This window comes from Pseudomonas sp. LAMO17WK12:I5 (assembly GCF_900215165.1).
Taxonomy (GTDB): Bacteria; Pseudomonadota; Gammaproteobacteria; order Pseudomonadales; family Pseudomonadaceae; genus Aquipseudomonas; species Aquipseudomonas putida_A.
Window position 1 is genome coordinate 1 of sequence record NZ_OBDS01000004.1, and the last position, 440,340, is coordinate 440,340.

Annotated in this window: 368 protein-coding genes, 3 tRNA genes, 1 rRNA gene, 5 pseudogenes and 1 riboswitch; of the genes and pseudogenes, 206 read left to right on the plus strand and 171 right to left on the minus strand. The window is 60.7% G+C overall.

Going from position 1 to position 440,340, the window contains the following annotated elements:
- The first annotated feature begins 6 nt into the window (after positions 1-6).
- Positions 7-122 (plus strand): 5S ribosomal RNA (gene rrf / locus CRO59_RS07855).
- A gap of 65 nt (positions 123-187) precedes the next feature.
- On the opposite strand, the gene CRO59_RS07860 is transcribed toward rrf, so the two are convergent.
- From CRO59_RS07860 to CRO59_RS07875, 4 genes are all read right to left on the minus strand, one after another.
- On the minus strand, positions 188-1,366 hold the full coding sequence (locus CRO59_RS07860) for a PepSY domain-containing protein (protein WP_097086758.1): 1,179 nt from the start codon (positions 1,364-1,366) through the stop codon (positions 188-190).
- Positions 1,367-1,442: 76 nt separating this feature from the next.
- A complete protein-coding gene (locus CRO59_RS07865; RefSeq protein WP_097086760.1) occupies positions 1,443-3,944 on the minus strand; it encodes a TonB-dependent siderophore receptor in 2,502 nt (833 codons plus the stop codon).
- A gap of 87 nt (positions 3,945-4,031) precedes the next feature.
- Positions 4,032-5,033: a FecR domain-containing protein gene (locus CRO59_RS07870; RefSeq protein ID WP_097086761.1), complete on the minus strand. Its 1,002-nt coding sequence runs from the start codon at positions 5,031-5,033 to the stop codon at positions 4,032-4,034.
- Positions 5,033-5,533, minus strand: coding sequence for a sigma-70 family RNA polymerase sigma factor (locus tag CRO59_RS07875; RefSeq protein ID WP_097086763.1), 501 nt, complete (start codon positions 5,531-5,533; stop codon positions 5,033-5,035). Before CRO59_RS07875 ends, CRO59_RS07870 begins: the two co-directional genes overlap by 1 nt.
- A 311-nt stretch (positions 5,534-5,844) precedes the next feature.
- Here CRO59_RS07875 and CRO59_RS07880 point away from each other — a divergent pair, with 311 nt between their 5' ends.
- Positions 5,845-7,725 carry a methyl-accepting chemotaxis protein gene (locus CRO59_RS07880; RefSeq protein ID WP_096797711.1) on the plus strand — a complete coding sequence of 627 codons (1,881 nt, stop codon included), beginning with the start codon at positions 5,845-5,847 and terminating at the stop codon, positions 7,723-7,725.
- A gap of 146 nt (positions 7,726-7,871) precedes the next feature.
- On the opposite strand, the gene CRO59_RS07885 is transcribed toward CRO59_RS07880, so the two are convergent.
- From CRO59_RS07885 to CRO59_RS07905, 5 genes are all read right to left on the minus strand, one after another.
- Positions 7,872-8,339: an SRPBCC family protein gene (locus CRO59_RS07885; RefSeq protein ID WP_097086764.1), complete on the minus strand. Its 468-nt coding sequence runs from the start codon at positions 8,337-8,339 to the stop codon at positions 7,872-7,874.
- A gap of 24 nt (positions 8,340-8,363) precedes the next feature.
- Positions 8,364-11,756 (minus strand): non-ribosomal peptide synthetase, encoded by a 3,393-nt coding sequence (locus CRO59_RS07890; protein ID WP_097086766.1) that lies wholly within the window; start codon positions 11,754-11,756, stop codon positions 8,364-8,366.
- Between the two features lie 13 nt (positions 11,757-11,769).
- A complete protein-coding gene (locus CRO59_RS07895; protein ID WP_097086767.1) occupies positions 11,770-12,699 on the minus strand; it encodes a diiron oxygenase in 930 nt (309 codons plus the stop codon).
- Positions 12,696-13,472, minus strand: a complete 777-nt coding sequence (locus CRO59_RS07900) for a DUF3050 domain-containing protein (protein WP_097086769.1) — start codon at positions 13,470-13,472, stop codon at positions 12,696-12,698. The genes CRO59_RS07895 and CRO59_RS07900 overlap by 4 nt, the downstream gene beginning before the upstream one ends.
- A 768-nt stretch (positions 13,473-14,240) precedes the next feature.
- Positions 14,241-14,951, minus strand: a complete 711-nt coding sequence (locus CRO59_RS07905; protein WP_096797707.1) for a GntR family transcriptional regulator — start codon at positions 14,949-14,951, stop codon at positions 14,241-14,243.
- A gap of 195 nt (positions 14,952-15,146) precedes the next feature.
- On the opposite strand from CRO59_RS07905, the gene lapG reads away from it, so the two are divergent.
- Both lapG and lapD read left to right on the plus strand, forming a co-directional pair.
- Positions 15,147-15,839: a cysteine protease LapG gene (gene lapG, locus CRO59_RS07910; RefSeq protein ID WP_096797706.1), complete on the plus strand. Its 693-nt coding sequence runs from the start codon at positions 15,147-15,149 to the stop codon at positions 15,837-15,839.
- Between the two features lie 14 nt (positions 15,840-15,853).
- A complete protein-coding gene (lapD, locus tag CRO59_RS07915) occupies positions 15,854-17,800 on the plus strand; it encodes a cyclic di-GMP receptor LapD (RefSeq protein WP_096797705.1) in 1,947 nt (648 codons plus the stop codon).
- A 127-nt stretch (positions 17,801-17,927) separates the two neighbouring features.
- Here the strand turns inward: lapD and CRO59_RS07920 are convergent, their stop codons facing one another.
- A complete protein-coding gene (locus CRO59_RS07920) occupies positions 17,928-18,266 on the minus strand; it encodes a hypothetical protein (protein WP_027611112.1) in 339 nt (112 codons plus the stop codon).
- Between the two features lie 147 nt (positions 18,267-18,413).
- Positions 18,414-34,052, minus strand: a complete 15,639-nt coding sequence (locus CRO59_RS07925; protein WP_097093081.1) for a LapA family giant adhesin — start codon at positions 34,050-34,052, stop codon at positions 18,414-18,416.
- Positions 34,053-34,409: 357 nt separating this feature from the next.
- Between CRO59_RS07925 and CRO59_RS07930 the strand changes: the two genes are divergently transcribed.
- From CRO59_RS07930 to CRO59_RS07985, 12 genes are all read left to right on the plus strand, one after another.
- Positions 34,410-35,762: a TolC family outer membrane protein gene (locus tag CRO59_RS07930; RefSeq protein ID WP_007961502.1), complete on the plus strand. Its 1,353-nt coding sequence runs from the start codon at positions 34,410-34,412 to the stop codon at positions 35,760-35,762.
- Positions 35,763-35,804: 42 nt separating this feature from the next.
- Positions 35,805-37,961, plus strand: coding sequence for a type I secretion system permease/ATPase (locus CRO59_RS07935; protein ID WP_097086772.1), 2,157 nt, complete (start codon positions 35,805-35,807; stop codon positions 37,959-37,961).
- Positions 37,951-39,318, plus strand: a complete 1,368-nt coding sequence (locus CRO59_RS07940; RefSeq protein WP_027611115.1) for an HlyD family type I secretion periplasmic adaptor subunit — start codon at positions 37,951-37,953, stop codon at positions 39,316-39,318. The genes CRO59_RS07935 and CRO59_RS07940 overlap by 11 nt, the downstream gene beginning before the upstream one ends.
- A gap of 373 nt (positions 39,319-39,691) precedes the next feature.
- Positions 39,692-40,588: a TauD/TfdA family dioxygenase gene (locus CRO59_RS07945; RefSeq protein WP_097086774.1), complete on the plus strand. Its 897-nt coding sequence runs from the start codon at positions 39,692-39,694 to the stop codon at positions 40,586-40,588.
- Between the two features lie 18 nt (positions 40,589-40,606).
- Positions 40,607-41,632: an ABC transporter substrate-binding protein gene (locus tag CRO59_RS07950; RefSeq protein WP_097086777.1), complete on the plus strand. Its 1,026-nt coding sequence runs from the start codon at positions 40,607-40,609 to the stop codon at positions 41,630-41,632.
- Positions 41,633-41,637: 5 nt separating this feature from the next.
- Complete coding sequence (locus tag CRO59_RS07955) at positions 41,638-42,498, plus strand: ABC transporter ATP-binding protein (protein ID WP_027611118.1); 861 nt, start codon at positions 41,638-41,640, stop codon at positions 42,496-42,498.
- Between the two features lie 20 nt (positions 42,499-42,518).
- Entirely contained in the window at positions 42,519-43,385 is an 867-nt protein-coding gene (locus CRO59_RS07960; protein WP_095137828.1) for an ABC transporter permease, read from the plus strand.
- A 176-nt stretch (positions 43,386-43,561) separates the two neighbouring features.
- Positions 43,562-44,479 (plus strand): LysR family transcriptional regulator, encoded by a 918-nt coding sequence (locus tag CRO59_RS07965; RefSeq protein ID WP_027611120.1) that lies wholly within the window; start codon positions 43,562-43,564, stop codon positions 44,477-44,479.
- 218 nt (positions 44,480-44,697) lie between these two features.
- Positions 44,698-46,236 (plus strand): MFS transporter, encoded by a 1,539-nt coding sequence (locus CRO59_RS07970; RefSeq protein WP_097086778.1) that lies wholly within the window; start codon positions 44,698-44,700, stop codon positions 46,234-46,236.
- A gap of 26 nt (positions 46,237-46,262) precedes the next feature.
- The gene (locus tag CRO59_RS07975; protein ID WP_097086780.1) at positions 46,263-47,333 is read left to right on the plus strand and encodes an HlyD family secretion protein; all 1,071 of its coding nucleotides are present in this window, start codon (positions 46,263-46,265) and stop codon (positions 47,331-47,333) included.
- Complete coding sequence (locus CRO59_RS07980) at positions 47,330-48,904, plus strand: efflux transporter outer membrane subunit (RefSeq protein ID WP_177408975.1); 1,575 nt, start codon at positions 47,330-47,332, stop codon at positions 48,902-48,904. Before CRO59_RS07975 ends, CRO59_RS07980 begins: the two co-directional genes overlap by 4 nt.
- A 162-nt stretch (positions 48,905-49,066) precedes the next feature.
- Complete coding sequence (locus CRO59_RS07985) at positions 49,067-50,662, plus strand: glycosyltransferase family 39 protein (protein ID WP_097086783.1); 1,596 nt, start codon at positions 49,067-49,069, stop codon at positions 50,660-50,662.
- A gap of 8 nt (positions 50,663-50,670) precedes the next feature.
- Here CRO59_RS07985 and CRO59_RS07990 read toward each other — a convergent pair whose 3' ends face one another.
- On the minus strand, positions 50,671-51,429 hold the full coding sequence (locus CRO59_RS07990; protein WP_003220464.1) for a slipin family protein: 759 nt from the start codon (positions 51,427-51,429) through the stop codon (positions 50,671-50,673).
- Between the two features lie 2 nt (positions 51,430-51,431).
- A complete protein-coding gene (locus CRO59_RS07995; protein ID WP_097086785.1) occupies positions 51,432-51,983 on the minus strand; it encodes an NfeD family protein in 552 nt (183 codons plus the stop codon).
- A 153-nt stretch (positions 51,984-52,136) separates the two neighbouring features.
- On the opposite strand from CRO59_RS07995, the gene CRO59_RS08000 reads away from it, so the two are divergent.
- The 3 genes from CRO59_RS08000 (at position 52,137) to CRO59_RS08010 (ending at position 54,548) form a co-directional block, all read left to right on the plus strand.
- Complete coding sequence (locus CRO59_RS08000) at positions 52,137-52,598, plus strand: aminoacyl-tRNA deacylase (protein ID WP_027611126.1); 462 nt, start codon at positions 52,137-52,139, stop codon at positions 52,596-52,598.
- A 127-nt stretch (positions 52,599-52,725) separates the two neighbouring features.
- Positions 52,726-52,971 (plus strand): DUF2789 domain-containing protein, encoded by a 246-nt coding sequence (locus CRO59_RS08005; RefSeq protein WP_097086787.1) that lies wholly within the window; start codon positions 52,726-52,728, stop codon positions 52,969-52,971.
- 101 nt (positions 52,972-53,072) lie between these two features.
- Positions 53,073-54,548: a Fic family protein gene (locus CRO59_RS08010; RefSeq protein WP_097086788.1), complete on the plus strand. Its 1,476-nt coding sequence runs from the start codon at positions 53,073-53,075 to the stop codon at positions 54,546-54,548.
- 53 nt (positions 54,549-54,601) lie between these two features.
- Here the strand turns inward: CRO59_RS08010 and CRO59_RS28520 are convergent, their stop codons facing one another.
- The 3 genes from CRO59_RS28520 to CRO59_RS08020 are packed head-to-tail and all read right to left on the minus strand — an operon-like array spanning position 54,602 to position 56,947.
- The gene (locus CRO59_RS28520; protein ID WP_143503047.1) at positions 54,602-54,946 is read right to left on the minus strand and encodes a hypothetical protein; all 345 of its coding nucleotides are present in this window, start codon (positions 54,944-54,946) and stop codon (positions 54,602-54,604) included.
- 44 nt (positions 54,947-54,990) lie between these two features.
- Positions 54,991-56,058 carry a hypothetical protein gene (locus CRO59_RS08015; protein WP_097086790.1) on the minus strand — a complete coding sequence of 356 codons (1,068 nt, stop codon included), beginning with the start codon at positions 56,056-56,058 and terminating at the stop codon, positions 54,991-54,993.
- The gene (locus CRO59_RS08020) at positions 56,045-56,947 is read right to left on the minus strand and encodes a hypothetical protein (RefSeq protein WP_097086792.1); all 903 of its coding nucleotides are present in this window, start codon (positions 56,945-56,947) and stop codon (positions 56,045-56,047) included. Before CRO59_RS08020 ends, CRO59_RS08015 begins: the two co-directional genes overlap by 14 nt.
- A gap of 244 nt (positions 56,948-57,191) precedes the next feature.
- Between CRO59_RS08020 and CRO59_RS08025 the strand changes: the two genes are divergently transcribed.
- From CRO59_RS08025 to pgaD, 11 genes are all read left to right on the plus strand, one after another.
- Positions 57,192-57,620 (plus strand): MarR family winged helix-turn-helix transcriptional regulator, encoded by a 429-nt coding sequence (locus CRO59_RS08025; RefSeq protein ID WP_007961473.1) that lies wholly within the window; start codon positions 57,192-57,194, stop codon positions 57,618-57,620.
- Positions 57,617-59,680 carry an FUSC family protein gene (locus CRO59_RS08030; protein ID WP_097086793.1) on the plus strand — a complete coding sequence of 688 codons (2,064 nt, stop codon included), beginning with the start codon at positions 57,617-57,619 and terminating at the stop codon, positions 59,678-59,680. Before CRO59_RS08025 ends, CRO59_RS08030 begins: the two co-directional genes overlap by 4 nt.
- Positions 59,677-59,886 carry a DUF1656 domain-containing protein gene (locus CRO59_RS08035; RefSeq protein ID WP_027611129.1) on the plus strand — a complete coding sequence of 70 codons (210 nt, stop codon included), beginning with the start codon at positions 59,677-59,679 and terminating at the stop codon, positions 59,884-59,886. The genes CRO59_RS08030 and CRO59_RS08035 overlap by 4 nt, the downstream gene beginning before the upstream one ends.
- A complete protein-coding gene (locus tag CRO59_RS08040; protein ID WP_097086795.1) occupies positions 59,883-60,770 on the plus strand; it encodes an HlyD family secretion protein in 888 nt (295 codons plus the stop codon). The genes CRO59_RS08035 and CRO59_RS08040 overlap by 4 nt, the downstream gene beginning before the upstream one ends.
- On the plus strand, positions 60,767-62,209 hold the full coding sequence (locus CRO59_RS08045) for an efflux transporter outer membrane subunit (RefSeq protein WP_097086796.1): 1,443 nt from the start codon (positions 60,767-60,769) through the stop codon (positions 62,207-62,209). The genes CRO59_RS08040 and CRO59_RS08045 overlap by 4 nt, the downstream gene beginning before the upstream one ends.
- Positions 62,210-62,302: 93 nt before the next feature.
- Positions 62,303-62,938, plus strand: coding sequence for a hypothetical protein (locus tag CRO59_RS08050; protein WP_025113416.1), 636 nt, complete (start codon positions 62,303-62,305; stop codon positions 62,936-62,938).
- 292 nt (positions 62,939-63,230) lie between these two features.
- Complete coding sequence (locus CRO59_RS08055) at positions 63,231-64,736, plus strand: YdgA family protein (protein ID WP_097086798.1); 1,506 nt, start codon at positions 63,231-63,233, stop codon at positions 64,734-64,736.
- A gap of 247 nt (positions 64,737-64,983) precedes the next feature.
- Complete coding sequence (pgaA, locus tag CRO59_RS08060) at positions 64,984-67,467, plus strand: poly-beta-1,6 N-acetyl-D-glucosamine export porin PgaA (RefSeq protein ID WP_097086800.1); 2,484 nt, start codon at positions 64,984-64,986, stop codon at positions 67,465-67,467.
- Between the two features lie 12 nt (positions 67,468-67,479).
- The gene (pgaB, locus tag CRO59_RS08065; protein ID WP_097086802.1) at positions 67,480-69,477 is read left to right on the plus strand and encodes a poly-beta-1,6-N-acetyl-D-glucosamine N-deacetylase PgaB; all 1,998 of its coding nucleotides are present in this window, start codon (positions 67,480-67,482) and stop codon (positions 69,475-69,477) included.
- A gap of 1 nt (position 69,478) precedes the next feature.
- Positions 69,479-70,834: a poly-beta-1,6-N-acetyl-D-glucosamine synthase gene (gene pgaC, locus CRO59_RS08070; RefSeq protein ID WP_007961454.1), complete on the plus strand. Its 1,356-nt coding sequence runs from the start codon at positions 69,479-69,481 to the stop codon at positions 70,832-70,834.
- A complete protein-coding gene (gene pgaD / locus CRO59_RS08075) occupies positions 70,831-71,364 on the plus strand; it encodes a poly-beta-1,6-N-acetyl-D-glucosamine biosynthesis protein PgaD (RefSeq protein WP_097086804.1) in 534 nt (177 codons plus the stop codon). The genes pgaC and pgaD overlap by 4 nt, the downstream gene beginning before the upstream one ends.
- Positions 71,365-71,467: 103 nt before the next feature.
- Here pgaD and CRO59_RS08080 read toward each other — a convergent pair whose 3' ends face one another.
- A complete protein-coding gene (locus CRO59_RS08080; RefSeq protein ID WP_097086806.1) occupies positions 71,468-72,991 on the minus strand; it encodes an FAD-dependent oxidoreductase in 1,524 nt (507 codons plus the stop codon).
- A 139-nt stretch (positions 72,992-73,130) separates the two neighbouring features.
- On the opposite strand from CRO59_RS08080, the gene CRO59_RS08085 reads away from it, so the two are divergent.
- The 5 genes from CRO59_RS08085 to CRO59_RS08105 all read left to right on the plus strand — a co-directional run bounded on the left by CRO59_RS08085 (position 73,131) and on the right by CRO59_RS08105 (position 76,959).
- Positions 73,131-73,691 (plus strand): YbhB/YbcL family Raf kinase inhibitor-like protein, encoded by a 561-nt coding sequence (locus CRO59_RS08085; protein ID WP_097086808.1) that lies wholly within the window; start codon positions 73,131-73,133, stop codon positions 73,689-73,691.
- 88 nt (positions 73,692-73,779) lie between these two features.
- On the plus strand, positions 73,780-75,465 hold the full coding sequence (locus CRO59_RS08090) for a VWA domain-containing protein (RefSeq protein ID WP_097086809.1): 1,686 nt from the start codon (positions 73,780-73,782) through the stop codon (positions 75,463-75,465).
- A 29-nt stretch (positions 75,466-75,494) separates the two neighbouring features.
- On the plus strand, positions 75,495-76,076 hold the full coding sequence (locus tag CRO59_RS08095) for an RNA polymerase sigma factor (RefSeq protein ID WP_177408983.1): 582 nt from the start codon (positions 75,495-75,497) through the stop codon (positions 76,074-76,076).
- A complete protein-coding gene (locus tag CRO59_RS08100) occupies positions 76,073-76,672 on the plus strand; it encodes a hypothetical protein (protein WP_097086813.1) in 600 nt (199 codons plus the stop codon). The genes CRO59_RS08095 and CRO59_RS08100 overlap by 4 nt, the downstream gene beginning before the upstream one ends.
- 56 nt (positions 76,673-76,728) lie before the next feature.
- A complete protein-coding gene (locus CRO59_RS08105; RefSeq protein WP_007963505.1) occupies positions 76,729-76,959 on the plus strand; it encodes a hypothetical protein in 231 nt (76 codons plus the stop codon).
- A gap of 76 nt (positions 76,960-77,035) precedes the next feature.
- On the opposite strand, the gene CRO59_RS08110 is transcribed toward CRO59_RS08105, so the two are convergent.
- Positions 77,036-77,112: transfer RNA gene (locus tag CRO59_RS08110), tRNA-Arg, on the minus strand.
- A 443-nt stretch (positions 77,113-77,555) separates the two neighbouring features.
- Here CRO59_RS08110 and gabD point away from each other — a divergent pair.
- The 3 genes from gabD to CRO59_RS08125 all read left to right on the plus strand — a co-directional run bounded on the left by gabD (position 77,556) and on the right by CRO59_RS08125 (position 81,804).
- On the plus strand, positions 77,556-78,998 hold the full coding sequence (gene gabD / locus CRO59_RS08115; protein ID WP_007963502.1) for an NADP-dependent succinate-semialdehyde dehydrogenase: 1,443 nt from the start codon (positions 77,556-77,558) through the stop codon (positions 78,996-78,998).
- A 186-nt stretch (positions 78,999-79,184) separates the two neighbouring features.
- Positions 79,185-80,462, plus strand: coding sequence for a 4-aminobutyrate--2-oxoglutarate transaminase (gene gabT / locus CRO59_RS08120; protein WP_003220503.1), 1,278 nt, complete (start codon positions 79,185-79,187; stop codon positions 80,460-80,462).
- Positions 80,463-80,592: 130 nt separating this feature from the next.
- On the plus strand, positions 80,593-81,804 hold the full coding sequence (locus tag CRO59_RS08125; protein ID WP_097086815.1) for a response regulator: 1,212 nt from the start codon (positions 80,593-80,595) through the stop codon (positions 81,802-81,804).
- Between the two features lie 139 nt (positions 81,805-81,943).
- Here the strand turns inward: CRO59_RS08125 and CRO59_RS08130 are convergent, their stop codons facing one another.
- Both CRO59_RS08130 and desA read right to left on the minus strand, forming a co-directional pair.
- Positions 81,944-82,933, minus strand: a complete 990-nt coding sequence (locus tag CRO59_RS08130; protein ID WP_097086817.1) for a sensor domain-containing diguanylate cyclase — start codon at positions 82,931-82,933, stop codon at positions 81,944-81,946.
- 247 nt (positions 82,934-83,180) lie between these two features.
- On the minus strand, positions 83,181-84,365 hold the full coding sequence (gene desA / locus CRO59_RS08135; protein WP_095137852.1) for a delta-9 fatty acid desaturase DesA: 1,185 nt from the start codon (positions 84,363-84,365) through the stop codon (positions 83,181-83,183).
- A gap of 147 nt (positions 84,366-84,512) precedes the next feature.
- Between desA and dibA the strand changes: the two genes are divergently transcribed.
- The 6 genes from dibA to CRO59_RS08165 all read left to right on the plus strand — a co-directional run bounded on the left by dibA (position 84,513) and on the right by CRO59_RS08165 (position 90,927).
- Entirely contained in the window at positions 84,513-86,432 is a 1,920-nt protein-coding gene (gene dibA / locus CRO59_RS08140; protein ID WP_097086819.1) for a phosphodiesterase DibA, read from the plus strand.
- Between the two features lie 308 nt (positions 86,433-86,740).
- On the plus strand, positions 86,741-86,923 hold the full coding sequence (gene oscA / locus CRO59_RS08145; RefSeq protein WP_003220508.1) for a sulfur starvation response protein OscA: 183 nt from the start codon (positions 86,741-86,743) through the stop codon (positions 86,921-86,923).
- Between the two features lie 137 nt (positions 86,924-87,060).
- Positions 87,061-88,074: a sulfate ABC transporter substrate-binding protein gene (locus tag CRO59_RS08150; RefSeq protein WP_027611146.1), complete on the plus strand. Its 1,014-nt coding sequence runs from the start codon at positions 87,061-87,063 to the stop codon at positions 88,072-88,074.
- Positions 88,075-88,229: 155 nt separating this feature from the next.
- Positions 88,230-89,048, plus strand: a complete 819-nt coding sequence (gene cysT / locus CRO59_RS08155; RefSeq protein ID WP_027611147.1) for a sulfate ABC transporter permease subunit CysT — start codon at positions 88,230-88,232, stop codon at positions 89,046-89,048.
- 13 nt (positions 89,049-89,061) lie between these two features.
- The gene (cysW, locus tag CRO59_RS08160; RefSeq protein WP_003220512.1) at positions 89,062-89,934 is read left to right on the plus strand and encodes a sulfate ABC transporter permease subunit CysW; all 873 of its coding nucleotides are present in this window, start codon (positions 89,062-89,064) and stop codon (positions 89,932-89,934) included.
- 3 nt (positions 89,935-89,937) lie between these two features.
- Positions 89,938-90,927, plus strand: a complete 990-nt coding sequence (locus tag CRO59_RS08165; protein WP_003220514.1) for a sulfate/molybdate ABC transporter ATP-binding protein — start codon at positions 89,938-89,940, stop codon at positions 90,925-90,927.
- A gap of 81 nt (positions 90,928-91,008) precedes the next feature.
- Here the strand turns inward: CRO59_RS08165 and CRO59_RS08170 are convergent, their stop codons facing one another.
- Positions 91,009-91,533, minus strand: a complete 525-nt coding sequence (locus tag CRO59_RS08170; protein WP_096796908.1) for a DUF962 domain-containing protein — start codon at positions 91,531-91,533, stop codon at positions 91,009-91,011.
- Between the two features lie 82 nt (positions 91,534-91,615).
- Here CRO59_RS08170 and CRO59_RS08175 point away from each other — a divergent pair, with 82 nt between their 5' ends.
- A complete protein-coding gene (locus CRO59_RS08175; protein ID WP_097086821.1) occupies positions 91,616-92,293 on the plus strand; it encodes a Crp/Fnr family transcriptional regulator in 678 nt (225 codons plus the stop codon).
- Between the two features lie 126 nt (positions 92,294-92,419).
- Here the strand turns inward: CRO59_RS08175 and uraH are convergent, their stop codons facing one another.
- Together uraH and CRO59_RS08185 are read right to left on the minus strand one after the other, a co-directional pair.
- Positions 92,420-92,830 (minus strand): hydroxyisourate hydrolase, encoded by a 411-nt coding sequence (gene uraH, locus CRO59_RS08180; RefSeq protein ID WP_097086822.1) that lies wholly within the window; start codon positions 92,828-92,830, stop codon positions 92,420-92,422.
- A gap of 11 nt (positions 92,831-92,841) precedes the next feature.
- Positions 92,842-93,327: a heme-binding protein gene (locus CRO59_RS08185; RefSeq protein WP_097086824.1), complete on the minus strand. Its 486-nt coding sequence runs from the start codon at positions 93,325-93,327 to the stop codon at positions 92,842-92,844.
- 136 nt (positions 93,328-93,463) lie between these two features.
- Here CRO59_RS08185 and CRO59_RS08190 point away from each other — a divergent pair, with 136 nt between their 5' ends.
- Positions 93,464-94,144 carry a heavy metal response regulator transcription factor gene (locus tag CRO59_RS08190; RefSeq protein WP_027611153.1) on the plus strand — a complete coding sequence of 227 codons (681 nt, stop codon included), beginning with the start codon at positions 93,464-93,466 and terminating at the stop codon, positions 94,142-94,144.
- Positions 94,134-95,519, plus strand: coding sequence for a heavy metal sensor histidine kinase (locus CRO59_RS08195; protein ID WP_097086826.1), 1,386 nt, complete (start codon positions 94,134-94,136; stop codon positions 95,517-95,519). Before CRO59_RS08190 ends, CRO59_RS08195 begins: the two co-directional genes overlap by 11 nt.
- A 108-nt stretch (positions 95,520-95,627) precedes the next feature.
- Here the strand turns inward: CRO59_RS08195 and CRO59_RS08200 are convergent, their stop codons facing one another.
- Positions 95,628-96,632: an AraC family transcriptional regulator gene (locus CRO59_RS08200; protein ID WP_097086828.1), complete on the minus strand. Its 1,005-nt coding sequence runs from the start codon at positions 96,630-96,632 to the stop codon at positions 95,628-95,630.
- 100 nt (positions 96,633-96,732) lie between these two features.
- Between CRO59_RS08200 and CRO59_RS08205 the strand changes: the two genes are divergently transcribed.
- Positions 96,733-97,806 (plus strand): fatty acid desaturase, encoded by a 1,074-nt coding sequence (locus tag CRO59_RS08205; protein ID WP_097086830.1) that lies wholly within the window; start codon positions 96,733-96,735, stop codon positions 97,804-97,806.
- Positions 97,807-97,910: 104 nt separating this feature from the next.
- Here CRO59_RS08205 and CRO59_RS08210 read toward each other — a convergent pair whose 3' ends face one another.
- The 3 genes from CRO59_RS08210 to CRO59_RS08220 are packed head-to-tail and all read right to left on the minus strand — an operon-like array spanning position 97,911 to position 101,945.
- Positions 97,911-99,521, minus strand: coding sequence for an arylsulfatase (locus tag CRO59_RS08210; protein ID WP_097086832.1), 1,611 nt, complete (start codon positions 99,519-99,521; stop codon positions 97,911-97,913).
- Positions 99,522-99,534: 13 nt separating this feature from the next.
- Positions 99,535-100,350 carry an ABC transporter ATP-binding protein gene (locus tag CRO59_RS08215; RefSeq protein ID WP_027611158.1) on the minus strand — a complete coding sequence of 272 codons (816 nt, stop codon included), beginning with the start codon at positions 100,348-100,350 and terminating at the stop codon, positions 99,535-99,537.
- Positions 100,347-101,945 (minus strand): ABC transporter permease, encoded by a 1,599-nt coding sequence (locus CRO59_RS08220; protein WP_097086834.1) that lies wholly within the window; start codon positions 101,943-101,945, stop codon positions 100,347-100,349. Before CRO59_RS08220 ends, CRO59_RS08215 begins: the two co-directional genes overlap by 4 nt.
- A gap of 408 nt (positions 101,946-102,353) precedes the next feature.
- Here CRO59_RS08220 and CRO59_RS08225 point away from each other — a divergent pair, with 408 nt between their 5' ends.
- Entirely contained in the window at positions 102,354-103,367 is a 1,014-nt protein-coding gene (locus CRO59_RS08225; RefSeq protein WP_097086835.1) for an ABC transporter substrate-binding protein, read from the plus strand.
- A 122-nt stretch (positions 103,368-103,489) separates the two neighbouring features.
- Here the strand turns inward: CRO59_RS08225 and CRO59_RS08230 are convergent, their stop codons facing one another.
- Positions 103,490-104,410: a LysR family transcriptional regulator gene (locus CRO59_RS08230; protein WP_096797773.1), complete on the minus strand. Its 921-nt coding sequence runs from the start codon at positions 104,408-104,410 to the stop codon at positions 103,490-103,492.
- A gap of 181 nt (positions 104,411-104,591) precedes the next feature.
- Between CRO59_RS08230 and CRO59_RS08235 the strand changes: the two genes are divergently transcribed.
- Positions 104,592-105,512, plus strand: a complete 921-nt coding sequence (locus CRO59_RS08235) for a TauD/TfdA family dioxygenase (RefSeq protein ID WP_097086838.1) — start codon at positions 104,592-104,594, stop codon at positions 105,510-105,512.
- A gap of 110 nt (positions 105,513-105,622) precedes the next feature.
- Here CRO59_RS08235 and CRO59_RS08240 read toward each other — a convergent pair whose 3' ends face one another.
- Positions 105,623-107,239, minus strand: a complete 1,617-nt coding sequence (locus tag CRO59_RS08240) for an alkaline phosphatase family protein (protein ID WP_097086840.1) — start codon at positions 107,237-107,239, stop codon at positions 105,623-105,625.
- A 215-nt stretch (positions 107,240-107,454) separates the two neighbouring features.
- The gene (locus tag CRO59_RS08245; protein WP_097086842.1) at positions 107,455-108,399 is read right to left on the minus strand and encodes a LysR family transcriptional regulator; all 945 of its coding nucleotides are present in this window, start codon (positions 108,397-108,399) and stop codon (positions 107,455-107,457) included.
- Positions 108,400-108,564: 165 nt separating this feature from the next.
- Here CRO59_RS08245 and CRO59_RS08250 point away from each other — a divergent pair, with 165 nt between their 5' ends.
- From CRO59_RS08250 to CRO59_RS08320, 15 genes are all read left to right on the plus strand, one after another.
- Positions 108,565-110,925, plus strand: a complete 2,361-nt coding sequence (locus tag CRO59_RS08250) for a TonB-dependent receptor (RefSeq protein ID WP_097086844.1) — start codon at positions 108,565-108,567, stop codon at positions 110,923-110,925.
- Between the two features lie 23 nt (positions 110,926-110,948).
- Positions 110,949-112,292 (plus strand): aryl-sulfate sulfotransferase, encoded by a 1,344-nt coding sequence (locus CRO59_RS08255; protein ID WP_097086845.1) that lies wholly within the window; start codon positions 110,949-110,951, stop codon positions 112,290-112,292.
- Positions 112,293-112,481: 189 nt separating this feature from the next.
- The gene (locus CRO59_RS08260) at positions 112,482-112,808 is read left to right on the plus strand and encodes a hypothetical protein (RefSeq protein ID WP_096797777.1); all 327 of its coding nucleotides are present in this window, start codon (positions 112,482-112,484) and stop codon (positions 112,806-112,808) included.
- Between the two features lie 162 nt (positions 112,809-112,970).
- Positions 112,971-113,294: a hypothetical protein gene (locus tag CRO59_RS08265; RefSeq protein WP_007963450.1), complete on the plus strand. Its 324-nt coding sequence runs from the start codon at positions 112,971-112,973 to the stop codon at positions 113,292-113,294.
- A gap of 55 nt (positions 113,295-113,349) precedes the next feature.
- Positions 113,350-113,685 (plus strand): hypothetical protein, encoded by a 336-nt coding sequence (locus CRO59_RS08270; RefSeq protein WP_097086847.1) that lies wholly within the window; start codon positions 113,350-113,352, stop codon positions 113,683-113,685.
- A 274-nt stretch (positions 113,686-113,959) separates the two neighbouring features.
- Positions 113,960-114,775, plus strand: coding sequence for an energy transducer TonB (locus CRO59_RS08275; RefSeq protein WP_097086849.1), 816 nt, complete (start codon positions 113,960-113,962; stop codon positions 114,773-114,775).
- A 44-nt stretch (positions 114,776-114,819) separates the two neighbouring features.
- Positions 114,820-115,545, plus strand: a complete 726-nt coding sequence (locus CRO59_RS08280) for a MotA/TolQ/ExbB proton channel family protein (RefSeq protein ID WP_096797442.1) — start codon at positions 114,820-114,822, stop codon at positions 115,543-115,545.
- Between the two features lies 1 nt (position 115,546).
- A complete protein-coding gene (locus CRO59_RS08285; RefSeq protein ID WP_003220570.1) occupies positions 115,547-115,948 on the plus strand; it encodes a biopolymer transporter ExbD in 402 nt (133 codons plus the stop codon).
- Positions 115,949-116,240: 292 nt separating this feature from the next.
- On the plus strand, positions 116,241-116,822 hold the full coding sequence (locus tag CRO59_RS08290; RefSeq protein ID WP_097086851.1) for an alpha/beta hydrolase: 582 nt from the start codon (positions 116,241-116,243) through the stop codon (positions 116,820-116,822).
- Positions 116,823-116,878: 56 nt separating this feature from the next.
- Positions 116,879-117,811 carry a sigma 54-interacting transcriptional regulator gene (locus CRO59_RS08295; protein ID WP_097086853.1) on the plus strand — a complete coding sequence of 311 codons (933 nt, stop codon included), beginning with the start codon at positions 116,879-116,881 and terminating at the stop codon, positions 117,809-117,811.
- A gap of 167 nt (positions 117,812-117,978) precedes the next feature.
- Entirely contained in the window at positions 117,979-118,776 is a 798-nt protein-coding gene (locus CRO59_RS08300; protein WP_027611172.1) for a MetQ/NlpA family ABC transporter substrate-binding protein, read from the plus strand.
- A 654-nt stretch (positions 118,777-119,430) separates the two neighbouring features.
- Positions 119,431-120,096: an amino acid ABC transporter permease gene (locus CRO59_RS08305; protein ID WP_097086855.1), complete on the plus strand. Its 666-nt coding sequence runs from the start codon at positions 119,431-119,433 to the stop codon at positions 120,094-120,096.
- Positions 120,077-120,736: an amino acid ABC transporter permease gene (locus tag CRO59_RS08310; protein ID WP_024011159.1), complete on the plus strand. Its 660-nt coding sequence runs from the start codon at positions 120,077-120,079 to the stop codon at positions 120,734-120,736. The genes CRO59_RS08305 and CRO59_RS08310 overlap by 20 nt, the downstream gene beginning before the upstream one ends.
- The gene (locus CRO59_RS08315; protein WP_097086857.1) at positions 120,733-121,515 is read left to right on the plus strand and encodes an amino acid ABC transporter ATP-binding protein; all 783 of its coding nucleotides are present in this window, start codon (positions 120,733-120,735) and stop codon (positions 121,513-121,515) included. Before CRO59_RS08310 ends, CRO59_RS08315 begins: the two co-directional genes overlap by 4 nt.
- Positions 121,512-122,384 (plus strand): transporter substrate-binding domain-containing protein, encoded by an 873-nt coding sequence (locus CRO59_RS08320; RefSeq protein ID WP_097086859.1) that lies wholly within the window; start codon positions 121,512-121,514, stop codon positions 122,382-122,384. The genes CRO59_RS08315 and CRO59_RS08320 overlap by 4 nt, the downstream gene beginning before the upstream one ends.
- A 120-nt stretch (positions 122,385-122,504) precedes the next feature.
- On the opposite strand, the gene CRO59_RS08325 is transcribed toward CRO59_RS08320, so the two are convergent.
- Positions 122,505-123,701 (minus strand): AAA family ATPase, encoded by a 1,197-nt coding sequence (locus CRO59_RS08325; RefSeq protein WP_097086861.1) that lies wholly within the window; start codon positions 123,699-123,701, stop codon positions 122,505-122,507.
- 202 nt (positions 123,702-123,903) lie between these two features.
- Here CRO59_RS08325 and CRO59_RS08330 point away from each other — a divergent pair, with 202 nt between their 5' ends.
- From CRO59_RS08330 to CRO59_RS08340, 3 genes are read left to right on the plus strand one after another with little or no spacing between them, the layout of a single operon-like run.
- Positions 123,904-125,007: an efflux RND transporter periplasmic adaptor subunit gene (locus CRO59_RS08330; RefSeq protein WP_097086863.1), complete on the plus strand. Its 1,104-nt coding sequence runs from the start codon at positions 123,904-123,906 to the stop codon at positions 125,005-125,007.
- A complete protein-coding gene (locus CRO59_RS08335; protein WP_097086864.1) occupies positions 125,004-126,068 on the plus strand; it encodes an efflux RND transporter periplasmic adaptor subunit in 1,065 nt (354 codons plus the stop codon). The genes CRO59_RS08330 and CRO59_RS08335 overlap by 4 nt, the downstream gene beginning before the upstream one ends.
- A complete protein-coding gene (locus CRO59_RS08340) occupies positions 126,065-129,118 on the plus strand; it encodes an efflux RND transporter permease subunit (protein ID WP_027611180.1) in 3,054 nt (1,017 codons plus the stop codon). Before CRO59_RS08335 ends, CRO59_RS08340 begins: the two co-directional genes overlap by 4 nt.
- A 101-nt stretch (positions 129,119-129,219) precedes the next feature.
- Here CRO59_RS08340 and CRO59_RS08345 read toward each other — a convergent pair whose 3' ends face one another.
- From CRO59_RS08345 to CRO59_RS08400, 12 genes are all read right to left on the minus strand, one after another.
- Positions 129,220-129,849, minus strand: coding sequence for a bifunctional 2-polyprenyl-6-hydroxyphenol methylase/3-demethylubiquinol 3-O-methyltransferase UbiG (locus tag CRO59_RS08345; protein ID WP_097086866.1), 630 nt, complete (start codon positions 129,847-129,849; stop codon positions 129,220-129,222).
- Between the two features lie 136 nt (positions 129,850-129,985).
- Entirely contained in the window at positions 129,986-130,630 is a 645-nt protein-coding gene (locus tag CRO59_RS08350) for a methionine ABC transporter permease (protein WP_027611182.1), read from the minus strand.
- Positions 130,620-131,741, minus strand: coding sequence for a methionine ABC transporter ATP-binding protein (locus CRO59_RS08355; RefSeq protein ID WP_097086868.1), 1,122 nt, complete (start codon positions 131,739-131,741; stop codon positions 130,620-130,622). Before CRO59_RS08355 ends, CRO59_RS08350 begins: the two co-directional genes overlap by 11 nt.
- A 2-nt stretch (positions 131,742-131,743) precedes the next feature.
- Positions 131,744-132,553: a MetQ/NlpA family ABC transporter substrate-binding protein gene (locus CRO59_RS08360; protein WP_097086870.1), complete on the minus strand. Its 810-nt coding sequence runs from the start codon at positions 132,551-132,553 to the stop codon at positions 131,744-131,746.
- Positions 132,554-132,671: 118 nt separating this feature from the next.
- Positions 132,672-134,030 carry an LLM class flavin-dependent oxidoreductase gene (locus CRO59_RS08365; RefSeq protein ID WP_097086872.1) on the minus strand — a complete coding sequence of 453 codons (1,359 nt, stop codon included), beginning with the start codon at positions 134,028-134,030 and terminating at the stop codon, positions 132,672-132,674.
- Entirely contained in the window at positions 134,030-135,223 is a 1,194-nt protein-coding gene (locus CRO59_RS08370) for an SfnB family sulfur acquisition oxidoreductase (RefSeq protein ID WP_097086874.1), read from the minus strand. Before CRO59_RS08370 ends, CRO59_RS08365 begins: the two co-directional genes overlap by 1 nt.
- A 23-nt stretch (positions 135,224-135,246) precedes the next feature.
- Positions 135,247-136,488, minus strand: a complete 1,242-nt coding sequence (locus CRO59_RS08375) for an SfnB family sulfur acquisition oxidoreductase (protein WP_097086876.1) — start codon at positions 136,486-136,488, stop codon at positions 135,247-135,249.
- A 394-nt stretch (positions 136,489-136,882) separates the two neighbouring features.
- On the minus strand, positions 136,883-137,647 hold the full coding sequence (locus CRO59_RS08380) for a hypothetical protein (RefSeq protein WP_097086878.1): 765 nt from the start codon (positions 137,645-137,647) through the stop codon (positions 136,883-136,885).
- A gap of 465 nt (positions 137,648-138,112) precedes the next feature.
- Positions 138,113-138,862: an L-cystine ABC transporter ATP-binding protein TcyN gene (gene tcyN / locus CRO59_RS08385; protein ID WP_095137897.1), complete on the minus strand. Its 750-nt coding sequence runs from the start codon at positions 138,860-138,862 to the stop codon at positions 138,113-138,115.
- A gap of 4 nt (positions 138,863-138,866) precedes the next feature.
- A complete protein-coding gene (gene tcyL / locus CRO59_RS08390; protein WP_097086880.1) occupies positions 138,867-139,532 on the minus strand; it encodes a cystine ABC transporter permease in 666 nt (221 codons plus the stop codon).
- Positions 139,532-140,332 (minus strand): cystine ABC transporter substrate-binding protein, encoded by an 801-nt coding sequence (gene tcyJ, locus CRO59_RS08395; RefSeq protein ID WP_086794003.1) that lies wholly within the window; start codon positions 140,330-140,332, stop codon positions 139,532-139,534. The genes tcyL and tcyJ overlap by 1 nt, the downstream gene beginning before the upstream one ends.
- A gap of 332 nt (positions 140,333-140,664) precedes the next feature.
- Positions 140,665-141,663 carry a D-cysteine desulfhydrase gene (locus CRO59_RS08400; RefSeq protein WP_097086882.1) on the minus strand — a complete coding sequence of 333 codons (999 nt, stop codon included), beginning with the start codon at positions 141,661-141,663 and terminating at the stop codon, positions 140,665-140,667.
- A 190-nt stretch (positions 141,664-141,853) separates the two neighbouring features.
- On the opposite strand from CRO59_RS08400, the gene epsC reads away from it, so the two are divergent.
- Positions 141,854-142,780: a serine O-acetyltransferase EpsC gene (gene epsC, locus CRO59_RS08405; RefSeq protein ID WP_095137901.1), complete on the plus strand. Its 927-nt coding sequence runs from the start codon at positions 141,854-141,856 to the stop codon at positions 142,778-142,780.
- 402 nt (positions 142,781-143,182) lie between these two features.
- Entirely contained in the window at positions 143,183-145,144 is a 1,962-nt protein-coding gene (betT, locus tag CRO59_RS08410; RefSeq protein ID WP_166496387.1) for a choline transporter BetT, read from the plus strand.
- A gap of 24 nt (positions 145,145-145,168) precedes the next feature.
- Here the strand turns inward: betT and CRO59_RS08415 are convergent, their stop codons facing one another.
- Complete coding sequence (locus CRO59_RS08415) at positions 145,169-145,429, minus strand: hypothetical protein (RefSeq protein ID WP_097086885.1); 261 nt, start codon at positions 145,427-145,429, stop codon at positions 145,169-145,171.
- 395 nt (positions 145,430-145,824) lie between these two features.
- On the opposite strand from CRO59_RS08415, the gene CRO59_RS08420 reads away from it, so the two are divergent.
- Positions 145,825-146,007 carry a type II toxin-antitoxin system HicA family toxin gene (locus CRO59_RS08420; RefSeq protein ID WP_027611194.1) on the plus strand — a complete coding sequence of 61 codons (183 nt, stop codon included), beginning with the start codon at positions 145,825-145,827 and terminating at the stop codon, positions 146,005-146,007.
- Positions 146,008-146,066: 59 nt separating this feature from the next.
- On the plus strand, positions 146,067-146,468 hold the full coding sequence (locus tag CRO59_RS08425) for a type II toxin-antitoxin system HicB family antitoxin (RefSeq protein WP_003220616.1): 402 nt from the start codon (positions 146,067-146,069) through the stop codon (positions 146,466-146,468).
- A gap of 35 nt (positions 146,469-146,503) precedes the next feature.
- On the opposite strand, the gene CRO59_RS08430 is transcribed toward CRO59_RS08425, so the two are convergent.
- Complete coding sequence (locus tag CRO59_RS08430; protein ID WP_097086887.1) at positions 146,504-147,541, minus strand: LacI family DNA-binding transcriptional regulator; 1,038 nt, start codon at positions 147,539-147,541, stop codon at positions 146,504-146,506.
- 205 nt (positions 147,542-147,746) lie between these two features.
- Between CRO59_RS08430 and CRO59_RS08435 the strand changes: the two genes are divergently transcribed.
- The 3 genes from CRO59_RS08435 (at position 147,747) to mgrA (ending at position 152,441) form a co-directional block, all read left to right on the plus strand.
- On the plus strand, positions 147,747-149,972 hold the full coding sequence (locus tag CRO59_RS08435; RefSeq protein WP_097086888.1) for a TonB-dependent receptor: 2,226 nt from the start codon (positions 147,747-147,749) through the stop codon (positions 149,970-149,972).
- Position 149,973: 1 nt separating this feature from the next.
- Positions 149,974-151,293 (plus strand): LLM class flavin-dependent oxidoreductase, encoded by a 1,320-nt coding sequence (locus CRO59_RS08440; protein WP_097086890.1) that lies wholly within the window; start codon positions 149,974-149,976, stop codon positions 151,291-151,293.
- 110 nt (positions 151,294-151,403) lie between these two features.
- Entirely contained in the window at positions 151,404-152,441 is a 1,038-nt protein-coding gene (gene mgrA / locus CRO59_RS08445; protein ID WP_007917913.1) for an L-glyceraldehyde 3-phosphate reductase, read from the plus strand.
- 164 nt (positions 152,442-152,605) lie between these two features.
- On the opposite strand, the gene tauD is transcribed toward mgrA, so the two are convergent.
- The 7 genes from tauD to CRO59_RS08480 all read right to left on the minus strand — a co-directional run bounded on the left by tauD (position 152,606) and on the right by CRO59_RS08480 (position 161,039).
- Positions 152,606-153,448: a taurine dioxygenase gene (gene tauD / locus CRO59_RS08450; protein WP_097086892.1), complete on the minus strand. Its 843-nt coding sequence runs from the start codon at positions 153,446-153,448 to the stop codon at positions 152,606-152,608.
- A gap of 141 nt (positions 153,449-153,589) precedes the next feature.
- Positions 153,590-154,423: a taurine ABC transporter permease TauC gene (gene tauC, locus CRO59_RS08455; RefSeq protein ID WP_097086893.1), complete on the minus strand. Its 834-nt coding sequence runs from the start codon at positions 154,421-154,423 to the stop codon at positions 153,590-153,592.
- The gene (gene tauB / locus CRO59_RS08460; protein WP_097086895.1) at positions 154,420-155,214 is read right to left on the minus strand and encodes a taurine ABC transporter ATP-binding subunit; all 795 of its coding nucleotides are present in this window, start codon (positions 155,212-155,214) and stop codon (positions 154,420-154,422) included. Before tauB ends, tauC begins: the two co-directional genes overlap by 4 nt.
- Positions 155,215-155,230: 16 nt before the next feature.
- Positions 155,231-156,208, minus strand: coding sequence for a taurine ABC transporter substrate-binding protein (gene tauA / locus CRO59_RS08465; protein ID WP_097086896.1), 978 nt, complete (start codon positions 156,206-156,208; stop codon positions 155,231-155,233).
- A 221-nt stretch (positions 156,209-156,429) separates the two neighbouring features.
- Positions 156,430-158,013: a glutamate--cysteine ligase gene (gene gshA / locus CRO59_RS08470; protein ID WP_096797466.1), complete on the minus strand. Its 1,584-nt coding sequence runs from the start codon at positions 158,011-158,013 to the stop codon at positions 156,430-156,432.
- Positions 158,014-158,331: 318 nt separating this feature from the next.
- On the minus strand, positions 158,332-158,715 hold the full coding sequence (locus CRO59_RS08475; protein WP_086793980.1) for a PaaI family thioesterase: 384 nt from the start codon (positions 158,713-158,715) through the stop codon (positions 158,332-158,334).
- Positions 158,715-161,039, minus strand: coding sequence for a Tex family protein (locus CRO59_RS08480; protein ID WP_097086898.1), 2,325 nt, complete (start codon positions 161,037-161,039; stop codon positions 158,715-158,717). The genes CRO59_RS08475 and CRO59_RS08480 overlap by 1 nt, the downstream gene beginning before the upstream one ends.
- Before the next feature lie 358 nt (positions 161,040-161,397).
- Here CRO59_RS08480 and ompR point away from each other — a divergent pair, with 358 nt between their 5' ends.
- Positions 161,398-162,138: a two-component system response regulator OmpR gene (gene ompR, locus CRO59_RS08485; RefSeq protein ID WP_003220637.1), complete on the plus strand. Its 741-nt coding sequence runs from the start codon at positions 161,398-161,400 to the stop codon at positions 162,136-162,138.
- 114 nt (positions 162,139-162,252) lie between these two features.
- Positions 162,253-163,566, plus strand: coding sequence for an ATP-binding protein (locus CRO59_RS08490; protein ID WP_027611205.1), 1,314 nt, complete (start codon positions 162,253-162,255; stop codon positions 163,564-163,566).
- Positions 163,567-163,696: 130 nt separating this feature from the next.
- Here the strand turns inward: CRO59_RS08490 and rimK are convergent, their stop codons facing one another.
- Together rimK and CRO59_RS08500 are read right to left on the minus strand one after the other, a co-directional pair.
- A complete protein-coding gene (gene rimK, locus CRO59_RS08495) occupies positions 163,697-164,602 on the minus strand; it encodes a 30S ribosomal protein S6--L-glutamate ligase (RefSeq protein WP_007949201.1) in 906 nt (301 codons plus the stop codon).
- Complete coding sequence (locus CRO59_RS08500; RefSeq protein ID WP_177408985.1) at positions 164,599-165,060, minus strand: ATP-dependent zinc protease; 462 nt, start codon at positions 165,058-165,060, stop codon at positions 164,599-164,601. Before CRO59_RS08500 ends, rimK begins: the two co-directional genes overlap by 4 nt.
- A gap of 234 nt (positions 165,061-165,294) precedes the next feature.
- Between CRO59_RS08500 and CRO59_RS08505 the strand changes: the two genes are divergently transcribed.
- Positions 165,295-165,699, plus strand: a complete 405-nt coding sequence (locus CRO59_RS08505) for an RNA-binding S4 domain-containing protein (protein ID WP_027611206.1) — start codon at positions 165,295-165,297, stop codon at positions 165,697-165,699.
- 89 nt (positions 165,700-165,788) lie between these two features.
- Here the strand turns inward: CRO59_RS08505 and CRO59_RS08510 are convergent, their stop codons facing one another.
- Entirely contained in the window at positions 165,789-166,589 is an 801-nt protein-coding gene (locus CRO59_RS08510; protein ID WP_097086900.1) for a phosphatase PAP2 family protein, read from the minus strand.
- Positions 166,590-166,693: 104 nt separating this feature from the next.
- Here CRO59_RS08510 and hslO point away from each other — a divergent pair, with 104 nt between their 5' ends.
- Both hslO and CRO59_RS08520 read left to right on the plus strand, forming a co-directional pair.
- Positions 166,694-167,596, plus strand: coding sequence for an Hsp33 family molecular chaperone HslO (gene hslO, locus CRO59_RS08515; RefSeq protein ID WP_097086901.1), 903 nt, complete (start codon positions 166,694-166,696; stop codon positions 167,594-167,596).
- A gap of 181 nt (positions 167,597-167,777) precedes the next feature.
- Complete coding sequence (locus tag CRO59_RS08520) at positions 167,778-169,319, plus strand: phosphoenolpyruvate carboxykinase (RefSeq protein ID WP_027611209.1); 1,542 nt, start codon at positions 167,778-167,780, stop codon at positions 169,317-169,319.
- A 129-nt stretch (positions 169,320-169,448) separates the two neighbouring features.
- On the opposite strand, the gene CRO59_RS08525 is transcribed toward CRO59_RS08520, so the two are convergent.
- The 5 genes from CRO59_RS08525 to CRO59_RS08545 form a co-directional block, all read right to left on the minus strand.
- Positions 169,449-170,048 (minus strand): putative adenosine monophosphate-protein transferase Fic, encoded by a 600-nt coding sequence (locus tag CRO59_RS08525; protein ID WP_097086903.1) that lies wholly within the window; start codon positions 170,046-170,048, stop codon positions 169,449-169,451.
- A complete protein-coding gene (locus CRO59_RS08530; protein ID WP_096796727.1) occupies positions 170,048-170,218 on the minus strand; it encodes a YhfG family protein in 171 nt (56 codons plus the stop codon). The genes CRO59_RS08525 and CRO59_RS08530 overlap by 1 nt, the downstream gene beginning before the upstream one ends.
- Positions 170,219-170,352: 134 nt before the next feature.
- Entirely contained in the window at positions 170,353-170,652 is a 300-nt protein-coding gene (locus tag CRO59_RS08535; protein WP_097086905.1) for a hypothetical protein, read from the minus strand.
- 342 nt (positions 170,653-170,994) lie between these two features.
- A complete protein-coding gene (locus CRO59_RS08540) occupies positions 170,995-172,137 on the minus strand; it encodes a hypothetical protein (protein WP_097086907.1) in 1,143 nt (380 codons plus the stop codon).
- Positions 172,138-172,219: 82 nt separating this feature from the next.
- Positions 172,220-172,504 carry a hypothetical protein gene (locus CRO59_RS08545; RefSeq protein WP_027611213.1) on the minus strand — a complete coding sequence of 95 codons (285 nt, stop codon included), beginning with the start codon at positions 172,502-172,504 and terminating at the stop codon, positions 172,220-172,222.
- Between the two features lie 302 nt (positions 172,505-172,806).
- Here CRO59_RS08545 and CRO59_RS08550 point away from each other — a divergent pair, with 302 nt between their 5' ends.
- From CRO59_RS08550 to CRO59_RS08565, 4 genes are all read left to right on the plus strand, one after another.
- Positions 172,807-173,307: a polysaccharide deacetylase gene (locus CRO59_RS08550; protein ID WP_097086908.1), complete on the plus strand. Its 501-nt coding sequence runs from the start codon at positions 172,807-172,809 to the stop codon at positions 173,305-173,307.
- Between the two features lie 181 nt (positions 173,308-173,488).
- A complete protein-coding gene (locus CRO59_RS08555; protein WP_097086910.1) occupies positions 173,489-175,423 on the plus strand; it encodes an ATP-dependent DNA helicase RecQ in 1,935 nt (644 codons plus the stop codon).
- A gap of 142 nt (positions 175,424-175,565) precedes the next feature.
- Positions 175,566-176,789 (plus strand): 3-hydroxyacyl-CoA dehydrogenase, encoded by a 1,224-nt coding sequence (locus tag CRO59_RS08560; RefSeq protein ID WP_097086911.1) that lies wholly within the window; start codon positions 175,566-175,568, stop codon positions 176,787-176,789.
- Positions 176,790-176,820: 31 nt separating this feature from the next.
- On the plus strand, positions 176,821-177,252 hold the full coding sequence (locus CRO59_RS08565) for a thioesterase family protein (RefSeq protein ID WP_097086913.1): 432 nt from the start codon (positions 176,821-176,823) through the stop codon (positions 177,250-177,252).
- 64 nt (positions 177,253-177,316) lie between these two features.
- Here the strand turns inward: CRO59_RS08565 and CRO59_RS08570 are convergent, their stop codons facing one another.
- From CRO59_RS08570 to fdhD, 3 genes are all read right to left on the minus strand, one after another.
- Positions 177,317-177,796: a glycine zipper domain-containing protein gene (locus CRO59_RS08570; protein WP_027611218.1), complete on the minus strand. Its 480-nt coding sequence runs from the start codon at positions 177,794-177,796 to the stop codon at positions 177,317-177,319.
- 329 nt (positions 177,797-178,125) lie between these two features.
- Positions 178,126-180,474 (minus strand): FdhF/YdeP family oxidoreductase, encoded by a 2,349-nt coding sequence (locus CRO59_RS08575; RefSeq protein WP_097086915.1) that lies wholly within the window; start codon positions 180,472-180,474, stop codon positions 178,126-178,128.
- The gene (gene fdhD, locus CRO59_RS08580; RefSeq protein WP_097086916.1) at positions 180,471-181,310 is read right to left on the minus strand and encodes a formate dehydrogenase accessory sulfurtransferase FdhD; all 840 of its coding nucleotides are present in this window, start codon (positions 181,308-181,310) and stop codon (positions 180,471-180,473) included. The genes CRO59_RS08575 and fdhD overlap by 4 nt, the downstream gene beginning before the upstream one ends.
- Positions 181,311-181,498: 188 nt before the next feature.
- Between fdhD and lysM the strand changes: the two genes are divergently transcribed.
- A complete protein-coding gene (gene lysM / locus CRO59_RS08585) occupies positions 181,499-181,939 on the plus strand; it encodes a peptidoglycan-binding protein LysM (protein ID WP_027611221.1) in 441 nt (146 codons plus the stop codon).
- A 94-nt stretch (positions 181,940-182,033) separates the two neighbouring features.
- On the opposite strand, the gene yrfG is transcribed toward lysM, so the two are convergent.
- Positions 182,034-182,696 (minus strand): GMP/IMP nucleotidase, encoded by a 663-nt coding sequence (yrfG, locus tag CRO59_RS08590; protein WP_027611222.1) that lies wholly within the window; start codon positions 182,694-182,696, stop codon positions 182,034-182,036.
- Between the two features lie 88 nt (positions 182,697-182,784).
- Between yrfG and nudE the strand changes: the two genes are divergently transcribed.
- Positions 182,785-183,351: an ADP compounds hydrolase NudE gene (nudE, locus tag CRO59_RS08595; RefSeq protein WP_027611223.1), complete on the plus strand. Its 567-nt coding sequence runs from the start codon at positions 182,785-182,787 to the stop codon at positions 183,349-183,351.
- Positions 183,352-183,356: 5 nt separating this feature from the next.
- Positions 183,357-184,190: a 3'(2'),5'-bisphosphate nucleotidase CysQ gene (gene cysQ, locus CRO59_RS08600; RefSeq protein WP_097086917.1), complete on the plus strand. Its 834-nt coding sequence runs from the start codon at positions 183,357-183,359 to the stop codon at positions 184,188-184,190.
- Positions 184,191-184,336: 146 nt separating this feature from the next.
- Here the strand turns inward: cysQ and CRO59_RS08605 are convergent, their stop codons facing one another.
- Genes CRO59_RS08605 through rfbC form a run of 4 tightly spaced genes read right to left on the minus strand, consistent with a single transcriptional unit; the run spans position 184,337 to position 188,567 of the window.
- Entirely contained in the window at positions 184,337-184,792 is a 456-nt protein-coding gene (locus CRO59_RS08605; RefSeq protein WP_097086918.1) for a YiiD C-terminal domain-containing protein, read from the minus strand.
- A complete protein-coding gene (locus CRO59_RS08610) occupies positions 184,789-186,174 on the minus strand; it encodes a sigma-54 dependent transcriptional regulator (RefSeq protein ID WP_097086920.1) in 1,386 nt (461 codons plus the stop codon). The genes CRO59_RS08605 and CRO59_RS08610 overlap by 4 nt, the downstream gene beginning before the upstream one ends.
- Entirely contained in the window at positions 186,171-187,979 is a 1,809-nt protein-coding gene (locus tag CRO59_RS08615; RefSeq protein WP_027611227.1) for an ATP-binding protein, read from the minus strand. Before CRO59_RS08615 ends, CRO59_RS08610 begins: the two co-directional genes overlap by 4 nt.
- Before the next feature lie 42 nt (positions 187,980-188,021).
- Positions 188,022-188,567, minus strand: coding sequence for a dTDP-4-dehydrorhamnose 3,5-epimerase (gene rfbC, locus CRO59_RS08620; RefSeq protein ID WP_097086922.1), 546 nt, complete (start codon positions 188,565-188,567; stop codon positions 188,022-188,024).
- Between the two features lie 146 nt (positions 188,568-188,713).
- Between rfbC and CRO59_RS08625 the strand changes: the two genes are divergently transcribed.
- The 3 genes from CRO59_RS08625 to CRO59_RS08635 all read left to right on the plus strand — a co-directional run bounded on the left by CRO59_RS08625 (position 188,714) and on the right by CRO59_RS08635 (position 193,439).
- The gene (locus CRO59_RS08625; protein WP_097086924.1) at positions 188,714-191,626 is read left to right on the plus strand and encodes an aminotransferase; all 2,913 of its coding nucleotides are present in this window, start codon (positions 188,714-188,716) and stop codon (positions 191,624-191,626) included.
- 248 nt (positions 191,627-191,874) lie between these two features.
- Entirely contained in the window at positions 191,875-192,981 is a 1,107-nt protein-coding gene (gene aguA / locus CRO59_RS08630) for an agmatine deiminase (protein ID WP_097086926.1), read from the plus strand.
- A 245-nt stretch (positions 192,982-193,226) separates the two neighbouring features.
- Entirely contained in the window at positions 193,227-193,439 is a 213-nt protein-coding gene (locus CRO59_RS08635; protein ID WP_007961849.1) for a hypothetical protein, read from the plus strand.
- Positions 193,440-193,628: 189 nt separating this feature from the next.
- On the opposite strand, the gene CRO59_RS08640 is transcribed toward CRO59_RS08635, so the two are convergent.
- Positions 193,629-195,722 (minus strand): TonB-dependent siderophore receptor, encoded by a 2,094-nt coding sequence (locus CRO59_RS08640; protein WP_097086927.1) that lies wholly within the window; start codon positions 195,720-195,722, stop codon positions 193,629-193,631.
- 256 nt (positions 195,723-195,978) lie between these two features.
- On the opposite strand from CRO59_RS08640, the gene CRO59_RS08645 reads away from it, so the two are divergent.
- From CRO59_RS08645 to CRO59_RS08670, 6 genes are all read left to right on the plus strand, one after another.
- Positions 195,979-196,647 carry a DsbA family protein gene (locus tag CRO59_RS08645; protein WP_097086929.1) on the plus strand — a complete coding sequence of 223 codons (669 nt, stop codon included), beginning with the start codon at positions 195,979-195,981 and terminating at the stop codon, positions 196,645-196,647.
- 296 nt (positions 196,648-196,943) lie between these two features.
- Complete coding sequence (locus CRO59_RS08650) at positions 196,944-198,230, plus strand: OprD family porin (protein ID WP_027611233.1); 1,287 nt, start codon at positions 196,944-196,946, stop codon at positions 198,228-198,230.
- Between the two features lie 231 nt (positions 198,231-198,461).
- Positions 198,462-199,208, plus strand: coding sequence for a 2OG-Fe dioxygenase family protein (locus CRO59_RS08655; RefSeq protein ID WP_003220699.1), 747 nt, complete (start codon positions 198,462-198,464; stop codon positions 199,206-199,208).
- A 79-nt stretch (positions 199,209-199,287) separates the two neighbouring features.
- Positions 199,288-199,665 carry a GNAT family N-acetyltransferase gene (locus tag CRO59_RS08660; RefSeq protein ID WP_003220700.1) on the plus strand — a complete coding sequence of 126 codons (378 nt, stop codon included), beginning with the start codon at positions 199,288-199,290 and terminating at the stop codon, positions 199,663-199,665.
- Entirely contained in the window at positions 199,662-200,378 is a 717-nt protein-coding gene (locus CRO59_RS08665) for an AzlC family ABC transporter permease (protein WP_027611235.1), read from the plus strand. The genes CRO59_RS08660 and CRO59_RS08665 overlap by 4 nt, the downstream gene beginning before the upstream one ends.
- Positions 200,357-200,674 (plus strand): AzlD domain-containing protein, encoded by a 318-nt coding sequence (locus CRO59_RS08670; protein WP_007952614.1) that lies wholly within the window; start codon positions 200,357-200,359, stop codon positions 200,672-200,674. Before CRO59_RS08665 ends, CRO59_RS08670 begins: the two co-directional genes overlap by 22 nt.
- Here CRO59_RS08670 and CRO59_RS08675 read toward each other — a convergent pair.
- Complete coding sequence (locus CRO59_RS08675; RefSeq protein WP_007961685.1) at positions 200,591-201,517, minus strand: LysR family transcriptional regulator; 927 nt, start codon at positions 201,515-201,517, stop codon at positions 200,591-200,593. The genes CRO59_RS08670 and CRO59_RS08675 overlap by 84 nt on opposite strands.
- A 442-nt stretch (positions 201,518-201,959) precedes the next feature.
- Between CRO59_RS08675 and CRO59_RS28655 the strand changes: the two genes are divergently transcribed.
- The 3 genes from CRO59_RS28655 (at position 201,960) to CRO59_RS08690 (ending at position 203,865) form a co-directional block, all read left to right on the plus strand.
- The gene (locus CRO59_RS28655; RefSeq protein ID WP_159988108.1) at positions 201,960-202,469 is read left to right on the plus strand and encodes a PBECR2 nuclease fold domain-containing protein; all 510 of its coding nucleotides are present in this window, start codon (positions 201,960-201,962) and stop codon (positions 202,467-202,469) included.
- Between the two features lie 308 nt (positions 202,470-202,777).
- The gene (locus CRO59_RS08685) at positions 202,778-203,188 is read left to right on the plus strand and encodes an MbcA/ParS/Xre antitoxin family protein (RefSeq protein ID WP_097086932.1); all 411 of its coding nucleotides are present in this window, start codon (positions 202,778-202,780) and stop codon (positions 203,186-203,188) included.
- Positions 203,185-203,865, plus strand: coding sequence for an RES family NAD+ phosphorylase (locus tag CRO59_RS08690; RefSeq protein ID WP_097086934.1), 681 nt, complete (start codon positions 203,185-203,187; stop codon positions 203,863-203,865). The genes CRO59_RS08685 and CRO59_RS08690 overlap by 4 nt, the downstream gene beginning before the upstream one ends.
- 51 nt (positions 203,866-203,916) lie before the next feature.
- Here CRO59_RS08690 and CRO59_RS08695 read toward each other — a convergent pair whose 3' ends face one another.
- Positions 203,917-204,192, minus strand: coding sequence for a DUF3077 domain-containing protein (locus CRO59_RS08695; protein WP_096796706.1), 276 nt, complete (start codon positions 204,190-204,192; stop codon positions 203,917-203,919).
- Between the two features lie 470 nt (positions 204,193-204,662).
- On the opposite strand from CRO59_RS08695, the gene CRO59_RS08700 reads away from it, so the two are divergent.
- Both CRO59_RS08700 and CRO59_RS08705 read left to right on the plus strand, forming a co-directional pair.
- Entirely contained in the window at positions 204,663-204,845 is a 183-nt protein-coding gene (locus tag CRO59_RS08700) for a type II toxin-antitoxin system HicA family toxin (RefSeq protein ID WP_041071532.1), read from the plus strand.
- 31 nt (positions 204,846-204,876) lie between these two features.
- Entirely contained in the window at positions 204,877-205,302 is a 426-nt protein-coding gene (locus CRO59_RS08705) for a type II toxin-antitoxin system HicB family antitoxin (protein ID WP_096796733.1), read from the plus strand.
- Positions 205,303-205,586: 284 nt separating this feature from the next.
- Here CRO59_RS08705 and CRO59_RS08715 read toward each other — a convergent pair whose 3' ends face one another.
- The 7 genes from CRO59_RS08715 to CRO59_RS08745 all read right to left on the minus strand — a co-directional run bounded on the left by CRO59_RS08715 (position 205,587) and on the right by CRO59_RS08745 (position 210,917).
- Positions 205,587-205,826, minus strand: a complete 240-nt coding sequence (locus tag CRO59_RS08715) for a hypothetical protein (RefSeq protein WP_027611240.1) — start codon at positions 205,824-205,826, stop codon at positions 205,587-205,589.
- Between the two features lie 383 nt (positions 205,827-206,209).
- Positions 206,210-206,285: transfer RNA gene (locus CRO59_RS08720), tRNA-Thr, on the minus strand.
- 420 nt (positions 206,286-206,705) lie between these two features.
- A complete protein-coding gene (locus CRO59_RS08725; protein WP_097086938.1) occupies positions 206,706-207,941 on the minus strand; it encodes a methyltransferase in 1,236 nt (411 codons plus the stop codon).
- A complete protein-coding gene (locus tag CRO59_RS08730; RefSeq protein WP_007961692.1) occupies positions 207,922-208,611 on the minus strand; it encodes an ABC transporter permease in 690 nt (229 codons plus the stop codon). The genes CRO59_RS08725 and CRO59_RS08730 overlap by 20 nt, the downstream gene beginning before the upstream one ends.
- Entirely contained in the window at positions 208,608-209,303 is a 696-nt protein-coding gene (locus CRO59_RS08735; protein ID WP_007961693.1) for an ABC transporter permease, read from the minus strand. Before CRO59_RS08735 ends, CRO59_RS08730 begins: the two co-directional genes overlap by 4 nt.
- A gap of 77 nt (positions 209,304-209,380) precedes the next feature.
- Positions 209,381-210,130, minus strand: a complete 750-nt coding sequence (locus CRO59_RS08740) for an ABC transporter substrate-binding protein (RefSeq protein ID WP_095137950.1) — start codon at positions 210,128-210,130, stop codon at positions 209,381-209,383.
- Between the two features lie 13 nt (positions 210,131-210,143).
- Positions 210,144-210,917 (minus strand): ABC transporter ATP-binding protein, encoded by a 774-nt coding sequence (locus tag CRO59_RS08745; RefSeq protein WP_041071351.1) that lies wholly within the window; start codon positions 210,915-210,917, stop codon positions 210,144-210,146.
- A gap of 552 nt (positions 210,918-211,469) precedes the next feature.
- Here CRO59_RS08745 and gabP point away from each other — a divergent pair.
- Complete coding sequence (gabP, locus tag CRO59_RS08750) at positions 211,470-212,861, plus strand: GABA permease (protein ID WP_027611243.1); 1,392 nt, start codon at positions 211,470-211,472, stop codon at positions 212,859-212,861.
- A 70-nt stretch (positions 212,862-212,931) separates the two neighbouring features.
- Here the strand turns inward: gabP and CRO59_RS08755 are convergent, their stop codons facing one another.
- From CRO59_RS08755 to CRO59_RS08770, 4 genes are all read right to left on the minus strand, one after another.
- Positions 212,932-213,384 (minus strand): hypothetical protein, encoded by a 453-nt coding sequence (locus tag CRO59_RS08755; protein WP_097086941.1) that lies wholly within the window; start codon positions 213,382-213,384, stop codon positions 212,932-212,934.
- A gap of 6 nt (positions 213,385-213,390) precedes the next feature.
- A complete protein-coding gene (locus tag CRO59_RS08760) occupies positions 213,391-213,804 on the minus strand; it encodes a hypothetical protein (protein WP_097086943.1) in 414 nt (137 codons plus the stop codon).
- 28 nt (positions 213,805-213,832) lie between these two features.
- Positions 213,833-214,807, minus strand: coding sequence for an alpha/beta fold hydrolase (locus CRO59_RS08765; protein WP_097086945.1), 975 nt, complete (start codon positions 214,805-214,807; stop codon positions 213,833-213,835).
- A gap of 67 nt (positions 214,808-214,874) precedes the next feature.
- Complete coding sequence (locus CRO59_RS08770) at positions 214,875-215,933, minus strand: YhcG family protein (protein WP_097086947.1); 1,059 nt, start codon at positions 215,931-215,933, stop codon at positions 214,875-214,877.
- A 258-nt stretch (positions 215,934-216,191) separates the two neighbouring features.
- Between CRO59_RS08770 and CRO59_RS08775 the strand changes: the two genes are divergently transcribed.
- On the plus strand, positions 216,192-216,641 hold the full coding sequence (locus CRO59_RS08775; RefSeq protein ID WP_027611248.1) for a hypothetical protein: 450 nt from the start codon (positions 216,192-216,194) through the stop codon (positions 216,639-216,641).
- Between the two features lie 47 nt (positions 216,642-216,688).
- Here the strand turns inward: CRO59_RS08775 and CRO59_RS08780 are convergent, their stop codons facing one another.
- The 6 genes from CRO59_RS08780 to CRO59_RS08805 form a co-directional block, all read right to left on the minus strand.
- Positions 216,689-217,039: a hypothetical protein gene (locus CRO59_RS08780; protein WP_097086949.1), complete on the minus strand. Its 351-nt coding sequence runs from the start codon at positions 217,037-217,039 to the stop codon at positions 216,689-216,691.
- A 166-nt stretch (positions 217,040-217,205) separates the two neighbouring features.
- Positions 217,206-217,281, minus strand: a tRNA-Phe gene (locus tag CRO59_RS08785).
- Positions 217,282-217,384: 103 nt separating this feature from the next.
- Positions 217,385-217,657, minus strand: a complete 273-nt coding sequence (locus CRO59_RS08790) for an oxidative damage protection protein (protein ID WP_008024947.1) — start codon at positions 217,655-217,657, stop codon at positions 217,385-217,387.
- Entirely contained in the window at positions 217,654-218,721 is a 1,068-nt protein-coding gene (gene mutY, locus CRO59_RS08795) for an A/G-specific adenine glycosylase (RefSeq protein ID WP_027611250.1), read from the minus strand. The genes CRO59_RS08790 and mutY overlap by 4 nt, the downstream gene beginning before the upstream one ends.
- Positions 218,718-220,940, minus strand: coding sequence for an AsmA family protein (locus CRO59_RS08800; protein ID WP_097086951.1), 2,223 nt, complete (start codon positions 220,938-220,940; stop codon positions 218,718-218,720). Before CRO59_RS08800 ends, mutY begins: the two co-directional genes overlap by 4 nt.
- A 78-nt stretch (positions 220,941-221,018) precedes the next feature.
- Entirely contained in the window at positions 221,019-221,423 is a 405-nt protein-coding gene (locus tag CRO59_RS08805) for an acetyl-CoA sensor PanZ family protein (protein WP_097086952.1), read from the minus strand.
- A 223-nt stretch (positions 221,424-221,646) separates the two neighbouring features.
- Between CRO59_RS08805 and CRO59_RS08810 the strand changes: the two genes are divergently transcribed.
- The 7 genes from CRO59_RS08810 to CRO59_RS08840 all read left to right on the plus strand — a co-directional run bounded on the left by CRO59_RS08810 (position 221,647) and on the right by CRO59_RS08840 (position 227,457).
- Positions 221,647-223,311 (plus strand): OFA family MFS transporter, encoded by a 1,665-nt coding sequence (locus CRO59_RS08810; protein ID WP_097086955.1) that lies wholly within the window; start codon positions 221,647-221,649, stop codon positions 223,309-223,311.
- Between the two features lie 264 nt (positions 223,312-223,575).
- Complete coding sequence (gene hisB / locus CRO59_RS08815) at positions 223,576-224,169, plus strand: imidazoleglycerol-phosphate dehydratase HisB (protein ID WP_007909204.1); 594 nt, start codon at positions 223,576-223,578, stop codon at positions 224,167-224,169.
- The gene (gene hisH / locus CRO59_RS08820; protein WP_027611254.1) at positions 224,169-224,807 is read left to right on the plus strand and encodes an imidazole glycerol phosphate synthase subunit HisH; all 639 of its coding nucleotides are present in this window, start codon (positions 224,169-224,171) and stop codon (positions 224,805-224,807) included. Before hisB ends, hisH begins: the two co-directional genes overlap by 1 nt.
- Positions 224,808-225,068 carry a DUF2164 domain-containing protein gene (locus tag CRO59_RS08825; RefSeq protein WP_003220751.1) on the plus strand — a complete coding sequence of 87 codons (261 nt, stop codon included), beginning with the start codon at positions 224,808-224,810 and terminating at the stop codon, positions 225,066-225,068.
- A 42-nt stretch (positions 225,069-225,110) separates the two neighbouring features.
- Entirely contained in the window at positions 225,111-225,848 is a 738-nt protein-coding gene (gene hisA / locus CRO59_RS08830) for a 1-(5-phosphoribosyl)-5-[(5-phosphoribosylamino)methylideneamino]imidazole-4-carboxamide isomerase (RefSeq protein WP_097086957.1), read from the plus strand.
- Positions 225,849-225,857: 9 nt separating this feature from the next.
- The gene (gene hisF, locus CRO59_RS08835; RefSeq protein ID WP_007909211.1) at positions 225,858-226,628 is read left to right on the plus strand and encodes an imidazole glycerol phosphate synthase subunit HisF; all 771 of its coding nucleotides are present in this window, start codon (positions 225,858-225,860) and stop codon (positions 226,626-226,628) included.
- Positions 226,629-226,701: 73 nt separating this feature from the next.
- Positions 226,702-227,457 carry an ABC transporter substrate-binding protein gene (locus CRO59_RS08840; protein WP_097086958.1) on the plus strand — a complete coding sequence of 252 codons (756 nt, stop codon included), beginning with the start codon at positions 226,702-226,704 and terminating at the stop codon, positions 227,455-227,457.
- Here the strand turns inward: CRO59_RS08840 and CRO59_RS08845 are convergent.
- The 6 genes from CRO59_RS08845 to gpmI form a co-directional block, all read right to left on the minus strand.
- Entirely contained in the window at positions 227,438-228,742 is a 1,305-nt protein-coding gene (locus CRO59_RS08845; protein ID WP_097086961.1) for a Vps62-related protein, read from the minus strand. The two genes, CRO59_RS08840 and CRO59_RS08845, sit on opposite strands and share 20 nt — an antisense overlap.
- A gap of 206 nt (positions 228,743-228,948) precedes the next feature.
- A complete protein-coding gene (locus CRO59_RS08850; protein ID WP_097086963.1) occupies positions 228,949-230,427 on the minus strand; it encodes a serine protease in 1,479 nt (492 codons plus the stop codon).
- A 130-nt stretch (positions 230,428-230,557) separates the two neighbouring features.
- Positions 230,558-231,334, minus strand: a complete 777-nt coding sequence (locus CRO59_RS08855) for a divergent polysaccharide deacetylase family protein (RefSeq protein ID WP_097086964.1) — start codon at positions 231,332-231,334, stop codon at positions 230,558-230,560.
- 2 nt (positions 231,335-231,336) lie between these two features.
- A complete protein-coding gene (locus CRO59_RS08860) occupies positions 231,337-232,656 on the minus strand; it encodes a S41 family peptidase (protein WP_027611261.1) in 1,320 nt (439 codons plus the stop codon).
- Between the two features lie 31 nt (positions 232,657-232,687).
- Entirely contained in the window at positions 232,688-233,974 is a 1,287-nt protein-coding gene (locus tag CRO59_RS08865) for a murein hydrolase activator EnvC (RefSeq protein WP_027611262.1), read from the minus strand.
- A gap of 252 nt (positions 233,975-234,226) precedes the next feature.
- Positions 234,227-235,753, minus strand: a complete 1,527-nt coding sequence (gene gpmI, locus CRO59_RS08870) for a 2,3-bisphosphoglycerate-independent phosphoglycerate mutase (protein WP_097086966.1) — start codon at positions 235,751-235,753, stop codon at positions 234,227-234,229.
- A 154-nt stretch (positions 235,754-235,907) separates the two neighbouring features.
- Between gpmI and CRO59_RS08875 the strand changes: the two genes are divergently transcribed.
- The 3 genes from CRO59_RS08875 to secB are packed head-to-tail and all read left to right on the plus strand — an operon-like array spanning position 235,908 to position 237,120.
- Positions 235,908-236,321 (plus strand): rhodanese-like domain-containing protein, encoded by a 414-nt coding sequence (locus CRO59_RS08875; RefSeq protein WP_007961724.1) that lies wholly within the window; start codon positions 235,908-235,910, stop codon positions 236,319-236,321.
- 1 nt (position 236,322) lies between these two features.
- Positions 236,323-236,577, plus strand: a complete 255-nt coding sequence (gene grxC, locus CRO59_RS08880) for a glutaredoxin 3 (RefSeq protein WP_003220774.1) — start codon at positions 236,323-236,325, stop codon at positions 236,575-236,577.
- A gap of 57 nt (positions 236,578-236,634) precedes the next feature.
- Positions 236,635-237,120, plus strand: coding sequence for a protein-export chaperone SecB (gene secB / locus CRO59_RS08885; RefSeq protein WP_027611264.1), 486 nt, complete (start codon positions 236,635-236,637; stop codon positions 237,118-237,120).
- 130 nt (positions 237,121-237,250) lie between these two features.
- Here the strand turns inward: secB and trmL are convergent, their stop codons facing one another.
- Positions 237,251-237,706, minus strand: a complete 456-nt coding sequence (gene trmL / locus CRO59_RS08890; RefSeq protein ID WP_027611265.1) for a tRNA (uridine(34)/cytosine(34)/5-carboxymethylaminomethyluridine(34)-2'-O)-methyltransferase TrmL — start codon at positions 237,704-237,706, stop codon at positions 237,251-237,253.
- On the opposite strand from trmL, the gene CRO59_RS08895 reads away from it, so the two are divergent.
- Positions 237,705-238,145 (plus strand): hypothetical protein, encoded by a 441-nt coding sequence (locus CRO59_RS08895; RefSeq protein WP_027611266.1) that lies wholly within the window; start codon positions 237,705-237,707, stop codon positions 238,143-238,145. The genes trmL and CRO59_RS08895 overlap by 2 nt on opposite strands.
- Positions 238,146-238,664: 519 nt before the next feature.
- On the opposite strand, the gene ntrC is transcribed toward CRO59_RS08895, so the two are convergent.
- From ntrC to glnA, 5 genes are all read right to left on the minus strand, one after another.
- A complete protein-coding gene (ntrC, locus tag CRO59_RS08900) occupies positions 238,665-240,101 on the minus strand; it encodes a nitrogen regulation protein NR(I) (protein ID WP_007961729.1) in 1,437 nt (478 codons plus the stop codon).
- Positions 240,098-241,183: a nitrogen regulation protein NR(II) gene (glnL, locus tag CRO59_RS08905; RefSeq protein WP_007961730.1), complete on the minus strand. Its 1,086-nt coding sequence runs from the start codon at positions 241,181-241,183 to the stop codon at positions 240,098-240,100. The genes ntrC and glnL overlap by 4 nt, the downstream gene beginning before the upstream one ends.
- A gap of 231 nt (positions 241,184-241,414) precedes the next feature.
- Positions 241,415-242,032 carry a DUF4124 domain-containing protein gene (locus CRO59_RS08910; RefSeq protein ID WP_097086968.1) on the minus strand — a complete coding sequence of 206 codons (618 nt, stop codon included), beginning with the start codon at positions 242,030-242,032 and terminating at the stop codon, positions 241,415-241,417.
- A complete protein-coding gene (locus CRO59_RS08915) occupies positions 242,029-242,541 on the minus strand; it encodes a DUF4124 domain-containing protein (protein ID WP_027611268.1) in 513 nt (170 codons plus the stop codon). Before CRO59_RS08915 ends, CRO59_RS08910 begins: the two co-directional genes overlap by 4 nt.
- A 286-nt stretch (positions 242,542-242,827) precedes the next feature.
- Entirely contained in the window at positions 242,828-244,234 is a 1,407-nt protein-coding gene (gene glnA, locus CRO59_RS08920; protein ID WP_007961736.1) for a glutamate--ammonia ligase, read from the minus strand.
- Positions 244,235-244,562: 328 nt separating this feature from the next.
- Between glnA and thiI the strand changes: the two genes are divergently transcribed.
- Together thiI and typA are read left to right on the plus strand one after the other, a co-directional pair.
- Positions 244,563-246,017 carry a tRNA uracil 4-sulfurtransferase ThiI gene (gene thiI / locus CRO59_RS08930; protein WP_047600876.1) on the plus strand — a complete coding sequence of 485 codons (1,455 nt, stop codon included), beginning with the start codon at positions 244,563-244,565 and terminating at the stop codon, positions 246,015-246,017.
- 139 nt (positions 246,018-246,156) lie between these two features.
- A complete protein-coding gene (typA, locus tag CRO59_RS08935; protein ID WP_007961739.1) occupies positions 246,157-247,977 on the plus strand; it encodes a translational GTPase TypA in 1,821 nt (606 codons plus the stop codon).
- 190 nt (positions 247,978-248,167) lie between these two features.
- On the opposite strand, the gene CRO59_RS08940 is transcribed toward typA, so the two are convergent.
- Complete coding sequence (locus tag CRO59_RS08940) at positions 248,168-248,605, minus strand: YkgJ family cysteine cluster protein (protein WP_007961740.1); 438 nt, start codon at positions 248,603-248,605, stop codon at positions 248,168-248,170.
- A gap of 257 nt (positions 248,606-248,862) precedes the next feature.
- Between CRO59_RS08940 and CRO59_RS08945 the strand changes: the two genes are divergently transcribed.
- From CRO59_RS08945 to CRO59_RS08965, 5 genes are all read left to right on the plus strand, one after another.
- Positions 248,863-251,313, plus strand: coding sequence for a glycogen/starch/alpha-glucan phosphorylase (locus CRO59_RS08945; RefSeq protein ID WP_097086973.1), 2,451 nt, complete (start codon positions 248,863-248,865; stop codon positions 251,311-251,313).
- 255 nt (positions 251,314-251,568) lie between these two features.
- Complete coding sequence (locus CRO59_RS08950) at positions 251,569-255,165, plus strand: DUF2339 domain-containing protein (RefSeq protein ID WP_097086974.1); 3,597 nt, start codon at positions 251,569-251,571, stop codon at positions 255,163-255,165.
- On the plus strand, positions 255,162-256,526 hold the full coding sequence (locus CRO59_RS08955) for a DUF3999 domain-containing protein (RefSeq protein WP_097086976.1): 1,365 nt from the start codon (positions 255,162-255,164) through the stop codon (positions 256,524-256,526). The genes CRO59_RS08950 and CRO59_RS08955 overlap by 4 nt, the downstream gene beginning before the upstream one ends.
- Before the next feature lie 329 nt (positions 256,527-256,855).
- Positions 256,856-257,866 carry a class 1 fructose-bisphosphatase gene (locus CRO59_RS08960; protein ID WP_007961744.1) on the plus strand — a complete coding sequence of 337 codons (1,011 nt, stop codon included), beginning with the start codon at positions 256,856-256,858 and terminating at the stop codon, positions 257,864-257,866.
- 3 nt (positions 257,867-257,869) lie between these two features.
- The gene (locus CRO59_RS08965) at positions 257,870-258,472 is read left to right on the plus strand and encodes a DUF924 family protein (protein WP_097086978.1); all 603 of its coding nucleotides are present in this window, start codon (positions 257,870-257,872) and stop codon (positions 258,470-258,472) included.
- Positions 258,473-258,788: 316 nt separating this feature from the next.
- Here the strand turns inward: CRO59_RS08965 and CRO59_RS29220 are convergent, their stop codons facing one another.
- Both CRO59_RS29220 and CRO59_RS29225 read right to left on the minus strand, forming a co-directional pair.
- Positions 258,789-259,553, minus strand: coding sequence for a methyl-accepting chemotaxis protein (locus CRO59_RS29220; RefSeq protein WP_371917810.1), 765 nt, complete (start codon positions 259,551-259,553; stop codon positions 258,789-258,791).
- A gap of 93 nt (positions 259,554-259,646) precedes the next feature.
- Positions 259,647-260,681 (minus strand): annotated as a pseudogene (locus CRO59_RS29225) (sensor histidine kinase); the annotation flags it as partial.
- A gap of 282 nt (positions 260,682-260,963) precedes the next feature.
- On the opposite strand from CRO59_RS29225, the gene CRO59_RS08975 reads away from it, so the two are divergent.
- Complete coding sequence (locus CRO59_RS08975) at positions 260,964-261,218, plus strand: hypothetical protein (RefSeq protein WP_003220802.1); 255 nt, start codon at positions 260,964-260,966, stop codon at positions 261,216-261,218.
- A 31-nt stretch (positions 261,219-261,249) separates the two neighbouring features.
- Positions 261,250-261,819 (plus strand): lipocalin family protein, encoded by a 570-nt coding sequence (locus tag CRO59_RS08980; RefSeq protein ID WP_096794672.1) that lies wholly within the window; start codon positions 261,250-261,252, stop codon positions 261,817-261,819.
- Between the two features lie 120 nt (positions 261,820-261,939).
- Here the strand turns inward: CRO59_RS08980 and CRO59_RS08985 are convergent, their stop codons facing one another.
- Positions 261,940-263,304, minus strand: a complete 1,365-nt coding sequence (locus CRO59_RS08985) for a formimidoylglutamate deiminase (RefSeq protein ID WP_096794673.1) — start codon at positions 263,302-263,304, stop codon at positions 261,940-261,942.
- Between the two features lie 146 nt (positions 263,305-263,450).
- On the opposite strand from CRO59_RS08985, the gene hutC reads away from it, so the two are divergent.
- The 18 genes from hutC to CRO59_RS09075 all read left to right on the plus strand — a co-directional run bounded on the left by hutC (position 263,451) and on the right by CRO59_RS09075 (position 285,847).
- Entirely contained in the window at positions 263,451-264,161 is a 711-nt protein-coding gene (gene hutC / locus CRO59_RS08990) for a histidine utilization repressor (protein WP_162803449.1), read from the plus strand.
- Complete coding sequence (locus CRO59_RS08995) at positions 264,158-264,727, plus strand: HutD family protein (protein WP_097086980.1); 570 nt, start codon at positions 264,158-264,160, stop codon at positions 264,725-264,727. Before hutC ends, CRO59_RS08995 begins: the two co-directional genes overlap by 4 nt.
- Before the next feature lie 458 nt (positions 264,728-265,185).
- Positions 265,186-266,883, plus strand: coding sequence for a urocanate hydratase (gene hutU / locus CRO59_RS09000; RefSeq protein ID WP_027611281.1), 1,698 nt, complete (start codon positions 265,186-265,188; stop codon positions 266,881-266,883).
- Between the two features lie 154 nt (positions 266,884-267,037).
- Positions 267,038-268,510 (plus strand): cytosine permease, encoded by a 1,473-nt coding sequence (locus CRO59_RS09005; RefSeq protein ID WP_097086981.1) that lies wholly within the window; start codon positions 267,038-267,040, stop codon positions 268,508-268,510.
- Between the two features lie 69 nt (positions 268,511-268,579).
- Entirely contained in the window at positions 268,580-269,548 is a 969-nt protein-coding gene (locus CRO59_RS09010; protein ID WP_097086983.1) for an ABC transporter substrate-binding protein, read from the plus strand.
- 84 nt (positions 269,549-269,632) lie between these two features.
- On the plus strand, positions 269,633-270,484 hold the full coding sequence (locus tag CRO59_RS09015; protein WP_027611284.1) for a proline/glycine betaine ABC transporter permease: 852 nt from the start codon (positions 269,633-269,635) through the stop codon (positions 270,482-270,484).
- Positions 270,481-271,311 (plus strand): glycine betaine/L-proline ABC transporter ATP-binding protein, encoded by an 831-nt coding sequence (locus CRO59_RS09020; protein WP_007961757.1) that lies wholly within the window; start codon positions 270,481-270,483, stop codon positions 271,309-271,311. The genes CRO59_RS09015 and CRO59_RS09020 overlap by 4 nt, the downstream gene beginning before the upstream one ends.
- 135 nt (positions 271,312-271,446) lie before the next feature.
- Complete coding sequence (hutH, locus tag CRO59_RS09025; protein WP_097086985.1) at positions 271,447-272,970, plus strand: histidine ammonia-lyase; 1,524 nt, start codon at positions 271,447-271,449, stop codon at positions 272,968-272,970.
- 116 nt (positions 272,971-273,086) lie between these two features.
- Positions 273,087-274,619 (plus strand): histidine ammonia-lyase, encoded by a 1,533-nt coding sequence (gene hutH / locus CRO59_RS09030; protein WP_097086987.1) that lies wholly within the window; start codon positions 273,087-273,089, stop codon positions 274,617-274,619.
- Between the two features lie 102 nt (positions 274,620-274,721).
- Positions 274,722-275,927 (plus strand): imidazolonepropionase, encoded by a 1,206-nt coding sequence (gene hutI, locus CRO59_RS09035; protein WP_097086989.1) that lies wholly within the window; start codon positions 274,722-274,724, stop codon positions 275,925-275,927.
- Positions 275,928-275,937: 10 nt separating this feature from the next.
- The gene (gene hutG, locus CRO59_RS09040) at positions 275,938-276,741 is read left to right on the plus strand and encodes an N-formylglutamate deformylase (protein ID WP_097086991.1); all 804 of its coding nucleotides are present in this window, start codon (positions 275,938-275,940) and stop codon (positions 276,739-276,741) included.
- A 241-nt stretch (positions 276,742-276,982) separates the two neighbouring features.
- On the plus strand, positions 276,983-277,954 hold the full coding sequence (gene pip, locus CRO59_RS09045) for a prolyl aminopeptidase (protein WP_003220824.1): 972 nt from the start codon (positions 276,983-276,985) through the stop codon (positions 277,952-277,954).
- Complete coding sequence (dtd, locus tag CRO59_RS09050; protein WP_097086993.1) at positions 277,951-278,388, plus strand: D-aminoacyl-tRNA deacylase; 438 nt, start codon at positions 277,951-277,953, stop codon at positions 278,386-278,388. The genes pip and dtd overlap by 4 nt, the downstream gene beginning before the upstream one ends.
- 307 nt (positions 278,389-278,695) lie before the next feature.
- Positions 278,696-280,480, plus strand: a complete 1,785-nt coding sequence (locus CRO59_RS09055) for a glucan biosynthesis protein G (protein ID WP_167734086.1) — start codon at positions 278,696-278,698, stop codon at positions 280,478-280,480.
- Positions 280,473-283,043 carry a glucans biosynthesis glucosyltransferase MdoH gene (mdoH, locus tag CRO59_RS09060; protein ID WP_097086995.1) on the plus strand — a complete coding sequence of 857 codons (2,571 nt, stop codon included), beginning with the start codon at positions 280,473-280,475 and terminating at the stop codon, positions 283,041-283,043. The genes CRO59_RS09055 and mdoH overlap by 8 nt, the downstream gene beginning before the upstream one ends.
- 190 nt (positions 283,044-283,233) lie before the next feature.
- Positions 283,234-284,031 (plus strand): transporter substrate-binding domain-containing protein, encoded by a 798-nt coding sequence (locus CRO59_RS09065; protein WP_003220833.1) that lies wholly within the window; start codon positions 283,234-283,236, stop codon positions 284,029-284,031.
- Positions 284,032-284,160: 129 nt separating this feature from the next.
- Positions 284,161-285,120: an amino acid ABC transporter permease gene (locus tag CRO59_RS09070; protein WP_097086997.1), complete on the plus strand. Its 960-nt coding sequence runs from the start codon at positions 284,161-284,163 to the stop codon at positions 285,118-285,120.
- Entirely contained in the window at positions 285,113-285,847 is a 735-nt protein-coding gene (locus CRO59_RS09075) for an amino acid ABC transporter ATP-binding protein (RefSeq protein ID WP_097086999.1), read from the plus strand. The genes CRO59_RS09070 and CRO59_RS09075 overlap by 8 nt, the downstream gene beginning before the upstream one ends.
- 137 nt (positions 285,848-285,984) lie before the next feature.
- Here CRO59_RS09075 and CRO59_RS29230 read toward each other — a convergent pair whose 3' ends face one another.
- The 11 genes and pseudogenes from CRO59_RS29230 to ubiE all read right to left on the minus strand — a co-directional run bounded on the left by CRO59_RS29230 (position 285,985) and on the right by ubiE (position 294,167).
- The gene (locus tag CRO59_RS29230; protein ID WP_371917811.1) at positions 285,985-286,857 is read right to left on the minus strand and encodes a methyl-accepting chemotaxis protein; all 873 of its coding nucleotides are present in this window, start codon (positions 286,855-286,857) and stop codon (positions 285,985-285,987) included.
- Positions 286,840-287,901, minus strand: a pseudogene (locus tag CRO59_RS29235) (methyl-accepting chemotaxis protein); the annotation flags it as partial. The pseudogene CRO59_RS29235 and the gene CRO59_RS29230, both read right to left, overlap by 18 nt.
- Before the next feature lie 205 nt (positions 287,902-288,106).
- Positions 288,107-288,814 carry a 16S rRNA (uracil(1498)-N(3))-methyltransferase gene (locus tag CRO59_RS09085; RefSeq protein WP_097087002.1) on the minus strand — a complete coding sequence of 236 codons (708 nt, stop codon included), beginning with the start codon at positions 288,812-288,814 and terminating at the stop codon, positions 288,107-288,109.
- Positions 288,811-289,602, minus strand: coding sequence for a twin-arginine translocase subunit TatC (tatC, locus tag CRO59_RS09090; protein WP_027611295.1), 792 nt, complete (start codon positions 289,600-289,602; stop codon positions 288,811-288,813). The genes CRO59_RS09085 and tatC overlap by 4 nt, the downstream gene beginning before the upstream one ends.
- Positions 289,599-290,048 (minus strand): Sec-independent protein translocase protein TatB, encoded by a 450-nt coding sequence (tatB, locus tag CRO59_RS09095; protein WP_097087004.1) that lies wholly within the window; start codon positions 290,046-290,048, stop codon positions 289,599-289,601. Before tatB ends, tatC begins: the two co-directional genes overlap by 4 nt.
- Positions 290,049-290,058: 10 nt before the next feature.
- Positions 290,059-290,340 carry a twin-arginine translocase TatA/TatE family subunit gene (locus CRO59_RS09100; RefSeq protein ID WP_003220847.1) on the minus strand — a complete coding sequence of 94 codons (282 nt, stop codon included), beginning with the start codon at positions 290,338-290,340 and terminating at the stop codon, positions 290,059-290,061.
- Between the two features lie 25 nt (positions 290,341-290,365).
- Positions 290,366-290,698, minus strand: coding sequence for a phosphoribosyl-ATP diphosphatase (locus CRO59_RS09105; protein ID WP_007909355.1), 333 nt, complete (start codon positions 290,696-290,698; stop codon positions 290,366-290,368).
- A complete protein-coding gene (gene hisI / locus CRO59_RS09110) occupies positions 290,691-291,092 on the minus strand; it encodes a phosphoribosyl-AMP cyclohydrolase (RefSeq protein WP_003220851.1) in 402 nt (133 codons plus the stop codon). Before hisI ends, CRO59_RS09105 begins: the two co-directional genes overlap by 8 nt.
- Before the next feature lie 80 nt (positions 291,093-291,172).
- Positions 291,173-292,777 (minus strand): ubiquinone biosynthesis regulatory protein kinase UbiB, encoded by a 1,605-nt coding sequence (gene ubiB / locus CRO59_RS09115; protein WP_097087007.1) that lies wholly within the window; start codon positions 292,775-292,777, stop codon positions 291,173-291,175.
- Positions 292,774-293,397, minus strand: coding sequence for an SCP2 domain-containing protein (locus tag CRO59_RS09120; RefSeq protein WP_003220855.1), 624 nt, complete (start codon positions 293,395-293,397; stop codon positions 292,774-292,776). Before CRO59_RS09120 ends, ubiB begins: the two co-directional genes overlap by 4 nt.
- A complete protein-coding gene (gene ubiE, locus CRO59_RS09125) occupies positions 293,397-294,167 on the minus strand; it encodes a bifunctional demethylmenaquinone methyltransferase/2-methoxy-6-polyprenyl-1,4-benzoquinol methylase UbiE (protein WP_007961779.1) in 771 nt (256 codons plus the stop codon). Before ubiE ends, CRO59_RS09120 begins: the two co-directional genes overlap by 1 nt.
- Before the next feature lie 154 nt (positions 294,168-294,321).
- On the opposite strand from ubiE, the gene CRO59_RS09130 reads away from it, so the two are divergent.
- The 3 genes from CRO59_RS09130 to CRO59_RS09140 all read left to right on the plus strand — a co-directional run bounded on the left by CRO59_RS09130 (position 294,322) and on the right by CRO59_RS09140 (position 296,152).
- Positions 294,322-294,597 carry a polyhydroxyalkanoic acid system family protein gene (locus CRO59_RS09130; RefSeq protein ID WP_003220859.1) on the plus strand — a complete coding sequence of 92 codons (276 nt, stop codon included), beginning with the start codon at positions 294,322-294,324 and terminating at the stop codon, positions 294,595-294,597.
- Between the two features lie 249 nt (positions 294,598-294,846).
- On the plus strand, positions 294,847-295,269 hold the full coding sequence (locus CRO59_RS09135; protein ID WP_097087009.1) for a phasin family protein: 423 nt from the start codon (positions 294,847-294,849) through the stop codon (positions 295,267-295,269).
- 10 nt (positions 295,270-295,279) lie between these two features.
- Positions 295,280-296,152, plus strand: coding sequence for a phasin family protein (locus CRO59_RS09140; protein ID WP_097087010.1), 873 nt, complete (start codon positions 295,280-295,282; stop codon positions 296,150-296,152).
- Positions 296,153-296,316: 164 nt separating this feature from the next.
- Here the strand turns inward: CRO59_RS09140 and CRO59_RS09145 are convergent, their stop codons facing one another.
- From CRO59_RS09145 to CRO59_RS09190, 10 genes are all read right to left on the minus strand, one after another.
- Positions 296,317-296,934, minus strand: a complete 618-nt coding sequence (locus tag CRO59_RS09145; protein WP_097087013.1) for a TetR/AcrR family transcriptional regulator — start codon at positions 296,932-296,934, stop codon at positions 296,317-296,319.
- Between the two features lie 30 nt (positions 296,935-296,964).
- Positions 296,965-298,647, minus strand: coding sequence for a class II poly(R)-hydroxyalkanoic acid synthase (phaC, locus tag CRO59_RS09150; protein ID WP_003220865.1), 1,683 nt, complete (start codon positions 298,645-298,647; stop codon positions 296,965-296,967).
- A 139-nt stretch (positions 298,648-298,786) separates the two neighbouring features.
- Positions 298,787-299,641 carry a poly(3-hydroxyalkanoate) depolymerase gene (gene phaZ, locus CRO59_RS09155; RefSeq protein ID WP_027611303.1) on the minus strand — a complete coding sequence of 285 codons (855 nt, stop codon included), beginning with the start codon at positions 299,639-299,641 and terminating at the stop codon, positions 298,787-298,789.
- A gap of 152 nt (positions 299,642-299,793) precedes the next feature.
- Positions 299,794-301,473: a class II poly(R)-hydroxyalkanoic acid synthase gene (gene phaC, locus CRO59_RS09160; RefSeq protein WP_047600835.1), complete on the minus strand. Its 1,680-nt coding sequence runs from the start codon at positions 301,471-301,473 to the stop codon at positions 299,794-299,796.
- A gap of 257 nt (positions 301,474-301,730) precedes the next feature.
- Positions 301,731-302,102 (minus strand): gamma-butyrobetaine hydroxylase-like domain-containing protein, encoded by a 372-nt coding sequence (locus tag CRO59_RS09165; RefSeq protein ID WP_177408978.1) that lies wholly within the window; start codon positions 302,100-302,102, stop codon positions 301,731-301,733.
- Between the two features lie 143 nt (positions 302,103-302,245).
- Entirely contained in the window at positions 302,246-303,583 is a 1,338-nt protein-coding gene (gene hslU, locus CRO59_RS09170; RefSeq protein ID WP_007968354.1) for an ATP-dependent protease ATPase subunit HslU, read from the minus strand.
- Positions 303,584-303,638: 55 nt separating this feature from the next.
- Positions 303,639-304,169 (minus strand): ATP-dependent protease subunit HslV, encoded by a 531-nt coding sequence (gene hslV / locus CRO59_RS09175; RefSeq protein WP_007968352.1) that lies wholly within the window; start codon positions 304,167-304,169, stop codon positions 303,639-303,641.
- A gap of 234 nt (positions 304,170-304,403) precedes the next feature.
- Complete coding sequence (locus tag CRO59_RS09180; RefSeq protein WP_041074932.1) at positions 304,404-305,111, minus strand: SPOR domain-containing protein; 708 nt, start codon at positions 305,109-305,111, stop codon at positions 304,404-304,406.
- Between the two features lies 1 nt (position 305,112).
- Entirely contained in the window at positions 305,113-306,852 is a 1,740-nt protein-coding gene (gene argS / locus CRO59_RS09185; protein ID WP_027611307.1) for an arginine--tRNA ligase, read from the minus strand.
- Between the two features lie 230 nt (positions 306,853-307,082).
- Positions 307,083-309,302, minus strand: a complete 2,220-nt coding sequence (locus tag CRO59_RS09190; protein ID WP_097087015.1) for a primosomal protein N' — start codon at positions 309,300-309,302, stop codon at positions 307,083-307,085.
- Positions 309,303-309,590: 288 nt separating this feature from the next.
- Here CRO59_RS09190 and rpmE point away from each other — a divergent pair, with 288 nt between their 5' ends.
- From rpmE to CRO59_RS09210, 3 genes are all read left to right on the plus strand, one after another.
- A complete protein-coding gene (gene rpmE / locus CRO59_RS09200; RefSeq protein WP_007968345.1) occupies positions 309,591-309,806 on the plus strand; it encodes a 50S ribosomal protein L31 in 216 nt (71 codons plus the stop codon).
- A 41-nt stretch (positions 309,807-309,847) separates the two neighbouring features.
- Positions 309,848-310,630: a thermonuclease family protein gene (locus CRO59_RS09205; RefSeq protein ID WP_097087104.1), complete on the plus strand. Its 783-nt coding sequence runs from the start codon at positions 309,848-309,850 to the stop codon at positions 310,628-310,630.
- A gap of 183 nt (positions 310,631-310,813) precedes the next feature.
- Positions 310,814-312,082, plus strand: coding sequence for a malic enzyme-like NAD(P)-binding protein (locus CRO59_RS09210; RefSeq protein ID WP_003220889.1), 1,269 nt, complete (start codon positions 310,814-310,816; stop codon positions 312,080-312,082).
- 244 nt (positions 312,083-312,326) lie between these two features.
- Here the strand turns inward: CRO59_RS09210 and CRO59_RS09215 are convergent, their stop codons facing one another.
- Positions 312,327-314,771, minus strand: coding sequence for a penicillin-binding protein 1A (locus CRO59_RS09215; protein ID WP_371917812.1), 2,445 nt, complete (start codon positions 314,769-314,771; stop codon positions 312,327-312,329).
- A gap of 219 nt (positions 314,772-314,990) precedes the next feature.
- On the opposite strand from CRO59_RS09215, the gene CRO59_RS09220 reads away from it, so the two are divergent.
- The 12 genes from CRO59_RS09220 (at position 314,991) to CRO59_RS09280 (ending at position 331,495) form a co-directional block, all read left to right on the plus strand.
- Positions 314,991-316,055, plus strand: a complete 1,065-nt coding sequence (locus tag CRO59_RS09220; protein ID WP_096794691.1) for a pilus assembly protein PilM — start codon at positions 314,991-314,993, stop codon at positions 316,053-316,055.
- Positions 316,055-316,621: a PilN domain-containing protein gene (locus CRO59_RS09225; RefSeq protein ID WP_097087018.1), complete on the plus strand. Its 567-nt coding sequence runs from the start codon at positions 316,055-316,057 to the stop codon at positions 316,619-316,621. Before CRO59_RS09220 ends, CRO59_RS09225 begins: the two co-directional genes overlap by 1 nt.
- Positions 316,618-317,241, plus strand: coding sequence for a type 4a pilus biogenesis protein PilO (gene pilO / locus CRO59_RS09230; RefSeq protein WP_097087020.1), 624 nt, complete (start codon positions 316,618-316,620; stop codon positions 317,239-317,241). Before CRO59_RS09225 ends, pilO begins: the two co-directional genes overlap by 4 nt.
- On the plus strand, positions 317,238-317,765 hold the full coding sequence (locus tag CRO59_RS09235; RefSeq protein WP_027611314.1) for a pilus assembly protein PilP: 528 nt from the start codon (positions 317,238-317,240) through the stop codon (positions 317,763-317,765). The genes pilO and CRO59_RS09235 overlap by 4 nt, the downstream gene beginning before the upstream one ends.
- A gap of 13 nt (positions 317,766-317,778) precedes the next feature.
- Complete coding sequence (pilQ, locus tag CRO59_RS09240) at positions 317,779-319,851, plus strand: type IV pilus secretin PilQ (RefSeq protein WP_097087022.1); 2,073 nt, start codon at positions 317,779-317,781, stop codon at positions 319,849-319,851.
- A gap of 4 nt (positions 319,852-319,855) precedes the next feature.
- Positions 319,856-320,374: a shikimate kinase AroK gene (gene aroK, locus CRO59_RS09245; protein ID WP_027611316.1), complete on the plus strand. Its 519-nt coding sequence runs from the start codon at positions 319,856-319,858 to the stop codon at positions 320,372-320,374.
- Between the two features lie 151 nt (positions 320,375-320,525).
- Positions 320,526-321,626, plus strand: coding sequence for a 3-dehydroquinate synthase (gene aroB / locus CRO59_RS09250; protein ID WP_027611317.1), 1,101 nt, complete (start codon positions 320,526-320,528; stop codon positions 321,624-321,626).
- A 10-nt stretch (positions 321,627-321,636) separates the two neighbouring features.
- Positions 321,637-323,226, plus strand: coding sequence for an AAA family ATPase (locus tag CRO59_RS09255; protein WP_027611318.1), 1,590 nt, complete (start codon positions 321,637-321,639; stop codon positions 323,224-323,226).
- 350 nt (positions 323,227-323,576) lie between these two features.
- Entirely contained in the window at positions 323,577-328,022 is a 4,446-nt protein-coding gene (gene gltB / locus CRO59_RS09265; protein ID WP_097087024.1) for a glutamate synthase large subunit, read from the plus strand.
- Positions 328,023-328,055: 33 nt separating this feature from the next.
- On the plus strand, positions 328,056-329,474 hold the full coding sequence (locus CRO59_RS09270) for an FAD-dependent oxidoreductase (protein ID WP_096794696.1): 1,419 nt from the start codon (positions 328,056-328,058) through the stop codon (positions 329,472-329,474).
- A 252-nt stretch (positions 329,475-329,726) separates the two neighbouring features.
- Complete coding sequence (hemE, locus tag CRO59_RS09275) at positions 329,727-330,794, plus strand: uroporphyrinogen decarboxylase (protein ID WP_097087025.1); 1,068 nt, start codon at positions 329,727-329,729, stop codon at positions 330,792-330,794.
- A gap of 188 nt (positions 330,795-330,982) precedes the next feature.
- Entirely contained in the window at positions 330,983-331,495 is a 513-nt protein-coding gene (locus tag CRO59_RS09280) for a cytochrome b (protein ID WP_027611321.1), read from the plus strand.
- A 1-nt stretch (position 331,496) separates the two neighbouring features.
- On the opposite strand, the gene CRO59_RS09285 is transcribed toward CRO59_RS09280, so the two are convergent.
- A complete protein-coding gene (locus CRO59_RS09285) occupies positions 331,497-332,774 on the minus strand; it encodes an MFS transporter (protein ID WP_097087027.1) in 1,278 nt (425 codons plus the stop codon).
- Between the two features lie 118 nt (positions 332,775-332,892).
- On the opposite strand from CRO59_RS09285, the gene CRO59_RS09290 reads away from it, so the two are divergent.
- On the plus strand, positions 332,893-333,795 hold the full coding sequence (locus tag CRO59_RS09290) for a LysR family transcriptional regulator (protein ID WP_097087028.1): 903 nt from the start codon (positions 332,893-332,895) through the stop codon (positions 333,793-333,795).
- A 105-nt stretch (positions 333,796-333,900) separates the two neighbouring features.
- Here CRO59_RS09290 and CRO59_RS09295 read toward each other — a convergent pair.
- Positions 333,901-334,338 (minus strand): annotated as a pseudogene (locus tag CRO59_RS09295) (excinuclease).
- A 117-nt stretch (positions 334,339-334,455) separates the two neighbouring features.
- Here CRO59_RS09295 and CRO59_RS09300 point away from each other — a divergent pair.
- Positions 334,456-334,761, plus strand: a complete 306-nt coding sequence (locus tag CRO59_RS09300) for a type II toxin-antitoxin system RelE/ParE family toxin (RefSeq protein ID WP_041074898.1) — start codon at positions 334,456-334,458, stop codon at positions 334,759-334,761.
- Positions 334,758-335,045, plus strand: coding sequence for an addiction module antidote protein (locus CRO59_RS09305; RefSeq protein ID WP_007943750.1), 288 nt, complete (start codon positions 334,758-334,760; stop codon positions 335,043-335,045). The genes CRO59_RS09300 and CRO59_RS09305 overlap by 4 nt, the downstream gene beginning before the upstream one ends.
- Before the next feature lie 57 nt (positions 335,046-335,102).
- On the opposite strand, the gene CRO59_RS09310 is transcribed toward CRO59_RS09305, so the two are convergent.
- From CRO59_RS09310 to CRO59_RS09410, 21 genes are all read right to left on the minus strand, one after another.
- Positions 335,103-335,906 (minus strand): hypothetical protein, encoded by an 804-nt coding sequence (locus tag CRO59_RS09310; protein WP_027611326.1) that lies wholly within the window; start codon positions 335,904-335,906, stop codon positions 335,103-335,105.
- 25 nt (positions 335,907-335,931) lie between these two features.
- Positions 335,932-337,158, minus strand: a complete 1,227-nt coding sequence (locus CRO59_RS09315; RefSeq protein ID WP_096794699.1) for a beta-ketoacyl-ACP synthase — start codon at positions 337,156-337,158, stop codon at positions 335,932-335,934.
- Positions 337,158-337,886 (minus strand): 3-oxoacyl-ACP reductase FabG, encoded by a 729-nt coding sequence (gene fabG, locus CRO59_RS09320; RefSeq protein WP_097087030.1) that lies wholly within the window; start codon positions 337,884-337,886, stop codon positions 337,158-337,160. The genes CRO59_RS09315 and fabG overlap by 1 nt, the downstream gene beginning before the upstream one ends.
- The gene (locus CRO59_RS09325; protein ID WP_096794700.1) at positions 337,879-338,343 is read right to left on the minus strand and encodes a hotdog family protein; all 465 of its coding nucleotides are present in this window, start codon (positions 338,341-338,343) and stop codon (positions 337,879-337,881) included. Before CRO59_RS09325 ends, fabG begins: the two co-directional genes overlap by 8 nt.
- Positions 338,340-339,536, minus strand: a complete 1,197-nt coding sequence (locus CRO59_RS09330) for a beta-ketoacyl-[acyl-carrier-protein] synthase family protein (protein ID WP_097087032.1) — start codon at positions 339,534-339,536, stop codon at positions 338,340-338,342. The genes CRO59_RS09325 and CRO59_RS09330 overlap by 4 nt, the downstream gene beginning before the upstream one ends.
- Positions 339,533-340,123, minus strand: coding sequence for a hypothetical protein (locus CRO59_RS09335; protein WP_177408980.1), 591 nt, complete (start codon positions 340,121-340,123; stop codon positions 339,533-339,535). The genes CRO59_RS09330 and CRO59_RS09335 overlap by 4 nt, the downstream gene beginning before the upstream one ends.
- The gene (locus CRO59_RS09340; protein WP_096794703.1) at positions 340,123-340,848 is read right to left on the minus strand and encodes a class I SAM-dependent methyltransferase; all 726 of its coding nucleotides are present in this window, start codon (positions 340,846-340,848) and stop codon (positions 340,123-340,125) included. Before CRO59_RS09340 ends, CRO59_RS09335 begins: the two co-directional genes overlap by 1 nt.
- Positions 340,845-342,092: an NAD(P)/FAD-dependent oxidoreductase gene (locus tag CRO59_RS09345; RefSeq protein ID WP_097087033.1), complete on the minus strand. Its 1,248-nt coding sequence runs from the start codon at positions 342,090-342,092 to the stop codon at positions 340,845-340,847. Before CRO59_RS09345 ends, CRO59_RS09340 begins: the two co-directional genes overlap by 4 nt.
- A complete protein-coding gene (locus CRO59_RS09350) occupies positions 342,079-343,242 on the minus strand; it encodes a sodium:proton antiporter (protein ID WP_097087035.1) in 1,164 nt (387 codons plus the stop codon). Before CRO59_RS09350 ends, CRO59_RS09345 begins: the two co-directional genes overlap by 14 nt.
- Positions 343,239-345,578, minus strand: a complete 2,340-nt coding sequence (locus CRO59_RS09355; protein ID WP_097087037.1) for an MMPL family transporter — start codon at positions 345,576-345,578, stop codon at positions 343,239-343,241. The genes CRO59_RS09350 and CRO59_RS09355 overlap by 4 nt, the downstream gene beginning before the upstream one ends.
- Positions 345,562-346,164: an outer membrane lipoprotein carrier protein LolA gene (locus CRO59_RS09360; protein WP_096794707.1), complete on the minus strand. Its 603-nt coding sequence runs from the start codon at positions 346,162-346,164 to the stop codon at positions 345,562-345,564. The genes CRO59_RS09355 and CRO59_RS09360 overlap by 17 nt, the downstream gene beginning before the upstream one ends.
- A complete protein-coding gene (locus CRO59_RS09365) occupies positions 346,161-346,586 on the minus strand; it encodes a thioesterase family protein (RefSeq protein WP_027611337.1) in 426 nt (141 codons plus the stop codon). Before CRO59_RS09365 ends, CRO59_RS09360 begins: the two co-directional genes overlap by 4 nt.
- On the minus strand, positions 346,579-348,123 hold the full coding sequence (hutH, locus tag CRO59_RS09370; protein ID WP_097087039.1) for a histidine ammonia-lyase: 1,545 nt from the start codon (positions 348,121-348,123) through the stop codon (positions 346,579-346,581). The genes CRO59_RS09365 and hutH (CRO59_RS09370) overlap by 8 nt, the downstream gene beginning before the upstream one ends.
- On the minus strand, positions 348,104-349,051 hold the full coding sequence (locus tag CRO59_RS09375) for a glycosyl transferase (protein ID WP_096794709.1): 948 nt from the start codon (positions 349,049-349,051) through the stop codon (positions 348,104-348,106). The genes hutH (CRO59_RS09370) and CRO59_RS09375 overlap by 20 nt, the downstream gene beginning before the upstream one ends.
- Positions 349,048-349,782, minus strand: a complete 735-nt coding sequence (locus CRO59_RS09380) for a glycosyltransferase family 2 protein (RefSeq protein ID WP_027611340.1) — start codon at positions 349,780-349,782, stop codon at positions 349,048-349,050. The genes CRO59_RS09375 and CRO59_RS09380 overlap by 4 nt, the downstream gene beginning before the upstream one ends.
- A gap of 128 nt (positions 349,783-349,910) precedes the next feature.
- On the minus strand, positions 349,911-351,590 hold the full coding sequence (locus tag CRO59_RS09385) for an acyl-CoA synthetase family protein (protein WP_097087041.1): 1,680 nt from the start codon (positions 351,588-351,590) through the stop codon (positions 349,911-349,913).
- Positions 351,587-352,132, minus strand: a complete 546-nt coding sequence (locus CRO59_RS09390; RefSeq protein WP_027611342.1) for a membrane protein — start codon at positions 352,130-352,132, stop codon at positions 351,587-351,589. Before CRO59_RS09390 ends, CRO59_RS09385 begins: the two co-directional genes overlap by 4 nt.
- Positions 352,129-352,383, minus strand: a complete 255-nt coding sequence (locus tag CRO59_RS09395; protein WP_003220947.1) for an acyl carrier protein — start codon at positions 352,381-352,383, stop codon at positions 352,129-352,131. Before CRO59_RS09395 ends, CRO59_RS09390 begins: the two co-directional genes overlap by 4 nt.
- A 9-nt stretch (positions 352,384-352,392) precedes the next feature.
- On the minus strand, positions 352,393-352,653 hold the full coding sequence (locus tag CRO59_RS09400; protein WP_007967290.1) for a phosphopantetheine-binding protein: 261 nt from the start codon (positions 352,651-352,653) through the stop codon (positions 352,393-352,395).
- Positions 352,634-353,443: a 1-acyl-sn-glycerol-3-phosphate acyltransferase gene (locus tag CRO59_RS09405; protein WP_027611343.1), complete on the minus strand. Its 810-nt coding sequence runs from the start codon at positions 353,441-353,443 to the stop codon at positions 352,634-352,636. Before CRO59_RS09405 ends, CRO59_RS09400 begins: the two co-directional genes overlap by 20 nt.
- Positions 353,419-354,138 carry a beta-ketoacyl synthase chain length factor gene (locus CRO59_RS09410; RefSeq protein WP_027611344.1) on the minus strand — a complete coding sequence of 240 codons (720 nt, stop codon included), beginning with the start codon at positions 354,136-354,138 and terminating at the stop codon, positions 353,419-353,421. The genes CRO59_RS09405 and CRO59_RS09410 overlap by 25 nt, the downstream gene beginning before the upstream one ends.
- 361 nt (positions 354,139-354,499) lie before the next feature.
- Between CRO59_RS09410 and CRO59_RS09415 the strand changes: the two genes are divergently transcribed.
- On the plus strand, positions 354,500-355,270 hold the full coding sequence (locus CRO59_RS09415; protein WP_027611345.1) for a ParA family protein: 771 nt from the start codon (positions 354,500-354,502) through the stop codon (positions 355,268-355,270).
- A gap of 131 nt (positions 355,271-355,401) precedes the next feature.
- On the opposite strand, the gene trxC is transcribed toward CRO59_RS09415, so the two are convergent.
- The 6 genes and pseudogenes from trxC to CRO59_RS29245 form a co-directional block, all read right to left on the minus strand.
- Complete coding sequence (gene trxC, locus CRO59_RS09420) at positions 355,402-355,836, minus strand: thioredoxin TrxC (protein ID WP_027611346.1); 435 nt, start codon at positions 355,834-355,836, stop codon at positions 355,402-355,404.
- 80 nt (positions 355,837-355,916) lie between these two features.
- Positions 355,917-357,380 (minus strand): protein adenylyltransferase SelO, encoded by a 1,464-nt coding sequence (gene selO / locus CRO59_RS09425; protein ID WP_097087042.1) that lies wholly within the window; start codon positions 357,378-357,380, stop codon positions 355,917-355,919.
- Between the two features lie 48 nt (positions 357,381-357,428).
- A complete protein-coding gene (mscK, locus tag CRO59_RS09430) occupies positions 357,429-360,782 on the minus strand; it encodes a mechanosensitive channel MscK (protein WP_097087044.1) in 3,354 nt (1,117 codons plus the stop codon).
- Positions 360,783-360,816: 34 nt separating this feature from the next.
- A complete protein-coding gene (locus CRO59_RS09435) occupies positions 360,817-362,559 on the minus strand; it encodes a potassium/proton antiporter (RefSeq protein ID WP_095138054.1) in 1,743 nt (580 codons plus the stop codon).
- Between the two features lie 303 nt (positions 362,560-362,862).
- Positions 362,863-363,735: a methyl-accepting chemotaxis protein gene (locus CRO59_RS29240; RefSeq protein WP_371917813.1), complete on the minus strand. Its 873-nt coding sequence runs from the start codon at positions 363,733-363,735 to the stop codon at positions 362,863-362,865.
- A gap of 30 nt (positions 363,736-363,765) precedes the next feature.
- A pseudogene (locus tag CRO59_RS29245) lies at positions 363,766-364,518 on the minus strand (MCP four helix bundle domain-containing protein); the annotation flags it as partial.
- A 248-nt stretch (positions 364,519-364,766) separates the two neighbouring features.
- Here CRO59_RS29245 and CRO59_RS09445 point away from each other — a divergent pair.
- The 4 genes and pseudogenes from CRO59_RS09445 to CRO59_RS29255 all read left to right on the plus strand — a co-directional run bounded on the left by CRO59_RS09445 (position 364,767) and on the right by CRO59_RS29255 (position 367,334).
- Complete coding sequence (locus CRO59_RS09445) at positions 364,767-364,997, plus strand: hypothetical protein (RefSeq protein WP_003220969.1); 231 nt, start codon at positions 364,767-364,769, stop codon at positions 364,995-364,997.
- Positions 364,994-365,296: a cell division protein ZapA gene (locus CRO59_RS09450; protein ID WP_027611351.1), complete on the plus strand. Its 303-nt coding sequence runs from the start codon at positions 364,994-364,996 to the stop codon at positions 365,294-365,296. The genes CRO59_RS09445 and CRO59_RS09450 overlap by 4 nt, the downstream gene beginning before the upstream one ends.
- A 145-nt stretch (positions 365,297-365,441) precedes the next feature.
- Positions 365,442-366,467, plus strand: a pseudogene (locus CRO59_RS29250) (cache domain-containing protein); the annotation flags it as partial.
- Between the two features lie 135 nt (positions 366,468-366,602).
- The gene (locus tag CRO59_RS29255) at positions 366,603-367,334 is read left to right on the plus strand and encodes a methyl-accepting chemotaxis protein (RefSeq protein WP_371917814.1); all 732 of its coding nucleotides are present in this window, start codon (positions 366,603-366,605) and stop codon (positions 367,332-367,334) included.
- A gap of 144 nt (positions 367,335-367,478) precedes the next feature.
- On the opposite strand, the gene CRO59_RS09460 is transcribed toward CRO59_RS29255, so the two are convergent.
- Both CRO59_RS09460 and putA read right to left on the minus strand, forming a co-directional pair.
- Positions 367,479-369,281, minus strand: a complete 1,803-nt coding sequence (locus CRO59_RS09460) for an acyl-CoA dehydrogenase (RefSeq protein ID WP_097087049.1) — start codon at positions 369,279-369,281, stop codon at positions 367,479-367,481.
- 260 nt (positions 369,282-369,541) lie between these two features.
- Positions 369,542-373,495: a trifunctional transcriptional regulator/proline dehydrogenase/L-glutamate gamma-semialdehyde dehydrogenase gene (gene putA / locus CRO59_RS09470; protein ID WP_097087050.1), complete on the minus strand. Its 3,954-nt coding sequence runs from the start codon at positions 373,493-373,495 to the stop codon at positions 369,542-369,544.
- Between the two features lie 456 nt (positions 373,496-373,951).
- Here putA and putP point away from each other — a divergent pair, with 456 nt between their 5' ends.
- The 5 genes from putP to CRO59_RS09495 all read left to right on the plus strand — a co-directional run bounded on the left by putP (position 373,952) and on the right by CRO59_RS09495 (position 380,303).
- A complete protein-coding gene (gene putP, locus CRO59_RS09475) occupies positions 373,952-375,436 on the plus strand; it encodes a sodium/proline symporter PutP (RefSeq protein ID WP_027611355.1) in 1,485 nt (494 codons plus the stop codon).
- A 354-nt stretch (positions 375,437-375,790) separates the two neighbouring features.
- Positions 375,791-377,806, plus strand: coding sequence for a type VI secretion system tip protein VgrG (locus tag CRO59_RS09480; RefSeq protein WP_097087052.1), 2,016 nt, complete (start codon positions 375,791-375,793; stop codon positions 377,804-377,806).
- Positions 377,751-378,500: a DUF4123 domain-containing protein gene (locus tag CRO59_RS09485; protein WP_371917809.1), complete on the plus strand. Its 750-nt coding sequence runs from the start codon at positions 377,751-377,753 to the stop codon at positions 378,498-378,500. Before CRO59_RS09480 ends, CRO59_RS09485 begins: the two co-directional genes overlap by 56 nt.
- A 326-nt stretch (positions 378,501-378,826) precedes the next feature.
- A complete protein-coding gene (locus CRO59_RS09490; RefSeq protein WP_097087106.1) occupies positions 378,827-379,147 on the plus strand; it encodes a hypothetical protein in 321 nt (106 codons plus the stop codon).
- Between the two features lie 316 nt (positions 379,148-379,463).
- Positions 379,464-380,303, plus strand: coding sequence for a 23S rRNA (adenine(2030)-N(6))-methyltransferase RlmJ (locus CRO59_RS09495; protein WP_003220988.1), 840 nt, complete (start codon positions 379,464-379,466; stop codon positions 380,301-380,303).
- 124 nt (positions 380,304-380,427) lie between these two features.
- On the opposite strand, the gene msrA is transcribed toward CRO59_RS09495, so the two are convergent.
- The 5 genes from msrA to aceE form a co-directional block, all read right to left on the minus strand.
- Positions 380,428-381,093 carry a peptide-methionine (S)-S-oxide reductase MsrA gene (gene msrA, locus CRO59_RS09500; RefSeq protein WP_097087056.1) on the minus strand — a complete coding sequence of 222 codons (666 nt, stop codon included), beginning with the start codon at positions 381,091-381,093 and terminating at the stop codon, positions 380,428-380,430.
- A 195-nt stretch (positions 381,094-381,288) separates the two neighbouring features.
- Entirely contained in the window at positions 381,289-383,985 is a 2,697-nt protein-coding gene (locus CRO59_RS09505) for a bifunctional diguanylate cyclase/phosphodiesterase (protein ID WP_097087058.1), read from the minus strand.
- 252 nt (positions 383,986-384,237) lie between these two features.
- Positions 384,238-385,635 (minus strand): alkaline phosphatase D family protein, encoded by a 1,398-nt coding sequence (locus CRO59_RS09510; RefSeq protein WP_097087060.1) that lies wholly within the window; start codon positions 385,633-385,635, stop codon positions 384,238-384,240.
- Positions 385,636-385,914: 279 nt separating this feature from the next.
- Positions 385,915-387,873 (minus strand): dihydrolipoyllysine-residue acetyltransferase, encoded by a 1,959-nt coding sequence (aceF, locus tag CRO59_RS09515; RefSeq protein WP_097087062.1) that lies wholly within the window; start codon positions 387,871-387,873, stop codon positions 385,915-385,917.
- 11 nt (positions 387,874-387,884) lie between these two features.
- On the minus strand, positions 387,885-390,530 hold the full coding sequence (gene aceE, locus CRO59_RS09520) for a pyruvate dehydrogenase (acetyl-transferring), homodimeric type (RefSeq protein ID WP_003220999.1): 2,646 nt from the start codon (positions 390,528-390,530) through the stop codon (positions 387,885-387,887).
- Between the two features lie 262 nt (positions 390,531-390,792).
- Between aceE and CRO59_RS28925 the strand changes: the two genes are divergently transcribed.
- From CRO59_RS28925 to CRO59_RS09600, 17 genes are all read left to right on the plus strand, one after another.
- Entirely contained in the window at positions 390,793-390,918 is a 126-nt protein-coding gene (locus tag CRO59_RS28925) for a hypothetical protein (protein ID WP_256198919.1), read from the plus strand.
- Complete coding sequence (gene glnE / locus CRO59_RS09525; RefSeq protein ID WP_097087064.1) at positions 390,915-393,854, plus strand: bifunctional [glutamate--ammonia ligase]-adenylyl-L-tyrosine phosphorylase/[glutamate--ammonia-ligase] adenylyltransferase; 2,940 nt, start codon at positions 390,915-390,917, stop codon at positions 393,852-393,854. Before CRO59_RS28925 ends, glnE begins: the two co-directional genes overlap by 4 nt.
- A gap of 308 nt (positions 393,855-394,162) precedes the next feature.
- Positions 394,163-395,197, plus strand: coding sequence for a lipopolysaccharide heptosyltransferase II (gene waaF, locus CRO59_RS09530; RefSeq protein WP_047290935.1), 1,035 nt, complete (start codon positions 394,163-394,165; stop codon positions 395,195-395,197).
- 1 nt (position 395,198) lies between these two features.
- A complete protein-coding gene (waaC, locus tag CRO59_RS09535; protein WP_097087065.1) occupies positions 395,199-396,260 on the plus strand; it encodes a lipopolysaccharide heptosyltransferase I in 1,062 nt (353 codons plus the stop codon).
- Positions 396,260-397,381: a glycosyltransferase family 4 protein gene (locus CRO59_RS09540; protein WP_097087067.1), complete on the plus strand. Its 1,122-nt coding sequence runs from the start codon at positions 396,260-396,262 to the stop codon at positions 397,379-397,381. Before waaC ends, CRO59_RS09540 begins: the two co-directional genes overlap by 1 nt.
- Positions 397,382-398,188: a lipopolysaccharide core heptose(I) kinase RfaP gene (rfaP, locus tag CRO59_RS09545; RefSeq protein WP_096794729.1), complete on the plus strand. Its 807-nt coding sequence runs from the start codon at positions 397,382-397,384 to the stop codon at positions 398,186-398,188.
- Positions 398,188-398,922 (plus strand): lipopolysaccharide kinase InaA family protein, encoded by a 735-nt coding sequence (locus CRO59_RS09550; protein ID WP_097087069.1) that lies wholly within the window; start codon positions 398,188-398,190, stop codon positions 398,920-398,922. The genes rfaP and CRO59_RS09550 overlap by 1 nt, the downstream gene beginning before the upstream one ends.
- Positions 398,919-399,671 carry a lipopolysaccharide kinase InaA family protein gene (locus CRO59_RS09555; RefSeq protein WP_097087071.1) on the plus strand — a complete coding sequence of 251 codons (753 nt, stop codon included), beginning with the start codon at positions 398,919-398,921 and terminating at the stop codon, positions 399,669-399,671. Before CRO59_RS09550 ends, CRO59_RS09555 begins: the two co-directional genes overlap by 4 nt.
- Positions 399,671-401,122 (plus strand): lipopolysaccharide kinase InaA family protein, encoded by a 1,452-nt coding sequence (locus tag CRO59_RS09560; RefSeq protein WP_097087072.1) that lies wholly within the window; start codon positions 399,671-399,673, stop codon positions 401,120-401,122. The genes CRO59_RS09555 and CRO59_RS09560 overlap by 1 nt, the downstream gene beginning before the upstream one ends.
- Before the next feature lie 213 nt (positions 401,123-401,335).
- Positions 401,336-401,671 (plus strand): YceK/YidQ family lipoprotein, encoded by a 336-nt coding sequence (locus tag CRO59_RS09565; protein WP_096794733.1) that lies wholly within the window; start codon positions 401,336-401,338, stop codon positions 401,669-401,671.
- Between the two features lie 5 nt (positions 401,672-401,676).
- The gene (locus tag CRO59_RS09570) at positions 401,677-402,531 is read left to right on the plus strand and encodes a DUF3800 domain-containing protein (protein WP_096794734.1); all 855 of its coding nucleotides are present in this window, start codon (positions 401,677-401,679) and stop codon (positions 402,529-402,531) included.
- Between the two features lie 225 nt (positions 402,532-402,756).
- Positions 402,757-404,514, plus strand: a complete 1,758-nt coding sequence (locus tag CRO59_RS09575; RefSeq protein ID WP_007967355.1) for a carbamoyltransferase — start codon at positions 402,757-402,759, stop codon at positions 404,512-404,514.
- A complete protein-coding gene (locus tag CRO59_RS09580; RefSeq protein WP_027611372.1) occupies positions 404,498-405,628 on the plus strand; it encodes a glycosyltransferase in 1,131 nt (376 codons plus the stop codon). Before CRO59_RS09575 ends, CRO59_RS09580 begins: the two co-directional genes overlap by 17 nt.
- Entirely contained in the window at positions 405,628-406,524 is an 897-nt protein-coding gene (locus CRO59_RS09585; RefSeq protein ID WP_097087074.1) for an antimicrobial resistance protein Mig-14, read from the plus strand. Before CRO59_RS09580 ends, CRO59_RS09585 begins: the two co-directional genes overlap by 1 nt.
- Positions 406,525-406,532: 8 nt before the next feature.
- A complete protein-coding gene (locus tag CRO59_RS09590; protein ID WP_097087076.1) occupies positions 406,533-407,969 on the plus strand; it encodes a PIG-L deacetylase family protein in 1,437 nt (478 codons plus the stop codon).
- The gene (locus CRO59_RS09595) at positions 407,966-409,120 is read left to right on the plus strand and encodes a glycosyltransferase family 4 protein (protein ID WP_097087077.1); all 1,155 of its coding nucleotides are present in this window, start codon (positions 407,966-407,968) and stop codon (positions 409,118-409,120) included. Before CRO59_RS09590 ends, CRO59_RS09595 begins: the two co-directional genes overlap by 4 nt.
- Before the next feature lie 14 nt (positions 409,121-409,134).
- Complete coding sequence (locus tag CRO59_RS09600; protein ID WP_027611376.1) at positions 409,135-410,019, plus strand: glycosyltransferase; 885 nt, start codon at positions 409,135-409,137, stop codon at positions 410,017-410,019.
- A gap of 18 nt (positions 410,020-410,037) precedes the next feature.
- Here CRO59_RS09600 and CRO59_RS09605 read toward each other — a convergent pair whose 3' ends face one another.
- Entirely contained in the window at positions 410,038-411,255 is a 1,218-nt protein-coding gene (locus CRO59_RS09605) for an acyltransferase (RefSeq protein ID WP_097087079.1), read from the minus strand.
- Positions 411,255-413,117 carry a bifunctional O-antigen ligase/aminoglycoside phosphotransferase family protein gene (locus tag CRO59_RS09610; RefSeq protein ID WP_097087081.1) on the minus strand — a complete coding sequence of 621 codons (1,863 nt, stop codon included), beginning with the start codon at positions 413,115-413,117 and terminating at the stop codon, positions 411,255-411,257. Before CRO59_RS09610 ends, CRO59_RS09605 begins: the two co-directional genes overlap by 1 nt.
- Positions 413,118-413,270: 153 nt before the next feature.
- On the opposite strand from CRO59_RS09610, the gene msbA reads away from it, so the two are divergent.
- From msbA to hldE, 4 genes are all read left to right on the plus strand, one after another.
- Positions 413,271-415,073, plus strand: a complete 1,803-nt coding sequence (gene msbA, locus CRO59_RS09615; RefSeq protein ID WP_097087082.1) for a lipid A export permease/ATP-binding protein MsbA — start codon at positions 413,271-413,273, stop codon at positions 415,071-415,073.
- A gap of 233 nt (positions 415,074-415,306) precedes the next feature.
- Entirely contained in the window at positions 415,307-416,011 is a 705-nt protein-coding gene (locus tag CRO59_RS09620) for a sulfotransferase family 2 domain-containing protein (protein ID WP_097087084.1), read from the plus strand.
- Positions 416,004-416,615, plus strand: a complete 612-nt coding sequence (cysC, locus tag CRO59_RS09625; RefSeq protein ID WP_097087086.1) for an adenylyl-sulfate kinase — start codon at positions 416,004-416,006, stop codon at positions 416,613-416,615. Before CRO59_RS09620 ends, cysC begins: the two co-directional genes overlap by 8 nt.
- A gap of 102 nt (positions 416,616-416,717) precedes the next feature.
- Positions 416,718-418,139 (plus strand): bifunctional D-glycero-beta-D-manno-heptose-7-phosphate kinase/D-glycero-beta-D-manno-heptose 1-phosphate adenylyltransferase HldE, encoded by a 1,422-nt coding sequence (gene hldE, locus CRO59_RS09630; protein WP_003221042.1) that lies wholly within the window; start codon positions 416,718-416,720, stop codon positions 418,137-418,139.
- Positions 418,140-418,229: 90 nt separating this feature from the next.
- Here hldE and CRO59_RS09635 read toward each other — a convergent pair whose 3' ends face one another.
- The 4 genes from CRO59_RS09635 to CRO59_RS09650 form a co-directional block, all read right to left on the minus strand.
- A complete protein-coding gene (locus CRO59_RS09635; RefSeq protein WP_027611383.1) occupies positions 418,230-419,198 on the minus strand; it encodes a hypothetical protein in 969 nt (322 codons plus the stop codon).
- Positions 419,199-419,229: 31 nt separating this feature from the next.
- A complete protein-coding gene (locus tag CRO59_RS09640) occupies positions 419,230-420,042 on the minus strand; it encodes an aldo/keto reductase (protein WP_097087087.1) in 813 nt (270 codons plus the stop codon).
- Positions 420,039-421,214, minus strand: a complete 1,176-nt coding sequence (locus CRO59_RS09645) for an FAD-binding oxidoreductase (protein ID WP_097087089.1) — start codon at positions 421,212-421,214, stop codon at positions 420,039-420,041. Before CRO59_RS09645 ends, CRO59_RS09640 begins: the two co-directional genes overlap by 4 nt.
- A 204-nt stretch (positions 421,215-421,418) precedes the next feature.
- Positions 421,419-421,751, minus strand: a complete 333-nt coding sequence (locus CRO59_RS09650) for a multidrug efflux SMR transporter (protein WP_003221050.1) — start codon at positions 421,749-421,751, stop codon at positions 421,419-421,421.
- Between the two features lie 102 nt (positions 421,752-421,853).
- Between CRO59_RS09650 and CRO59_RS09655 the strand changes: the two genes are divergently transcribed.
- Complete coding sequence (locus CRO59_RS09655; protein ID WP_096794744.1) at positions 421,854-422,756, plus strand: LysR family transcriptional regulator; 903 nt, start codon at positions 421,854-421,856, stop codon at positions 422,754-422,756.
- A gap of 11 nt (positions 422,757-422,767) precedes the next feature.
- Positions 422,768-424,042, plus strand: coding sequence for a lipid IV(A) 3-deoxy-D-manno-octulosonic acid transferase (gene waaA / locus CRO59_RS09660; protein ID WP_097087091.1), 1,275 nt, complete (start codon positions 422,768-422,770; stop codon positions 424,040-424,042).
- Between the two features lie 168 nt (positions 424,043-424,210).
- On the opposite strand, the gene CRO59_RS09665 is transcribed toward waaA, so the two are convergent.
- Positions 424,211-425,644, minus strand: coding sequence for a TolC family outer membrane protein (locus tag CRO59_RS09665; RefSeq protein ID WP_097087093.1), 1,434 nt, complete (start codon positions 425,642-425,644; stop codon positions 424,211-424,213).
- Positions 425,645-425,849: 205 nt separating this feature from the next.
- A riboswitch (TPP riboswitch) is annotated at positions 425,850-425,955 on the plus strand.
- Between the two features lie 147 nt (positions 425,956-426,102).
- Here CRO59_RS09665 and thiC point away from each other — a divergent pair.
- Positions 426,103-427,992, plus strand: a complete 1,890-nt coding sequence (thiC, locus tag CRO59_RS09670; protein ID WP_095138094.1) for a phosphomethylpyrimidine synthase ThiC — start codon at positions 426,103-426,105, stop codon at positions 427,990-427,992.
- A 186-nt stretch (positions 427,993-428,178) separates the two neighbouring features.
- Positions 428,179-429,471 carry a putative hydroxymethylpyrimidine transporter CytX gene (gene cytX / locus CRO59_RS09675; RefSeq protein WP_097087096.1) on the plus strand — a complete coding sequence of 431 codons (1,293 nt, stop codon included), beginning with the start codon at positions 428,179-428,181 and terminating at the stop codon, positions 429,469-429,471.
- Here the strand turns inward: cytX and CRO59_RS09680 are convergent.
- Complete coding sequence (locus tag CRO59_RS09680) at positions 429,440-430,186, minus strand: RsiV family protein (RefSeq protein ID WP_027611391.1); 747 nt, start codon at positions 430,184-430,186, stop codon at positions 429,440-429,442. The two genes, cytX and CRO59_RS09680, sit on opposite strands and share 32 nt — an antisense overlap.
- A 229-nt stretch (positions 430,187-430,415) precedes the next feature.
- Between CRO59_RS09680 and CRO59_RS09685 the strand changes: the two genes are divergently transcribed.
- The 9 genes from CRO59_RS09685 to CRO59_RS09725 all read left to right on the plus strand — a co-directional run bounded on the left by CRO59_RS09685 (position 430,416) and on the right by CRO59_RS09725 (position 439,870).
- On the plus strand, positions 430,416-431,033 hold the full coding sequence (locus tag CRO59_RS09685) for an NUDIX domain-containing protein (protein WP_027611392.1): 618 nt from the start codon (positions 430,416-430,418) through the stop codon (positions 431,031-431,033).
- Complete coding sequence (locus CRO59_RS09690; protein WP_007967395.1) at positions 431,024-431,476, plus strand: DUF1249 domain-containing protein; 453 nt, start codon at positions 431,024-431,026, stop codon at positions 431,474-431,476. Before CRO59_RS09685 ends, CRO59_RS09690 begins: the two co-directional genes overlap by 10 nt.
- A gap of 99 nt (positions 431,477-431,575) precedes the next feature.
- Positions 431,576-432,391 carry a 3',5'-cyclic-AMP phosphodiesterase gene (cpdA, locus tag CRO59_RS09695; protein ID WP_097087097.1) on the plus strand — a complete coding sequence of 272 codons (816 nt, stop codon included), beginning with the start codon at positions 431,576-431,578 and terminating at the stop codon, positions 432,389-432,391.
- A 241-nt stretch (positions 432,392-432,632) separates the two neighbouring features.
- The gene (locus tag CRO59_RS09700; RefSeq protein ID WP_096794752.1) at positions 432,633-433,241 is read left to right on the plus strand and encodes a YqiA/YcfP family alpha/beta fold hydrolase; all 609 of its coding nucleotides are present in this window, start codon (positions 432,633-432,635) and stop codon (positions 433,239-433,241) included.
- A gap of 42 nt (positions 433,242-433,283) precedes the next feature.
- Positions 433,284-435,191, plus strand: a complete 1,908-nt coding sequence (gene parE, locus CRO59_RS09705; RefSeq protein ID WP_095138100.1) for a DNA topoisomerase IV subunit B — start codon at positions 433,284-433,286, stop codon at positions 435,189-435,191.
- Complete coding sequence (locus tag CRO59_RS09710; RefSeq protein ID WP_097087099.1) at positions 435,191-436,180, plus strand: esterase-like activity of phytase family protein; 990 nt, start codon at positions 435,191-435,193, stop codon at positions 436,178-436,180. The genes parE and CRO59_RS09710 overlap by 1 nt, the downstream gene beginning before the upstream one ends.
- Positions 436,177-436,701, plus strand: a complete 525-nt coding sequence (locus CRO59_RS09715) for a TIGR02281 family clan AA aspartic protease (RefSeq protein WP_027611396.1) — start codon at positions 436,177-436,179, stop codon at positions 436,699-436,701. Before CRO59_RS09710 ends, CRO59_RS09715 begins: the two co-directional genes overlap by 4 nt.
- Positions 436,702-436,708: 7 nt before the next feature.
- Positions 436,709-438,973, plus strand: a complete 2,265-nt coding sequence (parC, locus tag CRO59_RS09720; RefSeq protein ID WP_097087101.1) for a DNA topoisomerase IV subunit A — start codon at positions 436,709-436,711, stop codon at positions 438,971-438,973.
- A 186-nt stretch (positions 438,974-439,159) separates the two neighbouring features.
- A complete protein-coding gene (locus tag CRO59_RS09725) occupies positions 439,160-439,870 on the plus strand; it encodes a membrane integrity-associated transporter subunit PqiC (protein ID WP_095138104.1) in 711 nt (236 codons plus the stop codon).
- 230 nt (positions 439,871-440,100) lie between these two features.
- On the opposite strand, the gene CRO59_RS09730 is transcribed toward CRO59_RS09725, so the two are convergent.
- The coding region (locus CRO59_RS09730) for an integrase core domain-containing protein (protein ID WP_143503136.1) at positions 440,101-440,340 on the minus strand (240 nt) is incomplete at its 5' end.

Sequence of the window (440,340 nt, forward strand, 5' to 3'; positions counted from 1 at the left end):
GAATTTCTTGACGACCATAGAGCGTTGGAACCACCTGATCCCATCCCGAACTCAGAAGTGAAACGATGCATCGCCGATGGTAGTGTGGGGTTTCCCCATGTGAGAGTAGGTCATCGTCAAGATTAAATTCCAGAACCCCTGTCTGCTAACGCAGACAGGGGTTTTGTCGTTTCAGGGCTCCCAAAACTCAGGCCGCTTTGCGAGCCTTGCTGATGCGCCGGGCCTGCCACTTGCGCCACCAGATGTAGACGCCAGTCCCTGACAGCCCCGCGATCACAACACCCAATACCGCGATGATCACTTGCCCGGTGAAGCCGATGATCCGTCCACCATGTATCGGTAACTGCAATCGATAAAACCGCTCCCCCAATGTCCCTTCTCCAGCTATTTCCTGTCCTAATAATCGTCCGTCCGTGCCGTGAAAGAACAACCAGGATTTTCCATGCGCTTGAGTGTCATGTTGCCCGAATCCTGCGCCGTAGAAGTTGTACTCAAAGCTGTAATACAACTCCCCGATCGCCGCTGTCAGTCCTAACCTCTTCCCCTCGACCAATGCCCTTTCGTACGCCTGTTGATAACTCAACTGTGTCACCCCCAACTCAGATGGAGGCATTCGCCCTCGAGCCTCATAAACGCTCGGCTCGATCGGTGAAAGCAGCGACACCGCCGGTTTGAAGACCTGACTGGGCAAGTTCATCGCGACACTGCTGACCGCAATCGGTAGCAACAACAACCACAGCCACAATCCACTGGCCCGATGCAGATCGAAGTTAAGTCGATAAACGTGGCCGCCCTTGATCTTCCAGGCCGCCGACCACTTTTTCCAGAACGGCTTGCCACGAGGAAACGTCAGCCACAGCGCGATGAAACAATCGATCACCCAGGCGCTGGCAACCAGCCCCATCAACCACAAGCCCCAGTTTCCGGGCAGCGTCAAGTTGTAATGAAACTCAAGAATGAACGGAATGAAGTTCTCCCGGGAAAAGCAGCACTCGCCCCAGTAACGTTGGCCTTTCTGCTCGGCACTCACCGGGTCCAGATAGAACACCTGATTGCGCTCATCGAACGGTTTGCCGGTCGCCGGATCATTACGCGGTACCGCCGCCAACATGGCGGTATGCCCCGTCTCCTGCGGATACTCCATGTACCAGACCTGCAACTTCGGATGCGTGGTTTGCACCACGTCGACCAAGGCCCCGGGAGGCAATCGTTGCCCCTCAAATGAGGCTGCGTAGAAGTGCGGATTCAGCCACTCATCCAACTCATGATTGAACGCAAGAATGCTTCCGGTGATCCCGGCCAGCAGCAAAAACACCGCCGTCGCCAGCCCGATATAGCGATGCAACAACACCAACAATGCGCGCATGAAATTTCCCCACAAAGACGACAAAGCCAGCTCCTGAGAAATCAGGGGCTGGCTTTTTTATGCACAAGGCAAAGGTTTAGAACTGGTAGCTGACCGTGGCGGCGACGTTGCGCTCTTCGCCCATGTAGCAGAAGTTCAGACTCGCGCAGGAGGCCACGTAGGATTCATTGGTCAGGTTGTTAGCATTCAGGCGCACGTCGACACCTTTCAAACCAACCTTGCCCAGGTCATAGCCGATCGATGCGTCGAACAGCGTGTAGGAAGGTACCTTCAGCGTGTTTTCCGCATCCGCCCAGCTGTAACCGACATAACGCACACCACCGCCCAGGCGCAGGCCGTCGAGTGCCGCACTGTCGAATTTGTAGTCCGCCCACAACGACGCCATGTGCCGCGGTGCCTGAGTCGGCGAGTTGCCTTTGTTCTCGATCACATCGGTCGGCGTGCTCAAGGTGCTGACCATCGACTTCGAGTACTCGATATCGGTGAAGGTGTAGCTGCCGAGTACTTTCAGGTTGTCGGTCAACTGCATGTGCGCTTCCAGTTCCAGCCCTTGCGAACGAACAGCGCCTACCGCGCGGTAGAAGTTTTCCTGCGGCAGTTTGGTCGCCAGATTTTCTTGATCAATGCGGAACAGCGAGGCTGTGAACAGGTTGTCGGTGCCCGGCGGTTGATACTTCAGGCCGACTTCCCACTGTGTGCCATCGGTCGGAGGCAGAGGATTACCGGCGCTGTCGGCATACGAGTTCGGGTTAAAAGATTCGGAGTAGCTGATGTACGGCGCCAGGCCGTTATCGAACAGATACAACGCGCCGGCGCGGCCGGTCAGTTTGGTACGGCGGTCGTTGATTTCGGTGCCCACTGGCCGACCCGCTTCGGCGATACGGTTCTCATCGGAGGTCTCGACCCAGTCCTGACGCAGACCCAGCGAAAACCGCCATTGGTCCATCTCGATCAGGTCTTGCAGGTAGACCCCGGTCTGCTCCAGGCGCCGCAGGTAACTGGTGTTGCCGTACATGTCGATCGCCGAATTGCCGTAGACCGGGTTGAACGCATTGATCGGCGCCAGACCACCACTGGTCCAGTCGACCACCGTCTTGCGCCGTTGATAATCTGCGCCCATCAACACGGTGTGCTTGGTGGCCCCGGTGAAGAATTCGGCCTGCAGCATGTTGTCGACGATGAACGCATGCAGACGTTCATCGCCGCCGGTGTAGTAGCGGTTAAGTTCGTTGCTGGTTGGCGTCGTCCAGCCATAGGCGTAAACCTGATCCATGTTCACTTTGGAGTCGAGGTAACGGAAGTTCTGCCGCGCTGTGAAGACATCGTTGAAGCGATGTTCGAACTGATAGCCGAACGATTGCTGATCCCGCGAGTAGCCATCAATCCCCGGCTCACCCTCGAAGAAGTGCGGCGAGATGCGATTGCCGTTGCGCTGATGAATCGTCCCGTCCGCCGGCACGCCACCGTGGTAGCCGCCATCCGGATCGTGCTGCAGATACGCCTGCAGCGTCAGCGAGGTGTCTTCAGTGAAATCGATACTCAGCGTCGGAGCGAGGGCGAAGCGTTTTTCCTTGTTGTGGTCGAATTGTGTGTCGGACTGATCCGTCAAACCGGTCAGACGATAGGCAATGCGCTTGTCGTCATCGACTGGGCCGCTGAAGTCAAAACCGACCCCGCGCTGACCTTGGGTACCGACCGTGGCCTGAACCTGATGATAGGCCTCGTACAACGGCTTTTTGCTGGTCAGCGCCACCAGGCCACCGGGCGAACTGCGGCCATACAAGACCGACGACGGGCCTTTGAGAATATCCACGCGCTCGAGGAAATACGGATCGACCTGCATGGTGCTGTAGGTCCCGCTGTCGCCCATCGACTTGAGGCCGTCGAGGTAGATGTTATCCACCGAGCCATCGTTGAAGCCGCGCATCGCCACATAGTCGTAGCGATGGGTCGCCCCGTAAGGGTTGGTCAGCACGCCGGGGGTATAACGCATCGCCTGGGAGACGGTCTGCGAGCCTTGATCGTCCATTTGCTCGCGGGTGACCACGGACACGCTTTGCGAAGTTTCCAGCAACGCGGTACTGGTCTTGGTGGCGATCTGGCTGTGGGTGGCGTTGTAGCCTTCCATGCTACCGAGTGCGTTGCCGAGGGCGAAACCTTTGATATCGGTGGTTGGCAGTGCCAGCGCCTCGGTTTCACTGACAGGACGCAGGACGTAGCTGCTGCCGTCCTGGCTGACTGCTTCCAGGCCCGAACCGCTGAGCAAATGGCTCAACGCCTGATCAGTTGAATATTCGCCCTGTACGCCCGGAGACTGTTGTCCCTGCGTTTGCTGCGGAGTCATCGCCAGGGTAATGCCTGCCTGACGGGCAAACTGGTTCAGCGCTTCGCCCAGCGGGCCGGCGCCGATGCTGTAGCGATGACTGCTCGCTTCACTGGCAGGGGCGGCGAGGCTCAGGCCGGGCAGCGCACAGGCACCCAGAACGGTGGACAGCAGGGCGGCGCGAACGGCGTGGCGCAGCAGGCCCGATTCGGCAGTGAAATTCAGCGGTTTCTTACAGGTGAGGCGGACAGTCATTGTCGGTTTCCGTGGCAAGTCGCAAAGGCTGAGTTGAAGTGCTTACTGACCAAGCCGGACTTGTCGCGAAAACCCGCCAAAATAATTTCAGGCCACCGCCTCGAGTGTGACCCACCATCGGGTGCGATAACGCAATTGCACCGGCAGGGTCTGCGGCAGGATGGCCAGCAGCTTGTCGGTGTCCTCCAGGCGGAACACTCCGGACAGGCGCAAGTCCGCCACCTGCGGCGCGCACGTCACAAAGCCCTGACGATAACGCCCGACTTCATTGAGGAAATCGCCCAGGCGCATATTGCGGGTCACAATCAAACCATCGGCCCACGAGCCCACGTCCATATCCAGTGGCGCTGCCGGGCGCACCTGATGATGATCGATCAGATAGGTCTGCCCCGCGAGTGCCTCGACGGAGGTTGCGCCGCTGCGGATGGCGACGCTCCCGGAGCTGACGGTGAGCCGTGTGCAATCGCTGTCCTGACGCAAGATGAAGCGGGCTTTTATCGGCTCATAAATACCATGACGACTTTGCACGCGAAGTGGCCGGTTGAACGTCGCGCCTTCATCGTTACCGCCGCATGTGACGATGATTTCGCCGCGAGTGAGTTGGATCAGCCGCTGCTGCGCGGTGTAGTCCAGATCCACTGCGCTGGCAGTGTTCAGCTCGATCCGCGTGCCGTCGGGCAACTGGAACCCGCGACGCTCGCCGGTCGCCGTAGCGTAATCAGCGCGCCACTGCTGCCAGACGGAGGTGTCCTTGGCCAGCCACGCCGTGGAGGCCATCAGTACCGTGCCGGACAGCAACTTCAAGGCCTGTCGCCGTCCGAGTCCTTGCGCACTGTTTTCCAGCGTATTCAGCGCCACGTGCGCACCGGGCACGGCGCGCAGGTTATGGCTCAATTCCGCCTGCAACGACTGCACGCGCTGCCAGGCCAGTTCATGTTCATGATGTTCGGCGCGCCACGCGTCGCACTGATGACTCAGGCGCGCATTGCCATGGTTGTTACGCAGCCGCAGCAACCAGTGGATGGCTTGCTTGACCACCTGTTGCTGCGGCTCGGCGCGGCGCGTGACTGAGTTGTTATCCACAGGCATCAACTTGCGTACCGCAACACGTAGCAGTGATACAGCGCATCGGCGACGTAACGTTCGACTGAACGCAGTGACAAGCCCATCTGCGCGGCGATCTGCTTGTGGGTCAAACCTTCGCACTGCGCCAGCAGAAACGCCTGACGCACTTTCGGTCGCAAGCCTTCAAGCATGCGCGCGATGCTCTCGAGCAACTCGATTACCAGCGCGCGGGTTTCGGCGCTTGGGGTTTCGGCTTGGGGCAAATGGGCGATGGTTTCGAGATAGGCGCGTTCGATTTCTTCACGACGCCAATGATCGATCACCAAGCCACGGGCGATGGTGCGTAAAAATGCGCGAGGTGCCTTGAGTTCCAGGCGTTCGCTGCGCTGCAACAGGCGCACGAAAGTGTCCTGGGCCAGATCTGCGGCATCCGCGGCATTGCCCAGCCGCGCCCGCAGCCAGGCGTTGAGCCAGCCGTGATGACTCCTGTAAAGCGCCTGCACTGCAAACTCAGGTGAGGACATGAACGCGACAGCCCGAACGTCACAAATGATAATTAGTCGCATTTTTATCAGGGGCTGCGAATTTTGCAACCTCTGCTCGGAGATCCAGCAAAAAAACTTCGTGGCGGACGCTCTGGCACGCCGTTCGGCGGGAATCTGACAGAAATGCCGGGCATTTCCCACGCAGCCCTAAGATTTCCGCAAATGGTGCCGACAGACTGGTGAGACATGCGTGCACCAAAGTAGAGCGGTCGTCAGAACGCCGCCTGCGTTGTACGTGGAATGTTGCATCCCGGAACGCATCCCCACTTTTGCATAAGAAGTCCCATGAAATGAATCTCAAGTTCAGCCATAAAATCCTGTTGGCCGCCTCGGGCGTCGTGGTCCTGGCTTTCGCTTTGTTCACCCTCTACAACGACTATCTGCAGCGCAACACCATTGCCCAGAATCTCCAGTCGTCCGTGCAGCAGGCCGGCGATCTGACCGCCAGCAGCGTGCAGAACTGGATGAGCGGGCGGATCCTGGTGCTGGAAAACCTCGCGCAGAACGTTGCCCATCAGGGCAAAGACGCCGACTTCCCGGGGCTGGTCGATCAACCGGCCTTCACCTCGAACTTCCAGTTCACCTACGTCGGTCAGGCCAACGGTGTGTTCACCCAGCGCCCTGACGCGAAGATGCCCGACGGCTACGACCCGCGTCAGCGCCCTTGGTACAAGCAAGCAGTCGTTGCTGACAAAACCATGTTGACCCCGCCATACATGGCGGCGGTCGGTGGTCTGGTCGTGACCATCGCCATGCCGGTGAAAAAGAATGGCGAACTGCTGGGTGTGGTCGGCGGTGACCTGAGCCTGGAAACACTGGTGAAGATCATCAACTCGGTGGATTTCGGTGGCCTCGGTCACGCGTTCCTGGTCAGCGGTGACGGTCAGGTGATCGTCAGCCCGGACAAAGACCAGGTGATGAAGAACCTCAAGGACATCTACCCGAATTCCGGTGTGCGCATCGAGAAGGGCAACCAGAACGTGGTGCTCAACGGCCAGGAACGCATCCTGTCGTTCACTCCGGTCAGCGGTTTGCCGAATGCCGATTGGTACATCGGTCTGTCGATCGATCGTGACAAGGCCTACGCCGCCCTCAGCCAGTTCCGTACTTCGGCGCTGATCGCGATGTTCGTCGCGGTCGCTGCGATTGCGCTGCTGCTGAGCCTGCTGATCAACGTCCTGATGCGTCCGCTGACCACTATGGGCCGCGCGATGCAGGACATCGCTCAAGGCGAAGGCGACCTGACCCGGCGTCTGGTCGTGGCAGGCAAGGATGAGTTCGCCGAACTGGGCAGCGCGTTCAACCAGTTCGTCGAGCGCATTCACGCGTCGATTTCCGAAGTGTCGTCGGCTACCCGTCATGTGCACGACCTGTCGCAACGGGTAATGGCCTCGTCCAACGCCTCGATCATCGGCTCCGACGAACAAAGTGCGCGCACCAACAGCGTGGCCGCCGCGATCAACCAGTTGGGCGCCGCCACTCAGGAAATCGCCCGCAACGCCGCCGATGCGTCGCAGCACGCCAGCGGCGCCAGCGAGCAGGCCGATGACGGTCGTCAGGTGGTCGAGCAGACCATTCAGGCGATGACCGAGCTGTCGCAGAAGATCAGCCTGTCATGCACCCAGATCGAAACCCTGAATGCCAGCACCGACAACATCGGCCACATCCTCGATGTGATCAAAGGCATCTCGCAGCAGACCAACCTGCTGGCACTCAACGCGGCGATTGAAGCGGCCCGTGCCGGTGAAGCCGGGCGCGGTTTTGCGGTGGTGGCGGACGAAGTGCGCAACCTCGCCCACCGCACCCAGGAATCGGCGGAAGAGATCCACAAAATGATCACCTCCTTGCAGGTCGGCTCCCGTGAAGCGGTGACCACCATGAACGCCAGTCAGGCGTCCAGCGAAGAGAGCGTGGAAGTGGCCAATCAGGCGGGCCTGCGCCTGGTCAGCGTGACCCAGCGCATCGGTGAAATCGACGGCATGAACCAGTCGGTGGCCGCTGCAACCGAAGAGCAGACCGCGGTGGTGGAAACCCTCAACGTCGACGTCAACCAGATCAACCTGCTGAACCAGCAGAGCGTCGCCAACCTCAATGAAACGTTGAAGGATTGTGATGCGTTGTCGCAGCAGGCGAATCGGTTGAAGCAGTTGGTCGACAGCTTCAAGATCTGACTTTCAGATTCGAGACCGCGTTATCGTTCTTCGCGAGCAGGCTCGCTCCCACAAATTGACCGCGTTCCTACAGAAGGAATGCGATCAAAATGTGGGAGCGGGCTTGCTCGCGAAGGCGGTAGTTCAGTCACCGCCAAACTGAAGCCTTATACAAACAGCTTCAGCACATTCCCCATCGCATCATCGGCAAACCCCTGCACGAAATCCTTGAATCCCGGCAGTGCCTCGGTACCTCCGCTGGCCGGCTCGGCAATGATCGTCCAGGTCGCCCGCGACTTGCCCGCTCCCAATGATTCCACGTTCATTGCTGCCCACAAATTCGCCACACCCAAGGTGTTGTAGATCGTGGTCCAGGTCATGGCCCGTGCCTGCTCATCGCGTGAGTTGAGTTGCTCGACCACCACGTTGCCGTCCTTGAAGAACTTCTTGCGCAGCGACGACACGCCGTCGCCGGTCATTTCGATGTGCGACAGCGCCGGGATGAAGCGGTCGAAGCCAGCGAAATTGCCGACCACCGCCCAGACCTGCGCCGCGTCCGCCGGCACTTCCACCGACGACACAACGTGGCAGCCGTGCGGGTTTTTGATCAGGGTGTCGGGTTGCAGATTGCTCATGGTGTTGCTCCTTTTTTGGATGAATCAGATGAAGTTGATTTCTTTCAGGTAATCGCAGCCGCGACGTAGCAGCGCCGGGGATTTTTCCGGGTAGTGCGCGCCCATCTGTTGCACGCCGGCCTTGGCGTTCGCATGGCCGATCAGGGAGATGTCGCCGATGTCCTCCTCGAAGCCGTTGAGGTAGAAACCGAGCACGCCGAACAGCGCGTTGTCGGCGTCGACCCGGCCCAGTTGCTGCTGCCAGTCGGCGACGCTGACCAGCGAGAACTCGCTGCCGGTTTCGCGGAACGAGGCGACGTAGGCATCCCAACTCAGCGGCTCGGGGTTGTGCAGGTTGAACACTGCACGCTCGGTCGAATAACGGCTGGCGTGGAAGGCGATGAAGCGGGCGAGAAAGTCCACCGGCATCAGGTCGAAATTCAGCGCGAAGGCCGGTACCTGACCGAGCTGGATTGAGCCCTTGAGCATCAGCATCAAACGGTTTTTGTGCGGCTGGCAGACGCCGCTCAGGCTGTTGAAACTGATGTTGCCGGGGCGATACAGGTTGACCCACACCCCACGCTCGCGCGCCCGTTCAAGGATGCGTTCGCCGACCCACTTCGACAGGTTGTAGCCGTTGCGGATGTAGATTGGCGGGGTCGGTGCGGCGGGCAATTCGAGCACTCGGCCTTCACCGTCGACGGTGCTGGAAGCGGACAGCGTCGAGACAAAGTTGAAGACCTTTTTGCTGCGTCCTTCACACAGGCGCAGCAGCTCGAAAATCGGCTCGACGTTATCCGCTGCCAGTGACTCGTAATCGAGCACGTGGTTGACGTTGGCGGCGTTGTGCACCAGTGCGCCGAACTCGCGATCCAGGCGCTGATAATCGTCGTCGGCCAGGCCAAGTTGCGGGCGGGTGAGGTCCGCGGAGTAGATCCGCACCCGGCTCAAATCGAGATGCTCGAGACGGTTCTCGCGCAATGCCTGAGCAAACCGCTGCGCCGCGGTTTGCCCGCCGCCGTCACGCACCAGACACGCCACCTCGCTGGCGCCCCATCCAAGCAGCGCCTCGACAATGTGCACGCCGACAAAGCTGTTGGCGCCCGTGACGATCACCTTGTGCACATCACCCAGGCGACTGATCGGCAGCGGCTCGATGTTCAGCGGGCGTTCGGCGTCGGCCATGGCCTGTGCGCTGAGCACTGCGCTGTCATCGGTACCGCGCACCAGCGTGGCGAGCTTGATGATGGTTGGCAGTTCGATGAAGCGGTTGATCGAGATGCTGCGCCCGAATTCCTCACGCAAACGCAGCAACATCCGTGACAGCAGGATCGAATGCCCACCGAGGTTGAAGAAACTTTCGTCGGTGGAAATATCGCTGCTCGGCAGCTCCAGCAGTTCCGCCCAGATCTCCAGCAGCAACCCTTCGTCAGCGTTTGCCGGCAGGCATTTCGGACTGCTGTCCTGCACGCTCACCGGCAGCTCCAGCAACGCTTTGCGGTCGACCATGCCGTTGCTGGCGAACGGCATCTGCGGCAGTTCAGTCCACGCCACCGGTTGCATGTAGTCCGGCAGAAACTGCTGGGCATGCGCCTTCAACAGATCGCGGGCAGCGTCCGACTGCGGCTGCGCAAGAAACGCCAGAATCCGCCGCTGATGGTCGATCACCACCGCCACCTGGCGGTACAACTGGCTCTCGCGCAGGCAGCGCTCGATCTCTTCCGGCTCGACCCGGAAACCGCGAATCTTCACCTGATTGTCGCGCCGTCCGCACAGCTCAATGCCGTGTTCGCCCCACTTGGCCATGTCGCCGCTGCGGTAGGCGCGCAAGTTCTCACCGTGCGGCAGTTGCAGGGTCAGATAACGATCCGCGGTCTGCTGCGGATTGTTCAAGTAACCGAGGCAAACGCCGGGGCCGACGATGAACAATTCGCCGACGGTGTTCTCCGGCACCGGTTGCAACTCGTCATCGAGAATCAGCACCTGACTGTTGGCAATCGGTGCGCCAAGAGTGCGGTTGCTGTCACCCGGTTTGAGCTGGCGAGCGGTAATCAGCACCGTGGCCTCGGTGGGGCCGTAGAGGTTGTGCAGCTTGCCCTGGCGGGTCAATTGCTCGATGACGAATGGCTCGCAGACGTCGCCGCCGGTCATCACTTCCACGCCTTGCAGTTGCTCCAGCGGCAGGATGCTCAGCAGCGCTGGCGGCAGAAACGCGTGGGTCAGTTGCCGGCGGCGGATCAGCGCCACCAGTTGCAGTGGATCGCGGCGCTGGGTGTCGTCGGGCACCACCAGTTCGGCGCCCTGCAGCAGTGTCGGAAAGATATCGATCAGCGACGAGTCGAAGCTCAGCGAAGAGAACTGCAGAACTCGGCTTTCGGCGCGCAACTGCACGTAATCGGCGTACCACGCGGTGAAGTGCGCGAGGTTCGCCTGGCTCAGCAGCACGCCCTTTGGATGGCCGGTGGTGCCGGAGGTGTAGAGCGCCATGCACGGTGCTTCAAGCGTCGGCCGTTGACGCATCAACGGCAGGTCGAGATCGGCGTCGGCACTGTCGATATGACTGACATCCAATCCGGGCATCGACTCACCGAGCGGATGCTCGCCGTCGTGCAGCAACAACACCGCGCCGGCGTTTTGCAGGATGTATTGCTGGCGCTGCAACGGATGGCTCGGCTCAAGCGGCAGATACACTGCGCCACTGCCGAGCACCGCCAGAATCGAGGCGAACAGCGCCGGGCTTTTCGGCTGGCAGATACCCACGATCCACGGCTGCGGATGCTGCTCTAGCAGTGGCTGCAGACGTTGCTGGATCGCACGGCTGTGCGCGTGCAACTGGCGGTAGCTGAGCGAGTGCTCGGCCAGGTGCAGCGCCGGTCGCTCGGCGTGTTCGATCAGGCTGCGTTGCAGGCGTTCGATCAACGGCGTCTGCGCCTGTTGCAACAATGCCGGATGCGTCGTGGCGTTGAGGCGATGGACGTAAGCCAGACTGTCGAGAAACGACAGGTCCTCCACCTGTTCGAAGTACGGCGCGGTAACTGGCAATGCCTGCTGAAAATACTCGGCATCGCGGGAGAAACGGCTGACCAGCAGCGCGACTTCGTCGACCACCTGCGTCAGCACTCGCTGGCGCAGTGCTTGACCATTGCCGGACGGCTCATCGCCAATCGGCACACGGCTGATCATTGACGAGCCGAGGAAGCACAGCAGGTCGAGCGTCGGTAAACCGCCAAGGCGCTGCGCAGCGATACCCAGGCGCAGATGCAGGTGCGGGATGGCGCAGAAATCGCCGGCGCCGATGAAGCCATCGTCGATGATCAGGTCTACCGGCGATTGCGCCGCGCCGCTGCGCCGCAAGGAGTGACCGTGTTGTTCGAGTTCCTGCACCAGGTCGGTCATGGCCTGGCTGGCGCCAATCAATAAAATGTCGAGACGTCTCATGTCGGCCTCCTCATCAAACCAGATAGTCACGCAGGGCGTGCTGCACGCAGGGCGTGTCGAGCAGCGAGCTGTTGTGGAAAAAGCGCACGATGTTGCCCACCAGCGGATGGTGGCGATTGATCGGGAAGGCCAACCCGGCCATTTCGTCCTTGAGTGAGCGGCGCACTGCCTCGCTGACCGGCAAGGCGTCGATCAGGCGCAGATCGAAGGACTTCTGGATGTCGTTGGTCAGGTAATGGCCGATGAATACCGGCAGGATCTGCGCAATGGTTTCCCGATCCGCGTCATTGGCGGTGTGCCAATAGATGCGCACCATGCGCGCCCAGAAACTGGAGTGCCGGCCCTCGTCGAGCAGGTGATCGGCCATCAGCCCTTTGATCGACGGCTTGACCGTGTCGTCCCGGGCGAATGCGGCGACGTCACCAGTCACGGTGTTCTCGGCGATGGCCACGCAGATCAGTTCCACCGCGCTGCGCAGGTGCTCGGGCGCCAGTGCCACAGCGGCAGGAATCGCCCGACTCAGTTCGATTTCAGTGGGCAGTTCGATCGGCTCGATGCCGGTCATGGCCACGGTCTGCTGCATGAAATCCATCGCTACCAGCGCGTGGTAATCCTCGTCCACCACCACGGTCATGGCGTCGTAGCGACAGGCGAACGGGAAGGCCACGGCGAAGCGATTCTTGGCGATGCTGCGCGCGGTCTTGTCGACGATCTCGGTCTCGAAAATCACCACGTCGTTGATGAATTTGTACAGCGTCTGCACCAGGGCGAAATCCCGTTGTTGCGGGCATTCGCGCAGGAAGGTTTCGCTGAGCACCAGGGGCTGGCGGCTCAGCGGATAGATCAGGCGCTCATCGTCTTCGAGCACACGCCGTGGCCGGGTGCGGATAGTGGCGCGGGTTTCCCAGGCGTCGGCGAAGGATTGGTAGTCGGCGGCGTTCATCGGGCCACCTCCGCCAAGGGCTCGCGCATGCTCAGACGCAGGCCGTCCCACAGGGCGATGCGGCTATCCACCGCCGCGATGGCGCTGGCGTAGACTTCGGCCTCACGCTGCGGATCACCGTCGACCAGGCGCTCCAGCAGTTGCTCTGCCGCCGGGCCGTGATCTTCGGAGTCGACCTCGATGTGGCGCTCCAGGTAATAGCGAAAGGTGGGTGCCTGTTCGATGCCGATCCCCCAGTCATCGAGGATGCGCTGGAACATCGTCGGGATCACGCTCTCACGGCCATGCAGGAACGCGGCGGCGACGCTGTGGCCTGGCGCATGCAGCGCTGTGTTCAGCGTCTCGCGCACAAATTTCGCCGCTGCCGGATCAACCTCAACGCTTTGCAGGGCGACGTCGTAACTCACGCCTTCCTGTTGCAGCGCGACAAACCGTTCGACCGCCGTGGTGCTCGCACCGACTTCGCGCATCGCGTCCAGGTACAGTTCGAAATGGCTGTAATGGCCGTGGGCGGGACGATCATCCGACTCTTCGCCAAGCACGATCTCGTTGATCAGCCGCGCAGCATGCGGATCGCGTGGCGGTAACCATGGCAGCCGTGTACAGGTCAGTTCCTGTTGCAGGCGCTTGGTCAACGACATGAAATCCCACACGGCGAAGACGTGGGATTCCATGAACCGGCGCAGTACCGATAACGAATCGATCTCGGTAAAGATCGGGTGAACGCTCAATTGCGCTTTTCTCAGGGCGAGTTGTTCTTTAGTTGGCATCATGGCGAACCTCGGTGTTATTGGAATAGAGGGATTGCTCGTTCAGTGCATCAACACGGACTTGATAAGTTTGAAATGTTTTCTATTCGCGAACGCGGGCCTCATTCGGATTAATGAAAGTTTGCAAAGTGCATGAAAGGCTCTCGGCCAGGCGTTGGTGAATATTTACCAAGGCTATTGGCTGACTGCAGAGCTGCGCCGTGTTTGCGGGGGTAACCCTGCTCGGCGAGGAAAAGCTAATACATCGTCAAATAACTTAACAAGTTTATTTTGAATTATTTTTAGTTGTATGTTTTTCAAGTATGAGTCGGCCCGGTAAAACTTTTTGTTTAAGTTTTACTTGGGCGTAGTTGCTCCTTTCGGCAAATAATGGCCAAAATTGAAGACAAGAGTGAATGCCTCACTCAAAGCAACTTCAAGAAGCGGAAATTGAATGTGATGTATAGGAATGAAAGTGGGCCGGAAACGGCGCCGTAACTTCCCTTTTTCCCGTGGCAAGGCTCCTTCCGTAGGTTCCTGGTGCGGGGACTGCGCCGGCGGTGCGGCGCGTCGCCCGTTCTTCATGGGGTGGCCGTTAAAGAGTGCGGGTAAATTGGCGGGACGGCTATGACCGATTCGTCCGCGCCGAGCCGCAATGGCGGGCTTGCGAGCGCTGGGAGGTTAGAGCGAACACGCGGATCCGCCACCAGGTTTGCGGAGGATCGGGGAGAGGATTTGTAAGCGGGTTATTCGCCGGTCAGGCGCGAAGGCCTGAGACCGGCGTGAAGGGTGTCAGCGCACGGCCTTGCGGTTTTGTCCGGCGGGGCTGGCGAGGAACCGGGTGATGACCTCGACACCACGGTTGAGGTGATGTGTGAGCAACTTCACCGACAGCTCGACATCGCGCTCGATCACGGCCTGGAGCATGGCGCGGTGATCTTCCTGGGAGAGTTTGCCCAGGCCCATGGCTTCGAGATTGAAACGCAGGAAGCGCTCCTCCTCGTTGAGGCCGTCTTCGACCAGCCGCAGCAGACGCTTATTCGGTGCCTTGCTGTACAGGGCCATGTGGAACAGACGGTTGAGCCGACCGATTTCGCTGTAGTCGTGCTGGGTTTCGAGTTCTTCGATATAGCCGGCGGCAAGCGCGTGATCGGCGCTGGTCAGCAACGGGATCGACTGGCGCATGGCCTCGGATTCGAGGAGGATCCGCAACTCGTAGGTTTCGGTGGCGTCGCCCTGGATCAGCGGCGCTACAACGGCGCCCTTGTGGGTGGTGACGCTCAGCAGTTCCTGCGCTTCGAGCTGACGCAGAGCCTCGCGCACCGGCATGCGGCTGACCCCGAACAGGTCGGCCAGATCCTGCTGGCGCAGGGCGGTGCCGCACGGCAAGCGACCGTCAAGGATCGCCGAGCGCAGGGTTTCTTCGATGATCGAGCGGGCAAGGTGTGCGGGAATCGGCCCATCGACTTTGATGCTGTGCAGCGGTTTGGGCTTCTGTGTCACAACTACTCACCCTGAATGACGACGGAATTTGGATCCAAAGACACTAGTGATTGCTCTACAGGTTGTCAAACCATGTAAAGGATTGCTGTCCTGAATGAAGTTTAGCGCGATGGCGATGATCTCATGGTGCCATTGTTTTTTGCCGGGCTAAGCTTCACCATCAAACGCTTTCCTTCTGCCCCCTGGAAACCTGCTGTGGCGGTACGTTTCACGATCCCCCGGACTCTGCGCTGGCTAGGCTGCGCACTGTTGCTGGCCGGCGTCATGCTGGGCGGCCTGCATGCCGATTGGGATTTTTCCGCGATCAGCCGCAAGGCTACGGCGCTCTACGGCCCGTTGGGTGCCGGGCAGCAGCGGATCGATGCCTGGCAAAACCTGCTGGCCACGCAGAAACAGGTCAGCGAGATGGAAAAGCTGAAAGTGGTGAACCTGTTTTTCAACAAACAGGTGCGTTATGTAGAAGATATCGATCTGTGGGGGCAGGTCGATTATTGGGAGACGCCCATCGAAGCGTTGTGGAAAGGCGCCGGCGATTGCGAAGACTACGCGATCGCCAAGTATTTCAGCCTGCGCCATCTCGGGGTCTCCAGTGACAAGCTGCGCATCACCTACGTCAAGGCACTGCGCCAGAATCGCGCACACATGGTGCTGACTTACTACGCCACCCCCGATGCCATGCCGCTGGTGCTCGACAGCCTGATCGATCCGATTCAGCCTGCGTCCCAGCGAACCGATTTGCTGCCGGTCTACTCTTTCAATGCTGAAGGTCTGTACCTGCCGGGAGCCAAGGGCAACAAGAAGGTCGGTGACACCAAACGCCTGTCGCGCTGGCAGGATGTGCTGAAGAAAATGCAGGCCGAAGGTTTCCCGGTCGAAACGACTAACTAGGAGCACGCGCTCAGATGTCTTTGTTCAAACAGCTGTTGATCGCTATCTGTCTGTTCCTGGTGGTCGCCTTCACCGGCAGCTTCATGGTCAGTCTGGAGAGCTCGCGCACCCAGTACGTCAACCAGCTGCGCTCCCATGCCCAGGACGCCGCCACGGCGCTGGCGTTGTCGCTGACGCCGAATATCGATGACCCGGCGATGGTCGAGCTGCTGGTCAGCTCGATTTTCGACAGCGGCTATTACGCGAGCATCCGCGTGGTGGATCTCAAGACCGACCAGACCATTGTCGAGCGCAGCGGGATTCCGGCGGTGAGCAATGTGCCTGACTGGTTCGTCAAACTGATCGGCCTGGAGCCGGCCGGTGGCGACGCGCTGGTCAGCCGTGGCTGGGAGCAGGCGGCGCGGGTCGAGGTGGTCAGCCACCCGATGTTTGCCGTGGCCAAGCTGTGGCAGAGCGCGTTGGGCAGCCTCGGCTGGCTGCTGCTGTGCGGCGCGGTCAGTGCAGTGCTCGGCGCGTTGCTGCTGCGCCGGCAATTGCGCCCGCTGGATTACATGGTCAAACAGTCCCACGCCATCGCCCGCCGCGAATTCCTCAGCCTGCCGGAGTTGCCGCGTACCCCGGAACTGCGGCGCGTGGTGCAGGCGATGAACCAGATGGTCGAGAAGCTCAAGGCGCTGTTCCAGGAGCAGGCCGAGCGCAGCGAAAAACTGCGTGCCGAGTCTTATCAGGACAACCTTACCGGGCTGGCCAACCGGCGCTATTTCGAGATGCAACTGCACAACCGCGTGAGCAACCCGGAGCAGGCCAGTTCCGGTTACCTGCTGCTGTTGCGGGTCAAGGATCTGGCCGGGCTCAATCAGCGTCTGGGCGGTCAGCGCACCGATGAATTGTTGAAAGCTGTCGGCGAGCAACTGTCCCGCGAGTGCGCCAAATACCCTGAAACCCAGAACCTCGTCACCCGTATTCGCGGTGGTGAATTCGCCGTGCTGGCGCCGGGACTGGTGCGCGAAGAAGCGCTGCAACTGGCGCAGAACCTCGACAGCGCGCTGAGCAGCCTGCACGCCACTGGCGCAACCGATGTGCCGGCCGTGGCTTCCATTGGCCTCGCCCCGTTTGCCCACGGCGATTCACCGCAAGCAGTACTGACCCTGGGCGATCAGGCGCTGGCGCAGGCCGAGGGGCAGGGCGAGCAAAACTGGGCGTGCATCGATCAGAGCCTGGTGGCGGACGTCGGTGACGATCACCATGCCTGGCATCGCTTGCTCGATCAGGCGCTGAACCAGCAGCGTTTCGAACTGTATTTCCAACCGGTGGTGGCCGCTCAGGACACGCAATTGGTGCTGCATTACAAAGTGCTTTCGCGCTTGCTGGATGAACAGGGCCAGACCATCCCGGCCGGGCGTTTCCTGCCGTGGCTCGAGCGTTTTGGCTGGACTGCGCGACTGGACCGTCTGATGCTCGAGCGCGTGCTGGAGCAAATGAAGGCGCATGAAGATTCGCTGGCGCTGAACCTGTCTTCGGCAACCCTGGCCGATCCACAAGCGCTGAACAAAGTGTTCGAGATTCTGCGCGCGCACTCCGACCTCGGCGAGCGCCTGACGCTGGAGATCGGCGAGGAGCAATTGCCGGAGCAAGCGGTGCTGGAGCAGTTGACCCGGCGCCTGCGTGAACTCGGTTTCTCCCTGAGCCTGCAGCGCTTTGGTGGACGCTTCAGCATGATCGGCAACCTGGCGCGGCTGGGGCTGGCGTACCTGAAGATCGATGGCAGTTACATTCGCGCGATCGATCAGGAGAGCGACAAGCGCCTGTTCATCGAGGCGATCCAGCGTGCGGCGCACAGCATCGATCTGCCGTTGATTGCCGAGCGGGTGGAGACCGAGGGTGAGTTGTCGGTGATTCGCGAGATGGGCTTGTATGGGGTGCAGGGACAGTTGTTTGGTGAGCCCAAACCCTGGAGCTAAACTTTTAGTGCAGCGGTGTCAGTGATGCTGTCTTCGCGAGCAGGCTCGCTCCCACATTGGAATGCATTTCAAATGTGGGAGCGAGCCTGCTCGCGAAGGGGCCAGATCATTCAACGAATATGCGGGATCAGATAAGCCCACCTTCATCATCATCGATCAACTGGCTCAACCCGCCCAGCGCCTCACGCGCCTGGGTCCTGTCCATCAACTTGGCCTGTGCCGCCGGCGGCAGGTCGGTGACGCGGATCACGCCCTTCTGGGTCAGCACCTGGATCAGGTCGTCGAGTACCCGAATCATTTCCAGGTCGCTCTGCTTGAGCTGTTTCAGGCTGGTTTCCACCACTTCATTGGCGAACCAGGCCTGGATTTCATGGCTGTCGGCCGGCAGCGTTTCCGTGGCCTCGGCGTAGGCCGCGGCTTCCACGCGAATCAACAGACCTTGCGCATCGCGTTGCACGTAAAACATTGAGCATCCCTCAGAAAGATCCAGCGTCATGCTGTCAGCAGCATAGGCCAACTGCGCGCGAGTATGCGGGGTGGCGACGAAATCGTCACCGCCGAGTTAGCCGCAAACGTGACGGCCGCCCCAAGGGGCGGCCGTTTTGTTCACGCATCAGCTGTTGTTGTGGTCGACCTTGATGGTCGGATCGCTGCCGGCAATCAGGTTGTGAATGTTGGCGCTCGACCAGTTGTTGCCTTCCAGTTTGATCGTCACGTCCGGCGTGGCGGCTGCCGCGTCGCCGGAGTTGAACTTGCCCGCCGAGCTGACTTGCAGCGACGACGTGCCATCAACCGTGGTGATCTTCAGGAAGTTGTCGATGGTGCTGCCGGTTTCACCCTGCAACAGATCGCGCAGGTCGATGCGGTCACCTTCGTTGGCGTTGAAGTCCTTGATCACGTCATTGCCGGTGTCGCCTGCTTTCCAGACGAAAGTGTCGGCACCGGAACCACCGATCAGGATGTCGTTGCCCTGGCCGCCGATCAGCGTGTCATTGCCGGTGCCGCCGAGCAGGATGTCATTGCCCTTGCCGCCGTCGAGCAGGTCGTTGCCGCCCGAGCCGAACAGGATGTCGTTACCTGCGCCGCCCAACAGTGTGTCGTTACCGTCATGTGCACCGGACACATCGAACGCCTGATAGTGCTCGGTGATGTACTGGTGCACGTTGCTGGTGGTGACCTTGCTGACGTCGACCCCGGTCTGCTGCGCCACGAACGCCTGCATCGCCTGATAACCCTCGCCGGCAATGCCGTTGAAGCTCACCAGGTCGCCGAACAGGATGTCGTTGCCGTCGCCACCGCTGACGGTGTCGTTGCCCGGCATCGTCGCTTCGGTATGGCCGATGATCGAGTTGGCCAGATCCTTCGGATCGATGTTGGTTTGCGGCGAGTGATCCGAGTCATACGGTTTCAGGTCGTTGAGGCTGACACCGCTGTTGATACCGATCGCCTCGACGTTCGACAGACCGCTGAGCAGGGCGAAGCTGCTGTTGGAGTTGGAGGTTGTCGCCGAATCCGTACTGCTGCCGCTACCGGCCAGGCTCGACAACTCGTAAGTGCCGTCACCCTGAGCGTGAACAGTGCCCAGGTTGGTGGTGCTCCAGCCATAACGGGCAGTGTAAGTCTGCAACTGGGCATAACCGCTGGCGGTGATGCTCAGGTAATGCGTGTTGTCGATGTACGTGCTGAAAGTGTCGCCCAGCTTGTAGTTGCTGGTTGTCACCACACTGTCGAACTTCACGCTGCCGTACAGCGTCGGGTTGGTCTGCTCGCCGCTCTGGTAGTAGGTCGGCTGGCCGTCGGTGATGAAGTACGTGAGGTTCTTCGCCCCGGTGTTCGCCACAGCTTCCGCGCTCTGGAAGAAGTTGGCCGTGGTCTTGAACACGTCCTCGTAGTTGGTGCCGCCGCCGGACGCCATCGAGTCGAGCACGGCTTTGAGCTTGGTCAGCGCGTTCGGGTCGTTGAGGTTCACCGACACCGACTTGTTGACCTGGGTATCGAAGTCCGCCAGGAAGATGTTCACCGTGCCCGAGTTGCTGCCGCCCAGGCTCTGCTTGAGGGTGTTGAACACCGAGGTCAGCGAGTCCTTGGCCGCGTTGATCGACGAGGTGCTCATGCTACCCGAGCTGTCGACCATGAACGCGATGTTGTAGTTGGTGCCCGGCACCACGGTCAGACCGCCGATGTCGGCGACCATGATGTCGTTGCCATCGGTACCGTTGAAGGTGTCGTCGCCCGAGGTGCCGACTACGGCGTTGTACACCGCCGGCACCACGGTGACCGGAATCGTCGCGGTGCTGCTGGCCGAACCGCCGACCATTTCAGTGGAGGTCGAGGTCACGGTCAGGTTGAACTGGCCGTTGTAGTAGGTCGGCGGGGTTACGGTCAGGCTGCCCAGGTTCCAGCCGGTGACGTTGGCTTCGCCGTTGCTTGCGGTGACTGTGAAGGTGTGACCGTTGCCGTCGGAGAGAACCGAGCCGACCGGCGCGCCGCTGATCTTCACGCTCAGGGTTTCCGAACCGTCGGTATCGGTCAGCGCAGTGTTGATCGCCGACAGTTTCACCGTGGTGCCTTCGGCGCCAGTGTTGAGCTTGTAGCCGTCGTAATAGCCTTCGCCGTTGGTGCCGTGCAGGTCGGAGACGGTCACACCGGAATTCACCAGATCCTGCACCCCGGTGTAGATCGGCACGCCGGCGCTGCTCAGGTCGATCGGCGTGCTGCCGTTGACCGACAGGTTCACGTCATAGCTGCCCGGGCCGCTCTGGTTGTGGTGGTAGATGTCCAGGATGTAGTAGCCGCTGGTGGTCGGGGTGAACGAACCACTGATCGCGCCGCCCGCGCCCCAGGTACCCGACGCCACGCTCTTGCCGCCAATGGTGATCAGCAGGCTGTCGTCAGCCACGCCGCTGAAGCTGTAGGTCTTGCCGGCTTCCAGATAGATCAGGCCCGAGGTTTTCGACGCAGTGCCGGCGGTCACACTGCCGTCGGACTGCACGTTGGTCACGTTGGTGCTGGAGTTCGGGGTGCCAGCGCCGTCGATCACGTTTTTCAACGTGGTCGAGTCAGCGCCGTTGCCGCTGGTGCCCAGGCCCGACAGGCCGGTCCAGACTTCCTTGACCAGTCCGGTGGACTTCACACTGTTATCGGCCACGCTCACGGTCGGTGCATCCGCCACCGGCGTGATGTCGATCTTCACGGTGCCGGTATTGCCCAGCAGCTGGCCGTCGGTTGGCTGGAACTTGATCTGTGCGTAGTCGGCCTGGTTGTTGCCCATGCCGGTGCCGCCGTAACCGTTGACGCCCGATTCGTTGGCATCCGGCATGAAGCGCAGCTTGCCGGCGTCGATGTCAGCCTTGCTGAAGGTCTGGTTGTTGGCGACGTCTTTCCAGGTCGAACCGTCCAGGTATTGCAGTTTGCCTTCGCCCGGCAGCTGGGTGATTTTGATGCCCAGGCTGCTGGCCGGGCTGTCGACGTCGGTCACACCGAAGGTCGACCAGCCGAGGATCAGCGGGGTGTCTTCGGTGCCGGTGACGTTGCTTGGCGCGGCCACCGGAGCATCGTTGACCGCCACCACGTTGACCGTGGTGGTCGCGGTGTTGGAGTAGTTGCCGCCATCGGTCACGGTCACGGTGATGATCCGTGGCACGGTGCTCGGGTTTTCACTGCTGTTGGTGAAACTGATGTTCTTGATCGCCTGCATGTAGTCGGCGAGCGTCGCGTTGCCCGACAGGGTCAAGGTCACGGTGCCGTTGGTGCTGTTGGCATTGATCGTGATGCCGTTGACGCTGTTGCCGAGGTTCAGCGCATCGCCGTCCTGACGGTTGGTCAGGACGATGGTTGCACCGGTCAGCATGGTGCTGTCCGGGTCGGTGATCGTCAGGTCAGTGTCGGCAATCGACACGCCGGCGCCCGGGGTGTTTTCGGTGAACGTCACCTTGTAGTCGGCACCGGTGGCGCCGCTGGAGTTGTTGGCATCCAGGTCGATGACCGGTGGCGCATCGTTATCGATGATCGAGGTGCTGACGCTGCCGTTGGTGCTGCTGACGGCCAGGTTCTCGAAGTTGCCGCCGGTGGCCGAGTCGATCTTGACCACGAAGTTCTCGGTGCCTTCGGTGATCTTGTCATCGATGGTCGCGACGTTGAACTGCGCGCTGCTGGCGCCCGCCGGGATCTTCACGGTGTACACGCCAGTGAAGTCCGAACCGTCGGCAGCGGTGCCGCTGTAGACGATCTTCAGGGTCACGTCGGTTTGCGCCGGGTGCGTCAGGCTGACGGTGTAGCTGGCGGTCTGGCCTTCGGTCACCGAGGTGCTGCCGGTGATGCTGACGGTGGTGGTGTCGATGGTATCGGCGACGTTGGTCACGGCCGGTGTCGTGCTCGGTACCAGGTTCTCGAAGTTGCCACCGCTGGCGTTGGTGATGGTCGCCTGCACGCTGCCGGCGTCTTTGTAGACGTCGTCAGCCGGAGCCGGAACGGTCACGGTGCCGGTGGTTTTGCCGGCGTCGATGGTGATCACCGAGCCGTTGCTCAGGGTCACGGTTACCGGGGAACCGGCAGCGTTGCTCAGGGTGGCGGTGTAGGTGATCTGGCCGCCCTCGTTCACCGCCGGGGTCGCGCTCAGCGACAGGCTGGTGGTGTCGACAGTGTCGGTCACGGTGGTGCTGACCGGTGTCTTGTCGGCTACCAGATTTTCGTAGTTGCCGCCGCTGACGTTGGTGATCGCATTGGTCAACGGTGCGTGGCCGGTCAACACGTCGTTCGGCGCAGTGGTGGTCACGGTGCCGGTGGTTTTGCCGATGTCGATGGTGATGGTCTGGCCGTTGGACAGGCTTACGGTCACTGGCGAACCGGTGACCGGAGCGCCGACAGTGGCGGTGTAGGTGACAGTGCCACCCTCGGCCACGGTGCCAGTGGCGGTAAGTTTCACGCCAGTGGTGTCGATGGTGTCGGTGACGCTGGTCACGGCTGGCGTGGTGCTTGGCACCAGGTTTTCGAAGCTGCCACCTGTCGCCGACTTGATGGTCGCCTGCACGGTGCCGGCGTCTTTGTAGACGTCGTCCGCTGGAGCCGGAACGGTCACGGTGCCGGTGGTTTTACCGGCGTCGATGGTGATCACGGCGCCGTTGCTCAACGTTACGGTCACTGGCGAACCCGCGGCGTTGGTCAGGGTTGCGGTGTAAACGATCGAGCCACCTTCGGCCACGGTGCCGGTCGCGGACAACGACAGATTGGTGGTGTCGACGGTGTCGGTCACGGTGGTGCTGACCGGGGTTTTGTCGGCCACCAGGTTTTCGTAGTTGCCGCCGGTCACGTTAGTGATGGCGTTGGTCAACGGCGCGTGGCCGGTCAGCGCATCGTTCGGTGCGGTGGTGGTTACGGTGCCGGTGGTTTTGCCGATGTCGATGGTGATGGTCTGGCCATTGGACAGAGTCACCACGACTGGCGAACCAGTGACTGGCGCGCCGACGGTGGCGGTGTAGACGACGTTGCCGCCTTCAACCGCTGTACCGGTGGCAGACAACTTCACGGTAGTGGTGTCGATGGTGTCGGTGACACTGGTCACGGCCGGTACGGTGCTCGGCACCAGATTTTCGAAGTTGCCACCGCTGGCGTTGGTGATCGTTGCCTGCACGGTGCCGGCGTCTTTGTAGACGTCATCGGCTGGAGCAGGGACGGTCACGGTGCCAGTGGTTTTGCCCGCGTCGATAGTGATGACTGCGCCGTTGCTCAGGGTCACGGTCACTGGCGAACCAGCGGCGTTGGTCAGGGTGGCGGTGTAAATGATCGAACCGCCCTCGGCGACCGTATTAGTGGCGCTCAGGGACAGGTTGGTGGTGTCGACAGTGTCGGTCACGGTGGTGCTGACCGGGGTCTTGTCGGCCACAAGGTTTTCGTAGTTGCCGCCGCTCACGTTGCTGATCGAGTTGGTCAACGGCGCGTGACCGGTCAGCGCATCGTTCGGTGCGATGCTGGTCACGGTGCCGGTGGTTTTGCCGATGTCGATGGTGATGGTCTGACCGTTGGCCAGGGTCACGACGACAGGCGAGCCGGTAACTGGCGCTCCAACGGTAGCGGTGTAAGTGACGGTGCCACCTTCGGCCACGGTGCCCGTGGCGGTGAGTTTCACGCCCGTGGTGTCGATGGTGTCGGTGACGCTGGTCACTGCTGGCGTGGTGCTTGGTACCAGGTTCTCGAAGCTGCCACCGGTCGCGGTTTTGATCGTTGCCTGAACAGTGCCGGCGTCTTTGTAGACGTCGTCGGCCGGGGCAGGGACGGTGACGGTACCGGTGGTTTTACCGGCGTCGATGGTGATGACTGCACCGTTGCTCAGCGTCACGGTCACTGGCGAGCCAGCGGCGTTGGTCAGCGTTGCGGTGTAAACAATCGAGCCACCCTCGGCCACGGTGCCGGTCGCGCTCAGGGACAGGTTGGTGGTGTCGATGGTGTCGGTGACCGTGGTGCTGACCGGGGTTTTATCGGCCACCAGGTTTTCGTAGTTGCCGCCGCTGACGTTAGTGATCGCGTTGGTCAGTGGCGCATGACCGGTCAACACGTCGTTCGGCGCAGTGGTGGTCACGGTACCGGTGGTTTTGCCCACTTCGATGGTGATGTTCTGGCCGTTGGCCAGAGTCACGGTCACTGGCGAACCGGTTACCGGTGCACCAACGGTCGCGGTGTAGGTGACGGTACCACCTTCAGCAGCAGACTCGGTCGCGGTCAGTTTGACCGTGGTGGTGTCGATGGTGTCGGTGACGCTGGTCACGGCCGGGGTGTTGCTGGTCACCAGGTTTTCGAAATTGCCGCCAGTCGCGGTCTTGATCGTGGCCTCAACGGTGCCGGCGTCTTTGTAGACGTCATCCGCTGGAGCCGGGACAGTCACGGTGCCGGTGGTTTTGCCGGCGTCGATGGTGATCACGGCGCCGTTGCTCAACGTCACGGTAACCGGCGAACCGGCAGCGTTGGTCAGCGTCGCGGTGTAAACGATCGAGCCGCCTTCGGCCACGGTACCGGTCGCGGACAGCGACAGGCTGGTGGTGTCGACGGTATCGGTGACCGTGGTATTGACCGGGGTCTTGTCGGCAACGAGGTTTTCGTAGTTGCCACCGCTGACGTTGGTGATCGCGTTGGTCAGCGGCGCGTGGCCGGTCAGCGCATCGTTCGGTGCGGTGGTAGTGACGGTGCCGGTGGTTTTGCCGACTTCGATGGTGATGTTCTGACCGTTGGCCAAGGTCACCACAACCGGCGAACCGGTGACTGGTGCACCGACGGTTGCGGTGTAGGTGACGGTACCGCCTTCAGCAGCAGACTCGGTCGCGGTCAGTTTGACCGTGGTGGTATCAATGGTGTCGGTGACGTTGGTGACGGCCGGAACGGTGCTCGGCACCAGGTTTTCGAAGTTGCCACCGGTAGCGTTGGTGATCGTTGCCTGAACGGTGCCGGCGTCTTTGTACACGTCATCGGCAGGTGCCGGAACAGTCACGGTGCCAGTGGTTTTACCGGCTTCGATGGTGATCACAGCGCCGTTCGACAGGGTCACGGTGACTGGCGAGCCAGCCGCGTTGGTCAAGGTCGCGGTGTAGATGATCGAACCACCCTCGGCGACCGAGTTGGTTGCGCTCAGCGACAGGTTGGTGGTGTCGACAGTGTCGGTAACGGTTGTGCTGACCGGCGTTTTGTCGGCGACCAGGTTTTCGTAGTTACCGCCGCTCACATTGGTGATCGCGTTGGTCAACGGCGCATGACCGGTCAGCGCATCGTTCGGTGCGGTGGTGGTTACGGTGCCGGTGGTTTTACCCACTTCGATAGTGATGTTCTGACCGTTGGCCAGTGTCACAACGACAGGCGAACCGGTCACAGGCGCACCGACAGTGGCGGTGTAAGTGACGGTGCCACCTTCCGCAGCAGAATCGGTCGCGGTCAGCTTGACCGTGGTGGTATCGATGGTGTCGGTGACCTGAGTCACAGCCGGCACGGTGCTCGGTACCAGGTTTTCGAAGTTGCCACCGGTAGCGGTGGAGATGGTCGCTTCGACTTTACCCGCGTCTTTGTAGACATCGTCGGCCGGTGCCGGAACGGTCACAGTGCCGGTGGTTTTCCCAGCCTCGATGGTGATCACGGCGCCGTTGCTCAACGTCACGGTGACTGGCGAGCCAGCGGCGTTGGTCAGGGTCGCGGTGTAAATGATCGAGCCACCTTCGGCCACGGTACCGGTCGCGGACAGCGACAGATTGGTGGTGTCGACGGTGTCGGTGACGTTAGTGCTGACCGGGGTTTTGTCAGCCACGAGGTTTTCGTAATTGCCACCGGTGACGTCGGTGATCGCGTTGGTCAGAGGAGCATGACCGGTCAATGCATCATTAGGCGCAGTGGTAGTCACGGTGCCAGTGGTTTTACCCACCTCAATGGTGATGTTCTGACCGTTTGCCAAGGTCACGACCACAGGCGAACCGGTCACTGGCGCGCCGACGGTTGCGGTATAGGTGACGGTGCCACCTTCGGCCACTGAGGTATCGGCAGTCAGTTTGACGGTCGAGGTGTCGATCGTGTCGGTGACTTCGGTGACAGCCGGCACGGTACTTGGCACCAGGTTTTCGAAGTTGCCACCGGTGGCGGTGGAAATGGTTGCTTCGACTTTACCGGCATCTTTGTAGACGTCATCGGCAGGCGCCGGAACGGTTACGGTGCCAGTGGTTTTGCCGGCGTCGATAGTGATTACGGCGCCGTTGCTCAATGTCACGGTGACTGGGGTGCCGGCCGGATTGGTTAGGGTCGCGGTGTAGACGATCGAGCCGCCTTCAGCGACGGTGCCAGTGGCACTGAGCGACAGGTTGGTGGTGTCGACGGTATCGGTGACATTGGTCGAAACCGGCGTTTTATCCGCCACGAGGTTTTCGTAGTTACCGCCGCTCACGTCGGTGATGGCGTTGGTCAGTGGCGCATGTCCGGTCAACGCATCGTTCGGCGCGGTGGTGGTCACGGTGCCTGTGGTCTTGCCGACTTCGATGGTGATGTTCTGACCGTTGGCCAGGGTCACGACCACAGGCGAGCCGGTTACCGGAGCACCGACGGTGGCGGTGTAGGTGACGGTGCCACCTTCCGCAGCCGATTCGGTCGCGGTCAGTTTGACCGTGGTGGTGTCGATGGTATCGGTGACATTGGTGACGGCCGGCACAGTGCTCGGTACCAGATTTTCAAAGTTGCCACCGGTAGCGCTGGAAATGGTCGCTTCGACTTTGCCGGCATCTTTGTACACGTCATCGGCTGGCGCCGGAACGGTCACGGTGCCAGAGGTTTTACCGGCGTCGATGGTGATCACTGCGCCGTTGCTCAACGTCACGGTAACCGGTGAGCCGGCAGCGTTGGTCAGCGTCGCGGTGTAGACGATCGAGCCACCCTCGGCCACGGTGCCGGTCGCACTGAGCGACAGATTGGTGGTGTCGACGGTGTCGGTGACATTGGTCGACACCGGCGTTTTATCCGCCACGAGGTTTTCGTAGTTACCGCCGCTCACGTCGGTGATGGCGTTGGTCAGCGGCGCGTGGCCGGTCAACGCATCGTTCGGCGCAGTGGTAGTCACGGTGCCAGTGGTTTTACCCACTTCGATGGTGATGTTCTGACCATTGGCCAAGGTCACCACGACCGGCGAGCCAGTCACTGGCGCGCCGACAGTCGCGGTGTAAGTGACGGTGCCACCTTCCGCAGCCGATTCGGTCGCGGTCAGTTTGACCGTGGTGGTATCGATGGTGTCGGTCACGTTGGTGACGGCCGGAACGGTGCTAGGCACCAGGTTCTCGAAGTTGCCACCGGTAGCGCTGGAAATGGTTGCTTCGACTTTACCCGCGTCTTTGTACACGTCGTCAGCCGGAGCTGGAACGGTTACGGTGCCCGACGTTTTACCGGCTTCGATGGTGATCACCGCGCCGTTGGACAGGGTCACGGTCACCGGCGTCCCGGCCGGATTGGTCAGGGTCGCGGTGTAAACAATCGAACCACCCTCGGCCACCGAGTCGCTGGCGGTCAGGTTCAGGTTGGTGGTGTCGACGGTGTCCGACACCGAGGTGTTCGCCGGTGTCTTGTCGGCCACCAGGTTCTCATAGTTGCCGCCGGCAACCTTGTCGATGGCGACGCTCAGCGAGCTGCCGCCCGCCAATGGGCTGTTCGGCGCAACGAAATTCACGCTGCCGGTGGTCTCACCGACGGCGATGGTGATGGTCTGGCCGTTGGACAGAGTGACCACAACTGGCGAGCCGGTTACCGGTGCGGTCACGCTCGCGGTGTAGACCACGGTCTCGCCTTCGGCGACGTTGGCGGTGGCGGTCAACGACACGGTGGAGGTGTCGATGGTGTCGTTGACGGTGGTCACCGCCGGAGTGTTGCTGGTCACCAGGTTTTCGAAGTCGCCACCGGTCGCGCCCTTGATGGTCGCTTCAACGGTGCCGGCGTCCTTGTAGACGTCATCCTTCGGCGCATCGACGGTCACGGTGCCGGTAGTTTTGCCGGCGTCGATGGTGATCACCGCGCCATTGCTCAAGGTCACGGTCACCGGAGTGCCGGCGGCGTTGCTCAGGGTGGCGGTGTAGGTGATCTGCCCGCCTTCGTTCACCGCCGGGGTCGCGCTCAGCGACAGGTTGGTGGTGTCGACGGTGTCGGTCACGGTGGTGCTGACCGGCGTTTTGTCGGCGACGAGGTTTTCGTAGTTGCCGCCGCTGACATTGGTGATCGAGTTGTTCAGCGGCTCATGACCGTTCAGCGCATCGTTCGGAGCGGTGGTCGTCACGGTGCCGGTGGTCTTGCCGATGTCGATGGTGATGGTCTGACCGTTGGCCAGGGTCACAACAACAGGTGCGCCAGTCACTGGAGCGCCAACAGTCGCGGTGTAAGTGACAGTGCCGCCTTCAGCCACCGAAGTATCGGCGGTCAGCTTCACGGTCGAGGTATCGATGGTGTCGGTGACTTCGGTGACGGCCGGAACGGTGCTCGGCACCAGGTTCTCGAAGTTGCCGCCCGCAGCATCCTTGATCGTGACTTCGACCTTGCCGGCGTCTTTGTAGACGTCATCGGCAGGTGCGGGAACGGTCACGGTGCCGGTGGTTTTGCCCGCGTCGATGGTGATCACGGCGCCGTTGCTCAACGTCACGGTAACCGGCGAACCGGCAGCGTTGGTCAGCGTCGCGGTGTAAACGATCGAGCCGCCTTCAGCCACGGTGCCGGTCGCGGACAGCGACAGGTTGGTGGTGTCGACGGTATCGGTGACCGTGGTATTGACCGGGGTCTTGTCGGCAACGAGGTTTTCGTAGTTGCCGCCGCTGACGTTGGTGATGGCGTTGGTCAGCGGCGCGTGTCCGGTCAGCGCATCGTTCGGTGCGGTGGTGGTTACGGTGCCGGTGGTTTTGCCGACTTCGATGGTGATGTTCTGACCATTAGCCAGGGTCACGACCACAGGCGAACCGGTTACCGGAGCACCGACAGTCGCGGTGTAGGTGACGGTGCCACCTTCAGCAGCAGACTCGGTTGCGGTCAGTTTCACCGACGTGGTGTCGATGGTGTCAGTGACTTCAGTCACTGCCGGAACAGTGCTCGGAACGAGGTTCTCGAAGTTGCCGCCGGTTGCACCGTTGATGGTGACTTCAACCTTGCCGGCATCTTTGTAGACGTCATCGGCTGGTGCTGGAACGGTCACGGTGCCGGTGGTCTTGCCCGCGTCGATGGTAATCACCGAACCGTTGGACAGGGTCACGGTGACTGGCGAGCCTGCAGCGTTGGTCAGGGTCGCGGTGTAGGTGATCGAACCGCCCTCGGCGACCGAGTTGGTGGCGCTGAGCGACAGATTCGTCGTGTCTACGGTGTCAGTGACGGTGGTGCTGACCGGGGTATTGTCAGCGACCAGATTCTCGTAGTTGCCACCGGTGACGCCGGTGATCGAGTTGGTCAGTGGTTCGTGACCATTCAGCGCATCGTTTGGCGCGGTGGTGGTGACAGTGCCGGTGGTTTTACCCACTTCGATGGTGATGGTCTGGCCGTTCGCCAGGGTCACGGTCACCGGCGAGCCAGTGACAGGTGCGCCGACGGTGGCGGTGTAAGTGACAGTGCCGCCTTCAGCGACCGAAGTATCGGCCGTGAGTTTCACGGTCGAGGTGTCAATGGTGTCGGTGACTTCGGTGACGGCTGGAACCGTGCTCGGCACCAGGTTCTCGAAATTGCCGCCTGCGGCGTCTTTGATCGTAACTTCAACCTTGCCAGCGTCTTTGTAAACGTCATCGGCTGGTGCTGGAACGGTCACGGTGCCGGTAGTTTTACCTGCTTCAATGGTGATCACCGAGCCGTTCGACAGGGTCACGGTCACCGGCGTACCGGCCGGATTGGTCAAGGTCGCGGTGTAAACGATCGAACCACCTTCGGCAACGGAGCCAGTGGCGCTCAACGTCAGGTCGGTGGTGTCGACGGTGTCGGTAACGGTGGTCGAAACCGGAGTTTTGTCAGCGACCAGATTTTCGTAGTTGCCACCGGTGACGCCGGTAATCGAGTTGGTCAGCGGTTCGTGACCGTTCAGCGCATCGTTTGGCGCGGTGGTGGTCACGGTGCCGGTGGTTTTGCCCACTTCGATGGTGATGTTCTGACCATTGGCCAAGGTCACAACAACCGGCGAGCCGGTTACCGGTGCGCCGACGGTGGCGGTGTAAGTGACAGTCCCGCCTTCAGCTACCGAAGTGTCGGCGGTGAGTTTGACCGTCGACGTATCGATGGTATCGGTAACTTCGGTAACAGCCGGAACGGTGCTCGGCACCAGGTTCTCGAAATTGCCGCCTGCGGCGTCTTTGATCGTGACTTCAACCTTGCCAGCGTCTTTGTAAACGTCATCGGCTGGTGCTGGAACGGTCACGGTGCCGGTAGTTTTACCGGCTTCGATAGTGATCACCGAGCCGTTCGACAAGGTCACGGTCACCGGAGTACCGGCCGGATTGGTCAGGGTCGCGGTGTAGACGATCGAACCGCCTTCCGCCACGGTGCCGGTCGCAGTCAGCGACAGGTTGGTGGTGTCGACGGTGTCGGTGACGCTGGTCGAAACCGGGGTTTTATCCGCTACAAGATTCTCGTAGTTGCCGCCGCTCACGTCAGTGATCGCGTTGGTCAGTGGCTCGTGACCGTTCAACGCATCGTTCGGCGCGGTGGTGGTCACGGTGCCAGTGGTCTTGCCGACTTCGATAGTGATGGTCTGGCCGTTGGCCAGAGTCACGACAACCGGCGAGCCAGTCACCGGCGCACCAACCGTAGCGGTGTAAGTGACAGTGCCGCCTTCAGCGACCGAAGTATCAGCGGTCAGTTGGACGGTCGAAGTATCGATGGTGTCAGTGACTTCGGTGACAGCTGGAACGGTGCTCGGAACAAGGTTCTCGAAATTGCCACCGGTAGTTCCGGTAATGCTGACTTCAACCTTGCCGGCATCTTTGTAGACGTCATCGGCAGGCGCCGGAACAGTCACGGTTCCGGTGGTTTTGCCGGCTTCGATGGTGATGACGGAGCCATTGCTCAGGGTCACGGTCACCGGGGTGCCGGCCGGGTTGGTCAGGGTCGCGGTGTAGACAATCGAACCGCCTTCAGCGACGGAGCCAGTGGCACTCAGCGAGAGGTTGGTAGTGTCGACGGTATCAGTCACGGTGGTGCTGACCGGCGTCTTGTCGGCGACCAGATTCTCGTAGTTGCCACCGCTCACGCCAGTGATCGAGTTGCTCAGCGGCGCCTGGCCGTTGAGCACGTCGTTCGGTGCGGTGGTGGTCACGGTGCCAGTGGTTTTACCCACTTCGATGGTGATGGACTGACCGTTGGCCAGAGTCACGACAACCGGCGAGCCAGTCACAGGCGCACCAACGGTCGCGGTGTAAGTGACGGTGCCACCCTCGGCGACCGAGGTGTCAGCGGACAGTTTGACCGTCGAGGTGTCGATGGTATCGGTCACTTCGGTGACCGCAGGGACAGTGCTTGGCACCAGATTTTCGAAGTTGCCGCCGGTCGCACCGTTGATGGTGACTTCGACTTTGCCAGCGTCTTTGTATACGTCATCCGCAGGCGCCGGAACCGTCACGGTGCCGGTGGTTTTACCGGCTTCGATGGTGATCACGGCGCCGTTGCTCAGGGTCACGGTGACCGGCGAGCCGGCAGCATTGGTCAACGTCGCGGTGTAAACGATCGAACCGCCCTCAGCCACGGTACCAGTCGCGCTCAGCGACAGGTTGGTGGTGTCGACGGTGTCGGTAACGGTGGTCGAAACCGGAGTTTTATCGGCGACGAGGTTCTCGTAGTTACCGCCACTGACATTGGTGATGGCGTTGGTCAGCGGTGGGTTGCCGGTCAACGCATCGTTCGGCGCGGTGGTGGTCACGGTGCCGGTGGTTTTGCCCACTTCGATGGTGATGGTCTGACCGTTGGCCAGGGTCACGACAACTGGCGAACCGGTCACAGGTGCACCGACGGTGGCGGTGTAAGTGACGGTGCCGCCTTCAGCGACCGAAGTATCGGCAGTCAGTTTGACGGTCGAGGTATCGATGGTGTCAGTGACTTCGGTAACAGCCGGAACGGTGCTCGGCACCAGGTTCTCGAAATTGCCGCCGGTGGTGCCGGTGATGCTGACTTCGACCTTGCCGGCGTCTTTGTAGACGTCATCCGCAGGCGCGGGAACGGTCACAGTGCCGGTGGTTTTGCCAGCCTCGATGGTGATGACGGAGCCATTGCTCAACGTCACGGTCACCGGGGTGCCGGCCGGGTTGGTCAGGGTCGCGGTGTAAACGATCGAGCCGCCTTCAGCGACGGTGCCGGTGGCACTCAGCGACAGGTTGGTGGTGTCGATGGAGTCGGTGACGGTGGTGGTCGCCGGCGTGGTGTTCGGCACCAGATTCTCGAAGTTGCCGCCGGTCGCACCGGTAATCGTGGTGCTGACGGTGCCGCCGTTGTTGTAGACGTCGTTCGGCGCGGTCGGCACGTTGACCGTGCCAGTGGTCTGGCCGGCTTCGATGGTGATGGTCGAACCGTTGGACAGGGTGACGGTGACCGGGGTCTGTGCCGGGTTGGTCAGGGTCGCGGTGTAGGTGATCTGGCCACCCTCGACCACGGTGCCCGTGGCGGTCAGGGTCAGGCCGGTGGTGTCGCGCGAATCGACGATGTTCGTCACGGCTGGCGTCGTGTTCGGCACCAGGTTCTCGAAGTTGCCGCCGGTGGCACCGGTGATGGTGGTGCTGACGGTGCTGCCGTTGTTATAGACGTCGTTCGGCGCAGTTGGCACGTTGACGGTGCCGGTGGTCTGGCCGGCTTCGATGGTGATGGTCGAACCGTTGGACAGGGTGACGGTGACCGGCGTCTGTGCCGGGTTGGTCAGGGTCGCGGTGTAGGTGATCTGACCGCCTTCGGTGACGCTGTTGCCAGCAGTCAGGGTGACGGTGGTGGTGTCGATGGTATCGGTGACCTGAGTCGTCGCCGGGGTGGTCGGCGGGGTCACGGTAATGCCGTTGCCGCCGGTGGTGCCGGTGACGGTGACGTTGATCTGGGTCGGGTCGTTATAAACGGTGTCGTTCGGTGCCAGCGGCACGTTGACAGTGCCGGTGGTGGAGCCGGCCGGAATCACGATCACCGAGCCGTTGGACAGGGTGATGGTCAGGTCGGTCAGCGGCGCCTGGGTCAGGGTCGCGGTGTACACCAGCACGCCGCCGGCTTCGGTGATGGTCGGCGTGGCGCTGAGGCTCAGAGTCGACTCACGCAGGGCGTTGGTGGTGGTGTCGGTGGTCTGGCCACCGGTGATGTTCTGTGCCGCTTGTGCACCGGCGTTGATGCCCGCGGTCGGGAAGCCGATGGTCGGATCGACGCGGCCAGCCGTGGCATCGAGCATCACGAAGCTGTGGCCGCCGCCTGCCGCGCCGCCAGTGCCTGCGGCGGTAGCGCCGGCAGCGGTGGCTTCAAGGGCGGTGGTCGGGTCGGCACCGGCAGCGATGGCCTGCTGCAGCTCGGCTACAGACGGCGCGGCCTGCGCGGTGGCTTCGGCCAGGTCAGTGCTGGAGTCGGGCGCGTTGGCGCTCCACTGGGTTTCACGGCCCAGGTCCAGGGTGCGGCCATCCGCCAGTTCCAGCGACACGGCGCCGGAGAGGCCGGTATCGATCTGGTCGCCGACGAACAGGCGATCGCCTTCAACGAGCACGCGGCGTACACCCTCGGGGGAGACCACGAATACCTGACCGACAATGCTTTTGACGATGGCAACAACACTGCTCATTGAAGACTCTCCGGGTGTCACGTTCAGTTGACTTCCATAGCCTGATGGCTTTGGCGCCGATTCAGTCTGGACGTACTTTAAAAATTTGCGAATCAAGATTGACGCTGTTCTGCGTCAATAATTTGGCTAGATTCTTTCGCTATTAACTTTATGCCAAACTATTGACCTTCTGGGTGCCATCCTAAACAATCGCCCCACTAATGTCACATTGATATTTCCGCGGCGACCTGTCCCTCAGCGTGTGATCCAGTTCCTATTTTGAACTTTCCGACATACGGTCATTCCGGTTGCCAATCATCCGACGCAGCAGCACGTTTTGCTGTGATTCAAGACAAGAAGTCCTGGGAAATCTTTACCATGCGTTTGCACTTGTTCAAGGCTCTACCGTTCGCCCTCGCCGCCTCTTTCGTCCAAGCACAATCCTTACCAGAAGCCATGCAACAGGCACTGGATGTCCATCCGGAAATCCAGGCGGGGGTCAACAGTCGTTTGGCCGCGGATTATCAGTTAAAGGCAGCCAAAGGTGGATACCTGCCCAAGGTCGATCTGCTGGGCGGTTATGGCCGTGAGGGCACTGACAGCGTGACCACGCGCGCCAACGGTGGCGGCAACCACTGGGAAACTTTGAACCGCAGCGAGTCAAGTTTACGTCTCTCGCAAATGGTTTTTGACGGTTTTGCCACGTCCAGCGAAGTCGGGCGTCAACAAGCCACCGTCAACTCCCGCGCCTACTCGCTGCTCGGCACTTCCGAGCGCACCGCGCTGACAGTCGCCCAGGTGTACCTGGACGTGCTGACCCGCCGCGAATTCGTGCGTCTGGCCGAAGAGAATCTCAAGAGCCACCAACGCATTTACGATCAGATCCAGCTACGCACCCAGCGCGGCGTTGGTAGCGGCGCTGACCTTGATCAGGCTGAAGCGCGGATGGCCCAGGCCCGCAACAACCTGATCACCGAACAGACCAACCTCGCCGACTCCGAGACCAACTTCCTCAGTGCCGTCGGCCAGATGCCTGACCAGTTGGAGCGCCCGGCGCCGTTCATGGCGATGATGCCGGCCAACCTCAATGAAGCCCGTACGCAGATGCTGGAAAACAGCCCCATCCTGCGCTCGGCCGAGTCCGATATCGCCGCTGCCGAGAAACAGTACGAAACCGCCAAGTCGACGTTCTACCCACGTTTCGACGCCGAGCTGGGTCGCACTGCCGACAACGATCTCGACGGTCAGAACGGCCACAACAACGAGTGGCAGGCCATGCTGCGCATGCGCTTCAACCTGTACTCGGGCGGCAGCAACAAGGCCGATCTGGAATCCAAGTCGTACCTGTCGAACCAGGCGCTGGACATCCGCAACAACGCCCTGCGTCAGTTGAACGAAGAACTGGGCCTGGCCTGGAACGCCCTGAACAACGCCAATGCGCAGGTGCCGATCGCTCAGCAGTACGTTGATCACAGCACCGCCGTGCGTACCGCCTACCAGCGTCAGTTCAGCCTCGGCGAGCGCACCCTGCTCGATTTGCTCGACAGCGAAAACGAGTTGTTCACCGCTTCGCGCCGTCTGGCCGAGATCAAGAACATTCAGTTATTTACTCAGTATCGAATCAAGGCGACCATGGGCGAGTTGCTCAAGAGCCAGGGAGTGGTCGCACCATTGGCATCCGTCGTGCAGAACGATGTGAAGCCGAAGGTCCAACTGCCGGGTATGAATTGAGCAGAACCTTCATTGTTCAATTGTTAGCCAAGAGTGCCGAGCGTGGAATCAGAAGTCAGTCGAGTTCAACTCATTCATGATCCGCGCGCGATGCACGACGATCCGTTACTGGATGGCTTGCTCGCTCTATGCATGTTGCACCAGAAGCCGGCCAGTGCCGCGATGCTGACCACTGGCCTGCCGCTGCCCAAGCAGCGCCTGAGTGTCGAGTTGCTGCCCCGCGCAGCGGCTCGCGCCGGGCTGCAGGGCCGGGTGCTGCAACGCAAGCTGGAAGAGATTCCGGCGATTGCCATGCCGGCGCTGTTGCTACTCAAGGATGGCCGCAGCGCCGTCCTGCTCGGCTGGCAAGGTGACAACGAAGCCCGGGTGCTGCTCAGCGAAAGCGACGGCGGCGAATCGGTGGTCAGTCGCGAACTGCTGGCTGACGACTACACCGGCAAAGTGTTCTTCGCCCAGCCGCAGCACAAATTCGACGTCAACCACGGCACGCTGATCCCGCGTGCGCGCTCGTGGTTCCGCGACACCCTCAAGCGCTCGCGCTGGCTGTACGCCGATGCGATCGCCGCGAGTTTCCTGATCAACATCATCGCCATGGCCGCACCGCTGTTCGTGATGAACGTCTACGACCGCGTGGTGCCGAACCAGGCCGAAGCGACCCTGTGGGTGCTGGCGCTGGGCATCACCGGTGCCTACATTTTCGACCTGATCCTCAAAAGCCTGCGCAGCCTGTGCCTGGATCTGGCCGGCAAGAAAACCGACCTGATCATCTCCGCGACGCTGTTCGAGCGCATCGTCGGCATGGCCATGAAGTACCGCCCGGCGCGGGTCGGCAGCTTCGCGCAGAACATCCATGAGTTTCAGAGCCTGCGCGACTTCCTCGCCTCGCTGACCCTGACCAGCCTGATCGACCTGCCGTTCACCATCCTGATTTTCATCGTCATCGCGATTCTCGGGGGGCATCTGGTGTGGATTCCGGTGCTGGCGTTCCCGATTGCGCTATTGATCGGCTACGCGTTGCAGAAGCCGCTGGTCGCGACCATGGAACGCACTATGGCGCTGGGCGCCGAGCGTCAGTCGAGCCTGATCGAAACCCTCGCCGGCCTCGATGCAGTCAAGGTCAACAACGCCGAAAGCGAACGCCAGTACCAGTGGGAACAGACCATCGGCACCCTCAGCCGCCTCGAACTGCGGGTGAAAATGCTCTCCGGTCTGGCGATGAATATCACCCTGCTGATCCAGCAACTGGCCGGGGTGATCATGATCGTCTTCGGCGTGTACCAGATCATCGCCGGCAACCTGAGCATGGGCGGTCTGATTGCCTGCTACATGCTCAGCGGCCGCGCGCTCAGCCCGCTGGCGTCGCTGTCCGGTCTGTTGACCCGCTACCAGCAGGCACGGGTAACCATGACTTCCGTCGACCAGATGATGGAGCTGCCGCAGGAGCGCAATTTCGAAGAACGTCCGCTGAGCCGCAAGGTGTTGCAGGGCGCGATCGAGTGCCGTCAGTTGAACTTCACCTACCCGGAACAGCAGAACCCGGCGCTGAAGAACATCAACCTGGTGGTCCGTCCCGGCGAGAAGATCGGCATCATCGGCCGCAGCGGCTCGGGCAAGAGTTCGTTGGCGAAACTGCTGGTCGGCCTGTACCAACCGGACGACGGCGCATTGCTGGTGGACGGCGTGGACATCCGCCAGATCGACGTCAGCGAGCTGCGCTACAACATCGGCTACGTGCCGCAGGACATCCAGCTGCTGGCCGGCACCCTGCGTGACAACCTGGTCTCCGGCGCGCGCTATGTAGAAGACGAGCTGGTACTGCAAGCCGCCGAACTGGCCGGCGTGCACGAATTCGCCCGTCTGCACCCGCAGGGTTACGAGCTGCAAGTCGGCGAGCGCGGGCAGAACCTGTCCGGTGGCCAACGGCAGAACGTTGCTCTGGCGCGGGCGCTGCTGCTCAACCCGCCGATCCTGCTGCTCGACGAACCGACCAGCGCCATGGACAACACCGGCGAAGAACGCCTCAAGCAGCGCTTGGCTGCCGTGGTTGAAAACAAGACCGTGGTGCTGGTGACGCACCGGGCCTCGCTGCTGTCGCTGGTCGACCGCCTGCTGGTGGTCGACCGTGGACAGATTCTCGCCGATGGCCCGAAAGCCGCCGTGATGGAAGCGTTGAAGAAGGGGCAGATCAGTGTTGCTTAAGTCGGGTGTCAAAGAGTCGATCCGTCGCTACTTCAAGGGGTCTGCCTCGCTGCAGGGCCAGCCGCTGCCGGAGGTCAACAAGGCGCTGATCGAGGACGCCCCGCGCGTCGTGCGCCTGACCATCTGGGCAATCATCGGCTTCTTCCTGTTCCTGCTGCTGTGGGCCAACTTCGCCGTGATCGACGAAGTGACCAAGGGCGACGGCAAGGCGATTCCGTCGTCGAAGATCCAGAAAATCCAGAACCTTGAGGGCGGGATTGTCTCGGAAATGTTCGTCAAGGAAGGTCAGATCGTCGAGGCCGGCGCACCGCTGATTCGTCTGGACGACACGCGATTTGCCTCCAACGTCGGCGAAACCGAGGCTGATCGACTGTCGATGCTGCTGCGTGTCGAACGCTTGAGCGCCGAGGTCGATGACCGTCCGTTGAATTTCCCGGAGGACGTGCTTAAAGCCGTGCCGGGTCAGGCAAAAAGCGAAGAATCGTTGTACATCAGCCGGCGTCAGCAACTGCACGACGAGATCGGCGGTTTGCAGGAGCAGTTGATCCAGCGTCAGCAAGAGCTGCGCGAGTTCAGCTCCAAGCAGGCGCAATACCGCCAGCAACTGGGATTGCAGCGTCAGGAAATCAACATGTCCGAGCCGCTGGTGGCGCAGGGCGCGGTGTCGCCGGTGGAGGTGCTGCGACTCAAGCGTGCCGAAGTCGAAACCCGTGGTCAGCTCGACGCCACCACCCTGGCGATCCCGCGCGCCGAATCGGCCATCAAGGAAGTACAGCGCAAGATTGACGAGACTCGCGGCAAGTTCCGCAGCGAAGCGCTGACTCAGCTCAACGAAGCCCGCACCGACCTGAACAAGGCCCAGGCCACCGGCAAGGCGCTGGAAGACCGGGTCAGCCGGACGCTGGTCACCTCGCCGGTACGCGGCATCGTCAACAAGTTGTTGGTCAACACCATTGGCGGCGTGATCCAGCCCGGCAGCGACATGGTGGAAATCGTGCCGCTGGACGACACCTTGCTGGTCGAAGCCAAGATCCGTCCGCAGGACATTGCGTTCCTGCATCCGGGGCAGGAAGCGATCGTCAAATTCACCGCGTACGACTACACCATTTATGGCGGGCTGAAAGCCAAACTGGAGCAGATCGGTGCCGACACCATCACCGACGAAGACAAGAAAACCACCTACTACATCATCAAGGTGCGCACCGAGCGCAGCCACCTGGGCACTGATGAAAAGCCGCTGCTGATCATTCCGGGGATGGTGGCGTCGGTGGATATCATCACCGGCAAGAAATCGGTGTTGAGTTATCTGCTCAAACCGATCATCCGGGCGCGGGCCGAGGCACTGCACGAGCGTTAGATTTGCAGCGCAGCTGATGGCCTCTTCGCGAGCAGGCTCGCTCCCACATTGGATCTTTGTTAAGCACTCATTTTGTGTTCACCAACGAACCCCTGTGGGAGCGAGCCTGCTCGCGAAGGCGTCAGCGGGAATAACACACTCCTGTCAGTAAGTGACACAAACCGTCACTCACCATCCAGTCCATTCCTCACCATCCGCCATATCGTTATTCATTAACGGTATTTAATTTCCAGTTCTTATAGCTTTAAAGTCATCCACCTGCGTACCTGCCGACCAATCGGCGCGCCGCACGACCTGAACCAACACGCAATCCAGCGTGAGTGTCTGATCGACGTGCGCGCCTGTGAGCGCGCCGTGCGTGGGAGATTGAAAGATGTCCGCAGCTACTGCCACCCCAAGCGCCGCGACTGCCGCGCCGCAAACCTTTGAAATTCGTCCGTTCAGCGGTGCCGTCGGTGCCGAGATCATCGGCCTGGACCTGACCCGGCCGGTCAACGATCAGGACTTCGCGCGCATTCATCGTGCGCACCTGGATCACCACGTGGTGGTGTTCCGCGACCAGCGCATCACCCCGCAACAGCAGATCGATTTCAGCCGCCGCTTCGGCGTGTTGCAGATTCACGTACTCAAGCAGTTCCTGCTGGCCAATCACCCGGAAATCCTCATCGTTTCCAACATCGTCGAGAACGGCCAGAACATCGGTCTGGGCGACGCCGGCAAGTTCTGGCACTCCGACCTTTCCTATAAAGAGCTGCCGAGTCTCGGCTCGATGCTGCATGCCCAGGAGTTGCCGTCCGAGGGCGGCGACACGCTGTTCGCCGACATGCACAAAGCCTGGGACAACCTGCCCGAGGCGCTGCGCAAAGCCGTGGAAGGCCGCTCTGCCGCGCATTCCTACACCGCGCGCTACAGCGAAACCAAATTCGAAGGCAACTGGCGTCCGACCCTGACCCCGGAACAACTGGCGCAGGTCGCCGAAGTGGTGCATCCGATCGTCCGCACCCACCCGGAAAACGGCCGCAAGGCATTGTTCGTCAGCGAAGGCTTCACCACCCGCATCGTCGGTCTGCCGGAGGACGAGAGCAAACAACTGCTCGCCGAGCTCTACGCCCACAGCGTGCTGCCGCAAAACATTTACCGCCACCAGTGGCAGCCCCACGACATGGTGTTCTGGGACAACCGTTCGCTGATCCACCTCGCCGCCGGCTGCCCAGCGCACCTGCGCCGCAAGCTGTATCGCACGACCATTCAGGGCGACGCGCCTTTCTGATTTGCCGGAGATTCGATCATGTCCAAACGTCTTCCATTCGCACCGCTGGCGGCGGCCATCGGCCTGGGTTTCAGCCTGCTTGCCGGCAGCCTGGTGGCGCCGACCGTGGCCCACGCCGAAGGTGAAATCCGCATCGCCGAACAGTTCGGGATTGTCTATTTATTGCTCAATGTGGTGCGCGATCAGGGCCTGATCGAAAAGTACGGCAAGCAGCAAGGCCTCGACATCAAGGTCGACTGGACGCAGCTCTCGGGCGGCGCGGCGGTCAACGATGCGCTGTTGTCCGGTTCCATCGACATTGCCGGCGCCGGCGTCGGCCCGCTGTTGACCATCTGGGATCGCACCCACGGCAAGCAGAACGTCAAGGCAGTCGCCTCGCTCGGCAACTTCCCGTACTACCTGATCAGCAACAATCCCAAGGTCAAAACCATTGCCGATTTCACCGAGAAGGACCGCATTGCGGTGCCGGCGGTGGGCGTGTCGGTGCAGTCGCGCTTCCTCCAATACGCGGCGGCCAAACAGTGGGGTGACAAGGAATTCAATCGCCTCGACAAGTACACCATCGCCGTGCCGCACCCGGATGCGACCGCGGCGTTGATTGCCGGCGGCACCGAGCTGACCGGGCATTTCTCCAACCCACCGTTCCAGGATCAGGCGCTGCAGAACCCGAACGTGCACGTGGTGCTCAACTCCTACGACATCCTCGGCCCGAACTCGCCGACGGTGCTGTTTGCCACCGAGAAATTCCGCAACGACAATCCGAAAACCTACAAAGCCTTCGTCGAGGCGCTGACCGAAGCCGCACAATTTGCGCAGAACGATAAGGGCGCGGCGGCGGACACTTACATCCGCGTGACCAAGGCCAGGATCGACCGCGCCGAGCTGCTGAAAATCATCGACAACCCGCAATTCGAATTCAGCGTCACGCCGAAAAATACCTATCCACTGGCCGAATTCCTCTACCGCGTCGGTGCGATCAAGAACAAACCGGAATCGTGGAAGGACTACTTCTTCCAGGACGCCAAACCGCTGCAGGGGAGCTGATCGAGATGAATGCCCCTTTGCAAGGCCACGCGGCCAGCAACCCGGTCGCCAGTACGCAAGCGCTGCTGGCGGTGGATAACGTCAGCCTCGAATACCGCACCCCGCAGCGGGTGGTGCGAGCTACCCATCAGGTCAGTTTCGAAATTGATCCGGCAGACCGTTTCGTCCTGCTCGGCCCGTCCGGCTGTGGCAAGTCCACTTTGTTGAAAGCGGCCGCCGGTTTCATTGCGCCGAGCGAAGGCGAGATTCGCCTGCAAGGTCAGCGGGTCGATGGACCCGGTCCGGACCGGATCGTGGTGTTCCAGGAATTCGATCAACTGCCGCCGTGGAAAACCGTGAAACAGAACGTGATGTTTCCGCTGCTGGCCTCGCGAACCTTGAACAAAAAAGACGCCGAAGAGCGTGCACTGCACTACCTGGAAAAAGTCGGTCTGGCGGCATTCGCCGACGCCTATCCCCACACCTTGTCCGGCGGCATGAAGGCGCGGGTGGCGATTGCCCGGGCGTTGGCGATGCAGCCGAAAATCCTTCTGATGGACGAGCCGTTCGCCGCGCTGGACGCGCTGACCCGGCGCAAGATGCAGGAAGAATTGCTGCTGCTCTGGGAAGAGGTGCGCTTCACCTTGCTGTTCGTTACGCACTCGATCGAAGAAGCGCTGGTGGTCGGCAATCGCATCCTGCTGCTGTCGCCACATCCGGGGCGGGTGCGCGCTGAAGTGCACAGCCATCAATACGATCTGCAAAGCCTCGGCGGCGTGGCGTTTCAGGAATCGGCGCGGCGCATTCACCGTTTACTGTTCGATGAGGGCCAGTCGCCGGAAACCGAGCGTGACCATGACTTCAACGACATTCGTATCGCTTATTGAGCGTTCTGGAGGATTGCCCGATGAGCCAACCATCGTCTGTACGACAAGAGTTTGAAACCGTCCTTGAACCACTGACCAGCGTGCCGCTCGAGCGCGAATTGCCGCTGGGCCAACGCCTGTGGCAACAGGGCTGGCTGCGCAAAAGCCTGATCCTGATTCTGCTGGCGATCCTTTGGGAGGTGATCGCCCGGGTGCAGAACAACGACCTGCTGCTGCCAGGTTTTCTGCAGACCAGTCATGCGCTGTACGACGGCCTGCTCAGTGGTGAGTTGCTGGGCAAGGTGTGGATATCGCTGGTGGTGCTGATCAAGGGTTACCTGATCGGCATCGTGCTGGCATTCGCCCTGACCACGCTGGCGGTGTCGACGCAGTTTGGTCGCGATCTGCTGAGTACCCTGACCTCGATGTTCAACCCGCTGCCAGCGATTGCCTTGCTGCCACTGGCGTTGCTCTGGTTCGGGCTGGGGCAGAACAGCCTGATTTTCGTGCTGGTGCATTCAGTGCTGTGGGCGCTGGCGTTGAACACCTACGCCGGTTTTCTCGGTGTCTCGGAAACCCTGCGCATGGCTGGGCGTAATTACGGGCTGAAGGGCATGCGTTTTGTGCTGTTCATCCTGATCCCGGCAGCGCTGCCGTCGATCCTCGCCGGGCTGAAAATTGGCTGGGCGTTTGCCTGGCGCACGCTGATCGCCGCCGAACTGGTGTTCGGTGCGACCAGTGGCAAGGGCGGGTTGGGCTGGTACATCTTCCAGAATCGCAACGAGCTGTACACCGACAAGGTGTTTGCCGGGTTGGCGGTGGTGATCCTGATCGGGTTGTTGGTGGAGAATCTGGTGTTCGATACGCTGGAGCGAGTGACGGTGAAGCGTTGGGGCATGCAGCGCTGAGATTTGTGTTGGCAGGACCGGCGCCTTCGCGAGCAAGCCCGCTCCCACATTTTGGAATGCGTTCCCCTGTGGGAGCGGGCTTGCTCGCGAAGGCGTCCTTTCAGCCGCCGCCAAATTTGAAGGATGTTTGCTAGCATTGCACCCAGATCAATCCAGATCAGCCACGAGTGCTCAGCATGCAACTCCCGGATATGAATCTTCTGGTCGCCCTCGACGCTCTGCTCGACGAGGGCAGTGTGGTCGGCGCCGCGCGGCGGATGAACCTCAGCCCCGCCGCCATGAGCCGCACTCTGACGCGGATCCGCGAGGCGATCGGCGATCCGATCCTGGTGCGCGCCGGTCGTGGCTTGGTACCCACCCCAAAAGCCCTCGAATTGCGCGAGCAGGTGCGCGATGTCGTCGAGCAGGCGGCGCTGCTGTTTCGCTCCGCCGACAGCGTGGATCTGGGCACCCTGCGCCGGCGCTTCAGCATCCGCGCCAACGACTTTTTCATTGGCGTATATGGCGGCAAGCTGTTCGATACCCTCGACCAGCAGGCGCCACACTGCGAGTTGCGCTTCGTCCCCGAGGGCGATGGCGACGACGAAGCGCTGCGTGAAGGACGGATTGATCTGAGTGTCAGCAACACCCGTCCGGTAACCCCGGAAGTCAAAGTGCAGAACCTGTTCTCCACGCATTTCGTCGGTCTGGTGCGTGAGGATCATCCACTGCTCGACGGCGAGATCACCGCCGAGCGCTACGCCGGCTACTCGCATATCAGCATGTCGCGCCGTGGCATTGCTCGCGGCCCCATTGACACCGCGCTGAATGCACTGGGCCTGGAGCGGCGGGTGGCGGTGATCGCGCCGAGTTTCCACGCGGCGATGTTTGCCTTGCCCGATTCCGACCTGATCTTGCCGGTGCCCAAGGAAGCGTTGCTCAGCGTGCGCCGACTGGGCCTGAAGCTACGTTCGTTCAATCTGCCGATTCCGTTGCCGACGCTGATGCTGACTCAGGCCTGGCACCCGCGCTTCGACAAGGACCCGGCGCACCGCTGGCTGCGCGAAACGCTCAAGGCGTGTTGTGACGAGACGTGGCTGGCCACGCAACCCTGATACAAGCAGAGTCCGTGTGGGAGGGGGCTTGCTCCCGAAGGCGTCGTGTCAGGCACCGCACAGGTTGAATGATCCACCGCTTTCGCGAGCAAGCCCGCTCCCACATTGGATATTCATTGCTGCACTGAGCGCACTTATAACCTGCCAATAAGTCAATTTTCGTCAGCAGTAAGCCTTACTAAAATGCTCCGGTATTTTTCCTTCCGGAGTGTGTATCCATGACATCCCTGTCGGTTCCGGCGCCCATTGCTGCGGCCAGTCCGGCGACGGCGGCTGCGCCACCGGTGTTCGGGGCGCGGATCATCACCGGCCTGGTTGGTGTGCTGCTGGCGGTGCTGGTCTCGGGCCTCAACGAAATGGTGACCAAAGTCGCACTGGCCGACATTCGGGGCGCGCTGAACATCGGTTATGACGAAGGCACCTGGCTGGTGTCCTGCTACGCCGCGACCTCGGTGGCGGCGATGGCGTTTGCGCCGTGGTGCTCGGTGACCTTTTCGCTGCGCCGTTTCACCCTCTGCGCGATCAGCCTGTTCACGCTGCTCGGCGTGCTGTGCCCGTTCGCCCCGAATTACGAAAGCCTGCTGCTGATGCGCACCCTGCAAGGGCTGGCCGGCGGCGCGTTGCCGCCGATGCTGATGACCGTTGCGCTGCGCTTTCTGCCGGCCAATTTCAAACTCTATGGTCTGGCCGGTTATGCGCTGACGGCGACGTTCGGCCCGGGTCTCGGCACGCCGCTGGCTGGCTTATGGAGTGAATACGTCGGCTGGCAATGGACGTTCTGGCAAATCATCGTGCCGTGCCTGATTGCCATGGCAATGGTCGCTTGGGGGATTCCGCAGGATCCGCTGCGCCTGGAGCGCCTCAAGACCTTCAACTGGAAGGGCCTGCTGCTGGGCTTCCCGGCGATCTGCATGCTGGTGATCGGCTTGCTCCAGGGCAATCGGCTGGACTGGTTCGAGTCGAGCCTGATCTGCGGTTTGCTCGGCGCCGGTTCGCTGTTGCTGGTGGCGTTTCTGATCAATGAATGGTCGCAGCCGATTCCGTTTTTCAAGTTGCAGATGCTCGGCATCCGCAACCTGTCGTTTGCACTGATGACCCTGGCCGGGGTGCTGGTGGTGTTGCAGGCGGTGGTGCTGATCCCGTCGAGCTATCTGGCGCAGATCCAGGGTTATCGCCCGGTGCAGACCGCGCCGATCATGCTGATCGCCGCGTTGCCGCAGTTGATCGCGCTGCCGCTGGTGGCGGCGCTGTGCAACTTGCGCTGGGTCGATTGCCGCTGGGTGCTCGGCATCGGTTTGAGCATGTTGACCCTGTCCTGCCTGGGTGGATCGCTGCTGACCTCGGCATGGATTCGCGACAATTTCTACGTCCTGCAATGGCTGCAGATTTTCGGTCAGCCAATGTCGGTGCTGCCGCTGTTGATGCTCTCCACCGGCAGCATCCAGCCGCAGGACGGCCCGTTCGCTTCGGCGTGGTTCAACACGGTTAAAGGCTTGGCGGCGGTGATCGCCACCGGCGTCATCGAGGCGCTGACCACCGCGCGCCTGCATTTCCACTCGACCATGTTGATCGACAACCTCGGCAATTCACCGTTGGCTGATCGCAGCGACCCGGGCCTCGCCCATCGCCTGCACGAACAGGCCGTGGTGCTGACTTCCTCTGATCTCTATGTGTGCATGGCTGGCGTCGCGGTGGCGCTGATCCTGCTGATTTTCTGGCTGCCGACGCGGATCTTTCCGCCCCGCGCGCCGACCTGATTGCTTCACTGATACCGAAGGTTTTTATGACGACTCAAGCAAAGCAAAAACTCGCGGTGGCCGTGGCGGCCGCACTGGCGGTCGGCGTGTTGCTGTACCTGGCGGTGCCGGGACTGTTCGGCAAGCGCACCCAGCAAAACACCAACGATGCGTTTGTTTCCGCCGACTTCACCCTGGTGGTGCCGCGCGTGGCCGGATTCATCAAGGAAGTGCTGGTGGAAGACAACCAGCAGGTCAAGGCCGGGCAGTTGCTGGCGCTGATCGATGATCGCGATTTGCGCGCCGCCGCTGAAGCGGCCGATGCGCAAACCCTGGTCGCCCGCGCTCAGCTGCAAAACGCCAAGGCCACGCTGGAGCGGCAGACGTCGGTGATTGCTCAGGCGCAGGCCTCGGTGGTCTCGGCCAAGGCAGAAATGGCCTTCGCCCAGCAGGAACTCAATCGCTACAACCACCTCGCCGGTGTAGGTGCCGGCACGGTGCAGAACGCGCAACAGGCCCGCACGCGTATTGATCAGGCAACCGCTCGGCTCGATACCGCCAGCGCGAAACTGGCGGCCGAGCGTAAGCAGGTAGAGATTCTCACGGCGCAGCGCGATGCTGCCGAAGGCAATCTGAAGCACGCGCAGGCGGCGCTGGAAATCGCCAGTTTCGAGCTGTCGTATACGCGCATCACTGCGCCGCAGGACGGCATGGTCGGCGAGCGCGCGGTGCGTGTCGGCGCTTATGTCACGCCGGGCAGCAAGCTGCTGGCGGTGGTGCCGTTGCGTCAGGCGTATGTGGTCGCCAACTTTCAGGAAACCCAACTGACGGACGTGCAGCCGGGCCAGCACGTGCAGGTGCGCGTCGACAGCCTTGGTGGCGAGGCCTTGAGCGGTCGCGTCGAAAGCATTGCCCCGGCGACTGGCGTGACATTCGCCGCGGTGAAACCGGACAACGCCACGGGTAACTTCACCAAGGTTGTACAACGGATTCCAGTGAAAATCGTGCTTGAGCCGGGTCAGCCGTTGGCCGAGCGTTTGCGTGTGGGCATGTCGGTGGAGGCGAGTATCGACACTCGCCGTTCGGCGCCGGCGGAGCGCGAGGTGACTCAGCGATGAACAGCGTTGATAGAACTGACGCCTTCGCGAGCAAGCCCGCTCCCACAGGGATCTCCGTTTGGAACAAAGATCTCCAGCAACCTGCCAATCACCCGTGGGAGCGGGCTTGCTCGCGAAGAGGCCAGTGGCAGCAACTCGCACTCGGTGCCTTGCTCGCTCTTGGCCTCAGCGCCTGCACCGTCGGCCCGGACTTCCGCAAGCCCGAGCCCACGCAGATCGCCGACTGGGCCAAACCCGCCAAATCAGCCCCCAGCCAAGCCGTCAGCGAACCGCTGAACGAACGCTGGTGGGAGGTTTTCCACGACCCGCAACTCTCAGCCCTGACCCAGCGGGCGATGAACAGCAACCTCGATCTGCAACTGGCCAGCAGTCGCTTGCAACAAAGCCGTGCCGCGCGCCAGGTGATCACCGCGGATCGCTACCCGAACACCGCCGCTACCGGCAGCTACGCGCGTAAACGCAACAGTGGCGAAGGCCTGAATGACCCGTCCGGGCACAACGGCGATTCCGCCTTCAACCTGTGGGACGCCGGTTTCTCCGCGTCCTGGGAACTGGATTTCTGGGGCCGTGTACGCCGCGAAACCGAAGCCGCCGATGCCAACCTCGAAGTCGCCGAAAACGACCGTCGCGGTGTGCTTCTGGCGGTGCTCGCCGACACCGCGCAGAACTACATCCAGCTGCGCGGCGTGCAAAACACCCGCGCGGTCACCGAGCAGAACCTCGACGTCGCCCGGCACAGCCTCAAGCTTTCGCAACTGCGCCTGAGCGATGGTGTGGCAACCGATCTCGACGTCGCCGAAGCCGCCGCGCAGGTCGCGGCCATCGAATCGCGCCTGCCGGCCCTCGAGCAGCGTCAGTCGCAATTGATCAACGCGATCAGCCTGCTGATGGGCGAACCGCCCCAGGCCCTGGCCAAGGAGTTATCCACAGATGGCGCGGTGCCGCAGTCACCGCTGCAAGTCGCCATCGGCCTGCCGTCGCAGCTGGCCGAACGCCGGCCGGACATCCGGCAGGCCGAGGCGCGCCTGCATGCCGCCACCGCCAACATCGGCGTGGCCAAGGGCGATTTTTATCCGCGCATCACCCTGTCCGGCAACCTCGGATCGCAAGCGATGCAACTGAGCGATTTCGGCTCCTGGGGCTCGCGCGCGTTCGGCATCGGCCCGCAATTGAGCCTGCCGCTGTTCGACGGCGGACGCCTGCGCGGCATGCTGCAACTGCGCGAAGCCCAGCAACAGGAAGCGGCCATCGCCTATCAGCAAACCGTGCTGAGCGCCTGGCATGAAATCGACGACCAACTGACGGCTTACAACGCCAGCCAACGCCGCCGCGACAGCCTCGCCGAAGCCGTGCGGCAGAACCAGATCGCCCTGCGCACCGCACAGCAGCAGTACGTCGAAGGCGTGGTCGATTTCGTCAACGTCCTCACCGTTCAAGGCGCGTTGCTGGCGACTCAGGAGCAGTGGGTGGAAAGCTCGACCGGCGTTTCGCTGGCGATGGTCGGGTTGTACCGAGCGTTGGGCGGGGGCTGGGAGTCGGTGTATCCGGCGGGGGAGATGGCGCAACGCTGATGGCCTGAACTGGAAATGCCGAGGGCTGTTTGGGATTGGCCGGGGTGCCGGATGTCGTGAAAGCGCACACCGCCATCGACGGCTCTCCTGTGGCTGACCTAAAGTGACGGGCAGGTTCGGCTCCATCCCGTTCGCGATATTCCGGCACAGCAAGAGGATGCAATGGCGGCACACAGAGAAACGCCGGTTGGCGACACGCAGGATCCGCGCGCGGTCCCGGGTGCATGGCTGGTGGCCTTGCGTCTGCTTCGCTGGGCCAGAGAGCACTGGTTGTTACCGATCATGCTGCTCGCGGCGGCGGTGCGTTTTTTCGACCTGACGGCGGCGGCGATCTGGTTCGACGAAGGCTCCAGCGTCCTGCTGAGCCAGTTTCCACTGGCCGAGATCTGGGGGCTAGCGGGCCACGATGTGCACCCACCGCTGTATTTCCTGCTGCTGCACGGCTGGATCGGGCTGTTCGGTGACGGCATCCTGTCCATTCGCTTGATGAGTGCGCTGCCGGGGATCATTACCGTCGGTCTCGGTGTGTGGCTGGTGGATCTGCTCGCCACCCGTCGCGCTGCGTTGCTGGCCGGGCTGTTGCTGGCGTTGTTGCCCACGGCCGTGCGCTACAGCCAGGAAGTGCGCATGTATTCGCTGCTCGGCATGTGGCTGATCGGCGCGACGATCGCGCTGGTCTACTGGGTGCGCCAGCCGCGTCGGCATCGCTATCTGGTGGCCTATGCGCTGCTGATGACGGCAGCGTTCTACACCCACTACTTCACCGTTCTGTGCGTGATCAGCCACTGGCTGTATCTGACAGCGGTGCGCGTGCAGCCGGGGTATCGGCTGCGGCATATACAGCGTCCGGCCTGGTGGCTGGCCAACTTGAGCATCGCGTTGCTGTACATGCCGTGGGTGCCCAACCTGCTTGATCTGCTGCAGCACATCCCGGAACTCAAGGCCAGCAATGACATAGGCTGGGAAGATCCGGTGACCCTCAGCTCATTGCCTTCGATGGTCTGGTCGTTGCTGATCCAGGACGACGGCATGACCTTGCCGGGGTGGCTGTTTTTGCTTTTGCCATTGGCGCTGGTAGCCGTGATTGCCGTTGCCCTGCATCGTGATCGCAGCGTATTTCGCGGCAGCTTGTTGTTGCTGTGCTACAGCGTGATGCCGATTCTGCTGGTGTTTGGCGTGTCGTTCATCTCGCCGGTGTTCATCGAGCGGTATTTGACGGCCTATGCGTTGGGGTTGCCGATGCTGGTGGCGCTGGCGGTCGATCGGCTGTACGCAGGCTCTCGCGTTCTGGCGCTGGCGATTCTGGTGCTGTTCGTCGGGGTCGAACTGGTGGGTGTGAAGAACAACGCCACGGTCGACAGCAATGATCAGTTCAGCGTGCTGGTCGACTACGTCAATCGACACTTCACCGAGGGTGACCGGATCGTCACCAGCGACATGATGTGGTACCTCAGCTACATCTACTACAACCGCACTGACGCGCAGATCCGTCTGTATACGCCACCAGCGGCGGATGGGCGTTCCACGCGTCCCAATGCCTACGGATTTGGCACTTTGGTCGGCGAGGAGGTTTTCCTCGATCAGCTTGGCGACGTGTCCAAGGGCAGCACGCGGATGTGGTTGATCGGCACGCTGGATGAACCCGATGAGTTTGCCGCGTTGCCTGAAGGCTGGCAGCGGCAGAGCGATGTCCATGCAGGCGGCGCATTTGCACGTTTGTACGTGAGGGAGCCGAGCGCCGATAAACCGGGCGGGTGATCGCAGGCTCAGGATTTGCCCGACAAATCCGCCATCCCCTTGAGCAATTCGATCGGCAACGGAAAGACGATCGTCGAGCTCTTGTCACCGGCAATCGAACTCAGGGTCTGCATATAACGCAATTGCATGGCACCGGGCTGGCGGCCGAGCATTTCGGCGGCTTGCATGAGTTTTTCCGAGGCCTGCAGTTCGCCTTCGGCGTGGATCACCTTGGCCCGGCGTTCGCGTTCGGCTTCGGCCTGTTTGGCAATCGCACGCACCATCGATTCATTGAGATCGACGTGCTTGATCTCGACGTTGGCGACCTTGATGCCCCAGGCGTCGGTCTGGGCGTCGAGCACCTGCTGGATATCGATGTTCAACTGCTCGCGTTCGGCCAGCAGTTCATCCAGCTCATGTTTGCCGAGCACCGCGCGCAGGGTGGTCTGCGCCAGTTGGCTGGTGGCCGAGAGAAAGTCTTCGACCTGAATGATCGCCTTCTGCGGGTCGAGCACGCGGAAGTACAGCACCGCGTTGACCTTCACCGAGACGTTGTCGCGGGTGATCACATCCTGTGGCGGCACGTCGAGGACCACGGTGCGCAGGTCGACCCGGACCATTTGCTGCACCACCGGAATCAGCAGGATCAGCCCCGGGCCCTTGACCTGCCAGAAGCGTCCGAGCTGGAACACCACGCCGCGCTCGTACTCACGCAGGATGCGGAAGGTCGACCCGGCGAGGGCGATCACCAACAGCAGCAGTGCAACGAAACCGATTTGCAGACCCATGATCACTCTCCGTGTCGCACCGCGTCAGTCGCGGCGACTTTCAGCAATAAGCCATTTCGCCCGACCACGCGCACCGATTGCCCGGCGTGCAGCGGTGTCGTGCTCTGCACTTGCCAGTGTTCACCCTGCAATTGCACCCAGCCGTTGTGGGCGTTTTGCGCTTGTACGGTGGTCACCGCCGTCACGCTGCCGACCAGCCCGGCATCGCCGCTGACGGCGTGGCGCGGGCGGGTTTTCAAGGCGCGGACGATCAATGCGATCAGCAGCAGGGCGCTGACCAGGCCAAGGCCGATGATCATCGGCACGGGCAACTCGGCGTTGCCCAGAATCAGCGCGCCGATGACGAACATGATGATCCCGCCGAGGCCGATCACCCCGTAGTTGGGCAGCGCTGCTTCGGCGATCAGAAAGGCAATGCCAAGGGTGATCAGCCACAGGCCGACCGGATTGACCGCCGTCGGCAGGACATCAGCCGCGAGGGCTGAGCCGCTGGCCAGCAGTATCAGGAAAAACGTGCAACATCGACTGGTCACGTGACCCTCCGGGAGAGTCATGGGTTGGTTCCTTGAGTCTAGTTGAGCCTGGCGCTGGATGAATTCTGATCAATGAACAGATGTGTCCAGTGAGCGGATTTCCCTTCGCCAGTGGCTTGCCGAACTAGACTCATCAGAACAGGCACAACGTTCAGCGGGACACCGAGGTGCAGCATGCGTATGGCAAAAAAAGTGCAGAGCAGCCTGAACCGGGCGCATTGCGAATATGACATCGTGGCCCACCGCCACTCGGCCAGCAGTCTGGAAACCGCACGGGTTTCCGGGGTGCCCGCCGAACGCGTGGCCAAGTCGGTCATTCTCGACGACCATCACGGGCATTACCTGATGGCCGTGCTGCCGGCCAGTCGGCATCTGGACTTGAGTAAAGTGCGCATTCGCGGCGAATGGCAGATCACCCGGGAGAGCAACCTGGCGCATATCTTCGATGACTGCGAACGCGGCGCGGTGCCGCCGCTCGGTGATTCCTACGGCCTGGACATGGTCATCGACCCGCTGTTGACCCGGCAGAAAGACATCTACCTGGAAGCCGGCAACCACAATTACCTGCTGCACATGAGCATGCCCGAGTTTCTGAAAATGGTGCCGCATGCCGAGGTGCGGGAGTTGAGTCATTAAGTTTTGTAGCGCTTTCGCGGACGCCTTCGCGAGCAAGCCCGCTCCCACAGGTTGATTGCGTACCCCTGTGGGAGCGAGCCTGCTCGCGAATGATCTCCCACCCACCGCATTTTTGAAGGAGTCTTCCATGGAGCAGCCAACCCACAGCTTGCCATCCCTCTTCGAGCAGCTCGGCCTGAGTAGCGACCCGGTGAGCATTGACCAATTCATCGCCACCCATTCCCCGCTCAAACCCGAACTGCACCTGGCAGACGCGTTTTTCTGGAGCAAGAGCCAGGCGGATTTTTTGCGGGATGAGATTCTTGATGATGCGGACTGGGCGGAGGTGGTGGATCAGCTGAATGTGCTGTTGAGAAAAAGTAGGAATGTGTAAAAAAATCTGTGGGAAATAGCTGAAATGTAAAAAAAACATGCGTTCAGTAAAAAAAACTGAGCTTTAATCGCTTCAGTGAATTTTTTCTGAGGATGTTTCCCATGCCAACTGTTGGATATGCGCACCTGCATGAGGCGCTGAACATCCGGGCGCTTGTTCCAAAGCGAACTGCAATGGTGAAGCCCGTCACCCGAATCACCTTGATCGGAGATTGCCTGGCTGTTCCACAGACTGTCGCTCCGGCCCAAGGCTCTACACTGGAGCACATCCTCTTCGCCCTTAAACACGAGGGCATCAATTTGGGCATTCTGGCTCAGGCGCTTGAAACTATAGCGGCTGAGCAATTGCTCGCAGAATTGACCAAATCACCAAACGGCGTTTTTATTCGAAAAGCGTGTTTTCTGTGGGAAAGTTTTACGGGTCAGCAACTGGAGTATAAGACACCGGTTCGGGGTAGTGTCGTTGCACTTTTCGACCCAAAGCTCTACGTCACCGGGCCGGCGATTCGAAACAGTCGTTGGCGTGTCGATTTCAATGGTTTGGGTTCGTTGCGTTACTGCGCAACCGTCGAAAGAACTGCAGAGCTGCAAGCCTTGCTTGATCTAGACATTATTGGTCGAGCGCAGGCCTTCATGGCGACACTCCCGCCTGAGATGATGGATCGCGCCATCAATTGGGCTTACCTCCACGAAACCCGCGACTCCTTTGCCATCGAGAAAGAAGAGCCTAGCGAAGAGAAATCACGCCGGTTTGTTCATTTGCTGCGCCAGGCTCATGAGCGAACCGAATTGAGCGAAGATTATCTGGTCGAGTTGCAAAACAGCACTGTTTCGAACCCGTTTGACAAGGCGGTGTTGTTCCGTCATGAGCAAAATCATCTGCATAACGGTTTGAGAGGGGCCGCGGGGGTCAGCTATGTCCCGCCGGCGCCGGATTTGTGCCGTGAGTTGATGGAAGAACTCATGCATTTCGCCAATCAGTCTGCCCGGCAAGTCGACCCACTTGTTTCGGCTGCCGTCGTGGCTTTCGGTTTTGTCTTTCTACATCCGTTCATGGATGGCAACGGCCGCCTTTCACGTTTCCTTATACATCAGACACTCTGTCATTCAGGTGTCCTGCAAAATGGTTTGCTGTTGCCTGTTTCCGTGGCGATGAAACACGAAGAGTCAGGTTATCTGGAGGCCCTGAAAGGCTTTTCAAAACCTGCACGCGAATTCTGGAATGTCACTTGGCTGGACGCCGATCTGATGGCATTCGAGTTTGTGGGGCACTCGTCAATCTATCGCTTCTGGGATGCCACCCAATGCGTCGAATTCACACTGCAAATGGCTCGTCGAGCTCTGGAGATTGAGCTTCGCGAAGAGACTGAATTTCTTCAAAAGTACGACTATGTAATAAAAGCGGTAAATGAGCGATTTGATGTGCGTGGTAGCGACCTGTCAAAACTAGTAATGATGTGCCTAGAAAATAACGGTAAGGTTTCGAAGAATCGGCGTAAGCAGTTTCAATACAGCATCCCCGAGAACGTGCTCGATTATATTGAAAAAATAAGCCTTGAACTCGGGGGGAGCGATTGAGCTGGCTGAAAGTTTAAAGGCAAGTATGTTGTTTGCCTTTTCAACTCACGGCACTAATTTAGTGTGATTTCGTCTGGGTCAGAAGGTTCAATAGACTCTGTGCTGACCGTTGACATACAGCTTAGGTGGTCTTTTTTATATTTGTATAGTGCAAGTGTATCCAATTCATCTGGATCTGATGGTTCTGTTGTAGCTGTGGATAGAGTGCTTTCAGAGAATATGCTGTCATCATCAGTCGCCTCAAGTGTTTTGGTAACAATAGTTGAGGTGTTTTTCAAAGTGTCCGTCGGATTTAAATAAAATTCATCGCTGTCATCACTTTCGAGTGTCCGTGTTTGGATCGTTGAATCAGTATTTAGATGGCCGCCCGTTGATACATTTATTTGCAATGTGTCCATGTAGGTCATTGCTCCAGGGGTAAGGGGAGTAGATTCGCTATAATTTAGTATGTATGGCTTAATTTTGATAACTCCAACTTGATTGTCATGGATTTTTTTATGACGCTGGTGCTTAGATTTACTTCTTTAATTTTTTCAGGAGTAAGGAGCAGCTTTAAAGTTTTTATAACTTGCTCTTTAATGGAGGATTGCACCTCTGCGTTGCTTATTACGTAAAGGGTGTAGTTTTGGCTGGAGTCGGCATTTTGAATGATTGAAAGTAATGTTGACAAGTTTTGTTTTTTTAAGTCTCCAGACTCATTTATTATTTCGGTCTCTTGCGCTGTGGACAGGGGAGGATGGGTTTGGCTCGATAGATAATTGCTGCTGAGAAAAACAAATATCCAAAGCCCAAGCCCAAGAAGTAGTGATGTTGCCATATTGGTTTCTATATTGCGAATATAAGAAGCGTGGACGGTCCCTTCTTTTTCTGATGAATACCAATTGGTGTAAGTCAGCACAGCTTGATTCTGGGCGGTAGGCTCAGTTTTTAGATCAAAAAATCTAGATCGGATAGTATTTTTTAACTTGAGAAAGCCCCAGATGTACAGGCCAGCTGTCGCAGTAAATAATGCACAAATAAAAATGACCACGCAGGAGGTGTAGAATAAATTATTATTGGTGAGTTTCCACATTTCGTTGAATAGGTAGGCGTAAAAGCCAAGTAGTACGACGTATGATGAGGCGTAGGCTGAAACTTTGTTATCAAAAGAAGATTTAATGCTTGTGTTTTGATTGAAACGTTCTTTGAGTGATTCGTACTGTATATTTGCCGCTTCCGTAGATGCTGAGGTACTTGTCAAATGTTTTCTGAAAGAGTCTGTTTTGTTATCAACCTCCGCTTGGCTGGGCATTGGGCAAATTAAATCAAAGTTGATTAATTTTAATAGCTCAAATTTCCGCTGGCTGTTAATTGATATTATGTACAGTTTCCATTTCCAGAAAGATATAACTAGAAGTGAGAGCCGCCTAGGCGTGGTCGCATGATACTGGCCAAAGCGTTGATCACAAGAAATGTGGAAGAGTGGAGTGTGGTTTAGAAGAGTACAGAAAACTCTCTCAAGAGTGACCATTTAATAACTCCATAATTCCGCAAGATATACAAAGCCCAGTTTCAAACTCTAACCAAGCCCATTGGCCATTTGCGTTCATTTCTAAAAAATAATACACGTCATCTTTGATTATGAAGTCGAAGCAGCCAAAATTGATTTGGAGTTCTTTCATGAATTGAATGCATTTTTCATAAATTTCTGAAGGGAGTGTGTGTTCCTCATAGGTTAGTTTATTGTTGTTTTTTCTCCAGTCTATTTTATTTTCAGAGATTATTTTTACGCTGAAAGCCTTCGTGCCAGTAAATGTTGCTCTTACTTCATAACTTTTTTCTACATATTCCTGAAAATATGAAGGTGTATGCTTTAATAATTTGTTGTCTATATTTTTGTCATAGATATTTGTTTGAATGAATTCTTTGTGTTGAGAATGCTCAATTATTCCGCTAGCTAGCGGCTTTATAATTATTGTGTTTCTGGTTTTGTGCCAAGCTGTAATGCTGTTACAAATATTTGATTTAGGAGTGATGAAACCTATTTTTTTTGCCAAAAAGAGCTGAAGAATTTTGTTGTTGGCTCTTCGCATTACGCTCGGGCGTGATAAGCAGATACCTTCAAAACTTTCTGCCAGTCCTTCGATAAGTGAATATGTTTCTTTGTGCGAGAAATTGTGATAGCAGTCTTCAAAGATACCGTCTAGTTTTTCTAGAATTGGCTTTCTAAAATATATTGCTTTGCACGTTTTTGTAGTTATTTTTCCAAAAATATTTTCTATTGTGAATCCATTGTTGTCGATTTGAATTTGGTAGCTAGAAAACTTATCTAGATTCAATCGATAGAATTCAGAGTGGATATATTTTTTTATTAGATAGTCGCAAGTCAAGTCGTAAGTACTAGTGATCATTAATATCATGTTTTTAGCGTTCCTTGCGATCACAGATGGGTGTGACGTGTGCCAAAAAGCTATCGAAAAGCCATCAGAGATGTCTACATCTGTTGCAGTGTTGACCAGTCGTAATCGGTGTCTTGATGCTGACATCCGGCAGCCTAGAGATTTGTTTCAAAACTTGACTGAAATTCCCCGCCAATGCGATATTGATAGTTAGCAAACTAACAGTGTGCATTTTCCCGTGGCGAATTCCCTCGACGCTCTCCAGATGAACATCAGCAGTGCCATGGTGGTGGCCGCCAGGCATTGGCGGAAGATCTGCCAGACCACGTTGGTCAACTATGGAATCTCCGAAGCCTGCGCCGTGCCATTGTTGATGATCGGGCGGTTGGGCGAGGGTGTGCGTCAGGTGCAGGTGGCGCAGGCGGCCGGGATGGAGAGTCCGTCGCTGGTGCGTCTGCTCGATCAGTTGTGCCACGCCGGCTACGTCTGCCGCACCGAAGATGCGCAGGATCGTCGGGCCAAGTGCCTGAGCCTGACCGACACCGGCCGTGAACTGGTGCAAGCGGTGGAGATCGAACTGGTGCGTCTGCGTCATGAAGTGCTCGAAGGCATCGACCAGAGTGATCTGGAGGCTACGCTTCGGGTACTGCGAGCTTTTGAGGCGGCCAATCCGCCTGTGGTGATCAATTCTTGAACGGTTTTTTCTCTGGCATCCCGCCTGCCCGGGACTGGTTCTACGGGGTCCGTACCTTTGCAGCGTCGATGATCGCGCTGTACATCGCCCTGCTCATGCAAATGCCGCGTCCGTACTGGGCGATGGCCACGGTGTACATCGTTTCCAGCCCGTTTCTCGGCCCGACCAGTTCCAAGGCGCTGTACCGCGCCATCGGCACCTTTCTCGGCGCGGCGGCGGCAGTGCTGTTCGTGCCGATGTTCGTGCAGAGTCCGTATGTGCTGGTGGTGGTGATTGCCTTGTGGACGGGGACTTTGCTGTTCCTGTCGCTGCACCTGCGTACCGCCAATAACTACGCGCTGATGCTGGCCGGCTACACCCTGCCGCTGATCGCCTTGCCGACCGTGGATAACCCGCTGGCGGTGTGGGACGTGGCGGAAGCGCGCACCGAAGAGATTTTTCTCGGCATCGCCGTGGCGGCGGTGGTCGGCGCGATGTTCTGGCCGCGTCGCTTGGCGCCGGTGTTCAACGACGCGGTGGGCAAGTGGTTCGCTGACGCCACCACCTACAGCCTGAAGTTTCTCAGCCGCGACGTGCAGCCTGAGCAGATCGCCGCGCTGCGCATGGCCATGGTCGCCAATTTCAACAGCCTCGAATTGATGATCGGCCAGTTGCCCCACGAAGGCGCTCGACCGCAAACCGTGCGCAACACCAAGGAACTGCGCGGGCGGATGATCCACCTGCTGCCGGTGATCGACGCTCTGGAAGATTCGCTCTACGCGCTTGAACGGCGCACACCGGAACTGGTGGAAAAGTTTGCCCCGCTGTTGACCGCGACCCAGCAATGGCTCGGCCATAACGACGCCGATCTGGACCGCTGGCAGGCGCTCAAGGATCAACTTCAGGCCCTGCAACCAAGCTGCGAGGCGATGGAGGATCGCAAGCAATTGCTGTTCTCCAACGCGGTTTATCGCCTCGGTGAATTCATCGATCTGTGGCAGGACTGCCGCAGTCTGCAGGACGCGATTCTCTGCGAGCGCCAGGACAGCTGGCGCGCGGTGTACCGGCACTGGCGCCTCGGGCGGCTGACGCCATTTCTCGACCGCGGGATGATGCTGTATTCGGTGGCCTCGACCGTTCTGGCGATCATCGTCGCTTCGGTGCTGTGGATTCTGCTCGGCTGGCCGGACGGTGGCAGCGCGGTGATTCTGGCGGCGGTAGCGTGCAGTTTCTTCGCCTCGATGGACGACCCGGCACCGCAGATCTACCGGTTCTTTTTCTGGACCGGGATGTCGGTGCTGTTCGCCAGCCTTTACCTGTTTCTGATTCTGCCGAACCTGCACGATTTCCCGATGCTGGTACTGGCGTTTGCGGTTCCGTTCATCTGTGTCGGCACCCTGACGGTGCAGCCACGGTTCTTCCTCGGCATGCTCCTGACGCTGGTCAACACCTCGTCGTTCATCAGCATTCAGGGCGCGTACGACGCGGACTTCTTCGCCTTTGTGAACTCCAACCTGGCCGGCCCTCTGGGCCTGTTGTTCGCGTTCATCTGGACCCTGATCGCCCGCCCGTTCGGCGTCGAACTGGCCGCCAAACGTCTGACCCGCTTCAGCTGGAAAGACATCGTGCGCATGACCGAGCCGGCCAATCTGGCCGAACATCGGCATCTGGGCGTGCAGTTGCTCGACCGTTTGATGCAGCACTTGCCGCGTCTGGCCATGACCGGCCAAGACACCGGGATTGCCATGCGTGAAGTGCGCGTCGGCCTGAACCTGCTCGATCTGCTGGCTTACACGCCACGGGTCAGCGGCGCGCCGAAGGCCCTGCTGCAGCAAGTGGTGGCTGAGGTCGGCGAGTATTTCCGCGCGTGTCTGAAGGCCGGCGAACGCTTGCCGGCGCCGAGTCCGTTGCTGATGACGATGGACCGCGCGCGCCGCGCGCTCAAAGGCCACGGCGACGAAGAAACCCGGCTAAACCTGTTGCATGCCTTGAGCGGTTTGCGCCTGGCGCTGCTGCCCGGCGTGGAATTCGTCAGCACCAGCGATGCCGAAGAACCGCTGCCCGATGGAGCGCCCCTATGATCGGTGATCTGGATATCAGCGGGATTTTCCTGCCCACCCTGCTGGTGCTGATGGGCATCACCTATGTGTTGTTTTTGCTGGTGCACGGCGTGCTCACGCGCCTGCACTTTTACCGTCTGGTCTGGCACCGGGCATTGTTCAACGTGGCCCTCTACGCCGTGCTGCTGTACGGCGTGGACTCACTCAGTCGATACCTGATGACATGAAAAAACCGTTTCTGACTATCGGTCGCGTGGTCCTGACCCTGCTGATCGTGACTTTTGCCGTCGTCCTCGTCTGGCGCATGGTGATGTATTACATGTTTGCGCCGTGGACCCGCGACGGCCACATCCGCGCCGACATCATCCAGATCGCTCCGGACGTGTCCGGGCTGATCCAGCAGGTCGAGGTCAAGGACAACCAGTTGATCAAACGTGGTCAGGTGTTGTTCAGCATCGATCAGGACCGCTTCAAACTGGCTCTGCGTCAGGCTAAAGCGGCGGTTGCCGATCGCGAGGAAACCCTGGCCCAGGCGCAGCGCGAAGCCAAGCGTAACCGTGGCCTGGGCAACCTGGTGCCGGCCGAGCAACTGGAAGAAAGCCAGTCGAAAGTCGCCCGGGCGCAATCGGCGCTGGCCGAAGCGCTGGTGACGGTGGACAGCGCGCAGCTCAACCTCGACCGTTCGGTGATCCGCAGCCCGGTGGACGGCTACGTCAACGACCGCGCGCCGCGTGTGCAGGAATTCGTCACCGCCGGGCGTCCGGTGCTGTCGGTGGTCGACAGTAACTCGTTCCACATCGACGGCTATTTCGAAGAAACCAAACTCGACGGCATTCATGTCGGGCAGTCGGTGGATATCCGCGTGATCGGCGACAAAGCCAAGCTGCGCGGGCATGTTGAAAGCATTGTCGCCGGTATCGAAGACCGCGACCGCACCAGCGGCAACAACCTGCTGCCCAACGTCAACCCGGCGTTCAGCTGGGTGCGGCTGGCGCAGCGGATTCCGGTGCGCATCGCCTTTGACGAGGTGCCGGAAGACTTCCGCATGATCGCCGGGCGTACCGCTACCGTGTCGATCATCGACGACAAAACGCAGGAGCCCGCGCAATGAACAAGGCCCTGATGATCGTCGGGTTGGGCGTGATGCTCTCGGCCTGTCAGATGGTCGGGCCGGACTATCAGCTGCCCGCTGACGCGGCGGTGCAGCGCAAGGACTTTCAGGGCGAACTGGCGGTGGAGGGCAAACCGGTGGTGTCAGCGCCGGTACCGGCTGACTGGTGGCGACTGTATAAGGACCCGCGTCTGGATCAACTGGTGCAGCAGGCCATGGCGTCCAACACGGATTTGCGCGTAGCGGCGGCAAACCTTCAACGGGCGCGCGCGCAAGTCGATGAGGCCGAAGCGGCGGGTGGCTGGAGCGCAGGCGTGAAGATGGGCGCGCAGCGTTTGCAGGAATCCGGGCAGGCGTTCTTGCTGCCGGAAAAAGTCCCGGTCGACAACGTCGGCGATATTGGCATCAGCGCGTCTTATCAGTTCGATCTATGGGGCACCCTGCAACGCGGTATCGAAGGCGCGAAGGCTAACGCCGATGCGACGCAAGCGGCGGCTGACACCGCACGCATCACTTTGGTGGCCGACGTGGTTCGCGCCTACACCCAGGTGTGTGCGGCCAACGAAGAGCGGGAAATTGCCCAGCATTCCCTCGATCTGCAATCGCAGAGCACCACGCTGATCCAGCGCCTGCGCGATGCCGGGCGTGGTGATGAGACCCAGGTCACCCGTTCGCAAACCCAATTCAAGTCGTTGCGCGCCGACCTGCCGCGCTATGAGGCAGCGCGTCAGGCCGGGTTGTTCCGCCTGTCGATGCTGCTGGCCAAACCGGTCGAGCAATTGCCGGCCGGTACCGCCACCTGTGCCGAGTTGCCGAAAATCGCCCAATTGGTGCCGGTGGGTGATGGCGCTGCGCTGCTCAAGCGTCGTCCCGATATCCGTCAGGCGGAACGTCGCTTGGCGGCCTCGACAGCGGGCATCGGCGTCGCCACAGGCGAGCTGTACCCGGACATCAGCATCGGCGCGACCATCGGCACCGTCGGTCTTATTGACGACTTGGGTGATCCATCGACCAACCGCTGGGGCTTCGGCCCGTCGCTGAGCTGGAAAGTGCCGACCAACGGCGCCCGCGCGCGCATCCGTGAAGCCGAAGCATCGGCCCAGGGCGCACTGGCGCATTTCGACGGCGTGGTGCTCAACGCCATCCGCGAAACCCAGACCGGTCTGGCCCAGTACAGCGCACTGCTGCAACGCCGCGACGCCTTGGCCGACGCCGAGCAATCGGCAAAACTGGCGGCGGACCAGACCCACCGCTTCTTTCAGGCCGGGCGCGAGTCGTTCCTCGCCGATCTGCAAGCGACCCGCACCTACACCGATGTCACCGCGCAACTGGCCGCCGCCAACACCCAGGTCGCCATGAGCCAGATCGATTTGTTCCTCGCCCTCGGTGGCGGTTGGGAAAGCGGACGAACGCAAGCCTCAAGCGCCAGCAAACCCTGAAGCCGTTGCTATGCTTTGAAGTGTTGAAAGGGTGCCACGTGCAACGCACCCTTTCAGCGCACATTGCTAGCGCTGGTCTAGGGGAAACCAATAATGAAAAACCCTTACGCTCTCGGCTTCTGGTGCGCCCTGGTAGCGCTGGTGCTGCTATCGGCCACTTATTTCTACGGCATCATGCTGGCCCATCAAATCGACAAGGCCATGGTCTTCCTCGACAGCGCCACGGCGTTGATCGCGGTGATGGCAATTGTCGTCGTGGCCTGGGCGTCGATCCAGGTGCAGCGTGTCAAGAAAAGACAACTTGAACAAGGCAAGACCCTGGTGCTGATCTGGGACACCAAAGTCGCCCTGCGTCGGGTCGAAACCGTATTCGACCGCTACTTCTGGGGCAGCTACTGGCAACCGGGACGCACCTTCGCCGAAGTCATGGGCGAACTCACCGGCACGCCGCTGGAAAAAAGCCTCGAAGCCCTGAAAAAGCAGTGTCTGGAGCTCGACAAGCAGATTGCCGATGAAGGCTGGCACTGGCTCAACAATGCCCGCGAACTGTCGGATGTCGCCACGGCCATGGCCCGCGAGCGCTATCAGCTGGATTTCTGTGACCCCCGGGCGGATGGGCCGGGCGGGGCGGTGATCGATCGGGATTTTGAAGTGCTGGTCTACACCTGGACTGCGCGGTTGAAGAGCTTCGATCATCAACTCGATGAGATCGAGGTGCAGTATTCCTGATCTTCTGGGAATCCAGTGGCCCTATCGCGAGCAGGCTCACTCCTACAGGGGAACGCATTTCAATTGTAGGAGTGAGCCTGCTCGCGATAGCGTCATCAAAAACACTGCAACTCTCCCCGCCTGTCAGCTGTCCACACTCCCCATAGACACTCTTTAACCTTTAAACATTGGGCCGCCTCGCGTTGCCAGTGCTAATCTCCACCGCTAATTTCAGCGGAGTCGAGCCGCGACCCGGTCACGGGTTCAGGGAAGACGACCACACTTTCAGCCACGGACATTGATCAGGTCATTCATGAATAAATCAGCAGGCGTGCTTCTCGGGATTGTAGTTGCCATCGGTGCGATCAGCGCCGGCGGGGCCTGGTACACCGGGACCAAGATTGAAGGCGTGTTGAACAACGCCGTCAGCAACGCCAACAAAGAGCTGCAGACCGCGATGGCCGGCTCCAATGGCACCGCGTCGCTGGAGCTGGTGTCGCTGGAGCGTCACACCTTCACCAGCACCGCGCACTACCGTCTCAAGGGCGAAGGCGAGATGTTCGGCGACCAGCCGGTCGAGCTGCTGTTCGTCGACCACATCGAGCACGGCCCACTGCCGTTCTCGCGCCTGGTATCGCTGAAGTGGCTGCCGGTCATGGCCACCAGCAATTACGAGCTGGAAAAGAGCCCGGCCACCGAAAAATGGTTTGCCGCCACCAAGGGCGCCGCGCCGCTCAAGGGCGTGACCAACATCGGCTACGACGAATCCACCACCAGCAGCCTCGAGTTGCTGCCGCTGGAAACCGCGCTGGACGAGCAGTCGAGCCTGAAATTCTCCGGCCTGACCATGAACATCTCCGCCAGTGCCCAGGCGCAGAAGGTCAAGGCTGACGGCTACATGGACAACCTGAAACTGGTCACCGTGTCGCAGGATCAGGCACCGGTGCAGGTCGAACTCAACGGTCTGACCCTGGCCAGCAACCTTACCAAGAGCAGCTACGGCTACTACACCGGGGAAAACACCCTGGAGCTGACCAACAGCAAAACCACTTTCGGTCCCAAGCAGTCGGTACTCGGCGTGAAGAACTTCGAAATGAAGAACCTCACCGAAGAGAGCGGCAGCAATGCCTCGGGCCGCGCTGACTACAAGGTGGGTGAAGTCACCCTCAACGACAAGAAAATCGGTTCGGCCAACATGGCCATGAGCCTGAAGAACCTCGACATCCCGTCGACCATGTCGCTGATGCAGATCTACCAGACCAAATTGCAGCCGTACGAGAAGGAAGCGGCGGCCGCTGCCGAAGCCGGCCTGCCGGCACCGGAACTGAACCTGACCGAAGCCGAGTCGGCACAGGTCAAGGCTGACCTGCAGAAACTGCTGGCCGCCAGTCCACAGATCGCGCTGGAAAACCTGTCGCTGAAAACCGCCAACGGTGAAAGCCGCGCCAGCCTGGTGATTGATCTGACCAAGCCACAGTCGATGGATCTGCCGCCGGATCAACTGGGTAAACAGTTGGTCGCGCTGCTGGACCTGAACATTCAGGTGTCCAAGCCGATGCTGATCGATCTGCTTAGCGTGCAAGCGCAGCTCGACGGTCAGACTGACGCCAAAGCCATCGTCGACCAGGCCAGCGCCGGTGCCGACATGTTCTCCGGCATGGCCGTCGGTTCGCAGTTGGCGACCGTCGATGGCACCAACGTCGTGACCAAGCTGCATTACGCCGCCAATCAGGTGGAGTTCAACGGCCAGAAGATGACCGTCGAGCAGTTCGTCGGCTTCCTGATGAGCAAGTTCGCTGGCGTCACGCAAGTGCAGTAATCCTGCGTTCTAAATAACAACGCCCGGCCTCTGATCCACAGACGCCGGGCGTTTTGCTGTCTGGTGTGCGGGTTTTTGTCTGAGCCGGCACCGCGATTCTGAACAATTATTGCGTTCTGGATATTCGACTACGCTTGCATGCAAGACTGCCTGACTAAGCTTGGCTGGGTCTCTTTTGACTCGGTCTCCGTTACGAATGGGCAAGGGGGGCATTGCGACCCGGCTGGCCATGTAAGGATGCTGACGAATGCCGCGTATTGATGTTCCTGTTTTACATCGTGGTTTACGCCCGTTGTTTCGCGTTGCGCTGTGCAGCCAGTTGCTCTGGCCGGCACTGGCGTTTGCCGATACGCCCTATGATCAGATGGTGCGTGATGCCCGTGCCGGGCAGACCACGCCTGCGCTGAACGTGCTGCGCCAGGTGCCACCGGGGCAATCGACCACCGGGCAGATCAGCGATCACCTGCAAATCGCCAGTTGGGCAGGTCTCGACGCCGAGGTGGTGCAGGTCTATGAGACCCAGGGCCGTGACCGGGTGCTGCCGGTGCAGGCACTGACCGCCACCGCGCGCGCCTATCGCAACCTCAAGCGTTGGGAGCAGGCGACCCAGGTCTACAACAAGGCCCTGGTGCTGGAGCCGGACAACGCTGACCTGCAACTGGGGCTGGCGCTGACTCAGGCCGACGCGGGCAAACCTGACGAAGCCGTGACCCGCGCCAAGGCCCTGGTCGCCGCCAAACCCGACGATCCCTCGCGCCGCCTTGCACTGGGCTATGCCCTGACCCGCGCCGGCAAGCAGTACGACGCACTGTTTGAATACGATCAGGCGTTCATGCGTGCCGGCAGCAAGCCGGAAGTCGCCCGTGAATACGTGGTCGCCCTGCAAAAGGCGCGGCTGCCGGAACCGGCGCTGCGCCTGGCCAACCAACGTCCGGGGCTGATCGACCCGGTCACCTTGCGCCGCCTCGAAGGTGATCTGGCTGCCGAACGCGTGCGTCTGGCCGAACTCGCCACCCGCAGCGAAAAAGAACGCTATGTGATCGCTGACCGCGCGTTGGCCGATTACGACAAATTGCTCGCCACCTGGACCCCGGACGCCAGCGCCCACGATGACGTGATTCGCTGGCGCATCGACCGCATGGGCGCACTCAAGGCGCGGGCGCGCACCGCCGACGTGATCAACGAATATCAGAAGCTGCAAAGCGAAGGCGTGAAGATTCCGACCTACGCCTTGCGCTGGGTGGCGGCGTCGTATCTGGATCAGCGCCAGCCGGAAGTCTCCACTGACCTGTATCGCCAGGTGCTGTCGGCACCGGATGCCGATGTCGGTGATCGTCTCGAAGACACCACTGCGTTGTACTACTCGCTGCTGGAAAGCGACCGCGCTGATGAAGCGCGCAAAGTCGCCGAGGATCTGGCCAAGACCCAGAAACCGCGAGTCGAACTCAAGGGCTTGCCGATCGGCAACCCCAACGACGAATGGATGGACGCCCAGCAGCTCGCGGCGCAGGCCGGCACCTACGGCTCTGACCTGCCGCATGGCGAGGAACGCCTGCAAACCCTGGTCGATCAGGCCCCGGGCAACCTCGGTTTGCGTCTGGCCCAGGCCGATCTGTATCTGGCCCGACAATGGCCACGCCGCGCTGAAAACCAGCTCAAGGAAACCGAAAGCATGGCCCCCCGCGACATGGGCCTGGAACTGGCTCAGGCGCGCACCGCGATGACCCTGCAGGAATGGCGGCAAATGGATGCGCTGACCGATGACGTGGTCGAGCGTTTCCCCGACAACCGTCAGGTGCAGCGCGCGGCCCGCGAGCGCGAAGTGCACGACATGTCCGAACTGCGTGTCGAAGCCTACGGCGGCAAAGCCAATGGGGGCGGCGGCAGCGGCGGTGCGGGCGCGGTCAGTGGCAGCCGCGATTTCGGCATCCAGAGCACCCTGTACAGCCCGCCGATTGATGAAGACTGGCGGGTGTTCGTCGGCGCCGGTTATGCCACCGGCGACTTCGCCGAAGGCACCGGTACCGACCGTTTCCAGCGCGTGGGCCTGGAACGGCGCACCCGCGACATGAGCCTGGAAGCCGAAGTTTCCAATCACGATTACGGTTACGGCGCCAAACAGGGCGCGCGGATCGCGATTGCCCGCGACATCAACGACCACTGGCAGTACGGCGGCAGCTTCGCCTACCTGTCGGCCGAGACGCCGTTGCGTGCGCTCAACAGCGACATCAAGGCCAACGGCGGCAACGCGTTCATCCGCTGGCGCGCCAATGAGAGCCGCGAGTGGCGGCTGTCGGTGAGCCCATCGCACTTCAGTGATGGCAACAACCGCGTCGAGGCTTTGCTCACCGGGCGCGAGGGTGTCTACAGCGCGCCGAACGTGCAGGTCGATGCCGGTCTGGAAGTCGGCACCAGCCACAACTCCAATTCCGAGGATGTGCCGTACTTCAACCCGAAGTCGGACTTCAGCGTCATGCCGACGGTCAACGTCAACCATGTGCTTTACCACCGCGACGAAACATCCTGGAGCCAGCAATTCCAGGCGGGTGCGGGCACCTACAGCCAGCGTGACCACGGCACCGGCGGCATGGCGATGCTCGGCTACGGCCAGCGTTATGCCTGGAACGACGTGTTCGAGGTGGGCGGCTTGTTCAGTGTGATCAACCGGCCCTACGACGGTGATCGGGAGACCGATCTGCGTCTGCTTGTCGACCTCACTTTCCGCTTCTAGAAGAGTTTGAAGATGCCTTTGATGACGCGTTTCATCCTTCTGCTGGGAGTGCTGCTGATCAGCGCCTGCGCCCAGCAAGCCCCGGCCTTCGCGCCGCCGTCGCAACGTCCGGTGGCGGCCAGTGAAAAACCCTGGCCGAAAAACCACGTGCTGGGCATCGCCTATCACGACGTCGAAGACCGTGACCCTGATCAGGCCGTGGTGGCCGTGCGCACTGAGCGCATGATCGAACAGTTGGCCTGGCTGCGCGAGAACGGCTACAAGCCGGTCACCGTCGACCAGATCATGGCCGCGCGCAAGGGCGGCCCGGAACTGCCAGCCAAAGCGATCCTGCTCAGCTTCGACGACGGTTACTCAAGCTTCTATACCCGCGTGTTGCCGGTGCTGCGTGCCTACAACTGGCACGCGTTGCTGGCGCCGGTCGGCACCTGGATCGACACCCCGCTCAATCAGCCAGTGGATTTTGCCGGTGCACCCCGCGCACGCTCCGACTTCCTGACCTGGGATCAGGTGCGCGAGATTTCGCGATCGGGGCTGGTGGAAATCGCCGCGCACACCGACGCCAACCACAAAGGCGTTCTTGCCAACCCGCAGGGCAACCTGCAGCCGGCGGCGGCGACGCGTCGCTACGATCCGCTCACCAAACGCTACGAATCCGAAGAGGAGTTCCGTGCCCGGATACGCAATGACGTCGCGGCCATCTCGGAAAAAATCCGCAAGGTCACCGGCAAAAAACCGCGCATCTGGGTCTGGCCCTACGGCACGGCGGACGGCACTTCGCTGACCGTGGTCGGCGAGCAGGGCTACGAAATGGCCCTGACCCTGGACGACGGTCTCGACGCTCTCGACAACCTGATGAGCAGCCCGCGTTTCCTGGTGGCCTCCGATCCTGACGGCGAGCATTTCGCCAACAGCATTGTTGGCGTGCAGTCGGATTTCGCCATGCGTGTGGTGCACGTCGATCTCGACAACGTTTATGACCCGGATCCGGCGCAGCAGGAAATCAACCTTGGCAAGCTGATCCAGCGCATGGCCGACATGGGCGCCAACACCGTGTTCCTGCAGGCCTTCGCCGATCCGAAGGGCGACGGACTGGTGCACTCGCTGTACTTCCCCAACCGTCACCTGCCGGTGCGCGCCGACATCTTTGACCGTGTCGCCTGGCAACTGCGCACTCGGGCGCACGTGAAAGTGTTCGCGTGGATGCCGGTCCTGAGTTTTGGCCTCGATTCGAAGCTGCCGCGTGTCACGCGCTGGGATCCGAAGACCGGCACCACTTCGGTCGATCCGGGCCAGTATCAACGCCTGTCGCCATTTGATCCGCAAGTACGGCAGATCATCGGTGAAATCTACGAAGACGTGGCGCGTCTGACCTCGGTCGACGGCATTCTTTATCACGACGACGCGGTGCTCTCGGACTTCGAAGACGCCAGCCCCGAGGCCCTGAAGGCTTATGCCGCGCATGGCTTGCCGGGGTCCATTGCGGCGCTTCGGGATGATCCGGCAGCCATGCAGCGCTGGACGCGGTTCAAGAGCCAATACCTGATCGAATTCACCAATGAGCTGACCGCCAAGGTACGTGCGATCCGTGGCCCGCAAGTGCTGACCGCACGCAACCTCTTCGCCGAGCCAGTGCTCAATCCTGAGAGCGAAGCCTGGTTTGCGCAGAACCTCGACGACTTCCTCGTGACCTACGACTGGACGGCGCCGATGGCCATGCCACTGATGGAAAAACAGACCCAGGCGCAATCCGGCCCGTGGCTTGAAGAACTGGTGGCGAAGATCAAACAGCGGCCCGGTGCACTGGACCGCACAGTCTTCGAACTGCAGGCTCGCGACTGGACGAAAAAGGATCAGGCCGACATCGACGGCGCCCAATTGGCCGACTGGATGGGCCGGCTCAAGCGTCAGGGTGCGACCAGTTTCGGTTACTACCCGGACAACTTCCTCGACAACCTGCCGGACCTGAAAACCGTAAGGCCTGCGCTCTCCAACAAATGGAACCCATGACATGCTGGATAGACTGTTAGCCCTGCTTGTTCTGGCGCTCGTCCTCGGCGTGCCGCTGGGGTTGATCTTCCTGGTCACCGGGCAATTCCTGATGGACTTCGTGTTCTTCTACCCGTTGTTCATGTCCGGGCTGTGGATTGCCGGCGGCCTGTATTTCTGGCTGCACTGGGAACGCCACTGGCCATGGAAGGACGACACTTTGCCGCCGCCACTGGAAGGCGAGCCGCTGATCTCGATCCTGATCCCTTGCTACAACGAAGGCGAAAACGCTGCCGACACGATTCACGCGGCGCTGGCCCAGCACTACCCGAACATCGAAGTCATCGCGATCAACGACGGCTCCAAGGACAACACCGCCGAAGTGCTCGACCGGCTCGCCCAGGAAGACCCACGCCTGCGGGTGCTGCATCTGGCAGAAAACCAGGGCAAGGCTGTGGCCCTGCGCATGGGTGCGATTGCTGCGCGCAGCGAATATCTGGTGTGCATCGACGGTGACGCGCTGCTGGCGCCGAACACGGCGGCCTATCTGGTGGCGCCGATGCTCGACAACGCGCGGCTTGGCGCAGTGACCGGCAACCCGCGCATCCGCACACGTTCGACCTTGGTCGGGCGGGTGCAGGTCGGCGAGTTCTCGTCGATCATCGGTCTGATCAAGCGTACGCAACGGGTGTTCGGGCGGATCTTCACCGTGTCCGGGGTGATCGTCGCGTTCCGTCGTACCGCGTTGAACCGGGTCGGCTACTGGAGCCCGGACATGATCACCGAAGACATCGACATCAGCTGGAAGCTGCAACTCGATCACTGGAGCATCTTCTACGAGCCGCGCGCGCTGTGCTGGATCCTCATGCCGGAAACCCTGCGCGGTCTGTGGAAGCAGCGCCTGCGCTGGGCCCAAGGCGGTGCCGAGGTGCTGTTCAAGAACATTCGCGGCATCTGGCAGTACCGCCATCGTTATCTGTGGCCGCTGCTGTTCGAATACTGCCTGTCAACCGGTTGGGCCTTCACCTTCCTGCTGTCGGTGATTTTCTGGGGTGTTGGCAAGTTTGTGGTCATGCCGGAATCGATTGCGGTGCATCACCTGATGCCCCCGGCGTTCACCGGCCTGTTGCTGGCGTTCGTCTGCCTGGTGCAATTCGCGGTCAGCATCATCATCGACCGGCGCTATGAACCGGGTCTGGGCCGAACCATGTTCTGGGTGGTCTGGTATCCGATCGCGTTCTGGCTGGTAAGCCTGCTAACCACCTTGGTCAGTTTCCCCAAAGTGCTGTTTGGTCAGCATCAGAAGCGTGCACGCTGGGTCAGCCCTGACCGCGGCATCAAGCCGGTTGGCGACGACGAAGAGGAGGTCATCAAATGAAAATCATCCGGACCCGCCAGCGGCCCTTCCTGGTGGTGGTCGACGTGGTCCTCACCGTGCTGGCCTGGGTCGGCCTGCTGTTTCTGCTGATTCGCGGACTGTGGCCGTTGATCGAGACCCACGCCGGTGGGCCACGCATCGACAACTCGGCGTTCGAGGCCCTGGGTACGTTGCAGATCTACCTGTGGGTGGCGCTGGTCAACGCAGTGATCCTGATTGGTTGGGCGCGTTATCAACAGCGCAAAAGCAGAAGCTTCGCCCAGCGTCGCTTGCCGGCACCGGTGGTCGATGATGAAGGGCTGAGCAAGAGCTTCCGCCTGTGCGATGACCGCCTGGAGAAGCTGCGCACACCCGGGGTGATGACCATCCACAACGATCAGGAAGGTGATATCAGCCATGTGGTGCTGAACTTTCGTCCACTGGCACCGACGGAATTGCCGCCACCGCTGGCGCCGCTGGAACATCCACGGGTGATCTTTCTGCACGCCGAGGATGATGACAATCGCGACCCGGTGAATCGCCCCACCTGAACAACGACTCCCCTGTAGGAGCTGCCGAAGGCTGCGATCTTTTGATTTTTAAAATCAAGATCAAAAGATCGCAGCCTTCGGCAGCTCCTATATTGTTCAGCATTCAGCAGCGAATCAGTTCCCACGCGTCTTCCATCGTCAGCGGCTGTTTCATCCGCTCGGCCAACATCGCCATGGCCCGTTCTTCCTCGCAAGCCACGGCGGCAACCACCACGCCGTTGTGGCCGAACAGGCCAATAAAGGGCGGATGCTCGGGCTCGCCTTTGAACTCGATTTCATCCCACTGGCTGGCGTGGCCCAGGTAGTCGTAGTTCCTGCCGAAGTGCCAGGTCCAGAAAAACGGCACATCCAGATAATGCTCATCGGCGCCCAACATGTTGGCGGCAGCGATGCGTGCGTGCTGCTGGGCCAGGCGCCAATGTTCGATGCGTTGCGGCTGGCCGCTCAGGGTGAACGTGGCGATATCGCCAATCGCCCATAGACCTTCGCAGACCCGCAGGCCGGCATCGACGCGCAGTGACTGGTCTTTCTCCCTTGGCAGCGAAGCGAACGCTTCTGTGGCCGGATGCACACCAACCCCCGCCAGCACCAGATCCGCCGAAACGCGCAAACCGTTGTCCAGCAGAACCGCCTCGACTTTGCCATCACCGGTGATTTCCCGGGCTTCGTGATCGGTGATGAATTTCACCCCGTGTTGTTCGTGGAGCGCGCGGATCGCCTTGCCCACCGCTTCGCCGAACTGCGCGGTAAACGGGATGGCGTGGCGGGCGATGACCGTGACGTCGAGGCCGAACTGACGCAGGGCCGAGGCGCATTCGAGGGCGATAAAGCTGTCGCCGATGATCAGCGCCCGCTGCTCGGGTTTGGCGGTGCGCATGATCTGTTCGGCCTGGGCTTTCGAGCGCAGGACGAACACCTGCGGCAGGTCGGCGCCGGGCAGTTGCAACGGATTAGGCTCGCCGCCGGTGGCGAGCACCGCGGCGTCGTAACCAAGGGTCTGGCCATCCTTCAAATGCAGGGTTTTCGTTGTTGCGTCGAGGGCCGAAATTTCGCCTTGCCGGCGTTCGATGCGCTGCTCCTTATAAAAGCTTTCATCGCGCAGCGGCGGGTTTTCCTGCGCCGACATCTCGCCGGCGAGGACGAATTTGCTCAGCACCGTGCGGTCGTAACCGGCGTCCGCTTCGCGGTCGATCATGACGATCCGGCCGCCGAAACCTTTTTCCCGCAGAGCTGCCGCACATGCCGTGCCCGCTGCACCTGCGCCGACAATCACAAAGGTGCGTGAATCATCGGCCGGAGGCGTGTGCGCATCCGGCAGCGGTTGATCATCGACCCAGACCTCATCGCCACGTAACTCCAGCGGATAACGCTTGAGGCTGTCGAGGGCCGGTGGCTCGCACAACGCGCCGTCTTCGACGCGAAATGCGGCTTTGTGCCAAGGACAGATCAGGCGTCCGTTGCACAGCGCGCCGTCAGCCAGTGGCGCCCCGGCATGTGGGCATTCGCCCTGAAATGCGCGCAGTTGGCCATTGGCGTGGAGCAGGACAATCTTGCGGTCGCCGATTTCGACTTGCAGGCCACGGTCTTCGGGGACATCGGCGACACGGGCGACACGGTGCAGGCTCATGTTCGTGCTCCTGACAGGCATTTCTCTTACGAGTTTGCGCCGCAGTGCGAGGTTCAGCCAATTGCCACTGCCAAGGTACGAACGGTACAGCTATAGTTTGCAGGCCGACGAAGGCCCAACTGCACAAGGTGCTCCCGGAATGACCCGATTGACCTCTCTCAACCCTTGGCTGGCGGCTGTCGCCGTCGCCCTTTGCGTGCAGTTTCCGGCGCAGGCGGCCGAGCGCTTTACCCTCGACATCCCCGGTGTCTCGGACAATCGCCTGTTCACCTCGGCCGCCGCGAGCGATGCGGCCGGTTGCGGTGGCAAGAACCAGTCCCCGGCACTGGCCTGGAACGCCGGGCCTGCCGGCACTCTGAGCTACGCGATCGTCATGCACGACCCGGACGGTCAGAAAGGTGCTGGCGTCGATCACTGGATTCACTACGGCATCAAGGCCACCACCCGGCAGATCCCGGCCGGTGTCGGCGCCAAATCCGCTCTCGAAGGCTTGGGAGGTACCAACAGTAAAGGCACCACCCATTACATCGGGCCGTGCCCACCGGTTGGCGACAGCGCCCACCACTACATCATTCAGATTTACGCCCTGGATCTGGCCCCGGACGCCTTGCCCGCCGGCCTGACCCGCGCCGAACTGATGGACAAAATCAAAGGCCACGTACTGCGAAACAGCAGCGTGGTACGGCGTTATCACCGCTGAAAAAATTTTCAGCGGCGTTTAACCCGATCTGAAAGGGCTGCCCGTCTCAGTGGATGAATGGATCACTTTCATCCCGAGGTCAGCCCCCATGTCCCGCTCCCTGCCTTTTCTGCGACCCGTTGCCGTCGGTGTATTGTTGACCGTCGCCGGTTGCGGCGTGTCTTCCAATCCCGAATCGGCTGCCGTTCCGGCGCCAGCCCAGCCACAGGCATCGATTGAGCATGAAGCGCTCGCTGCCGACAGTGTGCTGCCCAAACGCAGCGCACGTGCGATGTCGATTGCCAGTTTCGCGGCGATGCCCGCCCAGGAAAGTTATCCACAAGGCTATCGCGACGAGCAGCGCGAGCAGTATCAGGCGCTGGCCGACAACCCGATCCACAGCGTGGACGAGGCTCCGGTCTCGACCTTCAGCGCTGACGTCGATACGGGCGCCTACGCCAATGTCCGGCGTTTGCTCAATCAAGGGCGTTTACCACCTGAAGGCGCGGTGCGACTGGAAGAGATGGTCAATTACTTTCCCTACAACTATGCGCTGCCCAGCGATGGTTCGCCCTTCGGCGTAACCACCGAACTGGCCGCCACGCCATGGAATCCGCACACCCGCCTGCTGCGCATCGGCATCAAGGCCTCTGACCGGGCTGTGGCGGAACTGGCTCCGGCGAATCTGGTGTTTCTGGTGGATGTGTCCGGCTCGATGGATCGCCGCGAAGGGCTGCCACTGGTCAAAAGCACATTGAAACTGCTGGTCGATCAGTTGCGCGAGGAGGATCGGGTGTCGCTGGTGGTGTATGCCGGCGAATCCCGCGTGGTGCTGCAGCCGACTTCCGGACGCGACAAGGCGAAAATTCGCACAGCCATCGAGCAATTGACCGCAAGCGGTTCAACCGCTGGCGCGTCGGGCATCGAACTGGCCTATCAAATGGCGCAGCAGGCGTTCATTCCCAAAGGCATCAACCGCATCCTGTTGGCCACCGACGGTGACTTCAACGTCGGCGTCAGCGACTTCGACAGCCTCAAGCAAATGGCTGTGGATAAACGCAAAACCGGGATATCCCTGACCACCCTGGGTTTCGGTGTGGATAACTACAATGAACACGTGATGGAGCAACTGGCCGACGCCGGCGACGGCAACTACGCCTACATCGACAACCTGCGCGAGGCGCGCAAAGTGCTGGTGGATCAACTCGGTTCGACCCTGGCGGTGGTGGCAAAAAACGTCAAATTGCAGGTGGAATTCAACCCGGCGCAGGTCAGTGAATATCGCCTGCTTGGCTACGAAAACCGCACCTTGAAGCGTGAGGATTTCAGCAATGACAAAGTCGATGCCGGTGAAGTAGGCGCAGGACACACCGTGACCGCGCTGTATGAAATTGTTCCGGCAGGTGAGCAGGGCTGGCTGGAACCGCTGCGCTACGGTAAATCGGAGAAGGTGGTTGCTGCGAAGGATGGAGAATTGGCGATGCTGCGTGTGCGTTATCAACAGCCTGAAGGTGGGAAAAGTCTGCTGATCGAGCGGCCGATTGCCAATAAGGTCGCACCGGCCAGCGAGGACCTGCGTTTCGCGGCGGCGGTGGCGGCGTTTTCCCAGCAGCTCAAGGACGCTCGCTACGCTGGCGACTTCGGCCTGAAAGACACCGAAGCACTGGCCCGTGGCGCTCGCGGCGACGACCGCTTCGGCTTGCGCAACGAGTTCGTGCAACTGGTGGAACTGGCGCAGAGCCTGCGCAGCTCAACCGCATCGAATACGCTGCCCACTGAGCGACGGATTGAATAGTGAGTCGTCTGAAAGGCTTCATCAGTCAGCTGTTTGCTTCACCAGACAGCCCGGCCGCCGGCAGCGATGAAACCCTGCTGGCGCGTTATCGCGAGGGCGACGGCGCGGCGTTCGAGATCTTGTACGCCCGCCATCGTCAGGGTTTGTATCGGTTTCTGCTTGGATTGAGCGGCAAACCGGAACTGGCTGACGAAGTGTTTCAGGACACCTGGCTGAGCCTGATCCGCAGCACGAGTCAGCCACAGGGACGGGCGACGTTTCGTACATGGCTGTTCCAGATTGCGCGCAATCGGCTGATCGATTACTGGCGCAAACACGGCGCACATCAGCCGCTGCACGACAGCTACGACGAACAGCTGCATGCGATTGGCGACGAGACCAATGATCCCGAACAATTACTGAACCTCAGCCGCGACAGCCAGCGCTTGGAAAGCGCTCTGCAAACCTTGCCTGCCGATCAGCGCGAAGTATTCCTGCTGCGTGCCCACGGCGACCTCGACCTGGCACAAATCGCCAGCCTCACCGAAACACCGCTGGAAACCGTCAAGAGCCGCTTGCGCTACGCCCAGCAAAAACTGCGTCGGCTGCTGGCCGAGGAGGTACTGACATGACTGACGCCCGCCAGACACCCGAAGATCCCGTGATCAAACATGTGCGCCAACAGCACAACGTTGAACCGCCGGCGCACCTTGATGCGTTCATCCTCAATGCTGCTAACCGCGAAACCCCGGTGCCCAAGCCAAGCCTGTGGCAACGCTGGCTGAAGGCCTGTCAGAAACTGCGCTGGCAGGTCGCCTTCGCCAGCCTGGTCGGTGTGGCACTGATGCTGTCGCTGGTGCCACACACGCCGGAACCACAACCGCAATTCGACTTCGCCCCGGCGGCCAAACCGGCCGCGCCATTGGCGCGCAAACAAGCCCCGGAAGCGCAATCACTGGCCGCTCCGCCCGCTGCGGCCATGTCCGCGCCGGCACCGATGATGGAAATGGCCGAGCCGATGCAAAGCGACGCGATCAGCGCCGACGAAGCCAGACTCAGCAAACGCGCCGCCCCCCCGGCCAACGGCCTGGATGAGCAACTGCGCGAAGTCCTGCGCCTGCGCGACTCCGGCCAGTCGCAAGCCGCTGACGCGCTATACAACAACCTGCACAAACGCTACCCCGGCGTGGACCTCGACCGGCGACTCGAAAAAATCCGCCAGAACTGACCGCTTGTTCACCCAGCCATTTGGCATTGCCCGGCAAAAACGCGCACTATCGGGCCATGGCTGAAGCGCTGGAGAACAAAGTGGCAGCAAAAATCGACCGCATCGCCCAACTCCTCAACTGCCCGCAGAAGGGCGAGGAGATGCGGCGCGCGATTACCGAGGCGCGCAAGGAGTTTCTGCTGAACCAGTCGGAAGAAGACGTCGTGGAAGAAGACGAGGTTTTTGAGGAGGTTGGGGAAGAAGAGGAAGACGACGATTACGATGAGTTTGACTGGACGACGGAGTGACCGTCGTTGCATGAAACACCGCGCCCACAAAAAAGCCCCGGACCATCACAGTCCGGGGCTTTCTCGTTTCAATTCATGGCGCACCAGGCGGGATTCGAACCCACGACCCCTGCCTTCGGAGGGCAGTACTCTATCCAGCTGAGCTACTGGTGCAGCGGGCGACATCATACCTAGGTCGGCTCGGGGCGTCCATGCCGGGTTTTGGCGGGTTTTGTCAGTGCGCGTGTCGGTGTGAAACGCTGCATTCCTTAAAGCTGTAACGTCCTGCAAAACCCTCGCTTGGCGCTTTTTCCTGGCTGATCTATGGTTTGGCTGCGGCCGGGGCTTTTTGCTCGTTGATCTGAAAAAACCAGCAAACGCTGGGATTTTGTTCTTTTTTTCGAACGACCTATTGTCCTTTACCCCCTTTGCTCCTACGATCCGTTTGAGATTTCAAACGCTCTTTGACGGGGTGTGGATGCGCAGATGCTGTGAATAACGCACGATCGCTGCGCCTCACCCGGTAGATGATTTCCCTGACGGCAGCCTTGCGAGGCGCCTTTCTACAATCATAATTTTGCTCCGCGCAGGCCGCGGTGCTGTTAAGGAAAGCCGACATGCAGCTTAAAGATACCCAGTTGTTCCGCCAGCAAGCCTTCATTGATGGCGCTTGGGTCGATGCGGACAACGGTCAGACGATCAAGGTCAACAACCCGGCCACCGGCGAAATTCTCGGCACCGTGCCGAAAATGGGCGCCGCCGAAACCCGCCGTGCCATCGAAGCCGCTGACAAAGCGCTGCCGGCCTGGCGTGCACTGACCGCCAAGGAGCGTGCAGGCAAGCTGCGTCGCTGGTTCGAACTGATGATCGAGAACCAGGACGACCTCGCGCGTCTGATGACCCTCGAGCAGGGCAAGCCGCTGGCCGAAGCCAAGGGCGAAATCGTTTACGCCGCTTCGTTCATCGAGTGGTTCGCCGAAGAAGCCAAGCGCATCTACGGCGACGTGATCCCGGGCCACCAGCCGGACAAGCGCCTGATCGTGATCAAGCAGCCGATCGGTGTGACTGCAGCGATCACCCCGTGGAACTTCCCGGCGGCGATGATCACCCGTAAAGCCGGCCCTGCGCTGGCCGCCGGTTGCACCATGGTGCTCAAGCCTGCGTCGCAAACCCCATTCTCCGCCTTCGCACTGGCTGAACTGGCGCAGCGCGCCGGCATCCCTAAAGGTGTGTTCAGCGTGGTCTCCGGCAGCGCCGGCGACATCGGCAGCGAACTGACCAGCAACCCGATCGTGCGCAAGCTGTCCTTCACCGGCTCGACCGAAATCGGCCGTCAGCTGATGTCCGAATGCGCCAAGGACATCAAGAAAGTCTCGCTGGAACTGGGCGGCAACGCGCCGTTCATCGTGTTCGACGACGCGGACCTGGATAAGGCCGTCGAAGGCGCGATCATTTCCAAATACCGCAACAATGGCCAGACCTGCGTCTGCGCCAACCGTCTGTACATTCAGGATTCGGTCTACGACGCGTTCGCCGAGAAGCTGAAAGTGGCGGTGGCCAAGCTGAAGATCGGCAACGGTCTGGAAGAAGGCACCACCACTGGCCCGCTGATCGACGAAAAAGCCGTGGCCAAGGTGCAAGAGCATATCGCTGACGCCGTGGCCAAAGGCGCCACCGTGCTGGCCGGTGGCAAGCCGATGGAAGGCAACTTCTTCGAGCCAACCATCCTGACCAACGTGCCGAAAGACGCGGCTGTCGCCAAGGAAGAAACCTTCGGCCCGCTGGCGCCGCTGTTCCGCTTCAAAGACGAAGCCGAAGTGATCGCCATGTCCAACGACACCGAGTTCGGTCTGGCGTCGTACTTCTACGCTCGTGACCTCGGTCGTGTGTTCCGCGTGGCGGAAGCGCTGGAATATGGCATGGTCGGCGTCAACACCGGGCTGATCTCCAACGAAGTCGCGCCGTTTGGCGGCATCAAGGCCTCGGGCCTGGGCCGTGAGGGCTCCAAGTACGGCATCGAAGATTACCTGGAAATCAAATACCTCTGCCTTGGCATCTAAGCCTCGGTAGAAGATCGCTGTAAACGCAAAGGGCACGAGAGCGCTGTCCCTTTGCGTCGTTTCAAACCGGAATTTTCTCTGCGGCCGGGAACGCCGTGGCAGTCGATCATCGCATGCTGCCACCGCCGATTCCTCCCGCTTAATCCTTGAACCACGCCGCCCGATGAGCGGTGAATGAGGACTGTAATGAGCAAGACTAACGCTGAACTGATGGCCCGTCGTACCGCAGCTGTTCCACGTGGTGTTGGCCAGATTCACCCGATCTTCGCTGAGTCGGCGAAGAACGCTACCGTGACTGACGTTGAAGGTCGTGAATTCATCGACTTCGCCGGCGGTATCGCTGTGCTGAACACCGGCCACGTGCACCCGAAAATCATCGCCGCCGTGACCGAACAGCTGAACAAGCTGACCCACACCTGCTTCCAGGTACTGGCCTACGAGCCGTACGTTGAGCTGTGCGAAAAGATCAACGCCAAGGTGCCAGGTGATTTCGCCAAGAAAACCCTGCTGGTGACCACCGGTTCCGAAGCCGTGGAAAACGCCGTGAAAATCGCCCGTGCCGCCACTGGCCGCGCTGGCGTGATCGCCTTCACCGGTGCCTACCACGGTCGCACCATGATGACCCTGGGCCTGACCGGTAAGGTCGTGCCTTACTCGGCCGGCATGGGCCTGATGCCAGGCGGCATCTTCCGCGCGCTGTACCCGAACGAACTGCACGGTGTGAGCATCGACGACTCGATCGCTTCCATCGAACGCATCTTCAAGAACGACGCCGAGCCGAAAGACATCGCCGCGATCATCATCGAGCCTGTGCAGGGTGAAGGTGGTTTCTACGTCGCGCCGAAAGAATTCATGAAGCGTCTGCGTGCCCTGTGCGACCAGCACGGCATCCTGCTGATCGCTGACGAAGTGCAGACCGGCGCTGGCCGTACCGGCACCTTCTTCGCCATGGAACAGATGGGCGTTGCTGCCGATCTGACCACCTTCGCCAAATCCATCGCTGGCGGCTTCCCGCTGGCCGGTGTCTGCGGCAAAGCCGAATACATGGACGCCATCGCTCCGGGCGGCCTGGGTGGCACCTACGCCGGTAGCCCGATCGCTTGCGCTGCGGCGCTGGCCGTAATGGAAGTGTTCGAAGAAGAGCAACTGCTGGATCGCTGCAAGGCTGTCGGCGAGCGTCTGGTAACCGGTCTGAAGGCCATCCAGGCCAAGTACCCGGTGATCGGTGAAGTGCGTGCGCTGGGCGCGATGATCGCGGTCGAGCTGTTCGAAAACGGCGACAGCCACAAGCCAAACCCGACCGCCGTTGCGGCTGTGGTGGCCAAGGCGCGCGACAAGGGCCTGATCCTGCTGTCCTGCGGCACCTACGGCAACGTGCTGCGCGTTCTCGTACCGCTGACCTCGCCGGACGAGCAACTGGACAAAGGCCTGGCGATCATCGAAGAGTGCTTCTCGGAGCTGTAATTCCGGGCACTGTGTGATCTGATCGAGAAAAACCCGCTTCGGCGGGTTTTTTTATGCCTCGGAAACCCTTTTGCGCTGTATCGATAGGCCAGCATTGGCTAAGGTTCAGGCATTGCAAGGGAGAGCGCGCATGACCGCCGTTGATTTACCCGCCGTACCCCGAGTGCTGATTGCCGAGGCCGATCCGTGGTCTCGTGACCTGCTTAAACAAGTGTTGCTCAACGTGCGCTGTGATGCGCGGCTGGACTTGTGTGCCGATGGCCAGCAAGCCATGTCGTTACTCAGCGAAGTGCCTTATGACCTGGCCATTGTCGATTGGGAGTTGCCCGGTATCGATGGCTTGAGCGTGCTGCGCAGCGTGCGCCAGCGCAAACGCAATCCGCCGCTGCCGTTCATTCTGATGAGCAGTCGCAACGACAGCGCCAGCGTGCGCGAAGCCATCCCGTTGGCGCCGACGGCCTATCTGACCAAACCGCTGAACATGGAAAGTCTGACCGAGCGGCTGCAGGGTTTGCTGCTGAATGCGGGTGAAGAGGTGTTCTGCGAAGTGCCGACGCTGGCGCCGGGCATGACCTTGTCGGTGTTCCTTGAGCGGCGTCGCGAGCAGGCCGACGGCGCGCCATTGATGACCGATGTGCAAGTGGCGGTCAAACGCAGCCTCAACCCCAATGGCCTCGACCTGAAGCTTCTGGAAGAAGAGATCCGCACCGATCCGCAGATCACCGCCGTACTGATCGCCGCCGCCAACAGCGCGGCGCAGCACCATGGCGCAGCGGTACAGACCCTCGGGCAGGCGCTGCATCGGCTCGGCACGGGGCAGAGCATGAACCTGATCCTCGGCCTGGCGCTCAAACGCAGCGCCAAGCTCAGTGACCCATGCCTGGCGGACTACGCCGAGCGCTACTGGGGGCTGTCGCTGCACACGGCGGAATACGCGCGTACGCTGGCGCGCCTGCTCGATCTGGATCAGGAACGTTGCTACTGCGCGGGCATGCTGCATCGTCTCGGTGACCTGGCGTTGCTGCGTTGTTTGCAGGAGTGGAAGCAGGCTGGCGGCGAGCTGGATGAGTGGGAGGAGGTCGGTGACGCGCTGGCGGAGTTTGGCGCGGCCTACGGTTCGGCGCTGCGTACACGCTGGCGCCTGCCGCTGGAGCTGCGCGAGTTGATTGCGTCGGTCTACCAGCTCGGTGGCGGGGTCTATTCCCGGGAAGCGTTGGTGATGAACATGGCGGCGCAGATGGCCCGTCTGACCGAGCATGAGGGCATTGAGGAGCTGGCCAGGAGTCGTACGGCGCGGCTGCTGAAGATCGGGCTGCCGGAATTGATGCGGATGCGTAAGTAATCTGACTTTTCACAAAACCCTGTGGGAGCGGGCTTGCTCGCGAAGGCGGTGTATCAGCCAACATAAATGCTGAATGACCTACCACCTTCGCGAGCAAGTCCGCTCCCACATTAGATATTTGGGTGGCTGAAATTCTGGATCAGGCAGAAATGATCCGATTCTTGCCCTGCCGTTTTGCCTCGTACATGGCCGCATCCGCTCTGGCGAACAGGCTCTCGAGACTGTCGTCGCCATCCCTGAGGCTGGTCAGGCCCTGGCTGACGGTGATGCCGAATGTCTGCCCCTCGTGGTTGAAACTCAGGCGCTGAATCTCCTGCTGCAGCCGCTCGGCCACTTGCAGCGCCATGTCCGGTGCGCAACCGGGAAACACCGCAGCGAACTCCTCGCCGCCAATGCGCCCGAACAGATCGCCCCGGCGTAACGAGGCGCGCCCGCATTCGGCGATGCGCTGCAGCACGTTGTCACCCGCCGGGTGGCCGTAACTGTCGTTGATCTGCTTGAAGTCATCGATGTCCAGCAGCAGAAAGGCTAGAGGTGCACCTTGCAGGCGTGCCTCTTCGAACTCGCGGTTGGCGCATTCGAAGAAATGGCGGCGGTTGCTGCTCTGGGTCAGCACGTCGGTGGTCGCCAGGCGATGCAGCTCGGTTTCCATGTGCTTCTTGTCGGTGATGTCTTCGGCGATGCCGACGATGATCACCGGTTGCCCGGGTTCGTCCTGACGGTTGATGAAGCACTTGTCGCTGAGCCAGCGGACCTGACCGTCGGCGGCGATGATCCGGTACTCGCGGTCTTCCACCGCGCCCTTGTGCAGCACTTCGGCAAGACTGCGTTCGGCGTAATCCAGGTCGTCGGGGTAGATGCTGTCGCGCCACTGGTTGTAGTCGGCCAGCAACAGGCCTGCGGAGCGACCGAAAATCCGCTCGTAGGCAGGGCTGACATACAGCACCTGACGGGTTTCCCAATTGAACGCCCAGAGCACCGCGTTGACGCTCACCAGTAATGAACTGAACAGTTGTTCGCGCTCGCTCAGCCGGGCGACTTCGCCTTGAGCGTGCATCAGCGCCATCAGGGTTTGCGCGGCCTCGGGCCACTGCGCAAGGGATGAGTCTTTTTGATTGTTGTTGACCATCGGCACGTTTCTCAAAAGGTGTGCCGCAATTTCGACAACGGCCACAGTACAGCCCGCCGGGGTGGCGAAGTGTCTTTGAGATAGGGCTTTCGGTGCTAAGTTCCGCGCTTTTGTAGAGAGGAAGCCTGCTCCCGCCGGGCGGTAGAAATGACGCGTTTCAGCAATGAGAACGCGTCGACAAATTTGCGGTAGCTGCGCTACCGATCGGGGATGAATCCCCTCGCCACAGGGGATTCGTTCATGGCGGTCAGGCTGCGGCGGGGCGCAGCGAGTAGGTTTTCAGCTGGTCGGCGAATTCACGCAGGGACTGGATGCCGCTGGCTTCAGCCTCGTGCACCCATTCCTTGATGGCGGCGAGCATGTCGTGGCCATTGGCGCTGGTCTTGACCCAGATCTGCTGCAGGGCCAGACGTTTCTCGTAAATGACCTTCAGCGCCTGGCTGTGCTCGAGCATGTTCTGGATGCGCAAGTGATGACGGTCTTCCAGCAGGCTGGTTTCCCGCGACAGCAGGCGCTTGGCCCGATGGAATTGATGGCGTACCGAATGATCGACCTTGTCCAGCTCCTGCTTGACCAGCGGGCCGATCACCAATTTGCGGTACTGGGCCATGATCTGGAAGCGGTTGTTGAGGATCGCCATGGCGGTGTCCATGTCCAGATGGCCCTTGCCTTCGACGCGGTGGGCGATCGGTGCCACACGCTGCACCTTGGCCAGCCTGAAGAAGCTGAAGACCTTGATCCACGCCCAGCCGAGGTCGAACTCCCACTTCTTCACCGACAGCTTGGCCGAGTTGGGGTAGGTGTGATGGTTGTTGTGCAGTTCTTCGCCGCCGATCAGGATGCCCCACGGCACCAGATTGGTCGCCGCGTCGCGGCATTCGAAGTTGCGGTAGCCGATGGCGTGACCCAGACCGTTGACCACGCCGGCAGCCCAGACCGGGATCCACATCATCTGGATCGCCCAGATGGTGATGCCGATGGTGCCGAACAGCAGCAGGTCGATGACGCCCATGATCGCCACGCCCAGCAACGGGTAGCGGCTGTAGAGGTTGCGCTCGATCCAGTCTTCGGGGCAGTTTTTGCCGTAGATGCGCAGGGTCTCCGGGTTCTCGGCTTCGGCGCGATACAGCTCGGCGCCTTTGCGCAGCACGGTGGACAGACCCTTGATGACCGGGCTGTGCGGATCATCTTCGGTTTCGCATTTGGCGTGGTGTTTGCGGTGGATGGCAGTCCACTCGCGGGTGTTCTGCGCCGTGGTCAGCCACAGCCAGAAACGGAAAAAGTGTTTCAGGCCGGCATTCAGCTCGAGCGAGCGATGGGCCGAGTAACGGTGCAGATAGACCGTGACGGCGACAATTGTCACGTGGGTCATCAGCAGGGTGACCGCGACCAGAGACCAGGCCGACAAGCCAAGAAAACCTTCGTACCACATAGGCTATAGGGCCCTCGATAAAGATAAAAACAGCCGTTGCATTATCACCAAGCACACAGATAAAACCAGTCGCCCTTTCAGATAAGAGTCTCTGGATGTTTCTTGACCTATAATTCCAACCTTTTTTGTAGGGACATGGACAGCCGAATGCCTGCCACTTACCGCGATGCCTTGCGTGCAGCGCTGCTTTACCTGTTGCTTGCCGTGGTCTGGCTGCAGGGAACTGGTTACTTATTGAACAGTTTCTTTGATGAGTCTGTCGATCTGCAGCGATGGCAACTGATCAACGGTTACGTCTGGGCTGCCGTCAGCGCTGGCCTGATTTTCCTGGCACGGGCCAGATTGTGCGAATTTCTCGGCATTGGTGCGCGGCTACGCGAGCGTCAGTCTGACCGTGAACGCTTGCGTCAGGCGGCAGCCGTGTTCGATTGCACCCGCGAAGGGGTGCTGGTCACCAACCGTCAGGGCCTGATCGTGCACGTCAACCGTGCGTTCATGGAAATCACCGGCTACCAGTACGACGAAGTTCTCGGCCATCAGCCAAGCCTGTTCAAGTCCGGCCACCATCCGCCGGGCTTTTACCAGGCGATGTTCGCCACGCTGGAGAGCGAGGGCGAATGGAGCGGTGAGATCTGGAACCGACGCAAGAGCGGCGAGATTTATCCACAGTGGCAGACCATCCGCGTGATTCACGATGATCAGGGCCGGCTCAGCCACTACGTGGCGGTGTTTTCCGACATCAGTGCGATCAAGGACTCCGAACACGAACTCAAGCACCTTGCCCACCACGATCCGCTGACCGACCTGCCGAATCGCCTGTTGTTCAGCGACCGCGCCGAGCAGGCGCTGGCCTCGGCGCAGATCCACAAGCGTGGCTGCGCCCTGCTGATGATCGATCTGGATCACTTCAAGATGATCAACGACAGCCTCGGGCACAACGTCGGCGATCGCCTGCTCAAAGCGGTGGCGGCGCGCCTGCAGGACCTGTTCGGCCCCGGAATCACCCTGGCACGGCTCGGCGGTGACGAATTCGCGGTGCTGGCGGAAAGTTGTCCACAACTGGTTCAGGCAGCGGCGCTGGCCCAGCGCATTCTCGATGCGCTGAAGGAGCCGTTCAGCATCGAGCGGCATCAGCTGTTCATCAACGCCAGTATCGGTATCAGCCTGTTCCCCAGTGATGCATTGAGTGCCGATCAATTGCTGCGCAATGCCGACGCCGCGCTGTTCAAGGCCAAGAGCAGCGGACGCAACGGTTACGCGTTGTACACCGAAGAACTGACCGCGCATGCGCAGCAACGGGTGGAGATCGCCTTCGAGCTACGCCGCGCGCTGGAGCAACAGGAGCTGCGGGTCTATTACCAACCGGTTCACGATTTGCGCAGCAGTCGCCTGATCGGCGTCGAAGCGCTGGTGCGCTGGCAGCACCCACAGCGGGGGTTGGTGTCGCCGGCGGAATTCATTCCGATTGCCGAACGCACCGGGCTGATTGCCGAGATCGACGCCTGGGTGATGCGCCAGGCGTGTTCGCAGATGTGTCAATGGCAGCAGGCCGGGATTGTGTTGTCGTTTGTCGCGGTGAATGTGTCGTCGCGCCTGTTTGCCCGGCGTGAGCTGTATCAGCAGGTGGCGCAGGTGCTGCACGAGACCGGGCTGGATCCGGCGTATCTGGAGCTGGAAGTCACCGAAAGCGCGGTGATGGATGACCCGGAAGTGGCGCTGGAGCAGATGCATCGCTTGCGTGAATTGGGCATTCGCTTGGCCATCGATGACTTTGGCACTGGGTACTCGTCGTTGTTGCGGCTCAAGCGCTTGCCGGTGCAGAAGCTCAAGATCGATCAGGGTTTTGTCGCCGGTCTGCCGTGGGACGAGGACGACGCAGCCATCGTTCGCGTGATCGTCGCCCTGGCTCGCAGCATGGGCATGCAGGTGCATGCCGAAGGCATCGAGCAGGCCGAGCAGGCGGCGTTTCTGCTGGAGCAGGAATGTGATCTGGGGCAGGGGTACTGGTTTGGGCGGCCGGTGTCGGCGGGGGAGATTGATTGGGCGAAAGCCCCTGTTATCGGTTAACAGTCCTGTCATGGCTGACACAAAAACCTGTGGTGAGGGGATTCATCCCCGATGGGTCGCGCAGCGGCCCTGAAAAACAGGGACTGCTACGCAGTCCATCGGGGATGAATCCCTCACTACAAGGTTTCATACAGGCTTCAAACTCGTTGAACACCGCGCAAACCCTTGCCCCGTCAGATAATGTTTTCTAGTTATATAAACATTCTTAAATAGTCTTTTTAAGAATATCTGCGCCTCTCTTATATTGCTCCCACGCCGAACGCAGTGCCGCCCACTGCCAGGCACATCCCATTCAAAGGAGCAGCACCATGAGCGCATCCCTTCGCAGCGTTGACGGTCAGGACGAAACCACCATCTTGCGTGAAATCCAGAGCGCCCTGCGCGATCTGCGGTTTGGCGCGGTGGAGATCACTGTGCACAACGCCCAGGTCGTGCAGATCGAACGCAAAGAGAAATTCCGTTTGCAGCAGCCGGGTAACAAGCCGAGCTGAAAAAGATCGCAGCCTGCGCCAGCTTTTGCAGGGGGCTGTGCGCAAGCGCTGGCGCAGGCGGCGATCTTTGAATGAGCAACCCGATTCCAGCAACACATAAGAAAAAGCCACCACCAAGAATTCCAGGAGCTTTCACCATGTCGTCGATTCGCCGTTACGCTTTGGCCGCTCTGGCCAGTGCTGTGTTTGCCGGTTCCGCGGTTGCCAAGGATTACGAACTGCTCAATGTGTCGTACGACCCGACGCGCGAGCTGTATCAGGACTACAACGCCGAATTCATCAAGTTCTGGCAGAAGGATCATGCCGGCGACACCGTGAAAATCCAGCAGTCCCACGGTGGTTCGGGCAAGCAGGGCCGGGCGGTGATCGACGGTCTGCGCGCCGACGTCGTGACCCTGGCACTGGCCGGCGACATCGACGAAATCGCCAAGCTCGGCAAGACCCTGCCGGCCGACTGGCAGAAGCGTCTGCCGGACGCCAGCACCCCGTACACCTCGACCATCGTGTTCCTGGTGCGCAAGGGCAACCCGAAAGGCATCAAGGACTGGGGCGACCTGGTCAAGAACGACGTCTCGGTGATCACCCCGAACCCGAAAACCTCCGGCGGTGCGCGCTGGAACTTCCTCGCCGCGTGGGCCTATGGCCTGAAAGCCAACGGCGGCAGCGAAGAAAAAGCCAAAGAATACGTACAGACCCTGTTCAAGCACGTTCCCGTGCTGGACACCGGCGCCCGTGGCTCGACCATCACCTTCGTCAACAACGGTCAGGGTGACGTATTGCTGGCCTGGGAAAACGAAGCGTTCCTGGCACTGAAAGAAGATGGCGGCGCCGACAAGTTCGACATCGTTGTGCCTTCGCTGTCGATCCTTGCCGAGCCACCGGTGGCGGTGGTCGACAAGAATGCCGAGAAAAAGGGCAACGAACAGATTGCCGAAGCTTACTTGAAGCACCTGTACAGCCCGGCCGGTCAGGAGATCGCCGCGAAGAACTTCTACCGTCCACGCGACAAGGACGTGGCGGCGAAGTACGCCCAGCAGTTCCCGAAACTGGAACTGGTGACCATCGACAAGGACTTCGGCGGCTGGAAATCCGCACAACCGAAGTTCTTCAACGACGGTGGCGTGTTCGACCAGATCTATCAGGCGCAGTAATCTCACTCGAAACGAGCCTGAAGTTCAGGCACAAAACATGTGGGAGCGAGCCTGCTCGCGAAGGCGGTATTTCAGGCGACAGGGATGTTGACTGATACTCCCTCTTCGCGAGCAAGCCCGCTCCCACATTGATGCGTTTTCAACCAAGGACTTTTATGTCGCGTCGTATCTCCCCCGTCATACCCGGCTTCGGGCTGACGCTGGGCTACACCTTGGTGTACCTCAGCCTGATTGTGCTTATCCCGCTGGCGGCGATGTTCGTCCACGCCGCCCAACTCACCTGGGATCAGTTCTGGACGATCATCACCGCGCCACGCGTGCTGGCAGCGTTGAAGCTGAGCTTCGGCACCGCGCTGTGTGCGGCGATCATCAACGGCATCATCGGTACGCTATTGGCCTGGGTGCTGGTGCGCTACACCTTCCCCGGGCGCAAGGTGATCGACGCGATGATCGACCTGCCGTTCGCCCTGCCGACGGCGGTGGCCGGTATCGCCCTGACCGCGCTGTACACCCCGACCGGTCTGGTCGGCCAGTTTGCCGCCGACCTCGGTTTCAAGATCGCCTACACCCCGTTGGGCATCACCCTCGCCCTGACTTTCGTGACCCTGCCGTTCGTGGTGCGCACGGTGCAGCCGGTACTGGCTGACATTCCCCGTGAAGTCGAAGAGGCCGCTGCCTGCCTCGGTGCGAAACCTTTGCAGGTGTTCCGCCATATCCTCTTGCCAGCGCTGTTGCCCGCCTGGCTGACCGGTTTTGCCCTGGCGTTCGCCCGCGGTGTCGGTGAGTACGGCTCGGTGATTTTCATCGCCGGCAACATGCCGATGAAAACCGAGATCCTGCCGCTGCTGATCATGGTCAAACTCGACCAGTACGATTACACCGGTGCCACTTCCATCGGCGTGCTGATGCTGGTGGTTTCCTTCGTCCTGTTGCTGCTGATCAACTTGCTGCAGCGGCGCATCGAAACCCCATAAGGAGGCGCGAACCATGTCCCAATCGTCTATTGCGGCCGCGTCCTCGGCCAACGCTGCACGCCGTGGCAGCGCTACTTCGCGGCGCGTGCTGATCGGTCTCGGCTGGCTGATCTTTTTCCTGTTTCTGGTACTGCCGCTGTTCATCGTGGTCTCGCAGGGTCTGAAGAACGGCCTCGGCGCATTCTTCACGGCGATCTTCGAACCGGACGCCTTGTCGGCACTGAAACTCACGGTGATCGCCGTGCTGATTTCGGTGCCGCTGAACCTGGTGTTCGGCGTCAGCGCTGCGTGGTGCGTGAGCAAATATTCGTTCCGCGGCAAGAGCATGCTGGTGACGCTGATCGACCTGCCGTTCTCGGTGTCGCCGGTGATCGCAGGTCTGGTCTACGTGCTGATGTTCGGCGCTCAGGGCCTGTTCGGGCCGTGGCTGCAGGATCACGACATCCAGATCGTCTTCGCCCTGCCGGGCATCGTGCTGGCGACGATCTTCGTCACCGTGCCGTTCGTGGCCCGTGAGCTGATCCCGCTGATGCAGGAACAAGGCACGCAGGAAGAAGAAGCCGCGCGGCTGCTCGGCGCTAATGGCTGGCAGATGTTCTGGCATGTCACCGTCCCCAACATCAAGTGGGGGCTGATCTATGGCGTGGTGCTGTGTACCGCGCGGGCCATGGGTGAGTTCGGTGCGGTGTCGGTGGTTTCCGGGCACATTCGCGGGGTGACCAACACCTTGCCGCTGCACGTTGAGATCCTCTACAACGAATACAACCACGTGGCCGCGTTCGCTGTGGCGAGCCTGTTGCTGATCCTGGCGCTCTTCATCCTGCTGCTCAAGCAGTGGAGCGAAAACCGTATCAACCGCCTGCGCGCCAGCGCCGCGGAGGAATAATTCATGTCGATCGAAGTGCGTAACGTCAGCAAGAATTTCAATGCGTTCAAGGCGCTGGACAACATCAGCCTGGACATTCACAGCGGTGAACTGGTGGCGCTGCTTGGCCCGTCCGGTTGTGGCAAGACCACGCTGCTGCGGATCATCGCCGGCCTGGAAACCCCGGATCAGGGCAACATCGTGTTTCACGGCGAAGACGTCTCCGGCCACGACGTGCGTGATCGCAACGTCGGTTTCGTGTTCCAGCACTACGCGCTGTTCCGGCACATGACGGTATTCGACAACGTCGCGTTCGGCCTGCGCATGAAACCGAAAAACCAGCGCCCGAGTGAAAGCCAGATCGCGACCAAGGTCCACGAACTGCTGAACATGGTGCAGCTGGACTGGTTGTCGGATCGCTACCCGGAACAACTGTCCGGTGGTCAGCGTCAGCGTATCGCCCTCGCGCGCGCGTTGGCGGTTGAACCGAAGGTGCTGCTGCTCGACGAGCCGTTCGGCGCTCTCGACGCCAAGGTGCGTAAAGAACTGCGCCGCTGGCTCGCACGCCTGCACGAAGACATCAACCTGACCTCGGTGTTCGTGACCCACGACCAGGAAGAAGCGATGGAAGTCGCCGACCGCATCGTGGTGATGAACAAGGGCGTGATCGAGCAGATCGGCTCACCGGGCGACGTCTACGAAAACCCGGCCAGCGATTTCGTTTATCACTTCCTCGGCGACTCGAACCGCTTGCTGCTCAGCGACGACAACCATGTGCTGTTCCGTCCGCACGAAGTGTCGTTGTCCAAGCATGAACTGGAAGATCACCACGCCGCGGAAGTGCGCGATATTCGCCCGTTGGGTGCGACCACGCGGGTGACGTTGAAGGTGGAAGGGCAGACCGATCTGATCGAGGCCGAAGTGGTGAAGGATCACGACAGCCTGATCGGACTGGCCAAGGGTGAAACGCTGTTCTTCAAGCCGAAGGTCTGGCAGAAAGTCGCCAGTCTTTAAGATCAAAAGCTTCGCGAGCAGGCTCGCTCCCACAGGGAAATACATTCCAAATGTGGGAGCGAGCCTGCTCGCGAATGCGATCTACACAGCCGCACGATTCGGATTGACCCGCACCACCCCCGCCCGCGCCTCGATCTGCTCTTTCAACTCATGCCGCATGCCGAGCAGGAACGCCACTTCGGCCACGACAAACAGCGGCCCGACAATCAGCCCGCTCACGTCATCGACGAACGCCGGTTTGCGCCCCTCGTAGTGGTGCCCGACAAACTGGATCACCCAGCCGATCACAAACATCGCCAGCCCGCTGCTCAGCCAGACCATGGTGCTCTGCTGCGCCAGCGTGTGCCCGGCCCAGACCGACAGCCCCATCAACAGCGTCATCAGCACGCCCAGCTTCAGTTCCAGGCGCAGGTAGAACCACGCCGACGCCAGCGCCAGCAGCACCGCCGGAGAGATCCACAAGCCGCCCAGTGACCATTCTGGTCGCGACAGCAACACCGCCACCGCCACCACGATCAGCGGAATGCCGATAAAGTGGCTGGCGATGTTGCGCGGGTCGCGGTGGTAGGCGGCGTATTGACTGAGATGGTCGACGAGGCTTTTCATTGTTGTTCCTCCTGTAGGGTGCGTGCAGCATGCCTCGGGTTCGGCGTTCGCTCTGTCAGGCAGGCGACAATTGGGAGTGATCATGGATAAGCGTTCACGGCTGCTGACCGGGCAATGGTTCAGTCATCTGCCGGCATCCTTTCAGGATAGTCTGTTGGCGGCGGCCCGGGAGCGGCGGCTGACGGCGGGGCAGCGCCTGTTCCAGCGCGGTGATCCGCCCTGCGGCCTGTACGCGGTGCTCGACGGCGCGATCCGAATCGGCGCGGTGAGCGAGCAGGGCAAGGAGGCGTTGCTGAGCCTGGTGGAGGCGCCGCACTGGTTCGGCGAAATCTGCCTGTTCGACGGCCAGCCACGCACTCATGATGCGTATGCGGTCGGGCCGTGCAGCCTGCTGAATATCCCGCAGGCCACGCTGCTGAAAATCCTCGACGAACAGCCGGTGTACTGGCGCCATCTGGCATTGCTGATGAGCCACAAACTGCGCCTGACCTTTATCAATCTCGAACAGTTGAGCCTGCTGCCGGCCCCGGCACGCCTGGCGCATCGCTTGCTGATGATCGCCGAGGGCTACGGTGAAATCGATGCGCCACGCCGGGTGCTGCAACTGCCGCAGGAGCAGCTGGCGTCGATGCTGTCGCTGTCACGGCAGACCACCAACCAGATCCTCAAGGATCTGCAGGGGCAGGGGATTATCGGGTTGGGGTATGGCGAGATCGAGATTCTCGATGCCGAGCGATTGCGCGCGCTGGCCACAATTTGACGGGCACCTGAGATCCCCTGTGGGAGCGAGCCTGCTCGCGAAAGCGGTGGGTCATTCAACGGTGATGTCGAGTGAACCGACGCCTTCGCGAGCAGGCTCGCTCCCACATTTTTGATCTGTGTTGATTCAGGAGCCGCGATAGGTCGAGAAACCATAAGGGCTGAGCAGCAACGGGATGTGGTAGTGCTGGTCAGTCTGCTTCACTTGGAAAATCACCGGAATCTCCGGGAAAAACGTCTCGCGCTTGTTCTTCTCGAAATACTCGCCGGTCTTGAACACCACCCGGTATTCGCCTGCCTCGAAAGGCTGTTTGGCCGGGAACAGTTCGGCGATGCGTCCCTGCTCGTTGGTGGTGCCTTGGGCCAGTGGCTGCCAGTTCTGGCCGACGTGTTTTTCCAGGGTCACGTTGACGCCCGGCGAGGGCAGGCCGTTTTCCAGGTTGAGCACGTGCACGCTCAGCGGGTTGCCGGCGGCCAGCGCCAGGCTGGAGAAGGCACTCAGGCCGAGTGCAGCGAAGGTCATGCGCAGGGTGGTCATGGTCAGTCTCCTTAGTGGGAACGGGTAATGGTCAGGCCGGCCTTTTCGGCGGCCTTGATGGCACAGCTTTCGTCTTGCTCGCCGCCGCCGGAACCGGCCACGCCCATGGCGCCGACCAGTTCATCAGCGGCGAACAACGGAATCCCGCCGCCGAGCAACAGCAGCTCATCGAGGGTGTTGAGGTTGGCGGTCTCCGGATTACTGCGGGCGCGTTCGGCGAACAGCCGGGTCGGGGTTTTCGTCGACAGCGCGGTGTAGGCCTTGCGCTGGCTGGCAGCGGTGTTGTGCGGGCCGACGCCGTCGCCGCGCAGGGTCACCAGCAAGTTGCCGCCACGGTCGAGCACCGATACCGTGGCGGTGCAATTGCTCAGCGCCGTGTCGGCCAGCAGGCGTGCGGTTTTCAGATCGAGGTCAGCGTGGCGCGGCAGTTCAGGGGCGGCGAAAACACTGACGCTGAGGCCGAGGGCAAGGCTGGCTGCAAGGTATTTGACGGTCATGGACAGGCTCCAAAAACGAAGGACATCACCTTAGCCGCCGCTCTTCGTCAGAACCCCGTCAGTCGGATTACAAGTTTGTAATGGGCAACGCCGCCGAAGGCGCCTAGCCTGTGTGCTTGATCAATTGAGGTGTGCCATGCGTTTGCTGGTCGTAGAAGATGAAGCCAAAACCGCGAATTTCCTGGCCAAGGGCTTGGGCGAATCGGGATTTGCCGTGGACGTGGCGCTCAATGGTCTCGATGGGCGCTATTTCATCGAGCAGCAGGAATATGACCTGATCATCCTCGACGTGATGCTGCCGGGCCTCAATGGCTGGCAACTGCTGCAACTGATCCGCCAGCGCGGCGCCACGCCGGTGCTGTTCCTCACCGCCAAGGACGCCATCGAAGACCGCGTGCGCGGCCTCGAACTCGGCGCCGATGATTACTTGCTCAAACCCTTCGCCTTCGCCGAATTGCTCGCGCGGGTGCGCACGCTGCTGCGGCGTGGGCCGCTGCGCGAGGCCGAGTCCTACAGCATCGCCGACCTGGAAATCGACGTGCTACGGCGTCGGGTCAGTCGCGGCGGTCAGCGCATTGCCCTGACCAACAAGGAATTTGCCTTGCTGCAATTGCTCGCCAGCCGTCAGGGCGAAGTGCTGTCGCGCACGCTGATCGCCTCGCAGGTGTGGAACCTGAATTTCGACAGCGACACCAACATGGTCGAAGTTGCAGTGCGCCGCTTGCGGGCCAAGGTCGATGATCCGTACATGCCGAAACTGATCCACACCGTGCGCGGGGTCGGCTATCAGCTGGAGGCGCCCGACGATGCGGTCTAGGTCGATCGCCTGGCGTCTGGCTCTGGCGTTCGCCGTGGTTTGCGCGTTGGTGTTGAGTGCGATTGGTGTGTTTCTCTACCGCTCGCTCGGCTCGGAAATCGCCTACCGCGACGACCTCGCGTTGCTCGGCCGTCTGGAGCAGGTGCGCGCCTTGCTCGCCGACAGTGACAGCCTCGGCGCCTTGCAGGCGCGGCCACGTCTCTATCAGAACATGCTCGGTAACCTCGACAGCCTGCTGTTGGTGCGGCGCGCCGATGGCTCGAACGTGATTGCGATCAACCCGCGCCAGCGCGACCTACCGCCATTGAACGCAATCGCACGCGAGCAAACGCCGCAGCGTCGCGACGTGCTGACCTGGCAGGCGCCGGACGGCGCCGAGCTGGCGCTGTTGTCCGGGGACGCCCAAGGGCCAAACGGCGAACTGCTGACGGTGATCGCGGGCAAGGTACTGACCGAACGTGAACAGATGCTCGCCAGTTATCGCTTGCGCCTGTACCTGGCCGTCGGGCTTGGCGCGTTGCTGGCGTTCGCGCTGGGCCTGGTTTTGCTGCGCCGTGGTCTGCAACCGCTGCGCCAGTTAAGCGCGGCGGTGCGTGGCATTGATCTGCGCAGCCTAGACCAGCGTCTGCCCGCCAGTGGCACCCCCGCCGAACTGCTCGAACCGGTGCAGGCGCTCAACGGCATGCTCGCGCGGCTGGACGACAGCGTGCAGCGCCTCTCTCAGTTCTCCGCCGACCTCGCCCACGAGATCCGCACCCCGCTGCACACCTTGCTCGCCAGCAACGGCCAGGCGCTGAATCACCCGCGCAGCACGGCGGAGTATCAGGAGCTGCTGGCGTCGAACATGGAAGAATTCGAACGCCTCAAACGCATGGCCGAGAACCTGATGTTCCTCGCCCGCGCCGAACAGGCGGAGCGCGCGCTCGACTTGCGCACGCTGGAATTGCACGAGGTCGGCAATGAATTGTGCGATTACTTCGAAGCGCTGGCGGACGACCGCAATATCCGTCTGGAAAATGCGCTGCACGGCGAACTGGTGGCCGACCAGCAACTGCTGCAACGTGCCCTGGGTAATCTGCTGGCCAACGCGGTGCGTCACGCCGATGAAGGCACGCTGATCAGCCTGCGCCGCCGCGATGAGCCGGGTGTGTGCTGGTTACAGGTACATAATCACGGCCCGGTGATCGCGCCAGAACATCTGGGCAAACTGTTCGACCGCTTCTATCGCGTCGACCTTTCACGGGCGCAGCCTGGGGATTCCGGTGGGCTGGGGCTGGCGATCGTGCAGTCGATCATGCTGTTGCATGGCGGGCGGGTGCGGGTGAGCAGTGATGCGGAGGGCACGGTATTTGGGCTGGGTTTTGTGGTGAATTGAAGGACGCCTTCGCGAGCAGGCTCGCTCCCACATGTGAAACGCATTCCAAATGTGGGAGCGAGCCTGCTCGCGAAGACGTCGGAACTGACGACCCAACCCTGGGGTCAGTCAGCGCAACCCGTCGCGAAACTGCCCCGGCGTCATTCCCGTCCAGCGCTTGAACGCGCGGCTGAAGCTGCTGGTGTCGGCAAACCCCAGCAGGTAACTGACTTCACTCAACGAACACTGCGGATCGCGCAGGTGCAGCAGCGCGAGGTTTTCGCGGCTCTCGTTGAGCAGCGTGTCGAAGCGACAGCCCTCATCCGCCAAGTGCCGTTGCAGGCTGCGCAGGCTCAGGTGCAACGCCTGGGCGATGCGTTCGGCGCTAGGTTCGCCTTCGGGCAGTTGCTCTTCGATAGCGTCGCGCACCTTGCGCTCCCAGGTCAGCGGCTGGAGTTGGGCCATCGTGCGTTTGAGCACCGCTTCGTTGTGTTCGGCCAGTTCCGGGTTGGCGTCGTCGAGGTGGCTGTCGAAGTCGGCGAGGGCGAACTCCAGGCGATCTTCGGCGCAGGAGAAATGCACCGGGGCGCGGAACACCTTGTGCCACTGATGCGCATCGGACGGTTCCGGTCGGCGCAGGTACACCGCCAGCGGCGCGTAATCGCGACCCAGGCGATTGCGGCAGGTACGCACGTAGATCGCGGCAAAGGCATCGATGGCTTCGAAGGCCGGCGCCGGATTGCCTGACGGAATTTTCAGACGAAACAGATAGCGGTCATCGCTGCGGCTCAGCTCCAGTTCCAGCGCATCGCTGACCACCGGGTGATAACGCACGATGCGTTCGAACACTTCGCGCAGACTGCCGCTGGCCACCAGCGCGTAACCCAGCGCATGGAACGTGGTCGGGCTGACGAAGCGCGACACTCGAAGGCCGATCGCCGGATCGCCGCTGAACTGCACCGCCAGTTGCCACAGACGCGTGGTGCCGGACAACGGATAACGCGCGTTCGGGTCGTCCATCAACTGCGGATCGAGTCCGGCCTGTTGGCACAGGCCGAGACTGTCCAGCCCCAGCGCATCGAGTTGCTTGCGCAAGGCACGGGTCCAGCTGGCGAGCGAGGTCGGTTCCTTCATGCTGATTGGCGCTTCCGGTCAACAGGTTGGCGTTCACGGCTACCATCAATAAAGCGTTCGCAGGGCAGGATGCGAACATCAATAACCAGAGGATGGAAGCATGGACCGTACTTCTGCAAGTCCCCAGCGACACAATGCTGCTCAGCGATCAGCGCATATTCGCGAAGTGGTGCTGGCCAAGGGCGTCGAGTTGCGTCAGCGCTATCCGATTTTGCAACACCAGGACGCCCTCGGCGCGGGGATTCTGGCCTTCGCCCTGGCCGGGATGATCGGTTCGGCGACGCTGTACATCACGGGTCACATGGCATGGTGGGTGTGCCTGCTGCTGAATGCGTTTTTCGCGTCCTTGACCCACGAGCTGGAGCACGACCTGATCCACAGCATGTATTTTCGCAAGCAGCGTGTGCCGCACAATTTGATGATGGGCCTGGTCTGGCTGGCGCGGCCGAGCACGATCAACCCGTGGATCCGCCGCCATCTGCACCTCAATCACCACAAGGTCTCCGGCACCGAAACCGACATGGAAGAACGCGCGATCACCAACGGCGAACCGTGGGGTTTTGCGCGGTTGCTGATGGTCGGTGACAACGTGATGTCGGCGTTCATCCGCATGCTGCGGGCCAAGACCTGGGCGCACAAATTCAACATCATCAAACGTACCCTGAAGGTTTACGCGCCGCTGGCGCTGGTGCATTGGGGCGCGTGGTATGTGTTTCTCGGTTTTCATGCGGCGAATGGCATCGCCTACCTCATGGGTTCGCCGATTGAATGGTCGGCGACCACGCTGTCGGTGATGCAGGTGATCGATATCGCGGCAGTGGTGATCATCGGTCCGAACGTGCTGCGCACCTTTTGCCTGCACTTCATCAGCTCGAACATGCATTACTACGGCGACATCGAGGCGGGCAACGTGCTGCAGCAATGCCAGGTGTTGAACCCGTGGTGGTTGTGGCCGTTGCAGGCGTTCTGCTTCAACTTCGGCAGCAGCCACGGGATTCATCATTTTGTGGTGAAAGAACCGTTTTACATCCGGCAGATGACCGTGCCGGTGGCGCATAAGGTGATGCGTGAGATGGGCGTGCGGTTCAATGATTTCGGCACGTTTGGGCGGGCGAACCGGTTTGTTCGGCGGGATGAAGTGGTAGCGGAGGAGGCGCGTACGGCTCGGGCTTGACAGGCGAGTTTGCGGGCCTCTTCGCGAGCAAGCCCGCTCCCACAGGGGAACGCATTTCAACTGTGGGAGCGGGCTTGCTCGCGAAGGCGTCGGATCAGGCAACCTCAATCCGGCTGAAACGGCGAAGCACTCAGAATCACCCCGGTCTCCTCCACATATTTCTGCCAATGCCCGATCAGGGTGCTGAGCTTGTCCGGCTGACTCGACGCCAGATCATGAATTTCCCCCGGATCGCTGCTCAGGTCGTAAAGCTGCCAGGTCGCCGGCCCCACCGGCCCGGGGATCCACACGGCTTTCCACGACCCTTGGCGAATTGCCCGCCGGCCAAACAACTCCCAACCAGTCACGGTGTGCTCGTCATGCACCTGGGCCGTCTCGCCAGACAAAAAGCCCAGCCATGATTTACCGCGCAGCGGCGCCACCGGTTTGCCGTGCCATTGCTTGCCCGGATGACGCACGCCGGCCAGATCGAGAATGGTCGGGGTGATGTCCATCACCGTGCCAAAGCCGTGGCTGATCTGCCCTTTGATCGGCAGTTGCGGATAGTGCAGCAGCGCCGGTACGCGAATCCCGCCTTCGGTGGTGAACGCCTTGAACAGCCGTGACGGCGCCGTCGCCACCTGCGCCCAGCTCGGCCCGTACCAGACGTAGGAATTGGCGCGGCCGATGTTGTCGAGGCTGTTGTCGTAATGCTGATTGAGGTAAGTCAGCAGTTCCGGGCCGAACTTGGGGAACGCTTCCAGCAGCGCGCCTTCGGCACCGTTATCGGACATGAACAGGATGAAGGTGTTATCGAGTTGGCCCTGCTGGCGCAGGTAATCGACCACCCGGCCGATGTTCCAGTCCATGCGCTCGACCATGGCCGCGTAGACCTCCATGGCCCGCGCGGAAATCTGCCGTTGCTCAGCGCTCAGCGCAGCCCATTGCGTGTTCAGTTGAATCAGCGGGTGCGGCTCGACATCCGGCTCGATGAGGCCCAGCGCCTTGAGTTTTTCCAGGCGCTCCAGACGCAAGACTTCGGGACCGGCGTCGTAGCGACCACGGTATTTTTCGACGATGTCGGCCGGTGCCTGCAACGGCCAGTGCGGTGCGGAGAAGGGCAGGTAGGCGAAGAATGGCCGGCTCTGATCGCGCTCCTTGAGGTACTGCAGCAGCTTGTCGCCGAAGGCATCCGACGAGTAGAAATCCTTGGGTAATTTGTCGATAAAGGTGTCGTCTTCGATGTACAGCGCCGGAGTCGATTTCAGCAGGCCAGGGGTGTGTTCATCGTAGGTCGGCTCGAAACCATAGTGGTTGGCCGCACCCGGCAGCAACGAAAACGAACGCTCGAAACCGCGGGCCTGCGGCGCCAGTTCAGCAGTCAGGCCGAGGTGCCATTTGCCGCTCATCAAGGTTTGATAACCGGCCTCGCGCAGCAGCTCGGGCAGGGCCACAACGCGGTCGTTGAGATAGCCTTCGTAACCCGGTTTGCCGATCAGCTCCGGGGTCAGCGCTTCGGCCATGGTGCCGATGCCGGCGATGTGGTGGTCGGTGCCGGTCAGCAGCATCGAACGCGTTGGCGAGCAGGTCGGAGCGGTGTGGAAATCGGTCAGGCGCAGGCCATTGTTGGCCAGAGCGTCGAGGTTCGGCGTGGCGATTTCGCCACCGAAGGCGCCGATGTCGGAGAAGCCGAGATCGTCGGCCAGAATCACCAGAAAGTTGGGGCGTTGCGGCATCGAAAAGCTCCTCTCAGCAGGCAATGAACGACAGCGGCAGATCGCGGATCTGGACCGGCAGGCTCGGTTGGTAATGGTCGTCACTGGTCAGTTCGTGCAGCAGCTCTTCGCGCAACTGATGGAAGTCGAAACTGCTGCGCTGACGCGGGTGCGGCAAGGCGATGTCGACCACTTGCTTGATCCGTCCCGGACGCGGCTCCATCACCACCACGCGATCGGCGAGAAAGATCGCTTCTTCGACGTCGTGGGTGACGAGGATCGTGGTGATTTTCGCCCGGTCGCGGATCGCCAGCAGCTCGTCCTGCATTTGCTGACGGGTCAACGCATCGAGCGCGCCGAACGGTTCGTCGAGCAGCAGAATCCGTGGGCTGGCGACCAGTCCGCGAGCAATCGCCACGCGCTGGGCCATGCCGCCGGAGAGCTGGTGCGGATAGGCGCGGGTGAAATCGCGCAGGCCGACCAGATCGATGAAATCGTTGATGCGCTGCTGCTTTTCGGCGGTGCTCAGTGGCTCGTTGACCAGGCCCAGACCGATGTTGTCGGCCACGGTCAGCCACGGGAACAGCCGATGCTCCTGAAACACGATGCCGCGCTCGCCGCCGATGCCGCTGACGGCTTTGCCATCGACACTGATCTGCCCGCGAAACTGCGTATCCAGACCCACCAGTAAACGCAGCAAGGTGGATTTGCCGCAACCGCTGGAGCCGACGATGGCGACGAATTCGCCCTCGGCGATGTCGAGGTTGAATTCGCGAATCGCCTCCAGTTCGAAACCGTCGACGTCGAAGGATTTGCCTACGTGGGTGAAGCTGACAATCGGTGCGTTCATGCGTGTCTCCAGCGAGTAGCGCGAATTTCTAGGCGTTGGCCGATGAGGTTGAGCAGGGCGCCGGTGAGGCCGACCAGCAGCATCCCGGCCATGATCAGATCCATGCGCAGCAGTTGTTGGGCGCCGATCATCTGGCTGCCGATGCCGCCGTTGGACGGCATGAAATATTCGGCGCCGATGGTGCCGAGCCAGGCGTAGATCAGACTCAGGCGCAGCCCGGCGAAAATCCCCGGCGCCGCACCCGGCAGCACCAGACGACGCAGGCGCTGGTCGAGGCTCAGGCGCAGCACCTGCGCGGCTTCGTTGAGTTGTGGCGAGAGGTTGGCGACGCTGCGCTGGGTGGCGATGAACAGCGGGAAAAACGCGGCGAGGGCGACGAACACCCACTTCGCCAATTCACCCAATCCGAACCACGCGGTGAGCAGCGGCACCCAGGCGAAAATCGCGATCTGGCGAATGGCGGCGAGAGTCGGGCCGAGCAGCCGTTCGCTGGTGCGCGACAGACCCAGCAACAGGCCGAGGGCGAAACCGAGTCCGCCGCCCAGCAGCAACCCGCCAAGGGTACGACCGAGGCTCAAGGCCATGCCGCTGATCAGCGTGCCGTCGAGCAGACCGTTCCTGGTCGTTTCCAGTACCGCCAGCGGGCTGACCAGAATATTCACATCGACCCACTGCTGATCGCTCGCCACTTGCCAGACGCCGATCAGGCTCAGGGGCAACAGCCACGGTTGCAGCCGTTGCCAGCCTTGATAACGTGGGCCTCGGCGGATTTCCGCAGTCGCCGGGTGCGGCCAGTGCACCAGTTTGCGGTCGAGAAAACCGATGCCGCGATCCATCGCGACACCGAGCACACCGATGACCACGATGCACACGAACACGATGTCGAGCATGAACAGTTGCCGTGCCCAGACCATCAGGTAGCCGATGCCTTCGCTGGACGCCAACAGCTCCACCGCCAGCAATGAAGTCCAGCCAGCGGCCAGGGCCAGACGCACGCCGGCCATGAACGCCGGCAGTGCAGCGGGCAGCACCAGGCGCCGGATCAGCAAATACGACGGCAGGCGCAATACGGCGGCGGCTTCGCGCAGTTTCGGTTGCGCATCACGAACGCCGACCAGGGTGTGCAGGGTCACCGGCACCACGATGGCCTTGATGAGCACCACCAGTTTCAGCACTTCGCCGATGCCGAAAAACACCATGAACAGCGGAATCCACGCCAGCGTCGGTACCTGTGCCAGACCGGCGAACGTCGGGAAGACCAGGCGTTCGAGGCGACGGCTGAAGCCCAGCGCGGCACCCAGCACCGCGCCGGCAGAGATCCCTGCCAGCAAGCCCCAGAGCAGGCGTTGCAGGCTGATCCACAAATGACTCCACAGCTCGCCCTGGGACAGCTCGATGGCGCTGTTCCACACCAGCGATGGCGCCGGCAGGATTTGCTCGCTCATCCATTGATTGCGTGCGGCCAGCCACCACAGGGCGAACAGGCTGATCGGCAGCAACCACGGCAAAACGCGTTGGTTGAGGCTTGGCCACACCCGTCGACTTTTCAGGGGCGGCGCGGGCAGCGGCAGGCTGAGCAGGGAATCACGGGCCATGGGTGACCTCCGTTGTCGGGTTGCATGGCGAACCGCTGTGCCTGTGTGGGAGTGGGCTTGCTCACGAAGACGGAGTGTCAGGCACCGATGATGGTGAATGACACGGCCTCTGCGCGAGCAAGCCCGCTCCCACAATTGGCTAGCGGTGTATGCAAAATCGATCTATAAAAATTCAAATCAATTCTATTGAGAGATAAGCCAGACCATTTAAGGCTTGCAGCGCGACGCGCATCCAATGCATTCGAAGAATATTTTCGATGCTGTTAATGCATACGCCGCTGCAGCCCGCGTGATTTCACGCTTAGCGCTAAAGGCTATAAAAATGTGCATTTATAGTATTTAAGCGAAGGTCATGCTTCGGCCTACTTTCGGCTCCTCAACGCCTGTCGTGATCAAGGAGCCGCACCCATGAACCTTCCCTTCAAACGAGTCTTCAGTCTGTTTGCCATTCCGGCACTGGCGGGCCTGCTGGCGTTTAACGCGCAGGCTGACGAACTCAAGGAAATCAGGATCGCCGTGCCTGACCTGAGCGCCGGCACCCAGCACAGCGGCGGCGGTGTGGTGGACGTGCTGCGTGACCAGCAGATCTTCGAAAAAGCCTTCGCCGATCAGGGCATCAAGATTCAGTGGAGCTTCTTCAAGGGCGCCGGGCCGGTGATCAACGAGGCGTTTGCCAACGGTCAGGTCGATCTGGCGTATCTGGGCGACCTCGCGGCGATCATCGGCAAGTCCAATGGCCTCGACACGCGGCTACTCAGCGCCAGTGCGCGTGGGGTTAAGCAATATCTGGGCGTGGTGCCGGGTTCGGGGATCAAGACCCTGCAGGATCTGAAAGGCAAGCGCGTGGCGATCTTCCGTGGCACCGCCACGCAGTTGTCTTTTGATGCGGCGTTGGCCAGTCAGGGCTTGAGCGAGAAGGATCTGAAAGTGATCAATCTCGACTTCAGCGGCGCGGTCGCGGCACTGGCGGCGAAACAGATCGACGCGTCGTGGGGCAGCTCAGGGCTGACGGCGCTGCAAGCCAAGGGGCTGGCGGAATTGCCGCTGAACACCAAGGATCTGGGTGGTGCCGGTAGTGTGCAATCGGTGCTGGTTGGCACCGGCAAGTTTGTCGACGGGCACCCGGAGGTCGTGGCAAAACTGCTCAAGGCGCAGCAGCAGGCGGTTGAGTGGCTGACTCAGGACAGCAACAAGGCTGCCTACGTGCAACTGGTGTCGGGGCTGGCAAGTTATCCACCGGTGATCCTGACCCAGGACCTGCAGGATCAGAAACTCAGCGAAGTGTTCCCGTCGACGCTGGACCCGGTGTTCCTCGGCAAGTTGCAGGACTCGGTAGACCTGGCGGCGCAGCAGAAGCTGATTCGCAAGCCGTTCAAGGTCAGTGATTGGGTGGCGCCTGAACTGGCGGCGGCCAAGCTCTGAATCTCCAGTGTCTGGACGGGCCTTTTCGCGAGCAAGCCCGCTCCCACAGGGATCTTCAGTGAACACAGATTTTGTATTCACAACGATCCCCTGTGGGAGCGGGCTTGCTCGCGAAGGCGTCCTCAAACCGCGACACTGATTGCCTGTTTATCCACCGCCACCAACGTCTCGATCATCGCTCTCGCTGCCGGCGACAAGCGAAATCCTGTGCGACTGACAATCCCGCAGCGCGCGTTCATGCTCTCCAGATTCTGCGGCAGATTGCGCCAGTGCAGCAGCGCCAGCGAACCCTGGGCAATGTCCTCGTAAAACGCCTCTTCCGTACCGATGCCGATGGCATTCGATTGCAGCACCACTTTCACCAGCGCCGGGAAATGCTCGGTCTCGATGGTCGGGGAAAAATCGATCCGGCCGCTGAGGTTCGCCAGCAGTTTGCGAATCCCTGGCGGGATCAGCGTGGTCGCCAGCGGGTAGTCGAACATGTCGTTGGTCGACAGGCTTTCCTTGGCCAGCAGCGGATGCCCGGGTCGGCAGAAAAACACCCCGCGCTTGGGCGTCAGGGCCTGGGTCTGGAAGTTCGGGTCGGCTTCGAAGTGGCGGATGTCGGCGATGAAGAATTCGATCTCTTCACGGCTCAGCGCACGGCTGAGTTTTTCCCAGTTATCCACCTGAAAACAGGTGCGCACTTTCGGGTGCGCGTTGATGAATTGCGCCACCGCGTCCGGCACCAGTTTCACCGCCGGGGCCGGGCCGCAGCCGAAGTGCAGTTCCCCGGCATCAAGCTTGGTCATCTGCGTCACTTCCGCGCTGAGCAGCGCCGCGCCTTGCACCAGGGTCAGGGCGTGTTGCAGCACCACCTGGCCTTCGGGTGTCGGGCGCAGATCCTTGTTGCCGCGATCCACCAGCACGCAGCCGAACTCTTGCTCCAGCCCTTGAATGCTGCGGCTGAACGCCGGTTGAGTGATGCCCATCGCGTCTGCCGCACGGACAAAACTGCGGTGTTCGTTGAGGGCGATGAAGTAGCGCAACTGGCGGAGATCCATATGCTTTTCCGGCATCCTAAAAATAGCTCGAAGGCATTTGCGACGAGGGTTGCTTGAGGTTTTAAATGCAAGCTCTTATTCCGTCAACGAAGCATGTGAATATCTATTAGATGTAAATGGAATATAGATAGAGCGATGTTTCGCTGCCGCCTAACCGCAAGCAGTCGATGAGGGTCTACCCATGAGCAATGCCGCACTCGCTGTAAAACCTGCTGTCCACGCGCTGGAAATCCATCCGGTGGCCGGCCGTATCGGCGCCGAGATTCGTGGCGTGCACCTGTCCGGTGAACTGGACGCCGCCACGGTCGAAGCCATTCAGCAAGCGCTGATCCAGTACAAGGTGGTGTTCTTCCGCGAGCAGACCCAGCTCGACGATCAGCGCCAGGAAGCCTTCGCCCATCTGCTCGGCGAGCCGGTGGCGCATCCGACCGTACCGGTGCGTGAAGGCACGCGTTATCTGCTGGAGCTGGACGGGGCCGAAGGCCAGCGCGCCAACTCCTGGCACACTGACGTGACCTTCGTCGACGCCTACCCGAAAGCCTCGATCCTGCGCTCGGTGGTGGCGCCGGCCTTCGGTGGCGACACGCTGTGGGCCAACACCGCGACCGCCTACAACGAACTTCCGAGCGAGCTGCGTGAGCTGGCGGACAAACTGGTCGCCGTACATAGCAACGAATACGACTACGCCGGGGCCAAGCCGGACGTGTCGGCGGAGAAGTTGGAGCGCTATCGCAAGGTCTTCACCTCGACCGTCTACGAGACCGAGCATCCGGTGGTGCGTGTGCATCCGATCAGCGGCGAGAAGAGCTTGTTGCTGGGGCACTTCGTCAAACGCATCAAGGGCTATTCGCAAGCCGATTCGGCGCACCTGTTCGGCCTGTTGCAGAGCCATGTGATTCGTCAGGAAAACACCGTGCGCTGGCGCTGGAAGGCGGGTGATGTGGCGATCTGGGATAACCGTTCGACCCAGCATTATGCGATTGATGATTACGGCACTCAGGATCGCATCGTGCGGCGGGTGACGCTCAAGGGTGAGGTGCCGGTCGGGGTGAACGGGCAGCGCAGTCAAACAATCAAAGGACTTGATATCGGCGGCGTCTGATCGGGCCTCTTCGCGAGCAAGCCCGCTCCCACAGTGGAAATGTGTTGAACACAGTGGATGTGAACAACATATGGCCCTGTGGGAGCGAGCCTGCTCGCGAAGCTTTTGATTCACCAAACGCCAATCTTCACGACCTTCTCGGTCTCCGGCTCGCCATAGCGAAACCGCTGTCCACGCAAATCAATCTCCTGATGACTGATCGTGGTCCGCCGCTTCAACCCGCGCACCCACTCGAACAGATACCCCGCATGCTCTTCGCGCACCGCCGCGTAGGCCGGATCATCACCCAGATCGCGCAACTCCTGCGGATCATTCAGCAGATCAAACAGTTGCGGCCGGAAGCCATCGTACGCCAGGTATTTCCAGCGCTCGCTGCGCACCATGGTCATGCGGCAGCGGTCGATCGGCTGGCCAAGTCGCTCGCGTGCCGGGGCCTGAAAGGCGTAGTCGTATTCGCTGATGGCGTAGCGGCGCCAGTCGGGATTTTCTCCATGTAAAAGCGGGATCAGCGAGCGTCCTTCCAGCCGATGCTCGGCGCCCGGCAGGCCCAGCGCATGGAGAAACGTCGGCAACGCATCAATGGTTTCTGCCAGCCGCTCATCCACCGTGCCCCGAGTGATGTCCGCCGCATCGCGCGGGTCGCGCACGATCAGGGGCACGCCCACTGCCTGTTCCAGCAAAAACTCCTTCTCGCCCAGCCAGTGATCGCCGAGAAAGTCGCCGTGATCGCTGGTGAACACGATCAAGGTGTCATCCCAACGTCCGTTGCTCTGCAGAAAATCGAACAGCCGCCCGAGCTGATCATCCACTTGCTTGATCAGGCCCATGTAGGTGGGGATTACATTCAATCGTACTGAGTTACGGGAGAAGTTGAGGCTTTCCTCATGCTGGCGAAAAGCCGTGTATACGGGGTGTTTGCTGGCTTCGGAGGGCGTCGCGCGGATCGGTTCGAGAATCGATTTCGTACTGTACAGGGCGTGGTATGGCGCCGGTACGATGTAGGGCCAGTGCGGTTTGATGTAGGAGAGGTGTAAACACCAGGATTTCTCACCTTGCTCGGTGATGAAGTCGATGGCTCGATTTGTAGTGTAGACAGTCTCTGAGAACTGCTCGGGAATTCGCGCTGGCAAATGCGCATGACGCATGTGCCAGCCGCTAAGGATTTCGCCGTTCTCGCCTTCGGCGGCGTTGGCCCAGTCGTGCCAGGGGTTGCGCCCGTCGAAGCCCTGCTCGCGCAGGTAATGGGTGTAGGGCGCGGACTCGCGTTTGTCGTCGAACAGCGGGTCGTCGGGGAAGATCCCGTCGTGGCGAAAATAGGGTTCGAAGCCGACCTCGTTGAGCACCTCGGCCTGCGCGCTGTCCGGGTTGATCGCCAGACGCTGCAGGGCATCGACATTGGCCGTGGCGTGGGTCTTGCCGACCAGCGCGGTGCGAATGCCGTGAGGGCGCAGGTAATCGCCGATCGTCAGTTCTTCCAGCGGCAACGGCACGGCGTTCCACGTGACCTGATGGCTGCTGACGTAGCGCCCGGTGTAGGCCGACATCCGCGACGGGCCGCAGATCGTGCCCTGGGTGTAGGCACGGCTGAAGCGCACGCCGGCGGCGGCCAGGCGATCGATGTTCGGCGTGTGCAGATGCGGATGACCGTAACAGGACAGGTAATCGCGGCGCAGCTGATCGCACATGATGTACAGCACATTGCGCACAGGGTTTTGCGGGTTGGACATGGGGTTCACCGGTCAGAAAGACAGGCGAGGGTTTTCGCTTTCGGCGGGGGTGTTCGGCAAGTGCATTTGGGGAATGGGTTTTATGCGGGGATTGCATTGGCGCCTGTAACGGCCTCTTCGCGAGCAGGCTCGCTCCCACAGTGGATTGTGGTGAGCGCAGAATTTGTGATCGACGCTAACTCTGTGGGAGCGAGCCTGCTCGCGAAGGCGTGCTGTCAGACGGCAAAATTCTCCAGCGAACACACCTCCTCATCCACCGCATCAATCGCCTTGATCTGCTCAATCATCGCCTCGGCCAGCGGCGACAAGCGATACCCCGCCCGACTGACAATCCCATAGCGGGTGTACAGCTCTTCCAGATCATCCGCCAGGCCGTCGATCCGCACACACACCAGCTCACCCTTGGCCTGATGCAACGCATCGGAATACGCCCCGACAATGCCGATCGCATCCGAACGCAGCACCACGCTGAGCAGGCTCGAGCTGTTTTCGCATTCCACATTCGGCGTGAAATCCGGGCGGCCGCTGAGGTCGACGATGACCTTGCGCAGGTTCGGCGGACGAATGCTCACTGCCAGTGGATAGCTCATCAATTGTTCGGCCGAAACCCGTTCAAATGCCGCTAACGGATGCCCGGCACGGCAACAGAAATGCCATTTGCGCGGCCGCAAGCGGTACGTCAGGTAATCCGGATCGGCCTCGAAGTGTCGAGTGTCGGCGACGAAGAACTCGAACTCCTCGCTGAGCAGGCGTTTGCTCAGGCTCTGCCAGTCATCGACCTGAAATTGCACCCGCGCTTTCGGGTAGCGCCCGATGAACGCGCCGATCGCGCGCGGGATCAATCCGGCCGCCGGCGCCGGGCCGCAACCGAAGCGCAACTCGCCCGCCTCCAGACCATTGAACTGACTGATCTCGTTGGCCATCTGCTGCGCGCCGCTGACCAGTCGCCGTGCATGTTCGAGCAGCACCTGACCCTGCTTGGTCGGCGGCAGATCCTTGCGCCCGCGATCGACCAACTGACAGCCGACGCTGTGTTCCAGCGCCTGAATGCTGCGGCTGAACGCCGACTGCGACAGGTTCACCGCCTGCGCGCCGGCGACGAAGCTGCGTTGTTCGGCGAGGGCGATGAAGTGACGAAGTTGGCGCAAGTCGATATGCATTTTTCACATAAAAAATATCCGGGAAATGCATTGGATATGCATTAGGTCGACTCCTTATAAAGGCAATCTCTTATGCAGTAAATATTTGTAAATCCATAAATAAATAACTGAAAAGAATATGCAGCGCTGAAGACGTCTGTGTATTTTTTGACCAGGAGCCGCGCCATGAGTCCGTTGAACCTTGCGTCACCCTTAACGCCACGACGGCTCAAACGCCTGCCTCTAGCCCTGTTGCTGGCGGGGAGTGCCAGCTGGACTCACAGCTACGCCGCCGACGCCGAGACCCCGCCGCCAGCTCCCGCCGGCAAACCCGCGGCCAACAGCTCGCAGCTGGAAACCGTGACCGTCACCACCCGCCGTCGCGAGGAAAGTTCGCAAGATGTGCCGACGCCGATGAGCGTGGTCAGCGGCCAGACCCTGGAGACGCAGCGCGTCTACCGCATCCAGGATCTTCAGCAACTGGTGCCGAGCGTCAACGTCGCCTACATGCACGCGCGCCAGTCCAGCGTGTCGATTCGTGGCCTGGGCAACAACCCGGCGAGCGACGGCCTGGAAGGCAGCGTCGGTCTGTACATCGATAACGTGTATCTGGGCCGTCCGGGGATGGCGGTGTTCGACCTGATGGACATCGAACAGCTCGAAGTCTTGCGCGGGCCGCAGGGCACGCTGTTCGGCAAGAACACCACCGCCGGGGTGATCAACATCAGCACCCGCGCGCCGACCTTCACCCCTGAGCGCAGCATCGAAACCTCGTTCGGCGAGGACGGCTACTTCCAGACCAAGGGCACGATTTCCGGGCCGCTCAACGATCAACTGGCCGGACGTTTCTCGGCCTATCGCACCCGCAGCGACGGCGATATCAAGAACGAATACAACGGCCATGACCTGAACGGTGGCTCGCGCGATGGCTTCCGTGCGCAGTTGCTGTTCAAGCCCAACGAAGACTTCAACCTGCGCTGGATCGGCGACTACAACGAAGAGGACTCCAGCGCCGGCACCCGCGTGCTGTACAACACCGGACCGACCATCAACGGCGTCAACCTCTACCAATCGCGGGCCAATGCCGCCGGTGCGACGCTGGTCAACGGCTCGCACCGCAAGGTCAATCTGGACAACGACCAGCACGTCACCGTGCATCAGGGTGGCACGTCGGTGGAGGCCAACTGGACGCTGCCGAGCGATTTCACCCTGACCTCGATCAGCTCCTATCGCTTCTGGAATTTCACCCCGGCCAACGACGACGGTCTCAACGTTGCGGCGACTTACAACGCCGGGGTTTCGGTCGAAGACAAACAGTACTCGCAGGAATTTCGCCTGGCCTCGCCCAAGGGCGAGTTCTTCGATTACGTGGTGGGCGCGTACTACTTCGGCTCGGATCTGGACAACAAATCCTTCGCCTATTACGGCCCGCAGGCCGACATCTGGAACGGCACGCCACGCGGTGCGCTGGCCAACGTCGGCAGCGTCGGCAACGGCCACATCAAGACCGACAGTTTCGCGCTGTTCGCCCAAGGCACCTGGCACCTCACTGAGCGCCTGGACTTCACCGCCGGGGTGCGCGGCACCTATGAAGAGAAGAACGCCTGGGTCACCCGCGATGCGCCGGTCGGTGGCGCCACTGTCACCGGTGCAGCGGCCACGGCACGCCGCGGACGCACTGGCGCCTACGATTCCGGCGATCTCAATCAGTACAGTTCCAGCCCCTCTGGGTTGCTCAACCTCAGCTATCGCTTCACCGATGATCTGCTCGGTTACGCCACGCTGTCCCACGGCGAAAAATCCGGTGGGGTGAACCTCGCAGTGGGTTCGGCGCCAACCGCCGGCGCCGACTCGCTGCTGATCGGCACCGAACGCGCGAACAACGCCGAACTCGGTTTCAAAAGCACCTTGTGGGACCGGCGTCTGCAGCTCAACGCCAACGTTTTCTGGACTCAGGTCAACGCCTATCAGACCAACGCCTACGACGACCTCAACCGCGTGCAATACCTGACCAACGCCGGCTCGGTGCGCTCGCGCGGCGTCGAATTTGAAAGCACGGTGATCCCGTTGCGCGGCCTGACCCTGAACTTCAACGGCTCGTACAACGACGTCAGCTACCTCTCGTACAAAGATGCACCGTGCCCGCCGGAAGTCAGCCAGGCACCGGGCGCACCGGCCTCTTGCGACCTCAGCGGCCACCAGGTGGTCGGCGCGTCGAAATGGATCGGCAACGCCAACGGCAAATACGAATGGAATCTGGCCAACGGTCTGCAACCCTACGTCACCGGCAGTTACGCGTTCCGCTCCAAAGCGGTGGGCACGGTCGAGGATTCCGATTACGGGCAGATCCCGAGCTACGCGGTGGTCAACCTGTCCACCGGTCTGCGCGGCGATTTCAATCAGGGCCAGTGGGACGTTTCGCTGTGGCTGAAAAACGCCTTCGACAAGACCTACTACACGACCCTGTGGACCGGCGGCAACGGCGGTTATGAAGGCCTGCTCGGTACGCCGCGCACCCTCGGCGTTACCGGTCGCTACGACTTCTGATCTGTCATTCAAGGAGCTGCATCATGTTGCCAGGCAAAACCGCTTTAGCGCTGTTGTTATCCGGCGCAGCGTTGAGTACCTCGGTGTTCGCCGCACCCAGCGTGTACCCGACCGGCGTCACCCGCTACGACCCGAACAAGGCGTTCAACCAATACGTGATTTTCAGTGGTGCCGACAAGCAGACGCACCTGATCGACATGAACGGCAACGAGGTGAAAACCTGGCCGCAGGCGGGGTTTCCGTCGGCGATCATCGACCCGCAACTGGTCGGCGGCGAGCGCGGGCATGTGCTGTTGCAACTGAGCGACAAGGATCCGGGCAAGCTCGGCTCCGCCGGTAACGGCCTGGGCAATCAGAGCGTCGGCGAGCTGGACTGGAACGGCAAAGTGGTCTGGCAGTGGGGCGACAAGGCGCCCGGTGGCTCCGCGCAGCAACACCATGATCAGCGACGCCTGAGCAACGGCAATACCGTGGTGCTGGCGAACAAGGTGCACAAGGTCAAAGGCTTCAAAGTGCCCGAGGTGATCGACGATGCGATCTACGAAGTCAGCCCCGACGGGCAGGTGAAATGGCAGTGGCTGGCCTCGGAACACCTCAACGAATTCGGCTTCACCCAGGAGCAACTGAAGCTGGTGCGCGCCAGCGACAACCCGGATTACCTGCACATCAACAACCTCAGCGTGGTCGGGCCGAACAAGTGGTTCGATGCCGGGGACAAGCGCTTCAATCCAGACAACCTGTTGCTCGATTCACGCAACGCCAACTTCATCGCAATCATCGACAAACACAGCGGCAAAGTGGTCTGGCGCCTCGGCCCGAACCTGCCGCTGATCAACCCGAAAACCGCACAGAAACTGCCGCGTCCGGTGGATCAATTTGTCGGCCAGCACGACGCGCACATCATCCCTGTCGGGCTGCCCGGTGCGGGCAACCTGCTGGTGTTCGACAACCAGGGTTCGGCGGGGTATCCGAACGTCACCCTCGGGCTGATTTCCGGCTCGCGAGTGCTGGAAATCGACCCGCAGAAAAATGAAATCGTCTGGCAGTACAGCGCGGCGAATTCGAAGCAGCCGGGGTGGGCGTTCTATAGCTCGTTCATCAGCAGCGCGCGACGTTTGCCCAACGGCAATACGCTGATCGACGAAGGCATGAACGGGCGCTTTTTCCAGGTCACGGCCGGCGGCGAAAACGTCTGGGAATACGTCAGTCCTTATCTGGGTAAAGCACCGGGCAGCGACGCGATCAGCAACTGGGTCTATCGGGCGTTGCCCGTGAGTTACGACTGGGTGCCGAAGGGTACGCCGCGCTCCGAGACCGCCGTGATTGCCCCGACATCGGCAGTGCAGCAGACCAGTGCCAGTCGTTAGTTGAAAAGGAATTAATGCTCGAATGAATGGCGATAAGTTATGTGCGGTTTGAATACTGCTTATTGCAATTTCGTTGAAAAGTCGCGTGGACAATAAGTGAATGGCCAACCATCCTGAGTGTCGTGAGTTTCCAGGAGGGAACTTGCTCTCATCGGAAGACACTTATCCAACGATAAAGGAAATCACGTTATGTCGAGCATTAATGGAACTTATGTAAACGCTAACGCTGGCGCCAAACTGACGATTACCGATGGCAACGACTCCAACGGCACCTTCAGCGGCAAGTTGAACCAGAACGGCGTGAACTACGACATCGCTTACGGGCATTACCATTTCCAGAACAGCACCGGGCAGCCTACGATCATCACCTTCGCGGCTCTGAATGACGGCACGGGTTATCAATCCTGGGCGCTGTTCTCGCCGGATCACACCTATTCGAAAGTTCGTGCGGCGGGTTCGCGCACCAACTTTGATGGTGATGTTGTTAGTCTGGCTGGAGAGTTTGTTAAACAGTAATTTTGTGTCACAAAAAAGCCGTCATGCTATTGAGCATGGCGGCTTTTTTCTTACATGAAATAAGTCATTTTCATGTTGGTTGCGCTTCCTATGGATGACAGCGTTTGCTGGCGTCTGATTCTAAGCTCGAGGTGAACTCAATCATTCGAGCAGGACGCTTACATGCAAAACGCGCTTTATTCCAACACCCTCGATGGGCCCTCTCTGACCATTGTCGATTCCGATGACCGCACCGGGGTCTTCGGCGGCACGTTGCATCACCAAGGCATCAACTACGGCATTGTCAGTGGCCGTTATGCCAGCCTCAACGGCTACCAGCCGCCAACCGTGGTCACGCTGATTGCCAATAACCAGGATCACGGTTATTTCGCCCTGACCCTGTTCTCGCCAAGTCGCGGCACTCATGAACTGCAGGGGCACTGCGTGCGCGTTACCTATGACGGCGTGGTCAGCAGCCTGCCGGGCGACTTCGTTCGCCATGCATGAGGCGCAGCCCGCGCCAGGTTTCTCTCTCTCAAAACACCCAGCAAGGATGCTGCACATGTCCAAGATCAACGGCGTTTATCGTCATGAACCTTCAGATACAACCTTGACCCTGACCGAAGGCGATGACCGCACCGGCAGTTTCACCGGAACCCTGTCGCTGTCCGGCATCGAGTACCCGATCGCATTTGGCAATTTCCATTTCAGACATGGTTTTTCAACAGGCCCGGTTGCTATCTCTTTCAATACGCTGACGGCCGATGGCACGGCGCAAGCCTGGGTGATGTTCTCGCCCGATCAGGCCTACACACGCTTGCGGGCACTGGGCAGCGCGGCGGACATGATGGGCAACATCGGGTTGAATGGCCTGGAATTCATCCGGCAAAACCGCTGAAGAAGCGCGAAATGAGCGGGTTTCGCATGCCTTCGCCGAATAATTTTCATGCTTGAAAAGCATTGTAAATTCAGCCCTCGGCGCCAGCCCTTGCAGGCCGTGGCTTTGCGACAATCTACGAAAACCTATATTCGTAAAAAATCTAAACACATCGATAAAAGTTACTTTCGGAGATAAGCGATTGCTCCAATGATTCACCCAACGACCGGTCGCCCGGGGGATGTTTGCGGCGACCGGTCGGGTACTTCGCAAAAAGACCGCAGGGAGTGAATCAATGGGCAATGTCCAGACCGCCGCCAGCGCACAGGAATTGCTGTGGCGTCAGACGCCGAGTGGCGAACTGGTCGATCTCGGCCGGCCGCATCGTGTGCCGCTGGGGCAGCTGCGTTTGCAGCGTGCGCCCAAGGGCATTCTGAGCCGCCGTGAAACCATTCTGCTCGGCGTGCTGGCGCTGCTGGTGCACGGCGCGGTGATCTATTGGATCAACCAGCATCCGACGCCGGCGTTGCCAATCGTGCCGCCGGAAATTCCGCCGATGACCATCGAGTTTTCGCGGCCGGCGCCACCCGCGCCGCCGGTGGTCGAACCGCCGCCACCGGCACCGGTCGTGGAGCCACCACCACCGGTTGAAGACGAGTTGGCCGTAAAGCCGCCGCCGCCCAAACCGATTCCCAAGCCCAAGCCGAAACCGGTGGCCAAACCGGTTCCGAAACCAGCACCGAAAGCTGTTGAACAACCACCCGCGCCGCCACAACCGGCAGCTCCGGTTGCCGCCCCGGCGCCACCTGCACCACCGGCCCCGGCGCCCGTGACGCCGGCTTCGGCCAACGCCGCGTATTTGAAGAATCCGGCGCCGGAATATCCGTCGCTGGCCCAGCGTCGCGGCTGGGAAGGCACGGTGTTGTTAAGGGTGCACGTGTTGGCCAATGGCAAACCGGGCGAGATCCAGATTCAGAAAAGCAGTGGTCGGCAACAGCTCGACGATGCGGCACTCAATGCCGTCAAGCAGTGGAGCTTCGTGCCGGCCAAGCAGGGTGATGTCGCCCAGGACGGCTGGGTCAGCGTGCCCATCGATTTCAAGATTCATTAAACCGAAACCTATTCGCGCTAAATGTTTACACGAGGGAATACATCATGACGTTACTGGCCTCTCCACTGGAATCCATCGAAAGCGCGGTGATCTGGCTGCTGGTGGTTTTTTCCGTTGCCACCTGGGGACTGGCGCTGCTCAAGGCTGTGCAGTTCGGTCGTCTGAAGGCGCAGGATCGCAAGTTTCATAAACGCTTCTGGGCGGCCTCGAGTCTGGATTCCGCCGCTGAGTTGAGCGAAACCCAGCCCGGTGCTGCGGCACGAGTCGCTCAGGCCGGGTACGCGGCGATTCAGGTGGGTGAGGCGCCGCAGGCCAATGACCTGAGCCAGGCGATCAACCATCAGGATCGTCTCGAACGTGCCTTGCGCCAGCAGATCGTCCGCGAACGGCGTTCGCTGGAAACCGGTCTGGCGGTGGTCGCGAGTATTGGTAGTACGTCGCCGTTCATTGGTCTGTTCGGCACGGTGTGGGGAATCATGGAGGCGCTCAAAGGCATCAGCGCGGCAGGCTCGGCGAGCCTGGAAACCGTCGCCGGTCCGATCGGCGCGGCACTGGTTGCCACCGGTGTGGGGATTGCCGTCGCGGTGCCGGCGGTGCTGGTTTACAACTACTTTTTGCGGCGTCTGAAACTGACGGCGGCGGATCTGGATGACTTCGCCCACGACTTTTACAGCCTGGCGCAAAAGAGCTCGTTCCGCGTGCTGATCCATCCGACGGCGAACAAGGTCGCGGCACCGGGCAACGCGACAAAAGTGAAGGAGGCGTCCTGATATGGCCTTCTCCACGCAAGACAGCGATGAGGTGCTGAGCGAGATCAACGTGACACCGCTGGTGGACGTGATGCTGGTGCTGCTGGTGGTGTTTATCGTCACCGCGCCGCTGCTGACCAACGCGATCCCGATTAACCTGCCGAAGACCGAAGCGGTGGCGCCGGTCGAGCAGAAAGATCCGCTGGTGGTGAGCATCGACGGCGCCGGCAAACTGTTTATCAACAAGGATGAAATTCAGCCGGACTTGCTGGAATTCAACCTTAAGTCGGCCAAGGCAAAAGACCCGGAAGTGCGCGTGCAATTGCAGGCCGACGACGGGGTGAACTACGGCGAAGTGGCGCGGGCCATGGCTTCGATTGAACGGGCGGGGATTACCAAATTGTCGGTGATCACTGCGCGGTAAACAGGATTTACGTTTTTCCGGGGCCGTCTCCTTGGCAGGGTGCGGCCCTTTTTTTATTCCGCAAAACCAGCCTCACCACCGACCTATTGTGGGAACGGGCTTGCTCGCGAAAGCATCAGCTGCATCGACATCAATGTTGACTGAGACACCGCATTCGCGAGCAAGCCCGCTCCCACAGATGCATCTCTTATATTCTTTTCGGGTCTTAATAAATAGCTTCTTATTCCTTAACGAATATAAATCCCGTCCCTATACTCGATCAGGAACAGACACGACGCAGGAGAGCTCCCCCATGCGCAACGAATCAATCCGCTACCTGATTGTGCCGGGCTGGCAAGGATCGCCAGAAGATCATTGGCAAACCCACTGGCAGAACAGCCTGCCCAACAGCGCACGCGTGGAGCAGGCCGACTGGCTGACGCCGCGCCGTGAAGACTGGGTCGCGGCGCTGGCCGAAGCGATTGCTGCCGACAGCACGCCGGTGATCCTGATTGCTCACAGCCTGGGTTGCATCACCGTTGCGCATTGGGCTGCCACCGCGCCCGTGCAATACCTGCGTCAGGTGCGCGGCGCGTTGCTGGTGGCGCCGGCGGATGTCGAGCGTCCGGCCTGCGCGCCTGCACTGCGCAATTTCGCCCCGATCCCCACCGACTTGCTGCCGTTCCCCAGTCAGGTGGTCAGTTCCGACAACGACGCCGCCGTCAGCGCCCCGCGTGCCCTGGAGCTGGCGCACAATTGGGGCGCCGAAGCGGGAATTCTTGCCGGGGCGGGGCACATCAACGTCAAGTCTGGGCATCAGCGCTGGGAGCAGGGTTTCGCTTATCTGTATCGCCTGCAAAACCGTATGGAACACCACGCCCGGCGTCGCGCTTGAACCTTTTTCTTTTCTGAACGCCCCCGTCTGCCGGCGGTTCTGGGCGGGAGTCTGCCATGAGTTTCGAAACGTTCGGTCAGCCGTTGCTGACCTTTCCCGATGCGGAAAAAAGTCCCCTGAGCATTCGCGCCAAGGCGCTGGTGTTCGTCGATCCCCGCTCCCGCAAGTTGCGCGAAGAGCTGGAACACCTGGCGCCGCGTGCCATCTCGGTGCTTATTCGCGGCGAGACCGGCACCGGTAAAGAGTTGCTCGCCCGTCACATCCACCGAGCCAGTGATCGCAGCGGCCTGTTCGTCTCGGTCAACTGCGGTGCGATCAGCCCGACCTACGCCGATGCCGAACTGTTCGGCTATGCCGCCGGCAGTTACACCGGTTCGGCGAGCAGTCGCGCCGGCTGGTTCGGTTCGGCCAACGGCGGCACTTTGTATCTGGACGAGATTGGCGACTTGCCGCTGCCGATCCAGATCAAACTGCTCGCCGCCCTGGAAAACCACGAAGTCACCCGCGTCGGCGCACATCAGCCAAGCCCGGTGGATGTGCGGCTGGTGGCGGCAACCAGCATTGATCTGGCGCAAGCGGTGGACGCGGGGAAATTTCACGAACGGCTCTATCACTACCTCAGCGAAGGTCAGCTGGAATTGCCGGCCCTGCGCGAACGAATCGGCGACATCCTGTCGCTGGCGGAATATTTCCTCGGCATCTACAGCCAGCGCCTTGATCTGCCGGTGCCGTTGATCAGCGAAGCGGCGCAGCACCTGCTGGAGCGCCACAGTTGGCCGGGCAACACCCGTGAGCTGGAAAACGTCATCCACTTTGCGCTGCTGGTCAGTACCGGCGATGAAATCCTGCGGGAGCACCTGAACCTGCCCGAAGCGTCTGAGCCGCAGCTTCAGATCGAACGACTGGTGGCACAAATCAACATCGGCGGCAGCGTCGACGAACGTAAGGCTTTGAAAGATCTGCTGATTGGTTTGAGCCAGCAGTTGTAGCCGTTCGGTTCTGTATGAACGAAATGGAATATCAAAGTGAATAAACGTTATTGTGCGGGAATAAAAAATCCCGGTATTGTCCGCTTCACGCCGGGGATAGCACTTCACTGGCACTCGTATTAATAGCCGTCGCCATTCGCGACCGTGATTCTCGATAAGGACACTGCATGAAAAAGGTTCTGTTGTTTACCGCATTGGCGGCTGCTCTGACTGCTTCCCTGGCCCAGGCTGGCGAGAAACTGGTGGTGGCGGCGACTCCGGTGCCGCACGCGGAAATTCTCGAGCTGATCAAACCGACCCTGGCCAAAGAAGGCGTGGATCTGGAAATCAAGGTCTTCACCGACTACGTGCAGCCGAACGTGCAGGTTGGCGAGAAGCGTCTGGATGCCAACTACTTCCAGACCAAGCCTTACCTGGACAGCTTCAACGCCGGCAAATACAAGGACGACAAGTCCAAGTACCTGGTGACCGTGCAAGGCGTCCACGTTGAACCGTTCGGTGGCTACTCGAGCAAGTACAAGAAACTGGCTGATCTGCCAGACGGCGCGACCATCGCCATCCCGAACGAAGGCAGCAACAGCGGCCGTGCGCTGATCCTGCTGCAGAAGGCTGGCCTGATCGAACTGAAAGATCCGAAAAACGCCTTGGCGACCCCTAAGGACATCGCCAAGAACCCGCACAACTTCAAGTTCAAGGAACTGGAATCGGCCCTTCTGCCACGTGTGCTGAAGGAAGTTGATCTGGACATGATCAACACCAACTACGCGCTGGAAGCCAAGCTGAACCCGACCAAGGATGCGCTGGTGATCGAAGGCGCTGACTCGCCTTACGTGAACTTCCTGGTGGCCCGTGAGGACAACAAGAACAGCGACGCCATCAAGAAACTGGCCGCTGCCCTGACCAGCCCTGAAGTCAAAGCGTTCATCGAGAAGAAGTACAACGGCGCGGTACTGCCGGCGTTCTGATTCGCCGCTTGAACCACCCCTTCAAGGTATGAAAACGCCGATGGCCAGTGATGGTCATCGGCGTTTTTGTGCCTGCGTTGAAAAGCCCCTCACCCTAGCCCTCTCCCAAAGGAAGAGGGGACTGATTGGGGGATGCTGTAGAAGTACACCGACGTGAAAGTTTTCTGCCGAATCCATAATCGACTCGATCTTTCAGGTCGATGTTAATCGCCAGACACTGCGGTCGGCCCCCTCTCCCTCGGGGAGAGGGCTGGGGGTGAGGGTGCTGTTGATCCTGACCTCAGGTTACCTGAGCCTTCAACGCCCGGCGCAACGCCACGAGCAATTTCACGATGTCCTGCGGATCCAGTCGCTGCGGCACTTTTACGTCCATGTTGTCTTCCTTGTAATGGTTTGGCCGGGGGAGTCTGGCCAAAAGCTGTTCGTCCTTGGAGGGCTTTCATGCAAAAAAGATCCTTCCTACAGCGCAAGGGAAAATAGCCTTCTTATTCCTTCCCGGCAAACCCACAGGATAGTTTTTTGCGTGATATCAATATGCTTTAACGGTATTTAAATTCTTGTTTTTATACCTATAAAGTCAGCGCCTGCCGGACAGTTACCCGTTGTCCATGGACTGCATGACCGCCGCTTACCGAGCGACGTCCAGGATGCTTCATGACTTTCGATTACGCATTTATCCTCAGTACCCTGCCGGCCTTTCTCAAGGCTGTGGGCGTGACGCTGCAAGTCGGGTTCATCGCCATCGGCACGTCGCTGCTGGTGGCGCTGCTCAATGCAACGATCCTGGTGTTCCGCACACCGTACCTGCAAAAACTGGTGGGCCTTTATGTGGAGTTGGCGCGCAACACGCCGCTGCTGATTCAACTGTTCTTCGTCTACTTCGCCTTGCCGGCCATTGGCATCCAGGTTTCCGGATTCATCGCGGCAATCATCACCATGACGTTTCTCGGTGGCGCCTACCTCACTGAAGTGCTGCGCGCGGGCGTCGACGCGGTGCCGCAGGCGCAACTCGAATCGGGGCGTTCCATCGGCCTGTCCCACGGCCAGTTGCTGCGCTACGTAATCCTGCCGCAAGCGGGGATTCTCAGCTTGCCGTCGCTGTTCGCCAATTTCATTTTCCTGCTCAAGGAAACCACCGTGGTCTCGGCGGTGGCCGTGCCGGAAATCCTCTACACCACCAAGAGCTACATCGCGCTCTATTACAAAACCTACGAAATGCTCGCCGTGCTGACGCTGATCTGCGTGCTGTTGTTCTTGCCGCTGTCGCTGTTGCTCAGCCGTCTGGAAAGGAGGCTCCAGCATGGCCAGTTCGGGTCTTGAACTGCTCTGGGTGTCGTTGCCGCAATTGGCAAAAGGCGCCGGGCAAACCCTGTCGATCTCGTTTCTGAGCATCGCCATCAGCACCATTGGCGGGGTGCTCTACGGCGTATTGCGCACGCTCAACGTGACGTGGCTTAACGCGATCCTGCGGATCTATCTGGAACTGTTCCGGGCGATTCCGGTGCTGGTCTGGCTGTACCTGCTGTTTTTCGGCTTGCCGATTTTCTTCGGCCTGAGCCTGCCGAGCTTCTGGTGCGCGGTGCTGGTGCTATCGCTGTGGGGCGCCAGCGAGGTTGGCGAGGTGGCGCGCGGTGCGTTGCATTCTTTGCCGCGCGGGCAGCGTGAAGCCGGGTTGTCGATCGGTCTCAATGCGGCGCAACTGTATGGCTACGTGCTGCTGCCGCAGGCGCTGAAACGCATGACGCCGCCGACCATCAATGTCTACACGCGAATCATCAAGACCAGCTCGCTGGCGGTGCTGATTGGCGTGGTCGATGTGATCAAGGTCGGCCAGCAGATCATCGAGCGCACCTACGAATCGGTGCTGATCTACGGCGCGCTGTTTCTGTTTTTCTTTTTCATCTGTTACCCGCTGTCGGCCGCCTCGCGCGTGTTGGAGCGGCGCTGGACGCAAGCATGAGCGCATTGATCGAGTTTCACGGTTTCAACAAATTCTACGGCGAACAGCAGGTGCTCAACGGCATTGATCTGCAAGTGCGCAGCGGCGAAGTGATCGTCATCCTCGGCCCCAGCGGTTGTGGCAAAAGCACCTTGCTGCGCTGCCTCAATGGTCTGGAAGAGGCGCACAGCGGCAGCCTGAAATTCGTCGGCCGGGAGCTGCTGGACAAAGCCACTGACTGGCGCGAAATCCGTCAGCAGATCGGCATGGTGTTCCAGAGTTATCACCTGTTTCCGCACATGAGCGTGCTCGACAATTTGCTGCTCGGCCCGCTCAAGGTGCAAAAGCGTCAGCGCCGTGAAGCGCAGCAGCAGGCCGAAGCCTTGCTCGAACGGGTGGGCCTGGCGGACAAGCGCGATGCGTTTCCACGCCAGCTCTCCGGCGGCCAGCAGCAACGCATCGCCATCGTCCGCTCGTTGTGCATGAACCCGCGGGTCATGCTCTTCGATGAAGTCACCGCCGCCCTCGATCCGGAGATGGTCAAGGAAGTGCTGCAAGTGATTCAGGGCCTGGCCCGCGAGGGCATGACCCTGCTGATCGTCACCCACGAAATGGCCTTCGCCCGCGCGGTGGCCGACCGCATCGTGTTCATGGATGCCGGACGCATCCTTGAACAGAACCCGCCCGAGATTTTCTTTACGAACCCGCAAACCGCACGCGCGCAGCAGTTTCTGGAGAAGTTCTCCTTCGTTGCAACACTGCCTCAAACGAATCCGACAAAGGAACTGGAACTGTTATGAAAACTGTCGCTTTTTTACTGCCTCTGCTCAGCCTTGCCTTGCTTGCCGGTTGCAGCAAAACCGAAGAACCGCCGAAGCCGAAAGTCGCCAGCGCAAGCACCGCGCCAGCCGGTTACCTGGACAAGATCAAGGCCCGCGACAAACTGATCGTCGGTGTATTCACCGACAAGCCACCGTTCGGTTTCGTCGATGAAGCCGGGCGCTACGTCGGCTTCGACACCGATATCGGTCGGCGCTTCGCCAAGGATCTGTTGGGCGATGAGAACAAGGTCGAGTTCGTGCCCGTGGAACCGGCGAGCCGCATTCCGTTCCTGCAGAGCGACAAGGTCGACCTGATCCTCGCCAACATGACCGTGACCCCGGAGCGCAAGGAAGCGGTGGAGTTCACCAACCCGAATCTCAAGGTCGCGGTGCAGGCACTGGTACCGCAAGGCAGCTCGGTGAAAAAACTCGATGACCTGGCGACCCGCACCACCATCGTCACCACCGGCACGACTGCAGACATCTGGCTGACCAAGAATCACCCGGACTGGAAACTGCTGAAGTTCGAGAAAAACTCCGAGTCGCTGCAAGCCCTGGCCAACGGTCGCGGCGATGCCTACGCGCAGGACAACCTGGTGCTGTTCAGCTGGGCCAAGCAGAACCCGGGTTACCGCGTGCTGGACGAAAAACTCGGCGCCGAAGCACCGATTGCTCCGGCGGTGAAGAAGGGCAACGTCGAGCTGCGTGACTGGGTGAATACCGAGCTGGCCAAGTTGGGTGAAGAGAAATACCTGCTCAAGCTGTACGACCAATATGTGCGTAAAGAACTGAGCGATGACACCCAGCCTGAGAGTGTGATTGTCGAGGGTGGCAAGTGGCAGGGTTGATTGGCCGTTAAATCTGCGGCGACCTGAAGGTCCTCTTCGCGAGCAAGCTCGCTCCCACATGGGTACGCATTCCAACTGTGGGAGCGAGCCTGCTCGCGAAAGGGCTCGCTCAGGTGCCGCTCAATCCGGCCAGTTCCACGCCGGCTCATCCAGCACCCGCTGCCCGACAATTCCGGTCTGGCCCAGCGTTTTTTCGAGCACGATGCAGTTGCATTCGGGATCTTCCTGCAACGCCGAAATCAACCGTCGCGCATGGGACACCACCCACACCTGACACGCCTGCGACGCGCGAATGATCAAGCGCGCCAGCGCCGGCAACAGATCCGGGTGCAGACTGGTTTCCGGTTCGTTGAGCACCATCAATGACGGCGGGCGTGGCGTCAGCAGCGCGGCGATCAGCAACAGATAACGCAGCGTGCCGTCCGACAGCTCCGCCGCCGACAATGGCCGCAGCAACCCCTCCTGAAAGAACTCGATCGCAAAACGTCCGCCGGCCAGCGGTGCGATGTTCAGCCGTGCGCCGGGAAACGCGTCGCTGATCGCCGCCTGCAACGCCTCGGGGTCGCCGATTTCATTGATGGTCTGCAGGGCTGCTGCGAGGTCGCGGCCGTCGTGGTGCAGCACCGGCGTACGCGTACCCAGTTGCGGTTGGCGCACCGGGGCGTCGGCGTCGCTGCGAAAGTGATCGTAGAAGCGCCAGCGGCGAATGAACTCGCGCATCTGGAACACTTCCGGCGAACTGCGCAGACTGCCGATCTGATCGAACAGGCTGTCGAAATTCGGTGTGTGCTGCGCCAGCACGTCCCAGCTGCGCCCTTCGCGGGCGCGAATCATCGGGCCGTTGCGATCCACCAGCAGGCTGGCCGGGCGATAGAGCTGCCCGGCCCAGATGCATTCGCGCTTGATCTGCGGATCGAGACTGAAGCGCGAGGGGCTGGGATGAGTGTCCCCCGGCAGCATGAAATGTCCGTTGGAATCGGGCAATCCGAGGCTGATCGAATAGCTGAAATCCTCGCCGGCAAACCCCAGGCGCAGCCGTTTGACGCCCTGACGCACCGTCGGCTCGATCGCCACTTCGCCGTTGCGCATGCGCCGGCTGATGGTTTCCGGGCCGGCCCAGAACGTCGAATCCAGCCCGCCCTCGCGGGCCAGTGCATTGACCACGCCGCCCTGGGCGGTCTCCGCCAACAGGCGCAGGGCGCGATAGAGATTGGACTTGCCGCTGCCGTTGGGGCCGGTGATCAGGTTCAGCCGGCCCAGCGGAATCACCAGTTTGTTGATCGAGCGGTAATTGGCCACCGCGAGGGTCTTGAGCATGAAAATCCTTCTCTTGAGGCGACCATTGTAGGAGCTGCCGAAGGCTGCGATCTTTTGATCTTGCTTTTGTAAAGTCAAAAGATCGCAGCCTGCGGCAGCTCCTACAGGGGAAATATGGAGATCACGCAGGCGAACGTTGAACCCTGTTCTAAGCTCACAGTCGTATCGTCACTTGCACGTTCGTACACAGGAAGGAGTCTGCATGGCGAGTCCCGGATTGAAAACAGTTGTCGTGCTGAGCCTGCTCACGTTGCTGACCGCTTGCGGCAAGAAAGAAGCCCCGGCGGAGTACTTGCCACGGGTCTTCGTGCAAGAGGTCAAACCGGCGGACTATGCCGCTGCCGTGACCCTCACCGGTGACGTGCAGGCGCGGGTGCAGACCGAACTGTCGTTCCGGGTCGGTGGCAAGATCATTCAGCGCATGGTCGATGTCGGCGACCGGGTCAGCGCCAAACAGGTACTGGCCAAGCTCGATCCGAAGGATTTGCAGACCAACGTCGATTCCGCGCAAGCCCAGGTCATCGCCGAACAAGCGCGGGTCAAGCAGAGTGCGGCGGCGTTCGTGCGTCAGCAGAAGCTGCTGCCCAAGGGCTACACCAGCCAGAGCGAATTCGATTCCGCACAAGCCGCGTTGCGCAGCAGCCAGAGCGCCCTGAGCGCGGCGCAGGCGCAACTGGCCAATGCCAAGGATCAACTCAGTTACACCTCGCTGATCGCTGACGCCCCCGGCATCATCACTGAGCGCCAGGCTGAAGTCGGCCAGGTGGTCCAGGCCACCGCACCGATTTTCAAACTGGCCCGCGATGGCGATCGTGACGCGGTGTTCAACGTTTATGAGTCGTTGCTGGCTGAGCGCCCGGCGGAGCGTTCGATTGTCGTCAGCCTGCTCGACAACCCCAACATCAAGACCACCGGCACCGTGCGCGAAATCACCCCGGCGGTGTCGGCGCAGTCTGGCACGGTGCAAGTCAAAGTCACCCTCGACAGCCTGCCACAGGGCATGCAGCTCGGCTCGGTGGTCAGCGCCACCGCCAAGGGCAGCGGCAAGTCGGCGGTGGAATTACCGTGGTCGGCGCTGACCAAAAACATCAGCGATCCGGCAGTGTGGATGGTCGACGACAAGGACGAAGCGCAGCTGCACAACGTCACCGTCAGCCGCTACCTGATCGGCAAGGTCATCATCAGCGACGGCCTCAAGGGCGGTGAGAAAGTAATTGTCGCGGGTGGGCAACTGCTGCACCCGGGCATGAAAGTCGAAATCGCCGAAAACACCTACGAAGGTCTGCAACCGGGAGCACAGCCATGAAGCGTCTGGGGCTGTTGTCCATCGGCGTGCTGCTGGCCGCCTGCTCGAAAAGCGAGCCACCGCCGGAGCCGGTGCGGCCGGTGCTGTCGATCAAGGTGCAGGCGCTGAACGAAGAAACCCTCGGGCGTTTCGCCGGGAGCATTCAGGCGCGTTACGAGAGCAACACCGGATTCCGTGTCGGCGGGCGCATTGCCAGTCGCAACGTCGATGTCGGCGCCGAGGTGCAAAAGGGGACGCTGCTGGCGACCCTCGACCCGTCCGATCAGCAGAACCAGTTGCGCTCGGCCCAGGGCGACCTGGCCAAGGTCCAGGCGCAACTGATCAACGCCCAGGCCAATGCCCGCCGGCAGCAGGCGCTGTTCGATCGCGGGGTTGGCGCGCAGGCGCAACTGGACATCGCCACTACGGATCTGAAAACCACTCAGGCCTCGCTCGATCAGGCGCGGGCGGCGGTCAACCAGAGCCAGGATCAACTCGCTTACACCGAGCTGCGCGCCGACCACAAAGCCGTGGTCACCGCGTGGAATGCTGAGGCCGGGCAAGTGGTGACAGCAGGTCAGCAAGTGGTGACTCTGGCGCAACCGGACATCAAGGAGGCGGTGATCGATCTGCCGGACACGCTGGTCGATGAGATTCCTTCCGATGTGGTGTTTCTGGTGGCCGGGCAACTCGACCCGAGCATCAACACCACCGCAACCATTCGCGAAATCGAACCGCAGGCCCAAAGCGCCACACGCACCCGCCGCGCGCGGTTGACCCTGGCCAATACGCCGGAGGGTTTCCGCCTCGGCACGGCGATCAGCGTGACCCTCAGTTCGGCGATCAAGCCGCGCATCGAATTACCCGCCACCGCCCTGCAGGAAACCGACGGCAAAACCCGCATCTGGGTGATCGATACCCAAAGCAAAACCGTCGCGCCCCGTGACGTCAGCGTGATCAGCCGTACCGACGGCACGGTGGTGCTGGCCGGCGGGGTCAAGTCCGGCGAGCAGGTGGTCACCGCAGGCGTTAACAGTCTCAAACCCGGACAAGCCGTGAAACTCGACGAGGACAGTCAATGAAAGGCTCTTTCAATCTCTCCGAATGGGCCCTCAAGCATCAGTCGTTTGTCTGGTACCTGATGTTCGTCGCGCTGCTGATGGGGGTGTTTTCGTACTTTAATCTGGGGCGCGAAGAAGACCCCTCGTTCACCATCAAGACCATGGTCATCCAGACCAAATGGCCGGGCGCGACCCAGGAAGAAACCCTCAAGCAGGTCACTGACCGCATCGAGAAAAAACTCGAGGAACTCGATTCTCTCGACTACGTGAAAAGCTATACGCGCCCCGGCGAATCGACGGTTTACGTGTACCTGCGCGACACCACCAGCGCCAAGGATATTCCGGAAATCTGGTACCAGGTGCGCAAGAAGATCGATGACATTCGCGGCCAGTTTCCCCAAGGGATTCAGGGACCCGGATTCAACGATGAGTTCGGCGATGTGTACGGCTCGGTCTACGCGTTTACCGCCGACGGCCTGACCATGCGCCAGTTGCGCGACTATGTGGAGCAGGCCCGCGCCGAGATTCGCAACGTCCCGGGGCTGGGCAAGATCGAAATGATCGGCCAGCAGGACGAAGTGATTTACCTGAACTTCTCCACCCGCAAACTCGCCGCGCTGGGCATCGACCAGCGTCAGGTGGTGCAGAGCCTGCAATCGCAGAACGCCGTGACCCCGGCGGGGGTGATCGAGGCCGGCCCGGAGCGCATTTCGGTGCGCACCTCGGGGCAGTTCGCTTCGGAGAAGGATCTGGCCGAGGTCAATCTCAAGCTCAATGACCGCTTCTATCGTCTGGCCGATGTCGCCGACATCAGTCGCGGTTACGTCGACCCGGCCACGCCGGAATTCCGTTTCGACGGCAAGCCGGCAATCGGTCTGGCGATTGCCATGCAGAAGGGCGGTAACGTCCAGGAATTCGGCAAGGCGCTGCACCAGCGGATCGACCAGATCACCGCTGATTTGCCGGTTGGCGTCGGCGTCCATACGGTGTCCGATCAGGCCGTGGTGGTGGAAGAGGCGGTCGGCGGTTTCACCAGTGCGCTGTTCGAAGCGGTGGTGATCGTGCTGGTGGTCAGCTTCATCAGCCTCGGCGTGCGCGCCGGGCTGGTGGTGGCGTGCTCGATTCCGCTGGTGCTGGCGATGGTCTTCGTGTTCATGGAATACAGCGGCATCACCATGCAGCGGATTTCCCTCGGGGCGCTGATCATCGCCCTTGGCCTGCTGGTGGACGACGCGATGATCACCGTGGAGATGATGGTCACGCGCCTGGAAATGGGTGAGACCAAGGAGCAGGCGGCGACGTTCGCCTACACCTCGACCGCATTCCCGATGCTCACCGGTACGCTGGTGACCGTCGCCGGTTTCGTGCCCATCGGCCTCAACGCCAGCTCCGCCGGCGAGTACACCTTCACCCTGTTTGCGGTGATCGCGGTGGCGATGCTGGTGTCGTGGGTGGTGGCGGTGTTCTTTGCGCCGGTGATCGGCGTGCACATCCTCAGCACCAACGTGAAACCCCATGAAGCCGAGCCGGGCCGCATCGGTCGGGCGTTCAACGGTGGTTTGCTGTGGTGCATGCGCAACCGCTGGTGGGCGATCGGCATCACCGTGCTGCTGTTTGTGCTGGCGGTGTTCTGCATGCGCTTTGTGCAGAACCAATTCTTCCCGTCCTCCGACCGCCCGGAAATCCTCGTCGATCTGAACCTGCCGCAAAACGCCTCGATCGACGAAACCCGCAAGGCCGTAGACAAGCTCGAAGCCACGCTCAAGGGCGACCCGGACATCGTGCGCTGGAGCACCTACATCGGTCAGGGTGCGATCCGTTTCTATCTGCCGCTCGACCAGCAATTGCAGAACCCGTACTACGCGCAACTGGTGATCGTCAGCAAGGATTTCGAGGCCCGTGAGGCGTTGAGCCAACGCCTGCGCGAGCGCTTGCACAAAGACTTCGTCGGCATCGGCAGTTACGTGCAGGCGCTGGAAATGGGCCCGCCGGTGGGACGTCCGATCCAGTACCGGGTCAGCGGCAAGGACATCGATCAGGTGCGCAAGCACGCCATCGATCTGGCGACCGAGCTGGACAAGAACGAACACATCGGCGAGATCATTTACGACTGGAACGAGCCGGGCAAAGTCCTGCGCATCGACATCGCCCAGGACAAGGCGCGTCAGCTCGGGCTGTCCTCGGAAGATGTGGCGAAGTTGATGAACAGCATCGTCAGCGGCTCGCCGTTGACCCAGGTCAACGACGACATTTACCTGATCAACGTGGTCGGCCGGGCGGTGAACTCGGAACGCGGCACGCCGGAAACCCTGCAGAACCTGCAGATCGTCACACCCAACGGCACGTCGATCCCGCTGCTGGCCTTTGCCACCGTGCGTTATGAGCTTGAGCAGCCGCTGGTGTGGCGTCGCGATCGCTTGCCGACCATCACCATCAAGGCTTCGGTGCGTGACGAGATCCAGCCGACCGACCTGGTGAAATTGCTCAAACCGAGCATCGATGCCTTCGCTGAAAAACTGCCGGTCGGCTACAAAGTCGCCACCGGCGGTACGGTCGAGGAAAGCGGCAAGGCCCAGGGGCCGATTGCCAAGGTCTTGCCGTTGATGCTGTTCCTGATGGCGACCTTCCTCATGATTCAGTTGCACAGCGTGCAGAAGATGTTCCTGGTGGCGAGTGTCGCGCCGCTGGGGCTGATCGGCGTGGTGCTGGCGCTGGTGCCGACCGGGACGCCGATGGGCTTTGTGGCGATCCTCGGGATTCTGGCGCTGATCGGTATCATCATCCGCAACTCGGTAATCCTCGTGACGCAGATCGATGAGTTCGAGCGCAACGGCTCCGCGCCGTGGGATGCGGTGGTGGAAGCGACCGAGCACCGGCGCCGGCCGATCCTGCTGACCGCGGCGGCGGCGAGCATGGGCATGATCCCGATTGCCCGGGAAGTGTTCTGGGGGCCGATGGCTTACGCGATGATTGGCGGGATCGTGGTGGCGACGTTGCTGACCCTGCTGTTTTTGCCGGCGCTGTATGTGGCCTGGTACAAGATTCGCGAACCGCAGAAAGAGACCCGCTAAAAGCGAGTGCTGCGCACTCTATTCGCGAGCAAGCCCGCTCCCACAGGAGGTACGCATTCCAACTGTGGGAGCGGGCTTGCTCGCGAAGGCGTCAGAACTGACTACGCAGATTTACGCCAGACACTGGCCAGCCAAGGCTGCTGCTCGCGCGGCAATCCCGCCGGCCGGTAGTAATGCTCAAGCTCGACAAAACCCGCCGCCGTCAACAACCCGCGCCACGCCTGCAGATCGTGATACGAACCATACCGTGGCCCGTTCCAGCCCTCACGGTTATCCCCGCGCGGATTGGAACTGAACAACACCCCACCCGGCTTCAGCGTGCCATGCAACTGCTTGAGCACTCTCGGCAATTCCTGCAACGGCACATGAAACAGCACCGCATTGGCGAAGATCCCGTCGAAGCGTTCGGCCGGCAGATCGAGCTTCAGAAAGTCCTGACACCACACCTCGCAGCCACTGTCTTCGCGGGCCATCTGCGCAAATTTTTCCGCGCCGTCGAGGCCGACCGCGACATGACCCAGTCGGGTGAAGGTCTGCAAGTCGCGTCCAGGGCCGCAGCCAAAATCGAGAATCGTGAACGGCGCAGTGCCGTGGATATGCCGTAGCAGCGCGTCGATGTTCTGGCTGACATCGTGGTCGCGGGTGCCTTCGCGGAAGTCTTCGGCCACCGAGTTGTAGTGGCCGAGGGTGGTGGCGGTGATCTGTTCCAGATCGGTCGGAGTCTGTTTCATGGGGCGGACTGTTTGGGGGAGTTGAGCAGACTATAAGCGCTTTCGCGCTTTAGAAGATCGCAGCCTTCGGCAACTCCTACAGAAGACCGCATTCCCCTGTAGGAGCTGCCGCAGGCTGCGATCTTTTGATCTTGCTTCAGCGCTTGTTCAATCCCCGCGCCAAACGATCGCCCCCGAGCTGAATAACCGCCACCAATGCCACCAGCAACACAATCACCGTCAGCATGATCTGGCTGTCAAAGCGCTGATAGCCGTAGCGGTAAGCGATATCGCCCAAACCGCCGGCCCCAATCGCCCCGGCCATGGCTGACGAGTTGATCATCGTCACCAGCGTAATCGTGAACCCGCCGACGATCCCCGGCAGCGCTTCAGGCAACAGCACATGCCAGACGATATGCCAGCGCCGGCAGCCCATGGCCTGCGCCGCCTCGATCAAGCCGTGATCGACCTCACGCAAACTCACTTCGGCAATCCGCGCGAAGAACGGCGTCGCGGCGATGGTCAGCGGCACCACCGCTGCCCACACACCGTACGTGGTGCCGACAATCAGCCGGGTGAACGGAATCAGCGCGACCATCAGAATCAGAAACGGGATCGAGCGGAACAGGTTGACGAACGCGCCCAGCGCCCGGTTGAGCAGCGGCGCCTGATAGATCCCGCCCTTGTCGCTGGTGACCAGAATCACCGCCATCGGGATCCCCACCAGCAAGGCAATCAGCGACGACACGCCGACCATCAGAAAGGTGTCGATGAATCCCTGGAGCAAACGATCAAACCACATAACCCAGCACCTCCACCCGTTGCGCCCACCGCCCGGCACGTTCGCGCAATTGTCCGGCGCTCGCTGCCGAGCCGCTCACGGCCAGCAGCAATTGCCCCAGCGCATGCCCTTGAATCCGCTCCACGCCGCCCTGCAGCAGTTTTACTCGACCGCCGAGAGCGGCGAACAATGCCGCCAGATCCGGCTCGTCACTGGCACTGCCGGTGAACTGCAAGCGCAGCACTACCGCGGCCTCTGAAGAGGGCGGCAAGGCATGCAGACGGCTTTGCAGTTCTTCCGGCAGAGCGTGTTGCAGCGGTGCGAGCAAGGTCTGGCTGACTTCGTGCTGCGGATTGCCGAACACTTCCCAGACCGGGCCCTGCTCGACGATCCGCCCGTGTTCCAGCACCACCACGCGGTCGCAGATTTCGCGGATTACCGCCATTTCATGGGTGATCAACACGATGGTCAGGCCCAGGCGCCGGTTGATCTCGCGCAGCAGGCCGAGGATCGACTGAGTGGTCTCGGGATCGAGCGCCGAAGTGGCTTCGTCGCACAGCAGAATGTCCGGGTCATGCACCAATGCGCGGGCGATGCCGACACGCTGCTTCTGCCCGCCGGAAAGCTGCGCCGGATAGGCCTTGTGCTTGGCTTGCAAGCCGACCAGTTCGAGCAGTTCACGCACCTTCTGCTCACGTTGCGGCTTCGGCACGCCCGCGACTTTCAGCGGCAGTTCGACGTTCTGCCATACAGTCTTGGCTGACATCAGGTTGAAGTGCTGGAAGATCATGCCGATGCGTCGGCGCTGGGCGACCAGCCGGTCTTCATCGAACTCGCCGATGTCGACCTGATCGATCAGCACCCGCCCCGCAGTCGGTTGTTCCAGACGATTGATCGTGCGGATCAGCGACGACTTGCCGGCGCCGCTGCGCCCGATGATGCCGAACACCTCGCCGCGCTGGATCGCCAGATCGATGCCTTGCAGGGCCGCCACCGGGCCTTGTCGACCTTCGTAGGTTTTACCCAGGCCGATGAAGCGCACGTGGGCGCGATTCAGCTCGGGATGCAGTTCGGTTTTTTCAGCATTTTCTGGCTCTGGAATCTCCAGTCGCCGTTGGATCGCGGCCGTCATGTTCAGCTTTCCCAACCGGCCTGATACAGCTTGCCGTGAGCCTTATCCAGCGCGGCGCGAACGGCCGGCGAGTGCTGGTAGATGTCGACGAATTTGATCAGACGCGGGTCGTCTTTGCTCTTGGGCTGGATGACGAACTGGATCACGTATTCCTTGTGGTCGAGACCGTCGAACAGCAGCGCCGAGCCGGCATCGAAGGTTTTCGCCAGACGGATGTAGGCCGGGTAGCCCTGGACCAGATCGGCGTCATCGTAGGCGCGCACCAGTTGCACGGCTTCGACTTGCAGGATCTTGATCTTCTTCGGGTTGGCGACGATGTCGTCTTCGGTGGCCTTGTAGCCGACCCCCGGTTTCAGGGTGATCAGACCAGCCTTGGCCAGCAGTTGCAGACCGCGACCGCTGTTGATCGGGTCGTTGGCGATGGCGACGCTGGCGCCTTCCGGCAACTCGTCGAAGCTTTTGTATTTTTTCGAATAGAGGCCGACGTTGTTGATGATCCCCGGGGCGAACGGCACCAGGTCAAAACTGGAGGCAGCCTTGGCGTTTTCGAGGAACGGGATGTGCTGGAAGTAATTCACATCGATGTCGCCGGCGGCGAGGCTGACGTTCGGTGCGATCCAGTCGGTGAACTCCACCAGCTCGACTTTCAGGCCTTGTTTGGAGGCCTCTTCGACGGCGGCTTCCAGTGGAATGGCGAAGGCGGCGGTGGTGCCGATTTTCAGGGGTGCATCGGCGGCGAACACCGCCGAACTGAACAGGCCGAAGGCCAGGGCCAGTGCTTTGACTGGGTGGGACAGGAATTTGTTGGTCATGGTGGTTTTTCCAGTCAGTGCAAAAGTTTGTGGTGTCTGGTCGGGCCTCATCGCGAGCAGGCTCACTCCTACATTTGGAATGCATTCCCCTGTAGGAGTGAGCCTGCTCGCGATGCTTTTAGCGGCGGTATGAAGAGCCGGTGTGTTGCTCAGGCAAATGCGCCTCACCGTGAAACAGCTTTTCGCGCAAACTGCCGCTGTCATACGCAGTCTTGTACGACCCACGCCGTTGCAGCTCCGGAATCACCAGCTCGATGAAATCGACATAGCTTTCCGGGGTCACGATGCGCGTCAGGTTGAAGCCGTCGAGACCCGTTTCAGCGATCCACGATTCCAGCTCATCCGCCACCTGCTCAGGCGAGCCGACCACGGTGATATAGCGGCCGCCGAGGGCGTGCTGATCGAGCAATTTGCGTCGGGTCCAGTCGTTGTTCTGCAGGTTCTTGGTCGCGGACTGGATGGCGTTGCTTTTGACGTACTGGATCGGTTCGTCGATTTCATACCGGGAAAAGTCGATGCCGGTGGACGCCGAGAAATGCGCGACGCCGGCCTCGGCGCTGGCATAACTCAGGTACTCGGCGTGCTTGGCCCACGCGGCTTCTTCGGTCGCGCCGACGATCACGTTGAGGCCCATGAACACCTTGATGTCCTCGGGATTGCGCCCGGCCTCGACCGCGCTGGCGCGGACCTTGTCCACCTGCACTTTGGTCGACGGTTTGTTCTGCCCGCTGATGAACACGCACTCGGCGTGACGTCCGGCGAACAGCAAACCGCGATCGGAACTGCCGGCCTGGAACAGCACCGGCGTACGCTGCGGCGACGGTTCGCAGAGGTGATAACCCTCGACTTGATAGAACTCGCCGTGGTGCTCGACCTTGTGCACCTTCTCCGGCTGCGCGTAGATGCGCTGCTCGCGGTCATTGAGCACCGCGCCGTTTTCCCAACTGCCCTCCCAGAGTTTGTAGAGCACTTCGAGGTACTCGTCGGCCTGATCGTAGCGACGGTCATGCTCGACCTGTTCGCGCAGGCCCATGGCCTTGGCGGCGCTGTCGAGATAACCGGTGACGATGTTCCAGCCGACCCGACCCCGGCTCAGATGATCGAGCGACGACATGCGCCGGGCGAACAGATACGGCGGCTCGTAAGTGAGGTTGGCGGTCAGGCCGAAGCCGAGGTTTTTCGTCACCGCAGCCATCGCCGACACCAGCAGCAGCGGGTCGTTGACCGGCAACTGGATCGACTCTTTGAGCGTGACGTCCACCGAGTTCTGGTAGACGTCGTACACGCCGACGATGTCGGCGATGAACAGTCCGTCAAACAGCCCGCGCTCCAGCAACTGTGCCAGTTCGGTCCAATATTCAATGGTGTTGTAGCGCGTTGAGGTGTCGCGCGGATGCGTCCACAGGCCGTGGTTGATGTGGCCGATGCAGTTCATGTTGAACGCGTTGAGCAGGATCTTCTTTTTTGCGGCGCTCATCAGATCGTCCCTCGCAGCGGAGGGTTTTCATCGTTGAGGTAGTAGTTGCCCACCGCGTGATACTTCCAGCGTACCGGGTCGTGCAGGGTGTGCACCCGGGCGTTGCGCCAGTGACGGTCGAGGCCGTGCTCGATCAGGGTCGCCTGACTGCCGGCCAGTTCGAACAGGGTGCTGCCGGCCGCCAGGGAAATTTCAGTGCTGATCGCCCGTGCTTCGGCGACGGCAATCGACGCGGCAGCGACGGTTTCGGCGTTGGTCTCGGCCTGGGCCTTGTCGAGGAACTCGCCGGAGCGTTCCAGCAGTGCTTCGGTGGCGTGCAGACGAATGCTCAATTGGCCGAAGCTCTTCAAGGTCAGCGGGTCCTCGGTAGCCTTGTCGTTGCCGGAGTCGATCCATGGCCGGGTCTTGCTGCGCACGAAGTGCAGGGCATCTTCGTAAGCGGCGCGAGCGATGCCGGTGTCGATGGCGGCATGAAGAATCTGCGCCAGCGGGCCGACCGTGGTCGGACGCTCGAAGGCGCTCTGGAACGGGATCACGTCCTCGGCAGCGACATAGACGTCTTCGAACACCACGGAACCGCTGCCGGTGGTGCGCTGGCCGAAGCCGCTCCAGTCGTCGATCACGGTCAGGCCTTTGCTGTCGCGCGGGACGAAGGCCAGTTGCTGCACGCCGTTTTCATCAACCACCGACGTCGGGATACGCTGCGCGTAGATCGCGCCGGTCGCGTAAAACTTGCGCCCGTTGATGCGATAGCCGTCGCCGTCACGCTTGAGGCTGGTGACGCGGTCGTGGGCGGTTTTGGTACCCAGTTCCGCCAGGGCATTGCCGAAACGTTGACCGGCCAGCACCTCGGCGTACAGCCGCTGTTTCTGCTCGTGGCTGCCGTTAACGCGCAGCACTTCGAGGGCGTAGAAATGGTTCTGCGGAATCTGTCCGAGGGAGCCGTCGGCCTGAGCGATCAGGGCGATGACTTTGGCCAGGGTCACGTTGGACACGCCGGCGCCGCCGTATTCCTTGGGCACGCTGATGCCCCACAGGCCAGAGCGGGAAAACACGTCGAGCTCCGGCAGTGGCAGGCGGCGTTCACGGTCGCGCACGGCACTGTCGCGTTTGAAATCTTCGGCCAGGTCGCTGGCGACGATCAGGGCTTGCTCATCGCTGGTGATGACCGCGACGGGGTGAGAATAAGTCATATGCTTCTCCAGATGTCTGGTCGTTAAATCCAGGAATGGCGAGCCGGTAGAGTGCCGTTGAGGCGATAGGCGCCGACCGCGTGATATTTCCAGCGCACCGGGTCGTGCAGGGTGTGCACCCGGGCGTTGCGCCAGTGGCGGTCGAGGTTGAATTCGGCGAGGGTCGCGCGGCTGCCGGCCAGTTCGAAGAGTTTTTCGCTGGCCTGCAGCGAGATCTCGGTGGTCAGCACTTTGGCCTCGGCCACCGCAATTGAAGCGCGGGCGGCGGACTCGGCGGTCAGCGGCGCGGCATGGACTTGGTCGAGCACTTTGCCGGCCTTGCGCAACAGTGCTTCAGCCGCGTGCAGTTCGATTTTCAGTTTGCCGATGTCGGCGATCACGTAGAGGTCATCGCTGGCGCGTTCGACCTTGGCGTCGATCCAGGGCCGCGCGCGGGTTTTGACGAATTCAATGGCATCGTCGATGGCGCCACGGGCAATGCCGGCGTCGATGGCCGCCTGAATCAGCTGCGACACGGCGCCTTGAGTGTTTGGCTTCTCGTTGATTTTCCAGTTATCGACGACCAGGCTCGACTCTACGCGCACGTTGTTCAGCAGAATCGTGCCGCTGGCGGTGGTGCGCTGACCGAAGCCCGACCAGTCATCAACGATGCGCAGGCCCGGGGTGCCACGGCGGACGAAGGCCAGCACTTGTTTGCCGTCGTCATTGAGCGCCTTGACCGCCACCCAGTGCGCGAACAGCGCGCCGGTGGAATAAAACTTCTGGCCGTTGATCACGTAGTCATCGCCGTCGGCGGTGATGCGGGCTTTCAATTCCAGGGTATTTTTGGTTCCGCGCTCAGGACCCGCATTGCCGATGCGCCAACCTTCCAGAACACTCTGGAACAGCTGTTTTTTCTGCGCTTCGGTGGCGCTGCCGAGTACCAGGTTGATGATGCCGAACTGGTTCTGCGGGATCTGTCCCAGCGCCGGATCGGCCGCGGAAATGATTGCGAACACTTCGGCCAATGTGACGAATGAAACTTGTGGGCCACCGTATTCGCGCGGGATGGCAATGCTGCCGAGGCCGCTGCGGGTGAACTGTTCGATTTCCGACCACGGCAGCTTGCGCTGACGATCACGTTTGGCGGCCTGCGCGCGGGCGACTTGCGCCAGTTCGTGGGCAGCCTTGATGGCTTGGGCGTCGTTGCGCAAGACCTGCGCGGGCAACAACAACGGGGCGATGTCCAGATCAGACTGGAGATTTGCGTCTGCCAGACTGGACATCAGTGCCGCTCCTTGGCTGCACGCAATGCCCTGGCGATCTGCACTGGGGTGATTGTGTTCCGGACCATACTACCTACCTCACATCTCATGAAAAACGCCGCAAAAGTGCGGCGAACGAAAGAATGTCCGGTGGTCCGGTTCATATACCCTAAGCGTGTATAAATATTAAATAAACTAACTTTTAGGAATATGTATAGAAGGGGCGGTGGTCGGGTTGGTTAACAGTCTCTCAGCCGTGGCAATACAACCTGTGGTGAGGGGATTCATCCCCGACAGGCCGCGCAGCGGCCTTTTCTGAGTCATAAAAAACGGGATTGCTTCGCAGTCCATCGGGGCGGTGCGACGTTTCGCTAAATCACCCACTACAAAGCCCCATGAGCACAGGAATGCGGCATCAATCCTTGGTCGATTCAGCAGCCTTCAGCGCTTGGCGCAGCGGCACCTTCAGATAAGGATTCACGCAACCGATCTTCAGCGTCCGGGGCGGCGCCCAGCGTGAGTTGTTGCCCACCCAGTCGATGACGCAGTAGGTCACGTCCAGACGCAGATCCTCACCCCCCTCGACGATCACTGCCGGTGGCACCCAGACCTGAATCGGCAGGCCAACATCGGCAGCGGTGATCCGGGCCAGGTCCATACGCACGTCGCCCCAGCGCAAGGTGATGGCGTCGTCCTCGGCCATGTTCAGGTAGGGTTCGATGGTCAGTGGCACACCGCGTTTGATCTGATTGGGATTCACGCCCTGGCGGCGAATGGTGTCGGGCAGCGAGACGGGTGCCAGTTGCTGATTCTCGTCACCGCAGAGTGGCGAAGGCTGGCCGCCAGGGCAGTCGAGCTTGACCTGCACCCGCGTGGCCGCCGACAACGCCGGCCCCTGACCGACTTGCATCACTCGATAGTGAATCCGTGCGGTGCCACTGGCGATAAAGCTTTCCGGCACCCGCAGGCTGATCGAGGCGCCGACATCTTCGCTGGTCAAGACCCGCGAGGCGACGTAGCAGTTGTTCCAGAACAGTTCGATTAGATCACCGGCGTCCATGCCGGGGTAGGGCAGGACATCGATCAGCAAATGCGCGGCAGCGGCCAGATTGATGGCGTTGTTGGATGCGGACGCCAGATTCGGCGCTGCCAGTTCGGGGGCGTGCGAAGTGCGGGTCATCGGGTTCTCTCCTTGAAGTCTTGCGGCGAAGTCCGTTTCTTGAAACAACAAAAGGCGTGATGAATCGGTAATACAACCGTGAACTTTGTTCGGGCTGAGTAAGCGTTGATTCAACTAATGGGTGCCGGTTGGCGACTAGATAAGAGCGTGCCGGAAAGAGTGTCAATAGAGTGCCTTAGTTAATCTGTGAATTACCGATTAATCAGAAGCGTCCTACGCTGATGAGGCATCCTGCCTAGCGGTGATGGCGAATGGAACTACGGTTTTTCGCGAGTTTCGCGATTTTTGTGCCGGTCGATTTAGATCATTTCACAGGCACGAAAGCGCGCCGCAGATTACTTGTATCTGTTGCAGAACATATATGTATTGTTTTGACAGGTTTAAGCTGGAGGGATTTGGAAGTTTTCAGGCGCGGTAAGTAAAACTTCCGTCCATGGAAGTTAATGACTCAAGGCAATAAGTATCTCAGGCGTGATTCAGGAACTTGCTGAGAAACTGTCTGGTGCGTTCTTCTTTCGGGTTGGCAAACAACGCCTTGGCTTCGCCTTGCTCGACGATCACGCCCTTGTCGAAAAACACCACACGGTTAGCCACGTCGCGGGCGAAACCCATTTCGTGGGTGACGATGACCATGGTGCGTTTTTCTTCAGCGAGACCGCGAATGGTCGCCAGTACTTCGCCCACCAGTTCCGGGTCGAGGGCCGAAGTCGGCTCGTCGAACAGGATCACTTCCGGCTCCATCGCCAGCGCCCGGGCAATCGCCACGCGCTGTTGCTGACCACCGGACAGACGACGCGGATACGCATCTTCCTTGCCGGCCAGACCGACCTTGGCCAGCAGCTTCATGCCTAGGGCAACGGCTTGCTCGCGCGGCATCTTCTTGACCACGATCGGCCCTTCGATGACGTTTTCCAGTGCGGTGCGGTGGGGGAACAGGTTGAAGTTCTGGAACACGAAACCCACGTGCTGGCGCAGGTTGCGCACCAGACTCTGCTGCTGGCTCAGCGGGCGGCGGGTATCAATCTCGATATCGCCGACCTTGATCCGGCCGCTGGTGGGTTCCTCAAGGAAATTCAGGCAGCGCAGGAACGTGGTCTTGCCCGAACCGCTGGGGCCGATGATGGCCACGACCTCGCCTTCCTTCACCTCAAGATCGATGCCCTTGAGCACCTCTTGACCCTTGAACTGCTTTGTCAGTTTTTCCACGACAATCATGGGGTCAGGACTCCTGGTCGTGCCGATTGGCCCGCTCTTCCAACTTGTTCTGCAGGTGCGACAGCACCGTGGCCAGAATCCAGTAGATCAGCGCGGCGGCAAGATACATGGTGAAGACTTCGAAAGTCCGGGCGGTAATCAGTTGCGCCTGGCGGAACAGTTCCGGCACCTGAATGGTGGCGGCCAGTGCCGTGTCCTTGACCAGCGAAATGAAGCTGTTGCCCAGCGGCGGCAGGGCCGTGCGCATCGCTTGCGGCAGGATGGCCCGGCGCAAGGTCTGCGCACGGGTCATGCCGATGCTCGCAGCGGCTTCCCACTGGCCGCGCTCGATCGAACCGATCGCGGCCCGCAGGATTTCACAGGCATAAGCGGCCATGTTCAGCGAGAAGCCGATCAGCGCCGCTGGGAGCGGATCCAGTTCCAGACCCAATTGCGGCAAGCCGTAATAGATCACGAACAGTTGCACCAGCAACGGCGTGCCGCGAAAGAACGACACGTAGATGCGGGCAATCCAGCTCACCAGTTTGAAGCGCGACAGGCGCATCAAGGCCAGGCCGAAGCCCAGCAGCAAGCCTAAGAACATGCCGCCCAGACTGAGGATGACCGTGTAATACGCGCCCTTGAGCAGAAAGGGCGCGGAGTCCAGTGCGAGTTGGAAAGCTTCTTCCATTATTTGGTGACGTCAGCGTTGAAGTATTTCTTCGACAGCTTCTCAAGGGTACCGTCGGCACGCAGTTCGTCGAGAGCCTTGTTCACCGCAGCCAGCAGCTCAGGCTCGCCTTTGCGCAGGGCGATACCGGACTCCTGACGGGAGAACGCTTCACCGGCAGCCACGGTTTTCGGGGCTTTCTTGGCGTATTCAAGTGCAGCCAGACGGTCGATCAGGATGGCGTCGGTGCGGCCGTTGTTCAGGTCGGCGAACTTGGTCGGATCATCGTCGTAGGTACGCACGTCAGCGCCCGGCACGTTGGCGCGGACCCACTGTTCGTAGTTGGTGCCCAGGCCGACACCGACTTTCTTGCCGGACAGGTCGGCGGCAGTCTTGATGTTCAACTTGGCTTCCTTGTCCTTCAGCACCAGCGCCTGAATCCCGGATACGGTGTACGGCTCGGAGAAGTCATACTTCTTCTTGCGTTCGTCGGAGATGGTCACCTGGTTGACCACGACGTCGAGACGTTTGGATTCCAGCGCAGCGAGGATACCGTCCCACTTGGTTGGCTGAATCTTGGCTTTGACGCCGAGTTTCTGCGCCAGGGCTTCGGAGAGTTCGACTTCGAAACCGGACAGTTTGCCGTTCTCGTCAACGAAGCTGAACGGTGGATAAGTGCCTTCCAGGCCGACGTTAATAACGCCTTTGTCCTTGATCTGTTGCAGCTGCTCACCGGCGGTTGCCTGGCCGATCAGGCCGGCGCTCAGTGCAAGGCCCAGCGAACCTACCAGCAGAGTGCGACGTAGTGCGGAAAAATTCATGACAAGCCCCTGTGTTTTCTTATGGAAGACGCTTAAGGAAGGTTGGCGAATCCGGGAATTGAACGACTGCGTTATCGTGCCCTAAAGCAGCTTATGCGTCTTGCCCGAAATTCGCCTGCGGCGAGACTATAAGATGTCTGCTTTAGACTTGAAAATACTTAATGATCTTTCTGTTATTCCAATTTCGAATATATATGATCAATAGTGGCGAGGGGATTTATCCCCGATGGGGCGCGAAGCGGCCCTCTCTTCTGACTTGAAGAGCAGGGGACTGCTGCGCAGTCCAACGGGGATAAATCCCCTCACCACAGAAATTCTTGCAGCTGGGAGGATCAGTTTGTCAGCGAATCCTTGTAGGCAAACAACGCCGGCGCCCCACCGGTATGCAGGAAGATGATCGGGCCCTCGTCGAAACGCTGGCGGCCGATCCCGTCGAGCAGGCCGGCCATGGCCTTGCCGGTATAAACCGGATCGAGCAGCACCGCGTCCTGACTGGCCAACAGTTTCACCGCCGCCAGTGTCCCGGCATTCGGTTCGCCGTAACGCGGGCCGAAGTATTCGTCCCACAACTCGACCTTGAAGTTCACTGGCAATTTCACACCCAGCAGCTCCGCCGTGCGTTCGGCCAGACCCTGCACTTTCGGGCGTTGGTCCTCTTCACTGCGCGATACCGTTACGCCGATCACTGGCAATTGTGGCAGCGCTTCGCTCAAGGCCAGTGCCAGACCGCTGTGGGTCCCGGCGCTGCCCGAGGCCAGTACCACGGCGGCGAATTCCAGTCCGGTGTCCTTGATCTGTTCCGCCAGTTCCAGACCGGCACGTACGTAGCCCAATGCACCGAGGGCATTCGAGCCACCGATCGGCACCAGATACGGTTTTTTGCCATTGCTGCGCAGGCGCACAGCGAGTGCGGCGAGTTGTTCGTCGGCGTTATCGAGGTTGTCCACCAGCTCGACCTTGGTGTCGAACAGATCGAGCAGCAGGCGGTTGCCGTTGCCGGTGTAGTTGCTGTCGTCGGTGCCCAGCGGATTCTCCAGCAGCGCCACGCACCCCAGGCCGAGTTTGGCCGCCAGCGCGGCGGTCTGGCGCACGTGGTTCGATTGCAGGGCACCGGCGGTGATCAGCGTGTCGGCGCCCTGAGCGAGGGCATCGGCGGCGAGGTATTCGAGTTTGCGCAGCTTGTTGCCGCCCATGGCCAGCGGCGTCAGGTCATCGCGTTTGATGTACACATCGCGGCCCAGCCAGGCGGACAGACGTTCAAGTTTTTCCAGCGGCGTGGGTTGGCCGAGCAGGTCGAGACGGTTAAAGCGATCCAGCTGTTGTTTGATCATGAGTCCGTACTGGCGGAGAAAGATGACAGGACTATAGGCACGCCGTTTTACCGGGGCAACCGTGAATCGCTTATAGCCAAATGTGCTTAGTCCAGCACTATCGGTTCTTAATTCGCCCTCACGGGCATGCCGTAAAGTAGTCGCCGTTGACGCGGCCAGACCGTCCGGCCGCCCGTGAGGAGTCTTTACCGTGAGCGAGCGTTCCAGCCATTGGCAATTGCAGACCATCGTCAGCCAACTGCGTACCGCGCGGGATCAGTGGCGTACCCAGAATGGCCGGGCCAGCGGCGAGCAGGGTGGTCGTGAGTTGCCGTCCCGCGCGGCGATGGCCGAGATTCTCGAAGCGCTGTGTGGTGCGTTGTTCCCAATGCGTCTGGGGCCGGTGGATCTGCGTGAGGAAAGTGAGGACTTCTATGTCGGCCACACTCTCGATACCTCATTGAATGCCTTGCTGGCGCAGGCGCGGCTGGAGTTGCGTTATGTCGCCCGGCACAGCGCTCAAGGCGATGCCGACGTCGAAGCTCAGGCGATCCGTATCATTCAGGATTTCGCCCTGGCCTTGCCGGGCCTGCGCAGCCTGCTCGACACCGACGTGCTGGCCGCCTATCACGGCGATCCGGCGGCACGCAGCGTCGATGAAGTGTTGCTGTGCTATCCGGGAATTCTGGCGGTGATTCACCATCGTCTGGCGCACCATTTGTACCGCGCCGGGTTGCCGTTACTGGCGCGAATCAGCGCGGAGATTGCGCATTCGGCCACCGGCATCGATATCCATCCAGGCGCGCAGATCGGCCGCAGTTTCTTCATCGACCACGGTACGGGTGTGGTGATCGGCGAGACCGCGATCATCGGCGAGCGTGTGCGGATCTATCAGGCCGTGACTTTGGGCGCCAAGCGCTTCCCGGCGGATGAAGACGGGCAGTTGCAGAAGGGCCATCCACGCCATCCAATTGTCGAGGACGACGTGGTGATTTATGCCGGCGCGACGATTCTGGGACGGATCACTATCGGCCAGGGGTCGACCATCGGCGGTAATGTGTGGCTGACGCGCAGCGTGCCGGCAGGGAGCAACCTGACTCAGGCCAATCTGCAGCATGATGACGGGACGCAGAAGTAAGTTCCTGAATCTGCGTTGCCGCGTCAGGCCTCTTCGCGAGCAGGCTCGCTCCCACACTGGAATGCGTTTCAAATGTGGGAGCGAGCCTGCTCGCGAATGGTTTTTTGGGTCAGATCGAGATAATGGCATTCAGCCAATTCTCCATTGAACGAATCCCCTCAAACCCGCGTCATACCCCTCCTTGGGCTACTGTAGGAAAACTACCGCCTGGCCCTGCGATTAGTCCTTACCACCCTATCCATGTTTAACTTGAACGTTCATTCAAGTTAAACCGGTGGTTCGCTGCCCGCTCACAACAGGAGGCTTGCCTTTGCTGAGTCCGATCATTTCAGCCACGTTTCAACCCCTCGAGGTGCACGTTTCATGAGTGCATCGTCTACCCCCGCCAGCGGTCTGGTGCGCATGAATCCGCCGGTGTTCTACTTCGCCGCGACGGTGATTCTGCTGTTTGGTCTGGTTGTCATCGCCATGCCGGAGCAGGCCGGCGCCTGGTTGCTGGCTGCGCAAAACTGGGCGGCCAATACGGTCGGCTGGTACTACATGCTCGCGATGACGCTGTATCTGGTCTTCGTGGTGGTCACCGCGTTATCGGGCTACGGCAAGATCAAACTCGGTGCCGACCACGACGAACCCGAGTTCAGTTACCTGTCCTGGGCCGGCATGCTGTTTGCCGCCGGGATCAGCATCACGCTGTTTTTCTTTTGCGTATCCGAGCCACTGACGCACCTGGCTCAACCGCCGCAAGGCGAGGCCGGCACCGCCGATGCGGCGCGCCAGGCGATGCAGATTCTGTTTCTGCACTGGGGCCTGCACGGCTGGGGCGTGTTCGCCTTCGTCGGCATGGCGCTGGCCTATTTCGCCTACCGGCATAACCTGCCGCTGGCCTTGCGTTCGGCCCTGTACCCGCTGATCGGCAAGCGCATCAACGGCCCCATCGGCTACGCGGTGGACGGCTTCGGCATCATCGCCACGGTGTTCGGTCTGGGCGCCGACATGGGCTTCGGCGTATTGCACCTCAATTCCGGTCTGGACTACCTGTTCGGCATCGCTCACACCCAGTGGATTCAGGTCGGCCTGATCACGTTGATGATGGGTGCGGCGATCATCGTCGCCGTGTCGGGTGTGGACAAGGGTGTGCGGGTGATGTCCGACATCAACATGCTGCTGGCCTGTGCGCTGCTGCTGTTCGTGTTGTTCGCAGGTCCCACCCAGCACCTGCTCAACACGCTGATCCAGAACCTCGGCGATTACCTCGGCGCCTTGCCGATGAAGAGTTTCGACCTCTACGCCTACGACAAGCCAAGCGACTGGCTCGGCGGCTGGACCGTGTTCTACTGGGCCTGGTGGATCGCATGGTCGCCGTTCGTGGGCCTGTTCATCGCGCGGATTTCCCGTGGTCGGACCATCCGCGAATTCGTCTTCGGCGTACTGCTGATTCCGCTCGGTTTCACCCTGGCGTGGATGTCGATCTTCGGCAACAGTGCGATCGATCAGGTGCTCAATCACGGCATGTCGGCACTGGGCATGTCGGCCCTCGACAATCCGTCGATGAGCCTTTACCTGCTGCTGGAAACCTACCCGTGGAGCAAGACTGTCATCGCGGTGACGGTGTTCATCAGCTTCGTGTTTTTCGTCACTTCCGCCGACTCCGGCACCGTGGTGCTCTCGACCCTGTCGGCCAAGGGCGGCAACCCGGACGAAGACGGGCCGAAATGGCTGCGAGTGTTCTGGGGCGCGATGACCGCGTTGATCACCAGTGCGCTGCTGTTCTCCGGCAGCATCGATGCGCTGAAATCGGCGGTGGTGCTGACCTCGCTGCCGTTCTCGATGATTTTGCTGCTGATGATGTGGGGCCTGCACAAGGCGTTCTATCTGGAGTCGCAGAAGCAGATCGCGCAGTTGCATTCGCTGGCACCGGTCTCCGGTTCGCGGCGTGGCACGGGCGGCTGGCGCCAGCGCCTGAGTCAGGCGGTGCACTTCCCGTCACGCGACGAGGTGTACCGCTTCATGGACACCACGGTGCGCCCGGCGATTGAAGAAGTGACGGCGGTATTTGTCGAGAAGGGTCTGAACGTGGTCACCCAGCCGGACCCGGCGCACGACAACATCAGCCTGGAAATAGGCCACGGTGAGCAGCATCCGTTCATCTACCAGGTGCAGATGCGCGGCTACTTCACGCCGTCGTTCGCCCGTGGCGGCATGGGTTCCAAGCAACTCAACAACCGCCGCTACTACCGCGCTGAAGTGCACTTGAGCGAGGGCAGTCAGGACTACGATCTGGTCGGCTACACCAAGGAACAGATCATCAACGACATCCTCGACCAGTACGAACGCCACATGCAGTTCCTGCATCTGGTGCGTTGATCGGCAACTGAGCGCCGGGACGTTTCACGATTCGGCGCTCAGCACCATGAACAACACCATCGCCGCCATCGGCACCCCGAACACCGCACTGCCCACCGCGATCTCCGAACCCAGCGGCTGCCTGGCATGCACCACCCCCACCGCACCATTGATCACCGTCAACGCCAGCCACAGCGCGGCGAAGCTGTAGGCCAACGTCTGCCGGCTGAAGCCAATGCGCTCGCCGATGTAGAGCATCAGGGCGAGCAGGACCAGGCCGAAGAAGATGATGATGGCGGTGTGCATAGGCGTGCCTGCGGGTCATGCGGTGCCTGATCGGACGCCTTCGCGGGTAAGCCCGCTCCCACAGTGATCTCGGTCATTCACAGATTCTGCGTACAACCAAGATCCTGTGGGAGCGGGCTTGCTCGCGAAAGGGCCACCTCGGTGTCATTTAGAGCATAGACAAGTCAGCCCACAACCATACGAGCCAACCCTTCTCGATCGACATATTTCGCGACTCATTCAAATGTATCTGGACGAGAAGGCCCTTTCTCGCTGGCCCGCGTCTGCCGTTGGTCGAACCAATAATCGGGTGTTTGTTCACTCAGCTAATATTTATCCGAGTGTGTATTGTGTGTATCAATCGGTTGTCCACGCCCTAGAGTGACCAGCTCTTGCTGTCGAAAAGGGCGAAGGAAATGCGTAGTCGGGAAATGATCAGGATGATCGAGGAGGATGGTTGGTATCTGGTTGCAGTGAAGGGTAGTCACCATCAGTACAAGCATCCGCGCAAGCCGGGTCGGGTGACGATCAAGCATCCGGATTCAGACCTTCCCAAAGGGACGATCAACAGCATTTTGAAACAGGCGGGGTTGAAATGAAGCCCGTTATTGGAAGTGAAAGTCCTTTTATGGACACGTCAGAGGAAGGATTCACGTTTATGAAATTCCCGGTCGTTTTGCACAAGGATGCCGACTCGGACTACGGAGTGATTGTCCCGGATGTACCGGGGTGCTTCTCCGCAGGGAGCACGGTAGCCGAAGCTTTTGAAAACACTCAGGAGGCTCTGGCCCTGCACTATGAGGGGCTGGTGGCTGATGGTGCACCGTTGCCTCGAGTTCAGGATATTGATGCACATCTCGACAACCCGGATTACGCGGGTGGAATCTGGGGTGTTGTCGACTTTGATATCACGCCCTATTTCGGCAAGTCGGTACGCTTCAACGCCACGCTGCCCGAGCAACTGCTGGAGCGTATTGATCAAACAGTCCGGCGTGATCAACGCTACAGTTCCCGCTCCGGATTTCTGGCCGCAGCTGCGTTACGCGAATTATCGGCATGACGAACAACCTGTAGGGGCTGCCGCAGGCATGTATGTCAGGTGCTCTCGCGCTCGATCACGTTGCACTGCAACAGATTCAGGCGCTGCACATCATCGCTCGGTAACACCCCAAGACTTTCCAATACCCGCGTTGCCGCCAGTACGCCAATCTCCAGTGCCGGGGGTTTGATCGTGCTCAGGCTCGGCAACAGCATCTCGGCGAACGGGTAATCGCCGAAGCCGAGCACGGCGCAGTCTTCGGGGATCTTGATGCCTGCGCGTTGCCCGGCGAGCAAGCCGCCGGCGGCGAGGTTGTCGTTGGCGAAGATGATCGCGTCGGGGCGCGGGGAGGCGTTCATCAGCGCTTCCATCGCTTGCTTGCCGGCTTCGAACGGCGCGCGGTCGGCGTCCGGGGCGAATACCCACGGCTGCAGTCCGAACTCGCGCACGGTGGCGGCGTAACCGTCGCGACGTTCGAGGGCACTGAGGTCACCAGGGGCGCTGTTCTGCACGAAGGCGATGCGGCGATAGCCTTTATCGTGCAGATAACGTGCGGCGGTCACGCCGACTTCATAGTGCGAAAAGCCGATCTGCATCGGCTCGCGATCCGGCTGGTAATCCCAGGTTTCGATCACCGGAACGTCCGCTTCGGCGATCATCTTTTCCGTGCCCGCACTATGGAAATGGCTGGTCAGCACCAACGCTGCCGGCGACCAGCCGAGAAACGCGCGCACGGCGTTTTCTTCCTGCTCGGTACTGAAGTAACTCGACGCCAGCAGCAGCTGATAACCGTGGCGGCTGAGGGTGTCGCTGAAGCCCTGAATGGTGTTGGCAAAGATCGGCCCGGAGATGTTCGGAATCACCATGCCGACGATTTTGCCCCGCGCCGAGGCCAGTCCGCCGGCCACCAGATTTGGCACGTAACCCAGCTCGGCCACCACCGCTGCAATCCGCTCGCGGCGCTCCGGCGAGACCGATTCCGGCTGATTGAAGTAGCGCGACACGGTAATCGCCGAAACGCCAGCCTCGCGCGCCACTGCATTCAGGGTCACGCGTCCGGCGCCACGGCGTTTGCGGGGCTTTTCCTGGCTCAAGGCTCGATCCTTCTTAAAAACCAAAATGCATATAAAAGTAATTTTTCAGTATTGGACGCTCTATGCCAAGCTTGCCAATACTGGCGATGTTAGCGCTAACAAAGCGCATTGTCTGCTACTCGCTCGAGCGAATGCCCAAGACACCGATTCAGGCGCTGTCGTCGCAGAACGGCAGCGGTTCAGGGCCAATTTCGAGCGGGCAACCATGCACAATATTCCTGGGGCGACACACAAACTGGCGCAGTCGATTCGCGCCGCTGGCTGGATTTTCACCGGGCTGGCGGTGTTGCCGCTGCCCGATGCTTTTGCCGCCGACAGCAGCGATCAAGAGCCGACCCTCAAGTCCGTCACGGTCACCGCCACCCGCCGTGAAGAGTCGCTGCAGAAGGTGCCGGTGGCAGTCTCGGTGATCGACGGCGAACAACTGGAACGCGACAACCGCAACGGCGTGGCGAGCATCGTCCAGCAAGTGCCGTCGCTGAATTTCCGTACCGGTGCGTCGAACAAGGACACCTCGTTGTTTGTGCGAGGCGTCGGCACGATTTCCACCTCGCCCGGCGTCGAGCCAACAGTGGCCACGGTGATCGATGGCGTGGTCTATGCGCGTCCCGGTCAATCGACCCTAGACCTGCTGGATCTGGAGCGCGTCGAAGTGCTGCGCGGCCCGCAGGGCACGTTGTTCGGCAAGAATGCCTCGGCCGGTGTGCTCAACATCACCAGCAAGGCGCCGACCAACGAGACCCACGGTTACATCGACCAGTCGTACTACAGCGGCAATGAAAGCCGCACCCGCTTCGGCATTGGCGGTAGCCTGATTCCGGACACGCTCAAGGGTTCGATCAGCACCCTGTTCGGCACTTACGACGGCAACGTCGATAACCAGCACAACGGCCAGGAGGTCAACGGCTACAACCATCGCGGGGTGCGCGGCAAACTCGAGTTCACCCCGAACGATGACGTCACCTTTACCCTGATCGCCGACTACATGCAGTCCCACGACGACGGTCCCAACGGCGTCGTCAGCAAGTCGTTGACCCCGGCCTTCGCCAACGCGCTGAGCCCGGTCTATGCGAGCAACCACAACCGCGACATCAACACCGATACCCGCAGCCATGTCGAGGACACCAACAAGGGCCTGTCCGGCCAGCTCGACTGGCAACTGGGCGATTACACACTGACCTCGATCACCGCGTGGCGCGGCTGGGACAACACCCAATATCAGGATGGCGATCGGCTGAGCACGATCACTGCAGCGTTCCCCGGCACCGCCGACAAGGGCGAGCTGGCCTTCGACCAGTACTCGCAAGAGCTGCGCCTGGCCTCGCCGAAAGGTGAGTTCCTTGAATACGTTGGCGGCCTGTTCTACATGCACGGCAAGGATGACGAGACCTATCAGCGCACCTTGACCACCACCACACGCACCGACCGTGGCGTCGCCGATTACAGCACCACCAGCGACAGCTACGCCGCGTTCGGCGAAGCCACGCTGAACTTCACCTCGGACTTGCGTGGCATCGCCGGCCTGCGCTACACCCACGATGATCTTGAATACGATCACCGTCGCGTCTCGACCTCGGCGACCACGGTCAGTGGTATTCAACCTGCAACCAGCAGTTCCGGTTCGGTAGACGAGGACGGCTGGTCCGGTCGGCTAGGTGTGCAGTACGACCTCAGCGATGCGGTCACCACGTATCTGACCTATTCGCGTGGCTACAAAGGCCCGGCGTACAACGTGTTCTTCAACATGCAGCCGCGTGACACCGAAGCGCTGAAACCGGAGACCTCGAACACCTGGGAGGCGGGCATCAAAGCGACGAGCTGGAACAATCGGCTGACCACCAACCTTGCGGTGTTCCACAGCGATTACGACAACTACCAGGCGAACTTTTTCGACACCGTCGCCGGGCAAGTGGTGACGCGCCTGATCAACGCCGGCAGTGTCAGCACCGAAGGCGTCGAACTCGATTACGCCTTGCAGGCGACCCAGCAACTGAAGTTCTCCGGGGCGCTGGCCTACACCCGCGCGCGCATCGACCAATTCAGCTGCCCGGCGGGCGCTGCAGCCTCGTGCAACGTCAATGGCAAGCCACTGCCGTTCAGCCCCGACTGGAAAAGCTACGTGCGCGCCGACTACAGCATCCCGCTGGACAACGGCCTCGATATCGAGCTCGGCACCGACTACAGCTGGCAGAGCGAAGTGCAGTACGACATTAGCCAGAACGCCGACACCAAACAGGGTGCCTATGGCATCTGGAACGCCAGCGTCGCGCTCGCCGACTACAGCAACGGCTGGCGCGTGGCGCTGCTGGGCAAGAATCTCGCCGACAAGTCCTACTCACCGTTGCTGGCCAGCGGCGGCAGCTACATCTACCGCGCCGTGCCACGGGATGACGAGCGCTACTTCGGCGTGCAACTGCGCAAGGATTTCTGAGATGAGCAGACAGCTGAAACTTGGCGCCTTTCTCATGGCCACCGGGCACCACGTCGCCGCGTGGCGGCACCCGCAGGTACCGGCGAATGCCGGTCTGGATTTCGCCCACTACAAGCGTCTGGCGCAGATTGCCGAGGCGGCGAAGTTCGACACGCTGTTCGTCGCCGACAGTGTGGCCGCGCCGACGCAGGACATCGCCAGCCGCATGGCGCGCTCCGATCACTTCGAACCGCTGACCTTGCTCTCGGCTCTGAGCGCGGTGACCGAGCGCATCGGCCTGATCGCCACGGCGACCACCAGCTACAACGAGCCGTATCACGTGGCGCGCAAATTCGCTTCGCTCGATCATCTGTCGGGTGGCCGCGCCGGGTGGAATCTGGTGACCTCGGACAACGCCGCCGAGGCACTGAATTTTGGTCGCGACGAACACATCGGCCACGCCGAACGCTACAGCCGTGCCCGCGAGTTTCATCAGGTGGTCACCGGGCTGTGGGACAGTTGGGAGGACGATGCCTTTGTCCGCGACAAGGCAAGTGGCGCGTATTACGACCCGTCGAAGCTGCACGTGCTGGATCACGTCGGTGAGCATTTTCGGGTGAAAGGCCCGCTGAACGTGGCGCGCTCGCCGCAGGGGCAACCGGTGATTGTGCAGGCGGGTTCATCGGAGACCGGGCGTGAGCTGGCGGCACAGACCGCTGAGGTGGTGTTCACCGCGCAGACTTCGCTGGCCGGCGCACAGGCGTTCTACGCCGACCTCAAGGGCCGCCTGGCCAAGTACGGACGCAGTGCCGATTCGCTGAAAATCATGCCCGGGGTGTTTGTTGTCGTCGGGCAGACAGAAGCCGAAGCGCAGGAAAAATGTGAAACGTTTCAGCAATTGGTCGAGCCGGAGGTTGGCGTGGCGTTGCTTGGGCGTATGCTGGGCAACTTCGACTTGTCGAAGTACCCGCTGGACGGCCCGCTACCGGATTTGCCGCTGACCGACAGCGGCCAGCAGAGCCGGCAGAAATTGCTGACGGAACTGGCAGGGCGGGAGAATCTGACCCTCGCCGAATTGGGCCGCAAGATTGCCGGTGGGCGCGGGCATTACAGCCTGATCGGCACCCCGGCGCAGATCGCCGACCGTTTGCAGGAGTGGTTCGAACAGGGCGCGGCGGATGGCTTCAATGTGCTGGTACCGCACTTGCCGGGCGGGCTCGAAGATTTCGCTAATGGCGTGGTCCCGGAACTGCAGCGCCGTGGGCTGTTCAGAACCGAGTATGAGGGCCGGACCTTGCGCGAAAACCTGGGCCTTGCCCGACCCGGCAACAGATTTGTGTAACACCCTTCGCGAGCAGGCTCGCTCCCACAGGGGAGTGCACTCCAAATGTGGGAGCGAGCCTGCTCGCGAAGAAGTCGACACCCATTTCAAGACAGACAAGAGAGGATTCGATGACTTACACCGCTGCCGAAAATCGCTACGACTCCATCCCTTACCGCCGCGTCGGCCGCAGCGGTCTGGTGCTGCCGGCGCTGTCGCTGGGCCTGTGGCACAACTTCGGCGACAGCACGCCGATCGACACCCAGCGCGCCTTGCTGCGCACCGCGTTCGACCTGGGCATCAACCACTTCGACCTGGCCAACAATTACGGCCCGCCGTACGGCAGCGCCGAGATTAATTTCGGTCGCCTGCTGCGCGAAGACTTCAAGCAGTACCGCGATGAACTGATCATTTCAAGCAAGGCTGGTTGGGACATGTGGCCCGGCCCGTACGGTCAGGGCGGCGGCTCGCGCAAATACGTGCTGGCCAGCCTCGACCAGAGCCTGCAGCGTCTCGGTCTGGACTATGTGGATATCTTCTATTCGCACCGCTTCGACCCGGACACCCCGCTGGAAGAAACCGCCAGCGCCCTCGCCACCGCCGTGCAACAGGGCAAGGCGTTGTACATCGGTATCTCGTCGTACTCCGGGGTAAAAACCCGCGAGATCGCTGCGCTGCTCAAGGAATGGAAGGTACCGCTGCTGATTCATCAGCCGGCGTACAACCTGCTCAATCGCTGGGTGGAAAAAGACCTGCTCGACACCACCGACGAGCTCGGTACTGGCGTCATCGCCTTCACCCCGCTGGCGCAAGGTCTGCTGACCGACAAATACCTCAACGGCGTGCCGGCGGATGCGCGGGTCAATCGTCCGGGTGGTGGTTCGTTGCAGGCTTCGCACCTGTCTGAAGCCAACATCGCGCACGTGCGTGCGTTGAACGAGATCGCCAAACGTCGCGGCCAGAGCCTGGCGCAACTGGCACTGGCCTGGACCCTGCGTGATCCACGGGTGACCTCCGCGCTGATCGGCGCGAGCCGGCCAGAGCAGATCATCGAGAACGTCGGGGCGTTGAAGAATCTGAGTTTCAGTGCTGAGGAACTGGCGGAGATCGACCGGTTTGCCCAGGAGGGCGGGATCAATCTGTGGGAGAAGCCGTCGACCGCTGAATAAGTGACTGGCGCCGAATTATTCGGCGCCTGCTTTGACGCCTTCGCGAGCAAGCCCGCTCCCACATTGGATCGATGGTGAACACTGGTTTCGTGTGCACCACAATCCCACAGTGGGAGCGGGCTTGCTCGCGAAGGGGCCTTTGAAAACAACACAGCAATCAGGCCTTATTTGAAAAACGGCACATCCCCCAACACCGTTGCTCGCTGCATCACCCGCCGCGCCGGACGGTAATCATCCACCGCATAATGCTGGGTCACACGGTTGTCCCAAAACGCAATATCGTCCTGCTGCCAGCGCCAGCGAATGGTGAATTCCGGCCGCGTTGCATGAGCGAACAGGAATTTCAGAATCGCTTCGCTCTCGGTGTCCGACAGTTCGTTGATCTTCGAGGTGAAGCCTTCGTTGACGAACAACGAGCGGCGTCCACTGACCGGATGGGTGCGGATTACCGGGTGTGACAACGGTGGATTCTTGCGTCGCGCCTCTTCCCACTGGGCCAGTGCTTGCGGCGTATTGCCGTAGCGTTCCAACGGGAAAGAGCGGGTGAAATCGTGAGTCGCGGTCAGTCCTTCGAGCAGCTTTTTCATCGGTGCCGACAGTGCTTCATACGCGGCAATCCCGCTGGCCCACAGGGTGTCGCCGCCGAACTCTGGCAGCAGCTTGGCGCTGAGCACCGCCCCCATCGCCGGGGTCGGCAGGAAGGTCACGTCGGTGTGCCAGATCGCGTTGTCGCGCACATCGGTGACGGCGGTGTCGAGGATCAGCACTTCGGGCTGCTCCGGCACGTTCGGGTAGATCGGATGAATGTGCAGGTCGCCGAAGTACGCGGCGAAACGTGCCTGTTGCGAAGGCTCGATCGGCTGGTTGCGGAAGAACAGCACCTGGTACTTGAGCAGCGCCTGCTCGATGGCGTCGCGCTGTTCCAGGTTCAACGGCTGGCTGACGTCGACGCCGCTGATCTGCGCGCCGAGGGCCGAGCTTAATGGGGTGATGGTCAGGCTGCTCATGGTCTTTCTCTTCGAATTCGGAGTGTCATGCTTTTGTGGGAGCGAGCCTGCTCGCGAATGCTGAGTGTCAGGCGACAGTGCGGTGACTGATCCGACGCTTTCGCGAGCAGGCTCGCTCCCACAGGGGGCACATGAAATTTGTCAGTGGGTTTGGCCGTGCCACGGCACCAGTTTGCGCTGCAGGGCGCGCAGGCCCATTTCCATGGCGAAGGCGATCAGGGCGATCACCAGAATCCCCAGCACTACCACATCGGTGACCAGAAATTGCGCGGCCGATTGCACCATGAACCCCAAACCGCTGGTGGCGGCGATCAGTTCGGCGGCGACCAGGGTCGACCAGCCAACGCCCAGACCAATGCGCACACCGGTGAGAATGTCCGGCAGGGCGCTCGGCAAAATCACATGGCGGATCAGTTGTGCGCGAGTGGCACCGAGCGACTGCGCAGCGCGCAATTTTGCCGGGTCAACGGTGCGCACGCCGGTCGCGGTAGCGATGGCGATCGGCGCAAAAATCGCCAGGTAGATCAGCAGCACTTTCGACAACTCGCCGATGCCGCACCAGATCACGATCAGCGGTAGATACGCCAGCGGCGGAATCGGCCGGTAGAACTCGATCAGCGGATCAAGCACCCCACGGGCAATACGGTTGGCACCGATGGCAATGCCCACCGGCACTGCGGTCAAAATCGCGAAACCGAGGCCCAGACCGATGCGGCTCAGGCTCGCGCCCAGGTGCTGCCACAGGGTCGAATCCATGTAACCGGTGGTCGCCAGCAACCAGCCTTTTTGCAACACGGCGGACGGTGGCGGCAGGAACAGCGGTTCGATCAAATCGGTCGCGGTCACGGCCCACCAGATCACCAGCAAGGCGAACAGGGTCAGCAGGCTGATCCAGCGGGTGCTGAGGCTGCGCCGTACCGGGATCGCCACCGATGGGCTTTTCACGGTGGGGGCGGAAACGTCGTAACTGCTCATGCGCGCTCCTGCCGTTGCACGGCGCTGCGTTGCGAGAACACTTTGCTCAGCACGTGCTCGCGGGTTTCGATAAAACGCGGGTCGGATTTGATCGCCCGCGCCGACTCACCGGCAGCGTAGCGTTGACCGAAATCCAGATGCAGACGCTCGACGATCTGCCCCGGATTCGGCGCCAGCAGAATCAGGTCAGTGGCGAGGAATACCGCTTCTTCGATGTCGTGGGTAATCAGGAACACCGGTTTTGCAGTGCGCTGCCAGACTTGCAGCAACAGCTCCTGCATCTGCTCGCGGGTGAATGCGTCGAGGGCGCCGAAAGGTTCGTCCATCAGCAGCACGCGCGGGTCGGCGGCGAGGGCGCGGGCCAGGCCGACGCGCTGTTTCTGGCCTCCGGAGAGTTGCCAGATGCGGCGATTTTCGAAACCGGAAAGGTCGACCAGTGCGAGCATTTCCCGGGCGATCTTTTCACGTTTGTCCTTGGCGACACCGGCCAGTTCCAGACCGAACGCGACGTTGGCCAAAACATCCTGCCAAGGCAACAGCGCGTCATCCTGGAACACCACGCCACGTTCGGCGCTCGGGCCTTTGACCGGCACGCCGTCGAGGGTGATGCGCCCGGCGCTGGGTTCGACGAAGCCGGCAATCAGGTTCAACAGCGAAGTCTTGCCACTGCCGGACGGGCCGAGGGCTACCAGCAATTGCTGCGGCCCGAGGGTCAGGGAAATGTCCGCCAGCACCGGTTCCGGGCTGCCGGGATACTGTGCGCTGATGCGCTCCAGCTGTAGCAAGGCCATCGCAGTTAACTCCCGATCAGTGGGTGATGTATTTGGCGCTGACGTACGGCGCGTAGTCCGGCAGTACGGCTTCGACCTTGCCTTGTTCCTTGAGGAACGCGGCGGTGTCGGTAATGGCTTTGGTGGTTGGCGCGCCGAGGCTGATCACCTGATCAGCCGCCAGCGGGTAGACGTTGCCTTGCAGCAGCAATGGAATGTCGCTGGCCTTGGCGCCGGAGAGCTTCACCAGCTTGTCGACGTTTGACTGGTCGGCGAGCCAGGCTTGTGGATCCTTGCGGTAATCGGCGTAGGCGTCGAGGGTGACCTTGGCGAATGCGGTGACGATTTCCGGGTGCTTCTCGGCGAAGTCTTTGCGCACGATCCAGGCATCGAAGGTCGGCGCGCCGAACTTGGCCAGTTCACCGGAAGTGATCAGCACTTTGCCGTTTTCCTTGGCCACACCCAGGGCCGGATCCCACACGTAAGTGGCGTCGATATCACCGCGTTTCCACGCGGCGATGATCGCTGGCGGGGCGAGGTTGAGCACGGTGACTTTCGACGGATCGATGTTCCAGTGCTTCAACGCCGCGAGCAGGCTGTAGTGTCCGGTGGACACGAACGGCACGGCGATTTTCTTGCCGACCAGATCCTGCGGGCTCTTGATTCCGGAACCGTCGCGGGCGACCAGTGCTTCGGCGGCGCCGATCTGGGTGGCGATGAGGAAAGTTTCCACCGGAACCTTGCGGGTGATCGCAGCGGTCAACGGGCTGGAACCGAGGTAGCCGATCTGCACGTCACCGGAAGCGATGGCAGCGATGATGTCGGCGCCGTTGTCGAACTTGCGCCAGCTGATGTCGGCCTTGGTGGCTTTTTCGTAGGCGCCATCGGCCTGGGCGACTTTCGCCGGGTCGACGGTGGTCTGGTAGGCGACGGTGAGGTCGGCGGCCTGCGCCAGAAAGCTCGCAGCAGCCAACGAGGCCACGGCCAGCAGGCGAAGCGGGAAATTCATTTTCATGGGGGGAGTGCTCCAAATCAGGCGACCGACGATCGGCGTGAAAGGAGACTAAATGATCTAAGAATCTAAAAATAAATAACTTTTTAGACTTAGCTTATGAGCGGAAAAATCTAAGCCTGGCCGCTGCGCGGTCATTCGCGAGCAAGCTCGCTCCCACAGGAGATTGCAATCTAATGTGGGAGCGAGCCTGCTCGCGAAAAGGTTCGAAGAGCCTTCTGATGTCAGTTGCTGATCGCCAGAATGCTCGCCTGATACGACCCGACAAACACATCGAAATCACCGACCTCGTTCTGCTCCAGCTCCGCCTGTTGCGCCAGCGAAGAACGCGCCAGCTCCTCAAACTTCGCCTGTTCATCCGCCGCCAATGGCTCGCTGCGGAAGAACTCGGCATGCGCCTGACTCTGGCGCAGGGAGAATTGCGCGAAGCTTTCCTTGTGCTCGGCCATGGTCGCCAGCACTTGGGCCGATGGGGTCAGGGACGAATCCTTGACCTTGGCCAGTTGCGCGTCGAGCGCCTTGCTGTGTGCGTCGCCGCCATGGCTCTGATCGAGCAATGCCGCCAGCGGTGCGATTTTTTCCAGCAGATCGGCTGCCCAAACCTTCAATTCGACCGCTTCACCGTCGCGCTGCAATTGCAGGCCCGGACGGCGACCTTCCTTGACCACGCTGAGGAAGTTCGAAGTGGCATTGCCGCACGAAGTGTTGGTCAGCAGCGGACTGTCGTTCAGCGCGCAATACAGCAGGAACGCGTCGAGGAAGCGCGATTCGGTGACGTCGATGCCCATCGGCAGGAACGGGTTGATATCCAGGCAACGCACTTCGACGTACTGAATGCCCCGGGCCATCAGCGCCTGGATCGGCCGCTCGCCGGTGTAGGTCACGCGTTTCGGGCGGATGTTGGAGTAGTACTCGTTTTCGATCTGCAGGATGTTGGTGTTGAGCTGTACCCACTCGCCATCCTGGTGCGTGCCGACTTCCACGTACGGCGGGTATGGCGTGGCCACGGCCTTGCGCAGGCTGTCGGTGTAGCTCGCCAGATCGTTGTAGCACGGCGTCAGGCCGGCTTGGGCGTTGCTCTGGTAACCGAGGTCGCTCATGCGCAGGCTGGTGGCGTACGGCAGGTACAGGGTGTCCGGGTCCAGTTGTTCCAACTGGTGCGAACGACCGCGCAGGAAGCCTGCGTCCAGCGCTGGCGACGCACCGAACAGGTACATCAGCAGCCAGCTGTAGCGGCGGAAGTTGCGGATCAGCGCGATGTAGGACGACGACTGGAAATCGCGGTCGGTGCCGACGAAACCTTCGGCTTCGCGCAGCAGCGGCCAGAGCTTTTCCGGCAGGGAAAAGTTGTAGTGAATCCCGGCGATGCACTGCATGGTCTTGCCGTACCGCAGGGCCAGGCCCTTGCGGTAGACGTACTTGAGCTGACCGATGTTGGAGGTGCCGTAATAGGCGATCGGGATGTCTTCCTCGGCCGGCAACGGGCACGGCATCGATGGACTCCACAGGTACTCGTTGCCGAGCTTGCTGTAGGCAAAGCGATGAATCTTGTCCAGGCTCGCCAGCGTATCGGCCGGATCGGGCAGGGCGGGGGTGATGAATTCCAGCAGCGACTCGGAATAGTCGGTGGTGATCTGTTCATTGGTCAGCGCGGAACCCAAGGCTTCCGGGTGCGGCGTTTGCGCCAGACGACCTTCACTGGTCACGCGCAGGCATTCACGTTCGATACCGTGGAGGCACTGTTCGAGCAGAGAGAGGTTGGCGCGCTCGCCGAGCAGAGCCAGGCGGCGGTTGAGAAGTTCGCTCAATTTGGATTCCTTCACGCGTCAGTCGCCCCAATATGGGGGTGGGCAGGACGGTCTACAAGGGTGAAGTTGAAACTGGCGTTTTCGCCTGGTTTTTCGGGCTCACGAAGCCCCTTTCGAACCGCCGACTTCAATCCCTGAATCTGGCAGATGCACGCGAAGATTATGCGATCCCTGTGGGAGCGGGCTTGCTCGCGAAGAGGGCGTGTCAGTCAACATCAATTTGCCTGACACACCGCCTTCGCGAGCAAGCCCGCTCCCACAGAAAAGCTCGACGCTGCGATCACAGCGCCGAAATTAACTCAAAATGATGAACAACATCTACAGGACAGCGAACGTGCCTTGCGCTTTTGCGACCAGTTTGTCGCCCTGCATCACGTCGGCCTCGACCACCAGCGTGCGGCGGCCCGGGTGGATCACCCGCGCCGTGCACAGCACCTCGCCGTCGGATACGGCGCGGATGTAGTTGATCTTGCACTCGATGGTCGCGCTCTGCTGATCGAAGCCGTGGGTGCTGGAACAGGCCAGCCCCATGGCGATATCGACCAGACTGAACAGCGCGCCACCGTGCAACTTGCCGCCGCGATTGCGCAGTTGCGGTTCCAGCACCAGGGCGACTTGCGCCACCCCGGTTTCCAGGCTGTGCAGGCGGCAGCCCAACAGCTTGAAAAACGCGCTCTCGACGAGCCCGGCCGGAATCTCCATCAGCGTTTCTTCAACTGCTTGGCGTTGGCGAACAGCGAAGCCATGGCGTTGTTCACCGGTGCGGCTGTGGCCGTTTCCTTGCGTGGCGCGTTGTTCGACGACTGGCGCGGTGCCGAGCCCGGACGCGAGCCACGGGCACCGTCGATTTTCTCGCCCGGAGTGTCGCTCATGCGCATCGACAGGCCGACGCGTTTGCGCGGGATGTCGACTTCCATGACCTTCACTTTCACCACGTCACCGGCCTTCACCGCTTCGCGTGGGTCCTTGATGAACTTCTCCGACAACGCCGAGATGTGCACCAGACCGTCCTGATGCACGCCGATGTCGACGAACGCGCCGAACGCGGTCACGTTGGTGACGACGCCTTCGAGGATCATCCCCAGTTGCAGGTCTTTCAGGTCTTCGACGCCTTCCTGGAACTCGGCGGTCTTGAACTCCGGACGCGGGTCGCGACCCGGTTTTTCCAGTTCTTGCAGAATGTCGGTGACGGTGGGCAGACCGAAGGTCTCGTCGGTGAACTTCTTCGGGTCCAGACGCTTGAGGAACGCGGCGTCGCCGATCAGCGAGCGAATGTCGCGGTCGGTTTCAGCGGCGATGCGCTGTACCAGTGGATAGGCTTCCGGGTGAACGGCCGAGGAATCCAACGGGTTGTCGCCGTTCATCACGCGCAGGAAGCCTGCGGCCTGTTCGAAGGTTTTCTCGCCCAGACGCGCAACTTTCTTCAGCGCTGCACGGGTCTTGAACGCGCCGTGCTCGTCACGGTGAGCGACGATGTTCTGCGCCAGGGTCGCGTTGAGGCCGGAAATCCGCGCCAGCAAGGCCACCGAGGCGGTGTTTACATCGACGCCGACGGCGTTTACGCAGTCCTCGACCACCGCATCCAGACCACGCGCCAGTTTCAGCTGCGACACGTCGTGCTGGTACTGGCCGACACCGATGGATTTCGGATCGATCTTCACCAGTTCGGCCAGTGGATCCTGCAGACGACGGGCGATGGACACCGCGCCACGGATCGACACGTCCAGATCCGGGAATTCCTTGGCAGCCAGTTCCGACGCCGAGTACACCGATGCACCGGCCTCGGAGACCATGACCTTGGTCATCTTCATTGCTGGGTATTTTTTGATCAGCTCGATCGCCAGTTTGTCGGTTTCGCGGCTGGCGGTGCCGTTGCCGATGGCGATCAGGTCAACCGAGTGCTTGGCGCACAGCGCGGCCAGAATCGCGATGGTCTGATCCCATTTGTTGTGCGGCACGTGCGGGTAAACCGTGGCGTGATCGAGCAGCTTGCCGGTGGAGTCGACCACCGCAACCTTGCAGCCGGTACGCAGGCCCGGGTCGAGGCCCAGGGTGGCGCGCGGGCCGGCCGGCGCGGCCAGCAGCAGGTCGTGCAGGTTGTGGGCGAAGACGTTGATCGCCTCGGTTTCGGCGCCGTCGCGCAGCTCGCCGAGCAGGTCGGTTTCCAGGTGCGTGTAGAGCTTGACCTTCCAGGTCCAGCGCACCACTTCACTGAGCCATTTGTCGGCCGGGCGGTTCTGATTCTGGATGCCGAATTGCTGGCCGATCATGCCCTCGCACGGGTGCATGGTGCCCGGCAGTTCGTCGCCGACTTTCAGTGCGGAGCTGAGGATGCCTTCGTTGCGGCCACGAAAAATCGCCAGTGCACGGTGCGACGGCATGCTTTTCAGCGGTTCGTCGTGTTCGAAGTAGTCGCGGAACTTCGCGCCTTCTTCTTCCTTGCCGGCGATCACGCGGGCGCTGATGGTCGCTTCCTGCTTTAGGAAGTTGCGCAGCTTCTCCAGCAGGCTGGCGTCTTCGGCGAAGCGCTCCATCAGGATGTACTTGGCGCCTTCCAGCGCAGCCTTGACGTCGGCTACGCCTTTTTCGGCGTCGACGAAGCGTGGGGCTTCGGTTTCTGGCGTCAGGTTCGGGTCGTTGAACAGGCCGTCGGCCAGCTCGCCGAGGCCGGCTTCCAGGGCAATCTGGCCCTTGGTGCGGCGCTTCTGCTTGTACGGCAGGTACAAGTCTTCGAGGCGGGTCTTGGTGTCGGCGAGCTTGATGTCGCGCTCAAGGGCAGGGGTGAGTTTGCCCTGCTCCTGGATGCTGGCGAGGATGCTGATGCGCCGTTCGTCGAGTTCTCGCAGGTAGCGCAGACGCTCTTCCAGATGACGCAACTGGGTGTCATCGAGGCTGCCGGTGACTTCTTTCCGGTAACGGGCGATGAAGGGAACGGTAGAGCCTTCATCGAGTAGCGCGACGGCCGCTTCGACCTGTTGCGGGCGTACGCCGAGTTCCTCGGCGATGCGGCTGTTGATGCTGTCCATAAAACCACCTGACATATTGTGAAAGCAGGCTCGCAGGCACGGAAATAAAGGCCCGGAGTCTGGTTGAGCGGCTAGAAAATTGCCGCTGCCTGGGTCAAAAGGCACCCCATTGACCCGTGAAATCGAATAATTACTGCGCAGGCCCGGAAAATATCGCGGCCACCTGCGGTAACGATTCAGACGTTGCCTGGCACAAAACGCCGCGCATTATAACCAGCGTTCTGTCATTCGGGGGTGTAGCAGTCTGTAGGTAGAAACCCCGGTTTTCTGGCAGTGAAGGAAAAATCTGCTAACAATGCACACGGTGCGTATAACGGCAGCTACGCCATAATGCGCGCCGAGCTAAAAGGAGCATCCAATGAGCAGCACTGCAAACAATGCTGAAGGCGAAAAAATTCTAATTGTTGACGACGATCCGGGGCTGAGCAGCCTGCTGGAACGTTTCTTCGTCAGCAAGGGCTACCGTGCCCGTGCCGTACCGAACACCGAGCAAATGGACCGTCTGCTGTCGCGTGAAGTGTTCAATCTGGTCGTCCTCGACCTGATGCTGCCGGGCGAAGACGGCCTGACCGCATGCCGTCGCCTGCGGGCGGCGAACAATCAGATTCCGATCATCATGCTCACCGCCAAGGGCGATGAGATGAGCCGCATCAAGGGCCTGGAACTGGGCGCCGATGACTATCTGGCCAAGCCGTTCAACCCGGACGAGCTGATGGCACGGGTCAAAGCCGTTCTGCGGCGTCAGGCCGCACCGGTGCCGGGCGCGCCGGGCAGCGAAGACGAAAACGTCACCTTCGGTGATTACGTGCTGTCGCTGGCGACCCGCGAACTGAAACGTGGCGAAGAAGTGCACATGCTCACCACCGGTGAGTTTGCGGTACTCAAGGCGCTGGTAATGAACGCGCGTCAGCCGCTGACCCGCGACAAACTGATGAACCTGGCCCGTGGTCGCGAGTGGGATGCCCTTGAGCGTTCCATCGACGTGCAGATTTCCCGCCTGCGCCGGATGATCGAGCCGGATCCGTCGAAACCACGCTATATCCAGACTGTCTGGGGTGTGGGCTACGTGTTCGTACCGGACGGCGCCGCCACCAAGTGAACGGCGATTTGTAGGAGCGGGTCTGCGCAGATCGGGTTGATCGACCCTCTGCGCAGACTCGCAATCCGCAATATGCGAGCATGGCTCGCTCCTGCAAGTGTTTAACGGTTATCGATGAAAACCCCCGTCTGGTTCCCCCAAAGTTTTTTCTCCCGCACCCTTTGGCTGGTGCTCATCGTCGTGCTGTTTTCCAAGGCACTGACCCTGGTTTATCTGTTGATGAACGAGGACGTGCTGGTAGATCGCCAATACAGCCACGGCGTCGCCCTGACGCTGCGCGCCTATTGGGCCGCCGATGAAGAAAACCGCGCGAAGATCGCCGATGCCGCGACCCTGATCCGGGTGGTCGGCGCCGGTGTGCCGGAGGGCGAACAGCACTGGCCGTACAGTGAAATCTATCAGCGGCAGATGCAGGCGGAGCTGGGCGCCGACACCGAAGTGCGTTTGCGCATGCACTCGCCGCCGGCGCTGTGGGTGCGTGCGCCAAGCCTCGGCGACGGTTGGCTGAAGGTCCCGCTGTACCCGCATCCGCTGCGCGGGCAGAAAATCTGGAACGTACTCGGCTGGTTCCTCGCCATCGGTTTGCTGTCCACCGCCTCGGCGTGGATTTTCGTCAGCCAGCTCAACCAGCCTTTGAAGCGCCTGGTGTATGCCGCCCGACAACTCGGCCAGGGCCGCAGTGTGCGTCTGCCGATCAGCGACACACCGAGCGAGATGACCGAGGTGTATCGCGCCTTCAACCAGATGGCCGAAGACGTCGAGCAGGCCGGCCGTGAGCGTGAGCTGATGCTGGCGGGGGTCTCCCATGATTTGCGCACGCCGCTGACCCGCTTGCGTCTGTCGCTGGAGCTGATGGGTGATCGCAACGATTTGACCGACGACATGGTGCGCGACATCGAAGACATGGACGCGATTCTCGACCAGTTCCTCGCGTTCATTCGCGACGGTCGTGACGAGTCGGTGGAGGAAGTGGACCTGAGCGATCTGGTGCGTGAGGTGGCCGCGCCGTACAACCAGAGCGAAGAGAAAGTGCGTCTGCGTCTGGAACCGATCCAGCCGTTTCCGTTGCGTCGAGTGTCGATGAAACGCCTGCTGAACAACCTGATCGGCAACGCCCTGAACCATGCCGGCAGTGGCGTCGAGGTCGCGGCTTATGTGTCCGGTGATACCAGCGCGCCGTACGTGGTGTTGAGCGTGATGGACCGGGGGGCGGGGATCGATCCGTCGGAGCTTGAGGCGATCTTCAACCCGTTCACCCGTGGCGACCGTGCCCGGGGCGGGAAAGGTACGGGGCTGGGGTTGGCGATCGTGAAGCGGATTGCTTCGATGCATGGCGGCAATGTCGAGCTGCGCAACCGCTCCGGGGGCGGATTGGAAGCGCGGGTGCGATTGCCGTTGGGGTTGATGTTGCCGCGCGATGCGGTCTGACAGTCGGGATATTCAGCGGGGCTGATGGCCCCTTCGCGAGCAAGCCCGCTCCCACAGGGGAACGCATTCCAAAATGTGGGAGCGGGCTTGCTCGCGAAGGCGGCCTGTCAGCTGCCACATTTCAAACGGATCAGCCTTTGCCTTTGGTCCGGGTCATGTTCGGCCCGCCATTCTTCTCAAGGTGTTCGATGATGATCCCCGCCACGTTCTTGCCGGTGGTGGTCTCGATCCCTTCCAGGCCCGGCGACGAGTTCACCTCCATCACCAGCGGCCCGTGGTTCGAACGCAGGATATCCACACCCGCCACGGCCAGCCCCATGACCTTGGCCGCGCGCAACGCGGTCATGCGTTCTTCCGGGGTGATCTTGATCAGGCTGGCGCTGCCGCCTCGGTGCAGGTTGGAGCGGAATTCCCCAGGCTTGGCCTGACGCTTCATCGCTGCGATCACCTTGTCGCCGACCACGAAGCAGCGGATGTCGGCACCGCCGGCTTCCTTGATGTATTCCTGGACCATGATGTTCTGCTTCAGGCCCATGAACGCTTCGATCACCGACTCGGCAGCCGTGGCGGTTTCGCACAGCACCACGCCGATGCCCTGGGTGCCTTCCAGCACCTTGATTACCAGCGGCGCGCCGTTGACCATGTCGATCAGGTCGGGAATGTCATCCGGCGAGTGAGCGAAACCGGTGACCGGCAGGCCGATGCCACGACGCGACAGCAGTTGCAGCGAACGCAATTTGTCCCGCGAGCGGGCGATGGCCACCGATTCGTTGAGCGGAAACACCCCCATCATTTCGAACTGGCGCAACACGGCGCAACCGTAGAACGTCACCGACGCACCGATCCGCGGGATTACCGCATCGAAGCCTTCCAGCGGCTTGCCGCGATAGTGGATCTGCGGCTTGTGGCTGGCGATGTTCATGTAGGCGCGCAAAGTGTCGATCACCACCATTTCATGCCCGCGCTCGGTGCCGGCCTCGACCAGACGACGGGTGGAATACAGACGCGGATTCCGCGACAGCACAGCGATCTTCATGCAACACCTGTGGAGGAGGTAGATACCGGGAACACCGGCTTGTCTTGTACATATTTGATGCCCGGATTGACCACCAACTGGCCGTCGATCAGGGCTTTGGAACCGAGCAACAGGCGATAGCGCATGGACTTGCGACAGGCGAGGGTGAACTCAACTGCCCAGACCCGATCACCGAGGGCCAGGGTGGTGCTGATCACATAGCGCACCTGCGCCTGGCCGTTGGAGCTTTTGATGGTTTTGCGCGTCACCAGCGGTGCTTCGCAGCGCCGGTGACGTAATTGCACAACCGTGCCCAGGTGCGCGGTGAAACGCACCCACTTCTGGCCGTCGCGTTCGAACGGCTCGATGTCGGTGGCATGCAGGCTGGAGGTGCTGGCACCGGTGTCGATTTTCGCCCGCAGGCCGGCGACTCCCAGATCAGGGAGCGCCACCCACTCGCGCAGACCGACAACGGTCAAATGGTCAAATGTCTTCAAAGGTGCTCAACCGGCAGAAACCGCTCGGGCCGCGTGCGGCCGAATTCGCGGTATTCACGCAGAATAAGGGTTAAAAGGCGACAGATATCTACGGCCCGGATCGCCGACCCCTCAAGCAGGTGTCGGCTGGTGTGCATTGTAATCCGGGACGGGGTCATTCATGGCACGACAGAAACGGTAGTACAGTTCATCAATATTTCAGAATGAGGAAATTCCATGGCACAAAAAAGCGAAGAGGACGACAAGGTCCGTCTCGACAAGTGGTTGTGGGCGGCGCGCTTTTATAAAACCCGGGCCCTGGCCAAAGCGGCCATCGAGAGTGGCAAGGTGCATTGCCGAGGCGACCGCTGCAAGCCTGGCAAAGAGCCACGCATTGGCGATGAATTCGAGATTCGTACCGGCTTTGAAGAGCGCACGGTGAGGGTTGAAGCCTTGTCGATCGTACGTCGCGGCGCGCCCGAGGCGCAGACGCTGTATACCGAGACCGAGGCGAGTATTGCCAAACGTGAAGCGGCTGCGGCGATGCGCAAGGCCGGGGCATTAGGTGTGAGTACCGACGGCAAACCGAGCAAGAAGCAGCGGCGGGATCTGTTTAAATTTCGTGGGAACAGCCACGAATAAAAAGATCGCAGCCTGCGGCAGCTCCTACAGGAAAATGTATTCACATGTAGGAGCTGCCGCAGGCTGCGATCTTTTCAGCATTCAACCCATTAACGGGCAGACACCACACTCATCCGCGAAACCAGCGGCAGCTTGCCCAGTAAAGCGAAAACCGGCGCAGTCACCTTCAGCCAGAAGTTGGCGGCGTGATAAGCGAACGGTGTGTAGTAACCCCAACCCAACGCCCACACCGCCAGCAGCATGCCGCCGATGTAATCGTCCTGGCCCCAATGCGCGCCGGCTACCAGACGTGGCAGCATGAACAGCAACGCCAGGCCCCAGATCGTCAGGAACTGGCCGACTGAGCGACTGAACACGCCCATGAACAGCGCCCAGATCAGCAACACCGAAGCGTGGTCACCGGGGAAGCTCTGGCTCGAGCGATCCTTCAGCTCCCAGGCTTTTTCCAGATGCGGGAAATAGTCGCTCAGGTGCACCGCGCCTTCCAGCACCATCGATGGGCTGCTGTGCTGCCAGTCCATGTAGTCGGCGAATTTGGAAAACAGCGCGCGAATCACCACCATCAGCAGCAGAATCGAGAAAAAACCGAAGAAGGCGCGACGTACATCAATTGCCTTGAACACCCAGTCGCCCTTGATCAGCAGCGTCAGCAGAATCAGTCCGACGACAATGTCGAACGGACGCAGACTTGCAATTGCCCAGATGTGGAGCCATATGGGGTTGCTGGCCAGTGGTGCATTGAGCGAGCGGAACAGCCACTCGTCGAAAATCACACACAGCATCTGGCCCGTAGGCCATAACCAGAAAGCCAGTAGCGCTAATGGCACTACGTTGCACAGAACCAGCCGGCCGAGGTTCCACCTTGATTGGAACAAACGCGGATTGTTCATAAAATGCCTCCCGTGGCTGAACATTTCGCACCAAACGGGTGCGGAGAAGCGCGGGATTTTCATCTTTTGTAACCTTTTTGTCATCAATTCAGATACCCAGACCTATGACCGACCTACCGGATACCGACTACACCCAACGCTTCATCTTCGATGACAGCGACACTCGCGGCGAACTGGTGGCGCTGGAACGCAGCTACGCCGAAGTCCTCGCCAAGCACCCGTACCCGGAGCCGGTCGCGCAGTTGCTGGGCGAACTGATGGCGGCCGCTTCGTTGCTGGTGGGCACCCTGAAGTTCGACGGCTTGCTGATTTTGCAGGCACGCTCCGAAGGGCCGATTCCGCTGCTGATGATCGAATGCTCCAGCGAGCGCGAGATACGTGGCCTGGCGCGTTATAACGCCGAGCAGATCGCCGCGGACGCGACCCTTGCCGACCTGATGCCGGGCGGTGACCTGACCCTGACCGTCGACCCGACGATCGGCCAGCGTTACCAGGGTATCGTCGACCTCGATGGTGAAACCCTGTCCGAGTGCTTCACCAATTATTTCGTCATGTCGCAACAGGTCGGCACCCGCTTCAAGCTGTTCGCCGACGGCCGCCGTGCTCGCGGAATGCTACTGCAGCAATTGCCGGCCGACCGCCTGAAAGACGAAGAAGAACGCGCCGAAAGCTGGCAGCACATCACCGCCCTGGCCAGCACCCTGACCGCCGATGAGTTGCTCAGCCTGGACAACGAAACCGTCCTGCATCGCCTCTACCACGAAGAGCAGGTGCGCCTGTTCGATGTGCAGAACCTGCGCTTCCGTTGCAGCTGCTCGCGGGAACGCTCGGCCAATGCACTGGTCAGTCTGGGTCTGGAAGATGCGCAGGCACTGGTGGCCGAGCGCGGTGGTGAAGTCGAGATCGATTGCCAGTTCTGCAACCAGCGTTACCTGTTTGATGCGGCCGATATTGCTCAATTGTTCGCTGGCGCAGGCGTCGACACGCCGTCAGATACCCGGCACTAAAACGGTTCAGCGCAGGTAAATTCACTGCGTAACGACGGAATTTCGCCGTTACGACGGGAGGACCCTACTCTTTTTGGGCTTTTCTGGCATAATCCGGCCCACTTTTTTCGCGGTAGTAGTGCACGACTTTCTACTACAAAACGTTTGGAGCACACTCGGCCACTGGCCGACGGGGAACCTCATGACGCAAGCCAATAACGCCGTGTACACCGATCTGAGTGTTGATGATCTGGTAAAAGAAGCCCTGCAACGCGGTGAGGGCGAGCTTGCCGATACCGGCGCTCTGGTAGTCCGCACCGGTCATCGCACCGGCCGTTCGCCAGTCGATCGTTTCATCGTTGAAGAGCCTTCCACCCAGGCCGCTATCGCCTGGGGCCCGATCAACCGCAAGTTCCCGGCCGACAAGTTCGACGCGCTGTGGGCTCGTGTCGAGGCGTTCAACAACGCGCAAGAGCACTTTGTTTCCCACGTGCATGTAGGTGCGGCTGAAGATCACTACCTGGCCGTCAAAATGACCACCCAGACTGCCTGGCAGAACCTGTTCGGTCGTTGCCTGTTCATCAACCCGGCCCAGTACAACCCGGCCGGTCGTGACGAGTGGCAAGTGCTCAACGTGGCCAACTTCGAGTGCGTGCCTGAGCGTGACGGCACCAACTCCGACGGTTGCGTGATCATCAACTTCGCGCAGAAGAAAGTGCTGATCGCCGGTATGCGTTACGCCGGTGAAATGAAGAAAGCCATGTTCTCCGTGCAGAACTTCCTGCTGCCGGCCGCTGACGTGCTGCCAATGCACTGCGCTGCCAACATCGGCGAAGAAGGCGACGTGACCCTGTTCTTCGGTCTGTCGGGCACCGGTAAAACCACCCTGTCCGCCGACGAGAGCCGTTACCTGATCGGTGACGACGAACACGGCTGGGGCGAAGGCGTTGTCTTCAACATCGAAGGCGGCTGCTATGCCAAGTGCATCGACCTGTCCGAGAAGAACGAGCCGGTCATCTGGAAAGCCATCAAGCACGGCGCAGTCCTGGAAAACGTGGTCATCGACGACGCCAAGCACGCTGACTACGCCGATGTCAGCCTGACCCAGAACAGCCGCGCGGCCTACCCGCTGGAGCACGTTGCCAAGCGTTCCGAGAAGAACCTGGGCGGCGAGCCAAACGCGGTGATCTTCCTGACCTGCGACCTGACCGGCGTGTTGCCGCCAGTGTCGATCCTCAACGAAGAACAAGCGGCCTATCACTTCCTGTCCGGCTACACCGCGCTGGTGGGCTCGACTGAAATGGGTTCGGGCAGCGGCATCAAGTCGACCTTCTCCACCTGCTTCGGCGCACCGTTCTTCCCGCGTCCGGCTGGCGAATACGCTGAGCTGCTGATCAAGCGCATCCGCGGCTTCGGCTCCAAGGTCTACCTGGTCAACACCGGCTGGACCGGCGGCGGCTACGGCGTCGGCAAACGCTTCAATATCCCGACCACCCGTGCGGTGATCGCAGCGATCCAGAGCGGCGCGCTGATCGGTGCCGCCACCGAGCACCTGGACACCATCAACCTCGACGTGCCACTGGCCGTACCGGGCGTTGAAACCAACCTGCTCAACCCACGCAACACCTGGGCTGACAAAGCTGCCTACGACGAAGCGGCCAAGGCGCTGGCCGGTCTGTTCATCGAGAACTTCAAGAAGTTCGAAGTGAGCGACGCGATCAAGGCTGCGGGTCCCAAGTTGTAAAATTGGTTGCAGTAATGAGAAAGCCGCCTCTAGGGGCGGCTTTTTTGTGGGTGACGGTTTAGCTGTCGTTATCGGCTTGACTGCCATTATTCCCGCAGAATTTGGGGTAAACGGCCAGAATAATGCCACTTAAGGGAGGAGTGGCCCGCCAATACAGTTCTCGAAGATATCTTCAAGTCCACGATAGTCACATGCAACCGCATCAACATTTGCCGAAATCCAAGCGTCTTCCTTGATCAGCCACCAATCAACCGTAAAGCCCGCATTGATGATGATCTGCTCAAAAAGGATGCGCTGAGCACGCCCGTTACCTTCGCGAAAAGGATGAATGACATTCAAGTCGCCATAGGTTTCGGCGATAGCCACGACGAGCTCTTCTTTGTTCAGCCCCACGAACCATGCATTACGTTCCATGGCGCGAAATATTTTCTCTGCCTCTGGGAGAATTCTTTCTGCGGTGCAGAAAAAGGTATCCCCCTTCTGAATGTTGACTGTTCGCGGCTGCCCGGCCCAGTCGTAGACATCGCAAAACAGAGTTCTATGGATATGTTGAAAAAGGGTTAGATCATATGGAGGGGGAAGAAGACGAAATCGACTGATAGCGATCTCTGATAGTTCTTGCTCTGCTTTCTGCAGTTCTTCTTCACAGCGAATATTGAGCAAGTTACGCAGGACATCACTTCCAGGATAGCAGTAGGGGTCTTGCCCGACCCCGTACTTGTCCACCATTAGCGTGTGTTCTGACGGTATTTTTCGATGACTGATTCCCGTGATGGAAGCGGTCTTTCAGCATCGCTACGATTGGTATCGAACCCTTCTAGACGCAGGCTCGCCAAGTAGTTAGACCGACGTACTTTTTCGTAATAAGCCTGCTTTTGCTGGAACGTCAATTTGCTCATGGCATGGGCCTCTTGGTGCAGGATTACAGTGTAGCGCAATCGTGTGGACGGATTGGTTGGGATTTTCGATGCTTGCACGAGTGTTGCTCATCTGTCTCAGGTTAAGCGTGAGAGCGACCGGAAGACTGTCAGCCTCAGAGCGGTGCTTTCCAGCCGAGCATCTGCTGCTGCGCGACCTGCAGCAGGTCACAGCCATCCTGCGTCAGCAGATAGAGGGCGTGGGTGATGTGTGGGATGTCTTCGACGTCGGCTTGTTTGAAGCTGAGGCAGTAGAGGGTTTTCAGCAGGTCGCTGGAGGCGCACAGGCGCTGGACGGCGCATTCGAGGATGTCCTGCGGGTTGGCCGTTGTGTCGATGATCAGGGGCTTGGTGTCGGTGAGGTTGGATTCGAGTGAGCGGTAGCGATCGAGGGGAAGCGGGGTCCATGCTTTCATAGTGTGTATTCCAAATGTCGTGAGGATTCATCCCACCGTGACCAAGCGATGGGAGGCGAACTGTGTTCGGGTTGGTCAACCGAAGGAACACACAAGTCCGGCACGCTCAAAGGCGTCCCAAACACAGCCACCATTAAGCGTGCCGACATTTGAATTGCCGGCAGCATACAACGGACGCATTTATGTGTCCCACCGGGTGACCAAGCCCGAGCCGCTGATTTGCCAGCGACATTCACGACTATAGATTTGTGCCCTCAAGCCGCGATAGGCGACAAAGAGTCTTGGCGTGTAGGAACGGGATGAAGATCTCATCGGACGTTCCTACCGATCTTTCTTCGTTTTTCAACGTAAATGCTGATACGCCGAAATATCCAGCAAGCTGGTTGCCAGGCCGGTCGCCGGGTTGTAGATCTCGCCCTTCACGCTGGTGAACGGTACACCTTTGCTGCCCAGCGAAACGTAGCGCTCGCCTTGGTCCAGCTCGGTGAAGTAGGTGTAGGAATGTTTGTGCATCAGTGTGTATTTGGCTTCGTCGCGTGCGATGCCGTTGGTGAGGTTTTCCAGATCGGCCTGGGTCAGATTCAACGTTTTTTGCAGTTGCACGCCCCAGCGTTTGAGGCAGGTTTCGGCGAGGTGGCGCACGATGCGTCCGGGCTCGGACAGCGCTTTCAGATCACTGGCGCCGGTCGGGACGCCGCCGCTGCTGGTGGCATTGCCGGCCATGGTGGCGTGGCGGCCAGCCATAGGATAGATGTAGGTTTTAGTGCCGGTAGCGGTCTGTGGGATGACGCAGCTGAAACCTTTGGAGCGTTCGTCACGAGCATAGAACGCTACATACTCTTTGACATTGCCCGCGAGTTTGACGCGCTCTTCCTGAAAGTTACCAATGCCTGGCACGGGATCAAGCGCAAAGATATTGACCGGGATGTTTTTCAGCAGACTGTCCTTGAACATTGCATTGGCCAACATATGGCAACTGATGCCGCCCCGGCTCCAACCGACGAGATTGACTTGAGTCGGAATAACACCATCCTTGCGGTGGGTTTTGATGATTCCTTCCTGTAATTGCTGCTGGGTAATGCTGCGATTACCGTAATTATATTTGCGCCAGAACCAGGAACCCTCGACTTTTACATCTTCGATCGGAATGCCGGCAGCTTTCAGGCGATTGTATTCGGCTTCAGTCAGTTGCTCGCGTTGCCAGTCGCACTTGCCCTTGATGATATTGAGCGCATGCAACACGTTTTGTTCCCAGCCCTTGCCGAACAAGGTGCCGCTCATGCCGTATTCCTTGGTCTTGGTGAATAGATCATCGGCCTGCAGGTTGCCGCTGCCGGGGCCGTCCACCACGATCCACTCGGCAAACTCGTGGCCCAAATGATTGGAAGCCAAGGTGGAAATCAGTTCGCCGTTCCAGAAGTTTTCGTGGGTGGTATCAAACTTGTTGGAGCCTGTGCCGCAGAAAAATATGGTTAAAACAGTCATTGTGTTGCTCTCGGTGAAAGTAAGAGTCAACAACTTAGGTCTTTTTTGGCTGTTTATTAAAGCATTCTGTTGTTTCTGGATTTTAGTTGTTTTCAGTGTCGGTCTGTTGTTGGGGTTTATGTTTTGCTACTTCGAGCAAGTCACAGCCATCCTGCACTAGTAAATAAAGAGCATTGACGATGTTAGGTATATCTTTCACGTCGGCCTGTTTGAAACATAAACAGTAAAGGGTTTCCAGCAGATCGCTGGCGGCACGCAGTCGCTGGTCAGCGGCATCAAGCAGATCGCGATGGCTGGAGTGAGTATCGATGACCAATACGGGATTTTCGTTGTAACAAGTCTTCAAAGGGCGATAGCGGGTAATCATGGTGAGGCTTGTCCTTTACAAAGGCACTCGGGCGGGGCTGATTCAATGGTCAGTCGCGCCGGCCACTATAGAAGTGCGTGGCGAGCACTCACAAGAGCGCCGCAATGGACGCCGTTCGTAGGGGATTTTCCGAGGGCCGGGCATATGCCCTACAAGGTTTTGCGGTTTTTTCGGGGTGAAACCCCTAGCGCAGAAATTTCCCACAGGATTCACAGGCGTTTCTTGGCAGATCTATGTATGGTGCGCGCCAGAATCTGTAGGACGTTTCCAAACGTCCGATACGCGCTTAAAGGGAATTGAGTATGCAGTGGCTACGTATGGCCTCGATTTTATTGCTGTGGGCCAGTGGTTGCCGTTTGGCCATGGCGTCTGATGGCAACGGCTGGATGTTTGCCGACCTCGAACGCACCGGTTGGCCCGATGCGCTCTCCAGCCAGACTGGCATCGATACCGCCTCGCGCGCCGAGGTGTTGATGTTCGGCAGGGCCTTGCTCGCCAGTGAAGCGCTGGACGAGGCAGGGCTGGAGCAGCGACTGGGTGTGCCGCATGTGCAGCTCAAGTCGATCAGGCAGGTGCGTGACGGTCTGTGGGATCGTTTGCTGAGCACCTATCGCAACGCCAGCGTTGACTGTGACGGGCAGCCGTTCTGCCCGCGCGTGCGCAGTGTTGCGGAACTGCGGCAATTGGCGGCGGCCTTCACCGGTGACATCAGCCCGGCTCATGCGTTGTGGGCGAGCAAGAGCCAGGGCGTGCATGAGCAGGTGTTGAACGAGCAACTGCGAGTGGCGGTTTTGCGTCCCTGAACGGGTAAGTTTGTATTGCTGTTTTCGGCCTCCTCGCGAGCAGGCTCGCTCCTGCAGTGGACCGAGTTGTCTGCGCTAATGGCTGTATCATCCCGTATTGAATTGACCCCGGCCTTTTCTCGACTCGCTGCGATCGCCCGCTAGGCTGTTGGCATCACAGCGGTCAACGGAGTGACAGCGCATGCACAACACCCTGGAACAGGTTTTCGGTTATCCACAGTTTCGACCCGGGCAGGAAGCCGCGATCGGCGCAGTACTGGCCGGGCGCTCGGCGGCAGCGATTTTCCCCACCGGGTCTGGCAAGTCGCTGTGCTATCAAGTACCGGCACTGTTGCTGCCACATCTGACCCTGGTGGTCTCGCCACTGTTGGCGTTGATGCAGGATCAACTGGCATTCCTCAAGCGTCACGGCATCAGTGCCGGCAGCATCGATTCGGCACAAAGCCGCGATGACGCCAATGATGTGATGGCTCGCGCCCGTTCGGGTGAATTGAAGATCCTGATGATCTCGGTGGAGCGCCTGAAGAACGAGCGTTTTCGCAATTTTTTGCAGCAGGTGCCGATCTCGCTGCTGGTGATTGACGAGGCGCACTGCATCTCGGAGTGGGGCCACAACTTCCGCCCCGACTACCTGAAGCTGCCGGACTACCAGCGTCAGTTCAATATCCCGCAAACCCTGCTGCTGACGGCCACGGCGACGCCGAAAGTCATCGCCGACATGCAAGCCAAATTCGCCATCGCTGCCGAAGATGTTGTGACCACCGGTTTCTATCGCCCAAACCTCAATCTGCTGGTAGAACCGGTGCGTGGCCAGGACAAGCGCCGGCGGCTGGTGGAGTGGATGAGCGAGCGCGCGAGCCAGCCGAGCATCGTCTACGTCACGCTGCAGAAAACCGCCGAGCACATCGCCGAACATCTGGGGCGCAACGGCATACAGGCCGAGGCTTATCACGCCGGGCTGCCCAACGATCAGCGCGAGGCGATCCAGAAGCGCTTCATGGCCGGGCAGTCCAATTGCATAGTCGCAACCATTGCGTTCGGCATGGGCATCGACAAGAGCGATATCCGCAACGTGGTGCATTTCGACCTGCCGAAATCCATCGAGAACTACAGTCAGGAAATCGGTCGCGCCGGACGGGACGGACAGCCGTCGGATTGCCTGGTGCTGGCCAACCGCGACAGCCTCAACGTGCTGGAAAATTTCGTCTACGGCGATACCCCGGAGCGCGAGGGGATACGTTGTGTGCTGGAGGAAATGCAGGCTGCCGCAGCTGAAGGACAGTGGGAGTTTCTGCTCGGGCCGTTGGCGGATCAGAGCAACATTCGCACGCTGCCGCTGAAGACGTTGTTGGTGCAAATGGAGCTGCGCGGCCTGATTGCTCCGCGCTATGCCTATTACGCCGAGTACCGTTTCAAATACCTGCTGGAGCCGGAAGCGTTGCTTGAGCGTTTCGAGGGAGAGCGCAGGGAGTTTGTCGCGGCCATCATTCACACCTCCAGCCGCGCACGTACCTGGGCCACGGTGAATTTCGAGGCGATGTACACGCAGTATTCGGCTGAGCGCAATCGGGTGGTGACGGCGCTGGATTATTTTCAGGAGAAGGGCTGGGTCGAGCTTGAGAGCAAGCAGATGACCGAGGTCTACAACGTGCTGCACAGCGATTTCGACAGCGCTGTGCTGAGTGCCGAGTTGCACGAGTACTTCACCCGGCATGAACAGACTGAAGTCGCGCGGATTCACGCCATGCTCGAACTGTTCGCCACTGAGCGCTGCCTGGGTTATCGCCTGGCCGAGTACTTCGGCGACCACAATGCGCCCGAGCACTGCGGGCACTGTTCGGTGTGCCACGGTGATGTCGCGCGGCTTCCGGCACCTCCCGAGTTGCCAGCGCTTGTGGATAAGAACTTCGCGGCGTCGTGCGGTGATTTTATCCACAGGCACGAACAGCACACCGGCCATGTGCCGACGGCGGAGCGCCTGACGCGTTTTCTGTGCGGGATCAGCGTGCCGCTGTTTACCAAGTTGAAGGCGCGGACGATCTCGGGGTATGCGGCGCTGGAGCAATATCCGTACGCGGAAGTCCGCAGTTGGGCTGACAATCATCTGCTCGAGTAAATACAAACCCTGTGGGAGCGTGTGATGCCATGGCGGCCTGTATCCATGCGCTGAATGTCGCTCATCACGGTAATAAACTTCAAAAACGCCCGGTGCCTGACTATGGTGAAGGCTGTCTTCGGATCGCCAACAAGAGAACAACATGAGCCAGACATCCTTCGATATTCAGCAAGCTGCCGTGATCGGCGCGGGCACCATGGGCCGCGGTATTGTCATGTGCCTGGCCAATGCCGGCATCGCCGTGCAGTGGGTCGATAACAATCCACAGATGCTCGAACAGGCGCTGGGCACCGTGGCGCAGACTTATGCACACAACGTGCGCCAGGGCCGGATCGATCAGGTCGAAGCGGATGCACGTCTTGCCCGGATCAGCGCGGCGGCGGATTACCCGGCAATCCGTAATGTCGATCTGGTGATCGAAGCGGTGTACGAAAACCTCGCGCTCAAGCAGAAGATCTTTCGCGAACTGGATGGCCTGCTCAAGCCTGAGGCGTTGTTGGCGAGCAACACCTCGGCACTGGATATTGATGCGATTGCCGCTGCAACAAAACGTCCATCGCAAGTGCTCGGCCTGCATTTCTTCAGCCCCGCGCACATCATGAAACTGCTGGAAATTGTACGTGGCGCGCAGACGTCGCCAGCCGCACTGGAAGCGGCGCTGGTGCTGGGAAAACGCATGGGCAAGGTCAGTGTGGTGTCGGGCAACTGCCACGGTTTTATCGGCAATCGCATGTTGCATCCGTATGTACTGGAGGCGCGCAAGATGCTGCTCGAGGGCGCTTATCCACAGCAGGTCGATACGGTTTTGCAGGGCTTCGGTTTCGCCATGGGACCGTTCCGCATGTATGACGTCGTGGGCATCGATCTGGAATGGCGCGCGCGCGAATTGGCCGGCAAGGGGCAGGATGCGCCGGAGGTTCAGGTGGATAATCGCTTGTGCGAGATGGGCCGCTTCGGGCAGAAATCCGGCAACGGTTACTACCACTACGAGCCGGGCAGTCGTCAGGCAGAGCATGATCCCGAGGTCGATGCGCTGATATTGAGCGTCAGCGAAGGCCTCGGCTTTCAGCGCCGGGAGATTGGGTCCGAGGAAATCCTCGAGCGGTGTCTTCTGGCGCTGGTCAACGAGGGCGCGAAAATTCTGCAGGAAGGCATTGCCGAATCGGCGCATGACATCGATCAGGTGTACCTCAATGGCTACGGCTTCCCGGCGGACAGAGGCGGCCCGATGGCCTGGGCGGACGATCAGGGGCTGGCGGACATTCACAAGCGCTTGCTGGCGCTGGAGACGCGACAGGGCGATCAATGGCGGCCGGCCCGACTGATTGGCGAGCTGGCGGCGCGAGGCAAAGGTTTTTACCTTTAGACTGGACAGATAACTCAAGGAGTCGATACCGATGTCCAGCACCATGGCGCAACGCGCCGATTACCCGCATTTCCAGCCGATCACCACCCGCTGGCACGACAACGATGCTTATGGCCACATCAACAACGTCACCTACTACAGCTTTTTCGATACTGCCGTGAACACTTACCTGATTCAGGTCGGTGGCCTGGATATCCACGACGGCGAGGTAGTAGGTTTTGTCGTGAGTTCATCTTGCGATTATTTCGCCTCGATCGCTTTCCCGGACCTGATCGAGATCGGTCTGCGGGTCGGCAAGCTGGGTAACAGTTCGGTGCAATATGAACTGGCGGTGTTCAAGGTCGGTGAAAGCGAGGCGTGTGCGGCGGGGCGTTTTGTCCATGTATTCGTGGACCGGACGAGCAATCAGCCGGTGCCGATTCCAGGCAGATTGCGTGACGCGCTGGAGCGTCTGGTGGTTTGAACCAGAGCAAAAAAAATCGCAGCCCTTGGACTGCGATTTTTGCTTTCGCGCTTAACGCAACGGATTAGTCGCGATAGTAGCGGTGATGCTTGCGGTGGCCATAAGCGTGGCCACGGCCAGGGTGACGGTCGCGATAGTAGCGACGGTCGTCACGGCCGCGATCGTAATGACGACCCTCGTCATTGCTCTGGTTACCCATGTAGTTGCCCAGCGCGCCACCGGCTCCGCCACCTGCTGCGGCACCGATCAGGCTGCCGGTGGTGCCGCCCATGCTGCGGCCAACCACGTTACCGCCGGCTGCGCCCAACGCACCGCCAATGGCCGCTTCGCCACGGCTGTGTTTGTTGGCGCCGACCGCGCTACCACCCGCGCCGCCCAGAGCTGCGCCAATGGTTGAACCTGTGCTGCCGCCTAAAGACTGACCGACGACCGAGCCAAGAACCCCGCCCAATGCGCCGCCCACACCTGCTTCGGTGGTGCCTCCGGCAGAAGCGAAGCCACTGACCAGGCCAAGGGACAACAAGAGAATCGAGGAGAACTTCATAGAGGAGCCTCAAAGGGATGACGGCGCCGATCCTGAGGCTGTGTAACAAGGCTGACAATCGAAATCCGACGAATAACACGACTTGTATACAATTATGCAAGTTGCTGTTTTGTATGCGGAACTTAAGCGATTTTCGCCGGTCTTTAGCTACTTCGGACAGGCCGCTTTTGTGAAAAAGCGGCCTTTTTTGTGGGCGTTGGAAGGGTGCAAGGTACGAAGAGTTTTGTTGAATGTGCCACCGCTTTCGCGAGCAAGCCCGCTCCCACATTTGAAATGCATTCCAAAGTGGGAGCGGGCTTGCTCGCGAAGGGGTCAGTCCAGGCAACGCTTTACGCAGATTTGGCCATGATCAACCCAGTCTCACTCGCCGCCTCCAGCCGGATAGCAATGAACTTCGATGTCGGCGTATGGCTGCCATCCCCGGTGCTTTCCAGCGGCACCAGCGGATTCACTTCCGGGTAGTAAGCCGCTGCCTGACCCGCCGGAATATCAAACGCCAGCAAGGTAAAGCCCTTCACCCGACGCTCACGGCCATCGTCCCAGATCGACACGATGTCGGCCTTCTGCCCCGGGCGGAAGCCCAGACGAATGATGTCGGCCTCGTTGGCGAACAGCACATCGCGCTGACCCTTGACCCCACGATAGCGGTCGTCGAGGCCATAGATCGTGGTGTTGTACTGGTCGTGGGAGCGCATCGATTGCAGGATCAGATCCGGCAGTTGCCCGGTGGCGCGGGTACGCTCGTGCACCAGATCCTTGGGCAGCATGTTCGCGCGGAAATTGGCCCGGCCCGACGGGGTGTTCCACTTGCGTGCACCGGCACTGTTGCCGAGGTAGAAACCGCCCGGGTTCTTGACCTTCTCGTTGAAGTCCTTGAAGCCCGGAATGGTATCGGCGATCAGGTCGCGGATGCGCCGGTAATCGGCCACCAGCCAGTTCCAGTCCACCGGTTTGCTGCCCAGCGTGGCGGCGGCGATGCCGGCGATGATCGCCGGTTCCGAGCGCATCTGGTTCGACAGCGGCTGCAACTGGCCGTTGGACGCGTGAACCATGCTGAACGAGTCTTCCACGGTGACCGCTTGCGGGCCTTCGGCCTGGATATCGATGTCGGTTCGACCCAGGCACGGCAGGATCAGTGCGTCCTTACCATGGGCCAGATGGCTGCGGTTGAGCTTGGTGCTGATCTGCACAGTCAGGTCGCAATTGCTCAGCGCCGCGAAGGTACGCGGGCTGTCCGGTGTGGCCTGGGCGAAGTTGCCGCCCAGACCGATGAAGACCTTGGCGCGGCCCTCGGCCATCGCGTGGATCGCTTCGACCACGTTGTGCCCGTTGTCACGCGGCACCTTGAACTGGAAACGCCGCTCAAGAGAATCGAGGAACGCCACTGGCGGACGCTCGTTGATACCCATGGTGCGGTCGCCCTGCACGTTGCTGTGACCGCGCACTGGACACAGGCCGGCGCCGGGTTTGCCGACGTTGCCGCGCAGCAACATCAGGTTGGCGATTTCCTGGATGGTCGGCACCGAATGGCGATGCTGAGTGATACCCATCGCCCAGCACATGATGACGTTCTTGCCTTTGGCGTACATGCGCGCCGCTTGCTCGATCTCCACCAGAGACAGGCCGGACTGCGCGACGATCTGCTCCCACGGCGTGTCATCGACCACGCCCAGATACTCCAACACGTTGGTGCTGTGGGCATTGAGGAAGTCGTGATCGAACACCGCAGGTTCACCGGCCTTCTGCGCATCGCGTTCCCACTGCAAGAGGAACTTGGCCATGCCGCGCAGCACCGCCATGTCGCCGCCCAGTGCCGGACGGAAGTACGCGGTGTTGGTCGGCTTGTCGCCGTTGGTGAGCATTTCGATCGGGTGCTGCGGGTGTTGGAAGCGTTCCAGGCCACGTTCTTTCAGCGGGTTGATGCACACTACTTGCGCGCCGCGCTTCACCGCTTCACGCAGGGGTTCGAGCATCCGGGGATGGTTGGTGCCGGGGTTCTGGCCCCAGACGAAAATCGCGTCGGCGTGTTCGAAGTCGTCGAAAGTCACGGTGCCTTTGCCGACGCCAACGCTCTGCGCCAACGCCACACCGCTGGCCTCGTGGCACATGTTCGAGCAGTCCGGGAAGTTGTTGGTGCCGTAGGCGCGCACGAACAGCTGATACAGGTACGCCGCTTCGTTGCTGGCACGGCCCGAAGTGTAGAACTCGGCCTGGTCCGGGCTCGACAGCGCTTGCAGGTGTTTGCCGATCATTGCAAAGGCATCGTCCCAGGCGATGGGTTTGTAGCGGTCGGTCTCGGCGTCGTAGACCATCGGCTCGGTCAGGCGGCCCTGGTATTCAAGCCAGTAGTCGCTCTGCTCCAGCAACGACGTGACGCTGTGTTTGGCGAAGAACTTGCCGTCCACCCGACGCTTGGTCGCTTCCCAGTTCACCGCTTTGGCGCCGTTCTCGCAGAACTTGACCATGCCGCTCTCCGGCGAATCGCCCCAGGCGCAGCCCGGGCAGTCGAAGCCGCCATTCTGGTTGGTCTTGAGCATCATTCGCAGGTTTTTCAACGCGTTGTCGCTGGTCAACCAGGCCTGGGCCACACTGATCAGGGCACCCCAGCCGCCGGCTGCACCTTTGTAAGGTTTGTAGCGCGGGACAGGTTTCTGGTCGGCTTGATGATGTTGGCTCACGCTTGATTCTCCATCGCTGGGCTGTAGACCCGCGGCGCATTCTTCTGCGGCAGGTGGATGAGATTGAGGTTGTGGCGACGGGCCCATTGCACGGCAAGGCCCGTGGGCGCGGACAGGCTGACCAGAGTCTGGATGCCGGCGCGTAAAACTTTCTGGATCAATTCGAGACTGCAACGGCTGGTGACAATCGCCAGGCCGCCTTCTGTGGAAATCTTCTGGCGGATCAGCCCGCCAATCAGTTTGTCGAGGGCGTTGTGCCGGCCGATGTCTTCACGGCCCAGCAGCAATTCACCGCTGGCGTTCATGAACACCGCTGCGTGTACCGCGCCGCAGTGCTGACCGAGCGGTTGGAACGCGCCGATGCGCTGGCGCAGGCCGTCGAGCCAGGCAGCGGGCGGCAACGGTGCGCCGGGCAACACTTTGAGGTCAGGCAAGGCCTGTTCCACCGCCTCGACGCCGCACAGCCCGCAACCGCTAGTGCCGGCCAGTTGTCGGCGCTGTTGCTTGAGGTTCCAGAACGCGCGGTTGGCGATGGTCACCTGCGCGTATTGCGCCGAGCCCGCGCCGGTCAGTTGCAGGTCATAAATGTCGCTGGCGTCTTCGATTATGCCGCTGCCAAGGCTGAAACCGACGATGAAGTCTTCCAGATCGCTCGGCGTCACCAGCATCACCGCCTGACTGATGCCGTTGTAGGCAATCGCCAACGCGACTTCCTCGGCAAGCGCGGTGCTGGCCGATTCCACAAGGGGCAGATCGCTGTAGCTGTAGGTCTGGCTGGCGGCGGGCGCGGGTGTTTCGATTGCAGGCGCCGCGCAAGTTGGGCGCTTGGCGTTCATGGCATCACCGACGGATTGATCAACGCTAAGACTAGGCGCGGCAACTTGTCGCGTCTAATCGGTACTGTCGATCTATTGATAGATGGCGTCGATCAAGCGGCTGCCGGGTCATTGGTCGGCCCGGAACCGGGTTGGTCTGGTGTGGTCTAGGCTTGGACGTCTGGAATCCCAATCAAGGAGTGTGCGCTATGAGTCTGTTGAGCTTTGTGAAAGAGGCCGGTGAAAAGCTGATCGACCTGCTGACCCCAGGTAATGCCAATGCCAGCGAACAGTTGAAGGAACATATCAGCAAGGTCGGGTTGGGCAACCCGAATGTTCAGGCAACCGTGGACGGTGACAAGGTGACGGTCACCGGTGAAGTTGCAAGTCAGGAGGAGAAGGAAAAAATTCTGCTGGCGGTGGGTAACATCGAAGGCGTGGGCAGTGTTGATGATCAGATCACCGTGACCGGGCCGGTTGTGGCTGCCGCACGTTTTGTCGTGGTGAAAAAAGGCGACACCCTCAGTGCGATTTCCCTCGCGGTGTATGGCAACGCCAATCAGTACAACAAGATCTTTGAGGCCAACAAACCAATGCTCAAGGATGTAAACAAAATCTACCCGGGCCAGACCCTGCGTATCCCGGAATAACTCACAACTCCTGTAGGAGCTGCCGAAGGCTGCGATCTGTTGATCTTGCTTCTTAAAATCAAAGATCGCAGCCTTCGGCAGCTCCTACAGGAAATCAGAGACCCCGCATCAAATCGCGGTAGTCTTCAACCGCCGCAAACTCAGCCGTGTCCTTCGGCCCCTTGCGGCTATCCGGCTCTTTCACCGCCAACAAATGCGTCACACCAAATTCCCGCGCACTACGCAGAATCGGCAACGTATCGTCGATGAACAGACTGCGTGCCGGATCAAAATCGATATCCGCCTGCAAGGCATCCCAGAACTGCGGACTCTCTTTGGGGAAACCGTAATCGTGCGAGCTGATCAGCCGTTCGAAATACGGCGCCAGTTCGATCCGCTCCAGTTTCAGTGAGAGCGAATCGCGGTGGGCGTTGGTGATCATGATCACCCGTTTGCCGGCTTTTTTGATCGCCTGCAGAAAGGTGTCGGCATCCGGGCGCAGCGCGATCAGGTGCGCGGTTTCCAGTTTCAGCTCGCGCACCGAGAGCTTCAGTTCGGCACTCCAGAAATCCAGGCAGTACCACTGCAGTTGCCCGGCATGGCGCTCGAACAGCGGCTGCAACTCCATGTCGGCCATGGCCCGGCTCACCCCGTGCAGTTCGGCGTAGCGTTGCGGCAGGTGTTCCAGCCAGAAATGGTTGTCGAAGTGCAGATCCAGCAACGTACCGTCCATGTCCAGCAGGACGGTATCGATGTCAGACCACGGTAAAGAAGGCATGGCAACGTCTCGAGCGGTAGAAAGATATCCGACACAAACAATCGGGAAAGCCGCGTTATAGTAGCGCGTTCACGCCAAGGAGCTTTGCATGCGCCAGAAACCCACTGTACTCGCCCGCGAGATTGTCGCCACCAGTCGTCTGTTTTGCGTCGAAGAACTGAAGCTGCGTTTTTCCAATGGCGTGGAGCGCACCTACGAGCGTCTGGTCGGCAAAGGCGCGGGTTATGGCGCGGTGATGATTGTGGCGATGTTCGACAGCGAACACGCGGTGCTGGTCGAGGAATACTGCGGCGGCACCGACGAATACGAACTGTCCCTACCCAAAGGCTTGATCGAGCCGGGTGAAGATGTGTTGGCAGCGGCCGAGCGCGAACTCAAGGAGGAGGCCGGTTTCGGCGCGCGCCAGCTGGAACATCTGACCGAGTTGTCGCTGTCGCCCGGTTACATGAGCCAGAAGATCCAGGTGGTGTTGGCCACCGATTTGTACGAGGAGCGTCTGGAGGGCGACGAGCCGGAGCCGATGCGCGTCGACAAGGTCAACCTGCGTGAACTGGCGGCGCTGGCGCAAAACCCGCAGTTTACCGAAGGCCGTGCCCTGGCGGCGCTGTATCTGGCGCGTGATCTGCTGACGCAGCGCGGGTTCTTTCAGTCATGAGTGAGATGTCGATGAAGTTTTCCCATCCGTTGATGGCGCCGGTGGTTGAGCTGGCGTTGCAGGCTGGCGAGGCGATTCTGCCGTTCTGGCGCTCTGGCGTGGAGGTCACCGCCAAGTCCGATGATTCACCGGTGACCGCAGCGGACATGGCCGCGCACCATGTCATCGTCGCCGGGCTGACCGCGCTGGACTCCAGTATTCCGATTCTGTCCGAGGAAGACGCCAACATTCCGCAGAGCGTGCGCGCCGGGTGGCAGCGCTGGTGGCTGGTGGATCCGCTGGATGGCACCAAGGAGTTCATCAGCGGCAGTGAAGAATTTACCGTGAACATCGCCCTGATCGAAAACGGGCGGGTGGTGTTTGGCGTGGTGACGATGCCGACCAATGGCCGGTTCTATGTCGGCGGAGCCGGTCTCGGCGCGTGGCGTGGGGACAAAGGTGGTTCGCCGGTGGCGATTGAGGTGCGTGAGGTGCTTGCGCCCGGTGAAGCGTTCACCGTGGTGGCGAGCCGTCGACACTCCAGTCCGGAGCAGGAACGTCTGCTCGCCGGTTTGAGCGCCAGTCTGGGCGAGTTGCAACTGGCAAACATCGGCAGTTCGTTGAAGTTTTGTCTGCTTGCCGAAGGAGCGGCGGATTGCTACCCAAGACTGGCGCCGACGTCGCAATGGGACACCGCTGCGGCGCAGGGCGTGCTCGAAGGTGCTGGCGGCGAAGTGTTGGATCTGCAGGGCGAAGCGTTCTGTTATCCGGCGCGGGAATCACTGCTCAATGAGTTCTTTCTGGCGTTGCCGGCGAAGGCGGCGTGGCGTTCAAGACTGTTGGAGCTGGCTCGCTCCTGAGTCCTGCACATCGCATTGTAGTGAGGGGATTTATCCCCGATGGGCCGCGTAGCGGCCCCACTCTACGTACGACATGAATTGCGACTGCTGCGCAGTCGATCGGGGATAAATCCCCTCGCCACAAATGATCGCTGCATCACGAAGACTCAGCGGTGCAGAACGTATTGCCCGCTGAACGTCACTGCATCCTCATCACTCCCGCCATTGACGATCCGCGTATTGAGCGTCAACCGTGCGCGCCCATAACGCTGATACATCGCCAGAAACTTCTTCCAGACCGCCGCTTCCGGTGGCGGACAAATCGCTGTGGCATCACCGGTCACGGGCAGCGGATAGCTGATCTGTCCTTCCTGAATCACGATGTGCCCGTCTTCGATGCCTTCTTCTTTCAGGCGCAGATGCAGCCAGCCCCAACCCGCCAGCACCGCGCCGCAGTAGAGACTGCCGCCGAACATGGTGCTTTTGTGATTGACGTTCGGCTCCAGCGGCAAGTGCAGGCTCAACTGCTGCTCGTGCCAGGCGAGGACCTTGAGGCCCATCTCGCGGGTCAGGGGAATGTCGTGATGCAGCACCGATTCCAGATAGTGACTGTCGCGGCTCATTCGGCTTCGTCTCCATGGGCGTTACTGTCGGCGAAATTCAAGCCGTGCTTGCGCAGTTTGTCGTGCAGGGTCTTGCGCGGAATACCCAGGGCTTCGGCGAGGCTGCGCACCGAACTGTGCGAGCGCGCCAGCTCGGCGGCAATCAACGACTTCTCGAAGTTTTCCACTTGCTCGCTCAGGCCACCACTGATGACTTCCACGCTGGTGCCGCCGCCTTCGTTTCCACTGTTATCCAGCGCCAGTTCCAGACCGAGGGCGAAGCGCTCGGCAGCGTTCTGCAGTTCGCGCACATTGCCCGGCCAGGTGTGGCGCAACAGCAAGGCGCGTTGGGCCGGCTGCAGTTCATGCGGTGGCAAGCCATGTCGGGCGCTGGCTTCGTCGGCGTAATGCTGGAACAGCACCAGCGCATCTTCGCCGCGTTCGCGCAGTGGCGGAATGCGCAGCGGTGCAACGTTCAATCGATAGTACAAGTCGGCGCGAAAACGCCCTTGATCGGCAGCCTGACGCAGGTCTTCCTTGGTCGCGGCGATGACGCGGATGTCCAGCGGGATCAACTGATTGCCGCCCAGACGTTCGACCACGCGCTCTTGCAGCATGCGCAGCAGTTTTACCTGCACGTCCATGCTCATGCTTTCGATTTCATCGAGGAACAGCGTGCCGCCGTTGGCGAATTCGAACTTGCCGATCCGGCGTTTCTGCGCGCCGGTGAACGCGCCCGGCTCATGCCCGAACAGCTCGCTTTCGACCACCGATTCGGCCAGTGCCCCGGCGTTGATCGCCACGAACGGGCCGTTGCGCCGGCTCGACAAATCGTGCAGCGCACGGGCCACGACCTCTTTACCGGCGCCGGTTTCACCGAGGATCAGCACGTCGGCCTTGGTCGCCGCCAGCGCGCCGATCTGCTCGCGCAGGCGCAACATTGGCGCCGAGTGGCCGACCAGGCGTGCGCTCAGTTCGTTGCGATCGCTCAGGGCCAGGCGCAGGCTGCGGTTGTCCAGCACCAGCCGGCGCAGGGCCAGGGCGCGGCGCACGCTGTCGAGCAGGGCATCGCTGGCGAACGGCTTTTCCAGAAAGTCATAGGCGCCGGCACGCATCGCCTGCACCGCCAGCGGCACATCGCCGTGGCCGGTGATCAGCAGCACCGGCAGCTCCGGATCCTGAGCGTGCAATTCGCTTAATAGCTCCAGGCCGTCCATGCCCGGCATGCGGATGTCGCTGACCACCACCCCGGGCCAGTCACGCTCCAGTTGCCCGGCCAGACCTTTGGCTTCGGACAGCGGAAGGATTTTCAGTCCGGCCAGGTCCAGGGTCTGGCCGAGGGCCTGACGCAGGTGCGGATCGTCATCGATCAACACCACCTGAATGCGATTGTCGATGGTCATGCACTTCGATCCTCGGACGGTTGCAGGCTGACCCCGGGCGCACCGGCGCGCAGCCGCAGGGTGATCAAGGCGCCACCTTGCTTGTGGTTGGCGAACGACAGTTCACCGCCGAAGGCGCGCATCAGGGTTTCACAGATGGCCAGCCCCAGGCCAAGGCCCTGAGTGCGGGTCTTGGTGGTGTAGAAGGGCTCGCTGGCGCGGCCGAGGGCTTCCATGCAAAAGCCCGGGCCGTTGTCGCGAATGTACAGATTGACGCCCTCGGCCGTGGATTCGGCACTCAGCCACAGTTTGCGCGGCGGGCCTTTTTCGGTCAGCGCATCGAGGGCGTTGGCCAGCAGATTGCCGAGCACCTGACGCAAACGGGTTTCCCCGGCCTCGACCCACAGCGTGGCGGCGGGCAGGTCGCGGATCAGTTCGACTTCCATGCTGCGGCGCCGTTTGGCCAGCAATGCCAGCGCATCGTCCAGCGCCGGTTGCAGGGCCACGCTTTCCGGGGCATGGCGGTCGCGGCGGGCGAAGGCACGCAGGTGGGCGATGATCGAGGCCATGCGCCCGGTCAGCTCGCTGATCAGTTTGAGGTTGCCGCGAGCATCGTCGGTGCGTTGATGATCGAGCAGTACTTCGGCGTTTTCCGCATAGCTGCGGATCGCCGCCAGCGGCTGGTTGAGCTCGTGGCTGATACTCGCCGACATCGTGCCCAGCGCCGAGAGTTTGCCGGCCTGGACCAGATCGTCCTGAGCGCGCACCAGTTCCTGCTGGGCCTGTTCGCGCTCCAGCACTTCCTGCTTGAGTCGGCGGTTGAGGCCTTCCAGATCGCTGGTCCGCTCGGCCACCCGACCTTCCAGTTCACGACGGGCCTTGGCTTCAAAGGCGATGCGTTCCAGATAATGCCGACGGCGCTGCATCATCAGCCCCAGCAACAGCATCACCACCAACAGCGTGGCGCCGCCGATCGCCACCACGGTGCGCACCGGACGGTCGATCAGCGTGCGCGGAGCGAGGATACTGACGCTCCAGCCGGTTTCGGCGATATCGACGGTTTGGGTCAGCCAGGCGCTGTCGCTGAGGTTCAGCGGACGTGGCTCGCGGGTCGGATAAGGCAGGATGGCGGTGATTGCCGAGCGCTCGGTGTCGCTCAAGATACGGGTCGAGCGAAAGCGCCACTCCGGGCGCGAGGTGAGAATCACCACGCCGTTGTGGTCGGTCACCAACAGTTGTTCCGGGGTTTTGCCCCACAGGCTTTCGGTGTGATCGAGGTCGACTTTGATCACCAGCACGCCGATGATTTTTTCGCCGTTGCGCACCGCCGCGGCGAAGAAATAACCGCGTTTGGCCGACGTGGTGCCGAGGCCGAAAAAGCGTCCGAGACGCCCAGCCATGGCTTCGCTGAAATACGGACGGAAAGCGAAATTGCGCCCGACAAAGCTGTCATGTTTGTCCCAGTTCGACGCCGCCAGGGTCTGGCCGCTGGTGTCCATCAGGTACATGACTTCGGCGCCAGTTTGTGCGGCAATGTTTTTCAGCAGGCGGTTGGCATTGCCCTGGGTGACGCCGTCGTCCGGCGCCCCGAGCACGGCGCGCAGGGCCGGCAGGTCGCCGAGAATCTGCGGCAACACTTCATAACGGTGCAGGGTGCCCAGCAGGTTGGCGACGTAGAGGTCGAGGGTCTGGCGGTTTTGTCCGGCCAGTTCACTGCGGTAATAGCGCTCGGCCAGATGCTCCAGCGGCCACAGCAGCGGCGCCAGGCACAGCGCCAGCAGGGCGAGGCTGCGCCAGCGGGGTCTGCGGGGAAGGGTAGGTTTCATGAGCCGGATGCGCCTGAGTGAACAGGCGCATTATGCCTAGGCTCAGGCGAAGACGTCAGCGTCCTTGAGCAAGGCGCCGACCTGATCCTTGGCCGACAGCTTCGGCACTTCGTCCAGTTGCCAGTCGATGCCCAGAGCCGGGTCGTCCCAGCGAATGCTGCGTTCGGACGATGGATCGTAGTAGTTGGTGGTCTTGTAGAGGAATTCGGCGAACTCGCTCAGCACCACGAAACCATGGGCAAAGCCTTCCGGAACCCACAGTTGACGGTGGTTTTCAGCCGACAGTCGCACGGCAACCCACTTGCCGAAGTGCGGCGAGCTGCGACGGATGTCCACGGCTACATCGAGCACTTCACCGGCGGTCACCCGAACCAGTTTGCCCTGGGTATTTTGCAGCTGGTAATGCAGGCCGCGCAGCACGCCTTTCTGCGAGCGCGAATGGTTGTCCTGAACGAATTGAGTGTCCAGACCGGTTGCATCCTGGAACGCCTTGGCATTGAAACTCTCGTAGAAGAAGCCGCGCTCGTCACCAAATACCTTGGGTTCGATGATCAGAACACCGGGCAGATCGGTGGTGATTACATTCATGAGGTTTTTCCAGATAGGGGTGAATGGCCGACATTCTTGCGCAAAGTGCCGGCGGATGCGAGCGCTTGAATATCTCCGGTCGGGGGTTGCGCATCCACTGCAGCAATGGCGATATAGGCACCTGATAAAATCTCAGGGGTCGTCCCATGCCGCTCGCCACGTTGATTCATCGCGCCAGTTTGCCCAGCCCGCAGGTTTCTGAAGCGCAGGCACGGCAGTGGTTGGCCGAGCATTACGGGCTCAGCGGCACGCTACAGGCGCTGGGCAGTCAGCAGGACCTGAATTATCGGGTCGACAGTGAGCGTGGGCGCTTTGTCCTGAAAATCTGCCGCGGCGATTATGCACTTGTGGAGTTGCAGGCTCAGCATGCAGGCCTCAAGTACCTTGCCGAGCACTCGTCGGTGCACGTGCCCAAAGTGATCCCGGCCAGTAACGGCGAGGATCTGTTGTCGCTGGAAGCCGACGGCGAGCCGGTGCACGTGCGGTTGCTGGACTACATCGAAGGTCAGCCGCTGACTCATCTTGAGCATTTGGGCCATGACGTGGTGGCCGGATTCGGTCGGTTGTGTGGCGAGATGGACCTGGCCCTGGCCGGCTTCGATCACCCGGGCCTTCAGCGCACGCTGCAATGGGACGCGCGCCACGCCAGTGCGCTGATCAGCCATCTGCTGCCGGTGATTCAGGATGAGCGCCAGCGCGCCTTGATCGCGCAAGCCGCCGAACAGGCCGAACGTCACTTGCAGCCGTTGCAGGACAAGCTGCCGGTGCAGGCGATCCACATGGACATCACCGACGATAACGCCGTCTGGCAACGCGATGCCAAGCGTCATTGGCAATTGCAAGGCGTGATCGACTTCGGTGATCTGGTCCGCACCTGGCGTATCACCGATCTGTCGGTGACGTGCGCGGCGCTGCTGCACCATGCCGGCGGTGATCCGTTTGTGATTCTGCCGGCGGTGCAGGCCTATCACGCGGTCAATCCGCTGCAACATGAAGAGCTGTTGGCGTTGTGGCCGTTGATCGTGGCGCGGGCGGCGGTGCTGGTGCTCAGTGGCGAGCAACAGGTCAGCATCGACCCGGGTAATACCTATAGCCGCGACAACCTTGGCCACGAATGGGAAATTTTCCACGTGGCCACTTCTGTACCCCTGGCGCTGATGGAAGCGGCGATCCTCACGTCAGTCGGCCAGCGTCTGCCGACGGTCGGCAGCGAGGGTTTTGCGCCACTGTTGCCAGAGCTGGTCGGGCGCGAATTTGCGCTGATCGACCTTGGCGTCCTGAGTCCGCATTTCGAGGCGGGCAACTGGGAGCAGGAGGGTATCGATCAACGACTGCTCACTGAAGCCGCGGCCGCGCATGGCCTGGCGGCCAGTCGTTACGGGCAATATCGCTTGTCGCAGACGCGAGTAGACAGTGCCGTCGAACCGGAGACGTTCCCGCTGCACGTTGAGTTGCGCGTGCCGCAGGGCTCGGCGGTGGAAGCGCCGTTTGCCGGTGTGCTGCATCACGCGGCGGATGGTGTGTTGCAACTCGACGGACCGCAGCTCAGCGTGCGGCTGAGGGGCGTGAACGCCTCGCTGCACAGCGGCGCGGCGCTGGTCAAAGGTCAGGTGCTGGGTGCGGTCAGAGGCCCGTTGATTGTGCAGGTGAGCCGCGTTGCATCGCTGGATGCGCCGTTGTTCTGCAGCCCTTCGCGCGCTGCGGCGTGGCAGGCGTTGTGCCCGTCGCCGGCAGCACTGCTGGGGCTGTCCTGCGATGCCGAGCCGGAGCTGGACGCCAAAACCTTGCTCGAACGACGCGACGCCAGTTTCGCCCGCACGCAAAAACATTATTACGTCGACCCGCCGCGCATCGAGCGTGGCTGGCGCAATCACCTGATCGACATGCAGGGCCGTTCCTATCTCGACATGCTCAACAACGTTGCAGTGCTCGGCCATGGTCATCCGCGCATGGCTCAGGTGGCGGCGCGACAGTGGTCGCTGCTCAACACCAACTCGCGCTTCAACTATGCAGCCGTGGCGCAGTTCTCCGAACGCTTGCTGAAGCTGGCGCCGGAAGGCATGGATCGGGTGTTTCTGGTCAACAGTGGCAGCGAGGCCAACGACCTGGCGATCCGTCTGGCGTGGGCCTACGGCGGCGGGCGCGACATGCTCAGCGTGCTGGAGGCTTATCACGGCTGGACGGTCGGGGCCGATGCGGTGTCGACCTCGGTTGCCGACAACCCGCGCGCGCTGGAAAGCCGCCCGGACTGGGTGCACCCGGTGACCGCGCCGAATACCTACCGTGGCGAGTTTCGCGGCCTCGATTCGGCGCCGGACTATGTGCGCAGCGTCGAAGCGCAACTGGCGCATATCGCCGCGCAGGAGCGCCAATTGGCCGGTTTCATCTGTGAACCGGTGTACGGCAACGCCGGCGGGATTTCCCTGCCGCCCGGTTATCTGAAGCAGGTTTACGCATTGGTGCGGGCCCAGGGCGGGGTGTGCATCGCCGACGAAGTCCAGGTCGGTTACGGGCGCATGGGTCACTTTTTCTGGGGCTTCGAAGAGCAAGGCGTGGTGCCGGACATCATCACCATGGCCAAGGGCATGGGCAACGGCCAGCCGCTGGGCGCCGTCATTACGCGTCGGGAAATCGCCGAAGCGCTGGAGGCCGAAGGCTATTTCTTCTCGTCGGCCGGCGGCAGTCCGGTGAGCTGCCAGATCGGCATGGCGGTGCTGGATGTGATGGAAGAAGAAAAGCTCTGGGAAAACGCCCAGGTGGTTGGCGGGCATTTCAAGACGCGGCTGGAGGCGTTGATCGATAAACACCCGCTGGTGGGCGCGGTGCATGGTTCCGGGTTCTATCTGGGGGTAGAGCTGATCCGCAACCGCGAGACGCTGGAGCCGGCCACCGAGGAGACCACGTTGTTGTGCGATCGCCTGCGCGAGCTGGGGATCTTCATGCAACCGACCGGGGATGACCTGAACATTCTCAAGATCAAACCGCCGATGGTCACCTCGCGCCGCAGCGTCGACTTCTTTGTCGACATGCTGGATCGCGTGCTCGAAGAAGGTCTGTAAACGCTGCTTTTGTGGGAGCGGGCTTGCTCGCGAATACGGTTCTTCATTCAAAGTTGATATCGACGGATGTGCCGCCTTCGCGAGCAAGCCCGCTCCCACATGGGTTCAGTGCTAATTCGATTTGTATCGGTATTTAACTGTTTTTTTTAGACGAGCGTCATTTTAAAGCATTTAAAATACGATATTTATCGGTTATAAAGTCGCCATTGCTTTGCAACCCTTCGACGGTTCCCAGGAGTCCTGATCCGATGACCACTTTGAAAAGTACCCCGCGTGACGATGGCTTCTACATGCCGGCCGAGTGGGCGCCGCAGACCCAGACCTGGATGATCTGGCCAGAGCGCCCGGACAACTGGCGCCTGGGTGGCAAGCCGGCGCAGGCCGCGCATGTTGGAGTGGCCAAGGCCATCGCCCGTTTCGAACCGGTTACCGTTGCCGTGTCGGCCGGCCAGTACGAGAACGCACGCGCACGTCTCGACGTGCCGAATATCCGCGTGGTCGAGATGTCCAGCGATGATGCCTGGGTACGTGATACCGGCCCGACGTTCGTCATCAACAACAGCGGCGAAGTGCGCGGTGTGAACTGGGACTTCAACTCATGGGGTGGTTTTGAAGGCGGTCTGTATTCGCCGTGGAACCGTGATTCGCAGGTCGGTGGCAAGATTCTCGAAATCGAGCGCAGCCCGCGTTATCGCACCGAAGGTTTTGTGCTTGAAGGCGGTTCGATTCACGTCGACGGCGAAGGCACGCTGATCACTACTGAAGAGTGCCTGCTCAATCACAACCGCAACCCGCACCTGGGCCGCGAAGAGATCGAAGCGGTGCTGCGCGACAATCTGTCTGTGGATAAGATCATCTGGCTGCCGGATGGTCTGTTCAACGACGAAACCGACGGTCATGTGGATAACTTCTGCTGCTACGTGCGCCCGGGCGAAGTGCTGCTGGCGTGGACCGACGATCCGCAGGATCCGAACTACCCGCGCTGCCAGGCGGCGATGAACGTGCTGCAAAGCAGCACCGACGCCAAGGGGCGCCCGTTCACGGTGCACAAGATGCCGATTCCGGGGCCGCTGTACGCGACCGAAGAGGAGTGCGCCGGTGTCGATCCGGTCGACGGTACGCAGGAGCGCAACCCTTCCGTGCGCCTGGCCGGTTCCTACGTGAACTTCCTGATCGTCAACGGTGGCATCATCGCGCCGAGCTTCGACGATCCGATGGACGCGCCTGCGCGGGAAATCCTGCAGAAGCTGTTCCCGCAACACGAAGTGGTGATGGTGCCGGGCCGTGAACTGTTACTGGGCGGCGGCAATATCCACTGCCTTACCCAACAACAGCCAGCCCCGCACAAAGAGTGAGTTGAGACGTAACAGCTTGAGTTGATTCATAAATCGGCCAGGCAAAGATTAGCTTGCTACACATTCAAACAAGCCCGCGGCCCTGTTGGACCGCGGGCTTGTTTGTATCCGCCTGTCGACAAATCGGAAACCTTGGCATAGCTCTTGTATCGGACAAAGTGCACTAGGGAGAGGGGGGAACTTCAACAGTTCTGTCATATACCTTGGATAACGTAGCCGCTCACGAACGGGGAGAGAGCGCTGAAATGAACGCCGAAGTGAACGTAGTCAGCGAGCGGACTTTGCATCCCATGGCCGTCAACGGCGAATCGCTCCAGATTGTCGCGCACTTTTTGAAGTCCAATGGAACGCGTCAGATCAGGGAACCTGATCCGCGCCGGATGATGATCGAGCGCTACCCTGCTGGCCTGTTCAGCGAGGCCGAACTGGAAGCGTTATGGGCTGTGATGGAAGGATAAGAAAAACAACAGGGATTGGTAAAAGCGCTGCCGGGATGGCGGCGCTTTTTTATGCACGACACAAAAACCATTGCGAACATTGAACCTGTGGGAGGGGGCTTGCTCCCGAATGCAATCAGTCAGTGACGATGGTGTTGCCTGACACGACGCCTTCGGGAGCAAGCCCCCTCCCACAGGATTTGTGTGAAATCAGAAGCTGTAAGTACCGGTCATCACCACGCTGCGCGGTGCGCCTGGCTGGATCTGATATTGGCTGGTGGCCGAGGCGTAATACTCGCGGTCGGTGATGTTGTTCAGTGCCGCGCGCAAGTCCCAGTCCTTGAAACGGTAGCCGACCAGCGCATCCCAGCGGCCGTAGCCCGGCAGCACGGTGGTGTTGGCGTTGTCGGCATAACGCTGGCCGACCAGGGTCAGACCGGTTTCGCCGTACCAGCCCATCTCCGGTTTCCAGGTCAGGAACAGGCTGCCGTTGTGTTTGGCCACGTTGTTGACGCGTTTGCCTTCCAGGCCGTTGTTGTCCTTCTCGATGGTGGTGTCCTGCACGCCGACGCCACCGCGCATGTACCAGTTGCCGACCAGTTTGCCGGTGGCGGTCAGCTCCACACCCCGTGAGCGCTGAAGACCGGTCATGACGGTCAGGGTCGGATCGTTCGGGTCGCTGGTGCGGCGGTTGTAGAGTTCCAGGTCGTAGACCGCCAGCGTGGTGCTCAAGCGATCATCCAGCCAGTCGCTTTTCACGCCGATTTCTTTCTGTTTGGTCAGCTCCGGACTCAAGTCGTTGCTATTGCCGGCAGCCCCCGGGGTGATGCCGATCAGGCCGCCGCCAACGGGCGAGAAGGTCTTCGACCACGAGGCATAGAACGAATGATCCTGCAGTGGCGTCCAGACAATCCCGAAGCGCGGGCTGGTGCTGTGGCTGTCACGATCCTCAGTGAGGTTCTTGAGCTGGTTGGTCGACTCGATATCGAACGTGTCGTAGCGCAAGCCGGCCAGAAGTTGCCATTGATCGTTCAGACGCAACTGATCCTGCACGTAGACCGCGCGGCTTTCGACTTCGGTGTGGCTGTCGCTGAACACCTGCATGCTGCCGGTGTGACGGAGCTCGCGGTTGGGGTTGAACAGGTCGAGCGATGGCACCGGTTGTGCGCCTGGGGTCTTGCCAGTCGCGGCGTTGTACAACTTCGGATCGCGGCGCTGGCTGCCGATCTCGACGCCGGTCAACAGGCGATGCTCAAGGCCAAAGGTATCGAAACCACCTTCCAGTTCGAGGTTGTTGTAGACGTTGCGGGTGGTCAGATCCTGCTGCCAGTGCTGGCGCGCGACCTTGTTGGTTTTCGGATCGAAGCTGGTCAGGTAGGTGTTGTCGAAATCGCTGTCGAGCTTGAATACCCCCAAGGTCTGGCGCAGCTGCCAGTTGTCGTTGATCTCGTAGGTGAGTTTCGAACGCAGGGACTGCGCCTTGTCGTCGATGAAATCGTGATCGTTGCCGTAAGTGGTCTCGCGACTGACGTCCGTCGGGCGGCCATTCACACCGGGAATACCGCGATCCGGGGTGCGGTTGTAGCGGCTGTATTCGTATTGCACCAGCCAGTTCAAGTCTGGGGTCAGTTGCCAGCTCATCGACGGCGCGAACAGCTGGCGGTTGCCGCTGACGCCGTCGCGGAAGCTGTTTTCATCCATGTTGCCCATGTTCAGGCGCAGGCTGATGTTTTCGCTGTGGTCGGTGCTGAGGTCGGCGTACAGGCTGCGCAGATCGTCGCTGCCGCCCTGGGCCTCGATGGTCGAACGACGACCGAACTCGGGCAGCTTGCTCACGCGGTTGACGATCCCGCCCTGGCTGCCACGGCCGTAAAGTACCGCCGCCGGACCTTTGAGCACTTCGACCCGCTCGATGTTGTGCAGGTCACGCTTGTACTGGCTGTCGTCGCGGATGCCGTCCAGATAGAAGTCGTTGCTGGCGTCGAAGCCGCGGATACGCAGACTGTCGAAGCGCGTGTCGGCGCTGCTGCTGACGTTGGGAATCCCGCTCAGGGCATCACCGATGTCATTGGTGCCGTAGTCGGCGACGTTCGCGGTCTTGATCGAGTCGATGGCCTGCGGCACGTAACGCACCGGGGTGGAGGTGCGAGTCGCGGTGTTGCTGATCTTGACGCGCGGGTCCTCGGCTTGTTCTTCGGCGCTGATCGCGGTGGCGGGCAGTGCGGTGGCGGAGTAAGCAAAACCGCTGGACAGAAAGGCAGACAATCCAAGGGTGACAGGCGTGAGGCGGAACGGGGCAGGCATGGAAAAGCGCATCCGAAAGGGTGAGAAAATTCAAACGCGCAAATGGTAATGCTTTGCATTTGCTCCCGTAATTTATTCCTGAGAAGTTCCCCTGTCAGATTGTTTCAATTTATGTCGATTTCGATACATCCTGACCGGTCGATCCATTCGACCGATTCTCGAAACAGTCTGAGAGCCATTCCGGCGTTTTTCCCCAACACGCGTAGGAATAGTCTGCCGGCATCGAATATTTCTACTTTGTTGCCGGAGTTCTCCCATGATCCTTCACTACATTTACGATCCATTGTGCGGCTGGTGCTACGGCGCCAAACCGCTGGTGCAAGCGGCGCAGCAAGTGTTGCCGGTCGTTGTCCATGCGGGCGGAATGATGAGCGGTGCGAATCGCCAGCAAGTTTCGCCGCAATTGCGCGATTACGTCATGCCCCACGATCGGCGCATTGCCGAATACACCGGACAACCCTTTGGCGAAGCGTATTTCGAGGGTCTGCTGCGTGATCACTCGGCGGTTTTCGATTCGACGCCGCCGATTGCGGCGGTGATGGCGGCAGAGTCCATCGACGGTCGCGGTTTGCAGATGCTCGGACGTTTGCAGACGGCGCATTACGTGGAAGGACGGCGGATTGCCGATGAATCCGTACTTTTCGAACTCGCCCGTGAGTTGGGCTACACCCGTGACATCTTCGCGGCTGCGTTTAAGTCCGCTGATACGACAGCGCATGTAAAGGCCAGCCGCGCACTCTTGGCGCAACTGGGTGGCCAAGGTTTTCCGACATTGGCGCTGGAGCAGGACGGGCAGTTCACCTTGATCGACATCAGCCCATGGCTTGGCAATCCTCAGGCTTTCGCCGACTGGTTGGGGCAAGCGGTGGTCGCGGTTGAGCCGGGGCAATCCGCCGCGCAATGCGGTCTCGACGGTTGCGCGTAATCGCACTGGATTCACTGGTTGAGCGCATTTCCGAGCAATGCGCTATCGCAAAATCTACGATTCTTAGACGATTTTTACCTATTTAAAGACGATTCTTGAAATTGACACATTATTGAGGGCGCGGCTACGATTCGGCCCAACGCCTGTGGCCAACCGCCATGACTCAAAAATAATAAAAGGGCCCGACACGGTTTTGCCGTGGGCGGGTCTTTTTGTTTCGGGGTGAAAAAAGAGTGCAATAGCGCCGTTTCAGCCGTTCGACACAGCGCGTTTCAACCCGTAATAAGGAAAACAAAATGTTGAACAAGCGAATCAGTCTGATCGCACTGGGGATGTTGAGTGCCACTTCGGCAATGGCTGACGGCCAGGCCGAATCCAAGGGTTTTGTTGAAGACAGCAGCCTGAAAGTGCTGCTGCGCAATGCCTACATCAATCGTGATTACAAAGACGGCAACCCGGACAAAGCCGAGTGGGGCCAGGCGGCCATCGGTACGTTCTCTTCCGGCTTCACCCAAGGCACCGTTGGTGTGGGTGTCGATGCTTTCGGTCTTTACGCACTGCGTCTGGATGGCGGCAAGGGCCGCAGCGGCGCCGGTGGTATCGACTTCTTCAAACAGGGTGACAGCGGCAATGCGGCTGACGACCTGTCCAAGGGTGGCGCTGCGGTCAAATTCCGCGTGTCCAACACCGTGCTGACGTACGGCGACCAGATGCCGGCCCTGCCGGTGCTGAACTACGACAACTCGCGTCTGCTGCCGGAAAGCTACACCGGTACCTTGATCACCTCCAAAGAGATCAAAGGCCTGCAACTGGACGCCGGTCGTTTCACTGCCGAATCGCGTAAAAGCGCTGAAGGCCGTGACAGCGGTGGTCTGAAGTCGATCAACGTGTTGGGCGGTAGCTACCAGTTCACCGAACAGTTCAAGGCGGCGTTGTACGCTTCCGACGTTGAAGACGTCATGAAGAAGCAGTACGTGAACGCCAACTACGTGTTCCCGATCGACAAGGATCAGTCCCTGACCCTGGACTTCAACGGCTATCGCACCAAGCTCGACAAGTCTTATGCCGACATCAAGAACACCGGCGGCCAGGACAACAAGATCTGGAGCCTGGCGGCCACATTCGCCACCGGCCCGCACTCGTTCACCGTGGCGCACCAGCGCAGTACCGGTGACAGCAACCTGGGTTATCCGTACGGCGGTTATCAGAACGATGGTCGTCGTCAGGGCGACGGTGGCAACACCATTTACCTGGCCAACTCGTACTGGTCGGACTTCAACGCTGAAGACGAGCGCAGCTGGCAACTGGGCTACGGCCTGGACTTCGGTGCCTTTGGCGTACCTGGCCTGAGCTACAACTTTGCTTACGTGCGTGGCGACAACATCACCACCGACACCAGCAGTGGTGGCACCGAGCGTGAGATCTTCAACCAGGTCAAATACGTCGTGCAAAGCGGTCCGGCGAAAGACCTTAGCGTGAAACTGCGCAGCTCGATTCTGCGCGTGTCGCAGAAATCCGCCGACTACAACAGCAGCGGCAACGAAGTGCGTGTGTTCGTGGACTACCCGATCAACATCTTCTGATGAACGATCCGGTGTAAGAAACATGAGAAAACCCCGACTGGCTCGGGGTTTTTTTTCGACGTCTTTTTCGCAAAAACCGTAAAAAACCCGTGTTTTTGTCACGTAAAAGTTGTTTTGAAGCGTCTTCAAGTACCGTTTCAAGCAGGGCTTTAAATGCCTGAAATTCTTTCTCATGGACGCAAATTCTCCACCTAATAGATTAGGCCGCTCAACGCAGCGGAGAATTTGGTAATGATCGTTTTGAACAGAGAAGTGGGCGAATCGCTACGGCGCGACAAATATGTCAACGTCCAGGGTGGTGACTTCAATCTCTACGGTCATTTTGCCGACTTCGTCAGACTGACCAAAAGTTGGGAAAACATGGAGCCAGACAGTTACTACGGTCAGGCCGAAGCCGGCATGCGTTACCGTCGTTACAGCGACTTTGAGTACAACCCGAAAACACGTGAATTGAAGCAACTCGAGCATCGCGCCTACGTGCAGTCGAAAGAGAACAACGCCTACGTGGGCGGTGTTGTGCGGCACTTTCAGGACTTCTCTGATGAAGTGATCACTTCGCCGGTAATGCGCAGCCTGATCGACACCGATTTTGAAGTGTACAAAAGCGTGTTGCCGGAAGAATTGCACGATGAGATTTGGCAGTGCCAGATTCATCAGATCCGCATCGAGATCAAACCCGGCAAGCAACTGGAAATCACCCCGGAAGGGATTCACTGCGACGGCTATCCGTTCAGCGGTGTGCACTTCTGGGGGCGCAACAATGTCGAGGGCGCGGAAAGCCGTTTGTACGATGTTCACGAGCATCAACTGGCGTCGACCACCTACAAGGAAATCCTCGACACCACGTACTTCCTTGATCGCGACATGCGCCATTACGTGACTCCGGCGCGCAACACCCACACGCATGCCATGGCGTACCGGCAGATTCTGGCGATTTCCTTCTCGCGGCCCGGGACCGCTTTCGACATTGTTCGCTAATCAGATCACCCCAATCGATGGCGTCGAGTGCTCGACGCCGGTGGTGCTGCGACGCGCCACCGCCAAGGACGCGCAGCGCATGGAGCGCTTCTTCCGGCAGTTCGACGAAGTGTCGTTCTGCGAATGGCAGGACGCCAAATGCCTGCGCGGTGTATTGATCCAGAAGACCACCACGGCCTATCTGGCCTTCGACGTTGAAGGCGAAATCGTCGGTGCGGTGCTCGGCGGCATGCTCGGTAGTCGCGGCACCATCAACCACTTGGCGGTCAGCCCACGCTATCGCAGTCAGGGCGTCGGCCAGCGGTTGGTGGAAGCGGCGTCATCCGACATGAAACGGGTCGGTGTATTACGGATGTTTCTGTTCGTCGACGATGCTAACCTCGCGGGCAAGCGATTCTGGACTGCCCAGGGTTTTTGCGAACCCCACGGCGAGCGGACATTTGAGAGGGATCTATGAATGAAACGTCCGGCAGTGCGCCGCTGATGGCTGCTCATCAGCCATCGCGCACGTTTGCCGAAGCCAGCCCGGTGGTGGCCGGTTACTTCACGGTGTCGTTCGTGTTCGGGCTGATGGCGGTCAACGCCGGGCTGCCGATGTGGCTGCCGGTGGCGATGTGCTTGTTCGTCTACGCCGGCGCTTCGCAATTCGCCGCACTGGCGCTGATCTCCAGCGGCGCTTCGCTGACCACCATCGTGCTGACCACCTTCCTGATCAATGCGCGGCACATGCTGATGTCGGTGTACATGGCCAAGGCCTTGCGCGCATTGGGGCTCAGCCGCATGGAGCGCTGGGCTTACGCCGGTGGTCTGACCGACGAGTCCTTTGCGTTCCATAGCGTCAAGCTGGGCACCGGCGCGCCGGTCAACATTCGTTACCTGATCGGCTTCAACCTGTTCTGCCACACCTCTTGGGTGCTGGGCGGATTGTTGGGCGCTGTCTGCGCGCAATATGCATCGCACCTGATCAAATATCAGCTCGACTACGCACTGACCGCGATGATGCTCTACGTGCTGGTGTCGCTGTGCAACACCCGCAACAAACTCATCGCCGCCGCGGCTGCCGTCGTCTGCATGGGCGCGCTGAGCCTGGTCGGTACTTCGCCGTTCAACGTTTTCATCGCCACGTTCGTGGGCTGCGGAGTGGGTGTATGCCTGACCAAACGTTCCTGATTCTGGTGGTCGCGCTGATGATGGCCGTGACCTTCCTGCCACGCGCGCTGCCGCTGCAAGTCAACACCGAGCACTGGCCGCCGTTCGTTGCGCGGGCGCTGGAATACCTGCCGGTGGCGATCGTCGCTGCGATCAGCCTGACACCCTTGTTGATCAAGGATCAGCACATACAGCTCGATCGCCCGGAATTTTATGCAGCCATTCCGACGTTGTTATGTGCGTATTTCAGCAAAAACCTCTTTCTCAGTGTGGCGGTTGGGACGGCTGCGTACATTGCGCTCGGCTCGTTCATGTAGCGGCAGATCGACCACGTCATTCAGGGCCTGCCCCGACAGGTTCGGGTTGTTCACCGCCAGACGCACTTCGAGGAAATCCTCGAATCCGGGGAAAATCGTCAGGCCGTTCTTTTGCGCGGCCTCACGAGACACCATGCCCACTGCGTCCATCTGCGTGATCAACGACAGCGTCAGAGTTTCACTGCAGGAATAGACCATGCGCTGACCGTTCTCGTGATTGCCCAGTCCGGCGTCGAGAAAACGCAGGAAGCTGTGGGAATACGGACAATCTTCCGCAGGACGCACCTGAAACTTGTTGCCTAGCAACGTCAGTGGATCGTTTTCCTGCCCGCAATGCGCACCGACCACCTGCACCTGCACATCCGGCAAAACAATGCTCGGCAGACCCGGCCGCTGCGGGCCGATCAACACCGCAAGATCAAAGTCTTCATTCTTCAGCTTGCTGAGGTTCTCCATCGACTCGGCGTAGCTGAATTCCATCTGGTAATCGGGAAACACCTCGATCAGGCGTCCGATCATTCGCCGGTTGAAGTCAGACGACAACGTGTTGTTCAACGCAACCTTCAATGTGCGCTGGCCCGGCACCTTGAGCGCCTCGACCTTTTCTTCCATCTGTCGCGTGGCAATCAGCACTTTGTCCATGTAGGGCGTCAGCTCCGTGCCTTGCGGCGTCAGCGTCAGCCCTTTGTTGGAACGTCGAAACAAGCGGAAACCGAACTGCTCTTCGACCTTGTTCAACTGCGCGGCCAGGGCCTGCACAGTCAGGCACGAATGCTCGGCTGCGGCCGACAACGAGCCGGTCTGCACGATGCGCATGAGGTTGCGTAAGGTTCTGCTATCCATGGGTAATGCCCTCTGAAGTGGGCTGGGTATTGTTGTTTACGAGACGGCCGATCCGGCGTCATATGCCGGCTATATTCCAGCACCTGAGCATAGTTGTCGCGGGTTTAGTAGCGAATTGATGTCCCCGCCGATGGCTGGAAGCTGACACAGGATCGGGATTTTTGATGACGTGGGGGTGATTGGGGTCAAGAAAAGTGCCCGATTCGGACGAGTCGGGCACTTTTTTTACGCCTCGGACTACAGCTTTTTTGAATGTTTCCCACACCGAAACGCCACTGTTTTGCACCGTTGTCGGAAGCCTCCTATAGAAAAGAGCGAACGGGCTTATTTACCGCCGAAGCACAAGTGGCTGAAATATCAGGTAGTTATTTTCGGGACTTCTAGTCCGAGGCCATGGATTTCCAGGCAATGCCGGCATCCGCGAAGCTAGCGAGTCGATGCCATGAGTTTGCAGGGGAGCAGGGCGTTACCCGATCAAAAAAACTGGAAAGATCTGGGCCTGCCGGATATTCGCGATATTGACCCCGGCCTTCTGATTTCTGCGGTTAGAGAGCTGCCAGGTGAACTGAGTCTTAATGCAGCGTGGGAGCAGGTTGCCAGAGTCTTCGGACTTGATCATGGTCTTGATGCTGTTCTGATCGAAACGCCATATGTGCCGATTTTGGTGAAGCGCGAGCATTTGCTTCATACGGTGGAAAAGCGCCCGAATGCCCGTGAGCGGTTCACCGAATTTGCGCGAGATACCCTGACGAGGCCGTTAGAGATATGGCGGGTTTCCTACGATGACGCCTCGTTTCGACTCTCTTTCATCGGTGCTTACAACGCGAGATACCAAATGCTGGTGGTGGTTCATGTTGAGCGCGGCAACGTACTCTGGAATTTCATGAATTGTGACAAGAAAGGCTTGAACAAGCATCGGCATGGTGAGCTGTTGTATCGACGTTACCGGTAGCTCAAACGAAAAAGGGCAGCCTTCTCAGGCTGCCCTTCACATGAATGTTGCTTGATATTGTGCTCCCTCAAGCAGGGGAGAAGAGGTCTCACCCGAGCGCTGATTTTCAGGTCATCAACGGGGTTCCTAACGCCGACTATTGCCACCTGAAGGCAGTCGGTTTCGCGCTCTTGAGCCGGATTCTCTGCCACCGAGCATTGAGATGTCAACCTGGGTTTTGAGGATTTTCATTCGTATACGAATAACTCTATTGAAAATATTCATATCTGTACTACGCTCAGCTTGCGGACCTGCGAAGAAGGACAATCATGCCTACCTCATCCCCAGCCCTCCCCCCGCGTGAACAACTCGACGTCCCCGAAGCCGGGCGCGTCGCGCTGAAGTTCTTCTTCAACCTCATGGAACGCTGGGGCTGCAATGCCGAGCAGCAGCGCACGCTGCTGGGCGGCGTCGGCAACACCACGTTCTACAAGTACAAACACCTGCCGCGGAACATTCGCCTGCCACACGACACGCTGGAGCGTATCTCGTACCTGATGGGCATTCACAAGGCATTGAGCATCATCTTCAGCAACAGCCGCGAGCGCGCCTACACATGGGTCAGCAGCCCGAACACGGCGGCGCCATTCAATGGCCGGACCGCGCTGGATTACATGCTGGCGGGGAGGGTGGTCGATATCGCCGACGTGCGCCGCTACCTCGACGGGGTGCGCGGTTGAAGGCCCCGCCACTGGCCGATCCGCAATGGCCCAAGGCCTACCGGATCGTCAACAGCAGCTTCCCGCCGATTGCACTATTTGAAGACGTGCTCGACCCCGAAGACCTGGAAATCGCCTACGCGCTGGAAGCGCTGACCAACGATCGCCTGATCGAACAGGCCGGCGTTCTCGCCCGCGTGCGTCCCGAAGACCGGCTCTCCGGCCCCGGTTCAACCCCGGTGATGGCGGCGTTTACCCACATCGGCAAAAGCAGCCGCTTCACCGATGGCACCTTCGGCGTCTACTACGCCGCCAGCAGCCAGGCCGCGGCCATCGCCGAAACCTGCTATCACCAGGAACGTTTCCTCGCGGCCACCAACGAGGCGGATCTTGAGTTGACCATGCGTACTTACGTCAATCGTGTGGTTAAGCCGCTGCATGATGTTCGTGATGACTTTCCCGATTTGCATCAACCCGATCCAGACGCCTATGGCCCATCCCAGGCGTTTGCTCGACAACTGCGTGAGTCTGCATCCTGGGGACTGCTCTACAACAGTGTTCGCCTGCCGGGTCACGAATGTGTTGCTGCGTTCCGCCCGCCAGCGGTGTCGGTTCCGAAGCAGGGTAAGCATTTGCGTTATGTGTGGAGTGCGAGTCAGAGAAGGATTTCATTTGTGTTTGAGATCAGTCAGGTGTGAATCGCAAGAAGCCCTCGCTGTATGGCGAGGGCCTCTTATTGGTAGTTAACGTCAATGGCTTGCTGTTGGCGCATCCAGCACTTTCACCACATCGTCGATCAGCGCCTTGCTCAACTCCTGCAGATACTGAGAGGCATAAGAGTGAAGGTCAGGATCGCGAGAAACTGTGGAGTCGGTGGTCAGTAGCTTGGAGATGTGAAGCAAGTGTGAGGCGTGCGAGAGGGCGGCCATCACTGGAACACCACGATTGGTGCGGAACAGCGCTTGATTGGCCTGGAAGGAAAAGTGCGTAAGGCCTGGGGTTTTCAAATCGAGGTAGTCGGTCATATCGCTTCACCTGCCGTACGTAAGGCGTGGAGTGAGGTAACCGGTGTGGCAGCGCGGCGGATTACGGATGGATCGATGGCATTCATTTGTGAACTCCCTGTATCAAATGAGAGCCGCCATTTTTCGTTCTCAGGCGAAAGGGTGGCAGCTATGCGCAGGCTGAGAAACCGGAGATACAGGAACCCGGCAGACCCGAAAGTCTCCCACGCACAGCCGCCATTACACGTGAGTGCAGACACAAAAAAGCGCCGGCAATCGTGATTTTGGGCGCTGGTGCGCCTGTATCTTACGCGGGTTCTCAGGCCCGATCGCTGAATTGGCAGCGACGGGTTTGACGGTAGCTTGCGGATGACGGATGCGCAATCGTGGCCAGGTGGTGGCCGTTGCCATCTCTGTGTGGTGCAACACTTATGTTGCGAATGCAGCAAATATGTTGCACATTCGCTTTACCGAAACGGCGAGTGATGCACATGAAGTACAGCGAGTTTCGGCGATGGTTGAAAGCCCAAGGCGTTGAGTTTCAAACCGGCAAGGGCAGTCACTTCAAGGTTTCCTTGAATGGCAAATCAACTGTGTTTCCCGACCATGGAGCCAAGGAAATGGGCGAAGGGTTGAGAAAATCGATAATCAAACAGCTGGGCCTCAAGGATTGAGGCTCAGCTGTACCCCATGAGAGGAATCGTGATGTTCGAATATGCGTTGGAAGTTCACGAAGAGCCGGACAGTGTCTGGTTGTCCTGCGCAGAAATTCCTGAGATGCACGCCGTTGGCGACACCCTCGAGCAAGCGTTGGACACCGCCATTGATGCAATCGAGACGGCGCTCTCGATATACGTTGATGATCGCCGGTTGATTCCGACCGGGCAGGCAGGAGAACAGGCAAGTGGCGTCGTATTGCGTCTGCCTGCGCTGACTGCAGCAAAGGTTGCTCTGTGGAATACGCTTTTGGAGTCAGGTTTAAGCAAGGCCGAGTTGGCACGTCGTCTCGGCGTACAACGGCCCCAGGTCGATCGCTTGGTAGATTTTCTGCATCACTCCAAAATCGAGAATGTTGAGCGTGCGTTGCAGCAACTTGGAAGGCGGATTTCGCTTTCGGTTCAAGCTGCATAAGTTCAGCAAGCGAGCGTTGGAGAAAATAGCTGAAGGCGAAGAACAGGCATGGCAAATGAGCTAGAGCGATTTCAGACGGACGTGATGGAATCTGTACGTCAGATGAAGGCTGGAAAGACCCCGCGCGTAACGCTGCAGCCGCTCTCGGCGGCCACTGAAGAGCAAAGGAAGGCCGGGGTTTCTCAAAGCGTTTTCGCCGACCTAAGCACCGTGGTGACACGATCAAAATAGGTGGGGAAAAATAGAGTCAGACCACAGTCTCAGCTCAAAACGTGGTCTGTCCCTTATTTCCCTGCTTGGGTCTGTTCAGGGAGGACGTTGGCTCGTGCCTTGTCTTGACTGCGCAACCAGCGTTCGGCGTCCTCAAAGGTGTTCATGCAGGTTCTGCCATAAGCCGACAAGGCCAGTATGCTGCGTTGGGTGAGTTGAATGTCAGATGTGCACAGATCGATGAATAACGAGAGCGCGTTTCCGGCCTCCTCAAATGCTTCGCGGATTTCCAAGGCTTTTTTGCATGTGGACATCAGTTGACTCCCTGTTCCATGTTGTCAGGGGCGAGTTTATGCGCAAAACTCTGCGTCAAAATCAACTTCGCGTATCAACTTGTGACGGACCTTCAGCGCTCGCTTATTTGAATTTTGTCGGTGGGGGAGTTCGATATCTCAATTGCTGACAAGGTGCTGAATGGCATGTCTGCAGATTGTTGGCTTTGCTCTATGGGGAGGCCTTTTGCGCTGATGAAGTCAGGCGGTCTTGTGTGTTGCCGATCCATAGCAAAGATCTTTTAGATAGGGTGAGCGCTCATAACCTAAGGGTCAAAGTCATGATCACTCAGCCGTAGCGCTTTTTATATTCAAACGCCAGAAACAACAAAGCCCCTGCATTTCTGCAGGGGCTTCGTTTTGTATGGTGCCGGCACCAGGAGTCGAACCCGGGACCTACTGATTACAAGTCAGTTGCTCTACCAACTGAGCTATACCGGCGTGTGGGCGACGATTATAGCGATTGGGTTGGTTCTGTAAACCCCTGAATTCAGACTATTTTTACGCAGGCGCTGGATCAGGCTTGGCGTGAGCGGTGTCGCCGAGTTTTTAGCCGCAAAACCGAGGTGCTACGCGATCAAACCAGAATGAGCGTGAGGGCAGGATTTCTTCACCGTTCAAGCACCCATTTCACCCGTTTATGTCGTTTTGATTGGAAGCTTATGCACAACGGATGGGCGCTACGGCTGCATTGCAGGGGATTTTGTGGACACGTTCTCATTTTGTGCGCAAATCCCTGTTTTACGGGTTTTTTATCAATATGAACAAAAAATGACCAATGCTGTTTAAGCGGTCTAACAGCCGTGAATATTGGATCCACGGGAAAACCATCAACAGAGTTATCCACAGGCTGTAAAGATTTCAAGCGCGCTCGGCCAACAGTAGGAAATTACGCGGAGTCAGCGGTGCGTCGCAGAAGGTGCCGAGGCGTACGACGTATCCCTGTTCGGCGAGGAAAATGGCTCGATCAAGATTCAGCCAAAGCTCCAGCGGTCGTCGGAACAGTCCGCGCAGTAATTCCAGGTTGCGAACTTCGGCCAACCGCTGCCAACCGGCGGCTTCCAGTGCCTGCCAATCTGGCGCGCCGATTGTGGATAACTCTTTCAACGCTGCCAGGTCGCGGCAGTAATCGGCGAAGGATTTGTCCAGCCAGGCGCTGGGCAGGGACGGGGTGGGCAGGTATTTATCGACGCAGCGCACTTGCCGTTGCAGCAAATCGAAAGCCAGGCGTCGGGCCATGGAGGTGTCGCGCTGACGTCGGACTCTTGCACCGGCGGTGACGGTTTCGCTCATTGGCAGTGCCAGATCTTCGAGCGAGAGCTGTAGGGCGGATCGCAAGCCCGCTGAGGACAATGCCTGATACTCGCTGCGATCGATCCGGTTGTAACAGCACGGGGCAATGGCCATCTGCTGACATCCGGCCGCGCTCGCCAGTTGCATCAAGCGCACATGCAGATCGCCGCAGGCGTGCAGGGCGACCGGGGTGTGCTGAGCATTTATAACGCTCGCTGCGTCTGCCGCCAGTACATCCTGCTCGACATGCAGGGCGTGCAAATGACGGCGCTGACTTAATGCCTGACCACTGGCGACCAACGCCGGATCGTATTCGATACAAGTCAGTTGTTGCCCCGTACCCAACAGGCGTCGGCCCAGATGTCCCTTGCCGGAACACCAGTCCAGCCAGTGCGTCGGCTGCGAGGCAAAAGACAAGCGACTGGCGAACGCCTCGATCTGCTGCCACTTGCGCCCCGGCACATCGACATTCAATCGATGGCCTGGGGTTTCCAGCGCATGCTCCGGTAGCTCACCAACCGCGCTCAGCTCAATCGACAATGCCGCCAATGAAGCGAACGGCTCCGGGGCATCGACGAGATCGGCAGGATGGTTATGCGCCCGCTCTGCATCTTCCAGCGATCGTCCGCGTAGCCACTTGGACAATTCGGGGTAGTCGGTTTCCCATGGAAGCGAAAGATGGGTGAACGGACGAGGTTTCCACAGCGCCTGATGCTCAATCAGAAAAGCATCCAGCGCGGTGAAGCGGGCGAGTAGGGCCTCGCCCGTCAGCACGTGTGAAGTTTCAACGCCCTTGGCAGGCATCGACGCGCAGCCAGCGCTCCAGCAGCTTGAAGCCGCGCACCAGCACGTAGGACATCAGCAGATAGAACACGCCGGCGGCGAAGAAGATTTCCACCGGCAGGTAGGTGCGAGCAATGATCGTGCGGGCCATGCCGGTCAGTTCCAGCAGGGTCACGGTGCTCGCCAGCGCGCTGGCCTTGAGCATCAGGATCACTTCATTGCTGTAGGCCGGCAGGCCGATGCGCGCCGCTCGCGGCAGCATGATGTAGAACATCGCCTTGGGTTTGGACATGCCCAGCGCTCGCGCCGCTTCGATCTCGCCGGGTGGAATCGCCTGAATCGCGCCGCGCAGAATTTCGGCGATGTACGCCGCCGTGTGCAGGGTCATGGTCGCGGTAGTACACCAGAACGGATCGCGCAGGTAAGGCCACAGCGCGCTGTTACGCACTGCATCGAACTGCGCCAGGCCGTAATAGACGAGGAACAGTTGCACCAGCAACGGCGTGCCACGGAAAAAGAAGATGTAGGCATAGGGCAAGGCGCGCACATACCACAGCTTTGAGGAGCGGGCGATGCCCAGCGGAATGGCCAGCAACAGGCCGGCAATCACGGCAATCGCCACCAGCTCCAAGGTCAGGGTCGCGCCCTGCGCCAGTTTTGGCAGCCATTTGATGATCACTTCCCAGTTCATGAAGCGCTCCTCGCAAAGCCGCGAGCGGCGCGTTTTTCCAGGAAGTGCATGCCGGTCATCGCCAGCACGGTGAGGCCCAGGTACATGACCGCCGCCACCAGATAGAAGGTGAACGGTTGTTTCGACACGGTCACGCCGATCTGCGCGTGGCGCATGATTTCTTCCAGGCCGATCACCGAGACCAGCGCGGTGTCTTTCATCAGGATCATGAACAGATTGCCCAGGCCTGGCAGGGCGATGCGCCACATCTGCGGCATGATCAACTTGGTGAAGATCCGCCATTTCGACAGGCCCAGCGCCACACCCGCTTCACGATGGCCCTTGGGAATGGCAAGGATTGCGCCGCGGAACACTTCCGTGGCGTAGGCGCCGAAGCACAGGCCCAGCGCAATTACGCCAGCGGCGAAGGCGCTGAGTTGCAGGTCGGGGTTGCCGAAAAACTCACCGAGGCTGCGCATCAGGTTGACCGTACCGAAGTAGATCAACAGCACCCAGAGTAATTCCGGGACGCCACGCACCAGCGTCGAATAAGTGCCGCCAAGCCATTGCAGCGGCTTGTACGGGGAAGTCTTGGCCAAGGCGCCGAGCAGACCGAGCACCAGTCCCAGGCACAGGGCCGTCAGCGCCAGTTTGACGGTCATCAGCGCACCGGCGGCGAGGGCCGGGCCGAATCCGTAGAGGTCGATAATCATGGATTTCTTTTCAAATCGCGGCAGGCAAGGCCGGGAGCCGGCGCCGTCGGATCACGGTGCCGGTCCCGCAGGTCAGATCAATAGATGCTGAACGGGAAGTACTTGTCGTTGATCTTCTTGTAGGTACCGTCAGCGACGATTTCCTTCAGCGCGGCGTTCAGCTTCTCACGCAGCGGATCACCTTTACGCACCGCGATGCCGATCTTGTCGCTTTCCACGACCGCGTCGCCCTTGAACTCATAGTTCTTGCCGGCGTCGCTTTTCAGCCAGTCGTAGTTGGCGTACTTGTCGGCCAGGATGGCGTCGACACGACCGGAGGTCAGGTCCAGGTAGGCGTTTTCCTGGGTGTCGTAGAGTTTGACTTCGATATCGCTACCGTAGGTGTCCTCCAGCCAGGTACCGGCGAGCGTTGCGCGCTGGGTGCCAATGATCTTGCCTTTGAGCGAATCCTTGTCAGTTTTGAACTCTTTATCTTTTGGTGCGATGAACTGCAGCTTGTTCGAGTAGTACGGGTCAGTGAAATCCACCGCGCCCTTGCGCTCTTCGGTGATCGACAGCGAGGAGACCAGGAAGTCGAACTTCTTGGCGTTCAGCGCAGGAATGATGCCGTCCCAGTCGGAGGTAACCACGCTGCACTCGACTTTCATCTTGGCGCACAGGGCGTCGCCGATGTCTTTGTCGAAGCCGACCACGTTGCCGCTGGCGTCTTTGTTGTTGAACGGCGGGTACGCCGCTTCGATGCCCATCTTCAGGGTCTCGGCCATGGCTCCGGCGCTGAACGCGAGGGTGACGGCAGCGGCCAGGAAGACCTTTTTAAAATTCTGCATGCATGTTGCTCCGTTAGCGGTTGCTGGACATGAATTGTTTGCAGCGCGCCGAAAGCGGGTTTTCGAACACCTGCTGAGGCGATCCTTGCTCTTCCACCAGCCCCTGGTGGAGGAACACCACTTCGCTGGAGACCTGACGGGCAAAGCCCATTTCGTGGGTCACCAACAACATGGTGCGGCCTTCTTCGGCCAGTGCGCGGATGACACTAAGTACTTCCTGAACCATTTCCGGGTCAAGGGCGGAGGTGGGCTCGTCGAACAGAATCACCTTCGGCTGCATCGCCAGCGTGCGGGCGATCGCCGCGCGTTGTTGCTGACCGCCGGACAGTTGCGACGGATAGGCGTGGCGCTTGTCGGCGATGCCGACCTTGGCCAGCAGCGCTTCGGCGACTTCGATTGCCTCGGCCTTGCTCTGGCCGAGCACGCGGCGCGGGGCTTCGATGATGTTGTCGAGCACGCTCATGTGCGGCCACAGATTAAAGTTTTGAAATACAAAACCAATCTCGGAACGCAGACGGTTGATCTGTTTGCCATCAGCGGCAACCAGTTCGCCATTCTTGGCGGGCTTGAGCTTGAGTTCCTCACCGGCCACCAGAATCTGGCCCTGGTGCGGGTTTTCCAACAGGTTGATGCAACGCAGGAACGTGGACTTGCCGGAACCGGAGGAACCGAGGATCGAGATCACATCGCCGTCGCGGGCGGTCAGCGAGATACCTTTGAGCACCTCAAGCTGTCCGTAGCGTTTGTGCAAGTTGCGGATTTCAAGCGCGGGCGTGGCCTCAGCCATGTGCGTTCCTCATATATGTTGCGCTCCTGCTGTTGGCGGGCCTTCCTGGCGAGGCGGCCAAGCTAGCATAGCGTTTCAATGGCAGCCAACAGCGCTACGAGCGGTAAGCGGATGGCGTGTGGCAGGTTGTCGCATCGGCACAGCAGACTGTCGCCACATCAACAACCGAACGGGTGTTTGAACGTGCAAACCCGTGGGTGTTGCGTAAAAAAAGGCGCGATGGTGCCAGCTTTGGCGGGGTGTTGGAAGCGCTATCCGGCCGAACGTTCCTGAATCGCCCTTTTATTGTGCATCCCACACTTTTTCAGTGTGTTTCTGGTGCGCTGAATCGTCTGAAAAGTGAGTCGCAGGGTAACGCTCTGGCGAATTGCCATTCATTCCAATGACTTGCGATGACTGTCCGGTCTCGCTGAAAACCGCGGCCCAGAAGAGTTTGAAACATTTTGGCGCATTTATTGCGTGCAGAATCTGGAACGCCCTGTTGGTTTCTTTTTACGAGAAGGAAAACCAGACAGGACGGACGCAATCGCTTTCCTCGCAAAGGTAGTTCCGATGAGCAGTACCCCAAGCTCCAATGGCCTCGAACAGGGGCTCAAACCGCGTCATGTGACCATGTTGTCGATCGCCGGTGTTATCGGCGCAGGTCTGTTCGTTGGCTCCGGCCACGCGATCGCTGCCGCCGGCCCTGCCGTGCTGCTGGCCTACGCCGCCGCCGGTACCCTGGTGGTGCTGGTGATGCGCATGCTCGGTGAGATGGCTGTCGCCTCGCCCGACACCGGCTCGTTCTCGACATACGCCGACCGCGCCATCGGGCACTGGGCCGGTTTCACCATCGGCTGGTTGTACTGGTGGTTCTGGGTATTGGTGATTCCGTTGGAAGCCAACGCCGCCGCGACCATCCTCCATGCCTGGTTCCCGGGGATCGAGATCTGGGCGTTTGCACTGATCATCACCATGCTGCTGACGGTCACCAATCTGTTCAGCGTGAAAAACTACGGTGAATTCGAATTCTGGTTTGCCTTGATCAAAGTCCTGGCGATCATCGGCTTCATCGCGCTGGGTCTTGCGGCCGTTTTCGGCTTCCTGCCGAACAGCCAGGTCAGCGGTGTTTCGCACCTGTTTGATTCCGGCGGCTTCCTGCCAAACGGCATGGGCGCGGTGCTGGGTGCAATCCTGACCACCATGTTCTCGTTCATGGGTACCGAAATCGTGACCATCGCGGCTGCGGAATCGAAGAACCCGGGCAAGCAGATTTCCAAGGCCACCAACTCGGTGATCTGGCGGATCGGCCTGTTCTACCTCGTATCGATCTTCATCGTTGTGGCCCTGGTACCGTGGAACGATCCTACGCTGGCCAACCTCGGTTCCTACCAGACCGTGCTTGAGCGCATGGGCATTCCGAACGCGAAAATGATCGTCGACATCGTAGTGCTGGTCGCGGTCACCAGTTGCCTGAACTCGGCGCTGTACACCTCGTCGCGCATGCTGTTCTCCCTCGGCAAGCGCGGTGATGCACCGGCGATGTCGACTCGGGTCAACAAAAGCGGTACGCCTTACTGGGCCGTCATGCTGTCGACCGGCGCGGCGTTCCTCTGCACCTTCGCCAACTATGTGGCCCCGGCTGCCGTGTTCGAATTCCTGCTGGCCAGCTCCGGCGCCATCGCGCTGCTGGTGTACCTGGTAATCGCGTTCTCGCAACTGCGCATGCGTAAACAACGCATGGCCCGCGGCGAGAAAATCGTCTTCAGCATGTGGCTGTTCCCGGGCCTGACCTACGCGGTGATCATCTTCATCGTCGCCGCCCTGACCATCATGCTGTTCCAGGAAGCCCATCGCGTGGAAATCCTCGCAACCGGCCTGCTGAGCCTCATGGTCGTTGCCGCCGGCCTGCTGGTGGCACGCCGTCGCAAGCTGGAAAACCGTGGTGCGGTGGTGTTGAACTGATCCGCAACGCGTAATGCAAAACGGCCGCTGTCAGTGATGACGAGCGGCCGTTTTTGTTTGTGCGCGGGGTTTATTCGCCCTTGTCTTCCTGGGTGTCCAGCGACTTGCCGTAAGTATCCAGCGCAACCCCGAAATCGGTGATGAACTGTGGCTCGGTCAGCCAGGCCTGGGCGGTTTCGATGTCCATGCCGTCGGCCCACATGCGGTAGTCGATCAGCATGTCGGCGGCCAGGTGAGTGGCGGCCATGCCTTCGTTCTCGGCATTTTCCATATCCAGCAGCTCTGGATGGTCAACGATGATGAACGCCAGTTCGCGCAGCAGGGTCAGCAGCATTTCGTTGCGGCTGACGGCTTCGGCTTCGCGCATTTTGCTGAACATCGCCAGGGTGTATTCCGGGATCGGCTCGTCCAGATGCCCGAGGCTGTCGTCCTGGTCCAGCGGCTTACGGCCGACCATGCGGATGTGTTTGGCTTTGGCCTTGGCGCGTTTGGCGCGTTTCTGTTGCTTGTTCAGAGATGCCATGGGAACTCAGTTCTTCTGTTGGGTTTGTGCGGCGATCGCGTCGGACGCCGCCACATAGTCGGCCTGGAAGGGCGGGGATTCGATCCACGCCAGGGCGCCGGCTTCGTCAGTTTCTTTTGACCACTGGCGATACTCGATCAGCGCGGCGAGGATGAAATCCATCGCGCCTTCTTCGCCTTCCTGCTCGTAAACCAGCCCCAGCAAAGGGTCTTCGAGGAACGCGGTGCACATGGCTTGCTGGCTGATCTTCTCGGCGTCGATCATTTTCTTGAACAGCTCGGTCAGGTCCACCGACTCGAAGTCGATACGGTCATCGTTCGGGTCGAGTTCGACCAGCGCCTCGGCGCGTTTGCTGCGGTTTTGCTTGGCCTTGGTCTTGGCCCGGGCGGCGCGTTTTTGCTGCTTGTTGGCGGAGGCCATGGTGTGTTCCGTCGTGCGTTGAAAGGGCTCAGCTGCGTGGCACTGGCCGCCCGGGTGTGTCGGGGGCCAACTCGCCGGTTTGCAGCCAGGTCAGAGCAATGGGCCATAGTGTGGCTTGGTATGCGCTGCGAAAAAAGGCGAAATGTCCGACTTGTTGTTCGCCGATGTCCTGCGGCGCGATGCGCAAGTGGGTTTTGTGCGCATGACTGAAGTAGCCGAGCAGGCGTTCGATGGCCGGGATCGTGCCGTAAGGGTCGTCGCTGATGCTGATCGCCAAGGTCTTTGCGCGGACATTGGCGAAGGGCAGGCGACCGCTTTGCTGCAGTAGCCTGCGGCAGCTCGGGCGTTGTTCATAACGCGATGCGGGCGTGCTCCAGTCGCGTACGACGCCCGCTGGCGTGTCCTCCAGCCAGCCGAGGCGTTTGCCCGGGAAATAGCCACAGAGCCGCGTCAGCAGCGGCATCAGCAAATGCCATTTACCAAACATGCGCCAGCGCTGTGCCGGCGCATAGTCGCGCCAGTAAGCGAACTGCGCGCCGACTGTCACCAGTCGACGAATGACCTGCCCGGACTTGCCAAGTCCCGCCGCGCAACCGCCGAAACTGTGGCCGACCACATCGATGGGCTGGCCGGGGAATTCCCGTTGAGCGCGCTTGAGCATCGCTTCGAAATCCAGCGCGCCCCAATCGGTCCATGTAGCCTCAAGGTCTTTCAGGGTTGCCGGACGCGATTCGCCGATGCCGCGGTAGTCGTAGGTGATCACGTCGAAGCCGTTGGCGAACAGGTAATCGGCGAAGCGCGTGTAGTGTCGGCAGCGTACCGAGGTGGCAGCGTTGATGATGACTACCGGGCGTTGCGCATCGGGCAGGGCGTGACGCCAGGTGAAACCGCCGAGCACAAAGCCATCGGCGGCAACGTCCTTGAAGGCCTCACCTTGTTCGCCAGTCAAAACCGATGACGTTGACTGTTTGTCTTGCGTTGCTGGCGCATCCTGACAGCTCATCGCTTTCGACCCTTTCGCGGAGCTGTCAACAATAGCCTTCGCGCCACACGGGAACAATCCGCCGTTTCTATTCAGCGGATTGCAGGAGCAGGCGGTCTTCGATCAGAGCCTGTTCCCGATTGAGTTCGGCGCGCAGCTCTTCCTCACTCGGCAGTATGGTTTTGTAACTGCTGGCGAACAGTTGCTCATTGCCCTTGAGCATTGAGTAACGCGCGACCGAGTCATTGCTCTCTGCACACAGAATGATCCCGACTGTCGGCTTGTCGCCTTCGCTGCGCTTGAGTTCGTCGTACATGCGCACGTACATGTCCATTTGTCCGACGTCGCGAGCGCTGAGCTTGCCGCGCTTGAGGTCAATGATCACGAAGCATTTGAGTACGTAGTTGTAGAACACCAGGTCGATGTACAGATCGTCACCATCGGTGCTGATGCGTTGTTGTCGAGCGACAAAGGAAAAGCCTTTGCCAAGTTCCAGGAGAAAGCCCTGCAGGTGGTCGATGAGAGCCTGTTCGAGACGACTCTCCCTGACTTTGCCAGCCGACGGTAGCCCAAGGAATTCAAGCATGACGGGATCACGTATGAACTCGCGCGGATGGGGTTTCATGGCTGCAATGTTGGTGGTGGCTTCTTCGATCACATCGGCCTTGTCCCGACTCATCAACAGTCGCTCGTAGTAGAGCGTATTGATCTGGCGATCAAGGGCGCGGCTGGACCAGTTCAGGTTGGCAGATTCTTCCATGTACCAATGACGAGCCTTGTCACTGGTGACGCCCAAAAGCCGCCGATAGTGTGTCCAACTCAATTCGGAACGCACTGCGTTCCAAATGGGAAACAACTGATAAAAACTCCGCATATAGCGCAGATTTCGATCATCAAACCCCCTCCCGAACTGCGCCGTCAGATCCTTTGCCAACAAGGCCAGCAACCGCTTGCCATACCCCGCCCGCTGCGCCCCTTGCTGTTCAAACTCGACAATATGCCGGCCGATCTGCCAACAGGTCTGGACTTGAATCGTATCAACCGCACGCAGCACTTTTTGCCGCGCCTGGCGGATCAGTTCGCCCAACTCTCCCAGCAATGAATCGATTTTCGGGTCTTGCGCATCATCAGGTTTTAACGGGTTCATCGAGTCTTCCGCATCATTGGAAACAGACGCAAAAGCATGCCGGGATTCACCGCTCGGCGATGTCGGGCGAGCCTGTGAAGTCAGCAGGAAGGCGGGATGGGTAGTGCAGGACGTTGCCGGCAAAAGGCGTATTGATAGCAATGGTCTGTAGTCCATTTCGTACATGCGCCAAGTACCAATCAATCTAAAACAAGCCTTGCGGTGCCAAATCTAAAAAAGGGTAACGATTGGGTTCTTCAGAACCCGGGAGTCGCCATCATGAAAAACATTCGTTCATTCATGCTGCCGCTCGCTGCTGTCGGTTGGCTGCTGTTGCCTGGCATGTCCCAGGCCGCCAACCTGGAACCGGTCGACAGTGCCGGCGTGCAAGTCCAGCAACAACAGCAAAACGGCATCAACTACCTGTCCGGCGGGATTGGCCTGGACGAGTCAAAAGCCATTCAGCAAACCCCCGGCTACAACCTGCACATGACGTTCGCGGTGGGCGCGCAAGACCAGTACACCGCTGATGTCGATGTGGTGATTCAAAAGTCGCCGGGGCAAACCGTGCTGACTCTCACCCAAACGGGGCCGCTGGTGTACGTGCAACTGCCACCCGGTAAGTACACCGTGGTCGCCACGCGCAATGGCGAAACACGGCGTGACGTGACAGACGTTGGCAGCGGCACTGCACGCAATCTGGTGTTCCACTGGAATGACGCTGGATAACCTCGGGTGCATTGAGGAATCGAGGCGCGGGTATCCCGCGCCTTCCTTTATCCCCGCGTACGCTTGGCCTGCTGCTTGTCACTGGGCTCTTGCGCCATTCGGTGAATCCACAATCCGATCCAGCCCACGGCTATGAGAAACAGGGTGCCAACGCACTGCGACACGATCTCGAACCAGAACATTCGGGGTTGCAGCGCGAGGGTGTAGGTATGGCGTGGGCCCGATCGGTTCCAGGTGGTGATGGAGCCGCTGATCAAGCTGTGGATGATCAGATAAGTCGACGCGGCGATGAGGAAGGCGATCAGTACGCCGACCAGCACCGTCAGCCAGAATGCCACCCGGCTCTGGCGATAGGGTGGCGGATGGGGCAGGGGCACGCGGGTTCTTTTCTGGTTCATCGAGCGGATGACCCTCTTCCTTAAGGTGCGGCCAAAGTAGCGCGGATCGCCTTTGTTCGAAACCCGTCGCGCATTTGCGCAGCCCAGAAAAAAGACTGGATTGAGCCGCCATCAAATCGCAGGCATAAAAAAACCCTGAATCTTGCGATTCAGGGTTTTCGGTATTTGGTGCCCAGAGACGGAATCGAACCGCCGACACGGGGATTTTCAATCCCCTGCTCTACCGACTGAGCTATCTGGGCAACGGGGCGCATTAAAAGGGTTTTTCGGATTTACGTCAACGACTTTTTTAAAATTTCTTAAATTAATTCCGTCGCTTACGATCCGCCCCCCGATTTTGCATGTTTACTCTGCAGGCGGAACGTAGCCTTCGGCCTTGGCGTATTCCTCGCCGGAGAAGTACTTGTCCATTTCGCCCTGCAGATATTTGCGGTCTTCGGCGTTCATCATGTTCAGACGCTTTTCGTTGATCAGCAGGGTCTGGTGTTTCTGCCAGTCAGCCCAGGCTTTGGCCGAGACGTGGTCAAAAATATCCTGACCTTTGGCGCCCGGGAAAGGAGCGCGTTCCAGCGCGGGCAGTTCTTCTTTGTACTTGCGGCACATGATGGTGCGGGTCATGACGACTCTCCTGCGTTCAATACGGCGGCCGCGCGTTCGAGCAAGGTTTTGACCGGGGCGGCAAGGCCCAGGCGCGGCGGGGTGGCGAGGTTATACCAGAGCCAGTCGGCCTCGGCCACGTGCTGACCGGCCTCCTGCACCTGAACCAGCCAGGGTTCGATGGACAGCTGGAAATGGCTGAAGGTGTGGATGAGGCTTGGCAGCGCCTGCTGCTCGCCCATGGTCAGCGAGTGCTGGTCGGCCAGATGTTGCAGGTCGTCGAGATCGTCGAGTTCCGGCAGGCTCCATAAACCGCCCCAAAGCCCCGTGGACGGGCGGCGATAAAGCAGAATCGCGCCTTCGCCGTTGGCCAGCAGCGGCATCAGCGTGCGTTTTTGCGGGATGGCCTTGCGCGGCTTGGGGATCGGGTAGCGCGTCTCCAGGCCGAGCATGTGCGCCTCGCAGCCCTTTTCCAGCGGGCACAGAAGGCAGCTCGGTTTGCTGCGCGTACACAGCGTGGCACCGAGATCCATCATCGCCTGGGTGTAGGCGTTGACCCGATCGTGCGGCGTGAAACGCTCTGCGTTGGCCCACAGCTGTTTGGCGACCTTCGGTTCACCCGGGTAACCCTCCTGCGCGGTAAAACGCGCCAGAACGCGTTTGACGTTGCCGTCGAGGATCGGCGCGCGCAGGCCCATGCTGATGCTGGCGATGGCGCCGGCGGTGGACAGGCCGATCCCCGGCAAATCCGTCAGCTTTTCGACGTCTCGCGGAAATTCGCCGCCGTACTGGCTGACGACGATCTTTGCGGTCTTCTGCAGGTTGCGTGCGCGGGTGTAGTAACCGAGCCCGGTCCACAGGTGCAGCACTTCGTCCTCCGGCGCTTCGGCCAGCGCTTGCACCGTTGGCAGCGCGGCCATGAAGCGGTCGAAGTAATTGAGCACGGTGCTGACCTGGGTCTGCTGCAACATGATCTCCGACACCCACACCCGATACGGATTGATGTCTTGCTGCCAAGGCAAATCGTGGCGGCCGTGGCGGTCGAACCATTCCAGCACCGCCGTGGAAAACTGCTCCGCTGTCATCGCTTGAACAGCCCCTTCAATGCGTTTTTCAATTCCGGGCTGACCTTGTCGCCAAGTTTTTCATCGATCTTCTCGCTGAGTTTGTCACCGGCCATTTTGGTCGCGACCTGGCCGAGACGTTCGTTGTCCACACGGCAGGCCTTGGCGCCCAGCTCCAGAGGGCCACGGCAACGCAGCGGCCACTCGATGCCGACGAATTTCTCGCCGACCTGGCAAGCCGGATCCGGCATTGCGCTAGTGTCGCCTTCGACGATGATGCCGACGCGGTAATCCATGCCCAGCACCCGCAGGTCGATGTCGCCATCGCCGTTGACGGTCATGCCGGGGATGCGCACTTTCAGGTCCGGGTTGCTGGCGATACCGTTGCGGAAGGTCAGGTTGCCCTTGAGTTCCTGGAACGGCGTGTCCTTGCCCCGTGGCTCGCCGCTGAGGGTTTTGCGGTTGAGGGTGGCGATGCCTTTGCACAGTTGCTGTTCAAGGTTGGCGTTGAGCAGCACGCCGTTGTTGATCACGAAACTGGCGTTGCCGTTGAGGGTTTCGATCAGCGCCTGCTGGCTGTTGCCGCTGCCGGTGAGGCTGCTGGTCAGTGTGACCAGGCCTTTGACCGGCGGATTCTTGCCCTGGCTTTCGAGGATTTTCTCGGCCGGCACGCGGTTGATTCTGGTCTGCAGGTTCAGCACCGGCGCACTTGGGCGTACGTCGAGGGTGCCCTTGGCTTCGAAGTCGCCGTTGTAAAGGCCGCCACGCAGATTCTCCAACGTCAGCAGGCCGCCCTGGCCGGTGGCTTTGAGCGCGGCGTTCTGAATCGGCAGTTTGTCGAGGGTCAGCTGGCCGAAGGTCAGGTCGGCATCGACGTCGAGTTTGGCCAGACGCTCGACCGGCAGCAGACGCTCGGTGCTCCAGGCGCTTTTGCTTGGTTTGTCCGGCAACGGTGTGCTGCCGGCGCCGGCCATGGCATCAGCTTCGGTGCTGGCGACTTCGGCCTGACGCACTTGCGTGGCGTTTTTGGCTTTTTCCGATTTCGGCGGCAGGTAGCGGTCGACGTCGAACGTGTCAGCCTTGAGGATCGCCCGCAGCGACTGCTTGGCGAAATCTTCCACGGCAATGCGCCCGCTGAAGCTGCTGTCGTCGAGTTTCAGGTTGATGTTGTCGAAGGCGACGCTGGTTGGCGTGGCGGCCACGCGGCTGACCAGTTCGACCTTGCTCAAGCTGCCGGGCGCCATGGCGGGCAACGTCTGGCCGATGCTCTCGACAAATTTCGCCAGATCGAACTGGGCGATCGAGATTCCGCCAGTGATCTGCGGGGTCTTGTCGAGGTCGTTGGCTTTCAGCTCACCGAGGGCACGCAACTGGTTGGCGGAGATCTTGATCCCGGTCCATTCGGCGACGTTCGCCGCCTTGTCCAGGGAAATCTGCCCTTGGGCGGAGAAGGTCATGGCCTTGCCCTGTAGTGGGTCGCCGGTCAGTTCGCCGGACAGTTTCATGTCTTCGAACTTGTAACGTTGCAGGGCGCGTTCGATGCGCAGCTCGCCGTTGAGCTCGGTGCGCACCCGCAGCACAGGCTGATTGGTGCTGAGGAACGCCGTGGCTTTCAGCGGAATGTTGGTCGAATCGTGTACCGCACCGGTGCTCAGCTGGATGCTTTCGGCACTGTACTGCTTGCCGGTTTGCTCGTCGGTGTATTCAACACGGGCGTTGTTGACGGTCAGGCTGTCGATGTCGAGGCGGATCGGCTGCGGTGGTTTTTCCGGCTGGGCGGCCTCTGCAACAGGCGGGCTGGCAGGCGTCGGGCTGCCGGCAGGCGTGGCGGGAGGTGGCAGCTTGCCGATGTCTTCCCAGTTGCCGTGGCCGTTCTTGTCGCGTTTGAGGCGCAGGTTCAGGCCTTCGACGCGCACATCGCTCATCTGCACTTCGCGGCGCAACAGCGGCAGCACGCGCACGGACAGGCCGAGCATCTGCAGGTCGGCATACGGTTCGGTCGGGTTGATCAGGGTGGCGATGCTGGCCTCATGCAGTTCCAGGCCGAGCCACGGGAACAGGCTCCAGCCGATATCGCCATTGAGCGTCAGCTCGATGTGGGCCTTGTCGCGGGCTATCTGGCGAATCTCGTCTTTGTAGTCGTTGGGATCAAACAGGTGGGTCAGGGCGAAGCCCGCCGCCACAATGATCAGCAACAGCCCGAGAAGTACCAGACCCAGGATTTTGCCGAACGCTTTCATGGGCGAGTCCTTGTAGTTAGTCGAATTCGTAATTTAGCCGGGGAGTATAGCGCTGCATCCGCCCGGTTCGGGGCGCTGTCATGTCGCGATGACGTCCAGCGGCAATTGCAATTTGGCGGCCAGCGCCTGGATTTCAAGGTGTCCGGCCGGTGCCAGCAGGCGCAGTTGGGCACCCGCTTGCGATGCCATTTTCTGTGCTTGGTTCACCAGTCTCTCGGCTACCCCACGGCGCCGGGTGACTTTTCGTATACACAAATGTGACAAGTACCAAATCCTGTCGTGCCTTGTCAGGCGTGCTGCACCGAGCAGGCGATCGTTGAAACGTCCTGCAATCAAAGAGCCGTCAGCCAGGCTGTTTTCGATCAGTTGAGCGTCCCCGGAATACGGTGCGAACAGCCATTGCGGAGCGTCACGATAGATTTTTTGCAGGTCCTGTTGATCCTGGTAACTGGCATCGTTCAGCGCTTGGACAGCGATCGGCATGGCTTTTTCCTGTGGGGACGAGATCAGATGACATGAAAAAGGTGATATCAGTTTGGTTTTTCTGTCACGTGCAAATGGTAACCTTCGCCGGTTCGTCCGTCCTTCTGCGACTTAACGTCGCGCCTTCAAGGAGCTTCACCCGAAAAAACGGTCATGCCTGCGTGCATAAAGGCCGAGGGTGAGCAGTGGCTGGCGAACCATACTAATAATTGGGGGATACACAATGAGCACGAGCATCACGGCGGACGGCCTGCGCGCCGACCAGCCTGCGTTCCTGTCCAAGGAACGCATCATCGCCAAGCCCGGTTTCAACCGTTGGCTGGTTCCACCGGCCGCTCTGGCCATCCACCTGTGCATCGGCATGGCCTATGGCTTCTCGGTGTTCTGGTTGCCGTTGTCCAAGGCGCTGGGCGTCACTGCACCAGTGGCTTGCGCACCGGACATGAGCTTCATCGCTCAGGTCTTCTCTTCGCAATGTGACTGGCCGATCTCCATGCTCGGCTGGATCTACACCCTGTTCTTCATTTTCCTCGGCTGCTCGGCAGCGATCTGGGGTGGCTGGCTGGAACACGCCGGGCCACGCAAGGCCGGTGTGGTGTCGGCACTGTGCTGGTGCGGCGGTCTGCTGATCTCGGCACTGGGGATTTATACCCACCAGATCTGGCTGATGTGGATCGGCTCCGGCGTGATCGGCGGTATCGGTCTGGGCCTGGGCTATATCTCGCCGGTCTCGACCCTGATCAAGTGGTTCCCGGACAAGCGCGGCATGGCGACCGGCATGGCGATCATGGGCTTCGGTGGCGGCGCGATGGTCGGTGCACCGTTGGCGACTGCGCTGATGAGCCACTTCGCTTCGCCTGCCGGTGTCGGCGTGTGGCAAAGCTTCGTGGCCATGGCGGCGATCTACTTCGTGTTCATGATCGGTGGCGCCCTGGCTTACCGTGTGCCGCCAACCGGCTGGAAGCCTGAAGGCTGGACCGCTCCAGCGAAGAAAGCGTCGAACGCGATGATCACCCACCGTCACGTGCACGTGAATGTGGCGTGGAAAACCCCGCAGTTCCGTCTGGTGTGGCTGGTGCTGTGCCTGAACGTGTCGGCCGGTATCGGCATTCTCGGCATGGCTTCGCCACTGCTGCAGGAAGTGTTCGGCGGCAAGTTGCTGGGCGTTGACGTGCCGTTCGGTCAACTGGATGCCGGGCAACTGGCTTCGATCGCTGCGATCGCTGCCGGCTTCACCGGTCTGCTGAGCCTGTTCAACATCGGTGGCCGCTTCTTCTGGGCTTCGTTCTCGGACTACCTGGGTCGCAAAAACACTTACTTCGTGTTCTTCGCCCTCGGTTTTGCCCTGTACGCGCTGATCCCGAACATGGGCCATCTGGGCAACGTTGCGCTGTTCGTGGCGGCGTTCTGCATCATCCTGTCGATGTACGGCGGTGGTTTTGCGACCGTTCCGGCGTATCTGGCCGACCTGTTCGGCACGCAAATGGTCGGTGCGATCCACGGTCGTCTGCTGACTGCCTGGGCCGCCGCCGGCGTGCTCGGCCCGGTGCTGGTGAACTACCTGCGTGAGTATCAGTTGAGCATCGGCGTTGAACGCGCTGCCGCTTACGACATCACCCTGTACATCCTCGCCGGCCTGCTGGTGCTGGGTTTCCTGTGCAACCTGATGGTGCGTCCGGTGGCCGACAAGTACTTCATGACCGACGCTGAACTGGCCGCCGAACAGGCGCTGGGTCACGACAAAGGTGCTGATGCCAGCACCGTGCTGGAGTGGAAAGCCGCACCGGCCAGCAAGCCGCTGGCAATCGCTGCATGGCTGGTGGTGGGTATTCCGTTGGCGTGGGGCGTGTGGGTGACCCTGCAGAAGACGGCGGTACTGTTTCACTAAACAAAACCTAGTACCCCTGTAGGAGTGAGCCCTGCTCGCGATAGCGGTCTGACAGTCACGGAAATGTTGGCTGTCACGCCCTCATCGCGAGCAGGCTCACTCCTACAGTTGTTTTCGGGGTGCCTGTAATGGCTTGTATGGACATGTCTACCCGCGACAGCCGGGCGTTCTATCCGTCAGCCATCTCACGTCGCGTGTTTCTGTTTCGGCCTCGCGTGCCTATAATGGCTGCCTTTTTCGCCCAATGATTTTGCGGAGCTGGTGATGGCCGAACGTAAGGCGTCTGTCGAGCGCGACACTCTGGAAACCCAGATCAAAGCCTCGATCAACCTTGATGGCACCGGAAAGGCCCGATTCGATATCGGTGTTCCTTTTCTTGAGCACATGCTGGATCAGATCGCCCGTCACGGGTTGATCGACCTGGATATTGAATGCAAGGGCGATCTGCATATCGACGACCACCATACCGTGGAAGACGTCGGTATCACCCTCGGCCAGGCCTTCGCCAAAGCCATCGGCGACAAGAAAGGCATCCGTCGCTACGGCCACGCCTACGTGCCGCTCGATGAAGCGCTATCGCGCGTGGTGATCGACTTCTCCGGCCGTCCAGGCCTGCAGATGCACGTGCCATACACCCGCGCCACCGTGGGCGGCTTCGACGTCGACCTGTTCCAGGAATTCTTCCAGGGCTTCGTCAACCACGCCTTGGTCAGCCTGCACATCGACAACCTGCGTGGCACCAACACCCACCACCAGATCGAAACCGTGTTCAAGGCTTTCGGCCGCGCGCTGCGCATGGCCGTTGAGCTGGATGAGCGCATGGCCGGGCAAATGCCATCGACCAAAGGCGTTCTGTAATGCAGACGGTTGCAGTTATCGACTACGGCATGGGCAACCTGCACTCGGTGGCCAAGGCCCTCGAGCACGTTGGCGCCGGCAAGGTGCTGATCACCAGCGATGCCGACGTGATCCGCGAAGCCGACCGCGTGGTGTTCCCCGGCGTTGGTGCGATTCGCGATTGCATGGCGGAGATCCGTCGTCTCGGTTTCGACGCACTGGTGCGTGAAGTCAGCCAGGATCGTCCGTTCCTCGGCATCTGCGTCGGCATGCAAGCCCTGCTCGACAGCAGCGAAGAGAACGACGGCGTCGACTGCATCGGCCTGTTCCCGGGCGCCGTGAAGTTCTTCGGCAAAGACCTGCATGAAGACGGCGAGCACCTGAAAGTCCCGCACATGGGCTGGAACGAAGTGCAGCAGAAGGTCAGTCACCCGCTGTGGCACGACATTCCGGACATGGCGCGTTTCTACTTCGTGCACAGCTACTACATCGCTGCCGCCAATGCGCGGCAGGTAGTCGGTAGCGGTCATTACGGAGTCGATTTCGCTGCCGCGCTGGCCGAAGGCTCGCGTTTCGCCGTGCAATTCCACCCGGAGAAGAGCCATACCCATGGCCTGCAATTGCTGCAGAACTTCGCCGCGTGGGACGGTCGCTGGTAAATGGCTGCCAAGAAGTCCAAACCGCCGATCCTGACCCTCACTCCCGAGCAGGAGAACGAGGCCAACCGCAAGATCCAGCGGTTCATGGAGGATCGGTTCGAACTCGACCTGGGTTCGTTCGAAGCGGCGGAAATTCTTGAGCTGTTTACCCGCGAAATTGCTCCGCACTATTACAACAGGGCGATTTTCGATGTGCAGACCCACCTCAAAGAGCGGTTTGAAAGCATCGAAAGCGACCTGTGGGCGCTCGAGAAAAACTGATTTCCGAGCCAAGCTGAACATTCAAATTTGAAGGTTTGCCAGATGCTGATTATTCCCGCTATCGATCTTAAAGACGGTGCCTGCGTACGTCTGCGCCAGGGCCGCATGGAAGATTCCACAGTGTTCTCCGATGACCCGGTGAGCATGGCTGCCAAGTGGGTGGAGGGCGGTTGCCGTCGTCTGCATCTGGTCGATCTGAACGGCGCATTCGAAGGTCAGCCGGTCAACGGTGAAGTGGTTACCGCCATCGCCAAGCGCTACCCGAACCTGCCGATCCAGATCGGCGGCGGCATTCGCTCGCTGGAAACCATCGAGCACTACGTCAAGGCGGGCGTGAGCTACGTGATCATCGGCACCAAAGCGGTGAAGGATCCGGCGTTCGTCGCTGAAGCCTGCCGCGCGTTCCCGGGCAAGATCATTGTTGGCCTGGATGCCAAAGACGGGTTCGTCGCCACCGACGGCTGGGCTGAAATCAGCACCGTGCAGGTCATCGACCTGGCCAAGCAGTTTGAAGCCGACGGCGTCTCGTCGATTGTTTATACCGACATCGCCAAAGACGGCATGATGCAGGGCTGCAACGTACCGTTCACCGCTGCACTGGCGGCAGCGACGAAGATCCCGGTGATCGCCTCCGGCGGTATCCACAATCTGGGTGACATCAAGTCGCTGCTCGACGCCAAGGCGCCGGGCATCATCGGTGCAATCACTGGCCGGGCGATCTACGAAGGCACCCTCGACGTCGCCGAAGCGCAAGCTTTCTGCGATGCGTACCAAGGCTGAGGACTGACCATGGCGCTGGCCAAACGCATCATCCCTTGCCTGGACGTGGACAACGGCCGGGTCGTCAAAGGTGTGAAGTTCGAGAACATCCGCGATGCCGGCGACCCGGTGGAAATCGCCCGTCGCTATGACGAGCAGGGTGCCGACGAGATTACCTTTCTCGACATCACCGCCAGCGTCGATGGTCGCGACACCACGCTGCATACCGTCGAGCGCATGGCCAGCCAGGTGTTCATCCCGCTGACCGTAGGCGGCGGCGTGCGCACCGTGCAGGACATTCGCAACCTGCTCAACGCTGGTGCGGACAAGGTTTCGATCAACACCGCAGCGGTTTTCAATCCGGAGTTTGTTGGCGAAGCGGCGCAGCATTTCGGCTCGCAGTGCATCGTCGTCGCCATCGACGCGAAGAAGGTCTCCGGCCCGGGCGAAACCCCGCGCTGGGAAATCTTCACCCACGGCGGGCGCAAGCCGACCGGCCTCGACGCGGTCGAGTGGGCGAAGAAAATGGAAGGCCTCGGTGCCGGCGAGATCCTGCTGACCAGCATGGATCAGGACGGTATGAAAAACGGCTTCGACCTCGGCGTGACCCGCGCGATCAGCGATGCGCTGGGTATTCCGGTGATCGCTTCCGGCGGCGTCGGCAACCTGCAGCATCTGGCCGACGGCATCCTTGAAGGCCACGCCAGCGCGGTACTGGCGGCGAGTATTTTCCACTTCGGCGAATACACTGTGCAGGAAGCGAAAGCGTATATGGCCAAACGCGGCATCGTGATGCGCTAAACCGTACAGGCCAGTGGACAGCATGGCGTACCCAAGGCACTCTTGGGCACGCCATGGATTCCGGTAGCCCGACATGATCAAACGCCTGCTTCTTGTTCTCGCCAGTGCCTCTGTGTTGTTGCTCAACACGGCGCGGGCCGAAAACAGTCCCGACACCGATCTGGTGCTCCTCACCGAAAACTTTCCGCCCTACAACATGGCGAAAGACGGCAAGAATTTCGCCAAGGGCGAGAACATCAACGGTATTGCCGCCGACATCGTCCGCGAAATGTTCAAGCGCGCCGGGCTCACCTACAGCCTGACGCTGCGCTTCCCATGGGAGCGCGTCTACAAGCTGGCGCTGGAAAACCCCGGTTACGGCGCCTTCGTGATGGCCCGCCTGCCGGACCGCGAAAACCTGTTCAAATGGGTCGGCCCGATCGGTCCGGACGACTGGATCATGTTGGCCAGGGCCGACAGCAAAATCACCCTCGAAACCCTCAACGATGCGCGCAAATACAAGATCGGTGCCTACAAGGGCGACGCGATTGCCGAGACGCTGGCCAAGCAGGGCTTGAAGCCTACGGTCGTGCTGCGCGATCAGGACAACGCGAAAAAACTGGTCAATGGCCAGATCGACCTGTGGGCCACGGGTGATCCTGCCGGGCGTTATCTGGCGCGGCAGGACGGGGTCACTGGACTCAAGACCGTGTTGCGCTTCAACAGCGCCGAGTTATATCTGGCGCTGAACAAGGATGTGTCGGACGCAACGGTCGCCAGGCTGCAGGCGGCGCTGGATCAGATGCGCAAGGACGGGGTTGTCGACGAGATCATGGGGCGCTATCTGTAGCCGTCGGCAACGACTTGTCTGTTGCCTGGTGGGTGCATTCTTGCGGCGGATACTGCAGCAGACTCAGGTTATCGTTCTGGGTGTAAGCCAGATTGATCCCCGCTTGCGAGCCGTCAGCACGACGCAGCTCGTAGAAACTCTCCAACTGATAAACCGCGACGAATTTGCCTTTGCCGGCCATCGCGATCACATGGGTAACAAATGGAGTCTGCCAGCCACTGGTTGACGTCTCGCTGTGAGTGAACTGGCTGTCCAGTCTTGCCGAGAATGGGAGTGACACAGGAGCGTCTGCCTTCGTTGCCCACGGGCTCACAAAACTGATCGCAGTAAGTTGAGTGAACAGACGCAGCGTCTTCGGATTCTGCAGCCGCTGCGCAGTCCACTTGAAAGCCCGTGCCTCCTCGCCCGTGTTATGTCCGCTCCCCACCAAATAGTACTGGTCAGTTCTTTCCAGGCGATAAAACGGCGTGGTGCGTAATTGCTCAATTGGCGACAAGTCATCCTTGACCACGAACCATGGCAGCTTGATGACTTGGGAGAGCGTGGCCGCGCCTTTGGTTTCTGGGGCTTGCGCTGCGGAGAGCGTCGGCAGCTGTGGCGATGACTGGATCAGCGGCGCGATCTGCATCCGTAGTGAATAGGCACCGACATTGCCCTCTGGCCGGTTGAAACTGCTTGTCGCAACAAACGTACCTGGCGCGAAATGAATCTCTCCCGGCGGCGCATTCGTCGGTGTGACGCTCCAGGCGCTGAAACTCTGTCTGGCACCGCTGCCCCTGTCATTCCAGATCAGTTCGCCAACGTCCGAGGCGACCACCAGATCGGCGCGTACACAGCGAACCGCGTTGAGTGAAGGTTTTTCGTGATCATTGGAGCAGACCGCGCCCATGGCCACATAACCTTGCGGGGCGATCGGTCGCCATACGGCCCCGTCTTTCTTCGAGCCTGAGCCGGAATCTTTCCAGATCAGCTCGAAATCGTCCGGGCGCCTTAATGCCGGGCCCCTGGCCGGATCTGCACTGGGTGCATCGCCTTCGCAAACCACAGCTACCACGGTGCTGCCGTTAATGTTGTCGTGCCCGGCGACGAACACGTCGCCGAGCGGGAAATAGCCCGGCAATACATCCGGCGCCGGAGTCGGGCGCCAGAAGGCCGCGGGTTTAGCCCGTGAGCCGGTGCTGTCCCAGATGCGGTGAAATTCCGTGGTGAAATGGATCAGCAGATTGTCGTGTCTGATCGGTTCGATTTGCCCGGATGGCGCTGCGGCCTGGTCATGAATGGTCATGGTCACTCCTGATAGTTGAACGGCGACTCAAGGGAGTCGCGACCCGTTGCAGGTCTCACTATCGGTAATCGCAACCGGTCTCTGGCGGTAACTATGTATGACGTCGTGACCAGTTATTTCCAAAAAACCGTTCCTTGCCATGGGCAGCCTTGCGCTCCTGTTTTGCCTATTGATGCAGAAGCACAAGGCCTACGTTACTGGTCAGCTCATGGGGCGCTGTTTTCGAGCGCTTCCCATTCCAGGATGTATTCCTTCAATTCTGAGCGCTGATTGTTGGGGTCGACAGCGTAAACGCAGAGTTTGAGGGGGAAGTTGCTTTGCGGGCGTAGCCAATTGGAGGTCACATGCCTATAACCCTGCGGGTCTTCGCAACTGACTTTTTCAGCAAGGCCGCCTTTTACCTCGTATCGATCAAGACCCTCGTTCTTGCGTTCCGGCCACAGAATCAGTGCCCTGTTTATCTCTTTGTTAAACGAAGTCTCTATGGTCGGAACAGGCGTCGGGCCCGCATCAACCAGATAAGTGGGAACAGTGACGGCATTGCGATAAGTGCCTGCGGGTAATATGTCCTCAGTACTGTTTGTGGCGATGATGCAAAGGTTGCTAGGCCCGGTTTCAGGTCCCATCGGAACATTTAATCGAGTGGGCGCAGTGCCGGTGGTGATTGGCTGGCTGTAGTCTTGCGGAACTTCGCATTCGACCGGGTCCGACGTGCGTTTGGTCCGGATAAACCGGGTGCTGGCGGTTATTTCAAAGTTCCATTCTGGATAAACGTAGTTGCCCTGAGCGGTTACGCTGATCTTTGCATGCGTTGGCAGTTGGGCAGGCAGTCTGATAGAGGCTGCCGGAAATAATTCGCACACCTGCGGATCCGTATTGAGTTTGCCATCGATAAAGCAGTTGTTGAAAACCGAGGTGGGACTGCCGTAACTGCCGCTCGGCATCTGACCGTATCCAGGCAGCGGCGTCAGATGGTGAGCCAAGGTCCCAAGGACGCCATAGACCTCGTTGGTCGCTCGAACGATGACCGGACTCCCCGAGCTTCCGGAAGCAATATCTTTGCATTGGTTGCTGACGGTATGCCGCCAAACCCAGGGCTTTTCGAAAATCGCCGGGGAGGGCATGTGGGTGCAGGCTGACATTTGTAATGGAGAGCCCACGGGTTTGTGCACTATCAGAATGTCGCTATCTTCTGCCGGCGCCTGCCGGGCCAGTTTCATGGGCGTGATGCCCTGAGCCAGAAGTTCGCCCTGTGACACTCCAAGCTCCAACAGAGCCAGGTCGACACCCTGAATACTGCTCCAGGCTACTTTCTGCAGAGAAACGGTCCTGGAGGCAGCAGTCGTATCGATGAAGTTGTTGAAGGTAATGCTGGCTTCGATAGGGTCATCTAGTCGCATGACCCCGTTTTCCTTGCCCACGCAGTGGGCGCTGGTCAGTGCATAGGCGGAATCGGACGGTCGAGAGCTGTTAGTGTCGATCAGGAAGGCGGTGCAGGAACCGTGCTCGCGGCTTTTGTACTCACCGATTCCCATCCAGTGGTTATTTTCGCCATCTTTGTTAGTCAGGTGTTGCGACGGTGAGAAGTTTTCAGCGCCCTTGCCGTAATCGACAGGGCTGGAACAGGCAGGAAGTGAGAAGGCCGTCAGTAATAAAAAGCTTGGGTGGATATATTTAAAGTTCATGGCCAGTCCTTGGCTAATATATGGGTGCAAGACTGGCGCAGAATAAGACAGTTAGGTTTGAGTCGGTTCTATAAGTTATTGCTGCTTATTTTGGACGTAGAGGCTTATGAGAATTTAATCAGTTGATAGCTTAACGATAAATTCCATTTTTCCCGTGTGCAGCTGTCGCTTTGTTACTCCGCACGCTGATCATCTGCTTGATATCGATCCACTCGATGCCTTGCGCCTTGAGCTTCGGCAATTCACGTTCCAGCACCGCCAGCGTCTGCGGGTAAGGGTGGCCGATCATCACTGCCGAGCCCTGCTTGCGGGCCAGGCTGATCGCCGTCTGCAGCTGGTTGAAAATGGCGGCTTCGGTGCGTTCGTCATCGAGAAACACATCGCGCGAAACACTCGCCAGATCGATCTTCTGTGCTTGCCGCGCCGCCACGGTTTGCGCACTGGTGCGGCTGTCGACGAAGAACTTGTGCCGACGCTGCAACTCGCCCATCAGCCACGCCATCGCCACCGGCTGGGCGGTCATGCGACTGCCCATGTGGTTGTTGATGCCCGCCGTGTAGGGGACCATTTTGAACGCGGCGTCGAGGCGCTTTTGCAGCTCTTCGAGCGGCAGTTCGGGGTGCCAGGCGTACGGACCGGTGGCCGGATCCATCGGCATGTGCAGGATCACGATCTTGCCGGCGCGATGGGCTTCGCGGGCGAATTCGGTGGCGTGCGGGGTGTCGGGCATGATCGCCGTGGTCACTGGGCCGGGCAGAGCCAGCACACGGCGATCCCGGGGCAGGTTCTGCCCCAGGTCGTCGATGATCAGCGTCAGGTAGGCTTTTGGCGGTGGCGTCCTGGCGGGTTCTGCGTGAGCAGCACCCGCCAGATAGCACAGCAGGACGAAGAGCAAACGCAAAGACATCCTCAACGGCCGGACGTGATGCTCAAGCCCTTAAGCAGGCTCAGGGCCTGGGCCAACTGGTAATCGTCATCCTGCGGCATGGCCTTGGCCTTGGTGCCGGAACCGGTCGGCTTGTCTGCGCCGCCGTTGCCGTTGCCCAAGTGACCTTGCAGGTCGGCTTCCTTGAAGTAGTCGCCGTCCGCTTCGTTGGTGATCTTGGCCTTGCGCACTTCGATGTCCGGGACGATGCCCTGGGCCTGGATCGAGCGGCCGTTCGGCGTGAAGTACAGTGCCGTGGTGATCTTCAGCGCGCGGTCGTTGTTCAGCGGCAGCACGGTTTGCACCGAGCCCTTGCCGAAACTGGTGGTGCCCATGACTACCGCGCGTTTCTGATCCTGCAGGGCGCCGGCGACGATTTCCGAAGCGGAGGCGCTGCCACCGTTGATCAGCACGACCATCGGCACCGCTTCGCTTTCGTCTTTGCCGGTGGCGGAGAAGCGCAGTTCGGAGTTGGCGATCCGGCCTTTGGTATAGACGATCAGGCCTTTCTTGATGAAGTGGTCGACCACTTCCACTGCCGCCTGCAACACGCCGCCCGGGTTGTTGCGCAGGTCGAGGATGATGCCGTTGAGCTTTTTGCCGTTGTCCTTGCGCAGCTTGGCCAGGGCCTTGGAGACCTCTTCGCCGGTCTTGACCTGGAACTGGGTGATGCGAATGTAGCCGTAGCCCGACTCCAGCAGCTGCGCCTTGACGCTCTTCACCTGAATCACGGCGCGGGCCAGGGTCACGTCGAACGGCGTGCCACCGTCGCGCACCAGGGTCAGGGTGATTTTCTGACCGATCTTGCCGCGCATCTTGTCCACGGCTTCGGTCATGGTCTGGCCGCGAGTTGGCGCACCGTTGATCTTGACGATGAAGTCACCGGCCTGAATGCCGGCCTTCGACGCCGGGGTGTCGTCGATCGGCGAGACGACCTTGATGAAACCGTCTTCGGAGCCGACTTCGATGCCCAGGCCGCCGAATTCGCCGCTGGTGCTTTCCTGAAGTTCGGTGAAGTCTTCAGGGCCGAGATACGCGGAGTGCGGATCGAGGTTGCTGAGCATGCCCTTGATCGCGTTTTCCAGCAGGGTCTTGTCATCCACCGGCTCGACATACGCCGCCTTGATCCGGTCCATGACCTCGGCAAAGGTGCGCAACTCTTCCAGCGGCAACGGGGCCTTGGCGGTCGCGGCAGTGCCTGCCGGAGCGACGGCCGGGGCCGGTTGAGCGGCGAACGCCAGAGGCGCGCCGATCACCAGGGCGATCGTCAGGGCCAGCGAGGTAAGGCGGGACAAATGCAGCATGTCGAACGAACTCCTGAATTAGGCGACGCGCTTATCCTTGCGCGTGACACCATTGCGCCGGATCACTCGGGTGACCCTGCTGACGAATTGCGAAATACAGCGCTGGTGTGTCCTGACCGCCACTGTTACCCACAGTGGAGATCGACTCACCGGCTTTTACCACGTCACCGGCCGACTTGAGCAGTGTCTGGTTGTGACCGTAAAGACTCAGATAACCATTGCCGTGATCAAGGATCACCAGCAGCCCGGCGCCACGCAACCAGTCGGCGAACACCACGCGCCCGCCATGCACGGCATGCACTTGGCTGCCGGCAGCGGCGCTGATCATCACGCCATCCCACTTGGTGCGGGCATCGTCGCCACGGCTTTCGCCGAAGCGTGCCAGCAATCGACCATCAACCGGCCATGGAAGTTTTCCCCGGGTTGCAGCAAAAGGGCCACCGAAGGTCTCGCCGCTGCTGGACACCAGTGCGCCGGGGGTTGATTTGACGGGTTTTCGTGGGGCGTCGCTGTTGTCAGCCTGCGCCTCACGCAAACGCTTTTTTTCCGCTTCCTGCTGGGCGATCAGCGCTTTCTGCCGCGCTTCTTCTGCCTCACGGGCCTGACGGGCCAGGGTTTCTTCAATGGTTTTAAGGACTTTAGACAGGTCTGCCTGATCCTGCTCGCGGGCGGCCAGTTTCTGGTCGCGGGCCTTTACGTCATCGTTGAGCTTGGCGAGGACTTGCTGGCGTTCCTTGCGGACCTTTTCCAGTTCGTCGCGCTGGGTGTCGAGGCTGCTTTTCTGTACCAGCAATTGCGCCTGCTGCATGGCGATGTCTTTTTCGACATTGGCCAGTTGGCGCAGGGTTTCGTTGAAGTTCTTCAACTGCTCCAGGCGGGCCTGGCTCAGGTAATCGTAATAGGTGAGGGTGCGGGCGAATTTCTCGGGATTCTGCTGGTTGAGCAGCAGCTTGAGGTATTCCTGACGGCCATTCTGGTAGGCCGCGCGGGCCTGGATGGCGATCAGTCGCTGCTGTTCAGTGCGCGCGCTCTGGAGTTTTTTTTTCTCCGCATCGAGCCGCTGCAGCTCGGATTCGCTTTTCTTCAGCTCTTTCTGCAGGGCATCGACCTGCTTCTCGAGCTTGCCCATCTCGGTTTCAGTGCCCTTGAGCTCTTTCTGCACACCGGATTTTTCTTCCTGCAGCTTGCCCAGCAGCTTTTTCAGCTCGGCAATGTCCTGACGCGTGGCATCCAGCTGCTGTTGGGTTTGCGCGCGCTCGTCAGCGAAGGCCGGTTGGAGCAGGCAGGTCAGAGCGAGGGCGATCAGGACGCGGAGCATAGAGGCGGGCGGCACCAGGGTAATGGACGGCCTAGTATGCCCGCCCGAGGCTGCAAAAAAAACGCCCAATTGGGCTTGTGTGATAACTGGCTGGAGATGCAGCATCAAATAATCTTTGAAACAACCATAAACAAATGTAGGAGTGAGCCTGCTCGCGATGGCGTTCTCACATTCAACAGAGTAGTTGACTGTCAGATTGCTATCGCGAGCAGGCTCACTCCTACAGGGTTTTGCGGCGTTTTATGGATTCGGTCAGACCAGAATCGAGGTACCGGTCATCTCCGCCGGTTTCTCCAGACCCAACAGCATCAGCATGGTCGGTGCCACGTCCGCCAACACGCCGCCTTCACGGACCTTGAGGTCACGCTTGCCGACATAAATGAACGGCACCGGCTCGGTGGTGTGCGCAGTGTGCGCCTGGCCAGTGGAGGCGTCGGACATCTGCTCGACGTTGCCGTGGTCGGCGGTGATCAGCGCTTCGCCGCCCACCTTTTCCAGTGCCTCGACGATGCGCCCGACGCAGGTGTCCAGGCATTCCACGGCTTTTACCGCAGCGTCGAACACGCCGCTGTGGCCGACCATGTCGCCGTTGGCGTAGTTGACCACGATCACGTCGTAACGCTGGTGTTCGATCGCATCGACGATGCGGTCGGTGACTTCCGGTGCGCTCATTTCCGGTTGCAGGTCGTAGGTGGCGACTTTCGGCGACGGGATGAGGATGCGCTCTTCACCCGGGAACGGTTCTTCACGGCCGCCGGAGAAGAAGAAGGTCACGTGCGCGTATTTTTCGGTTTCGGCGATGCGCAGCTGAGTCTTGCCGTTTTTTGCCAGGTAGTCGCCAAGCACGTTTTCCAGGCTGCCCGGAGCAAAGGCTGCAGGGGCTGGAATGCTGGCGGCGTATTGGGTCAAGCCCACGTACTGCACTTTTGGCTGGCGCGCGCGCTCGAATTCCTTGAAATCGTCTTCGACAAATACTCGGCTCAGCTCGCGGGCACGATCGGCGCGGAAGTTCATGAACACCACGGCGTCGCCGTCTTCGACCTTGACCGGCTCGCCGATGGTGGTGGCTTTGACGAATTCGTCGCTCTCGCCACGGGCGTAGGCGGCGTCGAGGCCTTCCTGAGCGGTGGCGGCGTTGAATTCGGCGTTGCCGTCAACGATCAGGTTGTAGGCCTGAGATACGCGGTCCCAACGGTTGTCACGGTCCATCGCGAAGTAGCGACCGATGAGGCTGGCGATGCGGCCCTTGCCGAGCGCCTGGAAGGTCGCGTCGAGCAGTTCGATCGACGAAGCGGCGCTTTTCGGCGGCGTGTCGCGACCGTCGAGGAAGGCGTGCAGGTAGATTTTCTCGGCGCCGCGCTTGAAGGCCAGTTCGGCCATGGCGATCAGGTGATCCTGGTGGCTGTGCACGCCGCCATCGGACAGCAGACCCATGAAATGCACGGCTTTGCCGGCGGCCACGGCTTTATCCACGGCAGCGCAGATGGTCGGGTTGTCGAAGAACTCACCGTCGCGGATCGCTTTGGTCACGCGCGTGAAGTCCTGATACACCACGCGCCCGGCGCCGAGGTTCATGTGGCCGACTTCGGAGTTGCCCATCTGGCCGTCCGGCAGACCAACGTCCATGCCGCTGCCCGAGATCAGGCCGTTCGGCACCGTGGCCCACAGACGATCGAGCACAGGCTTCTTCGCCGCATACACGGCATTGGATTCGTGGCTGTCACTGTGACCGAAGCCGTCGAGAATCATCAGGACCAAAGGTTTAGGCGTGGTAGTCATGGAATCCACTCGTGGCTAATAAAGAAGAGGGCGATGGAAAAGGGAGTGGCGAGTTTAATGCTTAGTTCCGACCACGTCACCGCCGGACGGGGTTTGGCCCACCATAGTGGCTGTGTATACTGGCCGACATTTTAACGCCCTGGAACCTCCTTCGATGGTTGCTCACCTGATTGAATTTGCCACTAACCACTACATTCTTGTCGGTATCTTCGTCGTACTGCTGGCTCTGCTGCTGGCGCACACGATGCAGGGCGGCGGTAAAAGCCTGAGCACCGGCGAACTGACCGCACTGGTCAACAAGGACGCAGGCGTGGTGGTGGACATCCGTCCGGCGAAAGATTACGCCGCCGGCCATATCGTTGGCGCGATCAACATTCCTCAAGACAAACTGGCTGCGCGTACCGGCGAGCTGGAAAAGCACAAGGCCAAGACCATCATTCTGGTCGACGCCCTGGGCCAGACCGCTGGCACCCACGCTCGCGAGCTGATGAAGTCCGGCTTCACTGCCGCCAAGCTGTCCGGCGGGATCTCCAGCTGGAAAGGCGACAACCTGCCGCTGGTGAAGTGATATGAGCGAAGTCATCGTCTACTCCAGCGACTACTGCCCTTATTGCATGCGAGCCAAGCAATTGCTCGCGAACAAAGGTGTGGCCTTCGAAGAGATCAAGGTCGATGGCAAGCCGCAGATTCGTGCTGCCATGAGTCAGAAGGCCGGACGCACGTCCGTGCCGCAGATCTGGATCGGCGAAAAGCACATCGGCGGTTGTGATGATTTGTATGCCCTGGAGCGCGCCGGCAAGCTCGACGCGCTGCTCAAGGCCTGAACGGCTGCACCCACGTACAGCACTCCCTAAAAGACCCAAGATCAGAAAGGATCTGAGATGACTGACCAACAGAACACTGCAGCCAGCGAAGAAGAAACCGCACCGCAATTCTCCTTGCAGCGCATCTACGTACGCGATCTGTCCTTCGAAGCCCCGAAAAGCCCGGCGATCTTCCGCCAGCAGTGGGACCCGACCGTCGGCCTGGACCTGAACACCCGTCAGAAAGAACTGGAAGGTGATTTCTACGAAGTGGTACTGACCCTGTCCGTGACCGTGAAAAACGGCGACGAAGTGGCTTTCATCGCTGAAGTGCAACAGGCCGGTATCTTCCTGATCAAGAACCTCGACGCGGCTTCGATGAGCCACACTCTGGGTGCGTTCTGCCCGAACATCCTGTTCCCGTACGCGCGCGAAACCCTGGACAGCCTGGTGACTCGTGGTTCGTTCCCGGCCCTGATGCTGGCGCCGGTGAATTTCGACGCCCTGTACGCGCAAGAGCTGCAGCGCATGCAGGAAGCTGGCGAGACGCCGACCGTTCAGTAAGTATCTGAGCGACGACGCAAGTCCAATGTGGGAGCGGGCTTGCTCGCGAAAGCGCAGTGTCAGGCGACATCAATGTCATCTGATCCGACGCCTTCGCGAGCAAGCCCGCTCCCACATTTGTTATCCGGTGTTATTTGAAGTCGTTCTGCCGCCACGCTTCGTACACGGCCACCGCCACGGTGTTGGACAGGTTCAGGCTGCGGCAGCCTTCACGCATCGGCAGGCGCAGGCGCTGTTCGGCGGGCAGGGCGTCGAGCACTTCCGCCGGCAGGCCACGGCTTTCCGGGCCGAAGATGAACGCATCGCCCGGGACGAACGCGGCGTCGTGAAACGGCCGCGAGCCCTTGGTGGTGAACGCGAACAGCCGTGGGTTGCCGAGGCTTTCCAGGCAACTGGCGAGGTCGGCGTGGCGCTGCAACGTGGCATATTCGTGGTAGTCGAGACCGGCCCGGCGCAAGCGCTTGTCGTCCATCTCGAAACCCAGCGGTTCGATCAAATGCAGGTGGCAGCCGCTGTTGGCGCACAGCCTGATAACGTTGCCGGTGTTCGGCGGAATTTCTGGTTGAAAAAGGATGACGTGAAACATGCACGGCTCCGAAGGTAAAGATGACGCGCATTCTACGCCGCAAGCCGACCCGCGTTCGAAACTATTCCCGCGGGTGATCGGTTCGCTGGCGATTGTCGGCTTGATGGTAGGCTTGATGATCGGTCGCCTGACCACGCCGGACCCCAGCGTGCTGCAGCAGGTCGACGTGACCGGTGACGGCCTGGTGGTGTGGTTCAACAACGAACCGAAGCTGCACGGTGAAATCATCGATGGCACCGTGGCCCTGTTGTTTCAGGCAGAGGGCAAGGCGCAAAAGGGTCAGCTCAAGCTCAACGGCAAGGACGTGAACTGGCGAACGCGCTTGAGTGACGGTGGGCTGTTGCTGACGGTGCTGGCGGCGCGGCCGCTGCAGGGGGACTGGGCCGGCAGCAAGGTCGATGACCGCTGGCGGCTGGAGATCCATCTCCGGGAGCAATAAAAGCGGGAATCCCCGGCCTGCCTGTACCAGGGTTCCCAAAACGGGGTGGACTTCGCTGAGAGCGTCGGTCCGGTGTAAAGAGGGAACCCCCGGCCTGCCTGTACCAAGGATCCCAAAAGGGTGGGTTCGCCGCGTTGCGGTTTTGAACCCGGTGTAAAGAGGGGAATCCCCGGCCTGCCTGTACCAAGGTCCCCGAAAGGGTTGGTGAATCGAATCACCTGTGAGGGTTATTGCAGGCGGCGTGCCAGTTTTAGTATTTCGAAACAGAAAAAAGATTCAGATGCGCGAAAGCCCCGTAAATCGGGGCTTTCGTGTTTTTATTGGCTGGTTTTTTCAGTCTTGCCTGAATGGTTTTTGCACCGGCTGCGATGCCCGATCACGGGTCAAAGTGCATTAGGTTGGTGCACGGCGGGCCACTGTGAGAGCGGGCTTGCTCGCGAAGGCGTCGCGTCAGTCACTGATACGTTTCATGAATAGCGCTTTCGTGAGCAAGCCCACTCTCACAGAGGGCGTGGTTGATCAGCCCTCATCCCCCTCATCATCATCCCCACCGTCCACTTTCATCCCCAATTCCTTGATCTTGCGCGTCAGGGTATTACGCCCCCAGCCGAGCAATACCGCCGCATCACGACGGCGACCGGCCGTGTGCTTCAGTGCAGTCTCGATCATGATCCGCTCGAACGCCGGCACCGCGCTGTCGAGCAGGCTCGACTGGCCACGGGCCAACGCCTGATCGGCCCACTGGCGCAGCGCCTGCTCCCAGTTGGTCACTGGCGCCGAGTCCTGCGGCAGGCTCAGCAGTTCCGGCGGCAGGTCACTGATGTGCACTTCGCGCCCGGAGGCCATCACGGTGATCCAGCGGCAGGTGTTCTCCAGCTGCCGCACGTTGCCCGGCCATGGCAGGTTCTTCAGGTATTCCTCGGTCTCGCTCTTGAGCAGCTTCGGCTCCACCGCCAGTTCTTGCGCAGCGCGGCTGAGGAAGTGCTTGGCCAGGGTCGGGATGTCCTCGCGACGATCAGACAGACGCGGGATGTGGATACGGATCACGTTGAGGCGGTGGAACAAGTCCTCACGGAATTTCCCGGCATGCACCAGGGTTTCCAGATTCTGGTGAGTTGCAGCAATGATCCGCACATCGACCTTGACCGGCACATGCCCGCCAACGCGATAGAACTCGCCGTCCGCTAGCACCCGCAGCAAACGGGTCTGGGTGTCCGCCGGCATGTCGCCGATTTCGTCGAGGAACAGCGTGCCGCCGTCCGCCTGTTCAAAGCGCCCGCGACGCAGGTTGGCCGCGCCGGTGAATGCGCCTTTTTCGTGGCCGAACAGCTCGGATTCCATCAGGTCCTTGGGGATCGCCGCCATGTTCAGCGCGATGAACGGCGAGGCCGCGCGCGGGCTGTGGCGGTGCAGGGCGTGGGCCACCAGTTCTTTACCGGTACCGGATTCACCGTTGATCAGCACGGTGATGTTCGAATGGCTCAAGCGGCCAATGGCCCGAAACACTTCCTGCATCGCTGGCGCTTCGCCGATGATTTCCGGCGTGCGGGTGAGAGCCGGCACCACTTCCAGGCCTTGCTGCTCCTGCGCATGCTGGTTGGCGCGTTTGACCAGCGACACCGCCTCGTCGACGTCGAACGGTTTCGGCAGGTATTCGAAAGCGCCGCCCTGATAAGACGCAACGGCGCTGTCGAGGTCGGAGTGCGCGGTCATGATGATCACTGGCAGCCGTGGGTGCTGTTCGCGGATACGTGCCAGCAGGTCGAGGCCACTGGCGCCCGGCATGCGGATGTCGGAAATGATCACATCAGGCTGCTGACGGGCCAGACGACTCATCACGCCATCGGCGCTGTCGAAGCTCTGCGTGGTCATGCCTTCCTGCTGCAAGGCCTTTTCCAGAACCCAACGGATAGAACGGTCGTCATCGACGATCCACACGGTTTCACTACGGCTCATGTCGATGTGGCTCCTTGTTCCAGTGGCAGAAAGATCGAGAACGTGGTGTGGCCGGGGTGGCTGTCACACTCGATCAGGCCCTGGTGCTGGCTGATGATGTTCTGGGTGATGGCCAGGCCCAGCCCGGTACCGTCCGGGCGGCCGCTGACCATGGGAAAGAAGATGGTTTCCTGAAGTTCTGCAGGGATCCCCGGGCCGTTGTCGATGATCTCGATTTTGGTCACCAGGCGATGGCGGACGTGGCCGATGGTGAACTGGCGCATGGTCCGGGTGCGCAGGCTGATGCGGCCCAGACGCAGCTCGTTCTGGCTGCTGATCGCCTGCATCGCGTTGCGCACGATGTTCAGTACGGCCTGAATCATTTGTTCGCGGTCGATCAATACGTCGGGAATGCTCGGGTCGTAGTCGCGCACCAAGGTGATGCAGCCCTGGCTTTCCGCTTCGACCAGTTGGCAGACGCGCTCCAGCACTTCGTGGACGTTGCACAGCGCCAGCGACGGCAGCTTGTTCGAGCCGAGCATGCGGTCGACCAGATTGCGCAGGCGGTCGGCCTCTTCAATGATCACGTTGGTGTAGTCGCGCAGGCTGTCTTCCGGCAGTTCGCGGGCCAGCAACTGCGCGGCGCCCCGGATGCCGCCGAGCGGGTTCTTGATCTCGTGAGCGAGGCCGCGCACCAGCATCTTGCTGGTTTCCTGCTTGGACAGTTGCGCCTCTTCCTTGGTGATCCGCAGCAGGCGATCACGTGGGTGCACCTCAAGCAAAAGCATGGTCGCGCCGTTGCTGAGGATCGGCGTCACTGCGTAGTCCACGGTCAGAGTCTGGCCGGTGAGGGCGGTGAGCATCGCTTCGCGCTTGGTGAAAGGGTGTGCCTGTTCGACCGCCTGGCGCAGCGAGTTGAGCGCCTCGGTGGACTCGGTAAACAGCTCGCTGATGAACTGTCCATGGCTGCGCTGACCGCTGATGGCCAGCAGCATCTCGGCCGCCGGGTTCATGTACTCAAGGCGCAGTTCGGCATCAAGCAGAATGGTAGCGGTGGTCAGGTTGTCGAGCAGCAAACGGTGGATTGCGTCGCTAATAGTCATCGGAGCCTCTTTTGGGGGCGGAGCGTGCGCAAGAAGCAGGCGTCGTTAAACGGAAAATGCAAAAACCAAACCAAGGCTCCGAAAAGAAGCGTTCAACCCGTGAAACAGGCGTTTGACGCTCGTTTGCGTGGCAGGATGCCAGCTCGAACGGGAAGTTTCGAACCAAAATGGGTTGGAATCTGGGTACGGTGCAGCCTACTGCACCAATATAGTGCGTAAAGCTGAATGGCGTTAGAAGAAGTGCAAGAAGGGATTTTTTTCTTCGGCGGGTTTGTCTTTCAGCGGACATTCCGGGCGCACGCCGTAGTCCTCGCTGACGCAGGGTTTGATCTGGCGTTTCTGCGCCAGCGAGATGCGCAGCATGTGGAATGGCTGGTTGGCGGTGCGCTCGACAGTGCGACCCTGCTCATCAAGGATTTCCACCGACAGGTTGTGACTGCCCCGATCGATGTTGCTTAGCGGGAATACCGGACTCAGGCCGGGCTCGCCAGTGGCCTGGCCGTCCAGCAGCAGGCGATAGCGATGGCCCTGCTGCAGGCCGGGCTCGCTGGTGACGCTGACGATCACCTCGCCCGCGCTGCTGCGAAGGGTCGCATCCGGCTCGGGGATCAGGATGCGCAGCATGTCGTAGTGAAACGGTGGTTGTTCCGCGACCTTTTTTGCAGCGCTGATCGGTGCTGCAGCCGTGGGGTTGGCCGACATGCGATTGCTGGTGGCGATAGGTACGCGCTTGGCGTTGCCGCGCGGCTGGTCGGTGTAGACGCGATTGCCCTGCGCGTCGACATAGGTGAAGACCTCTGCCGAAACGGGCAGGGCGAACAGGCACAGGATCAGCCAGAAATTTCTCACGGCTTGTGCACCCGCTGTACGGTGAACACCACCGCCGGGCTCTGCTGGATGATCGCTTCGCCGTCGATCACCTGCACCGCGAGACGATGCTCGCCGCGATCGACATTCACCAATTGCAGGATCGGCACGTTGCTCGGCTGGCCGTAAGGTGCGTCGTCCAGCACGAGCCTTAATTGGTGCGGCGCCTGCAGGCGCGGCTTGATCAGCACATTGACAGTGAAGGTGCCGTTGTTGGCGCGCAGCGCTTCTTCGCTGGGCAGGCCGGTCAGCTCCAGCACCTCGTAGGCACTGCGTGCCGCGGGGCGTGTGTCGGTGCTTGAAGGCGCTGGCGCGCTCGGTGCCTGTGGCTCGACGCGGTTGAGTGGCGGCAACTCGACCGGCTGCGCCTGAACACCGTCCGGCGAGTGATCGCTGTAAACCGTGTTGCCATTGGCATCGGTGTACTTGTAGATCTGCGCGGCGGCGGGCAGGGCGATCAGCAGCAGGATGTAGAGAAAGGTGCGACCCATGAAATCGACCGGGAAAGAAAGCGATGGGGTGCAGCATAGGCCAGGTGCGGCGGTTGGCCCAACCCGGGACATATCCGGAGATCATTCAGACGCCAAAAATTCCCTGTGGGAGTGGGCTTGCTCGCGAAGGCGGCGTATCAGTCGCCATCCCTGTCAATGACCCACCGCCTTCGCGAGCAAGCCCGCTCCCACAGGGGTTTTGCGTAGTTTCATAAATCGTGGGCAATAAAAAGGCCTCCCGAAGGAGGCCTCTTATTGTCACGCCGCGTAGCGCGGCGCTACCGGATCAGCAGCTGTAGTACAGCTCATATTCCAGTGGGTGTACGAAGGTACGGACCTTGATTTCTTCTTCGGATTTCAGCGCGATGTAAGCGTCGATGAAGTCGTCGGAGAACACGCCGCCCTTGGTCAGGAACGCACGGCCCTTGTCCAGCTCTTCCAGGGCTTCTTTCAGGCTGCCGCAAACTTGTGGGATCTCTTTCGCCTCTTCAGGGGGCAGGTCGTACAGGTTTTTGTCAGCGGCATCGCCTGGGTGGATCTTGTTCTGGATACCGTCCAGGCCGGCCATCAGCAGTGCTGCGAAAGCCAGGTACGGGTTGGCAGCCGGATCCGGGAAACGTGCTTCGATACGACGGCCGCGCGGGCTGTTGACGTAAGGAATACGGATCGAGGCGGAACGGTTGCGAGCCGAGTAGGCCAGCATCACCGGCGCTTCGAAACCTGGCACCAGACGCTTGTAGGAGTTGGTAGCCGGGTTGGTGAAGCCGTTCAGGGCCTTACCGTGCTTGATGATACCGCCGATGAAGTACAGGGCGGTTTCGGACAGGCCGGCATAGCCTTCGCCCGCGAAGGTGTTCTTGCCGTCTTTGGCGATGGACATGTGCACGTGCATGCCCGAGCCGTTGTCGCCGTACAGTGGCTTCGGCATGAAGGTCGCAGTGCGGCCGTAAGCGTCGGCAACGTTGTGGACAACGTATTTCAGAGTCTGAACTTCGTCAGCTTTCTTCACCAGGGTGTTGAACTTGACACCGATTTCGTTCTGACCGGCAGTCGCCACTTCGTGGTGGTGAACTTCAACGGTCTGACCCATTTCTTCCAGTGCGTTGCACATGGCAGTACGGATTTCGTGGTCGTGGTCGAACGGCGGAACCGGGAAGTAGCCACCTTTGACGCCTGGACGGTGACCTTTGTTGCCGCCTTCGATGTCCTGGTCGGACATCCAAGAGCCTTGTTCGGAGTAGATCTTGAACATCGAGCCGGAGATGTCCGACTTGAACTTCACTTCGTCGAAGATGAAGAATTCTGGTTCTGGACCGGCGAAGACTGTGTCACCGATACCGGTGGTCTTCAGGTATTCCTCGGCACGGTGAGCGATGGCGCGCGGGTCGCGATCGTAACCTTGCATGGTCGAAGGTTCGATGATGTCGCAAACCAGGATCAGGGTCGCGTCTTCGGTGAACGGGTCGAGAACGGCAGTATCGTCGTCCGGCAGCAGGATCATGTCGGAGGCTTCGATGCCTTTCCAGCCAGCGATGGAGGAACCGTCGAACATCTTGCCGACTTCGAAGAAGTCGTCTTCCAGCGCATCGCGAGCCGGCATGGTCACGTGGTGCTGAGTGCCTTTGGTGTCCGTGAAGCGCAGATCAATCCACTTGACGTCATGATCTTTGATGAGTTGAACCGACTTCGACATAGTGTCCTCCGGGTGGCTTAGGGCTTGGTAGTGGATGCCCTTAATAGGGGTGATGCCGGCGCAGATACTCTGCCAAGGCAACCTGCCTCACAAGGGAGCAAATTGCATGCCAGTGCCCCAGCATGGGTTTTTTGCCCCAAATTCACGCTTGCAGCACTGCAAAGCGCCATAAAAGTGAAATTCTCGCCCCTTAATGTAGCGCCTCGAATCAGAAATGACCTGTTTTGGTGCAAGTGAAACCTTCTGCATATTAACTGGTTAAACCTTGAGCAATTTCCGCTATAATCCGCGCCCCCCTTTTTCGGCTGGCCCTGCGCGCGCTGTTTTCATGAAACTAATCGTAAAAGTCTTCCCCGAGATCACCATCAAGAGCCGCCCTGTCCGGATGCGTTTCATCCGCCAGCTGGCCAAGAACATCCGCGCCGTGCTCCGCGATCTGGACCCGGCCGTGGTGGTGAACGGTGTGTGGGACAATCTCGAGCTGGAAACCCGCGTTACCGACCCCAAAGCCTTGAAAGAGATGGGTGAGCGCCTCGTCTGCACCCCGGGTGTCGCGCACTTTCTGCAGATCGACGAGTACCCGCTGGGCGACTTCGACGACATCACCGAGAAGTGCAAACAGCACTACGGCGATGTGCTGGCCGGGAAGATTTTCTCGGTGCGCTGCAAGCGTGCCGGCAAGCATCCGTTCAGCTCGATGGACGTTGAAAAATACGTCGGCAGCAAGCTGCGTCGTGAGTGCGGTGCGGCCGGAATCGACCTCAAAGACCCGGAAATCGAAGTTCGCATCGAAGTTCGCGACCAACGGTTGTTTGTCATCCACAGCCAGCACAACGGCATCGGCGGTTACCCGCTCGGCGCCCTGGAGCAGACGCTGGTATTGATGTCCGGCGGCTTTGACTCGACGGTTGCCGCGTACCAGATCATGCGTCGCGGCCTGATGGCGCATTTCTGCTTCTTCAATCTCGGCGGGCGTGCCCACGAATTGGGCGTGATGGAAGTCGCGCATTTCATCTGGAAGAAGTACGGCAGCTCGCAACGCGTGCTATTTGTCAGTGTTCCGTTCGAAGAAGTGTTGGGCGAAATTCTCGGCAAAGTCGATAACAGTCATATGGGCGTCGTATTGAAGCGTATGATGTTGCGCGCATCGTCGGCCATCGCCGACCGGCTGCACATCGATGCGCTGGTCACCGGCGAAGCGATCTCCCAGGTATCGAGCCAGACGCTGCCGAACCTGTCGGTGATCGACTGCGTGACCGACAAACTGGTCCTGCGCCCGCTGATCGTTGCGCACAAGCAGGACATCATCGACACGGCCAACGAGATCGGCACCGCCGATTTCGCCCGGCACATGCCGGAGTACTGCGGGGTCATCTCGGTCAATCCGAAGACCGCCGCCAAGCGCCACCGTGTTGAGCACGAAGAGAAAGAATTCGACATGGCGGTTCTCGAGCGTGCGCTCGAAAACGCCAAGCTGGTGCCGATCGACCGAGTGATCGACGAATTGGGCCAGGATTTGCAGATCGAAGAAGTCGGCGAAGCGCTGGCCGGTCAGATCGTCATCGACATCCGTCACCCGGATGCGGCCGAGGATGACCCGCTGGAACTCGCCGGCATAGAAGTACAGACGATGCCGTTCTACGCAGTGAACGCTCGTTTCAAGGAGCTGGATCCGACTCGCCAGTACCTGCTGTATTGCGACAAAGGCGTGATGAGTCGCCTGCATGCTCACCATTTGCTCAGTGAGGGGCATGCCAATGTGCGCGTTTATCGACCGAGCTAAGTGCCCGGGGCTGTTTGCCTGTGGCCTGCGTCACCGGCCCCCCGACACCGCCGTCAAGCTGTAACGGCCATGCCGGACACTACTGTTAATCGCTGCCAAGACTTGTCAGCAAACCGAATCCTCTGATCGAGATACACAAGTGATCGAAAATCTACGTAACATCGCCATCATTGCCCACGTTGACCATGGTAAGACCACCCTGGTAGACAAACTCCTGCGTCAATCCGGCACCCTGGAGCGCAACGAGCTCAACGACGAGCGCGTGATGGACTCCAACGACCAGGAAAAAGAGCGCGGTATTACCATTCTGGCGAAAAACACCGCCATCAACTGGAACGGCTACCACATCAACATCGTGGATACCCCGGGCCACGCCGACTTCGGCGGTGAAGTAGAACGCGTAATGTCGATGGTTGACTCCGTTCTGCTGCTGGTTGACGCTCAAGACGGCCCTATGCCGCAAACCCGTTTCGTGACCAAGAAGGCGTTCGAAGCCGGCCTGCGTCCAATCGTGGTTATCAACAAGGTTGACCGTCCAGGCGCGCGTCCGGACTGGGTTCTGGACCAGATCTTCGATCTGTTCGACAACCTCGGTGCTACCGAAGAACAACTGGACTTCCAGGTTGTTTACGCTTCGGCCCTGAACGGCATCGCCGGTCTGGATCACACCGCCATGGGCGAAGACATGACTGCGCTGTACCAGGCAGTTGTCGACCACGTTCCGCCTCCGGCCGTTGACCGTGACGGTCCGTTCCAGATGCAGATCTCCGCTCTGGACTACAACAGCTTCCTGGGTGTTATCGGTGTTGGCCGTATCGCTCGTGGTCGCGTCAAGCCGAACACCCCGGTTGTCGCTATCAGCGCCGACGGCAAGCGCCGCAACGGTCGTATCCTGAAGCTGATGGGTCACCACGGTCTGCACCGCATTGACGTTGAAGAAGCAGCAGCTGGCGACATCGTCTGCATCAGCGGCTTCGACGAGCTGTTCATCTCCGACACCCTGTGCGACATCAACACCGTCGAGGCCATGAAGCCGCTGACCGTTGACGAGCCAACCGTTTCCATGACCTTCCAGGTAAACGACTCGCCATTCTGCGGTAAAGAAGGCAAGTTCGTGACCTCCCGTAACATCAAGGATCGTCTGGACAAAGAGCTGCTGTACAACGTTGCACTGCGCGTTGAAGAAGGCGACTCGGCTGACAAGTTCAAGGTTTCCGGCCGTGGTGAGCTGCACCTCTCGGTACTGATCGAAACCATGCGTCGCGAAGGCTTCGAGCTGGCCCTGGGCCGTCCTGAAGTGATCATCCGTGAAGTTGACGGCGTGAAGCAGGAACCGTTCGAAAACGTCACCATCGACATCCCTGAAGAATCGCAGGGCAAGGTCATGGAAGAGATGGGGCTGCGTAAGGGCGACCTGAGCAACATGGTGCCGGATGGCAAGGGCCGTGTTCGTCTGGAATACAACATCCCTGCTCGCGGTCTGATCGGTTTCCGTAACCAGTTCCTGACCCTGACCAACGGTGCTGGCATCCTGACCTCGATCTTCGATCGTTACGCTCCAGTGAAGTCGGGCCACATGTCCGGCCGTCAGAACGGCGTTCTGGTTTCGGTTGAAACCGGCAAGGCACTGACCTACTCGCTGGAAACCCTGCAGGCTCGTGGCAAGCTGTTCGTAGAACACGGCCAGGAGATCTACAACGGTCAGATCGTTGGTCAGAACAGCCGCGACAACGACCTGGGTGTGAACCCAACCAAAGGCAAGAAGCTCGACAACATGCGTGCTTCGGGTAAAGACGAAACCATCGCTCTGGTACCACCTGTTCGCTTCACTCTGGAACAGGCTCTGGAATACATCCAGGAAGACGAGCTGTGCGAAGTGACTCCTAAGTCCATCCGTCTTCGCAAGAAGATCCTGGACGAAAGCGAGCGTACCCGCGCTGCCAAGAAAGCCAAGGCATAAGATTTAGCCCAGGCTGAAAAAAACGCCCCCGGTCGCGAGACCGGGGGCGTTTTTGTTTGTCTGGGGTTTACGCGTTGTTTGTGCCGGCCCCTTCGCGAGCAGGCTCGCTCCCACAGGGGAACGCATTCCAATGTGGGAGCGAGCCTGCTCGCGAAGGCGGCAGATCAGCCGCCGCAAATTTCAGGAAAGATCAAAACTTCTCGATCGACCGCGAATTCTGCACCCGCTCGACTTCTTTCGGCTTGTACGCGCAATACCCTGGACGCGGGCCGATTTTCGGGTGGTTGCGGCAAGTGTCCGGGCGCTTGTCATAAATGGTGCACAGGCGGCTCTTACGATCCAGGTAGTAGCAATCGTTGTTGCTCATGCGCTGCAGGGTGAAGATCCCCGACTTCTGGTTGAAGCGCTCGACCAGCCCTTCCTTTTGCAGGCGCTTGGCGATGTTCTTCGGCGGATCACCCAGTTCGAACTCGTCAACCACGCCGATGCGTACCAGGTCCTTGATCTTGACCTCGACCGGCAGGGTGCAGCAGCTGGAGACACAAGAGCCGCACATCGGGGCCGAATATTTGGCCCACGTATCGAGACGATCGATCTCGGCGGCGGCAATCAGGTTGGGCTTCATCATCGGGAATTACCAGGCGTGTGCATCAGGGCGCGCGATCATACCGGGACTGGTGGATTTTTGAACAACCTTTCGCCAGATTTTTGCAAATGCCGCGCAAATGTCATTCAGTCCGGCACGGCCCCTGCATTCATTAGCCCACTCGCCAAGGTAATGCCGGGCTATCTCACCGACTTCGGAAAAACTGCCGAACCAGCGCCTCTACCGTCGGTCAGACCGTCTAGGCTCAGACAATTCCCCGCTCGCTCGAGGTCCTATCGATGACTCAAGAACCACTAGTTCGCGAAGCAGAGGTGGCCGCATTCCGCGATGCCGTCCTGACCAAGCTCACCTATGCAGTGGGTAAAGACCCGGATCACGCTTTCGACCATGACTGGTTCGAAGCCATTGCCCTGGCGGCGCGCGACCACATGGTCGAACACTGGATGGACCACACCCGGCAGATCTACCGCAAAGGCCAGAAACGGGTGTATTACCTCTCGCTGGAATTTCTCATCGGTCGTTTGCTCTACGACAGCCTGAGCAATCTCGGCCTGCTCGACGTCGCGCGTGAAGCGCTGACCGAACTGGGCGTCGATCTCGAACGCATCCGCCTGCTGGAACCCGACGCGGCGCTCGGCAACGGCGGCCTCGGCCGTCTGGCGGCGTGCTTCATGGAGAGCATGTCGACCCTCGGCATCGCCGGGCACGGCTACGGCATTCGCTACGAGCATGGGCTGTTCCGGCAGGCCATCGTCGATGGCTGGCAGCAGGAACAGACCGAGCACTGGCTGGATTTCGGCAACCCGTGGGAGTTCGAACGTCCGGAAGTGGTGTACTCGATCGGCTTCGGCGGCAGTGTCGAAACCGTGACCGATGCCAGCGGCAAGACCAAACAGGTCTGGTCGCCTGCGGAAACCGTGCGCGCGATTGCCTACGACACACCGGTGGTCGGCTGGCGCGGGGCGAGCGTCAACACCCTGCGGCTGTGGCGTGCACGCGCCATGGAAGATCTGCACCTGGAGCGCTTCAACGCCGGTGACCACTTGGGCGCCGTCGCCGAAGTGGCCCGGGCTGAAAGCATTTCCCGCGTGCTTTACCCGGCCGACAGCACTGAGGCCGGGCAGGAACTGCGCCTGCGCCAGGAATACTTCTTCGTCGCCGCTTCCTTGCAGGATCTGCTGCGTCGTCATCGCAACATGCATACCTCGGTGCTGACCCTGGGCGATCACGCGGCGATCCAGCTCAACGACACCCACCCTTCGATTGCCGTTGCTGAATTGATGCGGCAACTGGTCGACGTCTACGACGTGGCCTGGGATGCGGCGTGGCAAGTCACCGTCGACACCCTGTCGTACACCAACCACACGCTGTTGCCCGAAGCGCTGGAAACCTGGCCGGTCGGCCTGATGGAACGCATGCTGCCGCGGCACATGCAGATCATTTATCTGATCAACGCCCAGCACATCGACTCGCTGCGCGCCAAAGGCATTCATGATTTCGACGTGCTGCGCGCGGTGTCGTTGATCGAAGAGGACAACGGTCGCCGGGTGCGCATGGGCAACCTCGCGTTCCTCGGTTCGCACAGCGTCAACGGCGTGTCCGGGCTGCACACGCAGTTGATGCGCAAGACCGTGTTCGCCGAATTGCACAAGCTCTACCCGGAGCGGATCAACAACAAAACCAACGGCATCACCTTCCGCCGCTGGCTGTTCCAGGCCAACTCCGAACTGACCTCGATGCTGGTCGACTCCCTCGGCCCGGAGGTGCTGGATAACCCGGAAGAACGCCTGCTCGACCTCGAACCGTTCGCCGAGCAACCCGCCTTCCGCAAAGCCTTCGCCGAACAGCGCCTGCACAGCAAAAAGGCCTTGGCCTATCTGATTCACGAGCGGCTGGGGATCGCGGTCAATCCGGCGGCGATGTTCGACGTGCAGGTCAAACGGATCCACGAATACAAGCGCCAGTTGCTCAACCTGATGCACACCGTGGCGCTGTATCAGGCAATCCGCGCCGAGCCTGAAGTCGACTGGGTACCTCGGGTGAAAATCTTCGCCGGTAAAGCGGCGGCCAGTTATCACCAGGCCAAATTGATCATCAAACTGACCAACGACATCGCCCGGGTAGTGAACAACGACCCGACAGTACGCGGTTTGCTGAAGGTGGTGTTCCTGCCCAACTACAACGTCAGCCTGGCGGAAAGCATCATTCCTGCGGCGGACTTGTCCGAGCAGATTTCCACGGCCGGGTTCGAAGCCTCGGGCACCAGTAACATGAAGTTCGGCCTCAACGGTGCGCTGACCATCGGCACCCTCGACGGCGCCAACGTGGAAATGTGCGAGCGCATCGGCGCCGAGCACATGTTCATCTTCGGCCTCAGCGCGCAGCAGGTTGAAGCGCGCAAGCAGAACCACGAGTTCAGCGCTGCACCGGACATCGCCGCGTCGCATCGTTTGAGCGACGTGCTGCAAGCGATCCGCAGTGGTGTGTTCTCGCCGGATGACACGTCGCGCTACACCGGGCTGATCGATTCGCTGGTGGACTACGATCGCTTCCTGGTCTGCGCCGACTTCGATTCCTATTGGGAAGCGCAAAAACGCGTCGATGCGCACTGGCACGACTCCAACAACTGGTGGCGCTCGGCAGTGCTCAACACGGCGCGGATGGGCTGGTTCTCGTCCGACCGGACGATTCGCGAGTACGCCACGGATATCTGGAAGGCACTGGAGTGATTTTCTGCAACAAATGTGCGTAAGGCCCAACGATTGTTGGGCCGGATCGATATACTGAGCGCCGGTTACCGGGCTGTTCAGTCACCACTGATCCAATGTAGGAGTGAGCCTGCTCGCGATAGCGCCGTCACATTCAACAGCTTCGTTGACTGACAAATCGCTATCGCGAGCAGGCTCACTCCTACAAGGGTTTGTGCCTAGACTGAAGCAATCGCCGGACTCGCCCCGCCTCGGGGCCGCTTAGGGATATCGACCATGCAATGGATGTTCATGTTGATCGGGCTGCTGCTCGGCTGGCTGCTCGATGAGTCGTTCAGTGCCGCGCTGCTTGGTGCACTGCTCGGGCTGGCGATCGGGCAAACGCTGCGGATCGCCCGGCTTGGCTCGCAGGCCAACGACCAACAGCGTCAACTGGAACAGGCCAAGGTCGCCCTGCAAGCCGTCGAGCAGCGTCTGTTTCTGCTTGAAGGTGCCAGCGTGCGCACCACACCGCCGAGCGTGGCGCCGATGCCGGACGCCATCGTTGAGCCGATCATCGTCGCCGAACAATCATCCTCCCCCACGCCGGATCTGGTCTGGGAACTGCCACCCGAACTCGAACCGATCTCTACCGTTGCCAGCGAAACCAGCCAGCCGCTGCCGGCGGATGTCTGGCGTCTGGATGCTGTTACCGACGAGCCAGCAGCGCCGGCACAGCCTGCCGAACCTCGTGGCCCGAACCTGATCGAGCGTGGCATCAGCGCTGCGCGTGACTGGCTGTTCGGTGGCAACACCGTGCTGCGGGTTGGTGTGGTGCTGCTGTTTTTCGGTCTGGCGTTCCTGCTGCGCTACGCCACCGAGGGCATGGTGGTGCCGATCGAACTGCGTTATGCCGGCGTCGCGGCGGCGGCGTTGGCCCTGCTGGCACTGGGCTGGTGGCTGCGTACGCGCAACAGCAGTTATGCGCTGATGCTGCAGGGCACCGGGATCGCGGTGCTGTACCTGACGGTGTTTGCGGCGATGCGTCTGCATCCGTTGCTCGATCCGTCCGCCGCGCTGGGGTTGCTGGTGGCGGTCACGGTGTTCTCGGCGATTCTCGCCATCACTCAGGATGCGCTGGGGCTGGCGGCGGCTGCAGCATTGGGCGGTTTCGCCGCGCCGATCCTGACCTCGACCGGGGAGGGCAACCATGTCGCGCTGTTCAGCTATTTCGCGTTGCTCAATGCCGGCATTCTCGCCATTGCCTGGTTCAAGGCCTGGCGCCTGCTTAACCTGATCGGGTTCGTCGGCACGTTCGGTATCGGCTTCGCCTGGGGCCTGCGCTCCTATGCGCCCGAGCTGCTGTGGAGCACCGAGCCGTTCCTGATTCTGTTCTTCCTGATGTACCTGGGCATCGGCCTGTTGTTCGCCCGACGCAAGTTGCTCGACATGCCCGATGCGCCAGCAGACGGCGATCGCGAGGCGCTGCTGCACTGGTCGGCGCGCAAGGGCGACTACGTCGACGGCACGATGCTGTTCGGCCCGCCGATCGTGGGCTTCGGTCTGCAGTTTGCGCTGGTGCAGCACCTGGAGTTCGCCGCTGCGTTCAGCGCACTCGCACTGGGCGTGATCTACATGGGCCTGGCCCGGGTGTTGATGGGCGGCCGCGCCTTGTTGCTGGGTGAAACCTGTCTGGCGCTGGGGGTGATTTTCGCCAGTCTGGCGATCCCGCTGGGCCTCGATGCGCGCTGGACTTCGGCGGCGTGGGCAGTGGAGGGCGCGGGGATTTTCTGGCTCGGCCTGCGTCAGCATCGGCCGTTCGCCCGAGCGTTTGCCCTGCTGCTGCAACTGGGGTCGGCGCTGGCCTTTCTCAGTCAGTTGCGGGTTGGCGAAAGCAGCCTGCTCGACGGCGCACCGCTGGGGGCGTTGATGCTCGGCATCGCGCTGCTGTTCAGTTTCTATCAATTGCGCAAAGCCTCGGCGGAACAGGCTTCGCCGTGGGAGCGCCAGGGTTTGCCGGTGCTGGCGGCACTGGGCCTGACGTTCCTGTATTTGCTGGCGCCGTTGTTTTTCTTTGTTCAGCTGACAGCGATCAGTTGGGCCTTGGCCGGATTGGTGACCTTGTTCGTCGGTCTGCGCCTGCAATCGCGCACGTTCCTGTTCACCGCGTTCACTGTGCAGTTGCTCGGTGGTGCGTTGTTCCTGTTGCGTCTGCAAGGTGCAGGTGAGGATTCGGCGGCCGTGTTCAGCGCCGGGTGGAGCGGTTTGCTCAGCGCATCCGTGATCGGTCTGGCATTGATCGGCGGGATGCTGCTGGCGGCGCGCGACGAGATGGTGCGCGGCGATGTGCGGCTGCTGCGCGGCTTGTCGGTGGTGTTGCTGGCGGGGTTGGTGCTGATCAATCTGGCGGTGCTGTTCGTGCTGCCGTGGCAAACCGCAAGTGCGTTGTGGGCGGCGAGCGGTCTGCTGATCATCTGGCTGAGCCTGTACCTCAAGCAGCGCGTCAGTTTTGTTTTCGGCCTGTTGTTGCAGTTGATCGGTGGCGCGGCATTCTTGTTGGCCGGCCCCGAGCTGCTCGGGCCGCTGTCCAGCGAAGGTCTGCGGCCGTTGGCCCATGGCGGCTTCTGGACGCCGCTGGTGCTGGGGCTGGCCGCGCTGGTCGGTGCCTGGCGTCTGCAACTGGGCAATCATGCCTCGGCGTTCGATGCGCTGAGTTTGCAACGCCTGTCCGAAGTGCTGCTGGTGTGGGGCGCCGGTTGGTGGGCGTTGGCGTGGGTCAGTGAGGTGCTGCGTTTTGCCCCGCTGAATCTGCAGGCGACGCTGTTGCTGCTGATTGCCGCGCTGAGTGTGGCGCTGTGGACATTGTTGGCGCTGCGCCTGAAATGGCCGGCGCTGGGCCTGCTCTGCACCTTGCTGATCCCGGCGGCGGGGCTGGTGCTGCTGGCGGCGTGGCATGCGCGTTATCACCCAGCGGCGAATTTCGGTTGGCTGGCGTGGGTATTGGTGTTCGCCGTGCATTTCTTCAGCCTGCGGCGTCTGGCGCCGATGCTGCCGGCACGCGCCTTGAGCACGGCGCACGTGTTGGGTTGCTGGCTGCTGATTGGGGTGCTGGCGCTGGAGTTGCGCTACGGTCTGCTGCTGTTGTCCGAGCAATACAACGCCTGGCGCTGGCTGGGCTGGGCGATCCTGCCGAGTCTGTATCTGTTGCTGGCGGCGGCTCCGCGCAGTTGGCCATGGCCGGTGGCGGCATTCCCGCGGGAATATCGTTTGTACGCCGCCGCGCCGCTGGCAGTGCTGATGCTGGCGTGGTACTGGCTGGCCAACGGCGTCAGCGACGGTAACGCCGAACCGCTGCCGTACGTGCCGCTGATCAACCCGCTGGAATTGGGCCTGCTGTTCGCCCTGTTCGGGGTGTACGTGTGGTCGCGCCATGCGGTGACGCAGTTTGCCCTGCGCAAGGATTACGCCGAGTACGCCACACAACTGGTCGCCGGGGTTTCGCTGTTCGCTTTCTGCACCGCGCTGGTGACCCGCGCTGCGCACCATTGGGCGGGCATTCCGTTCGAGCTGGATCTGCTGCTCGAATCGATGCTGGTGCAGGCCGGGTTGTCCATCGTCTGGACCCTGATGGCGCTGGGGCTGATGATCGGCGGACACCTGCGTCACCGGCGCGAAGTGTGGCTGATCGGCGCGGCGTTGATTGCGCTGGTGGTGGCCAAACTGATTTTTGTCGAATTGAGCAACCGTGGCGGACTGGCCCGGATCGTCTCGTTTATCGGCGTCGGCGTGTTGCTGCTGGTGGTGGGCTATTTCGCACCGCTGCCACCGAAACGTGTCGAAGCCGAACCGGTGGCGGACAAACCCGTGCCGGATACCGAAGGAGTTTCATCTTGAGTCGCATGCTGAATCTGGGGTGGTTGGCGCTGGGCGTGGTGATGGCTGCCGGCGCCCAGGAAAAACCGGCGGACTTCGCCACGCAGGTGCCGCTGACGGTGAGCGGCAACGGCCCGTGGTATCGCCTCGATCTGCCGCTGAGCGCGCAATTGCAGGCACGCCAGACCGATCTCAGCGACCTGCGCGTGTTCAACGCTGCTGGCGAGCCGCAGGCCTACGCCCTGGCCCGGGAATCGGCGCAGACCCGCGACGACGGGCAGTTGCATGAAGTGAAGTGGTTCCCCTTGTACAACGCCGCCGACGCCAGCGAGCGAGCGCCGAACGTACGCGTGCAATCGACCACCACCGGCACACTGGTGGAAGTGCAGCCGTCGACGCAATTGGAGGCCGGTGAAGAAGTGCTGCGTGGCTGGCTGCTCGATGCCAGTGCAATCAAGGCGCCGCTGCAGCAGTTGATCCTCGACTGGACCAGCGAGCGCGACGGCTTCCAGCGTTTCAGCATCGAGGCCAGTGATGACTTGCAGCACTGGCAGGTGTGGGGCGAGGGGCAGGTCGCGCGGCTGACCTTTTCCGACGAACGCATCGAACAGCACGAAGTGACGCTGCCGGGGCAATCCGCTCGCTATCTGCGTCTGCTGTGGGATGCGCCAACCTCGGCGCCCATCCTCACGTCGGCGCAACTGAAAAGCAGCGATCCACGCAACGTGCCGCTGCCGTTGGTCTGGTCGCAAGCGCTGGCGGGCAATAGCACCAAGTCCGGCGAGTACACCTGGCAGTTGCCGATGGGCCTGAATGTCGAGCGGGTGCAGGTCGAGCTGAAACAACCGAACAGTCTGGCTCCGGTGACGCTCGCGGGCCGCCGCGAAAGCAGCCTGCCGTGGCAGACACTGAGCAACGGTTTGCTGTATCGCCTGACCCAGAACGGTCAGGACGTGGTGCAGAACGAATTGCAGTTGTACGGGCAAACCGTGCAGCAGTTGAAACTGAGTGTGGATGAGCGTGGCGGTGGTCTGGGCGAGCAGGCACCGAGCCTGAAGTACGCGGTGCGGGCGACGCAGGTGATTTTCCTCGCACGGGGTGACGGGCCTTACAGCCTGGCGCTGGGCAATCCGACGGTGAAAACCGCGAACTTGCCGCTGAGCACGCTGATTCCGGATTTCAAACCGCAGAAGCTCGCGACGCTGGGCAAGGCGACGGTGCAGGGTGAGGTGGTTGCCACTCAGGCTGCGCCGGCGACTACGGCGGCAGTAGCCGAGACCAACTGGAAGAAAATCGGCCTGTGGGCGGTGTTGCTGGTGAGTGTGGTGTTCCTCGGGGCGATGGCGGCGAGCCTGTTGCGCAAGCCGCCGACCAATTCCTGAGAATGGCTGGCGCTGCGCGCCATTCGCGAGCAAGCCCGCTCCCACAGTTGACCGAGTAGCCTCGATGGACGCGATCAATGTGGGAGCGGGCTTGCTCGCGAAGGCGGCTGATCGGCCAACGAGAATTTCAGATCGGTCGCGGTTGCGCACGCACCACCCGTCCCGTTTCGAACTACGCTCAATCCGGTACCTGAACTCTCTCGACCCGATCACGTCTGATAGAGGCAATTGCGCCCCAATGCACGTTACCGGGCGTCATCGCTCGCTACGTTTTCAGACTCCCTGTAAACTGCGCGGGTTTTTAGCCCCCCATTCCACCGGAGCCGTCCATGTCCCGCGTTACCCTGAGTCGCTATTTGATTGAGCAGACCCGCAGCAATAACACTCCTGCCGATCTGCGCTTCCTGATCGAAGTGGTGGCGCGTGCCTGCAAAGAGATCAGCCACGCCGTGTCCAAAGGCGCCCTGGGTGGTGTTCTGGGCAGCATGGGCACTGAAAACGTCCAAGGCGAAGTGCAGAAGAAGCTCGACGTGCTGTCGAACGAGATCCTGCTCGAAGCCAACGAATGGGGCGGTCACCTGGCCGGCATGGCGTCCGAAGAAATGGACAATGCCTACCAGATCCCGGGCAAATACCCGAAAGGCGCCTACCTGCTGGTGTTCGACCCACTGGACGGCTCGTCGAACATCGACATCAACGCTCCGGTCGGCACCATCTTCTCGGTACTGCGTTGCCCGAACGAATACCTGAGCCAGAACGAGCCGCTGAACGAAAAAGCCTTCCTGCAGCCAGGCACCCAGCAGGTTGCCGCCGGTTACGCGATCTACGGCCCGCAGACCATGCTGGTGCTGACTCTGGGCGACGGCGTCAAAGGCTTCACCCTGGACCGCGAAATGGGCAGCTTCGTGCTGACCCACGAAGACATCACCATTCCTGAAACCACCCAGGAATTCGCGATCAACATGTCCAACCAGCGCCACTGGGAAGCCCCGGTACAACGCTACGTCAGCGAACTGCTGGCCGGCGAAGAAGGCCCGCTGAAGAAGAACTACAACATGCGCTGGGTCGCCGCGATGGTGGCCGACGTGCATCGCATCCTGACCCGTGGCGGTCTGTTCATGTACCCACGCGACAGCCGTGAGCCATCCAAGCCCGGCAAACTGCGTCTGATGTACGAAGCCAACCCGATGTCGTTCCTGGTGGAACAGGCCGGCGGCGCGTCCACCGACGGTCACCAACGCATCCTCGACATTCAGCCCGAAGGCCTGCACCAGCGCGTAGCGGTGTTCCTCGGCTCGAAAGAAGAAGTCGCCCGCGCCACGGCTTACCACAAGGAATAAGCCATGACCGCGCCCTGGCAGCCGTTGCTCGATTGGTGGTTCGGACATGCCGAATCACCGGACGAGATATCGGCTGACAAGGGCAAGTTGTGGTTCGGCAAGAAAGACAGCCAGGACCTCGAAGCGCGTGAGCGTTTCGGGGTCTTTGTCGATCAGGCCCTCGCTGGCGAATTGGCCGAATGGACGCAACGTCCCGAAGGTTGGCTGGCGCTGGTGCTGCTGCTCGATCAACTGCCGCGCATGATCTTTCGCGATACACCCAAAGCCTTTTCCGGTGATCTGCGCGCGCAGAAACTCGTCGCGCAGGGCATTGCAGCGGACTTCGACCGGCAACTGAAGCCGATCCAGCGCGTATTCATTTATCTGGTGTTCGAACACTGCGAAAACCTCGCGGTGCAGAACGAAGCCGTTTCGCGTTTTATCGATCTGGTAGCCGAACAGCCGGAAGCCGAGCGGACGGTGTTTGCCGACAATCTGGACTATGCCGAGCGGCATCGGAAAGTGATTGCACGGTTTGGACGGTTTCCGCATCGCAATGCGGTGTTGGGACGGGAGTCTACGGCGGAGGAGTTGGCGTTTCTCAGTCAGCCTGGGTCACGCTTTTAGCTTAGCCGAGTTATCGGTTGAACTGAGTCCATTTCATCCAGTTCAAGAAACACGCTTTGAGCGTCTCTGAATTTTCTTTGATCAATTTCCTCATTACCTATTGCGAGGATTGCCAACAAAGTTGTTTTGTCTGGATGATCGCAATCGAGTTCCGTGTTCATCAGTCAAGTATCCTGGCCAATTACAAATTACCGAGAAGGCATTCTGCATTGTGGAAGCCGTCTTCGCGAACAAGCCCGCTCCCACACTGGTTTTGTGAACATCACCGATCCAATGTGGGAGCTGGCTTGCCAGCGATGGGGCCAGTCGCAGCGCCTCAGATCCTGAAACTGCCCACCAACTGCTTCAACCGCGCCGCCTGCTGCTCCAGATCCGAACAAGCGCGCAAGGTTGCCTGCAGGTTCTCCACACCTTCCTGATTCAGCGTGTTGATCTCGTTGATGTCGACGTTGATCGACTCGACCACAGCTGTCTGCTCCTCAGTCGCGGTAGCCACCGACTGGTTCATGCCGTCGATCTCGCCGATGCGCTGGGTCACGCTGCCCAGGCGTTCGCCGGCCTGGTTGGCGATGCCGACGCTGCTTTCGCTCTCGCGCTGGCTCTCGGTCATGATGCTCACTGCCTGACGCGCGCCGACTTGCAATTCTTCGATCATCTTCTGCACTTGCTGCGCCGAATCCTGAGTGCGGTGGGCGAGGTTGCGCACCTCGTCAGCGACCACGGCGAAACCACGGCCAGCCTCACCGGCGCGGGCCGCTTCGATGGCAGCGTTTAGCGCCAGCAGGTTGGTCTGCTGCGAGATGCTGGTGATCACTTCCAGAATCTGCCCGATGTTCACCGTGTTGCTGTTGAGGGTTTCGATGTTGCCGCAGGAGTCGCTGATTTTTGCCGACAGCTGCTGCATGGCGTGGATGGTTTTATCCACAACCTGCTGACCATCGACCGCCAGGCTGCGCGCATCGCTGGAGTGTTGCGAGGCGAGGGCGGCGTTCTGGGCGATTTCTTGGGCGGCGGCGCCGAGCTGGTTGATCGCCGCAGCCACGCTGTTGGTGCGGGTTGCTTGCTGGTCGGAGTTGTACATCGACGAGTTCGACGCCGCGACCACGCGCAGGGCGACTTCGTTGACCTGCCCGGTGGCCGAGGACACCTCACGGATCGAGGTGTGAATACGCTCGACAAAGCGGTTGAACGACAGGCCCAGTGCGCCGAACTCATCGTGGCCGTGGATCACCAGACGTTTGGTCAGGTCGCCTTCACCTTCAGCGATGTCATGCATGGCGCGGCCCATGGTCAGCAGCGGTTGCATCAGCACGCGGATCAGCATGCCGAGCAGGGCGATGATGATCACCACGGCGATCACCATGGCGATCAGCGCCGAGGTGCGGAATTCGCTGAGCATCGAGAACGCGGTGTCTTTGTCCAGCACCAGCGCCACGTACCAGTCGGCCGATGGCACGCCGTTAACGCGGGTGAACGAGATCAGTTGAGTCTTGCCGTCGAATTCGACTTCTTTCAGGCCCGGGCTGACTTTCGGTGCGCCGTTTGGATAAGCCTCGGCGAGGGTTTTCAGAACCAGTTTGCTGTCCGGGTGAATCAGAATCTTGCCATCGGCGCTGACGATGAACGCATGGCCGTGGCCACCAAAGTTGAGCGAGTTGATGATCGCGCTGACGCTGGTCAGGTCGATGTCCGCGCCGGCCACACCGATCATCTGACCCTGACGCTGCACCGGGGTGGCGACGGTGATCACCAGTTTGCCCGACGAGGCGGCGATGTAGGGTTCGGTGACGATGGTCTGTTGGGCGCTGTTGGCTGCCTTGTACCAGCCTCGGGCGCGCGGGTCGTAGTCCGGCGCGCGATTGCCGGCGGGTACCGAGAACATCACACCGTCAGCGCCGCCGAAGTAGCTGAGCTGGAAATTGCCGGTGTAGGCGGGCAGGTCGATGATGCGCTTGAGGCTGGCCGGGGCGCTGCCGTCGGCGGCGACCTGCTGCGACAGCGATTGCAGCAACTGGATGCGGCTTTCCAGCCAGGTCTGGATGTTGCTGGTGGTCAGGCTGCCCAGTTCCTGCATCGAGGCTTCGGTGCTGCTGCTCAGGGCTTCGCGTTGTCGATAGTCGTTGAACAAAATGAAACAGGCGAACGCAACGGCCACCACGAGGGCGGCAGCCAACAAGATCTTGTGGCTGAATTTCATGTTTCTGGTCATCGAATGAACTACCGCGAAGGGGCTGGTCGAGAAAGGGCGGCAATTTGCCACACTCGGGGGCTTTGCGCTGCTCTTATTTCGACCGCCGCGCGCCAAAGATTAGGCGTCTTTGATGAAATGCGACGAAATGCTCAATAGCCGCACAAAGTGTCTGATTTACCGGTAAATGCCAGACGAGCGGAGCGATAAATAGCCCTTTCTGAAGGGAACCAGATGAGGGTTTTCTCTTCTAAGCTTCTGGTTGGCACCATGCCATCCCCCTTCCGCTCCAGGAGTTACTTCATGTCGCTGCGATCTATCGCCCTTCTGACTTTTTGCGTGCTGTTGGCCGCGTGCAGCAAGGTCAATCAGGAAAACTATTCCAAGCTTTCGGCCGGCATGGCCAAGGCCGAGGTTGAGACGCTGCTCGGCAAACCCACCGACTGTTCGGGCGCGCTCGGCATGTCCAGTTGCACCTGGGGCGATAAAAACAGCTTTATCAGCGTGCAGTACGCCGGTGACAAAGTGCTGATGTTTTCCGGCCAAGGCCTGAAGTAAACCGGGGCTATGCGCCCACGGGAGAAAAATAATGAAGCGGTTATTGTTCGTCCTTTTTGCCGGCCTGGTACTGGCCGGCTGCGCCACCCACGGTGAAGATCCGCTGGCGCCCAAGACGGCTCACAGTGTCAATCTCAAGCGTTATCAGGGCACCTGGTATGAACTGGCGCGCCTGCCGATGTACTTCCAGCGCAACTGCGCGCAGTCCGAAGCCCACTACTCGCTCAGACCCGACGGCAATGTCGATGTGCTCAATCGCTGCCTGACCTCCGACTGGCAGTGGGAAGAAGCCAAAGGCAAGGCTTATCCACAGGTGCCGGGCAAGACCGACAAGTTGTGGGTCGAGTTCGATACCTGGTTCTCGCGCTTGATTCCGGGTGTGGCGAAAGGCGAATACTGGGTGTTGTACGTCAGCGACGACTACAAGACCGCCATCGTCGGCGACCCGAGTCGCAAGTACATGTGGTTGCTGTCGCGCACGCCAACGGTCAATGGCGTGGTGCGCGAGGAGTTGCTGAGCAAGGCGCGTCAGCAGGGTTACGACACTACGCGACTGATCTGGCGGGCGTCGGATCGGCAGATGGCCAAGACTTCGAACTAAAGGTCACCACAAATCAAATGTGGGAGCGAGCCTGCTCGCGAAGAGGGCGTGTCAGTTAACAAAAATGTTACTGATACACCGCTTTCGCGAGCAGGCTCGCTCCCACATTTTTGTTTTGTGTCAGCCTAAAAGTTCGCGCAGAACCTGGGTGAAGGCGCGTGCGCTTTCCTCTTCGCCCGCGTGCCGCCCATCGCGCACCACCCACTGACCATTGACCAGCACATCGCGCACCTGGCGATCGCCGCCAGCGAACAGCCAGCGATTCAAGATCCCGTCGCCGCTGGCCGTGGCCAGATACGGATCATTGCCATCGAGCACGATCCAGTCGGCACGCTTGCCGACTTCCAGCGCACCAATCGGCTGCCCCAGCGCCTGGGCGCCGCCGTCCAGCGCCGCGTCATACAACGTGCGCCCGACCATCGGTTGATCCGCGCCATACAAACGGTTACGCCGCTGATCACGCAGACGCTGGCCGTATTCCAGCCAACGCAATTCCTCGACCACGCTGAGCGACACATGGCTGTCGGAACCGATGCCCATGCGCCCACCCTGAGCGAGGAAATCCACCGCCGGGAAAATCCCGTCGCCCAGATTCGCTTCGGTGGTCAGGCACAGGCCGGCGATGGCGCGACTTTTGGCAATCAGCGTGACTTCTTCCGGGTTGGCGTGGGTCGCGTGAACCAGGCACCAGCGCTGATCGACCTCGGTGTTTTCGTAGAGCCATTGCAGCGGACGGCGACCGCTCCAGCTCAGGCAGTCATCGACTTCCTTCTGCTGTTCGGCGATGTGAATGTGCACCGGGCACTGCTTGTCGCTGGCGGCCAGCACTTCGCTGATCTGCTGCGGGGTAACCGCGCGCAACGAGTGGAAGCACAGACCCAGCGATTGCGCTTTTTGCTGAGCCAGCAGCGGTTGCAGGCGCGATTGCAGCTTCAGGTAGTTTTCGGTGCTGTTGATAAAGCGGCGCTGCCCATCATTGGGCGTCTGGCCGCCGAATCCGGAATGGCTGTACAGCACCGGCAACAGAGTCAGACCGATACCGCTTTCGCTCGCTGCCTGACTGATGCGCAGTGCCAACTCGGCCGGATCGGCATACGGCTGACCGTTGTTGTCGTGGTGCACATAGTGGAATTCAGCAACTGAGGTGTAACCGGCCTTGAGCATTTCGATGTACAGCTGACGGGCGATCACGCCGAGCTGCTCCGGGCTGATTTTTCCGACGAGGCGATACATCAGGTCACGCCAGGTCCAGAAACTGTCGTTGGGATTACCGGCTACTTCGGCCAGCCCGGCCATCGCGCGCTGGAAGGCGTGGGAGTGCAGATTGGGCATGCCCGGCAGCAGCGGACCGCTCAGCCGTTCGGCGCCGTCTGCGGTGGAATCGGCCAGGATTTGGGTCAACACGCCATCGGCATTGACCTCAAGACGTACATTATTGGCCCATCCGTTAGGCAGCAGCGCGCGTTCGGCAAAGAAAGCGGACATGGTTCAGCACCCCATCGTGTGTTATTTGTATATACATATACAGACGTTTGCCTGCCCGGTAAACTCCGGCAAGCTAGCAACCTTCATCCAATGAACAGGGATCAACCGTGCCGACTCCGCCTCCAGTCTCCCCGTTGGCCGCGAACATGGGCGACAGTCCGGCGCCCTTGTACGCCCGCGTCAAACAGATGATCACCCAGCAGATCGACAGCGGTAACTGGCCACCGCATTACCGCGTACCGTCGGAAAGCGAACTGGTCAGCCAGCTCGGTTTCAGCCGCATGACCATCAACCGCGCGCTGCGCGAAATGACCGCCGACGGCCTGTTGGTGCGCATGCAAGGTGTCGGTACGTTTGTCGCTGAACCGAAGAGCCAGTCCGCGTTGTTCGAAGTGCACAACATCGCTGATGAAATTGCCTCCCGTGGCCATCGCCACACCTGTCAGGTGATCACCCTCGAAGAAGAGGCCGCCGGCTCCGAGCGCGCGCTGGCACTGGACATGCGCGAAGGGCAGAAGGTGTTCCACTCGCTGATCGTGCATTACGAAAACGACATTCCTGTGCAAATCGAAGACCGCTTCGTCAACGCGCTGGTCGCCCCGGAATACCTCAAGCAGGACTTCACCTTGCAGACGCCTTACGCCTATCTCAATCAGGTCGCGCCACTGACCGAAGGCGAGCACGTCGTCGAGGCGATCCTCGCCGAGCCGTCCGAGTGCAAGTTGCTGCAGATCGAAAAAGGCGAGCCTTGCCTGCTGATCCGTCGCCGCACGTGGTCGGGGCGTCAGCCGGTGACCGCCGCGCGTTTGATTCACCCAGGTTCCCGTCATCGTCTGGAAGGACGCTTTCATAAATGAGTCAGGTAAAGGTTTTACGCGCTGAAGGCTACCCGCGCATGCCGTGGAAAAACGGCGGCGGCAGCACCGAAGAGATTACCCGTGATGCGGGTGCCGGCCTCGATGGTTTCGGCTGGCGCCTGTCGATTGCCGACATCGCCGAGTCCGGTGGTTTCTCGACCTTTGCCGGTTACCAGCGGGTGATCACGGTATTGCAGGGCGATGGCATGACCCTGTGCGTTGATGGCGATGACACGCATCCACTGTTACCGCTGGACCCGTTTGCGTTCAGCGGCGAAAGCCAGGTGTCCTGCACCTTGCTCGGCGGCGCGATCCGCGACTTCAACCTGATCTACGCGCCGCAGCGGTACAGCGCGCGGTTGCAGTGGCTGGATGGCGAGCAGCGGTTTTTCAGCTCGGCGGGGACGGTGCTGGTGTTCAGTGTCAGTGAGTCTCTGCAAGTGCAGGTCGGGGACAGCACTGCGCAACTGGGCCGACATGATTGCCTGCAGCTGGACGGTAACACCGGTCTGGTTGAAGTTGCGGTGAATGCAGCGTGCTGCGTGATCGAGCTGACTGCGCGCTGATCCAACTCTGGTAACACTCCTGTGGTGAGGGGATTTATCCCCGATGGCGGCGCAGCAGACCTTTTGGGACCGCTACGCGCTCCATCGGGGATAAATTCCCTCACCACAATTGCATTTCAATTCCTGTTTCCCTCGGCGCACCAACTTGTTACCGAACGCCCCAGCGTGGCGCAAAACCACGGGTTCGTAACGATCCGCCGAATCCTCAATTCCTCCCCGCAAAAAATTTCATTCACGCCGCAACCCTTGTCTCAGGCGCTCTGCAGCCTAGTCCGCGATTTTTCTTGAACGCCTCTCCAGCAAGTTGGCCGCTTGATTGCATATGCTTGTATGTACAAGTAAAGACGTATGCGTATAAGTCCGCAGCGTCCACTGATTCGCTTGTCGCGCATTGAGGCGCACAGGCTGCTTGCCCACTGCCAGGGTTGGTTTGAATTGATCGCTGAGGAGTCTTTTTCGTGACTGACAATAAGCCTACAACTGCCGTTTATACAAAGAGACGTGACGTCGAAATCCGTGCATCGCGCGGCAACAAGCTGACCGCCAAGAGCTGGCTGACCGAAGCGCCGCTGCGCATGCTGATGAACAACCTCGACCCGGAAGTGGCCGAGAACCCGAAAGAGCTGGTGGTTTACGGTGGTATCGGTCGCGCCGCGCGTAACTGGGAGTGCTACGACAAGATCGTCGAGAGCCTGACCAATCTCAATGACGACGAAACCTTGCTGGTGCAGTCGGGCAAACCGGTCGGCGTGTTCAAGACCCACAGCAACGCCCCGCGCGTATTGATCGCCAACTCCAACCTGGTGCCGCACTGGGCGAGCTGGGAACACTTCAACGAACTCGACGCCAAGGGCCTGGCCATGTACGGCCAGATGACCGCCGGCAGCTGGATCTACATCGGCAGCCAGGGCATTGTTCAGGGCACCTACGAAACCTTCGTCGAAGCCGGTCGTCAGCACTACAACGACAACCTCAAAGGCAAGTGGGTGCTGACCGCAGGCCTCGGCGGCATGGGCGGCGCTCAGCCACTGGCGGCCACCCTGGCTGGTGCCTGCTCGCTGAACATCGAATGCCAGCAGGTGAGCATCGATTTCCGCTTGAAAAGCCGCTACGTCGACGAGCAGGCCAAAGATCTCGATGACGCCCTGGCGCGCATCGCCAAATACACCGCCGAAGGCAAAGCGATTTCCATCGCGCTGCTGGGCAACGCGGCAGAAATTCTGCCAGAACTGGTCAAGCGCGGCGTGCGCCCGGACATGGTCACCGACCAGACCAGCGCCCACGACCCACTCAACGGTTACCTGCCGGCTGGCTGGACCTGGGACGAATACCGCGCCCGCGCCAAGACCGAGCCGGCCGCTGTGATCAAAGCCGCCAAGCAGTCGATGGCTGTCCACGTCAAAGCGATGCTGGACTTCCAGAAGCAAGGCATTCCGACCTTCGACTACGGCAACAACATCCGTCAGATGGCGCAGGAAGAAGGCGTGGAAAACGCGTTCGACTTCCCGGGCTTCGTCCCTGCCTACATCCGCCCACTGTTCTGCCGTGGCATCGGCCCGTTCCGCTGGGCGGCGCTGTCGGGTGATCCGCAGGACATCTACAAAACCGACGCCAAAGTCAAAGAACTGATCCCGGACGACGCGCACCTGCACAACTGGCTGGACATGGCCCGCGAGCGCATCAGCTTTCAGGGTCTGCCGGCACGTATCTGCTGGGTCGGTCTGGGCCTGCGCGCCAAGCTCGGTCTGGCGTTCAACGAAATGGTGCGCAGCGGTGAGCTGTCAGCACCTATCGTGATCGGTCGCGACCACCTCGACTCCGGCTCCGTTGCTAGCCCGAACCGCGAAACCGAATCGATGCAGGACGGTTCCGACGCCGTGTCCGACTGGCCACTGCTCAACGCCCTGCTGAACACCGCGAGCGGCGCGACCTGGGTTTCCCTGCACCACGGCGGCGGCGTGGGCATGGGCTTCTCCCAGCACTCGGGCATGGTGATTGTCTGCGACGGTACTGACGAAGCGGCCGAGCGTATTGCGCGCGTGCTGCACAACGACCCGGCCACTGGCGTCATGCGTCACGCCGATGCCGGTTACCAGATCGCTATCGACTGCGCCAAGGAGCAGGGGCTGAACCTGCCGATGATTACCGGTAAATAAACGCACAACCTTGTGGGAGCGAGCCTGCTCGCGAATGCGGTCTGTCAGCCACCACACATGTTGAATGTGCTGACGCCTTCGCGAGCAGGCTCGCTCCCACACTAGTGCGCAAGACGCTCAGTGAACTCGAATAACAATCCACAGAGGTTGAATCATGGCTGTAACCCCCGATCGTGCAGGCAACAAACCGTTGATCGAAAGGCGTTCGATCGACTACATCCCGGAAGCGGAAAGACACGGTCGTCTGTTGAGCCAGTTCACCCTGTGGATGGGTGCGAATCTGCAAATCACCGCGATTGTCACCGGGGCGCTGGCCGTGGTGCTGGGCGGTGATGTGTTCTGGTCGTTGATCGGTCTGTTGATCGGTCAACTGCTGGGCGGCGGGGTGATGGCGCTGCATGCGGCGCAAGGGCCGAAACTGGGCCTGCCGCAGATGATTTCCAGCCGCGTGCAATTCGGCGTCTACGGCGCGGCGATCCCGATCGTGCTGGTGTGCCTGATGTACCTGGGCTTCACCGCCACCGGTACGGTGCTTTCCGGCCAGGCGCTGGGCCAGTTGTTTGGCGTCAGCGACACCGTCGGCATCCTGCTGTTCGCCAGTGTCATCGTAGTGGTCACGGTGCTCGGTTATCGGGTGATCCACTGGATCGGCCGGGTTGCCAGTGTCATCGGCGTGATTGCCTTCGTGTATCTGTTCAGCCGTCTGCTGAGCCAGGTGGACGTGGGCGCGCTGTTGCAGATCCGTCACTTCAGTTGGAGCAGCTTCCTGCTGGCGGTGTCGCTCGCGGCGTCCTGGCAGATCGCGTTCGGCCCTTATGTGGCTGACTATTCGCGTTACCTGCCGAGCAAGGTTTCCTCGGTGAAAACCTTCTTTGCCGCTGGCGCCGGTTCGGTCATCGGCGCGCAGGTGGCGATGGTCCTCGGCGTGTTCGCGGCGGCTTCGGCCAACGGCCAGTTTGCCGGTCACGAAGTGGCCTACATCGTCGGACTGGGCGGCACTGGTGCCACGGCGGCGCTGCTGTACTTCAGCATCGCGTTCGGCAAGGTGACCATCTCGACGCTGAACTCCTACGGCAGCTTCATGTGCATCGCCACCATCATCAGTGGTTTCAAAGGGCACCTGACCGTTACGCGTATGCAGCGTCTGGTGTTCGTGCTGGTGATCGTCGGCGCGGCGACCCTGATCGCCTTGCTCGGTCAGCACTCGTTCCTCGGTGCGTTCAAGTCGTTCATCCTGTTCCTGCTGGCGTTCTTCACGCCATGGAGCGCGATCAACCTGGTCGACTACTACTGCATCACCCGCGAGCGCTATGACGTGCCGGCGCTGGCCGATCCGAACGGTCGCTACGGCCGCTGGAATCTGCTCGGGATCAGCGTCTATGTGTTCGGCGTGCTGGTGCAGCTGCCGTTCATCTCCACCAAGTTCTACACCGGCCCGCTGGTGGCTGCCCTCGGTGATGTGGATGTCTCCTGGATCATCGGTCTGGTGCTGCCTGCTGCCCTCTATTACGTGTGCGCAAAAAAATGGCACGGCTCGGTGCCTGATCAACTGATTCTGCCGGTCGAGCAGAACAGCGTTGTACCACCTGAAAAAAGTGGGGCCGGGCGCGCTGCGGCGCAGGCCTGATTGGACGTGGACAGGGCTGGATGCCTCTTGACTGCCGTAAGCCAATTCATGATTAGGAGCGTCGCAACAATGAAATCGAACAAGACCCTGCTCACCACACTGTTGTCCATGGGCCTGCTGGCCAGTGCCGGTGCCACTCAGGCAGCCGGTTGGTGCGAGTCCGGTAAACCGGTGAAATTCGCCGGTCTGAACTGGGAAAGCGGCATGCTGCTGACCGACGTCCTGCAAGTGGTGCTGGAGAAAGGTTACGACTGCAAGACCGACAGCCTGCCGGGCAACTCCATCACCATGGAGAACGCCCTGAGCAGCAACGACATTCAAGTGTTCGCCGAAGAATGGGTCGGCCGCAGCGAAGTCTGGAACAAAGCCGAGAAGGCCGGCAAGGTCGTCGGTGTCGGCGCCCCGATCGTCGGCGCTATCGAAGGCTGGTACGTGCCGCGCTACGTGATCGAAGGCGACGCCAAACGCAAGATCGAGGCAAAAGCCCCGGAGCTGAAAAACATCGCCGACCTGGGCAAGTACGCGGCTGTTTTCAAAGACGCCGAAGAGCCGTCCAAGGGCCGTTTCTATAACTGCCCGGCGGGCTGGACCTGCGAGCTGGACAACAGCGAAATGCTCAAAAGCTATGGTCTGGAAAACAGCTACACCAACTTCCGCCCGGGCACCGGACCTGCGCTGGATGCGGCGGTGCTGTCGAGCTACAAGCGTGGCGAGCCGATCCTGTTCTATTACTGGTCGCCAACCCCGCTGATGGGCCAGATCGACGCGGTCAAACTCGAAGAAAAGCCGGGCGTCGACAAAAGCGTGAGCATCAAGGTGGGCCTGTCGAAAACCTTCCACGAGCAGGCACCGGAACTGGTGGCCGTGCTGGAAAAGGTCAACCTGCCGATCGACCTGCTGAACCAGAACCTGGGACGTATGGCGAAGGAACGTATCGAGTCGCCAAAACTGGCGAAAATCTTCCTCAAGGAACATCCTGAGGTCTGGCACGCGTGGGTCAGTGACGACGCAGCCAAGAAAATCGACGCGGCGCTGTAGGTCGATACCTCCCGGTCAACCGTGAGGCTGGCCGGGAGATATGCCGTAAATCGCTTGATTGAGATTTCTGATTGAGAGCCGCTTATGTTTCCCGAAAGCTTTACCTTTTCCATCGCCGACTGGGTCAACGGTTGGGTCGATTCGCTGGTCACCAACTACGGTGATGTGTTCCGCCACATCTCGGACACCCTGCTGTGGGCCATCGTCAACCTCGAAGGCCTGCTGCGTGCGGCGCCGTGGTGGTTGATGCTGGCGATCGTCGGTGTGGTCGCCTGGCACGCCACGCGCAAAGTGCTGACCACCGCCGTCATCGTCGGTCTGCTGTTCCTCGTCGGTGCTGTCGGCCTGTGGGACAAACTCATGCAGACCCTGGCGCTGATGATGGTCGCGACGATCATTTCGGTGCTGATCGGCATTCCGCTGGGGATTCTCTCGGCGCGCAGCAACCGCCTGCGTTCGGTGCTGATGCCGCTGCTCGACATCATGCAGACCATGCCCAGCTTCGTGTACCTGATTCCGGTGCTGATGCTGTTCGGCCTGGGCAAGGTCCCGGCGATTTTCGCCACGGTGATCTACGCCGCGCCGCCGCTGATTCGCCTGACCGATCTGGGCATCCGCCAGGTCGACGGTGAAGTGATGGAAGCGATCAACGCTTTCGGTGCCAACCGCTGGCAGCAACTGTTCGGCGTGCAATTGCCGCTGGCCCTGCCAAGCATCATGGCCGGGATCAACCAGACCACCATGATGGCCCTGTCGATGGTGGTGATCGCCTCGATGATCGGCGCCCGTGGTCTGGGTGAAGACGTGTTGGTGGGGATTCAGACCCTCAACGTCGGACGCGGCCTCGAAGCCGGTCTGGCGATCGTGATTCTCGCAGTGGTCATCGACCGCATTACTCAGGCGTACGGTCGGCCACGGCATGAGGTGAGCAAATGAACAACGCAACCGTGAGCAAGATCGAAGTCAAAAACGTCTTCAAGATTTTCGGCAACCGCGCCAAGGACGCATTGGCGATGGTCGGCCAGGGCAAGACCAAGGATCAGGTGCTGAACGAAACCGGTTGCGTGGTGGGGGTCAACGACCTGTCGCTGAGCATCGGCACTGGCGAGATCTTCGTGATCATGGGCCTGTCCGGCTCCGGCAAATCGACCCTGGTGCGCCACTTCAACCGCCTGATCGACCCCACCAGCGGCGCGATCCTGGTCGACGGCGTGGACATCCTGCAATACGACATGGAAGCGCTGCGCGAATTTCGCCGGCACAAGATCAGCATGGTGTTCCAGAGCTTCGGCCTGCTGCCGCACAAGACCGTGATCGAGAACGTCGCCTATGGCCTGAAAGTGCGCGGCGAGAGCAAGCAACTGTGCGCCGAACGCGCGTTGCACTGGATCAACACCGTGGGCCTCAAAGGCTACGAAAACAAATATCCGCACCAACTTTCTGGTGGCATGCGCCAGCGCGTGGGCCTGGCCCGGGCACTGGCGGCCGACACTGACATCATCCTGATGGACGAAGCGTTCAGTGCGCTGGATCCGCTGATCCGCGCCGAGATGCAGGACCAGTTGCTGGAGCTGCAAAAGACTCTGCACAAGACCATCGTCTTCATCACCCACGACCTCGATGAGGCCGTGCGCATTGGCAATCGCATTGCGATTCTCAAGGACGGCAAGCTGATTCAGGTCGGCACGCCAAGAGAGATCCTGCATTCGCCGGCAGACGAGTATGTTGACCGGTTCGTGCAGCGGCGGGCGGCGGTGGTTTAGGTAGATTTGTGTTGGCTGGGCTGGCCTCTTCGCGAGCAGGCTCGCTCCCACAGGGGGTACGCATTCCAAATGTGGGAGCGAGCCTGCTCGCGAAGGCGTCGGGAAAGCTGCATCAATGTTCGGATGAGGTTAAAGATGTCCCAGGCTGAAAAAATCATCATCACCGGCAGCCCCCTGCGTTGGCAGGACGTGGTCGCCGTCGCCCGTCACGGCGCGCAACTGGAGTTATCGAGCGAGACCTGGGCGCGCATCGAAAACGCTCAGGGCATCGTTCAGCGCATCGTCGCAAGCGGCGAGCGTGCCTATGGCGTCAACACCGGTCTGGGTGGTCTGTCCAACGTGTCGCTGAAGGACGAACAACTCAGCCAGCTCTCGCGCAACACCTTGCTCAGTCACGCCTGCGGCGTCGGCCCGGTACTGCCCGATGAGCAAACCCGGTCGATCATCTGCGCTGCGATTCACAACTTCAGCCACGGCAAATCCGGCATTCATCGCCGGGTGGTCGAAGCGCTGCTGGCGCTGCTCAATCGCGGCATCACCCCGCAGGTTCCGTCGCAAGGTTCGGTGGGTTACCTGACGCACATGGCGCACATCGGCATCGCGCTGCTGGGCGTGGGCAATGTCAGCTATCGCGGGCAGATTACTTCGGCGCAACAGGCGCTGGCCGAAGAAGGCCTGCAACCGGTGCAGCTCGGGGCGAAGGACGGTTTATGTCTGGTCAACGGTACGCCGTGCATGACCGGCCTCAGCTGCCTGGCGATTGCCGACGCGACGCGTCTGGTGCAATGGGCCGATGTGATCGGCGCCATGAGTTTCGAAGCGCAGCGCGGGCAGATCGCCGCGTTCGATGCCGAGATCATCGCGCTCAAGCCGCACCCCGGCATGCAGCAGGTCGGTAGCAACCTGCGCGCCTTGCTCGATGGTAGTGAAGTGATCGCGACCAGTAAAGGCATTCGTACTCAGGATGCGCTGAGCATCCGTTCGATCCCGCAGGTGCACGGTGCGGCGCGTGATCAACTGGAACACGCGATCAAACAAGTCGAAGCCGAACTCAACGGCTGCACCGACAACCCGTTGCTGCTGGGCACGCCGGACAACTTCCGGGTGATGTCGCAGGCCAACCCGCACGGTCAGTCGGTGGCGATGGCGGCGGATCTGCTGGCGATTGCCATGGCTGAAATCGGCTCGATTGCCGAGCGCCGCCTCGATCGGCTGGTCAACCCGCACGTCAGCGGTCTGCCGGCGTTTCTGGTGGCCAATCCGGGGGTGAACTCCGGAATGATGATCGTGCAATACGTCGCCGCTTCGCTATGTGCCGAGAACCGCCAATTGGCGCAGCCGGCGGTGCTCGACAACTACGTCACCTCGGGCCTGCAGGAAGACCACCTGAGCATGGGCACCAGCGCTGCACTGAAGCTGCACCGCGCCCTGGAAAACTGCACGCAGATCCTCGCCATCGAGTACCTGCTGGCGGCACAGGCCTTTGAATTCCTCAAGGAGCAGCGCTTTGGCGCGGGCACTGATCGGGCGTGGCGTCTGTTGCGTGAAACCGTCCCGGCCTACGATCAGGATCGCTGGCTGGCGCCGGATATCGCCACCGCCGCCAGCGTGCTGAAAAACCCGAATGCGCTGCACAACGTATTACCGAATCTGCACTGACAACTACCCATACCAGCGTGCCAAGGCGCGGATCGTCCACAAGACGAGAAACGACGGATAACGGAATGCTCCGGAGCGACTGGTAGTTAATAACAATGTTCAAAAGGAGCATTTTAATGACTGCGCTGAACCTGATTCCCGGCCAACTGAGCCTGGCCCAACTGCGTGATGTCTATCAGCAACCGGTCAAGCTGACCCTCGACCACAGTGCTGCGGCGCAGATCGAGGCCAGCGTCGCCTGCGTCGAGCAGATCCTCGCCGAGAACCGCACCGCCTACGGCATCAACACCGGCTTCGGCCTGCTGGCGTCGACCCGCATCGCCAGCGAAGACCTGGAAAACCTGCAGCGTTCGCTGGTGTTGTCGCACGCCGCCGGTGTCGGCCAGCCGATCAGCGATGAGCTGGTGCGCTTGATCATGGTGCTCAAGGTCAACAGCCTCAGCCGTGGTTTTTCCGGCATCCGCCGCGTGGTGATCGACGCGCTGATCGCGCTGATCAACGCCGAGGTTTATCCGCATATTCCGCTCAAGGGTTCGGTGGGTGCATCCGGTGACCTCGCGCCATTGGCGCACATGTCGCTGGTGCTGCTGGGCGAAGGCAAGGCGCGCTACAAGGGCGAGTGGATGGAAGCCACCGAAGCGCTGAAAGTCGCCGGTCTGACCCCGCTGACCCTGGCGGCGAAAGAAGGTCTGGCGCTGCTCAACGGTACTCAGGTGTCCACTGCATTTGCCCTGCGCGGTCTGTTTGAAGGTGAAGACCTGTTTGCCGGTGCGCTGGCAATCGGCGGTCTGACGGTTGAGGCGGTGCTCGGTTCGCGCTCGCCGTTCGACGCACGTATTCACGCCGCTCGTGGCCAGAAAGGCCAGATCGATGCTGCAGTCGCATATCGCGATCTGCTCGGCGAGCGCAGCGAAGTGTCCGATTCGCACCAGAACTGCGAGAAGGTTCAGGACCCGTACTCCTTGCGTTGCCAGCCACAAGTCATGGGCGCCTGCCTGACCCAGTTCCGTCAGGCCGCCGATGTGCTGGTGGTCGAAGCCAACGCGGTGTCCGACAACCCGTTGGTGTTCGCCGCTGAAGGCGATGTGATTTCCGGTGGCAACTTCCACGCCGAGCCGGTGGCCATGGCCGCCGACAACATGGCCTTGGCCATCGCTGAAATCGGCTCGCTGAGCGAACGCCGTATCTCGCTGATGATGGACAAGCACATGTCGCAACTGCCGCCGTTCCTGGTGGCCAATGGCGGGGTCAACTCCGGCTTCATGATCGCTCAGGTGACCGCCGCAGCACTGGCCAGCGAGAACAAGGCGCTGTCCCATCCGCATTCGGTCGACAGCCTGCCGACCTCGGCCAACCAGGAAGACCACGTGTCGATGGCTCCGGCCGCCGGCAAGCGCCTGTGGGAAATGGCCGAGAACACCCGCGGGATTCTCGCGGTGGAATGGCTGGCGGCGGTGCAGGGGCTGGATCTGCGTAACGGTCTGAAGACTTCGGCCAAGCTGGAGCAGGCGCGGGCGATTCTGCGCAAGGAAGTGCCGTTCTATGAGAAGGACCGCTTCTTTGCGCCGGACATCAATGCGGCGACTGAGCTGTTGGCTTCGCGCTGCCTGACTGAGCTGGTTCCGGCGAAATTGCTGCCTAGCCTGTAATGGCCTCTTCGCGAGCAGGCTCGCTCCCACAGGAGAATGCATTTCAACTGCGGGAGCGAGCCTGCTCGCGAAATCGATTTTGAATACTGTGGAGACTAAGGGATGAAAACCCTCTGGCAACACTGCCACGTCGCAACCATGGCGCAGGGCGTGTACTCGATCATCGAGGATGCGGCCATCGTGACGTCCGGTGCGCACATCGAGTGGATCGGTCCGCGCAATCTGCTGCCGTCCGGCGAATACCCGGCGGTCAACGATCTGCAAGGCGCGTGGGTGACCCCAGGCCTGATCGACTGCCACACCCACACGGTGTTCGGCGGCAACCGCAGCGGCGAATTCGAACAGCGTCTGCAAGGCGTCAGCTATGCCGAGATCGCGGCGCAGGGCGGCGGTATCGCCAGCACCGTGCGCGCCACCCGTGAAGCAACTGAAGACCAGCTGTTCGCCAGCGCTGCCAAGCGCCTGAAAAGCCTGATGCGCGACGGCGTGACCACGGTCGAGATAAAGTCCGGCTACGGTCTGGACCTGGCCAGCGAACGCAAGATCCTGCGGGTGATTCGTCGGCTCGCCGCTGAACTGCCGATCAGCGTGCGCAGTACCTGTCTGGCCGCCCACGCGCTGCCGCCGGAGTACAAGGATCGCGCTGACGACTACATCGAGCACATCTGCGCCGAGATGCTCCCGGCATTGGCCGCCGAAGGGCTGGTCGACGCCGTGGATGCGTTCTGCGAATACCTGGCGTTCTCGCCGGAGCAGGTCGAGCGGGTGTTCATCACCGCACAGAAACTCGGCCTGCCGGTGAAGCTGCATGCCGAGCAATTGTCATCGCTGCACGGCTCCAGTCTGGCGGCGCGGTATCACGCGTTGTCTGCCGACCATCTGGAGTTCATGGACGAAGACGACGCCATCGCCATGGCCAAATCCGACACCGTCGCCGTGCTGCTGCCGGGGGCGTTCTACTTCCTGCGCGAAACCCAGCTGCCGCCAATGGACGCCTTGCGCAAGCACAAGGTCAAGATCGCCATCGCCAGCGACCTCAACCCCGGTACCTCGCCGGCGCTGTCGTTGCGCCTGATGCTGAACATGGCCTGCACCTGCTTCCGCATGACTCCGGAAGAAGCCCTGGCCGGCGCGACCATCCATGCCGCACAAGCGCTGGGCATGGCTGATTCCCATGGTTCGCTGGAAGTCGGCAAGGTCGCGGATTTCGTCGCCTGGCACATTGATCGTCCGGCGGATCTGGCCTATTGGCTCGGTGGTGATCTGGACAAACGCGTCGTGCGTCACGGCGTCGAATCAAGGCTGTAGGAGAGCGGTTGTGGATAAGGTTCTGAGTTTCAAACAAGGTCGCGTACCGCTGCTGATCAGCATGCCGCATGCCGGCGTGCGCCTGACGCCAGCGGTCGAAGCCGGGCTGATCGCGGACGCGAAAAGCCTGCCGGACACCGACTGGCACATTCCGCAGCTCTATGACTTTGCCGAGGAACTGGGCGCCAGCATGTTGGCCGCCGAATACTCGCGGTTCGTCATCGACCTTAACCGTCCGTCCGATGACAAACCGTTGTATGCCGGCGCCACCACCGGGCTGTACCCGGCGACGCTGTTCGATGGCATTCCATTGTTCCGCGAAGGGCACGAGCCCTCGAAAGCAGAGCGCGCGACCTACCTGGAACAGGTCTGGACGCCGTATCACCGCACTCTGCAAGAGGAGCTGGCGCGGCTGAAGGCCGAGTTCGGCTATGCGCTGCTGTTCGACGCGCATTCGATCCGTTCGATCATCCCGCACCTGTTCGACGGCAAACTGCCGGATTTCAACCTTGGCACCTTCAACGGCGCCAGTTGCGATCCACAATTGGCGACGCAACTGGAAGCCATCTGCGCCCGTCACGATCATTACAGCCACGTGCTCAACGGACGCTTCAAGGGCGGCCACATCACCCGCCATTACGGCAACCCGGCCGAGAACATCCACGCCGTGCAACTGGAGTTGTGCCAGAGCACCTACATGGAAGAGTTCGTACCGTTCCGCTACCGCGCCGACCTGGCGGAGCCGACGCGAGTGGTGCTCAAGGAGTTGCTGCAGGGCCTGCTGGCCTGGGCAAAGTCGCACTACACCGTATAACCCCTGTGGGAACGAGCCTGCTCGCGAAGGCGTCCGTTCAGCCAGCATCTACGTTGAATGGCACACCGCATTCGCGAGCAGGCTCGCTCCCACAGGATGGTGGATAGCCTGCGAAGTTTACGGCTGACAAACGCTGACTGCTCTGGAGCATGCTCATTGACGTAAATCGGGTTTATGATGCCGAACGGCAGAATAATAGAAGTCCCCCCAGGGATGACCTCGACCCCTTACGGAGCACGCAATGCAGACATTGTTTCCGCAGATCAAACCCCACGCCCGGCACGATCTGGCTGTCGATGACACCCACACGCTGTATGTCGACGAAAGCGGCTCGCCGGAAGGCTTGCCGGTGGTGTTCATCCACGGCGGCCCGGGTGCCGGTTGCGACGCGCAGAGCCGTCGCTATTTCGATCCGAACCTGTATCGCATTGTCACCTTCGACCAGCGCGGCTGCGGACGCTCCACCCCGCACGCCAGCCTGGAAAACAACACCACCTGGGATCTGGTCGCTGACCTTGAGCGTATCCGCAAGCACTTGGGCATTGATAAATGGGTGCTGTTCGGCGGTTCGTGGGGTTCGACCCTGGCGCTGGCCTACGCGCAAACCCACCCGGAGCGCGTACACGGTCTGATCCTGCGTGGGATCTTTCTCTGCCGTCCGCAGGAAATCGAGTGGTTCTATCAGGCCGGTGCCAGCCGTCTGTTTCCCGATTACTGGCAGGACTACATCGCGCCAATCCCGCTGGACGAGCGCGACGATCTGCTCAGCGCCTTTCACAAGCGCTTGGTCGGGAACGATCAGATCGCGCAGATGCACGCGGCCAAAGCCTGGTCGACGTGGGAAGGGCGCACCGCGACCCTGCGGCCGAACCCGCTGGTGGTCGACCGTTTCTCCGAGCCGCAGCGCGCCCTGTCGATCGCGCGAATCGAGTGTCACTACTTCACCAACAATGCGTTCCTTGAGCCGAATCAGTTGATCCGCGACATGGGCAAGATTGCCCATCTGCCAGGGGTGATCATTCACGGTCGCTACGACGTGATCTGCCCGCTGGACAACGCCTGGGAGCTGCATCAGGCCTGGCCGAACAGCGAGCTGCAGGTGATTCGTGACGCCGGTCACGCCGCCTCCGAACCGGGCATCACCGATGCGCTGGTGCGTGCCGCGAGCAACATGGCCCGTCGCTTGCTCGACCTGCCGCCCGAAGAAGCATGAAGGGGCTGTTACAGCGCGTGCGCGGTGCACGGGTCGAAGTCGCGGGAGAGACAGTCGGCGCGGTGGATCAGGGTTTGCTGGTGCTGGTGGCGATCGAACCCGACGATACCCGTACCAGCGCCGACAAACTTTTACATAAGCTGCTTAACTATCGGGTATTCAGTGACGCCGAGGGCAAGATGAATCTGTCCCTGGCGGATGTAGGTGGCGGGTTGCTGCTGGTCTCTCAGTTCACCCTCGCTGCCGACACCAAGAGCGGGTTGCGTCCGAGTTTCTCGACCGCGGCCCCTCCGGCATTGGGCGAGGAATTGTTCGACTATCTATTCAGCAAAGCGAAACAGATGCATGGCACTGTGGCATCAGGTAGATTCGGCGCGGATATGCAGGTGCACCTGGTCAACGATGGCCCGGTAACCTTCCTGTTACAGACATGAAAGCGCTTGAAACAGCTTTTCAAGGGCTTTTCGACTGAAAACAGGCGTTTTTCGCGATAAATACTTTGTTACCCCTGATGCGTTGTCACGCGGGCTACTAGATAATCGCGCGCTATGGGGATCAGCGTTCGCTGTTCCATTTTTGACTTAGGTAGAGACTTGTCTGGATCCGATTGGGGAATCATTTTGCCCCAGCGGAGTCGGAACAATGCTCGCCAACCTGGCATATAGATAGCTGGCCGTTGGTTTTTTGATCTGTTTTCGGCGAGGGTTGCTCGTGATTGTTAGTCCCTGTAATGCAGCAAAAATGTCTGCCAAACGCATGCGAAGTGCCCTGGTAGCCGGCTCGGCGCTCCTGTGCCTGCTCAGCGCCGGCCAGCTTTGGGCGTTCAATCTTGACGATGTATCAGCCAAGGCTAAAGAGCTGGCCGGGCAGAAGTTCGAAGCCCCGCGCAGCAACCTGCCGAACGAATTCCGTGACATGAAGTTCGCGGATTATCAGAAAATCCGCTTCCTCACCGAAAAGGCTGAGTGGGCCGATCAGAAGACACCGTTCAAGCTGTCCTTCTATCACCAGGGCATGCACTTCGATACGCCGGTGAAAATCAACGAAATCACGGCGAACACCGTCGAAGAGATCAAATACGATCCGACCCGCTTCGATTTCGGCGACCTCAAGTTCGATCCGAAAGCCACTGAGCAACTGGGCTACGCCGGTTTCCGTGTGCTGTACCCGATCAACAAGGCCGACAAACAAGACGAAATCATGACCATGCTCGGCGCGAGCTACTTCCGCGTCGTCGGCAAGGGTCACACTTACGGTCTGTCGGCCCGTGGTCTGGCGATCGACACCGCACTGCCGTCGGGCGAAGAATTCCCGCGTTTCCGCGAGTTCTGGATTCAGCAGCCGAAGCCGGGCGACAAGCATTTGGTGATCTTCGCCCTGCTTGATTCGCCGCGCGCCACCGGTGCCTATCGCCTGATCCTGCGTCCGGGCAGCGACACCATTGTCGACGTCAAGGCGCAGATGTTCCTGCGTGACAAGGTCGGCAAACTAGGCATCGCGCCGTTGACCAGCATGTTCCTGTTCGGCGCCAACCAGCCGTCGAAAGTCCTCAACTACCGTCGTGAGCTGCACGACTCCAGCGGTCTGTCGATCCATGCCGGCAACGGCGAGTGGATCTGGCGTCCGCTGAACAACCCGAAACACCTGGCCGTAAGCAACTTCAGCGTCGAGAACCCGCGTGGTTTCGGTCTGCTGCAGCGTGGCCGCGACTTCAGCCACTACGAAGACCTCGACGATCGCTACGACAAGCGCCCAAGCGCCTGGATCGAGCCGAAGGGCGAGTGGGGCAAGGGTACCGTTGATCTGGTAGAGATTCCGACCGCCGATGAAACCAACGACAACATCGTTGCGTTCTGGAGCCCGGAAACCATGCCGGAGCCAGGCAAGCCGCTGGACTTCGCCTACCGCCTGCACTGGACCATGGACGAAGCGGCGATTCACGCCCCCGACAGCGCCTGGGTCAAGCAGACCCTGCGTTCGACCGGTGACGTCAAGCAGTCGAACCTGATCCGTCAACCGGATGGCAGCGTCGCCTACCTGGTCGACTTCGAAGGTCCATCGTTGGCGGCTCTGGCCCCGGATGCCGACGTGCGCAGTCAGGTCAGCGTTGGCGATAACGCCGAACTGGTCGAGAACAGCGTGCGTTACAACCCGGAAACCAAGGGCTGGCGCCTGACCCTGCGCATGAAGATCAAGGACGCGAGCAAGTCCACCGAGATGCGGGCCGCCCTGGTACAGCCAGTGGTCACCGCTGATCTGGCCAAGTCTTCGGTACCGGCGTCGAACTCGTCGGTGGCCAAGGCGGACAAGGTCGCGGCCAAGCAACAAGAGAAAGACGAGAAGGAAGCCAAGGCAGCCGAGGCCAAACAGGCCGACGCCAAGCCAGCCGCAGATGCCAAGGACAAGGCCAACAAAGACGCCAAGCAGCCAGCGGCTGCGAACGCGGCCCCAGCCACACCGGAATCGGCACCGACTGAAGAAGTCCTGACCGAGACCTGGAGCTATCAGTTGCCTGCCGATGAGTAACTCTCAAGTACAGCCAGAGACTCTGTCCGAGTATCTGGCGCATCTGCCGATGACCGACGAGCAGCGCGCGGAACTCGCGGGCTGCCAGTCCTTCAGCGAACTGCACCAGCGTCTGTCGTCGCCGACGTTCGACGCGCCTGCCGAAGCCGCCCAGGCTTCGGTGGGCAAGCGCCTGACCCTGAGCACCGCCGAGGAGCTGGAAGAGGCGGAAATGCTGGTGCTCGACGCCAGCGGTCGGGTCAGCATGAAGGCGACTCCGCCGATCCGTCGGACCAAAGTCGTGCCGGAGCCTTGGCGCACCAATATTCTGGTGCGTGGCTGGCGCCGCCTGACCGGGCGCACCAACCCGCCGCAGCCGCCGAAGGACGAAAACGTCTTGCCGGCAGCGCGCTGGCGCACGGTTGGTTCGATTCGTCGTTACATTCTGTTGCTGCTGATGCTCGGTCAGACCATCGTTGCCGGCTGGTACATGAAAGGCATCATGCCGTACCAGGGCTGGTCGTTCGTCGATCTGGACGAAGTGCTGCACCAGCCGCTGCTGCAAACCGCCACGCAAGTTCTGCCGTATGCGCTGCAGACCAGCATCCTGATCCTGTTCGGGATTCTGTTCTGCTGGGTCTCGGCCGGTTTCTGGACGGCACTGATGGGCTTCCTCGAGTTGCTCACCGGTCACGATAAATACCGTATCTCCGGCAAAAGTGCCGGCAACGAGCCGATTCCGAAAGACGCTCGTACCGCGCTGGTGATGCCGATCTGCAACGAAGACGTGCCCCGGGTATTCGCCGGTCTGCGCGCCACCTTCGAGTCGGTCGCCGCTACCGGTGATCTGGATCGCTTCGACTTCTTCGTCCTCAGCGACAGTAACGACACCGATATCTGCGTCGCCGAGCAGCAAGCCTGGCTGGACGTCTGCCGTGAAGCCAAGGGCTTCGGCAAGATCTTCTATCGCCGCCGTCGCCGCCGTGTGAAACGCAAGAGCGGCAACCTCGACGACTTCTGCCGTCGCTGGGGTGGTGACTACAAGTACATGGTCGTGCTCGACGCCGACTCGGTGATGAGCGGCGAGTGCCTGACCAGTCTGGTGCGCCTGATGGAAGCCACGCCGGACGCCGGGATCATCCAGACCGCGCCGCGAGCGTCGGGCATGGACACCCTGTATGCGCGCATGCAGCAGTTCGCTACCCGCGTGTACGGTCCGCTGTTCACCGCCGGTCTGCACTTCTGGCAGTTGGGTGAATCCCACTACTGGGGTCACAACGCGATCATCCGCATGAAGCCGTTCATCGACCACTGCGCCCTGGCGCCGTTGCCGGGTAAAGGTGCGTTCTCCGGTGCAATCCTGTCTCACGACTTCGTTGAAGCTGCGCTGATGCGCCGTGCCGGCTGGGGCGTGTGGATTGCCTACGATCTGCCGGGCAGCTACGAAGAACTGCCGCCGAACCTGCTCGACGAGCTCAAGCGTGACCGTCGCTGGTGCCACGGCAACCTGATGAACTTCCGCCTGTTCCTGGTCAAAGGTATGCACCCGGTGCACCGCGCAGTGTTCCTCACCGGCGTGATGTCGTACCTGTCGGCGCCGTTGTGGTTCTTCTTCCTGGTGCTGTCGACCGCGCTGCTGGCGGTGAACACGCTGATGGAGCCGCAGTACTTCCTGGAACCGCGTCAGCTCTATCCGCTGTGGCCACAATGGCACCCGGACAAGGCGATCGCGCTGTTCTCGACCACCATCGTGCTGCTGTTCCTGCCGAAACTGCTGAGCATCATCCTGATCTGGGCCAAGGGCGCGAAAGAGTTCGGTGGCAAGTTCAAGGTGACCCTGTCGATGCTGCTGGAGATGTTGTTCTCCATGCTGCTGGCGCCGGTGCGGATGATTTTCCACACCCGTTTCGTGCTCGCCGCGTTCCTCGGCTGGGCCGCGACCTGGAACTCGCCGCAGCGTGACGACGACTCGACGCCATGGAGCGAGGCGGTCAAGCGCCACGGTCCGCAGACCCTGCTGGGCTTCTGCTGGGCACTGCTGGTGATCTGGCTGAACCCGAGCTTCCTCTGGTGGTTGGTGCCGATCGTCGGTTCGCTGATGCTGTCGATCCCGGTATCGGTGATTTCCAGCCGTGTCGGTCTGGGCCTCAAATCCCGTGACGAGAGCCTGTTCCTCATCCCCGAGGAATACAATCCGCCGCAGGCACTGCTGGCGACCGACCAGTACACCCACGAGAACCGTTGGCACGCGCTGAACGACGGCTTCATCCGCGCCGTGGTCGATCCGCAGCAGAACGCCCTGGCGTGCTCGCTGGCGACCTCGCGTCACGGTCAGGCCGAGCCGATCGAGTGGCTGCGTCAGGAGCGTGTACGTCACGCGATCAAGGTCGGCCCGGCCGGGCTGAACAACCATGATCGTTTGCAACTGCTGAGCGATCCGGTGGCCCTGGCCCGTCTGCACGAACTGGTCTGGGCCGAAGGCCACAACGAGTGGCTGGATGCCTGGCGCGCTTCGGTGAAAGCCGATCCGCATGCGCCGCTGCTGCCGCTCAAGCCTGTGAGTCTGCAGGCGCAACCGGCCTGATGAAGAAACCCCGCGAAAGCGGGGTTTTTTTTGTCCTGACGACAGCGGGCGCTGATCTGCAATCGATCAAAAAACCTTGTGCAAACGAACGAGTGCGTTAGCATCCGTCCCCGAATTGGCGCACCCGGACAATCTTGTCCATTTCTGTCGGTTTTCGCGCCACAAACGCATTGGTTTTGGGGACTTGAAGATGAAGAAGTATCTGTCGATGCTGCTGGTCGGCGTCACGGCACTGGTTGCAGTCAATGCGGCGCACGCCGGTGCAATCGATGACGCGGTCAAGCGCGGCACGTTGAAAGTCGGTATGGATCCGACCTACATGCCGTTCGAAATGACCAACAAGCGCGGCGAGATCATCGGCTTCGAAGTCGACATCCTCAAAGCCATGTCCAAGGCCATGGGAGTCAAGCTGGAGCTGGTGTCCACCGGTTACGACGGGATCATCCCGGCCCTGATGACCGACAAGTTCGACATGATCGGCAGCGGCATGACCCTGACTCAGGAGCGCAACCTGCGCCTGAACTTCAGCGAACCGTTCATCGTGGTCGGCCAGACCCTGCTGATCCGCAAGGAGCTGGAAGGCACCATCAAGTCCTATAAAGACCTGAACACCGCCGACTATCGCATCACCTCCAAGCTCGGCACCACCGGTGAAATGGTTGCCAAGAAGCTGATCGCCAAGGCCAAGTACCACGGCTACGACAACGAGCAGGAAGCCGTGCTCGACGTGGTCAACGGCAAGGCCGACGCCTTCATCTACGACGCTCCGTACAACGTGGTCGCGGTGAACAAGGTCGGCGCCGGCAAACTGGTGTTCCTCGACAAGCCGTTCACCTACGAGCCGCTGGCCTTCGGTCTGAAGAAGGGTGATTACGACAGCATCAACTTCATCAACAACTTCCTGCACCAGATCCACGAAGACGGCACCTACGATCGCATCCATGACAAGTGGTTCAAGAGCACCGAGTGGCTCAAGGACATGGAATAACACTGGGTCAGTCAGACCGAGTCGCCCCATTCGCGAGCAGGCTCGCTCCCACATTGGAATGCATTCCCCTGTGGGAGCGAGCCTGCTCGCGAAGAGGCCCTCCATAGCAACAAAAATCCGGAACCTGCAATGAAACAGAAAAAAGCCCAATGGCCCTGGCACGTCCTGACCGTGCTGGTGCTGGTCGGCCTGGCGGGCGCGTTGTATTACGCCACGTCGCTGATGTCCTACGAATGGCGCTGGAACCGCGTGCCGCAGTACTTCGCCTATCAGGCCGAAGAATCCCAGCGTGCCACCGATATCTCCACCGTTACCGAGCTGGTACGCAAGGGCGGTAGCGCGCAGGTCACCCTGCGCAACGACGCCGGTGACGAGCAGCACCTGACCGTCGACGAAAACAGCCTGCAATTCGCTCAGGGCGACGATGTGGCGGAAGGCGACGTCGTGGGCGTGACCCGGCATTGGGCGGCAGGGCCGCTGTTGTGGGGCCTTTGGACGACGCTGTGGCTGTCGGTAGTGTCCGGCGTACTCGGTCTGCTGATCGGTCTGGTCACCGGGCTGTGCCGCCTGTCGAGCAACGCGACCCTGCGTGATCTGTCGAGCATTTACGTCGAACTGGTGCGCGGTACGCCGCTGCTGGTGCAGATCTTTATCTTCTACTTCTTCATCGGCACGGTGATGAACCTGTCCCGCGAGTTCGCCGGGATCGCCGCGCTGTCGCTGTTTACCGGCGCCTACGTGGCCGAGATTATCCGTTCCGGGGTGCAGTCGATTGCCCGTGGCCAGAACGAAGCGGCGCGTTCGCTCGGTCTGAGCGCGGGCCAGTCGATGCGCCACGTGGTACTGCCGCAAGCATTCAAACGCGTACTGCCGCCGCTGGCCGGGCAGTTCATCAGTCTGGTCAAGGACACCTCGCTGGTGTCGGTGATCGCCATCACCGAGCTGCTGAAAAGCGGCCGTGAAGTCATCACCACCTCGTTCTCGCCGTTCGAGATTCTGTTCTGCGTTGCCGGCCTGTATCTGTTGATTAACCTGCCGCTGTCGAAAATCGCCAGCCGGCTTGAGCGGAGGCTCGCGCAAAGTGATTGAAGTCCGCGAACTGGTAAAAGTTTTCGACACCCGTGGCCAGGTAGTCCGGGCTGTGGATAACGTCAGCACCACGGTGGCCAAGGGCGAAGTGCTGGTGGTGATCGGCCCGTCGGGTTCGGGCAAATCGACCTTCCTGCGCTGCCTCAATGGCCTGGAAGAATTCGACTCGGGCTCGGTGAGCATCGACGGTCTGCAACTGGCCGACCCGAAAACCGACGTCAACGCCTACCGCCGCGAAGTCGGCATGGTGTTCCAGCACTTCAACCTGTTCCCGCACATGACCGTGCTGGAAAACCTCTGCCTGGCACAGAAAGTGGTGCGCAAGCGTGGGCAGAAGGAAAGCGAGGCCAAGGCCCTGGCGTTGCTGGAAAAGGTCGGTATTGCGCAGAAGGCCCGGGAATATCCGTCACGCCTGTCCGGCGGTCAGCAACAGCGCGTGGCGATTGCCCGGGCGCTGGCGATGGACCCGAAAGTGATGCTGTTCGACGAACCGACTTCGGCCCTCGACCCGGAAATGGTCGGTGAAGTGCTGGATGTGATGAAGAATCTGGCCGTGGAAGGCATGACCATGGTCTGCGTCACCCACGAAATGGGTTTCGCCCGGGAAGTGGCGGATCGGGTGCTGTTCTTCGATCACGGCAAACTGCTGGAAGATGCCTCCCCAGCGGAGTTTTTTGATGCGCCGAAGGATCCGCGGGCACAGGCCTTTCTGCGTCAGGTCTTGTAATTTCAGCGTCTCTCAGGACGCCTTCGCGAGCAGGCTCGCTCCCACAGTTGACCAAGCGGACGCGGTCCAATGTGGGAGCGGGCTTGCTCGCGAATGCATCACCTCGGTTCAGAGCGAACCGAGGTTTTCGGATCACCTCAAACCTTGAACCGCCCCACCAGCATCTGCAGATGCGTCCCCAGCCGCGCCAGCTCAACACTCGACGCCGCCGTCTCTTCACTCGCCGCCGAGGTCTGATCCGACACATCCCGCACATTCAGCACGCTACGGTTGATCTCCTCGGCCACGGCACTCTGCTGCTCGGCTGCCGCTGCAATCTGCTGGTTCATCGCCTGAATCGCCGAGACGGTGCGGGTGATGCTTTCCAGTGAGCCACCGGCGCGGCGGGTCAGTTCGACGCTGCTGTCGGTCAGGCTGCGGCTGTTGTCCATGATTGTTGCCACTTGCTGGGTGCCGTTCTGCAGGCCGACGATCAGCTCTTCGATCTCTTCGGTGGACTTCTGCGTGCGCTGGGCGAGGCTGCGCACTTCATCGGCAACCACCGCAAAACCACGACCGGCTTCACCGGCACGCGCCGCTTCGATCGCGGCGTTGAGCGCCAGCAGGTTGGTTTGCTGGGCCACCGACTTGATCACGTCGAGCACGCTGCCGATCTTGTCGCTCTCGCGCTTGAGTTCGCCCATGGCCTCGGTGGAATGGCCGACCTCGACGGCCAGACGCTCGATCTGCGCGATGGCTTCACCGACCACCTTGTCGCCTTCGCGGGCCTGCTGGTCGGCGGCCACGGCGGCTTCGGAAGCCTCCTCGGCGTTGCGCGCGACTTCCTGCACGGTGGCGGCCATTTCGTTCATGGCGGTGGCGACCTGGTCGGTCTCGATTTTCTGATTGTTGACCCCGGCGCTGGTCTGCTCGGTGACCGCCGACAGCTCTTCAGCGGCGCTGGCGATCTGCGTGACGCCGTCGCTGATGCCACCGATCAACTCGCGCAGGCCTTGGGTCATGCTCTGCATCGAGCGCTGCAACTGGCCGAGTTCGTCGCGACGCTGCGACACCAGGTTGTGGGTCAAGTCGCCGGCAGCCACACGTTCGGCGACCTTCAGGGTCTGATTCAGCGGAATGATGATCTGCCGGGTGATCGCCCACGCGGCCAGCAAACCGAAGGCCACGGCCAGCAGGGTGGCGATGATCAGCATGTTCTTGGCGTGCGCGGCATCGGTATCGCGCACCACGGTTTGTGATTCGGTGAGCTTCTTGCTGAGGTCGAGGAGGATGTCGCCCTGCGCCGTCATGGTTGCCCCGGCCTTGGCATTGTTCACCTGCGAGTCGCGGAACTGAGCGACCGCCGCGCGATAAGCCTTGATCGAGTCGGTGGCCTGTTGCAGGTTGGCGATGTGCTGTTCGGGCAGTTTCGCCGGCAGGCTGTCGAGGTTTTTCAGTGCATTGTCGATGGCGTCCAGCGCGGGCTGCTCCGCCTCGGCCTTGCCGCTGTAGGTATAGCCGCGCACCTGATAGCGCGCTTGCTGCAACAGTTTGCTCAGTTCGATCACGCTGTTGAATTGCGCGACGCTGTCACCCTGCAGCATGGATTTCTCGACTTCCGAGACTTTGGCCACGGCATTGTCGGCACTGGCGCCGAGCTTGCTGCGCGCATCCTCACGCTGCACGGTGGCCTGTGTCATGTCGGCGAAGGCACGTTTGTACTCGGCGACAGCGGCCAGTTGCTGATCGACCATGGCCGCATCTGAGGGCTGCTCGATCAGGTCACGCGCGGTTTGCAAGCCGCTGGCGAGTTTGGCCAGCAACTCGTTGACCGCGCCCGGGCCTTGTTCGCCACGACGCGCTTCATAGTCCAGACGCGCCAGGCGCAGGTCCTTGGTCAGTTCATTGAGGCTGGAGATGAAGCCGAGCTTGTCGCCACGGCTGATAATGCCGCCCATGCCGGTCCAGCCGGTAAAGGTAATCAGCAGGGTGAGCAACAGCACCAGGCCGAAACCGATACCCAGCTTGCGTTTGACGCTGACGTTCCCAAGATTCTCGGCTAACCAACGGTACATGCGACGACTCCCCTCGGACCACTAATTGGACTTATGGGGACTGTATCGGCGGGGTGGTGGCAATCTGTAACCCGATTTGAATGCCAACCCCGGATTCCTGTAGGAGCTGACGAGTGCAACGAGGCTGCGATCTTTTGATCTTGCTGTTAAAAAACAAAATCAAAAGATCGCAGCCTGCGGCAGCTCCTACAGGGGGAGCGGTGTGTCAGAACAGGCGGGCGAGCAGGGCGGTGACGGCGGTTTCGACGCGCAGGATGCGCTCGCCCAGTTGCACCGGTTGCAGGCCGGATTTGCCCAGCAGGTCGATTTCGTAGGGAATCCAGCCACCTTCGGGGCCGATCGCCAGGGTCACCGGTTCGCTCAACGCACGTGGGCACGGCGGGTAATTGCCGGGATGGCCGACCAGGCCGAGGGTGCCTTCGCTGATCGCTGGCAGACGATCTTCGACGAACGGTTTGAAGCGCTTCTCGATGATGACTTCCGGCAGCACGGTATCGCGGGCCTGTTCGAGGCCGAGAATCAGATTCTCGCGAATCGCTTCCGGCTCGAGAAACGGCGTCTGCCAGAAGCTCTTCTCGACCCGGTAGCTGTTGAGCAGAATCACCTTCGACACGCCCATGGTCGCCACGGTCTGGAACACCCGTCGCAGCATTTTCGGGCGGGGCAGGGCCAATACCAGCGTCAATGGCAGCTTGGCCGGTGGTGATTGATCGAGGGTGACACGCAACTCGGCTTCACCGGCCTCAAGGCGCAGCAGCTCAGCCGAGCCCATCAAGCCATTGATCCGTCCCACGCGCAGGCTGTCACCGACTTCCGAGTGGTGCACTTCCTGCATGTGGGTCAGGCGCCGGTCACGCAGCACGACGCGGTCGGCCGCGATGAAGTCGGCCTCTTCGAGCAACAGCAGGTTCATGCCTGGGTCGCTGGCGGCTGGTCGTTGTGATCGTCGGCCGGTGTTTCGTCCGGGCGTTCGCGCTTGCTGATCAGGCCGCCGAACAGAATGCCGATTTCAAACAGCATCCACATCGGTACCGCCAGCAGGGTCTGCGAGAAGATGTCCGGCGGGGTGAGGATCATGCCGACCACGAAGCAGCCGATGATCACGTACGGGCGGATCTTCTTCAGGTATTTGACGTCGACCACGCCGATCCACACCAGCAGCACCACGGCCACCGGAATTTCGAACGCGACGCCAAAGGCGAAGAACAGCGTCATCACGAAGTCGAGGTAACTGGTGATGTCGGTCATCATTTCCACGCCGGCCGGGGTGGCGGCGGCGAAAAACTTGAAGATCAGCGGGAACACGAAGTAATAGGCGAACGCCATGCCGGTGTAGAACAGCAGGATGCTGGACACCAGCAGCGGCACGGCGATGCGCTTCTCATGCTTGTACAGGCCCGGCGCGATGAAGCCCCAGATCTGATGCAGGATCACCGGAATCGCGAGGAACAGCGAGACCATCATCGTCAGCTTCAGTGGCGTCAGGAACGGCGACGACACATCCGTGGCGATCATCGTCGCGCCGACCGGCAGGTACTGGCGCAGCGGCGTCGAGACGAAGGTGTAGATCTGCTGGGTGAACGCGAACAACCCGGCGAAGATGATGAACACCGCCGCCACACAACGCAGCAGGCGGGTGCGCAACTCGGTGAGGTGCGATACCAGCGGCATGTGCTGGTCGTTTTCGGGGAGATCGCTCATGGGGCTCGCGGCGGCAGAGTGGTGTCGTGAGGAGCTGGCGCAATAGGCGCAGCCGCAGGTGCAACGGGTTCGACAGGCTTCATGATCGGCGCAGCTTCAGCGGCTGCGGCAGAGACGTGTTCGACGCTCGCCGGCTGCTCCGCAACGGGAGCCGCAGGCGTCTGCTCTGCCACTGGCTGCACGGGCGTAGGCTCCTGCTGAACCGGCGTGAAAATCTTCCGCGCCTCCTGCTCCAGCGACAGGATGTGCTCGTTGTGCAGTTGCCGACGGATCTCGTCGGCACCGATTTCACGTTCAACTTCCTGTTTGATCGCGTTGAAGCTGCGCTTCAGCCGGCCGACCCACAGGCCGGCGGTGCGCGCAGCGCCCGGCAGACGCTCGGGGCCCAGCACCAGCAGGGCGACGAGGCCGACGAGCAGCAGTTCAGAGAAGCTGATACCAAACATTAGTCAGTGCTCACACGTCTTTGCGGATCGGCTCTTCGACTTTCTGCGCCTGCACGTCGATGGTGTGCGGCGGGTTGGCCTGAGCGGTGGCTTGCGGCTGCACCGGTGGTACTGGCTGCGCAGGCGTCACGGTCGGATCGGCGGCCGGCTTTTCGTCATCGTTCATGGCTTTGCGAAAGCCCTTGATCGACTCGCCGACGTCGGTGCCGAGGTTTTTCAGTTTCTTGGTGCCGAACACCAGCACCACGACTACCAGAATGACGATCCAGTGTTTCCAGTCAAAAATGCCCATGTTGCTGTTCCTCTCTAAAAATTGTTCAGGCGGACGGACGCGAGGCTTTCTCGACGTGTCCGGACAGACCGAAGCGACGATCCAGTTCATCCAGCACGGCCTGCGGATGCTGCCCCAGTTGGGCAAGCATGACCATGCTGTGGAACCACAGGTCGGCAGTCTCGTAGATCACATCGCTGCAGTCACCGCTGATGGCGGCGTCCTTGGCGGCAATAATGGTTTCGACCGACTCTTCGCCGACTTTCTCCAGAATCTTGTTCAGGCCTTTGTGATACAGACTAGCTACATATGAGCTGTCGGCCGCTGCGCCTTTGCGCTCTTCGAGCACTTCGGCCAGGCGAGTCAAGGTGTCACTCATGTTTGTGTCCTGCGGAATAGATAGCGTGCGGGTCTTTCAGAACCGGGTCGACCGTTTTCCAGTCGCCGTTTTCGTAGACGCGGTAAAAGCAGCTTTGACGGCCGGTATGGCAAGCGATGTCGCCGATCTGTTCGACCATCAGGATGATCACGTCGGCATCACAGTCCAGGCGCATTTCATGCAGGGTCTGTACGTGGCCGGACTCTTCGCCCTTGCGCCACAGCTTGCCACGGGAACGTGACCAGTAGATTGCACGGTTTTCCGCAGCGGTCAGTTCCAGCGCTTCGCGGTTCATCCAGGCCATCATCAGCACGCGTCCGGTCTTGTGATCCTGGGCAATCGCCGGCACCAGGCCATCTGCGTCCCACTTGATCTCGTCCAGCCAGTTTTTCATCTTCGACTCCGACAGCGAACCCGTACTTCAATTGTCAGGTTCAGGCGTTGAAACAGTGTGCCAGCCGATCAGCGAACTGGCTATCGGCGAACGACCAGATACAAGCCGACTGCCACCATGATGCCCGCCGGCCAATGCCCCAGTTCGTGCAGCGGGCCACCCGCGGCGAGGATCGTGCCGCCGGCCAGATGCGCGCAACCGAGCAGGCGCAGGAACCAGTCGTCCTTGCGTTTGTGCCACGGTGGCGGCGGGTCGTAGGCGTGCGGTTGCGACATGCGTTCGAGCAGATCGCGAGCCATGTTGGCCAGGTGCGGCAGCTGTTCGAACTGGCTCTGCACGTTGCCGAGCAAGGCTTTCGGGCTGACGCGCTCGCGCATCCAGCGCTCGAGGAACGGCTGCGCGGTGTTCCACAGATCCAGATCCGGGTACAGCTGACGGCCAAGGCCTTCGATGTTCAGCAGGGTCTTTTGCAGCAGCACCAACTGCGGCTGCACTTCCATGTTGAAGCGCCGCGCGGTCTGGAACAGGCGCATCAGCACCTGGCCAAATGAAATATCTTTTAACGGTTTTTCGAAGATCGGCTCGCACACGGTGCGGATCGCTGCTTCGAATTCGTTGAGCTTGGTTTCCGCCGGCACCCAGCCCGAATCGATGTGCAATTGCGCCACGCGGCGGTAGTCACGCTTGAAGAAGGCGAACAGGTTGCGCGCCAGGTAGTCCTGGTCTTCCGGGGTCAGGCTGCCGACGATGCCGCAGTCGATCGCGATGTACTGCGGGCTCCACGGATTGACGGTGCTGACGAAGATGTTGCCCGGGTGCATGTCGGCGTGGAAGAAACTGTCGCGGAACACCTGGGTGAAAAAGATCTCCACGCCGCGCTCGGCGAGCATTTTCATGTCGGTGCGCTGGTCGGCGAGGGTCGCCAGATCCGTCACCTGAATCCCGTAGATGCGCTCCATCACCAGCACTTTCGGCCGGCACCAGTCCCAATAGACTTGCGGCACGTAGAGCAGCGGCGAGCCTTCGAAGTTGCGCTTCAACTGGCTGGCGTTAGCCGCCTCGCGCAGCAGGTCGAGTTCGTCGTAGATGGTTTTTTCGTAATCCTGCACCACGTCCACCGGGTGCAGCAGGCGGGCGTCGGCGGAGACTTTTTCAGCGGCGCGGGCGAGGATGAACAGCCACGCCAGATCCTGGGCAATCACCGGTTTCAGGCCCGGGCGGATCACCTTGACCACCACTTCTTCGCCGGTTTTCAGTTGCGCGGCATGCACCTGCGCCACCGAGGCCGAGGCCAGCGGTTCGACGTCGAAACGGCTGAACACTTCGCTGATCTTCTTGCCCAGCTGTTCTTCGATCAGCTTGATCGACAGTTGCGAATCGAACGGTGGCACGCGGTCCTGCAGCAGCATCAGCTCATCGGCGATGTCTTCCGGCAGCAGGTCGCGGCGGGTCGAGAGAATCTGCCCGAACTTGATGAAAATCGGCCCCAGATCCTGCAGCGCCAGACGCAGGCGCGCACCACGGCTCAGCTCCAACTGCTTGCGCGGCAACCAGCGCCACGGCAGCACATAGCGCAGCGCCAGGAGAAACCAGGGCAGCGGCAGCTCGAACAGCAGGTCATCGAGGCGGTAGCGGATCACGACGCGCTGGATGCGCAACAGACGGCGGACGGCAAGCAGCTTCATGCGTTATCGCTTGGGTCGAGGGATCGGGAAAGGCGCTCGAAACGCGCCTCGAGACGTTCCAGATCAAGTTTGATCCGGTCCAGTTCGCTGAATCGCGCTTCGGCTTCGCGCTGCCCGACGAGGGTGCGCGATTCTTCGGCGAGGTATTCGGCGAGGTTCTGGTTGAGGCTGGCAAATCCTTGTTGATACCAGCGTGCGCGGCTGCGCAGGTGACCGCCAATCAGTTGCGTGGCGACCGGGCCGAGCCAGCGCGAGAGTTCGTACTCCCAGTCCAGCTCGAGGTCCTGCAGCACGCCGGCCAGTTCCAGCAGCACGCCGCTGTCACCGTCGAGCTCGACTTCCGGGGCATGCAGCACCGCGGTCTTGTCTTTGCTCACGGCCAGTTTCACCAGGCTCGATGCCGGGGCGCGCAGCGTGCAGTCGACACCGGTTTCCCAGTGCGAGGCGAGCATCAGGCCCTCATCGCTGGGCAGGATGAACAGTTGCAGCGCCGGGCTGCGGCAATCGACGGCAATCACTTTGCCAGTCAGATGCGCCAGCCGCGGCAGCGCCGTGCTGTCGAGACGCAGCACCCGGTTCAGACCGAGTTCGACGCTGGCAAGCAGCCCGGTGAGCAACATCAGGGCTTGATGCCGCGGTGCAGGGCGACGATGCCTGCGGTCATGTTGTGATAGGTCACGCGGTCGAAACCGGCGTCGACCATCATCGACTTCAGGGTTTCCTGATTCGGGTGCATGCGGATCGATTCGGCCAGGTAGCGATAGCTTTCCGAGTCGTTGGTGATCAGCTTGCCCATCAGTGGCATGAAGGCGAACGAGTAGGCGTCGTAGGCTTTCGACATCAGCGCGTTGGTCGGCTTGGAGAACTCCAGCACCAGCAGGCGGCCGCCGGGCTTGAGCACGCGCAGCATCGAGCGCAGGGCGTCTTCTTTGTGCGTCACGTTGCGCAGGCCGAAGGCGATGGTCACGCAGTCGAAATGGTTGTCCGGGAACGGCAGTTTTTCCGCGTCCGCCTGAACGAATTCGACGTTGCCCGACACACCCAGATCCAGCAGACGGTCACGGCCGACCTTGAGCATCGATTCGTTGATGTCGGCCAATACCACCTGACCGGTCGGGCCAACCAGGTGCGAGAATTTTTTGGTCAGGTCACCGGTGCCGCCGGCGATGTCGAGCACGCGGTTGCCTGCACGCACACCGGACAGTTCGATCGCGAAACGCTTCCACAGACGGTGCATGCCGCCCGACAGAAGGTCGTTCATCAGGTCGTACTTCGCGGCTACGGAGTGGAACACCTCAGCGACTTTTTCCGCTTTCTGGCTTTCCGGAACGTTTTTGAAACCGAAGTGAGTGGTGGGTTCGGCATCGCTGCCTTTGCGCTGATCAGTCATATCGCTGTCACCAAAAGAGAATGCGCGACATTCTAATCCCCAAGCCATGCTTTGTCTTGGAATGGCTAAAGGTAAGATGGGCGACCTTCGGGACGATTTGCCGCAGACGCGGTCAAGATTTACCGTCACCTATTCATCAAGCAGGAGTCATTCGATGGCCAAAATCAGTGTTGAGCGTGCCCACAGCCTGGGCAAGGAAGCCGCCCGCGAGAAGGCCGACAAGCTGGCGCAGAAACTCTCCGATCAATATGGCCTGGAGCCGCAGTGGTCGGGCGACACCCTGAACCTCAAGCGCTCGGGCGTGAAAGGCGCGGTGCATGTGGCCGACGACTCGATCCGTGTCGACGTGGAACTGGGCATCATGATGTCGGCCATGAGCGGCATGATCAAAGCCGAGATCGAGAAGGCTTTGGATAAAGCGCTGGTCTGATCGCGATTCTTCGGTAACCCGAGATCCCTTGTGGGAGCGAGCCTGCTCGCGAAAGCGGTGTGTCAGTCGACTCGAATATTGACTGATACACCGTATTCGCGAGCAGGCTCGCTCCCACATTTGTTTGGTGGTGCTCCCGCTGTTTATGTCAGTTGTTAGGGTGCCGTTTCTAATTTTTCTCCCTACTTTGTGCCTGAGCCCGACACTTTTGCGGGCAGTTCCTCAAACCTTCTGCGCGTGAGGTGCACCATGGCCAAAGTCATTCTGAAGAAAAAAATCGACGCTTCGACTTCTGCTCTGAGCGACGTCAAATCCTATGCCCGCAAGATCTGGCTGGCAGGCCTGGGTGCCTACACCAAGGTCGGCCAGGAAGGTAGCGACTACTTTCAAGAGTTGATCAAGGCTGGTCAAACTGTTGAAAAGAAAGGCAAAAAAGCCGTCACCGAAAAACTCGAAGCCGCCAACGCCGAGATCGACGAAGCCAGGGATGAAGTCAGCTCGTTCAAAGGTCGCGTCGAAGTTCAGCTCGACAAGGTCGAGAAGGCGTTCGACTCCCGTGTAGCAAGCGCCTTGAATCGTATCGGCATTCCGTCTAAACATGACGTTGAGACACTCTCTGCTAAGCTCGATGAGCTGACGGCATTGCTCGAACGCGTCGCGCGTAAATCTTAAGGAGAACGGGATGGCTGGTAAAAAGAACACCGATAAAGAAGGCAGCTCGTGGATTGGGAAAGTCGAAGACTACTCCCGCAAAATCTGGCTGGCTGGTTTAGGCGTGTACTCGAAGATCGACACTGACGGCAGCAAGCTCTTCGAGTCACTGGTCAAAGACGGCGAGAAAGCCGAGAAGCTCACCAAGTCGGCAGTCGGCAAGAAAGTCGATGCCGCCAAGGATTCCGCTTCTTCGGCCAAGTCGCGCATCAGCGGCGTGAAAGATCGCGCACTGGGCAAGTGGGACGAGCTGGAAGGGGCTTTCGACAAGCGCCTGAACAGCGCGATTTCGCGCCTGGGTGTGCCTAGCCGCAATGAAGTCAAAGCGCTGCACAGCAAGGTCGAGACCTTGACCAAGCAGATCGAGAAACTCACCGGTCTGAAAACCCAACCGGTCGCGGCGAAAACCGCAGCGGCCAAACCGGCAGCCAAAACCGCCGCGAAGCCACTGGCTAAAGCGGCTGCGAAACCAGCTGCCAAAGCTGCGGCCAAGCCCGCGGCAAAAACCGCTGCCGCCAAGCCTGCTGCTAAAACGGCCGCTGCCAAAGCGGCTGCGAAACCTGCGGCCAAGTCCGCGGCCAAACCAGCCGCCAAGCCAGCAGCGAAAACCGCTGCCGCGAAACCGGCTGCCAAACCTGCGGCCAAACCGGCTGCGGCGAAAAAACCGGCAGTGAAAAAACCGGCCGCGCCGAAGGCCGCTGCGCCGAAGCCAGCTGCACCCGCAGCAGCCAAGCCAGCCACCCCGGCAACCCCGGCCAGCGCGTCAAACTCCGCCGCTGCACCGACTCCGGTAGCCACCCCGACTGCTGCATCGACCCCGTCGACGCCAACCAGTCAGTCCTGATTTTTCAGGGCAAAACAAAACGCCCGGCCTGTGAAGGTCGGGCGTTTTTTTGAAGATCAAAAGATCGCAGCCTGCGGCAGCTCCTACAGAATCGTTGCCAAAGCGAAAAATGGGTGGCGAACATGGTCAATGTAGGAGCTGCCGCAGGCTGCGATCTTTTGACGTTAATGATCTTCGAGATACTGCAGGGCCATCCGTTCAGTAGCGACTTTCACCGGCGGCAGCAGATGCGGTGCCACCAGCATCATGATCTGGTACACCACCAGTTTGACCTCACCCTCGCGATCGAGAATCCGCTGATAGTCCAGCGAGAACAGCAGGGTCAGGGTGATCTGCTCCACCAGTTGCCCCAACGCCTGGGTATCACTGACCAGTTGCCCCGAAGCCTTCAACCGCGCCAGCAAGGACGCCAGCGTACGCTTGAGCGCGTTGAGCAGGTTGCGGATGCCCTTGGCCAGTTTCGGCAGGCGCCCGGCGAGGTTCGACAGGTCCTGGAACAGAAACCGGTACTGCGCCAGGCGCTCGACGATCAGGTGCAGAAACAGCCAGTAATCCTCCGGCGCCAGCTCGGCATCCGATGGCGGATCGAGCAGCGGCGCCAGTTCGTTCTGGAAGCGTTCGAACAGGCCGAGAATCAACGGCTCCTTGCCGTGGAAGTGGTAGTAGAGGTTGCCGGGGCTGATCCCCATTTCGTTGGCAACTTCCATGGTGGAGACGTTGGGCTCACCCTTTTCGTTGAACAGTTGCAGAGCACATTCGAGAATCCGGTCGCGGGTTTTCATCCAGTCTTCTTAGAAAAGTTTGGTTAAGCGTCAGCGCACATGCACGTAGGTGCCGGGTGCTGCCTCCATCGGTGGATAGTTCGGGTTGCCGAGGGTAAACGTGGTTTCGTGCTGCGTGCCGGAGCGCTGCTGAATCCACTCCAGCCACTGCGGCCACCAACTGCCGTCGACGCGCTTGGCGTCGTAGTACCAGGCGCGCGGATCGCTGCTCAGCTTGCCGTTCTCGACGTAATTGGCTTTCGGGTTGCTCGGCGGGTTGAGGATGCTCTGCACGTGCCCACTGTTGGACAGTACGAAACGCCGCTCGCCACCGAGCAGCAGGGTCGAGCGGTACACCGCGTCCCACGGCGTGATGTGGTCGTTCATGCCGGCCACGCTGAAGCTGTCGACGGTGACTTTCTGCAGATCGATCGGCGTACCGCAGACTTCCAGCCCGCCCGGGTGGGTCAGCGGGTTGTGCTTGAAGAAGTCCAGCAGGTCGCCGTGGAACGCGGCGGGCAGGCGAGTGTTATCGTTGTTCCAGTAGAGAATGTCGAAGGCCGGCGGCTCTTTGCCGAGCAGGTAGTTATTGACGAAGTAGCTCCAGATCAAATCGTTGGGCCGCATCCAGGCGAACACCTTGGCCATGTCGCGACCGTCGAGCACGCCTCGCTGGTAGGAGCGGCGTTTGGCCGCTTCGATGGTCTGTTCGTCGGCGAACAGCGTGGTCGGGGTTTCGATCTCACTGTCGAGCAGGCTGACCAGATAGGTCGCACTGGAGATCCGTCGCAGTTGCCGTTTCGCCTGCAGATGACCCTGCAGCGCGGCGATGGTCAGGCCACCGGCGCAGGCACCCATCAGATTCACCTCGCGCGCGCCGGTGATCGCCCGGCAGATGTTCATCGCTTCTTCCACCGCTTCGACGTAGGTCGAGAGGCCCCATTCCCGGTGGCGTACGTCCGGGTTGCGCCAACTGATCATGAAGGTCTGCAGGCCGTTTTTCAGCGCGTACTGGACAAAGCTGTTCTGCGGGCTGAGGTCGAAAATGTAGTACTTGTTGATTTGCGGCGGCACCACCAGCAACGGCTTGGCGTACTGTTTTTCGCTCATCGGCTTGTACTGGATCAGCTCCAGCAGCTCGTTGCGAAACACCACCGCACCGGTGGTGGTGGCGACGGTCTTGCCGACCTCGAACGCCTGCTTGGTAACCTGGCGTGGCAGGCCATCGTTGTGCAGCAGATCATCAAACAGATGGCTCAGGCCGCGCACCAGACTCTGGCCGCCGGAATTGAACAGCTCCTTGACCGCCAACGGATTGAGCAAGGTATTGGAGGGCGCGACGGCATCGTTGAGCAGGGTGAACGCGAAGTGCGCGCGAGCGCGATCGTCCTCGCTCATGCTGCTTTCATCGATCCAGCTCTTGACCTGTTTCTGCCAGGCCAGATACGCCTGCAGACTGCGCCGGTAGAACGGATTGAGGCTCCACGCCGGATCGGCGAACCGCGCGTCCTGCGGGTTGGTCGGGTGCAGGGTTTCACCGAGCAGCACGCGACCGAGCTGGCCACCGAGTTTCAAGGCGTGCTTCGCGCTGTGAATCGGGTTGCGCAGACCGTGGGCGGCGACGCTGCGCAAGGTCGAGAGCAGGTCCCGCCCACGCAGGCCGGTCATTGCACTTTGTGCATTGATGAACACGGCGGGACTGGGCACTACGCCCGTCGCAGGTTTGTCGCGCATGACTCAACACTCCTTCGTCTTCAGGTCAAAAACAAACTCACCGAACCAGAACACCATAGTCGCTGTTACGGGTTGCTGCCTGCGCGGCGTCCTGCCGCGCACTTTGTTCAAAACCTTGCATAATGCCTGCCGCCGTGATTTATCCGCCCAGCGGGGTCGGGTGCGGGTGCATCACGGCGCGCTGCCGTTCCTCCTCAAGGAATTTCATGATGATCGGCGCCACGGCTTCGGCGCGGGTGATCAGGAACAGATGACCGTCGTCGATGATGTGCAGTTGGGCGTTGGGAATCCGCCAGGCGAGCATGCGCATGTTGATCAGCGGGATCAGTGGATCGTCGTCGCCGGCCAGCACCAGGGTCGGCTGATGGATCTTGTGCAGCCAGTGAATGCTGGTCCAGCCGAGGCCGGCGAACAGCTGCCAGTAGTAACCGAGCTTGCCCGCCGAACGCACTTTCGCCGCATGGCTGGCGGCCAGCGTCGGGTCGCGGCGGAACGAGCCGCCGTAGATCAACGGCGCAATGCGGATCACGTGCGATGGCTGGATGTAACGGCGTGGGCTGGCCATCATCCACAGCACTTTCGGCTTGCCCGGCACCATGAAGGCGCCGGCCGCGGTCGCCGCCAGCACCAGTTTCTTGCAGCGTTCGGGGTAGTCGTGGGCGAATTGCTGCGCCAGCGCGCCGCCCCACGACACGCCGATCACATTGACCTGGCCGTAGTCGAGGTAGTCGAGCATCCGCGCCGTCAGCTTCGCCAGCCCGGGAAAGCGATAAGGCCGGTTGGGCGTCGACGAGCCGCCGACACCGGGCACGTCGAAGGCGATCACTTCCAGATCCGGGTCCAGCGCCGCGACAAACGGAAACACCAGCTCCAGGTTGGCGCCGATGCCGTTGAAAATCAGCAAGGGCGTCAAATGAGGCTTGCCGGGGCGTACCGCGGTGCGGAGGGTCTGCCCATCCAGATCGACGGTACGGAAAATGAACGGTTGCGGCATGCTTCAGGCCCTGTGGGTCAATCTCAATATCACCTCCAATCCCTTGTGGGAGCGGGCTTGCTCGCGAAGGCGTCGTGTCAGCCAGCATCAATGTTGATTGCATGACCGCTTTCGCGAGCAGGCTCGCTCCCACAATGACAGGGTGGTGTCAGTTACCGCTCGTGAACATATGTGCCCGGCGATGCTTCACCTGGCGCGTACGCCTTGTTGCCGAGTTTGGTTGGTGCTTTTTTCAGATTACCCGAGCGCTCGGCCTGCCACGCCTGCCAGTACAGCCACCAGGAATCGGTGTGCTTGGTCGAGTTCTCTTGCCATTCGTCGGCATTGGCGGCCATGCCTTCGCTGGTCATGTAGCGCGATTTCGGGTTGCCCGGCGGGTTCAGGATGCTCTGGATGTGCCCGCTGCTCGACAGCACGAACTCGACCTTGCCGCCAAATAGCTGCGCCGACTTGTAGCAGGACTTCCACGGGGTGATGTGGTCGTTGGTGCCGGCCAGCGAGAAGATGTCGGCGGTGACCTGCTTGAGGTCGATTGGCGTACCGCACACTTCCAGTGCATTGGGGCGGATCAGTGGGTTGTTTTTGAACATCTCGATCAGGTCGCCGTGGAACGCGGCCGGCAACCGGGTGGTGTCGTTGTTCCAGAACAGGATGTCGAACACCGGCGGCTCGTTACCGAGCAGATAGTTGTTGACCCAGTAGTTCCAGATCAGGTCGTTGGGGCGCATCCACGCGAAGACCTTGGCCATGTCTTTGCCTTCGAGCACGCCGGCCTGATACGAGTGGCGTTTGGCGGTCTCGAGGGTCTGCTCGTCGACGAACAGGGCGACGTCGCTGTCCAGGGTGGTGTCGAGCACGCTGACCAGCAGGGTCAGGGCGTTGACCTTGTTTTCGCCGAGGGCGGCATAGTGGCCGAGCAGGGCGGTGCAGGTGATGCCGCCGGAGCAGGCGCCGAGCATGTTCACGTCTTTGCTGCCGGTGATGGCGGTGACCACGTCGACTGCTTCTTTCAGCGCATCGATGTAGGTCGACAGGCCCCACTCGCGCTGGGCCTTGGTCGGGTTGCGCCAGCTGACGATGAAAGTCTGCACGTTATTACGCAGGCAGAAGCGCGCGAGACTCTTGTCCGGGCTCAGGTCGAAAACATAGAACTTGTTGATCTGTGGCGGCACCACGAGCAGTGGACGCTCGTGGACTTGCTCGGTGATCGGCTTGTACTGGATCAGCTCCAGCACGTCGTTGCGAAACACCACCGCGCCTTCGGTCACACCAAGGCTCTTGCCGACCTCGAACGCGCCCATGTTGACCTGGCTCGGCATGCCGCCGTTGTGCACCAGATCCTTGGCCAGATGCGAGAGGCCATCGAGCAGGCTTTTGCCGCCTGTCTCGAAGAAGCGTTTGACCGCCGCCGGGTTGGCGGCGGTGTTGGTCGGGGCCATGGCTTCGGTCATCAGGTTGATCACGAAGTGGCCGCGTGCGATGTCTTTGGGTGACAGGCTGCTGTCGTCGATCCAGGAGTGGAGCTCCTTGCGCCACGCCAGGTATGTTTGCAGATAACGTTTGTAGAGCGGGTTCTGACTCCACGCCGGATCAGCGAAGCGACGGTCATCGCTGGCCGGTTGCAGTTCGGATTTGCCGAACAGCACATTCTTCAGTTCAAGACCGAAATGGGTCACGTGCTTGACGCTATGGATCGGTTGTTTGATGGCCTGGGTCAGCACCATTCGAGCAGAGGCCAGCAGATCCTTTCCGCGCAGCCCAACGACGGGATTAAGCCCCAGGGTGTTTTCCGAGGCTTGGTACTTCAGGTCATCGTTATTCTTGTTACTCATCTACGACGCTCCATTGTCCTGAGACGAGTACCCGTTTTCTGCTGTGCAGTTCCACAGCGAATGCCAGGTACTACTGCTCGGGTGACCGTTAATTCTGCATAGCTGCTTTACAGTCGTAGAGCACTGCAGGGAACTTGCCAGCTCCATTGGTTACCCGAGTTTAATTTTTTTCGCAAGCAGGCCGATCCTCGGCCACACAGCAGAGCATTCAAACAGATGAATTTAGAAAATGCCCTCTAAAGAGCAAGAGTCTCGGACTAGAGCATCAGCTTGACGATTGACTGGTCCGGATCGCGGGTTTTCCCGGCCGCTTTGAGCTCGGCCAGATAATCGGCCCAGAGTGCGTCATGACGTCGCCCCAGCTCGTAGAGATAATCCCAGGTGAACAAGCCGCTGTCGTGACCGTCGTCGAAGGTCAGTTTCAGTGCGTACTGACCGGCCGGTTCCAGGCCGCTGAGGCCGACATTGAGCTTGCCGAATTGCAGGATCGGTTTGCCGTGGCCCTGGACCTCGGCGGAAGGGGAATGCACGCGCAGGAATTCGGCGGGCAGGGTGTACTCCTCGCCGGACGCGTATTTGAGCGTCAGGGTTTTCGAGGCTTTGTGCAGTTTGATGTCGGTGGGGATCATGAGCAGGTTTCCGTCTTGTGCGGAACCTTGTGGGAGCGAGCCTGCTCGCGAATGCGGTGGTTCAGTCAACGCAACGGTTGAATGTACTGCCGTCTTCGCGAGCAGGCTCGCTCCCACGGTTCCATTACATCTGTAAGAGTGACCTACAGGATATAACGGGACAGGTCTTCGTTCTGCGCCAATTCGCCCAGATGGCTGTTGACGTACGCAGCATCGATCAGGATCGGCTTGTCGTCATGCGCGCTAGCCAGGTCGCCGGCGCTGAACGATACCTCTTCCAGCAGACGCTCAAGCAGCGTGTGCAGACGACGGGCACCGATGTTCTCGGTCTTTTCGTTGACCTGCCAGGCGATCTCCGCCAGACGCTTGATGCCTTCCGGCTGGAACTGGATGTTCAGGCCTTCGGTTTTCAGCAGTGCGCAGTATTGCTCGGTGAGCGAAGCGTGCGGCTCGCTGAGGATGCGCTCGAAGTCTTCCGGGCTCAGCGCCTTGAGCTCGACACGGATCGGCAGACGGCCCTGCAGCTCCGGCACCAGATCGCTCGGCTTGCTCAGGTGGAACGCACCGGAGGCGATGAACAGGATGTGGTCGGTCTTGACCATGCCCAGCTTGGTGTTGACGGTGCAGCCCTCGATCAGCGGCAGCAGGTCGCGCTGTACGCCTTCACGGGACACGTCGGCGCCGCCGACATTGCCGCGCTTGGCGACCTTGTCGATTTCGTCGATGAACACGATGCCGTGTTGCTCGACCGCTTCCAGCGCCTTGGCCTTCAACTCTTCTTCGTTGACCAGACGCCCGGCCTCTTCGTCGCGCACCAGTTTCAGCGCTTCTTTGACCTTGAGCTTGCGAGCTTTCTTCTTGCCCTTGCCCATGTTGGCGAACAGGTTCTGCAGCTGGCTGGTCATTTCTTCCATGCCAGGCGGCGTGGCGATTTCGATGCCGGCCACTTCGGCGACTTCGATCTCGATTTCCTTGTCGTCCAGCTGACCTTCGCGCAGGCGTTTGCGGAACAACTGACGGGTGTTGGAATCGCTGCTCGGTGCTTCTTCATTGCTGAAGCCCATGCGTGCAGGCGGCAGCAGTGCGTCGAGGATACGGTCCTCGGCAGCGTCTTCGGCACGGTGACGCACGCGGGTCATTTCCTGCTCTCGGAGCATCTTGATCGCGGCGTCGGCCAGATCACGGATGATCGATTCGACGTCGCGGCCGACGTAGCCGACTTCGGTGAATTTGGTCGCTTCGACCTTGATGAACGGCGCATTGGCCAGTTTCGCCAGACGACGGGCGATCTCGGTTTTACCGACGCCGGTCGGGCCGATCATCAGGATGTTTTTCGGGGTCACTTCAACGCGCAGCTCTTCAGGCAGCTGCATGCGGCGCCAGCGGTTGCGCAGGGCAATCGCGACGGCGCGCTTAGCATCGTCCTGGCCGATGATATGGCGGTTGAGTTCGTGGACGATTTCGCGGGGAGTCATGGACATAGTAATTGACGGTCCTCAAGCAGAAACAAGCCGTGGCACTTTGGCCGCGTCAGGCTTATTCAGCGAGATCCTGCTCCTCAATGGTCTGGGTGTGGTTGGTGAATACACAGATGTCGCCGGCGATACCGAGGGCAGTTTCGACGATCTCACGGGCCGACAGGTCGGTCTTTTTCAACAGCGCGCTGGCTGCGGCTTGCGCGTAGGCGCCGCCGGACCCCATGGCGATCAGGCCGTCTTCGGGTTCGACCACGTCACCGTTGCCGGTGATGATCAGCGAGGCGTCCTTGTTGGCGACCGCGAGCATGGCTTCGAGGCGGCTCAGGGAGCGGTCGGTGCGCCATTCTTTGGCGAGTTCGACAGCGGCGCGGATCAGGTGGCCCTGATGTTTCTCGAGCTGGCCTTCGAAACGTTCGAACAGGGTGAAGGCGTCGGCGGTGGCACCGGCGAAACCGGCGATGACCTGGCCGTGGTACAGGCGGCGAACTTTTTTCGCGTTGCCTTTCATCACGGTGTTGCCGAGAGAAACCTGGCCGTCGCCGCCCATGACGACTTTGCCGTGGCGGCGGACTGAAACGATGGTGGTCAAGGGAAGAGTCTCCACGCAGCGGGGCGAAAATGCCTTATGCCCATTCATATGGGGGTGCTGGATAGGATTTCAACCGGGGAGGGCGCAGGGGGACGAACGGCGGAGGACAGACCGGGAATATGTTGTGCCGGTTATGACGCCTTCGCGAGCAGGCTCGCTCCCACAGGGACTGCGTGATTCCTGTGGGAGCGAGCCTGCTCGCGAATGAACGATGACGCGATGCGACTGACGGAATCAGCGGCTCTGGCGTTGTTGTAACAACAGGTTGCTGAAGCCGCTGCCGGCCAGTTGTTTTTGCGCAGTCGTCAGCTGTTCGCGGTTGCTGAACGGGCCGACCAATACGCGGTACCAGGTTTCATCCTTCACCGTGCCCGACTCAACCGAAACAGCCTGGCCGAGCAGAATGATCTGCGCCCGCACCTTGTCCGCGTCCGCCTCTTTGCGGAACGAGCCGGCCTGGAGGAAGAACTTGGTCACCGGCGCCGCTTTCGCCACCGGTGGCGCTGGCGGCGGGGTAATACCTGACAGCGCAGCCTGCGCCCGCGCGGTGTCGATCTTCGCCGCTTCCGCCGGGGTGACCGGCGTGGTCGGCACTTGTGGCGTCGGCAGGGTTTTCTCCGGCACGGCATCCGGCGGCACGATCACTTCCGATTCCGGCAGCAAGGTGTAGAAGTCGTACTTCGGCTTCACCGGTTGCGTCGGGCTCGGCGGGGTCTTGTTGGCCTCGGCGATCTTCGACGCTTTCTGCTGTTGCGCCTGCTCGACTTTCTCGCGCTTGACCGTGTCGCTGCCCTTGCCAGGCTCCAGTTTCATCAGAAACACGATGAACGCACCGACCGTCAGGCCGATGGCCATCCACAGCCAGCCCGGGATCGGTTGCTTTGCAGGAGCTTGGTAACGGCTGGCGCCACGCTTGGGTGCAGGTTTTTTCTTGGCAGCCAACTTACATTTGCTCCAGGACTTTCAGGCCCAGCAGCTCCAGGCCTTGTTTAAGGGTTCGACGCGTCAACTCGGTCAGGCGCAGACGGCTTTGCATCTGTTCTGGTGTTTCAGCTTTCAGGATCGGGCAGTTCTCATAAAAGCTGGAGAACAGGCTGGCCAGATCGTAGAGGTAAGTGCACAGAATATGCGGAGTGCCTTTTTCCGCGACGCCGTTCAGCACTTCACCGAATTGTGCCAGTTTGGTGCCCAGCTCCTGTTCCAGCTCGGCTTCGAGGACAATTTGGCCCTGGACCTCGCTGAAGTCTTTGTCCAGTTTGCGGAATACGCCGGCAGCGCGGGTGTAGGCGTACAGCAGGTATGGCGCGGTGTTGCCTTCGAAATTCAGCATCAGGTCGAAGTTGAAGCTGTAGTCGCTGGTGCGATGCTTGGACAAGTCGGCGTATTTCACGGAGTCGATACCGACGACTTTCGCGATTTCGTGCAGAGTTTTGACCGGTAATTCCGGGTTCTTTTCTTGTACGAGTTTGAACGCCCGATCCTCTGCTTCGATCAGCAGGTCAACGAGTTTCACGGTGCCGCCATCACGGGTTTTGAAGGGACGGCCGTCGGCGCCGTTCATGGTGCCGAAGCCCATGTGCTCCATTTCCATCGGATGGGTGACGAAGCCGGCCTTGCGCGCCACGGCGAACACTTGCTGGAAGTGCAGCGCCTGACGCTGGTCGACGAAGTACAGCGCGCGATCGGCTTTCAGCTTGCCGCTGCGGTAGCGTACGGCTGCCAGGTCAGTGGTGGCATAGAGGTAGCCGCCGTCAGCCTTGACGATGATCACCGGCAGCGGGTCGCCGTCGGCGTTCTTGAACTCGTCGAGGAACACGCACTGGGCGCCGTTACTTTCGACCAGCATGCCCGCCGCTCTCAGGTCGTTGACCACGTTGATCAGGTCGTCGTTGTAGGCGCTTTCGCCCATCACGTCGGCCATGGTCAGTTTGACGTTGAGCCTTTCGTAGATGTCCTGGCAGTGAGAAAGGGAAATGTGGGTAAAGCCCTTCCATGCCTTGATGCACTCTTCATCTCCTGCTTGTAGATCGACTACCAGCTTCCTGGCGCGATCGGCAAACACTGGATCTTCGTCGAAACGTTTTTTCGCGGCGCGGTAGAATTCTTCCAGATCCGACAGTGCGCTTTTGAGCATGTCTGGATGATCTTCCAGCATTGCCATCAGCATGCCGAACTGGGTGCCCCAGTCGCCCACGTGGTTCTGGCGGATCACTTCGTCGCCGAGGAACTCAAGTACGCGCGCCACGCCGTCGCCGATGATGGTCGAGCGCAAATGACCGACATGCATCTCTTTAGCCAAGTTCGGTGCCGACAAATCGACCACGGTGCGCTGTACAGGACCAGCCTTGCGCACGCCAATGCGCTCGTCAGCCAAAGCGGCTTCGAGGCGATTGGCCAGCGCCTGAGTGTTCTGGAAGAAATTGATGAAGCCCGGACCGGCGATTTCGGCCTTGGTGACGTTCTCGTCGGCCGGCAGCGCAGCGATGATTTTCTCCGCCAGATCGCGCGGCTTCATGCCCGCAGGCTTGGCCAGCATCATGGCGATGTTGCTGGCGAAGTCGCCGTGGGTTTTGTCGCGGGCGTTCTCCACCTGAATCGCCGGCGACAGGCCTTCAGGCAACACACCTTCGTTGACGAGTTGGGTGAGGGCTTGTTGGATCAGCTGGCGAATGGTGTCTTTCATGGTCTTCTCTTTCGACCGCAAGCGCGGCGGCGCATCGATGCGCGGGTGGAAAAACTGGGCATTATCCGTTGCGAAGACGGGCTTGCCAACCTTAGCAGGCAGCTTATGGATATGTGGTGACAATTCGGGCCTATTCGCGAGCAAGCCCGCTCCCACAATGGATCAGCGGCGTTCATTTGTCTGGCTCATACCCTGTGGGAGCGGGCTTGCTCGCGAAGGCGATTTTCAGATCAATACAGATCCACGGGATCGACATCCAGCGACCAGCGCACCGCGCGCCCGCTCGGCATCTGCTCCAGTTCCAGCAACCAGTTGGCGAGCAACCGATGCAGCGGGGCTCGGGCTGCCGCCTGCACCAACAACTGTGCACGATAGCGACCGGCTCGGCGCTCCATCGGTGCCGGCACCGGCCCGAGCAATTCGATGCCGCTCAGATTCTGCTCGACCAGCAAGCGCTCGGCCGCGCTGCATGCCTCATCGAGAAAACCTTCGGCCTGCCCCGGTTTGTGCGCTTCGGCACGCAACAGCGCCAAGTGTGAAAACGGCGGCAGTCCGGCGGCACGGCGCTCGCTCAAGGCCTGCTCGGCAAAGGCGAAGTAGCCCTGCTCGGTCAATTGCACCAACAAAGGATGGTCTGCCAGGTGGGTCTGGATGATCACTTTGCCCGGCTCTTCCGCCCGCCCGGCACGGCCGGCGACTTGTACGATCAATTGCGCCATCCGTTCGCTGGCGCGGAAGTCGCCGGAGAACAGGCCGCCGTCAGCATCCAGAATCGACACCAGTGTCACGCGCGGAAAATGGTGACCCTTGGCCAACATCTGGGTGCCGACCAAAATGCACGGCTGACCCTTCTGAATCGTTGCGAACAGTTGATTCATCGCGTCCTTGCGCGAGGTGCTGTCGCGATCGACGCGCAGTACCGGGTAATCCGGGAACAGAATCGCCAGGCGTTCTTCGGCGCGTTCGGTGCCGGCGCCGACCGGGCGCAGATCGACTTTGTTGCACTTGGGGCATTGGCGCGGCGTGCGCTCGACGTTGCCACAGTGGTGGCAGCGCAGTTCGCCGTAGCGCTGGTGCACGGTCATTCGCGCATCGCAGCGTGAGCACTCGGACATCCAGCCGCAATCGTGGCACAGCAACGTCGGCGCAAAGCCGCGCCGGTTGAGAAACACCAGCACCTGCTGGCCGGCCGCGAGGGTCTGGCCGATGGCTTGTTGCATCGGCCCGGAAATGCCGCTGTCCAGCGGACGGCTTTTCACGTCCAGCCGCAGGAACCGTGGTTGCTTGGCACCGCCGGCTCGCTCGTTGAGACGCAGCAGGCCATAACGACCGGTGTAGGCGTTGTGCAGGCTTTCCAGTGAAGGCGTGGCGGACCCGAGGACGATCGGGATGTTTTCCTGTCGCGCGCGCACCAGTGCCAGATCCCGGGCGTGGTAGCGCAGGCCTTCCTGCTGTTTATAGGAGCCGTCGTGTTCTTCGTCGATGATGATCAGCCCCGGGTTCTTCATCGGGGTGAACAGCGCCGAGCGAGTGCCGATAATAATGTCGGCCTCGCCGTCGCGGGCAGCGAGCCAGGCGTCGAGGCGCTCGCGGTCGTTGACCGCCGAATGCAGCAGGGCGATGCGCGCATTGAAGCGCTGCTCGAAACGCGCCAGGGTCTGCGGGCCGAGGTTGATCTCCGGGATCAGCACCAGCGCCTGCTTGCCGGCTTCGAGGGTTTCGCGGATCAGTTGCAAATAGACTTCGGTCTTGCCGCTGCCGGTGACGCCCGCCAGCAGAAACGCGTGATAACTGTCGAACCCGGCGCGGATCGCTTCGTAAGCGGCGCGTTGTTCGGTATTGAGCGGCAGTTCCGGTTGCGCCAGCCAGTGTTCATGGCGCACGCCGGGGGCGTGCCGGCGGATCTCCACCTGCACCAGGCCCTTGGCCAGCAGCAGGTCGAGGCTGTCCTTGCTCAACATCAGTTTGCTCAACAACTGATGGGCGACGCCGTGCGGGTGCTGCGCCAGCGTCGCCAGCGCTTCCCGTTGCCGTGGCGCGCGGGCGATGCGCGGATCATCAAGGCTGGCGCCCGGCGCGACCGACCAGAAACGCTCCTGACGGGCTTCGGCCGGTTCGCCCTGACGCAGCAATACCGGCAGTGCCCAGCTCAAGGTGTCGCCGAGGCTGTGCTGGTAATACTGCGATGTCCACAGGCACAGCTTGAACAGCGCGGGCGGCAGCGGCGGCTCGGTATCGAGCAGGGCCAACGCCGGCTTGAGTTTCTCCAGCGGCACTTCGCTGGTGTCGGTGATCTCGACCAGAATCCCGATCATCTCCCGCCGCCCGAACGGCACCCGCAGGCGCATGCCCGGCTGCAACTGGGCGCGCAGCACCCCGGCCGGCGCCCGATAATCGAACAGGCGGCGCAGGGGCGAAGGCAGGGCGAGGCGCAGAATGGCGTCGGGCACGCGGGGGGATCTCGATCAGCAGGCGATTAAAAGGACTGCGTATATAACCTGTGGGAGCGAGCCTGCTCGCGAAAGCGGTGTATCAGGCGGCTGATATGCTGGCTGATAGATCGTCTTCGCGAGCAGGCTCGCTCCCACAGGGACAGCGCAATGGGCCGGGAGCCTAGCAGACGGTCGGTCTCAGGGACAGCTTGCGCGATTGACATTGTCTGGTAGAATCCGCGGCCTAATTACGTGCGGTATTCAACAATAGTGTTGGGTGGCGGCACGCTAGCTGAGGAAGACATCATGAAAGCTGATATCCACCCGAATTACCCAGAAGTTGCAGTAACCTGCAGCTGCGGCAACAAGTTCGAAACCCGTTCGACCTTCGGCAAAGCCCTGGCGATCGACGTTTGCAACGAGTGCCACCCGTTCTACACCGGTAAGCAGAAGACTCTGGACACCGGTGGCCGCGTTCAGAAGTTCGCCGACCGTTTCGGTGCCTTCGGCGCCAAGAAGTAAGATTGGTCATTCTGGAAAACTTCGACGGTTTCTCCAGGCTGATGAAAAAGGCGTCCCTTGTGGGCGCCTTTTTTGTGTCCGCGATTTGGCTGTCCGCTGCCCAGGCATTTTGCCCCACGCCTGCCGGCCTGAGCAGCGTCAGCGTCCAGCGCGTGGTCGATGGCGACACGCTACGCCTGAGCGATGGGCGCAGTGTGCGGATGATCGGTCTCAACACGCCGGAGCTGGGCAAGCAGGGCCGCAGTGACGAACCCTTCGCCGTGGCGGCGCGCAAACGTCTTGAAGCACTGGTGGCGGACAGCCACGGTCGGGTCGGTCTGCTCCCCGGCAAGCAGGCCAAAGACCATTACGGTCGCACCCTCGCGCATGTCTACAGCACCAACGGCACCAATCTTGAAGCGCAAATGCTCGCCGACGGCCTTGGTTTTCAGGTGGCGGTGGCACCGAATGTCGATCTTGTGGCCTGTCAGCAGGCGGCCGAACGCAGCGCCCGGCAGGCCGGTCGGGGCCTGTGGCGCCAGTCACCTGTACTGAAAGCGGAGCAGATCCGCACTTCGGGTTTCGCCGTGGTCAGTGGGCGTGTGAGCAAGGTTCAGCGCAATCGTGGCGGAATCTGGATCGAGTTGCAGGACTCGGTTGTATTGCGCGTTGCACCCAATCTGGTCGGACAATTCGACAGCGCCCGGTTGCAGACGCTGCAGGGAAGGCAGATCGAGGCTCGCGGCTGGGTCGTCGACCGTTCGCGGCGTGGCGGGTTGAAACCGGGTCAGCCGCGTTGGCTGCTGCCGTTGACCGATCCGTCGATGCTGCAAAGCGCGCGCTGAAGAAAAATTGTAGACATTTTTTATGTCGATTGTGAACAGTCAAGCCCTTGTGCGCCGTGGCTCTTGGCCCAAAGTCGTAGGACAGGGCGCTTGACAGGGGTGACCGCTCAGTCTTGTGGGGACTTTGCGAGGCGCGTATCCTCGCTGACCAGTCTGTCCAACAGTAAAAAGCGGAATGCCAAAATGTCTGATCTGAAAACTGCCGCTCTCGAATATCATGCCAATCCTCGTCCAGGGAAGCTGAGTGTCGAGCTCACCAAGGCCACTGCTACCGCCCGCGACCTGTCGCTGGCCTACAGCCCCGGCGTAGCTGAACCAGTGCGTGAGATCGCCCGCGATCCTGAACTGGCCTACAAATACACCGGCAAGGGCAACCTGGTTGCAGTCATTTCCGATGGCACCGCGATTCTGGGCCTGGGTAACCTCGGCCCACTGGCCTCCAAGCCAGTGATGGAAGGTAAAGGTGTACTGTTCAAGCGCTTCGCCGGTATCGACGTATTCGACATCGAAGTCGACTCCGAAAGCCCGCAAGCCTTCATCGACACCGTAAAACGCATCTCCATCACTTTCGGCGGCATCAACCTGGAAGACATCAAGGCGCCTGAGTGCTTTGAGATCGAACGTGCTCTGATCGAGCAGTGCGACATTCCGGTATTCCACGATGACCAGCACGGCACCGCGATCGTGACCGCTGCGGGCATGATCAACGCCCTGGAAATCGCCGGCAAAACCCTGCCGGAAGCCAAGATCGTCTGCCTCGGCGCCGGCGCTGCGGCCATCTCCTGCATGAAGTTGCTGGTGAGCATGGGCGCAAAAATCGAAAACATCTTCATGGTTGACCGTACCGGCGTGATCCACTCCGGCCGTGATGACCTGAACCAGTACAAAGCCGTGTTCGCTCACGCCACCGACAAGCGCAGCCTGGCTGATGCTCTGAAAGGCGCTGACGTGTTCGTCGGTCTGTCCGGCCCGAACCTGCTGAGCGCTGAAGGCCTGCTGTCGATGGCGGCCAACCCGATCGTCTTCGCCTGCTCGAACCCGGATCCGGAAATCTCCCCGGAGCTGGCACACGCCACCCGCAGCGACGTGATCATGGCCACCGGTCGTTCCGACTACCCGAACCAGGTCAACAACGTTCTGGGCTTCCCGTTCATCTTCCGTGGTGCCCTGGACGTTCGCGCCAAGCGCATCAACGAAGAAATGAAAGTGGCTGCGGCCAATGCCCTGCGTGAACTGGCCAAACTGCCAGTGCCACAGGACGTGTGCGACGCCTACGGTGGTGCGCCGCTGGAATTCGGTCGTGAGTACATCATTCCGAAGCCAATGGACAAGCGCCTGATCACCTTGATCTCCGACGCTGTGGCCAAAGCCGCGATCGAGACCGGTGTGGCGACCCTGCCGTATCCGAAGAACTACCCGCTGAAAAGCGTGGATGACGTGTTCAACGGCTAAGCCGTTGTAGCGCTTCAACGAAAGCCCCGGCTTGTGAGAGTCGGGGCTTTTTTGTGCCTGTGTGATTTGTGGTGTTCTTCAGTGCCTCTTCGCGAGCAAGCCCGCTCCCACAGGTTTTGTGGCTACAACTCGCTCACTGTGGGAGCGGGCTTGCTCGCGAAGAGGCCGGCCCAGACAACATAAAATCACAGGCATAAAAAGCCCCGCACTTCTTTCGAAGGCGGGGCTTTTTGGGGCGCATTGATCAGAACAGATCGATCGGCGCCTGCTCATCCGCCGGCAGCGGACTGCCCGGTACGGCGCCGTTGCCCAGCTCATTCACCGAGGGCGGCGTGTCTTCGGACTTGAACAGCTCGAAGTAGGCGCCCGGCGTGCTCGGCGTTGCCGCACGACCGCTGACCGGATCCACCCGCAGGCTGAGAATGCCTTCCGGCTCAGGCTGTACGTGCGGCGGCTTGTCCTTGAGCGCGGCAGACATGTAGTTCATCCAGATCGGCAACGCCACGGTGCCACCGAACTCGCGGCGACCGAGGCTTTCCGGCTGGTCGAAGCCGGTCCACACGGTGGTCACGTAATCGGCGTTGTAACCGGAGAACCATGCATCCTTCGATTCGTTGGTGGTACCGGTCTTGCCCGCGATATCGCTGCGGCCCATGGCCAGTGCGCGGCGCCCGGTGCCGAGCTTGATCACGTCCTGCAGCATGCTGTTGAGGATGTACGTGGTACGGCCATCGACGATCCGCTCAGCCACGGCCGGCGCTTGTGGCGCGGCGGCAGCGCCCGGTGCTTCACCCGGAATCGGAGCGGCGTTGACGGTGATCGACTGAGGTGTCGGTGCCGCGATGCCATCGGTCGCCGAGCCACCCTGTGGCACGGTCGGCGGGTTGGCGACGAACAGCGTGTCACCGTTGCGGCTTTCGATCTTGTCGATGATGTACGGGGTGATCTTGTAGCCGCCGTTGGCGAAGGTGCTCCAGCCGGTAGCGATCTCCATCGGGGTCAGGGTCGCGGTGCCCAGCGCCAGCGACAGGTTCGGCGGCAGGTCCTGCTTGTTGAAGCCGAAACGGGTGATGTAGTCGATGGTCTTGCCCACACCCATCGCCTGCAGCAAGCGGATCGACACCAGGTTACGCGACTTGTACAGCGCTTCGCGCAGACGGATCGGGCCGAGGAAGGTGTTGGTGTCGTTCTTCGGCCGCCAGACCTTGTCCAGGTACTCGTCGACGAACACGATCGGTGCATCGTTGACCAGCGTCGCGGCGGTATAACCGCTGTCCAGTGCAGCACTGTAGACGAACGGCTTGAAGCTCGACCCCGGCTGACGCTTGGCCTGCAGGGCGCGGTTGTAGTTGCTCTGCTCGAACGCAAAGCCGCCGACCAGCGAGCGAATCGCGCCGTTCTGCGGATCCAGCGACACCAGCGCGCCTTGCGCCTGCGGGATCTGGCTGAATTTCAGCGAATTGTTCGGCTGACGCTGCACGCGAATCAGATCGCCGACCTGCGCCACATCCGACGGCTGGCGCGGTGCGGCGCCCATGCTGTTGGTGTTGAGGAACGGCCGCGCCCATTTCATGGTGTCCCAGGCGACGTGTTCTTCGCCGGTACGGGTCAGCACCTGCAAGCCATTCTTGTCGACCTGGGTAACGATGGCCGGCTCCAGGCTGCTGATGGTGCGCTGCTTGGTCAGCTCGGTCGCCCACGCTTCGTGGGTCTTGCCCGGCAGACGCGATTCAGGGCCACGGTAGCCGTGACGCTGATCGTAGGTCATCAGGCCTTCGTGCAGCGCGGTGTTGGCCATTTCCTGCAGGTTGCTCGGCACCGTGGTGGTGACGCGGAAACCTTCGGTGTAAGCGTCGCTGCCATAGCGACCGACCATTTCGGCTCGGGCCATTTCGGCGATGTACGGTGCGTTCACTTCCGGGGTCGGCACGTGATAACTGGCGTTCAGCGGCTCGTTGATCGCGGCGGTGTAGTCCGCCTCGGAAATCTTCCCGAGCTTGTACATGCGCCCAAGGATCCAGTCGCGACGCTCCTTGCTGCGCGCCGGGTTGGCCAGCGGGTTGAAGCGCGACGGGGCTTTCGGCAGGCCGGCGATCATCGCCATCTGCGCCAAGCTGACGTCGCGGATCGACTTGCCGTAATAGACCTGGGCCGCCGCCTCGATGCCGTAGGCGCGGTTACCCAGATAAATTTTGTTCACGTACAGCTCGAGGATCTCGTCCTTGGTCAGCTGCCGCTCGATCTGCAGGGCCAGAAGAATCTCGGTGGTTTTGCGCGAGAAGCTGCGTTCGCTGGTCAGGAAGAAGTTCTTCGCCACCTGCATGGTGATGGTGCTGCCGCCGGACTGAATGTGCCCGCTTTTGACCAGTTGGGTCGCGGCGCGCATCAGGCTGCTCGGATCGACGCCATAGTGGTTGGCGAAATTGTCGTCTTCAGCACTTAGTAACGCATTAATGAAATTGGGTGGAATGTCGGCGAAACGGATCGGAGTACGGCGCATTTCGCCAAATTCTGCGATCAACTTGTTGTCGCTGCTGTAGACCCGGAGCGGAATCTGCAACTGAATGCTTCTCAGCGCCTCCACAGACGGCAAACCCGGACTAAGGTAAAGAAACGCGCCGCTGAGACCTAAAAGCAGTCCGCAGAAAACGGCGACGATGGACCAACCGAAAAATTTCAGCAGACGAATCAAGGCTTTTGAACATCCAGGGCAAAGAATGAATTGGGCGACAGGGTTCCGGTAACACACAGAACAACCTGGGCCGGCAGTAAAAAGCGGAAAAAAACGCTGGGCATTATAAGCACTTTTCTGCTGGGGGCGTCATTTGCGCTTCTGTCAAGACGGGGTGAAGGAACGCAATGCGTATTACAGAGTCCGTAACTCACGGAAAGTCATAGGGAATTGGTAGTGCTGGGACTCTTCAAGAAAAAGACCAATACGTTACTGGGGATCGACATCAGCTCCACTTCGGTGAAGCTGCTGGAGTTGAGCCGTCAGGGCGACCGCTACCGGGTCGAAGCCTACGCGGTCGAGCCGCTGCCGCCCAATGCCGTTGTCGAAAAGAACATCGCCGAGCTCGAAGGCGTGGGTCATGCCTTGTCCCGGGTGCTGGTCAAGGCGCGCACCGGGCTCAAGAGCGTGGCGGTGGCGGTGGCCGGTTCTGCGGTGATTACCAAGATCATCGAGATGGACGCCGGGCTGACCGATGACGAGCTGGAAAACCAGCTGAAGATCGAAGCCGACCAATACATTCCCTATCCACTGGACGAAGTCGCCATCGATTTCGAAGTCCAGGGCGTGTCGCCGCGCAACCCGGAGCGGGTCAGCGTGCTGCTGGCCGCCTGTCGCAAGGAAAACGTCGAAGTCCGCGAAGCGGCGCTGGCGCTGGCCGGGCTGACCGCGCGCGTGGTCGATGTCGAGGCCTATGCGCTGGAGCGCTCGTTCGGCCTGCTCGCCACTCAACTGGCAGCCTCGCAGGAGCGCCTGACCGTGGCGGTGGTGGACATCGGCGCGACCATGACTACCCTCAGCGTCCTGCATAACGGCCGCATCATCTATACCCGCGAGCAACTGTTCGGTGGCCGGCAACTGACCGAGGAAATCCAGCGCCGCTACGGCCTGACTGTCGAGCAGGCCGGGCTGGCGAAAAAGCAGGGCGGTCTGCCGGACGACTATGTCAGCGAGGTATTGCAACCGTTCCGTGATGCTCTGGTGCAGCAGGTCTCGCGCTCGTTGCAGTTCTTCTTTGCCTCCGGGCAGTACAACGCCGTCGATCACATCCTGTTGGCCGGCGGCACCGCCTCGGTGCCGGGGCTGGATCGGCTGATCGAACAGCGTCTGGGCACCCCGACCCAGGTCGCCAACCCGTTTTCCGACATGGCCTTGAGCAGCAAGGTCAACGCCGGGGCCCTGGCCAGTGACGCGCCGGCCCTGATGATTGCCTGCGGGCTCGCGCTCAGGAGTTTCGACTGATGGCGCGGATCAACCTTCTCCCCTGGCGTGAGGAACGCCGCGAAGAGCGGCGCAAACGCTTTCTGCTGATCCTGATCGGGGTGTTCGTCGGTTCGGTGGGCGCAGTGTTCATCGCCGATCAGATCTTCAGTACCGCCATCGAGCGGCAGGCAGCACGCAATGCCTACATCGGCAAACAGATCGCCGTGGTGGACGAGCGGATCAAGCAGATCAGCGAGCTCAAGGCGCGACGCCAGCAACTGGTCGAGCGCATGCGCATCATCCAGGACCTGCAGGGCAACCGGCAGATCAGCGGGCGGATTTTCGATCAGCTGGCGCGCACGCTGCCGGACGGGGTGTATTTCACCAGCGTGAAATTGCTCGGCAAGACGCTGTCGATCAGCGGCGCGGCGGAGTCGAACAACCGCGTTTCGGAGCTGATGCGCAATCTGGATGCTTCCGACTGGTTCGATGCGCCGAGTCTTAATGAAGTGAAAGCGACGACTGCCGGTCAGGTGGATCAGGCCAACGTCTTTCAGCTGACCGTGCGTCAGACCCAGCCAGCCGCGACGGAGGGCGACAAATGAAGCCGTCCGAATGGCTGCAAAGTCTGCGCAATATTGACTTCAACGATCTGGACACCAGCAATATCGGCTCCTGGCCGGCCGCGGTGAAAACTATCGCGGGAGCATTGCTGGCGGTGCTGGTGTTGGCGCTTGGCTATAACTTTTTCATCAGCGACATGGAAAACCAGCTGGAAGCCAAGCGTCAGGAAGAGGACACCTTGAAGGAGCAATTTGCCAGCAAGGCGCGCCTGGCCGCCAACCTGGAGCTCTACACCCAGCAGATGAAGGAGATGGAGAACACCTTCGGCGTGCTCCTGCGCCAATTGCCCAGCGACACCGAGGTCCCGGGATTGCTCGAGGACATTACCCGTACCGGGCTGGGCAGCGGTCTTGAATTCGAAGAGATCAAGCTGCTGCCGGAGGTGACCCAGCCGTTCTACATCGAGCTGCCGATCCAGATCACTGTCACCGGGGCTTACCACGACCTCGCGACCTTCGTCAGTGGCGTCGCCGGGTTGCCACGGATCGTCACCTTGCACGATTTCGAACTGGCACCGGCCAATCCCGATGGCGGGACGAAGCTGCGCATGAGCATTCTCGCCAAGACCTACCGCTATAACGACAAGGGGTTGGACAAATGACCCCGATCCGTTATTTCGCCCTGTCAGTGCTGTTGCTGGGTCTTGGCGGATGCTTTGGTGGAGATGACTTCAGCGACCTCGATGCCTACATGAACGAAGTGCGTCTGCGCCCGGCCGGCCGGATCGAGCCGACGCCGACGTTTCATTCCTATCCTACTTTTACCTACAGCGCGGCCAACCTGCGTAGCCCGTTCTCGCGCCAGGTGCGCGTCGATCTGGCCGGGCAGCAGCGTGGCTCGCGCAACGTCAAACCCGACCCCAACCGGGTCAAGCAATACCTCGAAGGTTTCAACATCGAGCAGTTTGAAATGGTCGGCACGATCTCCAATGCCAGCGGCTCCTTCGCCTTGCTGCGCGGGGCGGGTGCAGTGCATCGGTTGAAAGTCGGCGACTACCTGGGGCGCAACGACGGGCGCATTGTCGCCATCAGCGCCACTCAGGTCGATGTGGTCGAGATCGTGCCCGACGGCGAAGGCGCCTGGCTGGAACGTCCGCGCACCATTCCTTTGAAAGAGCACTCATAGTGGAAGTCGAACAATGAACAGGATTTTCTCCACCCTCGGTTTTTCGCTATGGATAGCGCTGCTTTCACCGATGGTTCAGGCGGCCAGCCTCAAGACGCTGGATGTCGCGGCGTTGCCGGGTGACCGCATCGAGTTGAAGCTGTCGTTCGACAGCCCGCCACCGCAACCCAAGGGCTACACCACCGAATCGCCGGCGCGAATCGCCCTGGATCTGCCGGGTGTCGCCAGCCAACTGACGAGCAAGACCCGCGATCTGGGCAGCGGTAACGCGCGAACCGCCACAGTGGTGGAAGCCAACGACCGCACGCGCCTGATCATCAACCTGACGCAACTGACGCCCTACACCTCACGGGTCGAGGGCAACAATCTGTTCGTGGTGGTCGGGCAGGGCGCCAAGCCTGCTGCGCCACGGCCAGCCGTTGTTGCGCCACGACCGGTCGCGGCGCCGGCGAAGGCTTATACCCCCGTCGCCAAAACCATTCGTGGTGTCGACTTCCAGCGCGGCACTGCGGGGGAGGGCAATGTCGTCATCGACCTGTCGGACCCGACCATCGCCCCGGACATCCAGGAGCATGACGGCAAGATCATCCTCAGCTTTGCTCGCACGCAGTTGCCCGACAGGCTGCGGGTGCGCCTCGACGTCAAGGACTTCGCCACGCCGGTGCAGTTCGTCAACGCTGCCGCCACTGGTGATCGTGCGGTGATCACCGTCGAACCCAGCGGCACGTTCGACTATTCCACCTATCAGACCGACAACAAACTGACCGTCAGTATTCGCCCGATGACGGTCGATGACCTGCAAAAGCGCAACGCTGACCGCAACAGCTACAGCGGCGAAAAGCTTTCGCTGAATTTCCAGGACATCGACGTGCGCTCGGTGCTGCAACTGATCGCCGATTTCACCAACCTCAATCTGGTGGCCAGCGATACCGTGCAGGGCGGGATCACCTTGCGTCTGCAGAACGTGCCGTGGGATCAGGCGCTGGACCTGGTGCTGAAAACCAAGGGGCTGGACAAGCGCAAGATCGGCAACGTGTTGCTGGTGGCGCCGGCCGACGAAATCGCCGCCCGCGAACGCCAGGAACTGGAGTCACAGAAACAGATCGCCGAACTGGCGCCGCTGCGCCGCGAGCTGCTGCAAGTGAATTACGCCAAGGCCGCGGACATCGCCAAGCTGTTCCAGTCGGTGACCAGCGCCGAGGCGAAAATCGACGAGCGTGGCTCGATCACTGTCGATGAGCGCACCAACAACATCATTGCCTACCAGACCCAGGATCGCCTCGACGAACTGCGGCGGATCGTGGCGCAACTGGATATTCCGGTGCGTCAGGTGATGATCGAGGCGCGGATCGTCGAGGCCAACGTCGATTACGACAAGAGTCTGGGCGTGCGCTGGGGCGGTTCGATCCAGAACAAGGGCAACTGGAACACCTCGGGGGTCAGTAACGGCACCTCGACCACCATTGGCACACCGGGCAGCACCAGTACCAACTCGCCGTTCGTCGACATGGGCACGGTCGGTAATACCTCGGGGATCGGCATCGCCTTCATTACCGACAATGTGCTGCTCGATCTTGAGCTGACCGCCATGGAGAAGACCGGCAACGGTGAAATCGTCTCGCAGCCCAAAGTGGTCACCTCCGACAAAGAGACGGCGAAGATCCTCAAGGGCACCGAGATTCCGTATCAGGAAGCCAGCTCCAGCGGTGCGACGTCGGTGTCGTTCAAGGAGGCTTCGCTGTCGCTGGAAGTGACGCCGCAGATCACCCCCGACAACCGCATCATCATGGAGGTCAAGGTCACCAAGGACGAACCGGACTACCTGAACAAAGTGCAGGATGTACCGCCGATCAAGAAGAACGAGGTCAACGCCAAGGTGCTGGTGAACGACGGCGAGACCATCGTGATTGGGGGCGTTTTCTCAAATACTCAAAGCAAGGTCGTAGATAAGGTGCCATTTCTTGGCGATGTGCCGTATCTTGGCCGCCTTTTCCGGCGTGATGTGGTTTCGGAGAAAAAATCCGAGCTGCTGGTATTTCTCACTCCGCGTATCATGAATAACCAGGCGATTGCTGTGAGTCGTTGATTCTGTGCGAAATTTGATTCTTGTAGGACCGATGGGCGCTGGAAAAAGCACCATCGGCCGGTTGCTGGCCAAAGAGCTGCGCCTGCCGTTCAAAGATTCCGACAAGGAAATTGAACTGCGCACGGGCGCCAATATCCCGTGGATCTTCGACAAGGAAGGCGAGCCCGGCTTTCGTGACCGTGAGCAGGCGATGATCGCCGAGCTGTGCGCGTTCGACGGCGTGGTGCTGGCGACCGGCGGCGGCGCGGTGATGCGTGATGCCAACCGCAAGGCCCTGCACGCGGGCGGACGGGTGGTGTATCTGCATGCCTCCGTCGAGCAGCAGGTCGGGCGTACGTCGCGCGATCGCAATCGTCCTTTGCTGCGCACCGCCGATCCGGCGAAAACCCTGCGAGACTTGTTGGAGATCCGCGATCCGCTCTATCGAGAGATCGCCGATCTGGTGGTGGAAACCGACGAACGGCCACCGCGCATGGTGGTGCTCGACATTCTCGACCGTCTGGCGCAGCTGCCACCCCGTTAAAGCGCCGCCGGAAATGCGCTATCCTCGGCGTCCTGTCACAGTCGCCGAGGTTGTGGCGGATGGCGTGCGAGCGGCGTCAGATTCGCTATAGGCCGCAGACAACCAATAATTCAGGGCAGGACGCCTGCTTCCATCTTCACTGTGGGGACACATGCAGACACTCAAGGTCGATCTAGGCGAGCGCAGCTACCCGATTCATATTGGCGAAGGTTTGTTGGATCAGCCCGAGTTGCTGGCGCCGCATATCCATGGGCGGCAAGTGGCAATCATCTCCAACGAGACCGTTGCGCCGCTCTATCTCGAACGTCTGACCCGCAGCCTTGCGCAGTTCTCGGTGATCTCGGTGGTGCTGCCGGACGGGGAAGCCTTCAAGAACTGGGAAACCCTGCAACTGATCTTCGACGGCCTGCTGACTGCCCGTCACGACCGCCGCACCACGATCATCGCCCTCGGCGGCGGGGTCATCGGTGACATGGCCGGTTTTGCTGCCGCCTGCTATCAGCGCGGCGTCGATTTCATCCAGATTCCTACCACGCTGTTGTCCCAGGTCGATTCGTCGGTGGGCGGCAAGACCGGCATCAACCATCCGCTGGGCAAGAACATGGTCGGCGCGTTCTATCAGCCGAACGTGGTGCTGATCGATACTGCATCGCTGAAAACCCTGCCGGAGCGTGAACTGTCCGCCGGTCTGGCCGAAGTCATCAAGTACGGTCTGATCTGCGACGAGCCGTTCCTGACCTGGCTCGAAGACAACGTCGACGCTCTGCGCGCGCTGGACCAGAAGGCCCTGACCTACGCCATCGAGCGTTCCTGCGCGGCCAAGGCGGCAGTGGTCGGTGCCGATGAGAAGGAAACCGGCGTGCGCGCCACGCTCAATCTCGGCCACACCTTCGGCCACGCCATCGAGACCCACATGGGCTATGGTGTCTGGTTGCATGGTGAGGCGGTGGCCGCTGGCACCGTGATGGCGCTGGAAATGTCCGCGCGTCTGGGCTGGATCAGCGAGCAGGAACGTGATCGCGGCATTCGTCTGTTCCAGCGTGCCGGTCTGCCGGTGATTCCGCCGGAAGAAATGACCGAAGCCGATTTTCTCGAACATATGGCAATTGATAAAAAAGTGATCGACGGTCGTCTGCGCCTGGTGCTGCTGCGCCGGATGGGCGAAGCGGTGGTGACCGCCGATTATCCGAAAGAGGTTCTACAGGCCACGCTGGGAGCGGATTACCGCGCTCTGGCTCAGCTTAAAGGTTAATAAGATTCCGATGACTAGTTTGCATGCCGACGAGGCGTTCCTCGGCCATTTCCAGTTAAGTCACGACCCTTTCGCGCCGCGGGTGCCGGGCTTCAAATTCTTCCCGGCCCAGCGCAAACCGGTGCTGGGGCAATTGCACCACCTGGCGCGTTACAGCCAGTTGCTGCTGGTGGTCACCGGCCCGCAGGGCAGCGGCAAGACCTTGCTGCGTCAGGCGCTGGTGGCCAGCACCAACAAGCAATCGGTACAAAGCGTTGTCGTGTCGGCCCGTGGAGCTGGCGATGCCGCCGGCGTGCTGCGTCAGGTGGCTCAGGCACTGAACGTGGCTCAGGCCGAAGTTGGCGCGATTCTGGATCAGGTGGTGCAGCTCGCGCTTACCGGCCAGGAGGTCTATCTGCTGGTGGATGACGCCGAGCAGCTCGACGAATCCGCCCTCGAAGCGCTGATGGCGCTAGGGGCCGGTGCACCGGAAGGTCGCCCGCATGTGTTCCTGTTCGGTGAGTCGTCGCTGATCGCGCAACTGGAGGCCTTGCACCTCGAGGAAGAGCGCTTCCACGTCATCGAACTGCAGCCGTATACCGAAGAAGAGACCCGCGAATATCTCGACCAACGGCTCGAAGGTGCGGGCCGGGGTGTCGAACTTTTCACCGCGGATCAGATCTCTGAGATTCACGAAAGCGCCGAGGGTTGGCCTGGCAACATCAACCAGGTCGCTCGCGATGCACTGATCGAAGTCATGATTGCCAGCCGCTCTGCGGTCAAGCGTCCAAGTATGGGGTTCAACATGCCGAAGAAACACGTATTGGCGATTTCCGCCGTCGTTGTGGTCGCGGTCGCCGCCGCCTGGCTGATGCCGGGTCGCAACAAGGCGCCAACCACCGGCGCACCTGCCAACGAACAGGCACAACTGCCATTGGGCCAAGGCGCCAATGGCGGCGCACCGAACGTCGAGTTCGCCGGCAATACCCAGCCGATGCCGCTGCCGCTGGTCGGCAACTCGCAACCGGTGATGCGCGGCCCGTTGGCTGAAGCCGCAGGCGGCATCACTGAAGGTGACGACGGCGTGCCGGTCGAAGGCTCCAGCGCAACGCCGCCGACCGTCACGACTTCCGCACCACCGGCAGGTGTTCCGGCCGGCCCGGCTCCGACGCCAGTACCTGTTCCGGCGGCCAAGCCGACCCCGGCACCGACTCAGGTCGCCACCGCCAAGCCTGCTCCGGCAGCGCCAGCGGCCAAACCGGCTCCGGCTCCGGCCAAGCCTGTTGCGGCTGCCAAACCGGCCGAGAAGCCGGTTACCGTGGCCAAGGCTGCCGGTGGCAGCTGGTACGCCGGTCAGCCGACCAGCAATTACGTGGTGCAGATCCTCGGCACCAGCTCCGAAGCGACCGCGCAGAACTTCGTCAAGGAGCAGGGCGGCGAGTACCGTTATTTCAAGAAAGTCCTCAACGGCAAGCCTCTCTACGTGATCACCTACGGCAACTTCGCCAATCGTGATGCAGCCGTTTCTGCCATCAAGGCCTTGCCAGCGAAGGTTCAGGCTGGTAAACCTTGGCCTCGCACTGTCGCCAGCGTCCAACAGGAACTGGCAACAACTCGCTGAAGATTCGGCGGCCTTACCCAGGCCGCCTCTCCAAGCACCTCAAAATTTCTACGAGTGCGCGCCGTCTCTACAGACCGCGTGCCTTGTGGTGTCTGCGTCACAGTAGTCTTTGAGTCGTTGCAGTCAAAATTAAAAAAGTTTTGACTAGCACAGCAGATCGCTTTAAACCTTTCACAAATGCGACATGAATTTGCGACATTTCGTCGTCAAATTTGTGAGCCTCTGTGTCGCTGTGTACAATGACCACCCTTTTGCCCCCGCAAAGCCGGCGTACGTTCGGCGCGGCAAGCAAGTGGTTGAATTGAAAAGAAATTTGCCTCGAAAAGAGGCAGCCTGGTGAGAAAGTGTCTATGAAAGCAGGTCTGTACCAACCAGATGAATTCAAGGATAACTGCGGTTTCGGCCTGATAGCCCATATGCAGGGCGAGCCCAGTCATACCCTTTTGCAAACGGCCATCGAGGCCCTGACCTGCATGACCCACCGCGGTGGGATTAATGCCGACGGCAAGACCGGTGACGGTTGCGGTCTGCTGATTCAAAAGCCTGACGCGTTCCTGCGGGCGATGGCCCAGGAAAACTTCAGCGTCGAACTGCCCAAGCAATATGCCGTGGGCATGGTCTTCTTCAATCAGGATCCGGCCAAGGCCGAAGCCGCTCGCGAGAACATGAACCGCGAGATCCTCGCTGAAGGCCTGCAACTGATCGGCTGGCGCAAAGTGCCGATCGACACCAGCGTCCTCGGCCGACTGGCCCTCGAGCGCCTGCCGCAGATCGAGCAGGTGTACATCGGCGGTGAAGGCCTGAGCGATCAGGACATGGCGGTCAAGCTGTTCAGCGCCCGTCGTCGCTCGTCGGTGGCCAACGCCGCCGACACCGACCACTACATCTGCAGCTTTTCGCACAAGACCATTATCTATAAAGGCCTGATGATGCCGGCCGACCTGGCCGCGTTCTATCCGGACCTGGGTGACCAGCGCCTGCAAACCGCGATCTGCGTGTTCCACCAGCGCTTCTCCACCAACACCTTGCCGAAATGGCCGCTGGCCCAGCCATTCCGCTTCCTCGCCCACAACGGTGAGATCAACACCATCACTGGTAACCGTAACTGGGCACAGGCCCGTCGGACCAAGTTCAGCAACGATCTGATGGATCTGGAAGAACTCGGCCCGCTGGTCAACCGTGTCGGTTCCGACTCCTCGAGCATGGACAACATGCTCGAACTGATGGTCACCGGTGGCATCGACCTGTTCCGTGGCGTGCGGATGATCATTCCGCCAGCGTGGCAGAACGTTGAAACCATGGACCCGGATCTGCGTGCGTTCTACGAGTACAACTCGATGCACATGGAACCGTGGGACGGCCCGGCCGGCGTGGTGATGACCGATGGTCGTTACGCGGTGTGCCTGCTCGACCGTAACGGTCTGCGTCCGGCGCGCTGGGTTACCACCACCAACGGTTTCATCACCGTTGCGTCGGAAATCGGCGTCTGGAACTACCAGCCGCAAGACGTGATCGCCAAGGGCCGTGTCGGTCCGGGCCAGATCCTCGCCGTGGACACCGAGACCGGGCAGATCCTCGACACCGACGCGATCGACAACCGTCTGAAATCCCGTCATCCGTACAAGCAATGGTTGCGCAAGAATGCCCTGCGCATCCAGGCGACCATGGAAGACAACGACCACGGTTCGGCGTTCTACGATGTCGATCAGCTCAAGCAATACATGAAGATGTATCAGGTCACGTTTGAAGAGCGCGATCAGGTACTGCGTCCGCTTGGCGAACAAGGCTACGAAGCCGTCGGCTCGATGGGCGACGACACGCCGATGGCCGTGCTGTCGCAGCGCGTGCGCACGCCGTACGACTATTTCCGCCAGCAGTTCGCGCAGGTCACCAACCCGCCGATCGACCCGCTGCGTGAAGCGATCGTGATGTCGCTGGAGATCTGTCTCGGTGCCGAGCGCAACATCTTCCAGGAATCGCCGGAGCACGCCTCGCGCGTGATCCTCAGCTCGCCAGTGATCTCGCCGGCCAAGTGGCGCTCGCTGATGAACCTCGACCGCCCGGGTTTCGAGCGGCAGATCATCGACCTCAACTACGACGAAAGCGTCGGCCTCGAAGCGGCGATTCGCAACGTCGCCGATCAGGCTGAAGAAGCCGTGCGCGCCGGGCGTACCCAGATCGTCCTCAGCGACCGCCATATCGCCCCGGGCAAGCTGCCGATCCACGCTTCGCTGGCCACCGGCGCGGTGCACCACCGCCTGACCGAAAAAGGCCTGCGCTGCGATTCCAACATCCTCGTTGAAACCGCCACCGCGCGCGATCCGCATCACTTTGCGGTGCTGATCGGTTTCGGCGCCTCGGCGGTCTATCCGTTCCTGGCCTACGAAGTGCTGGGCGACCTGATCCGTACCGGTGAAGTGCTGGGCGACCTCTACGAGGTGTTCAAGAACTACCGCAAGGGCATCACCAAAGGTCTGCTGAAGATCCTGTCGAAGATGGGCATCTCGACCATCGCCTCGTACCGTGGTGCGCAACTGTTCGAAGCCATCGGCCTGTCCGAAGAAGTTTGCGAACTGAGCTTCCGTGGCGTGCCGAGCCGCATCAAGGGTGCGCGTTTCGTCGACATCGAAGCCGAGCAGAAAGCCCTCGCTACCGAAGCCTGGAGTCCGCGCAAGCCGATCCAGCAGGGCGGTCTGCTGAAGTTCGTCCACGGCGGCGAATATCACGCTTACAACCCGGACGTGGTCAACACCCTGCAAGCCGCCGTGCAGCAGGGCGACTATGCCAAGTTCAAGGAATACACCTCGCTGGTGGATAACCGCCCGGTGTCGATGATTCGCGACCTGTTCAAGGTCAAGACCCTCGACAAGCCGCTGGACATCAGCGAAGTCGAACCGCTGGAATCGGTGCTCAAGCGCTTCGACTCCGCCGGTATCTCGCTGGGCGCACTGTCGCCGGAAGCGCACGAAGCCCTGGCCGAAGCCATGAACCGCCTCGGTGCGCGTTCCAACTCCGGCGAAGGCGGCGAAGACCCGGCGCGCTACGGCACCATCAAGAGCTCGAAAATCAAGCAGGTCGCGACCGGCCGTTTCGGTGTCACCCCGGAATACCTGGTCAACGCCGAAGTGCTGCAGATCAAGGTTGCGCAGGGCGCCAAACCGGGCGAGGGCGGGCAACTGCCGGGCGGCAAGGTCAACGGTCTGATCGCCAAGCTGCGTTACGCAGTGCCGGGCGTGACCCTGATTTCGCCACCGCCGCACCACGACATCTACTCGATCGAAGACTTGTCGCAATTGATCTTTGACCTGAAACAGGTCAACCCGAAGGCACTGGTTTCGGTGAAACTGGTGGCGGAAGCGGGCGTCGGCACCATCGCCGCCGGTGTGGCCAAGGCCTATGCGGACTTGATCACCATCTCCGGTTACGACGGTGGCACCGGTGCTTCGCCGCTGACCTCGATCAAATACGCGGGCGCTCCGTGGGAACTCGGCCTCGCTGAAACCCACCAGACCCTGCGCGGCAACGACCTGCGCGGCAAAGTCCGGGTGCAGACCGACGGCGGCCTGAAAACCGGCCTCGACGTGATCAAGGCTGCGATCCTCGGCGCTGAAAGTTTCGGCTTCGGTACTGCGCCGATGATCGCCCTGGGCTGCAAATACCTGCGCATCTGCCACCTGAACAACTGCGCCACCGGCGTTGCGACGCAGAACGAGAAGCTGCGCAAGGATCACTACATCGGTACCGTCGACATGGTGGTGAACTTCTTCACCTACGTCGCCGAAGAAACCCGTGAGTGGCTGGCCAAGCTCGGCGTGCGCTCCCTCGAAGAGCTGATCGGCCGCACCGATCTGCTGGAAATCCTCGAAGGCCAGACCGCCAAGCAACACCATCTGGATCTGACCCCGCTGCTGGGCAGCGATCACATCCCGGCGGACAAACCGCAATTCTGCGGCGTTGAGCGCAACCCGCCGTTTGACCAGGGCCTGCTGGCCGAGAAAATGGTCGACATGGCGACGTCGGCGATCAACGACCTCAGCGGCGCCGAGTTCGAACTGGACATCTGCAACTGCGACCGTTCGATCGGTGCGCGGATCTCCGGCGAAATCGCACGCAAGCACGGCAATCAGGGCATGGCCAACGCGCCGATCACCTTCCGCTTCAAAGGCACGGCCGGTCAGAGCTTCGGCGTGTGGAACGCCGGCGGTCTGAACATGTACCTGGAGGGCGACGCCAACGACTACGTCGGCAAAGGCATGACCGGCGGCAAACTGGTCATCGTACCGCCGAAGGGCAGCGTCTATCAGACTCAGAACAGCGCCATCATCGGCAACACCTGCCTGTACGGCGCCACCGGCGGCAAGCTGTTCGCCGCCGGCACCGCAGGCGAGCGTTTTGCCGTGCGCAACTCCGGTGCCCACACCGTCGTGGAAGGCACTGGCGATCACTGCTGCGAGTACATGACCGGTGGTTTCGTCTGCGTCTTGGGCAAGACCGGTTACAACTTCGGCTCTGGCATGACCGGTGGTTTCGCCTACGTGCTCGATCAGGACAACACCTTCGTTGACCGGGTCAACCACGAACTGGTGGAAATCCAGCGGATCAGCGGCGAGGCGATGGAAGCCTACCGCAGCCACCTGCAGAACGTGCTGAACGAGTACGTCAAGGAAACCGAGAGCGAGTGGGGTCGTGAACTCGCCGAGAACCTTGATGACTACCTGCGTCGTTTCTGGCTGGTCAAGCCTAAGGCTGCCAACCTGAAGTCGTTGCTTTCCAGCACTCGTGCCAACCCGCAGTGATATGCGCCTGAAGAGTTTGATGAGGTTTTAACAATGGCTGAACGTCTGAATAACGACTTCCAGTTCATCGATGTCGGGCGCAAGGATCCGAAGAAGAAACTGTTGCGTCAACGCAAGAAAGAGTTCGTCGAGATCTACGAACCGTTCAAACCCCAGCAGTCGGCCGATCAGGCCCACCGCTGCCTGGGTTGCGGCAACCCGTATTGCGAGTGGAAGTGCCCGGTGCACAACTTCATTCCCAACTGGCTGAAGCTGGTGGCCGAGGGCAACATCCTCCAGGCCGCCGAGCTGTCGCACCAGACCAACACCCTGCCGGAAGTCTGTGGCCGGGTGTGCCCGCAGGATCGGCTGTGCGAGGGTGCCTGCACCCTCAACGACGGTTTCGGTGCGGTGACCATCGGTTCGGTCGAGAAGTACATCACCGACACCGCATTCGCCATGGGCTGGCGCCCGGACATGTCCAAGGTCAAACCGACCGGCAAACGTGTCGCGATCATCGGTGCGGGCCCGGCGGGTCTGGGCTGTGCCGACGTGCTGGTACGTGGCGGCGTGACCCCGGTGGTGTTCGACAAGAACCCGGAAATCGGCGGTCTGCTGACCTTCGGCATTCCCGAGTTCAAGCTTGAGAAGACCGTGCTGAGCAATCGTCGCGAAGTCTTCACCGGCATGGGCATCGAGTTCCGCCTCAACACTGAGATCGGCAAGGACGTGACCATGGAGCAACTGCTCGCCGAATACGATGCGGTATTCATGGGCATGGGCACCTACACCTACATGAAGGGCGGTTTTGCCGGTGAGGATCTGCCGGGCGTCTACGACGCGCTGGACTTCCTGATTGCCAACGTCAACCGCAACCTGGGCTTTGAAAAGTCGCCGGAAGATTTCGTCGACATGAAAGGCAAGAAGGTCGTGGTACTCGGCGGCGGCGACACGGCGATGGACTGCAACCGCACCTCGATTCGTCAGGGCGCCAAGTCGGTGACCTGCGCCTATCGTCGTGACGAAGCGAACATGCCCGGCTCGCGCAAAGAGGTGAAGAACGCCAAGGAAGAAGGCGTGAAATTCCTCTACAACCGCCAGCCGATCGCGATCGTCGGTGAAGACAAGGTCGAAGGCGTGAAGGTGGTCGAGACCCGTCTCGGCGAACCGGACGCCCGTGGCCGCCGCAGCCCCGAGCCGATCCCGGGCTCCGAAGAGATCATCCCGGCCGACGCCGTGGTCATTGCGTTCGGTTTCCGTCCAAGCCCGGCACCGTGGTTCGAACAGTTCGAAATCCAGACCGACAGCCAGGGCCGCGTCGTCGCGCCTGAGCAAGGTCAGTACAAGCACCAGACCAGCAACCCGAAAATCTTCGCCGGTGGCGACATGGTGCGCGGTTCCGACCTGGTGGTAACGGCAATCTTCGAAGGCCGCAATGCGGCTGAAGGGATCCTCGATTACCTGGGTGTCTAACCTCGGATCCTGAACCAAACGCAATAACCCTGTGGGAGCGAGCCTGCTCGCGAAAGCGGTCTGTCAGCCAATTTCACTGTTGGATGTACCGGCCTATTCGCGAGCAGGCTCGCTCCCACAGTTGTTTCTCGGTGTTGCAAAATCAGTATTCCAACGCAATAAATTGACCCGATAGACAAAAGGCTGACCTGCATCCGTGCCTTTTGCGTCGCGCTCTGAGAAAATGCCCGCACTTTTTTTCCGGATGCCGACATGACTGCCCTGAAGAACGACCGTTTCCTCCGCGCCCTGCTCAAGCAACCTGTAGACGTCACCCCGGTGTGGATGATGCGCCAGGCCGGCCGCTACCTGCCTGAATACCGCGCCAGCCGTGCCCAGGCCGGTGATTTCATGAGCCTGTGCATGAATCCGGAATTCGCTTGCGAAGTCACAATGCAACCGCTCGACCGCTACCCGCAACTGGACGCGGCGATCCTGTTTTCCGACATCCTCACCATCCCCGATGCCATGGGCCAGGGCCTGTACTTCGAGACCGGTGAAGGTCCGCGCTTCAAGAAAGTCGTCAGCACCCTGGCCGACATCGAAGCGTTGCCGATCCCTGATCCACACAAAGACCTCGGCTACGTGATGGACGCGGTCAGCACCATCCGCCGCGAGCTGAACGGCCGTGTGCCGCTGATCGGCTTCTCCGGCAGCCCGTGGACCCTCGCCACTTACATGGTTGAAGGCGGCTCGTCGAAAGACTTCCGCAAGACCAAGGCGATGCTCTACGACAACCCGCAAGCCATGCACCTGCTGCTGGACAAACTGGCGCAGTCGGTGACCTCGTACCTCAACGGCCAGATCCAGGCCGGCGCGCAAGCGGTGCAGATCTTCGATACCTGGGGCGGCAACCTGTCGGCGGCGGCGTACCAGGAGTTCTCCCTGGCCTACATGAAGAAAATCGTCAGCGGCCTGATCCGCGAGCACGACGGTCGCAAGGTGCCGGTGATCCTCTTCACCAAGAACGGCGGCCTGTGGCTGGAAAGTATCGCCGACGCTGGCGCCGACGCACTGGGCCTGGACTGGACCTGCGACATCGGCAACGCCCGCGCCCGCGTCGGCGACAAGGTCGCGCTGCAAGGCAACATGGACCCAACCGTGCTCTACGCCAAACCGGAAGCGATCCGCACTGAAGTCGGGCGCATTCTGGCCAGCTACGGCAAGGGCAGCGGCCACGTGTTCAACCTCGGCCACGGCATCACCCCTGAGGTCGATCCGGAGCACGCCGGTGCGTTCCTGCGTGCGGTGCACGAGTTGTCGGCGCAGTATCACGAGTAAGATTTTGACACGACCGCCCGAATGCAATGTTCGGGCGGTAATTGATTTTTGTATGTTTAAGTTGAAAGTTCAATAAACCTTGTTCGTAAAGATTGTTTACTTTGTGCAGTTTCTGTTAATGGTTTTCTCGTTGACGTTGATAATTCAGAGCTTTGTAATGGCGCCACTTGTTTATCAGGATGGTTGCAATGAAAAGGGTTGGATATTCGCGTCTCCAGATTGCTTTGCACTGGATATCTGCGGCAGTAATTTTATGGGCTCTGTTGTCTGGCTTCTATGTGTCAGTCATTAAAGTTGCAGCGGAAACAAAATCGATAGTCGGATTTATAAATGTTTCGGTGACGGCTTTATTTATTCCGATATTTATACTGAGATTGTATGTTTCTGTCAGAGGCTCTCACACCACTTGCGAGGTGGACAGGACCTTTGTGGAGCGTCTGGCGAGTTGGATGCATAAGTCTATTTATCTGATGACGGCGGTTGTCTTGCTCACAGGAATATTAATGATGGATCGACCGATCAATATATTTGATCTGGTTCTTATTCCGGCGCCGCTGAACGATCTACAGTGGATTGATCGGTTCTTCGTCATCCATGTTTGGGCGTGCGTGATGTTACTGGTTCAAGTAGCGCTACACATCGCAGCCGTTATCAAACACGAAATGTGTGGGCGCCGAATCCTGAAAAAAATGGTGTTCTGACTCAAGCGGGAGCGCTGCCACCGAGGGGCGGCAACTTCGCCAGTTTCAACGCCACCAACAGCGCGATCATCAGCAGGGCGCCAATAAACAGGCCGATGCCATTCCACCCGCCGAGATGCCAGAACACCCCGCCAGCCGTGCCGGCAATACTCGACCCGGCGTAATAGCTGAACAAATACAACGACGACGCCTGGCCCTTGGCCTTGGTCGCACGCCGGCCGATCCAGCTGCTCGCCACCGAGTGCGCGCCGAAGAAGCCGAAGGTGAAGATCAGCATGCCGACGATCACCAGCAACAGCGGTGTGAACATAGTCAGTGCAAGGCCGGCGAACATCAGTGCGATGGTTGCCCACAGCACTTTGCGCCGCCCCAGTTTGTCCGCCAGTGAACCGATCTTCGCCGAGCTGTAGATGCCCGACAGGTACACCACCGATAGCAAACCGACGAACACCTGATCGAGGTTGTACGGCGCGGCCAGCAGGCGATAGCCGATGTAGTTGAACAGGGTGACGAAGGCGCCCATCAGCACGAATGCTTCAAGAAATAGCAGCGGCAGGCCGGCGTCGCGAAAGTGCATGGTGAAGCCATCAAGCAGGCTGCGTGGGTGCAGCGAGCGCGAGCGGAAGTTGCGCGATTCGGGAAGGATCTTCCAGAACACTGCCGCCGCAACCAATGCCAAACCGCCGATCACCAGCATCGCCGTGTGCCAGCTGACGAAATCGATCAGCACCCCGGTGATCAAGCGGCCGCTCATCCCGCCAATCGCGTTGCCGCCGATGTAAAGGCCCATCGCCAGACCGATGTGCTGTGGATGGATTTCCTCGCTCAGATACGTCATCGCCACCGCCGCCAGACCACTCAACGACAGCCCGATCAGCGCGCGCATGATCAGCACGCCGTGCCAGCTCGGCATCATCGAGCTGGCGATGGTGCACAACGCGGCGGCGAACAGTGCCGCGACCATCACCGGTTTGCGTCCGACCCGGTCGGAGATCGGCCCGGTGATCAACAGCCCGACGGCCAGCATGCCAGTCGCCACCGACAGAATCAGGCTGCTCTGCGCCGCGTTGATTCCATACTCGTGGGACAGCAGCGGCATCATCGGCTGCACGCAATACAGCAAAGCGAAGGTCGCGAAGCCGCCGCTGAACAGCGCCAGTACCGTGCGCATGAACATCGGCGTGCCTTTTTCGATGTAGATCTCCTGCAGCTCGGCGATGACATCGTCCGCCGCGGCAGGCGGAACTTCATGGGCAAGAGGGGCGGCGGCGGTTTTCACATCAGACCTCGGAGGGCACGGCCAGGCAGGCAATGAAAAAATCATATAGCTGGCTAATGTTTCTATCCAATATATTGTTCGACCTGTTTGATAGCTTTAACGACCTAATGGGGTTTCCATGGAATTGCGTCATCTGCGCTACTTCATCGCCGTCGCCGAAGAACTGCATTTCGGCCGCGCGGCACAGGTGCTGGGGATCTCTCAGCCACCGCTGAGTCAGCAGATTCAGGCGTTGGAGCAAGAGGTCGGCGCGCGGTTGTTCGAGCGCACCAATCGTCGGGTCGAGCTGAGCGAGGCCGGCCGATTGTTTCTGGAGGAGGCGCGGCTGGTGCTGGCGCAGGTCGACAAAGCGGCGGACGTCGCCCGGCGTGCGCAACTCGGCGAACTCGGCGAATTGAAGATTGGCTTCACCTCGTCGGCGCCGTTCAACTCGACCATTCCCCAGGCGATTTTTGCTTTTCGTCAGCGTTTCCCGGCAGTGCACCTGAACCTGCGGGAGATGAGCAGCACCATGGTCGCGGATGCGCTGGTGGATCAGTCGATCGAAGTCGGCATCATGCGCCCGCTGGGCCTGCCGGATTCGCTCAGTGTGGTAGAGCTGATGCGTGAGCCGCTGGTGGCGGTGCTCGGCTCCAAACATCCGTTGGCCCAGGGCAGCGAGGAAGGGCTGTTCCTCTCGGCGCTGGCGCTGGAGCCGTTCGTGTTCTTTCCACGCAGCTATGGCAGCGGTTTGTATGCGCAACTGCTCAGTCTGGCCCGCGATGCCGGATTCAGTCCGCACTTCGCCCAGGAGGCGGGTGAGGCGATGACCATCATCGGACTGGTCGCAGCGGGGCTGGGGGTTTCGGTGTTGCCGGCGTCCTACCAGCGGATGCGCATTGATGGTGTGGTCTATCGACCACTGCTCGATCCGGAGGCGGTGTCGGCGGTGTGGCTGGTGCAGCGCAAGGATCAGAAATCGCCGATGGCCAAGGCGTTTGTCGAACTGCTGACACGCAAGGTTGAGCCTTCAAAAGCTTGATTGCTGCGCAATCAAATCGCGAGCAGGCTCGCTCCCACAGGGGAACGCATTCCAAGGTTGGAGCGAGCCTGCTCGCGAAGGCGTCAACTCGAACACCAACGCCCCTCAGGGCAACCGCACCAGATCCCCCTTCAACGCCACCCGCGTCACAAATACCCCGGCCCGGCACTCATAGGTATTCAAATCCTTGCGCACATGCTGGTCGTAATAACTGACGATATTGACCACCGCATTCGCCCCGACCCGTTTGGCATCGGCCTGCAACTTGATCAGGTTCGACTGCAGCACCCACTCGCAGGAGTCGTGATCGCTCTTGTTGAAACCGTTGGTGCGCAAATCACTGACCACATCCCGGCGTAACAACTGCTACGTGCCCTGCGGCCCGTTGCCGATCAGATAGAACTTCACACTGCCATCCAGCCGCCCGGCGCGGATCGCATCCGAGAGCACGGTTTCGAACGGCATGTACATCAGGTTGGTGGCGTGGCTGGCGATGGGCAATAGCCCGAGGAGTGCGGCGGCGATCAGGGCTTTCACTTGCATGGTCATCTCCTTGACTTTGCGAGTCAGCATTCAACGATTTAACGAGTGTAGACACCGTACGTCGGTGCAGAAAAAACCATCTGGAACATGTGTAGCTCAAGGGCTACACTTCCGAGCATGCCCGAGATTATTCGAAGTTCAACATTCTCCAGCTGGCTTTTGAAGCTGGCTGACAGCCGCGCCAGGATGCGTATTCAGGTGCGCATTGATCGTATGGCCGATGGGAATTTTGGTGATGTCAAAGCCGTCGGTGAGGGGCTCAGCGAAGTCAGAATTGACTATGGCCCCGGATATCGAGTCTATTTCATGCAACAAGGTCGGCAAGTGGTCATCCTCCTTTGTGGCGGAGACAAGAGCAGCCAACCCCGAGATATCAAGCAAGCCAGGCTCATCGCGGAGTCTTGGCAGGAGCAAAACCCATGACCGAACAATTCACTCGTTGGGACTCAGCCGAGTACCTCAAGACAGAAGAGGACATGGCCAATTATCTGGATGCCTGCATGGAGGAGGCTGGAGATGATCCTGCCTTTATCGCCAAGGCACTGGGCACCATTGCGAGAGCGCGAGGCATGACCCAAGTCGCACGTGACGCCGGGCTGTCTCGAGAAAGTCTCTACCGTGCACTGTCAGGTGAAGGAAATCCTGAGTTTGGAACGATTCTGAAAGTGGTAAAGGCGTTGGGCTTGAAGTTACATGCCAGCACTTGAGCTGAACAGAATAGCAAAGGGCGCCGCAAGGCGCCCTTTGTCGTTTCTACAGTTCAATCAATCAACGTGCGCCAAATCCCCACGCAACGCCACGCTCGACACCACCAGGCCGGCGCGGCACTGGAATTTCTCGGTGTCTTTGTACAGGTCGCGCTGGTCGACGCTGGCGATGTTGATCACGGCGTTGGCGTCGGCTTTTTTCGCGGCGTTCTGCAGGGTGGCGAGGGCCGACTGCAGCGCCCAGAAGCAGGCGTCGGCGTCGGATTTGTTCGAGCCATTGGTCTTGCGGCTGCTGCTCACGGTGTCGAGTTTGCGCACTTGCTTGGGCAGGGTTTCGCCGGCCAGGTAGAACTTCACGCTGCCGTCCAGCAGGCCGGCGTCGGTGGCGCGTTTGACGCCCTCGCGAAAGCTCAGGTAGGTCGGTTCGTCGGCGCCTTGCTTGACGATGCCCAGGTCGTTGACGAACTCGATGTCCGGGTTGATCGACAGTTCCTTGAGCACATTGTCGCGCAGGCGGTTGACCCAGCGGTTGTAGTTGCCGTGGATCTTGCCGTCCTTGGCGTCGAGGCCGTAGCTGCTGCGGTAGTCGATTTCAAACGAGGTCGGGCTGAACGGGATGTCGACTTCGGCGTGGTGACGGCCGCGTACGGTAATCGCCGCTTTGATCATGCCCGGGCGCACCGACTGCACCACCCACTGGCGATCATTGAGCGCGGTGACGATGGCGCGGCTCATCTGTTGCTGGGTGAAGCCGAGGTTGGGCGAGAACTCTTCCTTGGCGTTGTAAACCGGTTTGCTGGTGCAACCGCCGAGCACAAAGGCCAGGGCCAGCAGGGCGGCGATGCGGTGAAACTGAGTCATTCCCTTCACTCCAAACGTGTTGCGGTCAGTGCCAGCGGCGGAAAATCAACGAGGTGTTGACGCCACCAAAAGCGAAATTGTTGTTCATCACGTACTCGTGATGCATCTGGCGGAATTCGCCGCGCAGGTAATCGAGCTTGCCGCAGTGCGGGTCGACCTCGTCGAGGTTGAGCGTGTGCACATACAGGTCGCGATTCATCATCTCGATGCTGAACCATGACTCCAGCGCCCCGCAGGCCCCTAGCGTGTGGCCGAGGAAACTCTTCTGCGAGCTGATCGGCATGTGTTCGCCGAACAGACTGCTGGTCGCCAGTGTTTCGGCAATGTCGCCCTGTTCTGTAGCCGTGCCGTGACCATTGACGTAACCGATGGCATCCGGCGTCAGCCCGGCGTCTTCCAGCGCCAGCTCCATGGCGCGGCGCATGGTGATCTGCTCGGGGCGGGTGGTGTGCTGGCCGTCGGCGTTGCTGCCGAAACCGACGATCTCGGCGTGGATCCGCGCCCCGCGCGCCAGCGCATGCTCCAGCTCTTCAAGCACCAGCATGCCGCCACCTTCGCCGATCACCAGACCGTCGCGGCCCTTGTCGTACGGACGTGGGCTGGTCTGTGGCGCGTCGTTTTTCAGGCTGGTGGCGTACAGCGCGTCGAAGACCATGGCTTCGGTCGGGCACAGTTCTTCGGCACCGCCGGCGAGCATCAGCGGCAGCCGTCCGAACTTGATCGCCTCGTAGGCGTAACCGATGCCCTGACTGCCGCTGGTGCAGGCGCTGGACGTCGGGATCAGGCGTCCGGTGAGGCCGAAGAAAATGCTGATGTTGGCCGCGGTGGTGTGCGGCATCATCCGCACGTAGGAGTTGGCGTTGAGCCCCTCGGCCACCGAGTTCAGCAGCATGTTGCCAAAGGCCTTGATCTCGTCGGTGCTGCCGGTGGACGAACCACAGGCCACGCCCATGCGCCCGTCCTTGATGGTTTCGTCACCGAGCAGGCCGGCGTCAGCCAGCGCCTGTTCCGCCGCACCCACCGCCAGCCGTGACACCCGGCCCATGCTGCGCAGTTGTTTGCGGGTCCAGTGCGGCGGCACGACAAAATCATCGATCGGCCCGGCCAGACGGGTGTTGAGTTCGCTGAAGCGGTCCCACTCGTCCATCCGGCGGATGCCGCTGCGGTTGGCCGCGAAGTTGCCGGCGATGGTCTGCCAGTCGCTGCCCAGCGAGGTGATGCCGGCCATGCCGGTGACGACAACGCGCTTCATCAGCACAGGCCTCCGTTGACCGCCAGGACCTGGCGGGTGATGTACGAGGCTTCCGCCGACATCAGGAAATTTACCGCAGCAGCGACCTCTTCCGGGGTGCCCATGCGTTGCGCGGGGATAATTTTCATCAGCTCTTCCACCGGCACGTTTTCGTCGAGCATCGCCGTGTTGATCAGGCCCGGCGCGACGCAATTAACCGTGATTTTGCGCTTGCCCAGTTCAATCGCCAACGCTTTCGCCGCACCGATCACCCCGGCCTTGGAGGCGCTGTAGTTGACCTGGCCACGATTGCCGATCAAACCCGACACCGAAGTGATGCAGACGATCCGACCGGCGGCGCGACGACGGATCATCGGCATCATCACCGGGTGCAGGACGTTGTAGAAACCGTCGAGATTGGTGCGCAGCACCACGTCCCAATCGTCATCGCTCAACGCCGGAAAAGCGCCATCGCGGGTCAGGCCGGCGTTGAGTACCACGCCGTAATAGGCGCCGTGGGTTTCGACGTCGGCTTCGAGGATGGTTTTGCAGGTTTCGCGGTCGGCGACGTCGAATTGCAGGATGCGCGCGTTGCGGCCCAGCGCTTCGACTTCGGCTTTCACGGCCTGGGCTTCAGCCACTCCGCTGCGGCAATGCAGGACGATGTCATGCCCGGCCTGCGCCAGACGCAAGGCAATGGCGCGGCCGATGCCACGGCTGGAGCCGGTGACCAGTACGGATTCAGTCATCGTTCGACTCTCTGTTTTGTTCAAGGTATTGGCTGGGCTGCGGCGGGCGGAAAACGTTCAGGCGGGCGCTGGCCTCGATGCCGGGGGCATTGATGTGGCATTCGAAAACCCCCATGCCGTTGTCGTCTTCCAGCGAGCGGATGCCATGGATGGTCAGTTCGCTGCCGGCCGGAAACGCCTCGACGTTGCACTCGAATTTACGCGTGCCGAGGAGGAAACCCAGCTCCACCGGATTGCCCTTCTGCCGCGCGTGGCAACCGGCGAACGCGGCGACGCTTTGCGCCATCAGCTCGACGCCGACCCACGCCGGCAGGCTGCCGTCAGGCAGATTGAACAAGCCGTCGGGCTTGACGGTGAGGCGGGTGTGGATCTGTTCCTCGTCGAAGCTGAGGATGCGGTCGAGCAGAATCATGTCGCCAGCGTGGGGCAGCAGTTCGGCGAGCGGCCAGTCGTTCATGGGGCGTCTCCGATAATCAGGCTGACGTTGTTGCCGCCGAAAGCAAACGAGTTGCTCATCAGGTAGCGGGGTGCAATGGACGACAGGCGCTCGCTCGTGGTCACCCACTTCAGCGCCGGCAACTCGGGGTCGGGCTGAGCGTCCCAGACGTGCGGCGGCAAGGCTTGCTGCGGGTTGTCGGCGCTCAGGCTCAGCCAGCAGAACGCTGCTTCCAGCGCACCGGCAGCACCGAGGGTGTGGCCGGTCATCGGCTTGGTCGACGAGCAGGCCACGCCGCCCGGGAACAGCGTGGCGACCGCCAGACTTTCCATCGCATCGTTGTGCTGGGTCGCGGTGCCGTGCAGGTTCAGGTAGCTGATTTGCGCCGCTTGCAGCTGTGCGCGGCTCAAGGCTTTCTGCATTGCTTGCAGGGCGCCGCGGCCGCTCGGTTCCGGCGCGGAAATATGGTGCGCGTCGGAGCTGGCACCGCTGGCGAGCAGGGCAATGGCCGGGCCGTCGCCGCGTTGCTTGCTCATCAGGAACAGCACCGCCGCTTCGCCGATGTTGATGCCGTTGCGGTTGGCCGAGAACGGATTGCAGCGCTCGTCGGACACCGCTTCCAGCGCGCTGAAACCGTTGAGCGTGAGTTTGCACAGGCTGTCGACCCCGCCGCACAGCACCGCGTCGCACAGGCCCAGATCGAGCAAGCGCTGCGCGCTCATCAACGCCCGCGCACTGGACGTGCAGGCGGTGGAAATCACGTAGGCCGGGCCGCTGAGTTGCAGCCAGTCGGCGAGAAAATTCGCCGGGGCGCCGAGTTCCTGTTGCCGATAGTCGTACTCGGCCGGGAACTGCTGCTCACGAAGGTAGTGCGCCAACCCGCGACTGGCTTCGTCGATCCCCGAGGTGCTGGTGCCGAGCACCACGCCGATGCGCGCGCGACCATAGGTCTGGATCGCCCGATCGATGTCCTCGCGAATCTGCAGTGCGGCTTCCAGCAGCAGTTGATTATTGCGGCTGCTCTGGTCGGCCAGTTCGGCCGGAATCGCCGCCAGTTCACCGTGCACCGCCGCCACCGGCAACTCACGCCCGGCCACCCAGCCGGACTCGCGGCGCATGCCCGAGCAGTCACCGGCAAACAGGTTGTGCGCGACCTGGTGCTTGTCGCGACCCAGCGCGCAGATCACGCCGAGGGCATTGAGGTAGGCAGTCATGGCGTCGGTTCACCGAGGGGAGAAACCCGATAGTGCGGGCCTTGGGGCAGATTCAATTCGAAGCTCAACGGTTGTGCATAACGGACCGCCCAGCGCGGCGCCAGCGTGCGTTGCTCGCCCTGCTGCTGCGCGGCGGGGTAATTGCGCGCCAGTTCGCCGGAGGGGGTCAGGGCGAACAGCAGCGCGGCAAACAGCTCCCGGGCCTCCGGATTGGGCGGCAGCAGCCCGTCGGCCTGCCAGCGACCGTCGATCAGTTGCTGACGCGCCTGAGGGATGCCCAGCGGATCCATCATCGACCAGCGGATGCCGGGGCCTTCGCGCTGGATCACCAGCAGCCAGTCCTGGCGCTGATCGGCCTGTTGGCGTTCGATGTGCAATTGCAGCGGTAACGGCAGCGTCGGGTTGCTCGCGGGCAGCGGGGCCTGGCTGGCGCAACCACTTAGCAGGGTAAACATCACCAACATCAGCCACACCACAAACCTTGTAGGAGTGAGCCTGCTCGCGATGACGGTGGCACATTCGAAAAACATGTTGGCTGACCCACCGCTATCGCGAGCAGGCTCACTCCTACAGGTTATGTGTCGCATCAGAGACCACCTTCAAGCGGTTTTCGGGCAACAACGTTGACCAACGTTTCCTCACGCTCGCCAAACGGCTTCGGCCGGCGCAATCCAAACCGCTCCAGCAGTCCGAAATCCTGCGACCGGCTCCACCACAAATACGGGTACGAGACATTGCGCTCGCCAAACTCGAAACCCTGCTGGCGAATCATCTCCAGGTACTGCGCCGCGCTCTTCTGCACATGCATCGGATGGCGGAACAGCCAGCGAATCACCCAGGTATCAATGTAAGCCTCGGTGGACTCGGCGAACAGCAGATAACCGCCCGGTTTGAGCACGCGATAGAACTCGGCGAGGGCTTTGTCCTGTTCGACCAGATGATGAAAGGTCTGGTGGCAGAACAGCAGGTCGACACTGGCATCGGCCACATTGAGCGTTGCGCAGTCGCTGCCGATCAGCTCGACATCGAAACCCTGGCGCGCCGCTTCTTCGGCGCTCAGTTGCAGGCTGTGCGGGTCGGCATCGACGCCGATCAGACGCTGTGGGGCGAAGGTCTGGCGCAGGTGGCGGAACGATTTGCCCTGACCACAGCCCGCATCCAGCAACACCGGACTGGCCGGCAGCGACTCGCTGAACAACCCGCGCAAATCGTTGATCGCCACGCGCAACACATGGTGCTGCCAGGTGTGGCTGCGCAGGAACCAGAAACCGAAGCGGGTTTCCTCGACGTAGCTGTCGCTCAAGTAATTCATGGGGCGTCCTTTGCACAGAGTTCGGAAATCATCTTCAACCGGCGGCGCGCTTCGCTGACGAACGGGTTGCGTTCATCCCAGGCATAACCGGCGAGGATCGAGCAGATCATTCGGCGAATCTCCGCCTGACTGTCTTGATAAAAAATCACGTCCTGAAAGGTGCCGGCATACCAGCCTTCGACGTAGCAGCGGAAGGTGTCGACCCCACGTTTGAGCGGTTCGGCGAACTCGCGCTGCCAATCGACGGTTTCGCCCTGCAACTGTCGGTGCAGGACGGCGGCGGCCATGCTCGCCGAACGCATGGCGATGGTCACGCCGGAGGAGAACACCGGGTCGAGAAATTCCGCGGCGTTGCCGAGCAGGGCGAAGCCGGGGCCATGCAGGGTTTTCACATTCGCCGCATAACCACCGAGGGTGCGCGCCGGAGTGTCCCACACCGCGTTGTTCAGCACGCCGGCGAGGCTTGGGGTTTCGGCGATGAAGCCGCGCAGGCAGGCGTCCAAATCGCTGTCGCGACCCTTGAAGTGTTCGGCGGCAGCCACCACGCCCACCGAGCAGCGCCCGTTGCTGAACGGGATCGTCCAGAACCAGATGTCGCGGTGCTCGGGGTGGGTGGTGACGAGGATCTTCTCGCGGTCGAAGGCCGGGTTGTCGATGTGATCTTCAACGTGGGTGAACACCGCCTGGCGCACCGGGAAATTCGATGGCGCTTCCAGCTCGAGCAAACGCGACAGCACGCGCCCGTAGCCGCTGGCGTCAAGTACGAAATCCGCTTCGACGCGGTACTCGCTGCCGTCTTCGCGTAGCACGTCGAGCTGCGGTTTGGCCCGGTCGAAATCAACGCGGACGATGGCATCGCCGTAACGGATCTCGGCACCTTGCAGTGCAGCCTGATCGGCCAGCAGCTTGTCGAAATCGGCGCGCTGCACCTGGAACGTGGTGGGTTTACCTGCGGTGAAGGTGTCGCTGAAATCGAAGGCGCTGTAGCGCTCGCCCCAAGCGAACGCAGCACCGGTCTTGCGCTGGAAGCCGGCGGCGTTGACGGCGTCGAGCATGCCGGCTTCTTCGACGAAGTCCAGGCAATGGCTGAGCAGGCTTTCACCAATGGAAAACCTCGGGAAGTGCTGGCGCTCGAGCACCAGCACATCGTGGCCCTTGCGCGTGAGCAGCGCAGCGGCGATGGCGCCGGAAGGGCCGGCACCAATGATCACTACCTGACGACGTTGCATTTCAACGGTTGGCACGTGAACTCCCGGGCGCAGTGGCGGTGGTTTTCAGGGGCGCGCGGTGCAGGCCGATCAGGGCCGGCAACAGCGTCGCGATCAGGCCCATCAGCATCAGCGCGAAGTACAGCGCCGGGCTGATCAGCTGTTGTTGCAGCAACAGGTTGAGAAAGACGATTTCACTCAGGCCACGAATATTCAGCAGCACGCTTTCACGCCAGCGGCTGGCGCCTTCGAACGACGCACCGGCCCAGCCCAGGCCCAGCCAGTTGCCGAGCAGTTTACTGGCAATCGGCAACAGCAGCAGCGCCGCCCATTGCACCGCGCCGAGGCTGGCGAGGGCGCTGTGCACGTCAATCTGCACGATACCGAAGGTGAGGATCAGCGGGATCGCGATCCATGTCTGCAAACGGCTCATCCACCGCGCCGGCAATGGCAGCACCAGCGGCACTTTCAGCAAGGCTATGCACAGCAGATAACCGATGCCGAAAATCAGTGCGTTGAGTTTGTAGTGCTCGGCCAGCACCAGCAGCGCAAAGAAACCAAGGCTGTAGGTCAGCGGTCGACGCACGCGCAGCAGATGCAACAGCAGCGGCACGCAGGCCAGTCCCAGCGGCAACAACAGGCTGCTCAGATGCAGACTGCCCTGAGCGAGACCGAACAGCGTCCAGCAGGTCAGGTCGATGAGGATGGCGGTCTGCACCAGACGCCGGGTGGCGGCGGGCGGGTAGTCGATGTGACGCAAATACAGATACAGCACCGGGATCGCCGTGATCGCGAACACCAGCCCAATGGCCAGCGAGTTCAGCCACGGTTGCGCCGGCAGCAGCCAGCAGGCGGCGGCCAGACCGCAGGCGAACGGCACGGCAAAACTCGGCACGGCGATTTTCACGCTCTGGCGGTCCAGCCGCAGGTCGATCACATCACTGAGAATGTGCCCGAGCAACAGCGCAAAACTCAGGCTGTAGAGGTCTTTCAGCCACCCCGGCGCGATCAGTTCGGCACCGCTGAGCTGCCAGCCCGGTTCGATCCAGAAGTACATCAACAACGGCAAACCGAAACTCGCCAGCAGCAACTGGCTGACGATCGGTATCAGGCCGAAATGCCGACCGGCACGGGTCGCCACAGCGAACAGCGCCAAGGCCATCAGCCAGAAACCGACGACCATCACGCTGCCGGCTCCACGACGGCGGCGCGGTGGACGTGACGTCCGGCCCACGGCGCCAGAATGAAACTGAAGGCCAGCCCGAGGCTGACCGCCAGGCCGAAATTGCTCACCGCCGGCGTGCTCGACACCGCCAGCAAACCGAACGACAGCCAGGTCGTCAGCGCTGCCAGCAAGGTGCCCAGCAAGCTGACAGCCGCACCGCCGACCTGCTCACGCATGAGGATTGCGTAATCGACGCTGATCGCCGTTACCAGCAGCAGGCCGAACAGGCTGAACAGGGTCAGCGGCTGACCGAGCCAACCGAGACTGGCCAGGCTGCACAGCGCCGCCAGCAGCGGCAAGGCGACGATGCGCAACGCGCCGCCGAAGCCGAACGGCACGGTCAGCACCAGCACAATCAACACGCAGGAGGCGAGTTTTAGTTCGGCGGCGCTGATCTGGGTCGCGGCGAACACGTTGTTCAATTCGCCGAGACGATCCACCAGCATCACCCCCGGCAAGTCCAGGGCTTGCACCCGCAGCAGTGACGGATTGTTCAGGCCTTGCAGGCTGGTCATCGCCGCCACGCCGTCAGCGGTCGGGCCGAGCCACAGCGTACGGTAAGGCTCGCCTAACGGCCCGGCCAGTGCCGCGTCGATGTCTTCGGCAGGCAGGTTCTGCAACTGCTGCAACTCGGTTTGCAACGCCGCGAGCGGTACGCCGAGCTCGAGCAGTGGCTGCCAGTATTGCGGCAGTTTGCTCAGCGCTTCGCGAACCTGCTGTTGCTGGCTCGGCGGACTGAGCAGTTGATCGAGGGCCAGATAGCCTTGCAGTTTGTCGAGGTTGACCAGTTGCTGCAGACGCTCGCTCAACGCGGCCTGACGCTCCAGCAGTTGCTGCTGATTGGCGCCGCGCACGAGGAAGAACTGGCTGGTCGGCTGATAGCCAGTGATGCGCGCGATGGTCTGCGCTTCATCGGTCAGGCGTTGTGGCGCACCGACCCACTGGCGGATGTCGTTCTTGCTTTGCAGCTGCACCAGACCGCCGGCGCAGAACGCGATCAACAGCGCCAGCAGCACCGGGGTGCGCACGTGTTCGAGCAGGTTTTCGCGCAGTTGCACCAAGCGCTCGGCCAGACGCAGCGGCCATTGCGCCGGTTGCAGCTCAACGTTGTTCAGCAGGGCCGGCAGCAGGCACACCGCCGACAGATAGGCACCGAGCAATCCTGCGGCAGAGAACACCGCGATTTGTGTCAGCGCCGGGAAGGGCGTCCAGGCCAGCGCCAGATAACCGATGGCGCTGGTGATCAGGCTCAGCGTCAGTCCGGAGAGTGTCAGGCGCAGCGCCGGCCAGCTGCGCCACGGCTTGAGGCTCCAGCTTTTCGACAGATAGTGCAGCGGGTAATCCACCGCCACGCCGATCAGGCTGGAGCCGAGTACCAGGGTCATCACGTGCATGTGGCCGAACAGCGCCACGCAGGCCACCGCGCCGAACAGCATGCCCACCAGCACCGGCACGAACGCCAGCAGCACCCGCCAGCGACGAAACGCCAACAGCAGCAACAACAGAATCCCGAGAGTGGCGCCGCCGCCGACCCAGGTCATTTCGCGGGTGGCTTGTTGCTGGCCGTTGGCGGCGTACAGCAGACCGCTGGCGGCCAACAGTTGCACGTCGGATTTCGCCGCCTGCTCGCGACTGTGCTGCAGCAGATCGGCGACTTTCAGCGGCAGGTTCATGTCGAAGGCATTGCCGGTGGTGCGCGCGCGCAGCAGCACCCAGCTCTTGCCGTCGGCATCGGCGACCAGTGCGCCGCTGCCGATGTCCAGTTGCACCGCGCCGTGTTTCGGCTGGCTGTTCTGAATGCGTCCGGTCAGGCCCAGCCAGTCGTCCTGGCTCGGCACCAGGGTGAAACCGTTGAACGGGTCGAACAGTGCCTGAACCCGTTGCTGAATGAACGCATCGGGATGCTCGGTCAGCAGTTGCCGGTCATCCGCTGAGAGCATCGCCAGTCGCCCTTGCAGCAGTTGCGTGCGCAGCGCTGGCAGATCCGCCTGCAGGTTCCACTGAACCTTTTCGAACAGACCGCTGGCCTGCCATTGCTCGCCGAGGGTCTGCGCCATGGCCACCGCTTGCTGGCGATCGGCGTGGCCGACCAGCACCAGCATTTCCCGATTGAGCGGTTCCTGCATGCGTTGTTCGGCGCGCAGTTCGAGGGCGTCAGGGTTGGTCCCGGGCACCAGTTCCATGAGGTTGGCCGACAGCGGCGCACCGTCGCGCCACTGCCACCCGGCCAGCGCGACGACCGCCAGCAGCAGGATCAGAAACAGCCACGGCAGCCTGCGCTCACTCGGCAAAGTCATGTTGCTCCGCTTCGCTCAACGGTTGACCGGAGGTGCTGTCCTGCATGCGCAGCACGGTGCTGTCGCCCTGGGTTTCCAGCAGTTCGATGGTCTGTACCAGCTCACCGCCGTCGATATTGATCTGATTGAACACTTGCTTGAGCAGCACCGAGCGCGGGGTCAGGGTGAGCTTCCACTGCTGTGCGTCGCCGCTCAGGGCCAGTTCGAAATCCCGTTGCAAACCGCTGCTGTCGCCTTGCAGCACAGCGAGGAACAAGCGGTTCTGTTCGGCACCGGCGCTCTTGTTCGGCAGCAACTGCCAAGCGTTGCCGTCACGACGGGCGATGCCGTTGGCGGTGATGCGGTAATCCTGTTGCAGCGGGGTCTTGAGCAGCCAGAGCAGGCCGTGATTTTTCGCCAGGACGAAGTTGCCCTTGCTGATCAATGGCTGAGGCAGGGCGCGCAAGTGTTTTTCCTGAATGAACTGGCCGTGGATCACTTCCGGTTTCGCCAGTTGCTCGCTGAGCTGTTGCAGGTCGAAGGCGTTGGCCAGCGTCGACACGGCGAGCAGCGCCATCGCGCCAAGGCATTTGCAGAACAGGTTCATCGCAGCATCCTTTCCACCGCATCGGTGAACACTTTGGGTGAGGCCAGTTGCATCTCGCGGCTGCTGATCTCGACCGCTACCTGCACCGAGCTGGCACGGGTCAGGCGTTCGCCGGTCTGCAGGTCGGTGATCAGATAATTGATCTTCAAGCGGTTCTCCCACTCCACCAGACTGGCGCGTACGTTCAAGCGCTGGCCGAACACCGCGCCGCGCACATAACGCAGTTGCAGGTCGATGATCGGCCACGCGTAACCGGACTCGGACATCTGCGTGTAGTTGTGGCCGATCTGGTCGAGCAGCGCGCAGCGCGCCACTTCCAGGTATTTGACGTAATGCCCGTGCCAGACCACGTGCATGGTGTCGACGTCGAAAAACGGTACGAGGATTTCCGTGTCGGCGTGCAGCACTCCGGCGCTACGCATGCAGCCTCCAGTGTTGCTCGGCGATACGTTGCAGACACAGGCGTAATTCGCCTTCGAGTGCACGGTCTTCGATGACCGGCGGGAAGTCCTTGGCCAGCTCTTCGTGCATGGCGGCCAGCGAAGGTGGCAGCGCGCGTGCGTCTTCATCGCGACCGCGCAGCCAGACGCCCTGATTGGCCGCGAGCAAGGTGGCGGCGGCGACCTGCTCGGTCAGCTCCAATACGCGGATCGCGTCACGGGCGGCGATGGTGCCCATGCTCACCTTGTCCTGGTTGTGGCACTCGGTGGAGCGTGAGAACACGCTGGCCGGCATGGTGTTTTTCAGCGCTTCGGCGGTCCAGGCGCTGGTGCCGATCTGCACAGCCTTGAAACCGTGGTTGATCATGGCGCGATCCGCCGGGGCGCCGGACAGGTTGCTCGGCAAACCGTGGTTGTAGCGCTCGTCGACCAGCAGCGCGAGCTGCCGGTCGAGCAGGTCGGCGACGTTGGCCACCAGATTTTTCAGGCTGTCCATGGCGAACGCGATGTGCCCGCCGTAGAAGTGCCCGCCGTGCAGCACGCGTTCGGCTTCGGCGTCGATGATCGGGTTGTCGTTGGCGCTGTTGAGTTCGGTCTCGATGAACGCACGCAGCCAGTTCAGGCTGTCGGCCAGCACCCCGAGCACGTGTGGGGCGCAGCGCAGCGAGTAGCGATCCTGCAGGCGATGCAGCGGCGCGGTCGGCGCGTCGATCGCCAGATCCTTGCGCAGCCATGCGGCGACTTGCATCTGCCCCGGATGCGGCTTGGCGGCGAACAGACGCTCGTCGAAGTGTTCCGGATTGCCTTGCAGCGCGACCACGTTGAGCGCGGTGATGCGCGTGGCGAGTTGCAGCAGATAGTCGGCGCGGGCGAAGGCGAGGCAGGCGAGGCCGGTCATCACCGCCGTGCCGTTCATCAAGGCCAGCGCTTCTTTCGGACGGAGCACCAATGGCGTCCAGCCCAGTTCGCGATGCACGTCGGCCGCTTGCCGGCGTTCGCCACGGAACAGCACTTCGCGCTCGCCGGACAGGGTGGCGGCGACGTAGGACAGCGGCGTCAGATCACCGCTGGCACCAACCGAACCTTCTTCGGGGATCAGCGGCAGGATGTCGTGTTCAAGGAAGGCGTGCAGGCGCTCCAGCAGTTCGATGCGCACCCCGGACACGCCGTGACACAGCGACTGCAAACGCGCCGCCAGCACGGCGCGGGTGGCTTGCGCGTCGAGCAGTTTGCCGAGGCCGCAACCGTGGAAGGTGTAGAGATGACGCGGCAGTGCCTCGACGTGATGCAGCGGCACCGCGACCACGCAGGAATCGCCGTAACCGGTGGTCACGCCGTAGATCACGCCTTCCTTGTCCAGCAGCGAATCGAGGAACCGTGCGCCTTTGGCGATGCGCTCGCGGTAAGCGGCGTCGCTCTGCAACTGCACGGGCGCCTGACGGTTGGCCAGGGCCAGCACGTCTTCGATGCGCAAAGGGCGTTCGCCGAAGGTTACCGGCTCATGGGTTGGCGTCGTCATCGGTCTTCCAGAAAGGGTAAAAGTTGAACCATTGGTGCGGGGCTTCGAGGCAATAGTGACTCAGGCGCTGCGCATAGCGGGTGGCCCACTGATGAATGACCTGCTCGCGCTCGCGGCGTGTCCAGGTCACGCTGTCGGCGAACGGCTCGAGGGTCAGGCGATAGTGGCCGTCCGGTTGTTTCAGGCACATCAGCAGATTGACCGGGCATTTGAGCAAACCGGCCAGCAACCACGGGCCTTGCGGAAACGCTGCCGGGTGGCCGAGAAAATCCACGGTGACGCTGCGCCCGCCATGCAACGGTACGCGGTCGCCGGCAATCGCCAGCCATTCGCCGCGCTCCAGACGTTCGTGCAGTTGCAGCATGATCACCGGATCCAGTTCGCTGACCTGAATCAGGCGCAGATTGGTCGCCCCGGCCTCGCCCAGCAAACGGTTGAACTGCTCCGCGTGCTTGGTGTGCACCAGCACATTCATGGTGACCTTTTCGCCGATCTCGGCCAGCGCCCGGCAGACTTCGAGGTTGCCTAAGTGCGCGCCGACCAGCAGTTGCCCGCGACTGCCGCGCAACTGATTGCGCAGCAATGCCGGGTCGATGATTTCGATCTGCTCAATGCGGATCTTGCCGTTCCACACGTCGAGCTTGTCGAGCAGCGAATCGGCGAACGCCATGAACTGGCGGAACACCCGCCAGTAACTCGGTCGCAATTCGGCACGCTGGCTCCAGTCGGCCAGCCGTTGCTGGTATTGCCAGGCACTGTTGCGCGCGGTACGGCCGAACAGGAAGAAGTACAGGACGATGCCGTACAGCAGCGGACTGAGCAGACGCCGGCCAAGCACCTTGGCGGCGAACGCGGTGAATTTCATCAGCAGGAAGCTGCCGCGTTCTTCGCGGTCGGCCCAGTGCTTCTTGTCGGTCTCGACGCTCATGTGCGCCACCGGCGCCAGAGGATCAGCGGCAGGCGCAGCAGCATGCCGAAGAATAACCGGGTGTGCATGCTGGAAATCAGCGCGTTGTCGTGCAGCAGACGGAAGTGCGAGACGCCGTCCAGCGGGTAATGCACGCTGGTCTGCAGCCAACGCATCGGCTGGTTGCGCCACGACAGGCGCACGAGGATGTCGGAGTCGAAATCCATGCGCTTGCCGACCCGCGCCGAGTCGATCACCGCCAGCGTCGGGGCCAGCGGATAGACGCGAAAACCGCACATCGAATCGCGGATCTGCAACGACAGCGTATTGATCCAGACCATCACGTGGGTCAGATAACGTGCGTACAAGCGGCCCTTGGGCACGCTCTCGTCGAACAGCGGATAACCGCAGATCATCGCCTCCGGGTGGGCGCGGGATTCCTCGACGAAACGGGCGACGTCGTGCAGGTCGTGCTGGCCGTCGGCGTCAACCTGCAGGGCATGGGTGAAGCCCAGACGCGCAGCTTCGCGCAGGCCGGTCATCACCGCGCCGCCCTTGCCCTGATTGAGGGTCAGGCGCACCAGATGCACGCTTTCGCGTTCGGCCAGCGCATCCAGCACTCGCGCGCAGGACGGGGTGCTGGCGTCGTCCACCAGAATGCACGGCAGGCCTTGGGCGAGCAGCGCGTCGACCACGGTGCCGATCGCGGTTTCATGGTTGTAGACCGGAATTACGGCGCAAGGGTTATGCATTGAACACATCCCCACTGTGGCGAGGGAGCTTGCTCCCGCTGGGCTGCGAAGCGGCCCCAAATCCAGTCGACATAAAATTGCTGGCGAGCGCTTCGCACTCGAGCGGGAGCAAGCTCCCTCGCCACAGGTTATGCATCGGCAGTTCCCAGGATGATTCGTCCGCTGGAGCAGGTCGCGGTGTCGTTACGGTAGGCGAAATACAGTTTGCCGCGCTCGGGATCGAAACGCAGGTGCAGCTGGATTTCATCGCCCGGGCGCACCAGTTGCTGGAATTTCAGCACTTCCATGCCGGCAAATTTGCCGGCCAGGTTCAGCAGTTGTCGGCCAAGGTTCAGCGCCCATTCGACCTGTACCACACCGGGCAGCACCGGGGCCTTGGGGAAGTGGCCGCTGAAGTAGGCCAGGTCCGGCGGAACACTCAATTGCAGGCTCCACTCGCCGTCGGTTTCGACCTGCTCCAGCACTTCCGGAGCTTTCGGCCGTGGCGCCAGCAGCAGGGCTTCGATGTCGGCCTGCGGCAGCTTGCCCTGGCTGTTCAGCGGCAGTTGCCGCACCAGACGCCAGCGCCGGGGCAAGGCCAGCGCCTCGCAATGCTGGCTCAGGTGTTTGCGCAGGGCTTCGGTCAGGCTGCGGCGGCCGTGCTCGCGCAAGGCAAACAGGCCCGCCTCGCTGAGCACCATCAAGGCGCCAAGCACCGCACGGTTTTCTTGAACCACGCCCAGCCGTGCTTCGGCGACCCACTCGTGGGCGACCAGTGCCTGTTCGAGCATCGGCAGGGAGATACGCTTCTCTTCGAGTTTGACGATACGGTCCAGCCGCCCGAGCAGTTCGAAACGCCCGTCGGCAGCGATACGCGCGGCGTCGGCGGTGTGCTCGACATGCCCGGCCGGCAGGTAGGGCGAGGCGATCAGCAGGGCGCCGTCGCTGTCCTGACTCAGTTCAACCCCGGCGAAGGGCTGCCACAGGCTGGCGCCCTGACGCCAGGCGATGCCGCCGGTTTCCGAGCTGCCGAGGATTTCGGTCGGCCACTGTTGCAGGCGTTGCTGCAGGCTCTGTGCCGCGTCTGCGGGTAAAGCGCCGCCGGAGGAAAACACCCGGCGCACGGCGCTCAGGGCCGGCCAGTCGAGGTTGTCGCCCATGCGTTTGAGCAGTGCCGGGCTGCCGACCCAGGCGAAGGCCGGGTGTTCGCGGCTGGCGCGCTGCAGGTCTTCCGGGAACGCCAGTTGCCTGCGCACGAACGGCCGTCCGGCGCACAGCGGCCACAGCACCCGGAACAACAAACCGTAGATGTGCTGGGTGGCGACGCTGCCGATGATCCAGGCTTCACCCAGATCCGCGCCCCACAGTTGCTCCAGTGCCTCGACCTCGTTGGCCAGTTGGCGCAGGGTCTTGTCGATACGCTTGGGCTCGCCGCTGGAGCCGGAGGTGCACAGGCTCAGGCGGCACTGCTCGAGGTCGAGTTCAGCACCGGGCAGGGCCGGCTGCAGCAGATCGCTCAAGTGAGCATCATCGGGGTGATCGCTCAACCACAGATCGACCTCACTCGACCAGCGCTGGCGGGTCTGCGCTTGCAGGTCGGAGGGCAGCAGGACGGCGACGCCCGCGCGCCAGGCGCCGAGCAGGGCGATGGCGAGGTCGGCGGCATCTTCCAGATGCACCGCCATGCGCTGCACGCCGCGTGCCTGCAGGCCGGCGGCAACGCTCAGCGCCTGCTCGCGCAGTTGCGTGTGGTCGAGCGCCGGGGCGGCGCTGATCGCGCGCTCCGGCAGGGCCTTGAGCAACAGTTGCTCAAGTTTTATCCAGTTCATTTACGGCCTCTTACCCGTTGTCGTATCAGCCATTCAATGGCAAACATCAGGCCGATCAATCCGTAGGAGATCAGGCCGGTGTACAACATCCACCAATGCAGCGGCGCCCACAGGGTCAGGAGCGCGGCGCACAAACCGTTGCAGAAGAAAAACACGCTCCAGGCCACCGTGACCTGGCGGGTGTAGCGGATCGCTTCGGGCGGCAATTGCGGCTCGCGCAATCGCGCCAGACGCTCGACCATCGGCGGCCCGTATTTCAGGCTCAGGCTGAACAGCACCAGCATGAAGCCGCTGATCAGCACCGGATACCAGCGCAGCAACAGCGGACTGTCGAACAGCGCCAGCAGCAGGCAGAACACGATCGCTACGCAGGCCATCCAGCGGCTGCCGGGTTTGCGCTCGCCGGTCAGCGCGCGCGCCAGCCACAGCCCGCCCAGCAGCAGTCCGAACTGCCACGGGGCGAAGTGCTCCATGCCGAAATACACCGCAAAGGGGTACAGCAGCCCCGCCAGCAGCAGGCCGAGGCCGATCAATCGGCTCATGCGGCCGGTTGAACCAGACGGTAGACCGCCTCGACCACGTCACCGACGGTGCGCACCGATTTGAATTCTTCGGCGGCGATTTTCTTGCCGGTCTGGCGTTTGATGTGATCGATCAGGTCGACCGCGTCGATGCTGTCGATCTCCAGATCCTGATACAGGTTGGACTCCAGGCTGATCCGCGCCGGATCCAGTTCGAACAGCTCGACCAAGGCATCGCGCAGGGTGTTGAAAATGTCGTCACGAGTTTGCATGGTCCGGTCTCAAGCTGCCTGTTTTGCCGTGACGAACGCCGCAAGGCTCGCCACATTGGTGAAGTGGTTACGGGTGTCTTTGGCGTCGGCGTCGATCTTGATACCGTACTTTTTCTGGATCGCCAGACCCAGTTCCAGTGCGTCGACCGAATCCAGGCCCAGGCCTTCGCCGAACAGCGTCTGCTCGTCGCCGATGTCGTCGACGCTGATGTCTTCGAGGCCCAGGGCGTCGATGATCAGCAGTTTTATTTCACGGTGCAGATCGCTCATCTTCGGCGAGCTCCTTAATGTAGTAAGAGTGCAAATAATCATTGAGCTTGCGCGAGGCCTGCGGTGCCGGGCCTTGCGTGGCGAAAGTCTGTGGATCTATATCGGCCCCGACACGAAAACTGAAGTGCACGCGGCGGTGGGGGATGCGATACCAGGGTTCGGCCTTGGTCAGGGTGGTCGGATTGACCTTGATGACCACTGGCGTAAGGATTTTCGCACCGCGCAGGGCAATCGCTGCAGCCCCCCGATGAAAGGCTGGCGCCTGACCCGGTTGAGTGCGCGTGCCCTCGGGGAAAATGATCAGGGTCTGGCCGTTTTGCAGGGACTCGGCGGCAGCGTCGAGCATGTCCATGCTGCCGTCGTTGCTGATGTATTCGGTACTGCGCAGCGGGCCGCGGGTGAAGGGGTTTTCCCACAGGCTTTTCTTCACCACGCAATTGGCCTGGCGCACCAGGCCGATCAGGAACACCACGTCGATCAGCGACGGGTGGTTGGCGATGATCATCTGCCCTGGACGCCCGAGGCGTTCGGCCCCTTGAATGTCATAAGTCAGCACACCGGTGCGGGCCATGAACCGCACGAAAAACCAGAACAGCCGACTGACGGTTTGCCGCGCGCGTTGACGATGCCTGAGCGCGTCACCCGGCAGACAGCCGAGCAGCGGAAATACCAGCAAGCGCAGGCACAACCCGCCGAGCCCGAACAGGGTGAAACTGGCGGCGGTGGCCAGCAAGCGCCAGTAATAGGCGTCGCGGTTCTTCTCGGTCACGGGTTGCGTTGCCAGGTCCATACACGATTTTTCCAGGCATGTTGGCAATGGGTTTGCTGACCGAGCAGGGCGCGCAACAGATTCAGCGCGTGGGGCCAGTGCGCTTTGGACACTGTTTCCTGGCCGCTGTTCAGGGTCAGCCGCCAGTCGGTACCGGGGGTGAGCAGCAGACCCAGCGCATAAGGGAATGGCACGTCGTCGACCCACTGCGAATAGGCCTGTGGCGGCTGTTCTTCGGTGATGATCAGCAGCACCGCGGGAGCGCCTTCAGCGAGCAGGGCGGAGGCTTCAACGATGCCGTGTTCCAGGCCATCGCCTGCGGCCGCCAGGGCCGTCATTTCGCTGTTTTCACCGCGCATGATCGACCACAGACCAATGATCGCGTTGTGCACCGACAGGCTGAACTGGGTCGGCGACAACGGCTCGTCCTTGGCCAGATCACTGAGGATCTCGAAGGTGCGCGGGGTTTCGCCGTGTCGTGAAACAAACACCAGCGGCAGGTTCTCCCGTCCGTCGGCCAGCGGCCAGCCGACGCTGAACGCCATCCGCGCCAGACGGCTGAGGCGTCGGCGCTGCATGGCTGGCAGAAACGACACATCGGGCGCGGCATCGCTGCTCGGGAGTACGACCGGTTGTCGGCTCCAGGCCTGCCACGCGTCCACGCTGTCGAGCCCCGGGGCCCACGCGCGCCATTGGGCGATGTTGAAGTTGATCACGGATGTTCATCCCGCCCCTGCGGGCTTTTATGACGCTTTGAGTCGCCAGGGCCGCGGCTGACCTGAGGTGGCGCATGGCGCCGGGTGGCGCGCATTATCCCGGTGCGACGAGTGTGTAGCAAATGTTGGTTACGTTTTACGCAACGAAATGTACCGAGTGGTTCGTGGAGAAAATGTCATTTGGCCATTATCCGGATCGTGCGGGATTTGTCTGTCGGGCATATCAGCGCACTCGGGAGGTTTTTGCCCGCTGTGCCCGCTGATTTTTGCGCCTGACTCTGCAGTCCGCGTCGTTGAAGGTAGCGAAGCGCACGCACAGGCAACTACACTCGGTCATTCTTTGATACACGGAGGTTTTGTCATGCGGCGCGTGGTGTTCAATCAGAAAGGTGGCGTGGGCAAATCCAGCATTGCCTGCAATCTGGCGGCGGTGAGTGCCAGCGAGGGCTATCGCACGCTGTTGGTCGACCTCGATGCCCAGGCCAACTCCACTCAGTACCTGACGGGGCTCACCGGCGATGACATACCGATGGGCATTGCCGACTTCTTCAAGCAGACCCTGTCTTCCGGGCCGTTCTCGAAGAAAAACCAGGCCGACATCTACGAAACCCCGTTCGACAACCTGCACATCATCACCGCTACCGCTGAGCTGGCCGACCTGCAGCCCAAGCTCGAGGCCAAGCACAAGATCAACAAGCTGCGCAAATTGCTCGATGAGCTAGATGGCGAATACGACCGGATTTATCTCGATACCCCGCCAGCATTGAACTTCTATGCAGTGTCGGCGTTGATCGCCGCCGATCGGGTATTGATTCCCTTCGATTGCGACAGCTTCTCGCGGCAGGCGCTGTACGGCCTGCTGGCGGAGATCGGAGAGTTGAAGGAGGACCACAACGAAGGTCTGGAAGTCGAAGGCATCGTGGTCAACCAGTTCCAGGCCCGGGCCAGCCTGCCGCAGCAGATGCTTGATGAGTTGATCGCTGAAGGTTTGCCGGTGCTGCCGGTGTACTTGAGCAGCTCGGTGCGCATGCGCGAGTCGCACCAGGCCAGCACCCCGCTGATCCACCTCGACCCGCGGCACAAGCTGACGCAGCAGTTCGTCGAACTGCACAACCTGCTCGAAGACCACTGATTTCCGGATTTCACTCCACTCTCCTGTGGGAGCGAGCCTGCTCGCGAAGAGGCCAGCACGTTCAACATCTCTGTTGACTGAACGGGCGCGTTCGCGAGCAGGCTCGCTCCCACATTGGGTCCTCCGGAGGATCAGATGCCCTGGCTACGCAGCCACGCCATCAACTGCGGCAACGGAAACGCCCCGCTCTGGCGCGCCACTTCCCGACCGTTCTTGAACAGAATCAAACTCGGAATCGAGCGAATCCCCAGCTGCGCCGACAACTGCTGATTGGCTTCGCTGTCGAGCTTGGCCAACCGGCACTTGCCCGCCAACTGCGCGGCCGCCTGCTCGAATACCGGCGCAAAGGACTTGCACGGCCCACACCAGTCCGCCCACACATCCACCAACAACGGCAGATCCCCTTTGATCTGGCTGGCGTAATCGCCTTGCTTGAGTTCGAACGGCTTGCTCAACAGCACCGCGGACTTGCAGCGCCCGCATTTCGGTTGATCGCCCAAACGTTCGGCGGGGATGCGGTTGAGGCCGTTGCAGGCGGGGCAGGGGATGAGGAGTGGAGTGGTCATGACGGGCTCGGTTTAAGTTGATATCTCGTACGACTGATCTGGAGTCGTACGAGGCGTTTATCAAGGTTGAATCCGGAGCCTCAAGACGAACAACTGATCTCCAGATGCTTGCCCCACTCTGGCGGCCGCTCGGCATAACCTTCCATCCCCGGCTGCTCGTCGAACGGTTTGCTCAGCACCGCATGCAGGCGGCGTACTTCGGAGTAGTCGCCTTGTTCGGCGGCGTCGATGGCTTTTTGCGCCAGATAGTTGCGCAGGATGTACAGCGGATTGACCGCGTGCATCCGTGCACGGCGCTGTTCCTGATCGCTGTCGCCATCGCGGGCAACCCGTGCCACGTAGCGCTCGCCCCAGGCATCGAAGCCTTTGATGTCGACGAAGTCATCGCGCAAGCGGGCGACAGCCTGTTCTGCGGACTCCTCACCGAGATGGCGGAAGAACAAGGTGTAGTCGACGCCGCTGTTCTGCATCAGTTGCAACAGGTCTTCGAGCAGTTTCTGGTCGTCATCCTCGGCGCTGGTGAAACCGAGGCGGCGGCGCATCAGGTCGAGGTAGTGCGCCTGGAACAGCGGCAGGTACAGGCCGAGGGTTTCGCGCAGGGCTTCGACGCTGATGAACGGCGTCAGAGCCTGGGCCAGAGCGCTGAGGTTCCACTGGCCGATCGGCACCTGGTTGCTGAACGAGTAGCGGCCCTGATCATCCGAGTGGTTGCAGATGAAGTTGGCGTCGAAATCGTCGAGGAAGGCGAACGGGCCGAAGTCGAAGGTGATGCCGAGGATCGACATGTTGTCGGTGTTCATCACCCCGTGACAGAAGCCGTAGGCCTGCCACTTGGCGATCAGTTCGGCATTGCGCTCGACGATCTCGCGGAACATCGCCAGATACGGTTCCGGTTGCTCCAGGCACTCGGGATAGTGCATCGCCAATACGTGTTCGCCGAGCAATTTCTGCTGCTCGGGACGCTTGGTGTAGTAGAAGTATTCGAAGTGGCCGAAGCGCACATGGCTTGGCGCCAGACGCAGCACCATCGCCGCGCGTTCCTGCTTTTCGCGCCACACCGGAGTGTCGGAGCCAATCACGCAGGCGGCACGTGAAGACGGGATGTTCAGCGCGTGCAGCGCTTCGGAGGCAAGGAATTCGCGGATCGACGAACGCAACACCGCGCGGCCATCGCCCATGCGCGAAAACGGCGTCTGCCCGGCGCCCTTCAGATGCAGGTCCCAGTGTTCGCCGGCGTTGTTGTAGACCTCGCCAAGCAACAGCCCGCGACCATCACCCAGTTGTGGCGTGTAGCCGCCGAACTGATGCCCGGAATAGACCATCGCTCGTGGTTCGGCATCGGCCCACAACTTGTAGCCGCCGAACAGTTCAGCAAATTCCTGAGTCTCAGCGGTTGCCGGATCAAGATCGAGCAAGGCCAGGGCCGCCGGGCTGGCGACGACCAAACGCGGGTTGTCGATCGGCTCGGGCAGCACGTGGGCGGAGAACGCATCGCCGAGGCGGGCGAAGCGATTGTCGAAGGTCAGTTCGTCGAGGGCTTTCAAGGGCCGGCTCCAGCAGAATGTCCGAACATTCTGCTGGGATCAGACCGGTTAGTCGAGTTTGGCCGGCGGCGGCTCTTGCAGCGGCTTTTGCTCGGCGCCAATCGGCACGATGGTTTTGTTCTCGTCCTCGATCGGCACCAACTTGTATTCCTGGCCATGAAGGTTTTTCAGGTACACCTCCATCTGGCGGAACGAGATGTTGATGTGCTGCTTCTTGAACTCGCGATTGATGAAGCGGTTCACTTCGTCGATCACCGGGTTGCGGTCACCGAGGTCACGCACGTGCATGCGCAATTCGTGGTCGAGGGTGCTTTCGCCGAAGTTGAGGAAGTACACGTGCGGCTCGGGCTCTTTGAGCACGCGCGGGTTTTCCCGGGCGGCCTTGAGCAGCAGTTCCTTGACCAGATCCAGGTCGGAGCCGTAGTCCACGCCCAGCTTCAAGGTGACGCGGGTGATGGTGTCGGTCAGCGACCAGTTGATCAGTTGCCCGGTGATGAACGTCTTGTTCGGGACAATGATGTCCTTGCGGTCGAAGTCGGTGATGGTCGTGGCGCGGATGCGGATCTTGCTCACCGTGCCCGACAGGTTGCCGATGGTGATGGTGTCGCCGATCCGCACCGGACGCTCGAACAGGATCATGATGCCGGAGATGAAGTTGGCGAAGATCTCCTGCATACCGAAACCGAGGCCGACCGACAGCGCCGCCACCAGCCATTGCAACTTGTCCCAGCTGACGCCGAGGGTCGACAGGGTCGAGACAAAACCGACACCGGCGATCACGTAAGACAGCAGCGTCGTGGTCGCATAGGCGCTGCCCTGCGCCAGATTGAGTTTCGATAGCACGAACACTTCGAGCAGACCCGGCAGGTTGCGGGCGAGGGCGAAGGTGATGCCGATGATGATCAGCGCGCCGAGCATGTCGCCGATGCTGATCGGCACCATGCTCATGTTGGCGCCAGTGCCGCTGGTGTATTCGTAGAGGGTGATGTTGTCGAGGTACGAGAACACCGAGATCAGGTCGGCCCAGACCCAGTACAGCGCGGCGATGAAACCGCCGAGCAGTGCCAGGCGGATCAGGCGCAGCGACTGTTCGTTGACCTTTTCGATGTCCAGGGTCGGCTCTTCGATGACTGCTTCGCCGTCGCCTGCTTCTTTCGCCGCCTGACGTTTGGCCAGGGCGCGCTGGTAGGCCAGGCGGCGTGCGGCGACCGCCAGACCACGGACGAAGGTAGCCTCGATCACCAGCCAGAACATCAGCAGGTACAGGGTGTTGATCAACCGGTCGCTGAGTTTCAGCGCGGTGTAGTAGTAGCCGAAGCACACCGCGACGAACAGGGCGATTGGTAGCAGGGTGAACATCACGCCCACGGCCCTGCGGAACAATGAGGTGTTTTCGTGGGCCGGACTGCTGATCAGCAGACGGCTGAGCAGCCACGCCATCAGGGCGTAGCAGGTCAATACCACCGGCATGCCGAGCACGTCGTCAGCCAGCGCTGCCGGTTGCAATTCGGCCACCGCCACCACGGTCACCAGCGCCATCACCACCAGCCCGAGGCGACGGATCCAGCCCTGAAGGAACTCGACCTGCGGTTTGTCCCAGCGGAAGTGCAACTCCGCCACGCCGCCCGGCGAGAGAATCCGGTAAGCGGTGTAGAACACCAGCCACGCCTGGCCCATCTGCAGCAACGCCGCGCCCATGTTGGCGTTTTGCCCGCGGGCGTCGATCTGCAAGGCCAGGCCGCACAGGCCCAGGCCCAGCGCTACCGGCATCGCCAGCAGAATATTGATCAGAATCGCCTGGGGCGTATGCCACTGGCTGTCACGCTTGAAGTGCCCGATGTCCTGGTGAACCTTGTTCAGGCGCGCATAAAGCGCCTTGCGCCGCCACAGCAGAGCGCCGATCAGCAAGGCCAGCGGCAGGAACAACAGCGGGCGCTGGGTCAGGCCGTCGGTCAGCTCGCTCAGGCTTGAGGCCAGCGGCAGGGTGTCGATCTGGCGCTTGAGCCGCTCTGGCACGCCGCGAATCCATTCCGCGTCCAGCGGCTTGTTGCTGGGGATCCAGAACATCTGCTCGTCGAGAGTCGCACGCAGGCTTTGAGCAGTGCTCAGCAGTTGTTTCTGGTTGAGTTGCAGAGTGATCGATTCGTTGAGCACCGCGCTCAGTTCGCGGTTCAGGCGCTCCAGCAGGTCGGCGCGGGTGTTGGCCAGTTCCATCAGGCTCTTGCGCAGTTGCGGGGTGACTTGTTCCGGCGGCTGGGTGGAGAGCAGATTGTCGACGTAGGTCGCCGGATTGCTCAGGAGTTCACGCTGCTGGCTGACTTCGAATTGATACAGGCGAATGTCGGCGATCTGATCCGCCAGATCGCGGTCGACCTTGAGTCGCGGCAGCGCCTGTTTCTGCTTATAGAGAATCTTCGACAGCAGCAGACTGCCCTTGAGCACGTTGATCTGCTCGTCGAGGGCCGAATCGCTTTGGGTCAGGCTGTCGAGTTGCTGTTTGGTCTGCAGGTTCTGTTGAGTGACTTCGTTGAGTCGGTCGGTGCTTTTGAGCAGGTAGTCGGAGAGCTTGAGGTTGGCCGCACTTTCGGTGGCGAGCAGGCTGCTGCCGCCGGCCTTCTGCGCCTCGATCGACTGCTGAGTGACAGTTTCCTGAGATTGCGCCAGACGCTTCTGGTTGATCAGAGTCTGCAGTTCCTGGATCTCGCGATCGAGACGGTCGGATTTCTCCGAGAGCAGGTCGTGCTGACTGTTGCCCAGATCCTGCAGCTGGCTGTTGCCCGCCAGTTCCTGGCGGCGCAGCGGAATCAGTGAGTTCAACGCGGCGAGCTCGGCGTTCAACTGGTCGCGCTGCTCGGCGCTGACGGTCTTGCCCGCGTCCTTGCCGGACTTGAGGATGTTGTTGATCTGCTGGATGCGCGTCTGGCTGGCAGAGATTTCTGCCTGCGCCCGCTCGGGACGGGTCTGGGCAGTGATGATCAGGCTGTTGGCATCGGCCAGGGCCTTTTGCAGGTCGCTCTGCTGGGTCGAGCGATCGGTGAGGATCTGCTCCAATTGCTGGATCGACTCTTTGGTGAAGCGCTGCGCCACCGGCACCACTGGCGTGGCCTTGAGGCGCGTCAGTTCGCGGGTGTTCTCGATGGTCTGCCGCGGGGCGGAGGCCAGTTGCTGCTTGAGGTCGATCAGCTTCTGGTCGTAATCACGCCGGCTGTTGAGTTGATTGAGCGTGGTTTGCAGGACCGTCTGCAGGCTCTTTTTGTCGGCATCCGGCAGTTTGCTGTCGGCCAGCTTGTCCAGGCTGGCCTGCACGGCTTCGCTGGACGGCGGTTCGGCGGCGTAGAGCGGGCCGACGGAAAGACTCAGGCCCAGCAGGGCCGCGAAAAAGAAAGAGCGCAGGGTAGGCATAGAGACCGGTCAAGCAAGTGAGAGTGGACGCAGTTTAGAGGAAGAGACCGGGGCCCGGGCGACTTCCTTCGGGGAATCTGACGCCCACTTTGCCGATCTTGTTCCCGTCCATGACCGCGACCGTCCAGTGAGTGTTGTTCCACTCCACCTGGTCGCCAACGATCGGTGCCCCCCCGACCTTTTGGGCAATGAACGCACCCAGGGTCATGTCCGGATCGATGCCTTCGGCCGGTAGGCCATATAGCGCGGCAACCGCTTTAAGCTGGGCGTCTCCTTCGAGCACGAAGTCGCCGAAGAAGCGCAGATCGAGGCCGCGTTGCGGTGCCTGGCTGAACAGTTTTCCGAGCGCTGGCAAGTTGTGTTCATGGCCGATAACACACAGTAAATCATCGACTTCCAGCACCGTACTACCCGACGGATGGAGCAGTTGCTGGCCACGAAACAGGGCGGCGATGCGGGTGCCTTCGGGCATTTTCAGCTCGCGCAAGGGCGAACCGATGCACCATTTCTCGGCGCCGAGCTTGTAAACGAACAGCTCCCACTCGCTGGTGATGTGCACTTCCAGTGCCGAACGGGAAATCGGCGCCGGCTCGGGCGGGACCGTCACCTTCAACAGTTTGGCCACCCACGGCAGGCTCGTGCCCTGCACCAGCAGCGACACCAGCACAATGAAGAACGCGAGGTTGAAATACAGCTGCGCATTCGGCAACCCGGCCATCAGCGGGAACACCGCGAGAATGATCGGTACCGCGCCGCGCAACCCGACCCAGGAAATAAACGCTTTCTCGCGGCCGTGGAATGCCTTGAACGGCAGCAGACCGACCAGCACCGACAGCGGCCGGGCGAACAGAATCATCCACAGCGCCAGACCCAGAGCGGGCAGGGCGATCGGCAGCAAATCGTGCGGGGTAACCAGCAACCCCAGCACGAGGAACATGCCGATCTGCGCCAGCCACGCCATGCCATCGAGCATGTGCAGAATGCCGTGACGGCTGCGCACCGGGCGGTTGCCGATCACCAGACCGCACAGGTACACCGCGAGGAAGCCGCTACCGTGCAGGGCGTTAGTCAGGGCGAACACCACCAGACCGCCGGCGATCACCAGAATCGGGTACAGGCCGGTGGCGAGGTTGATCCGGTTGACCAGTTGCAGCATCAGCCAGCCACCGCCAAGGCCGATCACGCCGCCGATGCCGAATTCGCGGATCAGGTGGGTCAACAGGCTCCAGTGCAGGCCGGTCTGGCCGCTGGCGAGCATGTCGATCAGGGTCACGGTGAGAAACACCGCCATCGGGTCGTTGCTGCCGGATTCGATTTCCAGGCTGGCGGTCACCCGTTCGTTGAGGCCCTTGCCGCCGAGCAGCGAGAACACTGCGGCGGCGTCCGTGGAGCCGACGATGGCGCCGATCAGCAGGCCCTGGATCAGGTTCAGGTCGAACAACCATGCCGCGGCCATACCGGTCAGCCCGGTGGTGATCAACACCCCGACCGTCGCCAGCGACAACGCCGGCCACAGGGCCACGCGGAAACTCGAGACCCGTGTGCGCAAGCCGCCGTCGAGGAGGATCACCGCCAGTGCGAGGTTGCCGACCAGATAGGCCGTCGGGTAGTTATCGAAAATGATCCCGCCGCCATCGACCCCGGCGGCCATGCCGACCGCAAGAATAATGACCAGAATCGGGATGCCGAGACGGGAGGAAAGTGAGCTGACAAGAATGCTCGCACCTACCAGCAACGCGCCGATCAAGAACAGGCTGTTGATGGTCGTCGCATTCAAAGGCAGTACTCCAGAAGCGTAAAGACGGGCACAAACTGACCATGCAGTCTGCGTGCCAGCGATTCTAACCTGTTGAAATGTGATGCTGTCAAAAAGCTTTTTACGTGGGCATCACATTGAATGGGCACCGAATGAAAACTGTGGTGAGGGGATTTATCCCCGATGGGTGGCGAAGCCGCCCTAAACGCTGAATGCGAGGTGCATCAGATACACCTCGCACGATGGTTTTACGACTGCTTCGCAGCCGATCGGGGATGAATCCCCTCGCCACAATGGATTGCTCCCGATATGGCGAAGTGGGCCTTACAGGCTGAACCGCCCAACCATATTGTTCAGATCCAGCGCCAGGCGCGACAGCTCGTTGCTCGCCGCACTGGTCTGATTCGCGCCGGTAGCCGATTGCACCGACAGGTCGCGGATGTTCACCAGGTTGCGATCCACTTCGCGGGCCACTTGTGCCTGTTCTTCAGCGGCGCTGGCGATCACCAGATTGCGCTCGTTGATTTCGACGATGGCGGTATTGATGGTGTCCAGCGACATCCCGGCACCCCGCGCGATGTTCAGCGTCGATTCGGCGCGCTCGGTGCTGTTGCGCATCGAATCCACGGCGTGTTCGGTGCCACTCTGGATGCTGCCGATCATGCGTTCGATTTCGCTGGTCGACTGCTGGGTGCGATGCGCCAGCGCACGGACTTCGTCCGCCACCACGGCAAAACCGCGACCGGCTTCACCGGCACGCGCCGCTTCGATCGCCGCGTTCAGGGCCAACAGGTTGGTCTGATCCGCCAGACCACGAATCACGTCCAGCACCTTGCCGATGTCACGGGATTCATTCGCCAGATCACCGATCAGGGTCGCGGTGCTCTGTACGTCGGCGCTCATGCGTTCGATGGCGCTGACGGTTTCCTGTACCAGGTCACGGCCGTCGCCCGCCGAAGTGGTGGCGTTCTTCGAGGCTTCCGAAGTGCTCACCGCATTGCGCGCGACTTCTTCCACGGCGCTGGTCATCTCGTTGACGGCGGTGGCGGCCTGCTCGATTTCGTTGTTCTGCTGGGTCAGGCCACGGGCGCTTTCGTCGGTGACGCTGTTCAGCTCTTCGGCAGCGGAAGCCAGCTGGGTGGCCGAGCCGGAGATGCGCTGCAAGGTGTCGCGCAGCTTCGATTGCATCTTGGCCATGGCCGCCAGCAGACGCCCGGCTTCGTCGGTGCCGTCGACGTGGATCGGCTGGGTCAGGTTGCCTTCGGCGATGGTTTCCGCCGCGTCCAGCGCTTTGGAAATCGGCTTGGTGATGCTGATGGTCAGCAGCCAGGCGAACAGGAAGGTCAGGCCGGTCGCCACGACCAGCAGGGTGACCACCAGATTGAACGCCGAGGAATACTGGTCGACCGCCTCTTGATTGGTCTGGCTGATCTGCTCGCCGTTGATCTGCATCAGGCGGTTGAGCACGGTGTTCATCGCTTCGGAGTTGTTCAGCAACTCGGTGTTGAGCAGGTTGCGCAGCTCATCCACCTGATTGTTGCGCGACAGGCTCTTCATCCGGTCTTCGATCTGGCGGTACTGGCCGAGCAACTGCACATATTGATCGTAGGCCGCGCGTTCCTGCGGGCCGCTGATCAACGGCTCATAGGCCGTTTGGGCGGCGCGGATCTGCTGGTTGCGGGTGTCCAGCAGTTCCATGGTCTTCTGCTGTACGTCCGGCTCGCGGTTGACCAGCAAGCGGTAGGACAGCACCCGCAGGCGCAAGGTCAGTTGGGTGAACTCGTCGAGGTTCTTGATGCTCGGCACGCTGCTGGACGTGATGTCCTCGGCAGCGCCACGGATTTTGCTCATCTGGTTCAGGGCAAACACGCCGAGAATCAGCATCAGGCCGCCGATCAGGGCGAAGCCGGTGAACGCCCGGGGGGCGATATTCATATTGCGAAGGGACATGGCGCGGATACCAAAAAGGGCCGCATCCATGCGGGCTGAGACTGCTGTATGGATGACTTATCGGTCATACGACTAAAGTCTTGAGGCACTGTGCGTATTTGTCGCATATGGGCCTGAGCGACGAAGTGCAGGAACCAGATCGGCAGATCACAGTCTTTTAAACTCGCGAGAACGGTCGGCCGCCAGGAAAATCAAGGCCTTGCGCCGGTATAACCCTGGCATCCGCAGTGACTTTTCTTTATCGTACGCGCCCTTTGAAAAACGCCTGGAAGATCAAAATGTTGGAAGCATCCCTCAGCCAATTGGAACAGCTCGTCAGCGACCTGGTGCAACAGAACCAGACCCTCACGCAAACCAACCAGACCCTGTCCACGGAACTGGCCCAGGCCAAGGATGAAAACGAAAGCCTGCAACTGAGCCTGATGGAACAGGAAGAGAAGCACGGCGCCACCGCAGCGCGCATCCAGGCTCTGGTTGATCGCGTCAACGCAGGCCCTGTCAGCGCATGAACCACGGCACTGCAGGGGTAAAAGTCATCTCCATTCTCGGGGAGGACTATTCGATCAAGGCACCGGCCGGGGAAGAACAGACCCTGTTGGATGCCGCACTGATGCTCAAGGCCGCCCTGGCCGACACCAAACGCAAATACCCGACGCTGATCGGTGACCGCTTGCTGGTGCTGGCAGCGATGAACCTGTGCTCGCAGCAGATCGAAATGAAGAAGCAGCATCAGGCAGAACTCGACCGTTACCAAGAGCAAGTCAGCGCCACGGTCGACACCATCGCCAAGACCATCAATCAGGGCTGATGGGGTTGCGCACAACCAAAGAATAAATTGTCGATACAGGTTGTATACAATCGGCACGGCTGTTGCATTGTTTCGGCCACTTATTCTTTGGGGGTGCTCCATGCAGTTGTGGCGACGCAGTATTCAATGGCAGCTGATTCTCAGCATGGGCACCGCCCTGCTGGTCAGCATCCTGATCGTGGTTGGCATTTATACCCTGGTGGTTAACCGCCTCGCCCAGAGCTATCTGGTCGAGCAAGCGCTGCCGTCAAGCATCGAAGCGACGCGCAACGACATCGAACGCATCCTCGTCCAGCCGCTGACCGCCGCCAAAGACATCGCCAGCAATTCCATGGTGCGCGACTGGTTGGCGTCGGGTGAAGACAGCAGCAAAACAGCGGCCTTCGCGCAGTATCTGGAGGGCATCCGCGCCGAACATAAAGCCTTCACAGCACTGATCATCGGCACCGATTCCAATCACTACATCACTGAAAAGGGCCTCGACCGCACCCTCAGCAGGGCCAAGCCGGCCGATGCCTGGTTTTATTCCTTCCTCGACAGCCATCAGCCGCGCACCCTGAACATCGACAACGATGGCGCCACCGGAGAATTGGCACTGTTCATCGACTTGAAGGTCGAGCAGGCCGGCAAAGTGGTCGGCGTCGCGGGACTCGGCCTAAGCATGAAAGAGCTGTCGGAGTTGATCCACAACTTCAGCTTTGGCGAGCGCGGCAAGGTCTATCTCGTGCGTTCCGACGGTTTGATCCAGGTCCATCCCGAAGCGCAGTTCAGTGGCAAGCGCACCCTCACGGAGCAGATCGGTGCGTCGGCGGCGCAAGCGGTCATGGGTCAAAAAGTTGCCACCAACAGCTCCTTCCAGCGCGATGGCGAAGACTTCCTCGCCTTCAGCCTGCCGCTGCGCGATCTGGGCTGGACGCTGGTGGCCGAAGTGCCGCAAGCGCAGATCTACGCCGAAGCCCGCAAGGCGATGTGGATGAGCGGCGGCATCGGTCTGGCGGTGGCACTGGTGTGCCTGGCGCTGGTGGTGTGGCTGGCCCAAGGGTTGGTGCGACCGATTCGTCAGGTAACAGCCGCGCTGGTAGCGATCGGTAGCGGCGGTGGAGATTTGACCCATCGGTTAGATTCCAGCCGCGCCGATGAGCTGGGCGATCTCGCGCGCGGCTTCAATCGTTTTCTCGACAGCCAGCGCGGGCTGATCGGCGAAGTGCTGACCACCAGCGAGCGTCTGCGCACAGCAGTCGGCCAAGTGGCGAAAGTGGTGGAAAACACCGCCGAACGCTCCGGGCGCCAGCAGGAAATGACCGACATGGTCGCCACGGCGGTGCACGAGATGGGCCTGACCGTTCAGGAAATCGCGCAGAACGCCGGCAACGCCGCGCTGGCTTCACAGACTGCTCGCGATGAAGCAATGCAGGCGCGGGAAGTAGTCGGTGGCTCGATCCGCCATATTGAAAGCATGTCCGACGAGATTGGCGTAGCGGCGGGCGCGGTGGGTGAGCTGGCACAACAGGTGGCGTCGATCGACTCGGTGCTGGCGGTAATTCGCGGGGTGTCCGAGCAGACCAATCTGCTGGCGCTCAACGCGGCGATTGAAGCGGCGCGCGCCGGAGATATGGGGCGCGGGTTTGCGGTAGTGGCGGATGAAGTGCGCACCTTGGCGCGCAGGACTCAGGCGTCTACCGACGAAATCCAGCAGATGATCGGCAGCCTCAAACAAGGCGCAGAGAATGCCGTGTCATCGATGCGCACCGGGCAGGCGGCGACCGGCACCGGGGTTGAGTCGAGCCAGCGTACAGGCGCCTCCCTGACCGCGATTACCGGGCAGGTCGAACGCATCAGTGACATGAACCATCAGGTTGCGACCGCGACGGAAGAACAGTCGGCGGTGACTGAAGAGATCAATCGCAACGTGCAGGGGATTTCCGATCTGGCCCGGGCGACGGCGGGCGAGGTGCGGGCGTGTCGCGAGGATTGTCAGATGTTGCAGCGGTTGGCGGATGATCTGGCAAGGCAGATGGGTGGGTTCAAGTTGAGCTGATTGATGCGTAGCCTGGGCTGATGCCTTCGCGAGCAGGCTCGCTCCCACATTGGCTCCGGTGTGTTCACATAAGCCGTGATCACCTCAATACCTGTGGGAGCGAGCCTGCTCGCGAATGGTTTCAGCCGCTAAAAAGCTCCTGGATCAAAACCACGCATCCTGCATCGCCAGACACGTATCATCCCGCGCCTCCAGCAACGCCAGCTCATGGTGACAGCCCGGCACTTCCCACGTCAGGAAATACCGCGCCGCCTGTAGCTTGCCCTTATAGAAGTCAGCATCCGCCGCATTGCCTTTGGCCAAGCCTTCCTCAGCCCGAATCGCCTGCTCCAGCCAGCGCCAGCCAATCACCGTGTGCCCGAACACCCTCAGGTACAGCGCCGAATTCGCCAGGCTGCTGTTGACCTTGCCCTGCGCCAGATCGGTCAGCAGGCCGATGGTGACTGTTTGCAGGCGAGCCACCAATTGCTCCAGTGGCTCACGCAGTGCGGTCAACGATTCGTACGCTGTCGCGCGCTCGGCGGTGTTGGCGATCAGACGGATCAGTTGCTTCAATCCGGCGCCGCCGTTCTGCGCCAGTTTGCGCCCGAGCAAGTCCAGCGACTGAATGCCGTGAGTGCCTTCGTGGATCGGGTTCAGGCGGTTATCGCGGTAGTACTGTTCCACCGGGTATTCGCGGGTGTAGCCGTGACCGCCGAGGATCTGGATCGCCAGTTCGTTGGCCTTCAGGCAGAACTCCGACGGCCAGGATTTGACGATCGGCGTCAGCAAGTCCAGCAGCTCGTGGGCCTGTTTGCGCTCGGCTTCGGTTTCCAGCGTGGTGGTGTCATCGAACAGCCGCGCCGCGTACAGGCCAAGGTCAAAGGCCCCTTCGACGTAGGACTTTTGCGTCAGCAGCATGCGTCTGACATCGGCGTGCTGAATGATCGCCACTGGCGCCGTGGTCGGATCCTTGCTGTCCGGCACTCGGCCTTGCGGGCGTTCGCGGGCGTATTCCAGCGAATATAGGTAGCCGGCGTAACCGAGCATCACCGCGCCCATGCCGACGCCGATCCGCGCCTCGTTCATCATCTGGAACATGTAGCTCAAGCCATGGTGCGGCTTGCCCACCAGATAGCCGACGCACTCGCCGTTATCGCCGAAGTTCAGCGCGGTGGAAGTGGTGCCGCGCCAGCCCATCTTGTGGAACAGCCCGGCCAGCAGCACATCATTGCGCTGGCCGAGGCTGCCGTCAGCGTTGACCAGAAACTTCGGCACGATGAACAGCGAAATGCCCTTCACCCCCGGCGGCGCGTCCGGCAGCTTGGCCAGGACCATGTGCACGATGTTTTCCGACAGCGGATGATCGCCGCCGGAAATGAAGATCTTGTTGCCCTTCAGGCGATAGGTGCCGTCAGACGCCGGCTCGGCGCGGGTACGAATATCCGACAGCGAGGAACCGGCGTGCGGTTCGGTCAGGGCCATGGTGCCGAAGAAACGGCCGTCGATCATTGGTTGCAGGAATCGCTGTTTCTGCTCGTCGGTGCCAAAGCTTTCGATCAGATTGGCCGCGCCCATGGTCAGGAACGGGTAGGAAGTAGTCGCCGCGTTCGCCGCTTGAAAGTGCGCAAAGCAGGCTTGCGACAACAGTGTCGGCAGTTGCATGCCGCCGGCTTCGAAGCTTCGCGCGGCATTGAGGAAGCCGGCCTCGAGGAACGCGTCCACCGCCGGTTTCACTTCGGGAATCAGCATCGCCTGACCGCTCTCGTAGCGCGGCTCGTTCTCGTCGCCCTTGCGGTTGTGCGGTGCGAAGTATTTCTCGGCGATGCTGCGCGCGGTGCCGATGGCCGCGTCGAAGGTCTCGCGGTTGTGTTCGACGAAGCGCTCACGCCGGGTCAGGCCCTCGGCATCGAGGACTTCGTACAGCTCGAAAGCCAGATTGCGGGAACTGAGCAGCGTCTCGGACATGGCGGCCTACCTGAAAATTGGGGTTGGGCCGAGTCTAGGCGTGCTGATAAAGACTGAATACGATGATTGATAACGGTGATGTCAGGGCCGAGCACCGACTTAACAAACACCCCAAAACAACTGTGGGAGCGGGCTTGCTCGCGAATGCGGTGGATCAGTCACTGGAGATGTCGACTGACACAACGCCTTCGCGAGCAAGCCCGCTCCCACATTGGGATTTGATTGTCAGGCAACCATCGCGGTTGCCTGACTTCTCGGGTTTAACCGATAGTCATCAGGCTGGCATTACCCCCCGCCGCCGCGGTGTTGACGCTCAATGCACGCTCGATCACCAGACGCTCCAGCGCAATGTTGGTCTCGCCCTGGGACAGGCCCTGAACGCCAACGATCGCACCGGCGCGCTTGGCAATCTGCTGGCAGACACCACGCAACTGGTCGGAATGGCCGTGATGCAGCACGGCATCAAACACCACTTCATCCTTGTGCCAGTCGGCAACCCGTTTGATCCGCGCCTGAACTTCCTTCGGCAGGCGTGTGAACAATGCCTTGCTGATGTCGGACTCCGGCCATACCGCCGAACCGCCGACCGCCAATACCGCCGCCAGTTGGGTCAGCAGATCGCCTTCGACGTCGGCCAGGCACAGCACGTGTTCACGCGGCAGGATCGCGTAGCTGTTCTTCTCGCCGGTCGGGCCGGTCAGCACGCGGGTGATGCCGCTTTGCGATTGCGCGGCGTACTGCACGCACAGTGTGCTCAGTTCGGCGTACTGGTTGCTTTCGGCCCAAGCCTTGAAGGCGTTCAGCGGTTTGCTCATGGCATCACGCAGACGCACGTCCGGGGCGACGACTGCATCACCGCGAGCGAAGGATTGTTCGATCGCGTCAGTAGGACGGGTCGACAGCAGACGGTACAGGTACAGCGGACCGCCGGCTTTCGGGCCAGTACCCGACAGGCCTTCGCCGCCGAATGGCTGCACGCCGACCACAGCACCGACGATGTTGCGGTTGACGTAGACGTTACCGGCGTTGACGTTGTCGATCACCTTGGCGATGGTCTCGTCGATGCGGGTGTGTACGCCGAGGGTCAGGCCATAACCGGAGGCATTGATCTGGCCGATCAACTGGTCGATGTCCTTGCGCTTGTAGCGCACCACGTGCAGCACCGGGCCGAAGATCTCGCGTTGCAGCTCGTCGAAGCTTTCCAGCTCGATCAGGGTCGGCATGACGAAGGTGCCGCGTTTGACTTCTTCGCTGTCGGCGATAGCCACCTGATAGACGCTGCGACCTTTATCGCGCATGGCCTGGATGTGCTTGTCGATACCGGCCTTGGCTTCAGCGTCGATCACCGGGCCAATGTCCACGGACAGGCGCTCAGGGTTGCCGAGGCGGCTTTCAGCCATCGCGCCTTTGAGCATTTCGATGACACGGTCGGCGGAATCTTCCTGCAGGCACAGCACGCGCAGGGCCGAGCAACGCTGGCCGGCACTGTCGAAGGCCGAGGACACCACGTCGATCACCACTTGTTCGGTCAGCGCCGAAGAGTCGACGATCATCGCGTTCTGCCCGCCGGTTTCGGCGATCAGCGGAATCGGACGGCCCTGGCTGTCGAGACGGCCAGCGATGTTGCGTTGCAGCAGGCGCGCGACTTCGGTGGAACCGGTGAACATCACGCCTTTGACGCGCTCATCACCGACCAGACCGGCACCGACGGTTTCACCGCGACCCGGCAGCAGTTGCAGCACGCCTTCGGGAATCCCGGCTTCCAGCAGCAAACGTACGGCTTGCGCGGCAACCAGCGGCGTCTGTTCCGCAGGTTTGGCCAGTACCGGGTTACCGGCGGCCAGTGCGGCAGCGACCTGACCACTGAAGATGGCCAGCGGGAAGTTCCACGGGCTGATGCACACCACCGGGCCCAACGGGCGGTGGGCGTCATTGCTGAAATCGTTGCGCGCCTGCACCGCGTAGTAGCGCAGGAAGTCGACCGCTTCACGCACTTCGGCGATGGCGTTGGCGAAGGTCTTGCCGGCTTCACGGGCCAGCAGGCCCATCAGTGGCTGGATCTCGCCTTCCATCAGGTCGGCGGCACGCTCCAGAATCGCCGCGCGCTCGGCCGGCGGGGTGGCCTGCCAGATCGGTGCAGCATTCAGCGCGCACTGGATCGCGTTGTCGACGTCTTCGACGGTGGCTTCCTGCACGTGACCGACCACATCGCGGTGATCAGCCGGGTTCAGCACTGGCGCTGGGGCTTCGTTGCTGGAAGCGCAACCGAGCATCGGTGCGGCTTTCCAGTTGTTGTGCGCAGTGGCGAGCAGGGCGCAGGACAGCGAGGCCAGACGATGTTCGTTGGCCATGTCGATGCCGGCAGAGTTGGCGCGATCGGCGCCGTAGAGGTCACGCGGCAGCGGAATGCGTGGGTGCGGCAGGCCGAAACCACCTTCCACGGTCGCCATCTGCTCGATCTGCGCCACCGGATCGGCCACCAGTTCCTGAATCGAAATCGACTGGTCGGCGATGCGGTTGACGAACGAAGTGTTCGCGCCGTTTTCCAGCAGACGACGCACGAGGTACGCCAGCAGGGTTTCGTGGGTGCCGACCGGTGCGTACACGCGGCACGGACGGTTCAGCTTGCCTTCGGAAACTTTGCCGACAACCTGCTCGTAGAGCGGTTCGCCCATGCCGTGCAGGCACTGGAATTCGTACTGGCCCGGGTAATAGTTCTGACCCGCAATGTGGTAAATCGCCGACAGGGTGTGGGCGTTGTGCGTGGCGAACTGCGGATAGATGACTTCCGGCACCGACAGCAGTTTGCGTGCGCAGGCAATGTAGGACACGTCGGTGTACACCTTGCGGGTGTAGACCGGATAGCCTTCCAGGCCTTCGACCTGGGCGCGCTTGATTTCGCTGTCCCAGTACGCGCCTTTCACCAGACGGATCATCAGGCGATGACGGCTGCGACGGGCCAGATCGATCACGTAGTCGATCACGTATGGGCAACGCTTCTGGTAAGCCTGAATCACGAAGCCGATGCCGTTCCAGCCGGTCAGTTGCGGTTCGAAGCACAGGCGCTCGAGCAGATCCAGCGACAGCTCCAGGCGGTCGGCTTCTTCGGCGTCGATGTTCAGGCCGATGTCATATTGCTTGGCCAACAGGGTCAGCGACAGCAGGCGCGGGTACAGCTCGTCCATCACGCGCTCGTACTGCGCACGGCTGTAACGCGGGTGCAGGGCCGAGAGCTTGATGGAAATGCCCGGGCCTTCATAAATCCCACGGCCGTGGGAGGCTTTGCCGATCGAGTGAATGGCTTGTTCGTACGACGCCAAGTACTTCTGCGCATCGTGTTCGGTGAGGGCCGCTTCACCGAGCATGTCGTAGGAATAACGGAAGCCCTTGGCTTCGAACTTGCTCGCGTTGGCCAGCGCTTCGGCGATGGTTTCGCCGGTGACGAACTGCTCGCCCATCAGACGCATGGCCATGTCGACGCCCTTGCGGATCATCGGCTCGCCGCTCTTGCCGATGATCCGGCTCAGCGACGAAGTCAGCCCGGCTTCGTTATGGGTCGACACCAGTTTGCCTGTCAGCAGCAGACCCCAGGTGGCGGCGTTGACGAACAGCGACGGGCTGTTGCCCAGGTGCGGCTGCCAGTTGCCGGTGCTGATCTTGTCGCGGATCAGCGCATCGCGAGTGCCTTTGTCCGGGATGCGCAGCAGCGCTTCGGCCAGGCACATCAGGGCCACGCCTTCCTGGGACGACAGGGAAAATTCCTGTAGCAGGCCCTGAACAATGCCTGCACGACCGCCGGCACTTTTCTGGTTACGCAGTTTTTCCGCGATGGTCGCGGCGAGTTTGTTGGTGGCGTCGGCCATCGGTGCCGGCAGGCGTGCCTGCTCGATCAGCATCGGCACCACTTCCGGCTCAGGGCGACGGTAAGCAGCGGTGATCGATGCGCGCAGTACCGATTGCGGCAGGATGCTTTCAGCGAATTCGAGGAAGCACTGGTGGGCGTGATCGGTATGGACTTCACCGGCGTCGTCGGTGTCTTTGGCGGTCAAACCGTTCAGCTCGGTCAGGGTTGCACCACCCTCGAGTTTTTCCAGGTAATTGAAAATTGCCTGCTTGATCAGCCAGTGCGGTGTGCGATCAATCGAGGTCGCGGCAGCCTTCAGGCGCTCGCGGGTCGGGTCATCGAGTTTGACCCCAAGGGTGGTGGTAGCCATATTTTTATCCTCATGGTTGCCACAGTTGCGTGGCATCAGCTGGCGGCAAGATTAGCCGTGCGCCGAAAGAGGTGCAACCGGGTGCAACCCTTTTTTTGTCGGAAAAATAAACGCTTCGTCAGGAATTATTTTCTGGTACTGAAGTGCCGCTCCTGCTTGGTGCTTTTACTTCTAGCGGAGCGAGTGAACTGCGCTAAAAGGGAGCAAAAACGGCCTGTTTATCGTTATATCCGACTAGGTGCAACTTAATCGCCAGAAACTGGTTGCACCTTTTTTACTTTGTTGCATAGCATTCGCGCCCAAGGTGCAACCGGGAATACCCGGTGCATCGGCTGGTGGCTTTCCTGGGGAAACATCAGTCCTAAATGCGCGGGATCGCAATTCGTCTGCCAAACGTCGCCGTTTTTGGACGATCAATCACCGCTGCAACATAAAAACAAAGCCAGGGCGTACTTAATGAGCGTAAGCAATCCAACACTGATCACGTTCGTGATCTACATCGCAGCAATGGTGCTGATCGGCTTCATGGCCTATCGCTCCACCAACAACCTTTCCGACTACATTCTTGGCGGCCGCAGCCTCGGCAGCGTCGTTACGGCTCTGTCTGCCGGTGCTTCCGACATGAGCGGCTGGTTGTTGATGGGCCTGCCGGGTGCCATCTACATGTCCGGTCTGTCCGAAAGCTGGATCGCCATCGGCCTGATCGTCGGCGCCTACCTGAACTGGCTGTTCGTCGCCGGCCGTCTGCGCGTGCAGACCGAGCATAATGGCGATGCCCTGACCCTGCCGGACTACTTCTCCAGCCGTTTCGAAGACAAAAGCGGGCTGCTGCGTATCATCTCGGCGGTGGTGATTCTGGTGTTCTTCACCATTTACTGCGCTTCCGGCATCGTGGCCGGCGCCCGTCTGTTCGAAAGCACCTTCGGCATGTCCTACGAGACGGCGCTGTGGGCCGGTGCTGCGGCGACGATTGCCTACACCTTCGTCGGCGGTTTCCTCGCGGTGAGCTGGACTGACACCGTACAAGCCACGCTGATGATCTTCGCGCTGCTACTGACGCCGATCATCGTGCTGCTGGCCACCGGTGGTGTCGATACCACGTTCCTCGCCATCGAAGCTCAGGACCCAAGCAACTTCGACATGCTCAAGGGCACCACCTTCATCGGCATCATCTCGCTGATGGGCTGGGGTCTGGGTTACTTCGGTCAGCCGCACATCCTCGCGCGTTTCATGGCCGCTGACTCGGTGAAGTCGATTGCCAACGCCCGTCGCATCTCCATGACCTGGATGATCCTGTGCCTGGGCGGCACCGTCGCCGTGGGTTTCTTCGGTATCGCCTACTTCTCGGCGCACCCGGAAGTGGCCGGTCCAGTCACCGAGAACCACGAGCGGGTGTTCATCGAGCTGGCAAAAATTCTCTTCAACCCGTGGGTTGCCGGTGTCCTGCTGTCGGCGATTCTCGCCGCTGTGATGAGCACCCTCAGCTGCCAGCTGCTGGTTTGCTCGAGCGCTCTGACCGAGGACTTCTACAAAACTTTCCTGCGCAAATCCGCTTCCCAGGTGGAACTGGTGTGGGTCGGTCGCGCGATGGTGTTGCTGGTGGCGCTGATCGCTATCGCCATGGCTGCCAACCCGGAAAACCGCGTACTGGGCCTGGTGTCCTACGCCTGGGCCGGTTTCGGTGCCGCGTTCGGTCCGGTGGTGCTGATCTCGGTGATCTGGAAGGACATGACCCGCAACGGCGCACTGGCCGGCATCCTGGTCGGCGCGATCACCGTAGTGGTCTGGAAGCATTTCGAACTGCTGGGTCTGTACGAAATCATCCCGGGCTTCATCTTCGCCAGTCTGGCGATTTACATCGTCAGCAAGCTCGGCGCGCCGACTGCTGGCATGGTGCAGCGCTTCCAGGCAGCGGAAAAAGATTTCCATCTGAACAAGTGATGCACTGAGCTGCGGCTCACAGAAAAACGGCCCGTTTCCTACAAGGAGGCGGGCCGTTTTTTTGTGCCTGTGATTTCTCGAGTCCTGTGGAGATCCAATGTGGGAGCGAGCCTGCTCGCGAATGCGATTGATCATTGAATGAATGTGTCGACTGACATGCCGCTTTCGCGAGCAGGCTCGCTCCCACGGGGGATCGGTGGTGAGTTTGAGAGGGTTGTCTGTAGTCGCATGCGCCGATTTTCGAAGGCTTTTTCGACAGGAAAAGTAGGGCAAATCTGATTTTCCCGTCACCCACCCAACACCTCTTGCCCCTCATGCAGAATCGCCCGCCCTCAATCTGCAGAGAGACATCGGATGTTCGCGCCTGCCAATCAACCGCGTTTCACGTTGACCCTCGAAGGCGCCCAAGTTGATCTCAAAGTCCTTGAGTTCACGGGCAAGGAAGCCATCAGCCAACCCTTTCGTTTCGAGCTGGAACTGGTCAGTGAGCGTCCGGATCTGGACCTCGAAAGCCTGCTGCACCGTCAGGCGTTTCTGAGCTTCGATGCGGAAGGTTCCGGTGTCCATGGTCAGATTTATCAGGTCGGGCAAGGCGATTCCGGGAAACGTCTGACGCGCTACCACCTGAGCCTGGTGTCGCGTCTGACCTACCTCGGTCACCGCATCAACCAGCGGATTTTTCAGCATCAGACGGTTCCACAGATCGTCGCGCAGATCCTCAAGGATCACGCAATCCTGCGCGATGCCTTCGAGTTCCGCCTCGGCAGCGATTACCCTGTGCGGGAATATTGCGTGCAATACGCCGAGAGCGATCTGGCGTTCATCCAGCGCCTGTGTGCCGAGGTCGGCATTCATTACCACTTTCAGCACAGTCCCGAAGGCCATCTGTTGGTGTTCGGCGACGATCAAACGGTGTTTCCGCGCCTGGCCGAGCCGACGCTGTATCTGCCGGGCAGCGGCATGGCGTCAACGGCGCCGGCCATCAATCGCTTCAACGTCCGGGTGGAGACTCGCACCAGCGTGGTCACCCGGCGCGACTACAACTTCGAAAAGCCGCGACTGCAACTGCAAAGCCGCAGCGACAGTGAGCAGCGCCCGGTGCTCGAGGACTATCACTTTCCCGGCCAATTCAACGATCGAGAAACCGGCAGGCAACTGGCGCAACGTACGCTGGAAAGGCATGTCGCCGACTACCGTCAGGCTGAGGGCATCAGCGACGTATCCGCACTGGTTTGCGGACATTTCCTGCAACTGAGCGAGCATCCGCGCCAGGACTGGAATGACCTGTGGCTGCTCACCGTCATCGAGCATCATGGCCGACAGCCGCAAGTGCTGGAGGAATCGGTGACCAGCGATGGGGAAACATTCCAGGGTTACCGTAATACCTTTCTTGCCACGCCGTGGGAGGTGTTCTTTCGCCCGGCGTTGGGGCCGGAAAAACCGCGCATGCCCGGTTATCAACCGGCCGTGGTCACCGGGCCGCAAGACACGGAAATCCATTGCGACGAGTACGGCCGGGTCAAGGTGCAACTGGCCTGGGATCGTGACGGCGAGCTCAACGAGCATTCCAGTTGCTGGCTGCGCGTTGCCACGGGCTGGGCGCATGATCATTACGGCAGCGTGCTGATCCCGCGGGTCGGCATGGAAGTGCTGGTCGGTTTCATCGATGCCGATGCCGACAAACCGTTGGTGATGGGTTGCCTGCCAAACGCCGCAACTCCGCTGCCGCTGGACCTGCCCACCGACCAGACCCGCAGCATCTTCCGCAGCCAGAGCAGCCCCGGTGGTGGCGGTTACAACGAGCTGCGCATCGAGGACAAAAAGGGCGCCGAAGAAATCTACCTGCGCGCCCAGCGCAACTGGACGCAGCATGTCCTGCACGACCAGCAGGTGCAGGTCGACAACCAGCGCAGCATTGTCGTCACTGGCCTTGCCAGCCATGAACTCAAGGCTGACGAGCAGCGCATCACCCACGGCCAGCGCCAGACCGAAGTGAAACAGGACGATCACCTCACGGTTATTGGTGATCGGCATATTCGGGTGAGTAGTCAGGCAACCAGTGCGAGCGCACAAATTCACGTCAGTGCCGGGCAACAAGTGGTGATCGACGGTGGCGCGAGCGCGACGATTCAGGCCGGCGGGCAGTGGATCAACATCGGCCCCGGCGGCATTTTCAGTAGCGTGCCCATCCAGGTCGGTGGCGCGCCGATGGCCGCGATGAACGCGGCGCCGAGTGTGCCGGGACTGCCGGCGAAACTTGCAGCGGCACCGGCGGCCATGCTCACCGCAGCACAAATCATGAGCTTCAAAGGTGATGCGCCATTCTGCGAAGAATGCGAGCGCTGCAAGGACGGTGTCTGTGCTGCCTGAGTGCCTCACACCTGCAGAGTGGTTGGCGCGTGAACCGCTGAAACCTGCGGAGCAACTGTTCGCGATTTTCAGTAATGCCAGCGACGCCAGGCCTCCGCTGGTTGCACCGAGCCCGATCTGGGCGGACACGATCTACGCCGAGTGGGACGCGGTGATGCCCTTCGTGGGAATTGTCGCGGCAGGCAGTGAGCTTCTCGATTGGGTGACCTCTACCGAGTCTCGCGACTGGGGTTGGCTGGCGGTGTCTTCCGCGAGCCTTGAAGTGCTGGTCGAGCACTTTCGCAGCCTGACTCAGGTGCTGATGCCGGACGGCACAGCGGTGTTTTTCCGGTTTTGGGATGGGCGGTTTTTGTTGCCGATCCTGCAGTCCGATGAAGTGCAATCTGCGCAGTTGATACCGGTGATCTCGCGCGGCTTGATCAATGGACAGGCCGTGGATATCGGGGGCAGGGCGCAGGTTTCAGGGCGGGTGTTTCCCTGGTGGAAAGTGCCTGAGTCAGTGCTGGCTTCAGCAGGGAATTCAGTCCGGATCGGGAATGCGCTGCAGTGGCTGAGCGAGGAGCATCCGGCGCTGTACGAGGCGTTTCCGCAGGCTGTGTTGCGCTGCAAGGTTCAGCAGTTTTTTCAGGTTTCGGCGTCGGAAGAATCGTCGCAATCGGCGTTATTGGCATATTTGCAGGACGAAACGGAGTGAAATTTCCGGGCGAAGGCTTCGGAAATTTCCCGCGAGTTGCGGCGGATTTCATGAACTGGTGGGCGGTGGGTTGCGGGGATAGTCTTTTCGTTGTCACCGCGAGAGTGGTGACAGGGTGTAGGAACCCGTTACCTATGGTGCATCAGCGCTGTTGATTTAATTGCGACATGTAACTTGTGCCAGCAATATCTTTAGCGGCGGCTGTGTGCGGGGCACGCTTTGGCGTGGCCGAATTCCATGGGTCGGTTCCTACTCCCGTGCACAGCTGCCACCCGATCCCGTAGGAAGGAGCGAGGCAGTTCATTTTCACATCCATGGTAGAAAATATGACGATGCTTAAACCCGACCCACCCTACGAAAAAATCATCCCCCATCCCGACAACCGCTTCATGGCCCTGACCGGCAACTGCAGCGACATGCCCACTCTGTTCATCGACACCCAAGTCCCCCTCGACATCCTCATGGACGCCGCCAACCACCGCATCCGCGCCGTGATTCAAGTGCTGGAAAACATGTGCATGCGCGGCTCGGTCGAATGCGACTCGATCATCCTCAGCGACTTCGCCATGCTCTGCGCCATTCCGCTGCGTGACGGCTGCGATGTGCTGGATGTCATCGGCAAACGCCTCGGCAACCTATCCCTGTAAGTTTGAGAGCGTTTTTGTGGCGAGGGAGCTTGCTCCCGCTCGGCTGCATAGCGGCCGCAACCAGGTTGTCGCGGCGTCAGACGGAATGAGGGATTGAGGTCTTGGGGCCGCTGCGCAGCCCATCGGGGATGAATCCCCTCGCCACAAAGGCAAGGGCAAAAGATCGCAGCCTTCGGCAGCTCCTACAGGGGGGAACGCCAATCCCGTGTAGGAGCTGCCGAAGGCTGCGATCTTTGCTGTTGAGGCCCGCTCGGCCGCCAACCCCTGACTTGCCGCCCGGTAAAAGGTAAACTTCACGGCCCTCGCAGGAGCAGCCATGAATTATCGTCACGCCTTCCATGCCGGCAATCACGCCGATGTGTTCAAACACCTGACCTTGACCCGCCTCATCGCCCTGATGTCGCGCAAGGAGCAGCCGTTTGCCTATCTCGATACGCACGCCGGTATCGGTTTGTATGACTTGCAGGGTGATCAGGCCAACCGTACCGGCGAGTACCTGGAAGGCATTGCGCGTTTGTGGGATCAGCCGGATCTTCCGGCGCTGACCGCCGACTACATGAAGGTGCTGCACGAGATGAACCCGGATGGCCAGTTGCGCTATTACCCGGGTTCGCCGGAGTTGGCGCGGCGTCTGACCCGGCCGCAGGACCGGGTGATGCTCAACGAGAAACACCCGGAAGACGGCGTGCAGCTCAAAGAGAACATGGCCGGTGACCGTCGGGTGAAAGTGCATCTGGGCGAGGGCTGGCATGTGGCGCGGGCGATGCTGCCGGTGCAGGAGAAGCGTGCGGTGATGTTGATCGATCCGCCGTTCGAGCAGCTCGACGAGATGCAAAAGTGTGCGGCGTCGCTGAAAGAAGCGATTGGCCGGATGCGCCAAACCGTGGCGGCGATCTGGTACCCGGTAAAGGATCAGCGTGCGCTGCGACGTTTCTATCAGGATCTGGCTGGTACCGGTGCGCCGAAGTTGCTGCGCGTGGAACTGCTGGTGCATCCACTGGATACGCCGAACAGCCTCAACGGCTCGGGGATGGCGATTGCCAATCCGCCGTGGGGGCTGGAGGAAGAATTGCGTGAGCTGCTGCCGTGGTTGTCGAAGAAGCTTGGGCAGACTCAGGGCGGGTGGCAGATGGATTGGTTGATTGCTGAGAGCTGATCAACTGTTTTAGCGGTGTCTGAACGGACGCCTTCGCGGGCAAGCCCGCTCCCACAAAGTACTGCGCCATTTTGAAGTCGGCGCTAAACCTGTGGGAGCGGGCTTGCCCGCGATGCTTTGAGGTTTAGTTACCCGCCAGGCTCGGTGGCATGCACACGCCGGTGCCGCCAATCCCGCAATAGCCCTCAGGGTTCTTCGCCAGATATTGCTGGTGATACGCCTCGGCGAAGTACACGGTAGGCGCCTGCTCGATCTCGGTGCTGATTTCGCCCAGACCCGCCTTCGACAGTTCAGCCTGATACACCGCTTTGCTCTTCAGCGCCGCGTCCAGTTGCTCTGGTGAGGTGGCGTAGATCACCGAACGGTACTGGGTGCCGATGTCGTTGCCCTGACGCATGCCTTGCGTCGGGTTGTGCAGCTCCCAGAACATCGCCAGCAGCTCTTCGTAGCTGACTTTGTCCTTGTCATACACCACCAGCACTACTTCGGCGTGGCCGGTCAGGCCCGAGCAGACTTCTTCGTAGGTCGGGTTCGGCGTGTAGCCGCCGGCGTAGCCGACCACGGTGCTGACCACGCCTTCGCGCTGCCAGAAGCGGCGCTCCGCCCCCCAGAAGCAACCCAGACCGAAGATCGCAAAGTCGACGTCCTGGAAAAACGGGCCGAGCAGCGGAGTTTCTTCGAAGACGAAATGCTTTTCAGGCAGGGTCATCGCGGTTTCGCGGCCGGGCAGAGCTTGATCTTTGGTCGGTAGCACGTTTTTGTTCACCAGAATTTCCGAGCGCAGAACCATGATCGTTCCTCTCAGTCAGGATGGGATGTAAAAAGTCAGACCGCCAGTGTGCCGAATGATGCCGGATTTCGCACTATTCAAATGTGGGAGCGGGCTTGCTCGCGAATGCGGTGTGTCAGGCGACGATGATGTCGACGGCTATAACGCCTTCGCGAGCAGGCTCGCTCCCACAGGGGGGGCTTCGACAGATGGGATTTAGAGGCAGAGCGGGCCGCGCGGGTAGCGCTTGAGCGCCTGAATCAGCTCAGCGCCGGGGATCGGCCGGTCGAACAGGTAGCCCTGGCCGACGTCGCAGCGGTGGCGACGCAAAAACGCCAGTTGCTCGGCGGTCTCGATGCCTTCGGCCACGACTTTGAGTTTCAGGTTGTGGGCCATGGCGATCACCGCGGAGGTGATTTCCATGTCGTCCTGGTTGTCGGGGATTTCGTGGATGAAGCTGCGATCGATCTTGATGATGTCGATCGGGAATTTCTTCAGGTAGCTGAGCGACGAGTAACCGGTGCCGAAGTCGTCCATGGCCAGGGTCAGGCCCAGACGCTTGAGTTGATCGAGCTGCAAGTGAGTGTCTTCAGTGGCTTCCAGCAGCAGACCTTCGGTCAGCTCCAGTTCGAGCAGATTAGCCGGCAGCGCTTCTTCCTTGAGGATGTTGGCGATGGACGCGACCAGATCCGGGTCGGAGAACTGCTTCGGCGAAAGGTTGATCGCCACCTGCAGATTGCCCAGGCCAGCGGCGGTCAGGGCCTTGCTCATGCGGCAGGCCTGACGCGCGATCCACTTGCCGATCGGAATGATCAGACCGGTTTCTTCGGCGACGCTGATGAACTGGTCGGGGCGGATCATCCCGCGCTCCGGGTGGTTCCAGCGCAGCAGCGCTTCCATGCCCAGCAGGCGACCGCTGCGCAGGCACAGCTTGGGCTGGTAGAACACGTCCAGCTCGTTCTGGGTCAGGGCGCGGCGCAGGTTGTTCTCGACGAACAGCTTGTAACTGGCCTCGGCGTTGAGTGCTTCGGTGAACACCTGGACCTGGTGTTTGCCGTTGGCCTTGGCCTTGTGCAGGGCCAGGCCGGCGTTGCGCATCAGGGTCTGTGGATCGCGGCCGTGCAACGGGGCGCAGGCCAGGCCCACGGAGCCGGTGACGCTGATCAACTGGTTGTCGACGAACATCGGTTTGTCGAGGGTCGCCAGTAATTGGTTGGCGATCTGTTGGCCGGTGGCGAGGTCGGTGTCGTCGAGCAGCACCGCAAATTCGTTACTGGCGAACCGCGCGAGGCTGCCGCTCGGGCTCAGGCTGTTGCGCAGGCGTCGGGCGAGGCTGATCAACAACTTGTCACCGGTCTGGTGACCGAGGCTGTCGTTGATCCGCTTGAAGTTGTCGATGTCCACCAGCAGCAGGCTGATCGGCGTATCGCTGTCGCGGGCGAAGCGTTCGTCCAGATTGCGGATAAACGCCGGGCGGTTGCCGAGGTTGGTCAGGTTGTCGGTGTAGGCCAGACGCTCGATGCGCTGTTGCGCCAGTTTGGTTTGGGTGATGTCTTCGTAGATGCCGATGTAGTGCGTCAGCTCACGGTTGTCGCCATACACCTTGGAGATCGACAACTGGCCCCAGTACGGTTCGAGGTTTTTGCGCCGGCTCTTGAATTCGCCCTGCCAGCTGTTGCTCTTGGCCAGCGCCGAAGGTGCGTCGAACAGCAGCTCGCTGAGGTTTTCCAGCGCCGGCAGCTCCGACAGGCGCTGGCCATGGACTTCCTCGGTGGAGTACTGGGTGATCGCGGTGAAGCTCGGGTTGACGTACTCGACCACGCCGTCGCAATTGACCAGCAGAAAGGCGTTGGCACTTTGCTCGACCGCACGCTGGAACAGGTGCAGGGCGCTGGTGGCGGTGCGGCGGTTGTGGTTGTTGATGACCTGGGCGAACTGGTCGGCCAGCTCACCGGCAAAGGCGATTTCGTCGGACTGCCAGGCGCGGGTGACGCCGGTCTGCTCCAGACAGAGCACGCCGACCACCTGGCCGTCGACGCGGATGCTGGCGTCGAGCATGGCGTTGACGTCACGCGGGCGCAGGGCTTCGGCCATCTCACGGGTGCGCGGGTCGCGCATCGCATTATGCGCGTCGATGGCGCGGCTGCCGTGCAGCGCTTCCATGTAGTCGGGGAAACCGCTGATGTCGATCACCTCCGGCAGGATGTATTCCTGCGTCGCGCGGTGATACGCGGAAATCGGCACCAGCAGATTGCCTTCGAGGTTCCACAGGCTGGCGCAGTCGATTTCATAGATGTCGCAGGCGCAGCGGGTGATCAGTTCGGCGGCTTCCTGCAGCGAGTTGTGGCTGCTGTAGCGCTGGCGGGCGAGCAGCAGAATCAGATCCTGCTGGGCGCGCACCCGATCAAGGTGCTGCAGCTGTTCCTGCTGGGCACGCTGGTTGAGTTCGAGGGCGATCTGCAGGCGCGAGTTCTGGGTTTCGAGGTCAACGGACGGCAGCGTCGGCGCTTCGTCGAACACGTCATCGACTGCCAGCAGGTAGCCACGCAACAGATGCCGGTTGTGCTGTTTATAGGCTTCGCCCAGTTCGAGGATGCTCAGCACGCCCGCAGCGGTGTGCAGTGTGTAGCGCACCAGATAATGCGGGCTGTCGCGCAGTTGCTGCTGGATCGCGTCGTGCAACTGATAGCGCGCTTCAGGCTCCATCAGGCTGGCATACGGTGAACCGACCAGTGCACAGAGCTCAACGGCCGGCTGGCCGAACTGGCGTTCGCAGTTGGGATCGAGAAACAGCATCGCCCAACTGGCTTCATTCAAGCGCTCGAAACGCAGCATGCCGAGCCGCGAGGGCACAGGCAACTGCGTCACTACCTCGGCCGCCATACGGCTGGCGGCATCGGGTTGGCTCTTCATGAAGGAACTCGCTTGGAAATATGCTGAACGCGCCGGGCTCTCGCCCTCTTTACTGTTGCCTGCGGCAAGGTTGCATCATTGCGGCACCGACTGACAAGAGAGATGAAGGCCAAGTGCTATAAGAATGTGTCGGCCGCTCGGGGCATTTCTCCAGTGGGTGGTTGAAAAGAGCAAAAGATCGCAGCCTGCGGCAGCGCCTGCAGGGATATACGATGTCCTTCAGGAGCTGCCGAAGGCTGCGATCTTTTAGATTCAACGTAATTTCAGGCTGAGCGATTGCAGCTTCTTGCCATCTCGATCATGGTAATTGATCAAAATCTGATCAGCCTCGACCACTACATGGGCGAAGTTGTCTTCGCTGACCACAGTGCTGGTCAACTCATGTTGATAGTCACCCGCCGCAGTGCGTACCAGTGGCTGATCAAGGATGAACGTCGACGCCGTGGCATAGGGCAAAAGTTTGCTGTTACACAACGGCGAGGAGACGATGGTGTGGACTTCGAAGTCCGGGTCTTCGCTATGGGTCAGGCGCGAGGTCAGCGAGCCGTGCACGTCGCCCGAGACGAATACGACATTCCTGATCTGTCGGGTGCGGATGGTTTCCAGCACACGCAGGCGCTGCTCCGGGAAGGCTTTCCAGGCATCGTCGCCGTGCAGTTTGCGATCCGGATAGAACATCACGCTGGTGACCACGAATTTGACCCGTGCCTTGCTGTTGCTCAGCCAGGCGACCAAGGCCTGTTCCTGCTCGCTGTCCAGGATGCGTCGATCATCAGCAGCCAGGTTGCGCCGAGTCCGGCTATCAGTGACAAACCATTCAATATCGCCATCGCTGAACTGATACCAGTAATGCGCCAGTTTTGAATGATCAATCTCGCCATCAACTGTTAGTACATGCGCCGGACTATGACTGGCTTGATACAACTCATACGCCGCCATTGCATTGCGATATAACTCATGATCGGACTTGCTGGCGTTCGCCGGCCAGTTGTCTTCAATTTCGTGATCGTCGAGGATCATGTAAGTCGAAGTGCCGGACATCAGCCGCTGAATATTCGGTTGCGAGAAGGCCGCGCGGTATTTATCGAGGATGTCCTTGTACTCGCGATCCGGGGCAATCAGGTTGAGGTCGTCGACATAGATCTGGTCTCCGGTCATCAGGGTGGCGCTGATCGGCGGCTCGGCGCCTTCGATCAACTGATTGATCGAGGCGAATATACGGTCGCCAATTTGGGGCATGGAAGCAATGCCGGCGGTCATGCGCAAGTAGCGACAGGAGCCGATGATATAAGCGCGTGGCTGCGCGGCGTCGCTGGCACGGGTGCGAAAGCGGTAGATCTCGCGCGGCCATTGCAAAGGCAATTCGGCGATGCTCTCGACGGTATGCACCGGGCTCATGGGGCTGAACCAGCCCACTTGGTATTCATACTCGCAATGGCTCTCCAGGTCATTCAATGAAAAGACCTGGCAAAAATCGCGCAAAGCACTTAAACGGGAAAAAAGGCTATTTGACCATTGATTGCTGTCGCGCTTTCGATAACGCAGGCCGGCAAATGTGGTGGCGTTGTTTTGCGAGTCGCCGCGCATGAAGATGCGTGCGTGATTAGTTGTTGTATGGCCAATAATCGGGCCGACAGTTGGTTTTAACATGTTCGAATCCGTTCGAATTGATACTTGAATAGCGGTCAGTGTGTAGCAAGTTATTCGTTTAACTTGTGCCGCCAAGGTTAGTTGTCGGCGGATAAAAAATATCGGCGCGAAGTGGACTGGACTCGTGGCTTAAGTAGACCGAAGTTGTAGGAATAAAAGCGTTGTAACTTTTCTTCGGGCAAAAAAAGCCCCGTCAAACTGACGGGGTTGAGGTACGAGCGTGTGGCGCCCGAAAACGTGGAACGCAATCGGCCCTCCGTTGCCGGAGGGCCGAACGCTTTACAGCAGGATGGTGCGGATGTCGCCCAACAGGCTGCCCAGACGCTGGGTGAAGCGTGCAGCAGCAGCGCCGTTGATCACACGGTGATCGTAGGACAGCGACAGTGGCAGCATCAGTTTCGGCTGGAAGGCTTTGCCGTCCCAGACTGGCTGGATGGTTGCCTTGGAAACACCGAGGATCGCCACTTCCGGCGCGTTGACGATCGGCGTGAAGCCGGTGCCGCCAATGTGGCCGAGGCTGGAAATGGTGAAGCAGGCGCCTTGCATCTCGTCCGAAGAGAGCTTCTTGGTGCGGGCTTTTTCAGCCAGCGAAGCAGCTTCTGCGGCCAGTTGCAGCAGGCTCTTCTGGTCGACGTTCTTGATGACCGGTACCAGCAGGCCATCCGGGGTGTCGACCGCGAAACCGATGTTGACGTACTTCTTGCGAATGATCGCCTTGCCGCTTGGCGCCAGCGAACTGTTGAAGTCCGGCAGCTCTTTGAGCAGGTGCGCACAGGTCTTGAGCAGCAGCGGCAGGATGGTCAGCTTGACGCCGGCCTTCTCCGCGACGGCTTTTTGCGCAACACGGAAGGCTTCCAGCTCGGTGATATCCGCCGAGTCGAATTGCGTCACGTGCGGCACGTTCAGCCAGCTGCGGTGCAGGTTGGCGGCGCCGACCTGCATCAGACGGGTCATCGGCACTTCTTCGATTTCACCGAAGCGGCTGAAATCCACGACCGGGATCGGCGGGATGCCCGCGCCACCGGTTGCGCCGCCAGCGGCCGGTGCTTCCTTGGCCTTCTGCATCATCGCCTTGACGTAAACCTGCACGTCTTCCTTGAGGATGCGACCGTGCGGACCGCTGGCGCCAACGGCGCTCAGCTCGACGCCGAACTCACGGGCCAGTTGACGTACGGCAGGGCCAGCGTGAACTTTGGCGCCAGGCTTGGCTGGAGCAGCAACCGGAGCGGCAGCAGCAGGTGCAGCGGCAGCCGGAGCAGCAGCGGCCGGTGCCGGAGCGCTAGGAGCAGCGGCGGCAGCTGGAGCCGGGGCAGCAGCAGGGGCTGCGCCTTTGACTTTCAGCTTGAGGATCAGGTCGCCGGTGCCGACTTCGTCGTCCAGCTTGATGGAAATGCTTTCCACCACGCCAGCGGCAGGCGATGGGATTTCCATGCTTGCCTTGTCGGATTCGAGGGTGATCAGCGACTGGTCGGCTTCAACGCTGTCGCCAGCCTTGACCAACACTTCGATGATCTTGGCCTTGCCGGCCGAACCGATGTCCGGAACATGGATGTCCTGAACGCTGTCAGCCACTGGAGCAGCCGGGGCTGCCGCAGGAGCAGGCGCAGCGGCAGCGGCCGGCGCAGCAGCCTGAGCCGGAGCGGCCGCAGCCGGGGCCGCAGCACCCGCCACTTCCAGATCCAGAATCAGGTCGCCAGTGCCGACTTCGTCGTTGAGCTTGACGCTGATGGCCTTGACCACGCCCGCGGCAGGCGACGGGATTTCCATGCTCGCCTTGTCGGATTCCAGGGTGATCAAAGATTGATCAGCCTCGACGGTGTCGCCGACCTTGACCTGGATCTCGATGATCTGCGCCTTGCCCGACGAACCGATGTCCGGCACGTGCACTTGCTGCACCGAAGCGGCAGCAGGGGCAGCGGCTGGCGCAGCAGCAGGGGCGGCAGCCGGTTTGGCTTCAGCTTTTGCAGCCGGTGCAGCAGCAGGTGCAGGGGCCGCTTGCGCGGCGCCCTCGACTTCCAGCTCAAGCAGTTCGTCGCCTTCTTTCAGGCGGTCGCCCAGCTTCACTTTCAGGCTCTTGATGACGCCGGCTTTCGGGGCCGGCACTTCCATGCTGGCCTTGTCCGATTCCAGGGTCAGGATGCTCTGGTCGGCTTCGATACGGTCACCGACCTTCACAAATAGTTCAATTACTTCACCTTCACCGCTGCCGATGTCAGGTACGCGAATGAGTTCGCTCACAAAATGTCTCCTCAGCAGTCCAGTGGGTTGCGTTTTTCCGGGTCGATGCCGAACTTGACGATGGCCTCGGCCACCACTTTAGGTTCGATATCACCACGGTCAGCCAGTGCTTCCAGGGCTGCCAACACCACGAAATGACGGTCGACTTCGAAGAAATGACGCAGTTTCTTGCGGCTGTCGCTGCGGCCGAAACCGTCGGTGCCCAGGACTTTGAATTCCTTGGACGGTACCCACTGACGGATCTGCTCGGCGAACAGCTTCATGTAGTCGGTAGAGGCAATCACCGGACCTTTACGGCCGCTCAGGCACTCTTCAACGTAGCTCTGCTTAGGCTTCTGGCCAGGCTTCAGACGGTTGCTGCGCTCTACGGCCAGGCCGTCGCGACGCAGTTCGTTGAAGCTGGTGACGCTCCATACGTCGGCGCCGATGTTGAACTCTTCACGCAGGATCTTCGCCGCTTCACGCACTTCACGCAGGATGGTGCCGGAGCCCATCAGCTGTACGTGATGCGCTGCATCGCGGGTGTCTTCTTCGAGCAGGTACATGCCTTTCTTGATGCCTTCTTCGGCACCGGCCGGCATGGCTGGCTGCTGGTACGACTCGTTCATCACGGTGATGTAGTAGAAGATGTCCTGTTGCTCTTCGGTCATCTTCTTCATGCCGTCCTGAATGATCACCGCCAGCTCGTAGCCGTAGGTCGGATCGTAGGTGCGGCAGTTCGGGATGGTCGCGGCCAGCAGGTGGCTGTGACCGTCTTCGTGCTGCAGGCCTTCACCGTTCAGGGTGGTACGGCCGGCGGTGCCGCCGATCAGGAAACCACGGGTACGGCTGTCGCCAGCGGCCCAGGCCAGGTCACCGATACGCTGGAAGCCGAACATCGAGTAGAAGATGTAGAACGGCAGCATCGGCTGGTTGTGGCTGGAGTACGAAGTACCGGCAGCGATGAAGGAGCTCATGGCGCCTGCTTCGTTGATGCCTTCTTCAAGGATCTGACCTTTCTGGTCTTCCTTGTAGAACATCACCTGGTCTTTATCGACTGGCTCGTACAGCTGGCCGACGGAGGAGTAGATGCCCAGTTGGCGGAACATGCCTTCCATACCGAAGGTACGGGCTTCGTCCGGGATGATCGGCACGATGCGCGGGCCGATTTCCTTGTCCTTGACCAGTTGCGCGAGGATCCGCACGAAGGCCATGGTGGTGGAGATTTCACGGTCGCCCGAACCATCGAGGATGGCTTTCAGGGTGTCCAGGTCCGGGGTCGGTACGCTGAAGCTCTGCGCGCGGCGCTGCGGTACGAAACCGCCCAGTGCGGCACGGCGCTCGCTCAGGTAGCGGGCTTCGGCGCTGTTTGGCTCTGGCTTGAAGAACGGCAGGTTCTCCAGCTCTTCGTCCTTGACCGGGATGTCGAAGCGATCGCGGAACAACTTCAGGCTGTCGACGTCGACTTTCTTGGTGTTGTGCGCAGTGTTTTTCGCTTCGCCGGCACCGGTGCCATAACCCTTGATGGTCTTGGCGAGGATGACGGTTGGTTGTTCTTTGTGGTTGACCGCTTCGTGGTACGCCGCATAGACCTTGTACGGGTCGTGGCCGCCACGGTTGAGTTTCCAGATCTCGTCGTCGGACAGGTCGGCAACCATCGCCTTGAGTTCAGGCGTGTTGAAGAAGTGCTCGCGAACGAACGCGCCGTCTTTGGCTTTGTAGTTCTGGTACTCGCCGTCGATGACTTCGTCCATGCGACGTTGCAGGATGCCGTCGACGTCTTTGGCCAGCAGTGGGTCCCAGAAACGGCCCCAGATGACTTTGGTCACGTTCCACTGTGCACCGCGGAACACGCCTTCGAGTTCCTGGATGATCTTGCCGTTGCCGCGAACCGGGCCGTCGAGGCGCTGCAGGTTGCAGTTGATGACGAAGATCAGGTTGTCCAGCTTCTCGCGGCCAGCCAGGGAGATCGCGCCCAGGGATTCCGGCTCGTCGCACTCGCCGTCGCCCAGGAAGCACCAGACTTTCTGTTTGCCCGGCTGGATGAAACCGCGGTGTTCCAGGTACTTCATGAAGCGTGCCTGGTAGATCGCCTGGATCGGACCCAGACCCATGGATACGGTCGGGAACTGCCAGAAGTCAGGCATCAGCCAAGGGTGCGGGTAGGACGACAGGCCCTGACCGTCGACTTCCTGGCGGAAGTTGTTCATCTGGTCTTCGGTGATGCGGCCTTCCATGAACGCGCGGGCGTAAACGCCTGGCGAGGTGTGGCCCTGGAAGTAGATCAGGTCGCCGCCGTGTTCGTCGGTCGGGGCCTGGAAGAAGTAGTTGAAGCCGATGTCATACAGGGTCGCGCTGGAAGCGAAGCTGGAGATGTGACCACCCAGGTCAGAATCTTTCAGGTTCGTACGCATTACCATGGCCATTGCGTTCCAGCGCACCAGCGAGCGAATGCGGCGTTCCATGAACAGGTCGCCAGGCATGCGTGCTTCGTGGGTTACCGGGATGGTGTTGCGGTAAGGCGTGGTGATGGCGTAAGGGAGCTGCGAACCGCTGCGGGTCGCCAGTTCACCCATACGGGTCATCAGATAGTGAGCACGGTCTTCGCCTTCTTTGTCGAGAACCGATTCCAGGGCGTCCAGCCATTCCTGGGTTTCGACGGGATCGAGGTCTTGCATGGCTTGCTCCAGGGCGGAAAGGCTTCCAGAATCGGTTGCCTGAGTTTGCGACTGGCCTTGTGGGCAGACGATTTAAAATTCTTGGATTGCCGACAGGTTGTTCCGGCGGCGTGTAGTTTTACTACAAATCTTTGAGCATTTCAGCCTTTCGCCTGTATAGACGAGTAGTAAAACTACAGAGGAAAGGCTTGTGGCCTCCGACTGCGTTGTGAGAATAATCGTTAAGGTTGGTCGATTACCATCCGAAAAAGGTGAAAGTTTGATGCTGGATGCCAAAGAAGAAGAAATTTCAGCTATTTCTAACTTTTGTTCGACAGTCCTTCGCGTAGCGGGTTTTCATCAAACACTACAAGCGGCCATTTACACGCCGATCAAGGATAGACCATGACCCTGCCCGTGCTCGCTGAACTCCCCGCCATTCTCCTGCCGTTGGTCACTCGATCCGAGCAGTCGTTCCGTACGGCCGTCGCCGCGCTGGAAGACGATCACGGCTTTTCCAACTGGACCCCGGAACGCTGGGCGCAATTCGCCCGCGTCAGTGCCGCCAGCGATTTCGTCATTGAACAGAGCGTTCGTGACCCTTTGATGTTGTTGTCACTGGTGCAGTCCGGCGAACTTGATCGGCCGTTCGCGCCGGGTGAATTGTGCGCGCAGATTGCCGCCGCCGTGAACACCGCGCAAAGCGAAGACGAACTCGGTCGCGTCCTGCGTCGCCAGCGTGCCCGCCATCAAGTGCGGATCATCTGGCGTGACCTCAACCGCCAGGCTGATCTGGTACAGACCTGCCGCGACCTGTCGGACATGGCCGACGCCACCATCGACCAGGCCTACCAATGGCTGTACAGCCGCCATTGCCAGCAGTTCGGTACGCCGACCGGTCGGCGCAGCGGTCTGCCGCAGCAGATGGTCATCCTCGGCATGGGCAAGCTCGGCGCGGTCGAGTTGAACCTGTCGTCGGACATCGACCTGATCTTCGCCTACCCCGAGGGCGGCGAAACCGTCGGCGTGAAACGCGCGCTGGATAATCAGGAATTCTTCATTCGTCTCGGTCAGCGCCTGATCAAGGCCCTCGACCCGATGACCGTCGACGGCTTCGTGTTCCGCGTCGACATGCGCCTGCGTCCGTACGGTTCATCCGGCGCGCTGGTGCTGAGCTTCAATGCACTGGAGCAGTATTACCAGGATCAGGGCCGCGACTGGGAGCGCTACGCGATGATCAAGGCGCGGGTGGTGGCCGGCGATCAGGTGGCGGGCGCACAGTTGCTCGACATGCTGCGTCCGTTCGTTTACCGCCGTTACCTGGACTTCTCGGCGATCGAAGCGCTGCGCACCATGAAGCAACTGATCCAGCAGGAAGTGCGGCGCAAGGGCATGGCCGACAACATAAAACTCGGCTCCGGCGGTATCCGCGAGGTCGAGTTCATTGCCCAGGCTTTTCAGTTGATTCACGGCGGGCGCGACCTCAGCCTGCAACAGCGTCCTCTATTAAAGGTGCTGAGCACGCTGGAAGGACAGGGCTACCTGCCGCCGGCGGTGATCAGCGAGCTGCGCGAAGGTTACGAATTCCTGCGTTACACCGAACACGCGATCCAGGCGATTGCCGACCGCCAGACCCAAATGTTGCCGGACGGCGCTCAGGATCAGGCGCGCATTGCGTTCATGCTCGGCTTCGCCGATTGGCACGCCTTCCATGAAAAGCTGATGTTCTGGCGTGGCCGCGTGGCCTGGCACTTTGCGCAGGTGATCGCCGATCCCGATGAGGAAGAGGGCGCCGACTGCGAAGTGGTAGTGGGCGGTGAGTGGTTGCCGCTGTGGGAAGAGGCGCAGGATGAAGAGGCCGCTTGCCGGCAGCTCGAAGAGGGCGGCTTCGCCGATGCGACCAAGGCCCTGAAGGCGCTGGCCGGTTTGCGCGGCAGCCCGCAGTTACGCGCGATGCAGCGGCTGGGTCGCGAGCGTCTCGATGCGTTTATTCCGCGCCTGCTGGCCCAGGCGGTGGAGCATGACAACCCGGATCTGGTGCTGGAGCGGGTGCTACCGCTGGTCGAAGCGGTCGCCCGACGTTCGGCCTATCTGGTGTTGCTCACGGAAAACCCCGGTGCCCTGCGACGCTTGCTCACCCTGTGCGCGGCCAGTCCGTGGATCGCCGAGCAGATCACCCGCTTCCCGTTGCTGCTCGACGAGTTGCTCAACGAAGGCCGGCTGTTCAAGCCGCCACTGGCCCCGGAACTCGCCGCCGAATTGCGCGAGCGCCTGACGCGGATCCCCGAAGACGACCTCGAACAGCAGATGGAAGCCCTGCGCCACTTCAAACTGGCGCACCGCTTACGCGTCGCCGCCTCGGAAATCGCCGGCAGTCTGCCGTTGATGAAAGTCAGTGATTACCTGACCTGGCTCGCCGAAGCGATTCTCGAACAAGTGCTGGCGCTGGCCTGGCGTCAGACGGTGGCCAAGTACGGCACGCCGCTGCGCACCGATGGCAGTTTGTGCGATCCCGGCTTCATCATTGTCGGTTATGGCAAAGTCGGCGGGCTGGAACTGGGGCATGGTTCGGATCTGGACCTGGTGTTCATCCATGACGGTGATCCGCAGGCGGAAACCGACGGGCCGAAGCCGATCGATGGCGCACAGTTCTTTACCCGGCTGGGACAGCGGATCATTCACTTGCTGACGGCGCAGACCAACTCCGGTCAGCTCTATGAAGTGGATATGCGTTTGCGGCCGTCCGGCGCGTCGGGGCTGTTGGTCAGCTCGCTCGGGGCGTTTGAGCGCTATCAGGAAAATGAAGCCTGGACCTGGGAACATCAGGCGCTGGTGCGGGCGCGGGTGCTGGTCGGCAGTCAGGATGTCGGCCAGGCCTTCGAGAAAGTCCGCGCGCAGGTTTTGGGCAAGCCGCGGGATCTGGCCAAGCTGCAGCAGGAAGTCAGCGAGATGCGTGCCAAGATGCGCGATAACCTCGGCAGCAAGAGCACGGCGGCCGGTACCGCGGCAAATGCCTTCGAGGCCACGGCGCCGTTCGACCTCAAGCAGGACGCCGGAGGTATCGTCGATATTGAATTTATGGTGCAATACGCGGCCCTGGCGTGGTCGCACAGCCACCCGCCATTGCTGCGCTGGACCGATAACATCCGCATTCTGGAAGAGCTGGAACACGAAGGGCTGATGCCTGCCGAAGATGCCAGCCTGTTGCGCGAGGCCTATAAAGCCTACCGCTCCGCCGCCCACCGACAAGCCTTGCAGAAGGACGCCGGGGTGATATCGGGCGATCAGTTTGCCGAAGAACGGCGGCAGGTTTTGCGGATATGGAAAGAGATGGGGTTAAGCTGAAGCGCGCCAGTGAAGGCAATGAGATTCAAAAGGTGGGAGCGAGCCTGCTCGCGAAGGCGGTCGGTCGGCCAGCATGGATGTTGAATGTGCTGGCCCCTTCGCGAGCAGGCTCGCTCCCACAGTGATCTGCGGTGAGTCGCAGATGTGTGAACAGAGGCAAAACCATGTGGGAGCGAGCCTGCTCGCGATAGCGGAGTGACAGTCGACAGTCATGTTGAAGGTAATGACCCATCGCAAGCAGCGCCGCTCCCTCAGTGATTCTCGAGGCGGGGAGGCATTGGCCTCCCCGGTTCGTTTATGGAAACCACATGAATATTCTGATCGTTGGGCCCAGTTGGGTCGGTGACATGGTGATGGCGCAGACACTGTTTCAGTGTCTCAAGCAGCGCCACCCGCAATGCGAAATCGACGTGCTGGCCCCCGAGTGGAGCCGGCCGATCCTTGAGCGCATGCCTGAAGTGCGCAAGGCCTTGAGCTTTCCGCTCGGCCATGGCGCTCTGGAACTGGCGACGCGTCGGCGAATCGGCAAGTCCCTGGCCGGCCAGTACGATCAGGCGATCCTGCTGCCGAATTCGCTGAAGTCGGCGCTGGTGCCATTCTTCGCCGGCATCAAACAACGCACCGGCTGGCGTGGCGAATTCCGCTACGGCCTGCTCAATGACGTGCGCACGCTGGATAAAGAACGTTATCCGCTGATGATCGAGCGCTTCATGGCGCTGGCTTACGAGCCGAACGCCGAGCTGCCGAAGCCTTATCCGCGTCCGAGCCTGCAAATCGATCCGGTGACCCGCGAAGCGGCGCTGGCCAAGTTCGGCCTGACTCTGGACCGTCCGGTGTTGGCCCTGTGCCCCGGCGCCGAGTTCGGCGAATCCAAGCGCTGGCCGTCCGAGCATTACGCCAAGGTTGCCGAAGCGCGGATTCGCGAAGGCTGGCAGGTGTGGCTGTTCGGCTCGAAAAACGACCACGCGGTAGGCGAAGACATTCGCGCGCGGCTGATTCCCGGCCTGCGTGAGGAATCAGTCAACCTCAGCGGCGGTACCTCGCTGGCCGAGGCCATCGACCTGCTGTCCTGTGCCGACTCGGTGGTGTCCAACGATTCCGGCCTGATGCATGTCGCTGCGGCGCTGAACCGTCCGCTGGTGGCGGTCTACGGCTCGACGTCGCCGGGCTTCACCCCGCCGCTGGCCGAGCACGTCGAAATTGTTCGGTTGGGTCTCGATTGCAGCCCGTGCTTCGACCGTACCTGCCGGTTCGGCCATTACAACTGCCTGCGCCAGCTGATGCCGGACGCGGTCAACGATGCCTTGCAGAAACTGCAGGGCTCCGTGGTCGAGGTTCATTAAGTTGCGGGTATTGCTGATCAAGACTTCATCGCTGGGCGACGTGATTCACGCGTTGCCGGCGCTGACCGACGCGGCCCGGGCCATCCCCGGGATCAAGTTCGACTGGGTGGTGGAAGAAGGCTTCGCCGAGATCCCGACCTGGCACCCGGCCGTCGGCAAGGTGATTCCCGTGGCGATCCGTCGCTGGCGCAAGAACCTCTGGCAGACCATCAAGAGTGGCGAGTGGAAGCGCTTCAAGCAAAGCGTGCGCGCCAGCCAATACGATCTGGTGATCGACGCTCAGGGCCTGCTGAAAAGCGCCTGGCTGACGCGCTACGTCAAAGCCCCGGTGGCCGGCCTCGACAAAGGCTCGGCGCGCGAGCCGATCGCTGCACGTTTCTACGACCGCAAACTGGCGGTGGCCCGTGGGCAGCATGCGGTCGAACGGGTGCGTCAGTTGTTCGCCATCGCCCTTGGTTATGACCTGCCCAAAGGGTTGGGCGACTACGGCCTCAACGTCGAGCGTCTGGTGGAATTGCCGCGCAAGAGCGCCTTCGTGGTGTTCCTGCACGGCACCACGTGGGACACCAAGCACTGGCCGGAAGTCTACTGGCGCGAGCTGACCGAACGCGTCGGCTATCTGGGCGTTGGGGTCAAACTGCCGTGGGGCAACCCGCTGGAGAAGGCCCGTGCCGAACGGATTGCCGCCGGTTTCAAACACGCCGAAGTGTTGCCTAAGCTGAATCTGGCCGGGGTCGGCAAAGTGCTGGCCGGCGCCCAGGCTTGCGTCGCGGTGGACACCGGTCTCGGTCACCTTGCAGCCGCGCTGGATGTGCCGACGATTTCGCTGTTCGGCCCGACCAATCCGGGCCTGACTGGCGCCTACGGCAAGGTGCAGATTCACATGGCCAGTGATTTCCCCTGCGCCCCTTGCCTGCAAAAGAAATGTACGTATCAACCGACCGCGCAGGATGCCCGTCAGTTTGACCTGAAACGCGAGCAGCCCCTGTGCTTCACGCGTCTGAATCCCGAGCGTGTCGCCAGCCGACTGAGCACGTTGTTAATGGCTGAGGAGCTGCGCTGATGCAATTGGCTTTTGTCCTGTACAAATATTTCCCGTTCGGTGGCTTGCAGCGCGACTTCATGCGCATCGCCCTCGAATGCCAGAAGCGCGGCCATCAGATCCGTGTCTATACGCTGATCTGGGAAGGCGACGTGCCGCCCGGTTTCGAAGTGCTGGTGGCGCCGGTCAAGGCGTTCTTCAATCATCGGCGCAACGAGAAACTCACGGCGTGGATGGAAGCGGATCTGGCCAAGCGTCCGGTGGACCGCTTGATCGGTTTCAACAAGATGCCGGGGCTGGACGTCTACTACGCCGCCGACGGCTGCTTCGAAGACAAGGCGCAGAACCTGCGCCATTCGCTGTACCGCCGCTGGGGCCGCTACCGCCACTTCGCCGAGTATGAGCGCGCGGTGTTCGCCAAAGACGCGAAAACCGAAGTGCTGATGATTTCCGAAGTGCAGCAGCCGCTGTTCATCAAGCACTACGACACGCCGCTGGAGCGCTTCCACCTGCTGCCACCGGGTATCGCCCAGGATCGTCGCCGGCCGGCGGATGCCGACCAGATTCGCGCCGGTTTCCGCACCGAATTCAGCCTCAAGGACGACGAACTGCTGCTGGTGCAGATCGGCTCCGGGTTCAAGACCAAGGGCGTCGATCGCAGCCTCAAGGCACTGGCCGCATTGCCCGCCGAGCTGAAGAAACGCACCCGGCTGTTTGTAATCGGCCAGGATGACCCCAAATTGTTCCAGATGCAGAGTACGACTTTGGGCCTGGGCGACAACGTGACCTTCCTCAAGGGTCGCAGCGATATTCCGCGGTTCCTGCTTGGCGCCGACCTGTTGATCCACCCGGCGTACAACGAAAACACCGGCACCGTATTGCTCGAAGCGCTGGTCGCCGGGTTGCCGGTGCTGGTCAGCGCGGTCTGCGGTTACGCCCATTACATTGCCGAGGCGGACGCCGGGCGAGTGCTGGACGAACCGTTCGATCAGGCGCAACTGGCGCAATACCTGACTGACATGTTGAATGACGACGCTGCACGCGCGGCCTGGAGCCGCAATGGTCTGGCTTTCGCCGAGACGGCCGACCTCTACAGCATGCCGCAGCACGCGGCCGATGTGATTCTGGCGGAGCACGCTTAAATGAAGTTGATGCTGGCTGAACCGTTCAAGAGCCTTTGGGCCGGGCGCGACCCGTTCGCCGAAGTCGAAGGCTTGCAGGGCGAGGTCTACCGCGAGCTGGAAGCTCGACGGACTCTGCGCACGGAAGTCGACGGCAACGGATTTTTCGTCAAGATCCACCGGGGCATCGGCTGGGGCGAGATCTTCAAGAACCTGCTGACCGCCAAGCTGCCGGTGCTCGGCGCGGGTCAGGAGTGGAAGGCAATCCAGCGTTTGCAGGAAGTCGGGGTGCCGACCATGACCGCCGTGGCTTACGGCGAGAAGGGCAGCAACCCGGCGGATCAGCATTCGTTCATCGTCACCGAAGAGCTGGCGCCGACCATCAGCCTCGAAGACTTCAGCATCGATTGGGTCAAGAACCCGCCGCAGCCGAAACTCAAGCACGCGCTGATCGCTGAAGTGGCGCGCATGACCGGCATGATGCACCGCGCCGGGGTCAACCACCGCGACTGCTACATCTGCCACTTTCTGCTGCACACCGACAAGCCGATCACCCCGGACGATTTCAAGCTCTCGGTGATCGACCTGCACCGCGCCCAGACTCGCCCAAGAATTACTCAACGCTGGCGCAACAAGGACCTGGCCGCGCTGTATTTCTCGGCGCTGGACATCGGTCTGACCCGACGCGACAAGCTGCGTTTCCTCAAGGGCTACTTCCAGCAGCCGCTACGTCAGATCCTCGCCGAAGAAGCGCCTTTGCTGAGCTGGCTCGAAGGCAAGGCCAACAAGCTTTATGCGCGCAAACAGCGTTACGGGGATGCGCTCTGATGGCGGGTTGGACGCTTGAACCGCAATACAGCGAACTGGCCGAAGATTTCGGCAGCCTCGAAGCGGTGTTTGCCCTGCAGGGCGAACGTCTGACCCGTGATCCGCTGTCCGAAGTCATTCGCGTGCAGCGCAACGGCGTGAATTACTACGTCAAACGCTACGTCGGCGCCGGTAAAGGCTTGCGTCGTTACTTGGGCAAGCCCCGGGTGAAGATGGAGTGGCAGAACCTCAAACGCTTCGCCAAATGGGGCATTCCCACCGCCGAAGTGGTGGCCTGGGGTCTGGAGCGACGTGGCGCGGCCTATGCCCGTGGCGCCATGATCACCCGCGAGCTGCCGCGCACCGAAGACCTCTCGGCGCTGGCCGAACGCAACGATCCGAAACTCAAGGATCGTCTGTGGGTCGATGGCATCAGCCGCCAACTGGCCGGCTACACCAGAACCATGCACGACCACCGCTTTACCCATAACGATCTGAAATGGCGCAACCTGCTGATCGACGATCAGGCGCAGCTGTTTCTGATCGACTGCCCGAACGGCGATTTCTGGCGCGGCTTCTGGCTCAAATACCGGATCACCAAGGATCTGGCCTGTCTCGACAAGGTGGCCAAGTATCACCTGTCGAACACCCAGCGCCTGCGCTTCTACCTGCAATACCGCGGACGTGATCGGCTGAATGCCGCCGACAAGAAACGGATTCGCCACGTAGTGAGATTTTTCGAGGGACGCGAATGACTGATTTCCTGGCCGCTGAAGACCGGGCGCTGCTTGAGCGTCATGGCCTCGGCACTTTCGACGCGCTCTGGGCCAAACAGCTCGAAGCCGTGGACGAACCGAACACCGATGGCGGTGGCTGGAGCAGCGTGTTTCGCCTGGAGCTGGAAGGGCAGGCCTACTACCTCAAGCGCCAGAGCAACTACCTGACCCGCACCCTGCATGCGCCGTTCGGCGAGCCGAGTTTCGCCCGCGAGTTTCGCAATATCAGCCGCTACAACAAGCTGGGGATCCCGGCGCTGCAAGCGGCGTTCTTCGGTGAGCGCAAGGTCAAGGGCGATGTCCAGGCGATCCTGCTGACCCGTGCCCTCGACGGTTGGGACGATCTCGACTCGCTGCTGCAACGCTGGTCCGAGCTGAGCGCCGCGCAGCAATCGGCCATTCTCAAGGCCTGTGGAAAACTGGCGCGCCAGCTGCACGGCGTGCGTCAGGTACACGGCTGCTTTTATCCGAAACACATCTTTTTGCAGGCTGATGGCGACGCGTATAAGGCGCAGTTGATCGACCTGGAAAAGACCCGACCCCTGCTGTTCGGCATGCGCGACCGGGTCAAGGATCTGGAGCCGCTGCTGCGTCGTGCGCCGGAATGGAGCGAAGCGCAATTGCGCGAGTTGCTCGCGGCCTATCTCGATCAGCCAGTCAACAGTTCGCTGGTCGACACCTGGGTGACGCGCCTGACTGCACGGCGCAGTCGCAAGGAGACCCGTTGATGCGCTTGTCAGAACTGAAAAACGCCGGACGTGCGCCGAGTCTGCCGCTGACGATTTCGCTTGCCGATGCGGCAGGCCCAGCGGATCTGCAACTGCTGAGTCTGCTGCGGGTGTTGCCGGGGCAGCGCTATGTCGGTGCAGGGGTGTGGCGCGGCCGGCCGGTGCTGGCCAAATTACTGGTGGGCAGCAAAGCTGCGCGGCATTTTCAGCGCGAACTGGCGGGCGTCAAGTTGCTCGCCGAACAAGGTCTGACCACGCCGCTGTTGTTGGCTGATGGCCTGACGGATGGCGAGGGCGGCTGGCTGTTGTTCGAATTTCTCGAAGGTGCCGAAAGCCTCGGTGAGGCCTGGCAGAAAGTCGAATCGCTGCCAGTGCTGGCGGACGAACAATCGGCGGTACTCGCCGAGGCGCTGGGCGCTATCGGTCAACTGCATGGCAAAGGCCTGTGGCAGGAAGATCTGCACCTCGACAACCTGCTGCGCCAGGGCGGTCAGTTGTACCTGATCGATGGCGCCGGGATCTGCGCCGAGACCGCTGGCCAGCCGCTGTCGCGGCAGAAAGTGCTGGAAAACCTCGGGGTGTTTTTCGCCCAGTTGCCCAAGTCGCTGGAGCCGTTCACCGAAGAATTGCTGGTGTATTACCTGCTGAGCAACAGCGAGCACGCGTTGCCGCTGGAAGCCTTGCAGAAGCAGATCGCCAAGGTGCGCGCCTGGCGCCTGAAGGATTACCTGATCAAGGTGGGCCGCGAGTGCACGTTGTTCAGTGTGCAGCGCGGTGCGTTCGGCTTGCGGGCGATCCGTCGCGAGGAAGAAGCGGCGATGCTCCCGGTGCTGGATCAGGCCGATGCGCTGCTCGATCAGGGCCATCTGTACAAGACCGGCGGCGCGGCGAGTGTCGGCAAGGTCGAAGTGGCCGGGGGTACGCTGGTGATCAAGCGCTACAACATCAAAGGCTTTGCGCACTGGCTCAAGCGCTTCTGGCGCCCGAGCCGCGCGTGGCATTCGTGGCGTGAAGGCAATCGCCTGGCGTTCCTCGGCATCGCCACGCCGAAACCGCTGGCGGTGCTGGAAAAGCGTTTTTTATGGTTGCGCAGCCGTGCTTATCTGGTGACCGAGTTTCTACCGGGGCCGGACATCATTGAGCGCTTCGCGCCGTACGTGGAAAGCGGTGCGGCGCCGGAATCCGAGTTGCAGGCGCTGGATCAACTGTTCGCACGATTGATTGCCGAGCGCATCAGCCATGGCGACTTCAAGGGGCATAACCTGTTCTGGCAGGAAGATCGCTGGGCGTTGATCGACCTGGATTCGATGTGTCAGCACGGTTCTGTCGGAAGTTTCGCAGCGGCCTATGCGCGGGATCGGGCGCGTTTCATGCGCAACTGGCCCGAGAGCAGCGCGCTGTATCAGGTGATCGATCAGCGGTTGCCCAAGGACATCTCCAGCTCGGCCTGAACCGCCTTCGCCAGCAGGCTGGCTCCCACATGGGAAAGCATTCCCCTGTAGGAGCGAGCCTGCTCGCAACAGGGCTTTAAAGCCCCAAAAAACTCCCGTTGAGCAATAGCGGACAAACTGCACTGACTTGTCCTACAGCTTCTCCAGAAGCCATGAACTGTGCCCGCTCCAGCCCCGATGCTAGCTTGCCCTGACCACTTCGGAGGGCAAGACTTGACCATCAAAAACGCTTTAACACTCAGCACCTGCGCATGGCTTTTATCCGGCTGCGGCACCGCCGCCTCGGTCCTGCAAATGGACGCTGACGTCGCCCGCGACATGCGCAAACAGAAAACCTACTGCCAATCGATTCCACGGATCTACAGCGGTCTGGCGTTCGACTTCTGTGTGCTCCACGCGCCCCCTGACCCCTCCGGCGTCCTGGTGCCATTCGTGTTGCTGGACCTGCCATTGTCCGGGGTGCTGGATACGGTGGTGTTGCCGTATACGATTTATCAACAGGTCGTGGATGGCAATATCGGCATCTATTGGCGAACAGATCGCGGGTAACTTTTTTGCAATTTTCTCTGTTTGAAAACCAGAGCGAGTCGCAAGCGATTGTTGAAGCGGCAGCGCTCTTGTATCCGTCCGGGAGATACAGCGACTACATCGTCTATGTTGATGAAAGCGGTGATCAAGGGATGCAGAAGCTGGATCCCTATTACCCTATATTCGTGCTTGCTTTTTGCGTCTTTCAAAAAAGGCATTACTGCGAAAAGGTCATTCCGGCTGTCCAGAAATTCAAGTTCAACCATATGGGGCACGATCTGATCGTGCTGCATGAGCTGGAGATTCGAAAAGAAAAAGGAGCGTTCTCCAGCCTGTTCACTTCGAGAGTGCACAAGCATGCCTTTCTCGACGAATTGACCTGCATTATCGAGGCCATCAATTTTGTCCTGATCAGTTGCGTTATCGACAAGGCCTTGCTGCGCGAAAAGCAGGCATCTGCGGACAACCCCTACCACTTGGCTCTCGGCTTCTGTCTGGAAACGCTGCATGAGTTTTTGCAGGAAAAGCATCAACATAAAGTGTTAACGCATGTGATTTTCGAGCGGCGAGGCAAGCGGGAGGATAACGAGCTTGAGCTGGAGTTTCGCAGGGTTTGTGGCGGGTCTAACCGATTGGGGGTTCAACTGCCGTTTGACATCGTCTTCGCCACAAAACAAGTCAATTCCACCGGATTGCAGCTGGCTGATCTTGTTGCAAGGCCGATCGGCATGAGTGTTTTGAGGGCGGGTCAGGAAAATCGCGCGTTTGATGTGCTCAGGCGCAAGTTCTATTGCAGCGGTGGGCGGAATAAAGTTGGGAAAGGTTTCGAGAATTGGGGGTTGAAGGTTTTCCCTCCCCCAGAAAGCGAAAAGCCCCGGTGATCTCACCGAGGCATTAGCGCCGACCGGGATCCCCCAGCCCATTTGCACGGAAGTCTATGTTGAGAGGCTCGGGAGTGTCAACGCAAAGGCCGGCCAGTTCCGCTAGAGGCTTGTCGGCGCTTTTACGCTATAATCCCGCCCTTTAGCTGTCTCTCGCCCGGTGCGAGGGCACATCAATTTTCAAGGCGCATCGCGCCTGAATGCAGACTAAAGAGGCTAGACCCTGTGGCATTGACGATTCTTGGCCTGTCCGGCGCCCTTAGCCATGACCCTTCAGCCGCCTTGTACATCGACGGCAAGCTGGTGGCGGCGGCTGAAGAAGAGCGCTTCGTCCGCGATAAGCATGCAAAGAACCGCATGCCCTACGAATCGGCGAAGTTCTGCCTGGAACAGGCCGGTATCAAGCCGTCCGACGTTGACGTGGTGGCGATTCCGTTCGCCCCGATCAGCCTGTTCGGCAAGGCCCGCTGGCACTACGCCAAGCGCTACTGGTACGCGCCGGATCGCGCCCTCGATGCGATCCTGATGGGCAACCGTCGCTACAAGCGCTATCGCAACAAGATCGTCTGGTGCCTGGAGCAACTGGGTTTTGATCCGAAGAAGATCAAGATCGAGCCGGTCGAGCACCACCTCGCTCACGCCTCCAGCGCCTACCACTGCTCGGGTTTCAAAGAGAAAACCGCGATCCTCGGCATCGACGGCAAAGGCGAGTACGCCACGACCTTCTTCGGTTATGGCGAAAACGGCAAGATCCACAAGATCAAGGAATTCTTCGATCCGGACTCCCTCGGCGGCTTGTACGGCGCGATCACCGAGTTCCTCGGTTTCGAGATGCTCGACGGCGAGTTCAAGGTCATGGGCATGGCGCCGTACGGCGACGCCAGCAAATATGACTTCTCGCGTCTGGCCTCGTTCGAGAACGGCGAACTGGTGATCAACACCGACTACGCCAACGTGATCGGCCTGCGTCGCTACAAAGAGAAGGGCAAAGGCTTCTACTTCTCGCCGAAGCTGATCGAGTGGTTGGGTCCGAAGCGTGAGGGCGACATCGCCGACGAGCCGTACATCCACTACGCCGCGAGCATGCAAGCGCTGTTCGAGAAACTGGCGTTGCAGATGATCGACTACTACCTGGGCGACGTGCTCAAGGAAACCGGCAAGCTGGCCTTCGCCGGTGGCTGCGCGTTGAACGTCAAGCTGAACCAGAAAATCATCGCCCGCGATGACATCAAGGAACTGTTCGTCCAGCCTGCGTCCGGCGATGCTGGCACCGCGGTCGGCGCAGCGGCCTATGTGTCCCACGCCCGTGGCGTGCCGGTCGAGAAGATGGAACACGTCTACCTCGGCCCGTCGTACAGCAACGAAGACGTGATCGCCGCGTGCGCCCGTCACGAGAACAAGCCGACCTGGCGCAAGCTCGACAACATGCCGGAGCAGATCGCCAAAATCATGGTCGATGGTAACCCGGTGGCCTGGTTCCAGGGCCGCATGGAATTCGGTCCGCGTGCGCTCGGTGGTCGTTCGATCATCGGTTGCCCGAGCGTGGCCGGTGTGGCTGACCGCATCAACCACCAGATCAAGTTCCGCGAGCGCTGGAGGCCTTTCTGCCCGTCGATGCTCGACACCGTGGCACCGCAGATGATCAAGATCGATCACCCGGCGCCGTTCATGACCTTCACCTTCGAAGTGGCGGAGGAGTGGAAGACCCGCGTGCCGGAAGTCGTTCACGAAGACGGCACTTCCCGGGCCCAGGTCCTGAAGCGCGAATACAACCCGCGCTACTACGACATGATGAAGGCACTGGAAAACCTCACCGGCAACGGCGTGTCGCTGAACACCTCGCTGAACCGTCGTGGTGAACCGATGATCTGCTCGCCGACCGACGCCCTGAACATGTTCTTCGGCTCCGATCTGCAGTACCTGATCATGGAAGACATTCTGGTGGTCAAAGAGGGCGCAAACGCTTATGACTCGCTCGGCTGAACGCCATGTGCTGCAGTTCTGTCACGGCTATGACGGGCCGTTCCTCGACTGCGCACGGCAGTACGCCAGCCTGTTCGCGGGCACCGGTTATCGGGTGACCACGGTCTTTCTGACCGGGGCCGCCGATAGCGAGGTGGCCGCAGCGTGTGCTTCCGATGAAGTGTTGTTCATGGAATACAGCTCCAAGGCCATTCGTGGCCTGAAGCTGGGCGCCATCGGTGATCTGCGCAAGATCGCCGCTTCACGCAATTTCAGTTTCTGCATCGCCCATCGCTTCAAACCGATCTACATCGCCTTGCTCGGCACGTCGCTGCCGGTGATTGGCGTGCACCATGCGTTTGACGATTACAAACGTGGCACGCGCAAGCTGTTCGCGCATATTTTCCGCAAGCGTCTGAGCCTGCTCGGTGTGTCCGACGCGGTACGCGACGACATGCGGCGCTGCCTGCCGAAATGGCCGTCCACTCGCATCCAGACCTTGTACAACCGCATCGATGTGCCGGCCTTGCAGGCCAGTCAGGTGTCGGCCCGCGAGGCCCGCGAGACCCTGGGTCTGGCGGCGGATGCGTTCATTGTCGGCAACGTCGGACGGCTGCACCCGGACAAGGATCAGGCCACCTTGCTGCACGGTTTTGCCGCGGCGTTACCCGGTCTGCCGGGCAACAGTCAGCTGGTGATTCTCGGCAAGGGCCGTCTGGAACAGGATCTCAAGGAGCTGGCGCGCGAACTGGGCATCGGTGACCGGGTGCTGTTTCTCGGCCAGGTGCCGGACGCGCGCAATTACTTCCGCGCCTTCGATGTGTTTGCCCTGAGCTCCGATCACGAACCGTTCGGCATGGTGCTGCTCGAAGCCATGGCCGCTGGCGTGCCGTTGCTCGCCACGGCCTGTGGCGGGGCCAAGGAAGTGGTCGAAGGTGTGGGGATTCTGTTCCCGCTGGGCGATGCCGAACACCTTGCACAAGGCCTGCAACATTTGGCCGGTATGGATGATCAGCAACGCCGGCAGTGCGCCGAGCTGATGCTCGATCGCCTGCGTGAGCGTTTCTCCGACCGTGCGGTGCGCGACACCTTCTGGCGTCTGCCGCAAGTTACCGATCTGGCACCGAGGGGCTGATGCTCAACCGATTTCAAGGCTGGCGCGAACGTGGCTGGTCGCCCGTTGACGCCTCCACCTATGCCAGCGCCTGGCAGCGTTTTGGCGGCAGCGTCGCGACGCATCCTTTGGTAGTCGAGCGTCTGGCTGATCTGGCCGGCATCCCGGTGCGCTATCTGGCGTGGGAGCAGGACGGTGAAGTCAAAGCGGCAATCCCGACCTGGGGCCGCGACCTGGCCCTGTCCAAGGACGTGCTTAAGCGCAACGGCAAGAAAGGCCTGTTCGACCTCGGCAATGCCGAGCTGATCCTGCCGGCCGCCGTCGATGCCCAGGCACCGTTGCGCCATCGCGCACGCTATCTGTCGGTGCTCAACGAAAACCGCTTCAGCGGCCTCAAGTTGCAGACCGAACAACTGGCCATGGCCCGCACCCCCGAAGAACTGTCGAAGAAGTTCCGCTACAACCAGCGCCGCGAACTGCGCCTGCTGGAGGAGGCGGGTGGCGTGGTGCGTCCGGTTGCCGAGTTCTCCAGTGCCGAACTGGCGGCGATCTACTGTGATCTGTTCCAGCGCCGCTGGGGCTTCCCGGCCACCGGCGCGGCGCGCATGGCCGAAGTCATCGAGCTGCTGCGCGAACTGCTGATTGGTTCGGTGATCTACCTCAATGATGCGCCGATCGCCATTCAACTGGTGTACCGCGTCGAAGCGCCGGAGTGGATCAGCGTCGAGTACATCAACGGCGGCGTCGACCCCGAAACCCGCGAGTTCAGCCCCGGCAGCGTGTTGAGCTTCCTCAATACGCAAAGTGCCTGGGAACACGCGCGCGCCCTGAACAAGCCGCTGCGGTTTTCCTTCGGTCGCGCCGACCGTGAATACAAGGATCGCTGGTGCAATCCTGTGCCGGTGTTCACCGTATGAGTCAGCCCATGAGCCGCAAACAGCAACTGCTCAAGCGTCATCGTCGCAATAAACGCATTACCTTGCTGATCGCCCTGAGCGTGTTGATCGCGCTCGGTGTGCTGGTCGCGTGGTGGTTGCCGCTGGTGCTCGCGGTGGTTGGCTGGGTCGCCCATGAAGCGTGGTTTGCCGATCACCTGTTCTATTCGCCGAAAGACGATTATCAGTACAGCTTTCCGCCGTTTACACCGCAGCCGAAGGTGCATTTGAGCGGCGAGCAATTGCGCCTGGATGAAGGTGTGATGCTGGTCGACGAAGCGACGTTGATCCTCGCGGTGCGAGTGAAAAGCAACTGGCTCGGACGTTTCTTTGATCCGCGCGTCGAATTGCTCGGCGGGACGAATCCCGATTCGCAAACCTTCGAGCGCGGGGTCAATGGCCTGCGTTATCTGAATCTGAGCGGTCAGGCGCAAGCCTTGGCGCAAGGTCAGTTGCGCTTGCGCGGGCGCTTTTGCCGGGTCTTTGGCGAGCCGGTGCTGTGGGCGCTGGAGCAACCAGACTATCGCCGTCAGCGGGTGATGGTGATCGCCCCGCACGCCGACGATGCCGAGTTGGCTGCCTATGGCTTGTACAGTCAGGCCGATGAAGCCTGGATCGTCACCCTGACCGCGGGTGAGATCGAAGCCGAATACTATCAACAGATGGGCATGAGCAAGGTCGAGGCCGCGCGGCTCAAGGGCCGTCTGCGTGCCTGGGACAGCCTCGCCGTGCCGCGTTGGGCCGGTGTGCCGCAGGAACACTGCGTGCAACTCGGTTACTTTTGCCTGCAACTGGCGGCGATGCAGGCCGCGCCGAATCAGGCGGTGGGCTCGCGCGAAGCCGACCTGAGCGACACGCGCCTGTTTCGTCAGTTGAATCCGTTCACCCTGCCAGGCGATGCCGACGGCGCGCCGACCTGGAACAACCTGCTGGCCGACCTGCGTGAAGTGCTGCTGCGCGCCCGTCCAGAGGTGATCGTGCTGCCGCACCCGACTCTCGATCCGCACCCTGACCATATCTGCGCCCAGCAAGCTGTTTTGCAGGCGCTCCAGGGTCTCGACTGGCAGCCGACGCTGCTCGGTTACGCCAACCACTTGCACGACAACGACCGCTGGCCGATGGGCAACACCGGGCAGGGCATTGCCTTGCCGCCGGCCTTCGATTCGGCGGTGCCGATGCAGCCGCTATGCCTGCCACTGTCCATCGAGCTGCAACGGGACAAGGCCATGGCGCTGGGCATGATGCATGACCTGCAGCCGCCGGCACCGTTCAAGCGTCGCCTGCGCCGGGTTATCCAGCGTGTGCTCGCCGGGCGGGCTGGGTCGGTGTACGGCGAAAACGAATTTTTTCGAAAAGCAGTCAGGCGCCAGGAGTTGTTCTGGCTACTGAGGCACGGTGAGACAGGCGTCCAGCGGGGAGAGTCATGAGTCAACGGTTCAAGGTGTTGCAGCTGCAACCCGACTACAACGTCAAAGCCCATGACTTTGCCGACCTCGCCGAGCAGATCGTCAAGGCGCTGCCGAGCGATCGCTATGAGATCACCGCGGCTTTCCTGCGCGGCAAACCGGGGCCGGGCGAGCCGGTGAGCCGGGCCGACCATTCGGTGTACTTCGAGTTTTCCGACAAGTCGCTCAAGGGCATGCGCCTGCGGGCGATGTGGCAGTTGTACAAGTTCTGCCGCCGGGAAAAGTTCGACGTGGTGATCTGCAACCGCTTCAAACCGGTGAACATGATGCTGGCGCTCAACCGCTGGTTGAAGGTGCCGCTGTGCATTGGCATCTCCCACGGTTTCGGTGAATACGACCGCTTTTACCGACGACGCCAGACCCAGCGTCTGATCGATCGGCACTGGCGCTTCGTTGGCGTGTCACCCGCGGTCAAACAGTACCTGCTCGATTGCGATTGCGGCTTTACCGACCAGAACACCTACGCCATCACCAATGCCATAGACATCGTGCAGGCCGAGGGCCTGCAGCACAGCCGCGAAAAAGCTCGCGAGCTGTTGGGCCTCGACCCGAATGTGCGCTTGATTGGCGCACTGGGGCGGCTGGTGTCGGTCAAGGGCCACACCTATCTGCTGCAAGCCTTTGCCGCGCTGAAAGACAAATACCCGAACACCCAACTGGCAATCATCGGTGCCGGGCGCCTGCAAGCGCCGCTGGCGGCCGAGATCGAACAGTTGGGCCTGAGCGGTCGCGCGCACCTGTTGGGCTTCAAGGAAAACGCTCTGCAATATGTGCGTGCGTTCGACATCTGGACCATGCCGTCGCTGGCTGAAGGCTTGGGCCTGGCGTTGCTCGAAGGCATGAGCGGCCATTTGCCGGTAATCGCTTCGAACGTGCCGGCGATGTTGCCGTTGATCGAAGGTGCCGGCGGTCTGGCGATCGTGCCCAAGGACGTGCCGAGCCTGGTCGCCGCGCTGGATAACTATCTGGCGCTGTCGGACGACGAGCTCAAGGCCAAGGGCGAACAGGCCTACCGTTATCTGCAGGAACAGCACGACATCGAGGTGTTCCGTCAGGAATACCTGGACCTGATCGACTCAGGCCTGGAGCAGGCCCGCAAGGAACAGCCGTGAGCGAAGAAAGAGTCATGAGCGAAGCCAACGCCCTCGTCACCGTGATCATCGCCTCGTACAACCACGGCCCGTACATCGAGGAAAGCATCCTCAGTGTCCTCAACCAGAGCTACAAGAACATCGAGTTGCTGGTGGTCGACGACGGTTCGAAGGACGACAGCGTCGAGCGCATCAGCGCGTTGCAGGCGCAGTACGGTTTCGATTTCCGTGTGCAGCAGAATCAGGGCCTGACCAATACCCTCAACGGCGCTATCGCCCGTTCGAAGGGCAGCCTGATTGTGCCATTCGGCTCCGACGACATCATGTACCCCGAACGTATTGCCACCCAGGTGGCGTACATGGACGGCAAGCCTGAAGTCGGGATCTGTGCCGGCAATATCGAGCTGATGCACGCCGACGGCAGCCTGTATCCAGAGAAACGTCAGCGCCGCGACGTGCCGTTTCGTCGCCTCGATTTCGACGACATGTTTCTTGAACGCAAGCCGTATCCACCGGCACCGACGTTGATGATCCGTCGTGAGGCGCTGGAAAAGGTGGGAGGGTTCGATCCGACGATTCGTCTTGAAGACCTGTACATTGAGCTCAAGGTGACCCGGGCTGGCTACTTCATCGACGGTTTGAACGTGGTGATGGCGCGCTACCGCAAGCACGCCACCAACTCGTACAAGAATCATCGCTTCATGATCGAGAACATCCTGCGCACCTATGCGCTGTTCAGCGATCATCCGCTGTACGACGAAGTGCGCTTCAAGGCGCTGAACTCGATGTTCCTCAAGACCGCCAACCGTAATCGCAAACTGGCAAGGGAGTTGCTGGCGCAGATCCCGTTCAAGGCCTGGAACAAGAAGACCTGGCGCGGACTGGGGCGTTTACTCTTTTCCCCGCTGGAAAAGGACTGAGGCAGCGGTCGCTCGCGCTCAGCGGGCGACCTTCTCCGGCAGGCGCTTTTCGCCCTTCTGACGCTGGCGCAGCCAATGCACAACCTTCTTGCCGGCAGCCATGCCCGGCTGCTCGATATAGAGGAACGTCACGCTGCTGATCAGAATCAGCAAGCAGGTGCAGACGGCCACCAGGGGCAGGTACACCGCCGTTTCCCGCGCATCGATATTCAGCAGCAGCGGCAGCCGTTGCACCATCAGCCATAGTACGAACCCGTGCAGCAGATAGGTGCTGTAGCTGATTTCGCCGAGCCAGCGAATGCTGCGTGGTTTCAGCGCGCCGAACAGATTATTGCCGGACGCCACGATCACGAAAAACAACCCCAGCAAAAACAGCGGTGCAGTCTTGAATGCACGACTGAACGCGGTGAACGCAATAACCAGCGCGAGCACGGCGATGATGCTTGCCAGGCGTGACTGGCTCCATGCCACGAGCGCCGGTCGGCGAATCCAGTAGGCGGCGGCGATGCCACCGAGGAAGCTCGCCAGAAAGTGTTTCTTCAGCGAATGTTCCCAGCCGATGACCTGGTACAGCGTGTAGATGCCGATCAGGCACAGTACCACCTGCAACCAGCTGCCGCGGTAGATGAACACCAGCCCGGCCAATGGCAGCGCCATGTAGAAAAAAACCTCATAGGCCAGCGTCCAGGTGACGTTGGATATCAGCATGCCGGAGTGGCGGTACTGGTTGATGTCCGGGCGGTCGAACGTCAGCCAGGCGAGGATCTGTTTGAACAGCTCCAGGCCAGGCTCCTTCATTTGCCAGCCCTGCAAGTGGAAGATCGAGACGAACACCAGCAGCATCAGTGGCAGATAAAGCGGATACAGGCGAAATACCCGTGACACGCCGAACGCCAGCCAGTCGTGGTTGCGTCCCTGCGCGAGCAGGCGGCTCCAGAACAGAAAACCGGTGATCATGAAGAACAGCGCGACGCTGCCTTGACCCAGCATCGAATAGAAGTTGCTCGGCGGAAAATCGATCACCCCGGTGCGCAGGAAAATCCAAGTGATGATCGAGTGGTGCACGAACACACCAAACGCCAGATAGCCACGCAGGCCGTCGATGCTGGCATATCGACTTTCGCCGGAATGCTGCAGGTGCCGAGCGATTTTCGGCACCGCGCGCAACAGCAGGGCGGAAGTGACGATGGCCAGCAGATAGGCTGCCAGCGCGATAAGCGGATTGGTTTCGATCATCAATGAACCCGAGCCGGGGTGTTGCCGGCCAGCACTTGCCTGTGCAGATTTTCAACCGCGGATTTAGACGCCGTCATGGCGTACCCCTGGAGCAACGCATCGAGGTGATCCTCGAACAGCCAGCGTTTGTCGACAGTGTAACGTTGCATATGACGCAAATTGCGTTGGCGCAGGGAAAGACTGAGCGGGGTAGGGTAGATGCGCAGGTCGGCCAGATCGATCAAGCCGAACTCGCCGTCTTCCAGTACCAGTACGTTGCCCAGGTGCAGCGAGCGGAAATAAACGCCTTTCTCGTGCAGTTGCGCCATGAATTTGCCAAAGCGCTCTACCAGCGCCTGGCGCACCGCCGGAGCGGTAATGCTCTGCAGCACCTGACGCAGCGTGTGCCCCGGCAACGGCGCGTAATGCACAGCGCTGCTGCCATCGTCGAGACGGTACAGGTTCAATATTTGCGGGGTCGGGATGCCCATCTGACGCAGTTGTTCGCTGTTGACCGCGAAACGTTCGGAGTAGGGATTGAAGCTGCCGGAGGTGTACCAGCGGCGACGGCGGAACAGCTTGAGGAAACTGCCGTCGGTCAGGCGCAGGACTTTCGGGCCGAGGCCATCTTCTTCAATGATCTGGGCCGTGCTGCTCATGTGCTCCAGGTCAGCGGTCGCAAGCTTTTGCACCGGCTGGGTCAACAGGCGCCGCGCGCGTTGATTGATGCTCAGCGCCGCGATCAGTGCCAGCGGGATCCACAACAGGAACCAGTGTTCCTTGGGCCGCGAAATGATCCCGCCGCCTTCGGTCAGTCCGGCGCCGATACCGAATACCAGCCAGGTCGAGGCAATGATCAGCAGTGGCTGCACACGCTGGCGCCAACTGCTCAGCAGGCCCCACAGCAGGAAGAACAACCAGGGCAGCAAGCCGATGATGCCGACGTAATACAGCACACCCAGGATAAAGCTGTGCGGCTCCTGAAAGCTGATGCCGTTACCGGGGTCTACGGCAAGGCTGGCGCTGTAGCCATGACCGATCCATGGATGATCGGCAATCATGTGCAGTACCTTCTGCCAGATTTCCAGACGATAGGAGTCGCCACGTTCGGTGATCATCTGCGAAAACTGCGTAATGACTGCTACGCCGCTCAGGACAAGCGCGATCAGTAACCCCACCGAGCGCTTGTTCCAGCAGATGAAACACAGCCACAGCGCCGCCATGGTCAGTGCCACCAACGGCGTCCGGGAACCGGTGCCGATCACGGCCATGAACATGATTGCCATCGCCGGCAAGCTGAGCCACATCATCTGGCGACGTTTGCAGGTCATGGTCACGCTCAGCCAGTAGGCACTGAAGAAGCCGAACAGGTGCGAGCTGAGCAACGGGTTATCGAAGGCACCACCGCCGATCAGGCGCATGCCCGGCTCATAAACCCGGGCGAACATGAACAGGAAAATGGTCGTGGCAATCAGCGCGACCAACGCGGCGCCGAACAGCAAGGGTTGCAGGATGTCGCTGCGGTAGCGCACCAGCAGGTAGCAGCCGGCAAACAGCAGCAAGGTATGCAGTGGCGGCTTGAACATTCCGCCGAGCGGCTCCCCGCCCGGCCCCCAGGCGAGGCTGAGCAACGCCCAGGCGGCGAACAGCAGGGCCGCGATGAAAATCGGCTCGCGCAGCAGCTCCTTGAGTTCGCGCGGGCGCAGGCACAGCGCGATCAGTGTCGGAATGCTGAACAGGCCATAGAACAACTTGTGATGCAGACTTCGACCCGGCAAAAAGAACAGCGCGCACAGGAGCAGGAAATAACCGGTGGGAAGAATCCACAGGCTAATGAAATCGAAAATCCGATTGGACGTACTGCTGAAGCCGCGAAGTTGCATGCTGTGAGATTCATTCCTGAGGTTGATCGACCATTCGAGTGATGGCTATTTGATGCAGAAGAGGTGCATAACAATAACAGCCTTTCGCCGATTGCCAGAACCCTGAAGAAGCTGTGCTAAAGTCAGCGTCCTTTTTATCGACTTTCGCGTGATATGACCGATTCCAGTCCCGCCGCAAGCCCATCGAGCTTGAAAATCTACTTCCGCCTGCTCGGCTATGTCCGGCCGTACATCAGTCTGTTCCTGATCAGCATCGTCGGCTTTCTGATTTTCGCCTCGACGCAACCGATGCTTGGCTACATCCTCAAGTACTTTGTCGATGGCCTGTCCAACCCTGAAGCGGTGCTGTTTCCCTCCGTGCCCTATCTGCGTGACCTGCAGCTGCTGCAGGCCGTGCCGCTGTTGATCATCCTGATCGCCGCGTGGCAGGGGCTGGGCTCCTATCTGGGCAACTATTTCCTGGCCAAGGTTTCTCTCGGGCTGGTGCATGACTTGCGTGTGCAGTTGTTCAACAACCTGTTGGTGCTGCCTAACCGCTATTTCGACAAGCATAACTCCGGTCATCTGATTTCGCGTATCACCTTCAACGTGACGATGGTCACGGGGGCGGCAACAGATGCGATCAAGGTCGTAATCCGTGAAGGCATGACGGTGATCTTCCTGTTTGCCTCGCTGTTGTTCATGAACTGGAAGCTGACCCTGGTGATGGTGGCGATCCTGCCGCTGATCGCCGTAATGGTGCGCACCGCCAGCAAGAAATTCCGCAAGCAGAGCAAGAAGATCCAGCTGGCGATGGGCGATGTCACGCATGTGGCCTCGGAAACCATCCAGGGTTATCGCGTGGTTCGCAGCTTCGGCGGCGAGGCCTATGAAGAAAAGCGCTTCCTCGATGCCAGCCAGGGCAACACCGACAAGCAACTGCGCATGACTCGCACGGGTGCGATCTATACGCCGATGCTGCAACTGGTGATCTACACCGCCATGGCCGTGCTGATGTTCCTGGTGCTGTACCTGCGCGGTGACGCCTCGGCCGGTGACATGGTCGCCTACATCACGCTGGCGGGCCTGCTGCCCAAGCCGATCCGTCAATTGTCCGAAGTCAGCTCGACCATTCAGAAAGGCGTGGCCGGTGCCGAGAGCATTTTCGAGCAACTGGATGTCGAGCCGGAAGTCGATACCGGCACCGTCGAGCGCGATGCGGTGAGTGGCCGTCTGGACGTGCGCAACCTCAGCTTCACCTACCCTGGCACCGAACGCCAGGTGCTGGACGACATCAGTTTCTCGGTCCAGCCAGGGCAGATGGTCGCACTGGTCGGGCGTTCGGGCAGCGGCAAGTCGACGCTGGCCAACCTGATTCCGCGTTTCTATCACCACGACAAGGGCGAAATCCTCATCGACGATGTGGAAGTCGAACAGTACAAACTGCTCAACCTGCGTCGTCACATCGCTCAGGTGACTCAGCACGTCACTCTGTTCAGCGACACCGTGGCCAACAACATCGCTTATGGCGATCTGGCCGGTGCGCCGCGTGAAGACATTGAAAAAGCCGCGCGTGATGCCTACGCGATGGACTTCATTTCGCAGTTGCCGCAAGGCCTGGACACTCAGGTCGGCGAGAACGGCGTCTTGCTTTCCGGTGGCCAGCGCCAGCGTCTGGCGATTGCCCGTGCGTTGCTGAAGAACGCGCCGCTGCTGATTCTCGACGAGGCCACCTCGGCACTCGACACCGAGTCCGAACGGCACATTCAGGCGGCACTGGATCAGGTGATGAAGGGGCGTACCACGCTGGTAATCGCTCACCGTCTGTCGACCATCGAGAAGGCCGACCTGATTCTGGTCATGGATCAGGGGCGCATCGTCGAGCGCGGCACCCACGAACAGTTGCTGGCGCAAAATGGTTACTACGCGCGCCTCAACGCCATGGGCCTCGATGCCCCGGCCGAAGATATCGCCTGATTCCAGGCCCTGTCCTGTGGGAGCGAGCCTGCTCGCGAAAGTGCTGCAACAGACGACGTCCGTGTCGAATGTTCATGCGCTATCGCGAGCAGGCTCGCTCCCACAGTCGTTTGTATCCAGACCTTTACCCTTCTTGACCAAACCGGAATAAATCCGGGCACCGCGCTTGTTAAGGTTCCTCAACGAACTCTGACTTCCATCGAGGGGGCCATCCCCGTCGCGCGGGTGCTTTCATGCTGCAACGCTATCTCTGGAAACTGCTGCCCAAGCCGCAGCGGGCCTTTCTGCTCGGGCGCCTGTCGGTGGTCGATCGGCAGGTGGTGAACAAGTCGATGTCGGCCAACCTGACGTTTCCTCAGGCCTTCCAGCAGCGCTCCTGCCTGTTTATCCATGTTCCGAAATGCGCCGGCAGCAGCGTTTGCACGGCGCTGTTCGACGGCTGGCGACCCGGGCACTTGCCGCTGTATTGGTATGAAGAGCAGTTTCCCGAGCAGTTCGCCCACGCCTTCAAGTTCGCTTTTGTTCGCGACCCGCTGGAACGCGCCTATTCGGCCTACGCCTTTTTGCGTGGCAACGAGTTGAGCGCGCGTGACCATATGGCGCAACGGTTGGTGCGGCAGTACCGGGATTTCGACGCTTTTGTCGCGCGCTGGCTGCATCCGGAAACGATTGCCCGGCAATTGCACTTTGCCGCCCAGACCGACTTTCTGACGGACTCGCTGGGGCATCTGGCGCTGGACTTCATCGGTTATCAGGAACACCTGACGCGGGATTTTCGTCTGGTTTGCGAACAGTTGGGGCTGACTGGCGAGTTGCCTCACGTCAACGGCTCGCGGGAACGGCAATCGATGCCGGCGCGCGAGTTCTGTTCGGTGCGCACCCGGCGTCTGGTACGTCGGGTTTATCAGCGTGATTACGAGTTGCTCGGGTATGAATGAGTCCCTGTCACTGCCGCTACAGAAGCTCGCCATTCGGCCTTACGGTCTGGCGCTCTCGCACCTGGCCCGGGCAGCGCTCAAGGCACAACACCCACGCTGCCTGTGGTTGACCGGATTTTCCGGCGCCGGCAAGTCAACCCTGGCCAATGCCCTCGAACTGCACCTGCATGCGTCGGGTCTGCACACCTTTTTGCTCGATGGCGACAATGTGCGCAATGGCCTGTGCCGCGACCTGGGCATGAGCGATCTCTGCCGCCGGGAAAACATCCGGCGTATGGCCGAGGTGGCGCGGTTGATGGTCGACGCCGGGCTGATTGTGATCGTTGCGGCCATTTCGCCGTTCCGCGCCGAACGCGACGCCGCGCGCAGGCTGTTTGCCCAGGATGAATTCATTGAAGTGCACGTCAGCACTTCGTTGGAAGTCTGCGCCCGTCGCGATCCGAAAGGTCTGTATCAGGCCGTACGGGAAGGCCGGATCAAGCACTTTACGGGCGTGGACAGTCCTTACGAAGCGCCATTGGCAGCCGAGTGGCAAATCGACACCGAGGCGCTGGAATTGTCCGAAGCCTGTGGACAACTGGCGGCACTGGTGCTCAAAAAATGAGCAAAGTAACGGACTGTTTCATCCTGTTGCAGGCTGCACGCAAGCCTGCGCCAACCCTGTGTTAATATCGCGCCCCTGTTCATTTTGTATGTGGGTTGCTCCATGAAGTTGTCCATGCCGCGATTCGATCAAGCCCCAGTCTTGGTGGTCGGCGATGTCATGCTCGACCGTTACTGGCATGGTGGAACCTCACGGATTTCCCCTGAGGCACCGGTACCGGTCGTAAAAGTCGAGCAAATCGAAGACCGCCCGGGCGGTGCTGCCAACGTTGCCTTGAACATTGCCGCGCTGGGCGCGCCGGCGTCACTGGTCGGTGTGACCGGCGACGACGAAGCCGCCGACAGCCTGAGCAACAGTCTCAAGGGCGCGGGCGTGCGTGCCCTGTTCCAGCGCATTGCGCATCAGCCGACCATCGTCAAACTGCGGGTCATGAGCCGGCACCAGCAGTTGCTGCGTATCGACTTTGAAGAACCGTTTGCCACCGATGCGCTGGCCCTGGCCTCGCAGGTCGATGATCTGCTCGAAGGCATCAAGGTGCTGGTGCTGTCGGACTACGGCAAAGGCGCGCTGAAAAACCATCAGGCCCTGATTCAGGCGGCCCGTGCCAAAGGCATTCCGGTGCTGGCCGATCCCAAAGGCAAGGATTTTTCGATCTACCGTGGTGCGAGCCTGATCACGCCGAACCTCAGCGAATTCGAAGCCATCGTCGGCGGTTGCGCCGATGAGCACGAACTGGTGAGCAAGGGCGCGACCCTGATGCACGATCTCGAGCTCGGTGCGCTGCTGGTCACCCGTGGTGAACACGGCATGACCCTGTTGCGTCCGGAGCATCCGGCGCTGCACTTGCCGGCCCGTGCCCGCGAAGTGTTCGACGTGACCGGTGCTGGCGACACGGTGATTTCCACCCTGGCGGCGGCGATCGCTGCCGGTGAAGAACTGCCGCACGCGGTGGCGCTGGCCAATCTGGCGGCGGGCATCGTGGTCGGCAAACTCGGTACTGCGGCGATCAGCGCCCCGGAACTGCGCCGCGCGATTCAGCGTGAAGAAGGTTCGGAGCGTGGGGTGCTGGGTCTGGAACAGCTGGTGCTGGCAGTGGCCGATGCCCGTGCGCATAACGAGCGCATCGTCTTCACCAACGGCTGCTTCGACATTCTGCATGCCGGGCACGTGACCTACCTCGAGCAGGCGCGCGCCCAGGGCGACCGTCTGATCGTGGCGATCAACGATGACGCCTCCGTCAGCCGCCTGAAGGGGCCGGGACGTCCGATCAACAGTGTCGACCGACGCATGGCGGTACTCGCCGGCCTCGGTGCGGTGGACTGGGTGATCAGTTTCCCGGAAGGCACCCCGGAAAACCTGCTGCGCGAGGTCAAGCCGGATGTGCTGGTCAAGGGCGGTGATTACGGTATCGACCAGGTTGTTGGTGCCGATATCGTCAAGGCTTACGGCGGCACGGTGAAAGTGCTGGGTCTGGTGGAAAACAGCTCGACCACTGCGATCGTGGAGAAAATCCGCGGTAACTGATTCAAGCTAAAAAGATCGCCGCCTGCGACAGCGCCTACATTGGAATGCGTTTCCCTGTAGGAGCTGCCGCAGGCGGCGATCTTTTGCTTTTCAGGAACTGACTTTCTTGCGCGGTACGATCTTCTTCAGCAATTGCCTGGCCTTGCCGCGCAACCGCGCCAGTCCCGTGGGTTTCTCCGGCGGGGTCAGGCCTTGTTGGCGTAACCAGTCCTTCCAGCGAATCCGCTCGTCACGCACCAGCCAGCCATCCTGTCTGGCAAAACTTTCGGCCAGATACAAACCGCGCGTGCCCGCCGGAGACAGCTGACCTTTCTTCAAGGTATACAGCTCGGCCAGCGGTTCGCCGTCCTGCAACGGCATCAGGTACAAATCCGGGCGCTTGCGGTCCAGTCGCGCCACCAGTTGATCACCTTCCAGGCGTTCATCGACGTGAAACAGACTCAGGGATTTGGCTTCCTTGGGCACGTCCAGGCGCAAGTCGTAGATCAGTTGCAGCGATGCGGTCGGCAGATGCACGTAGGCCCGTGGTCGTTCGAGCAATTGCAGATTGGCGCAGCGCACCGGCCGCGCCGAGCCGGACTGCGGCGTCAGGCGAAACGGCAGGGCCTCGCGATAATGCAGGGCGGAGGCGTAGGGTGCGGGTAGCCAGGTGTCGTTGAAGCGTCCGCCGAGCCAGCCTTCCGGGGTTTCCAGCAGGCACTCTTCGGCAATTTCCTGAATCGCCGTGTGCAGCGGGATGTTCAGTTCTTGAGCAGGCACGTAACCGGAAATCAGCTTGAGCACGACATCCCCACGATCCTGCCGACGCTGGCGCACCAGCACCCAGTAATCGCGATTCTGCCAGTGCAGGGTCAGGCGCACAGAGACCCCGAGGTTGGCCAGTTCCACCGCAAAGCGCTCGGCATCCGCCACGCTCACCGGTTTGCGCCGCTGCAGGGTCTGGGCGAAATTCAGCGGCATGCCGACGCTCTGATACGTCAGGCCTTCGGGCGTGGCCTCGACGAACAGCGGCAGCGTCTTGAAGTTGCTCGGGTTCTTTCTGATGAGCGTGCGCGGCATGTCGGCTCCTGCTTAAGGCCGCGGGGCGGCGTCAGTGACCACGGAGGACCTGGGCAACGGTCGCAACGTTATGGGCGAGGTGCAGCGGATTGATCGTCCCGACAATAGCACTGGCCACGCCGGGCTGCTGGAACAACAACTCGAAGCTGGCGCGCACCGGATCCACGCCCGGACTCAGGCATACATGGCCGCTGGCCAGGGCTTTTTTCACCAGAATGGCTTTGCCGTGGGCAGCAGCATAGTCAATGACTGCCTTCTCGTTCTGTTCGTTCAGATTGTAGGTGACCATCGCGCAGTCCCCTTGCTCCAGCGCCTTGAGTCCGCCCTCGACCGTTTTGCCGGAGAAGCCGAAACCGCGAATCTTGCCCTCGGCCTTGAGTGCAGCGAGGGTGGCGTAGACCTCTTCGCGCTCAAGGATCGCCAGATCGTTGCCGTCGGAGTGCACCAGCACCAGGTCGATAAAATCGGTTTCAAGACGTTGCAGGCTACGCTCGACCGACATCCGCGTATGCGCCGCACTGAAGTCATGGCGCGACAGGCCGTCGGCAAACTCTTCACCGACCTTGCTGACGATTACCCAGTCCTGCCGCTGGCCGCGCAACAACGGGCCGAGGCGTTCTTCGCTGCGACCGTAGGCCGGGGCGGTGTCGATCAGGTTGATGCCCAATTCGCGTGCCTGCCTGAGCAGCATGCGCGCGGCATCGTCATCGGGAATCTGAAAACCGTTGGGGTATTTCACCCCTTGGTCGCGGCCCAGTTTGACCGTGCCCAGGCCCAGCGGCGAGACCGTCAGGCCGGTGCTGCCCAGTGGGCGGTGGAGGTCGTGCAGGTTCGCGATAGTCATGGCAGCAGTTGCTCCCAGGCTGGAACGCCCATCGGTGGTTTTGGCAACGCCGGCAAAGGTTCGGCGGCTTGTGGCTGAATGCCGTCGCGCTCCAGCGCAGCGATGACCCGGTCGGCGAAGTCCGGCGCCAGTGCGAGTTTGGTCGGCCAGCCCACCAGCAGGCGACCCTCCTCGGCGAGGAAGGCGTTGTCCGGACGGCTCAGGCCGGTTTGCAGCGGCTCGGCGCGATCCACGCGCAAGGTCGCCCATTGCACCTGGCTCAGATCGATCCATGGCAGCAACTGGCCGAGCTCTTTCTGCGCGGTGGCGATCTGCTCGGCAGGTTCGCGGGCCACGCCTTCGCTTTCGGCAATGTCGCCGCCCAGGTACCAGACCCAGTTGCCGTCAGCGGCCGGGTGCGTGGTCACGGTGATGCGCGGTTTGGTGCCGCCGCCCAGGCAATGGGCGTACAACGGTTTGAGGCCCGGGCCTTTGGCGATGATCATGTGCAACGGCCGGCGTTGCATCTGCGGATGGGTCAGGCCCAGGTCTTCCAGCAACCGGGCAGTGCCGGCACCGGCACTGAGGACGATGCGCTGGGCGTGGATTTCGCGACCGTCGACCTTCAGGCCGACCAGCACACCGGCTTCCAGCAGCGGCTCGATGGTTTGCCCGGCGAGTAGACCGTCACCGGCCAAATCGGCCAGGCGCTGGATCAGGCTCGGCACGTCAACCACCAGTTCGGCGAGGCGATAGACCTTGCCCTTGAAGCGCTTGTCTTGCAGGGCCGGCGGCAGTTGATCGCCCTTGACCTGATCGACCCGGCCACGCACGGCCTTGCTGGCGAAGAAACTGGTGAGGTTGCCGGCGAGTGTGCCGGGCGACCACAGGTAATGCGCTTCGGACAACAGGCGCACGCCGGACAGGTCCAGCTCGCCGTTGCCGGCCAGCGCTTCACGCCAGCGGCGCGGCATGTCGGCGATGGCTTCCGAGGCGCCGGTCAGCGCACCGTGCAACGCATATTTGGCGCCGCCGTGAATGATGCCCTGGGACTTCACACTCTGCCCGCCACCGAGGCTGGCACTTTCCACCAGCACGGTCGAAAAACCCTGACGGCGCAGACGCGCGTTCAGCCAGAGGCCGGCGACACCAGCGCCGACAATCAGAACGTCGGTGGAAATAACGGATGGCATGCAACGACCTCAGTGTTCAAGACGAGGGCGCAGTATACAGACTCGGGAAAGAGCGGGATTTGTCGATGATCAACAGGGCAGATGCAAAACCAAATGTGGGAGCGGGCTTGCTCGCGAATGCGGTGTGTCAGTTAACAGAAATGTTGTTGCCACACCGCCTTCGCGAGCAAGCCCGCTCCCACAGGGGATTTGCGTTACTGCAAATCAGTGCCCGGCAGTCTTGGAGAACAGCTGGATGACCACCACGCCGAGCACGATCAGCGCCATTCCGAGCATCGCCGGCACGTCCAGCTTCTGCCCATAAATGAACAGCGCTGCGACGCTGACCATGACGATGCCCATGCCCGCCCACACGGCGTAGGCGACTCCCACCGGCACAGTGCGCACCACCAGCGTCAGCATCCAGAAGGCGATCCCGTAGCCGACGATCACCAGAATCAGCGGCAGCGGGGTGCTCAAGCCTTTGACCGCTTTCATCGAAACGGTGGCGATCACTTCGGCGCAAATGGCGATGGCCAGAAAGGCGTAGGCGTTCATGTGTAGATCCTCATGTAAAACCTTGCTTGCTGAGGCGGCATTCTAGTCGCTCGCCAGATGGGGTAAAGTCATTACCTATCTGTTTTTAAGATGGGATGCAGCATGAATACCCTGTGGAATCTGGAACAATTGCGCGCCTTCGTCAGCGTCGCCGAACAGCGCTCGTTTTCTGCCGTGGCGCGCCAGCAACGCAAGGCGCAGTCGGCGATCAGCAGTGCGATTGCCATGCTGGAGGACGATTTGGGCGTCAGCCTGTTCGAGCGTAGCAGTGGTCGCTCACCCAGGCTCACCGAAGCGGGCGAAGCCTTGCTCGAAGAAGCCCGGGAAGTGCTGCGCCAATGCGAGCGCCTCAATGGTCGGGCGATGGCGATGATGCGCGGTCAGGAAGCGCAGCTTCGGGTGGCTCAGGATGAAGCCATGCCGTATCAGGCACTGGTGGAAAGCTTCGATGCGCTGGCCGAGCAATTTCCCAGCCTCGAAGTGCAACTGACCAGCGCCGCCCAGGGTGAAGTCGCACGCAAACTGGTCGAGCGTCGCGCTGATCTGGGCCTGCTGTTCTATCACGACGAAATTCCCGAAGCGCTGGAGCGTCGGGTATTGGGCCGGGTGGAAATGGTCACCGTCTGCGGGATCAACCATCCGCTGGCAACGCAGTCCTACGTCACTTGCCAGCAACTGGCGCAGCATCGGCAATTGCTGATGTCGACGCAAACCAGCGTCTACCCCGGCAACGAACCGGCCAGTCCGCAGGTGTGGCGCGCTGACAGTTTCTATGTGATGGCCGAATGGCTGGTGCGGGATCTGGGCTGGGCCTGGCTGCCCCGGCATGTGGTGCAGTATTCGGCCTATCAGGGGTTGATGGTCGAACTGGACAGCGAATGGACCCCGCCGGCGTTGGTGGTGGAGCTGGTCTGGCGCCGGGATGAACCCCTCGGCCCGGCTGCGCGCTGGCTGGCTGAACGTTTTGCCGTGCACTTGCGGGCGATTGGCGACAAAAGTCGATAAACTCCGCCGCCATGAATAGAACTCTCTACACCGCGCTGTTTTACCTGGGGCTGCCATTGGTGGCGATTCGGCTGTGGCTGCGCTCGCGCAAGGCCCCGGCGTATGCCAAGCGGATTGGTGAGCGCTTCTCTTACGGGATGCCGCGACTGCAACCCGGCGGGATCTGGGTGCACGCGGTGTCTGTGGGCGAAAGCATTGCCGCCGCGCCGATGATTCGCGCCTTGCTGCAGCGTTATCCACAGCTGCCGATCACCGTGACCTGCATGACGCCGACCGGATCGGAACGGATTCAGGCGTTGTTCGCCGGCGAACCGCGCATCCAGCATTGTTATCTGCCCTACGACTTGCCGTGCGCAGCGGCGCGTTTTCTTGATCACGCCAAACCGAAACTGGCGGTGATCATGGAAACCGAACTCTGGCCCAACCACATCCATCAGTGCGCCAAGCGTGGGATTCCGGTGGCGCTGGCCAACGGGCGATTGTCCGAGCGCTCGGCCCGAGGCTATGGCCGCTTCAGCAAGCTGACCGCGCCGATGCTCGCTGAAATGAGTTTTTTCGCGGTGCAGACCGAGGCCGAAGCCCAGCGCTTCCGCGATCTCGGCGCGCGTCCGCAGACGGTCGAGGTCACTGGCTCGATCAAGTTCGACCTGACCATCGACCCGCAACTGCTGCAGCGCGCCCATGAGTTGCGCGGCCAATGGCAGGCGCTGGAGCGCCCGGTGTGGATCGCTGCGAGTACCCACGAAGGCGAAGACGAAGTGGTGCTCGACGCCCATCGCCGGCTGTTGGCGAACTACCCGAATGCGCTGCTGATTCTGGTGCCGCGCCATCCCGAGCGCTTCAACTCGGTGTTCGAGTTGTGCCAGCGTGAAGGCTTTGCCACGGTGCGCCGTTCCACCGGTGCCAACGTCGAAGCGGACACTTCAGTGCTGCTCGGCGACACCATGGGCGAGCTGCTGTTTCTCTACGCGCTGGCTGACAGTGCTTTCGTCGGCGGCAGCCTGGTGCCCAACGGCGGGCACAATCTGCTGGAGCCGGCGGCCTTGGCCAAACCGGTGCTCAGCGGCCCGCACCTGTTCAACTTCCTCGACATCGCCGCGCAGTTGCGCGAAGCCGGCGCGCTGGCCGAAGTGGATGATGCCGAAGGGCTGGCGGTGGAAGTGCAGCGTCTGTTCGAATTGCCGCGCGATGCCCAGCGCATGGCCGAGGCGGGGCTGGCGGTGATGCGCCGTAATCAGGGGGCGTTGCAGCGGTTGCTGGATGGGCTGGGCCGGTTGATCAAATAGTCGCCCGGAACATTTATTGTGGTGAGGGGATTTATCCCCGATCGGCTGCGCAGCAGTCGTTAACCCTGCTTGCCATATCAGACTGAATCACCGCGGTGAATGGTTTTGGGGCTGCTACGCACCCCATCGGGGATAAATCCCCTCGCCACAGGGGATTTTCCAGATTGTTTAGGGGCGCGCCTTGAGTTGCGCTTCGGCTGCCTTGGCCAGATCCGGTGGCAAGAAGTCCTTGTCCGGGTTGTAGTCGGCCTTCAGATAGCGCGCCAGGTCTTGCAAGTCACCCGGATTCAACGTTCCTGCCGCCTGCTTCAAGCGCAGGTTGTCGAGAATGTAGTCGTAACGGGTGTTGTTGTAGTTGCGCACCGAGGTGTACAGCTGACGCTGGGCGTCGAGCACGTCGACAATGTTGCGCGTACCGACCTGATAACCGATTTCCGTGGCTTCCACCGCGCTCTGGTTGGAGATGATCGACTGGCGGCGCGCCTGTACCTGCTCGACATCGGTGTTCACCGCGCGGTGCAGGTTGCGGGTGTTTTCCACCACTTGCCGGCGCAGAGATTCGCGCTGTTGCTCGCTCTGATCCAGTTGCGCATAGGACTGGCGCACTTGCGAACTGGTCAGCCCGCCGCTGTAGATCGGAATGTTCAGTTGCAGGCCCAGGGTGCTTTGCTCGACGTTGCCACTGTACGGCGTACCGAAGGCGTTCGGGTTGGCGAAACCGAGGGCGTCGTTGTCACCCTTTTCGTATTTGGCCACGGCATCGAGGGTCGGCAGGTGACCGGCCTTGCGCTGTTTGAGGGTCTGTTCGGCGGAGCTGACCGCAAAGTTGCTCGCCAGCAGATTGAGGTTCTGCTTGCCCGCCGTGTCGACCCAGGCCTTGGCGTCGTTTGGCGCCGGCGGCAGGATCGGCAACGTGTGGACGATGCCCTGAATCGAGTTGTACTGACGGTTGGTCAGGGTGATCAGCGCTTCGAACGCATCGTCAACCTGACGCTGCGCAACGATACGGTTGGCGCGCGCGGTGTCGTAACTGGCCTGCGATTGCAGGACATCGGTCTTGTCCGACAGGCCGACATCGAAACGCTCGTTGGACTGGTCGAGCTGACGCTTGAACGCGGCTTCTTCAGCCTTGGTCGAGGCCAGGTTGTCCTGACTGCGCAGCACGTTGAAGTAGCTTTCAGCCGATTGCAGAATCAGGTTCTGTTCGGTGGCCGAGAGTTGCAGGGCGGCTTGTTCGTTGACGTCCTTGGCAGCCTGATACTGGAACCAGCGGTCGGCGCGGAACAACGGCTGGGCGAGGGTCGCCTGATAGGAATGCGCGCTGCGATTGGCAATGGCTGAAGGCTGGTCGATCGAGGTGCGCACGTCCGCCACTTCGGCGCCGCCGGACAGGTTAGGCAGCAACCCCGCGCGGGCCTGCGGCACCACTTCTTTCTGGGCGCCGTACTGGGCGCGGGCGGCGGCCAGATCGGCGTTGTTGTCGACGGCTTCCTGATAGACGCTGACCAGATCGGTCTTGGTCGACAAGGGCGCTTCTGCTGCCCAGGCCATTGCGTTGGACGCACAAGACACGGCAAGAGCCAGTGAAAGTTTGCGCAGCATGAGGCGATCCCTAGCAAAAATATTACGGAAATAATGTGCGCGCCAAGGCTACGGCGCGGCCCCGGCAGCGTCAAGGCGCGCAGGGCACAGCGAGTGTAGTTGCGCAATCGTGCGGCAACAATCCTGCAAGTCCCGGTAATTGCGCCATTCATCATGGTGTTTGCCGCGGTGTTGGCGTTCTTTGCCGGTTGTGTCTAGACTGGCCGGGTTCTTGTCGGGGTGCCTTGCTATGAGGCTGAGATCGAATAATTTCGGATCCCGTTGAACCTGATCAGGTTAGCGCCTGCGTAGGGAACAAGATTTCTCGTCACCCGGCGAGTCCTCTTGTGCTTCGTCCGGGATATTGTTCGACAATCGAACGCTCGACGACGATGCACAGCACCAGTCCTGGTGCGTCCGTGCCTTTCAGGTTCTGCTCCGACAATCCATTTGCCTGGATGCTGTCTGGAGAGCCCGTGATGACTACAAAAGCAAAAAACGCGATCAACCTGAGTGACTCGGCCAAGGTCGATGAACAGTCGGTTCAGCCGTTCACCCGTTCGCAAAAAGTCTACGTTCAGGGCTCGCGCCCGGACATCCGCGTGCCGATGCGCGAAATCACCCTCGATGTGACGCCGACCGATTTCGGTGGCGAAATCAACGCGCCGGTCACCGTCTACGACACCTCCGGCCCGTACACCGATCCGAACGTGGTGATCGACGTGCGCAAAGGTCTGGGCGACGTGCGTTCGGCGTGGATCGACGACCGTGGCGACACCGAGCGTTTGCCTGGCCTGAGTTCCAATTTCGGCCAGGAGCGCCTCGCCGACCCTGAACTGACCAAACTGCGTTTCGCTCACGTCAACAACCCGCGCCGGGCCAAGGCCGGGGCCAACGTCAGCCAGATGCACTACGCGCGCAAAGGCATCATCACCGCCGAGATGGAATACGTCGCCATCCGCGAAAACATGAAGCTGCAAGAAGCCCGCGCCGCTGGCCTGTTGAATCAGCAACACGCCGGCCACAGCTTCGGCGCGAGCATCCCGAAAGAAATCACCGCTGAATTCGTCCGCGAAGAAATCGCCCGTGGTCGCGCGATCATTCCGGCCAACATCAACCACGTCGAACTGGAACCGATGATCATCGGCCGTAACTTCCTGGTGAAGATCAACGGCAACATCGGCAACAGCGCCCTGGGTTCGTCCATCGAAGAAGAAGTGGCGAAACTGACCTGGGGCATTCGCTGGGGTTCGGACACGGTGATGGACCTGTCCACCGGCAAACACATTCACGAAACCCGCGAGTGGATCATCCGCAACTCGCCGGTGCCGATCGGTACCGTGCCAATCTATCAAGCGCTGGAGAAGGTCAACGGCGTTGCTGAAGACCTGACCTGGGAGCTGTTCCGCGACACGCTGATCGAACAGGCCGAGCAGGGCGTCGACTACTTCACCATCCACGCCGGCGTGCTGCTGCGCTACGTGCCGCTGACCGCCAAGCGCGTGACCGGCATCGTTTCCCGTGGCGGTTCGATCATGGCCAAGTGGTGCCTGGCGCACCACAAAGAGAACTTCCTCTACACCCACTTCGACGAAATCTGCGAAATCATGAAGGCCTACGACGTCAGCTTCTCGCTGGGCGACGGCCTGCGTCCGGGCTCGATTGCCGACGCCAACGACGAAGCGCAATTCGGCGAACTGGAAACCCTCGGCGAGCTGACCAAGATCGCCTGGAAACACGACGTGCAGTGCATGATCGAAGGCCCGGGCCACGTGCCGATGCAGTTGATCAAAGAGAACATGGACAAGCAGCTGGAGTGCTGTGACGAGGCGCCGTTCTACACCCTCGGCCCGCTGACCACCGACATCGCGCCGGGTTACGACCACATCACCTCGGGTATCGGTGCGGCGATGATCGGCTGGTTCGGTTGCGCCATGCTCTGCTACGTGACGCCGAAGGAACACCTCGGCTTGCCGAACAAGGATGACGTGAAGACCGGGATCATCACCTACAAGATCGCGGCGCATGCGGCGGACTTGGCCAAAGGGCATCCGGGCGCGCAGATTCGTGACAACGCCCTGAGCAAGGCGCGTTTCGAGTTCCGCTGGGAAGACCAGTTCAACCTCGGTCTGGACCCGGACACCGCGCGTTCGTATCACGACGAAACCCTGCCGAAAGACTCGGCCAAGGTCGCGCACTTCTGTTCGATGTGCGGGCCGAAATTCTGCTCGATGAAGATCACTCAGGAAGTCCGTGAATACGCGGCCAACCAGCGGATCGACGCGGTCGACGTGGACGTCGCCCAGGGTCTTGCGGAGCAGGCCGAGCGGTTCAAGAAGGAAGGCAGTCAGCTGTACAAGAAGGTTTGATCTGACCTGAAGTCTGCGGTGTCTGTGCTGGCCCCTTCGCGAGCAAGCCCGCTCCCACATTTGAATCCAGCTGTTCACGAAACTTGTGTTCACAGGCGATCCAGTGTGGGAGCGGGCTTGCTCGCGAAGACGTCAGAACAGGCGCCAGGGATCTCAATGACAAAAATACTCCTCTGAGATAACACCTTGAGCATTCAACCCGGCACTTATTCCCCCGACCTCGCCGTACCCGCCGACAAGCGAGTATTCGGCGGTCGCGATCTGTTTTCCCTGTGGTTTTCCCTCGGCATCGGCCTGATGGTATTACAAACCGGTGCCTTGCTCGCGCCGGGTCTGGGCCTTTCCGGTTCGCTGCTGGCGATTTTCCTCGGCACGCTGGTTGGCGTGCTGCTGTTGGCCGCTGTCGGCGTGATCGGCAGCGACACCGGTCTGTCGTCGATGGCCGCACTGAAACTGAGCCTCGGCCACAAAGGCGCAAGCCTGCCGGCGCTGCTCAACCTGCTGCAACTGATCGGTTGGGGCTCGTTCGAAATCATCGTCATGCGTGACGCTGCCAGCCTGCTCGGCAGCCGTGCGTTCAGCGAAGGTTCGCTGTGGGCCAGCCCGATGCTCTGGACCTTGTGCTTCGGCGCACTGGCGACTTTGCTCGCGGTCAGCGGGCCGCTGACGTTCGTGCGCAAGATCCTGCGTAAATGGGGTATCTGGCTGATCCTCGCCGCGTGCATCTGGCTGACCTGGAATCTGTTCGCCAAGGCTGATCTGGCGGCACTCTGGGCGCGTGCCGGGGACGGTTCGATGCCGTTCGCCGTGGGCTTCGACATTGCCATCGCCATGCCGTTGTCGTGGCTGCCGCTGATCGCCGATTACTCGCGTTTCGGCAAGCGTGCGAAGAACGTGTTCGGCGGCACCGCCATCGGTTTCTTCATCGGCAATTTCTGGTTGATGAGCCTCGGCGTGGCCTACACCCTGGCGTTTGCGCCGAGTGGTGAAGTCAATGCGTTACTGCTGGCACTGGCCGGGGCCGGTCTGGGCATTCCGCTGTTGCTGATTCTGCTGGATGAGTCGGAAAACGCTTTCGCCGACATTCATTCGGCAGCGGTGTCGAGCGGGATTCTGTTGCGCTTGAAAGTCGAGCATCTGGCCTTGGCCATCGGCGTGATCTGCACCCTGATTGCACTGCTGGCGCCATTGGCGCAGTACCAGAACTTCCTGTTGCTGATCGGCTCGGTGTTTGCGCCGCTGTTCGGCGTGGTGCTGGTGGATCACTTCATCCTGCGCAAGCGCAGCGCTCAGGTGGCGTCAGCCGCATTGCGCTGGCCGGCGCTGCTGGCGTGGCTGGGCGGGATCAGCACCTACCACTTGCTGGCGAATCTGTATCCGGATGTCGGCGCGACCCTGCCGGCACTGGTGCTGGCAGGGCTGTTGCAACTGGTGCTCGGTCGGGCGTTCAGTTACGGCCCGGAAACAGCTCGGGTTTGAGAATGCCGTTCAGACGCGGGTAAGGGATCTTCAGTTCGACGTGGCCCAGCGCGTAAGGCGCGATGGTGCTCACGTCGTACTTGAGGATCACGCCACCGTAGGTCAGCGCCACGTTCGGGGTTTTGACGAACGGCCAGCTCTTCACGAAATCCGCTTCCTGATCGAGCTTGGTGCTGATCAGCCAGCTGTTGTGCGCCACTTGCGCCGCTTTCCAGAACGCCTCTTCCTGACCCGGCAGCAACATGTCCGACAGGTTCAGCACTTTATGCTGCTGGCGCGAGTAGTTGATGAAGCCGCGACCCGGCGTGCCATGGGCGCCGCCGGTGTCGAGGTAGCTCGACAGTTCGATGATCACCAAGCCGTCATGCTGCTCGCGTACCTTGGCCTGCAAATAGCTGCTGTTGCGCGGGCCGGCGTTGCGCAGGAATTGATCACGATAGGCGGCCAGGGTTGGCGCTACCGCTGCGTTTTGCTCGGTGCGGGTCATTTGCAGCAGGCGTTTTTCGATAATGCCGTCCAGCGCAGGCTCGGCCGCGAAGTGCACGGTATCGATATTCACCAGCGGGCAGTCCGGGTTGGAACAGCCGGGTTTCAGGGTTTCCGACGCATCGCGGGTGGTTTCCAGCGGCGTGCGGTAGTTGGGCTGGAACAGGTTGGCGCAGGCGCCCAGGGTCAGGGCGATGGCGGCCACGGAGGCAATTTTGAAAAGCGACATGGGCGTCCTTTCTGAAACAGGGGAAGGCAAAAAGTTATCCGCTTCGACTCTCGCCGAAGCAGTCAGTTCGCCACTAAGCTAATTAGAGTGGGTTTCGCCTCCACCGTCCATCCCGCTGACGGTAAAGGGGCTGCATCAATCATCGCGGGCGCGTTAGGATGGCGCGAAGTCGAGGCCGCCAGTAACCAAAAGCAGCCTCGTATTGGATTTGCAGCAAGAGAGGATGCTCATGACAGATTTTGCCAACGCCACTCCGGCCACCGTCGATGTCGTAAAGCGCGAGCGCTGCTACGAGGGCTTCTACAAGCTCGACCGTTTGCACCTGCGCCATGAGCTGTTCGCCGGGGGCATGAGCCGCGAGATCAACCGCGAAGTCTTCGTGCGTCACGATGCCGTGTGCCTGCTGCCTTACGACCCAAAGCGCGATGAAGTGGTGCTGCTCGAGCAGTTTCGCGTCGGTGCCATGGGCAAGACCGACAACCCGTGGCTGGTTGAGCTGGTCGCCGGTCTGATCGACAAGGCCGAAGTGCCGGAAGAAGTTGCTCACCGCGAGGCGCAGGAGGAAGCTGGGCTGGACATCAAGGCCCTGTGGCCGATGACCAAATATTTTCCGTCGCCGGGCGGCAGCAACGAATTCGTGCATTTGTACCTGGGGCACTGCAGCACCGAAGGCGTAGGCGGCCTGCATGGGCTGGAGGAAGAAGCAGAAGACATCCGCGTCACGGTCTGGGCCTTTGAAGATGCCTTGCAGGCCGTCCGTGACGGACGCATTGCCAACGCGGCGAGCATCATCGCCTTGCAATGGCTGGCGCTGAACCGCGCCGAAGTGAGGGGGTTATGGTCGTAAACAAGCTGCGCGATCGCTATCGAGTCGACCTCGCCGGGCTGCAAGCCGCCTGCGAGGCCAACTACGCGCGCCTGATGCGACTGGTGCCGGACATGCGCAACGACCCCGAGGCGCGGCGGATCGCCGTGACCCAGGGCGAGCAGATGCTCGGCGTGCTGGCCCTCGAAGTGCTGCAGACTTGCCCGTACACCACCACTTTGCAGGTGCGTCAGGAACACAGTTTGCCGTGGCTGCCGGTGCCGCAACTGGAAGTGCAGGTCTATCACGACGCGCGCATGGCCGAGGTGATCAGCGCCGAACATGCACGACGCTTTCGCGGCATCTATCCTTACCCGAACGCCGCGATGCATCAGCCGGATGAAAAGGCCCAGCTCAATCTGTTCCTGGGGGAATGGCTGAGCCATTGTCTGGCCCTGGGGCACGAGTACGAAGTCGTACGCTAGTTGTGAACTGCGTCCGGTTCGCCGGTTTCCCCTTTGCGTCATCCCCCAGCATAATTGCGGCACTCAACCGATTCCGTGCTTTTGCCCTGGGAGAACGCCTTGCCGAGCGTATCCACATTGACCACCGCCGATCCGGCGTTGCTGGTGCAGTTATCCGACAGTCATCTGTTCGCCGAGGCGGGCGGCACACTGCTGGGCATGAACACCCGCGAGAGCCTGCAAAAGGTCATCGAACTGGTGCTCAGGCAGCAACCTCGGATCGACTTGATTCTGGCCACGGGGGACCTTTCCCAGGATGGCACTCTGGAGTCGTATCAACAGTTTCGTGAGATGACGGCGCAGATCGATGCGCCGGCGCGCTGGATTCCCGGCAATCACGATGAGCCGCAAATCATGGCTCAGGCCGCGGTGCAAAGTGCATTGCTGGAGTCAGTGGTCGATGTCGGCAACTGGCGCGTGACCTTGCTCGATTCGGCGGTGCCGGGTTCTGTACCGGGCTATCTGCAGGACGATCAGTTGCAGCTGCTGGCGCGTTCATTGAGTGAAGCCCCGGAGCGCCATCATCTGGTGTGTTTCCACCATCATCCAGTGTCGATCGGCTGCCCGTGGATGGAGCCGATCGGTTTGCGCAATCCCGAAGCATTCTTCGAAGTGCTCGATCGTTTTCCTCAGGCTCGCGCGGTGCTGTGGGGGCATGTGCATCAGGAGATCGACCGCGAACGCAACGGCGTACGGCTGATGGCCTCGCCATCGACCTGCATTCAGTTCGAGCCCGGCAGTCACGACTTCAAGGTCGGCGAACAGGCGCCGGGCTATCGCTGGTTGCGGCTGCTGCCAGACGGGCGGCTGGAAACTGGCGTCGAGCGCGTTACCGACTTCCAATTCACCGTCGATTACGGCTCCGAAGGCTACTGATTTCGATCAAGAGCCCCTCACCCCAGCCCTCTCCCGGAGGGAGAGGGAGCTGACCGAGGTGTCTGGCATTATCCATCGACCTGAAAGAATGTGTCGATTATGGATTCGCCGAAACTCGCTCAAGTCGGTGTAGCTCTTGAATATCCCCCATTCAGTCCCCTCTCCCTCCGGGAGAGGGCTAGGGTGAGGGGCTTTCTCCCTGTAAACTCCGCTATCTTTCGCCGACACCCAGGGAGCTCAAATGTCCGGTTCGATCCTCTATATCCACGGTTTCAACAGCGCGCCGGCCTCGAAAAAGGCCTGTCAGCTGGTCGAGGTGATGGAACGGCTGGGTTTGAGCGACCAATTGCGTGTCCCGGCGCTGCATCACCACCCGCGTGAAGCCATCGGTCAGTTGCAGCAGGCGATTGCCGAGCTGGGCCGGCCGTTGCTGGTGGGAAGCTCACTCGGCGGCTACTATGCGACTCACCTGGCTGAGCGCCACGGCTTGAAAGCCCTGCTGGTCAACCCGGCGGTCAGCCCGCACCGGATGTTCGACGGCTACCTGGGCACACAGAAAAACCTGTATACCGATGAGACCTGGGAATTGACCCACGACCATGTGACGGCCCTGGCCGAGCTGGAAGTGCCGGCACCCGTGGATGCACAGCGTTATCAGGTGTGGTTGCAGACCGGCGATGAAACACTGGATTATCGCCTCGCCCAGCAGTATTACCGGGCCTGCGCCTTGCGCATTCAGGCCGGCGGCGACCATGGTTACCAGGGTTTTGCCGAACAATTACCGGCGTTGTTGAGTTTTGCCGGCATTGGCGCCGATTTGTATCAGGCAATCGATTTCACCGCACTGTGAAGTCTTGCCCCTTTTTCATTGAATCACTGACGACGAGACCCTATGGCCACTCCCAGCGCTAGCTCTTATAACGCCGACGCCATCGAAGTCCTCTCGGGCCTCGACCCGGTGCGCAAACGCCCCGGCATGTACACCGACACCAGTCGGCCGAACCACCTCGCCCAGGAAGTCATCGACAACAGTGTCGACGAAGCCCTGGCCGGCCACGCCAAATCGGTGCAGGTCATTCTGCACGCCGATCACTCGCTCGAAGTCAGTGACGACGGTCGCGGCATGCCGGTCGACATTCACCCGGAAGAGGGTGTGTCAGGTGTCGAGCTGATCCTCACCAAGCTGCATGCGGGCGGCAAGTTTTCCAACAAGAACTACCAGTTCTCCGGCGGTCTGCACGGGGTGGGTATTTCCGTGGTCAACGCCTTGTCGACCGAAGTCCGGGTGCGCGTGAAGCGTGACGGCAACGAATACCAGATGACCTTCAAGGATGGCTTCAAGGCCACCGAGCTGGAAATCGTCGGCACCGTCGGCAAGCGCAACACCGGCACCAGCGTGTACTTCGCGCCGGATCCGAAATACTTCGATTCACCGAAATTCTCCATCAGCCGCCTCAAGCACGTGCTCAAGGCCAAGGCTGTGCTGTGCCCGGGGCTGTTGGTCAGCTTCGAAGACAAGGGCACCGGCGAGAAAGTCGAATGGCATTACGAAGACGGCCTGCGCTCCTATCTGGTGGACGCGGTCAGCGAATTCGAACGCCTGCCGGACGAGCCATTCTGCGGCAGCCTCGCCGGTAATAAAGAAGCGGTGGATTGGGCGCTGCTGTGGCTGCCGGAAGGTGGCGACGCGGTGCAGGAAAGCTACGTCAACCTGATCCCGACGGCGCAGGGCGGGACCCACGTCAACGGTCTGCGTCAGGGCCTGCTCGACGCGATGCGCGAGTTCTGCGAATTCCGCAGCCTGCTGCCGCGCGGCGTGAAGCTGGCGCCGGAAGATGTCTGGGAGCGCATCGCTTTCGTGCTGTCGATGAAGATGCAGGAACCGCAATTCTCCGGCCAGACCAAAGAGCGTCTGTCGTCCCGTGAAGCGGCGGCGTTCGTTTCCGGCGTCGTGAAAGATGCATTCAGCCTGTGGCTCAACGCCAACCCGGAAACCGGTCTGGCGCTGGCCGAACTGGCGATCAACAACGCCGGTCGCCGCCTGAAAGCGAGCAAGAAAGTCGAGCGCAAGCGCGTCACCCAGGGCCCTGCGTTACCGGGCAAACTGGCTGACTGCGCCGGGCAGGATCCGATGCGGTCCGAGCTGTTCCTGGTCGAAGGTGATTCCGCCGGCGGTTCCGCCAAGCAAGCGCGGGACAAGGAATTCCAGGCGATCCTGCCGTTGCGCGGCAAGATCCTCAACACCTGGGAAGTCGATGGCAGCGAAGTGCTGGCCAGCCAGGAAGTGCACAACATCGCCGTGGCCATCGGGGTCGATCCGGGCGCGGCAGACATGAGTCAACTGCGCTACGGCAAGATCTGCATCCTCGCCGACGCCGACTCCGACGGTCTGCACATCGCGACGCTGCTGTGCGCGTTGTTCGTCCAGCATTTCCGCCCGCTGGTGGATGCCGGTCACGTCTACGTAGCGATGCCGCCGCTGTACCGCATCGACCTCGGCAAAGAGATCTACTACGCCCTCGACGAAGCCGAGCGCGACGGGATTCTCGACCGTCTGGTGGCCGAGAAGAAACGCGGCAAACCGCAGGTCACCCGATTCAAAGGTCTGGGTGAAATGAACCCGCCGCAACTGCGTGAAACCACCATGGACCCGAACACACGGCGCCTGGTGCAACTGACGCTGGGCGAGGATTTCGCCGAAACCTCGGAAATGATGGACATGTTGCTGGCGAAGAAACGCGCCGGTGACCGCAAGACCTGGCTCGAATCCAAGGGCAACCTGGCCGAGGTGCTGGCCTGATGCGGTTTGGCTGGGCCTTGGCGGGTGCGTTGCTGCTGAGTCCGATGAGCGTGTCGGCGGAGCCGCTGCAGGAATTGCGCGTGCTCTCCGAACACCCGGTCGAAGGCATGCGTGGCGGTAACCTGTCGGGACTGGCCATGTGTGGCAGCGAGTTGTGGACGGTGTCGGACCGCGATGACGATCAGATCTATCGGCTCAATACCGCCGATCAGGTCTGGCAGGCCGAGGCCTTGCACATCGACGTGCCGCTGGTGCCGGAGACCGGTTTGCCGTGGGGATTGCGCTCGCGCAATTGGGCCGCGTCGTTCGTGCGCGGTGGCGACCTCGATTTCGAAGGCATCAGTTGCGACAGCGCCGGCAATCGCTACATTGTCAGCGAGGGCCACGCGGCGGTCTTGCAGGTGCCCGTCAGCGGCCCGGTCAACTGGCTGAAGATTTCGCCGATGATGGTTCGCGAAGCGCGGGCCAGTGGCATGCTCCTGCATTTCAATGCGATCTTCGAAGGTCTGGCGATCAACCCGGCGGGCGATCAGATGTGGCTGGCCGGCGAACGGCAAAACCGCGGCTTGCTGCTGATCAAGCGTCAGCAGACGGTGTGGGATTGCGACGGTCGTTGCGTGCAGCTCAGCGAGGGCGGCAAGGAGATGCAGCCGCCGCAGTTCCCGCACGCCAAAGCGGTCGACCGCGACTTTTCCGACCTTTCGTTGTTCAACGGCAAATTGTTTACCCTTGAGCGCAACGCCTTCCAGATTTGTCGGCGCGATGCGCAGACCGCCAAGGTCGAGCGTTGCTGGTCGTACGCCGCTGAATTGTTGCAGGCCAACCGCCGTTACGCGCAGAACTTCGGGTTGGAAGAAGCATTGATCGTTGACGCTGAGGGTGCGTGGGTCGGCGTCGACAATAATTTCGGCCCCCGCGCCGACGGTGAGGTAAGGCCGATCGTCTGGCGCTTCGCCGCGCCTGAAGGTGGCTGGAGCGCCAAACCGTGAGTCAGCAACCGCCGGGCAAGCGCGCCGGCCGGGTGTTGATGATTCTGGCCTGGTGCGCGGGGCTGTTTCTGGCCACGCGGTTTTTCGGCCAGTGGGAAGAACGTCAGCAGAATCCGAATGTGGTGGTCACGTCCGAGCAGCATGGCGGCGTGATCGAAGTGAAGCTGGCCGGCAACGCCCAAGGGCATTTTGTCGCCAGCGGTCAGATCAACGGTGAGCCGGTGGAGTTCATGCTCGACACCGGCGCGACCGATGTGGCGATCCCGGCGGATCTGGCCAAGCGCTTGAAACTGGAAGAGGGTTTCGGTGTGACCCTGAGCACGGCCAACGGCCTGAGCCAGGGCTACCGGACAAAGATCGACCGCCTGCAACTGGGCGACATCGTGCTGCGGGACGTCCGCGCGCTGGTGGCGCCGGGGCTGCATGGCGATCAGGTGCTGCTCGGCATGAGCGCCCTGAACAAACTTGAATTTACCCAGCGCGGTGGCACCATGCTGCTGCGCCAGACAACGAACCGATGAGGCCCGCATGAGCGACTCCCTTGATCTCAGCCTGGACGGTGTAGAACGCCGATCGCTGGCTGACTTCACCGAAAATGCCTACCTCAACTACTCCATGTACGTGATCATGGACCGTGCCCTGCCGCATATCGGCGACGGCCTGAAACCGGTACAGCGGCGCATCATTTATGCGATGAGCGAGCTGGGGCTGGACGCCGATTCCAAGCACAAGAAATCGGCGCGTACCGTCGGTGACGTGCTCGGCAAGTTCCATCCGCACGGCGATTCGGCGTGTTACGAAGCGATGGTGTTGATGGCCCAGCCGTTCAGCTATCGCTACACGCTGGTCGACGGCCAGGGCAACTGGGGTGCGCCGGACGATCCGAAGTCCTTCGCCGCCATGCGTTACACCGAAGCACGCCTGTCGCGCTATTCCGAAGTGCTGCTCAGCGAACTGGGCCAGGGCACCGCTGACTGGGGCCCGAACTTCGACGGTACCTTGCAGGAACCACTGGTGTTGCCGGCACGTTTGCCGAACATCCTGCTCAACGGCACCACCGGCATCGCTGTCGGTATGGCCACCGACGTGCCGCCGCACAATCTGCGCGAAGTCGCCACTGCCTGCGTGCGCTTGCTCGATGAGCCGAAAGCCACGGTCGAACAGCTCTGCGAACACATTCAAGGCCCGGACTATCCGACCGAAGCGGAAATCATTACGCCGCGTGCCGACCTGCTGAAAATGTACGAAACCGGCAAGGGCTCGGTACGTATGCGCGCCGTGTACCACGTCGAGGACGGCGACATCATCGTCACCGCGCTGCCGCACCAGGTCTCCGGGGCCAAAGTGCTGGAGCAGATCGCCGCGCTGATGCAGGCCAAGCCGTCGAAAGCACCGCAGATCGCTGACCTGCGTGATGAATCCGACCACGAAAACCCGTGTCGCATCGTGATCATTCCGGTCAACAGTCGCGTCGATCACGAAGCGCTGATGCAGCACCTGTTCGCCAGCACCGAGCTGGAGTCGACCTACCGGGTCAACGTCAACATCATCGGTCTGGATGGCAAGCCGCAGTTGAAGAACCTGCGTGCATTGCTGGTCGAATGGCTGGAATTCCGCGTGCTGACCGTGCGTCGCCGCCTGCAATTCCGCCTCGACAAAGTCGAGCGTCGGCTGCACCTGTTGGACGGTTTGCTGATCGCCTACCTCAACCTGGATGAAGTGATCCACATCATCCGCACCGAGGAACACCCGAAAACCAAGCTGATCGAGCGTTTCGCCCTCAGCGAGATCCAGGCCGACTACATCCTCGACACCCGCCTGCGGCAGTTGGCGCGTCTGGAAGAGATGAAGCTGCGCGACGAGCAGGACGAACTGCTCAAGGAACAAGCCAAGCTGCAAGCCCTGCTGGGCAGCGAAGCCAAGCTGAAGAAGCTGGTGCGCACCGAGCTGCTCAAAGACGCTGAAACCTATGGCGATGACCGTCGTTCGCCGATCGTCGAACGTGCTGAAGCGAAAGCGCTGACCGAACACGATCTGCTGCCGAACGAGAAAGTTACCGTCGTGCTGTCGGAAAAAGGCTGGATCCGTTCGGCCAAAGGCCATGACATTGATGCCACCGGCCTGTCGTACAAGGCGGGTGACGGCTTCAAGACCTCGGCGGCGGGACGTTCCAACCAGTCTGCCGTGGTAATTGACTCCACTGGCCGCAGCTATTCGGTCGCCGCGCATACGTTGCCGTCAGCGCGTGGCCAGGGCGAACCGTTGACCGGGCGTCTGACCCCGCCACCCGGCGCGACCTTCGAATGCGTGCTGATGCCGGAAGACGATGCGCTGTATGTGATCGCCTCCGACGCCGGTTACGGTTTCGTGGTCAAGGGCGAAGACCTGCAAGCCAAGAACAAGGCCGGTAAAGCCCTGTTGAGCTTGCCGAACAACGCCAAGGTGATCGCGCCGCGTCCGGTGACTGATCGCGAGAATGACTTGCTTGCGGCCGTGACCAGCGAGGGGCGGATGCTGGTCTTCAATATCAGCGATTTGCCGCAGTTGGCGAAGGGCAAGGGCAACAAGATCATCGGTGTACCGGGTGACCGTGTCGCCAGCCGTGAAGAGTTTGTCACGGACATTGCTGTGATTCCCGCGGGTGCAACCTTGATCCTGCAAGCAGGCAAACGTCCGTATAAACTGAAAGCTGAAGACCTCGAACACTACAAAGGTGAGCGTGGACGGCGTGGCAACAAGCTTCCACGTGGCTTCCAGCGGGTCGATGCACTGCTCGTCGAAAACCTCAATTAGGCGAAAACGCCCATCTAGAGGCGTCGATCTACGATTTAACGCGTAGATCGACGCTTTGGCGCTGGAGTCGGAACGCATATTCACGGATGATATGGCCTTTCCAAGCGCCGGCGTGGCCGAGCGTTCTTCATATTTATTGAGTATTTTCACTGTGGTCAGCCTTGTGGCGGCCACCTGGACGGGATGATGACTGCTCTGCGCCCCCTTATTTTCCTGCTCGCCGGCGTTTTGGGCCTGGCGGGTTGCAGCGTTCACCAGCCGGTGTCGCTGTATCAGCTGGACAGCGGAAGTCCGGCTCAGCCTGCGCAAAGCACAGGCATGGCGGTTTTGTTGGGTCCGGTAGTCATTGCTGATTACCTGCAACGTGAAACTTTGCTGCAACGTCAACCGGACGGCAGCCTGCAAGCCTCGACCGACGGTCGCTGGGCGGGCAGCCTTTCGTCGGATATCGATCAATTGCTGATGCGTCAGGTGGCCGGTCATCTGGACAGCCAGCGTGTGGTATTGGCACCCGCCACTCTGGGATTTGCCCCGGATGTGCAGGTATTGCTGACCATCACGCGTCTGGACTCCGGTGAGAAGCAACCGGCGATCCTCGATGCACAATGGCGTCTGATCGACCGTCGTGGTCAGGTGCGCGATAACCGCATCGTTCATCTGCAGGAGCTGCATGCCGGTACCACGGCTTCGCAGGTGCAGGCGCAGGGGATTCTGTTGCAGCGTCTGGCCGAGCAGTTGTCGGTGGCGCTCAAGCCATTGGCCAACCAGCCTCCGGTGGCCGAAGCACCGCGTAAGGCAGCGCCTAAACCGGCAGCGCCGGCGGCGGATGCAGAGAAGCAGCCGAAGATTCCGATGGCTTCGCCGATTCGCACGGATATGGAAGTGTTCCGCTTCTGAGTCTGAATCAGAGTCAAACCAGAGCCCGCCTTGTGCGGGCTTTGTTGTTTCTGGGGGCTGGAGGACAGTTGTCGTCAGTGCTGACGCCTTCGCGAGCAAGCCCGCTCCCACATTTGATCAGCGGCGGGCACGTACCCTGTGGGAGCGGGCTTGCTCGCGAAGGGGCCGGAACAGGCGCCATAAAAGATCGCAGTGTCTAGTCCTGAAATAGGTTTACACCTGTTTCAGTCTCAAAACGCCCGATGCACCGCATCGGGCGTTTTGTATTTCAGGGATAAGTGCGGCCGCTCCCGGTTGTAGATTTGCACCGATTCATCCACCATTTTCACTGCATCCGCCAGGTCTTTGGGGCGATGCAGCAAAAACTCAGTCTTCAAAATCCCATTTACCCTCTCCGCCATAGCGTTCTGATAGCAATCATAACCGTCAGTCATTGAGCACCTGATTCCATGCCGGGTATGCATCCGTTG

Coding starts and splice junctions, on each gene's coding strand:
- hutH (WP_097087039.1), bottom strand. CDS start 348,123: ATGACGACGCCAACCCATGAGCCGGTAACCTTCGGCGAACGCCCTTTG.
- CRO59_RS09140 (WP_097087010.1), top strand. CDS start 295,280: ATGGCTGGTAAAAAGAACACCGATAAAGAAGGCAGCTCGTGGATTGGG.
- CRO59_RS09355 (WP_097087037.1), bottom strand. CDS start 345,578: ATGACTTTGCCGAGTGAGCGCAGGCTGCCGTGGCTGTTTCTGATCCTG.
- CRO59_RS09405 (WP_027611343.1), bottom strand. CDS start 353,443: ATGGACCTGGCAACGCAACCCGTGACCGAGAAGAACCGCGACGCCTAT.
- CRO59_RS07895 (WP_097086767.1), bottom strand. CDS start 12,699: ATGAACGCCGCCGACTACCAATCCTTCGCCGACGCCTGGGAAACCCGC.
- tcyN (WP_095137897.1), bottom strand. CDS start 138,862: ATGATTGTCGTGGAAAAACTGACAAAGCAGTTCAAGGGTCAAGAGGTG.
- CRO59_RS08765 (WP_097086945.1), bottom strand. CDS start 214,807: ATGAGCTGTCAGGATGCGCCAGCAACGCAAGACAAACAGTCAACGTCA.
- CRO59_RS08475 (WP_086793980.1), bottom strand. CDS start 158,715: ATGGAGATTCCGGCCGGGCTCGTCGAGAGCGCGTTTTTCAAGCTGTTG.
- CRO59_RS07980 (WP_177408975.1), top strand. CDS start 47,330: ATGAACAGCGTTGATAGAACTGACGCCTTCGCGAGCAAGCCCGCTCCC.
- CRO59_RS08975 (WP_003220802.1), top strand. CDS start 260,964: ATGTCGCTGCGATCTATCGCCCTTCTGACTTTTTGCGTGCTGTTGGCC.
- hutI (WP_097086989.1), top strand. CDS start 274,722: ATGAAAACCCTCTGGCAACACTGCCACGTCGCAACCATGGCGCAGGGC.
- CRO59_RS07920 (WP_027611112.1), bottom strand. CDS start 18,266: ATGTTTTACGTGCAACGCGATGCGCAAGGTCTGTTGATTCGCGTGGAA.
- CRO59_RS08400 (WP_097086882.1), bottom strand. CDS start 141,663: ATGATCAAACAACAGCTGGATCGCTTTAACCGTCTCGACCTGCTCGGC.
- lysM (WP_027611221.1), top strand. CDS start 181,499: ATGAGTCTGTTGAGCTTTGTGAAAGAGGCCGGTGAAAAGCTGATCGAC.
- thiC (WP_095138094.1), top strand. CDS start 426,103: ATGACTACAAAAGCAAAAAACGCGATCAACCTGAGTGACTCGGCCAAG.
- CRO59_RS08800 (WP_097086951.1), bottom strand. CDS start 220,940: ATGAAAGCGTTCGGCAAAATCCTGGGTCTGGTACTTCTCGGGCTGTTG.
- CRO59_RS08715 (WP_027611240.1), bottom strand. CDS start 205,826: ATGTCCACATGCAAAAAAGCCTTGGAAATCCGCGAAGCATTTGAGGAG.
- CRO59_RS09680 (WP_027611391.1), bottom strand. CDS start 430,186: ATGTCGCTTTTCAAAATTGCCTCCGTGGCCGCCATCGCCCTGACCCTG.
- CRO59_RS09130 (WP_003220859.1), top strand. CDS start 294,322: ATGGCCAAAATCAGTGTTGAGCGTGCCCACAGCCTGGGCAAGGAAGCC.
- CRO59_RS08685 (WP_097086932.1), top strand. CDS start 202,778: ATGCCTACCTCATCCCCAGCCCTCCCCCCGCGTGAACAACTCGACGTC.
- ompR (WP_003220637.1), top strand. CDS start 161,398: ATGAGCAGCACTGCAAACAATGCTGAAGGCGAAAAAATTCTAATTGTT.
- aroB (WP_027611317.1), top strand. CDS start 320,526: ATGCAGACACTCAAGGTCGATCTAGGCGAGCGCAGCTACCCGATTCAT.
- gabP (WP_027611243.1), top strand. CDS start 211,470: ATGAGCAGTACCCCAAGCTCCAATGGCCTCGAACAGGGGCTCAAACCG.
- CRO59_RS28520 (WP_143503047.1), bottom strand. CDS start 54,946: ATGGACACATTGCAAATAAATGTATCAACGGGCGGCCATCTAAATACT.
- CRO59_RS28655 (WP_159988108.1), top strand. CDS start 201,960: ATGAGTTTGCAGGGGAGCAGGGCGTTACCCGATCAAAAAAACTGGAAA.
- CRO59_RS08310 (WP_024011159.1), top strand. CDS start 120,077: ATGGCCAGTTCGGGTCTTGAACTGCTCTGGGTGTCGTTGCCGCAATTG.
- CRO59_RS09270 (WP_096794696.1), top strand. CDS start 328,056: ATGGCTGAACGTCTGAATAACGACTTCCAGTTCATCGATGTCGGGCGC.
- CRO59_RS08780 (WP_097086949.1), bottom strand. CDS start 217,039: ATGAACCAGAAAAGAACCCGCGTGCCCCTGCCCCATCCGCCACCCTAT.
- CRO59_RS08290 (WP_097086851.1), top strand. CDS start 116,241: ATGCGCAACGAATCAATCCGCTACCTGATTGTGCCGGGCTGGCAAGGA.
- hisA (WP_097086957.1), top strand. CDS start 225,111: ATGCTGATTATTCCCGCTATCGATCTTAAAGACGGTGCCTGCGTACGT.
- CRO59_RS08655 (WP_003220699.1), top strand. CDS start 198,462: ATGATCGTTTTGAACAGAGAAGTGGGCGAATCGCTACGGCGCGACAAA.
- CRO59_RS08415 (WP_097086885.1), bottom strand. CDS start 145,429: ATGCACACCGCCATCATCATCTTCTTCGGCCTGGTCCTGCTCGCCCTG.
- CRO59_RS09225 (WP_097087018.1), top strand. CDS start 316,055: ATGGCGCGGATCAACCTTCTCCCCTGGCGTGAGGAACGCCGCGAAGAG.
- CRO59_RS08505 (WP_027611206.1), top strand. CDS start 165,295: ATGGCACAAAAAAGCGAAGAGGACGACAAGGTCCGTCTCGACAAGTGG.
- CRO59_RS08960 (WP_007961744.1), top strand. CDS start 256,856: ATGTCCCGCGTTACCCTGAGTCGCTATTTGATTGAGCAGACCCGCAGC.
- CRO59_RS08270 (WP_097086847.1), top strand. CDS start 113,350: ATGTCCAAGATCAACGGCGTTTATCGTCATGAACCTTCAGATACAACC.
- desA (WP_095137852.1), bottom strand. CDS start 84,365: ATGTGGTACGAAGGTTTTCTTGGCTTGTCGGCCTGGTCTCTGGTCGCG.
- CRO59_RS08280 (WP_096797442.1), top strand. CDS start 114,820: ATGACGTTACTGGCCTCTCCACTGGAATCCATCGAAAGCGCGGTGATC.
- CRO59_RS09610 (WP_097087081.1), bottom strand. CDS start 413,117: ATGCAACTTCGCGGCTTCAGCAGTACGTCCAATCGGATTTTCGATTTC.
- CRO59_RS08740 (WP_095137950.1), bottom strand. CDS start 210,130: ATGCAGAATTTTAAAAAGGTCTTCCTGGCCGCTGCCGTCACCCTCGCG.
- CRO59_RS09340 (WP_096794703.1), bottom strand. CDS start 340,848: ATGAATTACTTGAGCGACAGCTACGTCGAGGAAACCCGCTTCGGTTTC.
- CRO59_RS08610 (WP_097086920.1), bottom strand. CDS start 186,174: ATGACCATCGACAATCGCATTCAGGTGGTGTTGATCGATGACGATCCG.
- CRO59_RS08940 (WP_007961740.1), bottom strand. CDS start 248,605: ATGATGAAGCCCAACCTGATTGCCGCCGCCGAGATCGATCGTCTCGAT.
- pgaD (WP_097086804.1), top strand. CDS start 70,831: ATGAAAATCATCCGGACCCGCCAGCGGCCCTTCCTGGTGGTGGTCGAC.
- secB (WP_027611264.1), top strand. CDS start 236,635: ATGACTGACCAACAGAACACTGCAGCCAGCGAAGAAGAAACCGCACCG.
- CRO59_RS08010 (WP_097086788.1), top strand. CDS start 53,073: ATGCCAACTGTTGGATATGCGCACCTGCATGAGGCGCTGAACATCCGG.
- CRO59_RS09010 (WP_097086983.1), top strand. CDS start 268,580: ATGAAATCGAACAAGACCCTGCTCACCACACTGTTGTCCATGGGCCTG.
- trxC (WP_027611346.1), bottom strand. CDS start 355,836: ATGACCACTCCACTCCTCATCCCCTGCCCCGCCTGCAACGGCCTCAAC.
- CRO59_RS08865 (WP_027611262.1), bottom strand. CDS start 233,974: ATGCTCCGCGTCCTGATCGCCCTCGCTCTGACCTGCCTGCTCCAACCG.
- CRO59_RS09005 (WP_097086981.1), top strand. CDS start 267,038: ATGGCTGTAACCCCCGATCGTGCAGGCAACAAACCGTTGATCGAAAGG.
- grxC (WP_003220774.1), top strand. CDS start 236,323: ATGAGCGAAGTCATCGTCTACTCCAGCGACTACTGCCCTTATTGCATG.
- CRO59_RS08675 (WP_007961685.1), bottom strand. CDS start 201,517: ATGGATAGCAGAACCTTACGCAACCTCATGCGCATCGTGCAGACCGGC.
- CRO59_RS08810 (WP_097086955.1), top strand. CDS start 221,647: ATGAGCACGAGCATCACGGCGGACGGCCTGCGCGCCGACCAGCCTGCG.
- CRO59_RS08840 (WP_097086958.1), top strand. CDS start 226,702: ATGATCAAACGCCTGCTTCTTGTTCTCGCCAGTGCCTCTGTGTTGTTG.
- CRO59_RS08855 (WP_097086964.1), bottom strand. CDS start 231,334: ATGTCTTTGCGTTTGCTCTTCGTCCTGCTGTGCTATCTGGCGGGTGCT.
- CRO59_RS09210 (WP_003220889.1), top strand. CDS start 310,814: ATGTCTGATCTGAAAACTGCCGCTCTCGAATATCATGCCAATCCTCGT.
- CRO59_RS08350 (WP_027611182.1), bottom strand. CDS start 130,630: ATGTGGTTTGATCGTTTGCTCCAGGGATTCATCGACACCTTTCTGATG.
- CRO59_RS08240 (WP_097086840.1), bottom strand. CDS start 107,239: ATGTCCAACCCGCAAAACCCTGTGCGCAATGTGCTGTACATCATGTGC.
- CRO59_RS08755 (WP_097086941.1), bottom strand. CDS start 213,384: ATGGCATCTCTGAACAAGCAACAGAAACGCGCCAAACGCGCCAAGGCC.
- pilQ (WP_097087022.1), top strand. CDS start 317,779: ATGAACAGGATTTTCTCCACCCTCGGTTTTTCGCTATGGATAGCGCTG.
- CRO59_RS08950 (WP_097086974.1), top strand. CDS start 251,569: ATGCAATGGATGTTCATGTTGATCGGGCTGCTGCTCGGCTGGCTGCTC.
- CRO59_RS08210 (WP_097086832.1), bottom strand. CDS start 99,521: ATGCCGCAACGCCCCAACTTTCTGGTGATTCTGGCCGACGATCTCGGC.
- CRO59_RS09280 (WP_027611321.1), top strand. CDS start 330,983: ATGAAAAGGGTTGGATATTCGCGTCTCCAGATTGCTTTGCACTGGATA.
- CRO59_RS09685 (WP_027611392.1), top strand. CDS start 430,416: ATGACAGATTTTGCCAACGCCACTCCGGCCACCGTCGATGTCGTAAAG.
- CRO59_RS09300 (WP_041074898.1), top strand. CDS start 334,456: ATGCCCGAGATTATTCGAAGTTCAACATTCTCCAGCTGGCTTTTGAAG.
- CRO59_RS07865 (WP_097086760.1), bottom strand. CDS start 3,944: ATGACTGTCCGCCTCACCTGTAAGAAACCGCTGAATTTCACTGCCGAA.
- CRO59_RS08150 (WP_027611146.1), top strand. CDS start 87,061: ATGTCGTCGATTCGCCGTTACGCTTTGGCCGCTCTGGCCAGTGCTGTG.
- CRO59_RS08985 (WP_096794673.1), bottom strand. CDS start 263,304: ATGTCCGCTTTCTTTGCCGAACGCGCGCTGCTGCCTAACGGATGGGCC.
- CRO59_RS08555 (WP_097086910.1), top strand. CDS start 173,489: ATGCACAACACCCTGGAACAGGTTTTCGGTTATCCACAGTTTCGACCC.
- CRO59_RS29240 (WP_371917813.1), bottom strand. CDS start 363,735: ATGGCCAAGATGCAATCGAAGCTGCGCGACACCTTGCAGCGCATCTCC.
- CRO59_RS08745 (WP_041071351.1), bottom strand. CDS start 210,917: ATGGCTGAGGCCACGCCCGCGCTTGAAATCCGCAACTTGCACAAACGC.
- CRO59_RS08380 (WP_097086878.1), bottom strand. CDS start 137,647: ATGACCCGCACTTCGCACGCCCCCGAACTGGCAGCGCCGAATCTGGCG.
- CRO59_RS08275 (WP_097086849.1), top strand. CDS start 113,960: ATGGGCAATGTCCAGACCGCCGCCAGCGCACAGGAATTGCTGTGGCGT.
- gabT (WP_003220503.1), top strand. CDS start 79,185: ATGAGCAAGACTAACGCTGAACTGATGGCCCGTCGTACCGCAGCTGTT.
- CRO59_RS07955 (WP_027611118.1), top strand. CDS start 41,638: ATGAATGCCCCTTTGCAAGGCCACGCGGCCAGCAACCCGGTCGCCAGT.
- tcyJ (WP_086794003.1), bottom strand. CDS start 140,332: ATGAATTTTTCCGCACTACGTCGCACTCTGCTGGTAGGTTCGCTGGGC.
- CRO59_RS07885 (WP_097086764.1), bottom strand. CDS start 8,339: ATGAGCAATCTGCAACCCGACACCCTGATCAAAAACCCGCACGGCTGC.
- CRO59_RS07880 (WP_096797711.1), top strand. CDS start 5,845: ATGAATCTCAAGTTCAGCCATAAAATCCTGTTGGCCGCCTCGGGCGTC.
- CRO59_RS07990 (WP_003220464.1), bottom strand. CDS start 51,429: ATGGGTCTGCAAATCGGTTTCGTTGCACTGCTGCTGTTGGTGATCGCC.
- CRO59_RS08560 (WP_097086911.1), top strand. CDS start 175,566: ATGAGCCAGACATCCTTCGATATTCAGCAAGCTGCCGTGATCGGCGCG.
- CRO59_RS08255 (WP_097086845.1), top strand. CDS start 110,949: ATGTTGCCAGGCAAAACCGCTTTAGCGCTGTTGTTATCCGGCGCAGCG.
- gpmI (WP_097086966.1), bottom strand. CDS start 235,753: ATGACTACCACGCCTAAACCTTTGGTCCTGATGATTCTCGACGGCTTC.
- cysC (WP_097087086.1), top strand. CDS start 416,004: ATGAATGAGTCCCTGTCACTGCCGCTACAGAAGCTCGCCATTCGGCCT.
- CRO59_RS08260 (WP_096797777.1), top strand. CDS start 112,482: ATGTCGAGCATTAATGGAACTTATGTAAACGCTAACGCTGGCGCCAAA.
- tatB (WP_097087004.1), bottom strand. CDS start 290,048: ATGTTTGGTATCAGCTTCTCTGAACTGCTGCTCGTCGGCCTCGTCGCC.
- CRO59_RS09065 (WP_003220833.1), top strand. CDS start 283,234: ATGAAGAAGTATCTGTCGATGCTGCTGGTCGGCGTCACGGCACTGGTT.
- hutH (WP_097086987.1), top strand. CDS start 273,087: ATGACTGCGCTGAACCTGATTCCCGGCCAACTGAGCCTGGCCCAACTG.
- CRO59_RS08265 (WP_007963450.1), top strand. CDS start 112,971: ATGCAAAACGCGCTTTATTCCAACACCCTCGATGGGCCCTCTCTGACC.
- CRO59_RS08090 (WP_097086809.1), top strand. CDS start 73,780: ATGTCCCGCTCCCTGCCTTTTCTGCGACCCGTTGCCGTCGGTGTATTG.
- hslO (WP_097086901.1), top strand. CDS start 166,694: ATGACCGACCTACCGGATACCGACTACACCCAACGCTTCATCTTCGAT.
- CRO59_RS08230 (WP_096797773.1), bottom strand. CDS start 104,410: ATGGATCTCCGCCAGTTGCGCTACTTCATCGCCCTCAACGAACACCGC.
- CRO59_RS07875 (WP_097086763.1), bottom strand. CDS start 5,533: ATGTCCTCACCTGAGTTTGCAGTGCAGGCGCTTTACAGGAGTCATCAC.
- CRO59_RS08045 (WP_097086796.1), top strand. CDS start 60,767: ATGAACAAGGCCCTGATGATCGTCGGGTTGGGCGTGATGCTCTCGGCC.
- dibA (WP_097086819.1), top strand. CDS start 84,513: ATGCCTGCCACTTACCGCGATGCCTTGCGTGCAGCGCTGCTTTACCTG.
- CRO59_RS08440 (WP_097086890.1), top strand. CDS start 149,974: ATGAGCAGACAGCTGAAACTTGGCGCCTTTCTCATGGCCACCGGGCAC.
- nudE (WP_027611223.1), top strand. CDS start 182,785: ATGCGCCAGAAACCCACTGTACTCGCCCGCGAGATTGTCGCCACCAGT.
- lapD (WP_096797705.1), top strand. CDS start 15,854: ATGTCTTTGTTCAAACAGCTGTTGATCGCTATCTGTCTGTTCCTGGTG.
- CRO59_RS08695 (WP_096796706.1), bottom strand. CDS start 204,192: ATGACCGACTACCTCGATTTGAAAACCCCAGGCCTTACGCACTTTTCC.
- CRO59_RS08360 (WP_097086870.1), bottom strand. CDS start 132,553: ATGACCAACAAATTCCTGTCCCACCCAGTCAAAGCACTGGCCCTGGCC.
- thiI (WP_047600876.1), top strand. CDS start 244,563: ATGAAACTAATCGTAAAAGTCTTCCCCGAGATCACCATCAAGAGCCGC.
- CRO59_RS08480 (WP_097086898.1), bottom strand. CDS start 161,039: ATGGACAGCATCAACAGCCGCATCGCCGAGGAACTCGGCGTACGCCCG.
- CRO59_RS08425 (WP_003220616.1), top strand. CDS start 146,067: ATGAAATTCCCGGTCGTTTTGCACAAGGATGCCGACTCGGACTACGGA.
- CRO59_RS07970 (WP_097086778.1), top strand. CDS start 44,698: ATGACATCCCTGTCGGTTCCGGCGCCCATTGCTGCGGCCAGTCCGGCG.
- CRO59_RS08215 (WP_027611158.1), bottom strand. CDS start 100,350: ATGAACGCACCGATTGTCAGCTTCACCCACGTAGGCAAATCCTTCGAC.
- CRO59_RS08005 (WP_097086787.1), top strand. CDS start 52,726: ATGGAGCAGCCAACCCACAGCTTGCCATCCCTCTTCGAGCAGCTCGGC.
- CRO59_RS09555 (WP_097087071.1), top strand. CDS start 398,919: ATGACTGATTTCCTGGCCGCTGAAGACCGGGCGCTGCTTGAGCGTCAT.
- CRO59_RS08860 (WP_027611261.1), bottom strand. CDS start 232,656: ATGCTGCATTTGTCCCGCCTTACCTCGCTGGCCCTGACGATCGCCCTG.
- CRO59_RS09145 (WP_097087013.1), bottom strand. CDS start 296,934: ATGAAAACCCGCGACCGGATTCTCGAATGTGCTCTGCAACTGTTCAAC.
- CRO59_RS08805 (WP_097086952.1), bottom strand. CDS start 221,423: ATGCCGATCGCTGTCCAAGCGCTGAACGATGCCAGTTACCAGGATCAA.
- CRO59_RS09415 (WP_027611345.1), top strand. CDS start 354,500: ATGCGGCGCGTGGTGTTCAATCAGAAAGGTGGCGTGGGCAAATCCAGC.
- CRO59_RS07925 (WP_097093081.1), bottom strand. CDS start 34,052: ATGAGCAGTGTTGTTGCCATCGTCAAAAGCATTGTCGGTCAGGTATTC.
- CRO59_RS08540 (WP_097086907.1), bottom strand. CDS start 172,137: ATGACTGTTTTAACCATATTTTTCTGCGGCACAGGCTCCAACAAGTTT.
- CRO59_RS08165 (WP_003220514.1), top strand. CDS start 89,938: ATGTCGATCGAAGTGCGTAACGTCAGCAAGAATTTCAATGCGTTCAAG.
- CRO59_RS08995 (WP_097086980.1), top strand. CDS start 264,158: ATGAGTCAGGTAAAGGTTTTACGCGCTGAAGGCTACCCGCGCATGCCG.
- CRO59_RS08300 (WP_027611172.1), top strand. CDS start 117,979: ATGAAAAAGGTTCTGTTGTTTACCGCATTGGCGGCTGCTCTGACTGCT.
- CRO59_RS08085 (WP_097086808.1), top strand. CDS start 73,131: ATGACCCGATTGACCTCTCTCAACCCTTGGCTGGCGGCTGTCGCCGTC.
- CRO59_RS08225 (WP_097086835.1), top strand. CDS start 102,354: ATGAACCTTCCCTTCAAACGAGTCTTCAGTCTGTTTGCCATTCCGGCA.
- CRO59_RS08330 (WP_097086863.1), top strand. CDS start 123,904: ATGGCGAGTCCCGGATTGAAAACAGTTGTCGTGCTGAGCCTGCTCACG.
- CRO59_RS08545 (WP_027611213.1), bottom strand. CDS start 172,504: ATGATTACCCGCTATCGCCCTTTGAAGACTTGTTACAACGAAAATCCC.
- CRO59_RS09450 (WP_027611351.1), top strand. CDS start 364,994: ATGAACCACGGCACTGCAGGGGTAAAAGTCATCTCCATTCTCGGGGAG.
- CRO59_RS08200 (WP_097086828.1), bottom strand. CDS start 96,632: ATGAAGGAACCGACCTCGCTCGCCAGCTGGACCCGTGCCTTGCGCAAG.
- ntrC (WP_007961729.1), bottom strand. CDS start 240,101: ATGAGCCGTAGTGAAACCGTGTGGATCGTCGATGACGACCGTTCTATC.
- CRO59_RS07965 (WP_027611120.1), top strand. CDS start 43,562: ATGCAACTCCCGGATATGAATCTTCTGGTCGCCCTCGACGCTCTGCTC.
- CRO59_RS07900 (WP_097086769.1), bottom strand. CDS start 13,472: ATGATGCCAACTAAAGAACAACTCGCCCTGAGAAAAGCGCAATTGAGC.
- CRO59_RS09290 (WP_097087028.1), top strand. CDS start 332,893: ATGGAATTGCGTCATCTGCGCTACTTCATCGCCGTCGCCGAAGAACTG.
- CRO59_RS09015 (WP_027611284.1), top strand. CDS start 269,633: ATGTTTCCCGAAAGCTTTACCTTTTCCATCGCCGACTGGGTCAACGGT.
- CRO59_RS29220 (WP_371917810.1), bottom strand. CDS start 259,553: ATGTACAACTCCGACCAGCAAGCAACCCGCACCAACAGCGTGGCTGCG.
- CRO59_RS09310 (WP_027611326.1), bottom strand. CDS start 335,906: ATGACTCAGTTTCACCGCATCGCCGCCCTGCTGGCCCTGGCCTTTGTG.
- CRO59_RS07945 (WP_097086774.1), top strand. CDS start 39,692: ATGTCCGCAGCTACTGCCACCCCAAGCGCCGCGACTGCCGCGCCGCAA.
- pip (WP_003220824.1), top strand. CDS start 276,983: ATGCAGACATTGTTTCCGCAGATCAAACCCCACGCCCGGCACGATCTG.
- CRO59_RS09580 (WP_027611372.1), top strand. CDS start 404,498: ATGACTCGCTCGGCTGAACGCCATGTGCTGCAGTTCTGTCACGGCTAT.
- CRO59_RS08850 (WP_097086963.1), bottom strand. CDS start 230,427: ATGAACTTTAAATATATCCACCCAAGCTTTTTATTACTGACGGCCTTC.
- uraH (WP_097086822.1), bottom strand. CDS start 92,830: ATGACCACCCTGCGCATGACCTTCGCTGCACTCGGCCTGAGTGCCTTC.
- CRO59_RS08190 (WP_027611153.1), top strand. CDS start 93,464: ATGCGTTTGCTGGTCGTAGAAGATGAAGCCAAAACCGCGAATTTCCTG.
- CRO59_RS09620 (WP_097087084.1), top strand. CDS start 415,307: ATGCTGCAACGCTATCTCTGGAAACTGCTGCCCAAGCCGCAGCGGGCC.
- CRO59_RS28925 (WP_256198919.1), top strand. CDS start 390,793: ATGCTGGATGCCAAAGAAGAAGAAATTTCAGCTATTTCTAACTTTTGT.
- CRO59_RS08895 (WP_027611266.1), top strand. CDS start 237,705: ATGCACGGCTCCGAAGGTAAAGATGACGCGCATTCTACGCCGCAAGCC.
- CRO59_RS08335 (WP_097086864.1), top strand. CDS start 125,004: ATGAAGCGTCTGGGGCTGTTGTCCATCGGCGTGCTGCTGGCCGCCTGC.
- CRO59_RS08080 (WP_097086806.1), bottom strand. CDS start 72,991: ATGAGCCTGCACCGTGTCGCCCGTGTCGCCGATGTCCCCGAAGACCGT.
- msrA (WP_097087056.1), bottom strand. CDS start 381,093: ATGGTTCTGCGCTCGGAAATTCTGGTGAACAAAAACGTGCTACCGACC.
- CRO59_RS08375 (WP_097086876.1), bottom strand. CDS start 136,488: ATGTCCAGTCTGGCAGACGCAAATCTCCAGTCTGATCTGGACATCGCC.
- CRO59_RS07985 (WP_097086783.1), top strand. CDS start 49,067: ATGGCGGCACACAGAGAAACGCCGGTTGGCGACACGCAGGATCCGCGC.
- CRO59_RS09505 (WP_097087058.1), bottom strand. CDS start 383,985: ATGAAGAGCCAACCCGATGCCGCCAGCCGTATGGCGGCCGAGGTAGTG.
- CRO59_RS09600 (WP_027611376.1), top strand. CDS start 409,135: ATGAGCGAAGCCAACGCCCTCGTCACCGTGATCATCGCCTCGTACAAC.
- hutH (WP_097086985.1), top strand. CDS start 271,447: ATGTCCCAGGCTGAAAAAATCATCATCACCGGCAGCCCCCTGCGTTGG.
- CRO59_RS07960 (WP_095137828.1), top strand. CDS start 42,519: ATGAGCCAACCATCGTCTGTACGACAAGAGTTTGAAACCGTCCTTGAA.
- CRO59_RS09315 (WP_096794699.1), bottom strand. CDS start 337,158: ATGAAGCGCGTTGTCGTCACCGGCATGGCCGGCATCACCTCGCTGGGC.
- CRO59_RS09605 (WP_097087079.1), bottom strand. CDS start 411,255: ATGATCGAAACCAATCCGCTTATCGCGCTGGCAGCCTATCTGCTGGCC.
- CRO59_RS08525 (WP_097086903.1), bottom strand. CDS start 170,048: ATGGTGGACAAGTACGGGGTCGGGCAAGACCCCTACTGCTATCCTGGA.
- CRO59_RS08185 (WP_097086824.1), bottom strand. CDS start 93,327: ATGACCGTCAAATACCTTGCAGCCAGCCTTGCCCTCGGCCTCAGCGTC.
- CRO59_RS09635 (WP_027611383.1), bottom strand. CDS start 419,198: ATGCCGCGCACGCTCATCAGAAAGAACCCGAGCAACTTCAAGACGCTG.
- CRO59_RS09235 (WP_027611314.1), top strand. CDS start 317,238: ATGACCCCGATCCGTTATTTCGCCCTGTCAGTGCTGTTGCTGGGTCTT.
- dtd (WP_097086993.1), top strand. CDS start 277,951: ATGAAGGGGCTGTTACAGCGCGTGCGCGGTGCACGGGTCGAAGTCGCG.
- CRO59_RS08220 (WP_097086834.1), bottom strand. CDS start 101,945: ATGGCCCGTGATTCCCTGCTCAGCCTGCCGCTGCCCGCGCCGCCCCTG.
- CRO59_RS07975 (WP_097086780.1), top strand. CDS start 46,263: ATGACGACTCAAGCAAAGCAAAAACTCGCGGTGGCCGTGGCGGCCGCA.
- CRO59_RS08235 (WP_097086838.1), top strand. CDS start 104,592: ATGAGCAATGCCGCACTCGCTGTAAAACCTGCTGTCCACGCGCTGGAA.
- CRO59_RS09255 (WP_027611318.1), top strand. CDS start 321,637: ATGACTAGTTTGCATGCCGACGAGGCGTTCCTCGGCCATTTCCAGTTA.
- CRO59_RS09395 (WP_003220947.1), bottom strand. CDS start 352,383: ATGCAAACTCGTGACGACATTTTCAACACCCTGCGCGATGCCTTGGTC.
- CRO59_RS09100 (WP_003220847.1), bottom strand. CDS start 290,340: ATGGGCATTTTTGACTGGAAACACTGGATCGTCATTCTGGTAGTCGTG.
- CRO59_RS08980 (WP_096794672.1), top strand. CDS start 261,250: ATGAAGCGGTTATTGTTCGTCCTTTTTGCCGGCCTGGTACTGGCCGGC.
- CRO59_RS08700 (WP_041071532.1), top strand. CDS start 204,663: ATGAAGTACAGCGAGTTTCGGCGATGGTTGAAAGCCCAAGGCGTTGAG.
- CRO59_RS09560 (WP_097087072.1), top strand. CDS start 399,671: ATGCGCTTGTCAGAACTGAAAAACGCCGGACGTGCGCCGAGTCTGCCG.
- CRO59_RS08565 (WP_097086913.1), top strand. CDS start 176,821: ATGTCCAGCACCATGGCGCAACGCGCCGATTACCCGCATTTCCAGCCG.
- CRO59_RS09385 (WP_097087041.1), bottom strand. CDS start 351,590: ATGAACTGGATAAAACTTGAGCAACTGTTGCTCAAGGCCCTGCCGGAG.
- CRO59_RS08705 (WP_096796733.1), top strand. CDS start 204,877: ATGTTCGAATATGCGTTGGAAGTTCACGAAGAGCCGGACAGTGTCTGG.
- hldE (WP_003221042.1), top strand. CDS start 416,718: ATGAAGTTGTCCATGCCGCGATTCGATCAAGCCCCAGTCTTGGTGGTC.
- putA (WP_097087050.1), bottom strand. CDS start 373,495: ATGGCTACCACCACCCTTGGGGTCAAACTCGATGACCCGACCCGCGAG.
- CRO59_RS09540 (WP_097087067.1), top strand. CDS start 396,260: ATGCAATTGGCTTTTGTCCTGTACAAATATTTCCCGTTCGGTGGCTTG.
- CRO59_RS08730 (WP_007961692.1), bottom strand. CDS start 208,611: ATGAACTGGGAAGTGATCATCAAATGGCTGCCAAAACTGGCGCAGGGC.
- CRO59_RS08965 (WP_097086978.1), top strand. CDS start 257,870: ATGACCGCGCCCTGGCAGCCGTTGCTCGATTGGTGGTTCGGACATGCC.
- putP (WP_027611355.1), top strand. CDS start 373,952: ATGAGCGTAAGCAATCCAACACTGATCACGTTCGTGATCTACATCGCA.
- CRO59_RS09305 (WP_007943750.1), top strand. CDS start 334,758: ATGACCGAACAATTCACTCGTTGGGACTCAGCCGAGTACCTCAAGACA.
- CRO59_RS08790 (WP_008024947.1), bottom strand. CDS start 217,657: ATGACCCGCACCATCATGTGCCGCAAGTACAAAGAAGAACTGCCCGCG.
- CRO59_RS09590 (WP_097087076.1), top strand. CDS start 406,533: ATGAGCCGCAAACAGCAACTGCTCAAGCGTCATCGTCGCAATAAACGC.
- CRO59_RS08660 (WP_003220700.1), top strand. CDS start 199,288: ATGGAGCGCTTCTTCCGGCAGTTCGACGAAGTGTCGTTCTGCGAATGG.
- CRO59_RS08050 (WP_025113416.1), top strand. CDS start 62,303: ATGAAAAACCCTTACGCTCTCGGCTTCTGGTGCGCCCTGGTAGCGCTG.
- CRO59_RS08305 (WP_097086855.1), top strand. CDS start 119,431: ATGACTTTCGATTACGCATTTATCCTCAGTACCCTGCCGGCCTTTCTC.
- phaZ (WP_027611303.1), bottom strand. CDS start 299,641: ATGCCGCAACCGTTCATTTTCCGTACCGTCGATCTGGATGGGCAGACC.
- CRO59_RS08325 (WP_097086861.1), bottom strand. CDS start 123,701: ATGCTCAAGACCCTCGCGGTGGCCAATTACCGCTCGATCAACAAACTG.
- CRO59_RS08175 (WP_097086821.1), top strand. CDS start 91,616: ATGGATAAGCGTTCACGGCTGCTGACCGGGCAATGGTTCAGTCATCTG.
- CRO59_RS09205 (WP_097087104.1), top strand. CDS start 309,848: ATGAAAAAGGCGTCCCTTGTGGGCGCCTTTTTTGTGTCCGCGATTTGG.
- hslU (WP_007968354.1), bottom strand. CDS start 303,583: ATGTCCATGACTCCCCGCGAAATCGTCCACGAACTCAACCGCCATATC.
- yrfG (WP_027611222.1), bottom strand. CDS start 182,696: ATGCCTTCTTTACCGTGGTCTGACATCGATACCGTCCTGCTGGACATG.
- CRO59_RS08125 (WP_097086815.1), top strand. CDS start 80,593: ATGACCGCCGTTGATTTACCCGCCGTACCCCGAGTGCTGATTGCCGAG.
- glnE (WP_097087064.1), top strand. CDS start 390,915: ATGACCCTGCCCGTGCTCGCTGAACTCCCCGCCATTCTCCTGCCGTTG.
- rimK (WP_007949201.1), bottom strand. CDS start 164,602: ATGAAGATCGCTGTGCTGTCGCGGAATCCGCGTCTGTATTCCACCCGT.
- CRO59_RS07870 (WP_097086761.1), bottom strand. CDS start 5,033: ATGCCTGTGGATAACAACTCAGTCACGCGCCGCGCCGAGCCGCAGCAA.
- CRO59_RS08650 (WP_027611233.1), top strand. CDS start 196,944: ATGTTGAACAAGCGAATCAGTCTGATCGCACTGGGGATGTTGAGTGCC.
- CRO59_RS09510 (WP_097087060.1), bottom strand. CDS start 385,635: ATGTTAAAACCAACTGTCGGCCCGATTATTGGCCATACAACAACTAAT.
- pgaB (WP_097086802.1), top strand. CDS start 67,480: ATGCCTTTGATGACGCGTTTCATCCTTCTGCTGGGAGTGCTGCTGATC.
- CRO59_RS08355 (WP_097086868.1), bottom strand. CDS start 131,741: ATGACGGCCGCGATCCAACGGCGACTGGAGATTCCAGAGCCAGAAAAT.
- CRO59_RS08635 (WP_007961849.1), top strand. CDS start 193,227: ATGAACGCCGAAGTGAACGTAGTCAGCGAGCGGACTTTGCATCCCATG.
- fdhD (WP_097086916.1), bottom strand. CDS start 181,310: ATGAACGCCAAGCGCCCAACTTGCGCGGCGCCTGCAATCGAAACACCC.
- CRO59_RS09020 (WP_007961757.1), top strand. CDS start 270,481: ATGAACAACGCAACCGTGAGCAAGATCGAAGTCAAAAACGTCTTCAAG.
- CRO59_RS08490 (WP_027611205.1), top strand. CDS start 162,253: ATGAAAACCCCCGTCTGGTTCCCCCAAAGTTTTTTCTCCCGCACCCTT.
- CRO59_RS09330 (WP_097087032.1), bottom strand. CDS start 339,536: ATGACTGCCTACCTCAATGCCCTCGGCGTGATCTGCGCGCTGGGTCGC.
- CRO59_RS09650 (WP_003221050.1), bottom strand. CDS start 421,751: ATGAACGCCTACGCCTTTCTGGCCATCGCCATTTGCGCCGAAGTGATC.
- cysT (WP_027611147.1), top strand. CDS start 88,230: ATGTCGCGTCGTATCTCCCCCGTCATACCCGGCTTCGGGCTGACGCTG.
- hisB (WP_007909204.1), top strand. CDS start 223,576: ATGGCCGAACGTAAGGCGTCTGTCGAGCGCGACACTCTGGAAACCCAG.
- CRO59_RS08245 (WP_097086842.1), bottom strand. CDS start 108,399: ATGCATATCGACTTGCGCCAACTTCGTCACTTCATCGCCCTCGCCGAA.
- rfbC (WP_097086922.1), bottom strand. CDS start 188,567: ATGAATGTAATCACCACCGATCTGCCCGGTGTTCTGATCATCGAACCC.
- hisF (WP_007909211.1), top strand. CDS start 225,858: ATGGCGCTGGCCAAACGCATCATCCCTTGCCTGGACGTGGACAACGGC.
- CRO59_RS09495 (WP_003220988.1), top strand. CDS start 379,464: ATGAATTATCGTCACGCCTTCCATGCCGGCAATCACGCCGATGTGTTC.
- CRO59_RS09165 (WP_177408978.1), bottom strand. CDS start 302,102: ATGATCCCCACCGACATCAAACTGCACAAAGCCTCGAAAACCCTGACG.
- rpmE (WP_007968345.1), top strand. CDS start 309,591: ATGAAAGCTGATATCCACCCGAATTACCCAGAAGTTGCAGTAACCTGC.
- waaF (WP_047290935.1), top strand. CDS start 394,163: ATGAATATTCTGATCGTTGGGCCCAGTTGGGTCGGTGACATGGTGATG.
- CRO59_RS09645 (WP_097087089.1), bottom strand. CDS start 421,214: ATGCCATCCGTTATTTCCACCGACGTTCTGATTGTCGGCGCTGGTGTC.
- CRO59_RS09390 (WP_027611342.1), bottom strand. CDS start 352,132: ATGAGCCGATTGATCGGCCTCGGCCTGCTGCTGGCGGGGCTGCTGTAC.
- CRO59_RS08605 (WP_097086918.1), bottom strand. CDS start 184,792: ATGAGCCGCGACAGTCACTATCTGGAATCGGTGCTGCATCACGACATT.
- fabG (WP_097087030.1), bottom strand. CDS start 337,886: ATGACTGAATCCGTACTGGTCACCGGCTCCAGCCGTGGCATCGGCCGC.
- trmL (WP_027611265.1), bottom strand. CDS start 237,706: ATGTTTCACGTCATCCTTTTTCAACCAGAAATTCCGCCGAACACCGGC.
- CRO59_RS09445 (WP_003220969.1), top strand. CDS start 364,767: ATGTTGGAAGCATCCCTCAGCCAATTGGAACAGCTCGTCAGCGACCTG.
- CRO59_RS09380 (WP_027611340.1), bottom strand. CDS start 349,782: ATGCATAACCCTTGCGCCGTAATTCCGGTCTACAACCATGAAACCGCG.
- CRO59_RS08025 (WP_007961473.1), top strand. CDS start 57,192: ATGAACATCAGCAGTGCCATGGTGGTGGCCGCCAGGCATTGGCGGAAG.
- CRO59_RS08020 (WP_097086792.1), bottom strand. CDS start 56,947: ATGATATTAATGATCACTAGTACTTACGACTTGACTTGCGACTATCTA.
- CRO59_RS09700 (WP_096794752.1), top strand. CDS start 432,633: ATGTCCGGTTCGATCCTCTATATCCACGGTTTCAACAGCGCGCCGGCC.
- CRO59_RS09690 (WP_007967395.1), top strand. CDS start 431,024: ATGGTCGTAAACAAGCTGCGCGATCGCTATCGAGTCGACCTCGCCGGG.
- ubiE (WP_007961779.1), bottom strand. CDS start 294,167: ATGACTGATCAGCGCAAAGGCAGCGATGCCGAACCCACCACTCACTTC.
- pilO (WP_097087020.1), top strand. CDS start 316,618: ATGAAGCCGTCCGAATGGCTGCAAAGTCTGCGCAATATTGACTTCAAC.
- CRO59_RS08295 (WP_097086853.1), top strand. CDS start 116,879: ATGAGTTTCGAAACGTTCGGTCAGCCGTTGCTGACCTTTCCCGATGCG.
- CRO59_RS08825 (WP_003220751.1), top strand. CDS start 224,808: ATGGCTGCCAAGAAGTCCAAACCGCCGATCCTGACCCTCACTCCCGAG.
- CRO59_RS08640 (WP_097086927.1), bottom strand. CDS start 195,722: ATGCCTGCCCCGTTCCGCCTCACGCCTGTCACCCTTGGATTGTCTGCC.
- CRO59_RS08570 (WP_027611218.1), bottom strand. CDS start 177,796: ATGAAGTTCTCCTCGATTCTCTTGTTGTCCCTTGGCCTGGTCAGTGGC.
- CRO59_RS08320 (WP_097086859.1), top strand. CDS start 121,512: ATGAAAACTGTCGCTTTTTTACTGCCTCTGCTCAGCCTTGCCTTGCTT.
- CRO59_RS08035 (WP_027611129.1), top strand. CDS start 59,677: ATGATCGGTGATCTGGATATCAGCGGGATTTTCCTGCCCACCCTGCTG.
- argS (WP_027611307.1), bottom strand. CDS start 306,852: ATGAAAGACACCATTCGCCAGCTGATCCAACAAGCCCTCACCCAACTC.
- CRO59_RS08760 (WP_097086943.1), bottom strand. CDS start 213,804: ATGGCCTCCGCCAACAAGCAGCAAAAACGCGCCGCCCGGGCCAAGACC.
- mgrA (WP_007917913.1), top strand. CDS start 151,404: ATGACTTACACCGCTGCCGAAAATCGCTACGACTCCATCCCTTACCGC.
- CRO59_RS08340 (WP_027611180.1), top strand. CDS start 126,065: ATGAAAGGCTCTTTCAATCTCTCCGAATGGGCCCTCAAGCATCAGTCG.
- CRO59_RS07860 (WP_097086758.1), bottom strand. CDS start 1,366: ATGCGCGCATTGTTGGTGTTGTTGCATCGCTATATCGGGCTGGCGACG.
- phaC (WP_047600835.1), bottom strand. CDS start 301,473: ATGAGTAACAAGAATAACGATGACCTGAAGTACCAAGCCTCGGAAAAC.
- gabD (WP_007963502.1), top strand. CDS start 77,556: ATGCAGCTTAAAGATACCCAGTTGTTCCGCCAGCAAGCCTTCATTGAT.
- CRO59_RS08170 (WP_096796908.1), bottom strand. CDS start 91,533: ATGAAAAGCCTCGTCGACCATCTCAGTCAATACGCCGCCTACCACCGC.
- CRO59_RS08530 (WP_096796727.1), bottom strand. CDS start 170,218: ATGAGCAAATTGACGTTCCAGCAAAAGCAGGCTTATTACGAAAAAGTA.
- CRO59_RS08775 (WP_027611248.1), top strand. CDS start 216,192: ATGAAAAACATTCGTTCATTCATGCTGCCGCTCGCTGCTGTCGGTTGG.
- CRO59_RS08285 (WP_003220570.1), top strand. CDS start 115,547: ATGGCCTTCTCCACGCAAGACAGCGATGAGGTGCTGAGCGAGATCAAC.
- CRO59_RS08535 (WP_097086905.1), bottom strand. CDS start 170,652: ATGAAAGCATGGACCCCGCTTCCCCTCGATCGCTACCGCTCACTCGAA.
- cysQ (WP_097086917.1), top strand. CDS start 183,357: ATGTCGATGAAGTTTTCCCATCCGTTGATGGCGCCGGTGGTTGAGCTG.
- CRO59_RS08520 (WP_027611209.1), top strand. CDS start 167,778: ATGACGCAAGCCAATAACGCCGTGTACACCGATCTGAGTGTTGATGAT.
- CRO59_RS09070 (WP_097086997.1), top strand. CDS start 284,161: ATGAAACAGAAAAAAGCCCAATGGCCCTGGCACGTCCTGACCGTGCTG.
- CRO59_RS08670 (WP_007952614.1), top strand. CDS start 200,357: ATGCCTGACCAAACGTTCCTGATTCTGGTGGTCGCGCTGATGATGGCC.
- CRO59_RS09595 (WP_097087077.1), top strand. CDS start 407,966: ATGAGTCAACGGTTCAAGGTGTTGCAGCTGCAACCCGACTACAACGTC.
- phaC (WP_003220865.1), bottom strand. CDS start 298,647: ATGCGCGACAAACCTGCGACGGGCGTAGTGCCCAGTCCCGCCGTGTTC.
- CRO59_RS09725 (WP_095138104.1), top strand. CDS start 439,160: ATGACTGCTCTGCGCCCCCTTATTTTCCTGCTCGCCGGCGTTTTGGGC.
- CRO59_RS08735 (WP_007961693.1), bottom strand. CDS start 209,303: ATGATTATCGACCTCTACGGATTCGGCCCGGCCCTCGCCGCCGGTGCG.
- CRO59_RS09375 (WP_096794709.1), bottom strand. CDS start 349,051: ATGAGCGTCGAGACCGACAAGAAGCACTGGGCCGACCGCGAAGAACGC.
- betT (WP_166496387.1), top strand. CDS start 143,183: ATGAATCCGCCGGTGTTCTACTTCGCCGCGACGGTGATTCTGCTGTTT.
- pgaA (WP_097086800.1), top strand. CDS start 64,984: ATGCCGCGTATTGATGTTCCTGTTTTACATCGTGGTTTACGCCCGTTG.
- hemE (WP_097087025.1), top strand. CDS start 329,727: ATGACTGCCCTGAAGAACGACCGTTTCCTCCGCGCCCTGCTCAAGCAA.
- gltB (WP_097087024.1), top strand. CDS start 323,577: ATGAAAGCAGGTCTGTACCAACCAGATGAATTCAAGGATAACTGCGGT.
- CRO59_RS08205 (WP_097086830.1), top strand. CDS start 96,733: ATGGACCGTACTTCTGCAAGTCCCCAGCGACACAATGCTGCTCAGCGA.
- CRO59_RS08645 (WP_097086929.1), top strand. CDS start 195,979: ATGATCCTTCACTACATTTACGATCCATTGTGCGGCTGGTGCTACGGC.
- CRO59_RS29255 (WP_371917814.1), top strand. CDS start 366,603: ATGGTCGCCACGGCGGTGCACGAGATGGGCCTGACCGTTCAGGAAATC.
- aceE (WP_003220999.1), bottom strand. CDS start 390,530: ATGCAAGACCTCGATCCCGTCGAAACCCAGGAATGGCTGGACGCCCTG.
- CRO59_RS09365 (WP_027611337.1), bottom strand. CDS start 346,586: ATGCGTAGCGCCGGAGTGCTGCACGCCGACACGGAAATCCTCGTACCG.
- tauD (WP_097086892.1), bottom strand. CDS start 153,448: ATGAGCAGCCTGACCATCACCCCATTAAGCTCGGCCCTCGGCGCGCAG.
- tcyL (WP_097086880.1), bottom strand. CDS start 139,532: ATGGAAGAAGCTTTCCAACTCGCACTGGACTCCGCGCCCTTTCTGCTC.
- CRO59_RS09550 (WP_097087069.1), top strand. CDS start 398,188: ATGGCGGGTTGGACGCTTGAACCGCAATACAGCGAACTGGCCGAAGAT.
- CRO59_RS08040 (WP_097086795.1), top strand. CDS start 59,883: ATGAAAAAACCGTTTCTGACTATCGGTCGCGTGGTCCTGACCCTGCTG.
- oscA (WP_003220508.1), top strand. CDS start 86,741: ATGAGCGCATCCCTTCGCAGCGTTGACGGTCAGGACGAAACCACCATC.
- tauC (WP_097086893.1), bottom strand. CDS start 154,423: ATGAGCAGTTACGACGTTTCCGCCCCCACCGTGAAAAGCCCATCGGTG.
- CRO59_RS09135 (WP_097087009.1), top strand. CDS start 294,847: ATGGCCAAAGTCATTCTGAAGAAAAAAATCGACGCTTCGACTTCTGCT.
- CRO59_RS08625 (WP_097086924.1), top strand. CDS start 188,714: ATGCCGCTCGCCACGTTGATTCATCGCGCCAGTTTGCCCAGCCCGCAG.
- CRO59_RS07995 (WP_097086785.1), bottom strand. CDS start 51,983: ATGACTCTCCCGGAGGGTCACGTGACCAGTCGATGTTGCACGTTTTTC.
- tatC (WP_027611295.1), bottom strand. CDS start 289,602: ATGAGCGATCTCCCCGAAAACGACCAGCACATGCCGCTGGTATCGCAC.
- CRO59_RS09400 (WP_007967290.1), bottom strand. CDS start 352,653: ATGAGCGATCTGCACCGTGAAATAAAACTGCTGATCATCGACGCCCTG.
- CRO59_RS08615 (WP_027611227.1), bottom strand. CDS start 187,979: ATGAAACCTACCCTTCCCCGCAGACCCCGCTGGCGCAGCCTCGCCCTG.
- CRO59_RS09085 (WP_097087002.1), bottom strand. CDS start 288,814: ATGAACCTGCTGTTGCTCGAAGAGGCCGACTTCATCGCGGCCGACCGC.
- hisI (WP_003220851.1), bottom strand. CDS start 291,092: ATGAAAAACTGGCTGGACGAGATCAAGTGGGACGCAGATGGCCTGGTG.
- pgaC (WP_007961454.1), top strand. CDS start 69,479: ATGCTGGATAGACTGTTAGCCCTGCTTGTTCTGGCGCTCGTCCTCGGC.
- CRO59_RS07950 (WP_097086777.1), top strand. CDS start 40,607: ATGTCCAAACGTCTTCCATTCGCACCGCTGGCGGCGGCCATCGGCCTG.
- CRO59_RS07930 (WP_007961502.1), top strand. CDS start 34,410: ATGCGTTTGCACTTGTTCAAGGCTCTACCGTTCGCCCTCGCCGCCTCT.
- CRO59_RS08665 (WP_027611235.1), top strand. CDS start 199,662: ATGAATGAAACGTCCGGCAGTGCGCCGCTGATGGCTGCTCATCAGCCA.
- CRO59_RS08130 (WP_097086817.1), bottom strand. CDS start 82,933: ATGGTCAACAACAATCAAAAAGACTCATCCCTTGCGCAGTGGCCCGAG.
- CRO59_RS08770 (WP_097086947.1), bottom strand. CDS start 215,933: ATGAACCCGTTAAAACCTGATGATGCGCAAGACCCGAAAATCGATTCA.
- ubiB (WP_097087007.1), bottom strand. CDS start 292,777: ATGAAGCTGCTTGCCGTCCGCCGTCTGTTGCGCATCCAGCGCGTCGTG.
- CRO59_RS09105 (WP_007909355.1), bottom strand. CDS start 290,698: ATGAGTGACACCTTGACTCGCCTGGCCGAAGTGCTCGAAGAGCGCAAA.
- CRO59_RS09490 (WP_097087106.1), top strand. CDS start 378,827: ATGACGATGCTTAAACCCGACCCACCCTACGAAAAAATCATCCCCCAT.
- aguA (WP_097086926.1), top strand. CDS start 191,875: ATGACCACTTTGAAAAGTACCCCGCGTGACGATGGCTTCTACATGCCG.
- CRO59_RS09655 (WP_096794744.1), top strand. CDS start 421,854: ATGAATACCCTGTGGAATCTGGAACAATTGCGCGCCTTCGTCAGCGTC.
- mutY (WP_027611250.1), bottom strand. CDS start 218,721: ATGACAGCGGAGCAGTTTTCCACGGCGGTGCTGGAATGGTTCGACCGC.
- cysW (WP_003220512.1), top strand. CDS start 89,062: ATGTCCCAATCGTCTATTGCGGCCGCGTCCTCGGCCAACGCTGCACGC.
- CRO59_RS09325 (WP_096794700.1), bottom strand. CDS start 338,343: ATGAACGACTGGCCGCTCGCCGAACTGCTGCCCCACGCTGGCGACATG.
- CRO59_RS08195 (WP_097086826.1), top strand. CDS start 94,134: ATGCGGTCTAGGTCGATCGCCTGGCGTCTGGCTCTGGCGTTCGCCGTG.
- CRO59_RS08055 (WP_097086798.1), top strand. CDS start 63,231: ATGAATAAATCAGCAGGCGTGCTTCTCGGGATTGTAGTTGCCATCGGT.
- parE (WP_095138100.1), top strand. CDS start 433,284: ATGGCCACTCCCAGCGCTAGCTCTTATAACGCCGACGCCATCGAAGTC.
- CRO59_RS08725 (WP_097086938.1), bottom strand. CDS start 207,941: ATGCCTGCCAAGGGCGTTGAAACTTCACACGTGCTGACGGGCGAGGCC.
- glnA (WP_007961736.1), bottom strand. CDS start 244,234: ATGTCGAAGTCGGTTCAACTCATCAAAGATCATGACGTCAAGTGGATT.
- CRO59_RS08370 (WP_097086874.1), bottom strand. CDS start 135,223: ATGACTTATTCTCACCCCGTCGCGGTCATCACCAGCGATGAGCAAGCC.
- CRO59_RS29230 (WP_371917811.1), bottom strand. CDS start 286,857: ATGCAGAGCATGACCCAAGGCCTGCGCGAGTTGATCGGTGGCATCAGC.
- CRO59_RS08420 (WP_027611194.1), top strand. CDS start 145,825: ATGCGTAGTCGGGAAATGATCAGGATGATCGAGGAGGATGGTTGGTAT.
- CRO59_RS08105 (WP_007963505.1), top strand. CDS start 76,729: ATGGCTGAAGCGCTGGAGAACAAAGTGGCAGCAAAAATCGACCGCATC.
- rfaP (WP_096794729.1), top strand. CDS start 397,382: ATGAAGTTGATGCTGGCTGAACCGTTCAAGAGCCTTTGGGCCGGGCGC.
- CRO59_RS07890 (WP_097086766.1), bottom strand. CDS start 11,756: ATGAGACGTCTCGACATTTTATTGATTGGCGCCAGCCAGGCCATGACC.
- parC (WP_097087101.1), top strand. CDS start 436,709: ATGAGCGACTCCCTTGATCTCAGCCTGGACGGTGTAGAACGCCGATCG.
- tauA (WP_097086896.1), bottom strand. CDS start 156,208: ATGAAAATGAATTTCCCGCTTCGCCTGCTGGCCGTGGCCTCGTTGGCT.
- hutC (WP_162803449.1), top strand. CDS start 263,451: ATGGGCGACAGTCCGGCGCCCTTGTACGCCCGCGTCAAACAGATGATC.
- CRO59_RS08510 (WP_097086900.1), bottom strand. CDS start 166,589: ATGAACAATCCGCGTTTGTTCCAATCAAGGTGGAACCTCGGCCGGCTG.
- CRO59_RS09480 (WP_097087052.1), top strand. CDS start 375,791: ATGTTCGCGCCTGCCAATCAACCGCGTTTCACGTTGACCCTCGAAGGC.
- CRO59_RS08915 (WP_027611268.1), bottom strand. CDS start 242,541: ATGGGTCGCACCTTTCTCTACATCCTGCTGCTGATCGCCCTGCCCGCC.
- CRO59_RS08250 (WP_097086844.1), top strand. CDS start 108,565: ATGAGTCCGTTGAACCTTGCGTCACCCTTAACGCCACGACGGCTCAAA.
- CRO59_RS09360 (WP_096794707.1), bottom strand. CDS start 346,164: ATGAACCTGTTCTGCAAATGCCTTGGCGCGATGGCGCTGCTCGCCGTG.
- CRO59_RS09055 (WP_167734086.1), top strand. CDS start 278,696: ATGTCTGCCAAACGCATGCGAAGTGCCCTGGTAGCCGGCTCGGCGCTC.
- CRO59_RS08365 (WP_097086872.1), bottom strand. CDS start 134,030: ATGAGCGCCGCAAAAAAGAAGATCCTGCTCAACGCGTTCAACATGAAC.
- CRO59_RS08100 (WP_097086813.1), top strand. CDS start 76,073: ATGACTGACGCCCGCCAGACACCCGAAGATCCCGTGATCAAACATGTG.
- CRO59_RS08015 (WP_097086790.1), bottom strand. CDS start 56,058: ATGGTCACTCTTGAGAGAGTTTTCTGTACTCTTCTAAACCACACTCCA.
- CRO59_RS08550 (WP_097086908.1), top strand. CDS start 172,807: ATGCAGTGGCTACGTATGGCCTCGATTTTATTGCTGTGGGCCAGTGGT.
- mdoH (WP_097086995.1), top strand. CDS start 280,473: ATGAGTAACTCTCAAGTACAGCCAGAGACTCTGTCCGAGTATCTGGCG.
- CRO59_RS09585 (WP_097087074.1), top strand. CDS start 405,628: ATGCTCAACCGATTTCAAGGCTGGCGCGAACGTGGCTGGTCGCCCGTT.
- tauB (WP_097086895.1), bottom strand. CDS start 155,214: ATGGCCTTGCTACAGCTGGAGCGCATCAGCGCACAGTATCCCGGCAGC.
- hisH (WP_027611254.1), top strand. CDS start 224,169: ATGCAGACGGTTGCAGTTATCGACTACGGCATGGGCAACCTGCACTCG.
- CRO59_RS08345 (WP_097086866.1), bottom strand. CDS start 129,849: ATGAAACAGACTCCGACCGATCTGGAACAGATCACCGCCACCACCCTC.
- waaA (WP_097087091.1), top strand. CDS start 422,768: ATGAATAGAACTCTCTACACCGCGCTGTTTTACCTGGGGCTGCCATTG.
- CRO59_RS09640 (WP_097087087.1), bottom strand. CDS start 420,042: ATGACTATCGCGAACCTGCACGACCTCCACCGCCCACTGGGCAGCACC.
- CRO59_RS08875 (WP_007961724.1), top strand. CDS start 235,908: ATGGTTGCTCACCTGATTGAATTTGCCACTAACCACTACATTCTTGTC.
- CRO59_RS08000 (WP_027611126.1), top strand. CDS start 52,137: ATGCGTATGGCAAAAAAAGTGCAGAGCAGCCTGAACCGGGCGCATTGC.
- CRO59_RS08845 (WP_097086961.1), bottom strand. CDS start 228,742: ATGACCATTCATGACCAGGCCGCAGCGCCATCCGGGCAAATCGAACCG.
- CRO59_RS08945 (WP_097086973.1), top strand. CDS start 248,863: ATGACTCAAGAACCACTAGTTCGCGAAGCAGAGGTGGCCGCATTCCGC.
- CRO59_RS08435 (WP_097086888.1), top strand. CDS start 147,747: ATGCACAATATTCCTGGGGCGACACACAAACTGGCGCAGTCGATTCGC.
- CRO59_RS09460 (WP_097087049.1), bottom strand. CDS start 369,281: ATGTCCGAGACGCTGCTCAGTTCCCGCAATCTGGCTTTCGAGCTGTAC.
- CRO59_RS09485 (WP_371917809.1), top strand. CDS start 377,751: ATGCGCCATTCTGCGAAGAATGCGAGCGCTGCAAGGACGGTGTCTGTG.
- CRO59_RS09335 (WP_177408980.1), bottom strand. CDS start 340,123: ATGCGACACATAACCTGTAGGAGTGAGCCTGCTCGCGATAGCGGTGGG.
- glnL (WP_007961730.1), bottom strand. CDS start 241,183: ATGACTATTAGCGACGCAATCCACCGTTTGCTGCTCGACAACCTGACC.
- CRO59_RS09665 (WP_097087093.1), bottom strand. CDS start 425,644: ATGCTGCGCAAACTTTCACTGGCTCTTGCCGTGTCTTGTGCGTCCAAC.
- msbA (WP_097087082.1), top strand. CDS start 413,271: ATGACCGATTCCAGTCCCGCCGCAAGCCCATCGAGCTTGAAAATCTAC.
- CRO59_RS09710 (WP_097087099.1), top strand. CDS start 435,191: ATGCGGTTTGGCTGGGCCTTGGCGGGTGCGTTGCTGCTGAGTCCGATG.
- CRO59_RS08315 (WP_097086857.1), top strand. CDS start 120,733: ATGAGCGCATTGATCGAGTTTCACGGTTTCAACAAATTCTACGGCGAA.
- mscK (WP_097087044.1), bottom strand. CDS start 360,782: ATGCCTACCCTGCGCTCTTTCTTTTTCGCGGCCCTGCTGGGCCTGAGT.
- CRO59_RS09120 (WP_003220855.1), bottom strand. CDS start 293,397: ATGTTGCTCACCGGGCTGCTTGCCAGCGTCGAACTCGGTCTGAACCGG.